Below are 461,373 nucleotides of genomic sequence, written 5' to 3'. Positions count from 1 at the left end.
GCAGGCACACCAGATCGTCACCGATCACGGGGGCGCGGTCGTCAAGTCGCTGGGCGACGCGGTGATGTTCACCGCCCCCACCCCGGCACAGGCCGCCTCGATCGCTCTCGCCCTTCAGGACCTGACCTCCGACGGTGTGCTGCCCACCCTCCGGATCGGCCTGGCCGAGGGGCCGGTGCTGATGCGGATGGGCGACGTCTTCGGGGAACCGGTGAACATCGCGGCACGCTTGGCCAGCAGCGCGCGCGAGGGCACCACCCTGGTCGACCAGAATCTCGCCGACGCCCTGTCCGGTGACGACGAGGTGCGGGTGAAGCACATACCGACCCTCTCGGTGCGCGGCTATCGCCGGTTGAAGGCCTCGGCGCTGAGCCGCGCACCACACCCGGATGCGCCGCCCGAGCCGAAGGTCAGAGAGTCCCGCCGCCGGGCGAAGGACCGGAAGGCGTCGCAGGACGACGACGTCGCCGAGGACTGACTACCGCGCGTTCTGCCATTCGTCGTAGAACGCCGGCATCTGCGAGGCCCGCGCTGTGAAGTCGGCGGCACGCTTCTCCCGGAACGCCTGCACGCCCTCCTTGCCGTCGCCGATGGACGTGTAGAACATCGACAGCGAATCGATCCGGTGGGCGTCCCGCGGATCGTCGATCGCCTGATTCGCGATCAGCATCTGCCGGGCGAGGGCGGTCGCGACGGGCGAACGGCCGACGGTCCACCGGTCGGCCAGCTCGCGGGCTGCGGCCAGCAGATCGTCGGGTGCGTGCACGGACCGGACCAGCCCGCGTTCCTTCGCCTGCGCGGCGTCGAGGATGTCGGCCGAGTAGACGAGGTCCAGTGCGGCCGGCAGCCCGACGATGCGCGGCAGATACCAGGTGGAGCAGGCCTCCGGGGTGATGCCGAGCTTGCCGAAGACGAACCCGATGCGGCCCTTCTCGGACACCAGGCGCGCATCCATCGGCAGCGTCATGGTGGCGCCGATACCGACGGCGGCCCCGTTGATGGCGGCGATCACCGGCTTGCGGCATTCCCCGATCGCGATGCTGACACGGCCGCCCGTGTCGCGGATCCGCGCCAGGCCGGGGTCGTCGAGGTCGGCCATGTCGGCGTAGGTGGGGGTCTTCGTCTCGTCGAGACCGAAGACGTTGCCTTCGCTGGACAGGTCCATGCCGGCGCAGAACGCCTTGCCGGCGCCGGTGACGATGACCGCGCGCACGGCGTCGTCGTCGTTGACGGCCCGGAAGAAGTGCTCCAGTTCGTCCGCCATCTCGACGGTGAACGCGTTGAGCTGGTCGGGGCGATTCAGGGTGAGGGTCAGCACCCCGTCATCGTCGGACGTCAGCAGAGTCGTGTACTCGGTCATGCCGACAGCTTAGGTGGTGATTCGGTGTCACCGGCTGACACCGAATCACTGCCTGACATGTCAGGCGGTGTAGGCGAGCGCGTCGAGCGGGTCGGCGTAGATCGCGTCGAGGGCGACGGCGCCGGCCGCCTTCTGCTGCACGGTGATCGCCGACCGGGCCACGCGGACGTCCCGGTTGTTGATCACCGAGGTCGCGCGCAGCGCCTTGGAGACCACCGGCAGCGCCTCCGGATAGTCGGTGAACGCCTGACCGCCCAGGATCACGTGGTCCGGGTTGAAGATGTCCGAGATCAGCGCGACGGTGCGGCCCAGGACCTCGGCGCGTTCGGCGAGGATGTCGTGCGCGACGGTGTTGCCGGTGCGGGCGGCGTGACGCAACCCTTCCAGGGTGTCGATGTCCAGGCCGGCGGCCGCGGCGGCACGCAGCACACCCGAATCGCCGACGGCATCCTCAAGACGACCGGTCTTGTCCGGATCGAGCAGCGTGGTGGGGCCGGTCGGGAAGTGCCCGATGGTGGGCGGACCGGCGGCCGGGGTGTGCACGGTGCCGTCGACGCTGAACGCGATGCCGGCCATTTCACGGGCGTAGAAGTACAGGAAGTTCTGGCTCGACTCGGCCGGGTTCACCACCAGCTCGGCGGCGGCCATGGCCTCCACGTGCGAGGCCACCGACACCGGCAGTCCGAGGGCCTTGGCGGCGATCGGACCGACCGGCACACCCTTCCAGTCCAGCCGCGGATGGTCGACGACGCCGTCGTCGTAGACGCGGCCGCCGAGCGCGATCCCGCCCCAGAGCAGACGCTTGCCCACCCAGCGGTCGGCGAACCGGCGGGCGCTCTGCGCGACCGCGGTGACGACCTGCTCGGGGGTGGCGGCCTGCGGGGTGGGGATGGCGATCGCGCCGACCACCCGGTGCTGCAGGTCGTGCGTGGTGATCGAGGTGGTGCGGTAGCCGATGTGGATACCCACGGTCAGGAAATCACCGGTGTTGATCTCGAACGGCACGCGCGGGCGGCCGACGGCGCCGGGCGGCGTCAGATCGGCGCGCTCCCGGATCAGGCCGGCCTTCAGCAGGGCGCTGACCTGACGGTTGACGGTCGAGATGGACAGGCCGGTCAGGGCCGCGGCGTCGTCGCGGAACACCGGGCCGGAGACCCGGGCGGTGCGCAGCACCAGGGCGGCGGCCTTGGTGCTCAGCTGCAGCTTGGCCACTTCCGAGTGCGGGGCGGCGGCGCGGGCCGCGGACGGGCGGGTGACGGCCGAACGCTGAGCCGGACGCGGCGCGGAACGATCGGTCAGGGGGCGATCCAGGGTGGAAGTCATGATGTGGTTGTCCTCAGGGCTGGGTGCGCGGCCTGCGGGCCTGCGCGAAGTCTGTCGAAGTGCCCGGTCGGAGCCGGGCGGGCGGGGCTGGGTCAGCGCATTCGACGACAACAGAGGACACGCGCCAGCGGCAGACGGCATCCCAGAGCGGTGGTCACATACGTGACCTCCGGGATGGCATACGGCTGGCGAGTCATGGGCCAAAGCTAGCAACGGGTGCTTCCAGTTGCAAGCACAGTGGGGCGAATCACCGGAAGGTGACGAGTCCGCCGCCCTGTCCGGAGAGATGTCCGTGCTCGTTGAACGAGACCGGAGTGAAGCCCCGGCGTCCGACGATCAGCTTGGTGATCGACGCGTTCACCATCGCGCGGGCCATCTGCGGCCATCGCTCGTCCGGAACGCCCCAGAGCCGGGCCAGAAGCGCGGTGATCGTGCCGGCGGACGATGCGACGAGCACCGTCTGCCCGGACCCGCAGAGGTCGCGGACCCGATCGGCGGCGGCGGTCGTGCGGGCCCGGTAGTCGCGGTAGGTCTCGGCGTCGGGGGCACCGGTGGAGGCGCCCGCGATCCAGCGTGCGAGGGAGGCGTCGAGAAGGTCTTGATAGCCGGCCTTCTCCTCGAGCAGGTCGGGGGTGGGCGCGGCCGGCAGGGAACCGACCGAGTACTCGTCCCACCCGGTGTCGACCGTCGGGGCGGGGGCATCGCCGAGGGTGGCGCGTTGCCGGGACAGGTCGCCGGAGACGGCCGCGGTGAACGCGGGTACCTGTGCGGCCAGCGCCTGCCCGGTGCGCCGCGCCTGCTCGAAACCCAGGTCTGTCAGACCGAGCGCATCGTCGCGGCCGTCGTCGGCCGCGTACGCGTGCGCCGGCGCCTGACCGTGACGGACCAGGTAGAGGACTCCCATGCCGGTCAGGCCCGATGCAGTTGGGGGCCGGGGCGGGTGAGCACCGCCTGCGGCAGCACCGCGTACCGCCCGAGCTGGGTGACGGCGTGCGCCACCGCGGCCACGTCGGCGCCGCTGATCATCTGCTCGGCCGGGATGCCGCCGTCGCCCTTCGTCCATTCGGACATGTCCGTGTCGACGTAGCCGGGGCAGATCGCGGTCGCCGCCACCCCGTTCACCGCCTCTTCGGTGTTGAAGGTCTCGCACAGCGAGATGAGCGCCGCCTTGGTGGCGCCGTACGCGGACAGCTCCGGTTCCGGGTAGACGCCGGTGCTCGACGCGATCGCGATCACCTTCGCCGTGCCGTCGTCGCCGGCGGTGGCACGCAACGTCGGCAGCATCTCCTGCATCAGCTGGAACGGTGCGCGCAGGTTCACCTGGTAGAGCCGGTCGAAGCGGCGCGGCGGGAAGCTTTCCACAGCGCCCTTGTTGCCCATGCCGGCGTTCACGACGAGGGCGTCGCAGCGGCCGTACTCGTCGGCGTGGGCCGCCACCAGCGCGGAGACGGCGGACTCGTCGGTCATGTCGGCGGGAACAGTCAGCACCCGTACCCCGTACGTCTCACGGAGTGACGCGGCGGTGGCGTCGAGGGTCTCCCGGGTGCGGGCGGACAGGGTGAGGTCCCAGCCGTCGGCGGCCAGACACTGCGCGATGGCGGCACCGATGCCTTTGGAGCCGCCGGTGATCAGGGCGGCCCGCCGGCCGTCACGCTCGTTCAGCTCCGCACGCTCCTTGAGTTCCTCACGCTCCTCGAGTTCCTCACGCTCCTTGAGCTTGTCGAAAGGAGTCATCCGTTGATCGCTTTCAGTCCGTCGGCGATGAAGGTCGCCGTGGCTTCCGCGGCACGCTCGGCGCCGTCGGCGCCGGACGATCCGCCTTGCAGGGCGCGGTGTGTGATGCCTTCGGCGATCACCCCCAGCTTCAGGTTGGCCAGCCCCAGATAGAACGGCCAGTCGGACAGGTCGCGGCCGGACACCTCCGCATAGCGCTGTGCCATCGTGTCGGCGTCGGGGTACCGGTCGGAAGTCCAGGCCGCATCGAAGCCGAGCACGCGGGAGAACACCGGCGCGCGGTAGACGCACATCAGGGCGACGTCGGTCAGCGGGTCGCCGAGGGCCGCCATCTCCCAGTCGACGACGGCGGCGACGGTCGCCGGGTCGCCGGGCGCGAGGATCGTGTTGTCGACGCGGTAGTCGCCGTGCACGATCGTGCTGGCCGCCTCGGTGGGCACCCGTTCGGACAGCAGACCGGCGAGCTTCTCCACATCGGGCAGATCGCGGGTCTTCACCAGACCCCACTGCCGGGTCCACAACTTCACCTGGCGGGCGGCGAAGCCTTCCGGCTTGCCGAAATCGTCGAGCCCGACGGCCCGGTAGTCGACGGCGTGCAGGTCGGCGAGGGTGCGCACCAGGGCGTCGAAGTCGGCGGTCACCTGCTCGTCGGTCCAGGCGTCCATGTCGGCGACGGAGCGGACGACGTCACCGTCGACGTATCCGACGACGGTGCACGGGGCGCCAATGACCTCGCCGGTGCGGTCGATGGCGACCGGCGGGGCGACCGGGACGGCGGTGGGCACCAGCGCCGAGGTGACCGCCCATTCGCGGCCCATGTCGTGGGCGGACGGGGTGAGACCGGCCATCGGTGGCCGGCGGACCACCCAGTGGTGCTCGTCGTCGCGCACGTCGAAGGTGAGGTTGGAGCGGCCGCCGCTGATCAGATCGATGACGAGGTCACCGGTGACGGTGACCCCGTTGTCGGTGAGCAGCCTCTCCAGGTCCGCCGCCGCCAGTCCCGGGTGGTCACCGCGGATCTCCGCCGAGGTGTCAGACATTCCGGATGCCCTTCTCGTGCGCCTTGCGGGTGCGGCTGACCGCGCGCTTGGCGATCGCCCACCGGTGCACCTCGGAGGGCCCGTCGTAGATACGGAAGGGGCGCAGTTCGTTGGCGAGGCGGGCGAGCGGCAGATCGTCGGAGACGCCGAGGCCGCCGCACATCTGGATGGATCGGTCGAGGACGCGGGAGAAGGCCTCCGCGCCGAAGGTCTTGGCCATGGACGTCGAGTTGGAAGCGTGCTCGCCTTGATCGAGTTCGTAGCAGGCCCGCGCCAGGAGTGCTTCGGTGGCGGCGAGGTCGATCTCGTTGTCGGCGATCATCTGCTGGATCATGCCGAGGTCGCCGAGCCGGCCGCCGAATCCCTGACGGTCGGTCACGTAGTCCAGAGCGATGTCGTGGGCACGCTGCGCAATGCCCATCCAGCGCATGACGTGTGTCATGCGTGCCGGTCCGAGGCGGACCTGGGCGTACCGGTAGCCCTCGTCGACCTCGCCGAGGACGTCGGCGTCGGGGACGAAGACGTCGGTGAAGGTGACCTCGCAGTGGCCGCCGATCATGCCGCGGTCGCAGGTGTGGACGTAGCGGTCGACGGTGATGCCGGGGGTGTCCCCGGGGGCCAGGAACATGGTGGCGCCACCGCGGTCGCCGGGTTCGCCGCTGGTGCGGGCCATGATGATGAACATCCCCGCACCGTCGGCGCCGGTGATGAAGCGCTTCTTGCCGTTGATCTTCCAGCCGCCCTCGGCCTTCGTCGCCGCGGTCCGCAGGGCGTTGGGGTCGGCGCCGGCACCGGGGGCGGGCTCGGTCATCGCGAAGGCGCTGCGGATGTCGCCGGCGGCCAGCGGAGCGAGGTATTTCGCCTTCTGTTCCGGGTCGGCGATGGCGGCCAGCATGTGCACGTTGCCTTCGTCGGGGGCGCCGAGGTGCAGGGCGAGGGGGCCGAAGGTGGAGCGTCCGGCGGCGGTGAAGATCGGCGAACGGTCGGACATGCCCAGTCCGAGGCCGCCGTACTCCTTGGGGGCGTGCGGGGCGAAGATCCCGGCGGCCTTGGCCTGCTTGTTGAGGTCGAGGCGCAGCGCGTCGCCGCCGGCGGCCTGGGCATCGCCCTGGTGTTCGTTCTCGAGGGGCAGGCACACGTCGTTGACGAAGGTGCGGGTCCGCTCGATCAGATCGAGCACCTCGGGGTCATAGGACAGGTCGACGGCCATGATGGATCTCCTTACCGAACGTTCGCTCGGTTCGGAGGCTATCAGGACGCGGGCGTGTATCCGACCAGATCGCGCGCCAAAGCCAGATTCCGGGTCACCAGCTCGTCGACGTCGTACGGCCCGGCCGGCCGGTACCAGCTGGAGACGCCGACGCACATGGTCGCCAGCGCGCGTGCCGCGTCCTCCGGGTACGCGGTGGTGAACACCCCCGCCGTCACACCGTCCCGCACGGCGTCGTCGATCATCCGCTGCTGCCGGTCCCGATGCCCGATGTAGGTGCGGCGGTAGTCCGGGTCCATGCTGCGGATCTCCGACGAGCCGACGAACGCCTGTTCACGCCGGTTCATGTGGAATCGCAGCAGCGATTCGATGAGGGCGTCGAAACGGTCGACGGGATCGTCGCCGGCCTCGGCCAGGGCGGCTTCGCTGCGGCTGAGGAGGTCGGCCATCGCCATCTCCGAGACACCCTGCAGCAACGACTGCTTGGACGGGTAGTGGTGGTAGAGACCGGGGACCGAGAGACCGGCGCGCGCGGCGATGTCGCGCACCGAGGTGCCGTGGTAGCCCTGCTCGGCGAATGCCTCGAGCGCGGCTGCCAGGGGTGCGGGCAGGTCCTGGTCCTCGTAGTCCCGCCAGCCGGTCATGCGCGTTCCTCGGGCAGGAGCATGCGCACGCACACGCCGATCAGCTGATCCCGGTCGACGTCGAGCAGGCCCTCGTTCCAGGACGCGAGGATCCGGCCGAGGCCGCCCACCTGAAAATGCGCCGCCGCGGTCACCTCGGGTCCGGGCTCGAGGCCCAGCGCCTGTGTCGCCGACTCGGAGGTGAGCCGCACGAACAGCTGCGCAGCGGCGGCCCGCTTGTCGATGATCACCGGGCTGCGCAGCGTGTCGGCGAACATCAGCCGACCTTTGCGGGGATCGGATTCGATCACGTCCACGAGGGCGGTCACCGCGCCGGTCACCTTGTCGAGCGAGTCGTCGCCCGCGGCGAACGCCGTAAGCGCCCGCTCGGCGATCTCGGCGATCACCGCGTCGTAGGTCTCGCCGACCAGTTCGTCGGTGCCGGCGAAGCTCTCGTAGAAGTAGCGCGGGGTCAGTCGGGCGCGCTCGCAGATGCCGCGCACCGTGACCGAGCCGGGCTCGGGACCGGCGAGTTCGTCGAGCGTCGCTTCCATCAGTGCGGTCCGCCGCCGCGCGACGCGAGCGTCGCCGGCTTCTCCCCCATAGGAGCGCAAGGGCTCCGACTGCTGCGATGTCACCCGTTCATCTTGACACCCGTGACAACCGGGAGTTGAATCGAACCCACAAAGTGGTAACGGTTGTTATCAGTTGAATGGAGTAGGCGATGCCCGCCAAGGAACTGTCGACGGCGCAGGCGACGGAGCTCGCGCACCAGGCGGAGAACATGCCGCGGTCGCGTCGCGACGAGCTCGACAACGTCGTCGTCGACAAGCTCGACATGCTCGGTCCCGCACTCCTCGCCGGCCCCGCCAACGTCATCATGCAGCTGGCGTTGCCGGCCGTCGGCTACGGCGTCTACGAGAGCCGCGTCGAGTCGGGCAACCTGTTCAAGCACCCGGTCAAGCGCACCCGCACCACACTCACCTACCTGACCGTCGCCGCCATGGGCTCCCCCGACCTGCGCAAGGCGTACCGCCACGCGGTCAACAAGGCGCACGCCTACGTGCGTTCCGACGAGAACAGTCCGGTGAAGTACAACGCCTTCGACCCGAAGCTGCAACTGTGGGTCGCGGCCTGCCTGTACAAGGGCTGGGAGGACGTGGAGCGACTGTTCGGCGATCCCGCCAACATCACCGAAGAGGCCTACCAGCAGGGCGCCGTCATGGGAACCACCCTGCAGATGCCCCGCGAGTTGTGGCCGGCCACCCGTGCCGACTTCGAGGAGTACTGGCAGACCACCATCGCGGAGCTGCAGATCGACGACGTGATCCGCGACCACCTCCTGGCCATCGCCACCCTCAAGTTCTCGGCACCACCGGTCCGCATCGTCCTCGGCTGGTGGTCGTACATGCTGACCATCGGCTTCCTGGAGGAGGGCTTCCGGGAGAAGATGGGCATCCGTCAGACCCCACTGGAGAAGACGGTGTTCGACGCCCACACCTTCGCCCTGCGCACCGCCCTCAAGGTGATGCCGAAACCACTCCGCGAGTTCCCGTTCAACCTCTTCCTCGCGGATGTGAAATGGCGCGTGAAGACCGGCCGCTCACTGGTCTGACGCCCCCAGAGCCGACCCGCAGCCCGGGTCGGGGTCGTACCGCCGGTCGGGGGCGGTGCGACCCACCTATTTCAGGTCTTTGAGGGCCGAACGGTCCAGATCCTTGACGTCGGTGTGACCGGACAGGCCCAGCGTGAGGTCGAGTTCGGCGACGATGTTCGACACCGCTTCTCGTGCACCCTCGGCGCCGGCGAGAGCCAGGCCGTACATGTGTGGGCGGCCGATGCAGACGGCGTCGGCACCCAGCGCCAGCGCCTTGAAGACGTCCGATCCGCTGTAGAAGCCCGAGTCGGCGAGGATGGTGATCTTGCCGCCGACCGCGTCGACGACGTCCACCAGCGCGTCCGTCGACGAGATGGAACCGTCCACCTGGCGGCCTCCGTGGTTGGACACGATGATCCCGTCGACGCCGGACTTCACCGCCCGCTGTGCGTCGTCGGGGTGCAGGACACCCTTCAAGACGATCGGCAGATCCGTCTTCTTGCGCAGGACGGCGACGTCGTCCCACGACAGCGACGGCCGCGAATAGATGTCCAGGAACGTCTGCACCGCGGCGCGCGGCTGCGGGGAGGTGAGGTTCTTGAACATCTTCCCGGGATAGTTCTTCGCGATGGAGAACAGGGTCTTGATCGCCCCCACCGACACCTCCGGCCTGTCATCGGCACTCTCGGCGCGGACCCGTTCGTCGACGATCTTCGCGAACTCCGTATCGGAGGTGTACTGGTTGATCCCCTCGCCGCGGGCGAACGGCAACGACCCCAGGTTCAGGTCCTGCGGACGCCAGCCCAGCATGGTGGTGTCCAGGGTGAGGGCGAGGGCGGAAGCACCCATCTTCTCGGCGCGCGCGATCAGGCTGTCGACGAGGCGATCGTCGGTGGACCAGTACAGCTGGAACCAGCGCGGCGCGCCGGGCGTGACCGCGTCCATGGCGGCGGCGACGTCCTCCATCGGTGCGCAGCCCTGGTTGGAGAAGATGTACGGCAGGCCGAGCTGCGCGGCGGCCGTGCCGATGTGCACGTCGGCGTCCGGGTAGGCGAGGGCGCCCGCTCCGACCGGCGCGAACAGTACCGGGGCCGGCAGTTCGTCGCCGAACAGTTCGATGCCCAGATTCCGTGTGCTGACGTCGCGCAGGACGCGCGGCACGATCGCCCAGCGGTCCAGGGCGGCGCGGTTGGCCGTCATCGTGCGACCCTCGCCGGCGCCGCCGGCGATGTACGCCCAGCCCCGCTCGGACATCTTCGCCCGGGCGAGAGCCTCGAGATCCGCGAAATCGGTGGGCACCGTGGGAGTGCGGTCGTGGATGCCCGCCGTGTAGATCTCGTTCTGCCGGGCGCGGCCCGCGTTCTCCGGAATTCCCGTCACCGGTCTCGTCACCCGTCCTCACGTTGCAGATAGAAATAGAAGTGCTTGTCGCGGACCAGGGACGTCTTGCCGTTCATGATCCCCATCAGGGTGGCGTCGTCGACCTTTTTGAAGTGGTCGATCACCGGTTGCCCGTCGTACACCATCGAGGCGGTGCTCTCGCCCCGGAACTCGACCGTCCAGAGACTGGCCTCCCCCTTGCCGATCTCGGTGTTCGAGTACAGGTTCCCGTCGGCATCGCGGCACACCATCGGCGCCACGTCGTAGGGGCTCTTGAACCATTTGCCGTGCCAGTTCACCGATGCCAGAAGGCCGTCCATCCGGTGGCCGGAAGGCAGTTCCCCGCCCTTCCAGTCGCCGAGGATCTCGTCCACGCCGACGGTCGGCAGAGCCGCCCAGATCGCGTCCAGGTCGGCGGGATCGCTGACCTCCTGCGAGTCGACACGCGTCCAGAAGTCGGCGATCGCCGCCTCTCGAGTGAGGGTCATCGGCGTTCGGCGTCCTTCTCGTCGACGACGGCCGGCTTGGTAGCACGGCCGAACTCCATGTCCTGCGTGACGTCGTACCGCCGGGCATCGACTGCGTCGAGCACCAGGTTGTGCCGCACCTGCCAGGGCGCCCGGTCACCGGCTTTGGGCAGCCGGTCGCCGGCCCGCTTGACGTAGCCCGAGTCCAGTTCCAGCAGAGCGTGCGTCTGCGGCTCTGTGCCGTGCAGCGTCGGGTACGCCCGCGTGTACCCGTTCTCACGCATGTGGGCGATGAGGTCGGCGACGGCCTGGCTGGTGAGGTCGACGCGGAGTGTCCACGACGCGTTCGTGTAGCCGACCGACCAGGCGAAGTTCGGGACGTCGCCGAGCATGTAGCCGCGGTACGCGTAGGACTGGCCCGGATCCACCTTCGTGCCGTCCACCGACAGGTCGATGCCGCCGAGCGCGACCAGCTCCAGCCCGGTCGCGGTGACGATGATGTCGGCCGGCAGCTCGCGGCCCGATGCGGTCCGGACGCCGGTCTCGGTGAACGTGTCGATGGTGTCGGTGACGATCTCCGCCGATCCGTCGGCGACGGCCTTGTAGAAGTCGCCTTCCGGGATCACGCACAGCCGCTGATCCCATGGCGCGTAGGCCGGCTTGAAGTCCTTGTCGACGGGGTAGCCGTCGGGCAGGTAGTGCTTGGCGATCCGCCGGAACATGCGTCGCGACGTCTTCGGGAAGGTGCGGCAGAACTCGTACATGCCGAACGTGAGCAGCGCGTTGCGGTAGCGCGTGATGTCGTGCGACCACTGACGGGGCAGCACCTTCCGCAGGGTCGACGTCATCGGGTCGGTCCACGGATACGGGAACAGGTAGGTCGGTGACCGTTGCAGCATGGTGACGTGCCCGGCGGTCGGCGCCATCGACGGGATCAGGGTGACGGCGGTGGCGCCGCTGCCGATCACGACGACGTTCTTGCCGCTGTAGTCGAGGTCGGCCGGCCAGAACTGCGGATGCACGACGGTGCCGGTGAACGTCTCCCGCCCCGGGAACTCCGGAGTGTAGCCGGTGTCGTAGCGGTAGTAGCCGGCGCAGACGTACAGGAAGCGGGTCCGGAAGCTGACCGGCTCGCCGTCCACGCGGGCATCGACGGACCACAGGTCGGTGGTGGTGTCGAAGTCCGCCGAGAGCACCTCGGTCTTGAACCTGATGTGCGGTGCGATGCCGAAGTCGCGGGCGGTGTCCTCGAGGTAGGTCCGGATCTCCTCGCCCTGCGCCATCAGCCGGTCACCGGTCCACGGGTTCCACGGGAAACTGAGGGTGAAGATGTCCGAGTCCGAGCGCACGCCCGGGTAGCGGAAGAGGTCCCAGGTGCCGCCGATCCGGTCGCGGTTCTCCAGGATCGTGTAGGTGAGTCCGGGGTTGCGTTCGGTGAGGCGGTACGCCGCATCGATGCCGGACAGTCCGGCTCCGACGATGAGGACGTCCCAGATCTCCTGGTCGGTCCCGTTCTGCGCAGATCGTCCCGGCATCAGCTCGCCGCCTTCTTCTTCGTCGTCTTGGTGCCAGCCGTCTTGGTGCTGGCCGTTTTGGTGCTGGCCGTTTTGGTGCTGGCCGTTTTGGTGCTGGCCGTTTTGGTGTTCGCCGCCTTGGTGCCCGCGCCCGTCGCGGGCTTCTTCTTGCCGGCCGGTGCCGCACGATCGGCGACCGATGCGCGCAGGGCGGCGAGCAGGTCGGCCACCTCGTCGGAGTCCGCGGGGGCGGCCGCCGCGTCGTCGTCGGTGAACGCGTCCCCGCCATCGGCCTTGGCTTCGATCAGCTTGGCCAGCTCGGTCTCGTAGGTGTCCTCGAACTGTTCGGGGTCGAAGTCGGTCGCCATGGTGTCGATGAGCGACGACGCCATGTCGAGTTCCTGAGGCCGGATCGCGACGTCCTCGTCGAGGAATGCGAAGTCGGGCTTGCGGATCTCGTCCGGCCACAGCAACGTCTGCAGGGTCATCACCCCGTCGATGACGCGCAGTGCCGCCATCCGGGTGCGGCTGCGCAGCGTGAACGTCGCGATGGCGAGGCGATCGGTGCTCTCCAGCGCCTGCGCGAGCAACACGTACGCCTTCGGCGACTTGGAGGCCGGCTCCAGGTAGTAGGCCTTGTCGAAGTAGATGGGGTCCACCTGATCGGCGGGCACGAACTCGGTGATCGCGATCTCCGGGCTCTTGTTCACCGGCAGCGACGCGATGTCGTCCTTGGTGAGCACGACGGTGCGCCCGTCGTCGGCTTCGTACGCGTTGGCGATGTTCGCGAAGTCGACCTCGGTGTCGGTGCCCTCCCGCACGCGGCGGTAGCGGATCCGGGTGCCGTCCTTGGCATCGACCTGATGCGATGCCCGGTCGTGGCTCTCGGTCGCCGAGTAGACCTTGACCGGCACATTGACCAGGCCGAAGCTGACGTCACCCTTCCAGATCGAGCGCATGGCGCCATTGTGCCACCGAACGACGGCAATATCGCCGAGAGCGGCGGTCTACCTCCAGACCCAGAAGTCGACCTGCCGCGCGTTCCCGAGGAAGCCGTATCCCAGGTAGACCCCGTTCGGCAGTCGCCGCAGCTCGTCGTGGGCGAAGGGAAGGCCGGACCGGCGGTAGTCGATCCGGATCACCGGACGGTTGTCGACCGTCGAGCGCGCGACGTAGACGTCGGCCGGGACGAGGTCGCCGGCGGCGGTGCGGTTCGTGAGCCAGCCGCGGTGGAAGGTCTTACCGGACCAGATCGCCGCTGCCGCCGACGAGAGGGCGTCGTCGGGTGCACCGACCGGTCGGGTCTGCCCGTTCATGACGCCGAGCGGCATCGTTCCTCGCGCGGCGCCGGCGAAGAGCCGGTCGAACGCGGCCTGGCTGCACGAGTCGCGGAGCGCCCGCGCCGTCGCGACCTTCGACGCCGACGACGGCACCGTGCGCGGGCACGAGGGTGCTGCGCCGGCGGGAGCGGCGAGGGCCGCCGTCGATCCGATGCACACGGCCGCCAGCAGAGCGGACAGGGTCTTCCGGGAAGTGATTGTCATGGCGTCTCCTCGCGACGATCCGACCCGGCTTTCACGGTAGACCCGCCGCGGCGCCGTGGGAACAGGCGACAATGGTGCCATGGCGGGTTCGGAGCTGGAGGTCGACGGCCACCTGATCACGGTGACGAACCTCGACCGCGTCCTGTATCCGGAGACCGGAACCCGCAAGTACGACGTCATCGCGTACTACCTGGCGGTGGCCGACGCGATGCTGCCGCACATGACGCTGCGCCCGGTGACCCGCAAACGGTGGCCGTCCGGGGTGCCGCGGGCGGACGGTGCCGGTGCGGCCGCGCCCTTCTTCGAGAAGAATCTGCCCGTGTCGGCACCGGACTGGATTGCGCGGTTCACCATTGCGCACAGCAACGAGGGCAAGACGTACCCGGTGGCGTGCAGCGCCGCCGATCTGGTGTGGTTCGCCCAGATGGCGGCGCTGGAACTGCATGTGCCGCAGTGGCGTACCGACCTCGTGGAGGAGCAGATTCCACGCACCGACCGCCTGGTCCTGGACCTGGATCCGGGTCCCGGGGTTCCGTTGAGTCAGGTCGCGCAGGTGGCGTCGACGATCCGCGAGGTCCTCGCGGACGCCGGCATGACCGCCTATCCGGTGACCAGTGGCGGCAGCGGTATGCACGTCTACGCCAACCTGCCGTCGGTGGTGCGGACCGACTCGGCGCGCACCCTCGCCAAGGAGATCGCCACCGGTCTGCAGCAGGCCCATCCCGACGACATCACCGCCTCGATGGCGAAGGACGCGCGCGAAGGCCGGGTGTTCATCGACTGGAGCCAGAACAGCGCGGCCAAGACCACTCTGGCCCCCTATTCGATGCGGGGTCGTGAGCGGCCGTGGGCGGCCGCGCCCCGGACGTGGGCCGAGCTCGACGATCCCGGATTGCGCCAGTTGCTGTACTCGGAGGTGATCGAACGGCTCACCGCCGACGGGGATCTGCTCGCCGGACTCGACGGTTCCCCGCCGCCGCCCGCCGCCCCCACCGACCGCGCCGATCCTCCGGCCCGGCCCCCGTCGCACGGAGACCACGGCGTCGTCGACCTCGGCGAGTACCGCAGCCGGCACGCCTCGCCACCGGCCGGCATCACGGCGGACCGGAGCGACTCCGGCGGCATCGTCGTGCCGCTGCGCCCGATGCTGGCCGTCGACGAAGGCATCGCCGGGCTGACCGACGACGACTGGGCGTTCGAAGGCAAATGGGACGGCTACCGGGTGCTCGCCCGCATCCTCGACGGCCGGATCCGTCTGCAGTCCCGGTCCGGCATCGACATGACCGCCGACTTCCCCGAACTGGATGTCTTGACCGACGCCCTCGCCGGGCACGACGTGATCCTGGACGGCGAAGTGGTGGCTCTCGACGACGCCGGCCGCACCGACTTCACGCTGCTGGCGTCACGACGCAAACGGCCCGGCGAGTTCACCCTCAAGCTGCTGCTGTTCGACGTCCTGCATCTGGACGGCCGGGATCTCGAGTCGCTGCCGTGGGAGCAGCGCCGCGCGATGCTCGACGGCCTGGCCCCGCTGCTGGCCGGATCGCCGGCGGAGATCCCGCCGCTCATCGACGGACCGGGCGCCGCGGCCGCCGATCACGCGCGCAGCAACGGCTGGGAAGGGGTGGTGGCCAAGCGCCGGTCGTCGCCGTACCGGCAGGGCCGGCGCAGCGCCGACTGGCGTAAGGCGAAGAACTGGAACGACGTGTCGGTGGTGATCGGCGGTTACCGGTTGGGGCGCGGTGAAAGCAACGCCCGCACGCTGGGGTCGCTGCTGGTCGGACTGCCCGAGGAGACCGGCCTGCGGTACGTCGGCCGGGTCGGCACCGGGTTCACCCAGGCGCAGGCCGCCGACCTGCTGGCCGAGTTGCGGCCGCTGGAGATCAGCATCTGCCCGTTCGTCGACACCCTCGACCGTCCGGTCGCCTCGAGCGCGACCTGGGTGCTGCCGAAGCTGGTCGCCGACGTCCGCTTCATGGACTGGACGTCGACGGGTCATCTGCGTCACCCTTCGTGGCGCGGAGTGCGCCGCGACCTTCTGCCCGGCGATCTGTGAGTCCCGAACGAGCGTTCGGCATCGGCCCCGGCGCTCGGCTAGCCTGGGTGGCATGTCGATCGTCGCGCAGGTCAGTGATCTGCACTTCAACGGCGATCCGGTCCACCGGCGCCGGGCCCGCGCCCTCCTGGACTACCTCCACTCGACGGCCGGCGGCGGATCGGAGATCGACGCCCTGATCGTGTCCGGCGATCTCGCCGACGAGGGCACGCAGGACGAGTACCGCGAAGCCTTCGAGAACATCGTCACCGACATCCCGACACTGGTCCTGCTGGGTAATCACGACGACCGTGCCGCCTTCACCACCGTGCGTGACGGCGAGGCGTCGACCGCACCGGTGAACTCGTCGCTGGTGCGTGACGGACTTCTGGTGCTGGCCCTGGATTCCTCGATCCCCGGCCGCAACGACGGCGCTCTGTCGCCGGAGACGCTCGAGTACGCCCGCGCCGAGATCGCGGCGGCCGGCGACGTCGACGTCCTGGTGTCGTTCCACCACCCGCCGGCGGTGATCGGTCTGCCGATGATGGACGAACGCCGACTCTTCGACACCGCGGGGCTGGAGGCGCTGATCGCCGACCACCCGAACATCGTCGGACTGGCGGTCGGCCACGCCCACACCCCGGCCGCGACGATCTTCGCGGGCCGTCCGCTGGTGATCGCCCCCGGCAGCGCGTCGACGTTGAATCTCCCGCTCGAGGGCGCCGACGTCCTGAACCAGACGCAGGGCCCCGGGCTGGTGTTCCACGTCATCGACGACCACCGCATGACGAGTCACTTCCGCGTCCTCTCCACCTGGTAGACGGCCTCTCGCTCCTTGAGTGCCGCACGCTCGGCGGCGCGCAGTGGGACAGGCGCGCGGTGGGACATGAGCCACACTCCGGTCGCTACTCGCCGGTACTGGCCTACCGTTCCGGCATGGACGTCGAGTTTCCCGATCCGATCCGTTCGGAGCTGATCCGCCGCTGGAACGAGCCCCACCGCCGCCACCACGATCAGCGGCATCTCGATGAGGTCCTCGCCGCCCTCGACCTGCTGCGCGGAGCCGGCCTCGAGTTCGACGTACGGCCGACTGTTCTGGCGGCCTGGTTTCACGACGCGGTCTACAAGCCGTTGAGCCCGGCCAACGAGAAGGCCTCCGCCGACCTCGCGCGCCGCCTGCTGGCCGATGACGACGACCGCGACGAGGTGGCGCGGCTCGTCGAACTCACCGAGACCCACACACCGGCCGCCGACGACGCGAACGGCATCGCTCTGTCGGACGCCGACTTCGCGGTGTTGGGTGCGAGCCCGCAACGCTACGACGAGTACGCGGCGAATGTCCGGCACGAGTACCGGCGCGTGCCCGGTTTCGTGTACCGCCGCAAGCGCCGGGAGTTGCTGTCCGAGTTCCTCACCCGCGACCACATCTATGCGTCCCAGTCCGCCCAGGATCTGTGGGAGTCACCGGCGCGCGCCAACATCTCACGGGAGATCGCGGCCCTATGAGCCCGCCGACGCCGCACGCTCCTTGAGCTTGTGGACGCTCCTTGAGCTTGTCGACGCTCCTTGAGCTTGTCGAAAGGAGAACTCGCTTCGAAGGGCTCAACGAGCGTGGGTAGCTCAAGCGCTGCTCAGCCGAGTTCGAGGAAGTCGCGTAACCAGAGCCGGATCTCCCGGAGTCTCGGTTCGTCGACAGTGCCCGCCCGCCCGACGATCCGATCACGGGATACGGTCCGCACCTGTTCGGTCATCGCCCACGAATCGCGGGGCAGGTCTGCGCCCTCGAGCCGAATGTGGTTCGACCAGCCCCGATCGACTGTCGTCACAGGAACGAGGACGGCGAGCGTGTCGACGATATCCAGGTACTCACGACCGGCGACGACGACGGCAGGTCGTCGTCCGCCTTGTTCACGCCCGGCGACCGGATCGAGGTCGACCCACACGACAGCACCCGGCACGAGCGCGTCAGCGGTCAACGGTCGCCCACTCGTTCAGTTCCTCGTGGTAGCTGGCGAGTTGATCGGCCGGCGTCGCCTTGATCTCAGCCCGGAGAGTCTCGAAACGGGCTGATCGATCGCCCAGCTCGAGGAGGTACTCGATCTGCTCGCCGAGCGTCCGGCCGTCGGCTGAGGCCTGCTTCTTCAAGCGGTCCCGCACCTGATCGCTTACCTTGATCGTGGTGGTCATACTTTCAGTATACCGAGATGGATACCTCCGCATGCCCCTTGAGCTCCGGGACGCTCCTTGAGTCTCGCCGCCCGCTCCTCGAGCTTGTGGACGCTCCTTGAGCTTGTCGAAAGGAGGCTCGCTTCGACAGGTGGTTCCTGAGCTCGTGGCGGAGCCCGCGACGACACGAAGTCGAAGGGCTCAACGAGCGGACGACGTCAGTGCCGCTGGTTGAGGTCACTATTCGACCTGAACTCACGGCACAACGCTTCCTCAGTCCTCGCCGTGCAGGACCTGATGCAGTTCCTGCAGACCCGGGTGTTCGGGATCGGACTCCAGGCCCGCCTGAACCAGATCGTGTGCCTTCTCGACGTCACCGTCGTTCAGCGCGTGGACGGCCTTCAGGTGCAGTGCGGCGCTGCGGATCGGTGTCCATTCGGGATCCTGCGCCCGCGCGATCACACTGTCGAGGAGGGCCTGCGACCGCTGCGGATCGCTCTCCCGCAACACGTCGGCGCGCGCCATATGCAGCTGTGCCCGCTCGACGTCCACCGGATTCTGCTGCGCCACCACGTCGTACAGTTCGTCGGCGCGATCCAGCGCGCGCAGGGCGGCGGGACTGTCGCCCGCGACATGGGAGGTGAGTGCCTGGTTCACGGCGGAACCGGCCGCCAGATACGGATCGCCGGCGTCGGCGAATCCGGCGGACGCCGCCTCCAGGTCGGCCGCGGCCTCGGCCGGCCGCTCGAGCTTCCAGAACTCGAGTCCGCGGGCGTCGTGCAGCTGCGCCACATAGCCCGGGTGCTCCTCGCCGGTGAGCCCGTCGATCAGCTCGCTGAACGCTGCGACCGACTCGTCCGGACGCCCCGCCTCACCCAGAGCCCGCGCCTGCAGAACCAGCGCATCGGTGGCGCCGCCCTGATCCTCCCGGGCGATCATGCGGGTACGGATCGGGCCGACGAGATCCAGGACCTCCTGCGGGTCGTCGCCGCGCATCAGCTTCAGCCGCGCGACATCCAGGTTCATCGCGTCGGACAGGTTCTCCAATCCCTCGACCCGCCACAGCGCGGCCGCCTGTTCGGCATCGTCGAGCGCGTTGTCGACGTCGCCGAGAGCCGCATATATCTGCAGTCGCTGCCCGAGCGTCTCGCCGAGCTGCTCGTGCGCCGCCATGCCGACCGCCTGGTTCAGTTCGGCCAGCGCGGCCCCCGGATCGGTTTCGGCGCGCTGGCTCGACGACATCCGCAGCGCCTGCACGATCTCCGCGCGGGTCGCCATCTCCTGATCCGGGGTGGTCGCACACGCGGTGGACCGCCGGGCCGCGAAGATCGCCTTGTCGATCTCCGGACGCGGGTCCTCCCCTGTCGCGGCGAGGATCTGAGCCCGGAACAACCGCAGCCCGGACTCCATGCCGGCCGCATCGGATTCGTCCGAACCGTGCACCGAACCGTCCGGCTCCGGATAGGACGTCGGACCGTCGGCGTCGAGCGCCGCGAGACCCCGGTCGACGGCCTCACGCGCCTTCTCCACATCCAGGGGTGCCACCGCTGCGGCGAGGTTGCGCTCGTAGCCGGCCCGCGGGATCCGCGGCCACGACTCGTCGGCCGGCCCGTACTCCAGCATGATCGCCGGGTCGGCCTGCTCGAGCTCGACGGTCAGGGCGTCGGCGATCATCTCGGACTGCGCCGCCCAGGCGGGGAACTCGTCCCGGATGTCGTCGGCCAGTGCATGCAGGTCGCGTGCGGCGCCCTCGGGATCGTCGAAGCGCCGGTTCCACGCCACCATCCGGCGGCCGCGCGCCAGCTCGGCGCCGTCCAGCTCGTCGAGATGCTCGGCCAGCAGCTCCGCGCATTCGACGGCGCGCGTGGGCGACACCGTCTGGTACGCCACCGCCCCCGACACGAGTTCCGACGTGGTCCGCTGTTCGATGTCTCCGCTCACCGCCCCAGTATGCCGTTCCCTCCGGCCGCCGGACCGGCGGATGCGAACGGCCCCCGTCTCGCAGGGGGACAGGGGCCGTCGCGCAGCGGTCAGAGCGCGGCGATGATGTCGTCGACGCGGTCCTTCGCGTCGCCGAACAGCATCTGCGTGTTGTCCCGGAAGAACAGCGGATTCTGCACACCGGCGTAACCGGCGGCCATGGACCGCTTGAACACGATGACGTCCTTGGCGTTCCAGACCTCCAGGACCGGCATGCCGGCGATCGGCGAACCGGGATCCTCCGATGCGGCCGGGTTGACGGTGTCGTTCGCGCCGATGACCAGCACGACGTCGGTGTCACCGAAGTCGTCATTGATCTCGTCCATCTCTTCCACGATGTCGTACGGAACCTTCGCCTCGGCGAGGAGCACGTTCATGTGGCCGGGCAGACGGCCGGCGACCGGGTGGATACCGAAACGCACCTGGACACCCTTGTTGCGCAGCTTCTGGGTCAGGTCGGCGACCGGGTACTGCGCCTGAGCGACGGCCATGCCGTAGCCGGGGGTGATGATGACCGACTTGGCGCCCGAGAGCAGGTCGGCGACGGCGTCGGCCTGCGTCTCGCGATGCTCGCCGTAGTCGGTGTCGTCGGAGGCGGGTGCCTCGATACCGAAGCCGCCGGCGATGACGGAGATGAAGGAACGGTTCATCGCCTTGCACATGATGTACGACAGGTAGGCACCCGAGGAGCCGACCAGCGCGCCGGTCACGATGAGCAGATCATTGTTGAGCAGGAAGCCCGAGGCCGCGGCGGCCCAGCCGGAGTACGAGTTCAGCATGGACACGACGACCGGCATGTCGCCGCCGCCGATGGAGGCGACGAGGTGCCAGCCCAGCAGCAACGCCAGGACGGTGATCGCGGCCAGCAGGATCCACGGCTGGACACCCGTGCTGCCATCGGTGGTGACGTACCAGATGGTGAGTGCCGCGAACAGGACGAGCGCACCGATGTTGATGAAGTTCTTGCCCGGCAGCATGAGCGGGGACGACTTCATCTTTCCGGACAGCTTCAGGTTGGCGACGATCGAACCGGTGAAGGTGACCGCGCCGATGAAGATGCCGATGGCGATCTCCGCCTCGTGCACGTTGGTCAGCGTGCGGACGTCACTCGCGGCGACGCCGGCGCTGTGGAATCCGCCGAGGGCGCCGTTCCAGCCGATCAGGACGGCGGCGATGCCGACGAACGAATGCAGCAGCGCGATGAGCTCGGGCATGCCGGTCATTTCGACGATCTTGGCGCGCCAGAAACCGATGGCCGCGCCGACGACGATCGCACCGAACAGCAGGACGACGGGGATCCACTCATCGTCGATGCCCTTCATCCGGTCGAGGGCCAGCGCGATGGTGGCGACCAGGGCGATCGCCATGCCGGCGATGCCGTAGGTGAGGCCGCTCTTGGACGACTCGTGCTTGGACAGCCCGGCCAGCGCCAGGATGAACAGCAGCGCGGCGATGATGTACGCCGCGGTGGTGATCGCGGGAATGATTCCGATGGTCATGATGCGTCAGGCCCCCTTGCTGAACATGGCGAGCATGCGCCGGGTCACGGCGAAACCACCGAAGACGTTGATCGAGGCGACCAGGATCGCGATGGTCGCGAGAATCCTGATCAGCGTGCTGTGCGCGGTGTGCGGGTCGACCGCGACCTGCAGGATCGCTCCGACCACCACGACACCGGAGATGGCGTTGGTGACCGACATGAGCGGCGTGTGCAGGGCGTGCGCGACGTTGCCGATGACGTAGTAGCCGATGACGATCGCGAGCATCAGCACCGTGAAGTGCTGCGGCAGCGGCTGCGGCGACACCGCGACCAGCGCACCGAACAGCAGCGCGCCGAGGAGGGTCAGGGCGACCTTCTTGGCGGCCGACATCGGCGGCTTGGGCTCGGCGACCGGAGCCGGGGCGACGGCCTCGGCCTTCGGTGCGGCGGACACCTGCACCGGCGGCGGCGGCCACATGCCTTCGCCGTTCTTGGTGACGGTGATGCCGCGCTGGACGACGTCGTCCATGTCGAGCGCGATCTCGCCGTTCTTCTCGGGCGTGACCAGCTTCATCAGGTTGACGATGTTGGTGCCGTACAGCTGCGAGGTCTGAGCGGCCAGGCGTCCGGCGAGGTCGGTGTAGCCCAGGATGGTCACACCGTTGTCGGTGACGACCTTCTTGTCCTTCTCGGTGCCCTCGACGTTGCCGCCGTTGGCGGCCGCCATGTCGACGATCACCGAACCGTTCTTCATCTGCGCGACGGTGTCGGCGGTGATGAGCTTCGGGGCGGGACGGCCCGGGATCAGCGCGGTGGTGATGACGATGTCGGCGTTGCGGGCCTCCTCGTCGTACATCGAGGCGGTGGCCGCCTCCTGTTCGGCGGTCATCTCCTTGGCGTAGCCGTCCTCGGACTTCTCGGCCTCGAAGTCGACGTTGACGAACTCGGCGCCCATCGACTCGACCTGTTCGGCCACCTCGGGGCGCACGTCGAAGGCGCGCACGATGGCACCCATCGACGATGCGGCGCCGATCGCGGCCAGGCCGGCCACACCGGCACCGACCACGAAGACGCGGGCGGGCGGGATCTTGCCGGCGGCGGTCACCTGACCGGTGAACATGCGGCCGAACTCGTGTGCCGATTCGACGACGGCGCGGTAGCCGGCGACGTTCGCCTGCGACGACAGCACGTCCATCGACTGGGCGCGCGAGATGCGCGGCACCGCGTCCATGGCGAGGGCGGTGACACCGGCGGCCTGCAGCTTCTCGACGAGCTCCGGGTTCCGGGCCGGAGCCATCATCGAGATGATGGTCGCGCCCTTGTTGAGCTTCTTGATCTCGGCGTCGGTCGGTGCGTTGACCTTGACGACGATGTCGGCGCCCCAGGCGTCCTTCGCGGTGCCGATGCGGGCACCGGCCTCGGTGAACGCGGAGTCGGCCTGCTCGGCGAGCGTGCCGGCGCCCTTCTCGACGACGACCTCGTAGCCGAGCTGCTCCAGTTGGGCGACCGTCTTGGGGGTCGCCGCGACGAGAGTCTCGCCCTTCTTCGATTCCTTGGGAATGCCGATCAGCATGTCGCTCCCACAGTCATAGTGCTGTTCCCTTTGCCGGTTATGCACGACGTCCGGGACGATGCCGGGGGCAACTGCAGGACGACCGGCTGCGCACAGCGCAACCGGTCTCATGCAGCAGCCGGTACGACATCGGACTCGGCGCATCGTGTCGCGGGGGCCGGGAGGCCCGTCCCGCTGACGGAAAACGTGGGTCTGAACATAACACGGTCCGGATTGCCCCCATTCAGTGTGTTACCCACGCCACACTGCGGGTTCGCCCGTCGCCGCGGTCTCGGCCCGGCGCGCCCCGCGTACGATCGCTGTCATGGCCGCCAAACCAGCGCATCTCGTGGAGCTGGGTTCCTTTCTGAAGAAGCGGCGCAGTCTTCTCACCCCGCAGCAGGTGGGTCTTCCGCCGCGGGACACCACTCTCCGCCGTGTGCCGGGCCTCCGGCGCGAGGAGGTGGCCGAGCTGGCCGCGATCAGCCAGGACTACTACACGCGCATCGAGCAGGGCCGCCTCGCGCCCAGCAAGCCGGTCCTGGACTCGCTGATCCGGGTGCTGCAGCTGGATGCCGACGGCACCGAGTACGCCCGCAGCCTGGTGGATCAGGACGACCGTGCACCGGTGCGCAGCACCCCGGCCGGCGAGGTCCGGCCGCAACTGCAGCGACTCGTCGACCAGATGACGGCGACGCCGGCGTTCGTGTTCGGCCGCTTCCTGGACATCCTGGCGTGGAATCCGCTCGTCGCGGCGCTGCTGGTCGACATCGGCACGATCCCGCCGGCCGAACGCAACTACGTCCGTCTGGTCTTTCTCGACCCGCGCATGAGGACCGTCTACAAGGACTGGCGCGAGGTGGCGGTCAATGCCGTCGCCGTGCTGCGCATGGAGGCGGCTCAGCATCCGGCCGATCCCCGCCTGGCGGCACTGGTGGCGGAGCTGTCCGAGGCCGACGACGACTTCCGGCTGCTCTGGGCCCAGCAGGTGGTGAAGCTGGCGCTGCTCGCCGCACGTTCGGCGTCAGCGGCGCAGCGGGCGGAAGGCGCGTAGCCGCAGGCTGTTCGCGACGACGAACACCGACGAGAAGGCCATCGCCGCGCCCGCCAGCATCGGGTTGAGGAGCGCGGCCGCCGCGAGCGGGATGGCCGCCACGTTGTAGGCGAACGCCCAGAACAGGTTCTCCTTGATGGTGGTGAGCGTCTTGCGGGACAGCCTGATCGCATCGGCCACCGACCACAGGTCGCTGTTGACCAGGGTGATGTCGCTGGCCGCGATGGCGACGTCGGTGCCCGCTCCCATCGCCAGCCCCAGGTCGGCGGTGGCCAGTGCGGCGGCATCGTTCACGCCGTCGCCGACCATCGCCACGTTGTGGCCATTGTCCCGCAGCGACTGCACCGCCTGAACCTTCTGCTCGGGGGTCACGTCGGCGATCACCTCGTCGATGCCGACCTGATCGGCGACGTGCCGGGCCGCGCCCGCGTTGTCGCCGGTCAGCAGCACCGGCCGCAGGCCCATCGTCGTGAGTTCGGCGATGGCGGCCGCCGAGGACGGCTTGATCTCGTCGCCCACCACGATCACCCCGGTCACCACGTCGTCGGCGGTGACGACCACCGGCGTCGCTCCCGCGTGCTGCGCGTCGGCGATGACGCCGGCCAGGGTGGCGTCGATGTCGCTCACGTCGCGCGGTCCGCGGACGGCGACGGTCTTTCCGTCGACCTGCGCGGTGACGCCGGCACCGGCGAGGTTGGTGAATCCGGTCGCGGCCGGGACGGTCAGGCCCCGCTGCGCGGCCCGCGCGGCGATGGCGCGCCCGATCGGATGCTCCGAGTTCGCCTCCACGGCCGCAGCCTGCGCGAGCACCGCGTCACCCTCGCCCCCCTCGCTGGTTGAGCCGGACGGAGTCCCCTCGCTGGTTGAGCCTGGCGAAGGAGTCCCCTCGCTGGTCGAGCCGGCCGACGGGCGAGTCCCTTCGCTGGTTGAGCCGGGCGACGAAGGAGCCCGTGTCGAGACCACCACCCTCGCCACCGTCATGACACCGGTGGTGACGGTGCCGGTCTTGTCCAGCGCGATGGTGTCCACCTTGCGCGTGTTCTCCAGCACCTCGGGGCCCTTCAGAAGGATGCCCGAGTTGCGCTCCACGACCGGTCCCGACCATCAACGCGGTCGGGGTGGCGAGGCCCAGAGCGCACGGGCAGGCGATGACGAGCACCGCGACCGCCGCGGTGAACGCCAGCGACGCCCCGCCGCCCACACCCAGCCAGAATCCGAGGACACCGACCGCGATCGCGATGACGATCGGGACGAAGACGCCGGAGATCCGGTCCGCCAGACGCTGAACGTCGGCCTTGCCGGCCTGGGCGTCGGCGACCATCTTGGTGATCTGGGCGAGGGCGGTGTCCGATCCGACGGCGGTCGCCCGCACGATCAGGCGACCGTCCGTGTTGACGGTGCCGCCGATCAGTTCGTCTCCCACCGCGACCTCGACAGGCACCGGTTCGCCGGTGACCAGCGACTGGTCCACCGCGGACGAACCGTCGACCACCACGCCGTCGGTGGCGATCTTCTCGCCGGGCCGCACCAGGAACTGCTCCCCGACCGTCAGGTCCTCGATGGGGATCGAGGTCTCCCGGCCCTCGGCGAGGACGGTCACGTTCTTCGCGCCGATCGTCGCCAGCGCTCGCAGCGCATCGCCGGCCCGCACCTTGGCGCGCTTTTCGAAGTAGCGTCCGGCCAGCAGGAACGTGGTGACGCCGGCGGCACTCTCCAGGTAGATGTGCGAGGCTCCGTCACCGCGCGAGGCGATGAACTCGAAGCCGTGCCGCATGCCGGGCGTTCCCGCGGTGCCCCAGAACAGCGCGTACAGCGACCACCCGAACGCGGCCAGGGTGCCCACCGACACGAGAGTGTCCATGGTGGTGGTGCCGTGCCGGAGCGCGTTCCAGGCCGCCCGGTGGAAGGGCAGCGCACCCCATACGACGACCGGCGCCGCGAGGGTCAGCGAGAACCACTGCCAGTAGGTGAACTGCCAGGCGGGCACCATCGCGACGGCGATCACCGGGACGGTGAGGAGCGCGCACACGATGAGCCGCTGCTTGAGGGAGGCCAGTTCGGTCTCGGCGCGGGTGGGTGCGTCGGCGCCACCGGTCGGTGCGTCCGGGCCTCGGTGGCCGGCATCCGTCGATCCGGCCCCGTCGAAGGACGGGACTTCGGCCGCGTCGTAGCCCGCGGCCCGGACGGCGTCGATCAGCGCCTGGGTGTCGTAGGTGCCGGGCGCTTCGATGTGCGCCTGTTCGGTGGCGAAGTTGACCGTGGCGGTCACGCCGTCGAGTTTGTTGAGTTTGCGCTCGATGCGGTTCGCGCAGGAGGCACAGGTCATGCCGATGAGGTCGAGGTCGACCTCGTGGCCGGGCTCGAGCGGCTCGGGTTCTGTCGACGCCGACGCCGGGGTCGTTGCCGTCATATCGGTTCCGTCCTAGTGGTGCTGCATGGTGGCGTGGCCCTGGTGCGGGGCCGGCGACTCGACGTCCCAGGGGCCGAGTGCGCGCCCGATACCGAAGGCGGCCGCGAAGATCACGGCGAGACCCGCGGCGAACGCGGCCAGCCGGATCGCCGGCCGCTGCAGGGCCGGGGTCGCGGTCTGCGGGGCGGTCATGCGACCGAGTACCCGGCTTCGGCCACGGCCTCGGAGACCTTCGCCGGGTCGAGAACGTCGTCGCTGGTGATGACGACCGCGCCCGAGTCGAGGTCGACGTCGACGTTCGTGACGCCCGGGATCTCGGAGATCTCCTCACGGACCGAGGTCGCGCAGTGGTTGCAGGTCATGCCGGTGACGGTGATGTCGGTGGTGGTGCTCATGGATTGTTCCTTCCGTGGTGCCCGGTCAGCTCTTGACCAGGCGGGTGATGGCCTTCATGGCCTCGTCGATCTTGGCGGCGGCGGCTTCGTCGCTCTCCCGGGCGGCGTTCACCACGCAGTGGTTGAGGTGGTCGTTCAGGAGACCGAGGCCGACCGCTTCGAGAGCCCGGGTCATGGCGGACAGCTGCGTGAGGATGTCGATGCAGTAGGTCTCGTCCTCGACCATGCGCTGCAGGCCGCGGGCCTGGCCTTCGATCAGCTTCAGGCGGCGGACGTACGCGTCTTTGTCGGCGATGTAGCCGTGGCCGGCGTGACCGTCGTGCTGGTGCTCGCTCATCGAGCCCTCCTCTCCGGGTTCCGATCGCCAGTGTCCGCGCACGCGGCCATGGTGTCAACCCCTACCCCCTATAGGTATCAATCCAGGAGGGAACGGCGCTCGGTAGGCGGGGAGCCAGGGCCTCAGTAGGTGGTTGAGGAACGACGCCTCAGTAGGCGGTTGAGGAACCGAGCCTCAGTAGGCAGTTGAGGAACCGAAGCCTCAGTAGGTGGTTGAGGAGCCGAGGAACGAGGCGTCTCGAAACCACCGGACACCCGGACACCCGGAAGACGGTGGCCTCGACGTGTCAGTGCGGGTCGACGCTCTCGGCGAGACGTGCCAGCGCGGTCGCGACGTCGCGGAGAGCACTGCCGACCTCGTGGCGGGCGATCACCGCATCGTCGGGCATCGCGGCCACCACCTGCGCGGCCTTGGCCAGCTGCTGCGAGGCGTGCTCACGCTGCAGTCCCGCGCTCGGCACCACCGACATGGGCACGTCCGGAACGGGGCCCGACCGCACGACCGGTGCCAGGACGGTGCGATTCGTGCCGTCCGGGGTGATCACCTCGAGGAACGAGGCGTGCGAATCGTCGTAGTTGATCTCCACCATCGGACCCGACGGAGTCTCGCGGACGTCGTACATCGGCAGTCCCTCGGTCACCGGCTCGGCGCCGGCCAGGTCGGTGATCGTGAGATCCGGGGCGCGCGGGGGCGTCACCGGAATGACTGGAGTCGGAGAGGGAACGTCGACCGGTGCCGCGGCCACCGGCGGAGTGACCGGGGCCTGCGGCGCGACCGACGGGGGAGCGGCGGGCACGGGCGGGGCGGTGACGAACGGGCGGCTCGGGGGCTGACTCGGAGGCTGAGGTGCCGTCGGATCCGGCGCCGGCGGCATGGGTGCCGGCGTCGCCTGCGGAAACGGCCGGCTGACCGGTGCCTGCGGCGCGGCCGACGAGTAGTGCGGAGCCGGCGTCGGCGGAACCGGACGCGGCGACCCCGAGTGTTGCGGCGCCGAAGGCTGCGCGACCGGCTGCGGTGCCGAGACGGGTGCCTGCACGGGCGGAGTCTGCGGCACTGGGCTCTGTGGCGCTGGAGTCTGCGGCGCCGGGGACTGCTGCGGGGTCTGCGCCTGGAACGGCACGCTCGGTGCCGCATGCGAACCACGCTGAGGCGCGGCCGGCGGGGCCGCATTCGGCCAGCTCTGCGGGGCGGCCGACGGAGGCACCGACGCCGGTGCCGGCTGAGGCGTTCGGGCCGGCGCGACGGGCGCCTGCGGGGCAGCCGCCTGCGGGGCCGGCGTCGGCGGAGTGGGCCAGCTTCCGCTGTCCGGAATCGGCGGGAACGCGTGACCGCTCACGTGACCGGCGAAGAGCCGGCACGGCGAATTGTCGATGGACCGGACCGGGCAGGGATCGAGGTTCTCGCACGCTTCGGCGCTGTTGGCGAAGTCGTCCCACAGCACCCACGCCCGGCGGGCCGACCCGCCCCGGCCGCCGTCGCTGGCGTGCGGACCGGGATGCTCGGCCGGAAGGTCGCAGTTCGCGAGCCAGGTGGACTGACCGGCGCCGAGCGCGCTGCGTTCGGCAGGGCGAAGCCCTATCGATGACCAGCAACGGTCGGCAGCCATACGAGTCCCACCTCTTCCTGTGTGTTGCGAGCAGTCTACGAACATCCGAGCGTCATCCGCTTGCGAGCCCGGGAATTCAGTCTGTCGCAGTCACCACACCGTCGCGCAGAACAAAGGCCTGCGGCACCGATTCCGGGTCGGTCTGCGGGAAGTCGCTGCGATAGTGGCAGCCCCGCGATTCGGTGCGCGCGGTCGCCGCGGCGACCACCGCCCGCGCCGCCAGGGTCAGGGCCGCATCCTCGGCGTCGTGCACGGTGACCAGTTCGCGCGACGGGGCCGCCTCCAGTTCCGCGGTCACCGCGGCCAGACCGGCGGCGTCGCGCTGCAGTGCCACCGAGTCGCTCATCATGTCCTGAAGCCGGCCGCGTTCGAGTGCCGGCAGGCTCGCCGGCGGGGTGGCGGTCACCGTGTCGTCGACGCCCAGATCGCGGCGCTCGAACATCACCGGCACCACGCGGCGGCCCATCACGAGGCCTTCGAGCAGGCTGTTGGACGCCAACCGGTTGGCACCGTGCAGCCCGGTCCGTGCGACCTCTCCGGCGGCCAGCAGGCCCGGCACGGTGGTCCGGCCGTCGTCGTCGGTCACCACGCCGCCGCACAGGTAGTGCGCACCCGGGCACACCGGCAGCCTGTCGGTGAGCTCGACGCCGGACGCCTGCACGCCGGCGGCGACCGTCGGGAACCGGGTGGCGAAGTCCGGGATGGACGACACGTCCAGGTAGACGTACGGGGCGCCGGTGCGCTTCATGGCGGCGGTGACCGCACGGGCCACCACGTCGCGCGGCGCCAGGTCGCCGAGCGGATGCACCGACGCGTCGGTCACCGGCGAGCCGTCGACGGCCACCAGCCGGCCGCCTTCGCCGCGGACCGCTTCGCTGACGAGTGTGCGCCGGCCGCGGGCGCCCTCGACGTACAGCATCGTCGGATGGAACTGGATGAACTCCAGGTCGGCGACCTGCGCTCCCGCGCGCAACGCGAGGGCGACGCCGTCGCCGGTGGCGCCGGACGGGTTGGTCGTGGCGGTGTAGAGGTGGCCCATGCCGCCGGTCGCGAGAAGCACCGACGACGCGCGGATCACGCCGGGACCCTGCGGACCGGTGTAGGCGATGCCGGTGGCGCCGCGGGCGCCGACCAGGATCTCGGTGGCCCAGGCGTCGTCGAGCACCCGTAGTCCCTCGCGGCCGGCCGCCGCACCCAACGCCGCCTGGACGTGCGCACCGGTGGCGTCGCCGCCGGCGTGGATGATGCGGCGCACCGAATGGCCGCCCTCACGGGTCCGCAGATAGCGTCCGTCCGCGCCCCGATCGAATTCGGCACCCCAGCCGACGAGGGTCTGGACGGAGTCCCAGCCGTCGGTCACGATCGCGGTGGTCGGCTCCTCGAGCGTCAGCCCGGCGCCGGCGGCGAGGGTGTCCGAGACGTGCAGGCCGATGCTGTCCTCGGGATTGTCCGGCTCCACCACCGCGATGCCGCCCTGCGCGTAGAACGTCGACGTGGACTGTTCGGTCTCCTGCGGCCGCCAGGCGTGACCCTTGTTGAGGATCACCACGTCCAGTCCCTGCTCGTTCGCGGTCAGGGCAGCCGTCAGCCCGGCCACACCCGCGCCGATCACCACGACGTCCGTTCGGATCTCGTCGACCATCACGCCTCCTTCGAAGACCGGTTATCGACCCTCAGTCGAAAACCCGCGGTTCAGCGTACGCGATACCTCGCCGGTCGCCTAGGGTCCGCCCTCGCCGCAGGTCAGGGGAACTGGGGTCCGGCACATCCGGCCGCTAGACTCGGCGGGATGACTGACAAGCCCGCCACCGACGATGTCCGGGATCAGCTCCCGCCGGTGTCCACGGCCGCCGAGGTCACCCGCTTCGCCGGCACCGCGACGCAGGCGGCCGCCGGCGTCGGCCGGTTCCTGCTGAGTTCGGCCGGCCAGCTGCGCCACGGGCGCCTGCCCGGAAAACGCGACGTCGCCCACCAGATCCGCCTCACCTTCGAGAACCTCGGCCCCACCTACGTCAAGCTCGGCCAGCTGATCGCATCCAGTCCCGGTGTGTTCACCAAGGAACTGTCCGACGAGTTCGAGTCGCTCCTCGACCGGGTGCCGCCCGCCCCCGCCGACGACGTGCACCGCATCCTCGAGTCGGAGTTCGGCAAGCCCGCCTCCGAGGTGTTCGCCACCTTCGACGACGAACCGATCGCGTCCGCGTCCATCGCCCAGGTCCACACCGCGACCCTCAAGTCCGGTGAAGAGGTGGTCGTGAAGGTGCAGCGACCCGGGATCGCCGGCCGGTTGTCTCCGGACGTCGCGATCCTCGAACGGGTCGCCGGCCTCGCCGAGATCTCCGAGTACGGCCGCATGCTCAGCGCCCGTCATGTGGTGGAGGACTTCGCCGACGGCCTCAACGCCGAACTCGACTTCCGCAACGAGGCGAAGACCATGGAGGAGTGGTTCGACTGCCTCCAGCCCGGACCGTTCGGCGACCGGGTACGGGTGCCGAAGGTCTATCACGACCTCACCACCCAGCGCGTCATGACGATGGAGCGGATCTACGCCACCCGCATCGACGACGCCCGCGCCGTCCGCGCCGCCGGTCACGACGGCGAAGCCCTGTGCCGGAACCTGTTGCTGTCGCTGCTCGACTCGGCGTTCCACGGCGGTCTGTTCCACGGCGACCTGCACGCCGGCAACGTCCTGGTCGACGCCGACGGCAAGCTGGTGCTCCTCGACTTCGGCATCGTCGGGCGATTCAACGCCCGCACCCGCCGCATCCTGCGGCAGCTGGTGGTCGACCTGATCGTCAAACAGGACTATGAGGCCGCCGGCCGCGGGATCTTCCTGCTGGGCGCCGTGCACAAGCCGGGCTCGACGGTCAAGGGCGGTGAAGACCTGAAGAAGGCCACCATGCCGTTGTCGACCACCGAGATGGGCGCCATGAGCTACACCGACCTGGGTCGCCAGCTGGCGGCGGTCGCCAAGGCCCACGACGCCCGGCTGCCCCGCGAACTGGTGCTGGTCGGCAAGCAGCTGCTGTACGTCGAGAAGTACATGAAGCTGCTCGCCCCCCGCTGGAAGGCCATCTCGGACCGCGAGATCTACGGCTACATGGCCGGAATCATGAAGGAGGCCGAGCGGGATCGGCGCGCCGACCGGCGCGCGGGCAACGGACCGGCCGCAGGCACCGAATAGTCTGTAGTCGACACACTCTTCACCTCAGGAGCCGATTGATGAGACGTTTCTGGTTGGCGCTGCTCGCCTTCCTCGGCCTCGCCGGCATCACCGCGGCTGTCGCGATCCCCGTCTACCTGGTCCCGAAGCTCGAGGTGGTGCCGCTCGACCTGGACATCACCTCCGACGCGTCCACCGTGCCGGCCGACGGTCAGGACGGCGGCGACCAGTTCCCGGCCGTCATCTTCGACCGCTGCTCCATCTCCAAGCCGAAGGCGGCGACCCTGCAGGCGCATCTCACGCAGCAGCGCCGGTCGGTGATCGTGCAGCCGTCGAACGCCAAGCAGGCGACCCTTCAGTCGGCGCAGATGGTGAAGATCGACAAGGTCCGCGATGCCGACGGCAAGGAGTCCGAGCCGACCCTCGGTTCGGTGGACGACAAGAAGTCCTGTTCGGACGCCATGCTGACGGCGACCATCGACCGGGTGTCGGTGGATCGCAAGACCTCGGTGCCCAACGGGGTGGTCAGCAGTCTGCAGCTGAGCTCGGTCCCGGACGGCGGTGACGTGAAGAGCGCCTCGGTGCCGATCGAGGGCCGCAAGGGCTTCCAGTACAAGTTCGGTTTCAACGTCCAGAAGCGCGAGTACTACTACTACGACCTCAACACCCGGCAGGACACCGTCGCCAAGTTCGTCGACGAGAAGACGATCGACGGCGTGAAGACCTACCACTTCGAGACCGAGGTCCCCGAGACCGACATCTCGGATCTGCCGGATCCGGACGGCAACGCTCCGCTCGGCACCATCCTGAACATGCCGGCCAAGTGGTGGGGCATCAAGGCCAAGGGCGTGAAGCCCACCGACATGCTGGAGATGCACCGGTTCGCGAGCTCGGTGCGCCACGTCTACGTGGAACCGAAGACCGGCACCATCGTGAGCGGCCGCGAGGATCAGCACCAGTTCTTCAAGTCGGTGGACGACACCGCGCCCGCCGCGGTCAAGGACTTCCGGATCGACGCCCTCAAGGGCACGTTCCAGTGGGATGACAAGACGGTCGCCGCCCAGGCGAAACGCGCCAAGCACTACGACACCCTGCTGACCTTGGGCGGGTTGTGGCTGCCGCTGGTTCTGGGTGTGCTCGGTGGTCTGGCCACCCTTCTCGCGGTGATCGGACTGCTGCGGAAGCCGAAGCCCGGTCCGGACGACGAGCCGGCGCCGGACGATCACGACGCCGACAGCGTGCTGGACCACGTCGACGCCGATGCGGCGACGACGGTGGCGGCGGTACCGGACTACCGCAACGATCTGCCCGGAGCGGCGCCGGCGGTCGACGTCTCGGCGGCCGCGCCGACGACGGCGTTCCCGTCGACCGACTATCAGGCACCGCCGGACTATCAGGCCGCCGCGCACGACTATCAGGCGTACGCCCCGGCCGAGGCCCATCCGTCACCGGCCACCGAATACCCGACTCAGGTGCACCCGGTCGCACCGGCGGCCCCGCAGCCGACCGCTCCGGCGCAGCAGATTCCGCCGCAGCAGGTTCCGGTTCCTCCGCCGGTCCCGGACCTGCCCGAGGGGTTCCGTCACTTCGACGAACTGCCCGGTCAGCAGCCGGCCGCCGACGACGACCACCACGGCCGCCACGAGCGCTGAGACGGGTTCAGCCCTGCCGGGCCACCGCGCGACCGGCGGCGCGGCCGGAGAAGATGCAGCCGCCGAGGAACGTGCCCTCCAGGGCGTTGTAGCCGTGGACGCCGCCGCCGCCGAACCCGGCGACCTCGCCCGCCGCGTAGAGACCGTCGAACGCGGTCCCGTCCGGCCGCATCACCTGTGAGTCGAGGTTCGTCTCCACACCGCCGAGCGTCTTGCGGGTCAGGATGTTGAGTCGCACCGCGATCAGCGGGCCGTGGTCGGGGTCGAGCAGCCGGTGCGGTTTGGCCACGCGCGTCACCTTGTCGCCCAGGTACTGGCGGGCATTGGTGATCGCCATCATCTGGGCGTCCTTCGAGTAGCCGTTCTCCACCTGGGTGTCGCGGGCGGAGATGACGCGCTCGAGCTGTTGCAGGTCGATGTGACCGCCGCGGCCGATCTCGTTCATTCCGGCCACCAGGTCGGGCAGGTTGTCACGGACCACGAAGTCGACGCCGTGGTCGGCGAACGCCTTGACCGGCCCCGGCATGCCCCTGGCGAGCCGGCTCTTGGCGGTGGTCGCGACCGACTTCTCGGTGATGTCCGGGTTCTGTTCGGAGCCCGACAGCGCGAATTCCTTCTCGATGATCGACTGCGTGAGCACGAACCAGGAGTAGTCGTAGCCGGTCGCCAGAATCGCCTTCATGGTCGAGTTGGTGTCGAAGCCGGGGAAGTTCGGTGGGTCGAAGCGGTTGCCGTCGGCGTCGAGCCACAGCGACGACGGACCGGGGATGATCCGGATCGCGTGGTTCGGCCAGATGGGGTTCCAGTCGTGGATGCCTTCGGTGTAGTGCCACATCCGGTCCCGGTTGACCAGATTGGCGCCGGCCTTCTCGGCGATGTCGAGCATCCGGCCGTCGACGTAGGCGGGCACACCCGGAATCATGTGTTCGGGTGCCGGGCCGAGGCGCTCGGTGGGCCAGTTCTTGCGGATGAGGTCGTGGTTGTGACCGATACCGCCGGTCGTGACGATCACCGCGCCGGCGCGGACCTCGAAGTCGCCGGTCTCGACGCGGGAAGAAGCCACACCGCGCGCGGTGTCGGAGTCTTCGAGGGTCCTGCCGCGGACGCCGACGGCCTTGCCGTCGGACACGATCAGTTCGTCGACGCGGTGCCGGAACCGGAACTCGACCAGGCCCCGCTGCTCGGCTCTGCGGACCGGTTCGGCGAAGACCCGGACCACCTCGGGGCCGGTGCCCCACGTGATGTGGAAGCGCGGCACCGAGTTGCCGTGGCCATCGGCGAAGCCGCCGCCGCGTTCGGCCCACCCGACCACCGGGGTGAACTTCAGGCCGAGCTTGCGGAGGTAGTCGCGCTTCTGGGTCGCCGCGAAGTCGACGTAGGCGCGCGCCCACTGGCGCGGCCAGAAGTCCTGATCCTCGCGGTCGAAGCCGGCCGACCCGAGCCAGTCCTGCAATGCCAGTTCCGGTGAGTCCTTGATGCCCAGCCGGCGCTGTTCGGGGGAGTCGACCAGAAAGAGGCCGCCGAGCGACCAGAACGCCTGCCCGCCGAGATTCGCCCGGTTCTCCTGGTCGACGACGATGACGCGCTTACCGGCCTGCGTCAGCTCGTAGGTCGCGACCAGGCCCGCCAGCCCGGATCCCACGACGACCGCATCGGCCTCTGTCTTCTCACCCACGGATCGATTTCCTTCCGACCGGCGGCGCCTCTCACGGCGCACCACGCGTCCCCCGACTGTGTCTCATCCCACACCTTAATCGGCAGTGTGGTCCACCCGGGCTTTTGCTCGCTTGTTATCCGTCCGTTATCCTTCTGGGCGGAGTGGTCCCACGGGTCCTTGTACCCTGTGTCGGTGCGCCGGTTCGGCGCTCGAGAGCTTCCGGGGGGAGTTCACCACATAACGACCGTTGGCCTATCGGCCGAGATCGCTAAAGGAAGATTGCATGTTCTCCAGCGCCCGTAAGCGCGTGATGGCCGGCGTCCTCGCCGCCGCCACCCTGGCCGGCACCGCCGCCGCCACCATCGATTCGCCCGCCGAGGCCCGCGGCTGCAACGGCGGCTCCGTCGAGTCGGTTCACTCGAACGCCATGCACCGGAACGTCCCGGTCTGCATCGTTTCCGCCGACCGCAGCGGGGCACCGACCCTGTACATGCTCGACGGCCTGCGCGCCCCGAACAACAGCAGCGGCTGGATCATCAACACCAACATCGCGCAGTGGATGCGCGGTAAGGGCACCAACGTCGCCATCCCGTTCGGCGGCGGCGGCAGCTTCTACACCAACTGGGAGCAGCGCGACCCGAAGCTCGGTCTCAACAAGTGGGAGACCTTCCTGACCCGCGAGCTGCCGGCCTACATGAAGCGCAATCACGGCAGCGACAACCGCCGCAACGCGGTCGCCGGCCTGTCGATGTCGGGCACCTCGGCGCTGAACCTGGCGTCGCGTCACCCGAACTTCTACAAGGCCGTCGCCTCCTACTCGGGCTACCCGACGGTCACCATGCCGGGCTTCGGCCAGGGCATCCAGGCCGCGGTCGCCGACATGGGCGGCAACCCAACCAACATGTGGGGCGTCTGGCCGGCCGGTGAGTGGGCCGCCAACGACCCGTTCCTGACCGCGGGCAACCTCGCCGGCAAGCGCGTCTACCTGTCCTCGGGCAGCGGCATCGGCAGCAAGTACGACGCTTCGCTGCAGCCGCTGAGCCCGAAGTTCAACGCCGTTCACTACGTCCAGATGGTGCCCCTCGAGGTCGCGGCCTCCGGCTCCACCCGGATCTACAGCGCTCGCCTGGCCACCGTTCCGGGCGTCAAGCTGACCACCAACATCACGCCGGACGGCGCGCACTGGTGGGACTACTGGCAGAGCAACTTCAAGGAGTCGTGGTACACCACGTTCCGCCCGGCGTTCTTCGGACGCTGAGCCGAGATCCGAGCCACGAAGGCCGGGTGATCCGTCGAGGATCACCCGGCCTTCGCCGTTCCGCTGTCCGTTTCGCGGATAAGGTGGATGCCGTGAGCACCGGACAGACGATTCTGACGCGCAAGACCCGCTGCGCGATCTTCCTCATCCTCACCATCGAACCCGGCGGCGAGCAGACCGTGCGTGACGCCGTCGCCGGCCTTCCGAGCCTGGTGCGTGCGGTCGGATCCCGCGAACCCGAGGCCGCGCTCACCGCGATCGCCGCTGTCGGTTCCGACGCCTGGGACCGCCTGTTCACCGGTCCGCGTCCGAAGTCGCTGCGCCCGTTCACGCCGCTCGACGGTCCGGTGCACAGCGCCCCGGCGACGCCGGGCGATCTGCTGCTGCACATCAAGGCCGACCAGATGGACCTCTGCTACGAGGTGGGCCGCAAGTTCTCCGACCAGCTCGGCGACGCGGTCGCCAGCCAGGAGGAGGTGCACGGCTTCCGGTACTTCGATCTGCGCGATCTGATCGGCTTCGTCGACGGCACCGAGAACCCGGTCGGCCAGGAGGCCATCGACGCGATCACCGTGGGCGCCGAGGATCCGGCGTTCACCGGCGGCAGCTACGTGGTCACCCAGCGCTACGTCACCGACTTCGGTGCGTGGGAGTCGCTGTCGGTCGAAGATCAGGAGAAGGCGATCGGCCGCACCAAGGCCGACAACATCGAGATGGACGACGAGGTCAAGCCGGCCAACTCGCACATCGCCCTGAACGTCATCGAGGGCCCGGACGGTGAAGAGATCGACATCGTCCGCGACAACATGCCGTACGGCGACGTCGGCGGCGACCGCGGCACCTTCTACATCGCCTACTCGTCCGGTCCCGACGTCAGCGAACAGAATGCTGCGCAACATGTTCCTCGGCGACCCTCCCGGCAACTACGACCGCCTGCTGGATTTCACCACCGCCGTGAGCGGCGCCCAGTTCTTCGCACCGCCTCTGGAGTTCCTCGACGCTATGCCGGAGGCTCCGGCCGGAACCACCTCGGCCGAGGCCCCCGACACCACCTCCGGCACCGACACCCCGCGCCGCGACGGCTCACTGGGTATCGGCAGCCTGCGCTGACATCGACCACCGATAGAAGGAGAAACCCATGAACAATCTTCACCGCGAACTCGCCCCCATCTCCGACGCCGCATGGGCGCAGATCGAGGAGGAGGCCTCCCGCTCCTTCAAGCGCAACAGCGCCGGCCGCCGCCTGGTGGACGTGAAGGGTCCGCTGGGGCTGGACGTCGATTCGGTGACGCTGGGTCATCGCGCGAAGATCGACGCTCCCGGCGACGGCATCGAGGCCTACATCCGGCACACCCAGCCGCTGGTCGAGCTGAAGGTGCCGTTCGCCCTGTCCCGGGAGGCGATCGACAACGTCGATCGCGGCGCCAACGACTCCGACTGGGATCCGGTGGTGCAGGCCGCCGCCGACCTGGCCCGCGCCGAGGACCGGGCGATCTTCGCCGGCTACGAGGCGGCCGGTATCACCGGCATTCTGCGAGGCCGCGGCCGGCGACGCCATCAAGCTGCCGGCCGACGTGACCGACTACCCGGAGGCCCTGTCGGCCGCCATCAACCAGCTGCGTCTGGCCTCGGTCGACGGTCCGTACTCGCTGGCGCTGTCGGCCGACCTGTACGCCGATGTGAACGAGACCGTCAACGACGGCTACCCGGTCCGCCAGCATCTGCAGCGGATCCTCACCGACGGCGAAATCATCTGGGCGCCGGCCATCACCGACGCCGTGCTGTTGAGCACGCGCGGCGGCGATTTCGAATTGACCATCGGTCAGGACGTGTCGATCGGCTACGACTCGCACGACACCGATAACGTGAACCTGTACTTCATCGAGTCGTTCACGTACCTGAACTTCACCGATGAGGCGGCCGTTCCCCTCCGTCAGAAGTAGCGCATGAAACTCCACGACGTGTTCGATTCCGTCGCCGACATCTTCGAGTCGGTCGGCGTGATCGCGATGAGCATCGGATTCATCGTCTCGTTCCTGATGGCCGGCAAGCGGTTCATCGATCACGCCGGCGGCTCGTTCTCCCTGCTGCGGACGTCGTTGGGCGGGTCGATCCTGCTGGGCCTGGAGATCATGGTCGCCGCCGACCTGATCCGGACCATCACGTCGGATCCGTCGCTGGAGAACGTCGCCGTGCTGGGCGTGATCGTCATCCTGCGGACCATCCTGTCGATGTCGATCCAGATCGAGATCGACGGGACGCTGCCGTGGAAACGCGCGCTCACCGAGTCCGGTGGCGAGGTGCTGGCGAAGAACGTGCGCACCGAGCACGCCCGGGTCACCGGCGCGCGTCGCGCGAAGGCGACTCCGCCGGAGATCGTGGAGGACAACGTGAAGGTGGTCGTCGACGATCACGACGCCCACGTCTCCGCATCGGCTGAGCCCGCCGCCGCATCCGCTTCCTCGACGGTTGAGCCGACCGCCGCGTCGGTCTCCACGACGGTTGAGCCGGGTCGTCGACGGAGCGCAGCGACGACGACGCCCCGTGTCGAAACCACGCCCGCCAAGAAGACGACCCGCAAGACCCCCGCCAAGAAGACGGCCACCAAGTCCGCGGCCCGTAAGCGCGCGACGACCAAGCGCGCCACACACACCGATTCCGGCGAACACGGCGATCGCGACGCCTGACTCCGGCGAATCGGAAACCGGCTCGCCCGGTGTCGGAAGGCTGCGTAGGCTGATCGGGTGCTCATCCGCCTGATCCGGACGTATGTCCTCAAATATCGCGTGATGGTGCTCGCGGTGGTGCTGTTGCAGTTCGTGGCCACGGTCGCGTCGCTGTATCTGCCCACCTTGAACGCCGACATCATCGACGACGGTGTGGCCAAGGGCGATTCCGGCTACATTCTCCGGACGGGCGGCTGGATGCTGCTGGTGTCCGCGGCCCAGGTGATCTGTTCGGTGGCCGCGATGTACTTCGGTGCCCGGGCCGCGCTGGGCGCCGGCCGCGACATGCGCCACGACCTTCTGCATCGCGTCGACGACTTCTCGGCCCGCGAGGTGGGCCAGTTCGGTGCGCCCTCGCTGATCACCCGCACCACCAACGACGTCCAGCAGGTGCAGTTGCTGTCGGTGATGAGTATGTCGATCCTGGTGATGGCCCCGATCATGATGATCGGCGGCATCATCATGGGTATCCGGGTGGCCATGCCGATGTCGTGGATCCTGGTGGTCGCGGTTCCGGTGCTGGGCATCGTGATGGGCCTGCTGATCACCCGGATGATCCCCGGTTTCCGGTCCATGCAGACCCGGATCGACGACGTCAACCGGGTGTTGCGCGAACAGATCACCGGTATCCGCGTGGTGCGGGCGTTCGTCCGCGAGCCCTACGAGATCCGCCGGTTCGGTGTCGCCAACGACCGTCTGGCCGAGGCGTCGCTGCGTGTCGGCCGGATCATGGCGTTGATGTTCCCGCTGGTCATGCTGATCACCAACCTGACGATGATCGCGGTGCTGTGGTTCGGCGGCCATCAGATCGCCGACGGGCGCGTCGAGATCGGCGCGCTGACCGCGATGATGAGCTACGTCATGCAGATCATGATGTCGGTGATGATGGCGTCGTTCCTGGCCATGATGGCCCCGCGCGCGGGTGTCTGCGCCGAACGCATCTGCGAGGTCCTCGACACCGAGCCGTCGGTGCATGCGCCCGCCGACCCGAAGCCGATGACCGGTGATCCGGCGGTGGTCGAGTTCGACCACGCCGAGTTCGGTTATCCGGGAGCGGACGAGCCGGTGCTGCGCGACATCACCGTGACCACCGCACCCGGCACGACCACCGCGGTGGTCGGGTCCACGGGCGCGGGCAAGACCACCCTGATCAATCTGGTGCCGCGCCTGCTCGATGTGACCGGCGGTGCGGTCCGGATCGGCGGCGTCGACATCCGCGAGCAGGATCCCGACGCGTTGCGTCAGCACATCGGCCTGGTGCCGCAGAAGGGCTACCTGTTCTCCGGGACGGTGGCCGACAACCTGCGCAACGGCAAGCCGGACGCCACCAAGGACGAGATGTGGGAGGCGCTGCGGATCGCGCAGGCCGAGGACTTCGTGAAGGCCATGCCCGAGCAGCTGGAGACCGAGGTCGCCCAGGGCGGCACCACCGTGTCGGGCGGGCAGCGTCAGCGGCTCGCGATCGCCCGCGCGGTGATCCGCCGCCCGGCGATCTACCTGTTCGATGATTCCTTCTCGGCGCTCGATCTGACCACCGACGCACACTTGCGGGCCGCGCTCGCACCGGTCACCCGGGACGCTGCGGTGATCGTGGTCGCCCAGCGCATCTCGACGATCACCACCGCCGATCAGATCCTGGTGCTCGACAAGGGTCACCCCGTGGGTCTGGGCACACACGACGAGTTGATCGCTTCGTGCCCGACGTACCGGGAGATCGTCGAATCCCAGCTCGCGATCGGACAGGCGTCGTGACCCGCGGCGGGCCTCCGGGGATGGCGCCGAGCATGGAGAAGGCCCGCTCGTTCGGGCCGTCGCTCAAACGGCTCGTGGGCCAGCTGCGGTATTACCGGATCCGGATGATCGTGGTCGTGGTGGCGATGGTCGGTTCGGTGGTGCTGACGTCCATCGCACCGCGCATCCTCGGTCACGCCACCGACCTGCTGTTCAGTGGTGTGATCGGCGGCAAACTGCCGGCCGGGCTCACCAAGGAGCAGGCCGTCGAAGGCATGCGGGCGCACGGTCAGGGCAAGTTCGCGGACATGGTCGCGGCGATGGACGTGACTCCCGGGCAGGGTGTCGATTTCCATGCCGTCGGCAACGTTCTGCTGACCGTGCTGATCCTGTACCTGGGTGCGGCACTGTGCGGCTGGCTGGGCGCCTATCTGCTGAACATCATCGTGGTCGGCACCATCACCCGGCTGCGCGGCGAGGTCGAGGAGAAGGTGCATCGCCTGCCGCTGTCGTACTACGACTCGGCGGCCCGCGGCGATCTGCTGAGCCGTGTCACCAACGATCTCGACAACCTGTCGCAGTCCATGCAGCAGACCATCTCGCAGCTGCTGAACTCGGTGCTGATGGTGATCGCGATCCTCATCATGATGTTCACCATCTCGCCGTTGCTGTCGGGCATCGCCCTGGCGACGGTGCCGTTGGCGATCGTCGCGACCGCGCTGATCGCGTCGAAATCGAAGCCGCAGTTCATCGGCCAGTGGGCGTCCACCGGCAAGGTGAACGCCCAGATCGAGGAGGCGTTCACCGGGCACGAGCTGGTGAAGGCGTTCGGTCGGCGCGGTGAGGTCGAGCGGGTCTTCGACGAGGAGAACCAGAAGCTCTACGAGTCGAGCTGGAGGGCGCAGTTCATCTCCGGCATGATCATGCCCGCGATCATGTTCCTGGGGAACCTGAACTACGTGGCGGTGGCCGTCGTCGGCGGTCTGCGGGTGGCGTCCGGCCAGCTGAGCCTCGGTGAGGTGCAGGCCTTCATCCAGTATTCGCGCCAGTTCACGCAGCCGCTGACCCAGATCGGGTCGATGTTCAACCAGATGCAGAGCGGTGTCGCGTCGGCGGAACGCATCTTCGACGTTCTGGACGAGCCGGAGGAGACCCCCGATCCGGCCGACCCGATCACCCCGGACTCCGATCACGGCCGCATCGTGTTCGACGACGTCGACTTCTCGTACCGTCCGGACAAGCCGCTGATCGAGGATCTGTCGCTGACCGCCGAGCCCGGCCAGATGGTCGCGATCGTCGGCCCGACCGGTGCCGGCAAGACCACCCTGGTCAACCTGATCATGCGGTTCTACGACGTCGACTCCGGCACCATCACCGTCGACGGCGCCGACTCGATGAAGATGACGCGCGCCGATCTCCGCGAACGCACCGGCATGGTGCTGCAGGATTCGTGGCTGTTCGGCGGCACCATCTACGACAACATCGCCTACGGCGATCCGGATGCGTCACGCGAGCAGGTGCTGGAGGCGGCCCGGATCAGCCGGGTGGACGATTTCGTCCGGTCGCTGCCCGACGGCTACGACACGGTGATCGACGACGAGGGCGGCGGTGTGAGCGCCGGCGAACGTCAGCTGATCACGATCGCCCGCGCCTTCCTGGCGCAGCCGACGATCCTGATCCTGGATGAGGCGACGAGTTCGGTGGATACCCGCACCGAGTTGCTGATCGGCCAGGCGATGGCGGCGCTGCGCTCGGATCGCACCAGTTTCGTGATCGCGCACCGCCTGTCGACGATCCGCAACGCGGATCTGATTCTGGTGATGGAGAACGGTCACATCGTGGAGCAGGGCACCCACGATCAGCTGCTGGAGGCGAAGGGCGCGTACTACGAGCTGTACAACTCGCAGTTCGCCGCCGCCATCGAGTGACGCACCCCCGCCCGATGGTTGAGCGGGCCCGGCTGGGCCTCTATAGCCAGACGGTCGCCAGCCAGATGAGCACGATCGATGCGGCCAGCAGGACGTAGTTGAGGCCCAGCTGCTTGTATTCCTTGCGGCTGACGTGCAGGGCGATGGCCCCGACCTGCACGAGCGTCAGTCCGATCGCGGTGGCCAGCGCCAGCCACGGCGCGATGCCGGTCAGCGGCGGCAGGATCAGACCGAAGGCGCCGAGTACCTCGAGCACGCCGAGGGCCCGGGCACAGCCGAATCAGCGTTGCTCGGCGACCAGTCCCGCGTAGACGCCGCCGAGCGCCAGCAGGTCGTCGTGGTCACCGGATTCGACGATCCGGCCGTCGACGAGCACGTTGATGACGTCGGCGTCGCGCACGGTGGACAGCCGGTGGGCGACCGACAGCGTGGTGCGACCGACGGCGGCGCGTTCGAGCGCTTCCTGGACGACCCGCTCGGAGACGGTGTCGAGGGCAGAAGTGGCCTCGTCGAGCAGGAGCACCGGCGGATTCTTCAGCAGGACCCGGGCGATCGCCAGACGCTGCTTCTCGCCGCCCGACAGCCGGTAGCCGCGTTCACCGACGATCGTGTCGTATCCGTTCTCGAAGCCGGCGATGACGTGGTGGATGTTGGCGTCGGTGCATGCCCGCACCAGGTCGTCGTCGGTGGCGTCGGGTTTCGCGTACCGCAGGTTCTCGGCGATGGTGGCGTGGAACAGGTAGGTCTCCTGCGACACGATCCCGACGTGGTCGATGATCGAGGTTCCGACCAGCCGGCGCACGTCCTCACCGGCGAACAGGACCGATCCGCTCGTCGCCTCGTAGAGGCGCGGCGTCAGATACATGATGGTGGTCTTGCCGGCACCGCTCGGTCCGACGAAGGCCACGTGCCGGCCGGGTTCGGCGACGAACGAGACGCCGTCCAGGGTCGGCCGCGAGCCGGGTGCCGCGTCCGGGTACGCGAACACGACGTCGCGGTATTCGATGCGCCCGATCGGTCCCGGGGCCTCCTCGACGGTGATCGCATCGGGGGCGTCCGCGACGGCCGGAACCAGGTCGAGGTATTCGAAGATGCGGGCGAACAGGGCCTGCGAGGTCTGAACGTCGAGGGCCACCCGCATGAGTCCGGTCATCGGCTGCAGGACTCGGGCGAGCACCGTCGTGAAGGCGACGATGGTGCCGGCGGAGATCACCACGTTTCCGTGGCTCATGAACAGCCCGGACACCAGGTAGATGACGACGGGCACGCTCGACATGATGACGCCGACCACAGCCATGAAGCCCGATCCGCTCATCGCCCGGCGCACCTGCAACGCCACCTGCTGATCGTTCTGCTCCCGGTACTTGGCCGAGTCGACGCGCTGCCGGTTGAACGACTTGGACAGCATCACCCCGGACACCGACAGCGACTCCTGGGTGATCGCGGTCAGTTCGCTCAGCGACTCCTGGGTGGCCGCGGCGATCCGGACCCGGCGCTGCCCCACCTTGCGCTGAACGACGACGAGGATCGGCAGCAGCACCAGCGCGATGATCGTCAACCGCCAGTTCAGCACCACCATGGTGACGACGGAGGCGGCGACGGTGACCACGTTGCCGAGGATGCTGGTGACCGTGTTGGTGAGCACGCCGGAGACGCCGCCGACGTCGTTCTGGAGACGGGACTGGATGACACCGGTCTTGGTGCGGGTGAAGAACGCGAGTTCCATGTCCTGCAGGTGCTCGAAGAGCTGCACGCGCAGGTCACCGGTGACCGCGTTGCCGACCGAGGCGGTGGACCACGTCTGCCCGATGTTGAGGGCCGCCGACAGCAGGAACAGCCCGAACATCGCGGCGCACAGGATCACCAGCAACCGGACGTCCACCGACTGGACGTGACCGTCGTGGACGGGGAACAGTGCGTGGTCGAAGATCTTCTGGACCAGCAGCGGCGGGACGACGGCGACCGCCGCACCGGCGATCACCAGGACGGCGGTGAGGGCGAGCTGGCCCTTGTAGGGACGGAACAGGGCGGCGACTCGCCGCCACAGGTGCGGAACGTGCGGGGCGGCGGCGTTCAGTTCCCGCTGCCGCGCCTCGTCGACGCCGCGGAAGGCTCCGCCGCGACCACCGCCGCCTCCGGGCGGCCCCATCATGGTCACGGGGCGTCGCGCAGGTTCCGGGCCGCGGAGGTGGCGAGGTCGTCGGCGATCTCGTTGTAGTGGTCGCCGTTGTGGCCCTTCACCCAGCGCCACTGCACGGTGTGCCGCTTCTCCTCGTCGAGGAGGCGCTGCCACAGATCGTCGTTCTTGACCGGCTTCTTGGCGGCGGTCTTCCATCCGTTGCGCTGCCAGCCGGCGACCCACTTGGTGATCCCGTCCTTGACGTACGACGAATCGGTCCAGATGACGACGTTCGAGGGCCGGGTCAGCAGTGCGAGCGCCTCGATCGCGGCGGTGAGTTCCATCCGGTTGTTGGTGGTCTCGGTCTCGGCGCCGGAGATGCGCTTCTCCTTGCCCCTGTACCGCAAGACCGCACCCCATCCGCCGACGCCCGGATTGCCCAGGCAGGCGCCGTCCGTGGAGATCTCCACCGTCGCATCGGTTCCGGCTGCATCGCTCATGGTGTTCCACGCTACCGGGGCGCCCGTCGGACCGGTGATGACAGACTCGAGGCATGTCGACGACACGGGTACATCTGTTACGGGCGGTCAACGTCGGCGGCGCGACGCTGCCGATGGCGAGGCTGCGGGAGATCGCGGCCGGACTGGGTGCCACCGACGTCAGCACGTACATCGCGTCCGGCAATCTGCTGTGCCGCCCGCCCGCCGACCCCGACGGTTTCGACCGGGCACTCGAGCAGGCCATCGAAACCGAGTTCGGGTTCTTCCGCGAGGTCATCTCCCGGGACCCCGGGGAACTGCAGGCCGCGCTGGACGCCCACCCGTTCGGGACGGGGCCGGATCTCTCCGACGCCCCGTACGGCCACATCTACTTTCTGGCCGGCACACCGGAGCCGGAGCTCGCCGACGCGTTCGTCGCCCGCGACTTCGGGGCGGGGGAACGTCTCGCGGTGATCGGCCGGGACCTGCACATCGACTATCCGGTCGGCCCCGGCAAGTCGAAGCTGACGGCGGCCTCGATCGCCAAGGGACTAGGCGTGCCCGGCACCGGCCGCAATCTGCGGACCGTCGCCAAGCTCATCGCCCTGGCCGGCTGACCTACACCTGGATGGGCGGGAACAGCTGCACCATCGTGTACTGACGGTTGCGGCGGGCGCCCCACGCGCTGACGGCGAGTGCCCCCGCCATGATGCAGGCCAGCACGATGACCGCGTGCCAGAGCCGGCCGTCGATTCCGCCGGCGATCAGTTGCCGCAGCCCCGTGACGGCGTAGCTCATCGGGTCGTACGGGTGCAGCAGCTGCGCGGGTCGCGCGGTGGTCTCCACCGGGTAGACGCCGCCGGAGCACACGATCATCACCATCAGCACCGCCAGTGACGCCACCCGGCCGACGGCGACGCCGAGCAGCACGTTGAGCATCTGGATCAGCGCGAGGAACGCCGCCCCCACCAGCAGCATGAAGCCGAGCATGCCGAGCGGATGGGCGGGGTCGAGCCCGACGAAGAAGTGCGACACCGTGAACATAACGATCACCTGCGCGGCGGCGATCAGACTGGCCGGCCAGTAGGACGCCAGGACGGTGCGCAGTCCGCTGAGACCGCCCACCAACGGTCGCGGCTGGATGGGTTTGAGCAGCATCCAGATGATCATGGTCCCGATGAACAGGGCGAGCGGCAGGAAGAACGGGGCGAAGCCGGTACCGAAGTTCGGTGCCGCATTGTGCTTGAACGTCTTCAGCGCCACCGGCGACGACAGATTGGCCGACGCCTTCTGCCGCTGGTCGGAGCCCCCGAAGTCGGGGATCTGTTTGACGCCGTCGGCCAGGCCGGTGTGCAACTGGCTGGCGCCGTCGTTCAGGCGATGGGCGCCGTCGTCGAGTTCGGGCAGGCCCCCGGCCAGCTGGTCCGCGCCGGCCGCCAGCCGCTGGCTGCCGTCGTTGAGCTGATTGAGACCGTCGGCCAGCTTCGCCGAGCCGTCCTTCAGTTGCTGGGCGCCGTCGCTCAGCTGATCGACTTTTCCGGCCAGCTCACCGGAGTTGACCGCGTCGAGCATCGACCGCAGCGACGAGTCCGGATCGTTCAGCTGCCGGGACAGGGTGCCGGCCTGTTCGCTGTACTTCTCCGCCTGCGCGCGGGTGTCCGGGTCGATGCCGCCACTGGTGAGGAAGGCGAGCACCGGTTTGAGCCCGTTCGCGAGGGCGCGGGCGTTCGGATCACCCGTGGCGCGCAGCGAGGCGATGGTCTGCTCGACGGCTTGCGCGGCCTGCGACTGCTGCACGCCGGCCTGGCCGACCGCGGACAGGAGGGTGGAGAGCTGTCCACTGAGTTGTCCGAGTTGTGCCGCGTCCGCCGACGTGACACCGAGTCCCTGGACCTGGGACAGGAGCGGCTTGAGCGGCCCGGTGGCCTGCGCGATGCCGTCGGCGAGCTGTGCGTTCCCGTCGGCGAGCTGCTGGGCGCCGTCCTTGGCCGTCGCCATGTTGGTGGCGAGCTCGTTCGCGCCGTCGGCGAGTTGCTGGGCGCCGTCGTTGGCGCGGCCGGTACCGGCCATCAGCTGCTCGGTGCCGTCCTGAAGTTGTCCGGCGCCGTCGGCGGCACGTTCGAGCCCGCTTCCGGCGGTCTGCAGGCCGACCAGGATCTGGTCGACGGAGCGCCCGCCGATCTGCTCGTTGAGCGCGCTGGTCACCTGGGTGGCGGCGGTGTTGCCGATGACGCCCGCCAGATAGCTGTTGGCGTCGTTGAAGGCGAACTGGACCTGCGCCTTGTGCGGATCCTTCGTGGTGGCCGATGCGATGGACGACGAGAAGTCCTGCGGGAGGGTGATGGTGAAGTAGTAGCGGCCGTGGGCGAGTCCGTCGGCGGCGTCGGCGGCACTGGTCGGGATCAGGTCGAGCTGGCCGGACTTGACCATGCTGTCGACCACCTGGTCGCCGGCGTTGAGGTCCTGTCCGTTGGCCTGTGCCCCGGTGTCCTGGTTGACCAGGGCGACCGGCAGCTTGTTGACCTCGTTGAACGGATTCCAGTAGACCCACAGGTACATCGCGCCGTACAGCAGCGGCAGCAGGATGATGGTGACGATGGCCAGGCGCGGCATGGCGCCTTTGGAGTAGCGCTTGAGCTCGGTGCCCAGTGACATTCCGGCGAGCATTCACTCACCCCCTCTCGTGTCCGGCACCGCCGTCGTATCAGGCACCGCTGTTCTATCAGGCACCGTGGCGATCTCGACGGCGTCGTCGTCGGCCGGAAGCGCATCGACCGGCAGCAGTTCGACGGGCAGTTCCTCGCGGTAGTCGAGTGCCGGGTCGACCTCGTTGACGGTGCAGGTGATGACGGTCTGCTGTTCGCCCAGGGCGGCCAGCCGCTGGACCAGCAGCCGCTGGTTGACGTCGCTGGTGACCTGATCGATGTTGCCGACCACCAGGAGCGGGGGCCGCTGCGTGTTGGCGAGGGCGACGCGCAGCAGGATGCCGTCGAGCTCGGTCAGGTTCTCCACGTATTCGTGCAGCGGGGGCAGGGGCAGCTCACCGAAGACGGGGCGGCACACGGCCTCGTAGTGCTGCTGGTCGGCCTTGCGGACGAGCCGGTACCAGGGTGCGTCCCAGCGGAGCTTCTCGGTGACGAGGTCGACGACGCGCACCGAGGCGTAGACGCTGTCGAGCGCTTCGATGGCGGCGAGCGCCGACTGCGCGAAGATCCGTTTGATCGAGGTCTCACCGAAGACCGACAGGGTGCCGCCGTGCGGTTTCATGCGGCCGGCGAGGGTCATCTGCAGGGCGGTGCGGCCGGGCCCGGACGGGGCACGCAGGATCGTCAGCCCGCCGGCCGGAACGTCGAGGTCGAGGGGACCGTAGACGCGGCCCCAGGGACCGGTCTGGGTGATGCCGCGCGCCTGCACCGCTGGCTGGGGGTTCTCGGCGCTCATGGACTTCGAGGCTAGTCCGGTGGCGGCCGCGCACAAGCCGTGGAACGGCAGAAAGTGTGGAAACGCACGTGATCAGAATCCGAGCGATTCCGATCACGTGCGTTCTCAGATGAGGGTGCCGCCGTCAGGCCGCATCCGCGTCGTCGGTGCGGCCCGCGCGATAGATGGCGTCGTACTCCTCTTTGCGCGCCCGCTGCTGCGCCTGCTGCCGGTAGGTGTGGGGGTCGTTGCCGAATCCGTGTTTGGCGAGCCGGCGGGCGCGGTTCTGATCCATGTAGGAGACCGAGAAGATCAGCGCCAGCGAGGCGCCGAGCAGCACCATGAGCGCGCGTATCCACCAGGGGCCGGGGAATGCGAAATACAGGATCAGGTAGATCGGGCTGAAGCAGAACTGCATCCGGATCATGTGCCGGATCACCGCGGTGCGGCCCATCAGGTCGTTGGCGACCCAGTCGCGCTTGCTGTCGGGCAGCGTGGCTCCGTACGAGTAGGCGATCCACTGCAGCGGGTTCGGGCGGCTCATGTCAGTCCATCCATTTCAGTCGTGCACTATTCAACAGTGCCCAACATACCACGATTCAATCGTGCGCTACTCAATCGCGGTATAGTGGGTCCATGAGCACTCCCCCCGCCGACCGCGCAGTCCAGATCGACGGCAACCCGCTGCTGCTGGAACGGCAGGTCTGCTTCGCGCTGGCCGTCGCGAACCGGTCGGTGCTCAAAATCTACCGCCGCCTGCTCGACCCGCTCGGTCTGACGCATCCCCAATACCTGGTGATGCTGTCGCTGTGGGAGCACGACAAGCTCTCGGTCAAGGAGCTCGGCGATCTGCTGCAGCTCGACTCGGCGACCCTCTCCCCACTGCTCAAGCGACTCGAGGCCAACGGCCTCATCCAACGCAAGCGGAGAGAGGACGACGAGCGTAGCGTCGACGTCGTCCTGACCGACGCCGGTCGCGACCTGCGCAACCAGGCCGTCGAGATCCCCGGCAAGGTGGTGGGTGCACTCGGTGTGGGGATGGACGACCTGCTGGAGTTGCACTCGGTGCTGACCAAGGTCAACGCCGCGGCACTACGCGCGGACGCCGCCACGGACTGACCGGGACGGCATCGGCCGAAGGAGCCCCATGTCCCGACCCCCGCTGCCCGACGATCCCGACGCGCCCACGGCCCCGCCCGGCGCCGTCGACGCCCGCTTCACCCTCGCCGCCGAACGCACGGTCCTCTCGTGGATCCGCACCTCGATCGGCCTGATCGCCGCGGGCGTGGCGGTGATCCATCTCTTCGAACCGTTCGGGAACACCACGGCACGCATCGTGCTCGGCACGTTCGTGATCGCCGCCGGCGTCTTCGCCGCCGTCTCCGGCGTCCTGCGCTGGCGTGCCGTCGACCGCTCCGACCGCCGCGATCACGATCAGGACCGCCAGTACGTAGACCGGCCACGGGCGTCAGCCGCGCGCCATGTCGACGAACTTCGACAGGTGCAGCTGGTGCGCCACGGTGATGGTCGCCGTCGGGCCGTTACGGTGCTTGCCGACGATGATGTCGGCCTCGCCGGCGCGGGGATCGTCGCGTTCGAAAGCGTCCGGACGGTGCAGCAGGATCACCATGTCCGCGTCCTGCTCCAGCGAACCGGACTCACGCAGATCCGACACCTGCGGCCGCTTGTCGGTGCGCTGCTCGGGACCACGGTTCAGCTGACTGATCGCGACCACCGGGACCTCGAGCTCCTTGGCCAGCAGTTTGAGGGATCGGGAGAACTCCGACACCTCCTGCTGACGGGACTCGACCTTCTTGCCCGACGTCATCAGCTGCATGTAGTCGACGACGACGAGCTTCAGGTCGTGCCGCTGTTTGAGGCGGCGCGCCTTCGCCCGGATCTCCATCATCGTCAGGTTCGGTGAGTCGTCGATGAACAGCGGTGCCTCGCTGATCTCACCCATACGGCGGGCCAGCCGCGCCCAGTCGTCGTCGGACATCTTTCCCGAACGCATGTCGGCGAGCTTGACGCGTGCCTCGGCGGAGAGCAGACGCATGACGATCTCCGTCTTGCTCATCTCCAGCGAGAACATGGCGGACGTCTTGCCGTTGTGGATCGACGCCGACCGCAGAAAGTCCATGGCGAGCGTCGAGTTGTGGGTCGGCACCATCGCCTCGCCGGCGAGGTACAGGTGGTCGGCGTTGTCGACCTGCACGCACCGGACCGGTACGGGCGGCACCGGACGGATCTCCACGATCCGGCGGCCGCGGGCCCGGCCGCGCAGCTCCTTGTGGCGCACCGCCTTCTCGTGAACGGTGAACACGTCGTCGTCGGCGGCCATCTTGATCCAGCCGGTGCGCTGACGCCGGAACGTGTAGCCCAGGCCCGCGATCAGGTCGGTGAGGACCTCCGACATGCGGCGGGTGACCGACGGAATGGTGATCCAGCCGTCGTCCTCCACGCGTGCCCGCGCGTCCAGGACACCGGCGAGCAGCGCCTTGCGCTGGGCGATGGATCCGCGGAGGTACTCGTCGGGGATGAGGCCGGCCAGGTCGGCCATCAGGGTCATCACGTCCACCGGACCCTCGGCGTCGATGCGCAGCCCGATCTCCGGATCGTCGTAGGCCATGCCGGCCAGTGCGGCCACCGTGTACGGGCCGTAGGCGAACTCGCGCTCGGGCAGTTCGATCGGCGCGGTGTTGGCGACCGACGCCCGGCCGACGAACTCGCGGAGCGCACCGGTGGTGATCACCCGCGACTCGTCGTCGATGTCGGCGACCCACTGGTGCTGTTCATCGGCCACCAGCACGGCGCCGTCGTCGAACTCGACCTCGTAGCAGGGACGGTCGGTCATCACCTCGCTGATCGCGACCACGCGGGTCGGGCGACCATCCGCGCCGATGAGCTGATCGCCGACGGCCACCTTGCCCATCCGGGTCCAGCCGTCGGGCGTCGGCAGCGGCGTGTCCAGGGCAAGGGCCTTCCCCACGCCGGGGCGGGCGGCGACGATGATCATCTGGCCCGGGTGCAGGCCGTTGGTGAGGGAGTCGAGGTCGGCGAACCCGGTCGGCACACCCAATGAGATACCGCCGCGCGAGGCGATCGAGTCCAGCTCGTCGAGGGTCGGCTGCATCAGTTCGTCGAGGATCACGTAGTCCTCGGTCTGGCGGCGTTCGGTGACGTCGTAGACCTCGGCCTGCGCCCGGTCCACCACTTCGGCGACGTCCTGGCCGTCGCTGCCCGCGTAGCCGTACTGCACGATGCGCGTGCCCGCCTGCACCAGTCGGCGCAGCACCGCCTTCTCCGCCACGATCTCCGCGTAGAACCCGGCGTTGGCGGCCGTGGGGACGGTGGAGATGAGGGTGTGCAGGTAGGGGGCGCCGCCGGCCTTGCGCAGCTCGCCCTTGCGTTCCAGTTCGGCCGCCACGGTCACCGCGTCGGCGGGTTCACCCTTGCCGTACAGCTCGAGGATGGCGTCGTAGACGGCCTGGTGTGCGGGCTTGTAGAAGTCGTCCGGCTTGATGCGTTCGAGGACGTCGGCGATGGCGTCCTTGGAGAGCAGCATGCCGCCGAGGACGGACTGCTCGGCCGCGATGTCCTGCGGCGGCTGCCGCAGCGACTCCTGCTGTGGCTCCGGCGGCTCCCCCGGCCCCGGATCCGCGTGAGTATCAGGCGGCAGGACGTTGTCCCCGACTGTCAACTGCACACCTCCCCGGGTACTTCGTTTCGCGGCCCCGCTAACCGCGACGTGACGGACGCATGAATCGCGGCCTTCGGTGAGGTTAGGGCCGCCCTACGACACTCGCCAAACGGTTGCTGTGGACGGATCTGGGGACAGCGTGTGGAGAACCCTGCCGCATCGCTGGACAGCCTGTGAACACCGCTGTGGACACTCCGCGAGTTTTGTCCGAACTTTCCGTCATACATGCAGGTCATGCCCCTTTCGGGCAGTCCACAGCAGATGGATTTCCTTGGTCCCGGCGTGTCGCGTTGCGCCACGCCCGACCGGGGTTCGAGCACTACTTGAGAGAGTCGCCGATCCGGTGGATGGACTGTGTTCGCGGCCACATTCGTGGTGAAATGGACGGGTGCGTGCCTTCAGATCATTCAGTGCCCGGGTGGCCGGACTCGCCGTCGCGGCGGCCGCCGCCACCACCGTCGTCGCCGCGGCGCCGGCCGATGCGACGCCTGTCTCGCAGCTGCGTCTCGGCGGATACTCCGCGGTGAACGCCACCGCGTACCGTTCCCTGAGCTACCAGGACAACGGGCGCGTCTACTTCCGTGCCGGGCGCTACCTGTGCCAGATGGGCCCCCAGCCGGGCTCGGTGGCGTGCAAGGGCTACACCCGCACCGCACCGACCGGGTGGCCGGGCGTCCAGGGCGTCGCCATCACCCAGGATCAGCAGGGCCCGTGGTGGGTTCCCAACAATCCGTGGAGCGACTTCAAGATCGGTCCGCGCTCGCACTTCCGCGTGCCGGCGCTCCCGGTCGGGAAGCGGATCTCCGTCTACGGCGCCACCTGCGCCCGTATGAATGCGGGCACGGTCGGCTGCGCCACCACCAACCGGGGCTTCGTGCTGAACCGCGCCGGGCACAAGTTCTACGTGCCCCGCGGCGACAACCGCCACGCCGGCCGGAGCTGACGCGGCCCACCGCACCGACGAGAAACGCCGGCCACCCCGTGAGGGGTGACCGGCGTTCGTCGTCGTGAGTGGATCAGCCGGCGACGACGTCGACGTTGACCTTCGCGTCCACCTTCGGGTGCAGCTTCACGACGACCGGATGGGTACCGGTGGCCTTGATGTGGCCCTTGGGCAGCTCGACGCTGCGCTTCTCGACGACCGGGCCGCCCGCGGCGCGGATGGCGTCGGCGATGTCGGCGGCGGTGACCGAACCGAACAGCTTGCCCGAGTCGTGGGTCTTCACGGTCAGCGAGACCGCGTCGAGGCCCTCGATGGACTGCTTCAGCTCGTTGGCGTGGTCCAGGTCGCGGACGGTGCGCTGCTGCTGGGCGCGGCGGATGCCTTCGACCTGCTTCTCGGCGCCACGGGTGGCGACGATGGCCAGGCCGCGGGGCAGCAGGAAGTTGCGGCCGTAGCCGTCACGCACCTCGACGGTGTCCCCGGCCTCGCCGAGGTTCTCGACTGCAGTGGTCAGGATCAGCTTCATGATGTTGCTTCCCTTCCCGCTCAGCGTCCGGCCGAGGTGAACGGCAGGAGCGCCACCTCACGCGAGTTCTTGACGGCGATCGCGACGTCACGCTGGTGCTGCACGCAGTTACCGGTGACGCGACGCGAACGGATCTTGCCGCGATCGGACAGGAAACGACGCAGCAGCGCGGTGTCCTTGTAGTCGATCTCGGTGTTGTTCTTGTCCTTGCAGAAGGTGCAGGCCTTGGCCTTGGTCACCTTCTCGATGCGGGGCTTGCGCCCCTGCTTCTTTGCCATTTTCTAGCTCCGTTGATGCTGTCGGGCCGGCAGGCCCTGAATATCAGAAGGGGGGTTCGTCGTCCCCGCCACCGAAACCGCCGCCGGCGGCCGGTGCGCTGCCCCACGGGTCTTCGGCGGGTGCCGCCTGCGGTCGGGAACCACCGGCCGGCGCGCCGAAGCCGCCGCCCTGGTTTCCGCCGCCTGCATTGCCTCCACCGAAGCCGCCGCTGCCACCGCGCGGAGTGCGGGTGACCTTGGCGGTCGCGTAGCGCAGCGAGGGACCGATCTCATCCACTTCCAGCTCGACGACGGTGCGACGCTCCCCTTCACGGGTTTCGTACGACCGCTGCTTGAGCTTGCCCTGCACGATCACTCGGGTGCCCTTGGTGAGCGACTCGGTCACGTTCTCGGCCGCGTCCCGCCAAATGCTGCAGCGGAGGAACAGCGCTTCGCCGTCCTTCCACTCGTTCGTCTGACGATCGAAGGTGCGCGGCGTCGAGGCCACCGTGAAGTTGGCGACCGGTGCACCGGATGCGGTGAACCGCAGTTCCGGATCGGCGGTCAGATTGCCTACAACGGTGATGACCGTGTCAGTCATGAGTTTCCCCTGAATCGTGTGTCTGCCTGTGCGAAATCTGATCCCAGCCTAGTGGGCCGGGGTGACAGTTCGCCGAGGTTGAGACGACGCGGATGTGGATGGGTTCGACGATTACTTGCGCAGGACCTTGGTGCGCAGAACCGACTCGTTCAGCTTCAGCTGACGATCGAGCTCGTTGACCGTGTCCGGAGTCGCGTTGAGATCGATGACGGCGTAGATGCCTTCAGCGTTCTTCTCGATCTCGTAGGCGAGACGGCGCTTGCCCCAGATGTCGACATTGTCGACGGAGCCGCCGTCCTTGCGAACGACATTGAGGAAGGTATCCAGGGATGGGGCGACGGTGCGCTCGTCCAGACTGGGATCGAGGATGACCATCATTTCGTAGTGACGCATAAGACCACATCACCTCCTATGGGCTAATCGGCCGCGGACGTTCCGCGGCAGGAGGGTCGCCTGCGTCGGCAACCCGTCCAAGATACATGACGGCCCGGTGACCAGCGAAATCGTCGCCGTCTGCGACGTCCGTTAGAGTTTGGCCCATGTCTGCTGCCGGTACCGTCCCCGTCGCACGCCCCGCCGTGCTCAAGCGCGGGGAGTCCGTCCTCATCCTGGTGACGTCGCTGCTGTTCACCTCGGCGGCCCTGGTGTGGGCCTACCGCGCGAAGGCCGCCTGCGGCGGTGCGCCGTTCCATCCGGACGGCCGCAGCTACCGGTTCCCGGTCGGCGATCCGCACGCGGTGATCCCCTGCTATTCGGACCTCATGTTCCTGTGGGTGGGCCGCGACGTGAACAACCACGTCTTCCCGTACATCCACGGCGGCATCACCGACGGGCATCTGTGGGGCGGCGTGGTCGAGTACCCGGTGCTGTCCGGCCTGTTCATGTGGCTGGGTGCCATCGGCGCGCACACCGATCTCGCCTTCTTCCAGCACTCAGCGCTGCTGCTGGCGCCGTTCGCGCTGGCCATCACGGTGCTGCTGGCCTTCATGGCCCGCTGGTGGGTCATGCTGTGGGCCGCCACCCCGGCGCTGGTGCTGTACGCCTTCCACAACTGGGAGCTTCCCGTCGTGTTCACCTCGGTCGCCGCGATCGCGGTGATGGCATGGGGTGCGAGCGCGAACCCGAGGACCGGAGAACGCCGGTCGTCGCTGCGGACCTCGGCGATCATCGCTTCGGTGCTGCTGGCGGTCGGTTTCTCCCTGAAGATCTATCCGGGCCTGTTCGTGCTGCCGCTGGCCCTCTACGTGCTGACACGCGGCGAGCTGGGCGACACCGTCAAGGTCTCGACCTGGGCCCAGGCGAAGAAGCTGTACGACTGGGCGAGCGCCGGCTGGGTGGTCGCCGCCGCGCTGATCACGACACTGGTGGCCCAGGTGCCGTTCATGGTGCTCGGCTATCAGGGCTGGAAGGCGGCACTGACCTTCCAGGGTCTGCGCAAGGCGGACGTCGACACCAACACCTTCTGGTACTGGGGCGTGCGGTTCCTGCTGGGCCGCAACGAGGAGCTCTACAACACGGTCGTCGGCAAGCTGTCGCCGCTGCTGATCGTGGCCTCGGTGGTGTTCGCGACCTGGCTCGCGTGGCGTGAGTACCGCAAGACCGGCGTCTTCCCGTGGATCGCGAGCAGCTTCACCCTGCTGGCCGGCTTCATGGCCTTCCACAAGGTGCACTCGCCGCAGTACACGCTGTGGCTGCTGCCGTTCTTCGTACTGCTGCGCGTGCCGTGGCAGGCGATCGCCGCCTACCTGGTCACCGACGTCATCCTGGACCTGACGATCTTCCGGCTGTTCGGCCTGATGAACTCGGGCGCCGAGATGAAGTGGTGGGTCATGGGCGGGGTGAACCTGGGCGTCTGGGTGCACTGGCTGCTGCTGCTGTACTTCCTGATCCGCGGTGTGCGGTTCGCGGTGCGTGAGCCGCTCGCCTCCTACCAGGCGACACGGGTCCCGCCGCTCGGTCCGCTGACCCGTCTGGCCGACGCCGACGCCGCGACCGCCGAGTCGTGGCTGGGTGCGCCGACCCTGACGCAGGACGGCGTCACGGTGCGCCCGCTCTCGGTGACCGACGCCGAAGCACTGGCCGCGGTGCCCGGCGACGATCCGGATTTCGCGCCGTGGAGCCCCGGTGTGCCGCGCACCCCCGAGGATGCCGTCCCCTGGATCACCGCGGCGATCCACGATCCGCATCGCATCCCGTTCGCGGTGCTCGATACCGACGGCCGGCTGGTGGGCACCACCAGCTACTACGACGTCGAGCAGCAGTTCAGGAGTCTGGCGATCGGCTTCACGTACTACGCGGCGGACGCCCAGCGCACGTCGGTGAATCCGGCGGCCAAGCTCGCGCTGCTGACGCACGCGTTCGACGACTGCGGGGCGGTCCGCGTCGTGTGGCACACCCACGAGGACAACGCCCGGTCGCGGGCCGCGGTCGAGAAGCTGGGTGCGGGCCTGGACGGTCTGCTGCCCAAGCACCGGCCGTTCGGCGACGGACACCGGACGACGGCGCTGTATTCGATGACCGACGACGACTGGGAGGCGGCGAAGACCGCTCTCAGCCGACGGTCGGCGCCGGCGACGCCGTCAGCGACGAAGAAGGCTGCCCCGAAGAAGAAGTCGGCCCCGACGAAGGCTGCTGCGAAGAAGGCCGCGGGGAAGACGGCGAAGGCGACCCCGTAACGGCCGGTTCGGGGCGGATCAGCAGCGCCCGGACCACCAGCACGCACAGTGCGATGACGGCGACGGCGCGCACCAGCACCGCCAGCTCGAACCACTGTTTGGGGAGCCAGCGCCGGTCGGCGTCGAGGAACAGCGTCATCCGCGGCACCCAGACGAGGGCATCGATCACCATCCACGCCAGCAGGGCGCGCGGATACGGGATGGCGAGGACGGCCAGCGGGACCAGCCACAGCGACGACTGCGGGCTCCACGCCGAACCGACCAGCAGATAGCCGGCGACCAGCAGGAACATCAACTGGGCCGGCGACGGCGTCCGGGCCGCCCGCAGACCGACGTAGACGACGCCGGCGATCACCACGCCGGTCAGGGTCAGGCTCAGCGCGTTCACCAGTGTCGGCGACGGGGTGTGGCCGGCCAGCTCACCGATCACCTGGTACAGGCTGTCGGGCTGCGCACCGCGCTGCCACCACACCCGGAAGTATTCGCCCCATCCACGCGGGTAGGCGATCAGGACCGGCACGTTGACCGCGGCCCACGCCAGCACCGCCGTCACGCAGATCGCCGCGAAGTCGCCGAGCCGTCGCGAACGCACGCAGATCACCAGCAGAGCCGGCAGCAGAAGCAGCGGATACATGCCCGCCGAGGCCGCCAGCCCTACGAAGAGCCCGGTCAGGATCACCCGGTCGCGTGACCAGGCGAGCATGGCGAGCGCCACCAGCATCACCGGGATGATCTCGAACGCGGTGAACGCGTGCAGGATCGCCAGTGGCGAGAGCGCCATCAGCGCGGCCACCCACATCCGGCGGCGGGCGGTCAGCATGGTCGCCCACACCGCGATCAGCCAGAAGAAGGCGAGCAGGATCGCCGAGATGTTGAAGAAGGTCACCGCGTCGAGCTGCTTGGGCAGCGGCGTGTGCGCCACCCGTGCCTGCCAGCCCTGGGTGGCTTTGGCGGCGGCGTACATGAATCCGCCGATCAGCACCGGCTGATCCACGTAGTGGCGGACCTGCCGTCCGTCGGAGTCGGTGACCCAGTAGGTCCGGTACGGCATGGTGCCGTCGCGGAGGTCCTCGACAGACAACCGCTGCGAACTGTAGAAGGCGACGATGTCGGTGTAGCAGAGGCCGTAGAACTGGCGTTGATTGTCCCAGTTCAGGCGTTCGGCGCCGGCCGTGTGGTCGTCGCCCTGCGCGACGGGGGCCTGCTGGATGCAGCCGGCCTTGCCGAACCAGCCGAACGCCAGCGCGATCAGCGCCATCAGGAAGAGCACCCGGAGCGGTGTCCAGGTGCGGTTGCGGCCGATCGCCGCATGCCGGCCCACCGGGCCGCCGATCACCTCACTGGCGACGGCCACCTGCCGGTTGCTGCGGCTCGGCAGCACGCGGCGCCGGTCGATCCGCGCATCGGGCGACAACGGCGCCGGCGAATCGAATTCGCCGGCGCCGTCCGCGTCGGTCCTCGAAGCGAGGTCGGTCACCGCGTGTGGTTACCGCGGCTAGTTGTTTCCGCGGCGACGGGAACGCGTGTTCTCGTTGCCGTTTCCGTTTCCGTTGCCCTGACCGTTGCCCCCGCCGGGAACCTCGATCGTGACACCCGGTGCGAGCGTGACGTTGCCGTCGTCGTCCTCGGTGGGCAGACGCGGGCGCACGTAGTCGTTGCCCGAGTTGTCGGTGTAGTCCGGCTGCGGGGCGTAGGTCACCGGCGGCGGCTCATAGGGCACACCGGCCTGACCGCCGACGGCCTCGGGCTCCGGGAAGTCCTTGATCGGCTCGCCGGCCAGCGCGCCGTCCATGTCGGCCTTCCAGATCTGGGCCGGGATACCCGAGCCGTAGACCAGACCGCCGTAGGCGTTGACCAGCGGCTTGTCGCCCTTGGCGGTACCGACCCAGGTGGCGGTCGACAGCTGCGGGGTGTAGCCGACCATCCACGCGTAACGGTTCTGGCCGGTCTTGGCCAGCTGCGCGGTACCGGTCTTGGCGGCCGACGGACGCGGCCCGTAGGTCGAGTCGTACAGCGAGTTGCCGTTCGAGTACGCGGCGATCGGCTCCATGGCCGCGGTCACGTTCTCGGCGACGGCGGCCTTGATGACGCGCTCACCCGGGTTGGGCTGGCGGTCGAAGAGCACCTCGCCGGTGGAGGTCTCCACCTTCTGCACGAAGTACGGCGACCGGGTCAATGCCGTTGGCGGCGAGCGTGGCGTACGCGGACGCCATGTCCAGCACGGTGGTGTCGTACTGGCCCAGCACGACACCGCCCTCGGTGGTGCCGTCCGGGTTCTGCAGGGTCGGCTTGCCGTCGAGCGTCTTGCTGATGCCCAGCTTGTAGGCGGCGTTCTTCACGTCGTCGGCCTGGTGATCCAGGTCCATCATCAGGCGGTAGTACACCGTGTTCAGCGACATCTTGAGCGCGGTCGCCAGGTTGCAGGTGCCGCACGATTCGCCGTCGGAGTTCTCGACCGTCAGACCTTCCTTGGTCTTGTACGGATCCGACGAATACATCTTCGACAGCGGGATGTCCTGCTCGAGCGCCGCCACCAGGGCGAACACCTTGAACACCGAACCGGTCTGCAGACCGGTCGACGCGTAGTCCCAGCCGGCACCGTCCGCGCCACCGTAGTAGCCGCGGACCGCACCGGTCTCCGGGTCGATGGACACCGAGGCGGTGCGCATGTCGTCGGGCTGGCCGTCGAGGCCGTTCTTGGCGGCGTCCTCCAGCGACTGCTGGGTCTGCTTGTCGATGCCGGTGGTGATCTTCAGACCGTCGGTCTGCACCTGCTGCTCGGTGATGCCCAGCTTGTTCAGCTCGGCGAGCACCTGGTTCTTGATCAGACCCTCCGGGCCCTTCGCCGACTCGTCGACCGGAGCCTTCGGGTCGATGGTCTTCGGGAACTTCTGGGCGTCGCGGTCGTCCTGGCTCAGCTTGCCGATGTCGACCATGCCGTCGAGGACGTAGTTCCAGCGGTTCTTCGCCGCGTCCTCGTCGACGGCCGGGTCGTAGATCGACGGGCCGCGGATGACGGCGGCGAGCAGCGCCGCCTGCGAGGTGTTGAGGTCCTCGATGTTCTTGTTGAAGTAGGCCTTCGACGCGGCGGCCGCACCGTAGGCACCACGACCGAAGTAGATGGTGTTCAGGTAGGCCGACATGATCTGTTCCTTGGACCAGCTCTGCGACATCTTGGTCGACAGGGCCAGCTCCTTGAACTTGCGGTAGTAGCCGGCGAAACCGCTCGCGGCGTCGCCCACCATCGCGTTCTTCACGTACTGCTGGGTGATCGTCGAACCGCCGCCGGCATCCTTGCCGGTCAGTTTGCCGATCGCGGCGCGCGAGAAGCCCTTCGGCGAGAAGCCCGAGTTGGAGTCGAAGTCGCGGTCCTCGGCGGCCTTCACGGCATCCGGCAGTCCGCTCTTGGCGAGCTGGTCGTAGGTCACGTCGGTCCGGTTGCCTTCCGGCGGGACGATCTTGGCGATCTGGTCGCCCTGCTTGTCGACGATCGTCGCGACCTGGTTCTGCTTGATCTCGCCCGGCGCGGGAACGTGGGCGGTCAGGTAGGTGACGAGGAACGCCAGCACACCGAGGATGGCGATGGCCGGAATCGCCGCCGCCCCCCAGGCGAGGATCCGGACCAGCCAGCGCTTCGCGGCGCTGGGACCCGGGCCACCCGGCGCGGGGGCCGGACTCGTTCGATTACTCATCGTTCACTCACTTCTCTGCTGCGCTCGCGCGCACCGACTTCAAAGCTCAAGACACCAGTTTGAGGTACGCGGCCGCTGTCGCCAACTTTCCTGAGAGACTCCCCAGAGACCGGGCGGTCACTTGGCGGCGCGGCGCCTCCCGGTGGAGGCCGGTGCCAGCCCCGCAACGTACGACCTGATCAGGTGGTTCCAGTGGCAGGTGCGGCAGACTTCCACGACGTGGACCGTGAACTCTTCCGCAGTAGCCGCCAGGGTACTGATCTCGGCGGCACTGCGGGCCGATCCGGAGGCGCGGCCCAGACGATCCCCGAACACCCAGGACACCTGGGTGACCTGTTCCTTGCGGCACACCGGGCAGGCGTCACCGGTGGTCACACCGTGGAATTGGGCGGCGCGCAGTAGATAGGGGCCGGCGTCGCAGACCTCGTCCAGGGACGTGCGGCCGGCCTTGACATCGGCCAGCCGTGAGCGCTTGGCGAGCGCATAGTCCACGACGCGTCGGTACACGCCTTCCAGGGTAAACCCTGTCCCGGCGCCGTCCCTCGAGCCGGGCCCGGACGGACCGGGGAATATCCCCCACGTTGCTCCCGTTTATATCGTTGCGATACATTCGTCGGTACATCGGAACGCTGTAACGCCGCAGGAAAGGGGTGACGCATGCTGGAGCTGGCCATTCTCGGTCTCCTGCTGGAATCCCCAATGCACGGCTACGAGCTGCGCAAACGCCTCACCGGCCTGCTGGGAGCGTTCCGGGCCTTCTCGTACGGTTCGCTGTACCCGACGCTGCGCAAGATGCGCGCCGAGGGCCTGATCGTCGAGGACGAGGCGACCGGCCCCACCGGCACCAAGGTCCGTCGCGCCCGCCGCGTCTACCGGCTCACCCCGCAGGGTGAGGCCCGGTTCAGCGAGCTGGTGGCCGACACCGGTCCGCAGAACTACACCGACGACGGCTTCGGCGTGCACCTCGCCTTCTTCAGCCGCACCCCGGCCATGGCGCGCATGCGCATCCTCGAGGGCCGTCGCCGCCAGGTGGAGGAGCGCCGCGAAGGCCTTCGCGAACTGCTGACCCGTACCGGTCTCGGATCGGACCACTACACCCGCCAGATGCACGAACTCAGCTTGGAGAACTCCGAGCGCGAGGTGCAGTGGCTCAACAGGCTGATCGCCGACGAAGCGTCGGGATCGGCACCGGAAGAACTTCCCACCGTCGGCACCGTCGGCAGTGGTGAGCAAGAGAAGAGTTCGGCGGTACGGAAATCCGCCGTTCCGCCGCAACAAGGAGGAGAACCCGACCATGGGTGACAATTCAGTGCGCGTGGCCATCGTCGGCGTGGGTAACTGCGCCGCATCCCTGGTCCAGGGCGTTCAGTACTACAAGGATGCAGACCCGAACTCGACTGTTCCGGGTCTCATGCACGTGACCTTCGGTCCGTACCACGTCAGCGACGTCGAGTTCGTCGCCGCGTTCGACGTCGACGCCAAGAAGGTCGGCTTCGACCTGTCCGAGGCCGTCAGCGCCAGCGAGAACAACACCATCAAGATCTGCGACGTCCCACCGCTGAACGTGACCGTCCAGCGCGGGCACACCCTCGACGGTCTGGGCAAGTACTACCGCGAGACCATCACCGAGGCTCCCGGCGAGGGCGTCGACGTGGTGAAGGCTCTCAAGGATGCGAACGTCGACGTCCTGGTGTCCTACCTGCCGGTGGGCTCCGAGCAGGCCGACAAGTTCTACGCGCAGTGCGCCATCGACGCGGGCGTCGCCTTCGTCAACGCCCTGCCGGTGTTCATCGCCTCCGACCCGGAGTGGGCCGACAAGTTCACCAAGGCCGGCGTGCCGATCGTCGGTGACGACATCAAGAGCCAGGTGGGCGCCACCATCACCCACCGCGTGATGGCGAAGCTGTTCGAGGACCGCGGCGTGGCCCTCGACCGCACCTACCAGCTGAACGTCGGCGGCAACATGGACTTCAAGAACATGCTCGAGCGTGAGCGCCTGGAGTCCAAGAAGGTGTCGAAGACGCAGGCCGTGACCTCGAACCTGAGCGGTTCGCTGGCCAACAAGGTCTACGACAAGAACGTGCACATCGGTCCGTCGGACTACGTCGCCTGGCTCGACGACCGCAAGTGGGCGTACGTCCGCCTCGAGGGTCGCGCCTTCGGTGACGTGCCCCTGAACCTGGAGTACAAGCTCGAGGTCTGGGACTCCCCGAACTCGGCCGGCATCATCATCGACGCCGTCCGCGCGGCGAAGATCGCCAAGGACCGCGGCATCGGCGGACCGGTCATCCCGGCCAGCGCCTACCTGATGAAGTCGCCGCCGGTGCAGATCCAGGACGACCTGGCTCGCCAGCAGCTGGAGGCCTTCATCATCGGTGCGGACGAGCCGGTCGCGGCCAAGTAACTCCCCGCACACGCTCCTCGAGCGAAGAACATGATCGCCGCCACCGTTCGCCGGTGGCGGCGATCATGTCGTTTCGCCTCCTGATTTCGACTCGATCGCCAGAAGTGAGCGTGCGCCGTCGCCGACGCCCGGCACCGAATCCGACATCGCTAGACTTCGGCGGTGCTCTCCTGGTCCGCAGCTCTCGTGGTGGTTCCGCTGCTGGCCGTGCTGGCACCCTTACTGACCCGGTCGGTGACCCGCTGGGTGACCATCCCGGGCGTGGTGTTCGAGGTGCTGCTCGGCATTCTGGTCGGACCCGATCTGCTGAATCTGGTCCGTCCTGGACCGGTGTTGGACAGCCTCTCCCAGGTCGGTGTGGCGGCCCTGTTCTTCGTCGCGGGATCGGAGATCGAAGCGTCTGCTCTGCGTAGCCGCATCGGTCGGCTCGCCTGGGTCGGCTGGGCGATCAGCCTGACCGCCGGCATCGGGATCGGCTGGCTGTTCTCACCCGGCATGGGCGCGGTGATCATCGGCATCGCACTGTCGTCGACCACACTGGGCGCTCTGCTTCCGATCCTGCGGGACAACGGCGAGTCGGGAACCGTGTATGCGCGGGTGGTGAGCGTGGTCGGCACGGTCGGCGAGTTCGGACCGATCGTCGCCATCTCGGTGGTGCTGTCCCAGAACTCTCCGCTCAGCGCGATCCTGCTGCTGGCGGTCTTCATCGCGGTCGCGACACTGGCGATCGTGATCGCGGCGACCATGCACACGAGTGGGCAGTTCGCGATCCGGGTGGCCGTCCTGCTGGTGGCCGCGCTGGTGGCCCTGTCGCTCACCCTGCACGTGGATCTGCTGCTCGGCGCCTTCACGGCCGGTGTGCTGTGGCGACTGCTGCTGAACGGTGCCCCCGACGAGGTCCGCCGGAGCACCGAGAGCAAGATCGACGGTCTGGCGTTCGGGTTGCTGGTGCCGATCTTCTTCATCGCCACCGGCGTCCGGTTCGACGTGCTCGCGCTGTTCCACGCACGTCACCTCTACCTGCTGCTTCCGGCCGTCCTGGTGCTGCTGCTGGTGGTCCGGGGGCTGCCCGCCGCGTTCGCGGTGCCTCGGGGTACGGGTCCGCGCGGCCGTCTGGCCGTCTCGTTCATGGCCGCGACCGGGTTGCCGATCATCATCGTCGCCACCCGCGACGGCGTGGCCGCCGGCCTGATCTCACCGACCACCGAAGCGGTTCTGGTGGGCGGCGGACTGTTGTCTCTGCTGCTGTTCCCGACGCTGGCGAGCGCCATCCGATCCAGTGGTCCCGACGATTTCCCGCCGGCCGATCGGATCTGACGCCGGATCCCCCCACGGCAATTCGGCCTTTCACGGCTGTGTGGACGCCGGGAATGTGGGAAAGTTCTCCTATGACACGTGATGTACCGGGCGAGGACGCCACCCCCGACGCCGCTGCCACCCCTGACACTGCTGTGGCGGCGACGGACGAGAAGCATCATCTCCTCCACCGCCATGCCGACGAGAGTGCTCAGGAGGTCCAGGCGGCCGCCGACGACGCGAAGGACGAGAAGAAGAAAAAGAAGGGTCTGTCTCTCAAGACCAAGCTGATCTTCACCGTCATCGGCATCGGCCTGATCGTGGGCCTCTACTTCTGGTTCCGCCAGATGGCTCCGCGCTGGTGGGGCACCACCGTGTCCGGCTGGGTGCACGACGAGTTCGCGCGCGGCGTCTGGTTCGGTCTGCTGTTCGGCATCTTCGGTGCCGCGCTCGCCCTCATCCTGTTCCTGCTGTCGCTGCACGAGTGGATGAAGCGTCGCCAGTGGCTGTCGGTGCCGCTGGGCATCCTGTCGATCGGCGCGCTGGTGCCGATTCTGCTGACGCTGGCCGTGGTCCGGTGGAACACCTCGGGCGCCGACGCCGCCAAGCAGGACCTGAACCAGTTCGGTCCGGGCTTCCGCGGCGCGATGGTCGTCGGCGTGATCATCGGCATCGTCGTCGGCGTCTTCGTCGACTACCTGCTGCTGCGTCACCACCGCAACAAGACGAATCCGACCGACTGATCTCGAGAACACGAAAGCGGGGCGCACCGAGAGGTGCGCCCCGCTTTCGTCGATCCTCTAGTCGACGCCGGAGTCGATGGCCGCGCGATCGAGCACGATCTCGGCCTCGTTCTCCGGGCCCTCACTGCCGGCGATCGCCTGGGCGCCGCCGGTCGACAGCTTGCCGATCAGGTCGGCGGTCGCGCCGCCCACCAGGCCCAGCTCCGCGTACTGCTCGAGGCGGGCGCGTGAGTCGGCGATGTCCAGGTTGCGCATGGTGAGCTGGCCGATGCGGTCGTTGGGGCCGAACGCCGAGTCGCCGACACGCTCCATCGACAGCTTGTCCGGGTGGTACGACAGCGACGGGCCCCGGGTGTCCAGGAACTGGTAGTCGTCGCCGCGGCGCAGACGCACGGTCACGTCGCCGGTGATGGCCGAGCCGACCCAGCGGACCAGCGACTCGCGCAGCATCAGGGACTGCGAATCCATCCAACGGCCCTCGTACATCAGGCGGCCGAGGCGACGGCCCTCGTTGTGGTAGTTGGCGACCGTGTCCTCGTTGTGGATCGCGTTGACCAGCCGCTCGTAACCGATGTGCAGCAGCGCCATGCCGGGCGCCTCGTAGATGCCGCGCGACTTGGCTTCGATGATGCGGTTCTCGATCTGGTCGGAGACGCCCAGTCCGTGGCGGCCACCGATCTCGTTGGCCTTCATCACCAGGTCCACCGGCGAGGAGAAACGCTCACCGTTGATGGCGACCGGCCGGCCCTGCTCGTAGGAGAGGGTGACCTCTTCGGTGGCGATCTCGACGTCGTCACGCCAGGCGGCGACGCCCATGATCGGGTCGACGATGTCCAGGCCCTGGTTGAGATGCTCGAGGACCTTCGCCTCGTGGGTGGCACCCCAGATGTTGGCGTCGGTCGAGTAGGCCTTCTCCGCGGAGTCCCGGTACGGCAGCTTGCGGGCGGTCAGCCACTCGCTCATCTCGGTGCGGCCGCCCAGCTCGTTGACGAAGTCGGCGTCCAGCCACGGCTTGTAGATGCGCAGCTGCGGGTTGGCCATCAGGCCGTAGCGGTAGAACCGCTCGATGTCGTTGCCCTTGTAGGTGGAGCCGTCGCCCCAGATGTCGACGCCATCCTCCTTCATGGCGCGGACCAGGAGCATGCCGGTCACGACGCGGCCGAGGGGCGTGGTGTTGAAGTAGGTCTTGCCGGCGGTGCGGATGTGGAAGGCACCGCACTGCAGGGCGACCAGGCCCTCTTCGACCAGCGCCTCACGGCAGTCGACGAGGCGGGACAGCTCGGCGCCGTAATCCTTGGCGCGGCCGGGCACCGAATCGATGTCCGGCTCGTCGTACTGACCGAGGTTGGCGGTGTAGGTGCAGGGGATGGCACCCTTCTCGCGCATCCAGGCGACGGCGACGGAGGTGTCGAGGCCGCCGGAGAAGGCGATACCGACACGCTCACCAATGGGCAGCGAGCTCAGGACTTTCGACATGCGACCAGGATAAATGCCGTCCTCGCCGCGCAACGAATCGGCCCGCCGGCGCAGTGACAGGCGTTACGGTGCTGCTATGCCCAGAACCTTCACCTCCATCGATGACGTCCGTGCCGCCGCGGGCGAGGAGATCGGCCCCAGCAGCCCGATCGTCGTCGACCAGCAGCGGATCGACGCGTTCGCCGATGCGACCGGCGACCACCAGTGGATCCACGTGGATCCGGTGCGTGCCCAGGCCGGGCCGTTCGGCACGACCATCGCGCACGGGTATCTGACGCTGAGCCTGCTTCCCCTGTTCGGGGCGGACCTGTTCGCCCTCGAGTTCGGCGGCGCGAAGATCAACTACGGCTCCGACAAGGTCCGCTATCCGTCGCCGGTACCGGTCGACAGTTCGCTGACCGCGACGGCCACATTCACCGGCGTCACCGAGAACCCGGCGGGCGCCGTCCTGGGTCTGCGATACGTGGTGACCGCGGCCGGGGCGGCCAAGCCGGCGTGCGTCGCGGAGACCATCGTTCTGGTCACCTCCTGACGACTCGGACGTTTCCGGCGTCCCGGCCACGGACCGCCTCGGCCTGGCCGGGCGAGCGCATAATGAGCCGGTGACGCAGACGCCGACGACCACGGACCGCCAGGCACCCTGGTCCCTGCCGGTCGACGAGGTCGCCGCGAGTCTGGGTTCGGGGCCCACCGGACTGACGTCGGCCGCAGCCGCGGCCGCATTGCCGGCCACCCGGGCGCGGGCCGCCGCCGGCCGTTCGCGCACCGCGACGTGGCGACTGCTGGCCCGTCAGTTCACCAGCCCGATCATCCTGATCCTGATCGGCGCGACCCTGCTGTCGGGGATCCTCGGCGACTGGCTGGATGCGGCGATCATTCTGACGATCGTGGTGCTGTCCGGGCTCCTGGACTTCTTTCAGGAACGCGGCGCGGCCGTCACGATGGACAGACTGCTCGGCAGTGTGAAGCCCACCGCCACCGTGCTGCGCGACGGTGAACCGGCCGAGGTGCCGTTCGACGAGGTGGTGCCCGGCGACGTGGTGCAGGTGAGCGGCGGCGACATCCTGCCGGCCGATGCGCTGGTGCTGACGGCCGACGACCTCGAACTGGACCAGTCGAGTCTGACCGGCGAGACGTTCCCGGCCGCCAAGGAGCCGGGGGTGCTGCCGGTCGGCACCGCGCTGGGCGACCGGTCCAACACCCTGCTCAACGGCACGCATGTGGCGAGCGGTTCCGGAACGGCGATGGTGGTCGCGACCGGCGTCGACACCGAGTTCGGCAAGGTGCAGGCCTCGCTGCACGCCAAGCCGCGGCCGACCGGGTTCGAGCGGGGCATGACCCGGTTCGGTCTGATGCTGGCCCGTATCATGGTGATCCTGGTGATCGCGATCTTCGTCGCGAATCTGTTGCTGCATCGCCCGTTCATCGACTCCGCACTGTTCTCGCTGTCGCTGGCCGTCGGCCTCACCCCGCAGCTGTTGCCGGCGATCGTCGGCATCAGCCTGTCGGCCGGCGCGAAGGCGATCGCCCGCCACCGGGTGATCGTCAAGCAGCTCAACGCCATCGAGGACTTCGGTGCCATGACGGTGCTGTGCACCGACAAGACCGGCACCATGACGCAGGGCGGCATCCACCTGGACGCCACCCTGGCCCCGGACGGTTCCGCCGACCCGGGACTGCTGCGCATCGCCGGCTGGAACGCCACGCTGCAGCGCGGACTGCGGAATCCGCTCGACGACGCGATCGCCGCAGCGGCGACCGCCGGCGGGGTGGATCTCGGCGCGGCCACCGCCGTCGGCGAGGTCCCGTACGACTTCGTCCGCAAACGCCTGTCGGTGCTCGTCGACGGTCCCGACGGCCGCCTCCTGGTCACCAAGGGCGCGGTCAATCCGGTGCTCGCCGCGTGCACCGCGGTCGCCGGACCCGGCGGCACCCGGCCTCTCGCTGATGCACGCGCCGGCGTCGAGGCCGTCGTGGAGGATCTCGGCGGTCAGGGCATGCGGGTGCTGGCCGTCGCCACCAAACCGATGCCCGGCGCCGCCGACTGCTCGGTGGACGACGAATCCGGTCTGACCCTGGTCGGTCTGCTCGCCTTCGCCGACCCGGTGAAGCCGGACGCCGCGGCGACGGTCGCCGACTTCGCGAAGGCCGGGGTGAGTCTGCGGATGATCACCGGCGACGCGAAACCCGTGGCCACCCACATCGCCGGCGAACTGGGTCTCGATCCGGCCGCCGTCCTGACCGGTCCCGAGATCGACGCGCTGGACGAGGCGGCCCTGGACGACGCGATCGCACGGACCCGCGTGTACTGCGAGACCAGCCCGCACAACAAGGAACAGATCATCAGTGCCCTCACCCGCAGCGGTGTGACGGTCGGTTACATGGGCGACGGCATCAACGACGCCCCGGCCCTGAAGGCCGCCGACGTCGGGATCTCGGTCAAGGGCGCCGCCGATGTGGCCGCCGACGCCGCGTCGTTCGTGATGCTGGAGAACGATCTGCCATCGCTGCTGGAGGCGATGCGTCAGGGGCGTCGCACCTTCGCCAACACGATGAAGTACCTCTACATGACCACCAGCGCCAATTTCGGGAACATGATCTCGATGGCCATCGCGTCGATCGTGCTGCCGTTCCTGCCGCTGCTGGCCTCGCAGATCCTGCTCATCAATCTGCTGACCGACATGCCGGCGACCGCGATCGCCACCGATCAGGTGGACGCCGACCGGCTGGCGAAGCCGCAACGATGGAATCTGCGGGTGCTGGTGCGGTTCATGGTCGTCTTCGGCACCGTCAGCTCCGTGTTCGACATCATCACGTTCATCGTGCTGCGCCGCGGTTTCCACGCCGGCGAGACCGAGTTCCAGACGGCGTGGTTCCTGGCCTCGATCCTCACCGAGATCGCCGTCATCTTCGTGCTCCGCACCAGCAAACCGTTCTGGACGTCACGGCCGTCGACCACGCTCGTCGCCCTGTCGGTGGTGTGCGCGCTGATCGCGATCGCGATGCCGTTCCCCCCGATCGGCGGACTCCTGCATCTGGAACCGCTGCCGGGCCGACTGATCGGCTATCTGCTGGTGATCGTGGTCGGCTACGTGGTCACCACCGAAGTCACCAAGTGGTTCTTCTGGCGCCGCCACCGCCCGCTGCTGCAGGCGCCTCAGATCTTGCCGTCGAGGAACTCCGCGTAGGCCGGCAGATCGAGCTGGCCGTGGCCGGACAGACCGATCACCACCACCTGCTCCTTGTCGCTGTTCGCCACTTCGGCGGCGCACGCGGCGATGGCGTGGGTCGACTCCGGCGCCGGAACGATGCCCTGGGTACGGGCGAACTGCACACCTGCGCTGAACGCGTCGTGCTGGTCGATCGCCACCCCCTGCACCAGCCCCAGCTCCACCGTGTGGCTCAGCGCCGGCGCCATCCCGTGATAGCGCAGGCCGCCGGCATGGATCGGGTCGGGGACGAAGTCCATGCCCAGGGTGTGCATCTTCAACAGGGGCGTCAGCCCGGCCACGTCGCCGTGGTCGTAGCGGTACTCACCCTGCGTGATCGACGGGCAGGCGGCGGGTTCGGCGGCCACGACCCGCGGATCGCTGCGACCGTGCAGCTTCTCGCGCAGGAACGGGAACGAGAGACCGGCCAGGTTCGAGCCGCCGCCGGCACACCCGAACACCACGTCCGCGCCACCCGGCTCCACCGCGTACAGCTGATCGACGGCCTCTTGGCCGATGACGCTCTGGTGCAGCACCACATGGTTGAGCACACTGCCCAGCGCGTACCGGGTGTCGTCGTTCTGGGCCGCCACCTCGACCGCCTCCGACACGGCCATACCGAGGCTGCCGGTCGTGTTCGGGTCCTTGGCGAGCATGGCGCGACCGGACTCGGTGAGGTCCGAGGGACTCGGATGCAGGGTGCCCCCGTAGGTACGGATCAGGTAGCCGCGGTACGGCTTGGAATCGTAGGACGCCCGGACCTGCCACACCTCGATGTCGATCCCGAACTGGGCTCCGGCGAACGCGAGTGCACTACCCCACTGGCCGGCACCGGTCTCGGTGGTCAGCTTCTTCACACCGTCCAGGCTGTTGTAGTAGGCCTGCGCGACCGCCGAGTTGGTCTTGTGGCTGCCGACCGGGCTCACGCCCTCGTACTTCACATAGATGCGCGCCTTGGTGTTCAGCGCCTCCTCGAACCTCCGGGCGCGCAGCAGCGGCGAGGGGCGCCACATCTTGTAGATCTCCCGCACCGGTTCGGGGATCTCGACGTAGACCTGATCGGTCACCTCCTGAGCGATCAGCCCCGACGGGAACAGTGCCGCCAGATCGTCCGGTCCCACCGGTTCCTTGGTGCCGGGATGCAGGTGCGGCGGGATCGGCTCCTCCAGCTCGGCAGCCAGGTTGTACCAGTGCGTCGGCACATCGACGGTGACCAGATCGGGATGGGAGGAGGTGTCGGCGGTGCTCGTCATGAGGGGGACTGTAGTTGGTGGCGGAGCGCTCGGCCGGACTGTTCGTTCAGTCGGTGAAGTCGATCGATGTGGCCGACACCAGATAGCCGGACCCGTGGTCGGTGCGGCACCCGAACCGGCCCGAATCCAGGCCGCAGCGGATCTGACCGTTCTTGGTGGGCAGCGTCACCGCCGTGCGGTCGGGCAGCACCGGATAGGTTTCGCCGGTCGACGGATTGCCGGTCTGCCACAGTCCGTCGGCTTCGCGGTAGCCGGGGTTGCCTTGCAGCAGGCTGTGACACGGTGTGCCGGTGGGCCCGGTCACGAACAGCACCGAGGAGAGCGCCGGATCCGTTCCCGGATAGAAGCCGCAGTCGTGGTCGGCGGCGAACGGCGGCTTCCACTGGCGGCTCAGATAGCAGATGGGGGCCGAGGCGTTGTCGGACCGGCAGAACACGGTACGGTCGGCGGTCACCCAGGTGTAGCCGCCGGTGCTGTTGGCGTACGTCGACGCGTCGGCGCCGGGCAGGTCGTTACCCCAGGACGCCGCAGTGGTGTCGCCGCCGGTGCGGGTCACCACATAGGTCACCGCGATCACCAGTGCTGCGGCCAGCGCGGCGGCCGCCGCGATCAGGATCGCGAGAGTCTTGCTCATGGTGCGCTTCACTCTAGTGCTGTCGGCGGTGTGGGCCAGACTGGATGCCATGACACACGGATGGGTGGCGAACGGCTACGGCGGGCTCGACGACTTCGAGTTCACCGAGCGTGAGACCGGTGCCCCGGAGCCCGGCGAGGTGACGGTGCGGGTGACGGCGGCTGGAGTGAATCCGGCCGATCTCAAACACGTCACTCGCGGCACCGACCCGTTGCCGATCGCGGTCGGCTACGAGATCGCCGGCATCGTCACCGACGTGGGCGAGGGCACCCGATGCGCTTCCGGGCCGGTCGCCGTGGGCGACCGCGTCGCGGCGTTCCGGGTTCACGGCGGGTACGCCGAGGAGCTGACCGTTCCCGCCGCCGACGTGTTCGTGCTGCCGCCGTCGGTCGACGACGCCGCGGCTGCCGGACTGCTGCTCGCCGGCTGCACTGCGGCCGAACTCCTGCACCGGTCGGGCGCCCGCGCCGGCGACACGGTGCTGTTCCACGCGGCGTCCGGCGCGGTGGGGGCGATCTTTCTGCAGCTCGCCGCCCGCGAAGACGTCGCCGTGGTCGGCACCGCCGGACCCGGCCGGCAGGACGCGGTGACCCGCTTCGGGGGGATCGCCGTGCCGTACGGTCCGGGGCTGGCCCAGCGCGTCCGGGCCGCCGCGCCCGCCGACGTCGTCGCCGCCCTGGATGCCGCCGGAACCGGGGAGGCGACCGCCGTGAGCCTGGACCTGGTCGCCGATCGCGACCGGATTCTCACGGTCGCCGCGCCGCAGGACGCGAAGCGGCACGGCTTCGTCGCCGTCTCCGGAGCGCAACCGGCCAGCGCCGCCTACCGCGACTCGGTCCGCGGACCGCTTCTCGACCTGCTCGCCGCCGGTGAACTCGAAGTGCCGCTCGCGCGGTCGTTCCCGCTCGAGCAGGCACAGGACGCGCTGCGTCTGGTGGCCAGCGGCGGCGCGCACGGAAAGGTCGTGCTCCGGCCCTGACGCCGACTCGGTCCGAACGACGACTCAGTCCGGCAGCATCGGCGCATCGTCGCCGTGATGCCGGCCGAGCAGCCGGCCCCGCGTGACCGCGGCCGACCCGAACCGGTTCTTGAGGTCGTCCACCACCGCGTCGAGGCTGGTCCCCTCACGCTCCTCACGCTCGGTGATCCCGTCGGCAGGACTCAGCGGCAGGGCCAGCTGCGCCGCGTCGGGCCGGGACAGGTTGGTCAGCGAGAGCCCGATGAGCGTGCAGTCGCGGTCCCGGATGGTCGGCAGCGCTTCGGCGAACAGGTCGCGGGCCAGTGCCAGGAGAACCGTCGTGGAGTCGGTGGGTTCGGCCAGGGAACGGGACCGGGTGGCCCGCTCGTAGTCACCGAACCGGAGCCGCAGCACGACGGTGCGGCACAGTCGGTCGGCAGCCCGCAGACGCTTGCCGAGCCCGTCCACGATCGCGATGAGAGTGGCCTCGACATCGGCTTCGGCGCGCACCCGCCGGCCGAGGGCCCGTTGGGCGCCGATCGATTTCCGATGCCGGGCGGTGTCGACGCGGCGCGGGTCGCGGGCCATCGACAGCGCATACAGGTGCCGGCCGCTGGAACCGCCGAGGAGAGCGGACAGTCCCGACTCTCCGAGTGCAGCCATGTCGCCGACCGTGTGGACGCCCGCCTCGGCGAGCCGCTGCTCGGTCTTGACGCCCACACCCCAGATCTTGCGGACCGGCAGCGGATGCAGGAACTCGAGTTCGCGTTCGGGCGGAACCTCCAGGAGGCCGTCCGGTTTGCCGGCGCCGCTGGCGACCTTCGCCAGGAACTTGGTGCGGGCCACCCCGACGGTGATGGGCAGCCCGACCTCGGCGCGGATGCGTTCCCGGAGCCGGGCGGCGACCTCGACCGGGGGTCCGCTGATCCGCGTCAGGCCGGCGACGTCGAGGAACGCCTCGTCGACCGAGACGCCCTCCACGATCGGCGTGGTGTCGTAGAAGACGTCGAACACCGCACGGCTCGCGGCGGTGTAGGCGGGGAACCGCGGCGGCACGGTGACGGCCCGCCCGCGACCCAGCACGGTGTCGCAGAGTGCGCGGGCCTCCCGGCCCGGCATCGGGGTGCGGACCCCGCAGGCCTTGGCCTCATAGCTGGCGGCCAGCACCACGCCGCCCCCGACGAGTACCGGGCGGCCACGCAACGCCGGGTCGTCGCGCTGCTCCACCGACGCGTAGAACGAGTCGAGGTCGGCGTGCAGGATCGACGCATCGCTTCGCTGTCTGATCCGCACGCGCGGATCGTCTCACCCGATGCCGACAGCGATGCCGGCGAGCCTTTCGACAGGCTCAAGGAGCGTTGGTGAGGCTCAGGGAGCAGAGGTTCTGCGGGCCTTCAGGACCACGTCGTCGGCGTGCTGGGCTCCCTGGGTACCACCGGCCGGACGGCCACGCGGAACCGTTTCGAGCTTCTCGACGTCCAGCTGGTCGGCGAAGCGTTCGGCCACGTCGGCCGGCTGCAGAAACGCGGACAGATCGAAGCCGTGCGCGATCACGCCCTCCGGGGCGTGCATGACGTCCAGCAGCGTGCCGCCGGGCGCGAGTGCGGCGACCAGTTTCGCGACCACCGCGTCGTCGTCGGCCGCGATCGGGAAGTAGTGCACGGCGATCAGGTCGAACGGGCCGCCGGGCACGTCGTCGACGGTCAGGTCGGCCTGCACCCAGGAGATCGCGTCACGCGCGTCGATGTCCGCGGCGCGCTGCACGGCGACCTCCGAGATGTCCACCGCCACCACCGTCCAGCCCTGGTCGGCCAACCAGCGCGCGTCGGCGCCCTCACCGCTGCCGACGTCCAGGGCGGTGCCCGGGGCCAGATCGGCGGTCTCCCTGATCAGCGCCGGGTTGGCGTCGGACGTCCAGATCCGGTCGGCGCTGCGGTAGCGGTCGTCCCAGTCGCCCGCGGTCCGGGGGTGGTCGTGGCTCATCCCTCGACCGTACAAGCGGACGGGTGCAGACTGAAGACATGGCATTCCCCGTACGCATCGGTGTCCAGCTCCAGCCGCAAGGCGCCCCCGACTATTCGATGATCCGCGACGCCGTGCTGCGCGCCGAGGACCTGGGCGTCGACGTGATCTTCAACTGGGATCACTTCTATCCGCTGTACGGCGACCCGGACGCCGCCCATTTCGAGTGCTGGACGATGCTCGGCGCGTGGGCCGAGCAGACTCAGCGCGTCGAGTTCGGCGCACTGGTCACCTGCAACTCGTACCGCAATCCGGATCTGCTGGCCGACATGGCGCGCACCGTGGACCATCTCAGTGGCGGACGGCTGGTCTTCGGTATCGGCGCCGGCTGGTTCCAGCGCGACTACGACGAGTACGGATACGACTTCGGCACGGTCGGCTCCCGCCTCGACGCCCTCGGTGAGGCACTGCCCCGGATCGAGGCGCGCTGGGCGAAGCTCAATCCGCCGCCGCTGCGCAAGATCCCGGTCCTCATCGGCGGTGGCGGCGAGAAGAAGACTCTGAAGTACGTGGCTCGGCACGGCGACATCTGGCATTCGTTCGCCGACGTCGACACCTACCGGCACAAGGCCGCGGTCCTGGCCGACCACTGCGCGGCGGTGGGTCGCGACCCGTCGGAGATCGAGCACTCGTCCGGGGTGCGCTATCACGGCGACGCGGCGGCCACTCTCGCGACGGCCGAAGCCCTCACCGACGCCGGGGTGTCACTGCTGACCGTCGACACCGGCGGCCCCGACTACGACCTGACCGCGGCGAAACTGCTCGTCGACTGGCGCGACCGCGGCTGACCGGCTTGCTCACTCCTGCAGCGTCCCACACCACGTGGGCGGTTTCGGCGGCTAGATTGATCCCATGACGTCTGCTCGTCGGTCACGCTCCCTGCTGGTGTCCTTGACCCTCCTGTTCGCCCTGGTCTTCGGTGCCGGGCCGGCTTCGGCGAATCCGCCCACCCACATGCCCGATCCGCTCGTCGACTCCGCCGGGGTGCTCACCACCGGGCAGGAAGATGCGATCAACGACCAGATCGATCAACTGGCCAACGATCGGGACCTGAACCTGTGGGTCATCTACGTCCGCAGTTTCGAGGGCAAGTCGCCGAAGGACTGGGGCACGCAGACCCAGTCCCTGACGTCGCTCGGCTACCACGACATCCTGTTGGCGATCGCCACCGACGACAAGCAGTACTACCTCGGCACCGCCGAACCGATCGACAGCGTCTCGCAGAAGGACCTGGACGCGATCGGCGCCGACCGGGTGGAGCCGGCGGTCAAGACCGGCCGCTGGTCGGATGCCGCATTGGGGACCGTCGAGGCTCTGCGCAGCGGCGGCAAGGGCGTCCGGATCGCGCTGATCGTCGCCGGCATCGCGGCGCTGCTCGCGGCCGCGGGTGCCCTCGCCTACTTCCTGCGGCGCCGCTCCGACGACGAGGACGCCGAGTCCGGCGACGGGTCGAACGGTGACGCCCTGACGCTGGGCGAGCTGTCCGAGCAGACCGTCGACACCCTCGATCCGTGGTCGCAGGACGTGCTCACCAACACCGACAACGCGCTGAGCACCAGTTCCGATGAGCTCGCGCTCGCCGAGGACGAGGTGGGCGCCGATGCCGTCATTCCGTTCCGCAGCGCCCTGCAGACCGCCGACGGCGAACTGGCGTCCGCATTCCGGTTGCGGCGCCAGGTGGACACCGATACGTCTCTCGACGATCAGCAGAAGCACGACCTGCTGGTCGAGATCATCACGCTCTGTTCGGATGCCGACGCCGGACTCGATGACCGGTCCGCCGACTTCGACGCTCTCCGCGACCTGTCCGACGACGCGCCGGGCCGCCTCGACCGCCTGGCGGAGCGCTCCGCCCAGGTGGCCGGCCGATTCGATGCGGCGCGGGCCGGTGCCGACGCCGTGTCCGACGGCGAGGAGACCGTCGCCTCGGCGGTGGCCGGCAACGTCGACCTGGCCGATGAGCTGACACAGTTCGCCGACGACGCCATCGAGCAGGGTCGCGACACGCTCGCCGAATCGTCGGACGCGTCGGCGGCCGCCGCGATCCGCTCGGCCGAGGGGGCCCTCGATGCCGCTACCCGCCTGCTGGATGCAATCGATGAGGCCCGCACCGCCGGTGACGGCGGCGAGGTCGACGCCGCCGGCCGTCTGACGCTCGCCGAGAGCTATCTGGAGACCCGGCGCGGTGCGGTCGGAGCGTCGGCCCGCACGCTGTTGTCGGAGGCCGCCCGCCTCCTCGACGCCGGCGAGGACGGCGCCGGTCCGCTCGCCGACGAGGCCCTGGATCAGGCCCGCGCAGACGTGGAGACGTGGCAGGCGAGCGCGCCCGCCGAGGATGCCGCACCCGTGCTGGCCGGAGTCCTGGTGGATGTGATTCTGCGGTCGTCCGGTCCGGGCGATGCCCCGATCGGCGCCGGCGGGTACAGCGCCGGCGGACGCAGCCCGGGGTCGTTCGGCGGTCCGGACACCGCCGGCCGCATCGGTACCGGCGAGCGACGGTGACGGAGTAGACACTCCCCCGACTTTTATTTCGACTACCTAACTATTAGACTCACTACATGTGAGTCCCACCATCGATCCCACCACCGCCACCGCCCTGCGGGCCGCGGTGACCCGGCTCTACCTCAGCCTCCGGCGCAACTCGCCCAGCAGTGAGATGACCGCCGCACACTCGTCGGCCATCGGCACCCTGACCGATCACGGCCCGATGCGCATGGGCGAGTTCGCCGAGCGGGAATCGATCCGGATGCCGTCAGCCACCGCGCTGATCGACAAGCTGGTCCACGAAGGACTGGTCCAGCGCCGCCCCGACCCCACGGACCGCCGCGCGGTCCTCATCGAGCTCACCCCCGACGGCCGACGCACCGTCGACGAGCTCCGGAGCCGCCGCGACGAGGTGCTCACCACCGCATTGGAACGCCTGGAACCGGCCGAGCGCACCACGCTCGAAGCCGCCGTCCCGGCGCTCACCGCACTACTGAAGCAATTGGAGAACCATGACGAGTGACACCGTCGCCGCGCCGCCCGAGGCGCAGCAGGCCGACCACGGCCACAACCTCATCGACGTCTTCCGCGGCCAGCCCCGCGCCGTCTGGGTCACGGCCTTCGCCGCGATCATCGCGTTCATGGGCATCGGCCTGGTCGACCCCATCCTCAACAGCATCGCCGAGGCCCTCAAGGCGCCGCCGGAGAAACTGACCCTGTTGTTCGGCGTCTACCTGGGCGTGCAGGTGCTCGCCATGCTCATCACCGGCGCCTGCGCCTCCAGGTTCGGCCCGAAGCGCACGCTGACCGTCGGCCTGATCCTGATCGTCCTGGGCGCCGGCATCTCGGCGTTCGGCAGCAACATCGACCAGCTGATCGCACTGCGCGTGCTCTGGGGACTCGGCAACGCCCTCTTCATGGCGACCGCTCTCGCCTTCATCGTCGGACAGGCCCGCGGCGGTCAGCAGGGCGCGATCCTGCTCTATGAGGCCGCACTGGGTGTCGGTCTGGCCGTCGGACCGCTGCTGGGCGCGCTGCTCGGCGAATGGACCTGGCGTGCCCCGTTCGGCGGCACCGCCCTGCTCATGCTGATCGGCGCGATCCTGTGTGCGATCGCCCTGCCCGCCGACGGGCCACGCTCGGAACGCGCCGCGGTCGGGATCCTCGACCCGCTGAAGGCGCTCAAGAATCGCACCCTGCTGATCAACTCGCTGGGTTCGGCCTTCTACACGGCCGCCTTCTTCACGGTCATCGCGTGGTCCCCGATCTCCATGGGTCTGCGTCCCATCACCGCCGGCATGATCTTCTTCGGCTGGGGCATCCTGACCGCCGTCTCGGGCGTCTTCCTGGCACCCCGCATCGCTCGCGCAGTCGGTGACCGGCGAGGCGTGCAGGGCGCGATCGTCGTCTACGCCGCGGTCATGGCCGTGGCCGCCATCGGCGTCCTCGAACACCAGGTGTGGCTGATCGGCCTGGCCGTCGCCGTGTCGGGTATCCCGTCGGGTGTGCTGAACACCCTGTTCACCGGTGTCGCCATGTCGGCGACCGGTCCGGAGACCCCGCGCTCGGTGGCCAGTGCCGGCTACAACTTCTTCCGCTGGATGGGTGGCGCGGTGTCGGCGGTCCTCGTCGCCCACCTCGCCACGTGGTTCGGCGGACCGGCCCCCTACTGGTTCGCGGCCGCCTACTGCCTGGTCGCCGTCGTGCTGCTGGTGGTGGCCCGCGACCGTAACCGTCGCAGCGTTCCGGAAGAGGCCGCTCTGGTCGGCGCCGAAGAGTTCTGAACGCACGGTCTCGCAGCTGTCGCGATTCGGCCCTCCACACGGGGTCGGATCGCGACAGTTCCGTCTGCGCCTTCCTCCGGCTGCCGGGTAGCCTCGCACCATGCCCACCGCGCTGATCACCGGAGCGTCCCGGGGTGTCGGAGCCGCCGTCGCCCACGCCCTGGCCCCGACGCACGACCTGCTGCTTCTCGCCCGGCCGTCCGATGCCCTGACCGCGGTGGCCGGGGAACTCGATGCGACCGCCGTGGCCGTCGATCTGACCGACCATGCGACCGTCGCGCAGGCCGTCGGCGCCGTGACCGACCTCGACGTCGTGGTGCACTCGGCGGGCATCGCCTCGAGTCTGCGTCCGGTGGCCGAGACGTCCGCGGCCGAATGGCGCGAGCTCATGGAGATCAACGTGGTGGCGGCGGCCGAACTCACCCGGCTGCTGCTGCCCGCACTGCGCGCGGCCGGCGGGCACGTCGTCTTCCTCAACTCGGGTGCCGGTCAGCGCGTGAATCCGGGGTGGACGCCGTACGCGGCCAGTAAGTTCGCGCTCCGGGCCCTGGCCGACGGACTGCGCGGCGAGGAGCCGTCACTGCGGGTCACCTCGATCTACCCGGGCCGCATCGACACCGACATGCAACGCGAGATCGTCGCCCGCGAAGGCGGCGACTACGACCCCTCGCAGTTCCTCACCGCCGGCACGGTCGCCGCTGCGGTGGCCGCTGCGGTCGCCGCTCCCGCCGACGCGCACCCGACCGACGTCACCCTCCGGCCTCGCGCCCACTGACGTGTACGCCACCGCGCCGGTCCATCTCGGCGACACGTCGTTCCGCCGCAAGGAGATCATCGAGCACTCCCAGGCCATCATGCGAAGCCTGCTCACCTTCGTCGGTGCCGGCGGCGAGTGGGACCGGGACGGTCAGCGGGAGTTCTACGATCTGCTGCGCATGCAGGCACCGGAGGTGTTCCGCGGCGCCGGCGACACCGACTCCGCGGCCCGGGAACGGCGTGCCCGCACCAACACCAATCCGCTCAAGAAGCTCGGCTTCACCGACGCCGAACGCCGCCCCACTCCCCTGGGCCTCGCATTCGCCCGCAGCGACGCCCGGCTGCTCGACGACTTCGACCGCAATTGCCGCCTGAAACCGGAGAACGCCGCGGTGCTGCGCGGCCTCCTCGGCTACGGCGCCGCGACGGACACCGGCGAGGTGTTCTTCCCGGTGCGGCTGCTCATCCGGTTGCTGGTGCGGCTCGGCCCGCTGACGGCCGGCGAGTTCGGGCTCGGCTTCATCATCGGTCCGGAACTGATCGGCGTCGACGAGGAGGCGCTGGCCGCGGAGATCCTCGCCATGCGGCAGGGCGAGCTGGATCTCGAGGAGTACCTGTCGGGCAGCGGCCGCGGCTTCACGCCGGCCGAGCGGGCGTTCATCTCGCACGGCAGCCTGAGCGGTGACGTCTTCCCGAACCGCAAGTCGCCGCAGTCGGTGGCCGGCTACCGGGAGTTCGTGGACGCGCTGACCGCGTTCCGTGCCGGGCCGGCTCCGGCGACCCTGGCGAGGCTGCGGACGGCGATCTCCACCGCCCGCACCAGTATCCGGGACCGCTTCGATCCGGCCGAGTTCCTGCCGGCGCTCCGTTCCCGGACCGCGACACCGGCGCAGGTGTTCGGTGCATGCCGCTATCCCGGTTTCGACGGCGACGACGAGGACTTCCGCCGCGGCCTCGTGCAGACCGCGCAACGCACCCGCACCCGCACGCTGGTCAAGGAGTACCAGGACAACAATCTGCGGATCCTGGCCGCGACCGGTGTCTTCTCGGTGGGCGACGGCGTGGTCCGGATCGGGTCGGCGTACGCACGCGCCTTCTTCGCCACGGTCGCCGACCGGATGCCGTTGACGGCACCCGACGAACCAGGCGCAGCAGCGCGGGCACAGGGTCTGGTCGCCTCGTTCGGCGCGGACGCACTGACCCGGACGAACGAGGCGATCGCCGCCGACCACGGCATCGATCCGTCCGAGGTGCAGGCGTTCGTCGATAGGCAGGAGCTGGCGCGCTTCGATGAGATCGTGTCGGCGGCGTTCGGCCCCGACACGGTGCTCGGGTGGCTGCGTCGTCTGGGCGAGAACCACCAGGACCCGTCGCTCGCCGACGATCTGGAACGCGCCTTCCACGGCAAGGCGTCGGTGCCGTGCATCTACGAGTACCTGGTCGGATTGTCGTTCTACTACGCCTCCGGCCGCGCCTTCGATCCGCGCAGCGCCTTCGGCTTGTCCCTCGACGGCGACTTCCTGCCGATCAGTCACGCCCCCGGCGGTCGCGGCGACATCGAGTTCGTCTTCGACGACCGGCAGGTGCTGATCGAGGTGACGTTGATGGATCCGGGCAATCAGCGGCGCGCCGAACTCGAGCCGGTGTTGCGGCACGCCACGAACCTGGCCTGCGAACACCCCCGACGGCAGACCGTCACGGTGTTCGTCGCCAACGAGGTGGACCCAAACGTCGCCCGGATCTTCGGTTTCGCCCGCGTGATGGCCCTGAGCCCCACGCGCGCGGACGGCCCCGGCGCTTCCGCCACCCCGCTGATCGTGTCGTTGTCGACGCGCGAGTGGACCGGCCTGGCCGACACCGTCGACCTGCACACCTTCTTCGATGAGATCGCCGCCGAAGCCGGCCGCGTGGACGTCGACTACCTGAACTCGGACTGGAACGCCGCGCTCCTGCGCCGCCTGCGGGGCTAGGCGGGGCGCCGTCGCACCGGCACCGAGCCTGCCGTAATCACCGCGATCACGAACCTTTCACCGCCAGTTCGTGATCAGCACCTCGGTGGAGGCTTCGCGGTCCTTCCGGTGGTACGACGAGTTCGCGTAGCTGTGGTCGAGGGTGTGCACCACGAAACCGTGGTCGGTGGCCCAGTCGGTCAGCTGGTCGTGGGCGGCACCCTTGTGGTCGATGACGTTCGACAGCCCGAAGTGCCCGCCGCGCTCGGCGAAAAGCGCCAACTCGTCGAGGAGGTCCGTCTCGTCGTCTGCGGTCCAGGCGTTCTGCTCGTTGTAGGGCGCGGTGCCCAGGATGTACGGCGGATCGCAGTACACCAGGTCGGTGGTCTGCAGCTTCCCGAAGACGTCCCGGAAGTCCAGACTCCACAGCTCCGGCTCCAGCCGGTGCATGCGGTCGACGGTGTCGAACAGGTTCTTGCGGACGCGGCCGTTGAAGTCGCGCTTGCCGACCGGCATGTTGAACTGGCCGCTGCGGTTGTAGCGGATCTGGTTATTGAACCCGAACACGACGAGCGTGAAGAACCAGAAGGGCCGCCGGCGGTCGGCGGAGTCCATGGCGTTGAAATCGTCGCGGAGCCGCAGATACGCCTCCTTGTTGACCTGCCCGAGGCCGTTCGACGAGTTCGCGCCGTACGCCTCGTAACCGTGTTTGGTGCTGTCGGTCAGGCCGTAGTCGGTGATGACCGCCTCGACCCGGGCCACGATCTCCGGGTACGACGAATCCCGGAACATCGTGGACAGCGCCACCACATCGGGCTGCAGGTCGTTGAACACGCACGACGGGTAGCCCGCGTTCATGCCGACCGTCATGCTGCCGCCGAACACGTCCACGAACCGGCGGTGCTGCTCGTCGGGGGCCGGCAGCAGCGGAATGATGCGGTCGACGAGCTTCTTCTTGTTGCCGGTGTAGTTCAGCGGACTGCGTACCGCCGGTGACTGGGCCACCCGGGCCGCCGCCGGAGGCGCGGACACCCCCGCGGTGTCGGCGACGTGGCAGACGAACAGGCGCTCGGTGATCTCGCCGATCCCGGACTTGCCGGTCGTGTACTCGCGGTGCGGAACGTCCACCACGTCGACGCGGCCGCGGCGGGCCAGGATCGAGGTGATGTCGTCGTCGGTGAGGCGGGCCGCCGACCGGGAGTTCCCGCGGTCGCCGGTGTCGTTGTACGACATGATGATCGCCTCCGCATCCAGGGAGTCGATCAGATCGGTGAACGCGGGCACCGCCGCAGTGGTGCAGTAGTCGCTCTTGAGGTGGCGCCGGTCCATCTTCCGCGCCTTGAACTGCACCTGCGGCTTGCTCCAGTCGGCCACGTTGTCGAGCACGTGATAGAGGTCCCCGTATTGACGCGAGTTGTAGGGCGGATCGATGTACACCAGATCCCAGGCACGGGTGCGGACCAGCTCGTTGGCGTCGAGCCGGGTGATCTGGTGCGCGGCGTCGAAGTCTTCGAGCACGGGCAGCCCGAACACGAGGCGCGCGTCGGTGGCGGCGCCTTCGCGGTACGCGTCGTAGTGCCCGACGGTGGCGGCGGCCTTGTCCATGCCGTAGATGAGGCTGGCGATCAGGACGGCCTTCTCGCGGTCGGTGATCTCGCCGGCGCGATGCCAGGCGTCGATCCGTTCCCGGTAGTGCCCGATGAGCCGTGAGTTGGATTCGCTGTAATAGCTGCCGGCGAAGGTCTCGGAGAAGTAGTTCTCCTCGAGCTGGTCGATACGGGCCTCGTTGATCTGGTCGACGAGGCCGGCGACGACGCCGGGTCGCACCTGGCCGTCGCCGAAGAAGGCGCGGTAGATGGTGGTGTTGGACGACAGCAGATCGTTGAATGTGACGGCCATGCCGGCGCGGGCGAGGGACTCCCCCACGACGCCGGTGCCGGCGAACAGATCGGCCGCCGACTCCGGTCGCGACGGCAGCGACTCGATGACCTGGGAGATCACCGGCAGCACGGCGCGCTTGGACCCGAGATAACGTCGGTTCCGGAGCTCAAAAGACTTCACTACCTGCGGCTTTCCGTTTCTGCATCAACTTGTGCGAAACGGTATCACCGCCTGCCGACAAATCGTCGGCGGCTGGCCGGGGCCCACCCCTCGTCCGGGCCCCGGGCCACGACTACTTGAGGTCGGTGCTCGTCTTGCCGAGCACGCGGCGCGCGATGATCAGCTGCTGGATCTGCTGGGTGCCCTCGAAGATGTCCAGGATCTTCGAGTCGCGGGCCCACTTCTCGAGGAGGTCGGTCTCGGCGTAGCCCGACGAACCGCCGACCTCAACGGCCTTGTTGGTCACATCGGTGACGGTGCGCCCGGCCTTGGCCTTCGACATCGACGCCTCGGTCGAGTTCGGTTCGGAGTTGTCGGCCATCCAGGCGGCGCGCAGCGTGTGCAGCCACGACGCCTCCCAGTCCGACTCCAGCCGGATGAACTCGGCGACCGAGGCGTGCTGGGCGGCGGCGGGCTTGTCGTAGTCGACGGGGTGGCCGGCGGCCTCGAGCATCGCGCGCAGCGACTCCAGAGCGGCACGACCCACACCGACGGCCATCGCGGCCACGAACGGACGCGTGTTGTCGAAGGTCTGCATGACGCCGCCGAAGCCCTTCTTGACGTCGATCTCCGGCGAACCGAGAAGGTTCTCGGCCGGAACGCGGACGCCGTCGAAGCGGATCACGGCGGTGTCCGAGGCGCGGATACCGAGCTTCTCCTCGAGTCGCTCGACGGTCACGCCCTTGCTGTCCATCGGGACGACGAAGCTCTTGATGGCGGCACGGCCCTGCGACTTGTCGAGGGTGGCCCACACGACCACGTGATCGGCGCGCGATCCGGCGGTCACGAAGATCTTCTCGCCGTCGATGATGTAGTCGTCGCCGTCGCGCTTGGCGGTGGTGGTGACGGCGGCCGAGTCGGAGCCGAAGCTGGGCTCGGTGATGGCCATGGCGGCCCACACGTCACCGAAGCGCTCGAGCTGTTCGTCGTTGGCGACGGCGGCGATCGCCGCGTTGCCGAGGCCCTGGCCGGGGATCGACAGCATGAGGCCGACGTCGCCCCAGCCGAGCTCGCGGGCGTTGAGGACCGAGCGCATGTTGGCGCCGTTGACGGTCTCGTCGCCGGAGTCCTTCTTGTCACCGGAGGACGACTGCTTGGCCGCCTGCTTGGCGAGGTCGCCCAGCGGGTCGAGCTCGACGGGACGCTCGTGCTCGGCCAGGTCGTACTTGCGGCTGATCGGGCGGAACATGTGCTCGCCGACCGCGTGGGCCTGCTCGATCGTGGAGTTCAGCTTCTCGGGAAGCTCAAGGTTGATCGCCATGAGCGGTTACCTTACTACTCAGTAAGGTTCATGTCGAGGCGGTCGTTCGCGATAGCCTCGAACGCGATGACCACTCCCGTGTATCCCCCCGCACCCGTTTCGCCCCCGCACACCCTGGTCGACGGCGGCCACTACCGGTGCGGCACGTACGACGGCCCGATCCCGGTGATCAACCCGCTGGATGCCGGGCCCGTCGACCGCGCGCCCAAGCTGGCCCGCGCGAACCGGAACCTGCGCCTCAAGGAGTGGGAGGCCTTCCAGCTGGGCGACGACGACTGGTTCGTGCTCGGCGCGGTGTACAACGCCAAGACCGTCGGCCTGCTGCAGGTGCTCGCCGTGCACAAGGAGTCGGCGACCATCACCCGCTGGGAGACCAAGCTGCCGTCGCCGGCACTGCATGTGGCGCGCGGCCTGAACACGTCGTCCTCGCGAGGACGGGTCGGCGACTTCCGCATCGAGATCGGCAATCGGCTCGGCGACGGCGTCGTCGCCATCGACGCCCACCACCCCGGTCACGCCGCCGGCCGACGCCGCACCGAACGTCTGCCATCGATGGATCTGCAGGTCACGGGGTATTGCGGACCCGATGACGCCGCGCACCTGGTGATCGTGCATCCGTTCGGCGAGGACCGGGCGCTGTACTCGCACAAGGTGATGATGCCGGCCGACGGCAGCCTGATCATCGGCGGCGACCGGGTCGGCCTGGGAGACGGCCGCGGCTACCTGATCGTCGACGACCACCACGGCGACTACCCGCGTCCCATGAAGTACGACTGGGTGACCGGCATCCGCCGCACCGCCGACGGTGTCGTCGAAGGCTTCAACCTGACGGACAACCAGGTGCTCGATCCGGCCGAGAACAACGAGAACGCGATCTGGATCGGCAACGCTCTGCACCGTCTGCCGCCGGTCACCGTGCAGCGCCCGCACGGCCCCTGGGGCCCCTGGTACATCCGCGACACGGCCGGCGCCGTCGACGTCACGTTCACGCCGACCGTCAAGTCGACCATGCACGTCGGCCCCCGCAAGACGCTCGCCGAGTACTACGCGCCCTACGGCTGGTACGAGGGCACCATCCACGCCGACGGCGCCTCCCTGACCGTCGACGGCATGTTCGGAGTCGGCGAACAGAAACGCATCACCGTCTGACGATCCCCGCGATCGCGGCGTCGACCGCCTTTTCCGCGTACGGCCACTGCTGTTCGCCGGTCAGCCGACTCAACGGTCCCCGCAAAGCGAGTTCGGCGAAGCCGTGGACCATCGACCAGCACGACCAGGTGGCGCCGTCCCGATCGTCGGGCGCGACCAGCCCGGCGTCGACCATGGCGTCGAGTGCAGTGGACAGCGCACGGTAGGGCGGGATCTGAGCGAGCTCGTCGGGGCCGGGGGAGTGCTCGCCGAAAAAGCAGGTGGTGAACCACCCCGGTTCGGTGAGCGCGAAGGCGATGTAGCCGAGCCCGACCGCGCGGAGTCGTTCGGTAGGCGAGGTCTGCGGGATGTCGGCCATGACATCGGCCATCCGCTGCTGGATGGCGCCGCTCACCGCGTGCAGGAGGGCCGCACGGTCGGGGTAGTGCCGGTAGGTGGCGTTGGCACTGACGCCGACGCGGCGGGCGACGTCACGGACGGTCAGCGCGGCCGGGCCTCCGCTCCGGGTGACGTCCAGACCTGCTTCCACCAGGGCTTTCGCTAGATCACCGTGGTGGTAGGCCATCTCATCCTTGGCGTTCGTCCCGACGTTGTGTACGGTGTGAACATATCAGATGTTCACACCGTGAACTTTCCTCCGAGGAGCCTCATGCCGACCGCATCTCCGGCCACGCCGAACGGTGACACCACCTGCCACATGTCCATATCGTTGGACGGCTACGTCGCCGGTCCTCACCAGAGCCGTGACGCCGGCCTGGGGGTCGGCGGACAGAAGCTGCACACCTGGCATATGGGTGATCCGCGCGCCACGGACGCCGATCGGACGGCCGCCGACTGGTTGATGCGGCCCCGCGGCGCCTACGTGATGGGGCGGAACATGTTCGGGCCGATCCGCGGCGAGTGGAACGAACCGTGGGACGGCTGGTGGGGTGACGAGCCGCCGTACCACGCTCCGGTCTTCGTCCTCACTCACTACGCTCATGACCCGATCGAGCTCCAGGGCGGCACCACATTCCACTTCGTCACCGACGGTTTCGATTCCGCGTATGCGCAGGCTGTGGCGGCGGCGGACGGTAACGGTGTCGATATCGCCGGCGGTGCGTCGACGGTCCGGCAGGCGCTCGCGGCCGGAGTGATCGACGAATTGACCCTCGATGTCGCTCCGGTGCTGCTGGGTGCCGGTGAACGCATCTTCACCGACGACGCCGGCAACCCGGTCGTCGACGACTTCGGGTTCGAGCCGGTAGAAGTGCTGGCGTCACCGTTGTCCACGCACATCCGGTACCGACGAGCGTTGAGTCGATGACCATCCGAATGGACAACGTCGGGATCGTCGTCGACGATCTGACCGCGATGATCGACTTCCTCACCGACCTCGGGTTGCGGCTGGAAGGCCGGTCCGTCGTCGCCGGGGCCTGGGCGGGTCAGGTCACCGGCCTGGGCGATCAGCATGTCGAGATCGCGATGATGCAGACCCCGGACGGCAGCCGAATCGAACTCTCGCGATTCAACCGCCCAGCCGTCATAGAGGACCATCGGGGCGCTCCCGTCAACGCCCTCGGCTATCTGCGAGTGATGTTCGAAGTCGATGACCTCGACGACGTGCTGGACCGGGCGTACCGGCACGGCGCGGTCCTGATCAGCGACGGCGTCGTCGAGTTCGAGAACGTGTACCGGCTCTGCTACCTGCGGGGACCGGAGAACATTCTCTTCGGGCTCGCGCAGAAGCTGCCGGCGAGCGCCAAGCGCCCCGCACCCGAGCCGGCGAAGGCAGACGGAACAGTCAGCGACCTCGTCGACGACCAGCGGGGCTGACTCCTCTGGGACGACTCAGCGGTGTCGGCCACGGCACACGGTGTGTAGATAAATATGTCTACACGCCGTGTAGTGTGGGGATATGAGCGACACCACGACCATTCGGGTCACGCGGACGACTCGAGACACTCTCAACGAGCTGGCTGCGCGCCGAGGCGAGTCGTTGACCGACACGGTCAGTCGTGCCGCGCGTCTCTTAGAGCAAGAGAGCATCGGTCACGATCTCGCATTCCCGCTCCGCGACGAGGAACAGGCGTGGCTGGATGCTGACGCCGGGTGACGTCGTCAGGCTCGACCTCGGCTCCCCCGCGGGATCGGAAGCGGGGCTGGAAAGACCGGCCATCGTCGTCACCGCCGGCCAGATTCTGCGCGGCGGGCCGAACGTCGTCCAGGTCGTGCCGCTGACCCGCACCATCCGCGCGAACGGTGCCGAAGTCGCCGTCGAACCGGATCCGGGCAACGGTCTCACCGCCGTCTCGGCCGCCCAATGTCAGCACATCCGATCAGTCGCGGCCACCCGGGTGGGGGACCGACTGGGCAACGTCGGCCCGGGCGTCCTGCACCAGGTGCGGGCCACCGTCGCCCTGCTGATCGACGCCTGAAACGTCAGCGGTCGAGTGTCACCGAGCGGTTGTAGTCCAGGCCCACGTCCACCCATTCGGCGAGGCCATCGGCGTCGAGGGCTTCCGGCGCGACGCTGATCCAGCCGGGACCCATCACACGACCTCCGCTCATCACCGCCTGAGCGGCGCCGTCCCGCGAGCACAACCGGCCGTGGTCGTCGGCGTTCACCCGAACCAGCAGATCGCCGCCCTTGCCGGCGCTGAACGCGATCTTGTCGTTCACCATGAACGCGCGGCCGCCGAACATCGAGACCTCGCGCACCTCGCCCTGACCGCGCAACAGTTCGCGCAGCCGCTCGGCCAAGGACGACTGGGCTTCCGAAGGCATACCGTCAGGCTAGACCCCCGGAAGAACGGTCAGGGGACGATGTTGACCATCTTGCCGGGCACGTAGATGACCTTGCGGGGTTCGCCGTCCAGGAAGCCCTGCACCTTCTCGTCGGCGAGCGCCGCGGCGACCACGGTCTTCTCGTCGGCGTCGGCCGCCACCTGCAGACGACTGCGAACCTTGCCCTTCACCTGGACCGGGATCTCCACGGTGTCCTCCACCAGCAGATCGGGATCCGTCTCCGGGAACGGGCCGTGTGCCAGCGAACCGTCGTGACCCAGGCGGCTCCACAGTTCCTCCGCCAGATGCGGGGCCAGGGGAGCGAGCATCAGGACCAGCGGCTCCACGACCCCGCGCGGCGCGCCGTCGGGGTACGTCTTGGTGAGGTGGTTGGTCAGCTCGATCAGCTTGGCGCCGGCGGTGTTCATGCGCAGGCCGTCGAAGTCTTCGCGGACACCGGCGATCGTCTTGTGCAGCGCCTTCAGGTCGTCGTCGGACGGCTGGGATCCGGTCACGCGCACCGCACCCGACTCCTCGTCGACCACCAGGCGCCACACGCGCTGCAGGAAGCGTTGCGCACCGACGACGTCCTTGGTCGCCCACGGACGCGACTGGCCCAGCGGACCCATCGCCATCTCGTAGACGCGCAGGGTGTCGGCACCGTAGTCGCGGCAGATGTCGTCCGGAGCGACGGAGTTCTTGAGCGACTTGCCCATCTTCCCGTACTCCTGCGTCACCTCTTCGCCGTCGTAGAAGAACCTGCCGCCCTGCTCGGTGACCTCTTCGGCCGGCACGTAGACGCCCCGGGCGTCGGTGTAGGCGTACGCCTGGATCATGCCCTGGTTGAACAGCTTGCGGTACGGCTCGCTGCTGGTCACATAGCCCAGATCGAACAGCACCTTGTGCCAGAAACGCGAGTACAGCAGGTGCAGGACCGCGTGCTCGACGCCGCCGACGTACAGATCCAGACCACCCGGATCGTCCTTGCCGTGCAGGGCCGGACGCGGACCCATCCAGTAGGCCTCGTTGTCCTTCGCCACGAACTCCGTCTCGTCGGCGGGATCGATGTAGCGCAACTGGTACCACGAGCTGCCGGCCCAGTTCGGCATCACATTGGTGTCGCGGGTGTAGCTCTGAAGACCGTCGCCCAGATCCAGGTCGACGGTCACCCAGTCGGTGGCCTTGGCGAGCGGGGGAGACGGCCGGCTGTCGGCGTCGTCCGGATCGAACGAGACCGGTGCGTAGTCGGCGACCTCCGGCAACTCGATCGGCAGCATCGAATCCGGCAGCGCATGCGGTGCGCCGTCGGCGTCGTAGACGATGGGGAAGGGCTCGCCCCAGTAGCGCTGACGGGCGAACAGCCAGTCACGCAACTTGTACTGCACCGTGCCGGTGCCCGCACCCTGCTCCTCGAGGTGTTCGATCATCGCGGTCTTCGCCTCGTCGACCCGCTTACCGTCCAGGAAACCCGAGTTGACCAGCGGCCCGTCGCCGGTGAACGCCTCCTCTGCGACGCCGTCGTCCGACCCGATGACCTCGATGATCGGCAGGCCGAACGCGGTCGCGAACTCGTAGTCGCGCTCGTCGTGGGCGGGCACCGCCATGATCGCGCCGGTGCCGTAACCGATCAGCACGTAGTCGGCGATGAACACCGGAACCTGGGCCCCGTTCACCGGGTTGGTGGCGTAGGCGCCGGTGAAGACACCGGTCTTCTCCTTGTTCTCCTGACGCTCGATGTCGCTCTTGGCGGCGATCGACGCCCGATACGCCGCCACGGCCTCCTTCGGGGTGGCGGCGCCACCCGTCCAGCGCGGATCGACGTCGTCCGGCCACGCGTCCGCGACGATCTGATCGACGAGGTCGTGCTCGGGTGCCAGCACCATGTACGACGCACCGATCAGAGTGTCCGGGCGGGTCGTGAAGACCTCGATCTCCCCGCTCGCTGATCCTGCCGAAGCATCGGCGGCCAGGCCCGGCACCGGGAACCGCACGTGCGCACCGCGCGAACGGCCGATCCAGTTGCGCTGCATGGTCTTGACCTTCTCCGGCCAGTCCAGCAGGTCCAGATCGTCGTACAGCCGATCCGAGTAGGCGGTGATCCGCATCATCCACTGCCGCAGGTTCTTGCGGAAGACCGGGAAGTTGCCGCGCTCACTCTTGCCGTCGGCCGTCACCTCTTCGTTGGCCAGGACGGTGCCCAGGCCCGGGCACCAGTTGACCAGCGAATCGCTCAGATAGACCAGACGGTACGAGTCCAGGACCTCGCGACGGCCGGCCTCGTCCAGGTCCTTCCAGACCTGACCGCCGGCGGGGGTGCGGTCGCCGGAATCGAACTCGGCGATCAGCTCCTCGATGCGTCGCGCCTTCTGCTGATCGTCGTCGAACCAGGCGTTGTAGATCTGCAGAAAGATCCACTGCGTCCAGCGGTAGAAGTCGACGTCGGTGGTCGCGATGCGGCGACGCTCGTCATGTCCGAGACCGAGCCGGCGGATCTGCTGCAGATATCGCTCGATGTTGGTCTCGGTGGTGGTCCGCGGATGCGTGCCGGTCTGCACGGCGTACTGCTCGGCCGGCAGACCGAACGAGTCGAAGCCCATGGTGTGCAGCACGTTGTGCCCGGTCATCCGCTGGAATCGGGCGTACACGTCGCTGGCGATGAAGCCGAGCGGGTGACCCACGTGGAGGCCGGCACCTGACGGGTACGGGAACATGTCCTGCACGAAGAGCTTGTCGGGGGCGTCGGCGCCCGAACCGGAGAACTCCGAGAAGTCGCCGGCGAGTGCCCCGACCGGGTTGGGGGCGTTGAACGTTCCCTGCTCGGTCCAGTACTGCTGCCAGCGCGCTTCGACCTCACCGGCGGTCTGCGCGGTGTATCGGTAGCCCTGTTCGTTCTCGGCGTTGCTCACCCGACCAGGGTAAATCGTCGCCGATGTCAGGTCGTCGGCACCTCGGTCGTACAGTTGGACTCGTGCACACCGTCTCGCTCGCCGCCGCCGTGATCGCGTTCGCGATCGCCGCGCTGTGGGCTGTCACCGGAGTCGCCGGACTGCTCGGCCGCCTGCCCGGCAACCGCTGGATCGGCGTCCGCACCCCCGAGACCGGCCGCACCCCCGAGACGTGGACGCTCGCCCAGCGCGTCGCCGCCCCCGGCTATCTCGGCGGCGCCGTCGCCGCCTTCCTCGGTGGAGCACTCGCGCTGTCCGGCCGGTGGGGATTCCTGTTCGCGCTCGGCGGGCTGGTCCTCGGCGCCCTCGCGGTCTCGGTGTGCAGCGGGGTGGCGGTTCGCGCCGCCGCGGCGGCCGCCCCCGCCGAGGAATCCGGCTGCACCAGCGGCTGCTGCTCCGGCGACGACGCCGCGACCTCCGACTCCTGCGCCGACGACCCGTCGGCGCGCGTCGACGGTGCGGAATGTGGTGAGTCGAGCTGCGGGTCGTGCGCGCTGAACGGAATGTGCACCCCCGAATCGCAGAGCACCGCCCACTGATCGCGGGGCTCGTCTGATGCTCGGTCGTCTTCTCGCGCGCTCACCGATCGACGGGTTCGTCCTGTCGATTCTGGCCGCCGTCGTCGTGGCCGCACTCTTCCCCGCCGAGGGCGCCTTCGCGTCGTTCCTCGACAAACTGGTGATCGCCGCGATCGCATTGCTGTTCTTTCTGTACGGCACCCGGCTGTCACCGAAAGAGGCACTCGAAGGACTGACGCACTGGCGCCTGCATCTGACGATCCTGGCGTTCACGTTCGTGCTGTTCCCGATCATCGGCGTCCTCCTGGCGCCGGCGCTCAAACCGCTTCTCGGCGACGACCTGTCATCGGGTCTGCTGTATCTGACCCTGGTGCCCTCGACCGTCCAGTCGTCGATCGCCTTCACCTCCATCGCCCGCGGCAACGTGCCCGGCGCCATCGTGAGCGCGTCGGTGTCGAACCTGCTGGGCGTGGTGATCACGCCGCTGCTCGTGGTGTGGCTGATGTCCACCGACTCCGGGGTGCACGTGAACGCCGAGTCGATCACCAAGATCCTGCTGCAGATCCTGCTGCCGTTCGTCGTCGGTCAACTCGTGCGGCCGTGGGTCGGACCGTTCCTGTCCCGGTACGCCGAGCCCACCAAATACGTCGACCGCGGTTCCATCGTGCTGGTCGTCTACGTCGCGTTCAGCGAAGGCGTCCGAGAGGGCCTGTGGTCGCACGTCGACGCCTGGCAGATCATCATCGTCTTGACCGTGGCGATCCTTCTGGTGATCGGCATGCTCGCCCTGACCGGCTGGCTGCCGAAGAAGATGGGATTCGACCGGGCCGACACCATCGCCATCCAGTTCTGCGGCACCAAGAAGTCCCTGGCCACCGGCCTGCCGATGGCGACGGTGCTGTTCGCCGGTCCCGCCGCCGCGGCGATCGTCGTCCCGCTGATGATCTTCCACCAGGTGCAGCTCATCATCTGCTCGTGGCTGGCCGGCCGCTACGCGAAGGACGCCCCGGACCCCGCCTGAGGTCCGGAGTGCAACGCTCCACGGTTCCCTCAATACCCTCCAAAGTTCCGGCTGAAACGTTGGAGTAATCCCCTCCCCGGCCGGGCTGGAAATTGTCGTAGGCCTGCGTAAACTAGAAAGTAGTCGAACACCTGTTCTAGTCAGCGAAAAAGGGGGTGTGGGCATGAGTCGGCGACGCAAGGCCTCGCGTACTCCGAAGCGCTGGCGTGATGCCGACCTGACACCCCTGGGCTTGGGACCGGTACCGGACGGGCTCGCCGATCACGATGCTGATGTGACCGCGATCAATCAGCTCGTGGCGACGTGTGAGGGGGAGTCGTATCTGATGTGGCGACGCCTGAACGCGGTCGCCGACCTCCTCGAACGACGCGCCCCTATCGATCCAGCAACCGCGAAGGACTCAGTCGAGTTCACCCGCTTGTGCGACCCGCGTACGAAACTGGCCACCAGTATCGCCGGCACCCTGGCGATCAGTACCTACCTGGCCGAGAAACTGGTGACCGAAAGCGAAGCACTGCGCCATCGCCTGCCACACACCGGCCTGCTACTGCGGGACGGGGTCTTGAGTCCGCGAGCGTTCTCTGCGGTGGTGTTCGAGACCACCGCCGTCATCGACCCAGCCCTGATGGTGCAGATCGATCACCGGATCGCCGACGAACTCACCGCCTCCGGCATACGCACCGTGACCGCCGTCGCCGACCTCGCCCGCCGGATCGTCGCCGACGTCGACGCCGAAGCAGCCCGCGCCGAACGCGAAGCAGCCAAAAAGAACGCCGGAGTCGTGAGCTATCCGATCCGCGGGGGCATGGCGGTTCTGGAAATCACCGACACCGCAGAACGGATTGCGGTCATGGACGCCGCGATCACCGCCGCAGCTCAAAAGACCGGCGAGACCGACACCCGCAGTAGTGGCCGCCGCCGCGCCAATGCCGCCTACGACCTACTCACCGGAGACGGGAGTGGACCTGGCGCGAAGGTCATCGTCAACGTCATCACCGACAGATCCACTCTCGAAGGCGGCGATAAGCCCGGGCACCTCGACGGCCACGGAACCATCTCCGCCGACCACGTCCGGGACATCGCGTCGACGCCCGGCACCGTCGTGCGGCCCCTGGACTTGACCACGCTGGCTGATCACACTGCGCAAGCGGCGGATCCGTACCGGCCGACTGCACTATTGGACACAGTGGTGCGCGGCTTGTTCGGAACCTGCACCTGGCCGGGTTGTTCACGCCCCGCCAGCCGCTGCCAGCTCGATCACGTCACCGAATACAACCACCAGAACCCCGATGCGGGTGGTGCGACGTGTTGGTGCAACCTCAACCCCAAATGCGTGTTCCACCACCAGATCAAAACCTTCGCCGACGGATTCCTCGACGATCAACTCATCGACGCGAACGGACACATCTGGACCGAAATCACCACCCCAGAAGGATTCACTACCCGGATTCGGGCAGCCAACACCTGGCTGTTGCCTGGTTTGGGGTTGATTCCCTGTAGGCATGGACCACCGGATCTCCTTTCGACAAGCTCAAGGAGCGTGTCAACAGACCCAGCGAACGGGACTGCACCGCACCGCTCCTCGAGCGCACCGCAACGCTCCTTGAGCGTGCGGTGCCCTGAGCATGCGTGGCGGAGCTTGCTCCGACACGCGGTCGAAGGGTCGAAAGGAGCCGAACCCACACGCACCCGCACTCGCACGGAGGCCAAACACGCCTACCGGCTGCAGCTGCGTGCCCAGAACCGGCGAGCTCGCTTCGACAGGCTCACCGAGCGGACTGTCGGGCCGGCGACCGGCACGGCTTTCGCCGACGACGGTCCACCGCCCTTCTGATCGCACAGCGGATTCCGGGGACGGAGTAGAACTGAAGACATGGCGAGACGGGACATCAGCGGACAGGTCGTGGTCGTCACCGGTGCGGCGACCGGGATCGGGAGGGCCATCGCCGGGCGACTGTCCGACGCGGGGGCGATCGTGGCGATCGGCGACCGCGACGCCGACGGGGCCGCCGTCGCCGCCTCCGAACTGCGGCACGGCGCTCGCGGCTACGCACTCGACGTCACCGACGAGAGGTCCTACACCGACTTCATCGCCACCGTCACCGAGCATCTCGGCCCGATCGACGTCCTCGTCAACAACGCCGGCGTCATGTGGGTCGGGCCCTTCGACGCCGAGCCGCCGACCGCGACCGACGCCATGCTGGCCGTCAACGTCGGCGGCGTGATCCGCGGCATCCGGCTGATCGCCCCGGCTATGCGGGAACGCGGCCGCGGGCACATCGTCACCATCGCCTCGGCCGCCTCCAAGCTCGCACCTCCCGGCGAGTCCAGCTACGCCGCCAGCAAGCATGCCGTCCTCGGCTACCTGACCGGTGTCCGCGAAGAACTGCACGGCACCGGTGTCGACGTCTCGGCGATCATGCCGGGCGTCGTGGACACCGCCTTGGCGGCCGGCACCGACACCGGCGCGGCCCGGTTGCTGCGCCCCGACGATGTGGCCGACACCGTGCTGAGAGTGCTCGCCCGGCCTCGCTTCCAGACCACGGTGCCCCGCTATGTCGGCCCGGCCGCCGCGCTCGCCGGTCTCCTGCCTCAGCGGCTGCGCGACGTCGTGCTGCGCCGGATGGTGCCCGATCAGGTGGCGGCCTCCAAGGACGCCGATCGAAGCAGTTACGAGTCCGGTGCGCTCGGGAGCTGACCGTCGGCGGCACGGTCGCGGCGCCGGCCGGTGAGCCAGCGGGCGAGCACCACCAGCACGAATCCGCCGACCAGCACGATCACCAGGACGCCCATGATGGTGGCCCCGGCCCGGGCGCCCAGGAGATGGGACAGCACCAGCACCGTCGTCACCCAGGTGGCACCGCCGAGAAAGGTGAGCAGCGCATAGCGGCGCACCGGAACGGCCGCCATCCCCGACGTGATCGGCACCAGGGTGCGGATGTAGCCGATCCACCGGCCGATCGGCACCGTCAGATAGCTGCGCTCACGGGCCCGCCGCCGCGCACCGTCCCAGTACTCGTCACCGAACTTCCGGCCCGCCCACGAATGCCTGACGCGCGGTCCACTGGTCCGGCCCACCCAGTACCCGGTGAGGTCGCCGAGCAGCGCTGCCACGCAGGCGACGACGATCAGGACGTACAGGTTCGGATGCCCGATGGCGGATGCGACACCGGCGGCGATCAGTGTCGCCTCGCTGGGCAGGACCAGGCCGGCGATCAGGACCGCGGTCTCGGAATAGACCACGCCGAACACCACCAGGTAGACGGCCCACGCCGGGGCGAGGCCGACGACGGAGGTCAGCCATTCGCTGATGGCGTGCATGTCAGTTGGTGATCGGATCGGCCGGATACGTCGCCAGCAGCGGCAACGGCCACGGCTGGCGGCGCAGCACCTCGTGCCAGACGTCGACGTCGGCGGGAGCCAGCAGGTCGGTCGGCAGTCCGGGCGCGACGATCCAGCTGCCGTCGGCGAGTTCCTCGTCGAGCTGTCCGGGTTCCCACCCGGCGTATCCGGCGAAGATCCGCACCCCGGTCAGCACGTCCTCGAGTTCGTCGGGGTCGGCATCGAGGTCGACCATCGCCACCGGGCCGCGGACCCGGTGGAGCTTCGGTTGCGCATCCAGATCGATGCCGGTCTTCGCCACTCCCAAGCAGACGGCCGACTCGGTGGACACGGGTCCGCCGATGAAGACGGCGCGGGGCGAGGCGGCCAGTTCCGACCACTGCGGCAGCACGTTGAACACCGCGGCCTGGCTCATCCGGTTGAGTATCACGCCGAGGGTTCCGGACTCGTCGTGCTCGATGAGATAGATGACGGCGCGCGCGAATTCGGGGCCGGTCAGCGATGTTGAGGCGATCAGCAGCGAACCCGGCCGGACTTCTTCCGGCGACGGCGTGGACTCCTGCGGCACCGCTTCATCATGGCACGCTTCGCACCCCGGCGCGGACGTGCATCCGCCGGTAGTCTCGATCGGTGGAGATCGTCCGTCAGCTCGCCCGCTCGCCGGGTCTCGGCCGCCTGCTGGCCGTGCGTCTGGCGAGCCAGATGAGCGACGGCGCCTTCCAGGCCGCTCTGGCCTACTCGATCCTCTTCAACCCGGACCGGCACACTGCACCGCTGGCCGTGGCCGGCGGCTTCGCCGTCCTGCTGCTGCCGTATTCGGTGATCGGGCCGTTCGCGGGGGCACTCCTCGACCACTGGGACCGGCGACGTGTCCTGATCTGGGCGAACGTCGCCCGCGCCGCAGCGATCCTGCTGGTCGCCCTGGTCATGCGGGGCGGCTTGCCGGAGTGGACCGTGCTGCTCGGGGCGCTGCTCGTCACCGGCTGCAGCCGGTTCGTCGCCTCCGGCCTGTCGGCGGGACTGCCGCATGTGGCGCCACGGTCGCTGCTGGTGGAGGTGAACGCCGTGTTCACCACGCTCGGGGCCGGATTCCTCGCGGTCGGCGCCAGCATCTCGACGGTTCTGCGCCGCCTGTTCGGCGCCGACGACGTCGGGTCGGGCAGCACCCTGCTGGCCGGGGCGGCGCTGGCACTGATCGCTGCGGCCGTGGCCGCCGGTTTCGTGCGCCGCCAACTCGGTCCGGACCGGCCGGATGCGATGGACAGGTCGGCGCTGTACGCGGTCGGCCACGGCATGGGCCACGGCCTGCGCGCCGTCCACGACACTCCGACCGTGGCGGTGGTGCTCACCGGGATCGGCGTGCACCGGTTCGTGTTCGGCATCAACACCCTGATGTTCCTGCTGGTGGTGCGCACCCACGACTTCCGCGGTCTGCTCGGCGACAACGTGCAGGCGCTCGCGGTGATCGGCGCCTGTGTGGCGGGCGGCGCGCTCGTGGCCGCGTTCACCACGCCGGTCGGTGTGCACCGGATCGGACGACGGGGCACGGTCGTGGCGGCACTGGTCCTGGCCGCCGCCGCCGAGGCCGCGTTGATCCACCTGTCCGGTGTCACGATCTGTCTGGCCGCCGTCGCGCTCGGTTTCGCCGGGCAGACGGTGAAGCTGGTCGGCGACGTGGCCATGCAGTCCGACGTCTCCGACACCTACCGCGGTCAGGTGTTCGCGGTGCAGGACGCGCTGTTCAACACCGCGTTCGTGGTGGCGACGGTCGCGGCGGCGCTGCTGATTCCGGCGAACGGGGTGGATCCCGGGCTGGTGGTGTTCGCGGTGCTCGCCTACCTCGCCGGGGCGGCGGTGGTGTGGCGCCGTCATCCCGTCGGCCGACGTCCGTCCGCGGACCTCACCGCGTCCGCGTAGCCGTCCCCGTCGGTGTCCTCGAGGATCCGGTCCGGGCGGCCGTCGCCGTCCTCGTCCAACGGCAGTCGGCCGGTCCGGTGCCCGAGATCGATGGGCCGGTCCCAGACACCCCGGCCGTCGTCGGCGAGAACGGTCTCGGCGCGGCCGTCACCGGTGAGGTCGAGCATCGCCCGGTCGGCGATCCCGTCCCCATCGGTGTCGGCGAGCGCATCGTCGATCCGGCCGTCACCGTCGAAGTCGAGGGCCACCGCGTCGAGCACCCCGTCGCCGTCCAGGTCGAGGTCGGCGACCGATCGCCACACGGCCGGGTCGCCGTCGCCGGTGCCGAAGACGTATTCGATCGCATCCATGCGGTTTGGACGCGGGGGAGCGGTCGCCGGTTCCGCGACACGCGGGACTGTGCGTCAGGCCTCGGCCTGCTTCTGCGCCCACCATGCGGTGAGCGCCGCCTCGGCGTCGTCCCGCGACATCGGGCCCGAGTCGAGGCGCAGCTCCTTGAGGTAACGCCACGCCTCGCCGACCTGCGGGCCCGGCGGCAGGCCGAGCAGCTCCATGATGGCGTTGCCGTCCAGATCCGGACGCACCCGATCGAGGTCTTCGGCCGCCTTCAGTTCGGCGATGCGCCGTTCCAGGTCGTCGTAGGTCTCCTGCAGTTTGCGGGCACGACGCTTGTTCCGAGTGGTGCAGTCGGCGCGCACCAGTTTGTGCAGCCGCTCCAGCAGCGGGCCCGCATCGGTCACGTAGCGCCGCACCGCGGAATCGGTCCAGCGCCCGTCGCCGTACCCGTGGAACCGCAGAATGCAGGAACACGAGCTGCGCGACGTCCTCGACCATGGCCTTCGAATACTTGAGGGCGCGCATCCGCTTGCGGACCATCTTGGCGCCGACCACCTCGTGGTGGTGGAAGCTGACACCGCCGCCCGGCTCGTGCCGACGGGTGGCCGGCTTGCCGATGTCGTGCAGCAGGGCCGCCCACCGCAGCACCACGTCCGGGCCGTCGTCCTCCAGATCGATCGCCTGCTTCAGCACGGTCAGCGAATGGTGATAGACGTCCTTGTGCTGGTGATGCTCGTCGATGGTGAGCTTCATCCCGGGGATCTCCGGCATGATCCGCTCGGCCAGACCGGTCTGCACCATCAGGTCGATCGCCTCGATCGGATGCGCACCGCAGATCAGTTTGTCCAGTTCGGCCTGCACCCGTTCAGCGGTGATCCGCTCGATCTCGGCGTTCATCGCCGTGATGGCGTCGACGACGCGCGGGGCGAGCGTGAAACCGAGCTGCGAGACGAACCGGACGGCGCGCAGCATGCGCAGCGGATCGTCGTGGAACGAGTCCTCCGGCCGGGCCGGGGTGTCGATGACGCGGGCCTGCAGATCGGCCAGGCCGTCGAGCGGATCGCAGAACTCCTGGTGACCGCCCGGTCCGAGACGGACCGCCATCGCGTTCATGCGGAAGTCGCGGCGCACGAGGTCCCCGTCGAGGGTGTCGCCGAAGGTGACCTCCGGGTTGCGGCCGACGCGGTCGTACACGTCCGACCGGAACGTGGTGATCTCGATCAGGTGCCGGCCGTGAGCGGCGCTCACAGTGCCGTATTCGATGCCCGTGTCCCAGACCGTGTCCGCCCAGCCCGTGAGGATCTCGGCGATCGCCTCGGGGCGGGCGTCGGTGGTGAAGTCCAGATCGTTGCCGAGGCGGCCCAGCAGCGCATCGCGGACACTGCCGCCCACCAGGTACAGCTGGTGGCCACCGGCCGCGAAGAGGTCGGCCAGCGGATCGAGGACGTCGGACAGCTCGCGCAGCGCGATCGCCGCGCCGGCCAGAAGCCCCGCCTGGTCGCCGGTGTTCATGACATGTGAGCCTACCGAGCACCGCGAGCTCTCCGGTTCGCGGCCGAGGGCAGGCGAGTCTGAGGGAAACACTCAGTTTCCAACGGATAGAGTCGAGGTGTGTCCGCGGAATCCTCGATGAGTCGTCCGGGCGTCTCCGAAGACGTCCCGGCGGCCGGTGATCCGCAACCGAATCGGAACCGCCGCAACCGTCGTGGCCGTCGTCGTCGAGGACGCCGGGGCAAGGGCGGTCAGACCGACGCCGCGACCGCCGCGACCACGTCCGGCGCCGCCGTCGAACCGGACTCCGGCACCGCTCCGGCCGGCGACGACCCGGGCCCCAAGCCCTCCGATCTGGCCGCCGCGCGCCGGCGCCGCGATGCCGGTGCCGCCGCCCCGCGCGGAAAGAAGCGGAATCCGGGCGCCCAGCGCAAGAACGGCGGGCCCGAGCAGCGGCTCCGCACCGTGCGGGAGACGTCGGCGGGCGGACTGGTGCTGTCGCGGCTCGACGCCCCGTACGACGAGATCGAGGCGGTGCTCATCGGCCGCATCGATCGCCGCGGCCGGATGATGTGGTCGCTGCCGAAGGGCCACATCGAGACCGGCGAGACCGCGGAGACCACCGCGGTCCGCGAGGTGACCGAGGAGACCGGTGTCTCCGGTTCGGTGATCGCGCCGCTCGGCAAGATCGACTATTGGTTCGTCAGCGAGGGCAAGCGCATCCACAAGACGGTGCATCACTTCCTGCTCCGCTACACCGGTGGTGAGCTGTCGGACGCCGACTACGAAGTCAGTGAAGTCGCCTGGGTCCCGTTGCCCGAGCTTCCACGTCGTCTCACGTACTCTGACGAGCGACGGCTCGCCCGGACCGCCGAGGGCGTCATCGAAGAACTCCGCGGGGATCCGGACCGTCTGGCCCGCTCCGAAGCCGAGGCCAACCGCACCGAGCCGAACGACTATGAGAAAGCCGCAGCCGCCCGCAACCAGCGCCGCAAGGACCCGGCACCCCCGGCCAAGCCGCGCCGGCGGCGCCGGCGTCCGCGGCGCCCGAACGGCGCGACCGGCAGCGGTTCGCCGGATGCGGGCGGAGCGGTCGCGGGCGACGGTGACGGCTGACGCGCGGCACCCGCGGCCGATCCTCGTCCTTGTCGGCGTCCTCCTGCTGGTCGCCGGTCTGCTTCCGCTGACCGCGGGAACCGCCCGGGCCGCCGATCCCGGCTACGCGGATCTCACCGTCGACGAGATCACGCCGTCGATGGTCACGTCGGCCGCCGGCACCGTCCACGTGCGCGGCACCGTCACCAACACCTTCGACCGCCCGATCAGCGGGCTACGGGTGCAGTTGCGGCGCGGCGACGCGATCAAGGCGGCCACCGATCTACGGACCTCCCTGATGGCGCCGGTGTCGGCGTTCACGGTCGAATCGCCGGGCACGGCGCTCACCTCATCACTGGCCGCCGGGGGCAGCACCGACTTCGATCTCGAGGTGCCGGTGAACGGCACGGACGGTCTGCGCATCGACGACACCGGCGTCTATCCGCTGATGGTGTCCGCGGTGGGTGATCCGGAGAGCGGGGGACCGGTCCAGGTCGCCGAGTCCCGCACGCTGCTGCCGGTGATGTCGCTGCCCGCCGACCCCGCCCGTGCCGCGTCGTTCAGCGGCGATCCCCGGATCGGGCGCGACGGGGAGTTGGGTCCGGACACGTCCGAACCGGCGATCCTCACCATGCTGTGGCCGCTGGCCGCCTCGCCGCAGCTGGCGCCCGGCGTACTCGGCGGCGGGACCGAACCGTTGCGTCTGATCAGCGACCAGCTGGCCGGCTCCCTCAAGCCGGACGGCCGTCTCGGCGGACAGCTCGAAGCACTCAAGGCCGCCCTGGCCGGCGACGACGCCGAATCGCGGCTGCGCCGCAGTCTCTGCCTGGCGATCGACCCCGACCTGCTCGTCACCGTCGAAGGCATGACGCACGGCTACGTGGTCGCCCAGAACCCCGCCGACCCGCAGTCGCCCACCAGTCCGGGCACCGGGCAGGCCGCGGCCACCGCCTGGCTGACCGGGCTGCGGCAGATCGCGCCGAAGACCTGCGTGGTCGCCCTGCCGTACGCGCAGGCCGGACTGGACTCGCTGCACGTGATCAACGATCCGACCCTCGCGTCGTCGGCGCTGAACGACCCGTCGGACATCGTCGATCAAGTCCTCAACATCCAGTCGGTGCGCGGTTTCACGGTGCCGGCCGTCGGCACCCTCACCGAGCAGGGACGTGACGTGATGGTCGCCGCCGGCTCCACCACCGCGGCGGTCGCAGCGTCGGCCGTCGATCCGGCCGGCCGCACCACCACCGGACGGTACAAGTCCGGATCGGCGTCTCTGCAGACCTACGACATGCCGGTCAGCGCCGCCCTCGGCGCGGTCGGCGGTCGCCCCGTGATCCCCGCGATCGTGCCGTCGTGGCAGCAGCCGCAACTGAACACCGAGTCGGCGGTGAGCCGGCGCCAGTCGGCGGTCGCGGCTCTCGCCTTCCCGGCCCTGACCCCGACGGATCCGTCGGCGCAGGCCCCGGTCACCGGCCGCAGCGCGTTCGTGATGCCGCCGACCTACTGGTCGCCGAGCAAAGACGACGCGGCCGCACTGCTCTCCGCCGCCGGCACGCTCCTGGGCTCCGATGCGGCTGTCGAACTGCCGCTGGCCGACCTGGCCGCACATCTGTCGTCCACCGACACCGACACCCGGCTCGTGACGCCCGGCGACATCGATCCGGTGGTCGCCGAGGGGTTCCCGATCTCCTCGTCCAACGCCGAGACGATGCGGCAGCAGGTGGCGCTGGCCGGTCAGTTGCAGTCGTCGCTGGTGGGCCACAAGGACACGACCATCACCACGCCGCAGACCTACCTGCAGCCGCTGCGGCAGGACCTGTTGCGTGCCGCCGCCACTCCGGCCGAATCGTCCCTCGACGCAGCACGCACCGCGCGCGCCGGCCGGATCGCGTCGGTGTCGTCCACCCTGAGCCGCATGAAGCAGTCGGTGTCGCTGCTCGATCCGGGAGGCCGCTACACGCTGGCCTCCGAGCGCAGCCCACTGCTGCTGATCGTCCGCAACGAACTCGCCCTCCCGATTCGGGTCCAACTGGGCATCGACGCTCCGGAGGCGCTGCACGTCGGCGACGTCGGCACCGTCGAGATCCCGCCGATCGGCACCCGCCAGCTTCAGATTCCGACCCATGCGACGACGTCGGAACGCGCCACCGTGAAGATCGCGCTGAAGACGTCCACCGGCGTCTCCCTGAACGATCCGATCGAATTGTCCGTGTTCTCCAACCGGTACGGCCGGCCGTTGTTCTGGATCACCATCGGCGCGGCGATCGTCTTGGTGCTTCTGACGGCGCGCCGACTCTGGCATCGTTTCCGGGGTGAACCCGACTCCGCGGACGCCGACCGTCCGGAACCGGACGATCGGGAACGTGAGCTCGCGTCGGCCTCGTACCAACAGCGTCTCGAGGTCACTCGAGAGGAACAGGCCGAACCGCGTGACGCCGAGGAAGGGAAGGATGCATGACCTCCGGTCCTGACGATGCGCACGACGGCCGTCACGAGTCGGCGGGCCGCACCCGCGCCCATCCGCAACGGCACGCGCCGGTCGCCGGACGTCACGAGACCGGACCGGCCGCCGCGTCGTCGACCCCCGACATCCTGACCCCGGAGCCGGAGCCACGCCGGCGGCCGCAGAAGATCGCGGCGGCGATCGAGAAGACCGAGGCCGAGCAGACCAGCGACGCCTCGGTGATGAAGACCGGCGGCTCCATCGCCGTGGCCACCCTGATCAGCCGCATCACGGGCTTCATCCGCACCGTGCTGGTGCTGGCGATGCTGGGCCAGGTGGCCTCGGCGTTCCAGGCCGCCTACGTGCTGCCGAACATGATCGCCGAGGTCGTGCTGGGCGCCGTGCTGACCGCGATCGTCATCCCGGTCCTGGTGCGCGCCGAAGCCGAGGATGCGGACGGCGGCCGCGAATTCATCAACCGCATCTTCACCCTCACCCTGACGGTGCTGGGTGCGGCGACACTCATCGCCGTGGTGGCGGCGCCGCTGCTGACCATCCTGAACGTCGGCGCGGACAGCAAGGTCGACCGGTCGCTGACGACGTCACTGGCCTATCTGCTGTTGCCGGGCATCCTGTTCTACGGTCTGTCCGCACTGTTCATGGCGATCCTGAACGTCAAGAACGTGTTCAAACCGGGTGCCTGGGCACCGGTGGTGAACAACATCGTGCAGATCGTGACGCTGGTGGCGTTCGCGGCCATCCCCGGCGACCTCACCGACGGCATCACCGATCCGAAGATCCTGGTGCTGGGCATCGGCACCACGATCGGCGTCATCGTGCAGGCCGTCATGCTGCTGCCGTACCTGAAGAAGGTCGGTGTCCGTCTCAGCATCAAGTGGGGTCTGGATGCTCGGCTCCGCCAGTTCGGCAACATGGCGCTGGCGATCATCACCTACGTGCTGATCCTGCAGGTCGGCCTGATCATCACCTACCGGATCGGCGCGTCGGCCACCGAGGACGGCATCGCCGCCTATGCGACGCACTGGCAGCTGCTGCAGTTGCCGTACGGCGTTCTCGGCGTCACCATCCTGACCGCGATCATGCCGCGGCTGTCGCGCAATGCGGCCGCCGACGACACCCCGGCGGTCATCGACGACATGTCGCTGGCCACCCGCCTCACCATGATCGCCCTGGTGCCGACGGTCGCGTTCATGACCTTCTTCGGCCCGGCGATCGGCCTGGCCATCTTCAACTTCGGCAAGTTCCACGGCCACGAAGCCTCCCAGCTGGGTTCGGTGCTCGCCTGGGGCGCCTTCACCCTGATCCCGTACGCGATGACGCTGGTGCAGTTGCGCGTCTTCTACGCCCGCGAGGACGCGTGGACGCCGACCCTCATGGTCCTGGGCATCACCGTCGTCAAGGTCGCGCTCTCCTATCTGGGCCCGGTGATCTTCGACGATCCCGATCTGGTGGTGCGCTGGCTGGCCGTCGCGAACGGTGCCGGATATCTGGTCGGCGCGATCGTCGGCCACTACCTGCTGGTCAAACGGCTCGGGAACGCGAAGCTCAAGGACGTCACCCGCACGTCGTACCTGACGATCATCGTGTCCGTCGTGGTCGCGGCGGCGGTGTGGGGTGTGGCCCGCCTGACGCATCTCGACCGGATGAGCTCGCACGACAAGATCAGCTCCATCGTCTACCTCGGCATCACCGGCATCGTGGTGCTCGGCGTCATCTACCTGCTGCTGACCGCGCTGCGGCTGCCGGACATGATGACCATCAGCGATTCGGTCCGTCGCCTGCTGGGCCGGTTCATCCCGGCCCTGGCTCCGGCACCGACCGCCGCCGTCACCAGTGCCCCGACGCCGGCCGAGACCACCATGACCATCCGGTTCTCGCCGGTCGGCGACGATATGCCGTTCGCCAGCCAGGTGGAGGTGCACCGCGAGTACGACGCGAACACGTCGTCGTGGAAGGCGGTCACCAGCACCAGTGGCGGTGCGGTGGGCGAGACCATGGTGATTCCGAAGGTCGTCGACGGGGCAGGAGCCGTCCCGGCCGCCGCCGTGTCGGGTCCGCTGCCCCAGACCGTCGAAGCCCGGGCTCCCGAACCCCCGGCTCCCGAGCCCGCTGCCGCCGTGCCGACCGCCGCCGCACCCGCATCGGCGCCCGTCCCGGCACAGCCGGGCGCCCGCGGCCCGCGCCTGATCGCCGGCGCCCTGGTGGGCGGCGGTCGCTACCGTCTCCTCGAACAGCACGGCGGCACCCGCGGACTCCAGTTCTGGCACGCCTCCGACGTGCAGCTGGGCCGTGAGGTCGGACTGACGTTCGTCGATCCCGACCAGCAGGCCCCGGCCTGGCAGCCCGGTGACGCCGCCGACGCGGCGGAGGGCCCCCAGGCCGTCCTGAACCGGACGCGCCGCCTCGGACAGCTCCGGACCCCCGGTGTGGCCCAGGTGCTCGACGTGGTGCGCGGCGCCTCCGGCGGCATCGTGGTCACCGAATGGGTCCGCGGCTCGTCACTGGCCGACGTCGCCAGCACCGATCCGTCGGCCACCGGTGCGGCCCGCGCGGTCCGGGCACTCGCCAACGGCGCCGAGCTCGCCCATCGCGCCGGCGCTGCCCTGTCCATCGATCATCCGGACCGCATCCGGGTGAGTGTCGACGGCGACGCGGTCCTGGCCTTCCCGGCGGTCCTCGACGGTGATGACCGGGCGACGGACGTCCGCGGCCTCGGCGCCGTGCTCTACGCCCTGCTGCTGAACCGGTGGCCGCTCGATGACGCGTCCGGACGCGACCTCGTCACCACGGCGACGGTGTCCGCACCGATCGGCGGCATGGAGCCCGCCGAGCCCGACCCGGCCGACCCGACCCTGCCGATCGCCCCGGCCAAGGCCCGCGCCGGCATCCCGTTCGACGTCTCGACGGTCACCGCCCGCGCCCTGGAAGGCGGCCAGGGCATCCGGACCGCCGGCACGGTCGCCCACATCCTCGATTCGGCGACGGTCGTCGATCTGCCGACCGAGGTGATCCCGCGCGACGCCTCGACACCGGTGAAGCCGCTGTCGGTGGCCCCGATCAGCCGGACCCGGCGGGAACGTCTGCTGGGCGAGGGCGAGTCGGGCAAGCGCAACGGCGCCCTGCTGATCGGCGCCGGCCTGTTCGTCGTCTTCCTGGTGATCGCCCTGGTGCTGTGGCTCACGAACGCCTTCGGTGCGAAGGACCAGAACGATCTGGACGAGTTCCTGCCCTCGACGGCCACCACCGCGCCCGGCTCGTCCACCGCTGCACAGCCGCATCCGGTGGCCCTGAGCTCGGTGACCCTGTACGACCCGAACGGCGATCCGGACACCACCGCCCAGCAGCGGGTCGGCAACATCCTGCGTGGCACACCGCCGCCCTGGAAGACCTCCCAGTACCGCGGCACCGCGAAGTTCGGCAACCTCAAGGACGGCATCGGCCTGATGTTCCGGATCCCGGCCGGCAGCAAGGTCTCGGCGGTCACCATCGCCACCGAGACGCCGGGCCTGCAGGTGGAGATCCGGTCGGCGAATCGCGCGAAGCCGAAGTTCGCGGCGACGTCGATCGTCGGAAACGGAACGCTCTCGAAGCGGACCTCGACGATCACGCTCGCCGGCCCGGCCGACGGCAAGTACGTGCTGGTGTGGATCACGCAGCTCGCCAAGACCGACGAGGGCTACTACCAGGCGGTCATCGACAAGATCTCGATGACCGGCGACTGACGGTCAGGCCGCGAGCTTCTCGCGCTGCTCCTTGAGGGCGGCCGGCTCCCAGCCCGGCGGGCCGAAGATGTAGCCCAGCTTGTCGCGGACGCGGGGAGCGCCGGCGACGTCGTGCGCCAGATTCACGTACTCGTGCGTCTGCAGCTTCCAGATGTTGAAGGTGCCGACCGGCTTGGTGAGCCCGTAGTGCGGGCGGAACAGTTCGGGCTGGAAGCTGCCGAAGAGGCGATCCCAGATGATGAGGGTGCCGCCGTAGTTGCGGTCCAGGTACTCCGGATCGCTGCCGTGATGCACGCGGTGATGCGACGGGGTGTTCATCACGAACTCGATGGGGCGGGGGAGCTTCTCCACCCGCTCGGTGTGGATCCAGAACTGGTAGACGAGATTCAGCGAGTAGCAGGCGAACACGACGGCCGGCGGAAAGCCGAGGGCGGTGAGCGGCGCCCACATGATCATGCTGAGCGAGTTGTTCCACTTCTGGCGCAGGGCGGTGGAGAAGTTGAAGTACTCGCTGGAGTGGTGCGCCTGGTGGGTGGCCCAGACGAGGCGGACGCGGTGCGCGGTGCGGTGCTCCCAGTAGAACAGGAAGTCCAGGGCCACGAAGGCGATGACCCAGGTGTACCAGGCGCCGATCGGCAGCTGCCACGGCGCGACGTAGGTGTACAGCGCGCTGTAGCCGAAGAGGGCGATGAACTTGCCGAACGCCGAGGTGAAGATCGAGACGAAGCCCATCCACAGCGAGGCCTTGGTGTCCTTGCTGTCGTAGGCGCCGCGCTCGTGGCGGCCGTCGTCGGTCTTCTCGTCGTGTTCGAGCTTCGCGGCGGCGAAGTACTCGAGTCCGAGCATGATCACGAAGAAGGGAATCGCGAGCACGGTGGGCTCACGCATCGCGGCGGGGAGGAAGTCGAGCATGTCTCCAGATCCTTCATCAGTTTCTGACACGGTGCCGTGTCAGATAGTAACTGTGTTAGATGGTACCGGGTCCGGTACCCCTTTTCGCAACCCCGATCCGTAGAATCATCCCTCATGACAGAGCGCAAGGAACGCGTATACGGCGGAGTGAGCGCGGAAAAGCGTCGCGAACAGCGGCGTGCCGCCCTCATCGAAGCCGGGCTCCAGCTCTTCGGCACCGAGGGGTATCCCAACGTTCCGGTGAAGAAGATCTGCGACGAAGCGGGCCTCACTCAGCGCTACTTCTACGAGTCCTTCTCCGACCGTGAAGACCTCCTCGCCGCGGTTTACAACGCCAGCGTCGAGGAACTGCGCAACGCCACCCTCACCGGCGCCGCCGGATTCCTGCAGACCGTGCCCGGGGTCGCCGACGGGGGACCCGTCCCGGCCGAGGCCATCCCGGAACTGGCACGCACCACGTTCGGCGCCTTCATCGACAACCTGGCTCAGGATCCGCGGCGCGCCCGTGTCATCCTCATCGAGGTCGTCGGCGTCAGCCCCGCCCTCGAGCAGCTGCGCCTCGGCGCCATTCACGACTGGGCGTCGATGATCCTCGGTTTCACGCCGCGCCGCGAGAATCCGACCCAGAGCGACCGCCTGGCCGCCATCGGTCTGGTCGGCGCCATCACCCAGCTCCTGGTCGACTGGCAGATGGCCGCCACCACCCCGATCAGCGACGCCGCCGGCCCGGACCTGTTCACCCCCGAGGCGATCCACGACGTCATCACGCAGATGATGGTCGGCATCTACAACCAGGTGTTCCGGGCCGACTCCTAGGTCCCGATCCTCTCGCTGATCGCCTCGACGGCGTCGTCGAGCCCTTTGACGACGAACATCCACTGGGAGCCGTCGCCGAGCGTCAAGCACAGCTGCGGGGCCTTGCCGCCGGAGAAGAAGCCGCCGGTGCCGGGCACACCGGCGACCGCCGCGACGAAGGTCAGCGCGACCGAGAACCGGGTGCCGTCCACGCGGGACGCCAGCCCCTTCGGCTCGAACACCACATGGGTGTCGGTGAGCTGCAATTCACCGCGGGCCACGCCGCGTCCGACCGGTCGTGCCGCACTCCAAGACTTCACCCGGTCAGGATAGGTCCGGTCCAGCGGGCCCACATCCCGGCCCGGGGAACACCAGCCCCTACTCTGGTGTTGCACATTGCGATCGCGCGCACGACATCTCGACGGAGGACCGATGACCGACACCGACAACCAGATCCATGACGTGATCATCGTGGGATCCGGTCCGGCCGGCTACACCGCCGCGATCTACGCGGCCCGCGCAGAACTCAAGCCCGTCGTCTTCGAAGGCATCGCCTTCGGCGGCGCGCTGATGACCACCACCGAGGTGGAGAACTTCCCCGGCTTCCGCGAAGGCATCCAGGGCCCGGAACTGATGGACGAGATGCGCGAGCAGGCGCTGCGCTTCGGCGCCGACCTGCGCACCGAGGAGGTGGACGCGATCCGCCTGACCGGCGATGTCAAGGACGTCGAGGTCGCCGGCGACGTGTATCGCGCCAAGACCGTGATCCTCGCGATGGGTGCCGCCGCCCGGTACCTCGACGTTCCCGGTGAGCAGGACTTCCTGGGCCGCGGCGTCTCGGCCTGCGCCACCTGCGACGGCTTCTTCTTCAAAGACCAGGACATCGTCGTGGTCGGCGGCGGCGACTCGGCGATGGAGGAGGCCACCTTCCTCACCAAGTTCGCCCGCAAGGTCACGCTGATCCACCGTCGCGACGAGTTCCGCGCCTCCAAGATCATGCTGGAACGCGCCAAGGAGAACCCGAAGATCGAGTTCCTGACCAATGCGACGGTCGCCGAGGTGAAGGGCGACGGCGGGGTCAACGAGCTGGTCATCGAGGACACCCGGACCGGCGACACCACCACCCTCGCTGCCACCGGCATGTTCGTCGCGATCGGCCACGATCCGCGCAGCGACCTGGTGCGCGGGCAGGTGGACGTCGACGACGACGGGTACGTGAAGGTCGACGGCCGCAGCACCTACACGAACGTTCCGGGCGTCTTCGCCTGCGGTGACCTCGTGGACCACACGTACCGCCAGGCCATCACGGCCGCCGGCAGCGGCTGCAGCGCCGCCATCGACGCCGAGCGCTGGCTGGCCGCCCAGGAGTGACGCCCGGCGTCACCGACACTCTGTTCCGACTAGAAGGAGATCCCTCATGACCGCCCCCATCACCGTCACCACCGACACGTTCCAGGCCGAGGTCCTCGAGTCCGACAAGCCTGTCCTCGTCGACTTCTGGGCCACCTGGTGCGGCCCGTGCCGGATGATCGCGCCGGTGGTCGACGAGATCGCCAAGGACCACGCCGACACCATCACGGTGGCCAAGGTGGACGCCGACGCCAACCAGGCTCTGATGAGCGATCTGCAGATCATGTCGATCCCCACCCTGATCCTGTTCTCCGGCGGCAAGCCCGAGGTCACCATCACCGGCGCCAAGTCGAAGTCGTTCATCCTGCGGCAGCTCGCCCCGTACCTCGGCGACGCCGCCTGACCGTCGACGGTCACCGAAGCGATACTGAGGTTCGCGACACATAGCGCTGTTCATTTGTCGCGGCCGGTCGAAGGCTGAGACAATGGACGACGATTGAGAAGGGAGGCGGTCTCGCCGATGTCGATTCTGCGTGTGGGGGATACAGGTCCCGGCGTCGCCGAGATCCGCGGCATCCTCACCTCGCTCGACCTCCTCGACGACGACCAGCAGCCTTCCGGCCGGCACGCCGTGCGCTCCGACGACGTCTTCGACGCCGACTGCGAGCGCGCCGTCCGCGCTTTCCAGCAGACGCGCGGCCTGACCGCCGACGGCGTCGTCGGCACCGCCACGTACAACGCGCTGCGGGAGGCCTCGTACCGTCTGGGCAGCCGCGTCCTGCTGTTCCGTCTGGCCGGCACCATGACCGGCGACGACGTGGCCACGCTGCAGGCCCGGCTGCAGAACCTCGGCTTCTATCACGGTCTGGTCGACGGCCGTTTCGAAGAGGACACCCATCACGCGGTGTGCCTCTATCAGAGCGAGTACGGGCTCTCCTCGGACGGCATTCTGCGGACCGGAGACCCTGCGGTCGCTGGAGCGGCTCGGTTCGCGTGTCACCGGTGGTTCCCCTCACGCCATCCGCGAGGAAGAGCATGTGCGGCGCAGCGGCCCCCAGCTGTCCGGCAAGAAGATCCTCATCGATCCGGGTAGTGCCGACGGCGGCGAGGACGAGAACGAGCTCCTGTGGGATCTGGCGGCCCGTCTGGAGGGCCGCATGTCGGCCGCCGGCATGACCACGTTCCTCTCGCACGATCGCAGTTCGCGTCCGACCGACCAGGAGCGGGCGAAGGTCGCGAACGTCATCGACGCCGATCTGCTCATCGCCCTCCGCGTGGGCCACTACAAGAACGACCGCGCCAACGGTGTCGCGTCGTTCTTCTTCGGCACCCACCACGGCTCGTACTCGACCATCGGGCGCAACCTGGCCGGCTACATCCAGCGTGAGGTCGCCGCGCGCACTCCGCTGCAGGACTGCCGCACCCACGGCCGCACCTGGAACGTGCTGCGCCTGACGCGTATGCCGGCGGTCGTCATCGAGTCGGGCTACATCACCAACCCGCACGACGCGGCGCTGCTCGCCGATCCCGATTTCCGCGACACACTCGCCGATGCGATCCTCGTCGCCGTGAAACGGCTCTACCTCCAGGGCGAGAACGACCGCCCGACCGGCACCTACACGTTCGCCGACCTGCTGGCGGCCGAGCAGCTCCCGTACTGATCTAGCCGGACGATCCGCGCCGGGCGTGCGCCGGTACCATCGGACGCGAAACTCCTTGCAGTGCAACGGTTTCCGAGATGAGAAGCTTCTCCAGCGCACGCTCGACCTGAGACTTCCAGCCCAGTCCCTGATTCAGATCGAGACGCAGCCGGGGCAGATACTGATCCGGGGCGATCACCTCGAACCCGGCCTCGGCGAGCAGTCCGGTGTCCATGAGGCACTGCCGGCAGACATTGTCGGCGGCGCCGCCACCGAGAAGCAGTGACACCAGATCGCCGGCCAGCCCCGAATCGGTGGCGGTGAGTCCGAAGGCCTCCACGGCACGGGCACCACGGCCGATCACGTCGGCGACGACGGCGTCGAGCAGTGCCGCCCGGTAGTCCTCGAATCCCGGCTCGGTGCCGATGGCGGTCAGCAGGATCGCATCCGGACTGACCGGGGCGGTGGGGAAGCGTTTGGCCCGCGGCACCCGGCCCGGTGGCGCGTAGAAGGCGGTGCCGACGATCCGGCCCGTGGACTCCTCGACGGCGACCTGACAGCACGTGCCCCATTCGAGCATCAGACCGGAGACCCAGGCCTCCTTGTCGAACTCGCTCTCATAGCCACCGGGGGAACCGGTGAGTGCGGCGTCGAGGGTGTCGGTGCCTCCGTCGGGGTCGACTTCCCAGAAGACGCACCGGCGGTTGTGGAGAGGCAGGCGGTCGAAGCCGTCCAACTCGAGCGGCGAGATCGACACGCGCACCGAACCCCTCCTTCCACCTGGCCGTCACCGGCCGAAAATGCCGGTGTCACAGTGACGTTTCGGACCGGTGGCCCCGGTAGGGGGTCTCCGATGTCCGATTTCGCCTATTTTCCGTCGATGATCTCGACGATGCGTTCGAGGTCGTCCACCGACCCGAATTCGATGACGATCTTGCCTTTCTTCTTCGCGAGGCTCACCGTCACCTTGGTGTCGAGTCGATCGGACAGCCGCTCGGCGACGTCCTGCAGTCCCGGCATGACGAGGGGCGGCCGCTTCTTGCCCGGGGTCGCCGGATCCGGCGCACCCTCACGGTTGGCGAGGGTCACCGCCTCCTCGGTCGCTCGGACCGACAGTCCCTCGGCGACGATGCGGGCGGCGAGAGCCTCCTGAGCATCCTGGCCGTTCTCCAGAGCGAGCAGTGCGCGGGCATGGCCGGCGGACAAGACGCCCGCGGCGACGCGGCGCTGAACCGGCACCGGCAGCTTGAGCAGACGGATCATGTTGGTGATCACCGGGCGCGAACGGCCGAGCCGGTTCGCGAGCTCCTCGTGGGTGACGCCGAACTCCTCCAGCAGCTGCTGGTAGGCGGCCGCCTCTTCCAAGGGATTCAGCTGGGCCCGGTGGATGTTCTCCAGCAGCGCGTCGCGCAGCAGATCACCGTCACTGGTCTCACGGACGATCGCGGGGATCGCCTCCAGACCGACGGCCGTGCTCGCGCGCCAGCGGCGCTCGCCCATGATGAGCTGATAGCGGACGCCGCCCGCCTTGGGGGAGGGCAGCTCACGCACGACGATCGGCTGCATGAGGCCGAACTCGCGGATCGAGTGCTCCAGCTCGGCCATCGCCTCTTCGTCGAAGACGGTGCGCGGCTGATCGGGATTGGGCTCGATCTGGGCCGGCGGGATCTCCCGATAGACGGCGCCCACCTCGTCGACGGTGCCGGTGTCGGTGGCGGGTGCACCGCCGATGACGACGTCGGCGGCCGCCGAGCCCATCCGGGTCGTGTTGGCACCGCCCGGCGCGGAGTTCTCGTCGCCCTCCACCGGACCGGTGGGGATGAGGGCCGCCAGACCGCGGCCGAGGCCGCCTCGCTTCTGCTGACTCACTGAACGTCGTCCTTCCGTGCACCCTGCAGCGCGAGCTCACGCGCCGCGTCCAGGTAGCTCATGGATCCCCGCGAACCGGGGTCGTAGTCGATGATGGTCATGCCGAAGCCGGGAGCCTCGGAGACCTTGACGCTGCGGGGGATGATCGTCGACAGCACCTTGTCGCCGAAGTGACCGCGGACCTCGGCGGCCACCTGGTCGGCCAGCTTGGTGCGGGCGTCGTACATCGTCAGCAGGATCGTGGAGACGTGCAGCTGCGGGTTGAGGTGGGCCTGCACCATCTCGATGTTGCGCAGGAGCTGCCCCACGCCCTCCAGGGCGTAGTACTCGCACTGGATCGGAATCAGGACTTCACGCGCCGCGACCATCGCGTTGACGGTCAGCAGGCCCAGCGACGGCGGGCAGTCGATGAGGACGTAGTCGAATCCCATCTCCGCGAGTACGTCGTCGTTGAGTGCGTTCCGGAGACGGCTCTCGCGTGCGACCACCGAGACGAGCTCGATCTCGGCGCCTGCCAGGTCCAGGGTGGACGGCACGCAGAACAGGTTCTCATTGGCCGGCGACCGCTGGATGGCGTCCCGCAGGGGGACCTCGTCGAGCAGCATCTCGTAGACCGAGTTGATCCCGGGGGCACGGTGATCGATCCCCAGTGCCGTACTGGCGTTGCCCTGAGGATCGAGGTCGATGACCAAGACCCGGAGTCCGCGGAGCGCGAGACCGGCGGCGAGGTTGACCGCCGAGGTGGTCTTACCGACGCCGCCCTTCTGATTCGCGACGGTGATGACGCGCGGACGGGGCGGGCGCGGCAGCGTGCCGGCGGCCCCCGGCGTCAAGACCTGACTGGCCCGCTCCGCCGCCGCGGCGATCGGGGTGTCGGCATAGCTCTCGCCGATCGGGGAGGGCGTTTCACGTGAAACGGCTCCGTCATTGCTCTGCACGGCTGTGCTCCTCTTCGGTCGTCTTCACTCATTCTGCGTTGTCGGTACGACGGACACCAATCGCCAGGTGACCGTCGCGGCTACCGCTTCTTCGCGCTCCGCCGGCGCTTACCGTCTGCGGCGACGGCGACCCGATCACCCACCACGGCGATCGAGGGCGGGTCCACGATTCCCTCGCCGATCGTGACCGTCCGCAGACCGGTCAGACCGAGCCGGGCAACCGCCTCCCGGTGCGCCGCGATCTCCTCGGGGGCCGAACTTCCCTTCAGGGCGACGAGGCGGCCGCCGACCCGGATCAGAGGAGCCGACCACTTCGCCAGCCGATCGAGGGGAGCGACGGCCCGTGAGGTGCACACGTCCGCTTCGCCGACCTCGGCTCGGACCGCGGCTTCTTCCGCTCGCCCGCGCACGACGGTCACGTTGTCCAGACCGAGCTCCTCGACGACCTCGTCGAGAAAGACGGTGCGCCGGAGGAGGGGCTCCACGAGGGTCACCGAGACGTCGGGCCGCGCGATGGCGAGCGGGATACCGGGCAGGCCCGCTCCACTGCCGATGTCGACGACGGACTCGTCCTGCTCGATCGCCTCGGACAGGACGCCGCAGTTGAGCAGATGCCTCGTCCACAGTCGTGCCGGCTCACTCGGACCGATCAGCCCGCGCAGCACACCCTCGTCGGCGAGGAGTCGTGCGTACGCCGCGGCCAGCTCGGTCCGGTCACCGAACACGGTGGCCGCACTCTCCGGCTGTGCCTCGCACTCTTGCACTTGCTTGGTCATGAAGGATCCTCCCGGTACACCGTTCCACGAACCCGCGGTGTTTCACGTGGAACGTCTCGAACTACACGCGTGTGATTATCGTCCCCAGAACGAAGAAAGCCCCGGCCGATGGCCGGGGGCTCTCTTCTCTCGTCAGGGTAGGCGAGTCACTCCTTGATGACCACCACACGACGCTTGGGCTCGGCGCCCTCGCTCTCGCTGTAGACACCGTCGACCGCGGCGACCGCGTCGTGCACGATCTTCCGCTCGAACGGGGTCATCGGCTCCAGCTCTTCGCGCTCACCGGTCTCCCGCACGCGCTCGGCCACATCCGTGCCCTGCTGCGCCAGACGGGTGCGACGATCCGCACGCCACCGGGCGACGTCCAGCATCAGCCGGCTGCGGTCGCCGGTCGCCTGCTGCACGGCCAGACGGGTCAACTCCTGGAGAGCGTCGAGCACCTCGCCCTTGCGGCCGACGAGCTGATCCAGGTCGTCGCCGCCGTCGATGCTCACGATCGCCCGGTCGCCGTCGACGTCCAGGTCGATGTCGCCGTCGAAGTCCAGAACGTCGAGCAGCTGCTCGAGGTAATCGCCGGCGATCTCTCCCTCTTCGACGAGACGCTCCTCCTCGGTCAGCTCACGTTCGTCGGTGCCCGCCTCGGGTGCGGCCGTGTCCTCAGCCGTGGTCTCCTCCACCGGAGCCTCTGCTTCGCTAGTCATCTCTACCTCACTCATCTGTCAGAAGTTCTCGTGCACGCCGGGTGGTTACCGGCGGCCCTTCTTGCTCTTGCCGCCCTTGGCGCCGGCCTTCTTCGCCGGCGCCTTCTTGGCCGCGGTCTTCGCCGGAGCGGCGGTGCCGCCCTGGAGGGTCTTGGCGTCGGGAGCATCCGAGGCGGTCGTGCTGAGCCACGGATCGTCACCGGACACGGTCAGGACCGACTCGATCAGCGCACCGGTCGCCTCCTTGTCGGTCGGTGCCGCCAGCCACCGGCTCGCGACGGCTTCGGCCGGAGTACCCGCCAGCAGTGCCAGGCCCTCCTGGCCGTCGGCCGGGGTGCCTCCGCCCTTGCCGCCCGCGAGGCGCTTGAGGCCGGAACCGGCCGGCGCCGCCGCGATCAGCCGGACCTGTGCCAGCTTCTGCTCCACGTCGGCCACATCGATCGAGCCGGCGGGAGCCTCGGCGGCCTCCGAACGGAGATCCTCGTAGATGCTCGCGGCCTGGCGCGCGTAGGTGCGGGCGTCGTCGTACTTGCCCTCACGGAACAGTCCGATCGACGTCAGGCGCGCGAACTCGGCCCGGCGCTCCTTGCCGAGCGAGGGGAGCGGAGAGTCCGGATTGGCATCCGACCACGCCTGCTCGTAGGCGCTCAGCTGTGCGCTGTCGTCGCGCATCACGGTGGTCAGTCGCGTGTTGTGTCCCTCGCCCAGCCAGGACACCAGCTGCGCGCGGCGCAGAGTCAGGAAGTCTTCGAGGGCTCCCAGGTTCGCGTCGTCGGCGCCGGCGTCCTTGCGCGCGGCGTCGACCCACGTGGCTGCGGCCGCGGTCTTCAGATCCTGATCGCTGGAGTTGCGGACCACCTGACCGGCGGCCTGCACCAGGCCGTTGCGGTCGCGGTACTTCCAGTCGGCGTTGCGCTGGCCGTAGCGAACGACCTTCCGGAACTCACCGTCGGCGTCGCTGGTGCGCCCCTCGGCCAGTGCGGTGAAGCCGCGGTTCATGGTCTTGCGCGGATCGAAGTTGCTCGGCAGCGGCTTCTCGCCGGGGCGGGGGGCGGCGGCCTTGCGCTTCTCTTCCTTGATGGCGCGGGCGTGATCCTCTTCCTTCGCGATACGGCCGAACACGATGTGCTGCTGTCCGTAGGTCCACGCGTTGTTCGCCATCCAGTACAGAAGGATCGCGACGGGGAAGATGAAGCCGGACACCAGGATGCCGAGCGGGAACACGTACAGCGCCAGCTTGTTCATGATCCGGGTCTGCGGGTTGTCCGCGGCCTCCGGGCTCTGACGGGCCACCGAGGCGCGAGAGTTCATGTGCGTCGCGAACGACGAGATCAGCATCAACGGCACCGCCACGGCGACGATCTGCCAGCGCGCGAAATCGATGGCGTGACCCGGTTCGACGAACGCCTGGAACTGGTGGACCGGCTCGGTGATGTACGACGAGAGCGGGACACCGAAGAGTCGCGCGTCGAGGAAGTTCTGGACGAGCTCACCGCTGAAGCCGTAGTTGCTGTAGCTCCGGGTCTGCTCGACCGTCAGGTTCAGGCTGGAACTGCCGAAGTGCAGCTTGCTGGTGCTGCCGTCGGGATTGGTGCCCATGCGGTTGAACGACCGCAGCACATGGAACAGGCCGATGAAGACCGGCACCTGCAGCAGCATCGGGAGGCAGCCCAGGAGCGGGTTGAAGCCGTGCTCCTTCTGGAGCTTCTGCATCTCCTCGGTCATCTTCACGCGATCGTTCGCGTACTTCTTACGGATCGCCTGCATCTGCGGATTGATCTCCTGCATCTGCTTCGTCGTGCGGATCTGCTTGACGAACGGCTTGTACAGGATGGCGCGCAGGGTGAAGACCAGGAAGATGACCGACAGCGCCCAGGCGATGCCGTTCCACCCGGCGGTGTTCGGCAGGACTGCGTCGAACAGCCAATGCCAGACCCACATGATCCAGGAGATCGGGTAGTAGATGAAGTTGAGCACGGCTCACTGACCCCTATCTGAAGTCGTCGCGGTTGCGACATCGGTGACGGAAGCATGGTGGTGGCGCGGCGGCACCGGGTCGTATCCCGGCTTGTGCCACGGCCCGCATTTGAGCAGTCGCCAGATCGACAGCGCTCCGCCCACGAAGAACCCGTGGACCTCGAGCGCCTCGACGGCGTACCCGCTGCAGGTCGGTTCGAACCGGCACGTCGGCAGACGCATCGGCGAGACGTACGAGCGGTACAGCTCGATGAGGAAGATGACGGCCCGGCGCGGAAACAGCCGGATCTGGTCGACCATCACGCCCGCTTTCCCCGACCGAAGCCCCGGCGCAGCTGCTCGGCGAGGTCGGCCGACGAACAGCCGGCCGCACTCGGGCGCGCGCGCAGGACCACGTAGCTCTCCGGCGTCGGGAGGGCATCCTTGCTGGCGGCGAAAGCGTGACGAAGCCGTCGAGCGACCCGATGGCGGACGACGGCGTTGCCGACCTTCTTGGAGACGATCAGTCCGAGCCAGGGACCGCCGTGAAGTGAAACGTCCTCACGGATCCCCGTCGAGTCGGGGAAGTCCTGCGGGACGGGCGCGATATGAATCACCACATCATGCGCCGAAACCCGCACACCCTTGTCGAGTGTGCGGGCGAAGTCGGCGCTACGCGAGATCCGCGTCGAGTCGGCAGACACCGAAGGGGCCGGCAGACTTCACGCGTCTCAGGCGCTGAGCTTGGCGCGGCCCTTGGTACGACGACCGGAGATGATGCTGCGACCGGCACGGGTCCGCATGCGCAGACGGAAGCCGTGCTTGCGGGCACGACGACGGTTGTTCGGCTGGAAAGTGCGCTTCCCCTTGGCCATGGGAACTCCTCGGTTCTGTACTGCTGGTGGTCTACGGCCCACGTGCGGTGGCTTCGGTTGCCGGAGTGACCGGGCGAACCAGCCAGCGGACGCGTGTGGGCGACCTGTCGAGGGTACTGGTCCGGGCGTGTCCAAATCAAACTTGCGACTATCCTCGGATATCCTGATCGGCTTTCATCCAGGGCGGTCGGACTGTGGACTACTCCGCGCCTGTACTCCACAAGTGTGGATAACATTGTGGATACTCCGCTCGCCAGGTGCAGGTTTGTCTCTGTTCCGGCGAGCCGACGCTTGTGGACGAGCGCCGGATTCACACCGAATAACCGAAGGGGGAGAGCGTGGCCGACGACACCGAGTCGTTCCGTGATGTCTGGCAACAGGTCGTCAACGAGCTCACCAACGATCTCGACCCCGACTCCCCGCCGCTGACGCCTCCCCAGAAGGCGTGGCTGTCACTGGTCAATCCGTTGACGATCACCGCCGGCTTCGCCTTGCTGACCGTGCCGAACGCATTGGTGCAGGAACAGGTGGAGCGCCGGCTGCGTGAACAGATCAGTTCGTCGTTGTCCCGGCATCTCGGTCAGCCGGTCGAGATCGCCGTGCGCATCGCCGAGGCCCCCGAGTCCGAGACCGTCGAACCGATCGAGTCGCCGGCCGCGACCGAGCCGGTCGTCGATGACGAACCCGCCGACACGTTCGCTCCCCGCCCCGAATCGGATTCGTCCGCACCGCAGACCCGGGACTGGGCCACCTACTTCGATGATCGCGGCACCACCGCACCCACTCCGAGCACCACGACGCTGCATCCGAAGTACACCTTCGACACCTTCGTGATCGGTGCGTCCAATCGTTTCGCACACGCCTCGGCGGTCGCGGTCGCCGAAGCGCCGGCCCGCGCCTACAACCCGCTCTTCATCTGGGGCGAGTCCGGTCTGGGCAAGACGCATCTGCTGCACGCCGCCGGCCATTACGCGCAACGACTGTTCCCGGGGATGCGTGTGAAGTACGTGTCGACCGAAGAGTTCACCAACGACTTCATCAACTCGCTGCGTGATGATCGGCAGATGGCGTTCAAGAAGCGCTACCGCGACGTCGACATGCTGCTGGTCGACGACATCCAGTTCCTGGAAGGCAAGGAAGGTATCCAGGAGGAGTTCTTCCATACCTTCAACGTGCTGCACAACAGCAACAAGCAGATCGTCGTCTCGTCGGATCGTCCGCCGCGCATGCTCGCCACACTCGAGGATCGTCTGCGCACCCGATTCGAATGGGGCCTGATCACCGACGTCCAGCCCCCGGATCTGGAGACGCGCATCGCGATCCTCCGGAAGAAGGCGCAGATGGACGGCCTCGCGGCACCGGATGACGTGCTCGAGCTGATCGCGTCGAAGATCGAACGCAACATCCGCGAGCTCGAGGGAGCGCTCATCCGCGTGACGGCGTTCGCGTCGCTGCAGAACGCCGAACTGGATCTGCCGCTCGCCGAGGTGGTCTTGAAGGCACTGATGCCCGATGCCGGCGCCCCCGACATCAGCGCGGCCAGCATCCTCGCGATCACGGCGGACTACTTCGACATCAGTGTCGAGGATCTGCGCGGTCCGGCGAAGGGGCGCGACATCGTGCGGCCGCGTCAGATCTCCATGTATCTGTGTCGCGAGCTCACCGATCTGTCGCTGCCGCGCATCGGTGAGGCGTTCAATCGCGATCACACCACCGTCATGCATGCCGAGCGGAAGATCCGTAAGGACCTGGGTGAGAAGCCGGACGTCTACGACGACGTCCAGCAGCTGACCGCCCGCATCAAACAGCGCGCCCGCTGACCCGACCCTCGGGTGCTGCTTGAGAGTTGCGCGGGAGCCTCGTCATCGGATTCATGCAGGTGACCCCGCGGCGAAAGCCGTGTGGACAACCTGGTGACAAACCGGGGCCCGGCTGTGGACCGACCGTGTACGGAAAGTGGATGAAATGCTCCGTCCACATCGCCGCTGAACTGTCCACGATGCGCGTCCCCAACGACTCCACACCGCGCCGCGCCGTGTCACCAGCATCGTCGGACGCTGTCCACAGATTCCACAGGACCTATTACTGATAAGAATTTCTCTCTAGGAATCTTCTTTTCAAAACAGGATTGGGGATACACAGCCGGACGGACTCCGTCCGCCCGGCGCTGAGGAGAAGGGCCCCGCATCACCGGACTCACTGCACCCACTCACGTCTCGCGCTCTAGAGTGGGTTCCGGCGATCGTTTCCTCGCCGGGTCAGTCACACCTTCGTGACTGTCGGCTTGTCGAGAAGGGCTTAACCAGCAGATGAAGTTTCGTGTCGTTCGCGACGAGTTCGCTGATGCCGTCGCATGGGTCGCCCGGAGCCTTCCCACTCGACCGCCCGTCCCCGTCCTCGGCTGTGTCGTTCTGACCGCCGGCGATACCGGACTGCAGGTCGCCGGGTTCGACTACGAGGTGTCCGCGACCGAAACCATCTCCGCCGAGGTCGCCGAGCCGGGAACCGTCCTGGTCTCCGGCCGTCTGCTCGCCGACATCACCCGTGCCCTCCCGGCCAAGCCCGTCGACGTGAGCATCGACGGTGCCCGCGTCGCGATCTCGTGCGGCAGCTCCAAGTTCTCCCTGCCGACCATGCCGGTCGAGGACTACCCCGAACTTCCGACCGTTCCGGAGCCGACCGGCACCGTCCCCGGCGATCTGTTCGCCGAGGCCGTATCGCAGGTCGCCGTCGCCGCCGGCCGTGACGACACCCTTCCGATGCTGACCGGCATCCGGGTGGAGATCGAGGGCGACCGTGTCGTTCTGGCCGCCACCGACCGTTTCCGCCTGGCGGTCCGGGAACTGCAGTGGGCTCCGGCCTCCGCGTCGGCGACCGGTGCCGCACTGGTTCCGGCGAAGACTCTGGCCGAGGCGGCTCGTTCCGCCGGCGCCGACCACGCCGGTTCCGTCGAAGTGGCCTTCGGTTCACCCGAAGCCATCGGCGCCGACGGCATCCTGGGCATCACCAGCAACGCGAAGAAGACCACCACGCGACTGCTCGACGCCGAGTTCCCGAAGTTCCGCCAGCTGTTTCCGGCCAGCCACACCTCGGTGGCGTCGATCAACAGTGCTTCGCTGATCGAGGCGATCAAGCGTGTGTCGCTGGTCGCCGAGCGCGGTGCGCAGATCCGGATGGACTTCTCCGGCGACTCAGTGATGCTGACGGCCGGCGGCGACGAAGCCGGCAAGGCCGAAGAGGCGCTCGACGTCCAGTTCTACGGCGAACCGATTCTGATCGCGTTCAACCCCACGTACCTGCTCGACGGGTTGGCCGCCATCGGCGCCGAGACGGTCGAGTTCGGTTTCACCAATCCCGAACCGGACGGTTCCGGTGAACGTCGTGCCGCGATCCGCCCCGCCGTCCTGCGTCCTTCGTCCGGTGCCGATCCCGTCGCCGACGAGACCGGGGCGTTCGTCGCTCCCGACAGCGAGTTCAGTTACCTACTCATGCCGGTCCGCCTGCCGGGCTGACCGTCACTTCACCGATCGAGAGGAATCATCATGCAACTCGGACTCGTTGGTCTGGGCAAGATGGGCTCCAACATGCGCACGCGCATCAAGGCGGCCGGACACGAGGTGGTCGGTTACGACCCGCGTCCGGAAGTCAGCGACGTCAAGGATCTGAAGGAACTGGTCGCCAAGCTCGACGCGCCGCGCGCGGTCTGGCTGATGGTTCCGGCCGGTGAACCCACCGAAGAGAACGTGAAACAACTCGCCGAGCTCCTCGAGCCGGGCGATGTGGTGATCGACGGCGGCAACTCCAAGTACACGGGCGACCAGCCGAACGCGGATCTGCTCGCGAAGAAGAAGGTCGGCTTCATCGACTGCGGTGTGTCCGGCGGTGTCTGGGGTCTGGAGAACGGGTACGGCCTGATGGCCGGCGGTTCGAAGGAGGACGTCGCCAAGGTCATGCCGATCTTCGATGCGTTGCGTCCGGCCGGCCCGCGCGAGAACGGTTTCGTGCACGTCGGCCCGGTCGGTGCCGGTCACTACGCGAAGATGGTCCACAACGGCATCGAGTACGGCCTGATGCACGCGTACGCCGAAGGATACGAGCTGCTCGATGCGGAGCCGCTGATCGAAGACGTCACCGGCACCATGAAGGCGTGGACGCAGGGCACCGTCGTACGGTCGTGGCTGCTCGACCTGCTGGTTCGTGCGCTGGAAGAGGATCCGGGTCTGGCCGAGATCTCCGACTACTGCACCGATTCCGGTGAGGGTCGCTGGACCGTCGAAGAAGCGATCCGCCACGCCGTTCCGCTGAACGTCATCTCCGCCGCGCTCTTCGCCCGTTTCGCCTCCCGTCAGGAGAGCTCGCCGGCACTCAAGGCCGTGTCGGCGCTGCGGAACCAGTTCGGCGGCCACGCCGTGCGTGATCTGTCCGGCAAGGAGGTCGGCGAGACCGCCGATCCCAACGCCGCACCCGGCGCCAAGTAATTCCGGGCGGCGATGTTCGTCCGCGAACTCGCGCTCACGGATTTCCGGTCCTGGCCGCAGGTCGAATTGACCCTGCGGCCGGAGACGACGATCTTCGTCGGGCGCAACGGCTTCGGCAAGACCAATCTGCTCGAGTCCCTCTTCTATCTGGCGACCCTGCGTTCGCATCGGGTGTCCTCGGATGCCCCGCTGGTCCGGTCGGGCGCATCGCAGGCCGTGGTGCGCGCCGCCGTCGAGAACGAGGGCCGCGAACTCGACGTCGAATTGACGATCGCCGCGCAGGGTGCGAACAAGGCGAAGGTCAACACGTCCCCGGTGCGCCGTACTCGCGAGATCCTGGGCATCCTCCGTGCGGTGCTGTTCGCCCCGGAGGATCTGGCACTGGTCCGCGGTGAACCGGGGGAGCGGCGGCGCTTCGCCGACGAGATCGTCGTGCAGCGCCGTCCGATGGCGGCCGCGTCGCGCGCGGACTACGACCGTGTGCTGCGTCAGCGGGCGGCGCTCCTCAAGACCGCGGGTGCCGCGATCCGGCGGTCGTCGGCCGAAGCGGATTCGGTGATGACCACGCTCGACGTGTGGGACGACCAGTTGGCGCAGTTCAGTGCCGAGGTCACCGCCGACCGTTTGGCCATGGTGCGGGAGCTGAATCCTCTTGTTGCACAGGCCTACTCGTCGATCGCCCCGCATTCGCGACCGGCCGAGGTGCTCTACCGGTCCGCGGCGGGACCCGAGGTCGACGAGTCCGACGGCGGTCCGGACTCGGTCGAAGCGATCCGCGAGGTGCTGCAGGCGCGGCTGGCGGAGGTTCGTCAGAAGGAGATCGATCGCGGGGTCTGCCTGGTCGGACCGCACCGTGATGATCTGCTGCTCGGTCTGGGCGATGAGCCGGCGAAGGGGTTCGCGAGTCACGGAGAGTCGTGGTCGCTGGCCCTGGCACTGCGTCTGGCATGTGTGGAACTGTTGCGCGCCGACGGCATCGAGCCGGTGATCATGCTCGACGACGTGTTCGCCGAGCTCGATTCCGCGCGGCGGCAGAAGCTGGCGTCCTTCACCGCCGGCGCCGAACAGCTGCTGGTGACGGCCGCGGTCGGTGAGGACATCCCGGACGAGATCCGCGGCCGCCGCGTCGATGTCGGTACCGGGGAGCAGGATGGTCAGCGATGCTCGGTCGTCCTGGGTGACGCATTGATCGGCGAAGGAGGTGAGTCGTGACCGAACCGGATGCCCACAGCGCCGGATACGAGGTCGCGCGCAAAGCGCTCGAAGAGGCTCGCGCTCAGGCGAAGGCCGCCGGCAAGCCGGTGGGCCGCGGCCGCACGAGTCCGCTCGCCGGACGCTCGCGCACCGATCGATCTCGTCGGCGATGGTCCGGTGCGGGTCCGGACGGCCGTGACCCGCAACCGCTCGGCCGTCTCGCCGGATCGCTCGCGAAGACGCGCGGGTGGACGCCGAAGATCAGCGAGGGAACCGTCTTCGGACTGTGGCCGTCGATCGTCGGCGACGACATCGCCGCGCATGCCGAACCCACGTCGCTCGCCGAGGGCACTCTCCATGTGCGCGCCGAATCGACGGCGTGGGCCACGCAGTTGCGGTACGTCCAGGCGCAGATCCTGGCGAAGATCGCGGCGGCCGTCGGCGACGGTGTGGTGACGTCGCTGCGGATCACCGGGCCGGCCGCGCCGTCGTGGCGGAAGGGTCCGCTGCACGTGAAGGGCCGGGGTCCCCGGGACACCTACGGATAGGAAGCGCCGTTACCGGCTGATCGCGCCGAGACGCGAACGAACCGAGTTCGGCCACAACCGGACCCTAGTTTGCGCCGATTCGGCGATCTATGGCCGAAATAGGGCATGGCGGAACGCGTTTCTATGCGGGTTCCGAGTACACTTGCGGTAACTGTTCTCCAACGCGAAGGAGCTGTCGCGTCCGTGGCCGACACCAGCAATCCCGGTTCCAAGAAGCCCAAGAAGGCGAAGTCCGGCGAATACAACGCCGACTCCATCTCCATTCTCGAAGGTCTCGAAGCGGTTCGCAAGCGACCGGGCATGTACATCGGTTCCACCGGTGAACGCGGTCTGCACCACCTCATCTGGGAGGTCGTGGACAACTCGGTCGATGAGGCGATGGCCGGCCACGCGACCCGCGTCGATGTGACACTCCTGGCCGACGGCGGCATCCAGGTCGTCGACGACGGTCGCGGCATGCCGACCGGTATGCACGCCACCGGCGTCCCCGCAGTCGAGGTCATCATGACCCAGCTGCATGCGGGCGGAAAGTTCGACTCGGACTCCTACGCGGTGTCCGGTGGTCTGCACGGCGTCGGCATCTCCGTGGTCAACGCGCTGTCGACCAAGGTCGAGCTGGAGATCAAGAACGCCGGCCACCTGTGGCAGCAGACCTACAACCGGGCCGAGCCGGAGAAGCTGCTCAAGGTCTCCGAGACCGACGAGACCGGCACCACCGTCCGGTTCTGGGCCGACGGCGACATCTTCGAGACCACCACCTACAACGCGGAGACCATCGCGCGTCGCCTGCAGGAGATGGCGTTCCTCAACAAGGGTCTGACCATCACCCTCACCGACGAACGCATCTCCGATGACGAGGCCCGCGCCGAAGCCGAGATGGACGGCGACGGCGGCGAGCAGGCCGAGAGCATCAAGAGCGACGAGGAGAAGGCCGCGCAGGCCAAGGTCGTCCGCACCCGGACCTACTACTACCCGGACGGCCTGGTCGACTACATCCGTCACCTCAACCGGACCAAGACGCCGATCCACCCGACCGTCATCGGGTTCGGCGCCAAGGGCGAGGGTCACGAGGTGGAGATCGCGATGCAGTGGAACTCGGGCTACTCCGAGTCGGTCCACACCTTCGCGAACACCATCAACACCCACGAGGGCGGCACCCATGAAGAGGGCTTCCGCGCCGCGCTGACCAGCACCGTCAACAAGTACGCGCTGGACAAGAAGCTCATCAAGGAGAAGGACGGCAAGCTCACGGGTGACGACATCCGTGAAGGCCTGGCCGCCGTCATCTCGGTGAAGGTCGCCGACCCGCAGTTCGAGGGCCAGACCAAGACCAAGCTCGGCAACACCGAGATCAAGGGCTTCGTCCAGAAGACCTGCAACGAACATCTCGGCCACTGGTTCGAGGCGAACCCGTCCGAGGCCAAGGTGATCGTGCGCAAGGCCGCCGATTCGGCGCAGGCCCGCATGGCTGCCCGTCGTGCCCGCGAGATGGTGCGGCGCAAGACGGCCACCGACATCGGCGGTCTGCCCGGCAAGCTGGCCGACTGCCGCAGCAACGACCCGTCCAAGTGCGAGGTCTACCTGGTGGAGGGCGACTCGGCCGGCGGCAGCGCCAAGCAGGGTCGCGACAACATGTATCAGGCGATCCTGCCGCTGCGCGGCAAGATCATCAACGTCGAGAAGGCCCGCATCGACCGCGTTCTGAAGAACGCGGAGGTGCAGTCGATCATCACCGCGTTCGGCACCGGCATTCACGACGAGTTCGACATCTCCAAGCTGCGCTATCACAAGATCGTGCTGATGGCCGACGCCGACGTCGACGGTCAGCACATCGCGACGCTGCTGCTCACGCTGCTGTTCCGTTTCATGCGGCCACTCATCGAGCAGGGGCACGTGTTCCTGGCGATGCCGCCCCTCTACAAGCTCAAATGGCAGAAGGGCGCCGAGCCGGAGTTCGCCTACAGCGACCGGGAACGCGATGCGTTGCTCGAGGCCGGCCGCGCGGCAGGCAAGAAGATCAACACCGACGACGGCATCCAGCGCTACAAGGGTCTGGGCGAGATGAACCCGAAGGAGCTGTGGGAGACCACGATGGATCCGGACGTCCGCATCCTCAAGCAGGTCACCCTCGACGACGCGGCCGCGGCCGACGAACTGTTCTCCGTCCTGATGGGCGAGGACGTCGTCGCACGCCGAGGCTTCATCGCCCGCAACGCCAAGGACGTGCGCTTCCTGGACGTCTGATCGCAGACGCCGGAAGACCTGCCGCCCGCTGAGCCCCACATGCTGAAAGAGAATTGATGAGCGACGATACCGACCTGCCCGACAACGACGTGGTGTCCGGCGACGGCCAGGGCCGTGACCGCATCGAACCGGTCGATCTCGGCCAGGAGATGCAGAACAGCTACATCGACTACGCGATGAGCGTGATCGTCGGCCGTGCGCTGCCGGAGGTCCGCGACGGCCTCAAGCCGGTGCACCGCCGTCTGCTGTACGCGTCCTACGACGCCGGCTTCCGCCCCGACCGCAGCTACGTGAAGTCGGCCCGCCCGGTCTCGGAGACCATGGGTAACTTCCACCCGCACGGCGACTCGTCGATCTACGACGCGCTGGTGCGTCTGGCTCAGCCGTGGTCGATGCGGTATCCGCTGATCGACGGTCAGGGCAACTTCGGTTCCCGCGGCAACGACGGTGCCGCCGCCATGCGTTACACCGAGGCCCGGCTCACGCCGCTGGCCATGGAGATGCTGCGCGACATCAACGAGGAGACCGTCGACTTCATCCCCAACTACGACGGCAAGACCGAGGAGCCGACGGTGCTGCCGTCGCGTGTCCCGAATCTGCTGATCAACGGTTCGGGCGGTATCGCGGTCGGCATGGCGACGAACATTCCGCCGCACAATCTCCGCGAGGTCGCCGACGCCGTGTTCTGGGCGCTCGAGCATCCGGAGGCGGGCGACGAGGAGACCCTCGAGGCCTGCATGGCCGCGGTCAAGGGCCCCGACTTCCCGACCGCCGGCCTGATCGTCGGCAGCCAGGGCATCCGTGACGCCTACATGACCGGCCGCGGTTCCATCCGCATGCGCAGCGTCGTCTCCATCGAGGAGAACAAGGGCGCCACCACGCTGGTCGTCACCGAGCTGCCGTACCAGGTGAACCCGGACAACCTGATCGCGTCGATCGCCGAGCAGGTGAACGACGGCCGCCTCAAGGGCATCAGCAAGATCGAGGACCACTCGTCGGATCGTGACGGTCTGCGCATCGTGGTGACGCTGCGTCGTGACGCGGTGGCCAAGGTGGTTCTGAACAACCTGTACAAGCACAGCCAGCTGCAGACGAACTTCGGCGCCAACATGCTGTCGATCGTCGACGGCGTTCCGCGCACCCTGCGTCTGGACCAGATGATCCGTCTGTACGTGGCGCATCAGATCGACGTCATCGTGCGTCGTACCCGGTTCCGTCTGCGCAAGGCCGAGGAGCGCGCCCACATCCTGCGCGGTCTGGTGAAGGCGCTCGACGCCCTCGACGAGGTGATCGCGCTGATCCGCGCGTCGGCGAACACCGACGCGGCACGCAGCGGCCTGATGGATCTGCTCGACATCGACGAGATCCAGGCCGACGCCATCCTGGCGATGCAGCTGCGTCGCCTGTCGGCACTCGAACGCCAGAAGATCGTCGACGAGCTCGACGAGATCGAGCGTGAGATCGCCGGCTACAAGGCGATCCTCGACAGCCCGCAGTTGCAGCGCGAGATCGTCCGCGACGAGCTGAAGGAGGTCGTCGACAAGTACGGCGACGACCGCCGCACCCAGATCATCGCGGCCGAGGGCGACGTCGCCGACGAGGACCTGATCGCTCGCGAGGACGTGGTCGTCACGATCACCGAGACCGGGTACGCCAAGCGCACCAAGACCGACCTGTACCGCAGTCAGAAGCGCGGCGGCAAGGGTGTGCAGGGCGCGGGTCTGAAGCAGGACGACATGGTCGCCCACTTCTTCGTGACCAGCACCCACGACTGGCTGCTGTTCTTCACCACCAAGGGCCGCGTGTACCGCGCGAAGGCGTACGAGCTGCCCGAGGCCAATCGCACCGCGCGCGGCCAGCACGTCGCCAACCTCCTGGCCTTCCAGCCGGAGGAGAAGATCGCGCAGGTCATCCGCATCAGCGGCTACCAGGATGCCCCGTACCTGGTGCTCGCCACCCGCAACGGCCTGGTCAAGAAGTCGGCCCTGGAGGCCTTCGACTCGAACCGCTCCGGCGGTATCGCGGCCATCAATCTGCGCGGCGAGGACGAGCTCGTCGGCGCGCAGCTGTGCGGCCCGGACGACGACCTGCTGCTGGTGTCGAAGAAGGGTCAGTCGATCCGCTTCCACGCTGACGACGAGACGCTGCGCCCGATGGGCCGCCAGACGTCCGGTGTGCAGGGCATGCGCTTCAACACCGACGACGAGCTGCTGTCGCTCAACGTGGTGCAGCCGGACACCTTCCTGCTGGTCGCGACCTCGGGTGGCTACGCCAAGCGCACCGAGATCGAGGAGTACACCGCTCAGGGCCGCGGCGGCAAGGGCGTGCTGACCATCCAGTACGACAAGAAGCGCGGCGAACTCGTCGGCGCGATCATCGTCGACCTGGAGAGCGAGGTGTACGCGATCACGTCGTCGGGCGGCGTCATCCGCACCATGGCCAAGCAGGTCCGCAAGGCCGGCCGTCAGACCAAGGGCGTGCGCCTGATGAATCTGGGCGAGGGCGACAGCCTGCTGGCGATCGCTCGCAACGCGGACGAACCGGACAGCGACGACGTGGCGGAGTCCGGCGACGCTGCGGAATGACCGCAGCGTTGCCGCTGAAACCGTGCCGAAGCGGTTAGGGTTGGGGCAACTGCGAGTGAGGACTGTTCTGTGACGAAAGCCAACGAGCCCGAGGATCCGAAGGCCGACAAGGCTGCGTCGGACCGCGGCAACGTGGTGCCGCCGTGGACGCGCGCCGAGACCTCGGCCTCGACGGGTATGACCGCCGGCGACCTGGCCAAGAAGGCAGCACAGGCGAGCGGTCAGCAGGGCCCGAGTCAGCAGAGTCCGTCGTCGGCTCCCACCAAGGCGAGTCCGGCCGCGAAGGCCGCCCCCGCCAAGGCGGCGCCCGCGAAAGCGGCTCCGGCGAAGACCGGTCCGGCTCCGGCTCCCGCTAAGGCGGCCCCGGCTCCGGTGAAGAACGCCGGCCCGAAGCCGCCGCCTCCTCAGGGTCCGGCTTCGCAGGGCCCGCCGCCGTCGGGCGGCTCGTCGAACGGTCCGATGGTGAAGGTGAATCCGGCGCCGCCGGTGAGGCCTTCGGGTGCGCCGCCGGTGTCGAAGCCGGCTCCGGCGACGGTGAAGGCCGCCGCGGTGACCCCGGACAAGGATGAGCGCCCGAACCTCGACGCCATTCACAAGGCGTCGACCGAGGATGCGGAGCGCGCCGCGGTCAAGCACATTCCGGCGACGCCGATCGGCACCCCGTTGCGCGCGGCTGTTCAGGTGCGCCGTGTGGATCCGTGGTCGGTGTTCAAGATCAGCGGTGTCCTGTCGGTGGCCGGCTTCCTGATCTGGATGATCGCGATCGCCGTTCTGTACGGGATTCTCGGCGGCATGGGTGTCTGGGATCAGATCAACAGTTCGTTCGGCACTCTGGTGAGCGCGGACGGCAGCGGCGGTGACGGTCACCTGATCAGCACCGGTCAGGTGTTCGGTTTCGCCGCTCTGTTCGGCGTGTTCGCGGCGATCGTCGTGACCGCCCTGTCGACCATCCTGGCGTACATCTACAACGTGGCCGCGGACACCGTCGGCGGCGTCGAAGTGACCCTCGCCGATCTCGACTGACTCGTTTTGGTTCAGCGGCACACCGTCGGGTAATCTTCAGTCTCGGTTCACGGGCCTATAGCTCAGGCGGTTAGAGCGCTTCGCTGATAACGAAGAGGTCGGAGGTTCAAGTCCTCCTAGGCCCACCACCCGGACGTTCTGCACGGACTCCGGATCCGGGGCCTTAGCTCAGTTGGTAGAGCGCCGCCTTTGCAAGGCGGATGTCAGGAGTTCGATTCTCCTAGGCTCCACAACTGGCATTTTTGGATTCGCCCCAGCCTTATCGCTTTCGCTTCTTGACGGCGTTCCTCTTGTGAATCAGTAGTGGTACCGGCACTGCTGGATGACGACTTCCCCGCTGTCGGTGACCACGTAGACGAGCCTGTGCTCCTGGTCGATGCGACGTGACCATACCTGACCGGGGAAGTGTTTGAGCCGTTCCGGTTTGCCCTCTCCGGCATACGGGTCCCTCTTGACGGCCTCGATGAGTTTGACGATGCGTTTGACCTTGCGGCGGTCCTGCACCATCCAGTAGGTGAAGTCTTCCCAGCCGTCGTCGGTGAAGGCGACGTTCACAGGTCCAACTCGGACAGATCGTGTTCGTGCGTCTGTCCCGAGCGGGTCTGTTCGAGCGACCTGAGCAGTCGGATCGCGTTGGCGGGAGAGGCCAGTAGGTACTGGGTCTCCATCAGTGAGTCGTAGTCCTCCTTGGACATCATCACTGTCGAGCCGTTCTTGCCCACGATTTCTACCGAGTCGTGATCCTCGCTCAGCTGGGCAACCAGAGTGAACAGGTTCTTCCGTGCGTCGGTGGTGGTGATCGCCTTCATGTTCAGTCCTTTGGTACGTTATTCCGTACCAGTACGGTACCATTATTGAGGTGCAGTAGCGCCTGACCTCGGGGCGATACCCCCACCTTCCAAGAGTCGATTCAGGGCTCGTCCGCTTCTGCGGGCGGGCCCTGAATCGTTGGTGGGGATCTACGCTGAACGGATGAGCGACTGGAAGCCGGAGTCGTATCCGTCGTTGTCCCTATCTGATGTGTGCGGAGCCGGAGCAGCTCATCGCCTTCCTCACCTCGGCGTTCGACGGAACGCTCGAACGCCGCGTCGACCGGCCGGACGGATCGTTGAGGCACGCCGAGGTCCGGATCGACGACGGGATCGTGATGCTCGGCGGAGGCGCCAGCGACTTCGGGACCTCACCGGCCCATCTGCACCTGTACGTGCCGGACGCGAACGTCGCATTCGAGCGCGCGATCGCGGCCGGGGCGAGCGAGGTCCGCCGACCCGAACAGGCCGAAGGCGACAGCGACCTGCGCGGCGGAGTCGAATACCCGCCGGGGATCGTCTGGTGGCTTGCCACGGAGCGACGGGACCGCTGACCGGTCAGCGCAACGAACGCAGGGCCGCGACGGCACGATCACGGTCGGCGAACGGGACCAGCAGATGGTCGTGGTGGTAGCCGGCCAGCACGTTGCAGCTGATGTTCCGTTCGGTCAGGGCGGCGGAGACCGCCGCAGTCAGACCGACCGCCTCGAGCGACGACTCGACGGTCAGCGTCAGCCACGCGAACTCGGGCGAGGTCACCACACCGGCGCGCCGCGCTGCGTCAGCCGTGAGCACCACCGTGAGGCCCTCGTCCTCCCGGACCATCGCCGCCGCATCCGGGAACTGTGTCACCTCGGCGGCGTCGACCGTCGCGAAGACGTACGGGTCCGGCCGGATCGCGACGTCCAGATGCGCGAGGATCTCGTCGAGGTCGGTGAGTCCGCGCGTCAGATCACGAGGAATCGGTCGCTGGGTAGCCACATTCTCGTTGAATTCAGCTGCAGCCGCACGAACCGCCGCAGCAGCCGCCCGACGACGCACCGTCGGACGGGGCCCCGGCGCCGACGAGCTTGTAGCCGGCGCCCTCGACGGCGGCCGCCACTTCGCTGACCGAGACCGGATCGTCGGAGGTGATGATCATGCGGCCGGACTGGGCCTCGGCCTGCACGTCCTGCACCCCGCCGATCGAACCCACTTCTTCCTGCACGGACTTCTCACAGCTCGCGCAGGTCATTCCGTCCACCTGGTATTCGGTGATGGTCATCGTGTTCTCCTCCGCCGGAACCTCACTCGGATGTCACCGGTGACAACCGGCTCCGCCACCACACTATTCCAGCCCCGCACAGAGCCCCCGCCGTGAAACCCACGCCGTGCAGGTTCCCCGTCACCAGGAGGACCAGCCCGGCGAGCAGACCGACGACCCCGAACACGACGGCCGGCCCGCGGCGGGCGAGCACGTACATCGCCAGGCACAGCCCTGCCAGACCGAGGTCCGCCACCGAGTTGCCGGCGAAACCCTGATGCGGGATGAGGGTGTAGGCGACCACCTCGCTGGCCACACCGGAGACCAGATAGACGAACACCGTCGTACGCGCGCCCACGATGGACTCGGCCACGGTTCCCACCACCAGCAGCACCACCACGTTGAAGACGAGGCCGCCCCAGGCGCCGTCCTGCACCACCAACGGGGTGACGATCCGCCACCACTGCCCGTCGACCAGCCTGGACCGATCCCGTCCGAGGGCGTTCAGCACGGCGGGGGAGAGGATCCCGGCGACACTCACCGCGGTGGTCACCGCCGCCAGCGTCAGCGTCGCGACCGGAACGGCGAGACGGCGCCCGTGCCGCTGCAGAAACTGCATGCCGCCGCCGACCGTCGCCGCGACGATCACCCAGATCAGGACCGCCTCCACGTCAGAACCCCACCGATGCGAAAAGCCCCGGCCGCCAGGGCCGGGGCTCTCCGCTGGAGAACATGCGCTCAGTGCACGCGGCGCGCGACGAAGTCCGCAGCGTTCGCGGTCATGCCGTTCGACTGGTACTGACCGTGCACCGTGTTCGGGCGGGTGATGGGACCGCCGTCGCAGATGTTGTCGCCCGGGATGCAGTACTTGCGGGTCTTGGCGCGGTACAGCGCACCGACGCGCGGCGCCGGGACGCGGGCCTCGGCGAACCAGCGGTCGGCGGGAGCACCGAAGGTGATCACACCGGCGACGCGCCTGGCGACCGAGTGCGGCAGCGGCGACGGGACCTCGCGCAGCGCGGCGGCCGCAGCGATCTGATCGCTCACCGCGTAGATCGCGACGACGGCACCCTGCGAGTAGCCGCCCAAGACGATGCGGGTCTTCGGGCACTTCTCGGCGATGTACCGCAGCTGGCCCTGCGCATTGCGCACACCCTTGGCGACGGTCTTGAGGAAGTCGACGCCCTCCTCGAAGTCACCGCTGGCCTCGTAGTTGACCGCAGTGACCTTGACGGTCTTGTTCGGGAACCGGGTGGCCAGGGAGTTGCCGAATGCGCGGCCGGTATCGCCGAGCATGCCGCCGGCCTCCTGGGTGCCGCGGGCGAAGACGAGCTGGACGTCGGCGCAGTCCGGCTTGGCGTCAGCCTTGCCGACTCCACCGATGGCGACGAGGCCGAGCACCATGCTCAGGGTCGCCAGGGCAATCATGAAACGCTTGGTCATGAAGAGCATGGTACGTGAGGTCGCGCGTTCGCGCGATCAGCACAGAGACGAACAATCCGGCGAAAAGTAGGCGTCAGCGACGAATCAGCGGCTGCGCCGGGCGGCGAAGTCGGCGGCCTGCGCCGTCGCCCCGTTCACCGGATAGGTGAGATGCACGGCCTGCGGTGCGCCGACCGGGCTGCCGTCGCACACGTTGTCGCCGGGTGCGCAATAGGACCGGGTCTTGCCGCGGTAGGCCGCGCCGACATGCATGGGCGGTGCGCCGACCTGCCGGATCCAATGCGACGACGCGGGAGCGAACAGCACCACCGCCGACACGTGCCGGGCGACGTCGGCCGGCATCGGCTTGGGGGCCTGGGCGCTGTACTTCATGTACTTCGCGGGGATCGCGATGCTGTCGGCCACCGCATAGGTGGCGACGACGGCGCCCTGCGAATAGCCGCCGACCACGATCCGGGTCTTCGGGCAGCGGGCGGCGATGCCGCGGACCTGCGCCTGGGTGTCCTTGATTCCGCGCACGAGGTTGCGGACGAACGCCGGACGATCGTTGAAGTCGCCGCTGGCCGGATAGTTCACCGCGGAGATCCGCACGTTCTTGCCGGGCAGGCGGCTGCGAAGCTCCTGGCCGAACGCCAGACCGGTGACGCCGACCGGCGGCGCCGTCTCCTGGGTTCCGCGGGCGAAGACGACGGTCACGTTCGCGCAGCCCGCCGCTGCGTCGGCGTGCGGTGCGGCGACGGTCGTGGCCGACAGCGAGCCGACGGCCACGGCGGCCAGAGCGAAAGCGGAACGCAGGCGCATGGCTACAGCAGAATCCAGAGGAACGTGATGAGCGCGAGGACCCAGAACACGATCCAGGCCCAGCCGATGTAGACGGCCCAGCGTGCCAGGAACGCACCCTTGCGGGCGCCGGCGGACGTCTCCTCGACGGCACGGCGGCCGTAGAAGATGCCGAACGGTGCCGGGATCAGCAGGAAGCCGAACGCGGAGAGCCAGAAACCGATGACCGCGTTGCGGCTGTTCTCGACCTCGGCGGTCCGCGGCGAGGCCACCGGGGACGCCTTGGGGCCCGAACGCTGGGTGAGGTTCTTCAGCTTCGACTCGAGCTTGGAGCCTTCGCCCTTCGCCTTCTCCTCGGCCTTCTTCGCCGACGATTCGACGCCCTTGGCGGCGGCACCGACAGCGGCGACCGCACCGGCGGTCTTGGCCGGACCGGCCACCTTCTGGATGGGGCCGGCGGCGGCCTGTCCGCTCACCGACGACGCCGGTGCCGGCGCCTGGATCGGCTTGCCGGTACGACGACCCGGTGCACCGGCAGGCGCTTCCGCCGAATAGGCGAGCGGGCGGCCCTGCTGGGGCTGGCCGACGGCGGGATTCTGCTGCGGCTGGCCCGGAGCGGGCTGACCCTGCGGCGGAAGACCCTGAGGCGGCGGGCCCTGGGGCGCCTGGCCGGGGGCCGGTGCCTGAGCCTGCGGTGCCTGACCCTGCGGTGCCTGACCCTGCGGTGCCGGTGCCTGAGCAGGCTGACCCTGGGGCGCCTGAGTCTGCGGCGGCGCTGCGGGCTGGCCCTGCTGGGCGGCCGGACGCTGCTGCGCCACGGCCGGAGCCACCACCGGGTTCGGCCCGGTCTGCGGCCGCTGCTGGGGTGCAGCCGGCTGCGAACCGGACTGCGGCGCCGCAGTCTGCGCCGAGGAGGCGGCGGCCGGGGCGGGCGGAGAGGTCTGCTGCTGCGGCGGCGGCATCGTCTTGCCGGTCGCCGTCTTGGGAGGCATCGTCTTGCCCGTCGCGGTCTTGGGCGGCATGGTCTTGCCGGTCGCCGTCTTCCGGGCGGTGGTCTTGGCGGCCGTCGACTTCGCCGCGGTCTTCTTTGCCGGCGCCCGCTTGGCGGCGGTCTTCTTCGCGGCGGTCTTGCGCGGCGCGGCCTTCCGGGCCGGCTGCTCGGCCGGCGGCTGCTGCGGAAGAGAACCGGACGGCGTGGACGCCGACTCCTTGCTCGGGGTCGGAGGCAGGATCGTCGTCGACTCGGTCGAACTCGAACCCGAGTCACGGATGATCATCGCCAGGGGGTCGTTCGCCGGAGCCTGGTCGTTGCGCGCAGGAGGCGGACCCGCAGGGGTCTCGCGCGAATCGTCGGTAGCCACGGTCCTAAAGTACCCGGTCGCGAGGGCTAAGGGTCACTGGATGTCGTCGATCCGCGGCACGGTCGGCGAGACAGGCGGAACTTCGTCCTGGAATCGGCGCCATGCGAGGAACACGATGCCGGCCAGTGACGCCGCCACGGCGGCCAGGACGGCGGAACTCTTCTTCGACATGACACCAGCCTGCCAGGACGCCGCCGGAGCGGCCAGCCCGCCGCGCGAGCAGGCGGCGACATGGTTGTATGGATGCCGTGACTGAAGGAAACAAGACCGCGACCCTGCACACCAGCCAGGGCGACATCGTCATCGAACTGTTCGGCAACCAGGCGCCCAAGACCGTCGACAACTTCGTCGGCCTCGCCGAGGGCACCAAGGACTACTCCACCAAGAACGCCAAGGGCACCACCGACGGCCCGTTCTACGACGGCGCCATCTTCCACCGCGTCATCGACGGCTTCATGATTCAGGGCGGCGACCCGACCGGCACCGGTACCGGCGGCCCGGGCTACAAGTTCGAGGACGAGTTCCACCCGGACCTCTCGTTCGATCGCCCGTACCTGCTGGCCATGGCGAACGCCGGCCCCGGCACCAACGGCTCGCAGTTCTTCATCACGGTCGGCCAGACCCCGCACCTGAACCGTCGCCACACCATCTTCGGCGAGGTCAAGGATGCGGATTCGCAGGCGGTCGTCGACAAGATCGCTTCGACCCCGACCGGCCGGATGGACCGTCCCGTCGACGACGTCGTGATCGAGAGCATCGAGATCAGCTGATCGCTTGACCAGTAACGAACCCACGCCGGTCTGCTACCGGCACCCCGACCGCCCCACCGGCCTGTCCTGTACCCGGTGTGGGCGGTCGGCTTGTGGAGAGTGCATCCGTCCGGTCTCGGTCGGCCAGCACTGCGCCGACTGTCTCGCCGCCGACCAGGCCGCCTCCGGACAGACGGTCACTCCCCGCGAGGCGACGAGGACCCCGTACGTCACGTACTCGCTGATCGCGATCAACGTGATCGTCTTCGTCGTCTGCATGATCCAGGCGGGCGGCACCGACCTCAGCGCGTCGACGTGGATGCAGAAGGGCGCCCTGATCACCGGGGACGGCCTGCACCACGAGTACTGGCGGCTGCTGACGTCCGGCTTCCTGCACTGGTCGGTGATGCACGTCGCGATCAACATGATCTCGCTGTTCCTGATCGGCCGCGATCTGGAACGGTTCTTCGGCCCGGCCCGATACCTGGCCGTCTATCTGATCAGTCTGCTCGGCGGCAGCGGCGCGGTGATGCTGCTGACCACCGAGCACAAGGCCACGGCCGGTGCGTCCGGCGCCATCTACGGCCTGATGGGCGCGCTGCTGGTGGTGGTCCTGCTGGCGAAGCAGTCGCCGAACCAGGTGATCGCGGTGATCGTGGTCAACCTGGTGCTGTCGGTGTCGCTGCCGAACATCTCCATCTGGGCCCACGTCGGCGGACTCGTGTTCGGCATGCTGGCGACGCTCGCCATCTACCGGTTGCCCCTGATCCTCGCCCCGGACCGCCGCACCGCTTCCGCGGTGGCAGCGGTGGGCTGGGCCGGGATCGCCGCACTCGCGGTTCTCGCGATCGCTCTCGGCGTGGGTGTCGGCGCGGGCCTGACCGTCTAGTTCGGGCGCGCCGGATAGCCGGCGGCGCGAAGGGTCTCGACCACGTCACCCGGGTCGGCGCCGAGATCCCACCGGGTGAAGACGGTGAGGCGGCCGTCGCGTTCCTCCAGCAGCATCTGCTTGGCGTGGAAGACCAGTCGCCGGGTGTCGAGGGACTCGATCGAGGTGACGTCGCTCGGGGCGAGCACCCGGATGCCTCGGGCACCGCGGACGGTCAGGGTCGGCCCGGTGTCCAGCTGGAGCCGGGGCCGGCGGATCAACGCCAGGATCCCGTAGACGAGCACACCCACCGCCGCGACGGTGAGCAGGAGCATCTCCACCGGATCCTGGTAGGAGGCTGCGGCGGCGACGCCGCAGCAGACGCCGACCGCGGTGAGAGCGATCGCGCCGGGCAGCGGTGTCGCCCACTGGGCGACCTGCGCATCAACAGAGTTATCCACAGGACTTATCCACAGTGGGGATGAATTACACACATGTTATTTCCACAGATGTGGACAGCGGTCAGCGCCAGCCCATCGTCATGAGAAGGCCGATGACGCCCAGGCTGAAACCGATGAGAAGGTTCCACTGACCCAGGGTGTTCATCCAGTGCAGGAACTGGCCGTCCTTACCGAACGCACTGTCGTAGCCCGACGCGGCGAGGTAGTAGACGAGCAGCCAGGCGAGACCGACGAGCATGAATCCGAACATGAAGGTCTTGTAGACCACGCCGGAAGGGCCGGCCGTCACCTTGACCGGCGTGCGGTTCGCGGTGTTGATCGTGTAGTCCGTCTTCTTGCGGACCTTTGACTTCGGCATGTCCTCTACGGTAACCCAGGCGCGCCCGAGGGCGGGAAACCGATAACCTGTCGGGGTGAAGATCCTGGTCATCGACAACTACGACAGCTTCGTCTACAACCTCGTCCAGTACCTCGGACAGCTCGGGGCGCAGGCCGATGTCTGGCGCAACGATGACGAACGGCTCGACGATCTGGAGTCCGTGGTGCAGGCCTACGACGGGATCCTGCTCTCACCCGGACCGGGCACACCGCAGCGCGCCGGAGCGACCATGCCGATCATCCCGGTGGCCGCCGCCGCAGGCACCCCGCTGCTCGGCGTCTGCCTCGGACACCAGGCCATCGGCGCCGCCTACGGTGCCACCGTCGACCGCGCCCCCGAACTGCTGCACGGCAAGACCTCGCTGGTCACGCACAACGACGAGGGAGTCCTCAAGGGCCTCCCGGATCCGTTCGTGGCCACCCGCTACCACTCGCTGACCGTGCTGCCGGAGACCATTCCCGACGAACTGGTCGTCACCGGGCGCACCGAGTCGGGGATCGTCATGGCCATGCGGCACCGCGATCTTCCGATCCACGGTGTGCAGTTCCATCCGGAGAGCGTGCTCACCCAGGGCGGTCACCGGATGCTCGCCAACTGGCTCGCCGTGTGCGGCTACGACGTTCCGGAAGAACGCGTCGCCCAGCTCGAGACCGAGGTCGCCAACGCGCTCGGCGCCTAGGCGGCTACGTCGAGGGTCCGGCGCTCAGGGCACCAGGCTCGACTTGCCGATCACCACCGACACCGGGTCGCTGCGGCGCAGACGGGATCCGGGCGGCGGATCCTGGGAGATGATCTTGCCGTTGTTCGGCGACCCGATCGGCACCCCCTTGGACCCGGCATCGAGCGTCGCATCCCAGCCGGCGGCCTCCAGCGCGCTGCGCGCCTCGTCCATCGTCTTGCCCTTGAGGTCGGGCACCACGAACTGGTTGCCGCGTGAGATGGTCATCTGCACCACGCTGCCCGCCTTGACGGTTACGCCCGCCGACGGCGATGTCGACACGACCTGACCGGCCGGGCGCTCCGAGTCGCCTTGCACGCTGGTCGGCTCCAGACCCATCTGGGCGAGCGTGGTGCGGGCCTGATCCTCGGTCTGACCGGTCAGATCCGGGACGGTCACATCCTGCGGACCGGTGCCGATGAACAGCACCACCGGGGTGTTGATGGCGGTGTCGGTGCCGGTGGTCGGTGTCGTGCGGACCACCTTGTCCTTCAGAGAATCGGGGGACTCGGTGTCTTGCGTCTTGATCTTCGAGTCGTCGAAACCGAGCGTGGCCAGCGCCTGCCGGGCCTGCTTCTCGGTCTTGCCGCGCAGGTCGGGGATCTCCGCCTTCTCCGGACCGGACGACACGTACAGCGTCACCTCGGAGCCGCGGGGCGTCGGGACGTCGTTGCCCGGGGCGGTCCGCGTCGCCAGGCCCTGGTCGACGTCGGCGCTCGGTTCCTCGAGCTCCTTCACCTTGAAACCGGCCTGCTGCAGGTTGTCCTCGGCGGCGTCGGCGGTCAGACCGGTCACCTTCGGCACGCTGATCAGCGGCTGCGAACTGCTCCACGGCGCCCACACGAACAATCCGGCGATCAGGGCGACGATCGCGACGAGCGATCCGACGACCATCCACCGGCGACGGCGGTACGGCGTCGCATCGTCGTCGTCGAAGTCGTAGTCGCCGCTTACCCGGCGTGAGCTGAGTCCGCGCGCCGGCGTCTCGGCCAGGTCGTCCGGACTGCCCAGCAGCAGCGGGGCCGACGGCTTGCCGCCGGCCAGCACCTTGATCAGGTCCGACCGGAATTCGGCGGCCGTCTGGTACCGGTTCTCCGGGTTCTTGCTCATCGCCTTCATGACGACCGAGTCGAGTTCCGGGGTGATCTCCGGGTTGATCTGCGACGGACGCCGCGGATCCTCGTGCACGTGCTGGTGGGCGACGGCGATCGGGGAGTCGCCGGTGAACGGCGGCTCGCCGGTGACCAGCTCGAACAGCACACAACCCATCGAATAGATGTCGCTGCGCGGATCGACCTTGATGCCGCGGGCCTGCTCCGGCGAGAGGTACTGGGCGGTACCCATCACCGCGGACGTCTGCGTCATCGTCGCACCGGTGTCGTCCATGGCACGGGCGATGCCGAAGTCCATCACCTTGACCGCACCGTGGGTGTCGATCATGACGTTGGCCGGCTTCATGTCGCGGTGGACGATGCCGTTCTTGTGCGAGAAGTCCATCGCCGCCGCCACATCGGCCATCCAGGTCATGGCCTGGCGGGGCGCGATGGTGCCGCTGGCGCGCAGCACGTCGCGGAGTGTCTCGCCGTCGACGTACTCCATCACGATGAACGGCAGCGGACCCTCGGTGGTCTCGGCCTCACCGGTGTCGAAGACCTGCACGATGGTCGGATGGTTCAGCTTCGCGGCGTTCTGCGCCTCGCGGCGGAACCGCAGATAGAACGACGGGTCGCGGGCCAGGTCGGGCCGCAGGATCTTGATCGCCACATCGCGGTGCAGCAGGTGATCCCGGGCGAACTGGACCTCGGACATGCCGCCGAAGCCGAGCGTTTCGCCCAGCTCGTAGCGGTCCGAGAGCATCTGCGTCATTGCGGCCATCCGGGGATCGTCGGCAACGGGATGGTCGGGATGACCGGCCCGGGTGCCGTCGGCAGTGTGCGCGTCGGCTCCGGGGTGTCGTCGGTGGTGCGGGTCGGCCGCTCACGCGACGAGGTGGTCTTCTCCGACGTCTCCGAACTGGTCGACGTCGGCTTGGAGCTGCTCGTGGACCGGGTGGTGCTGCGTTCGGGTTCGGTGGTCCGCGTCTCGGTGGAGATCGACGTCGGGGTGTGGGCCGGCTTGCCGCCGGACTGCACCACCCACATGGCGATGAGTGCGATCGCGCCGACCAGCAGCAGCAATGCGATCACCGCGAGCACCTTCTGGCCGGTGGTCCAGCCGGTGTCGGCGACCGGCCGGGCCGTGGTCACCGGACGGGACGGCGGTGCGGACACCGGGCGCGGGGCCGGCGGCGCCACCACCGGGCGCGGCGCCGTGGGGCGCGGGGCGGGCTTGGTGGCCGCCGAGGCACCGCGCGGACGCGGCGGACGATGGCCGGCGCGCACGGCGGCGACGGCCTCGGCGAACTCGCCGCCGGTCGCGTACCGCTGCTTGGGATCCTTCGCCAGGGTGGTGTCGATGAGTTCGCGGACCGGTGCCGGAATCGAATCGGGCAGCGGGGGCGGCGGCTCCTGGATGTGCTTGACCGCGACGGTGATCGCGCCGTCACCGCTGAACGGACGGCGACCGGTCAGCGCCTCGTAGCCGACCACACCCAGCGAGTACACGTCCGACGCCGAGGTGGCGTCGCCGCCCTGCGCCTGCTCCGGCGAGATGTACTGGGCGGTGCCCATCACCATGCCGGTCTGGGTGACCGGGGCGGCGTCGACGGCCTTGGCGATACCGAAGTCGGTGATCTTCACCTGGCCGGTCGGGGTGATCAGGATGTTGCCGGGCTTCACGTCACGGTGCACCAGGCCCTGCGCGTGCGCGGCCTGCAGCGCCCACCCGGTCTGCTCGAGCATGTCCAGGGTGTGCGTCAGCGACAGCGTGCCCATCCGGCTGATCACCGAGTTCAGCGGCTCGCCGTCCACCAGCTCCATCACCAGGTAGGCGAGCGGGTCGCCGCCGTTGCGGTCCGGCGTCTCGCCGTAGTCGAAGACGTTCGCGATGCCGGGGTCGTTGAGGCGAGCGGTGGTCTGCGCCTCGGCGCGGAACCGCTGCAGGAACTCCGGGTCGTTGGAGTATTCGGCCTTGAGCACCTTGACCGCGACACGACGGCCGAGCCGGGTGTCGAGGGCCTCCCACACCTGACCCATGCCGCCGGTGGCGATCAGCCGGACCAGGCGGTACCGGTCGGCGATGATGGTCCCGTTCTGCAGGCTCATCGAGCACCTCCCGCATATGCATTCATGACTGCGCGTCCGATCGGGGCGGCGATCGTGCCGCCGTAGGAATTGGCGCCCATGCCGCCGTTCTCGATCACCACGGCGACGGCGATCCGGGCTCCGGAGCTGGGGCTGAAGGCGATGTACCAGGCGAACGGGATACCGTCGGCCCGCTTGGAATCGGTGGTGCCGGTCTTCGACGCGATGCCCGCCTGGGCCCCCGCCGTCGACTGCTCGGACCGCACCATCATTCCCGCCAGTGTGTCAGCTTCTTCGGCGGTCAGCGGACGGTTCACCGCCGACGGCGCCGTCGTGTACAGCGGCTTGGTGTCCGCGGCGAGGAGCCGGTTCACCAGGTACGGCTTCATCCGGACACCGCCGTTGGCGACGGTGGCCGCGATGACGGCGTTCTGCAGGGCGGTCAGGCGGACGTTGCGCTCACCGATCGCCGACTGCGCCAGCGCGGCGTAGTCGGTGCCGATGTCGCCGACGGTCGATTTGGCGACGTCGAGCGGAATGCCCGGCGGGTCCTCGCCGACGCCGAACTTCTTGGCGGTCGAGGTGAACTGCTCCACCGGATCGCCCGGCAGCTTCTTGGTGACCAGCTCGGCGAACGCGGTGTTGCACGAGTACTGGAAGGCCTGCGCCATCGTCACCGTGCCGTTGACCGCACCCGGGCAGGTCTCGCCGTCGTTGTTCGGCAGGGTGGCGGTCGAGTCGGGCAGCGGGATCCGCGACGCGGCGGTCAGCCGGATGTCCGGCTTGATGCCGGCGTTGAGGGCCGTCGAGCTGGTGACCACCTTGAAGGTGGATCCGGGCGGATACAGCTCGTTGATCGCACGGTTGGTCAGCGGCGACGGACGGCCGGGATCGTTGAGCGCCTTCCACGCCGAGGAGGCGGCGTCGAAGTCCTGGTTCGCGAGCGTGTTCGGGTCGTAGCTCGGCGACGACGCCATCGCGAGGATCTTGCCGGTGCTTGGCTCCAGCGCCACCACCGCGCCGCGGCACGGTCCGGCGCAGTCACCGTTCTTGAGCGCGTGATAGGCGGCCAGCTGCAGGCTCGAGTTCAGCGTGGTCTCGACGTTGCCGCCGCGCGGATCGCGGCCGGCGAACATGTCGGTGAACCGCTGGGTGAACAGCCGGTCGTCGCTGCCGGACAGGAACGGGTTCTCGGACAGTTCCAGGCCGGTGGTGCCGTGGTAGAGCGAGTAGTAGCCGGTGACCGGCGCGAACGCCTCCGACGAGTCGGCCGAATCCTGCACCTGCGGGTACACGCGCTGGTAGCGGTAGGCGCCGCCGGTCGACTCCGAGCGGGCCAGAATGGCGCCGTCGGAGGTGACGATCATGCCGCGTTCACGCGAGTACTCGTCGTAGAGCACTCGCTTGTTGCGCGGGTCGTTGCGCAGCGAGTTGGCTTCGATCACCTGCACGTAGGTGGCGTTGGCGAGCAGCAGCGCGATCATCACGAAGACCGCGATCGCCACCTTCTGGATGGGACGGTTCACTGGCGCGGCACCACCTGGGTCGGCATGCCGCCGACGCCCTCGGGGCGACGCACCGGCTTGGGTGCGTCGGGTTCGCGCGCCGCATTGGAGATGCGGATCAGCAGCGCCAGCAGAATGTAGTTCGCCAGCAGGGACGAGCCGCCGTACGACAGGAACGGTGACGTCAGCCCGGTCAGCGGGATGAGCTTGGAGACGCCGCCGAAGACGACGAACAGCTGGATCGCGATGGTGAAGGCCAGACCGGCCGCCAGCAGCTTGCCGAAGCTGTCACGCACGGTGACGGCGGTGCGCAGTCCGCGGATGATCAGCACCAGGTACAGGACGGTGATCGCGGTGAGGCCGAACAGGCCGAGCTCCTCGCCGAACGAGGTGAGGATGAAGTCGGTGTCGGCGCACGGCACCATGTTGGGCCGGCCCGAACCCAGGCCGGTGCCGAACAGGCCGCCGGTGGCCAGACCGAACAGGCTCTGACCGAGCTGCTGGCTGCCGGTCTCCCAGGCGGCGAACGGGTCGAGCCAGGCCTGCACGCGCTCCTGCAGGTGCGCGGAGGTGAGGTAGGCGAAGACCGCGGCGATCACGAAGCCGATGACGCCCAGCAGCAGCCAGCTGACCCGCTCGGTGGCCACGTACAGCATGGTGAGCGCGGTCGCGAAGATCAGCAGCGACGTGCCCAGGTCGGTTTCGAACACCAGGACGGCGAGCGCGATGGCCCAGGCGGCGATCAACGGGCCCAGGTCGCGCAGGCGCGGCAGATCCATGCCCGCGAAGTGTTTGCCGGCGGTGGTGAACAGGTCGCGGCGCGACACCAGGAACGAGGCGGTGAAGATGATGATCAGGATCTTCGCGAACTCGCCCGGCTGAATGGAGAACAGCGGCGTCTTGATCCAGATCTTGGAGCCGCCCTCGGAGGACAGGCTGGCCGGCAGGACGGCCGGCAGCGCCAGGAAGATCAGACCGCCGATACCCAGCGTGTACGCATACCGCGACAGCGTCTTGTGGTCGCGGATGAAGAACAGGGTGACCGCGAACGCGGCGACGCCCAGACCGGTCCAGATGAGCTGGCGGTCGGCGCTCTGCGGCGTGCACAGTCCGGTGGCGCCGTCGCCGCCGAGGAACAGCCGGTGGATCATCACCAGTCCGAGCCCGTTGAGGGCGGCGACGGCCGGCAGCATCAGGGGATCGGCGTGCGGCGCGAACCGCCGGATCATCAGGTGCGCGGCCAGCATCAGTGCGGCATAGACGGCGACGTACTTGGCGATGCCCCACGTCACGTCTTTGCTCTGCGCCATCTGGACGATGATCAGGGCGCCGGTGACCACCACCAGGGCGGCCACGATCAGCACCGTCTCGGTGGTCCGGCCCGGCGCCTTCGGTGCAGCCTGCGGGGCCTGCTGCGCTGCGGGGGTGACCGTCATCAGTTCCCCCGGCAGGTCCGGGGACCGTCGGGGTCGGCGGTCGGTGTCGGGGCCGGCGTGGAGGGTGCCGGGGTCTGGCCGGGATGCTCCGGTGTGGGGGCGGGCCCGATCGGCGGGGTGCACAGCGGCAGCAGTGCCAGGTCACGGACCCGGTCCTGGACGTCGCGCTGGCTCAGGCCGCGGATGCTGGCCGAGGTGACGGCGCTCTGGCCCACATCGGTCAGATCGGCGACCTTCATCGGCGCGCATGAACGGTCGTCGCCGGTGGGGACGAACAGCACGTCGGGACGTTCGGCGTTGCGGTCGGACAGGCAGACGCGTTCGGCGGGCGCCTCGAACGAGATGAACAGGATCTTGCCGGGGGTGCCCTGGCGGATCACGACGTCGTCGCCGACGGCGGTCACGAAGTACGACTCCATCGCCTTGGCGCGCACCACCAGGAAACCGACCACGGCCAGCGCGATGAGCGCGGCCACACCGATCAGGGTGAGGGGCAGACGCCAGCGGCCGCGCGGGGCCGGTGCCACCGGATCGTCGAGGGTGGGGCGCTGTACCGGGGAGGCCGGCGGGCGCAGTGCGGCGGCGCGACCGGCCGCCGTGCCCGGATCGGGGACGTAGCCGGCGTCGTCGGAGTCGCCGCCGGCGGCACCGCCGACGATGGGCCGCGATTCGCCGAACTCGGTGTCGACGACGTCCGCGACGATCACGGTCACGTTGTCGGGGGCACCGCTGCGCAGCGCGAGTTCGATCAGGCGGTCGGCGCAGTCGGCTTCGTCCTGCACGGTCGACAGGGTTTCGGCGATGGTCTCCTCGGAGACGACGTCGGAGAGCCCGTCGCTGCACAGCAGGTAGCGGTCACCGGCGCGGGCCTCGCGCATCGTCAGCGTCGGCTCCACCTCCTGACCGGTGAGGGCCTTCATGATCAGCGACCGCTGCGGATGGCTGTGGGCCTGTTCGGCGGTGATCCGGCCTTCGTCGACCAGCGACTGCACGAAGGTGTCGTCGCGAGTGATCTGGGCCAGTTCGCCGTCCCGCATCAGATAGCCGCGGGAGTCGCCGACATGGCACAGGCCCATCCGGCTGCCGGCGAACAGCATCGCGGTCAGCGTGGTGCCCATGCCGTCGAGTTCGGGGTTGCGTTCCACCTGGGCGGCGATGGCGGCGTTGCCCTGATGGGTGGCGTCGTCGAGCGCCTTGAGCAGGTCGCCGCCGGGTTCGTCGTCGTCGAGGGTGCGCAGCGACTCGATCACCAGCTGACTGGCGACTTCGCCGGCGGCGTGGCCGCCCATGCCGTCGGCGAGCGCGAGCAGGCGCGCCCCGGCGTACACGGAGTCTTCGTTGTTGGACCGGACCAGGCCGCGGTCGCTACGCGCGATGTAGCGCAGGACGAGCGTCACGAGCGCAACTCGATCACGGTCTTGCCGATGCGGATCGGCGTGTTGAGCGGGGCCCGCACCGCGGTGGTCACCTTGGCGCGGTCCAGATAGGTGCCGTTGGTGGAGCCCAGGTCTTCGACGTACCAGTCGTCACCCCGTTTGGACAGGCGCGCATGGCGTTCGGAGGCGTAGTCGTCGGACAGCACGAGTGTCGAATCGTCGGCGCGGCCGATCAGGACGGGCTGGTCGCCGAGGGAGATCCGGGTGTTGGCGAGGGCGCCCGCGGTCACCACCAGGTGACGGGCGGTGCCGCTCTTGCGGGCCGACCGTTCGCGGCGGTCGCGGAAGCCGATCGGGCGGCGGTTGCCGGCGGCCACGGCCAGGTCGTTGCGCATGGTGCGGATGATCGCGTAGACGAACAGCCACAGCAGAACGAGGAAGCCGAAGCGGACGAGCTGCAAGACGATTCCCTGCATGGGCACCTCACCTCCGTTTCATCTGGCGCGCGGTCGAGTGCATCGAGGTCTCGATACACGGGGGCGGTCGGGGTGTCAGGCCCCGACCGCCATCGTAGAGGTCGTGCGGTTACTGGAAGCGAACCGCGATGTCCGAATGACCCAGACGGATCCGGTCGCCGTCGGCCAGCTCCCAGCTGCTGACGGTGAGGCCGTTGACGGTGGTGCCGTTGGTCGAGTTCAGGTCCTGCAGCATGGCGGTCTGGCCGTCCCAGCGGATCTCGACGTGACGGCGGGAGACGCCGGTGTCGGGGAGCCGGAACTGGGCGTCCTGGCCGCGGCCGATCACGTTCGAGCCCTGGCGCAGCGCGTAGGTGCGGTTGCTGCCGTCCTCGAGCACCAGGGTGATGGTCGACGGCGGGGCGGCCGGCGCACCGCCGGGAGCGGCGCCGTAGTTCGGCTGGCCGTAGCCCTGGTCGTAGCCGGGCTGCTGTGCGTAGCCCTGGTCGTAACCCGGCTGCTGGCCGTAGCCCTGGTCGTAGCCGGGCTGGGCGGGCTGTGCGTAGCCCTGGTCGTAGCCGGGCTGCTGTGCGTAGCCCTGGTCGTAGCCGGGCTGCTGTGCGTAGCCCTGGTCGTAACCCGGCTGCTGGCCGTAGCCCTGGTCGTAGCCGGGCTGGGCGGGCTGTGCGTAACCCTGGTCGTACCCGGGCTGCTGGCCGTAGCCGGGCTGACCCTGCTGGGCGTACTGGTCGTACCCGGGCTGCTGTGCGTAGCCCTGGTCGTAACCCTGCTGGTTGGGGTCGTAGATCGGCTGGCCGTACTGGTCGTAGCCCTGCTGCCCGTAGCCCTGGGGGTACTGGCCGCCCTGGTCGTTGCCGGGGGGATTGGTCATGTCGGTGGCTCCTCGGTTGGGGCTTTCGGTTTGTGGGGCGTTCGCAGGACCCGGACCGGGTGGCCGGGCGTCCACCGGACGCGGCGTTGCGTCCGGATTCACCACGCCGTGAGTCCGGAACTGACCGGTGTGCAGAGACGGTGCCTGGTCGAACTCTACGACGACAGGTCCATAAGTCTGCCATCCATTGTCCCGGATGAAGTCGGACAAGTGGCGGGAAAAGATCTTCCGATTGAGTTCGTACTCGGTACTGACCTGGGTCAGATCGGACGGGCTGAGCTGCACCACATAGCTGTTCGCGACCAGGGTGGCGCCGTCGCCGAGGTCCTCGGCCGACATCTCCGCTTCCCGCTGGAGACCGTTCTCGATCTCCTGGGGGGCCACTTCGCCGCCGAAGACCCGTGCGAAGCCTCCGTCGACGGCGGACTCGAGCTTGCGCTCGATCTTGTCGAGTAGACCCACGGATCCTCCTTTCGGCTCGCTCAGGCGTGTCGGCGTGCGCGCGACGTCGATCGATGTTACCGGCTGCAGGGGGTTTCCCGCCGCCCGCAGACCTCAATGGCACCGTACGTCACTTCTGTCCCAAAGGCGAGACCTCGGACGATGGTTCATCCGTGCAGGCCACAGGGTCGCCGGCGAATCGATTTTTGCTCGGCACGGATGCCCGTGTAATCTCGGTCAAGTCCGCAAAGGACGTCACGGGCGAGTGGCGGAATGGCAGACGCGCTGGCTTCAGGTGCCAGTGTCCTTCGGGACGTGGGGGTTCAAGTCCCCCTTCGCCCACACAGAGCGGTTTACCGCTTTGAGAGACCCCAGTTTGGGGGCTGAGTGTTCAGCCTCTGAACTGGGGTCTTTCAGTATCTAGGTAGGAAGTCGGCGCCTGAGGGGCGCGGGACGTGTAGTTGACTTCTCCCGGATTAGGAAGCGGGAGGCTTCAGCAGCCCGCTTTGTAGCGGTTGTCTCCGGTTACGTCCACACGCGGCCAGAAATCTTTGGACGGATGCGGATCGGTGGCCATACCTTCTGTGATCCTGGCGCTCTGGACGATCGGTGCTGGTGTCCGGCGAGGTATCTAGACTGAGTCGGTTGGGTTCACTTGGAGGGGGGTTCTGTGTCGCGAGACCCGTGGTTGCACACGCACAAGGAGTGGCAGATAACCCTCGATATGGCGCGAGAGCGCGGTTGGACGGCAACCGTCGGTAGCAATCACAGTGTCACGTACGTCGAGTGTCCCGCCAAGAACCCGCAGTGCAGGGTCAAAGCGTTCTCGACCGGTAGGGGGGCCGAGAATGCCGCCCGGAACAGCCGTAACAAGATCCGCAACTGTATCCACGCCGAGACGGGTCTTCTTGAAACCGCCACGCTACGGATGGACTCCGCAGAGACATTTCTTACGGCGACCTCAGCCGAACTGACCTTGCGTTCGGTGGGCCGCCGTGCCGAGGAACTTCTCGAAATGCTCGACCAAGTCGATTCAGCGCTGGATGAGGCGGCTTCTGCGGTTGAGCGATTGGGCGAAGAGTTCACTGAGACCGCAGAGCGGGAGCAGCAGGCACGGGATGCGCGTGATCGCGCGATCGAGGCTGTTGGCGGTGGTACTCCGCAAGAGTGGATCGTGCAGGCGGGGTCCGATCTGCGGCGAGCAGAGCAGGACATTAAGGGCGTTCCGAAGAAACAGCCGAGCAGCGGTGCGGCACGCAAGCGCCTGGATAGCCTGAAGAATCAATGCGCTGAACTGCGCAAACAGATTTCAACGGAGACGTCCAACACAGATCGGTGACGTGCCTGCGCGCCTGGCGATATTATCAGTTGGCACATGCCAACTGGTGGTGGCTATAGTTGCGGCGGAGAGGGGTGAGTTTGGATGAACGTGGAAGTGGGCCTGCGGGTTTCTGGCGTCGACTGGGATGATCCCGAAGTTGAGCAGGTCATGGTGGAGAAGTTCTCCGATACGTACCTGGCCGGTGTTGACCCGGCTGTCCTCAACATCAGCGTGGAGGACTCGGCTGCAGTCGCCGAGACGGTTCAGATCGCGCGGAAACTGCTTTGCGCGCTACCCGGGCTGAAGATCGACGGCGTCGACCGCGATCTCGTGAACGTCTCTGACATCGCTCACCGTGTGGGCATGACCCGCGAGGGCGCGCGAAAGTGGACTCAGTCCGACACGTTTCCGACGGCGTTCTCGTACCTAGGGTCGTCCTCGATGTCGGTATGGACTTGGACTGAAGTTGTTCTTTGGTTGCGCACCGAACGAAGCCTGGAACTCGATGACCAACTGCCGACAATCGAGGTCTTGACTCAGATCGAGAACTGCCTCATGGGCAACCCCGACAACACTTCGGTGCAGTGGAATGCGTTGCCGCCCATGGGCTACTACCAAGCAGTCAAGGCTGTTCGCACGGTGGAGTTTTCGGGCGCTGGCCGTGTCCAGAGGTCCACCTCGTACGCGAGTGGTCTTGTGGACATGGTCAGTTGACACTGAGATCCCGTCAGGAGAGTTCGCTTTGCCGAGTATTGAGATTCTGGAGTCGGAATCGCCAGACGTCTCGTCCGCTGACGTCTCTGCGATCGTCGACGCCACGGCGCCCAGTGGAATCCGTGTAGACCAAGTCAATGCAGGTCCAGTCCGATCGCTGCAAGGCGACGGCCTTGAGATTGACCTCGCGACCGGAGCACCAGCGTTTGCGGTGTTCACCGATGGCACGTTGGCTGTGCGCTTTGAGCACACGCTGCGGATCGCGAATAGACTCGGCGAGGAAGAGGACGGTGAGAAGACTGCTGGGTCTGAACCGACGACGATCACCGTCGTACACGTCTTCGACTTCGAATGCACACGCGACATCCAGGTAACGACGCCTCAGATCACAGCCTGGATTGAGACGAACGTCTACTTCTTGGCCTACCCGTACGTCCGCCAGTTTTTCACGACGATCACCGCCAGCATGGGATTGCCCGCTGTTGTTCTTGGCTACCTAAAGCGCAGTGAACGACCCATGGCCGAAGCCCTCACCGACCAAGACGTCAACAACGACAGCGAGTAGACGCAAGCCTCCGGGGCGTGGGTATGAGCGAGCAAACACACCAGCGATGAGCCCGCCGGGTACATCGAGGGCTTGGAGCAGTCGCCGCCTGAGTTTCAGGACTGACTTCCAGTTCGGAGATGGTGCTGAACCCCGAGTTCCGCGTCTGATTTCCGTCGGGTCGCGACGGGAAACGCACGTGACACCATGGCGACATGTTGCAAGGAGCCAAAGAAGTTATCGCCATCGGTCTCGCCGTCTTAGCGCTCAGTGGGTTTTGCGTGAGCGCACTAATCGTCTTGGTGGTTGGCGTCTATGCGGTGTGCCGCCCGGCCTTTCCTCGCCTCCACCAGGTCGGGTGGAGTGTGGCGGCCGTCGTTCTCAACACGTCCTGCATGTGCTTGGTGCTGCCGGTCGCCGGATCGCTAGCGAGCCCCTGATCGCCGCTCCGTTCCTCTTCCGGCAACTGGTCAGTCCCGAGCGAATGTGAGACTCCGGGGCCAACGGCCTACTGGGTCGACGACGGACTGCGGCGCATTGCCACTAACCGGTCGTTGGCGAGGTGTTCGGTCCGGGCGATCAGTTCGTGCGCGGAGACCCCGAGGGCGGCGCTGATCGCCCAGAGTCGGTCGAGGCTGACACTGTGCGTGCCGTTCTCGATCCGGGCGATCGTCGGGCGGGAGACCTCGGCGAAGTCGGCGAGCACGGTTTGACTGATCCCGGCGTCGGCACGGGCTCGACGCAGAACATCACCGAACGCGAGCCGGTGTGCGCGACGGCGGTCGATTTCTTCCTGCGAGGTGGGGAGTTCAGGAAGCGGCACCCGCCCAAGATCGGCCACCACCCCAGCCCGAATGAATCAAATGTGATACTATTATCTACTCCGGTGGCTTGGGGGAATCGCCCGATTCCACGGTTTCTGCCGGGTGCGATCACATGAGTCTTCAGGGGAGAGTTCGATGACCAATCCACGACCGCCGTTCCAGCAGGCCCCCCGGCCGCCGATTCAACACCCACACCAGCGCCCGCCCTACGGTCAGCAGGCACCCCTGCCGCAGGCACCGTCCCAGCAAGCGCCGTTCCAGCAGGCGCCCCACCCGGCATCGAGTGCGGGAGCGGAGAAGGCCAAGAAGATCACGATCATCGGTTCGATCATCACGCTGCTCGTGTTCATCGTCTTCGCAATCGTGGCGTGCGTGAGCGTCAGTGGATTCCTGACCGCGCTGTTCGTGGGTCTGCCGGTGGTTGTGGTCCTGGGCGCGGGCACCTTCATCCTGCAGAAGGCGGTCCAGAAATGAGCCTGCGTGAGACCCGGCAGATGGTCGGCACGGCCCGACAGATCGGCTTTTCCCGCCGCGAACTGCTGAAACTGGCGGCCGTGGCTGCCGGTGGCGCCGTCGTTGCGGCCTGCGGTGGCAGCAGCAGTGGCGGCCCGATCGACACGTTCGTCGTGGGCACCTGGCAGGTGCGCTATCAACTGCCCCGCACCACCAGTGCTCCGCCGCCGCCCGTCCAGGCCACGCTGACCGTCAACTCTGATGGAACCTTCACCAGCACCGGCGACGGCATCCTGCCCACCCAAGGCACCTGGACAATGGGCAAGGGCTTCATGCAGATCAGCGGCGACGGCAAGAACGCCATGGCCAGCAATCACCGACCAGGCGACCATCCAGTGGCAGTGGACTGACGCAGGCGGCTCGGTTCCGGTCACCTGGGACAGCGGTTCCAAGACCCTCACCTTCATCGGCAACAGTGCCGACGGAATCACCTTCCCCATCCAGGCCACCAAGCAGTAAGGGAAGCCATGAAGCGTCTACTCGTCACCGCCCTCGTCAGCCTGTCCGCTGCCGTCGGCCTCATCTCCACTGCCGCGCCTGCCGAGGCCGCCTACCGGCCCGCGCAGGTCGTGTCCCTGTACGGGGATGTCCTGCACTCAGGCGGCAGTTGCAGTGGTCCGGTCCGGATCGTCACCAAGACCGACCCCCGCAAGCGCGGCTGGGTCGAATCGGACTACATCCCGGGCCGGTTCAACCGCACCTGCTCACTGCGTATCTGGTCGAACTACGGCACCAAACTCCCCGGCACCAACTGGTCCCCGCGAATCAACGTCAGCCGCCGGGGTGGTGCTGTGGTGCGGCAGCGTCAGTTCATCGGCTCCGGTGTGCAGGGAATCCAGTACGGCACCGGCGGCCCACAGGTCGCCGTCGTGCACTACCTGATCATCCCCTGACAGACCCACGAGCCATGATGGCAGCCATGGACAGCAAACCCGGCGGTCAGAATCAGTGGATTCTCACTCCCGAGGAACGCCGGGACTGGCTGAAACGTCGCGCCGACTGGCGTCCGAATCTCCCGGAGGCTGAACGCCTCGAGATCGAGACGAAGTACGACGACGACGCGATCAAACTGGCGATCGCGTCGGGCTTCAACTGAGCCAGGTGGGCGTCGTAGTCAAGGTGATTCGAACAGGACTGGGTTTCGTGACTCCGTCACCTACGCGCGGCCGATACCACGCGCAATGCTCTCTATGGCCGCAACGAGACGCTTCTGTCGTCCCGTATCGCTGTCCGTCGACGGATACGATCCAGTCTGCAGACTGAGCACCTCAGTCGACAGTTCGTACGTGTCAACGTACTTCCGATTTCGATCGTCGATGTAGGTCACGACTACTGCGAAGGAATCGGGGACCGGTTCGTCCTTATCCCTCGCGTCTTGGTAGAGGTTGTCGAGCACCTGACCGGGTGCGAGCGTCGGAATCACGCGCGCGTAGCGGCGCTGAAGACTCCAGGTAGCGAACTGGTCGATGTTGTCATCTAACGAACCAGGCAACAGGGGCAGTGGGGGTTCAAAGGTGACTTTCACCTTCTTGGCGACGCTCTGACCGAGGTTCGCAACATGAAACTCGTAGTTCCTCGTCAGGATGGATGGCTGCAGAGTCGCGACCACGATGGGACGTGTGCGATCTTTGCTGTCCGCGCGTAGCGCGAAAAGTGTCCAGATCGCCACGAGTGCTGCAATCGCCGTAGCGATCGCGCCAACTGCCGTCCAGAAAGTCGAGTCCACTCAGCGAGTATGTCGCACCGAAGTCCATCGCTCGATCAGGCTTGTCCGCTCCGCGCGGCTGAGATCACCCACCACGAAGCGCTACGGATTAGCGTCAATCGCTCTCCCTGCACGGACCACACGGCGTCTACCAGCGCTGACGAGAACTTCTGCCAGTCCCACCCATGGTGCGAGTTGACTAGCCTCAGTGCTATGGCAGAGAACACCGAGGCGGCAACCATCCTTACAGCGTTCCGCGACATCCTAGAGTCCGATCTTCTCGACGCAGACAGCCCGTACAGGGAGCGCTCGGTTGCTCAAGTTGATGCCGCGATCCAGGCGCTTGTCAGATCCGGAGCAGCAGACCCGTCTCAGATTGACGCATACAACTCGGTCAAGGAGTACCGGAGCGATTTCGTACACGCTCTCGTCGGGTCTCAACAAGCGGCGTACCTCCAGAGTGCTGGCCGCATTGAAATCTGAAACTGCTGGTCGTATGAAGTCTGAGGAAGTGCGTTCCTCGGCACGATCGAGCGGCCAAACAAGCCTTGTCGGAAGCGCGTGCTACTCACTAACGCATGCCCCCGACTATGGAGTTACCCCGTCTCGCCGCCTTTCACCGGTCCATGCTCGTGAACCATGTCAAGCGAGCGCACTTTACGGTTCCCAGTAAGGGCCGCACCGTCGGAGTCGACTTCTATGCCGATTCTGCGCCGTTTGAACTCGTGTTTTCATACCAACTGGTGCCGCCCGTACTCATTCCGGTCCTCCCCGGCTACCGCGTACCGATACTGCTAGGCGAGCAGTACGGCCCGATGAGAGACGTCCTCGGGATTACGGCCGGTGGCAGTACGCCGTGGAGGCCGAGCGACTTCTTCACCACACTCAATAGCGCGATTCCGGCCGAGTATGTTCGCCGAACCCATGAGTGCAGGCCGGAGCATGCGGCGCGGTACCCCGGTCCTGAGATCGAAGACGCTGACAAGACGCTCTACTGGTACCACCGTGACTGGGTGCAGGAAGGTGTCGTCGGTGAGCGCCTGAAGTCGCTCCCGACGAGCAAGAACCTAGCGAAGACGCGGCGGCTCTTGGGCGCGGAGATTGCTGACTTCTGCCGACGGCGACACATCAGCATTTGCTGGACGGCAGATAGATCGGACGAGAAGGCACGGCATGTCGATGAGATTGAGAAGGCCGTAGGTTTCCGGGAGTAGATGTTGTGGAGCGCGATGGTCATCGAACTTGAGCGTTAGGCGCGCAGCACCTGATTGTGTGACCGCCGTGCGATTTCGAGCACCTCTTCAGGCTGTGATCCGGGTATACGGATCGCACCCGACCAGGGTTCGTCGTGGGTGTGCAGCCACGCGATTCCCGCCTCCGGAATGAGGAAGGCAACTGCGCGATATGTGGGCCATTGGCCAGGCAGGATGATCCTTTTGTGGCTAGTTGGGTCGCCACCAGGAGGGACAGTGATCCGGAGGGTTCTCCGGTCCGGGAGGAGTGCCGCATTGGTACGCCACGGGCCGACACCGCCTTGGTGTGCCTGAAAGCGGAAAGTGTAAGCGCTATCTCCGGCGACGGCCGCGATGAATCCGCCGACGGAGTCCACGATCCCGAGTGTGATCAAAGATAGAAGCGATCCTACGAAGCGGCGTTCTTCACCGGGCATACCGGTCAAATCCTGTTTGAAGAGGCGATTGAACTCACGAGTAGCGCGAGGGTCGCCGATCATGCCGAGGCCAGTCGTCGTGCGATCGTCAAGGGCGCCGTTCACGATCGTGACGATCACTGGGTCCGGACCGCGCTTGGCAATCAGGACGGACCTTGACGCTTTCCGATAGGCAGTGAATCTGACCATCTCGTTTAGGACGTCGTCAAGAGAGCGATTGCGGAGTTCGTATAGTCGCTGAACGGTTCGCTCAGGATCATCGCCAGCAACACCGGCAACGACGTCGTCACTGAGAATCACGACCTTCTGCAGTGGCTCCGACAGGTCTCTCAAGGTCTTGGTCGTGTCGTCGTAGTACGTCGCCTTCGTGTCGGCGCCGAGGACAACCCGCCCACTTGCTGGATCAACTACACGGGCAGCCACGAACGTCATGTCGGCCAGAATGACTGCCGACAGAAGTCTGGACACGGTGCGACACGCCCGAACTCCACGCGAATATTCGGCCCGGGTTCAGCGGGTGATTGTCGGTTCGACGGACCGTGAAGCCTGGGTGCGGTCAGGCGTATCCAGACCCAGCGGCCTCCTGAATCGGTGGCTCGTGTGTTCGGGCCGTATCGCTGACTGTGACTGGTGAGTGATCTCGCCGAGGAAGACGAGGGCGCGGTGGTACTTCCATCGGGCTATTCCCGTCCCAACGGATACCCGACTTTCGTAGGCCCCGAAACAACTCTTGGCTCGGAAGTGGAGCCCAGAGTTCGTTCGCTGCAGGGTTCATGGGGCAGGGAATCCATACCCAGCGAGCGGAATCGGCGACCAGCACACGCGGAGGGAAATCTGGTCGCTCTTCTGATGACAGTGCGCCGCGCGGAAGAGCCGAAGACGTGGCGGCCGAGAGACGTCAGGCCCGTGACGCCGATGGGCGTTTCGGGGGATCGGGCAGAGGGGCATTTCGCTGTCGGGCTCGAAAATCGGTGCCTGATTTGTGCTGAACTACCCGCGACCCCGACCCCCGTGAGCGGAGGGGCATTCGACGAAAGGCACATCGAAAGACGTAGCGAGCGATCTAGTCCCTGAAACGCCTCAACGGGCCGAGTGGCACCTCGAACCCGTTGTGGAGCGGCTTGAGCAGCCGCGTTCTTGATCTAAGAGCGATCACGAAACCTAGGAGGTTTCTTATGCCCATTTCACCCTGCCCATTTCCTGGTGTCAACTATCGCGATTTCGGTGTGTCGCCGGAGGTGAGCCACTGATGGCGCGCTTCACGAAAAGCCGGGTTGAGCAGGCTTCATCGGTGAGCACCAGTCCGGTGCTGACCGTGGTCGCCGCACCGTCAGGACCGATCAGCCACAGCCCACTTCCTCGACCGGCACCGAACATGGCCGAGCGTTACGACCGGCTGGCCGCTCTCACCATTCGGGTACCTGACGCGGCGGTGGGCAGGCTCGCTATCCGGGATGCCGCGAGGCTGCGCTGCATGCTGCCGGAGTTGGCGCACAAGACCGAGGTCAGCAGGACCCGGGCGGTGGCCCGATTCATCGCTCTGGAAGCGATCACGCACGGCGGCCAGGTCGCACCCAGGGCGGCCTTCAAACGTCAGGCGGTGGACCGCTATATCGGTCAAGTCGGCCTGTCTTCCGAGCGAGGACTGCGCGAGTTGCGGACGGTTCTCTACGAGACCGGGCGACTGCTGCACCCCAGGGAGTACCCGGCCGCGCGGGTTCTTCCGGCCCCGCGTTTCAAGCGTGAACCGGCAGCAACAGCGGAGCAGGTCCGCTACTGGCAGTCGCTGGTCGGTGGTGTGCCAACGGCTCTCGGGCAGCAACTGCAGACCCTCCTCGACCTCTGCCTGGGAGTCGGTGCGCGCCCCTCCGATCTCCGTCACCTGCGTGGGCGAGACATCCAACAGATTCCGGTACGCGGTACCGGTCAGGTCACTGCCGTCACCCTTCCGAATCTGTCCGGCGGCAGCAGGGTCATCCCAGTGTTCGACCCCGCCATCGCCCGTCGACTGAGGCTCCGCGCCGCCTACGTCGGCCCAGAGCACCTGCTGCTGACCGGCGGACTGGTCGGTGAGCGCAACTTGGCCAACAGGACCTCCGAACGGCTCAAGCGGCACGGATACGAGACGGTCTCCTGCTCGGCGCTACGCGGCCGATGGATTCTGACGCTGTCGGACTCCGTTCCGGCAGCACTTCTCATGCAACTTGCTGACCTCGTGGACATCAGAGTCCTGGCCGATCAGCGCGACCGGCTGCGTCGCTACGACCTGGCCGAGGCAGCAGTGCTCACCAGTGAGGTGCGGTACTGATGGCCCCCAAGATTCGCGAGACGTACCTCATCAGTGATGGCCCGTTCGCCGAAGCAGTTGAGGTCATCGACCGATCACAACCACACCTGCTGTTGGCGAAGTGGCGGCGGGACCAACCGGGGTCAGAGACCTTCGGCGGCGGCTACACGATCCGATCGGTGTTGATCCTGATGCTCGCCGACATCATCGCCACCAGTCGCGTGCCAACGATGGCCCACCTGATCCGGTCCTACGGTTCGCTCACGGACCGCCACCTGACTGACCTGGGCCTTCCGCCCGACCTTCCCGCCCGAATCAGCAAGCATCGAGCCCGCGAGTACCACCGCTTCTATGCAGGTCTGACCCGCGTCATCGAGACTCTCGATTCCGGTGCGCGCCTTCCTGCACGCAGGATGACCAATCGCGAGCACGAAGCGGTACTCGCGGACCTCACCTCCGAGGAACAGGCGGCGGCAGCAGCGGCGGCCGAACGATCCCGAATGATCGTGAACGTGATTCTCGCCGGGTCAATCAAGGACCGATGTCCCGACCGACTACGCGGCGATGTCGTCGCCGACGAAACGATCCTCGACCTGGCCAAAGGAGGCGAGATCGGTAGCAAGCCGGATCGCCTTCGCGCCGCCGCCTACTGCGGACGGTTCTATGTGCGCGACAAGCGCAACCAGGTCTCGGCACCAGGGAAGAAGGCGATCAGCAAGGCGGCATTCGGGATCGGTGTCACCGCACTCACGCGGGTCGGCCCGCCGAACGCCCTGCACTCGGTTCCGCCGCTGTTCGTTGGCCTCGACATTCACCCTCCTACCTCCGGGGATGTCGGTGCACTTCGCAACGCCCTGGACCATGCCACCGCGAATGGTCTGCTGCCCGCCCGCACCTCCGACCGCCCCCAGCGACCACTACTGACCGTGGATATGGGCTACTCGGTGAAGTCCGGGTGGCAGCGGCTCCTGCAGGATTACCGTCTGGACGGCGTCGCCCGGTACCCAGCAAGTTGGAAACTGGCATGGACCAGCCAACCCACCACCAAAGGCATACCGGCAGGACCTATCCAAGTCGCCGGAGCCTTCTACTGCCCGGCCGTCAAGAGCCTGATCCGCGAGAATAACCACGTCCCGGTGCTGAGCAAACTCTTGGCCGACGCAGCCTTCAAGACTCACGACGACTACCTGGTTCGGGTCCTGCCCCTGCTGATGGGCCGCAACTCCCGCCTGTATGAAGGCCGGAACCGGGCAGGCCGCCCCAGCCTCAGCGAGCAGACATCGACGGCCTACAAAATCGACCTTGTCTGTCCGGCGGCCCTGGGAAACGTCGCCTGCCCACTCAAACCAGAATCGCTGACGGCCTCACGCCCCGGCGCCCCACTGGTTGAACCGACCTGGAAAGCCAGCGACTACGCCTGCTGTGCCAACAGCAGCGTCACCGTCACACTCACCGACAACCAACTCCGCATGTGGCAAGGCGGGCCAGTCCCCGGCACCTGGAAGCACGCGATCCTCTACGAGGCCATGCGTGCGCTCACCGAGCAACGCTTCAGCCGAGTCAAGAGCACCGATGGTGCAGGCCTGGCTGACCTCAAGTCCGGAGCCCGTCGCGAACCCTTCATCGCCCTCACAATCGCAATGGCATTCGCAGCAGTGAACGTCGAAACACAGCGGCACTTCGATGCCCGGCGCGGCCGACCCAACGATCTGGACGTCAAACTCCGAACCCTCCGCGACGACATCGGCAGAGAACCTGCGCAACCCCCAGCACTGACCTAGCGGCCCTGATCCTGATGGGCGGCCCCGACGGACGGGTCCGCCCATCAGTGCTGCCCACGAGTCGAAGAAACTCTCTGGAAAATCCGAACCCTGAAGGGCAACCGGCGTAAGAGCCGCCCTACACGCGACGGTGGCCCCACGCGCTTCTAGCCAACTTGTGCCTGGGGAGCACCCCGCCATGGCGAACCTGGGCCTGCGGGCAACACCTCAGCACTCGACCCGCAAGGCGCCGAAACTCTCTGGAACTCGCGGATTAACTCTCTGGAACCGGATCGGCAAGAGTGGCGGTGACATCGCAGATTAAACCGCTCACACACACGAAGAGGCCCGGTTGTGATTCACAACCGGGCCTCTTCGTTTCGTCTGATCAACGGTGTCGTTCGCAGTCACCAGATGAGTCAGCTGTCGGGCAGGAAGTAGAGCCGGCCGGTCGGGTTCAGCAGGTCGGAGAGTGACGCCCAGGGCACCGTGATCGGGACGAAGTCGCCCTGCGCGTGGGTCACCGGGACATAGACGTGCAGGCCCTGCGGGAGGGCGACCCAGCGGCTCAGGCTCGACTCGTCGCCGGCCGCGGCGGCCAGCACCCCGGACGGATCACGCTGACGCAGGAGTGCCCGCAAACGTCCCACCGTCGCCGACGGATCGCTGAACAGATCACCGAGAGACAGCCTTTTGCCGCTGCCGGCATCGACCACCGTCGTCGAGACCGACAGGACCGGGTCCTTGCCGTCCTCGGTGGACCGGACGATCAGCGTGCCCGAGAACGTGGAATCCGCGACGTCCACGCGCGACCGTTCGCCGGCGCTCAGCTCCCCGTCCTCCAGGAGCACCTTCCGGGTCGACGCCCCGCTCACCAGAGCGTCGGCGGCATCGGACATCGCTTGGTTGAAGGAGTCGCGGACCGGCTTCTCGCCGTTCCCGATCTGCGGCACCCCGAAGCTCCACGTCGAACCGTTGCCGGCGCCGCCCTGCTCCGGGTCGAGAGCGGTGCTGTAACCCTCGGTCGACGGGGCCGACTCCGCCGACGTCGCGGCGACCGTCGGCGACGACACCGGTGTGGTCGGCTCCCCGGACCCGCCCGAACCGCAGCCGGCCACCAGCAGCACCCCGGAGACGGCCAGGACGAACAGTGGACGCTTCATAACCGAATGGTAGGCCGGGAAAGCCCGCCGGAGACCCGCATCCGCCCGGTGCCCGCAGGTGACTAGGGTCGAGCCATGGCCCATGTCTTCGACGACGCCGTCGCGGTGAAACCCGGCGAGAACGGCGTCTTCCACGCCCACACCCACGACGCCTACAACAACATGGTCGGCCCGTACGGCGGGATCACCGCCGCCACCGTCGTCCACGCACTGCAACAGCATCCGGACGCGCTCGGCGACCCTCTCGCACTCACCCTCAACTACGCCGCACCCGTCGCCAACGGCGCGTGGGATCTGCACACTGAAATCGTCCGCACCAACCGGACCAATCAGCACTGGACGTTCCGCATCGTGCAGAACGACGCGACCGTGTCCACCGGCAGCGCCGTCTTCGGACCGCACCGCGACACGTGGAGCGACACCGAAGCCGTCCGGCCCGAGGCCCCCGCACCGATGGAGGTGGAAGACAAGGACTTCCCCGACTTCATCGCCTGGGACAAGAACTACGAGATGCGGTTCGTCACCGGATGGCTCGACGGCAGCGTCAAGACCGACGACTCCACCTCGACGGTATGGCTCCGTGACCGCCCCGAACGGCCACTCGACTACCCGGCCCTCGCATCCATGGCCGACGCCTTCTTCCCGCGCGCCTTCCTCCGCCACGGCACCTACCTGCCGGCCGGCACCATCAGCCTCACCACCTACTTCCACGCGAGCCCCGACGAGCTCGCCGCCCACGGCACCGGCCACCTGCTGGGCACCGCCCGCGCAGCACGCTTCGCCGGCGGCCACTTCGATCAGGACGCCCAACTGTGGGGCGGCGACGTCCTGCTCGCCACCACGCACCAACTCGTCTACTTCAAGGACCCCACCACCTGAGCCCGCCACCCGGGTCTTTGTGCCCAGAGCACAAAGACCCGGTCGAAGTTCGTTGCGCTAGGCCGTTTCCGGTGACCTGGATCACCCATAGTGTCGGAGGTCACAACCACACGGAAAGGTGACGCGCGTGGACATCGGCACGTACTTCAGCTGGGAGCTCAGCGCTCGGGGCGACGCCCCCTGCGTACGCGACGACGCGATGGAGCTCAGCTACGCGCAGTTCGCCGAACGGGTGGAGGCGGTGGCCGAGCAACTCGCCGGTCTCGGTGTCGGCGCCGGCGACGTGGTCGCCACCTTCCTGCCCAACCGCGCCGAACTCGCGATCACGTTGATGGCGGCGTGGCGGCTCCGCGCGATCGGCACTCCCGTCAACCCGGGCTTCACCGACACCGAAGCCGAATATCAACTCGGCGACTCCGGCGCCGTGGTGGTCGTGGGGGAGCGTCCTTTCGATGAGCTCAAGGAACGGACGTTCGTTCACGTCGATGACCTCGCCACCGCGCCCTCGGCGTCGTGGACGCCCCCGGAGCCGCCGACCGACGCCGACGACGCACTGCTCATCTACACGTCCGGGTCCACCGGCAAGCCGAAGGGCGTCCGCCTCGGCCACGACAACCTCCGCTTCATGGCCAGCAGCGCCGGCGAGTTCTTCTCCCTCACCGAGAACGATCACGCGCTTCTCATCCTCCCGCTGTTCCACGTGAACGCGATCTGCCTCAGCCTGCTGGCACCGATCATCGCCGGCGGGCAGCTGTCCATCACCGGACAGTTCTCGGTTCGCCGATTCTTCGGCGACGTCGCGCGCCTGCAGCCCACCTACTTCTCGGCGGTACCCACCATCTACGCCCTGCTCGTCTCGCAGGGTGACGTCGACAAGGCCGCCCTGTCGCCCCTGCGGTTCGCGATCTGCGGTGCCGCCCCGATCTCCAAGGAACTGCTCGAACGCGTCGAAGGCGAGTTCGGATTCCCGATCGTCGAGGGCTACGGCCTCACCGAAGCGACCTGTGCGTCGGCCTGCAATCCGGTCGACGGCGTCCGCAAGCTCGGCACCGTCGGCCCGGCGCTGCCCGGCCAGACCATCCGCACCGTCGACCCCGAAGGACACGACGTCGGGGTCGGCGAACGCGGCGAAGTCCTGATCGGGGGCCCGACCGTGATGCGCGGCTACCTGAACAAGCCGGACGCCACCGCCAGCACCCTCGTCGGCGGCTGGGTGCACACCGGCGATGTCGGCATCCTCGACGAGGACGGCTACCTGAAGATCGTCGACCGCATCAAGGACATGATCATCCGCGGTGGAGAGAACCTCTACCCCAAGGAGATCGAATCAGCGCTGGCCACCAACCCCGGCGTGCTCGAATGCGCGGTGGTCGGCGCCCCCGATCAGCTCTTCGGCGAAGTGCCCGTCGCCTTCGTCGTCCCCTACCCCGAATCGTCCCTCACTCCCGAGGAACTGAGTGCCTTCGTCGAACCGCTCCTCACCAAGGTCAAGCGGCCCACGGAGATCCACATCGTCGACGCTCTGCCGCGGAACCCCGTCGGCAAGATCGACAAACCAGGCCTGCGACACCGAATGAGCGCCGCCGCCACCTGACCCGCCTCACCGCCTCCCGCTGAAGAACCGAGACGACCTCTCGGCGCGGTGAAGCACGCCCTCGAACCGATCAACGACGACGAACCCCGAAGGAGAAAGACAATGGGATTCAAAGAAGCAGACTTCCCGCCGGTGGATCCGCCGGCCTTCCTCAACGAGCCGCTGCGCGACCGCGTGCGCACCCTCTCCACCCACTGGGCCGAATACGGCTTCGGTACCCCGAAGATGGTGCACGTGATCTATCTGGTGAAGATCGCGGTGCTCTACCTCGTCGCCGGCATCAGCCTCGCGACCCTCACCTCCGGCCTGAACCCGCTGCACATCAGCGACTGGTGGAACGAACCGATCGTCTATCAGAAGCTGATCCTGTGGACGGTGCTGCTCGAAGCGATCGGCATCGCCGGATCGTGGGGCATGCTGGCCGGCAAGTTCAAGCCGCAGACCGGCGGCATCCTGTTCTGGGCACGCCCGGGCACCATCCGCATGGCGCCGTGGCCGGACAAGGTGCCCGGCACCGGTGGTGACTCGCGCACCGTGTTCGACGTCGTGGTGTACCTCGCCTTCCTGGCGAACCTGCTCGTCGGTGTCGCGATGCCCGGACGGCAGTCGGCCTCGTTCACCGAGGCGATGGCCAACACCCCGCTCGACGTCGACGCCTCGCACGGACTGATCAACCCGGTCATCCTGTACCCGTTGCTGGTGCTGTGGATCGTCTTGGGTCTGCGCGACAAGGTCGCCTTCCTGGGATCGCGCGCCGAGCAGTACCTGCCGGCCGTCGTGTTCTTCGCCTTCCTGCCGTTCACCAACATGATCATCGCGGCCAAGCTGCTGATCGTGATCGTGTGGATCGGTGCCGGCGTCTCCAAGATCGGCAAGCATTTCACCAACGTGATCCCGCCGATGATCTCGAACACCCCGTGGCTCACCATCCGGGCCATCAAGCGGATGAACTACCGGAACTTCCCGAACGACCTGCGCCCGTCCAAGCTCGCCTCCTTCCAGGGACACGTGCTGGGCACCCTCGTGGAGATCGTGACCCCGCTGGTCCTGTTGTTCTCCGGATACAAGTGGCTGACCCTGGCCGCCGTCGTCCTGATGGTCTGCTTCCACCTGTTCATCTTCTCCACGTTCCCGCTCGCGGTGCCGCTGGAGTGGAACCTGCTGTTCGCGTTCCTGTCGGTGTTCCTGTTCTGGGGCTACCCGTCCTGGGAGGGCTTCGGCGTCGCCGACTTCAGCCCGACCTGGCTGCTGATCCTGCTCGCCGCCGCACTGCTGGTCATGCCGGTCCTCGGCAACCTGCGACCGGACCTGGTGTCGTTCCTGCCGTCGCTGCGGCAGTACGCCGGCAACTGGGCGTCGGCCATGTGGGCGTTCACCCCGGGCGCCGAGGAGAAGCTCAACAGCGACGCGATCGTGCGTCCGGCGAAGAACAACGTGACCCAGCTCGAGCAGATCGGTTACGAGCCGGAGATCGCCGAGATCACCATGCAGCAGACCATCGGCTGGCGCTCCATGCACAGCCAGGGCCGAGGCCTCTACTCTGTGCTGTACCGGGAGCTCGGTGAGGACGCCATCAGCGACTACACGATCCGCGAGGGCGAGTTCGCCTGCAACTCGATGCTGGGCTTCAACTTCGGTGACGGCCACTTCCACAACTGGCGGCTGATCGAAGCCATCCAGAAGCGGGTCGGCTTCGAACCGGGTGAGTTCACCGTCGTCTGGGTGGAGTCGCAGCCCATCCACAAGAAGACGCAGGAGTACATGGTGATCGACGCGGCCCTGGGCATCATCGAGCGCGGCACCTGGAACGTGGCGGACGCGGTCGAAGAGCAGCCGTGGCTGCCCAACGGACCGATTCCGATCAACGTCACCTGGCGCAGCGATCGGGTGCCGAGCCGGAGCACGGTCACCGGCAAGAAGGCGCCCAAGCGGCAGGAAGTCACGCAGCCGTGACGACGGCAGTGGTGGTCGGCGGTGGGCCCAACGGGCTCGCCGCCGGCCTGCGCCTCGCGAAGCAGGGTGTGGAGGTCACGGTCCTCGAGGCCGGCGACCAGATCGGTGGCGGAGCCCGCTCAGGCGAGCTCGGCACCCCCGGCCTGATCCACGACTTCTGCTCGGCGTTCCACCCGATGGGTGTCAGTTCACCGGTCTGGACCGAGTTCGGACTGGACCGCTACGGCCTGCAGTGGGCGTGGCCGGAGATCGACTGCGTCCACCCGCTCGACAGTGGTTCGGCCGCGGTCCTGCATCAGTCGCTCGACGAGACGGCCGACGGACTCGGTGAGGACGGCACACGGTGGCATTGCACGTTCGATCGTCTCGTCGCCGACTTCGACGACATCGCCCCGGACCTGCTGCGGCCGATCATCAACATCCCGCACCATCCGTTCAAACTGGGCATGTTCGGGCCGAAGGCGCTGTTGCCGGCGACCACACTGGCCAAGTACTTCAAGACGCCGGAAGCGCAGGCGCTGTACGCGGGCGTCGCCGCCCACGCGTTCACCCGGCTGGACCGGCCCATGACCGCCTCCCTCGGACTGATGATCACCGCGAGCGGCCACAAGTTCGGCTGGCCGGTGGCCGTCGGCGGATCCGGTGCCATCACCCGTGCGGCGGCGGCGGCACTCACCGATCTCGGTGGACGGATCGAGACGGGCGTGACCGTCACCGACCGTGCGCAGATCCCCGCCGCCGACCTGGTGCTCCTCGACCTGTCCGCCGCCCAGGTGCATTCGCTGTACGGCGACCTGATGCCGGCACGCATCGCCCGGTCGTATCAGCGGTACCGGGTCGGGTCCGCCGCCTTCAAGGTCGATTTCGCGATCACCGGTGACATCCCGTGGCGCAATCCGGAGGCCACCCGGGCGGGCACCGTCCACCTCGGCGGCGCGCTGCCGGAGATCATCGAGACCGAACGGCAACGTGCCGCCGGTCAGATGGCGGACCGCCCGTTCGTCCTGGTCGGCCAGCAGTATCTCGCCGACCCGAGCCGCAGCAACGGCGACGTCAACCCGATCTGGTCGTACGCGCACGTCCCGGCCGGCTACGACGGCGACGCCACCGAGGCGGTGATCGCGCAGATCGAACGGTTCGCCCCGGGATTCCGGGACACCGTCGTCTCGGTCGAGTCGAAGGGACCGGTCCAGTTGGCGCAGTACAACCCGAACTACGCGGCCGGCGACATCATCGGCGGCGCCAACGACGGGCTGCAGATGCTGTTCCGTCCCCGCATCGGGCTCGACCCGTACGCCACCGGCGTCGACGGCGTCTACATCTGCTCGCAGACGGCTCCCCCCGGCGCCGGCATCCACGGCCTGTGCGGCCACCACGCCGCGATGTCCGCGCTGAAGAAGGCGTGAGGACGTCGGTCAGGGTGCAGGATGCACGCATGAGCCGTCCGGTCGACACCGATCATGATCCCCGCCTCCGCGAGATCGTGGCCGAGGTCGCCGGACGGCTCCGCGCCATCGAAGGACTGATGGTCGACGCCATGACCGAGAAGATGCTGGAGATCGATCAGCTCGACGGCGATCCGGTCCTGGTGGACCTGCTGCACGCGAGCGTCGAAGGCAACATCTCGACGATGATCTACATGCTCGCCAACGACGTTCCCCTCGAGCACACCCAGCCGACGACGGCGGCGGTCGAATACGCGCTGCGGCTGGCCCAGCGTCAGGTGCCGTCGAACTCGCTGATGCGCGCCTATCAGATGGGCGAGCACGAGTTCAATCAGCAATGCCTGGACTTCATCGCCGATCTCGACCTGCCCCGCGACGAGGTGATCGGCGCCTCGAAGCTGATCGGACAGATCGTCTACGACTACATCGACTGGATCTCCCGTTACGTCTTCCGGGCCTACGAGAACGAGGCGCAGCGCTGGATCGGCGCAGAAGGCAACGTGCTGTCGGCGACGGTCAACCAGCTGCTCGACGACGCGGTCCGGCCGGAGGCCTTCGAGAAGGAGACCGGCTACCGGCTCGGCCGCACCCATCTCGCCGCCATCCTGTGGGCGGGGGAGTCGGCGGCCGGCCTGACCGAACTGGATCGGGTGGCCCGGTCGATCGCCGCGGAACTGCGGGCCGAGGCGCCGCCGATCGTCACCGCCGCCGACCGCAACACGGTGTGGCTGTGGATCCCGTTCGGCCGTCACCTTCCGTCGACCGACGCGGAGACGGTCGCCGGACAGGTGACGTTGCCGGCCGGGGCGCGGCTCGCCCTCGGCCTCCCCGGCGGCGGGGTCGGCGGATTCCGGCGCTCACACCAGCAGGCGCGCGCCGCCTACGAGGTGGCGTCCACCGGTGGGCGGACGGCGCCGGGAGTGGTGGGCTTCGGCGACCGCGGCATCGCGGTCGTCTCGGTGATGGCGCGCGATCTGGACTCGACCCGAGAGTGGGTGCGGGAGGTCCTCGGTCCCCTCGCCGCCGACAACGACAACGCCGAGATCCTGCGGGAGACCCTGTCGGTGTACTACTCGTGCGGCGAAAGTCACGTCCGCGCCGCCGAACAGCTGCTGCTGCACCGCAACACGGTCAAGTACCGGATCGGCAAGGCGACCGATCTGCTGCCCGGCCGGCACGACCGGATGGATCTGGCCCTGGCCCTCACCGTGTGCGAGTACCTGGGGTCGGCCGTCCTCGGTGACTGACGGCCGGCTCGAGGTGCTAGCTCACTTGAAGCCGGCGAAGTCGGTCAGTGTCGTCGGGGTGACATCCGACGGGCCCTGCACGTAGCGCTTCATGTACGCCTTCTGCCAGCGGTTGTTCCACTCCGGGATCGGCAGCGGGAACCAGTAGCCCGAGTCGAGCCACATCTGGCCCAGCAGCGGCACGGGCTGGCCGGAAATATCGTGCCAGGTGCCGATCGGGGCGTTGTTGAACGTTCCGTAGTGCGTGCCCTTGCCGCCCCGCTTCCGGCCGTCGACGTAGAACGGCGCGACATCGGTGCCGGCCTCCTTGCCGTCGATGAGGAACTTCACCTGCTTCTTGCCGAGCACCACCGAATAGTCATGCTCACTCTTCAGGTACTTCTCCGGCAGCAGCCGGATCTGCGGAACGATCTCACCGGCCTTCTTCGTCATCAGGAAGAAGCCGCGCGGAAAGTCCATGCCGAGGGCGTTGATGATGGGCTTGCCGAGAGTGCTGACGGCGCCGACCGGCGGGTTGGCGCCGTTGTACATGAACCAGGCGATCTCCAGGCCCAACGGATCGATCGATCGGTTCGAGACGCCCCAGCCGGTGGTGCCTGCCCAGGACGGAATGTCCTTGGTGCCGCCGACCCGCATGGTCATCGTCCAGCCCGGCTTGAAGGTCGGCTTGGACAGCATCTCGGCGTTGTTGTACGGGAAGAGGGCGTTCAGGGTGTCGGGGATGCCGAACGTCACGCCTTGCTTCTTGTCGAACCACAGCCGGCTGTAGCCGACCGAGGTGTTGCACCAGTCCTTCGGCACCTTCGCGAAGTCCTCGTCCATCGTGCGGGCCGGCTTCGGATCGTTGGTGCCGATGTAGCCGGCCATCGCGCGTGGCTGCAGCACCGCACAGTTGGGAACGCCGTCATCGGTTCCGGGAATCTGAATATTCGGGTCGGCGCCCGCAGAACCGACACCCGACCACAGGGTGGCCGCGGCCGCGGTCAGCGATACAGCTGAGGCGAGTTTGCGCATGGTGGACATTTCCCTCCGACTGAAATGAACGATGGTCAAGGTATACGCCCCTGACCCTGAGATTGATACACGAATGGCAAGTTTGTATCAATGCCGGGGGTGTCTCACGCGAGGCGGGTGATCAGCACCTCGACCTCGAGTGTCGAACCGTCGCCGCCGGTGTACACGCCCTTGAGCGGGGGGACGTCGGCGTAGTCGCGTCCGGTGCCGATCTGCACGTAGTGGTCGGTGATCAACTGGTCGTTGGTCGGATCGATGCCCCACCAGCCGCCGGTCCACACCTCGATCCACGCGTGACTCTCACCGTCGAGGGTTTCGCCGACGGCGGGGAACTCGCGCGGGAACAGGTAGCCGGACACGTAGCGGGCCGGAATCCCCAGGCTGCGGATCATCGACAGCGTCACGTGCGCGAAGTCCTGACACACGCCGGACCGTTTGGTCCACGATTCGACCGCGGTCGAATGCACCTCGGTGGTGCCGGGCCGGTAGGTCATCTCCTGCCGGACCCGCGCGATCACCGCCTCCACGGCGGCGGCCGGCCCGAGGCCTTCGGCGGCCTGACGCGCGAGGTCGGCGAGTTCGCCGCCCGGCGTCGTGTACTGGGTGCCCGAGAGCCATTCGTCGTATTCGTCGATCACCGCATCGGTGGCCAGCACGTCCCAGGCGACACTGCGGTCCTCGGCATCGGCGGCCGCATCCTCGGTCTCCACCACCGCCGTGCCGGTCACCTCCAGCCGATCGTGCGGGGTGTGCAGGTCGAAGGCGTTGACGACGGTGCCCCAATAGTCGGTGTACCGGTACTGGCGGGCGGCCGGGGAGGTGTCGACGTGGTCGACGATCACGGTCTGCCGGGCATCGCTGCGCGGCGTCAGGCGGGTCTCGTTGAACGACGACGTCACCGTGGCCGCATAGGCGAAGGACGTGGAGTGCACCACGCGGAGCCGGGCGGTCACCGGAAGACCCCCTCCTCGGGATTGTTGACCAGACCGGTGTCGGTCCACGACAACCACGGTTCGACGTGGAAGTGCTCCTCGGCGATGCATTCGCTGACCGCCCGGCACGACGCCTGCAGCTCCAGCAGCTTGGGCATCAGGTCGTCGATCAGTGCGGCCGGATCGATGAACTCGAGCCCGCTGCGCGCCCGGCCGAGCAGCGTCATCGCCTCGGACTGCGCGCCCACCCGGTCCGGCCGGCGATCCAGCTCGGCCAGATTCACCTCGGCCGTGCGCAGAGCGTTGAAGATCGACCGAGGGAACAGCCGGTCCAGCACCAGGAACTCGATGACGTTCTCGGCGTTGACGGCGCCGCGATAGGCGCGGACATAGGTGTCCTGCGCACCCACCGCGGTCAACACACTCATCCAGGTGGGGGAGTTGTTGCGTTCACCGGACGGCGACAGCAGCATGCGCACCAGCATGTCGACGCGTTCGATGGACCGGCCCAGCAGCAGATAGCTGTAGCCGTCGTCGTGGCTGAGCGTGGCGTCGGCCAGGCCGGCGAACATCGCGGCGCGTTCCTTCACGTAGCTGAGGAAGGCGTGCGGGCCGAGACGCCGGGCACGACGCTCGGCCTCCCCGAGACCCTGATACGTCGCGTTGAGGCATTCCCACATCTCACTGGAGATCACCTCGCGGGCACCGCGCGCGTTCTCGCGGGCCGCGTAGACGATGCCGGCGATCGACGCCGGATCGGTGCGGTCGTAGGCCACCCGGTCGGCGAGCGTCCACACCGACTGCGGGGTGTCGTCGGGGATGAAGCCGAGCACCGACAGTACGTGCCGCACCATCCGGTCGGTGTCACCCGTCGGGTCCTCCAACAGCTGCTGCACCGACACGTCCAGAATGCGGGCCATGTCGTCGGCCCGTTCCACATAACGGCCGATCCAGAAGAGGGAGTCGGCGTTGCGCGCGAGCATCATCGGATCGTCACCTCCTTCTCGTTCCGGCCCTGCTGTTGCTGTTGCTGTTGCCGGTCCACCGAGGCGACGAACGGCGGGGTGCTCGGCGGCGGCACCGCGGCCGGCGGGATGTCCGCGTCGAGCAGCGCCTCCTCGTCGTCCACCTCGGGGATCTCGTGCGAGGTCTTGGTGGCCAGCACCCAGGTGTCTTTGGAGCCGCCGCCCTGGGACGAGTTCACCACCAGCGAGCCCTTCTCCAGGGCGACGCGGGTCAGGCCGCCGGGCAGCACCCACACCGATTCGCCGTCGTTCACCGCGAACGGCCGCAGATCCACGTGACGCGGCTCCAGACCGTTCTCGGTGACCGTCGGATTGGTCGACAGGGCGATCTGCGGCTGGGCGATCCAGCCGCGCGGATTGGCGACGATCTTGGTGCGCAACTCGTCGAGTTCGGCGCGGGTCGCGCTCGGCCCGAACACGATGCCGTAGCCGCCGCTGCCCTCCACCGGTTTGATGACCAGCTCGTCCATCCGGCCGAGCACCTCGGCGCACTCGTCGGGCAGCCAGCAGCGGAAGGTGTCGACGTTCTCGATGAGCGGCTTCTCGTTCAGGTAGTAGCGGATGATGTCCGGCACATACGTGTAGACGAGCTTGTCGTCGGCGACGCCGTTGCCGATGGCGCTGGAGATGACGACGTTGCCGGCGCGGGCCGCGTTCACCAGTCCGGCGACGCCCAGCATCGAGTCCGGCCGGAAGTGCAGCGGATCCAGGAAGGCGTCGTCGATGCGGCGGTAGATGACGTCCACCCGGGTCTCGCCGTCGGTGGTCCGCATGTAGACGATGTTGTCGCGGCAGAACAGGTCGCGCCCCTCCACCAGCTCCACACCCATCTGGCGGGCCAGCAGCGAATGCTCGAAGTAGGCCGAGTTCGCGACACCCGGCGTCAGAACCACCACGGTCGGTTCGGTGACGTTGGTCGGCGCCGACGCCTGCAGCGCCTTCAGCAGGTGGCGCGGATAGTCGCGGACCGCGCGGACCCGGTGGGCGGCGAACAGGTCCGGGAACACGCGCGCCATGGTGCGGCGGTTCTCGATCACATACGACACCCCGGACGGCGACCGCACGTTGTCCTCCAGCACGCGGAGGTCGCCGTCGTCGTCGCGGATCAGGTCGATGCCGGCGACGTGGATCCGCACGCCGTTGGGCGGCCGGATTCCGGCGGCCTGCCGATGGAAGTGCTCGCACGAGTTGATGAGGCGCCGCGGGATCACCCCGTCGCCGAGGATGGCCTGCTCGCCGTAGACGTCGTCGAGGAACATCTCCAGCGCCCGCACACGCTGGGTGATGCCGGCCTCCAGACTCTTCCACTCGGAAGCACTGATCACCCGCGGCACCGGATCGAGCGGGAAAGGCCGCTCCTTGCCCGACAGCGAGAAGGTGATGCCCTGGTCGATGTAGGCGCGCCCGAGGGCGTCGAGGCGGGTCTTCAAGGTTCCGGCGTCGATCGCCGACAGCGCGGAGGCGATCCCGCGATACGGTGGCCGGACCGTTCCGTCGGGACGGAACATCTCGTCCACGGCGGCCTGATCCATCCCGTCCTCGTACTGACGGAAGGCGCTCTCGTTCATACCGTGAATCGTCCCCGGCTTCGGCGACGGCCGCTTACATTCGGGTTTCGGCCACGTTAACGTTCGCCCGGATTCGGCGGATCGCGACCGGGATCGGGAATCTCCCGGGAACAAACCGGGCGGTCGCCACCGTCAGATCCAGGACATCCGAGTCCCCGCTTCGAAGAAGGAAATCCTCATGCGTCACGTCACCAAGGTCCTCGCCGGCGGCATGCTGGCCGGCAGCGCCGTCCTGCTCACCGCCTGCGGCGGCTACACCCACCACGACGACTCGAAGGGCGCGCAGGGCTCGGGTGGTTCGGCCAAGGCCGCCGACCCGGCACTCGTCCAGGATCTGGTGCTGCCGGCCGCAGAGTTCCCGTCCGGCTTCCAGGCCCAGGAGGTCCCGAAGGGCCCGGAGATGCAGCAGATGATGGATCAGACGCTCAGCAGCGTGAAGGACTCGACGATCACGCCGGCGCACTGCAAGCAGGCCTCGGCGATCCCGGACACGGTGAAGCTCGACGACATGGGCATGGCGATGGGCATGAAGGGCACCGACACGGCGGCGGTGGTGGTGATGGCGCAGAAGACCGACCTCGGCACCCAGCGCACCATGCTGGCCGACGGCTGCGACAAGCTCAGCGTCACGATGAACTCGGGTGTCGCCGCCGGGGCATCGGGGACCACCGAACAGCATGAGGTGACGGCGCCGAAGACGGCGGCCGACGACGCCATGGTGATCGAGTCGAAGACCGCGATGTCGTACCAGGGGCAGTCGGTGAACTCGACCGGCCGGGTCGGCATGGCCGAGGTCAACGGATACACCGTGACCGTCCAGTTCACCTCGCAGCAGGGCGACGTCGACGACGCCGCGTTCGACGACGTGTTCACCAAGGCCGTCGACCGCGTCGCTCAGAAGAGCGCCTGACCCCGGACGCGGAGACGACGAAGGCCGCGGAATGATCCGCGGCCTTCGTCGTGTCCGGAGAGCGGTCAGATGACGCCCAGAGCCAGCATGGCGTCGGCGACCTTCACGAAGCCGGCGATGTTGGCGCCGGCGATCAGGTTGCCGGGCTCGTTGTACTCCTCGGCGGTCTGCACGCACTGGTCGTGGACCGAGCTCATGATGTCGCTCAGGCGCTCCTCGGTGTACTCGAAGCTCCACGAGTCGCGCGAGGCGTTCTGCTGCATCTCCAGGGCGCTGGTGGCCACACCGCCGGCATTGGCGGCCTTGCCCGGCGCGAAGCCGACGCCCGCACCCTGCAGCACCTTGATGGCCTCGGGGGTGGTGGGCATGTTGGCGCCCTCGCCGACGATCTGGCAGCCGTTCTTCACCAGGGCCTCGGCGTCGTCCTCGTTCAGTTCGTTCTGCGTCGCGCACGGCAGCGCGATGTCGGCGGGAACGTTCCACAGGCTGCCGTCGGTGCCCAGCTTGGTGCCGTTGCCGCGCAGGTCGACGTACTCGGACAGGCGGGCCCGGCGCACCTCCTTGACCTCCTTGAGGATGTCCAGGTCGATGCCCTTCTCGTCGATCACGTAGCCGGACGAATCCGAGCAGCCGATCACGGTGCCGCCGAGCTGGTGGACCTTTTCGATCGCGTAGGTGGCGACGTTGCCGGAGCCGGAGACGAGGACCTTCTTGCCCTCGAAGCTCTCGCCCTTGGCCTTGAGCATGTTGTCGACGAAGAACACCGCGCCGTAGCCGGTGGCCTCCGGACGCACCTGCGAGCCGCCCCATGCCAGGCCCTTGCCGGTGAGGACGCCCGACTCGTAGCGGTTGGTGATGCGCTTGTACTGGCCGAACAGGTAGCCGATCTCGCGGCCGCCGACACCGATGTCGCCGGCGGGAACGTCCGTGTACTCGCCGATGTGGCGGTACAGCTCGGTCATGAAGGACTGGCAGAACCGCATGATCTCCAGATCCGAGCGGCCCTTGGGGTCGAAGTCCGAACCGCCCTTGCCGCCGCCGATGGGCAGCCCGGTCAGCGAGTTCTTGAAGATCTGCTCGAAGCCGAGGAACTTGACGATCGACAGGTTCACCGACGGGTGGAAGCGCAGACCGCCCTTGTAGGGGCCGAGGGCGGAGTTGAACTCGACGCGGAAACCGCGGTTGATCTGGACCTTGCCGTTGTCGTCGGTCCACGGCACGCGGAAGATGATCTGCCGCTCCGGCTCGCACATGCGAGTCATCACGTCGACGTACTCGGGATGCTTGCGCATCACCGGCGCCAGCGAGTCGAACACCTCCTGCACGGCCTGGTGGAACTCCGGCTCGCCCGGGTTGCGGCGGATGACGACGTCGTAGACGTCCTTGAGGGAATCAGTCACTGCACTGCTCCTGTGCTGCGTCGTTGCAGCGAATCGGGAATCGGCCAACGCCGGAAAAGGTACAAAGGCACCTTATCGGCGTCGTGTCCGATGATCACAATCCGGTTTGGAGGATGTGCCAAGACGAATCCGGCCGGCCTCGCCCGAAGGCGAGGCCGGCCGGAGGAAGCGTGTCGGGTCAGCCGCGGGTCAGGGCCGGCGCCTGCGGCACCAGTTCACCGCCGATGAAGCCCTCCGGGCGTTCGCCGGTGTACTCGCGGCGCCACAGGTGGATGTCGCCGGATGAGCCGACGTGCTCCCAGCCGCGCTGTTCGCGAGCCCGGTAGTAGTCGATCGGTGCGGCGCCGGGGCGACGGTCGAAGGCGTAGCGGATGCGCTGGGGCGCATCGGAATCGAAGTTCAGGCGCAGGGCGTGCAGTCGGTCGAAGCCGGTGAGCAGCTGGCCGTCGGCGGCCTTGGCCTCCAGGTAGTTCTCGAAGCTCTCCTGCGACGGGTGGCGCAGGGGCACCAGGTAAGCGGTCGACATCTCTGACCTCCAGGGTGAGACGAATCGGTTTGTTTCGTCTCCCAGGATCGGCGCGATCTGGAAACGCCGCAAGGCAGATGACACAAAAAGTGTCGGACGTCTCAATTCGTCGGGGGAAAGTCCGGTCGCAGGGTCTGACCGGTCACCCGCTGCACGACGATCGGCTCCTGTGCCTCGGCCGGCGTCAGCAGCCACACCCCGTGCGCCGGCCCGACCCGCAGGTCGATCGCCGTCTTCATCAGGTCCTTTCGGTAGAACCGCACCGCACAACCCGACGGCGTCACGATCTCGTCGGCGAACACGTCCGGCATGGTGCAGGTGACCTCACGACCGTCGTCGGAGTAGGTCAGGGTGCGCACCGCATCGACCGGATCCTCCCAGTCGGTGAACACCGTCGGTGCGGCATCCGCGGCCGGGTCGGGCCCGCACGCCGACACCACGAGCAGCCCGGGCACAGCCAGGGCGACGACGGCCGCCCGCAGGCCGGATCCCCGGGTTCGGGTCATGCGCCGTGCTCCTTCTCCGCTGGGCCGCCGGGCACGCCGGGGCCGGGGGAGGTGCCCCGATCGGGGCACCCTGCAGGCACAATGGAACCAGGCCGAGCGTCGGCCGTCGACACCCGGAGGGACAGACATGGGCGTGAAGAAGCTTCTCAAGCAGCTGCAGCAGGACGTCTCGCGGCTCACCGGTGAGGTGCGCGGTCTGCGCAAGGACACCGCGAAGAACGCGAAGAAGACCAAGGACTCGGTCAAGGCTGAGGTGAAGAAGGAAGCGGCCAAGACCAAGGCCGCCGCGACGTCCGCCAAGGACGAGATCAAGACCGAGGCCAAGAAGGTCAAGGCCGACGTGAAGAAGCCGGCCGCGACGAAGGCCCCCGCGAAGGCGCCGGCCAAGAAGGCCCCGGCGAAGAAGGCTCCGGCGAAGACCGCCGGCGGTGCCGCCGCCAAGTCGGTGGCCGAGCTGCGCGCCGAGGCCAAGGCCAAGGGCATCAAGGGCTACTCGACGATGAAGAAGGCCGAGCTGATCGCCGCACTCGGCTGACCGAGACCTGAGCTGATCGAGACCTGGGCTGACCGAGCCATGACGCAGGGTTCCGGCCGCGAGGCCGCGTGGAGCACGGCGACCGCGCTGGTGCTGATCGTGCGGTTCCTCTCGACCATCACCACCGTGCTGCTCGCCATGATGTGGCTGGTGCACGCGGTGCGCGAGTCGCTGTTCAACGGCTGGCTGTGGTGGACCCTCGGCTCGGCCGCCCTGCTGATCGTGAGCACCTACCTCTACGGCGTGCTGCGCGTGCGTTATCCGCGCCATCACCACGGCCGGCACTGACCGGACCGGGGCGAAGGCCGGAACAGGGAGAAGGCCCCGGAGGCACTGGATGCGATCCAGTCCTCCGGGGCCTTCCCCGTCTGTCGAGTCCGGTCAGAACTGGACGGTGGGAGCCTGCTCCTGACCCGCGGGGGCCTGGTAGAACTCGCGGGCCTTCACTCCGGCCATGGGGGCGAACATCATCCACGGGATGGTCTTCACCAGCTGGTTGAGCCGCGAGACGGCGTCGTTGTAGTACTGGCGGGCGAACGAGATCTTGTTCTCGGTGTCGCTCAGCTCGGTCTGCAGCGCCATGAAGTTGGGGGCGGCCTGCAGCTGCGGGTAGTTCTCGGCGACCGCGAAGAGGCGGCCCAGAGCACCGGTCAGGTTGGCGTCGGCCGCGGCCTTCGCGGGGACGTCGGTGCCCTTGGCGGCGGCCTGCACCTGGCCGCGCGCCTGGGTCACGGCCTCCAGGACGCTGCTCTCGTGCGCGGCGTAGCCCTTCACCGTGTTCACCAGGTTCGGGATCAGATCGGCGCGCCGGGTCAGCTGGACGTCGATCCCGCCCAGCGACTCCTCGCAGGCGATGTCGGCACGACGCAGCTTGTTGAACGCGTAGACGCCGAACAGCACCAGCAGCACGACGATGACGGCGATGACGATCAAAACGATCGCGAGGGTACCCATAGGTTTCTCTTCCAGTAGGAGTCTTGCTGTCGATTATGCGTGAATCGCGGGCGGAGGATCACCAGGAACCGCCGCCTCCACCGCCGCCGCCTCCGCCACCGAAGCCGCCGCCGAAACCGCCACCGCCGAAACCACCGCCACTGCTGGACGACGACGCGGCCTGCTGCGCGCTGTAGGCGGAGATCGACGACGACAGGCTCGACTCGAAGCTGTCGAACCCGGAACCGGAGCCGCCGAAGCCACCGATCATGATCGGCGAGTAGAAGCCGCCGCCGAACCAGGTGGGCTCGGGCGGTTCGTGGCCGGTGGCGTACCGGTACTTGTCGGCCCAGGCGTCGGCGCAGCCGAACGCGATGGCGTACGGGATGTAGTCGGTGAACAGGTCTTTGCGGGCGCTGAAGTCCAGACGTTCCTCATTGGACCGGGTGGACAGCAGGCGTTCGAAGCCGGACGCCTGCGACCACACGTCCCGGCCCAGCTTGGTGCGGCGCGTGCCGACTCCGTCCATCCACAGTCCGGCGCCGCCGATGGCGAATGCGGCGAGCGGCAGCACCCAGATGGTCGCGGGCAGCCAGCGGAAGATCAGCAGCACGATCGATGCGATCACCGCGAAGCTCACCAGCAGGCGGCCCAGGACCTCGGAGCTGCTGATCGTGATGGTGCCCGACGACGACCCCCAGATCTTGACGGCGTCGTCGAGGGAGCTCTGCGTCGATCCGAGCAGGCGGCCGGCGTCGGCGGATCCGTCGGCCTTGAAGACGCTGCCCTGCTGGGTGAGGCCCAGGCCCTGGAGTACGGCCTGGTCGGCCGGATCGAGTTGAGCCAGCATCTCGGGGGTGACGTTGGAGGTGACCGTCCAGTTCTTGCCGTCGCTGCGGTCGAGGGTCACCGCCTTCTCCTCGGCGAGGTGGAAGATCGTCGCGGTGAGCGCCTTCGTCGACATGTGCTCGTTGGCGATGTAGAAGGTCTGCGCCGGTCCCAGCACCTTGTTGGGACGCTGGGGATCGGCGGGCGGGCCGTACTGCACCGGTCGCAGCGGGGGTCCTTCACGGCTGCGCAGATTCCACACCAGACCGATCACGAAGGTCAGCAGTGACGCGACGAGCGCCACGATGAGGCCGGTCAGCGATCGGCCGAGGACCGGGTCGTAGTGGATGGACCACGGAACGGTGTGCCGAGACGGTGCCGGGAACGGGAAGTCGGCGCGTACCGCGACACCGGTGTCGGGGGGCAGGGCGCCGGTCGTCACCACGCGGGTCCGTGCGTCGGGGGCGGTCACCTGGCAGGCGCCGCCACCGGTCACCGAGCAGTTGAACGACGTCGGTTCACTCGGCAGGTGGACGGTGCTCTCGGTCTGCTGCATCGGCAGCTGCCAGCCGTTGGCCACCACCCGCCAGATCAGCATGGATGCGTCAGCACGGCCCCAGCTGTAGGTGCCGTTCTCGTCGGTCGGGGCGTTCGACGGTCCGAGGGTGCCGGGGATCGTGTAGCTCAGCCGGTAGACGTGTTCACCGGGATCGACGAGCCTGTCGGCGTCACCGATGCGGACCACCCGGAATCGTTTGTGGTCCTCCCACGACAGGGCGGTGGGGACGGCGGCGCCGTCCATGGTGACGTGGATGTCCTTCGGTTCGAACCGCACACCCTTGTCGTAGGACGACGCCAGGTCGAAGTAGCGGTACAGGCCGTGCCGGCCGTACGGGAACTGTGCGGTCACCGTCTCGGTGGCGGTCAGGGTGCCGTCCCGGGCGATGGTGACGTCGGCCTTGTAGTCGTTGACGGTGACCGGGTCGGCGACGGTCGGCGTGCTGTCCGAGCCGAACGACAGGAGCGGCAGACACAGTCCGAGGAGTGTCAGGAGCAGCACCGCCACCGACAGGAGAACCCGTTTCATGGAGCCGATCCTACGGTTCTCTTCGGTGCGTCGGGCCGGTGATCGTCCATCACAGGTGGCGGGCGGGGTCCATCCGCCGATGCAGGATGCGAATGATGTCGACGGACTCGCCGGCCTGGACGTAGAAGACGAGGTGGCTGCCTGTCGCGTACTTGCGGTATCCGGCACGCACGTCGTCACTTCGCCGCAATGAAGGCGTCGAAGTCGAACGGCTCGGGTTCACCGCTCTCTTCACCCTGAATCATGGAGCAAACGACAAGGCCGTGCGCCGCCCGAGGGGCGACGCACGGCCTTCGTGTCAGAGGACTCGACTACTTCTTGCCGAGAACGCTGCCGAGGATCGAGCCGAGCGGGTTGCCGCCGCCACCGGCCGATGCGCCCAGGACGCTGCCCAGCACGCCGCCGAGGCCGCCGCCGAGCTTGCTGCCGGCACCGCCGCCGAGCAGGCCGCCGAGAACGGCCTCGAGCGGGTTGCCGCCGCCGGTGGCGCCGCCCTTGCTCTTGGTGATCTGCGACATCACGTAGCTCATGACGATCGGAGCCAGCATCGGGAGGAGCTTCTTGACCAGGCTCGGGTCGGCGCCCGCGGCCTGCTGCGAGACGGCCTGCGCCACCTGATCGGTGCCCTGCGCGCCGCCGAACAGCTTGCCGACGATCTTCTGGCCGTCGGCGGTGTCGATCTTGGCGGGATCCGGGTTGTCGGCCAGATCGTTGTCGTGCTGCTGCAGAGCGGCCTGCACCTTGTCGGCGTTGGCCGGGTCCTGTGCCTGGTGGGCCAGACCGGCGACCATGCTCGGAACGGCTGCCTCGGCCGCTGCCTGCACGGCGCTCGGGTCGGCGCCGACCTGCTTGGCAAGGTCGTCGATCGGCAGCTTGCTGATGAGATCGTTGAGATCAGCCATGGGAAGTACTCACTTTCGTTTCCGCAGCGGTCGCCGCGTCTGTCCCGATTCTGTCACGAGAATCGGGTTGGGGGACAGGGGAATCGGTCTGTTCTTCAGGAGCGAACAGGCCGGCCCGAGCAAGAATAGACCGAATGGTCTATTCTTGACCTTCATGGGGACCAAAGGAGACCAGACTCGAAGCCGCCTGGTTGCGGCAATGCTTGACCTCATTCAGCGCCGCGGATACGCCGGGACGGGCCTCAGCGCGCTGACCGAAGCGGCCGGTGCGCCCAAAGGGTCGTTGTACTTTCACTTCCCCGACGGCAAAGAGGAGGTCGGAAGCGAAGCGGTCGACAGCGCAGCCGCGCTCTTCAGCGCGATGATCTCCGAGATCGGAAGCACCGCAGACGGTCCCGGGGAAGCCATCCGCACCATGGGTGACAGCCTCTGCGCCCTTCTGGAGTCAGGGAGCTTCGAACTCGGTTGTCCGGTCTCCGTCGTCACCTTGGAGATGGGTTCGGACAGTCCTCGGCTCCGTGATCGCTGCAATGCGGCCTACACGGAATGGATCGGGCGGATGACGGACGTCCTTACCGATCACGGTTGCGATCCGCAGACGGCGCAGTCGTTGGCGACGACCGTTGTGAGCACTACCGAAGGGGCGATGATCCTGGCTCGGGCACGGCGAGACGTGGAGCCTCTGCGTACCGCGATCGCTGTCGTCGCCGACCTCGCCGACAGCGGCATCCGATGACACAGCCCAGTGGCCGTCGCGCTCTCGTGTTCGGTGCGTCAGGCATCATCGGTCGCGCCCTTGTTCGTGAACTGATCGCTCGCGATGTCGACGTCGTCGCCGCTGGTCGCAGCGAGGTCTCAGCGCAGGCGTTGCGAGCGTGGCTCACGTCGCACGGAATCGATGACGGTCCGCGAACGGTTCGTGTCGACTTCTCAGATCCGAACCTGATCGCGGAGGGGTCATCGGCCTTCGGCGACGTCACCGAGGTCTACAACTGCGCGGGAGCGTACCGATTCGGAATGTCCGCCGACGAGGCCTACGAAGCGAATGTCGCGACGGTCGAAGCCATCGTCGACTTCGCTGCGCGACTGCCGGCTCTTCGTCGCCTGATCCACGTCGCCGGCTATCGCGTCGCGGCTCACCCGGATGTGCCGGCTCCGTGGACTGACCGGTATCGAGCTCGTACGTATCGAGAGCTCGGTCCCTACGAGGCGTCCAAGGTGGAGTCGGGTGCTCGATTCCGGGCGAGCGCCGAAGAGCGAGGGCTGCCGTGGACGGTCGTGAATCCGGCGAGCGTCATCGGCGACAGTCAGACCGGTGAGACAGACCAGTACCTCGGACTATCTCGCCGCGTTCATGGCGGCGTTAGCCGATGACCCAGCGACGATCGGCGGCTCCTTCTGGGTGCTCGACGACGCCACTCCGGCATTGCCGGACCTTCTCGGCGAAGTGGGAGCGAGGTACGAGGTGGCTGTTCCCCGTGTGCGGGTGCCGGTTTGTCTCGTGAGACATCTACCTTCGGCTCTCTCACACGTCGACCCCGAGACGCTTTCGTTCCTCGCTTCCGACCGGTATCCGACGGCTACGGCCGAGGAGGTCGCATCGCGTGCAGGGCTGACGATGCCGGACCTGGGCGCCGCCCTCGGCCGCTGGGCCGACCACTTGGCGGCGCAGCGCTTCGGCAAAGGTGCCGGTCGGCAGCGGCGCGCGTACGTCGACATCGCCGGAGTTACGACGTTTCATTACGGCGACCAGAGGGCTGCGTCGATCCTCCTCCCCGGACTGCCGCTGAACGCCGACTCTTGGATTCCCGTCGTCGACCGGGTTCCGGGGTTGAGGTCGGTCGATCTGCCGGGACTGGGAGCCAGCCGAGGCGACATCCGCAGGGACCCGGGAGGTTGGCTCGACGCGCTCACGAGCGGCGGAGGGGTCCGGCTCGTAGGGCATTCGATCGGTGCCGAGTACGCGCTTCGGGCCGCCGTCGCACACCCGCAACGAGTGGAAGAGCTCGTCCTCGTCGCGCCGTACTTTCTTCAAGATCCACCCGGCGCGATCGCTCGACACCCGAAGGCTGTCGGAGCATCCCTGCGTCGGATACGGCCGGCGCGGTTGTCGAAGACGCTCACCGGTGAAGGGCACCACGCTGCTTCCGTGGCTTCCGCAGTTGAAGACCTGAGGCGCGGAAGCGTTGCACGGCACACGGCGACACTGTTCGCGCGCGCCGCGACCGCCGAGCATCGGGCACGCGTACGAGAGCTCTTCGCGAAGTGGCAGGGGCCGGTCCACGTGATTGTGGGAAGTGACGATCCACTCAGTGACGCCGGCGCCGAACTCGCCGGCGGATGCGCACATGCGAGGGTCACAGTTATCGACGGTGCCGGGCATCACCCGCACCTGACTCACCCGGAGCAGCTCGCCGATCTCCTCGATACGTCAGCGAACATGCCGGTCGAGGAAGTCTTTGGCCTCCCGGACCGCCGTGCGTGAATCGGGGGTGAAGTAAGGGAACATCTGGAAGACGTGGCCCTGACCGGGCCAGATCTGCAGCGTGGACGTTCCGCCCGCGCTCAGAAGGTTCCGGTGGATGGCGCGGGCGTCGTCGGCCATCACCTCCCGGCCGCCCACCTGAATGAGCGTGTCGGGAAGATCCATGTCCGGGGTGAGGGCGATCTTCATGCGCGGATGGTCCGCGGCCGCGTCGCCCGTGTACATCCGCAGGAACCGTTTGGCGGCGCCGACATCGATGTACGGGTCGCTCACCCCCGATCGTTCGAGGGCGGCGGCCACATCGAACGCCGGGTCGTAGAGCGGCGAGATCAGCAGCATCGCGGTGGGTTGCGGCACTCCGTCACGATGGTTGGCAGCGAGCAGGTCCTGCGCCAGATGTCCGCCCGCCGAGTCGCCCGCCACGATGATCTGATCCGCCGACCAGCCCTGACCGAGCAGCCACCGGTAGCCGCGGACGGTGTCGTCGCCGCCGGCCGGAAAGTGATGGTCGGGACCCAGGCGGTAGTCGAGGCTGAACGCGCCGATCCCGCTGCGGCGGGTCAGTCGCGAGATCAGCCCGCGATGGGTGCGCGGCGAACAGATCACGTAACCGCTGCCGTGCAGGTAGTAGAGGATGCTGCGGCCGCTCGCCGGATCGGGGAGGCGACCGGAGCCGTGCTCGTGGATCCACTCGCCGCGCACCCGGCCGGCGGCCGTGCGCACATCCACCGGCGTGGACCGGACCCCGCGCGGCACCGGACTCACCGCGGCGAGAGACGCGTTGAGGGCGGGGCGGAAGGCGCGGACCCCCGCGCCCCCGATGAACGGAACCCGGCTCGCGGCGGTGATCATCGGCTTCGGGGCGCGCCAGATGACGCGATTGACGGCGCGGGAGACTTCGGCGCGGCGGGTCGAGACCCCGGCCGAGACGCTCGTCGAGTTCAGAGGGCTCACGCTTGAGACGATACGGCCGAAATGATTCATGCGACGGCGGATTCGCAGGTCGGGAAAAGGATTTTGCTCCGGATGCCCGGGCCATGGCAGAATCAGGGCACTGCGTTCGACCCGCGGAACGGCACAGCCCGCCGCCGCCCGAACGCCCCAGCAATGAAGCTGAATCCCCGGCCGGACGCATTCGCGCGACGGACCCCCGGGAACTCTCCAGTACGTATGAGTGCGCAGCGTGGCGTACGGAGTAGGCAGATTCATGGTGCACATGCCGGGGCCCGTCGGGCTCTACGACCCGATCAACGAACACGATGCGTGTGGCGTCGCCTTCGTCGTCGACATGCATGGACGTCGCAGCCGCGACATCGTGGAGAAGGCCATCACCGCACTGGTGAACCTCGAACACCGCGGTGCCGCCGGCGCCGAGCCCAACACCGGTGACGGCGCGGGCATCATGATCCAGGTCCCCGACCGCTTCCTGCGGGAGACCGTCGACTTCACTCTGCCGCCGGAAGGCGAATACGCCACCGGCATCGCGTTCCTCCCGCAGGCCGCCGACGACGTCACCGAGGCCATCGCCGGCGTCGAGAAGATCATCGACGCCCAGGGCCTCAAGCTCCTCGGCTGGCGCGAGGTTCCGGTCGACGACAGCTCGCTGGGCGCCCTCGCCCGCGACGCCATGCCGACCTTCCGTCAGGTGTTCATCGGCGGAGCCAAGGGCATGGAGCTCGAGCGTCAGGCCTACGTGGTGCGCAAGCGCATCCAGTACGAGCTGGGCGAGAAGGGCGCCGGCCAGGACGGCCCGGGCCGCGACACCGTCTACTTCCCGAGCCTGTCCGGCCAGACCTTCGTCTACAAGGGCATGCTGACCACACCGCAGCTGCGCGACTTCTACCTGGACCTGCAGGACGACCGCGTGGAGAGTGCGCTCGGCCTGGTCCACTCGCGCTTCTCCACCAACACCTTCCCGTCGTGGCCGCTGGCGCATCCGTTCCGCCGGGTCGCCCACAACGGCGAGATCAACACCGTCACCGGCAACGAGAACTGGATGCGGGCCCGCGAGGCGCTCATCAAGACCAACGTCTTCGGTGAGGGCGCGACCGAGAAGATCTTCCCGGTCTGCACCCCGGGCGCCTCGGACACCGCGCGATTCGACGAGGTCCTCGAACTGCTGCACCTCGGCGGCCGCAGCCTGCCGCACGCCGTGCTGATGATGGTCCCCGAGGCGTGGGAACGTCACGAGGACATGAAGCCCGCGCACCGGGCTTTCTACGAGTACCACTCGGCGCTCATGGAGGCCTGGGACGGACCGGCGTCGGTCTGCTTCACCGACGGCAAGTACGTCGGCGCCGTCCTGGACCGCAACGGTCTGCGCCCCTCGCGCATTCGGGTCACCAAGGACGGCCTGGTCGTCCTCGGCTCGGAGGTCGGCGTGCTCGACATCGACCCGGCCGACGTCGTCTCCCGTCAGCGTCTGCAGCCGGGCAAGATGTTCCTGGTCGACACCGAACAGGGCCGCATCGTCGACGACCAGGAGGTCAAGGACGCCCTGGCCGCCGAGCACCCGTACCAGGAGTGGCTCGACGAGAACCAGGTGCGCCTGGAGGATCTGCCGGCGCCGCCGCACGTGCACATGAACCACGACCGGATCACCCACCGGCAGCAGCTGTTCGGCTACACCAACGAGGACCTGAACCTCCTCGTGTCGCCGATGGCCGCCACCGGCGCCGAGGCGATCGGCTCGATGGGCACCGACACCCCCGTCGCGGTCCTGTCGGCCCGCCCGCGCATGCTGTTCGACTACTTCCAGCAGCTGTTCGCGCAGGTGACCAACCCGCCGCTCGACGCCATCCGCGAGGAGATCGTCACCAGCCTGTCGACCCGCATCGGCGGTGAACGCGACCTGCTGAACCCGGGCCCGGACTCGGCCAAGCAGATCGTGCTGAGCCAGCCGATCCTCGACAACGACGACCTGGCCCGCCTGGTCGAGATCGACGGCAAGGGCACCGGCTTCCCGTCGGTGAAGATCCACGGCCTGTACCCGGTCGCCGAGGGCGGCGAGGGTCTGCGCAAGGCGCTCGACGACGTCCGCGCCAAGGTGTCGGCCGCCATCGCCGACGGCGCGCGGATCATCGTGCTGTCCGACCGCGAGTCCGACGAGACCATGGCGCCGATCCCGTCGCTGCTGCTCACGTCGGCGGTCCACCACCACCTGGTGCGCGAGCGCACCCGGACCCGCGCCGGCATCGTCGTCGAATCCGGTGACGCCCGCGAGGTCCACCACATGGCGCTCCTCATCGGCTTCGGCGCCGCCGGCGTCAATCCGTACATGGCCTTCGAGACGATCGAGGACATGCTGGACTCGGGTGCCCTCACCGGTGCGACCGGCGATCACGCCGCCGACTTCGCCAAGGCCCGCGCCAACTACATCAAGGCCGCCGGCAAGGGCGTGCTGAAGGTGATGAGCAAGATGGGCATCTCGACGGTGCCCTCGTACAACGGTGCCCAGCTGTTCCAGGCCATCGGCCTGAGCCAGGACCTCGTCGACGAGTTCTTCACCGGTCTGCGCAGCCAGCTCGACGGCATCGGCCTGGACGAGCTGGCCGCCGAGGTCGCCGCGCGTCACGAGCTGGCGTTCACCGAGCGTCCGTCCGAGCGCGCACACCGCGAACTCGAGGTCGGCGGCGAATACCAGTGGCGCCGCGAAGGCGAGTACCACCTGTTCAATCCGGACACGGTGTTCAAGCTGCAGCACTCCACGCGCACCGGCCAGTACAGCGTGTTCAAGGAGTACACGAAGATGGTCGACGACCAGGCTCGTCGACTCGGCACGCTGCGCGGTCTGTTCGACTTCAACTTCGGTGACCGGGACCCCATCCCGATCGACAAGGTGGAGCCGGCCAGCGAGATCGTCAAGCGATTCTCGACCGGCGCGATGAGCTACGGCTCGATCTCGGCCGAGGCGCACGAGACCCTCGCGATCGCGATGAACCGTCTCGGCGGCAAGTCGAACTCGGGGGAGGGCGGCGAGGATCCCCGTCGCTTCAGCCCCGACGAGAACGGCGACTGGCGCCGCAGCGCGATCAAGCAGGTCGCGTCGGGCCGGTTCGGCGTGACCAGCCACTACCTGAGCAACTGCACCGACATCCAGATCAAGATGGCGCAGGGCGCCAAGCCGGGTGAGGGCGGTCAGCTGCCGCCGCACAAGGTGTACCCGTGGGTCGCCGAGGTCCGCGGTTCGACGCCGGGCGTCGGCCTGATCTCGCCGCCGCCGCACCACGACATCTACTCGATCGAGGATCTCGCGCAGCTGATCCACGACCTGAAGAACGCGAACCCGCAGGCGCGGATTCACGTGAAACTGGTCTCCGAGCTCGGTGTCGGTACCGTCGCCGCGGGCGTCTCCAAGGCACACGCGGACGTGGTGCTGATCTCCGGCTTCGACGGCGGCACGGGCGCGAGCCCGCTGACCTCGCTCAAGCACGCCGGCGCCCCGTGGGAGATCGGTGTGGCCGAGACGCAGCAGACCCTGCTGCTCAACGGTCTGCGCGACCGCATCGTCGTGCAGGTCGACGGCCAGCTGAAGACCGGCCGCGACGTGATGATCGCCGCACTGCTGGGCGGCGAGGAGTTCGGCTTCGCCACCGCGCCGCTGGTGGTCTCGGGCTGCGTGATGATGCGCGTCTGCCACCTGGACACCTGCCCGGTGGGCGTCGCGACGCAGAATCCGCTGCTGCGCGAGCGGTTCACCGGCAAGCCGGAGTTCGTCGAGAACTTCATGCTGTACATCGCCGAAGAGGTGCGCGAGCTGCTGGCGCGGCTCGGCTTCCGCACCCTGCAGGAGGCCGTCGGCCACGTCGAGGCCCTCGACACCAGCAAGGCGATCGCCCACTGGAAGGACGCGAAGGCCGGCAAGCTCGACCTGTCGCCGATCCTCGCCGTCCCGGACTCGCCGTTCATGAACCAGGACCTGTACTGCTCCGGCAAGCAGGACCACGGTCTGGACAAGGCCCTGGACAACGAGCTCATCGAGAAGGCGCAGCCGGCCATCGAGTCGGGCACCCGCGTGTTCATCGAGTCGCCGATCACCAACGTCAACCGCACGGTCGGCACCATGCTCGGCCACGAGGTCACCAAGGCGTACGGCGCGGAGGGACTGCCCGACGGCACCATCTCCATCGCCTTCACCGGTTCGGCGGGCAACAGCTTCGGCGCCTTCGTGCCCCGCGGCATCACCATGCGCCTGACCGGCGACGCCAACGACTTCGTCGGCAAGGGCCTGTCCGGCGGCAAGATCGTGGTCAAGCCGTCCAAGAACGCGCCGGAGGACTTCGTCGCCGAAGACAACATCATCGCGGGCAACGTGATCGGTTTCGGCGGCACCGCCGGCAAGATCTTCCTGCGCGGTGTGGCCGGCGAACGCTTCTGCGTCCGCAACTCCGGCGTGCACGCCGTCGTCGAAGGCGTCGGCGACCACGGCTGCGAGTACATGACCGGTGGCCGCGTGATCGTGCTCGGCGAGACCGGACGCAACTTCGCGGCCGGCATGTCGGGCGGCGTCGCCTACGTCTTCGACCGCAACGGGACGTTCGAGAAGAACCTCAACCCCGAGCTCGTCGACCTGGTCGATCTCGACGACGAGGACCTGACGTACCTGCAGGACATGCTGACCGAGCACCGGGACGAGACCCGGTCGCCGATCGCGGCCAAGATCCTTGGAAACTGGGCGGTCGCCCAGACCAAGTTCCGCAAGGTCATGCCGCGCGACTACAAGAGGGTGCTCGACGCCATCGACGTCGCCGAGCGCACCGGACGAGATGTGAACGAAGCGATCATGGAGGCGGCTCGTGGCTGATCCCAGAGGTTTTCTCAAGCACACCGAGCGTGAGACGCCCACCCGGCGTCCCGTCGACCTTCGACTGCTGGACTTCAACGAGGTCTACAACAAGTTCGATCGCGACACGCTCACCACTCAGGCCAGCCGCTGCATGGACTGCGGTGTCCCGTTCTGCCACAACGGCTGCCCGCTCGGGAACCTGATTCCCGAATGGAACGACCTGGTCTACAAGGGCCGCTGGGAAGCCGGCATCGATCGTCTGCACGCCACCAACAACTTCCCGGAGTTCACCGGGCGGCTGTGCCCGGCGCCGTGCGAGGCGTCGTGCGTCCTCGGCATCAACCAGCCGGCCGTGACCATCAAGCAGGTCGAGGTCGAACTGATCGAGAAGGCGTTCGAGGACGACAACGTGTTCCCGGTGCTGCCGTCGGAGAAGACCGGTAAGACCGTGGCCGTCGTCGGCTCCGGCCCGGCCGGTCTGGCCGCCGCGCAGCAGCTGACGCGCGCCGGCCACTCGGTGACCCTGTTCGAGCGCAACGACCGCATCGGCGGCCTGCTGCGGTACGGCATCCCCGAGTTCAAGATGGAGAAGCACATCATCGACCGCCGGCTCGAGCAGATGGAGTCCGAGGGCACCGTCTTCCGCACCGGCGTCAACGTGGGCGTCGACGTCACCGTCGACGACCTGCGCGCGCAGTTCGACGCGGTGGTGCTCGCCAACGGTTCCACCATCGGCCGCGACCTGCCGATCCCGGGCCGCGAGCTGGACGGCATCCATCAGGCGATGGAATACCTGCCGCAGGCCAACCGCACCGCCATCGGCGAGACCGTCCCCGACCAGATCACGGCGAAGGGCAAGAAGGTCGTCATCATCGGCGGCGGCGACACCGGCGCCGACTGCCTGGGTACCGCCCTGCGTCAGGGTGCCGAGAAGGTGTACCAGTTCGAGATCATGCCGCGGCCGCCGGCCGAGCGCGCCGACTCGACGCCGTGGCCGACCTACCCGTTGATGTTCCGTGTCTCCTCGGCTCACGAGGAGGGCGGCGAGCGTGTGTTCAGCGTGAACACCGAGCAGTTCGTCGGCAAGAACGGCGCGGTGTCCGGCCTGAAGGCCCACGAGGTCACGATGGTGAACGGGCGCTTCGAGAAGGTCGACGGCAGCGACTTCGAGCTCGAGTGCGAGCTCGTACTGCTGGCGATGGGCTTCGTCGGCCCCGAGCGCGACGACCTGCTGGACAAGCTGGGCGTCGAATACGACCCGCGCGGCAACATCGCCCGCGACGACTCGTTCGCCGCCGTCGGACTGCCCGGCGTGTTCGTCGCCGGTGACGCCGGCCGTGGACAGTCGCTGATCGTGTGGGCGATCGCCGAGGGCCGCTCCGCGGCCGCGGCGGCCGACGCCTACCTGACCGGTGAGACCGAGCTGCCCGCTCCGATCGTGCCGACCCAGGTGGCTCAGCGGTAGCCGCCGACCCGTCGCACCGACGACCCCGGACGCCCTCCCGGCTCCGGGGTCGTCGTCGTTCCGGGCCGGGACTTTCGGCCCGGAACATCACGTTATGGTCGTCACTTTTCCCGTCCCGGCCGGTTGACCTGCGGTTCCGGTAGTAACGTCTGCCGCGCCGGGTACGACGTATTCGGTGACCGAGATGTTTGATCGATTGCCGCAAGGGGGCGGAGATCCATGACTGCCGGAACCACCGACCGGCTTCGACGACCGGCTGTCGCCGTCGCACGTAACTTCTGGGGACGTCTGCGCGCGCCGCGCTCACTCGCCGAGCAGCGCGAGCGCCTCATCACGCCCGAAGAACTGAACCGGATCAAACCGGCTCACTGAGTCTCAGGCCTTGCCGGTCCGCTCGCGGTGCGCGCACCCGGGCCAGCAGCACGGCCGCCTCATGCCGTCCTCGAGTTCCTCGCACGTCCGGCGGATCCGCCGGGTACGGGTCTTGGCCTGTTTCGCGTCGCCCACCCAGCAGATGAACTCGTTGCGGGCCAGGGGAGTCAGGTCCTCCCACAGCTCCAGCACGCTTCGCCCCACCGAGGGGCTCCCGTCGTCGCCCTGACCGCGTTCGCCGCCGAGGATCGCGGCGCGCAGGTCGTCGGGGAGCGGATGCACCACTCCGCCGGAGACGGGGGTGTCAGGCATCGGGGCTCTGCGCGGCCACGCGGACGCTGACGCCGCCGATCTCGACGACGTCGCCGTCCCGCAATTGCCGGCCGCGCCGGGTCTCGGTTTCACCGTTCACCTCGACCAGGCCGTCGGCGATCACCATCTTGGCGTCGGCGCCGGTGTCGATCAGGCTCGCCAGTTTCAGGAACTGCCCGAGCCGGATGCTGTCGTCGCTGATCGGTACCGCGTCGATGTCGTCCACGCGTCCATTGTCCCCTAACGCCGCAGGCTGCGGGTGAGCCACCCGGACAGCTGCGGTTCGAGTGAGGGAAGGTCCGGTGCGGGCTCGGTGTCGAGACGATCGGAGGCCAGCTGGCGGACCGCGTAGACCGCACCGAGGAAGACCTCCAGGTCCAGATCCGGGTCGAGGGCGGGGTCGTCGGCGGCCATCCGGCGGTGTTCGTCGAGGAGCAGGCGGGCGATCAGCGTGAGTGCGGTCCGGCGCCGCTCCCGGGCGACCGGTCCGGCGGCGTCGAACTCGAGCTGGAAGCACCGGGCCACCACCAGGTCGCGTTGCAGCGCCCCGAGATAGGCGCCGATCACGGCGGGGAGATCGTTGCCGACGTCGGCCAGGTGGGCCGTCATCTCGGTGACGAGCACCTGGATGAATCGCTGGCAGGCGGCGTCCGCGCAGGCGTCGAGGCCGTCGAAGCAGTCGTAGAACGCGGTCCGGGACATGCCGCTGCGCTTCACCACGTCGCCGATGCCGGTGGCGTGGAAGCCGTGCGCGGCGACGAGTTCGGTGTACGCGATCATCAGCCGTTCGCGTTGGATGGTCAGGACCTCGTCCCGGCTCAGACCGTGCGGTCCGCGCGGAAGACGCGGCGGCACGGTGAAGAAGACTCCGTCGGCGACAGGCGCGACGGAGTCGGACGACTTTCCCGATTCCGGCGTGATCGCGAACCCCCTCCAATAAAGTACGGATCCGTACGTTACTCCGGGTGTGGTGCCCGGACCAGGGAAGAGGGTACGCGGTGACGAAGCTGAACAGGTGGATCGCAGGAGCGGCGACAGCCGTGGCGGGCATCCTCGCGATCGGGCTCGCCGCCCCGCTTGGCACCGGCCCGGCGCAGGCCGCCGGCTCGCCGCTGTCCTCCGAGGCGATCTACTCCACCGCTGCCGACCTGGTCGGATTCGCGCCCCGGGCCACCGGGTCGGCGGGCGGAGCCGCCACCGCCGACTACATCCAGAACCGCTTCCGCGGCGTGGGACTCGACCGGGTCTACACCGAACAGTCGACGTCATACGACTGGCACGCCTCGAACGCCGGACTGTCCGTCGCCGGCACCGCCATCGACGCCTTCCCGGTCCAGCACTCGTTCATCCCGGCCGACGCGAAAGCCGGCACCCGGACCACCGGCCCGAACGGCCGGAGCGCCCCCGTGGTCGACATCGGCGCGGGCGGCATCGACGGCAAGAACGTGAAGGGCAAGATCGTCCTCTTCGACCTGGCCTTCTACCTGCCCACCGCCGGGCTGCTCCCGCTCACCGAATACATCAACGACCCCACCGGCGAACTCGTCGACCCGGAGATGATGCTCACCGCCAACCCGTACCTCACGTCGCTCGAGTCGACCATCCGGAACGCCCAGCAGGCCGGGGCCGTCGGCTTCGTCGGCGTACTCCGCGACTACTTCGACTCGAACCGCTACCACAACGAGTACTACCGGAAACTGGCGATGACGATCCCCGGCATGTGGGTCACCAGGAAGGAGGGCGCACGGCTGCGGGCGCTGCTCGCCCGCCACGGCCACCGGGCACGGATCGATCTCACCGTGCAGCGCAGGGCCGTCACCGGACGGACCGTCATCGGCATCCTGAACGGCCGCAGCCGCGACACCCTGATGGTCCAGTCCCACCACGACTCGATCGGCCCCGGCGCCGTCGAGGACGCCACCGGCGCCGCGGAGGTCATGGCGCTCGCCGACCACTACGGGCGGGCCGTCACGGCCGGCCGCGCCCGGCGTCCCGCGAAGACGCTGATGTTCATCACCTTCGACACCCACTTCACCGGCTATCAAGCCCACCAGGCGTTCGTCGACAAATACATCACCCGGAAGGCCACCCCGTACCGGATCGTCGGCAACGCCACCATCGAGCACGTCGGCAAATACGCCCGCAAGACGCGCGCGGGACGGTTGATCACCACCGACGAAGCCGAACCGAAAGGCATCTTCGAGAACGTCAATCCCGCACTGAAGGCGGCGATGGCCCAGTCCCTCTCGCGACGCAACGTGAAAGCCGCCAACCTGCTCAACGCCTCACCGTTCCAGCTGATCGACAGCGGCATCCCGACCGACGCGTCCTTCGTCCTCACCGCCGGGGTGCCGATCGTCAGCTTCATCTGCGGACCGATGTACATGTACGACGACGCCGACACCCTCGACAAGATCGACCGCACTCAGCTGCGACCGGTCGCCCTGTTCTTCCGGGACGTGATCGAACGACTGCAGGCCACCCCGTCGGCCTCGATCGGACTGGTGCCGTGATGCGCGGCTCACGACGGGCCGCCGCCGCACTGCTGTCCCTCGTGGCGGTCGTCGGCCTCGGGCGGGGAGCCGGCGTCGCCGACGCGGCACCGGAGGGCGTCGTGCTCACCCCGATCGACAACCCCCTCGTCGCACTGCCGCCGGCGGCCGGGGCGTCGCTGATCCGCTACCCGTCGACCTCGGTGACCGGCGAGCCGATCACGCTGACCGGATCACTCCTGACGCCCAAGAAGCGTCCGCCGGCCGGCGGCTGGCCGCTCGCCGTGTGGGGACACATGACCACCGGCGGCGCCGACGCCTGCGCGCCGTCGACCGCGGCGGCGGGAAGCTCCGCGCTCACCGACATGACTTCCGGCGACCTCATCGTCTCCGGCCTGCTGAAGCGGGGGTTCGCCGTCGTGCGGCCCGACTACGAAGGCATCGGGAGTCCCGGACCGCACCCCTACCTGATCGGGTCGTCACTCGCCCGATCGATGGTGGACGCGGCGAAGGGCGCCGTCGCCGCCGATCCCCGGATCGGCCGCGACGTGGTGGTCGCCGGACACTCCGAGGGCGCGGTCGCCGCACTGTTCGCCGCCGCCGAGCCGGCGCGGGACTGGGGAGACCTCCGGCTGCGGGCCGCCGCGGCGGTGACGCCGCCGACCCGCATGGGCGACATCGTCGACGGAGTCGCCGAGGTACCGGTCAAGGCCGGTTCCGCCACCGGTGAGCTCGTCGGCCTGGCCGCACTGCTCATCTCCGGCGGCAAGACCGTGGACCGCGCGTTCGCCCGGACCATCGATCACGGCGGTCTCAGCGTCCGTGCACAGCGGCTCATGCCGCAGGTCGAGACCCGGTGCTACCGGGATCTGTCCTCGGAGCGATCCTTCGGTGCGCTGGCGCCGTCGGAACTGCTCGGTCTGCGCGGCACGGCGGCGAAGGCCGGCCTGGCCGCCATCGCCCGCCGCAACGACGTCGCCGGTCTGCAGATGCCGGCCGGACTACCGGTCCGGATGGACGCCGGACTCGTCGACGAGGTCGCGCCCGCACCGTTCGTCTCCGGGCTCGCCGACCTCTACCGCCGGCGCGGAACCGCGGTCACGTTCGCCACCCATCCCGCCGGCCACTCCACGGTGCCCCGCGCCCCTCAGGCCGCCGCCGAGGTCTCCACATGGCTGGCAAGGAAGGTTCACAGCACCGGTTAAGCCGGTGAGACTAGATTTCCCGGGATGAACACTGCGCTCGACCGGGGGACAACGCGCAAGGCGGAAGCACAGGCCCGACGGCAGGCGTCGGCCAACCGCCGCTCACTGGCCGCCGTCCGGCGGATCGCGCGACCCGACGGCGTCGCCGGCCGGGTACCGCGGTGGTCCGGCACGGTGATGAGCATCCTCGCCACCATCACGTTCCTGTCCGCGGTGATCCCGCCGTTCCGGCGACTGATCGCCGAGCCCCGGGCCTTCATCGACCACTGCGTGTTCCCGCTGCCGGGCACCAACCTCGGCTGGGTGGTGGCGCTCGCTCTGCTCGCCGCCTCGCTGACCAAGCGCAAGCGGATCGCCTGGCTCGTCACCGTCGTGCTGCTCGCCTTCATGGCGGCGCGCGACCTCGAAGACCTTCTGCTCCACCGGATGCGGCTGCACGTCCATCCGGCCGAGGCCGGCACCGGACTGGCGATCACGCTCGCCTGCCTGCTGGTCCTGCTGTTCGCGCAGAACCAGTTCACCACCCGCGTCCGCCGCGGAGCGATCTTCGCGGCGGCCGGAGTGCTGGCCGGCGGACTCGCGATCGGCTCGCTCCTCGGCTGGGGAGTGGTGGCCCTCGGACCCGGCACCGTCGATCGCGGCCGCTACCTGGCCTACGCCGTCAACCACGTCGTGTTCGCCTCCGTCGACACCCGCGCCCTGTGGGGCGAGCACGCCGCCCCGGGAGTCGATGCGGTGCTGGGCCTGTTCAGCGCCCTCGCCCTGATCGCGGCCACCGTCGTCCTGTTCCGTTCCCAGCGCCTCGCATCGCTCATCACCCCCGACGACGAACGGCTCATCCGGGCGCTGCTGCGGGCCTACGGCGACGACGACTCGCTCGGCTACTTCGCGACCCGTCGCGACCGGGCCGCGGTCTTCGCCCCCGACGGGCGCGCCGTGATCACCTACCGCGTCGAGATGGGCACCTGCCTGGCCGCCGGCGACCCGGTCGGCGACCCCGAATCGTGGCCCGACGCGATCGCCGAGTTCATCGCCCTCTGCGAGACCTACGGCTGGCATCCGGCGGTGCTCGGTGCCAGCACCCGCGGCGCGCAGGCCTACACCGACGCCGGCATGAGGGCCCTCACCATCGGCGACGAGGCGGTGGTTCATCCCGACGAGTTCACCCTGTCGAGCCCGGAGATGAAGAGCGTCCGGGGCGCCGTGAGCCGACTGCGCAACCAGGGTGTGACCGTCCGCATCCGCCGGATGGCCGAACTGTCCGACGCCGACCTCGCCGGACTCGACCGTCGCGCCAACGAGTGGCGCGACAGCGAGAACGAGCGCGGCTTCGCGATGGCGCTGGGCCGCGCGCCGTCCCGGGAGGACGGCGACAACCTCGTGGTCGAGGCGGTGGACGCCGCCGGCACCGAGATCGGTCTTCTGACCTTCGTTCCGTGGGGGCCGACCGGGGTGTCCCTGGACTTCATGCGGCGCGATCGCAGCGGCCCCAACGGGGTGGTCGAGACGATGGTCAGCACGCTCGCCGAAGAGGCGCCGCGGTTCGGTGTCCGCCGCTTCTCGATGAACTTCGCGACCTTCCGCGGCATCTTCAGCCGGTACGAGGAACTGGGTGCCGGACCGGTCGTCGCGCTCTGTCACCGGGTGCTGACCGCGTCGTCGAAGTATCTGCAGATGGAATCGCTGTACAAGTCGAACGCCAAGTACCAGCCCGAATGGGTGCCGCGGTTCCTGTGCTTCGACGACGCCCGCTCCATCCTGCGGGTCGGCGCCGCCGCGATCATCAGCGAAGGCCTGATCCCGTGGCCGTCGCCGCGGATCCCGCGCACCGCCGCCGAAGGCAGCGAACCGGCGGTGCCCGCCGACCTCGACCTGGCGGCTCTGCTTGCCGAACTCGACCGCACCGCCAGGACCGCCGCGGTCACCGAGCCCCGCCGCAGCGGTCAGACGCGCGTGCGCCTGGACAAGCTGGCCGCCCTCACCGACGGCGGCCTCGACGCCTATCCCACCGCCCAGCCGCCGAGCCACGACGTCGCCGCGGCCCGGGCCGCCGCACCGGGCACCGCGGTCAGCGTCGCCGGACGGATTCTGCGCCTCCGCGACTTCGGCGGCGTCGTGTTCGCCGAACTGCACGACCAGACCGGCGCCGTCCAGGTGCTCGTCGAACCGCACCGCATCGACGGCGCCGACTTCGCCCGCAGCATCGACCTCGGCGACCTGGTCGGCGTCGCCGGAGTGATGGGCGCCAGCCGCACCGGCGAGGTGTCCGTACTGGCGGACTCCTGGCGGCTCAACGGCAAGTGCCTGCACCCGCTGCCCGACAAATGGCGGGGCCTGACCGATCCGGAGCTGGCCGTGCGGCGGCGCTACCTGGAACTGATGGTGGCCCCGGGCAGCCGTGACGTGCTGGTCGCCCGCAGCCGCATCGTCAAGGCGCTCCGCGATCACCTCACCGGTGACGGCTACACCGAGGTGGAGACGCCCATCCTTCAAGCCGTCCACGGCGGCGCCGCGGCGGCACCGTTCCGCACCCACATCAACGCCTATCACCTCGACCTCTCCCTGCGGATCGCGCCGGAGCTGTACCTCAAACGACTGTGTGTCGGCGGGATGGAGAAGGTCTTCGAGATCGGCCGGAACTTCCGCAACGAGGGAGTCGACCACTCCCACAACCCCGAGTTCACCGCCCTCGAGGCCTATGCGGCGCACGGCGACCATCTGACGATGATGGACACCGCCCGCGAACTCATCTGCGCCGCCGCCACCGCCGTCAACTCCGAACCCGTGCTGGTGCGCGACAACGGCGAGGGTGCACCCACCCGCATCGACCTGTCGGGACGCTGGCCGGTGGTGCCGGTCCACGAAGCCGTCTCGGTGGCCGTCGGCCGCACCGTCGGACCCGGCACGCCGGCGGCCGAACTCCGGGACCTGTGCCGCGCCCGCGGCATCGAATACCGCCATGACTGGGATGCCGGGGAACTGGTCCAGGAACTGTACGAGCAGCTCGTCGAGTCGACCACCACCTTCCCCACCTTCTACACGGACTTCCCGTCGTCGACGTCCCCGCTCACCCGGCCCCACGACCACGACTCCCGACTGGCGCAGCGCTGGGATCTGGTCGCGTGGGGCATGGAACTGGGCACCGCTTACGCCGAACTGACCGATCCGCTGGAACAGCGGCGGCGACTCACCGAACAGTCGGTGCGGGCCGCCGGCGGCGATCCGGAGGCGATGGAACTCGACGAGGAGTTCCTGACCGCCCTCGAGTACGCCATGCCGCCCACCGGTGGTCTCGGACTGGGCGTCGACCGCCTCGTCATGCTCCTCACCGGCCGCCCCATCCGCGACGTCCTGTCGTTCCCGTTGGTCAAACCGCGCTGACCGCGGTGACCTGGCTCTCACAGCCGGGTGAGGGGACGCTTAGACTCGAAGCCATGACCGCGCTCGAATTCACTCCCACCGCAGACCTCGTCGACGAGATCGGCGCCGACGTCCGCAGCTGCGACACCCAGTTCACCCAGTACGGCGGCAACCGCGAGTTCGTCGGCACCGTGACCACCGTCCGCTGCTTCCAGGACAACGCCCTACTGAAGTCGATCCTCTCCGAGCCCAACCCGGGCGGCGTCCTGGTGATCGACGGCGACGGTTCCGTCCACACCGCGCTGGTCGGCGACATCATCGCCGAACTCGGCCGCAGCAACGGCTGGGTCGGCATCATCGCCAACGGCGCCATCCGCGACGCCAAGACCATCGGCGGCATGGCGATCGGCGTCAAGGCGCTCGGCACCAACCCGCGCAAGTCCACCAAGACCGGAGCCGGTGAGCGCGACGTGCCCGTCGACCTCGGCGGCGTCACCTTCACCCCGGGCGACACCGTCTACTCCGACGACGACGGCATCGTCCTCGTCGCCGCCTCCTGACCTCTCCTGAACCTCGACGCCGTCGAAAGGAACCCCATGCCGAAGCCCACTCCTGACTATTTCGCGCGGCTGAAGGCGCTCGTCGCCATCGACGACGCCGACAAGCGCAAGACCAAGCCGGTGCTGGAGGCGTTCAGCGGCACGGAGATGGCGACCATCCCGGTCGGCACCGCAGCCGACCTGAATCTGGCCGTCGAACGCGCCCGCACCGCGCAGAAGGAGTGGGCCGCCCGCGGTGCCGCCGCCCGCGCCAAGGTCATCAACCGCTTCTCCGAGCTGGTCTACGCGAACGCATCGGACCTGATGGACATCGCGCAGGCCGAGACCGGCAAGGCGCGCACCTATGCGCAGGAGGAGACCGTCGACGTCGCCCTCACCGCCCGCTACTACGCGATGAACGGCCCCAAGATGCTGGCCGAGCACAAGGTGCAGGGCATGCTGCCCGGCGCCACCGACGTGCGGGTGCGGTACCAGCCGAAGGGTGTCGTCGGCGTCATCAGCCCGTGGAACTACCCGCTGACCCTCGCGGTGTCCGACGCGGTCGCGGCCCTCGTTGCCGGCAACGGTGTCGTCATCAAGCCGGACAGCAACACCCCGTACTGCGCGCTCGCCCTCGCCGAGCTGCTGTACGAGGCGGGTCTGCCCAAGGAGCTGTATGCCGTGGTCCCGGGCCCCGGTTCGGTGGTCGGTCAGGCCATCGCCGAGAGCGTCGACTACCTGATGTTCACCGGCTCGTCGGCCACCGGCGCCACCCTCGCCCAGCAGGCGGGCAAGCGCCTCATCGGCTTCTCGGCCGAACTCGGCGGCAAGAACCCGCTGATCGTCACCGCCGGCGCCGATCTGGACAAGACGATCCCCGGTGTCGCCCGTGCCTGCTTCTCCAACTCGGGGCAGCTGTGCATCTCGATCGAGCGCATCTACGTCGAGCGTTCCATCGCCGACGAGTTCAGCCGCCGCTTCGCCGACCACGTCAAGAACATGACCCTGTCGGCCAGCTACGACCTCGGCCCCGACATGGGTTCGCTGGCGTCGGCGGATCAGATCAAGACGGTCACCGAGCACGTCGACGACGCCGTCGCCAAGGGCGCCACCGTCCTGGCCGGCGGCCGCGCGCGAGCTTACCTCGGACCGTTCTTCTACGAGCCGACAGTCCTGGCCGACGTCACCGATCAGATGACCTGCTGCCGCAACGAGACCTTCGGTCCGGTCGTGTCGGTCTACCCGGTGGATTCGATCGACGAGGCCATCGAGAAGGCCAACGACACCGAGTACGGCCTCAACGCCAGTGTGTGGGCCGACAACAACGCCGAGGCGCAGAAGATCGCCGAGCAGCTGCGGGCCGGCACCGTCAACATCAACGAGGGCTACGCCGCCGCGTGGGGTTCGACCGCCGCGCCGATGGGCGGCATGGGGATCTCGGGCGTCGGCCGGCGCCACGGCGAGGAAGGCATCGTCAAGTACTGCGAGTCGCAGACCATCGCCACGCAGCGCTTCATCGGCATCGATGACATGCCGGTGGTGCCGAAGGATCTGTACCAGAAGCTGATCCCGACGGCGGTCCGCACGCTGAAGTACCTGCCGGGCCGCTAGTCGGCGCCGGGGGGGCGTTGCGCAGAAGTGGCGGCCACAGGCGGTCCGGGGGCAGATAGCCCCCGGGCGGCCGCTCCTCGCCACTGTTTGGCGGCGCCTCGCCAGGTCAGGAGCGCAGGCGGCGCACGATGACGATCAGCAGCGCCAGCACGGCCGCCGCGGCTGCGGCGATCGCGGCCGGCGGCACACCGTCGCCCGGCAGCTGGGTGGGCCGGGCCGGCTGACGGAATCGTTCGGCGTCGGCGCGCGCCACCGCGTCGTCCAGGCGAGGAGTGGGCGAGGCCGGCGCCGCGGACACCGGCGCGGTCTGCGACGTGGTGGTGGTCGCCTTCTTCGCCGCCGTCTTCGTGGCCGGGGCCTTCTTCGCCGCGGTGGTCTTCTTGGCGGCGGTGGTCTTCTTCGCCGCGGTCTTCTTCGCAGGCGCTTTCTTCGCCGCCGTCTTCTTGGCGGCGGTCTTCTTGGCCGGGGTCTTCTTCGGCTCGTTCGGCTCGGTGTCAGCCATGTCGGTCTCCTAGGACGGGTGGACGTTCAGTCGGGCGAGCAGATCGTTGTCGATCGCGGTCAGCTCGTTGTCGATGGCGCGCTGCGCCGCACGACGCTGGGTCGGCGGCATGGTGTCGGCCGCATCGGCTGCGATCACGAGATTGTCCAGGCGGCCGTTCATCGCTTGAACGAAGGCGACGCCTTCGTCGGTGGTCTCCTGGGCGGCGACCCGCTCGGTGGTGGCGCGGGTCTGGTCGATCCGCGCGCGCTGGGCCGCGGTCGGACCGCCGTACTGATTCAGCAGATGAGACGGCACGCCCGCACGGCGGGCCTGCAGCTCGTTGATCTGCTGGCGGGCGGCGATCGAACCGCGGTAGATGACCGGTCCGGCGATCGGGGCCAGCATCTTGGCCACGCTCAGGTAGCGCTTCACCTTGGTGGGATGCAGCAGGCCCTGCTTCTCGGCCGCCTTCGCCTGTGCAGCGAGGTTCTTCGCCTCGGCGGATGCGGCCTTCTGCTGCGCCTTGCTGGTCGTCTTGGCGGTCCGGCGCTGCTCGCGTTCGCTCTTCTTCAGATGCTTGCGCTGCGTCTTGAGCTGCTTGCGGAGGGCGCGATTCTGTTCATCCGCGCCGGCCCGCACCTGAATTCGCGCCTTCTGCTCGGTGGCCTTCTTCTCGGCCTTGGCGGCGGACCTGCGCTGTTTGCGGTCCGCTTTGCGCTCGGCCTTGCGGATCTTCCTCTCGACGCGGCGCTGATGGCGCTTCGCCTCGCGGGACGATGAGCTCGGCATGGATGTCCTTTCACCCTTCCCGGCCTGCTTGACCGTGACTGCTACCAGCATTCCATAAGTGTCAGTAACGTAGGCATGCACAGCCGAGGGAAGTGGTCCGGTCGGCGCGAGATCTCTGCAGGGGAGGGGCCAGGTGGATTCGGCGGTGCTCGGTGCCCGGAACCTCACCGGCTGCGAGCATCGACTGGCCCTGGACTTCGCCGCCGTCGACCGGGGGGCGCCGCTCGTCGAGTCGACGGAGGCGGCCCGCCGGATCGAGGCGGCGCAGGCTCACCGCGAAGCCGTCGTCGCGACCCTCCTCGACCTGCAGGCGGCCCGGCCCGATGCGGTCGCCGTGGTCGACGATCACGCGAACCTCCGGGACCGCGTCGCGGCGACCCTCGCGGCCTGCGCGACGGACGCCGAATGGATTCTGCACGCCGCGTTCCCGCCGGACGAGGAGAAGGGGCGGCGCGGTCACGCCGAGGTTCTGGTCCGGGACGGCGACGGCTACATCCCGATCATCATCGTCAACCACCGGACGACGGTCCCGGTCAAGGGTGAACGCGACCCCGAGGCGCCTCCGCCGGCCTTGCGGACCAGCCCGCTGGGGCAGTGGAGGCCGCAACCGGACGCGACCCGCATCATGCGCGCCAACCGGCGGGACACGCTGCGTCTGGCACAGCTCGCCGCCATGCTCGGCGACCTCGACTATGCGGTGTCCGCCGATCGCCGCGAGTGGGTCGGTGGAGTGATCGGCGTCGACGCCGACTGCATCGCCGTCGTCCCGCTCGGTGAGGTGATGGACGAATACGACGACCTGCTGGCACGGCGCCGGGCCATCGCTCAGGGCCTGGTGCCGACGCGCCCGCGGCGCGTCAACGAATGCCGCAGCTGTGCGTTGTGGCCGCACTGCGAAGCGCAGTTGATCGCCGCCGACGACGTCAGCCTGGTGATCGGCGGCGCCGGCGGTACGGCGTTGCAGGACGCCGGCATCACCACCGTCGCCCAGCTCGCCGCCTATCGCGGCGAGGCGCCCGAGGAGTGGCCCAACAACGTCTCGTTCCGTGACGCGGTCGTCAACGCGAACTGCCGCCGGCTCGGGGTGCCGCTGGTGCGGCGCCTGGACCGGCCGCAGGTGCAGCGCGCCGACGTCGAGGTGGACGTCGACATGGAGAGCTACGGCGAACGCGGCGCCTACATGTGGGGCACCCTCCTGACCGACAACGTGGACCCCGAACCGGTCGTCTACCGCGCCTTCGTCACCTGGGATCCGCTGCCGACTCAGGACGAGGGCCGCTCGTTCGGCGAGTTCTGGACGTGGCTGATGCGGCGTCGCGCGCAGGCGCACGCCCAGGGCAAGACGTTCGCCGCCTACTGCTATTCGCAGCAGGCCGAGAACCGGTGGCTGCGCGGCAGCGCCGACCGGTTCGCCGGACAGCCGGGCGTGCCGAGCCGCGCGGACGTGGATGCGTTCATCGACTCCGACGAGTGGGTGGACATCTACGAGGCCGTGAACGCCAACTTCATCTGCCCCGACGGCAAGGGGCTCAAACGCATCGCGCCGGTCGCCGGCTTCGGCTGGCGCGACGACGAGGCCGGCGGGGAAGCCTCCATGGAGTGGTACGCGCTCGCGGTGGGTCTGGACGACGGTCCGACGGACCTGACCCAGCGGGAGCGGCTGCTTCAGTACAACGAGGACGACGTGCAGGCCACCAAGGTTCTGCGCGAGTGGCTCAGCTCCACCGAGATCCTCGCCCTGCCGACCGCCGACGAGATCCTGCAGGGACAGCGGCACAGCGGTCCGTAAGGGCGCCGGATCCGGCCCGCAGGTGTGGGGCCGCTGTCAGTGGGGGACGGGTGCTGCCGTGGACTCGCGGGCCCGGCGTCGCCACGTCGAGGCGATGATCACCGTGCCGACGATCAGCATGACGGCGACGGCGACGAGCGTCCCGATCAGGACCGGGGTGCCGGCACCCGACAGGCCTTCGCAGAGCAGCCAGACCGCGAACGCGAAGAACAGGGCCGCGGCGACCAGGGAGACGGTGCGTTCCGGCAGATGCCGGCCCACCACGATGCCGACCACGATCGCCAGAGCATCGGCGGCCACCATGCCGATCGTCGACCCGATCCACACGCCCAGCCAGTTGCGGTCGGTGGCCAGCGTGATGGTGGCGAGCATCGTCTTGTCGCCCAGCTCGGCCAGCATGAACGAGCTCATCACGGCCAGGAACACCGAGCCGCCCGTCCGGGCCGCCTTCGCGCTCTCGTCGTCGGACAGTTCGTCACCGCGCAGCGTCCACAGCGCGAACGCCAGCATGGCGAGACCGCCGACGATCGACATCAGATCCGACGGAATCGACAGGCCGAGGAAGTGGCCCAGCAGCACCGAGATGGCGTGTACCGCGGTGGTGGCGGCGGTGATCGCCGCCAGCACCACCCACCAGCGATAGCGCAGCGCATAAGTCATGGCCATGAGCTGCGACTTGTCGCCGAGTTCGGCGACGAAGATGACGCCGAAACTGAGCAGGAGGGCCGCGAACATGCGTCTGAGGTTATGCGTGCCCCGGATGGTCGGCAACAGATCGCGAAGCCGCATCCATGCAGGTAGGAGAGCCGCAACGACGGTTTCGGGCGCCCGCAACACGAACGGACGGGCACCCTGCTGTCGGGAGCTCTCAGACAGCACCAGGCACAATGGCGGGGTGTCTCACGCCCTCGATCCGCGCACACGCCGGGTGACCGGCCCCCTGCGCCCGCTGGAGATCGCCATCGTGGCGATCCTGTCCGGCCTCACCGTGGTGTCGGTGGTGGTCGCCGCGGTGATCCCGATGGCCACCGCCGCCGGCCTGCTTGCGCCGGTGCCGATCGCACTCGTCGCCGCCCGCACCCGGCCGCGCGCCGCCGTCGCCGCGTCGGTCACCGCCAGCGCGGTCACCTTCGCCGTCGCCGGCCTCGGCCCCGCCCTGTCGGTGCTGGCCGCCGCGGTCGTCGGCGGCGCCGTCGGCGAGGTGAAGCGCCGCGGCGGCGGACTCGGCATGCTGACCGCGGTCGCCGTCGTCATCGCCCCGCTGATGGCCGGCATCTCGGTTCTCGTCATGTGGGTGCTGACGCCGCTGCGCCGGCTGTTCCTCCAGATCCTCCAGAACTCGATCGACGGCGTCGCCACGATGGTCGCGCGCCTCGACCAGTCGGTGGCCGACGGACTCAAGTCCTTCGGCAAGAACATGGTCGACAACTGGTGGCTGTGGCTGCTCGTGTCCGGCATCATCGGCACCCTGCTGTCGCTCTACGTCGCCTGGTGGGTCCTGTCGGGTGTGGTGGAGCGTCTCGCCCACATCCGCATGCAGGACACCCTCGACTCCTTCGCCGACCTCACCGTCGACGAAGCGATCGAGCCGCTGCCGCTGCGGATGGCCGGTGTCGGCTACCGCTACCCGGACACCACCGCCGACGTCCTCCACGACATCGACCTGACCCTGATCCCGGGGGAGTTCGTCGCGATCGTCGGCGCCAACGGCTCCGGCAAGTCGACCCTCGCGAAGCTTCTCGCCGGCACGGAGCCGACCATCGGCATCGTCGACCGCCCCGGTGCCCCCGGTCTCGGCCGCAAGGGCGGCACCGCCATGGTCCTCCAGCGTCCCGAAGCGCAGATGCTGGGCTCGCGGGTCGCCGACGACCTCGTGTGGGGCCTGCCGCCCGACCAGGAGGTGGACGTCGACGGCCTTCTCGCCGAGGTCGGCCTCGACGGCCTCGGTGACCGGGAGACCTCCGACCTGTCCGGCGGCCAGCAACAGCGGCTGGCCGTCGCGGCCGCGCTGGCCCGCGATCCCAGACTGCTGATTGCCGACGAGGTCACCTCGATGGTCGACCCGCAAGGCCGCTCCGACCTCATCGAGATCCTCAAGGCCTTGCCGGCCCGCCGCGGCATCGCGGTCGTGCTGATCACCCACCGCGACTCCGAGGCCCGGGCCGCCGACCGCGTCGTCCACCTCGAGGGCGGGCGCATCGTCGAGCACCATCCCGACTGGATGCGACCCGAAGAGCATCTGCCCGAACTCCCGGCCGACCACGTCGGCGGCCAGCCGCTGCTGGTGGTCGACCACGTGTCGCACACCTACCTGGAGGCGTCGCCGTGGGAGGTCGGTGCACTGCACGACGTGAATCTGCGGGTGGATCGCGGTGACGGCGTCCTGATCATCGGCGGCAACGGCTCCGGCAAGACCACCCTCGCCTGGATCATCGCCGGTCTCATCGAGCCGACGGAGGGACGGGTGCTGCTGGGCGGCGAGCCGATGGCGGAGCAGGTCGGCAAGGTGGGTCTCGGCTTTCAGCACGCCCGGCTGCAACTGCAGAAGACCACCGTCAGCGACGAGATCATGGCGGTGGGCGGAGAAAGCGTCGGCACCGCCGAGGTCGCCCGCGTCCTGGACCTGGTGGCCCTGCCGCGCGAGATCGCGGCCCGCCGCGTCGACTCCCTGTCCGGCGGTCAAATGCGCCGTGTGGTGCTGGCGTCCCTGGTCGCGTCGAACCCGGAGGTGCTGGTGCTCGACGAACCCCTCGCCGGCCTCGACCCGGGCGCCCGCGAAGAGGTTCTCGATGTGCTGGCCGGCCTGCGCCGCCAGGGCATCACGATCATCATCATCTCCCACGACCTCGAGGCCCTCGACCGCGTCTGCAACCGCCGCGTCACCCTCACCGACGGAGTGCTGGAGGGGGCGGCATGAGTACACGTGCCCCGCAGCTGCGGCAGATCCCCGGCGACTCGGTGGCCCACCGTCTGTGGGCGGGCACCAAACTGCTGATCGTGCTGGTGCTCGGCATCATGACGTGGGTGCTGCCGTCCTGGCCGTCGCTCATTCTGGTGGCCGTCTACGTGCTGGTGTTCCTGCTGCTGGCGAAGGTTCCGCTCGGCGCCATCCCGCGCCCGCCCTGGTGGTTCTGGCTGCTCATCGGAATCGGCGCGGCCGTGAACGGCTTCTCCGGCGGTGTCGACGGGGTGGTGGTCTTCCTGCGCGCCACCGCCCTGGGCCTGCTGGCGCTGGCGATGTCGATCATCGTCGTGTGGACCACTGCGATGGCCGAGATCGCCCCGGCCCTCGCCCGGCTGATGGCGCCCCTGAAACTGCTGCGGCTGCCGGTCGACGAATGGGCGGTCACCATCGCCCTCTCGCTGCGCGGCCTCCCGATGCTGATGGACGAGATGCGGATGCTGCGCGCCTCGTTCCGGCTGCGTCCCCGCGGTCGCGCCGACTCGGGCCATCCGTCGGCCGAGCCCACCGTCATCGATCTCGTGGTGGCGGCCATGTCGTCGGCCATGCGCCGGGCGGCCGAGATGGGTGAGGCCATCACCGCCCGCGGCGGCACCGGCCGGCTCACCGCCTACCCGTCGCGTCCGGGCCGCGCGGACGCCGTCGCCCTGATCCTGGTGGTCGTCACCTGCGCCGCCGCGATCGTCCTGACCAAGGTTCTCTAGACACGAAAAAGGCGGCCGTCCCCGGGGTGTTCCCACCCTGGCGTCAGGTGATCGAAGGCGGTGCAGGCACGAAAAAGGCGGCCACCCGTCGGATGGCCGCCTTTGACGTCGGTCGATCAGGCCGGGTTGACCAGGCCCTTGCCCTGGGCGACGGCGGTCTCGTAACGACGGCCCGCATCCTCCCAGTTGACGACGTTCCACCAGGCCTTGACGTAGTCCGGCTTCACGTTCTGGTAGTCGAGGTAGAAGGCGTGCTCCCACATGTCCAGCATGACGACCGGGATGAAGGCGGCCGACGTGTTGCCGCTCTGGTCGGTCAGCTGCTGGATGAGCAGACGCTGGCCGATGGTGTCGTAGCCGAGAATGGCCCAGCCGCTGCCCTGCAGGGTGGTGGCGGCCGAGGTGAAGTGCGCCTGGAACTTGTCGAAGCCGCCGAAGTCGTTGCCGATGGCCTCGGCCAGAGCGCCGGTCGGCTCGCCGCCGCCGTTGGGCGACAGGTTCTTCCAGAAGATCGAGTGATTGGTGTGACCACCGAGGTGGAAGGCCAGGTTGGCCGACAGGCCGTACACCTTGCCCTGCAGGTCGCCGGCCTCACGGGCCTCGGCGAGCTTCTCCACAGCGGTGTTGGCGCCGGCGACGTAGGTGGCATGGTGCTTGCTGTGGTGCAGCTCCATGATCTTGCCGGAGATGTGCGGCTCGAGGGCGCCGTAGTCGTAGTCCAGATCGGGCAGGGTGTAGTCGGCCACGATGATCCTTTCGATTGAAGTGCGTTCTTCTACTGAGTCCAGTTTTACACTTCTCCTCCGGCGCGGCTTCCGCAACCGTTCCGCGCAGGCGCGCGCGGGGAGGATCTACAGGAACGCGATGAGCGCGATCGCGATGATGATCGCGACGATGCTGGCGCCGATCGCGGCACAGCGCAGACCGACGTTGTAGACCGGCCAGATCTCGGTGGTGCGGGTCAGCCCCGACGCGTTGGTCGTCGAGCTACGGCTCGCGGTCATGGTTCCCCCTCCGGTACGTGGCGCACCCACCGGGTGGTGCGCGTCACATCTCACTGTGAAACCGACCCTAGTGTGTCGTCCGTCTCATTTTCAAATCCGTGTGCCGGGGGAGACAGCCGGGGGAGTCGTACCCTGAATCCATGAGTCTCTTCGATCGGATGATGGCCGCCGCCGACGTGAAGCGGGTGATGGTCTCACCGGACGAGGCGCTGCCCGGCCGGAGCACGCCGATGCCGATCCCCGAGGAGCACCGCGTCCTGCATCACCCGTTGCGTGGACGGCCGGATCCGGCGGGCGCCTTTCCTCCCGGAGGGATCGGCGACTGGGGTGACGACCTGCGTGCCGTGATCCTCGCCGGCGGCTGCTTCTGGGGCATCGAGGAGATCCTGTGGCAGGTGCCGGGCGTCTACACCACCGCCGCCGGGTATGCAGGCGGCTACACCCCGAACCCCACCTACGAGGAGGTGTGCACGGCGCGCACCGGGCACACCGAATCGTCGCTCGTCGTCTACGACCCGCGCACGCTGACCTTCGACGACCTTCTCGCCGTCTTCTTCACCGCCCACGATCCGACGCAGGAGATGCGCCAGGGCAACGACATCGGCACGCAGTACCGGTCGGCGATCTTCACCTTCGACGACGCCGACAACGACGCGGCCGAGGCGGCGGCGCGACGATTCGCGCCGGTGCTCGCCGAGGCCGGGTACGGACCCGTCACCACCGAGATCTCACTCCTGGCCGACGCCGGCGACGGGAACTTCTACTACGCCGAGCCCTACCACCAGCAGTATCTGGACGCGAACCCCAACGGCTACCGCTGCCATGCGGCGACCGGCCTGAGCTTCCCGAAGGCCTGAGAATGGGCGACGCGCTCACCGTCGAGCAGTGGAACCGCACCCTGCTCGAACGCCAGCATCTGCTCGAGCAGGCGGACGAGGACGCCGTCGAAGTGATCGACCGCTGCGTGGGACTGCAGTCGCAGGATCCGCAGGCGCCCTTCTTCGGTCTGTGGTCGCGGATCGCGGACTTCGACCCGGACGAGCTGGACAGCCTCATCGAGAACCGCGAAGTGGTGCGGATGGCGCTGCAGCGCGGCACCGTCTTCGCGATGGACGGCCTCGATGCCCGCTGGATCCGGCGCACCGTGCAACCGGCGCTCGATGCGGACAGCCGGGCCCACCGCGCCAACCTCGGTGACGTCGCCGTCGACGACGTGGTCGCGGCGGTGCTCGAAGATCCTGCCCGCCGACAGCGGCGACGAACTCGATGAATCCGACGCCGTACCGGGTTCGGCCATCCGTTCCGGGCTCGCCGAACGCTGGCCGGACGTGCCGCCGGAGGCTCTGGCCGCGGTGGCCCGCGCCGCACTGCCGCTGGTCCAGGTTCCTCCGCGCGGTCTGTGGCGCCGCTCGGGCTCGCCGTCGTACCTGCTGCTGGATCAGTGGATCGGTGCCGGGGACGTCGAACTCGACGACGAGGAGGCGCGCAAGGACCTGATCCGCATGTACCTGCGCGGCTTCGGGCCGGCCACGCGGGGCGCGCTCACCACGTGGAGCGGGCTGAGCGGCATGGGTGCGCTCCTGGACCGGATGGAGGCGGACTGGGAACTGACCAAACTGGCGGGCCCGGGGGATCGCGAGCTGTTCGATCTGGAGGGCCTGTCGATCGCCGACGGCGCCGTGGCCGCCCCGGTCCGATTCGTCGCGCCCTACGACAACGTGCTCGTCGCCAACGGCGACCGCGACCGTCTCGCCGACACCGCGCTGTATGCGCGGACGGTCACCGCGAACGGGAGGTCGCCGGGGTTCGTGCTCGTCGGCGGATGGCTGTCGGCGACGTGGCGGCTGGACGACGGCGAGGTGTCGCTGCACGCGCTCCGGGACCTGTCCGAGAGCGAGCGCCACGACGTCGAGGCGGAGGCCTGCCGGCTGCGGGATTTCGTGGCCGGCGCGGACCGCTGAAAAAGTTGCATCCGGAAGCGTTCCCGGCGCAACTCGCAAGCTGAACTTCAGAGTGTCGCTGCGCGTGTTGTCCACACGTTGTCCACAGGCATCGGGTGTCGGGTCGAGGGTGTCCGCTCGGGAACCGAAAGGTAACGAGACGGCCACCGGGACGTCTCCAGGGCCCGAAAATGTGATCTGCGCCGCACAGATCAGGCCCGCGACCTCGGATTAATCCACAAATCCACAGGGTTGTCCACAGGAACTGGGGATGCCTGTGAATCCTGGGGACACACCCCTTCCACCGGGGCTGTGGACAATTCTGAACGAGTCCGGAGTCGTCCTTCGTTCGGGCACGCGGACAGCTGTGTGCTAGTGCTTCCGGCCCGGCCCGCGACGCCCGAACGCCCCCGCCGGGAGAGGGCGAAATATGCGACGATGGAAGACGTGAGCATGGAGATCGAACAGGTCGACGTCGTCGACCTTCCGGACGACTTCACCGGGGTGACCGACCAGACCCTGCTCGACGTCCGCGAGGACTACGAGTGGGAGGAGGCGCATGTCGCCGGCGCGCTCCACATCCCCCTCGACGACGTCCCCTCGCGCATCGACGAGCTCGACCTGAACAACGACCTGCTCGTCATCTGCCGGACCAGCGGCCGCTCGTTCCGGCTGATGCAGTACCTCTCCCTGCGCGGCATCGACGGCGCGGTGGTCTCCGGCGGCATGGTCGCCTGGCAGGCCGCCGGCAAGCCGGTCAGAACGGGACCCGAGTGAACCTCGACGTCTGTCCGCGCTGCCGTATCAAGGCGACGCACACCGGTCAGCGCACGGTCTGCCCACGGTGCGGCGGCCCGCTGACCGTCGTCGACGCCCAGACCCGGCAGCCGGCGCCCACACCCGCCCCCACTCGCGCACCGGCACCGGCACCGGCGCCCGCGCCGCGTCCCGCCGCCTCCCGCTACGTGCGTCCCGATCTGCGCTGGGTGGCACATCGCCCGGCATCGACGTTGCTCCCGCGCACACCCGCGAAGGCCCCGGCTCCGGCGCGGACACCGTCCTACCCGGCGATCCCGGACTGGGGGCTGATCGACCAGGCCGTTCCGCCGGTGGCACCCGCCGACACCCGGGACGCCGCCCTCCAGCTGTGGCTGCGCCGCCTGGGTCCGCTGGTGGTGGCCGCGGCCGTCGCGCACGCCCTGCGGTACCTGCTCCTGGTGGTCAACCGCGGAACCCCCATCCCCGCCTGGCTCGACCTGCTGTCCACGATCGCGGTCCTGGTGCTCGGCACCGTCGTCGCGGCCGTCGCGCTGGTCACCGTCTCCCTGTTCGCGACGTGGATGGTCGCGGTGCGCCGTGACTCGTACGCCCAGGTCGACCGGCTCGACCCGCGGCCCCGGTGGACGGTGGCGGCCCTCGCGGCGGTGCCGTTCGTCAGCGCCGCCGGAGCGCCGTTCCTGCTCGCGGAGGCCGCCCACGCCGTCGGAGGCAACGAGGCCGAGCTCGCACTGCGTCGGATCAAGCGTGTCGGCATCGGCTGGGGACTGCTCAACCTGATCGGCCTGATCGCGGTGATCTACCGGATCGTGGCCTGGTCCGGCGGCTCGATCCAGGTGGGCGCCGACGCCCTCGCCTGGGTCACCGTGTCGTTCGTCGCGTCGGCGGTCTTCGTCTACTGGGTGCGGCCGCTGCTCGCCGGCACGGTCGTCGCCGGTGTCACCGCGCCGGCGCCCCCGGAGCGCCGCCTGGTGGTGACCGCATGACCGCCGGACGATCGGACGTCTCGCGGTCCGGCAAGCCCGCCGTCGTCGCACATCGCGGAGCCTCGGGTGAGAACGCCGAACACACCCTGCTGGCCTACGAGCAGGCCCTCGAGCAGGGCGCCGACGGCCTCGAGTGCGATGTCCGGCTCACCGCCGACGGCGAACTGGTCTGCATCCACGACCGCACCATCGAACGCGTGTCGGACGGTACCGGCGCCGTCAGCGAGATGACCCTCGCCGAGCTGCAGGAGCACGACTTCGGGTCCTGGCACAGCGGCACCCCCGCACAGGTGCTCACCCTTGACCAGCTGATGGAGCTGACCCTCGACTGGCGTCGCCCGATCCGCCTGTTCATCGAGACCAAACATCCGGTCCGCTACGGCGCACAGGTGGAGCAGCGGGTGCTCGAGACCCTGCAGAGATTCCATGTGGCGGCGCCGCCGTCGGCCGACCACAGTCGCGCCGTGGTGATCTCGTTCTCGCCCTCCGGGGTGTGGCGCATCCGCCGGAGCGCACCCATGCTCCCGACCATCCTGCTCGGCGACACCATCCTGGCGATCGGATCCGGTCCGGCCACCGCGGTCGGAGCGACCGGGGTCGGTCCGTCGGTGCGGATCCTGCGCGAGCACCCCGACCTGGTCGACAAGGCCGCGGCCGCCGGCCGGGTCACCTACTGCTGGACCGTCGACAACCGGGAAGACGTGCAGTTGTGTGCCGACCTCGGCGTGCGCTGGATCGCGACGAATCACCCGGGCCGCACCCGGGACTGGCTCGTCACCGTGGATTGACGCCCCGCTCCTCGGGCCGGCCGAAAGGATGACAGAGTAGAGCCATGGCAAAGAGCAAGCGCGGCAGCGGTCCGCGACCGGGCAGCAACCGAGCCGAGCGCGTGGCGGCACGCAAGGAACGACAGGCGGCCACCGTGGCGGCGCCCGCCCGCCCGTTCCAGACCCTGCCGGCCGCCGAGTGCGATCTGGTGGCCCTGCGCGCCTTCGTCGCGTCGGCCTCGGCACAGGTGAGTTTCGCGTCCGGATTCGACGCCCCGAACGAGGCCGACTGGGTGACGATCCTCCCGGGCGCCGTTCCCGGCATCGTGCGCCAGCGACTCGGCGCCATCTGGGGTGAGAAGGGCGGCAACGCCGGCGACGCCGACGGCAAGGTGACCCAGGGGCTCGTCGGTCTGCAGACCGACCCCGAGCCCGCCGACCTGACCGGTTCCCTCGCCGCCGCCCTCACCTGGGCGGCATCGGCCGAACCGGATGCGAAGTTCGAGGCACCGTCGGACGTGACGAAGATCGAGGAGATCGTCGACCCGTCCGCACCGCTCAAGATCATGGTCTACGAGGACTTCGAGTGGTGGTTCGGCGACGATGCCGACAGCATTCCGCCGCAGGCCAAGGCCATGCTCGAACAGGCCAACGCGACGATCATGCCGACGTCGCGGATGAAGCCCAAGAGCTGCACCGGCGCCCCGTGGTGGGTGCATGCCGGCGCCAAGGCCCACCTTCGCTGGGTGCGGCCCGAGGACGAGAACGCACTGATGGACGCGCTCGCCAAGGTGAACGCCGCCGGCAGCCTCACCCTGGGTGAGGGCTCCCGGTTCGCCGGCTCGTTCCGCACGCACGGCCTCCTCGTCCCGGTGTTCGACCTCGACCCGGAGAAGCACTCGCAGGAGTGGCAGGAGGGCCTCGACGCGTTCGACGCCGCCGTCACGCAAGCGCTGGCCGACACCTCGGAGCTGACCGCCGCCGAGCGCAGCGCCCGCAAGGGAATCATCGGCCGCCAGGTGACCCTGCGCGTGTGACCGCCGGGGACGTCGCGATCGCGCGCGCCGTCGGGGAGGCCGCATGCCGCCGGCTCGCCGAGATCGGTGCGCTCCCGGACGTTCCGGTCCGTTCGGGTGACGGGTGGACCGCCGTCCGGAGCGGATGCGACAGCAACGACCTCAACGGTGTTCTCGTCGACCGGGGACGGCTCCCCGATCCCGGGCTGCTCGCCGAACTGGGCGTCTGGTTCGGCGAGGCACCGGCCACCTGCCATCTCGCCGATTCCGATCACCGCTTTCCGGAGGTGGCCCGCACCGGCGGATGGCAGCCCGAGGACTCCGCTTTCGGCGCCGGCCGGACGCTTCCGCTGGATGTGCCGGCAGCGGATGCCGAGATCGACATCCGGCGGGTGTCGTCAGCGCGGGGTCTCGACGATTGGCTGGACGTCGCCGGGGCATGCGGCTGGTTCGACGACGGGGACGAACGCGCCCGCCGCCGGGCCGTCGCGGAGGCGCTGCCGTGGCCGCGGTGGGTCGCCTACCGCGATGACCGCCCCGTCGGCATGACCACCGGGTGGCGGCATCGCGCCCTCGCCGAGATCGTCGACGTCGCGGTCGTGGCGGACGCCCGTCGCCGCGGCATCGGACGCGCCCTCGTCGCGACGGTCGCCGCGTGGGCGAGTGCGAGCGCGCGGACGATCGTCGCCGAACCCAGCCCCGACGGGGCCGCCCTGCTCACCACGCTGGGCTTTCGTACCGTGCCCGAGATCCCGGACAGCGCCGCCTACTGGACGCCGGCGCCGGACGGCCCGTAGAGCGTCAGAGGTTTCCGCCGGCCGCCGCGGGCTCGGACGGATCGGCGGCGCCGCCGCCGGTGTTCAGCTCGCGCTGAACGAAGCTCTCCAGATCGAACAGGTTGCCGTTGGCGCGCTCGGCGATCGTCTGCAGCGTCGTCATGGTGGCGACCTCCTCGACCTGCTCCTTGAGGAACCACTGCATGAACTGCTCGCCCAGGTAATCGCCGGAGTCGCGGGCCGTGCTCGCCAGCTTCACGATCTGATCGGTGACCGCCTTCTCCTGGTCCAGCGCCAGCTCGATCGGCTCCCGGTAGTCGGTGAAATCCGTCTTCGGGGCGGCCACGCCCGGGATCTTCACCTCGATATCGCGGTCCAGGAAGTACTGGACGATCATCATCGCGTGGTTCCGCTCCTCGACCGCCTGCGCATAGAAGTGCTGCGCGATCTGGGGCAGATCGTGGCCGTCGTAGTAGACCGCGACCGCGATGTACTGCTGCGAGGCGGAGAACTCGTTGCTGATCTGGTCGAGCAGAAGTTCCTGGAACTTGGTGAGCGAAGAGGTCATGCGCCCAGGATAGGGGACCTCACCCGTTGCTGAGCAGCTCGTCGGGAGGGGTCTTGCCCTTGCGGAGATAGGCGAAGAACTCGTTCGTGTTGTCGCCGACCGCCAGGGAGTCGCCGTCGTCGGTGTATTCGGCGCCGGCGGTCGGCGTGGTGGTGGTGATGAAGTTGCCGCGCAACCGGAAACCGAGCCAGGCCAGGTTCCACAGGTGGTCGCCCTTCGCGACCGTCACCGACGACGCCACGCCGCTCATGAACGGGAACAGCCGGAACGGGTTGAGGAACACCGCCGGGCTCATGCCGCGCTTCATCAACGCCGAGAAGAACTTGCGCTGATTCACCACGCGCTCGAGGTCGGCGTTGGGGAAGGCGCGGGTACGCACCAGGCCCAGGGCCTGCTTGCCGTTCAGCTTCTGGCAGCCCGCCTTCAGATTCAGGCCGGCCTTCGGGTCGCGGAGCGGCTGGTCGATGCACATCTTGACGCCGCCGACACTGTCCACCACCTTGTCGAAGCCGCCGAAACCGATCTGCGCGTAGTGGTCGATCCGCAGACCCGTCAGGCCTTCGACCGTCTGGACCAGCAGTTGCGGTCCGCCGTCGTTGAAGGCGGCGTTGATCTTGTGGCTGCCCATGCCGGGGATCGGCACGTACAGATCGCGCGGGATGCTGATCAGCATCGGCTTCCCGGTCAGCGGGATGTGGGCCAGCATGATCGTGTCGGTGCGTTCGCCTTCGGCGTCACCGGTGGCCAGCTCGTCCTTCTGTTCCTGGGTGAGCCCCTCCCGCGAGTCGGTGCCGACGATCAGCCAGTTGGCTCCGGGGGTGTCGCTCGGCCGGCCGGAATAGTTCGCGAGGGCGTCCACCCGGTGCAGCTTGGTGTCGTAGTAGAACAGCAGACCGATCGGCAGCAGAAGCATCACCAGGACCAGGATCAGCAGCTTGCGGAGCGGACGCCGCGGCAGCCGGGGGAGCCGGCGGGAGCGACGCGAGCGCTTCACCGGGGCAGCCGCCGGCCGGGACCGGCCCCGCCGCGGACGCCGCTGCGGTGCGAGCGGCTCGGCCGGACGCGGCTGGGAGGGTCGTGGGCGGGCGCCCTGTTCCGGGCGGGGTCGGGGTGCCGGCGGCCGCTGAGACGAGGGCCGCTGGGAGGAAGGCCGCTGAGATGGCGGCTTCTGGGGCGAGGGCGGCGGGGATGACGGCCGTCGAGACGGTGCGGCGGCCGGACGCGGCGGCGCCTGACGGGACCGCCGGATCTCCTCCGGCGGGATCGGCTGGGGTTCCTGACGCGGCGCGTAACCGCCGGGCGCGGCCGGCGGGCGCGGCTGATAGGGAACGCCGCGGGGAATGGGGTCCTGCGACCAGGCGCGGGGCGGTGGCTGCGGCGGATTCGCCGGCGGCACCTGCCGGGTCGCGTCGGCCGGGGGCGGCACCGGGGGTCGGCCTCCGGGCGCCGCGGGACGGCCCGGGTCGGCGGGCGTCCGCCGCTGCGGCGGCTCGGGGGGCTGACGGTTCATCAGCGCAAGATTACCGGCGGCATCCTGAGATTTGCCCGATGAAACCGCGGGCCGAGGATCAGGCGGGCGGCGTGAGGACGTCGAAGCCGGTGAAGCGCGCCAGCTCCTCCGGGATCGTCACCGAACCGTCGGGCTGCTGATGGTTCTCCAGGATCGCGACGATCCAGCGGGTGGTCGCCAGGGTGCCGTTGAGGGTCGCGGCGGTCTGCGGCTTGCCGTTGTCGTCGCGGTAGCGCGTCTGCAGGCGGCGCGCCTGGAACGTGGTGCAGTTCGATGTCGACGTCAGCTCGCGGTAGGTGTTCTGTGTCGGCACCCAGGCTTCGCAGTCGAACTTGCGCGACGCCGAGCTGCCCAGGTCGCCGGCGGCCACGTCGATGACGCGGTACGGCACATCGATCGCCGCCAGCATCGACTTCTCGAAGTCGAGCAGACGCTGATGCTCGGCTTCGGCGTCCTCCGGCTTGCAGTAGACGAAGCCCTCGACCTTGTCGAACTGGTGGACCCGGATGATGCCGCGGGTGTCCTTGCCGTACGAGCCGGCCTCGCTGCGGAAGCAGGTCGACCAGCCGGCGTACCGCTTCGGACCGTCGGACAGATCCAGGATCTCGTCGGAGTGGTAGCCGGCCAGCGGCACCTCCGACGTGCCGACCAGATATTTCTGGTCCTTCTCGTCATCGGCCTTGATCCGGTACACCTCGTCGGCGTGCGCACCGAGGAAACCGGTGCCGTCCATGATCTCCGGATTCACCATCACCGGGGGAATCATCATGGTGAACCCGGCGGCGGTCGCCTTGGCGGCGGCCATGTTCAGCAGACCGAGCTGGAGCATCGCGCCCTGACCGGTCAAGAAGTAGAAGCGTGAGCCGGACACCTTGGCGCCGCGGCCCATATCGATCAGACCGAGCGTCTCGCCCAGTTCCAGGTGATCCTTCGGATCGGTGAGCTCCGGCGGGGTGCCGACGGTCTCGAGCACCACGAAGTCGTCCTCGCCGCCCGGCGGAGTCTGCTCGGCGATGATGTTCGAGATCGACCGGTACGCGCTGTCGAACGCCGCGCCGGCCTCGTTCTGGGCGGCGACGGCCGCCTTCACCTTGTCGGCGAGCTGCTTGGCCTGATCCAGAAGCGCCGTCTTCTCGTCGCCGGACGCCTGGCCGACGCGCTTGCCGAGCGCCTTCTGTTCGGCGCGCAGGGTGTCGGCGTCCGCGATCGATGCGCGACGGGCCGCATCGGCCTCCAGAAGCCGGTCGACCAGCGCCGGATCCTCCCCGCGGGCGCGCTGCGAATCGCGGACGGCGTCGGGATTCTCCCGTAGGAACTTCAGGTCAATCACGACTCACAACCCTACTCGGGTAACAACGCGCGATTCGACCAGGCATGATGGACGGCGATGAGTTCGGACAGTGAAGACATCCTGGAGCCGGCCGACGACGCCGCGCGCACCATCAGCAGGGGGACCCGCATGGTCGCCGTGCTGGTCGCCGTGCTGCTCGGCGGACTGGCCGCCGGCGGCGTCCTCTGGTTCCGCGGCGGCTTCGACGACGCGGACGGGCTGGGCGGTTCGGCGATCGGCGAAGGCAACTACGAGGCCAACGACTTCACCCGGTCGCAACCGGGCGACTGCCTGGAGTGGTCGGCCGACGGCGCCGGGCAGCCGACCAAGGTGCCGTGCACCGAGAAGCACCGGTTCGAGGTGGCCGGCGCGCTGGACACCTCCGACTTCCCGGGCACCGAGTTCGCCAAGAACGCGCAGTGGCCCGGACCCGACCGTTTCGCCGAGATCCGTGACGAGCAGTGCGAGTCGGTCGTCAACCGGTACCTCGGCGGCGGGCTGGACCCGCAGGGCCGGTTCGCGGTCGGCATGATGTTCCCGTCGCAGGCCCAGTGGGAGCGCGGCGCCCGCGTGCTGCGCTGCGGCATCGAGCAGCCGGGCACCAAGGGCGTGCAGGACGAGTTCACCGGCCGCGCCGCCGACACCGACCAGTCGTTCGCGTGGCCGGTCGGCACCTGCATCGGCATCGATCCGCAGACCCGCAAGCCGACCACCGAGCCGGTCAACTGCGCCGAACCGCACGCCTTCCAGACCACCGGCGTGATCGACCTGTCGCAGCGGTTCGGCAATCGGGGCTCCGGCAAGCCGTGGCCGTCGGTGGACGATCAGAACGTCTACCTCAAGACGATCTGCCCCACGCAGACCAACCAGTTCTTCAAGGGCCCGGACAAGTTCAAGAAGACCACCCTCAACGTGCAGTGGTCGGTGATCTCCGAGGTGAGCTGGATGACCGGAAGCCGTCGGGTCGTCTGCTACGTCGCGTTGCCCGACCGCGGTGGTTTCGCCCGTCTGGTCGGCGACGCCCGCCAGCAGCTGCTGATCAACGGCAAGCTGCCGGTGCCGCCCGCCGAGGGCCCCCCGGGGCGCGCTCTGCCGACCCCGGTGCCCGAGCCCGAGGGCTACGTGCCGAACCCGCAGGAAGTGCCGGCGCCGGCCGGCTGACCGCACCGGAATCATCGTGGCCGTCCGCATGTCCGACGAGGACTTCGAGAACCTCGTCGGGGAAGCCCTCGATCTGCTGCCGGAAGAACTGATGGAGGCCATGTCGAACGTGGTCTTTCTGGTGCAGCCGGCCAACCCCGACGACCCGCACATCCTCGGGTTGTACACCGGGGTCGCCCTCACCCAGCGCACCACCGAGTACGCGGGGTTCCTGCCGGACACCATCGAGATCTATCGTGAGCCGATCCTGGCCATGTGCCGGACCGCCGACGAGGTGCGGCACGAGGTCGCGGTGACCGTGCTTCACGAGGTCGGTCATCACTTCGGGATCGACGACGCCTGGCTGCACGCCAACGGGTGGGGCTGACGCGCCCGCCGCCGGTCAGCCCATCGGTTCGTCGTCGACGCCGGGGGTGAAGTCGGTGAGCCGGCCCCACCGGTGCAGGGTCCAGCCGTTGCCGTCGAACTCCAGCTCCACCGAGTCGGTGTTCCGGAGGTGGCTCTTCATCGCGAACTCGGGGTCGACGTTCGCCAGGTGAGCGGCGGCCAGCCGGATCGCCGCCCCGTGCGAGACCACGTACACGTCGCGCTGCTCGTCGCCGGTCAGGTGAGTCAGCGCCAGGTCGTGCAGCACCGGGATGTAGCGGGCCCGGATCATCTCGAGGGATTCGCCGCCCGGTACGCGCGCGTCGAGCTCACCGTGGTGCCAGCGGTGGACGACGTCCCTGAACTGCAGGTGCGCGTCGCGGTCGCTGCGCCCTTCCAGGTCGCCGACCTGGACCTCGTGGATGCCTTCGACCGTCTGCGGATCGGTCTCCCAGACCGACGCGATGAGGCCGGCGGTCTGCTGTGCGCGTCCGGCCACCGAGTTCACCAGCACGGCCGGTCCGGTCAGCGGGTTCTCCAACCCGAAGCGCACACCCTGCCGGGCACCGAAGTCGGTGAGGTTCGCGCCGGGGAGCGCGGTGTCGAGCTGCTGCATGACGTTGGCGGTGGTCTCGCCGTGGCGGACCAGATACAGCCGGGCCACGTCAGTCCCCGTCCTGCCGCAGCAGCTGCAGCCACCGTTCGTCGACCGGCCACGAGCCCAGATAGACGACGCGGTCCACGCTGCCTTCCAGGGCATCCAGCACCTCGCTGACGTGAGGGTCGTCGAGGTGTCCGGCGGCGTCGAGGAAGAAGCGGTACTGGCCCGCGCCGCGGGGGCGGGACTCGATGCGGGTGAGGTCGACGTCGCGGTCGGCGAAGGCGCTCAGGGCGTTGACCAGGCTGCCGGGCACGTTGGCGAGGTCGAGGATCACCGACGTGCGGTCGGTGCCGGTGCGCGGCGTCGGTGCGCCGGCACGGCCGATCAGCAGGAATCGGGTGACGGCTTCGCTGTCGACGACGCCCTCGCACAACGGGGTCAGGTGGTGGAGTCCGGCGGCGATCGGCGTCGTCACGGCGGCATCGGCGTGGCCGTCGGCGACGTCCCGCGCGGCGCCGGCGTTCGACGAAGCGGGCACGAAGCGTGCGTGCGGGAACCGTGCCGCGACGCTGTCACGCACCTGCGCGGAGGCCACCGGGTAGGCCGCGATCGTGTGGACGTCGTCGTCGCGCAGACTCTCGCGGGCCGCGATGGTGAACGCGATGTCGAGGGCGACCTCGGCGTAGGCCTGCAGCGGCTGTTCGGCGTGGTCGGGGGTGAGGGCGTCCATGGTCGCCGGCACGGAGCCCTCCAGGGAGCTCTCGATCGGGACGCAGGCGTAGTCGGCGCGCCCGTCGCGGACGAGAGCGGCGGCGGCGGCGGGGGAGTCGGCGGCGACGGTGGTGACTTCGCCGCCGGTCGGGACGACGCCGCGCTCCAGCAGTCGGTTCAGGGCCATCTCGGTGAAGGTGCCGGCGGGCCCGAAGTATGCGAAGGCGGTCACGTCGATCAGGGTAGTCGGTCCCTGATTGTGCGAGAACGGTTGACGACGCCCCTACCTCGCCGTAACTTAGGTGACCATAACTAAGGCGTACCTAAGTTCGATGGAGAGACCGCGCCGAGGTGACGACCCCGAGGAGGACCCCCGCATGACGGGAATCGACAGCTTCACCGTTCCGGTGCCGTGCGACGCCGAGCGGATCCAGACCGCCTGCCGGCGCGCACACGAAGGAACACTGTCCGTGGACGGCTGCAGCCCGGCCGCGGTCGCGATGGTGCACCTCTTCGAGTCCGAGGCCTTCATGGTCGTCTCCGACGACACCCCGGTCCGCGAGCTCGCCGAGCACACCTTCGAAGGGGTGCCGGCCATGCTGGAGCTGGCGGACTGCGCGCCGATCAGCCTGCGGGAGCGGGTGCGGTCCCTGATCTGGCTGTCCGGCCGCGTGCACTCGGTGCCCGCGCAGCTGGAGCGCGAGCTCGCCATCGAGATCGCCGGCGATCACCCCGACGCCCGGCTCCTGGACGTGGGCCACGGTCACTGCCTGCTGCGCCTGGAACTCGACAACGCGGTGATCGCGACGTCGACCGGCGCCGCCGCAGTCGACGCGGACACGCTCTCGGGTGCCGAACCCGACCCGTTCTGGGAGTACGAGAGCCAGTGGATCTCGCACCTGGAAGCCGACCACCAGGACCTCGTCTACCGGCTCGCCAGCAGCTTCCCCAAGCATCTGCGGCAGGGCCGCGTCCGTCCGCTCGGCCTGGATCGCTTCGGCATCACCTTCCGGGTGGAGACGCCGACCACCGACTCGGACGTGCGGCTGCCGTTCGGCCGGCCGTGCACCCGGGTGTCCGATCTGACGGCAGCACTGCACGAGCTGGTCCAGGGCTCGATGGACACCGCCTCCCATGAGTAACGCGACACTCGACGGCGCCCGGCGGTTCGACGCCCAGAACGCGCTCGGCTACGACGCCCGGATCGTGAACCTGGTGCCCGGCTACGCCGAACTCCACGAGATCAGTGCGGCCGTCCTCGCCGCGCGTCTGCCCGAACGGGCGCGGGTGCTCGTCGTCGGGGCCGGCACCGGAACCGAGACGCTCGCCCTCGCTCAAGCCAACCCCGGATGGGACCTGGTGGGCGTCGATCCGTCGCCGGCCATGCTGGCGGTCGCCCGGCGGCGCGCCCAGGCCGCCGGTCTCACCAATGTGGCCTTCCACGAGGGACGCGCCGCCGATCTGGGGAGCGGTGAGGGCGACTTCGATGCCGCGGTCAGTCTGCTCGTCATGCACTTCGTCGCCGGCGATCCGGCTAAGCGCGCCTTCCTCGGCGACGTCGCGTCCCGCCTGCGGAGCGGTGCGCCCCTGCTCCTGTGCGACCTGATGGCCTGCGACGACGACGATCTGGACGTGATCGCCGAATACGCCGCGGCCCGCGGAGTGGACCCGGACGGGCTGGCGGCCATGCGTCAGCGGCTGTCGGCGGACTTCCATCCGCTCAGCGAGAACGAGCTGGTCCAACTGTCGTCGGCGGCCGGCTTCTCCTCACCGCGTCCCTACTTCCGCGGCGTCGCCTTCGTCGCGAACGAACTGCTCCGCGACTGATCCTGCCCCGCTGGCTACCCTGACTGGGGTGAACGTCACCGAGAGGCTGCGGACGGCGCCGGAGCCGGATGTCGCCGTGGAGACCGATCCGGCCGCCCGGCGCGCGCTGGTGATCGAACTCGTCATCGTCGGCGTCCTCACCTTCGGCTTCTCCGCACTCTCGGCGCTGCTCTCGCTGATCGACGCCCAGTTGTCGGCCGGCGGTATCGGTTCGACGACCGTCGCGATCAACCCGAAGCAGGCCGACGTCGGCTGGATCGATCTGATCCGGCAGCTGATGTCGGCGTCCCGGCTCCTCGCCATCGGTGCACTCGCCGTGTACCTGCTGTGGCGCAGCGGTCTGAAGCTCGGCACGCTCGGTCTGGGCCGGCCGCAGCGTCGTGACGTGCCTCCCGGCCTCGCGCTGGCCGCCCTCATCGGCCTGCCCGGACTCGGCCTGCTCGCCGCCGCCAAGGCGCTCGGCCTCAACGCCGACCTGGTCGCCAGCCAGAACGACGGCCCGTGGTGGCAATACGTCACGCTGGTGCTGATGGCGATCGGGAACGCCGTCGCCGAGGAGATCGTGGTGGTCGCCTACTTCCTGGTCCGGCTCAAGCAGCTGGGAGTCGGCAAGAACTCCTCCCTGGCCGCCTCCGCCGTCCTGCGCGGCGGCTATCACCTCTACCAGGGCTTCGGCGGCGGCCTCGGCAACCTCGTCATGGGAGTGGTGTTCGGGCGGTGGTATCAGGCGACCGGCCGGGTATGGCCGCTGGTGATCGCGCACGCCGTGATCGACGTCGTCGCCTTCCTCGGCTACGCCCTGCTGCACGACCATCTCGGATTCGTGACCGGAAGCTGAAACAGGAGATTTACCGAAACAGCCCGGCAGCGGGACCTGCGCGAACGTACGCTTTCCTCATGGCTACACAACTTTCTCCGGCAGAAGCCGCCATCGCACGCAAGGAACTGGCCGCGCACATCAAGCAGAGCGGCCTCACCATCCCCCAGATCGCCAAGCAGTCCGGCCTCACCGAGGAAGAGACGCAGAACGCGATCAACGTGAAGCAGACGGCGTCCACCGCCGAGCACGTGTGGAAGGTGCACAACACCGTCCACAAGACGCTCAAGGACGCCGGCAAGGTCGCTCAGGTCGCCACCGTGATGACCGAGGCGAACAAGCTGACCCACCTCGGCAAGAAGTAACACCGCACACGACGAACGCCGCGCCGCTCACCTCCCGGTGAGCGGCGCGGCGTCTCTCGTACGGTCAGTTCGCGGCGACGGGCTGACGGGCGGCGGCCGCAGCCAGCTGCGGCACCACCTTGTCCAGCGCGTAGTCCAGCGAGACGGGGGTACCCGCCGACATCGCCTGCACCGACGGGTCGTTGCCGTCGATCTCGACGGCGCGGCCGTCCTTCACCACGTTCAGGGCGTTGATCCGGGCGTCGTTCTGCAGATCGGCGAACGGCAGGCCGATCGTCGAGAACAGGGCCACCTGGGAGTCCAGGTCGCCGACCCGCTCCACCGGAACGCTCGCGAAGAAGCCCGAGCTCTGCAGCTTCTCCACCGGCGGATTCTGGGTGAAGCCCAGTCCGGAGACGATGTCGAAGCGGGCGTCACCGGCCAGGTAGGCGCCGTAGGCCTCACCGAACTTCACGCCGTAGGTGAAGGTCTTGCCGGCGAAGGCCGGATTCTCGCTCTTGAGGCGGTCGCTGGTGGCCTGGGTGGCGTCGATCAGAGACTTGGCCTGGTCGCTCTTGCCGAGTGCGGCGCCGATGACCTCGGTCTGGGTCTTCCAGTTGACCGCGAAGTCACCGCTGCCGTCGGGGGCGGTGACGACCGGCGCGATCTTCGACAGCTGGTCGGTGACGGCCGAGTCGTTCTTGGCGCGGACGTTCAGGATGACGTCCGGCTTCAGCTCCTGGATCTGCTGGTAGTTGAAGGCACCCTGGCTCTGCGCGGAGATCAGGGTCGGGGAGTCGGCACCGAACTTGTCTGCATCCCATTCGCCCACACCCTTGGTGGCGTCGCCGAAGCCCAGCCAGTCGTAGATGGCGGCCGGCTTGACGCCGAACTCGAGGGCGATCGCGCCGTCGGACCAGCCGAGCGCCACCACCTTCGGATTGGCGGGCAGGTCCAGGGCGGACCCCTTCGGGTCGTTGAAGACGCCGGACTTGCTGTTGTCGGACTTCACACACGCGGTGAGCGCCACGATGAGCGCGGCGACCACGGCGAAGACCGCCCCGATGCGTTTGATCGTCATGACCGATTCCTTTCCTTGAGGTTTGCGGTGTCGCCCGGCAGTGCGGACAGGTCGACGGGATCGATGGCGAGCGGCACCACCAGCGGGGTGCCGGTCTCCGGATCGTCGATCACCTGGGAACGCACGCCGAACACCTTCTCCACCAGATCGGCGTCGAGGATGTCCTTCGGTGCGCCGGTCGCGATGATCTCGCCGCTGCGCATGGCGATCAGATGGGTGGCGAACCGGGCCGCCTGGTTGAGGTCGTGCAGAACCGCGACCAGGGTGGTGCCCTCGGCGTTGAGCTGCGAGCACAGGTTGAGCACCTCGAGCTGGTGGGCCAGATCCAGGTAGGTGGTCGGCTCGTCGAGCAGCAGGATGGGCGTCTCCTGGGCGAGCGCCATCGCGATCCAGACGCGTTGGCGCTGACCGCCGGACAAGGCCTCCACGGGGCGCGTCGACAGCTCGGTCAGCCGGGTCACGGCGAGCGCCCGGTCGACGGCCTCCTGGTCGGCGTCGGTCCACTGCTGGAACATCTTCTGGTACGGGAACCGGCCGCGCGAGACCAGATCGATGATCGTGATGCCTTCCGGTGCGATCGACTGCTGCGGCAGCAGACCCACCTCGCGGGCGAACTCCTTGCCGCCGAAGTCCTTGACCGGCCGGCCGTCGAGCTCCACCTGTCCGGCCTGCGGGGTCAGCAGCCGGGAGAGGGCGCGCAGCAGCGTGGACTTGCCGCACGCGTTGGGGCCGACGATCACCGTGAACGAACCGTCCGGGATCGCGACGTCGAGGTCGTCGATGATGGTGCGGTCGCCGTAGCCGACGCGCAGGCCCGTACCGGTGAGACGGGCCGTCGTGGTGGGGGCGGTGGCGGTCACAAGCGTGCCTTTCGTGCCTGGGAGATCAGCAGGAACAGGAGATAGATGCCGCCGAGCGAGTTGGTGACGACACCGACCGGCAGCTGGGTGGTCGGGGCCAGGATGGTCCGGGCGATCGCGTCGCTGGACACCAGCAGGGTGGCGCCGACGGCGGCGGAGGTGACCAGCGGGATGCCGGCGCTCGGCGTCAGTCGCGCCGCCAGCTGCGGGGCTACCAGGGCCACGAAGGCGATCGGGCCGGCGATGGCGGTGGTCGCGGCGGCGAAACCGACGCCCAGGATCAGCAGGAGGATCTCGGTGCTGCCGGTGTTCACGCCCTTGCTCTGCGCCGAGTCCGGGCCGAGCTCGAACATGCGCATGCGGGGCGCGACCGTGATCAGCGCCGGGATGAGGACGGCCAGGACCACGAACACCGGGATGGTGTCGCTCATGGTGAGGTTGCTCAGACTGCCCATGCCCCAGGCTGCGGCCGCGCCGGCGTTCTGGGTGCTGGCCGTGGACACCAGGTAGCCGTTGAACGCGACCAGCATGGCCGAGATGCCGATACCGACGATGATGAATCGGTAGTTGCCGGTGCCGCCGCGCATGCCGAGCCACCACAACGCGAAGCCGGTCAGCAGACAGCCGATGAGCGCGCCGACCGTGGTTCCGGTGGAACCGAGACCGAACACCAGCATGGCGATCAGCGCACCGGTGTAGGCGCCGGTGGTGAAGCCGATGATGTCCGGGCTGCCGAGAGGGTTGCGGGTGACGGTCTGGAAGATCGCGCCGGAGAGGGCCAGCGAGATGCCGCCCAGGACGGCGAGCACCACTGCCGGCAGGGCGTCGGCGACCCGGTCGGCCGGGGTCCCGCTCACCTGGCCGGTCAGCACCTTCAGGGTCTCGACGAAGCCGAGGTTCGCCGAACTGGTGGTGGAGACGCCCAGCGATCTCGACGAAACGGACTTGCGGCCACGCTGAGATGCCATCGGGTGCAAGATGATGGGCATGCCCAAGTTCACGACCGTCGACGAATTCCTCGACGACATCCCGGACCCCGAACACCGCGCGAAACTCGCCGGAATCCTCGACTGGGTCGGCGCCACCTGGCAGCAACTGGAACCGGTGATGAAATGGAACCAGCCGATGTTCCTCGACCACGGCACCTACATCATCGGCTTCTCGGTGTTCGCCAAGAACATCGCCGTCGGACCCGAGACCGCCGTCCTGGACCGGATGCGCGAACGCATCCATGCCGCCGGCTACACCACCACCAAACAGCTCATCCGGATCGGCTGGGATCAGCCGATCGACCACGACCTCCTGGCGAGCATCATCGACCTGCAGATCACCGAGAAGGCCGGGGTCACCACGCTGTGGCGTCCCTGAACTCGGGGCGCCCCTGACCGTCAGCTGCCGGACTTCTCCGCGCTGATCTCGTGGCCCTTCGACGTCAGGCAGCGACCCGACTTCAGGTCCCACTCCCAGCCGTGCAGGTTGCAGGTCAGCTTGTCGCCGTCGATCACACCGAACTTGCCGAGGTCGGCCTTCAGGTGCGGGCAGCGACGCTGAATGGTCCAGCCGTCCAGCTCCACCGTCTGATCGTCGTCGTGGGCTTCGGCGAACCAGCCGTCGGCGTACGCGATGCGCTCGTCGGTCAGACACTTGAAGAACGTGTACAGGTACTCGTTGTAGCCGCCGATACGCCAGGTGGTGAACCGGGTCGACAGGAAGATCGTGTTCACCCAGTCCGGCTCGTTGTCGCGCAGCACCGTACGGACCAGCACCGGATCGATACGGAAGCCGTAGCGGTACTTGCCGTCGCCGTCCTGGCGCATCCGCACCTCCCGCTTCGGGAAGTCGAGCACGAAGGTCTCGTCACCGACCACCAGACCCACCGGGTAACCGATGCCGTCGCAGATCAGATCCGACTGCGCCATGATCGGCTCGAACAGCTCCTTGAGCTGCGGCAGCAGAGGATCGCCCTCGGCCGGCGCCCAGGTGGCCTTGTCCGCGGCGATGATCGGCGCGAACTTCTCCTTCATCCGGTCCAGGTACGGCTTCTTGTTCTCGCCGAACACCTGCTCCGGCGGATACGGATGCTCGATCGACTGCATCTCCGAGCCGGCGAACGTGGCCGACGACCCCGACACCATCATCAGACCGCGATGCTTGACGCCGTCATCGGTGCCGTGCGTCTTCATCTGCTCCAGGAACTCGGCCTGATCCGGGAAGATCGACGCCTGATCGGACTCGGAACCGGTGTTGAAGTCGTTCAACGCGTAGAGGTCGTCGTCCAGGAACATGGGCGGGCCGGCCGACGGAACCACCCAGGTGGCGCCGACCTGCTCGATGTAGCTGCGGCAACGATCCATGCCGCGCTGACGCTTCTGCTTGGCGAAGTTGGCCTTCGACTTCTTCGGGATGTCGTAGACCATCGGGTACCAGATGGCGCCCGAGTACTGCAGCAGATGCACGTCGACGTGACCGAACTCGTCCTTCACGACGTCCAGATCGATCGGCCGGGCGTCGTTCATGTTGAACACGACGGTCTCGCCGTCGTCGACGATCAGGCCGGAGTCGCCGATCGGGCCGTCCGCCGGTGCCCGCAGCGCGATGATCATGACGTCCAGATCGCCCTTCGGCCCCGACACGTGATGCTTCGTCGAATCCTCCGTCTCGACGAACTTGGTGAAGCCGAGGCGCTCGAGGTCGCGCTTGAGATCGGGCACCGGGTAGTCGGGCAGCAGAACCGTGGCGTCCTTGTTGACGTTCTCGATCAGGTTCTTCTCGTCGTAGTGATCCCGATGCAGGTGCGAGACGTACAGGTAGTCGCAGTCGCCCAGCTTCTTCCAGTCCAGCTCGGTGTTGTCCGGGAACGGGATCCACGACGCGAAGTAGGCGGGATTGACCCACGGGTCGCAGAGGATCGATCCGGCGGCGGTCTCGATGTGGAAGCCGGCGTGGCCGATGCTGGTGATCTGCACTGGGCTGATGCCTTTCTTCGCAGGGCTGTGCCCCTTCAGCCTATCGGAGGCCGGTCAGCGCACGAACGGTGAACGCCACCCCGGAGAGTGCAGGCCCACCCACCCGGCGGCCAGCCCCAGCGCACCGGACAGCCACAACGTCAGCAACACGATCGCGACGGTGCCGATCCCCAACGCGGCCTGCGCCAGCCGGTTGCCGTCGATGTAGCGCGCGTAGAAGCGATTCAGCCGGTCCATGATCGCGTGCCGGAGACGCGCCGCCCACTCGAACTCCTGCGACAGGATCAGCAGCCCCAGGAAGACGATCGCCCAGCCGGGGCCCGGGTAGGGGATCGCGATGACGCCGACGACGGTGACCAGGATTCCGGCGGTGATCGTCAGGTATCGCAGCAGCCAGCCGTACCGGTGGTGGTGGCGCACGTGGTGGTAGCGGCGGCCGAGACGTCGGACCGCGTCGCTCAAACGGGACAGCATCGCCGTCGAGGGTACCGATTCGGGCGATTCACGCAGGTTTCAGCGACCGGCGATCAGATCCAGGATCCGCGGATAGTGCGGGTCGTCGGGCTCCAGGAACGACGTGTGGTGCGCACCGTCCAGCAGCACCTGGCGCCCGTCGCCGCCGGCGTCGTTCAGGGCCGACACGTAGTTCTCCGAGCAGTGCGGCAGCACGATCCGGTCGTCCGTGCCGTGCACGGCCAGCACCGGAACCCCGGGCGCGAGGTTCCGGATCGGATCGACCCGCGCGTACCGGTCGGGCACCTGCGCGGGCGTACCGCCCAGCGCCTCGACGATCGCCTCGTCGCCGTCGGCCACCGCCGTCGCCATGTCCAGCGGACCGGCCAGGGAGACCACCCGATCCGGACGGAACGCGGGAGAGCCGCGGGTGCCCGCCCACGTCGCGAGCTGGGCGCCCGACGAATGGCCGGCGACGGTCACTGCGCCGGCCAGCTCCGGATGCTCGGCCAACAGCCGGGGAGTGAAGTCGACGGCCCGCGCGACATCGTCGAACGTCTCCGGCCAGCCGCCGCCGGCCCCGATACGCCGGTACTCGATGTTGTAGACGGCGGTGCCGCGGGCGGCCAGATCCCGGGCCACATGCACCACGGCGCCGGCCGAACCCGGAAGCTTCCACGCGCCGCCGTGGACCAGCACCACCAGCGGCACCGACCCGGGCTCCAGCGGCCCCGGAGGGAGGTAGAGCGCCCCGAAATCCTGCTCCGGATCCGCATCCGGGCCGTCGTCGTACGTCACGACCGTGCGGGTCACCTCGGGATCGGACGTGCTCACGACGTCCATCCTGACAGTTCGCGGTTAAGCTCAGGGCATGGAACCCGTTTACGACACGGTGATCGGCATGGCGCGCACGCTGTGGGCGGCACAGGGCCTCAAGTTCAAGATCTCCGGCGTCGAGAACATGCCGAAGACCGGGCCGGGCGTGGTCGCGATCAACCACACCGGCTACCTCGACTTCACCCTCGCCGGCATCCCGGCCTATCTGCAGGGCAAGCGCAAGGTCCGCTTCATGGCGAAGAAGGAGGTCTTCGACAACAAGGTCGGCGGACCCGTCATGCGCAGCCTGAAACACATCCCGGTGGACCGCACCGACGGCGCCGCCAGCTATCAGCAGGCCGTCGACTACCTGAAGAAGGGCGAACTGGTCGGCGTGTACCCCGAGGCCACCATCAGCCGCAGCTTCGAGATCAAGCAGTTCAAGACCGGCGCGGCGCGGATGGCACTCGACTCCGGAGCGCCCATCCTCCCGACCGTCATCTGGGGAGCCCAGCGCATCTGGACCAAGGGCCATCCGAAAGCCCTCGGCCGGCACAACTTCCCGATCGTCATCGGCGTCGGCGAGCCGATCGCCCCGGACGGCAGCGCCGAAGACATCACCGCCCGGCTGCACGACTCGATGAGCACCAAGCTCCGCGAACTGCAGGACCAGTACGAGCAGATCAACGGCCCGTACCCGGCCGGCGCCTTCTGGGTGCCCGCCCGTCTCGGCGGCGGCGCACCCACCCTGGAGGAGGCGAACGCCCTCGACGCCGCCGACCAGGAGGCCCGGATGGCCAAGCGGCGCGCCCGCGAGGCCGGTGACCCGGGCGACGGCGGGAAGTCCTGACATGGAGCCCGTCTTCCGGACGCTCGAACTGATCGCGAACGGACTGGTCCGCGGCCAGGGCCTGAAGCTGAGGTTCTTCGGTTTGGAGAACATTCCGCGGACCGGCGGCGCGGTGCTGGCGGTCAACCACACGGCCTACACCGACTTCATCCCCGCCGCGCTCGGTCTCCAGAAGGAGGGCCGCCGCGGCCGGTTCATGATCAAGTCCGAAGTGATGGACATCGGGATCATGCGGTTCCTGGTGCACCACTGCAAGGCGGTGCCCGTCGACCGCTCCGCCGGCGCGGACGCCTACCGGGCCGCAGTCGATTCGCTGAGCTCCGGCGAGGTGGTGGTCGTCTACCCGGAGACCACCATCAGCCGCAGTTTCGAGTTGAAGGACTTCAAGAACGGCGCCGTCCGGATGGCCGCCGAGGCCGGAGTGCCGGTGGTGCCCTGCATCGTGTGGGGCGCGCAACGGCAGATGTCGAAGGGCACCCGGCGGCGGATGGGCCGCTCGGGAATCCCGGTCGACGTGATGTACGGCCCGGCCGTTCACTATCCCGCCGACGTCGACGCGGACGCGGCCACCGTCGAACTGCACACCACGATGGACCAGATGCTGCACCGCGTGCAGGACGGCTATCCGGAGGCGCCCCCGGGCGCCGACTGGCTGCCCGCCCGCCTGGGCGGTTCGGCGCCCACCCCGGACGAGGCGCTGGTGATCGAGAACGCGGAGGCCGCCGAGAAGGCGCGCCTGCGGGAGGAACGCCGCGCGGCGGAGGCGAATCAGGACCGCGACCGGTGACCCGGGAGTGGGGTCCGCCGACTCTGATCGCGTCGGACGTCGACGGCACCCTCATCGACGGCGACGACACGATCACGCCGCGCACCCGGACGGCGCTCGAACGGGCTCGCGCCGCCAGCGTGGAGCTGGTTCTGGCGACGGGCCGCCCACCCCGCTGGATCCCGCAGATCTCCGATCAGCTGGCCGAATCGCCGGCGGCCGTCCGGTTCGCGGTCTGCGCGAACGGCGCCCTCGTCTACGACGTGGCCGCCGACGCGATCCTGCACGCCGACGCCCTGCACCCGGAGGCTCTGGCGACGATCGCCGGGGTCGTCACCGAGGTGCTTCCCGGTGCCGGCCTGGCGGCCGAGCGCGCCGGCGCGATCAAGGACACCGATCCCGCCGACGCCGCCACCGCGCCGTTCGTGGCCACCGCCGGATACGAGCACGCCTGGCTCAACCCGGACCATCTCGAAGTGTCCGACGCGCACATCGCCGCCTCGCCCGCGGTCAAGCTGCTCGCCCGCGTACCGGGGATGTCGTCGCACGAGATGGTCGAGCGGCTCGCCCCCCACCTGGACGGTCTGGCCGAGATGACCTTCTCCATCGACACCGGCCTGATCGAGTTCTCACTCCCGCAGGTGAGCAAGGCCTCCGGTCTCGCCTGGCTGGCGGCGAACACCGACGTCGACGCCGCGTCGGTGATCGCGTTCGGCGACATGCCCAACGACATCGAGATGCTGCGCTGGGCCGGGCACGGCGTCGCCATGGGTCACGGCGACCCGGCCGCTCTCGCCGCCGCCGACGAGGTCACCGCGTCGAATCGTGACGACGGGTTGGCGCAGGTCCTCGAACGCTGGTTCTGAGAAAGCCCGGATCTCAGTTCGGGGCGTCGGCCTTCGGGAAGCCGAGGGCCGCGAGTCCGCCCTTGTTCAGGAAGTCGGAGAGGGCGTTGCCGCCGAGCAGGTGGGCGCCGGTCTCCGGGCTCCAGTAGATGAGGCCGTTCTGGAGCACCTGCACCAGACCCTGCACGCCCTTGCCGTCGGTCACCAGCTCCGGCTTGGCGACGGTGCCGGTGGAACCCTGGCTGTTGTCGCTGCGTTCGCGGCTGACGGTGCCGGTCGAGCCGTTGGCGTTGTCGCTGCGTTCGCGGCTGACCGTGCCGGTGGAACCGTTGGAGTTGTCACTGCGCTCCCACGACGTCTGCTTGGCGCCGATGGCTCCGGTGCCCTGCTCGATCAGCTGCTGCAGCTGCGGGGTCAGCTGGTTGAGGAGCCCGGTCAGGTCGCTGATGTTCGACAGATCCGAGATGCCCAGGGTCGACAGGTCGGGCATGCCGTCGCCGCTGAGCAGACTGGTCAGTGGACCCAGATCGAGCAGGTCCCCTCCGCTGCCGGTGCCGAGGCCGTCGCTGGCTCCGACCTGCGGCTTGACGATCTTCGGGGGCGTCTTCTGGCCCTGCACGGCGAACCAGTCCGACTTCAGCTGAAGCGCGACGCGAGTCTGGTCTCCGGTCAGCACCTTGGTGGTGCCGTCCTTGCCGGTCGCCTGCACCTTCAGGGCGCGGCCGTTCTCGGCGCCCAGACCGTTGGCCTCGATCACGTCGAGGCTCTTGAGTCCGTTGACGCCGAAGGCCTTGGCCACCTGGCTGGGGCTGACGGTCGCCGTCCAGTCGTGGGTCGGCGCGATCGCGTCGCCCGCGTCCTCGACCGCCGGGAACAGCCCGCCGGCGGTGTAGCCGCCGGTCGAGGCCGAGAACTCGGTGAGCGCCGGCTTGCCGTTCAGCAGCAGCACCTGGTTGTCGGTCGCGTCGGCGGCCCGGTTGGTGCGGGGATCCTCACCGGAGGCGCCGTGGTACATCTGCGAGTTCTGGGTGTTGTCGATCTTGCGGCCGTTCGCGAGCCCGGCGAGCACGTAGGAGCGTGCCGCGACGGCCTGCGCCTTGAGTGCCTCGAAGCCGCCCGCATCGGCCCATGCCGGCAGCGACTCCTTCGGGATGACGCCGCGCACGTAGTCGTTGACGCTGAGCTTGTTGACGACGCCGCCGTCGCCGAGGCCGATGGAGCCGCGGTACTTGTCGCCGCCGTTGCACATGGACAGCAGTTCGCCGGTGGGACGGCCGGGGCCGGCGGTCACCGGGTCGACGAACGTCACGTTCGGCACCGTCTTGACCTGCTTGCCGCCGCAGCCGGTGGTGATGGACGCGGTGGTGCCGTTCAGGCTCACCGCCTGGCCGGGCGCGACGGTCTCGGTGCCCACCTTGGCGCCGCCGGGAGCGAGGACGCTCACCGACGAGCCGCGCTTCTCGCTGAGCGAGACGGTGACCTCGGGGTTGTCGACCTTCCCCGCGGTGGTGTTGCCGTAGTAGTGCTTGAGGATCCGGTCGGACGACCAGCCCTGCTTGGCGTATCCGTAGGCGCCCCACTGGCCGAGCCCGCGGCCGTGGCCGTGGCCGTGGCCGATGAGGGTGATCGGGGTCTCGGAGGTCAGGGAGATCCCGGCCTTGTCGAGGAGCCCGGTGCCTTCGGCCACCAGTCCGCCTGCGATCAGGGCGGGCGCCAGCCCGAGGGCGGCGAGAGTCGCGGTCCGCTTCTTTGCTCGGCTCGGTCGGGTGTTCGGCACTGGCTTACCTCATTCGCGCGGGACCCCAGCTGCAGTCTGTGGCCCGTGTGATTAATGGGACTTATGTGACTGTAGTGACCACTAGGCGGTCTCTTCAAGCACCGCGGGCCCCCGGCGGGTCGCGCGCGTCGGCGGTGTTGCGGTGGGAAATCCTCAGGGAGGGTCCGATACCCTCAATGGTCGTGACGGATAAGAGTGGTGTGTACGACCTGATCGTGGTCGGGTCGGGTTTCTTCGGCCTGACCGTGGCCGAACGAGCGGCCACCCAGCTCGGCAAGCGGGTGCTCGTCGTCGAGCGTCGTGAGCACATCGGCGGCAACGCCTACTCCGAGCCCGAGCCGGAGACCGGCATCGAGATCCACAAGTACGGCGCCCACCTGTTCCACACCTCCAACGAGCGGGTGTGGGAGTACGTCAACCGGTTCACCGACTTCACCGGCTACCAGCACCGTGTCTTCGGCCTCCACGACGGCCAGGCCTACCCGCTCCCGATGGGACTCGGCCTGGTGTGCCAGTTCTTCGGCAAGTACTACTCGCCGGAGGAAGCGCGGAAGCTGATCGCCGAACAGGCGGGCGAGCTCGACGGCAAGGAAGCCGCCAACTTCGAAGAGAAGGCCATCAGCCTGATCGGCCGTCCCCTCTACGAGGCGTTCATCAAGGACTACACCGCCAAGCAGTGGCAGACCGACCCCAAGAACCTGCCTGCCGGCAACATCACCCGCCTCCCGGTCCGCTACACCTTCGACAACCGCTACTTCAACGACACCTACGAGGGACTGCCCGTCGACGGCTACACCGCGTGGCTGGAGAACATGGCGGCCGACGACAAGATCGAGGTGCGACTGGGCACCGACTGGTTCGACGTGCGCGACGACGTGCGCGCCGCCAGCCCGGACGCGCCGATCGTCTACACCGGACCGGTCGACCGCTACTTCGACTACTCGGCCGGACGCCTCGGATGGCGCACCCTGGACTTCGAGACCGAGGTGCTGCCCACCGGAGACTTCCAGGGCACCCCGGTGATGAACTACAACGACGCGGACGTGCCGTACACCCGGATCCACGAGTTCCGGCACTTCCACCCCGAGCGCGACTCCTACCCGGACGACAAGACCGTCATCATGCGGGAGTTCAGCCGGTTCGCGGACGACGACGACGAGCCCTACTACCCGATCAACACCCCCGAGGACCGGGAACGCCTGGCCGCCTACCGCGACCTGGCCAAGAACGAGACCGCGAACAACAAGGTGCTGTTCGGCGGGCGTCTCGGCACCTACCAGTACCTCGACATGCACATGGCCATCGCCAGCGCGCTGACCATGTTCGACAACACCCTGGCCCCGCACCTGGAGAACGGAACTCCTCTTGACTAGCGGCAAAGATTCGAAGGCCGTGTCCCTGCTGCAGCGGGTGATCTTCCCGCGCCCGGGCGAGCCGATGGACGTGCGTTCCCTCTACCTGGAGGAGGCGCCCCGCAACGAGAAGCGCGCCCACGCGCCGGACCGCACCAGCGTGCGGCTGTCCGGCGAGTCCGAGGTCAGCTTCGCCACCTACTTCAACGCCTTCCCCGCGTCGTACTGGCGCCGGTGGACGATCCTGGAGTCGGTGGTCCTGCGCGTCGAGGTGACCGGCACCGCCCGCGTCGACCTGTACCGCTCGAAGATCGACGGGTCGCGCATCGCGATCGGCGGCGACCTGGTGAAGGTCGACCCGAAGACGAAACGCGGCGTCTTCGAGTACGAGACCGACCTCGGCCCGTTCGAGGACGGCGGCTGGATCTGGTTCGACGTCACCACCGACACCGAGACCGAGATCCATGCGGCCGGCTGGTACGCCTCGGTCCCGGTCGCCGACGGCACCCCGGATCAGCGCGTCACCGTCGGCATCCCGACGTTCAACCGGCCGACCGACGCCGTCAACGCTCTGGCCGCCCTGACCTCGGATCCGATGGTCGACGCGGTGATCGACGCGGTGATCATGCCAGATCAGGGAACCCGCAAGGTGGTCGACGAACCCGGCTACACCGAGGCCGCCGCCGCGCTCGGCGATCGCCTGCACATGTTCGACCAGGGCAATCTGGGCGGATCCGGCGGCTACTCGCGCATCATGCTCGAGGCGCTGCGCCTGACCGACAGCCCGTACGTCCTGTACATGGACGACGACATCATGATCGAGCCGGACTCGATCCTGCGGGCGCTCGCGATGTCCCGTTTCGCCAAGAAGCCGATGCTCGTCGGCGGCCGAGATGCTCAACCTGCAGGACCGCAGCCATCTGCACTGCATGGGCGAGGTGATCGACCGGCACAAGTTCATGTGGACCGCGGCGCCGTTCGTCGAGTACGACCACAACTTCGCGCGGTACCCGCTCAGCGACCGCGAGAACTCCAAGAACCTGCACCGGCGGATCGACGTCGAGGGCAACGGCTGGTGGATGTGCATGATCCCGCGCGTGGCCGCCGAGGAGATCGGTCTCCCGATGCCGCTGTTCATCAAGTGGGACGACTGGGAGTACGCGTTGCGTGCGGCGCGCGCCGGCTATCCGACGGCCACCGTTCCCGGCATCGCGATCTGGCACATGGCCTGGAGCGACAAGGACGACGCCATCGACTGGCAGGCGTACTTCCACCTCCGTAACCGCCTGGTGGTCGCGTCGCTGTACACCGACGGGCCGATCAACGGCATCCTGACGTCGATGGCGAAGGCCACCGCCAAGCACCTGCTGTGCCTGGAGTACTCGACCGTCGCCATCCAGAACGAGGCGATCCGCGACTTCCTGGGCGGGCCGCACCACATCCGCGAGATCCTGCCGACCGCACTCGGCAAGGTCGCCGAGATCCGCAAGGGCTACCCGGACGCCGTCGTACTGCCGTCGTCGACCACGCTGCCGCAGACCACGGGGGAGGCCACCGCGCTCGGCGTCAACGAGCCGAAGAACCCGGTCGCCAAGGTCAAGCGACTGGTCAAGGCGGTCGTGAACAACGCCCGCCCGGCCGATCCCCGCCATTACGAGGTGCCGCAGGCCAACTACCCGCCGATCGAGGCCCGCTGGTACTCGCTGGGTCTGGTCGACGGTGTCACGGTGACCACCGCGGACGGCCGCGGCGTGGTCTACCGCCAGCGAGATCGCGAGAAGATGCTCGCGCTGGGCAGGGAATCAGCCAAGCTTCAGAAGGAACTGCGTGAGCGGTTCGACGAGATGCGCGCCCAGTACCGGGCCGCGCACGACGAACTCGCCAGTAAGGAGAGCTGGACCGGTGTCTTCGGAATCGACTGACCCCGCGACGGGGGAGGCCGCCGCGCTGGTCGCCGTCCAGCGTGCGATCGCCGACAAGCCGGGTGTGCTGGCGGCGGCCCGCGGGCTCTCGCATTTCGGTGAGCATTCGCTCGGCTGGATGGGGCTGGCCGCGGCCGGCGCCGTCCTGGCCGCCCGCTCCGGCGACGCCGACCGCAAACGCAAGTTCATCGAGGCCGGGGTCGGTGCCTTCGGTGCGCACGCCGCGTCGGTCGTCATCAAGCGGATCGTGCGCCGCAAGCGCCCGAACCATCCGGACATCGCCGTCGGCGTCGGCACCCCCAGCAAACTGAGCTTCCCGTCGAGCCATGCCACGTCCACGACGGCCGCCGCGATCCTGCTCGGTCGTGCGGCCGGACTGCCGCCCGCCGTTCTGCCCGCCGCGCTGGTTCCGCCCATGCTGGCGTCCCGGCTGGTGCTGGGCGTCCATTACCCTTCCGATGTGGCCGCGGGCGCACTGATCGGCGCGTTGAGCGCCGGCGCGGTGATCGCCGCGGACAAGATCTACACAGACAAGTTCTCTAAGTAAGGAACGCACCGATGAGCGAGGAGCCGATCGAGGCCGACGTCAAGGGCCCGCCGAAGAATCTGGCCACCGGCCTGATCAAGGCGCTGCGCCCGCGCCAGTGGGTGAAGAACGTCCTCGTCCTGGCGGCCCCGCTGGCGGCCGGTACGCAGGTGCTGACCGACGGCCACAAGATGGCCAACGTCGGTCTGGCCTTCATCGCCTTCTGTCTGGCCGCGTCGTCGATCTACCTGATCAACGACGCCCTCGACGTCGAGGCCGACCGCCAGCACCCCACCAAGCAGTACCGCCCGATCGCGGCGGGCGTGGTGCCGGTCAATCTGGCCTACGTCCTGGCCGTAGTGCTCGGTGCGGGCGCGGTCGGCATCGCCTGGCTGGCGAACTGGCAGACCGCCACCGTCATCGGCGTCTATCTGGCCATTCAGCTGGGCTACTGCTTCGGGCTCAAGCATCAGGCCGTCGTCGACATCTGCATCGTGTCCTCGGGCTTCCTGCTGCGGGCGATCGCCGGCGGTGTGGCCGCCGAGGTCGAGCTGTCCAAATGGTTCCTGCTGGTGATGGCGTTCGGCTCGCTGTTCATGGCGGCCGGCAAGCGCTATGCGGAACTGCAGTACGCGGAGCGCACCGGCGCCAAGATCCGCAAGTCGCTGCAGTACTACACGACCACCTATCTGCGTTTCGTGTGGACGCTCTCGGCCACCGCCGTCGTCATCTGTTACGGCCTGTGGGCGTTCGACGGCGTGCACAGCCAGAACGTCTGGTACGCCCTGTCGATGGTGCCGTTCACCGTCGCGATCCTCCGCTACGCGGTGGACGTCGACGGCGGAGAGGCCGGCGAGCCCGAAGAGATCGCCCTCGGCGACCGCGTGCTGCAGGTCCTGGCCGTCGCCTGGGTCGTCCTGGTGGGTCTCGCCGTCTATGTCTGACCGGTCCGCCCGTCCCGCCGCCTCGCCGAGTCGCGAGCGGCGGCCGCGGCGTGCCCGGAGTGTGCCGGAGACCGAACGTTTCGAAGCTCCCGCGCCGCCGAAGAAGTATCCGACCGCGGCTCTGGTCAGCTGGCTGATCGGCACCGTCGGGGTGACGGTGTTCTTCGCGATCGGTGCCTGGCAGCGCCGCTGGATCGCGGACGACGGTCTGATCGTGCTGCGCACCATCAAGAACCTGTTCGCCGGCAACGGCCCCGTCTTCAACGCCGGCGAGCGCGTGGAGGCCAACACCTCGACGGCCTGGACCTACCTGCTGGCCTTCTGGGGCTGGGTCACCCAGGCTCAGCTCGAGTACGTCGCCCTCTGGGTGGCGCTCGTCCTCTCGGTGGCGGCCATTCCGCTCGCCATGTACGGCACCGCCCGGCTCTACCGGGCCCGCTGGGCGACCGGTCTGACGCTGCTGATCCCGCTCGGCTCGATCGTCTACATCTCGATTCCGCCGGCCCGCGACTTCGCGACGAGCGGCCTGGAGAACGGTCTGGTGATCTTCTGGATCGCCGCCCTGTGGTGTCTGTTCATCGCCTGGGCGCAGCGTGATCCGTCGCGCACGGACGGGCGCGCCAAGGCGCAGCTCCTCTTCCTGGCGTTCGTCGCCGGCCTGGCACCGCTGATCCGCCCGGAGATCACGATTCTCGGCGGCCTGGTGCTGCTGGTGCTGTTCCTCGCCCCGTTCGGGGCTCCGGGGGCACGGACGGGCCGCATCGGGACGGCCTGGCTCATGCGCATCGCGATCGTGGTCGTGGCGGCGGCGCTGCCGGTCGGCTACCAGATCTTCCGGATGGGCTACTACGCGATCCTGGTGCCGAATCCGGCGATCGCCAAGGATGCCAGCGGATCCAAGTGGCACCAGGGCTTCATCTATCTGGGCAACCTGTTCGGGCCCTACACACTGCTTCTGCCGGTGATCCTGGCCGTGCTCGTCGGTCTGATCGTCTGGGCGGGCCGCACCGGTCACGGACGGCATGAGGTGGCCGAGCGCGGCGACATCCTCGAGCGTGCCGGCGCGGTCGCACTGCGGAAGAAGGGCCGGTGGACTGCCTTCTCCGGCGCACTGCAGCGTCCGTCGACGGTGGTGGCGACCATCCTGGCCGCCGGACTGATCCTCGGCCTGTACTGGCTGCGGCAGGGCGGCGACTTCATGCACGGGCGTGTGCTGCTGGCTCCGCTGTTCATCCTGCTGCTGCCGGTGATGGTGGTCCCCGCGACCATCCCGGCCGACGGCCGCAACCGGGTGGGCCGCATCCAGCTGGCCGGCGCCGCGTTCACGATCCTGGCCGCCGCCGGCACCGTGTGGTGGGGGACGGCCATCCACGGCAGGGTGCTGTCGGAGGCCCCGATGGACATCACCCGGGACGGCATCGTCGACGAACGGCGCTTCTACGTGGCCAACATGGCCAACGAGAACCCGATCACGGCGAAGGACTACCTCGAGTACCCGCGCATGCGGGCGATGATGGAGACCATCGACGAGCTCAAGAACACCGGTGGCGTGATGTTCGGATCGTTCGACTACGACAACTGGTACGTGGCGCAGCTCCGAAAGGACGGCTTGCGGCCCGATCAGCAGGGCAAGACGACCGTCTACTTCCTGAACCTGGGCATGACCGGGATGAATGCGCCGCTGAACGTGCGGGTGGTCGATCAGATGGGTCTGGCCTATCCGCTCGCCGCACACACCGAACGTCTGACGGACGGCCGCATCGGGCACGACAAGAATCTGCCGGCCGAGTGGGTGGTGGCCGAGTCCGGTGGTGTCGGGGCCGGCCCGGGCCTGCCCGGCTGGATCGAACCGAAGGAGGTGCGGGACGCCAACGTGGCGCTCACGTGCCCCCAGACGCAGGCGCGTTTCGCGTCGTACGAGGACACGTGGTCGTTCGCGCGGTTCCGGCACAACCTGCGTCAGAGCTACGGGTTCAACGGCTACCGGATCGCCCGGCAGCCCGAGTACGAGATCCTGCGGTGCGGGCTCACCCCGCCGCCCGACCCGAAGGCGCCGCGCTGATGTCGGCGTTCGGTTGGACGGATTGGTCTCGAAAAGGTAACGTCCTTACGCGACCGAGCGATGGTACTTACGGAAACCGATCCCGTCGGAGTGGACGAGAACCGGATTCCGGCGGATTGCCAGGACCGACACTGTGACCTAGGTCACATTTCTGGTCTTGCCGTGTGCCGTCGAATAGGCTTCTCGTCAGTCCGTTACGGATGTGACGTGTGTCGCGCCTAGTGGCGTAAGACACGTACGAGACGCTTACAGGCTGTTTCATATGAGAACAGGCTGTGAACGCCCCAAAGAATGAGGAAGAGAGCAGTAATGCGCGTAGCGAAGAGCATGGGTGGCCGTAAGGCGACCGCAGCCATCGTCGCAGCGGCCGCGACCGTCGGCCTGATCGGCAGCAGCATCGGATCCGGTGACGCGAGCGCCGCCGGCGTCATCGCCAAGGACCGGTACGTCACCTCGTGCGGCATGCCGACCGGCAATGCTCTCGGCAAGGGCAACCCGAAGGGCCGAGTCAAGGTTCAGACCTGGATGCGCCCGGGCAACAAGCGCACCGTCATCCTGCTCGACGGCCTGCGCGCCGAGTACGGCACCAGCGGCTGGTTCCAGCAGACCAACGCCTGGCGTCTGGTCAACCAGGGCGTCAACGTGGTCATGCCCGTCGGCGGTCCCGCCAGCTTCTACACCGACTGGGACGCCCCCTCGAACTTCAACGGTCAGCGCGCTCGCTACCGCTGGGGCTGCGTGATCGACAAGGGCGTCGTCCCGATGCTCCGTCGCGCCGGCTTCGGCTCCAAGAACGGCAAGTACGCGCTCGCGGGTGTCTCGGCCGGCGGTAACGCCGCGCTCACGCACGCCGCGCAGCGTCGCGACCTGTACTACGCCGCCGCGTCGTTCTCGGGTTACAACTACCTGAGCGCTCCGGGCATGCGCACCGCGCTGCGTGTCGCCATGCTGGACGTCGCACCCGGCCCGTGGAACGTCGACGCGATGTGGGGCCCGCCGTGGAGCCCGCGCTGGACTCAGAACGACCCGGCCATGCTGATCAACCGCATGCACGGTCTGAAGGTGTTCGTCGGCTCCGGCAACGGCTTCTTCGGCAAGTACAACTACCCGCAGAACGTCGGCGACGACCTCTTCAAGGGCACCCCGCTGGAGATGCTCGCCTGGACCCAGGCCAAGGCCTTCGAGGTCAGCGCTCAGGTGCAGGGCCTGCCGGTGATGACGTATGACGCCAACGGCACCCACGCGTGGGGCTACTGGCGAGACATGCTCTTCAACGCCAAGCGACGCGGTCTCTTCAACTGATCGACGAAGCGGTGACTGAGAAACATTAGTCACACAATTCACATGCGTCACAGCGTGGCGCACGGACATCGAGACGCTCCACGTGTAAGAACACACGTGGAGCGTCTCGCATCCGCCTGCCCGTACGGGCCCGCGTGACCCTCCGTTCTATCGGTTGGGGAAATCACGTGAAGGAGTACGGACGTGAAGGTGTGGACCAGGACCTCGCAGCGCGGCGCTGCCGCCATGGCGGTGGGCACCACGCTCCTCCTGCCGCTCGCCGCCCCCGCCGTCGCCGATCCGGCACCGGCCCCCGCGGCACCCAAACCGGCCGCCCCCGCGACCCCGAAGCCCGCCGCCCCGGCCAAGCCCGCGGCCCCCGCTCCCGCGGCATCTGCCGCCCCGGTCGCCGGCGTCCACGTGACCAAGACCTTCTGGTACTCGAGCAACCGCGTCGCCCTCTGGGTGCACTCGCCGGCCATGAACACCGACATCCAGGTCCAGCTGCTCCTGGCGCGTGACTGGTTCGCCAGCCCCTCGGCCCGGTTCCCGCAGCTGTACACGCTCGACGGTCTGCGCGCGCAGGACGATCAGAGCGGCTGGATCATCAACACCAAGATCGAAGACTTCTACCGCGACAAGAACGTCAACGTCGTCATGCCCATCGGCGGCGAATCGAGCTTCTACACCGACTGGAAGCAGCCCGACCGCGGCAAGAACTACCAGTGGGAGACGTTCCTCATCAAGGAACTGCCCACCGTTCTGCAGGGCGACTGGCGCTCCACCGACGTGCGCGGCGTCCAGGGCCTGTCCATGGGCGGCTCGGCCGCCATGATGCTGGCGGCCCGCAATCCCGGATTCTTCAAGTTCGCCGCGTCGTACTCGGGCTTCCTCCAGCTCAGCTCCTACGGCATGCCGCAGGCCATCCAGTTCGCGCAGCGCGACGGCGGCGGCTACGACTCGGAGCGGATGTTCGGCCCGCCGAGCGACCCGGCCTGGAAGGAACACGACCCCTACCTGCTGGCCGACAAGCTGCGTGGCACCAGCCTGTACATCTCGTCCGGCAACGGCGTGGTCGGACCGAACGACAAGCCCAGCGACATCCCGCTGCTGGCCACCAACTACTCGGGCGTCGGCCTGGAACTGCTGGCCCGCACCACCAGCCAGCAGTTCGCCACCAAACTCAGCAAGGACGGCATCCCGGCGCAGGTCGTGTACCGCCCCTCCGGCACCCACACGTGGCCGTACTGGGAGTTCGAGATGCAGCAGTCCTGGCCGCAGGCGGCCACCGCGCTCGGCCTCTCCGGCGACCGGGTGGCCTGCAAGACCGGCGACGCCTTCAAGAAGGCACCTCAGGTCAAGGGTCTCGGCGGCTGCCTCACACCGCAGTACCCGGTGCCCGGCGGCTTCGCGCAGGACTTCCGCAACGGCCGGATCTTCACCGGCCCGAAGGGCCCGAAGACGGTGGGCGGCGCGATCGGCGGCGCCTATGTGCCCGCCTTCGCGAGCCTGGGTCTGCCGACCAGCAACGAGCAGACGAGCAAGGACGGCAAGGCCAAGTTCAACACTTTCGAACACGGCAAGATCAGCTGGACGCCGAACGGTGGCGCCCGCGTCGAGCGCTGAAGCCGCCGGGTTCTCTGATAATCGAGTAAGGATCTGCCGTGTTTTCGCAGGTGAAACCCTTCTGGGAGTCCGAATCGAGCCGATCGCGAGGTAGCCTCGAACCCATGACAGGCACGATCACCCGTGGCGCACTCGTGTGCGCCGCCCTCGCCATCTCCGCCGCCGGACTCACCGCGTGCGGTGACTCGTCGACCGCCAGCGCACCGCTGGTGCCCGAGGTGACGACCACGTCGATGCCGAGCCCGGTCTCGGACAAGAGCTCGGTGCCGTCGTCGGCGTCCGCATCGTCGTCGGCCAGCAAGGCGCCCGGCTCCGCGTCGTCGTCGAAGGCCGCCGACAAGCCGGCCGGCAAGCCGTCGTCCGCCGCACCCAAGCCGCCTGCCAACGGCCCCGATGCCCAGGGGCAGCAGGCCGCGAACCTGAATCCCAAGGAGAAGGCGTACCTCGCCGCGCTCAAGCGCGACAAGGTGTCGTTCATGGGCGACGACAACGGGCAGGTCGCTCTCACGTGGGGCAACTACGTCTGCGAAGAGCAGAAGAAGGGCACCGATCCCGCCACCATCAAGGTGTGGGTGACCGCCGCGCTCGGTCCGGGCAACAACAACGAGAACGTCGTCAACGGCAAGACCGACAAACTGATCAACGACGCCAACAAGAACCTCTGCTGAGTCGGTGTCGAGACGTACCCGGAGGCTCGCCCTCGGTGTGATCCTGCTGGCGATCATCGCGATCGTCCTCGTGGTGATCCTGGTGATCTGGCTGCTGCAGCCGGCACCGCCCACCCCGCACGGCCCGCCGCCCTCCTCGACACCCACCAGGCCGACGGCGCAGCCCGCCGACTGCCCGGACGTGCTGGTGCTGTCGGTGCCCGGCACCTGGGAGTCCAGCGCCACCGACGACCCGTACAACCCGCACGCCAACAAGCACGCCCTGCTGCTGCGTGTCACCTCGCACCTGCAGCAGGACTTCCCGTCCTCGCGTGCCCAGGTGCACACGGTGCCGTACAAGGCCCAGTTCCAGAATCCGACGAACCTCAACGACCACGAGGCCACCTACAACGACTCCCGTAAGCAGGGGTACGCCCGCGCCTACGGGAAGCTGCAGAACACCTACAACCACTGCCCGCTCACGCGGTACGTGCTGATGGGCTTCTCGCAGGGTGCGGTGATCGTGGGCGATCTGGCGGCCGGCATCGGCGCCGGCGACGGACCGATCCCCGCGCAGGACCAGGACCTGGTGATCGGTGTCGGCCTGATCGCCGACGGACGCCGCCAGTCCGGGGAACAGCACGACGTCGGCCCCAGCCCCAAGGGCAAGGGTGCGGAAGTGGTGCTGGGCCCCTTCGGCTCGATCGTTCCCGGCATCACCATGACCGGTGCCCGCCCGGGCGGCTTCGGCACCCTCGAGGACCGCGTCTACTCGATCTGCGCCAAGGGCGATCTGATCTGCGATTCACCGCAGTTCACCAACCCGCTCGGCGCCATCGGCGAGTTCGCGAACGCCGCCCAGAACCCCATCCACGCGATGTACGCCACACCCAAGTACTGGGACGACAACGGCGCCACCGCCACCATGTGGATGCTGGGCTGGTCGAAGCAACTGGTGACGAACTCTCCGCACCCCAAGCACCTGTGACGGCGATTCGAGTCTGACCCGGCCGCTGCGTTAACCTTTTCGTGACCTTTCTCCGAGTCGTCGGCCCGGAGCAGCACCGACACGGACAGGAGGACGGGCGTGACCGCCACGGCGACCCACAACGACGCCGGCCTCCGGAAGTTCCGTTTCGGTGCCGCCGGCGAGGGCAACAAGGACGAGGGCGGTGCCCGCAAGTTCGTGCAGCTCGCGCAGACCGCCGAAGAGTACGGCTACGACACCTTCGCCGTCCCCGACCATCTGGGCAATCAGGTCGGCCCGCTCGCCGCGCTCGGCGCCCTCAGTCAGGCCACGAGTTCGATCCGGCTGGCCACCTCCGTCCTGGCCAACGGCTTCCGTCACCCGGCGATCCTGGCCAAGGAGGCCACCACCATCGACGTGCTCTCCAAGGGCCGTCTGGAACTGGGGATCGGCGCCGGCTGGATGAAGGACGAGTTCGACAAGGCCGGCCTCGAGTTCGGCACCCCCGGTGAACGGATCCGCCGGCTCGACGAGATGCTGACCATCCTCGACGGCCTGCTGCGCGGCGAGACCGTCGACTTCGACGGCGAGTTCTACCGGATCCGCGGACTCGAAGGCTCGCCCCGTCCCCGCCAGGGACCGCGCCCGCCGATCGCCGTGGGCGGCGGCGGGCCCCGCATGCTGGCGCTGGCCGCCAAACACGCCGACATCATCTCCGTCGCGACCGGCTCCACGCCCGACGGCAAGCTGCGCCTGTCCGACATGACGATGACCAAGACCCTCGAACGCGTCGACCGCATCCGGCAGGCCGCCGGCGACCGGTTCGACGAGATCGAGCTGAACTGGACGATCGCCACGATCGTCATCACCGACGATCGTGAGGCGACCGCCGAGATGGCGCTCAAAGCCCTCGATTCGGGGTACCCGCCGAACATCGCGAGAGACGTCGACCTCACCGTCGACGACATCCTCTCGTCCCCCTATCTGGCGTTCGGGACCTTCGAAGAGATCGCCGACCAGATCCGTCACGTGCGACGGCAGACGACCATGAGTTACGTGGGCGTCTTCCCGACACAGATGGATGCCTTCGCACCCGTCATCCCGTTGTTACGGGGGGAGTAGAATCAGACGGGTTTTGCGGAAGCTCGCCGCCGGCGCAGTGTCCGCGGCGAGCGACGACAGGGCGAGGTGTCCCGTACAGGGGGCTGGGACACCGGAGCCGACAGGGAATGAGTACAGCCCGCGCCCAGCGCGGCACAGGAGTTTGGAATGCTGAAGACCGAGTTCGATCAGTTCCTCGACGAGAACGGCCAACTGCACTTCACCGAGGACGCGACGCTCGTTGACTACGTCGAACACAACGTCCGCGAGAAGGCCGACACGCTGGCCTACCGGTTCAAGGACTACAGCCGTGAGCGCGACGGCGAGAACATCGATCTGACCTGGGCGCAGTTCGGCAAGCGGCTCCGCGCCGTCGCCGCCCGCCTGCAGCAGGTGACCAAGCCCGGCGACCGGGTCGCCATCCTGGCGCCGCAGTCCCTCGAATACGTGATCGGCTTCTTCGCGTCCATGTACGCGTCGAACATCGCGGTGCCCCTGTTCAGCCCGGACGAGCCCGGCCACACCGATCGCCTGGTGGCCGTCCTCGCCGACTGCGAGCCGACCGCCATCCTGACCTCCACCAAGTCGGCGGAGGCCGTTCGCGACTTCTTCAAGGACCGTCCCGCCAAGGATCGTCCCCGCGTGATCGCCGTCGACGCCGTGCCCGACTCGGTCGGCGACACCTGGGTCGCGCCGGTGGCCGGCAAGGACCACAACCGCGACACCGTCGCCTACCTGCAGTACACCTCCGGCTCCACCCGCGTGCCGGCCGGCGTCGAGATCACCTACGAGGCGGTCGCCGCCAACGTCCTGCAGATCTACGACTGCATCGAGATCGACCGCAACGCGCGCGGCGTCACCTGGCTGCCGATGTTCCACGACATGGGCCTGCTGACGGTGATCCTGCCCGCGCTCGGCGGCTCCTACATCACCATCATGAGCCCGGCCGCCTTCGTGCGCCGCCCGGGTCGCTGGATCAAGGAACTGGCCGCCGAGGACGATCCGGCGCCGACCTTCGCCGCCGCCCCGAACTTCGCCTACGAGCACGCCGCCGCCCGCGGTCTGCCCGCGGCCGGCGAATCGCTGGACCTGTCGAACGTCATCGGCCTGATCAACGGCTCCGAGCCGGTCACGGTCAGCTCGATGCGCAAGTTCAACGAGGCCTTCGAGCCGTACGGTCTGTCGCCGAAGGCCATCAAACCCTGCTACGGCATGGCCGAGGCCACCCTGTTCGTGTCGGCCACCCAGCGTGACAACGCCGCCAAGATCACCTACGTGGATCGCGAGAAGCTGAACGCCGGCGAATTCGTCGAGGTCGCCGAGGACGCGGAGAACGCCGTCACCCAGGTGTCCTGCGGTCAGGTCGCACTCAGCGAGTGGGCCGTGATCGTCGACGCCGATGCCGGCACCGAGCAGCCGGACGGCCGTGTCGGCGAGATCTGGCTGCACGGCCTCAACATCGGCAAGGGCTACTGGAACAAGGACGATGAGACCGAGGCCACGTTCCACAACAAGCTCAAGTCGCGTCAGCCCGACAGCCACGCCGAAGGCGCCCCCGAGGACGGCGACTGGATGGCGACCGGCGACTACGGCGTCTTCCACGACGGCGAGCTGTACATCACCGGCCGCGTCAAGGATCTGGTGATCGTCGACGGCCGCAACCACTACCCGCAGGATCTGGAGGCCAGCGCCCAGGAGTCGAGCACCGCGCTGCGTCCGGGCTACGTCGCCGCCTTCGCGGTGCCGGCCAACCAGCTGCCCGCCGAGGTCTTCGAGAACGGGACGTCCGGTCTGAAGCCGGACCCTCAGGATGCTTCCGAGCAGCTGGTGATCGTCGCCGAGCGCGGCCCGGGCCGCAAGGTCGACCCGAGCGAGATCGCCGACACCGTGCGCGCGGCCGTCGCCGGCCGTCACGGCGTGATGGTGCGCGATCTGCTGCTGGTTCCGGCCGGTTCCATCCCGCGCACGTCGAGCGGCAAGATCGCCCGCCGGGCGACCAAGGCCGCCTACATCGACGGCACCCTGCGCGGCGGCTACCAGCAGACCGCGTTCCCTGACGCCAAGGACTGACCACCGCCGATAAGTAGGCTGAGAGACGATGTCTGACACCGAGAACACCGAGCCCACGACCGACGACCGGAACACCGCCGGCGAAACGGCCGGCGGCATGACCGTCGACGAGCTGCAGGACTGGCTGATCGACTGGGTGGCCACCACCACCGGCCAGCCCGCCGAGCAGATCTCCACCGACCGCCCGCTCGAGGAGTTCGGCCTGTCCTCGCGTGACGCGGTGGCCCTGGGCGCCGACATCGAGGACAAGACCGGCGTCATCCTGTCGGCCACCGTCGTGTTCCAGCATCCGACGATCGCCTCGCTGTCCAAGCGCATCATCGAAGGCGATCCGGACGAGGGCCTGGATGTGGAGGCCGACCGCTTCTGGGAGCGCGAGCGCTCCGCCGCCGACGACATCGCGATCGTCGGTCTGGCGACCCGGTTCCCGAAGGCCGGCGAGACCCCCGAGTCCACCTGGCAGGCGCTCATCGACGGCGTCGACGGCATCACCGATCTGCCCGAGGACCGGTGGACCGAGTTCAAGTCGGATCCGCGGCTGGCCGAGATCATCGCCGAAGCGAACGTGCACGGCGGCTACCTCGACGACGTCAAGGGCTTCGACGCCGACTTCTTCCAGATGAGCCCCCGCGAGGTCGAGATGGTCGACCCGCAGCAGCGCCTGGCCATGGAGCTGACCTGGGAGGCGCTGGAGAACGCGCACATCCCCGCCAGCGACCTGCGCGGCGAGGCGGTCGGCGTCTTCATGGGCACCTCGACCAACGACTACCAGATGCTCGCGACCCTCGGTCTCGGTGAAGGCGCCCAGGAGACGGCGGCCTACGCGCTGACCGGTACCGCGTCGTCGATCGTCGCGAACCGCGTCTCCTACTTCTACGACTTCCGCGGCCCGTCGGTCGCCATCGACACCGCCTGCTCGTCGTCGCTGGTGGCCGTGCATCAGGCGGTGCGCAGCCTGCGCAGCGGTGAGTCGAACGTCGCCGTCGCCGGCGGCGTCAACATGATCGTCACCCCTGCTGTCACCCTCGGCTTCGACTCGATCGGCGCCCAGGCGAAGAACGGCCGGATCAAGGCGTTCTCCTCGGATGCGGACGGCATGATCCGTGCCGAGGGCGGCGGCGTGTTCGTCCTCAAGCGTCTCGCCGACGCCCGCGAGGACGGCGACCAGATCCTGGCCGTGGTCGCGGGCTCGGCCGTCAACTCGGACGGCCGGTCGAACGGCATCTTCGCGCCGAACCCGGAGGCCCAGGTCGACGTCCTGCGCGACGCCTACACCGACGCCGCCATCGATCCGCGCACCGTCGACTACATCGAGGCGCACGGAACCGGCACGGTGCTCGGCGACCCGATCGAGGCCGACGCACTGGGCCGGGTGGTCGGTCGGGGCCGTACACCGGACGCCCCGGCGCTGCTCGGCTCGGCCAAGACCAACTACGGACACATGGAGGCCGCCGCCGGCGCGGGTGCACTCGCCAAGGTGGTCCTGTCGCTGACCAACGACAAGATCCCCGCGTCGCTCAACTACGTCGGCCCCAACCCGTACATCCAGTTCGACGCCACCAACCTGAAGGTCACCACCGAGAACACCGACTGGCCGCGCTACTCCGGTCACGCGATCGCCGGACTGTCCGGTTTCGGTTTCGGCGGCACCAACGCCCACGTCGTGGTGCGCGAGCTGCTGCCGACCGATCTCGCCCCGGTGGCCCCGGTCGACGATGCGGGCGACGCCCTTCGGCCGGCTCAGGAACCGGCCGGTGCCGACAGCCCCGACGAGGACGACGAATACCTCACCGAGGCCGAGCGGTTCCTGCTCGAGTCGCAGAACAAGAACGACGAGCCCGTCGCCGAGCAGACCGAGACCGATCCGGCCGACGGCTTCGCCCCGTGCGCCGTCGACGGCGCCGTCGTGCCGCTGGTGATCTCCGGATTCCTGCCGTCGCGCCGCAAGAAGGCCGCCGCCGATCTCGCCGACTGGCTGGAGACCGACGAGGGCCGCAACACGCCGCTGGTGCAGATCGGCCGGGCCCTGTCCCGCCGCAACCACGGCCGCACCCGCAGCGTCGTGATGGCCCGCACCCACGAGGACGCGATCAAGGGTGTCCGCGCGGTCGCCGAGGGCAAGGTCTCGCCGATCGTCTACACCGCGGACTCCCCGGACGCGTCCTCCGCCGCCTGGCTGCTGAGCGGATTCGGCTCGCAGCATCGCAAGATGGCCAAGCAGCTGTACCTCGAGAATCCGGTGTTCGCGAAGTATGCCGATCGAGTGGACGCTCTCGTTCAGAACGAGCTCGGGTACTCGATCGTCGAGATCTTCCTCGACGATGCGCAGACCTACGCCATCGAGACCGCGCAGGTCGGTATCTACACCATCCAGGTCGCGCTGGCCGACACGATGCGGCACTTCGGTGCCGAACCGGGAGTCCTGGTACCGCACTCGATGGGCGAGGCCTCGGCAGCCCACATCAGCGGCGGTCTGTCCCTCGAAGATGCGACCCGAGTGATCTGTCAGCGTTCGCGTCTGATGGGCGAGGGCGAATCGATGCTGACCGGCGACGCCGTCCGGCTGATGGCGATCGTCGAATACAGTGCTGACGACATCAACGGCGTCCTCGAGCAGTACCCGGATCTGGAGATCTGTGTCTACGCCGCACCCACCCATACCGTGATCGGCGGCCCCGAGGCACAGGTGGATGCGATCGTCGCGCACGCAGAGGCCGAGGGGAAGCTGGGCCGCAAACTGCAGACGAAGGGCGCCAGCCACACGTCGCAGATGGACCCGTTGCTCGGCGAGCTGGCCTACGAGCTCACCGGCATCGTGCCGGAGAGCCCGAAGGTCGGGTTCTACAGTTCGGTGGACCGCGAGGTCTTCTACCGCCCGGGCTGCGAACCTGTGCACACCATCGAGTACTTCACCAAGGGGCTGCGGCACAGCGTCTGGTTCGCCCAGGCCATCGCCAAGTCGCTGGAGAACGGTCACCGGACCTTCGTCGAACTGTCGCCGAACCCGGCCGTCCTGCTCTCTGTGGCGTCGACCGCGTTCGGCGCCGGCATCCAGGACGCCGACTTCATCGAGACCCTCAAGCGCAAGGAGGACGAGAGCTACGGCCTCGTCAACGCGATGATGAAGCTGTGGGTCCACGGGCATCCGCTGGACGTCGGCTCCCTGTTCGGGACCGGCCAGGATCTGCCGTACGCGGACATTCCGCGCACCCGCTTCGACCGGAAGCCGTACTGGCTGGAGGCCTCGGTCAGCAGCTCGAGCGGAGCCACCTCGATCCCGGGTTCGCATGTCGGCCTGCCCGACGGTCGTCACGCCTGGGAGGTGGCCGCGTCCGCGGTCACCGATCCGCGGGAACTGGTGCTGGCCGCGGCGAAGCAGGTCGTCGCCGATCCCGCCGTGGCCGCCGCCGACGCGATCGGGACGTTCCCCGCCGACGGCACCGTGACCACCACCTTCGCCCGGCATCCGGGCGGCGGAACCGTCTCGGTGTACGCCGACGCGGACCACGGCCACGCCCTGGTCTACGAGGCCGCCGTCACCGGCACCGCCCTGGACCGGCCCGCCGGTGCGGTCACCGCCGCCGAGCCGGCGCTGTCCGACGCGGCGGAGGCCGCCAAGTCCTCCGGCTTCGTCGACGAGAAGATGGTCGAAGAGGACGAGATCGTCGAGACCATCGGCGGCAAGTGGACCCCCGACTCGGGTGAGAGCGTCGAGGACCGTCTGGCCACCATCGTCGGTGAGTCGATGGGCTACGACCCCGACGACCTGCCGCGGGAGATCCCGCTCATCGAGCTCGGTCTGGATTCGCTGATGGCGGTCCGCATCAAGAACCGCGTCGAGTACGAGTTCGACATCCCGCAGCTTCAGCTGCAGGCCATGCGTCAGGCGAATCTGGGCGACGTCACCAAGTTCGTCACCTTCGCGGTGGAGAACCGCGACCAGGTGGACCTGCTGGCGAAGGGCGCCGAGGACGGCCAGGAGCTCGACACCGCCGCCCTGAGCGCGCTGATCGATGAGGCCAACGCCAAGAAGGCTGCGCAAGGAGCCCAAGCCGACACGGAGCCCGTTACCCCGGCGGTTGAGCCGGGCGACGCAGGAGCCCGTGTCGAAACCAAACCCGCCAAGAAGGCTCCGGCCAAGAAGGCCGCAGAGAAGAAGGCTCCGGCCAAGAAGGCCACCGCGAAGAAGGCCGCCGCCAAGACCGATCTCACCGATCAGGCTCAGGTCACCGCGGCAGCCGGTGCGGACGTGCCGCCGCGCGATGCGGCCGAGCGTCTGACGTTCGGTGCCTACGCCGTGGTGACCAAGAAGTCGGCCGGTGGCGTGTTCAACAAGCTGCCGGTGCTCGACGAGGAGACCGCGCAGAAACTGGCCGAACGGCTCAACGACCGGACCGGCGGCGACATCGACGTGGAGGACATCCTCGCCTCGGAGACCATCGAGGAGATGAGCGAGTACGTCCGCCAGCACATGGAAGCGGCCGCCGACATGGACGGCTTCGTCCGCTACCTGCGGGTGCCGAGCAAGGACGGCAAGCGTCAGCACGTGTTCGACACGACCGCCGGCGACCCGATTCCGGCCCTGGTGTTCCACCCGGCGGGCGGCAACACGTCGGCGTACGAGGCGCTGATCAAGCGGCTCCCGGAGGACATCCCGGTGATCGGCTTCGACCGCGTCGAAGGCACCATCGAGGAACGTGTCCGCCAGTACCTGCCGAAGCTCAAGGAGATCCAGCCGCACGGCCCGTACGTGCTGATCGGCTGGTCGCTGGGCGGTGCGCTCGCCTACGGCGCCGCGCAGGTGCTCAAGGAGCAGGGCGACGAGATCGCCTTCGTCGGCCTCATCGACGTCGTGCGTCCCAAGGAGGACGTGGTCGAGACGCCGGAGACCAAGCGGGCCCGCCTGGAACGCTGGAAGGACTTCGCGGTCAAGACCTACGACCTCGACCCGGACGTCGAGATCCCGATGGACCGTCTGGTCGAGGCCGACGACGACGAACAGTTCGCGATCATCATGGAGATGATCCAGATGTCGGGCACCAAGATCCCGGGCGGCATCATCGAGCACCAGCGGACGTCGTTCCTCGACAACCGCGCGCTCACGAACATCGATCCGACGCCGTACGACGGCAAGGTGGTCCTGTACCGCGCCGACAAGATGCATGACGGCGCGATCGAGCTGGAGCCGCAGTGGGCCGAGATCGACGAGGACGGCCGGTGGGGCGAGGTCGTCGACGACCTGGAGATCCTGCACATCGGCGGCGATCACCTGGCGATCGTCGATGAGCCGTATGTCGCGAAGGTCGCCGAGGATCTCGGTCGCCGGATCGAACAGCTGAAGGGATAGCCGGTCATGGCGCGTACCACCGCGGAGAAGCTCGACGATCTGCACGCGAAGCTGGAGCTCGCCAAAGAGCCCGGCGGCGAGAAGGCCATCGAGAAGCGCGCGAAGAAGGGCATTCGCTCGCCCCGTGAGCGGCTGGAGATGCTCTTCGATCCGGGAACCTTCGTCGAGGTCGGCGCGCTCGTCCGGGCGCCCGGCGCCGGCGACACCGGCTACGGCGACGGCGTGGTCACCGGTCACGGACTGGTGCACGGCCGTCCGGTCGCCGCGTTCAGCCACGACCAGACCGTCATGGGCGGCAGCGTCGGCGAGATGTTCGGCCGCAAGGTGTCGAACCTGATGGAGTGGGCCGGCAAGCTCGGCTGTCCGATGGTCGGCATCAACGATTCGGCCGGTGCCCGCATCCAGGACGCGGTCACCTCGCTGGCCTGGTACGCCGAGATGGGCCGCCGCAACGACCTGCTGTCCGGTCTCTCACCGCAGGTGTCGATCATCCTCGGCAAATGTGCCGGCGGTGCGGTCTACACCCCCGCGAACACCGACATCCTGGTCGGCGTCGAGGACAAGAGCTACATGTTCGTCACCGGCCCCGACATCCTGAAGGCCGTCAACGGTGAGGACATCTCCGCCGAAGACCTGGGCAGCGCCCACAATCAGGCACGCTGGGGCAACATCCACCACGTCGCACCGGACGAGCAGGCGGCCTTCGACTGGGTGCGCGAATACCTGCAGTACATGCCGTCGAGCTGGTGCGAGAAGCCGCCGGTGATCAATCCGGGCGTCGAACCGGAGACCACCGAGGCCGATCTCGCTCTCAACGAGTTCATGCCGGACAGCGACAACGCCGGCTACGACATGCGTGACCTGATCATGCATCTGTTCGACGACGGCGACTTCCACGAGATCGGCGAACTGTTCGCCCCGAACATCCTGACCGGCTTCACCCGCGTCGACGGTCACAGCGTGGGCGTGGTCGCCAACCAGCCGGCGGTCATGGCGGGCACCATCGACACCGACGCCTCCGAGAAGGCCACCCGCTTCGTGCGGTTGTGCAATGCCTACAACATCCCGCTGATCTTCCTGGTCGACACCCCCGGCATCCTGCCGGGCCTCGTCGAGGAGCAGAAGGGCACCATCCGCCGTTCAGGCAAGTTCCTGTACGCGTACGTGGAGGCCGACGTCCCGAAGATCACCGTCGTCCTGCGCAAGGCGTACGGCGGCGCGTATGCGGTGATGGGCTGCAAGCAGCTGGGTGCGGATCTCAACTTCGCGTGGCCGACCGCCAAGATCGCCGTGATGGGCGCCGAGTCGGCGTCGGTCCTGCTGACCCGTCGTCAGACCGAGGGTCTGTCGGCCCACGACGCCGACAAGGTGCGCCGCGACTTCATCGACTTCTACAACGTGATGATGGCGAATCCGTACCTGGCGGCCGAGAAGGGCTACATCGACGCCGTCATCGAGCCGTCCGAGACGCGCCTGGCCATCCGCAAGGCGCTCGCCCAGCTCCGCGACAAGGAAATGGTGCGCGCACCGCGCAAGCATTACCTGATGCCGATCTAGGCTTCCCGCGCCCAGCCCACGGCGGTGGGCTGGGCGTGTCAGCGGGTCCGGGTCAGTAGCCGGCCGAGCGCATCGGCGCCAGCGACGTCAGACCGTTCACCGTGCGGGTGCCCAGCTCGAGTTCGGCCGGCTTCGCCGACGGCACCAACGGCGTGTACCGCTCCAGCGAGCCCCAGTCGCGGTTCCAGTTGTTCCGCAGATACGACGGCACCAGGGTGCTCGACAGCAGGGCGTCGGTGATGCCCAGCGGGCCGCCGTTCACGCCGTCCTGCCACGTCTGGCTGTTCACGCGGGTCGCCTCGGCGTCCGGGGTGATCCGCCAGTCCGGCAGCTCCAGCACGCCGTTGTGGACGGCCATCGGACGCTGACACGGGAACACCAGGCCGGGCAGCCAGTCGATGAACACCGGGTCGGTCTTGCCGACCACGTCCTCCAGCGTCTTCAGGTGCGGCACGCGCGGCGGGGTGAACGCCACCCACTCCTGGGACGCGGCGGCGTCGTCGACGGCCACCAGACGCACCAGGGAGGCACGGGGCGGGGCCTCGTCGAGCGGGAAGCGCAGCGAACGCCACTCACCCGGTGCCGAGTCCATCGGGTCGATGCCGATCATCGTGCCCACCGGCACGATGGTGTCGCCGTCCCGGCGAGCGAACTCGGCCACCAGCTTGCGACCGTCGGTCACCAGCAGGTTGCGGTCCCGCACCGCGATGGAACCGGCCGCGGCCACCGTCAGCAGCGGCGCATTGGCCGGGGCCTGCCCGGCCTGGAAGCCCAGGTCGTACCAGCCGGTGGTGACCGACGAGTTGCCGGTCACGCCGTAGCTTCCCAGCATCGGGGTGGTGGCCGGGTTCAGGCCGTACGGCAGCCGGACACTGTTGGTGGCGACGGTCGTCGTCTCGCCGTCCTCGTCCGAGGTGTCCTCCTGATCGCCGGTCGGCAGGGAGGTCTGGACGGTGTCCTCATCGGTCTCGTTGCTGGTCTTGCGCTCCACCGGGTCCAGCAGGACGTCCGACGGGACGCCGTCGCGGACGAATCCGTCGTTCTGCTCGGCGATCGCGTCCATCGGTGCCGGGGCGGGTTTACCGTCGACCGCGGCCGGGGACAGCATGGACTTAGCCGGGTCGGTCTCGACCAGGACGTCGTTGGCCAGCGCACACGTGTTGCCGCTGAGGGCGCGCAGGTTCGACTTGGCCCACGACCAGCTGTCCCGCTGCTTGTAGGCGCCGAACACGAACGAGAACAGCATGAACGCGACGACCAGACCCGAGAGGACCGGCAGCGGGGAGAACGTGAAGCGCGCCAGACCGGTCCGGGTGTACCCGGTGGCCGGATCGCCGTCGTTCGAGTCGCCGTCGTTCGAGCCGGTGCGCAGGAAGCACCACAGACCGTAGGCGGCGGTGAGCACCGACGCGGCCAGGGCCACCCAGGCCAGCTGGATGCCGTGGATCGCGATCGGGGCGTCCCACCACGGCACGCCGTAGCTGCCCACGTACCACCACATGTTGGTGCCCGAGGCCGCCGCCGCGAACATCAGCAGCACGAGTGCGGCGAAGAACGCGCGGTTGCTGCGCGAGCGCATCAGGGCCGGCGACATCATCGCGGCGGTCGCCGCCACCACGGCGGCACCGATACCGGCGTAGATGCCGAAGTGGTGCGTCCACTTGGTGGGGGTGAAGGCGATGAAGAACATCGTGCCGAGCATGACCGCGATCAGGCGCCAGATCGGGGCCCGGGCCACACCCGCCGGATGCCGCTTGGACAGCAGCCGGAAGATCGCGACCACCAGACACATCAGCATGATGAGGATGCCGAAGCGGCGCGAGAACGTCCCGTCGCCGGTGTTCATCATCAGGAAGTAGTAGCGCATCGGCTCCTGCCACCACTCCTGGGTGGGGCCGACGGCGCTGGACACCAGGCTGCCTTCGACCAGCGGCCGCAGCGGCTGGTCGTAGAAGATCATGAACAGCACCGAGGTGCCGGCGGCGGCGATCGGGGCCAGCATCGGCAGCAGGCCGTCGCGCGAGCGGCGCGACACGATGCCGCGGACCACCGGTCGCAGGCCGGCCAGCAGCGCCGCCACCGCCATCAGGCCGCCGGGGGCCACCGCGAACGTGAACGCGGCGCAGATGGTCGCCACCGCGTACGGCAGCAGCCTGCGGGTGGCGATGGCGCGCTCGACCGCACACCAGGTGAGCAGGGCGCCGATCGCCTCGACTGGCTCGAAGCGGATGCCGTTGTTGTAGGGCAGCCAGATGGCCAGGAACGCCAGGGCGCCCGACCAGACGGCGGCCTTGCTGTTCTTGACGGCCGGACCCAGGCGGGGGATGACCTCGCGGGACAGCAGCCACCAGCCGAGAAGGCCCAGCAGGAACGCCGGCAGACGCAGCCACGGGGTGGCGGTGCTGACACCGGTCATCGCCGACAGCACCTGGTACGGCCAGCCGAACGGATCCTGCGGGACCCCGAAGTAGCGGAAGTAGTTGTCGGCGTATCCGGCGCCGCCGGTGATGCGGGCGACGGTGATGTTGTAGCCGTCGTCGGAGGTGTTGCCGCCGATCAGCCACCAGGCGGCCAGCACACCGAAGACCACCACGTCCGGGGCGCGGATGGTGAACCAGCCGCGCGGCAGGAACCGCTTGTGCCCGAGTCCGTCCCGGCTGTCCAGGATGGCGAGCGCCACCAGCGACGCCAGCGTCATCAGGATGCCGATCCAGATGGCGGCGCGCTTGAGCGGTGTCGGGGAGTTCACGAATCGCGTGTCGATGTCGGCGTGGAACGTGAGGCCGGCGACCGGGGCGGTGGCGGGCAGATCGGAGAAGACGCCGACGATCTGCGGACGCATGTCGGTGTCGTCGGTCGAGTAGCGGGTGCCGTCGCCGTCCATACCGGCGACGGTCGCCTGCAGTCCGGTCTTGCCGCCGGTCACCGTGATCGCGCAGTCCGGATTCGACTGCGCCGCCTGACGGGGCACGCTCAGCAGCACCACGTTGCGGACTGTGACGGTCAGGTCGGTGGCCGTCGCCTGCACGAACATGCCGCGGGCCGCGGCCTGCTTGCCGTTGACCGGGAGCGTCGACAGCACGTTGCCGCCCGTCGCCGGAAGCGCGTCGGCGGCCGAACACGGCACCGACACGGTCAACGCGGTGGGCACGAACGCCACCATCGGCGCGGTCACGTTCGAGACGGCACCGTTCTGCGGCCAGTCGAGTGCCGCGGAGCGCTGCTGCACCGGCAGCAGCGGCGTCGCGACGGCCAGCAGGGCACCCAGCAGGCCGGCGACGACCGCGATGATCTTGGTGACCCGGTAACCGTCGCGGGTCAGGAAATTACGATCAGTCACTTGTTCTCCAGACGGATCGTGCCGGTGCGCGACCAGCCCCACTCGGTGGCCTCACCGGTCGCGACGCGGGCGGGCCCCGCGTCGGCGGCGATCGGCGTCAGCTTCTCCAGCGAACCCCAGTCCTGATGCCAGTCGTCCCGCAGATAGGTGGGCACGGTGACGGCCTTGGTGCCGGACTCGTAGAACGACAGCAGACCGCCGCTGCTGGACGCCTGCCAGTTCTTGGCCTGGAGGTTCAGCGTCGTGTAGTCGGGCAGGATCCGCCACCGCGGCAGTTCCGCGACCCCGTTGCGGATGCTCATCGGCCGCTGGCAGGGGAAGAACGCGGCGACCGGGAAGTCGATCAGCGTCGGATCGGACGAGCCCACCAGCTCCTGCAGGGTCACCAGCCTGGGGGCGCGCGGCGGCGTGATCGCCAGGAACTGGGCGGCACCGAGGTTGGTGTCGTCGAGCACCAGCCGCATGGCGGTGGCGCCCTGCGGGGCCGCGGACATCGGGAAGCGCAGGTTGCGCCACGGGCCGTTGGCGACCAGCGGGCCCGGGTCGATCGGGGTGACGTCGCCGCCGATCTTCTCGAAGCCGTTCGCGCCCTGACGGCCGAACTGGGCGACGATCTTCTGTCCGATGACCTCGGCGCCCTGTGCGTCGCGGGATTCGACGGCGCCGGCGGTGGAGACCACCAGCAGCGGCGAGGTCGCCCGGTCCGGAAGGCGGTACCAGTCGGTCTGCAGGTGCGCGTTGCCCGGGAAGGCGAAGCTGCCCAGCACCGGGGTGGTGGACGGCTTCAGGCCGTACGGGAGGGCGGCGTGCGAACCGTTCACGGTGACCGGGCCGGTGCCGCCACCGGTACCCGCGCCGGCGATGCCGTCGGTCGAGAAGTTGGTCCACGACTTGGCGCCCACATGCATCTGGCCGGGTCGGGACGTCACCTTCGCGCCGACCAGCGATCCCGGCACGCCGTCCGGGCTGAATCCGACGCCGCCGGTCCCGGCGAGCGCCTCGGACTGCGAGCGGCCGTCGGCGGGGGTCAGCAGGCCGGCGTTCGGGTCGGGCTCGGCGAGCACCTGGTCGGCCAGTAAGCACGACCCGGTCAGCGACTTCGCGTTCAGGGAGGCGGCGCTCGCGGCCGGGGCGCGGCCCACCGCGGCCTTGGTGAAGAAGCCCAGGGTGGCCACGACCATCAGCACCGCGATCACCGCGATCGGGGCGTGCGAGAGGGCACGCCGACGGCGGTCCGCGGTGTCCTCGGCCCCGGCCGCGTGGTGGCTCATGCCCTTGTTCTCGACGTAGTCCAGGCGCAGCGTCTGCCACAGGGCGAGCGCCGCGAACACCATCGCCAGGAACAGCAGCACGCTGGCCACCTGGACTCCGGCCAGCGACGGCGCCCGGTCGAACCAGGGGATGTCGAAGCGGTACAGGTACGGCCAGGCGTTGTAGCCGGCGGTCGCCATGGCGAGGGCGAACAGCAGCGCGGTGACGAACACCGTCAGGTTGCGGGTGGAGCGGGCCGCACTCTGTGCGACGGCGAGCGTCGCCAGGGCGGCCAGGGCGGCACCGAATCCGGCGAAGACACCGAACTGGATGGTCCACTTCTCCGGCTCGGCGAACAGCAGGATCAGGCTGACGCCGAAGGCGCCGACGAGACGCCAGGCAGGGCCCGACGAGACGCCGTCGATCGTGCCGCGGCGCAGCAGCACCGCCGCGGTGACGATGGCTGCCGCGAACATCAGGAACACCGGGATGCGGCGGGCGATGGAACCGTCCGGCACACCGTCGACCAGGAAGTAGTACCGCATGAACTCCTGGTACCAGGGGATGGCCGGACCCACCGAGTAGCGGATCTTGACCGCCTCGGCGACGGTGGCGAGGGTCTGGTCGCGGAACACCAGGACCAGGACCACCAGGCCGGCGGCCACGATGGGCGCCAGCAGCGGCAGCAGACCGTCGTCGCGCCGGCGCTCGCCCAGGATCCGGACCAGCGGGCGGCCGCACACGATCAGGATGGCCACACCGATCACGCCCTGCGGGGCGAGGGTCAGGGTCATGGCGCCGGCCAGTGCGGCGAGGGCGGCCGGCAGCAGCTGCCTGCTGGTGACCGCCTTCTCCGCCGCCCACCAGGTGAGCAGCGAGCCGAGAACGATGATGCCTTCGGTCCGCAGGCCCGAACAGAACGGCATCCAGAACGCCAGGAACACCGCGGCGGCCGCGCCGACCGCCCAGCGGTTGGCGACCAGGGCGTCCCCGAGGCGCGGCAGCACCACGCGGGAGAGCAGGAACCACGACACCAGGCCGGCGATCAGCGACGGCAGATGCAGCCACACCAGCGAGGTGGAGATCGACGACCAGGACGACAGGAAGCTGTAGTACCAGTCGAAGGGGGCCTCGGCGATGCCGTAGTAGCGGTAGTAGTTCGGCAGATAGCCGGCGTCGCGGGCGACCCGGCCCATGTTGAGGATGTAGCCGTCGTCGGGGCCACCGGCGCCCAGGAACAGCCAGACGATCAGGATCGCGGTGACGACCAGATCGGAGACGCGGGGACGGAAGGCGCGCAGGCGGTCGGCGATCCGCAGCTGCGGGGGACCGCGGTAGCCGCGGCACCGGTCCAGGCAGTACAGACCGAACAGGGCGACCACGGTGGCGGCCACCGCAAGGATCATCACCAGGATCTTCAGGAGCGTGGCGCTGGTCTCGTACCGGTTGTCGACGGTGATCGACGCCCGGAGGTCGCCGCCGAACGCCGCCTTCAGCTGATCGGTGGACAACGAGGTGAAGATGCCGTCGATCTGGGGCCGCTTCACCGGATCGAGCACCGTGGCGTCACCGAGACCGACGAAGCGTGCGCCCGGACCGGCCGCCGAAGAGAAGATGTGCAACTCCTGGCACCGTCCGGAGGTGAGGTCGTCGCTGGTGGCGGATGCCGCGACCGAGGTACGGAACGACACGGTCACCCGCCCGTTGCGGGAACTGACGACCAGGGCGTTCGTGGTCTGCTTGGGCGACCCGTTCGGCACCGTCGCCAGGATCACCTGGTCCTTGTCGGCGAGCTCGGCGAGCGGCCGGCACGGCAGGGTGATGTCGAGCTTCTCGGGGGTGCGGGCGATCAGCGGTGCGGTGATCGACGGATCGTCGGCACCCAGCTCCTGGCCCTGCGGCCAGGTGATGGTCGCCGTGGTCTGGTGCACCGGAAGCAGTGGCGTCACGAGGGCCGCGACGATCGCGACGAGGCCGCCGAGCAGTGCCAGCAGGCGGGCGGTGGACGCCGACACCGGTGCCGAGCGGTCAGCCGACTCCGGGCCGTTGTTCAGCTCGGGATCGTCGGTGGCAGTCGTCGGCACAGGCACGATGATTCAGGTTAGTCCAACTTGCTGAGGACGGGCCAAGTGGTCGGCACACCGGTGCCGATCCGTTTCAGTGCCGGATCGGGGCCGGAGACCACAGCCCGCTGCGGGTGACGGTGCCGTGGTCGATGTGCGCCGGGGTCGCCGGGTCGTACGGCGTGTACCGCTCGAGGGCTCCCCAGTCGCGGCCGATGTCGCCCTGCAGGTAGGTCGCGACGGTGTCGGCGCGCTGTGAGACGTCCAGCCAGCCGAGCGGTCCGCCGCCCGGAGCGCTCTGCCAGGTGCTGACTGCGGCGGCCAGATCGGCGCCGGGACGGATCCGCCACTTCGGCGTCTCGGCGACGCCGGCGTGGAAGTCGAACGGCCGCTGGCACGGCACCACGAGACCCGACGTCCAGTCGATGTGGGTCGGATCGGAGTTGCCGACCGTCTCCTCCAGCGTGGTCATGGTCGGCACGCGCGGCGGCGTCACGACGATGAAGTGCTCCTCGGCGAGGTTCTGGTCGTCGGCGACGATCCGCACCGCGGTGGCGTTCGCCGGCAGGGCCGCGGTGTCGATGCGGACGTTGCGCCACGACGGGTTGGGTCCCGGATCGATCATCTGCTCGAAGCCGGCGGGCTTGAGGTCGGCATCCTTCGCGCCGGCCCCGATCGGGCTCTCCGAATACTCCAGACGGAGTTCGGCCGAGGCGAACTTGCCGGCCGCCGAGAAGGTGATCAGCGGCTGGGCGCGCCAGTTCTCCGGCAGCCGGTACCAGGCCGACGTGAGGCCGGCCGGGCTCTGATGGTCGGCCGAATAGCTGCCGAGCACCGGGGTGCGGGCCGGATCCAGGCCGAACGGCAGCTCGGCGTGGCTGCCGTTGACGCCGGCGGTGGCGCTGGTGCCGCCGCTGGTGCCGCCGCTGTTGGCGATCAGCAGATCGGGGTCGGTGAAGGCATCGCCGGCCAGCACGCCGAGCGTGCCGGCGGGGGCGCGCCACGACATGTCGTCGTCGACGCCGTCCGGGGTGAACCCGGTGGTGGGGCCGCGGTCAGAACCCTCCGGCTGCGTCGCCGGCCCGGACAAGGGATCGGCGATCGAACCGTCGACCGGCTTGAGCAGATAGTCGGTGGGGTCACCCTTCTCCACCCACACCTTGTCGGCCATGCTGCACGGCTTGCCGGCGAGGGCCTCGAGGTTGGTGCGCGGCACCGAATACGAGCTGGACTGCGCGATACCCGTGAATGCGGCCGTGCCGAAGATGAAGACGGCCACGATCCAGGCGGCGGTCGCCATCGGGGCGCGGGACAGGCGGGTGCCGATCCCGCGCAGCCGGCTGCCTCGCCGTTCGTCGTGCTCGGGGTCGTCGAGTGCCGGATCGGTGCCGGTGAACGGCTCCCGGAAATGGAACCAGAGGGCCAGCGCCAGCAGGATCAGTGTGAGGGCCAGCAGCACGCTGCCGACCATCAGCGGACCGATCTTCACCTGCTCGTACGCCCACGGCATGCCCCACGCGGAGGCGTAGTAGTAGGAGTTCGGCGCAGCGAACGCGAGAGCCGTGATGAACAGGACCAGGGCGCCGAACAGGGTGCGGTTGCGGCGCGAATGCGTGGCGTCCGCGCTCGCCGCGACGGTGGCGATGGCGGCCAGTCCCGCGGACAGGCCGGCGAACACACCGAAGTGATGCGTCCACTTGGTGGGCGTGAACATGAGGAACAGCAGCGAAGCGCCGGTGATGCCGACGATGCGGGCCGTGGGGCCGAGCGCGGTGCCCGGGATCCGGCCCTTGCGCAGCAGCACCGCGCCGGACACGATCAGCGACAGGAACATGGCCAGCACCGCGAAGCGCCGGGCGATGTCGCCGTCCGCGGAGAACGCGAACAGCGACGAGTACCGATCGATCTCGTTGTACCAGTGCATGGACGGGCCGACGGCCGACTTCATCGCCGAGCTCTGGGTGAACGCGGTCAGTGTCAGCTCGCTGAAGACGACGAACAGCACGAAGGTGCCGGCGGCCAGGATCGGCGCGATCAGCGACAGGTAGGCCAGCCCGATCGAGCGACCGGTCTGGCGGGCCACCTCCTTGGCGCGCTTGATGAGGGCCAGCAGCATGGGCCGGGCACCGGCGACCAGCGCGGCGACCGCGAGCAGGCCCGTCGGACCCGCCGCGATGCTGAACGCACCGAAGACGCAGGCGATGGCCGCGGGCAGCAGACGCCCGGTGGCGATGGCGCGTTCCACCGAACACCACGTGAGGAGGGCGCCGAGCGCGATGATCGGTTCAGGTCGCAGACCGTTGTTGAACGGGATCCAGCACAGCAGGAACACGGCGGCCGCAGTCCAGGCCGGAGCGGTGCCGGACAGGAACTCGGCGGGCCGCGTCAAACGTCCCGACGTGGCGCGGCCCAGGCGTGGCAGCACCTCGTGGCTGACGATCAGCCAGCTCGCGATACCGCAGAACAGGGCGGGCAGACGTATCCACGGACTCGCCACCGAGACGTGGCTCAGCCAGCCGAACACCTGGTAGTACCAGCCGAACGGCGATTCGGGCGCCCCGAACCAGCGGAAGTAGTTGGCGGTGTAGTCGCTGTGCTGCGCCACCCGCGACATGGTCATCAGGTAGCCGTCGTCGGACGTGTTCGGCCCGATGATGTGCCAGACCAGCAGCAGGCCGATCACCGTGTAGTCGCGCGGATTCAGCTTCCACCACTTGGCTGGGAAGATCCGGCGATGGCCGCGGCCGTCGGTGGCGTCGAGCCGGTTCAGCGCGACCAGCGACAGCAGCGTGCACAGGACGCCCACCACGATCGCGATCCACTTGATGACCGTCGGCGACGTCGAGTACCGGGAGTCGATCTCCACATGCGCGTGCAGACCCGGCAGGGCCGACTCCGGTCCGGTCAGCTGGGTGAAGACACCGGTCACCTGCGGACGCTGGTCACCCAGATCCATGTCGGCGTTGTCGAGGGTCGAGCCGGTGAGCTTCTTGCCGTCGTCGCCGGTGAGACCGTCGAACGAGGCGGTCACCTGCTCGGCGTCGGCGCGCACGGTGATGGTCCGGCAGGCCGGCGACGTGACCTCGTCGAGCGGTGCCGAGACGATCGGGATGTTCCGGTTGACGATCTCCACCGAACGCTGCCCCGACACGTCGGGCTGGCGCTGCGACGGATCGGTGGCGGCCGGCCCGGTCACGCGGACGAACAGACCGCGGTCCGGAGCCTTCGGCGCCGACGGCGACGTCGTCGCGAACAGGACGGTGGCACCGGCCGGCAGGTCGGCGGCCGCCGCGCACGGGATCTGGGCGTCGAGCTCGATCGGCGCGTACGAGATCAGCGGCGCGCTCACCGAGCCGACGGTCCCGTTCTGCGGCCAGCTGACGTCGGCCGTGGTCTGCTTCACCGGAAGCAGTGGAACGATCAACGCCAGGAACAGGCCCAACACGCCCGTGACGATGGCGACGACCTGCGCCCCCCGAACCGATTTCAATGGCACAGGGGCAATCGTAGCGGGGCCGGTTCGGCCCCGGGGACCGCTATGCTCAGCAGTTATGGCGAGCGATTCCGAGCACCTGCCCATCCTGCTTCTCAACGGGCCGAACCTGAACATGCTCGGGACCCGTCAGCCGGAGGTGTACGGCTCCGACCGCCTCGATGACATCGTCGATCTCGTCGAACGCACCGCCGCCGATCTCGGCTTCGGGGTGCGTGCCGTGCAGACCAACCACGAGGGCGAACTGATCGAGGCCGTGCACGACAGTGTCGGGAAGATCAGCGGCATCGTCATCAACCCGGCCGCATGGACGCACACCTCGGTGGCGGTCGCCGACGCACTGGTGATCCCGGAGGTGCCGATCATCGAGGTCCACATCAGCAATGTGGCGGCCCGCGAACCCTTCCGTCACCACTCCTACGTGTCGCCGATCGCGGCCGGTGTGATCGCCGGATTCGGCATCAGCGGCTACGAATACGCGGTGCGGCGTCTGGTGACGCTCGTCTCCTGATGCCCTGTTCGGCGTCCATGGCGCGTACGGTGGTCGTATCGGCGCTGCTCATGCAGCAGGCGCCTGCGTCGTAGAAGCGCTCTCCGGCCTTCGAGGCTGTCGATCATTCATACGGCGAACGGATACGCACACCTGCGTGTTCGCCACTCGATCCTCAGCCCGGTCGTACCCCGTGCACCTGCACGTCGCGGCGGTCTGTGGATCCCTGCCGCAAAGGCTGATTCATGACCACCACTTTCGCCGATCTCGGCGTGCCCGCCCCCATCGTCGCCGCGCTCGCCGCCGACGGTAAGGCGGCCCCGTTCCCCATCCAGGAGCGCACCCTTCCCGATTCTCTGGCCAGACGCGACGTCCTGGGCCGGGGCAAGACCGGCTCGGGCAAGACCCTGGCCTTCTCGATCCCGCTGGTGACCCGGCTCGCCGAGCTCGAGGGCTCCACCCGTCCCGGTCTGCCGACCGGACTGGTGCTCGCGCCGACCCGCGAGCTCGCCACCCAGATCGCCAACGTCCTCGAGCCGATGGCCGCCGCCATGGGCCTGACCGTCACCACCGTCTTCGGCGGCGTCAAGCAGGCCGGTCAGGAACGTGCCCTGCGCAAGGGCGTCGACATCGTCGTCGCCTGCCCGGGCCGCCTCGAAGACCTGATGAAGCAGCGCATCGTCTCCCTCGACGACGTCGACATCACCGTGCTCGACGAGGCCGATCACATGGCCGACCTCGGCTTCCTGCCCGGCGTCACCCGCATCCTCAACGCCACCCCCAACGACGGCCAGCGCATGCTGTTCTCCGCCACCCTGGACAACGGCGTCGACAAGCTGGTCAAGCGCTTCCTGGACAAGCCGGTCACCCATTCGCTCGAGGAGGCCACCAGCCCCGTCGAGAAGATGACCCACCACGTCTTCGAGGTCCGGTCCGCCGGTGACAAGAACGATCTCGTGCAGACCCTCGCCTCCGGCCAGGGCCGCCGCATCCTGTTCATGCGCACCAAGCACCAGGCCAAGAAGCTCGCCAAGAAGCTGACCGCCGCCGGTATCCCGGCCGTCGACCTGCACGGCAACCTGTCGCAGAACCAGCGCGACCGGAACCTGGCGTCGTTCGCCGCCGACGACGGCGCGAAGGTCCTGGTCGCCACCGACGTGGCCGCCCGCGGCGTGCACGTCGACGGCGTCGAGCTGGTGGTCCACGTCGATCCGCCGGCCGAGCACAAGGCGTTCCTGCACCGTTCGGGCCGTACCGCGCGTGCCGGCAGCAACGGCGACGTCGTCACCGTGTGCCTGCCCGAGCAGCGCGGTGACCTGCGCAAGATGCTGCAGAAGGCGGCCATCAAGGTCACCCCGCAGCAGGTGACCGCCGTGTCGCCGGCCGTCGACGACCTCGTCGGCGAGCGCGCCCCCTACCGTGAGCCGGCCCCGGCTCCGGCCCCCCAGCAGCAGGGCGGCGGACGCCGTCGCGGCGGCCAGGGGGGTCGTGGCAACGGCGGTGCCCAGGGCGGCCGCGGAGGCAGCGGTCGTGGCCAGGGCGGCCGTGGACAGGCCCGCGGTAACGCCGGTCGTTCCGAGAACGGCGGCGGACAGCGCAGCGCCGGCGGTCAGCGCCGCGGCGGCTCCGGCCGCTCCCGGCGCCCCGCCGGTTCGCCCAGCTGACCTCGCGTCGCTGGTCTCTCACCGACACAGACGAAGCCACGAGGGAAGATTCCCCTCGTGGCTTCGTCTACGGAGATTCGGTACCGCCTCGTCAGTCGTCGGGTAGCGGCACCGCCGGCCACGGGGCGTAGGCCCAGCCGATCAGCTGCCAGTCGCCGAGGTTCGCCGACGGCAGCAGCTGGTTGTCGGTGCCGTCGCCCCAGCCGGGTGCGAATCGCTGGACGCCGCCACTGAGGTAGGTTCCGTCGCCGCGGGAGATGTCGACGTGATAGCCGTCCTCTCCTTCGGAGAAGACGAGCGCCCCCGCCGGCGCCGGCAGACTGCTGTGGCCGAGGCCGCGGCTCGCCAGGTCCTCATAGAAGGCGTAGGCGTGCGGGATCCCGGTACTGGTGGTGCGCCCGTAGGCGGCGTCCACGAAGTCTTCGCAGCCGTAGTCACCGAAACGGTTGCTGTGCAGGAGTGTGGTTCCGCGGGCGATCGCGATCGCGGCGCTGGTCGCATGCTGTGCGGCGGACGCCGGCGTCGCATGTCATGCGACGGGCACCGGGTCGGCGTAGGTGGGTGCGGAGACGATGGCCGTCGTACCGGCGACGGTGGCCAGGGCGGCGGCGGTTCGCGCGAAGCCGTGACGGGTGTTCATGTCGTCGACACTCGCACCCGTACTTGGGGGTCAACCCCCGGTCACCTGCCGGGTTGCTGTCAGTTTCGGAGATTTGTGCGGGCCTGTGCCACCGCATCGGCGATGGGGCCCTCCCAGAGGGGGCCGTGGCCCGGCAGCACGATCGTGGCGCCGGTGGCCGACAGCTTGTCGAGGTTCCGGGCGTTCTCATCGGTGTCGTGCGTGAAGATCGGGCCCAGGCACTGCGGTCCGTGATGGCCGGTGATCATGTGCCCGGTGATCAGTGCGTCGCCGGTGACGACCGCTTCGCCGCCGGCCACCAGGTACGCGGTGTGACCGCGGGTGTGACCGTGCACCGGAATCGCCACCGGTGCGCCCGGAAGGGCGGCCAGTTTCGCCTTCGACGGCAGCGCCTTCGTGTCCGGAATACCGGTGCGGCTCAACGCGCCGAGCGGCACGATCTCGGCCAGCCAGCGCAGCACGCGCGGCTGCCACGCGATCGGTGCGATCGCCGCGGCATCGGCCTGCTCCAGATAGTCGCGGTGTGCGTGCGGCACCTCGTCCTTGCCGGCGTAGACCGGGAAGTCGTGGCCGGCCCGCAGCTTCGCGATACCGCCGAGATGATCGATGTGCGCGTGCGTCAGCAACGCGGCCCGGATCTCCTTCGGTGAACTGCCGACCCGATGCAGCGACTCGATCAGCGCCCCGGACTGGCCGGGATAGCCGCCGTCGATCAGGGTGACGCCGTCCGGGGACTGCAGGATCACCCAGTTGACGGCGCTCGTGTGCACCAGGTGCGTCTTGGTGTCGCCGCCCGACGACAGGGTGTCGATACGCATGTCACCGATTGTGGACGACGAGCACGAACGGGCCGACAGGGGTCACCGTGAACGCCGGATCGGCGAAGACCTTCGGATCGAAGGTCACCGTGTAGCGCTTGATGTTCGGATCGTTCGGGTACACGTCCTGCGCCAGCCGCAGCGTGTAGCCGTCGGCGGCGTAGCGGAAGACGAAGACGTCCGGTTCACGCCACGGGGCATCGGCCATCTCCTTCTTCAACTGCGCCGGATCGGTGGCCTGCGACCACTGGTCGATGGCCTTGGCGCGCGCCTCGAACTGGGCGAGCGGATTGGCGTAATGCGACGTCAGTCCCTGGAAACCCCAGTACGGGTACACCGACAGGAAGCTGTAGTCGGCGGTCAGCACGACGTTGCCGGTGTCCGGACGCTTGGTCTGCTCGGCGATCAGCTTGTGCAGTTGCGGGTAATACGATTCGGCGCCCGGCGGACGATGGTCGGCGCGGACGCCCGCGCCGTCGGTGTCGGTGTAGGCCATGGTGATCTCATCGGACAGCGTGCTGGGCAGCTGCTGCGCGACGGCCAGTGCTGACACCGCGGCCACCACGCCGACGGCCGTGCGGACGTCGCCGAACCGGTCGACGGCCACCTTCGCGAGCTCCACGCAGCCGAACGCTCCGGCCGCCGCCAGCACCCCGGCGGTGACCGGTTCCAGGCGGAACGACAGCAGGGTGCTGCCGATCGCGGTGCGGGCCAGCGAGGCGAGGGTCATGCCGACGATGCCGACGAGGGCGACGGCGAACGCGAAGGCGATGGTGCGCCGGCGCATGCGCACCAGCACCCACACGAGGCCGATCAGGGTCAGCAGGCCGACCAGCGACAAATGCCAGAACGGCATCGGCAGGATCGAACCGTTCTCCGGCAGGTAGTGCTCGGCGGCACCGGCCGTGCTCACCGGGTGACGACGGGTGGCGAGGAGGTAGCGGGTCCAGAACAGGGCGGCGACCGCCAGTGCGACCACCCCCATCACCAGCAGCCGGACCGCGACACCGAGGGCGTCGGCGCGCCGCGACGAACGGAGAACGGCCTCGTCGACCGCCTTGTTGCGATGCGCGGCCCACGCCTGCACCAGGTAGGCGAGCGCGATCAGGACCGCCACCCCGGCGAACAGGGCCGTGTACAGGGTGTAGACGGTCGCCGAGAAGCCGAGGAACAGGCCGGCGGCGATCACCGCGAACCATGACGTGGACGAGAGCGGCGCCGGGCCGTCGGCCAGCCGGCCGCGACCGCGCAACGCGTAGGCCATGACGACGAACATCGGGACGGCGATCAGGATCAGCACCGCCGAATACGGCTCCGGTGCCGCGTACTTCAGGGTGACGGCGGTGACCGCCAGTCCGGCGGTGACACCGCGGATCGGGCCGGTCATCCGGATCCAGAGCGCGGTGCCCAGGGCGGCGGCCGCGGCGATCGAGATGATCGACCACGGCTTGAAGGCCTCCCAGCCGGGCTGCCCGACCAGACTCGCGTACCGCCCACCCAGCCAGAACCAGGTGGCCGGATAGTAGGGCGGCAGACCCTGGTAGGTCATGTCCGCCAGGTGCGGGCTGGAGGTGAGGCGGGTCAGGTATTCGGTGCGGAACTGCTGATCGCCGGACAGGCCGTGGAGATACAGCTTGGTGGCGCCGAGCGGCATCCCGAGCGAGACGGTGACGAGTGCCGACGACGCCAGCGCTCCCAGCCACGACGGTGTCAGCCGCGACGAGGGCCGGTACCGCGCCACGATCACGGCGACCGCCGCGATGATGATCGCGACGGCCTGGCCGAGCGTCGTCAACGACCGGGTGACGTTCGAGGTGTTGTACGCCGGCCACTGCACGGCGTCGATCACACGCAGACCGGCGTATCCGACCACGGTGCCCAGGAGGAGGGCACCGATCAGGTCGACGGCGTCGAAGAGGCGACCGCGCACGGCGTCAGAGGGGGAGCTTGCGGAAGACCGGGCGCGGGACGTGCCGCAGCGCCATCATGATGAACCGGAACGGTCCCGGCACCCAGATGATGTCCTTGCCCTTGTCGACGGCCGCCACCACCTGACGCGCGACATCCTCCTTGTTGACCGTCAGCGGCGCCTCGTCGACGTGCGCCGACAGACGGGTGCGGACCTGGCCCGGACGGACGACCAGCACGTGGATGCCTTCGGGGCGCAGCGCGTCGCCGAGACCGGTGTAGAAGCCGTCGAGGCCGGCCTTGGTGGAGCCGTACACGAAGTTGGAGCGGCGGACGCGCTCACCGGCGACCGAACTCATCGCGATGATCTGGCCGTGGCCCTGCTGACGCATCTTCTCGCCGAGCAGCACACCCACCGAGACGGCGGCCGTGTAGTTGATCTCGGCCTCGAGGACCGCGAGCTTCTGGTCCTGCCAGGCCTGCTCGTCGTCGCCCTGGATGCCGAAGGCCACGATGGCGACGTCGATGTCGCCGTTCGCGAACGCCTGATCGATGACCGCCTGGTGGGTGTCGGTGGCGCGGGCGTCGAAGTCGACCGTCTCGACGCTGGTGGCGCCGGCGTCCTCACACAGTGCGACGGCGTCGGCGGCGTTCGGGTCGCCGGGCACCATCGCCAGCACGACCCGCATCGGGCCGCGCGACAGGAACTCGGTGGTGATGGCCAGCCCGATCTCGGAGCTGCCGCCCAGCACGAGGATGGACTGCGGGACGCCGACGGCGTTGAACATGACGGATCTCTTTCGGTTCGTCGTGGGGGGTGGGTCAGACCAGGCCGAGGCGTCGGCCCATGTCGGACATGAAGACCTGGTCGGGATCGATGCGCCGGCGCACGGCCAGCCACTCGTCGATCCGCGGGTACATGGCGTGGAAGGTCTCGGCGGTGGTGCGCGAATCCTTCGCCGTGTAGAGACGGCCGCCGATCGCGAGGACGCGGCGGTCGAGTTCGGACACGAACTCGTGCAGGCCCTTCTTGATCGGGAAGTCGACGCAGATGTTCCAGCCCGGCATGGGGAAGCTCAGCGGCGCCTTGTTGCCTTCTCCGAACAGCTTGAAGACGTTCAGGAACGAGACGTGCCCGGACGCCTGGATGTCGTAGATGATCGCCTTGAACTCTTCGACGGCCTCCGGCGGAACGATGAACTGGTACTGCAGGAAGCCCTTCGAACCGTAGGCGCGGTTCCAGTTCCCGAACAGATCGAGCGGGTGATAGAACTGCGTCAGGTTCTGGATCTTGCCCGTGTAGTTGCCGCCCATCCGGTAGTACGCCTCACCCACCAGGGAGAAGTCGAACCTGTTGGCCAGTCCGTTCGGGAAGATGTCCGGGAAGTTGACCAGCGTCGGGGCGTCGAACTTCAGGGGATCCTTCGCCAGCTTGGCGGGCAGCTGATCGAGGGTGGCGAGGTTGCCGCGCGAGAAGGTGCCGCGCCCCAGCTTCGGCGGCTTGCTGATGGCGTCGAACCAGCCCGAACTGTAGGTGTAGTTCTCCTCCGAGCCGTCCATGTGCAGCGCGATGGTCTCGTCGAGCGTCTTGGTGACGGTGCCGTCGGCGATGAAGTAGGCGGTCTCGGTGCGCGTCATCTTGATCTTGGCGCGCAGGATGATGCCGGTCAGACCGATACCGCCGACGGTGGCCCAGAAGATGGAGGCGTCCTTGTCGTCCTTGGAACCCTCCGGGGTGAGGGTGAGGATCTTGCCGGACGCGGTCAGCAGCGAGATCTCGGTGACGTGGTTGCCGAAGCTGCCGGAGCTGTGGTGGTTCTTGCCGTGGATGTCGCAGCCGATGGCACCGCCCACGGTCACCTGGCGGGTGCCGGGCAGCACCGGAACCCACAGGCCGTGCGGCAGGGCGACGCGCATCAGGGTGTCGAGGTCGACGCCGGCGTCCACGTCGACGACAGCGGTCGCGTCGTCGATCGAATGGATCCGGTTGAGCTGCGTCATGTCGATGGTGAGGCCACCGGCGTTCTGCGCGTTCTCACCGTAGGAGCGGCCCAGGCCGCGCGCGATCACGCCGCGCTTGAGGTAGTCCGGCTTGTCGGCGGCGTCGTCGGCCACGCGGGCGACCGCCTCGGCGATCACCTCGGGATACGGCGTCGTCAGCACGTGCCCCTCGATGGGCATGGTGCGACCCCAGCCCATGAGCTTGCGGGTCTCGATAGGGAGTACTTCTGAGTTCGTCATCGCCCATAGAGACTACTCGCGTCAACCTGTGGAAAAGCTATTAGTGTTCTCCTCAGGCAGGGGTGTTGGAGGTGAAGGAGGCGCGATGATCGTCGTCGGCTACACCGCGGGCGCCTTCGGCCGTGCCTGCCTGGAGCAGGGCATCGAGCATGCGCGTCTGCGGAACACCGAACTACTGGTGATCAGCGCGGTGTCGGAGGCGCGCGGTCAGCGGATGGTCGACGCCGACGAGATCGCCGCCGTCACCCGCCGGCTGGACGCGTCGGGGGTGAAGTACCGCCTCGATCAGCCGATCGGCGCCACCCCGGCGGAGGAGCTGCTGACCGCGATGGACCGGCCGGACGCGGAACTGCTGATCATCGGCATGCGTCGCCGCAGTCAGGTGGGCAAGCTGCTGCTCGGCAGCACCTCGCAGTTCCTGTTGATCGAGTGCGACAAGCCGGTGCTGGTGGTGAAGCCGGACGAGGCCCGCCATCACCGTCACCCGCCGGGCCCGTCGCCCACCGACCTCGACTCGCCGCCGCGCTCGAGCCTGACCGACTGACTCAGCGCATGATGCGCTTCACGAACGGGGTGGAGTCCTTCATCGAGGCGAGGACGGTGCCCGAGTGGTCCTGCGCCGGATAGACGTGGAATTCGACGGGCTGGCCGGCGGCCAGCATCTGGGCGTACAGCGAGCCGGCGGAGACGGCCGGGACATCGGTGTCGAGCAGGCCCTGACCCATGAAGATCGGGCGGTCGTAGCCGGAGTACGGGGTGGCCATGTAGTCGACGAGAGCCGCCTGCACGCCGGGGATCGACTCGATGGGCCGGCTGAACCAGGCGTTGATGTGCTCGCCGGTGACCGCGGACGACATCTCCGGGTAGCAGAGGGTGCGCGCCATCGCGATGACCTTCTTGCCGCGCGCGGTGAGGATCCGCTCCGGGTGCAGGTCGGCGCGGGCGTCGGTGAAACCGGCCAGAATGTAGGCGGCGTACGCGTTCAGCTGTGCGGGCAGCACGATCGGCGGGAACGACGGTCCTGCCTGCCAGACGAGATGCTCGATGTTCGCGGGGGTGCCGGTGGCGACGACGCCGCGGTAGTCCAGGCCGCTGCCCTTCGACAGGGCGGTGGCGCGGCGCGCGGCGTTCAACGCGGCACCGGCGCCCTGCGACTGTCCGACGATCGCCCACTTGTTCTGCAACGGCAGACCCGATCGCCGGGCGGCGATCACCGAGTCGACGACCGAGCGGGCCTCCACCTGACCGCTCAGATAGCTCATCAGACCGGGGGTGCCGAGCCCGGCGTAGTCGGTGGAGACGACCGCGTAGCCCTGGTCGAGCCAGTGGTCCAGATACTTGACGTCGCGGTCGGATCGGGGCTGCGCGGACGGCGCGCAGTCGTCGCCCAGACCGGTGGTGCCGTGCGCCCACGCGATCATCGGGTAGCCCTTGGCGGGCGCCGCTTTGCGGGGAAGGAAGATCGCGCCGGTGCTGACGGCGCGCTTGCCGTGCACATCCTTGCTGGCGTACAGGATCCGGTAGGCCTGGCCGGCGGCCGGCAGCGACACCGAGCGGTCGAGCGCGGTCTTGGCGATCAGGGTGCCGGGTGCGCCGATCGGTCCGGAGTAGTCGCGGGCGTCCAAACCCGACCAGACCGGGGTGCCGGTCGCCGGGAGCGGTGCTGCGGTGGCCGGTGCGGCCACGGTCAGGGCGAGGGCGCCGGCGGCCGCGAAGGATGCGAGGCGACTCAGGTTCATGGCCGATAGGGTAGGCCGATCCGACTACCCGCGTTGTCAGTCCTGCATGATCCGTTCCAGAAACGGGGTGGAATCGGCCGTCGACGCCAGCACCGTGCCGTTGTGGGCCTTCTCCGGGTACAGGTGGAACTCGACCGGCTGGCCGGCCGCCACCATCTGCACATACAGCGATCCGGCCGAGAACACCGGCACGTCCTTGTCGAGCAGGCCCTGACCGAGGAAGACGGGCCGGTCGTAACCGGAGTACGGGGTGCGCATGTAGTCGACGAGTGCCGCCGAGATCAGCGGATTGGCGCTGAGCGGCCGCAGGAACCAGCCGGACACCCGTTCGCCGCGCAGCACCTCCGACAGCGGATCGAAGCACATCGTCGCCGACAGCGAGATCACTTCGCGGCCGCGGTCGGTCAGGAGGTCGGCGACGTGCAGGTCGGGGCGCGCCTCGGTGAAGCCGGCGACGATGTAGGCGAGGTAGACGGTCAGCGACGGTGAGAGCACCACCGGCGGGAACAGCGGTCCGCTGAGCCGGACCACCTGCTCGATGTTGGCGGGCGCGCCGGTCGCCACGACGCCCCGGTAGTCCAGGCCGCTGCCGGCCGACAGCGCCGTCGCGCGACGGGCCGTGTTCAAGGCGGCCGCCGCACCCTGCGACTGGCCGACCGCTGCCCACTTCGCATCCAGCGGCAGGCCGGTGTGCCGGGCCGCGATCATCGAGTCGACGACGGCCCGGGCGGCGGCCTCCCCGTTCAGGTAGCTCATCAGGCCGGGGGTGCCGAGCCCGACGTAGTCGGTGGCCACCACCGCGTAGCCCTGCCGCAGCCAGTGATCGAGGTAGGCCGCGTCGCGGGGTGTGCGGGGATGCGCCGACGGAGTGGAGTCGTCGCCGAGACCGACGGTGCCGTGCGCCCACGCGATCATCGGGTATCCGTTGCGCGGCGGCGGTCCGGGCGGCAGGAAGATCGCGCCGGTGCTGACGGCGGGGGCGCCGTGGGCGTCGCGGGTGGCGTACAGGATCCGGTGGGCCTCGCCGGCGGCGGACAGGGTCAGCGACTCGTCCAGCGGCACGGCGGCGATGAGCGTGCCCGGCTCACCGATCGGACCGGAGTACCGGCAGGCGTCGAGCCCCGACCAGTGCGGGTTTCCGCCCGGGGTGGGTGTCGACGGGCTGGTGGGAAGGAACGGATAGGCGACGGTGGCCGCGGCGGCGGCGGTCAGGCCGAGTAGGGACGGGGGAACGGACCGGAGGGACGCGAACCTGATCCTCATGGCCTCAGGTTAGGGGCGATCGGCCGAATGCGCCGGGTTAGTCTGGCTGGGTGCCTGACCCAGAGCCGAACGGCGAGTTCCCGATCCCGAAGCACCCGCGTCACGAGGACTTCGCGACCCGTCACGCTCCGATGCCGGTGGAGTTGCCCTTCGATGACGAAGAGGCGTCGACCAGCGTCGACTTCAAGACGCAGATGATCCGGTTCATCGCGACCGGCGCCGGATCGGCGGTCCTCGATCTGGGACTCACCATGTTCCTGCAGGACGTCGTCGGCTGGCCGTTCGCGTGGTCCAAGGCGTTCGGATTCATTCTGGGCACCACCGTCGCCTACCTCATCAACCGGCGCTGGACGTTCCGGGCCGAACCGAGCAAGGCACGCTTCATCGCCGTCGTCCTGCTCTACGGGGTGACGTTCTTCGTGAACGTCGGCCTCTACGCGTGGCTCATGCACGTGGGCATGAACATGCTGCCCGACGACCCGTCCAAGCTCGGGAAACTGGCTTGCACCGTGATCGCGTTCGGCATCGCCCAGGGCGTCGCCACCGTCATCAACTTCGTGGTGCAGCGCGCGGTGATCTTCAAGATCAGGTAGCCGGAGGGTAGGGGCCGAAGTGCTCGGTGCGGCCCAGCCGCCGCAGACGCATCCACTCCCGGAACCCGGCCGGATCGCGCTGCTGCACCAGGAAGTACCAGGCGAAGCGGGCGTACTCCTGGGGGAGAAGTCTCCGCATGCCGGGCTGGCTCATCAGATAGCCGCGATTGCGGTAGGTGAAGAACCGTTTGGCCTCGTTGTCCGGGTACTGGGTGTGCATGCGACCGCCGAGGATCGGGCGGAACTCGTCGCTGCCGTCCGGATGCAGATACGCGGTCGTCAGGCAGGTGCCGAAGGCGACGCCCGAGCGCGCGAGCCGGCGATGCATCTCCACCTCGTCGCCGCGCACAAACAGCCGCAGATCCGGGACACCCACCTTGTCGAGGGTGTCGGCGGAGAACAGGGCGCCGTTCATCAGCGACGCGATGCCGGGCAGCAGATCGTCGGACGTGCTTTCCCCGTCGGCAAACAGTTCACTTCGCTTGCGCCGCCACACGAGTCCGCGACGCAACGGAAACGCCAGCGCGTCGGGGTCGTCGATGTTCACCACCACCGGTGACACCTCGCCCAGCGAATGCCGGGCCGCGCAGTCCAGCAGCGTCGCCAACACGTCCGGGCCTTCGGGACGGCCGTCGTCGTCGGCGCACCACACCCAGTCCGCGCCGAGTGCGAGCGCGTGCAGCATGCCGAGCGCGAATCCGCCGGCGCCGCCGAGGTTGTGCTTCGACGGAAGGTAGGTCGTCGGGATCGGCTGCGAGGTGACCAGCTCGCCGACCTCGGGCTGGGCGGCGTTGTCCACGACGATCAGGTGATCCAGTGGGCGGCTCTGTGAGCTGAGCACGGCCAGCGACTTCTTCGAGCAGGTCGCGGCGCAGATGCGTGACGACCACGCCGACGACCATCGGGTTCGGTGTGCTCACGCGTCGCCGTTCTCTTCCAGGACCTTGCGGACCTGGTCGCCGGCCTCGTCGCCCTGGTAGGCGCGCACCACCTCTTCGATGCCGCCCTGCATGTGCATCTGGCCCTTCTCCATCCAGATGGCGCGGTCGCACAGCTGGGCCAGGAACTCGTTGGAGTGGCTGGCGAACACCAGGATTCCGGAGCGCTTGACGAGGGCCTCGAGCCGGACGCGGGCCTTCTTCATGAACTCGGCGTCGACGGCGCCGATGCCTTCGTCCAGGATCAGGATCTCCGGGTCGATGCTGGTGACCACACCCAGTGCGAGACGCACGCGCATACCGGTCGAGTAGGTGCGCAACGGCATTTCGAGGTAGTCGCCGAGCTCGGAGAACTCGGCGATCTCATCGGTCTTGGCCAGCATCTCCTTGCGGCTCATGCCCAGGAACATGCCGCGGATGAGGATGTTCTCGTAGCCGGAGATCTCCGGGTCCATGCCGACGCCGAGGTCGAAGACCGGGGCGACGCGGCCCTGGATCTTGCAGGCGCCGCGGGTGGGCTCGTAGATGCCGGACAGCACGCGCAGCAGCGTCGACTTGCCGGCGCCGTTGTGGCCGACGAGACCGATCCGATCGCCGTGTTCGAGGTGCAGGTTGATGTCGCGCAGCGCCTCGACGACGACGGTCTTGTTGCCGCCGGGGTTGCCGATCACGCCGCCGGCCGCGCCGACGACGGTCTTCTTGAACGAGCGGGTCTTGGCGTCGAAGATCGGGAAGTCGACACAGGCGTCCCAGGCGTCGACGCGGACATCGGTTTTGGCCATCGGATTCTCTTCCGTCCTAGACCCAGTAGGCCACGCGGGCGCGGTAGTTGCGCATGACGACCAGGGCGGCGGCCCAGCCGATCACGGTGCAGCCGATGACGACCAGCCAGTGGTAGAACTCGACGTGCTGGCCGAGCAGCGGACCGCGCGCGATCTCCAGGTAGTGGAACATCGGATTCAGTTCGACGTATTTGAGCCGTGAGGACGCCTGCGTGTTGCCGGTGGCGCCCAGCGTGTGCGCCGACCAGATGATCGGGGTCATGAAGAACACCAGGCGCACCGCGGTGGTCAGCAGCTGTCCGATGTCGCGGAAGCGGGTCGACAGGATGCCGAACACGAGGGTCACCCAGATGGCGTTGAGGATGTACAGCGCCATCGCCGGGAACACCAGCAGTGCCGTCCAGCCGATGGGTTGCGGGAACACCGCCATCAGGATCGCGTAGATCACCACGTTGTGCGCGAAGATGATCAGGCTCCGCCACACCACCCGGTAGGCGTGGATGCTGATCGGCGCGGGCAGCTGTTTGATCAGGCCTTCGTTGGTGGAGTAGACGACCGAGCCGTCGAGGATCGAGGTCTCGATGAAGCCCCAGAAGATGAAGCCGAGCGTCACGTACGGCAGAAAGACCTTCACGTCCTGGTGGAACAGTTCGCCGTACAGGATGCCCATGGCGACGGCGGTGACGCCGGTGGCGATGGTGATCCACAGCGGACCGAGAACCGAACGCTTGTAGCGCTGCTTGATGTCGGTCCAGCCCAGATGCAGCCAGAGTTCACGTTCCTTGAGACCGTCGACGAGGTCCCGGATGCCGCGTTTGAAGGTGCGCGAATCCGACGTCGCCGGTGGCGGCGGAACCGCCCTCTCGCTCACTTCGACTGACACAGCGTTTGAGGATACAGGCGGCGGCTACAGGTACTGGCCGGTGTTGACCGAGTCCGGGCCGGCGGTGTCGCCCAGGCCGGTCGGGAGAACACCCTGGCGCATCTGTTCGAGCTGGGCGCGGGCCGCCATCTGCTGGGCGAACAGTGCGGTCTGGATGCCGTGGAAGAGGCCTTCGAGCCAGCCGACGAGCTGCGCCTGCGCGATCCGCAGTTCCGCATCGGAGGGCACCGTGTCGTCGGAGAACGGAAGGGCGAGCCGGTTGAGTTCGTCGCGCAGTTCCGGCGCCAGACCGTCGGACAGTTCCTTGATGGAGGTGCGGTGGATTTCGGCGAGCCGCTGACGGCTGGCGTCGTCGAGCGGCGCGCTGCGCACCTCGTCGAGGAGTTGCTTGATCATGGTGCCGATCCGCATCACCTTCGCCGGCTGCTCCACCAGGCCGATCGGCATCGGGGGGATCGACTCGTCACCGAGGTCGGTGCCGGCGGCGTCGGACGGGGCGTCGACGACACCCGGTTCGGCCGGCGTCTGCGGCCCGGTCGCGGGGTTCTCTGGGTGCATGACGTCCATTGTGCCCGGATCAGTGACTATCGTGAATCCATGCCGTTCGACGTCGCCTCCGTGCGGGGGTTGTTCCCCACGCTGGGCGACGGATGGATTCATTTCGACGCGCAGGCCGGTCTGCAGATCCCCGATTCGGTCGCCTCGGCGATGAATGCCGGCGTGCATGCGCTGCCGGTCGACCCGGCCGGGCTGTATCCGCAGGCGGCGGCGGTCGCCGACACGCAACGCAACGCGCGGCGCGCGGTGGCCGATCTTCTGGACGCCGATCCGGCCGGTGTGGTGTTCGGCCCGAACCGCAGTTCCCTGGTGACCGCACTGACCGACGCGCTGCCCGCATCCACCTGGGCGGGTGAGGTGCTGGTGTCGCGGCAGGACGACGAGGACGACATCGTGCCGTGGCTGCGGGCCGCGCGAAGGTTCGGCGGCACGGTCCGCTGGGCGGAGGCCGACGTCGACGGGACGCTGCCGACCCGGCAGTATGCGGAGCTCGTCGGCGTCAAGACGAAGGTGATCGCGGTGACGCTGGCGTCGTCGACCACCGGCGCGGTGACCGATGTGGCTCAGATCGCCAACCATGCGCGCGCCGAGAATGCGCTGCTGGTGGTCGATGCGACGTCGGCCGCCCCGTATGTGCGGGTGTCGATGGCCGAGTTGGGTGCGGACGTGGCGCTGGTGAGTCCGGCGCGCTGGGGTGGTCCGCGGATCGCGGCGATGGCGTTCGCCGACCCGTCCCGGATCGAGTCGTTGAGCCGGGTGTCGATGGATCCGCGGTCGGCGGGTCCGGCGCGGCTGGAGGCCGAAGCGGTGTCCGGACATCTGCTGGCCGGTCTCGTCGCCTCGATCGAGCATCTGGCCGGCCTGGATCAGACGGCCACCGGCAAGCGGCGGCAGCGGCTGGCGTCGTCGATGGACGGCGCATTCGAGTATCTGCAGCGTCTGACCTACTACCTCGTGAACTCGTTGACGCAGCTGGGCCGGGTCCAGGTGATCGGGCCGGAGGCGCACCGGGTGCCGGCGGTCAGCTTCGTCGTCGACGGGGTGCCCGCGGAGAAGGTGGTGCGACGTCTGGCCGACAACGGGATCAGCGCGCTGTGCGATCTGCCGAGCCGGGCGCTGGCGCGGACCGGGGCCTCCGAGGCCGGGGGTGCGGTGACCGTGGGACTCGGTCCGTACGCGCTGCCGTACGAGGTGGATCAGCTGGTCCGGGTGGTCGCCTCGTTCGGTTGAGCCGGCGATAGAATCGCGGAGCGACCATTCCGGCGAATCGAGAGGCGGTGTTCCCCCGCATGGCGAGTCCCCAGCCCGGCGACACCCCGTCGGTGGACTGCTATTGGCATCAGTGGCAGGCGCTGATCCGATCGGGCGAAGTGCTGTGGGCCGCGGTCACCCGCCGTGTCGCGAAGGTCACCGATCTCGCCCCCGCCGAGTGGCGTGTCCTGGACATGATCGGCTGCACCGGCAGCATGCGGATCTCCGACGTCGCCGAGCTCACCCAGATCGGGATGAGCACGGTCTCGCGCCAGGTGAACAAGCTGATCGACCAGGGATATCTGCAGGTCTGCGACGAGCAGCCCGAGGACGGCCGGCAGAAGTGGGTGCGTCTGACCGCGGAGGGTCGTGCCGAGCTGACCCCGATCCAGCAGGCCCGTGACGGTGCGGTCCGCGAACTCATGATGGACCAGATGTCGCCCTCGGAGTGGTCGTCCCTCTGCGCCTCGTTCGAGCGTTTCCGGTTGCGGGCCGAACAGGAACTCGCCGAGGACTGAGGCCTATCGGTGCGCGAACGGCCGATGTGGGCCAGCACCGTGTTGACCACCACCACGACCGCCCAGAGGGTGGCCGGCACGTGACCGAGTACCGCGTAGCCCGTGAGGATGCCGGCGCCGAGGACGACGACCATCGTCACGATCGCCAGGCGGGAACGTAAGAGCAGTGCTCTCTATTTCTGTTCTTCCGGACGGCCGCCGGGTCCGGGCACCTTGGCGAAGACACCCCTCCGGGCGGCCTCCTTGCCCGAACCGGCACACCTGGTCCTTCACGGCGGCGGCCTTGCGGCCCCCGATCCAGAGGCGGCGAGGCGTGTCGTCGCGCTTGCTGATCTGGATGACGGCGCTGCGTCGGCCGATCGATACGTTCTGACCGGTGTAGCTCATCGAGAACGGCTTCAACGGCGTGCCGGCCAGGGAGCGCGCGAGATTGTCGGCGGCGTGCGCACCCTGCGGAAGCGCGGTCCGGCAGCTGAGACGCTGGCGGGGCACCGCTGCCGCATCCCCGGCGCCGAAGATCCGTGGATCGGACACGCTCACCAGAAACCGGTCGACGCACAGGCGGCCGTCGCCGTCCACGGCCAGACCGCTCCGCGCGGCCAGGTCGGACACCGTCGACGCGATACCCCACAGAACGAGGTCGGCGTCGCCCGGACCGTCGTAGTCGCCGTCGACGATCGTCACCCCGAGTCGGGCCAGCTCCGCGTGCACCCGAGCACGGGCGGTCGGGTGCAGCGAGGCGCCGATCGGTCCGGAACTCACGAGAGTGACCTCCAGATCGGGCCGAGTCTCGGCGACCTCCGTCGCCGTCTCGATCCCGGTCAGTCCGCCGCCGACCACCGTCACCCGGGCGCCAGCGGACAGCGCGGCGTACACGAGGTGGTCGAAGCCGAGGGTCGAGCCGTCATCGAGGACCAGCTCGCCGTCGGCGATCCGGTCGACGGTCGCGACCTTCAGGGCGACGCCGTCGGCCAGCATGTCGGTGATGGGAGTGTTCGGGTCGCCGGTACCGGCGATCTGCTGGTGCAGCCGTACCCGCTCGACGAAGTCGGGACGGGCGTTCACCACGGTGATCTCCGAGGACGGAACCTTCCGCCGCAGCCGGTTGGCCGCCATGCATCCGGCGTAGCCGCCGCCCACGATCACGATCTTCGGTGCAGTCATCGTCGACCCCTCTCCATCGAGTGGTCACAGTGTGCGCCCATCGGGCCGTCAGGTCACCGGCCGTGTGGGAAATGTCATGGGCGCTGCGCTAGCCTCGTGATCCAGGGAAGCGTGGCTGAGCGGCCTAAAGCACTCGCCTTGAAAGCGAGCGTGGGTAACACCACCGGGGGTTCAAATCCCTCCGCTTCCGCACAGAACAGGGGCGGTCTCCGGAATCCGGAGACCGCCCCTGATCGGTAGGTTCGTCGGCTACTTCGCCGGTTGCGGCGGCAGCGGGAACTCGGTGGCCGCGACGATCGCCATGCCGACGGCGGCGGCCGTCGGATCGACCACCGGGATGCCGATCGCGGCCTGGAGCAGGTCGCGCGCCGGCGACATGCCGCCCTCGCCGAGCACGATCACGTCGGCACCGTCGGAGATCAGCTCCTTGGCGACCTCGACCATGCGGTCGGCCACCACCTTCGGGTCGAGGGCGACGGTCGGATCCATCGAGTTCGCGGCGTCACCGAGATCGATGTTCATGGCGCGCTCACCGGCGATGCGGTTCATGATGCCCAGCGACTCGTAGTACTTGAGGTGACGCTTCACGGCGGCATCGGAAATGGAGATCACGCCGACCTTGTCGCCGAGCGCCAGTGCCGTGTTCATGCCGGACTGGTTGATGCCGAACACCTTGCGGCCGGTCGCCGCCTTGCGCGCCTCGGCGAGCCCGGGGTCCGCGTAGCAGGCGACGATGAACACGTCGGTGTCCGGCTTGGTGCCGATGTACTTGGTCAACGGTGCGGCGACGCTGTCGATGTTCTCCTGCGTCTCCATCAGCTTGGGGCCGCCGGGCAGGGTGACGACCTCGATCTCCGGGGCGTCGGCGAACATCAGCGGCTTGATGGTGAACTCGATCCGGGCGCGGATCGACTCGTTGTCGTCGGCGTTGATGACGGTGATCTTCTTGCGCTTGGCGCTGCTGGGTGTGGTCATGAATCCACAGTAGAGCCGCCCACCGCCGTCTGCCTGGGGTTTCGGCGACTCCGATCAGTGACGGACGACGGTGTCCCCGGCCGGGAAGTCGGTGGAGAAGTCGGCGTCTCCGAAGAACACCCGGACCACCGGGCGGCCGTCGCCGTCGACGTCGTCGACCACCTGGCTGACGGTGCCGGTCCTGTTCTCGGTGAAGCCGTCGTCGGTGACCGGGTAATCGATGGTGTCACCGGCTTTGACGTCGGTGATCTTGATCGTGTTGCTCATGCGGTCATGCTCGCACAGTCAGGCACGTCTTCGGAGTGATCGGCGGACGACATCGGGTGGAACATTCGGTGCCCTGGGACCTTGTGCTCTATTCAACCCCGTGCCCGGGGTCGACGCTGGGGGCATGAACGCAGCAGCAGTAGTCAGTGGTGGGGCACGCGGGATCGGTGCGGCCATCGTCGAAGCACTCGTCGAAGCGGGGGTGCCCACCGTCATCGCCGACGTCCTCGACGAGGACGGACAGCAGCTGGCCGACCGCCTCGGAGACCTCGCCGCCTACCGGCGCCTCGATGTGACCGATCCGGCCGCCTGGACCGCCGTGCTGAAAGACGCTTCCGACATCTTCGGCGCCGTCGGGTACCTCGTCAACGATGCCGGAATCCTCTCCTACGGTTCCGTCGACACCGTCACGGACGCCGAGTTCCGGAAGGTGATGGACGTGAACCTGTTCGGTACCTGGAACGGCATCAAAGCCGCGACCCCCCACCTGCGCGGTGTGCCCGGCGCAGCCATCGTCAACATCTCCTCGACCGCCGGACTGAACGGCAACGCCGGTCTCTGCGCCTACACCACCAGCAAGTGGGCGGTCCGCGGTCTCACCAAGAGTGCCGCCCTCGACCTCGGGCCCGCCGGAATCCGCGTCAACTCGGTGCACCCGGGCCCCATCCGCACCCCCATGGTCGACGGAATCGACGAATCATTGGCCGCGCACTACCCGATCGCACGGTTCGGGCAACCCGAAGAAGTTGCGGCCACCGTGCGGCACGTCCTTCTCGAAGCCACCTATTCGACCGGCGTCGAGTTCATCGTCGATGGCGGGTCCGTCGTCGGCACCACCGCGGCGATTCCGAAAGACTAGATATCAGGACGGCGTCAGCGTGGAACGGCCGATCGTGAACGGGCCGACGGTCACCGGGCCGTCGTAGCCGCCGGACGAGTTCCGGTTGAGTGTGTAGCGCGTACCGAACGACGTGATGTGGCCGCCGGAGGCGGTGTCGGTGATCGGGTAGTGGTGGGCGCCGAACGGGCCGAACAGGGTGAGGGTTCCGTCGTTCACTCCGACGTCGCTGCGGTACGGCAATCCCAGGAATCCGGCGTTCGAGGTGTAGAAGCCGTCGGCCACTTCCGCCGACGCGGACGGTGCCGCGACGATCACGCCGGCGGCGGCCGCCGCCGCGACGATCGTGCCGGTGGTCAGGGTGCGCTGGAAGGTTCGGTGCATCACCCCTCCTTCGTAGCAAGGCCGCAGCGCCCCGGTGAAGGGGTCTGTGGCCGATCTCTCCTATCGGCTCGGCGTCAGCACGACCTCGCCGATGACGATGCCGGCCAGGTAGACGGGCCCGCGGTAGGAACCGTTCCGCTGCCGGTTGAGGACGTAGCGGCGACCCCAACTGGTGTCGTAGTAGCCGCCGGCCTTGGTCGGCACGATCTTCGACTGCTCGCCGCCGAACGGCCCGAGCTCGAAGTAGACGTCGCCGTGGACCACGGCGTAGCGCGGCGTGGTGTGGTAGCCGCCCAGCACCAGGGACGAGCGGTACGTCCCGCCGGCGACCTTGGCGGACGCCTCCGGTGCGATGGCCGCCGCACCGACCGCGGCGGAGGCGGCGACGACTCCGACGGCGATACCGCGAGTGATGGCTGTCCGCATGGCTGACCTCCTGGTTTCGGCAGACCGATCTTACCGCCGAAACGTGACTGGGGTCACATATCGGACATGATGGGGGTGCGACTTCTGCGTAGTGTCGACACATGATCGACGACGAGTGCATCTCCCTGCCCGTGTTCGCCCGCGAAGGCGAAGCCACCAGCCTGCCCCGGCATCGGCTGGCCGACACCATGCTGTCCCCGGACACCGCCTACCAGCTGGTGCACGACACCGCGATGCTCGACGGGAACGCGCGACTCAACCTCGCCACGTTCGTCACCACCTACATGGACGCCGAGGCGAGGCAGCTGTACTCCGAGACGTTCGACAAGAACATGATCGACAAGGACGAGTACCCGGCCACGGCGGCGATCGAAGAGCGGTGCTGGCGGATTCTCGCCGACCTCTGGCACGTGCCGGACGTCGGCGATGCCGTCGGCACCTCGACCATCGGATCGTCCGAGGCGTGCATGCTCGGCGGGCTCGCACTCAAACGGCGGTGGCAGGAGCGGCGCCGGGCGGCCGGCCGGTCCACCGACGCACCCAACATCGTCATGTCGACGGCCGTGCAGGTCTGCTGGGAGAAGTTCGCCAACTACTTCGAGGTGGAGCCGCGCTGGGTGCCGGTCGACCGGGACCACCTGTGGATGGACGGTCACGACCTGGCGGAGTACGTGGACGAGAACACCATCGGCGTCGTCGCCATCATGGGCCAGACCTTCACCGGCGCCTACGAGCCGGTCGAAGAGATCGCGGCGGCGCTCGACGAGATCGAGAAGAAGACCGGGCTGGACGTGAAGATCCACGTCGACGGCGCGTCGGGCGGATTCGTCGCGCCGTTCTGTCAGCCCGAGCTGGCGTGGGACTTCCGGGTGGCGCGCGTCGCCTCCATCAACACCTCGGGCCACAAGTTCGGGCTGGTGTATCCCGGCGTCGGCTGGGTCGTGTGGCGGGACGCGGCCGCCCTGCCGGACAGCATGGTGTTCCACTGCGCCTACCTCGGCGGCGACATGCCGACCCTCGCACTCAACTTCTCACGGCCCGGAGCCCAGGTGCTGTTGCAGTACTACCAGTTCCTGCGGATGGGCCGGGAGGGCTACACCGAGGTGCAGCAGAACTCGTTGAACGTCGCCCAATACCTGTCGTCGAGCATCGCCGCGATGGGGCCGTTCGAGCTCGTCACCACCGGCGACACCATCCCGGTGTTCGCCTGGCGCCTCAAGGACGGCCACGGCGGGAACTGGACCCTCTACGACCTCGAGGACCGGCTCCGGATGAAGGGCTGGCAGGTGCCCGCCTATCCGATGGCCGACGACCTCTCGGACATGACCCTGCAACGCATCGTGGTCCGCAACGGCACCAGCCACGATCTGGCCGTCCGGCTGGTCGCCGACATCACGCACGAGGTCGACTTCCTGCAAGGCCTGGACGGTCCCATGCCGCACGAGAAGCGGTCGCCGTCGTTCCACCACTGACCGGCGACGGTCAGGTGAGGGCGCCGGCCAGCTCCGGATAGTGCGGGGCGAAGACGCCGAAAGCGGTGGCCCGGCCGAAACCGGGTTCGTCGCTGCGCGCCGCCAGCGAGGCCGCGTCGTAGTGACCGTGATAGCCGGACGGAGTGCCGTCGCGTTCGTTCCGCCGTCGCGCCGTGTGGGCGGCCGGCGACGGTTCGGCCATGCCGGCGGCGATGCGGACCGCGTTGCGTTCGAACAGGGTGTGGCAGGCGCGCAGACCGGACATCATCACCTCGGCGAAGCCGTCGGCGTCACCGATCGGGAACTCTTCGACGTCGATCACCCGTCCGGTGTCGATACCGGCGTCCACCTCGTGCAGTGTCGCTCCGTAGCGGGGTGCCCCGTCCAGGATGGCGTCGATGATCGCCGATTCCGGCAGGCCCCGGTAGGCCGGCAGCGGGCCGTTGTGGATGTTGTAGAAGCGGACCGGGGAGTCCAGCAGCGGCCGCCGCAGGATCCAGCGGTTGTTGATGGACCAGCCGATGCCGTCGGTGCATTCGGCGAGGATCTCATCGGCATCCGCGTTCGGATTCTGCGTCACCATCGCGGGGACGCCGAGCGCTTCGAGCGTCGGCAGCGCGGCACCGTCGGGCACGCACACCAGGTCGACGGTCAGTTCGGAACCGATCGCGCTGCGCAGCGCGCGGATGAGCAGCGCCTCGCTGCCGATGAAGATCATCGGAGTGCTCCCCGCGCTGTCGTGGTCACCGCGTCGCACACCCGGCTCAGGGTGAGATCGGCGGCCAGCCCCTCCAGCTGGGCGACGAAGCGGCTCTCGCCAGCCGCACCGACGATCGACTTGGCGACCCGCGACAGCATCTCCAGCGAATCGAGCGAGTCGCCGCCGAGGGCGAAGAAGTCGGTGTCCGGACCGATCGAGCCCGCCGGCACCTTCAACACGTCGGCCCAGACGGCGCGGACCGCCTCGGCCGTGTCGTTCGGCGCGGGGGCGGCGTCGGCCGGTGCGGCAACGATAGGAGCCTCGTCGTCGACGCCCGGCAGCCGCTGCACGTCCAGCTTCCCGTTGGCCGACAGCGGCACCTCGTCGATCAGATGGATCGTGGTGGGCACCATGTACGACGGCACGCGGGCCGCCAGGTGTGCGCGGACGTCGTCGACCGTCAGTTCGGCGCCCTCGGCCGGTACCAGGTAGCCGACCAGAGCCCGGCCACCGGTCCGCGTGGGACGTCCGGCGACCGCCGCGCGGGCCACGCCGTCGTGCTCCTCGATCACCGTGCGGACCTCGTCGGGCTCCACCCGGTTGCCGCGCACCTTCACCTGCTCGTCGGCGCGGCCGACGAAGACCAGTTCGCCGTCGCGCACCGTGCCCAGGTCGCCGGTCCGGTACACCAGTTCGCCGCCCGGCAGGGTGACGAAGCGTTCCGCGGTCAGGTCCGGCCGGCCGAGATAGCCGAGCGCCACCTGCGGCCCGCCGAAGCACAGCTCGCCGGCCTCGCCCTCGGGTACCGGGCGCTGCCGGTCGTCGAGCACGAACACGGGGGTGTTGGGTGACGGGGCGCCGATCGGGACGCCCGCGGCATCGTCGTGCCCGGCGGGGTCGCGGCCCACCATCGACGAGGTGCACACGATGCTCGCCTCGGTGGGGCCGTAGCTGTTGACGATCCAGGTGTCCGGGCCGAAGAAGTCGCGGACCCGTCGGGCCAGCCCGTACGACAGCCGTTCGCCGCCGAGGATCACGGTGCGCGCCGGAACCGGGTCCAGGTCCAGGCGCAGCGCCGTCTCCATCAGACTCGGCGGGAAGAGGTAGGTGTTGGCGTCGGCCAGCATGCCCTGCAGCATCAGGTGCGAGACGTCGTCGGGGATCAGGACCACGGTGCCGCCGGTCATGAGCGGACTGAAGACCGCGGCATAGGCCATGTCGGCACCGGGGGTGTGGTGGTGCGCGAAGCGGGTCTCGGGTCCGAGGCGGTACCACTCGGTGGCCGCGGCGACGTAGTTCACGACCCCCCGATGCGGCACCGGGACGCCCTTCGGCCGTCCGGTGGATCCCGAGGTGTAGGTGATGAACGCCGCCCGGTCACCCGGCACGGTCCGGGCCGTCGACGCCGGTGTCACGGCGTCCGGCAGGTCGTCGATCGGTACGGACGCCACGGTGGTGCCGGCCGGTGCCGTCACCCCGCGGCCGACGAGCAGCAGCTGCGTGCCCGAATCGTCCAGGATCGCGGTCAGCCGGGCGTCGGGGTGCTTGGGGTCGAGGGGGACGATGGTGGCGCCGAGCCGCAGAATCGCCATCTGCGCGGCCACCGACGCCGGCGTCCGCCGGTCCAGGACGCTGACCGCCGAACCGGCGGTCACCCCCCGATCCGACAATGCCGCCGCCAGTGATTCGACCCAGGCGTCGAGCGCCGAATACGAGTACGACCCCTCCGGTCCGTCCACGGCGACGGCCTCCGGGTGACGTGCCGCCATCGCCGAGAACGCCTCGTCGATCGACTCGAAGTCGGCGGGACGTTCGACGACCGGCAGCGCCGGTACCGGCATCGCGTCGACCGAGCCGGCGGCGGGGGAGCCTTCGGAGAGGGCGGCATCGAGGCGGCCGAGCATCGCGTCGACGCGGGCGGTCACCTGCCGGCCGCCGCGCGAGGACACGACGATCTCGGTGTACTCGCCCGAATCGAACAGGGCGACCGTCAGCGGCACCAGACCGGTGTGCACCGGGAACATCAGCACGCGGCGCGCAGTGAACCCGGGCGCGCTCACCTCCTCCGGATCGATCCGGCCGGCGTGCGAGACGATCGCCGACACCAGGTTGCGGTCGGTTCGCCGACCGACCCGGTCGGCGGTCGTCAGCAGTCCCCGGGTCACCGCCTCCGGGAACCGGGTGAGGCCGCCGTTGTCCATCTCAGCCAGTTCTCGTCCGGCCACCATCTTCGACAGGATCTGCGCCTGCACCCGCCGCCACGGCGTGCCGCCGGTGACGTCGACGAACAGCGGCAGCGACAGGTTCGCGGTGGAACGCAGCTCCGGATCGTGGCGGCGGAGATCGACCGGCACCATGAAGCGGGCGGTGCCGTCGATCTGCTCGGCGAGCCGTGCGCAGACGCGCGCCACCGATGCCTGCGGACGTCCGCGCACGCTGCGGCGGCGCCACACGAACTCCGGACCACCGCCGGTCGGGCCCGTCGCGCCGACCGGACCGCGCCGGGTCGGCAACAGGGTGGTCGCGCGGGCGCCGGTGCCGATCCGGCGCACCAGGTCGGCGTCGGCGTCGGTGTCCGGTGCACCCGCCGGCTCCTCGCCGCGGAGCGCGCGGAAGACGTCCGACACCCACATGGTCAGACCCTTGCCGTCCACCACACCGTGGAACGCGCGGAACAGGATCGTCGACCGCTCGCCGTCATCGGCGACCACCACCTCGACGGTGTGCGCACCCCCGCCGAACGGCGACTCCAGCACCTCGTCGTCGACCAGGGTGTCCGGATCGACACCGCGGCCCAGCAGCCGCACCGGCGGCGCGAAACCGGAGTCGACCCACGAGTCGCCGCTGCGGACCAGCCGGATGCCCGGGCACGCCTCGGCCGCCACCGCCACCGCGTCGCGAAGGGCCTCGACGTCCACCCGGTCGTCGCCGATCACCGCCAACTGCATGGCGAACGGCGGCGCGATCGAGCGTCCCGCCAGATAGAGGTGCTCGGTCGCCGAGATCGGCCGATGGAAGGACTCGGAGGGGTGCGTAGTCATCAGGCGCTCCTGTCAGCAGGGGTTCAGTGGAGACCGCGGGTCAGCTCGGCCAGTCCGCCGGAGGCGTGGACCCATTCGACGAAGCGGCGCATGCCCTCGTCCCGGTCGACGACCGGCCGATAGCCGAGGTCGCGGCGCGCGGCCGTCGTGTCGAACGTCAGCGAACGCGTCATCAACGCGAGCACGTACATCGACAGCGGCGGCGGCACCCGGCCGGCGAGTGCCGGCACCGTCCACACGCGGTCCAGCACCTTCACGATCCGGGCGATCTTCACCGGATCCACCGTCCGCTGGGTGAGGGTGAAGCCGAACAGCTCGGCGACCTCCTCCATGTATCCCCACACGTCGGTCACCTCGTCGTCGGCGACGTAGTAGGCGCGCCCGCCGATCCCCGGTGCCGCGAGCGCCTTCACCGCCGCGTCGACGATGTTGTCGACGTGGCAGAGCGAGGCGACGACCGTCTTGCCGCCCGACAGGTTCGGCAGCTTGCCCTCCTGCGCCCGGCTGAGCAGCCGGACGATGGGTCCGCTGCGATCGCCGGCACCCCAGATGGCGCGCGGGCGCAATGCGCAGGTGACGAAGCCGTCGTCGGAGGCGTCCAGGACGGCGCGTTCGGCGGCGGCCTTCGTCTCCGAGTAGAGGTTCAGATACCGGTTCGGATAGGGCTGGGATTCGTCGACGAAGAACTGGTCGCCGTCGTCGTAGTCCATCAGTGCGCTCGGGCTGGAGACGAACACGAAGCGGGACGCGCCGGCGATACGGGAGGCGGCCAGCAGGACCTCGGTGGCCTGCCGGTTCTCCACATCGAACTGTTCGCGGGTGCCGCGTTCGTCGACGCGGGCGGCACTGTGGATCACCGCGTCGACCCCCTCCACCGCCTCCACCAGGGAGGCCGGATCGGTCAGGTCGCCGAACCGCACGTCCATGCCGGCGGTGTCGCCGATGTCGGACAGATCGCTCGTGGGCCGGGCGAGCACCGACACCTGCAGGCCGTCGTCGAGAAGGCGACGGGCCAGCCGTCCGCCGAGGAAACCGGAAGCGCCGGTGACGAGGACTCTCATGATCGGTTCTCCATCACGGCGGGTTCGGTCTTCCACCAGGTGGCCCCGAAGATCAGGGTCAGCAGGGCGGTCGAGGCGCGGGAGCGTTCCCGGCCGGCCGGGCTCTTCCAGGCGGCCGGGATCTGCGCGGTGTGCAGCACGATGCTGGCGAACGCGTCGGCGGCCACGAGGCGGCGCAGCGCGGGGCTGGTGACCGGACGCCAGGTGTACCAGCGGTAGAACGCCCAGAACAGGAGCGCCCAGCCGGTGACCGGAACGGCGCGCAGAGCGAGCCGGCGGGACGGGGTCATCGGCTTCCTCCGCCCACGAACGCGGCCGATCGCCGGGACAGGTGCTCGCCCGCCCACTCCGACAGCTCCTCGCGCCGGATCTTCGCGTTGTGCCGGATGTCGACCGGGAATCCGGGGTGCACCATGAACTCGGTGATGTCGGCGGTCATCGGATTGGAGCGGGCACGCTGCCGCACCGCGGCGAGCACCTCCCGCTCGTTCGCGCCGGGCTGCAGTTCGAGGCACAGGACCGGGATCTGGGCGCCCGGCTCGCCGACGCCGGCCAGCGCGGTGCGGGCCAGACCGTCCATGCCGGTGAAGATCTGCTCGATCGCGACCGAATGCAGCGTCCCGGTGGGGGTCACCACCCGCTGCGACTTGCGGCCGACGAACCAGAGCCGCCCGTCGTCGTCGATGCGGCCCAGATCGCCGGTGCGATGCCAGGTGCGGTCGCCGTCGGGGATCTTGCCGTCGAGGTTGGCGGCGGCCGGCCAGAAGTAGGCGGTGCTGACCTGAGGTCCGGCGACGACGATCTCGCCGACACCGTCACCCTCGTCGGGCAGCGATTCCCAATCGCGGATCGGACCGTCGACGATCGGGGCGATCCGGACGTCGAGGCCGTCGACCGGGAAGCCGAGGCAGACACCCTCACCGGAGCGGGCGCGCCCGGTGAGACGGGTGAGCAGTTCCCGGGACCCGATCGAGGCCATCGGGATCGCCTCGGTGGCGCCGTACCCGGCGAACACCTCCGCCTTGTCGGGCAGGACGCCACGCAGCCCGGCGACGATCTCGGTGGTGACCGGTGCACCGCCGGAGAACACGCGCCGGACCGACGGCAGCTGCGGGTGGTGGGTGCGGGCGTGATCGACCAGCGGTCCGAGGACGGCCGGCGAGGCGAACAGGGTCGAGACGTCGAACCGGTTGATCGCGTTCACCACGTGCAGCGGATCGGTGGCGCCCACCTTGCTGGGGATCAGCGGCGGCAGCACGATCCGGGTCCCCATCAGCAGGTAGAGGAGTCCGAACATGGGCAGCGTCACCAGCGCGGTCTCGCCGGGCCCGGCCTGGGTCAGCGCACGCGTGGCGGCGAGCATCGCCGCCAGATTGCCTTCGGTCAGCTGGACCGCCTTGGCCGGTCCGGTCGACCCGGTGGTGAAGGCGACCAGCAGCAGCCGGTCCGGGTCGCCGGACGGCGGCTCGGGAACCGGACCGACCGGGCGGCGGCCGGCCTCGTCGAGTGTCCGGCCGCCCCAGAACCAGCGGCGGCCGACGGTCACGGTGGCGCGCACCTCGCGGAACGACCGGCGGAACAGCACCCGCACCGCCTGCGCCTTCGGCACACCGATGAACGCCTCCGCGCGGGCCGCCTCCAGGCAGCGCAGCATCGGGCGCAGGCCCATGCCCGGATCGATGACGACCGGTACGGCGCCGGCCTTGAACAGGCCGAGGAGGATCGCATACAGCTCGGGGCCCGGATCCACGAGAACGATCACCCGGGTTCCGGCGGTGATTCCGTCCGCGGCGAATGAGGCCGCCAGGGCGTCGGACCAGGCGCCGAGTTCGGCGAACGTGACGTCGTCGTAGGTGGGCAGTGCCCCGTCGTCGATCGTCGCGTAGGTCATGGCCGGAGCGGTCGGCTGCCCGACGACGTGCTCGTCGAGACGGTCGAGCCAGTCGGCGACCAGCGGAACGGTGCCGGTCATCGGAGGTTCTCGGGCAGGCGGTACAGCACGGCTCCGGCGCTCGGTCCGCCACCGGCGGCGACGAACAGGATCGCCTTCGCCGAGTCGAGGGCGCCGGCGGTCAGCGCCGTCCGGTAGCCCTGGGCCAGCGCCGCAGTATGCGTGTCGCCGGTCAGTTCGGGGGCGGCCAGCGGCAGACGCAGCCGGGCGGCGAGGTCGGCGGCGAAGCCGGCGGTGGGTCGTGAACTGATCAGCACCACGCCCTCGCGTGCCTCATCGGAGTGCCCGGCGCCGAACGCTTCGTCGAGTGCCCCGACCGCGGTGGACTCGGCCAGATCCAGCAGGACGGTGTCGAAGCCGGCCGTCCGGCGAACCGTCATGAGCTGCCGGCCCTCGGTGCCCATCGAGGTGCCGTCGACGAAGCCTTCCACGAGGGGGTCGCCGGCGCCGAGACGGGTGTGCAGCCGGCCGAAGCCGGCGTCGCCGTCGACCTGCTCGAGCAGCAGGGCGCTGCCGGCGGTGTCGTACGGGAAGTCGTCGTCGGCGTCCGGTCGAGTGGTGGACGGGTGGGTGTCGCCGCCGACCACCAGCACACGACGATGCCGGGTGGTGGCCAGCAGGCTGTCGGCCACCTGGACGGCGTTGAGCATGCCGCAGGCGCCGTTCATGAGGTCGAACGAGAACACCTTCGGGTCGGTGCGCTCGTACTCCAGGCCCAGACCGATGCCCTGCTGGACGAGGGCGCCGATCGCCGGCTCGACCATGTTGGAGTCGCGGTAGACGCCGGTGTTGATGAGCGCACTGACCTCGTGGTCGGGGACGCCCGCGGCGTCGATGGCGGTGCGGCCGGCGCGAGCGAGATGCTCGACGGCTCCGGTGCCGGTGGCGAAGGCGTCCGAGCGGACGCTCACCGGGGTGCTCGGGGTGACGGTGCGGTCGCTGTAGCCGGCCGCGGTGATGATGACGCCCATGTCAGGCCTCCAGGTTCGAGATGCTGGCGGAGAGGTAACCGGTGACGATCCCGGACGCGGCCGGGACCATCAGGACTTTGGCGCCGTGCTTGACGTTGCCGGCGCGCAGATGATCGGCGAGGACCACGAAGTGCGAGGTGCTCGAGGTGTTGCCGTACTTCTCGATCACGTTCAGCGGCTCGGGCATGGGAACGCCGAACTCGCGTTCACCGAGCTGGTTCATGAACGCCACCGCGGACGCACCGAACTGGTGATGGATGATGTAGTCGAATTCCTCGTCGGCGAAGGTCTTGCCCTGCGCGGCGAGGTGATCGGCCTGGCCGTCGGTCCACAGTTTGAAGCGGGCTTCGTTGTGCATGCGCCGGTTGTCCGTGTAGAGCGCGACACCGGCGGTCTGGTCGCTCGGCATGCCGAGGCAGGCGTCCGCGTGCTCGGCGGCGGTGAACAGGTCGACGTAGTGGATGCGGTCGTCTTCGCTCTCCGACCGGTCGAGCACCACGGCGGCTCCGGAGTCGCCCACCGACAGCGAGGCGAACTGGGGGTCGTAGCCGCCGGAGAGCTCGCGGACGGCGGTGTCGGAGATCGGGGTGATCGATTCGCCGCTCACCACGAGCGCGTTGGTGATCGCGCCGGAGCGGATCATGGCGTCCATCAGGTAGGTGCCGGTGAGCATGCCGGCGCAGGCGTTGGAGAGGTCGAAGTGCAGCGCGTTGTCGGCGCCGAGCTCTTTGGCGATCATCGACGCGAACGAGGGCTCGTAGTAGATGTGCTCGCCGTCCTCGCCGAAGCGGGTGATCGAGACGGAGACGACGGCGTCGAGCTGGTCGGCGGAGTACTGCGAGCGGGACAGGCAGTCGCGGGCGGCTTTGAGGGCGAGGGCGTAGGAGTCCTCGTAGTCGTCGGGGTCGGTGGAGCGGACGCGGCGCTCGGCGACACCGGTGATCGCTTCGAAGTCGAAGCTCGGCTCGTGGGCCAAGCTCGAGATGAGCTCCTTCGTCGTGACCGACCGCGTGGGCAGATATGCGCCCAGCGACTCGAAGCGGGAGTGGTACACCGGCATTTCCTTTCGATGATCGAGCACGAAGGGACCGGATTCGGCCCCGAGATTGTGAGAAGTCACAAACTTGAACCTGAAAGGTTCTCCACTTCTACGGTTACGTAACCGTAGGTGCGGGGCCGAGGTTAGACCCTGGAACGCCGTGGTGGGAAGCCGGGGAAAGGTGATCTTCACCTCGTCTGACACCGATTGAGGTGTGGTCCGTAGGGGGCCGCCGCACACTGCCGTCGGCGGCTGGCATCGTTGGTTGGACTGAACTATCCGGGAGCCTCGACCTTTGTGCAGATACACAAAGTGGTGGTGATTCGGTGATCGGAGAATTCGTTCGCTCGACGGCCGCCGGGTGAGGCAGGCTGTCGGTCATGACCACCGTGCGATCGCTCCTGGGGCGCCTGGCGATGCTGTTCGTCGGCCTGACGCTGTACGGCGCGTCGATGGCGATGATTCTGCGCGCCGGACTCGGCAACATCCCGTGGGACGTTCTGCATCAGGGCATCGCCGACCACACCGGGTTGTCGGTGGGCGTGGTGTCGATCATCGTCGGTGCGGTCGTGCTCCTGTTGTGGTTGCCGCTGCGCCAGATGCCGGGCTTCGGGACGGTGGCCAACGTCGTCGTGATCGGGCTGGCGTTCGACGCGGTGGCACCGCACCTGCCCGACCATCCGCGGCTGACGGTCGCGATCCCGATGATGCTCGGCGGCATCGTCGTCAACGCCTTCGCGACCGCGCTCTACATCGGCGCCCGGCTCGGACCCGGCCCCCGCGACGGACTGATGACCGGTCTGGTCGCCCGGACCGGCTGGTCGGTGCGGGTGGTCCGCACCTGCCTGGAGGTGGCCGTCGTCGCGATCGGTTTTCTGCTCGGCGGCACCCTCGGCATCGGCACGGTCCTGTATGCGCTGGGCGTCGGACCGCTGGTGCAGGGGTTCGCCCGTCTCCTGCGGGTCGACCGTGCCGTCGCCGGGCAGGCGGCGGAATCAGTCTGACGCCGTCGCGCGGCTCGGGCGGCCCGGAAGCGTGAAGGCGAGCACGACCGCGAGGCCGGCGAAGCCGATCGACCACCAGAACGCGACGTCGAAGGCGGCTGCGGCACCGGCTCGCCCGTCGGCGGCGCGCGCGACGAGCGCGGTCTGCAGGATGACGGCGAGCAGAGCGGTACCGAACGATCCGCCGAGCTGCTGGGCGGTCCGCGTGATGATGCTCGAGTGCGGGATGTCCGCCGGCTGCAGGCCCTGGTACGACGCGACCATCAGCGGCATGACGATCGCGCCGAGGCCGAAGCCCCGGACCAGGAGTACGGCCATCAGGAACCAGGTGTTGGTTCCGTCGGTGCTGAGGGCGAACGGGATGGTCGCGAGTCCGACGATGCCGAATCCGGCGAGTGCCACCGCCCGGGACCCGATGGTGTCCGACAGCTTTCCGGCCAGTGTGCGGCTGCCGAGAGTGCCGAGGCCCTGTGGGATCAGGAACATGCCGGCACCGAGAGCGCTCATCCCGCGCAGCTGCTGGAGGTAGAGGGGCAACAGCAGCATGATCCCGTAGACCGCGATGCCGGACAGGAACAGCAGGGCGGACGACGAGGCCACCGACCGTTTGCCCAGCAGCCGGATGTCGACGAGCGCGCGGTCGCCGACCCGGAGTGCGTAGACGACGAACGAGGTGAGCAGTGCGGCGCCGGCGAGAATCGGCAGCCAGGCATCGCGGGCCGCCGTGGTGCCCCGCCGAATTCGAGAGACCGATCAGGAGTGCGACGAGTGCGGGCAGCAGGAGCAGGGCGCCGACCACGTCCAGCCGCGGCCGGGTTGGTGCCGGCTCGTCCGTCGGGATCCACCGCAGGGTGAGGATGAGGGAGACGAGGCAGAACGGCACATTGACCCAGAACAGCCACGGCCAGTCGAGCCAGTTGAGGATGGCGCCGCCGACCACCGGTCCCAGGATGGGGCCCAGCATCGCGGGCAGACCGACGGTGGCCGCGAGCCGGCCGAGATTCCGTCCGCCGGCACGCTGCATCAGCAGGGTCTGCATGATCGGCATCATGATGCCGCCGCCGATGCCCTGGATCACGCGGAAGGCGATGAGGCTCGGGGCGTTCCACGCGAGGCTGCACAGGATCGAACCGAGCAGGAACAGCGAGAGGGCGAGGATCCAGGCACGCTTGCCGCCGATCCGCTGCTGCAGCCAGCCGGTGAGGGGAACCGTGGCGGCCAGCGCCAGTACGTAGCCGGTGGTGACCCACTGGATCGTCGACACCGTCGTATGGAGGTCGCCGGCCAGTGAGTGCAGGGCGACGCTCATGATCGTGGTGTCGAAGACGACCGCGAGGATTCCGATGATGAAGACCGAGGCGACCTTCCTGTCTTCCGGAGTGAGGCCGTCGGACGGTGCGGCATCGGTCATGGCGGGTGCTCCTCGATTAGATACACATGTGTACTCATCCTGACGCTAGTCCTGAATGTTAAGATCCACAAGTGGATCTAAAGAAGGTGCCGTCGACTCGGCGCCGCGGCGAGGAACTCGAGCAGGCGCTTCTCGAGGCGGCCTGGGACGAACTCGATGAACGAGGTGTCGCCGCTTTCACGATCGACGCGGTCGCCCGCCGCGCGCACACCAGCCGTCCGGTGATCTACCGCCGATGGTCGACGCGGGAGGAGCTGCTGATCGCGGCCATCAGGTTCCGCATGGACAAGGATCACGTCGCCGTCCCCGACACCGGTTCGTTGCGTGGTGACCTCATCGCGCTGCTCTCCGGATTCCACGCCCAGCGTTCCGCCGTCGTCGCCCTGGTGGCCGCCGAACTCGGGTCGTTCTTCGAGAACGGGATGACGATGGAGACGGTGCGCGAGCAGCTCATCGGGTCGCGTCCCGACTCGTACAGCACCGTGCTGGAGCGGGCCGCCGCGCGCGGCGAGATCGATCTGGGCACGCTTCCCGCGGCGGTGCGGTCCCTGCCGCTGGACCTGTGGCGGCAGCGCACGCTGATGACGCTGGACCCCGATGAGGACTATCTGCGGGCCGTCGTCGACGACGTCTTCCTTCCTCTGGTTGAGCACTATTCGGGTTCGACGTCCTAGAGTCTGTCCATGCTCACCGTGATCCTCGCGTTCGCCATGAACGTGCTCGTGGCCCTCGCGAAGACGGTCGCCGCCGTCCTCACCGGATCGGCGTCGATGATGGCGGAGGCCTCGCATTCGTGGGCCGATGCCGGCAACGAGGTCTTTCTGCTGATCGCCGAGAAGCGCGGCGCGCGGGGACGCGACGACAAACATCCGTTCGGCTACGGCCGGGAAACGTATGTGTGGTCGATGATCGCCGCCTTCGGTCTGTTCACCGTCGGCGCGGTCGTCTCGATCATGCGCGGTATCCATGCGCTCTCGGAGACCGGCGAGGACTCCGACTATCTGATCGGCTACGTCGTTCTGGCGATCTCCGCGCTTCTGGAGGGAACGTCGTTCCTGCAGTCGGTGCGGCAGGCCCGGCAGGCCAGCGCCCGCCTGTCGATGCATCCGCTGCGGTTCGTGAGCCGGACCTCCGACGCCACGTTGCGCGCCGTGTTCGCCGAGGATGCCGCCGCGCTCATCGGTCTGGTCATCGCCGCCGCCGGCATGGCGCTGCACCAGGTGACCGGTGACGCCCGGTGGGATGCGGTCGGCTCGATCCTCGTCGGTGTCCTGCTCGCCGTGGTCGCGGTTCTGCTGATCCGCCGGAACCTCGACTTCTTGGTCGGGCAGGTCCCCATGCCGGAGGTTCGCCGAGAGATCCTCGAACGGATGCTGGCCAACCCCGACATCGACCGCGTCACCTACCTGCATGTCGAGTTCGTGGGTCCCGAGCAGTTCTACATCGTGGCCGCCGTCGACATCGTCGGTGACCTCGCCGAGCACGACCTCGCACCGACCCTCCGCGCCATCGAAGCGCGGATGGAGGAGTCCGACGAGGTCGTCGAGGCCGTGCTCACGCTGTCGACCCCGGCAGAGAAGTCTCTCGACCCGGCCTCGATCGGCCCCGAGCGCACGCTGGACTGAACAGACCGTCGACTGGCAGCGTGGCCTGATCGTCGATCAGAAGCGGTCGATCAGAAGGGCGGTGGACCGTCGTCGGCGAAAGCCGGGATCGTCGCCTGCTCATCGATTCGCTCGTTGAGCTGATTCGTCCGCTCGTTGAGCCTGTCGAAGCGAGCTCGCCGGTTCTGGGCACGCAGCTGCATTCGGTAGGCGTGTTTGGCCTCCGTGCGGGTTCGGGTGCGTTGCGAAAGGAGTCCCGGCGGTCCATGCCTACACGGAATCAGCCCGAGACCGGGCAACAGCCAGGTGTTGGGTGCCCGGGTTCGAGTGGTGAATCCTTCTGGGGTGGTGATTTCGGTCCAGATCTGGCCGTGGGCGTCGATGACCTGATCGTCGAGGAATCCGTCGGCGAAGGTTTTGATCTGGTGGTGGAAGACGCATTTGGGGTTGAGGTTGCACCAACACGTCGCACCACCCGCATCAGGGTTCTGGTGGTTGTATTCGGTGACGTGATCGAGCTGGCACCGTGAGGCGGGGCGTGAACAACCCGGCCAGGTGCAGGTTCCGAACAAGCCACGCACCACCGTGTCCAGCAGGGCGGTCGGCCGGTACGGATCTGCCGCCTGAGCAGTGTGATCAGCGAGCCGCGTCAGGTCGAGGGGCCGCACGACGGTGCCGGGCGTCGACGCGATGTCGCGGACGTGGTCGGCGGAGATGGTTCCGTGCCCGTCGAGGTGCCCGGGCGTATCCCCGCCCTCAAGCGTGGATCCGTCGGTGATGACGTTCACGACAATCCGGGAACCGGGACCAGTGCCGTCCCCGGTCAACAAGTCGAAGGCCGCGTCAGCGCGGCGGCGCCCACTACTGCGGGTGTCAGTCTCCCCGGTCTTCTGAGATGCGGCGGTGATCGCGGCGTCCATGACCGCAACACGTTCTGCGGTATCGGTGATTTCCAGAACCGCCATGCCTCCGCGGATCGGATAACTCACCACCCCAGCCGCCTTCTTGGCTGCTTCCCGTTCGGCGCGGGCTGCTTCGGCGTCGACGGCGGCGACGATCCGGCGGGCGAGGTCGGCCACGGCGGTCACGGTGCGCACACCGGAGGTAGTGAGTTCGTCGGCGATCCGGTGATCGATCTGCACCATCACGGCTGGGTCGATGACCGCGGTGGTTTCGAACACCACCGCGGAGAATGCGCGCGGACTGAGAATCCCGTCCCGCAACAACACCCCGGTGTGTGGGAGGCGATGACGCAGCGCTTCACCTTCGGTCACCAGTTTCTCGGCCAGGTACGTGCTGACCGCCAGGGTGGTGGCGATACTGGCAGCCAGCCTCGTACGCGGGTCACACAAACGGGTGAACTCGACTGAGTCCTCACCGGTTGCTGGATCGACAGGGGCGCGTCGTTCGAGGAGGTCGGCGACCGTGTTCAGGCGTCGCCACATCAGATACGACTCACCCTCACACGTCGCCACGAGCTGATTGATCGCCGCCACCTCAGCATCGTGATCGGACAGCCCGTCCGGTACCGGTCCTAAACCCAGGGGTGTGAGGTCGGCATCACGCCAGCGTTTCGGACTGGACGACTGCTTGCGTCGACTCATGTTCACCCCTCTCGAACTAGAACAGGTGTTCGACTACCTTCTAGTTTACGCAGGCCTACGACAATTTCCAGCCCGGCCGGGGAGGGGATTACTCCAACGTTTCGGCTGGAACTTTGGAGGGTATTGAGGGAACCGGGTCGGCGAGGATCTCGTCGGCCCCGCCTCAAGGACGGTGATGAATCGCTCAGCGACCGAGGTGCAGGAACTCCAGTTGGTCGACGGCGGCGGCCGTGGTGAACACCAGCCGGTAGGCGTCGGCGGAGACGCCGTCGATCGCGAAGATCCGGGTCTGATGGTCCCAACGGAAGTCGGCCGACCGGTCGTCGATCGTCGACCAGGTGCCGTCGGCGCCGCGCGCCTGCAACCGCCAGGAGCGGTGGCCCGGTTCGGCGACCGTCACCGTGTAGTGGTCGACCGCGGTGGGGGTGCCGAAATCCCAGCCGAGTTCGCCGCCCGCCTTCACGACCGCCGGCCGGCTCGACGACGAGTCGTCGAACGCGTGACCCGCGCCGCGCACCCCCAGCGCCTGCTTGCGGGCGCCGTTCGGCGAGGTCAGGTCGACCGGGGGCGCCGGCTTCGCGCCGACCGGCGTGAACGACGGCGGCACCGATCCGGCAGCCCACTCCGACGGCTCCGGACCCAGATCGATGTGGATCACGGCACCCTTCCACAGGCGTTCGCGGTCGACGGTGATCTCGTTCCACGGCTTCCCGTCGATGCTGACCGACTGGATGTACACGTTCTCCGGTGACGCCTTCGGCGCGACCACGTCGATCGTCGCGCCGTTCTCCAGCCTCCAGGTCAGGCGCGGGAACGTCGGCGCGCACAGCACGAACCGCCCACTGCCCACCGACAGCGGATACAGGCCGGACACGGCCAGGAGATACCAGGCGGACATCTCGCCGTTGTCCTCGTCGCCCGGATATCCCTGACCGAGGTCGGCGCCGGCGAACAGCCGGGCGGTCGCCTCCCGGACGATCGCCTGTGTTTTGGCGTGCGCCGTGCTGCCGGGCCGTGACGCGTAGGCGTACATGAACGGGATGTGGTGCGCGGGCTGGTTCGACAGGGCCAGCATGCCCATGCGGGCGTCGCGCGCCTCCGTCATCTCGTGGATCACGTTGGCGTAGCCGCCCTTGAACTCGTAGCGCGCCGTCTCCTGGATGCCCATGAACTCGTCGAGCCGGGCCTCCAGCACGTCGCGGCCGCCGTACAGTTCCGCCAGTCCCTGGCCGTCGTGCGGCACGGTGAACCGGGTTCCGTAGGCGTTGGTCTCGGTGTAGTCGCCGCCCCAGTTCCGGGGATCGAACGCGCCCGGCCGCCACGCCCCGTCCGGCCGGCGCCCGCGGAAGAAGCCGGTCTCGGGATCGAAGACCACCGCGTACCGGGCGGCGCGCGCCGCGAACCAGTCGGCGTTGGCCGCGAACTCGCCCGCCCGCTCGTGCCGGGGCAGGTGCTGAGCCAGGTAACGGGAGAACTCCGCGATGGCGGCGTCGTTGATCGCCGCATCCACCGTCCACGACATCCCCTCCGGGACGGCCGTCGACGCGAAACCGGTGAACAGCGACTGGTCCTGGTCCTTGCGGCCGACCCGCTTGTCGTCGGACGGGGTGGTCGCATTCCGCAGACACGAGTCGTACGCGTCGAGGAGCAGGTGCTCGTCGCCGTCCCACAGGCCGCCGACCGCGGCGTCGGCGAAGACCGCGTCGCTGGACGTGCCGGTCATGATGTCGCACGGACCGGGCGCCGACCATCGGCTCACCCAGCCGCCGTCGCGGTAATGCTCGACGAAGCCTTCGAGCAGCCGGCCGGTCAGTTCCGGTGCGATCAGGGTGCGCAGCGGCCAACTGGCCCGGTAGGAGTCCCAGAACCCGTCGGTGACCGTCAGATTCCCGTCCACCACGCGCCGTCCCGTCTTCTCCGGCGTGTCCGGACCCTCGATCCCCACATCGAAGACCGACGCGAACCGGTCGTCCTCCGAGGCGTGATTCGGGTACAGGTGGACGCGGTGCAGACACGAGTAGAGGGTGGTGAGCTGCTCGGGGGTCGCGCCCTCCACCGTGAGGCGCCCGAGCATGCCGGACCACTGGCCGCGCCCGCGGTCGACGACGTCGGCGAACGCCCCCGACGACGCGAAGTCGCCGGTGCGGTCCTCGGCGAGGTTGCGCCGGGCCTGTTCCAGGCTGATGTGGGAGACGCCCACCGCGACGGTCACCGTCCCGCCGGTGGCCGCCGGGTCGAGCGTGAGCACGCCGACCACGTGTTCGCGGTGATGGCCCGGGTACCGCTGCACAGCGGTCACGGCGCCGTCGACCTCCACGTAGACGTAGGTGCGCGGGATCTTGATGCCGCTGCCCGGGCCGTCGACGTAGCCGGTGGCGACGTACCGTTCACCGGCCGTCGGTTCGGGAAGGTCGAGCCGGCCGTCGTCGTCGATCTGGTCGAAGATCAGCGACCCGGTGGCGCCGGAATAGGTGGCGCGCAGCCAGAGCGAATGGTCGGCGGCCGATAGTTCGGCGTGGATCGGGTCCATGTCGCCGAGCGTCGCCTCGTAGACGTGCGGGCGGTCGATCTCGGTATCGTGGGAGAAGGGGAGCGCCCGGTGCTCGCGGTGCGGATGCGGTGCTGGATCGGGGTGCGGGAACACCTGGAAGACGCCGCGGTCACCCATCCACGGCGACGGGATGTGCGACGTCCCGAACGCCTGCAGATACGGCCGCACACGGGTGCCGTCGACCACCGAACCCTGCTGATACGAGTACGGCCAGCACCGGTTGCCGGCGTCGGTCATCGGCAGCCCGAACACGAAGCCGTGCGGACGCGACACCAGCGGTGCGCAGTTGCCGCGGGAGAACGCCCCCGACGAGAACGTGCCGCGCGTGGTCTTCACGTGATCGATCGGTTCGGCGTCGTCGCTCCGCACATCGGCCGGCACGATCTCGATCCGGTCGACGAAGCCACGGCTGGTGCGCTCGCCACCTGGCGAGGAGTCGATGCGTGGGGGCAGCCAGCCGGTGAGCTCGACCTGCTGAATCGTCTTGCCCTTCACCGCGGCCAACGGCACGGTGCGTGAGGCCCACTGGTCCGGCCACGCCGTCTTCGCCGCGTACTGGGCGGCGGCGTCGAGCGGGATGCCGTACTGGTCGGCGGCGCCGCTCTCGGAGAGCCGGGTGCCGTCGGTGAACAGGACGTCGACGCTGACCGCCGTCGACGCGTACGCATCCCGCACATCCTTCTCGTCGGCGTCGAACACGCCGAACGTCGCGACACGCAGCGCGTCGCCGGCGCCGACGGTGCGGCCTTCGAGTCCGGTGCCGGTGATCGTTGCATGCCAGTGACTGCCGGCCGGCGCGGTCACGGCGTGACCCCACGGATCCACGGACGTCAGACCGACACCGGTCTTGGCGTTCCAGGAATGCTCGGGTCCACCTCCGCGACGGAGGGGTTCGACGGTCAGGTGATGGTGGTCTGCGGGACGTCGTTGAGGCACGGGTCCAGTCTGGCAGCCGGAGCCGCGATCGCGGCTACTTCCGGTCGGCGGCGTCGAGGCCGCCGATGCCGGCGAGGAGCACGGTGAGCGCCTCGCCCAGGTCGACGGTGGCTTCGCCGAGCGCGAGCCGGCGCAGTTCCAGGCCGTCCACGAACGACGTGATCAACGGTGCGTACCGGGCCGGATCAGTCACTCCCATCGTGGTCAGGAGCGATTCTGCGGAATGGTCGTAGGCGCGGTAGCAGCGGTCGGCGGCACCCTTCAAGTCATCGACACGCGCGGCGTGCAGGTAGAGCTCGAACTGCGCGAGATGTTCTGTCGGATCGACCCGGTCCTCGACCTCGACCCGAGTCTCTTCGAGGGTGGTCCTCGGATCGGCGCCGCCGGCGTCGAGTCGCTTCTTCATCGCGGTCAGCCGGGCCACCTCGTCGTCGACGAAGCTGTTCAACGCCTCCGACAGGAGGTTCTCCTGGTCGGGGAAGTGGTAGGTGAGGGTGCCGGGGGAGACCTCGGCGGCCTGGGCCACCGCCCGGTTGCTGACGCCGCCGATCCCGTTGGATCCGATCAGCTTCAGAGTCGCTGCGATGATCTGCTGGCGGGCGTTGTCCTTCATTTCTGCTCCGTTCAGCGGCGCTCGTTCGAACGAACGAGACGCTAACACGATTCGGCGCCGCCGATCCGGGGATCCCGGCAGGTCAGGCGTTGATGGTCGTGGCCCCCGGGATGGCCGGCGTGCCGAACATCGCGCCGAGGCCGATGGTGCCGCGGCCGGTCTTCACCGTCGCCCCGTTCCGGTCCACGGTCAGCGTCCCGGTCGCGCCGGTGGCGAAGTTGACCCACGCCACGCTCATCGGCATCGAGTAGTCGACGCACGCGGACGGGTTCAGGCCGGCGCACATGCGGCCGACGGTGAAATGCACGACGCCCGGCTTCGTCACCGTCGCGTGCACCGTCTCCACGCCGAACGGGAACGGATCGGCCACCCACAGGTAGGTGGAGGTGGCGCTCGCCGAGGGTGCGGCCGCCGCCGGGGCGGCACCCAGGATCGCGGATGCGGCCACCGCACCGCAGAGGGCGACGGCGCCTGCCGCCGCCGCAAGTCGTGGTTCCTCTCGCCGAGAACGGTTCCACCCTCCACAGTGCGCCTGTGATCGCCGGTGGGCAAGAGGCTGCGCCGCTCAGGCGTACCGTCGCTGACATGAAACGGTCACGCAGTCGGGTGGTCGGCGCCCTGCTCGGCGCCGTCGTCGTGGCGGCCTCGGCGGGCTGTGCGGCCACCGACCACGCCGCCGGGACACCGTTTCCGGACGTCGACCACGCCGCCCTCGGCTCGGTGCGCACGCGCATCGTGAACGTCGTGCATCGGGAGTACGACCATCCGCAACCCGGCGAGCACTACGCCGAAGGCGTCACCGAGCCGTGGTGCGCAGACTTCGTCAGCAGCGTCATGCGCGAAGCCGGGGTGCCGTTGACGAACCCGAACTCCGGGTCGTGGCGGATCCCCGGCGTCGCCACCCTCACCGAGTACTACCAGTCGACGGGCCGATTCCACGGCCCCGACTACCGTCCACGCCCCGGCGACGTCGTCCTGTACGCGCCGCCGAACCGGTTCAAACAGCACACCGGCATCGTCGTGGAGGTCGACGGCGATCACGTGACCACCGTCGGCGGCAACGAGCCGCCCACCTCGATCAGCGTCAACTCCTTCGACCGCTCCACCGTGCGCGGCATCGTCGGCTACGGGACGCCGGCCTGACGTGACGATCGCGATCCCCGACGGCCTGCAGGCGCAGCGCCGCCTCGGCCCGGACTGGGCGGACTGGCTCGACCGTCTGCCGCGCCTCGTCGAGACGCTGCTGCGCGAATGGGAGCTGACCGTGACCGGGCCGCCCATGCACGGGTTCGCCTCGATCGTCGTCCCGGTGGTGGTTTCGAACGCGCCGACCACCGCCCTCGCCGACGGCGGCGCTGCGGTTCTGAAGATCGGGTTCGACGGTGCCGACGACACCGCGCAGGAACCCCTGGCCCTGCAGCTGTGGGACGGCGACGGTGCCGTCCGCATGTACCGCGCCGCTCCGGCGCGACGCGCCATGCTGCTCGAACGGCTCGGCTCGGAGAACCTGAACGGCGAAGAGGATGTGCAGGCCTGCGAGATCGTCGCCGGCTTCTATCCACGGCTGCACGTCCCGGCGCCGCCCCGCCTCCGTCGACTCAGTGACGTCCTCACCGGATGGCTCGACGATATGGCCGCCGACGCCGCCGCCATGCCGGTGCCGCGCCGCATGGTCGACCAGGCGCTGAGCCTGGGCCGTGATTTCGCCGCCGACCCGGACTGCGACGGGAAGGTCGTGCACGGCGACCTCCACTACGAGAACGTGCTCTCCGCCGACCGCGCGCCGTGGCTCGTGATCGACCCGCAACCGATGTCCGGCGATCCCCACTACGAGCCGGCGCCCCTGCTGTGGAACCGGTGGGACGAGATGGACGGCTACCTCCGCGAGTCCATCCGGCGCCGCCTGCACACCGTCGTCGACGTCGCGGGCCTCGACGCCGACCGTGCCCGCGACTGGGTGACGGTGCGGATGGTCGTCAACGCCCACTGGTCGGTGGAGGACGCCCGACGCATGCACCGCCCCCTCGACGCGTCCGAACGGGACTGGATCACCCGGTGCGTCAGCATCGTGAAGGCGGTGCAGGACTAGAGCGTCAGGAAAGCGTGAAGTCGGACAGGTCGCCGATGATCTGCTTCGGGAGCGGTGCGGCGAACTCGCCGGAGGCGGTGCCTGTGTGCAGGCCCATCGCCGCCGTCGCCGACAGCATGCCCACCCCGGCGGCCACCCCGTCGACGACCGGCACCCCGAGCTCGGCGGTCAGCGATCGGGCGAGATCGGCCATCCCGGCGCAGCCGAGCACGATCGCGTCGGACCCGTCGGCGGCCAGGGCCGCCCGGCAGGCGTCGGCGAGGATCGTCGCGGTGTCCGGGTTGGTCTCCAGATCGAGCACCGCGATCTCGCACGCGTGGATGCCCAGGCACTGCCGGGAGAAGCCGTAGTGCCCCACCAGATCGCGGGTGCGGCCGATGCTGCGTCCCAGGGTCGTCACCACCGAGAAGCCGCGCCCCAGCGTCGCCGCCAGCGCCATGCCGGCCTCGGCGATCCCCAGCACCGGCGCATCCGCGATCTCACGCGCCGCATCGATGCCCGGGTCGCCGAAGCAGGCGATCAGATATCCGTCGGCGCCGGGATGGTCGGCCACCGCCTCCAGGATCCCGGGCACGGCGAGCGCCTCGTCGTAGTGGCTCTCGATGGATACGGGCCCCGTACGCGGCGTGACCGCGATGATCTCCGCATCCGGCCGCACCACGGTGCGGGCGGAATACTCGATCACCGCGGTCATCGCGGCGGTGGTGTTCCCGTTGATCACCACCAGTGTCATCATGCGGTCGCTGCCACCTTCTCTTCGATCGCCTCGACGATCTCGTCGGCGTGATGGCTGCCATCAGCGGTGTAGTCGCTGTACAGCCTCTCCTTGGGCGTGTACTTCATCCCAAGGTAGTAGAAGACGAAGCCGCACGCCGCGCCGATGAACCAGGTGAAGCTGGCCGCGTAGGCGGTGCCCCAGATGACGACGGCGATCGGCGGGATCGACGCGAGGATCACGGCGGCCACGGCCACCGGATTCCAGCCGTTGCGGTAGGCGTAACGGCCCTCCGGCTTGGTGGTGAACAGGTCGTCGACGACGATCTTCTGCTTGCGCACCAGGTAGAAGTCGGCGATCAGGATGCCGAACAACGGACCGATGACCGCGCCGAGCGTGTCCATCGTGTAGTGGATGGCGGTGGCGTTGTTGAACAGGTTCCACGGGGTGATCAGCACCGAGCCGACCGCGGCGATCATGCCGCCCACGCGCCACGAGATCTTGGTCGGCGCCACGTTCGAGAAGTCGAAGGCGGGCGAGACGAAGTTCGCGACGATGTTGATGCCGATGGTGGCGACCGCGAAGGTCAGCACGCCGAGGACGGCGGCGGTCGTGTTGTCGATCTTGTCGACGATGTGGACCGGGTCGGTGATGATCTTGCCGTCGTCGCCCTTGCCGATCACCGTGGCGCCCGCCGAGACGGTGCACACCACCAGGATCGAGAAGAACAGGAAGTTGACCGGCAGGCCCCAGAAGTTGCCCTTCTTGACCTCTTTGAAGGTCTTGCCGTAGCGCGAGAAGTCACCGAAGTTCAGCATCGGTCCGGAGAAGTACGACACCACGAGCGCGAACGCGGAGATCATCATGGTGATCGACGACCAGCCGCTCAGGGCGGGGCCTTCCGACAGGTCGAAGTGCACGTTGCTCCAGCCGGCCTTCACGATCAGGTACACGGCCAGCGCCACCATCACGACGTAGACGGCCGGGCCGCAGAAGTCGATGAAGCGTCGGATGGTGTCCATGCCGTTCCAGAAGACTGCGGCCTGCAGCACCCACATGATGGCGAAGCCGGCCCAGCCCAGCGGCGAGAGGCCGAGGAACGAATGAGTGCCGGAGTCGCCGTACTCTGCGAGGGACGGCCAGAACTTGATGGCCAGCAGACCGAACGCGGTCGACGCCAGATAGGTCTGGATGCCGTACCAGACCACCGCGATCATGCCGCGGATGATGGCCGGGATGTTGGCGCCCTTCACGCCGAAGCAGATGCGCGTGGTGACCGGGTAGGGGACACCGGCCTGCTGCGACGGCTTCGCGACCAGGTTCGCGAGGAAGTTCACCGCGATGATGCCGAGCACCAGCACGATGAGCACCTGCCAGGCGGCGATGCCGAGAGCGAAGAGGCTGCCGGCGAAGACGTAGCCGCCGACGCTGTGGATGTCGGACATCCAGAACGCGAAGATGTTGTACCAGGTCCACTTCTGTTCTTTGAGCGGCGCGAGGTCTTCGTTGGTCAGCGACGGGTCGTAGTCGGGTTTGATGACGCTCTCACCGGCGGCGTGTTTCGCGCCCTCCGGGATCACGTCTTGGATCTCCGCATGTGTCATGACGGTTCCTCTGGTCCGGGCCGTCACGCAGGGATCGCCGACGGCTGTGGGCCAACGCTAGGAACGCGTCGTTTCTCAGATGTTTCTCAGCAGTGTCGGGCGATGACTCGATCCATCGCACGATGTAACGATCACCGACCGTCAGATCAGGTGCCGGGAGAGGTCCTGATACCCGGCGGTGTCCGGGCGCATGGCGGCGGCGACCAGCTCCCACAGCACCTCGTCGGAGCCGCCGCCGATCCGGCCCAGCTTGATGTCCTTCCACCAGCGGCCGAGCGGGGTCTCGTCGGTGAGGTAGCCGGAACCGCCGAAGATGTGCAGGCATTCGCCGGCCACCTCCTCGGCCAGGCGCACCGCGGTCACCTTGATGGCGGCGGCGGTCCGCAGGTTCATCGGGCCGGCCGCCGCGATGCCGTCGAGCGCGAAGCGCAGCGTGTCGACGCGGGCCTGCAGATCGGCCACCCGCAGCCGCAGCGCCTGATGGTCGAAGAGGCGTTTGCCGAACTGTTCGCGGTCCATCATCCGGGCCAGTGTGATGCCCAAGATGTAGTCGCACGCCGAGGCGACCTGCGCGGCCACCGAGAGACGTTCGTGGGCCAGACCCCAGCTGATCACGGCCAGGCCCGTGGCCGGCCGCGCGATCAGGGCCTCGGCCGGCACCCAGGCGTCCAGCTCGACCGGCGCGGTGTCGAGCGGTCCGGCCGACAGCTTGCGGTACCGGTCGCCGACCACCACGCCGGGTGCATCCATGGGCACCGCGATCACCACGTTGTTGCCTTCGGTGCTGCCGTCCTCCTCGCTGCGGGCGACGGCGATCATGTGGCCGGCGATCGGGGAGAGCGAGCAGAACTTCTTGCGTCCACGCACCCGGTAGCCGTCGGCGCCACCCGAGGACTCCGGGGTGATGACCGTGCCCACGATCTGCAGATCGGAACCGCCGGACTCCTCGGAGGCGCCGATGCACAGCACCTCGTCGCCGTCGATGGCGCGGTCGGCGAGCGCGGTCAGATAGTCGGTCTTCCCGAAGCGGCGCAGGGTCGCGATACCGGAGTCGTGCAGGCTCACACCCACCCCGATCCCGGTCGACGCCGTCCGGCCCAGCCGGTAGCCGAGTTCGAACAGCTTCGCGACGTCCGGCCGGGTGGCGCCGGCCCACTTGGCCCGGAACACTCCGGCGGCGCCGAGCCGGGTCAGCAACGGGCGGGGGAACAGTTCGGTGCGTTCGGCGTCGATCACTATGGCGGCCACCTCGTCGTCGAAGACGTCGTCGAGCAGCGCCCGGTAGTCGTCCAGGCTCAACGGCTGCGTCACGGTCGCGGTCATCGGGCCGCCTCCACGAGATACGGCGCCACACTGCCCAGCTTCTCGCAGGTCTCGGTGAACTCGCGTTCCGGATCGCTCTGGGCGACGACGCCGGCACCGGCGCGCAGCCAGCTGCGGTCACCGTCGCGGTACACCGAGCGCAGCACCAGGGCCGCCTCGAGATCACCGGCCGACGACGCCGTCACCACCGCCCCCGAGTAGACGCCGCGGCGCGACGCCTCGAGGCGGTAGACGGCGTCGACGGCCGGCGCCTTGGGGATGCCCGATGCGGTGACCGACGGGAACAGGACCTCCAGGGCGTCCCACGCCGAGTGCGGCTCGGCAAGCCGGCCGACCACGGTGGATGCGGAATGCTGGACGCTGCCGCGGGGCCGCACCGACATGAACTCGCTGACCGCGGTGGTGCCGGGCACCGCGACGGCGGCCACCTCCGCGCACGAGGTGCGTACAGAGATGGCGTGTTCGACGATCTCCTTCGCGTCGTTCTCCAACTCCTGTTTGAGGGCGGCGTCGGCGTCCGCGGAGATGCCGAACGCGCGTGTGCCGGCCAACGGCTCGGTGGTGATCAGGCCGTCGGCGGCGACCGCGCCGACCAGCTCGGGCGAGAAGCCGGCGGCCTGCAGACCGCCGAGATCGAACAGGAACGACCGCGCCGGGGTGTTGGCCAGCCGGCCGGCCAGATAGGTCGCGGGCACGTCGACGTCGAACGGCACCGCCACCTCGCGGGACATGATGACCTTCTCGTAGCGGCCGCCGCGGATCTCGTCGATCGCGGTCGCGACACGGCCCCGGTAGCCGGTGGGGTCGTCGGTCACCGGCAGTGGGCGGCGGGTCTCGTCGTCGACGCGGATCGGCGACTGTGCGAGGTCGAGCATGCGGTCGCGCAGCTCGTCGTCGACGCCCTCGAAACGGAGGTTGCCGTCGGCGTCGAGGAACACCTCGAACTCGGGCACGAACAGGTGCGCGAGGACCGCGTCGTCGTCGAGGTGGCGATCGGCTCCGAGGAACGGCGCGCAGAAGTCGAAGGCCACCCAGCCGTAGACCCGCCACTCGTCCAGGTCGAGTCCGGCGAGCGCCTCCTCCACAGCCTGCGCCGGCCGGACGCCCCGTCGCCGGAGGTCCCCGGCGGTCAGCACGATCTGGTGCCGGACGCCGCCGGCGAACACCCACGCGTCGGCCCCCTCGTACACGAGGTGGGTGTCGGCGAGTCCGGCGCGCGCCCAGGTGGCGCAGATCTCCGGTTCGCGCACCAGGGTCGTGGTCGCGGTCATGTGATGGTCCTTCCGGTTTCCGGAGTGGTCAGTCGACGGCGACGTCGTCGCCGGGGGCGAAGCTGGTGAACGCGGTCTGCCGCTGCAGCCGGAACTCCTCGCGGCCCAGCACGGTGTTGAGGATCTTGGCGTTGCGGACCGCGCCGATGTCGAGATTCGGCGACGAGACGCCGTAGGCGTGATGTTCGGCGTTCGCGACGAACACGCGGTCGGCGAGCGCACCGTCGGCGGCGACCGAGTGGTTCGCTTCGATCTCCAGCCGTCCCCGCGAGTCGCGTCGCAGCAGCCCGTCGATCGGATCCAGGAAGGTGGGCCGGCGCTCGGTGTACCCGGTCGCGGCGATCACCATGCCGGTGCGGTGCTCCAGCGGTGTACCCGTGTCGGCGTGCCGTCCGCGGACCCGGAGCCCGGTGTCGCCGTCCGGTTCGATGCCCTCGATCTCGACACCGTTGCGGAGCTGCACCGGCGCCGTCTTGCCGAGCAGTTCACGGCGGTACAGCAGGTCGTGGACGCGGGCCAGCGTGTCGGTGGAGATGCCCTTGTGGAACTGCCAGTGGCCGCGCCGGACCTCCTCCCGGGTGTCCTCCGGCAGGGAATGGAAGTACTCCATGTAGGCCGGCGTCGTCATCTCCAGGGAGAGCTTGGTGAAGTCCAGCGGTGCGAACCACGGGGTGCGCGTCCACCACCGCACCGCCGGCCCGCCGTCGAGGTTCGCCTCGAGGAGATCGGCGACGATCTCCGCGCCCGACTGTCCCGAACCGATCACCGTCACCGACTCGGCGGCGTGCGCCTCGTCGCGGTGGAACAGGTAGTCGGCGCTGTGGATCAGGGCGGGCGAGTCGGCGGCCACCGCATCCGGAATGAACGGCTCGGTGCCGATCCCGGCCACCACGTGTGCGGCGTGCACGGTCTCCGGGCCGTCGGCCCCGGTCAGCTCGACCACGAAGTGACCGGCCGCGGAGTCCCAGTGCACCGCGTCGACGGTGGTGCCGAAGCGGAGACCGGACAGTTGATCGATCACCCACAGCAGGTAGGCCTCGTATTCCCGCCGGGTCGGGAAGAAGTCCTCGCGCACCAGGAACGGGTACAGGCGGTCCACGTCGGCCAGGTACGCCAGAAACGACAGCGGATGGGTGGGGTCGACCAGCGACACCAGATCCGACAGGAAACTGACCTGCAGCTTGGCGTCGTCGAACATCAATCCCGGATGCCAGGCGAAGCGGTCACCGGAGTCGACCACCAGCACATCGAGGTCGTCGACGGTGGAGGCGAGGGCGGCCAGGCCGAGGTTGAACGGTCCGCAACCGACGGCGAGGACGTCCACCGGCCGGCGGGCCGGGTCGTGGGGTGTGGGGTCAGTCATGCGTGGCTCCTGCATTGGCGGCGGTGATCGGGTTCAGGCCCTCGGACTCGACTTCGAGCGCGACCCGCAGGACCTCGTCGAACAGCCGGTCCAGGTCGGCGGTGGTGGTCTCCGGGTTGAGGAGGGTCAGCTTCAGGCAGGTGCGGGCGTCCGGTCCGTCGGGGATCCGCACCTGCGTCCTGCCGATCAGCGCGGTGCCCGAGCTGATCAGGCGGCGGCGCACCTCGGCGTTGACGCGGTCGCTGTCCGGGTCGTCGCACAGGTAGCGGAAGACGACGGTGGTGAGCGTGGCCGGCGACACCAGCTGCAGCTCGGGTTCGGCATCGATCCGGCGCTCGGCGGCGCGGGCCAGATCGTGGCAGTCGTCGAGCATGTCGCCCAGGCCGCGGCGGCCGTAGGCGAGCAGCGTGGTGGCGACCTTCAGGACGTCCGGGCGGCGCGTGGTCTGCAGGGTCAGACCCAGCTGCCCACCGAAACCGGCCTCCAGGTCGTCCTCCGGATTCAGGTAGGCGACCGACCGGTCCAGGGATGCGAAGCCGTCGAGGTCGGCCAGCAGCAGCAGGCTGGCGGCCGCCGGCTGCCAGCCCACCTTGTGCAGGTCCAGCGTGATCGAATCGGCCGCGCCGATCCCGTCGAGAAGCCCGGCGAACCGGTCGGAGAAGAGCGCGCCGAAACCGTAGGCGGCGTCGACGTGCAGCCACAGGTCGTGGGCCCGCGCGATCGCGGCGATCACGGGGAGCGGGTCGACGGTGCCGAAGTCGGTGGTGCCGGCGGTCGCGACCACCGCGATCGGGGTCCGTCCGGTCTCGTCGAGCCGGGCGAGGGCGGTCTCCAGGGCGGACGGCAGCATGCGGTGCTGCTCGTCGCAGTCCACGGTCACCACCGCCGACTCGCCGAGACCGAGCGCCGCACAGGCGCGCTGCAGCGAGAAGTGGGCGACCGCGCTGCACAGCACGACCGGATCGCCCAGGGCGCCGACGCCGTCCCGGCGGATGTCCGCGCCACGGGCGGCGCCCGCCTGGTCGCGGGCGATGAGCAGGGCGAGCAGATTCGAATACGACCCGCCCGGGCCGAAGACGCCGCCGGCGGTCGGCGGCAGTCCGGCGAGCCCGGCCAGGGCGTCCACGGCCCACGTCTCGATGGCGAGGGTGGCCGGGCCGGAGTCGTAGGTGTCCAGGGAGGCGTTGGTGGCGCTGGCGAGGGCATCGGCGGCGACCGCGACCGTCAAGGCGGGCGGCTGCAGGTGCGCGGCGCACAGTTCATGGGTGAGGTTCAGGCCGTAGTCGTGCACGATCTGCGCCATGGTGGCGAGCGCCGCGTCGGCACCGATCCCGTCGGCGGGCAGACGGGCGGCACCCAGTTCGCCGCGCACCCGTGCGAGGACCTCGTCGGGGGCGCCCGCCGGCAGCGGCGCGAGCCGGCCGCGGTCGGTGACGGAGGCGGCGGCCTCGATCAGCTGCCGGCCGACGTTCGTCCATCCGGGGCCGGGCGCCGAGAACCGGCTCTCCGGCGAATGCGATTGCTTCACGCGTGTGCCTCATCGTCGTCGGGGTGGGAGCGGGGAATGCCGGCCAGCAGCCGGTGGAGGGGCAGGTCTGCGGAGCCGGGGACGGCCCGGAGTAGGTCGCAGAGGGTGTCGGCGGCGCGTGCGGCGAACGCCGGACCGGGGACCGGCTGCACGTCCACCTCGAGGTGTGCGTCGTCCCGGTCGCCGATCTCGATCGCCAGCGAGAGCGGATAGGGCGCGATGCCGCTGCACACCGAGCGGTAGGCGACCGCGCCGCCGGCGGGAACCGGCACCCCGCGCATTGGGGCGTTGCGTACGGAGGCGAGCACCTCGACCACCGGGAAGCGCCCGCCGGCGGTCCGCAACTCGGTGAGGACGGGACCGAAGTCGACGGCCGAATGCGCGAGCGCCCGGTAGACGGCGGCGCAGCCGGTGCGCAGTGCGTCGCCGACGGTGCAGGCCGGATCGAAGGAGAACCGGATCGGCACGATGTTGCCGCAGTAGCCCACCCGGTCCGGGGTCTGGTCGGCACGACGATTGTCGGCGGGCACCAGCAGCACGTGATCGGCGGCGCCGGTCGCGGCGGTCACGGTCAGCGCGATCAGCACGATCAACGCCGCGTTGCCGGTGCCGCCGGCCTCCGGGGCGACGGCGGTGAACGCGGCGAGGTCGGCGGTATCGAGGGCGCGGCGCAGGTGCGTGCCCGGTGCCTCGTCGAGCGGGGCCAGCCAGCTGTCCTCCGGGGTCGTCGCGGGTCGTTCGCCGGACAGCGGGAACCGCATATCGTCGGCCGCCCAGGTGGCGCGCGCATGATCGACGGCGGCCGCCAACGACCCGGCTGCGGGACCCTCGGCCGCCCCGGCCGCTACGGCACCGGTCCAGCGTCCGGCCAGCACCGAGCCGAGCAGCAGCGGCCACGACGTGTCGTCGACCGCCAGGTGATGGAAGCTCAGCACCGCCGTGTCACCGATCACGCGCGCCCGGATCGGTGCTTCACGGGTCAGATCGAACGGCGTGCGCGCCAGGGCGGCGGCCACCGCGTCCGGGTCGTCGCCGTCGGGACCGGAACCCAGTGACCAGCGCCGTCCGGGTTCGATCCAGCGGCCGGCGACGGTCGTGGGGATCCGGCGCGGCGTGCCCTGCTCGTCGACCGCGATGGTCGACCCGAGCGCCTCGGCGTTCGCTACGACGGCCTCGACACCGGCCACCAGCCGGGAGGCCGGCACGCCGTCGCAGTCCAGCACCAGGGTGATGTTGTGCGACACCGAGCCGGGATCGAGGGCGTGGATCCGCCACATGCGGCGTTCGGCGACACCGAGCCCGTCGTCGGCGGAGGGCGCCGGCGCGGTGGTCGGTGCGCTGCCGGCCTGCCGGGCGAGGCGGCGGCGCAGCAGTTCGCGGCGGGCGTCGAGGGTGTCGGTCATCGGAGTGCTCCGGTCACGGCGCCGGCGCGCAGGGCCGCCCAGTCGCTGACGATCGGCAGCAGATCGCCGGCCGCCCAGAGGCCCAGTTGGTCCTGGAAGTGCGGCGACGACGGATCGCCGTGTGCGCCCATCGGCACGATCCAATGCCCGGCGTCGCGGTCGTCGAGATCCCAGATGTAGCGGGCGGCCGAGCCCACCCGGCACTGGTCGTCGAAGCCGACGGCGGCGGCGTTCGCGAAGACGCATTCGGCGTCGCCGCCGAGTGGTGCTCGCTCGGGACGGACCGCTGCGGACAGGTCGGGATGGACGGGCGAGGCGCCCATCAGGTCGAAACCGTGAATCGGCGCGAACCGGTGCAGGGAACCCCAGGTGGGGACGTCGTCGGGGTCGACGGCTGCGGCGACCGCCTCCAGCGCCGACGCGGTGAGGGCGTCCAGGTCGATCCCCAGGTCGCCGGCGCGGTGCAGGACGGTCGGCAGCGCGGCCGCGATCCGGGGATGGGGCACGAACCACGGGTCGAGGATCGCGGTGAACCCGTGTGGCGCCGCCAGGGGCGCGAACACCGGGTGGGCGGCCAGGGCGGCCACCAGCCGGCTCCGCAGGCTCGCGAACAGGTAGGCGCCGGTGCTGTCGACGGCCATCGCGCCGTCCCATGCGGTGATGCGGTCCCGGAGCTGCCGCGCCTGATCGGACAGTCCGTTCACCCGGGCGACGAGGTCGCAGAGTCCGGCGGCGTCGGCGAGCTGCACGTCGCGGTGGATTGCGGCGCACGCCTGGCCGTCGATCGCCTCGTCGGCCGTCAACAGGGCGTCGATGCGGTCGGCGCGCGCCGGGGCGACGGTCTCGGTGGTCACCGGCTGCAACGGCGGGCAGTCCGCGATGCGCTGATTCGCGATCACCGTGTGGCCGTCGACGGCCGGGTCGAAAGCGGCGTCGGCGACGGAAGCGCCGTGGTTCCCGGTCCACGCGTAGCGGGCATCCCACCCCGGCACCGGAAGCCAGTAGTTCTCCGGTGCGCGCCGCGGCATCGCGCCGGCCACATGGCGGTGCACGCGCCCGGTGCCGTCGGCGATCACGATCCGGTTCACCGGCTCGGACCAGTCCGAGAGTGCCTGCTCGACGTCGGCGATGGAGTGAGCGAAGAGGAGATCGAGGACGGCGTCGAACCCGAAACCCTCGGATTCGGAGAGCAGCGGCGTGCGCAGACTCAGCGCGTACGGCTCGTCCGGTCCGCCCAGGATCACCGGGCCGTTGCCGGTCACCACCACCTCGACCGCCTCGTCGGGCGCACCGGCCACCGCGATCCGTTCGGTCCACGATGCGGCCGGCACCTCCCCGTCCGGGGTGAGTGCCAGGACGGCGCCGTCGGCGCGGGTCAGGCGTTCGCGGTACAGGTCCTGGTAGTCGCCCATCGCGTTGGTGATCGCCCACGCGACCTCGCCGGCGTGCGCGAAGTGCGGGACGCCGGGGACACCGGCGAACGCGAAGCCGACCACGTCGAACTCCGGGCAGGCGAGCTGGCATTGCAGGTAGATGCCGGGCAGCTCCAGGAAGCGGTGCGGATCGCCGGCGATCAGGGCCCCTCCGGTGGCGCTGTGGCCGCCGGCCACCGCCCAGGCATTGCTGCCGGACGGCGCGTCGCCGTGCGCGACGTCGCCGGGAGCGGTGCCGGTGCCGTGGTGGGCGGTACCCAGACCGGGGTCGGCGAGGAGTTCGGCGAGGAACGCATCGTCGGGGAGCGGCGGGACGCCGCCCCGGTTCTCGGGGTCGTCGCCCTCCAGATCGACCAGGGTCAGACCGTCGCGCCCGACGGCGCGCAGCGCGTGCAGACGCCACAGCTTGGTGGTGAACCGCCCGAACAGGATGTGGTGCATCAGGAAGACGGCGATCGGCGTCCACGGCTGCCACGGCGCCGGCCGATGCCGCAGCTCCACCAGCTCCGGCGCGGTCGCCTCGTCCAGGGTGCTGTTCACGCCGGCGGCGTAGGCGTCGAGCAGTCCGCGGGTGCGCGCCGACGACCGCTCGTAGGCCGAGCGGGCCGCCCGGTCCATGCCGGAACGGCGAGCGAAACGGTCCCAGTCGACGGCCGTCGACCCGAACGCTTCGGCGGTGCGGCCCTCGGCCCGCAGACGCAGGAACTCGATCTGCCAGGCCCGGTCGAGCGCACACGCGCGGCCCTGGCCGTAACAGACGCCGGCGGGCGTGCCGGCCCAGATGTGCGGGATGCCGTGGTCGTCGCGGAGGATCTCCACGTTCTCGTCCGTGGGGGTGGTCATGACATCGCCGCCGTCAGGTCGGTGCGGCGCACCCGGTCGTGCACCGCGATCGGATTGGTCAGGGTGTGCCCATCGGCGACCATGTCGGCGTACGGGATCTCGTGGTCGGTCATGCGGCGGCGATTGCCGATCTGCAGCCGGTTCAGGTGGATGGCGCCGAAGGCGGGGGCGAACAGGTTCCACCGCTCGAAACGGCCGGCCAGGTCAGGGTGCGCATCGCGCAGCGCGTTGATGCTCGCCGCGACCTCCCACCAGAAGTCGTCGTCGGCGATCAGGCCGTGACCGTGCAGCAGCGCGGCCAGCGGCCGGAAGAAGTCGTCGAAGACGTCCGACAGGACGCCGAGGTTCCGGGTCTCGTCGGCCTCCACGGTCCGGGCACGGGCGCACTCGTCGGGCAGATCGTCGTCGCCGAGGACGAACACCTCCTCGCCGATGTCCTTGAGGATCGTCCGCTGCGGGATGCCGTCGCGATGGATGAGGATGAGGTTCTCGCCGTGCGGGGAGAACTTGAGCTCGTAGGCGTAGAGCAGGTAGACGATCGGGTGCAGGTACGCGTCCAGGTAGCGGCGCAGCCAGGCGCGGGCGGTCAGCCCGGACCGCTCGATGAGTGCCCCGATGAGGGGCGTCCCGGTGTGATCGACGTGGAGCAGCGCCGCCATCGTCATCAGGTCCTCGCCGTCGCGCAGCCGGGGGATCGGCGACTGCCGCCACAGCGCGGCGAGCAGCTTGCGGTACTCCGAACCGGGTCGCGTGGCGGCCTCGAATGCGGGATTGCGGTAGCCGGCGGCGGCGATCTCGTAGAGCACCTCGAAACCGATCGACCGCAGGTAGGCGTCATCGCCGATCCGGCCGCGCACCCACTCGTTGATCCGCGGGGTGGTGCTCATGTAGTCCGCGGACATGCCGCGGGTGAAGCCCATGTTGGTGATGGACAGCGACACTTTGGTGTAGCAGCGCTCCGGGTCGGTGACGTCGAACAGCGTCCGGATGGACTGCTGCGGACGGTAGGCGTCGTCCGATGTTCCCAGCTCCACAATGCGGCCGTCGGCGAGCTCGGTGGCCAGCAGTCGCGCAGCCCGGTTCCGCCACTGCCAGGGATGGGCGGGCAGGTACCGGTAGTCCGCCGGATCGAGGCCGCGTGAGGCGAGCACATCGGCGAACACGGCGAGACGCGCGGCGCCCAGTTCGGACTCCAGGAGAGCCGGGTAGTCGACGCCGTCCATCGCGGCGAACTCCACGTCGCCGGCCCGGATCGCGAGCCAGACGAGCCGGAACTCCGGCCCGAACTCGGGGGCGTACCGGGGCAGATCGTCGGCGCTGAAACCGACGCGGCCGGCGTTCGCGATGAAGCACGGATGGCCCTCGGTCATCGCCGCCTCCACCCGCTGGAAGTCGGCCACCCGGTCGCCGGTGCCGCCGGCCAGCCGCCGCACGTCGACGCGGCGCTCGGCGGGGCGCTGCGCACCCAGCGTCAGGGTGTTGATCAGCTCCTCCAGATAGCCGGCGAGATCGTCGCCGGACAGCCCGAGGGTCGACGCCAGATCGGTCACCAGACCGACCGGATCGAGCGGCGCACCGGCCCCGTCGATGCTGCGGCGCAGACTCGCCTCGTCGATGCACCACGAGTCGAGGGCCAGGACCTCGGCGTCGAAGAGATAGTCCGTCCGGCCGTCGTCGGAGGTGACGGCGTAGCGCCCGTCGGGCAGCCGCCGCGGGGTGATCACCTGCTCGTGGCAGAGCTCGGCGAGGATCTTGACCGCCAGCCGGGTGCGGTACCCGTCGTCGACGTCGCGCGTCATGCGACCGTCACCCCCGGATCCACCCGGGTGCCGCCGTCGGTGACGCGCAGGAAGTCCTCCCGCGTGCAGTAGCTCAGGCGAGCGGTCTTGGCGCCGACCGGATGATCACCGGCGACCACGAAGCCGACCGCCGCATTCAGTCGATGCACCGCCGTGTTGCGGACATCGGGCTCGACGACCACGCGCTGAGCACCGGCCTCGAAGAAGGCGGTGCGCATGATGAACAGCATCACCTCGGCGGTGAAGCCGCCGATGGGGTCGTCGGTCGGCGCCACCAGCAGATGCATGCCGATGTCGCCGGGCGCCGGAACATAGCCGCTCGCCGGGTCGGCGAGTTCGCCGGCGGCCGGGTCGTACAGCTCGAACAGGAACCGCGGGTCGCCGTCCACCCGGCCCAGCCGCAATCCGTGCGGTGCACCGGTGTCGGCGTCCCGGATCATGCCGGCGACCTCGCCGTCGGTGGCCTCGGTCATCTCCCAGAACGCGGACTTGGGATGGTGCAGCCACGAACGCACCAGGGCGGTGTGGCGCTCGGCGTCCATCGGCTCGGCGGACAGCCGGTCGCGCAGCGGGGTGTTCGCCAGCTCGGCCGCCACCTCGTCGTCGGACATCGACATCACCGCCAGATATTCGTGGGCCGCGGCGCCGGCGGCCGGGCCGCCCGCCTCGCTGATCCGGCCGGCGAGGTCGGCGACCGTGCGCCGGGCGAAGACGTCAGCCACGCTCACGCCGGGAGCGGCGAGCCATTCGCGGGCCTGCGCGATGAAGCGGGTCGCCAGCACCGAGTCCACACCCAGGTCCAGGAAGTCGTCGTCGACACCGATCTCCGTCGCCGGCACCAGCTGACCGAGAAGATCGACGAGGACCTCCTCGATCGGGGTGCGCGGCGCGGTCCCGCCGGCGGCCGGTGCCTCGGCCGACGCGGCCAGTCGCTTCCTGTCGAACTTGCCGTTCGCGGTCAGCGGGAGCCGGTCGAGCACGGTCACCGTGCGCGGGATCATGTGCGGCGGCAGCAGATCGGTCAGCGCGGAGCGCAGCTGCGCGGCGTCGACGTCGCCGGAACGCGTGCCGGCGGCCGGGGCGACCGCGGCCCGCAGGTCACGCCCATCGGACCAGGCGACGGCGGCACCCACCGCCGGCAGGCCCAGCAGGGCGGCCTCCACCTCGCCGAGTTCGATCCGGTAGCCGCGCACCTTCACCATGTGGTCGGCGCGGCCCAGGTAGTCGAGGAACCCTCCCGGCAGGTAGCGCAGCACATCACCGGTCCGGTACCAGCGCACGCCGTCGTGGTCGACGAACCGGTCGGCGGTGCGTCCGGGGTCGCCGCGATACCCGGCGGCGACGCCGGGGCCGCCGATCCAGAGTTCGCCGGGGACGAAGTCGGGCCGGTCGCGGCCGAGGTCGTCCACCACGCGGCAGCGGACACTGGCCAGCGGCGTGCCGTAGGGCACGAACGTCGCGTCCTCCGGCAGATCGTCGGCCGCGCAGTAGGTGGAGTGGATGGCGGTCTCGGTGGTGCCGCCGAGACCGGCGGCCCGACAGTGCGGCGACTGGGCGGCCACCCGGTGCAGCAGCGTGACGTCCACCTTGTCGCCGCCCATGATGATCTCGCGCAACGACGGCGGCAGCGGCGCCAGATCCAGGATCATGCCGAGAATCGACGGAACGCAGTTCAGCACGCTCACCCGATGGTCGGCGAGGAGGCGCACCCAGTCGTCGGTCCTGGTCGCGGCGTCGTCGCCGGGCACCACGACGGCTCCGCCGACGGCGAGCAGAGCGAAGACGTCGAAGACGGAGAGATCGAACTCCAGCGACGACACGAGAAGACTGCGGTCGGCGTCGGTCAGGCGGAGTCGATCGACGAGATCGATCAGGGTGGCGACGGGCGCGCGGTGCGGCAGTTCGACGCCCTTGGGCGCACCCGTGGATCCGGAGGTGAACAGCACGTAGGCGAGGTCGTCACCGGTGACGGCGACCGGTTCGGCGGGGGCGTGGGTGCGGGCGGTGTCCAGGTCGAGAATGGCCGCGGGGGTGCCGGTCCACACGGCGGTCCGGTCGGTGAGAACGGCGGCGGGTGCCGCGACCGACACGATGCGTTCCCGGCGGGCCGGCGGCTGGGCGGGGGAGATCGGGACGTAGGCGGCGCCGGCGCCCAGGACACCGATCGCGGCGGCGATCTGGGCGCCGCTCTTCGGCAGATCGAGGACCACGGTGTCGCCGCGGGTGACGCCGGCCTCGGCGAGCGCACCGGCGATCCGCCGTGCCTCGTCGGCGAGCTCGGCGTGCGTCCACACCCGCTCGTCGGAGATCACCGCGGGCCGGTCGGCGCGCTGCGGTGCGGCGGCCAGGAAGCCGCCGTGGAGGGAACCGTCGAACGGCCCGTCGGCCGGCAGCGGGCGTTCGGCGGCACGTCGCTCGGCCCGGACCCGCTCGTCGACCGGATCGGGGGCCGGCTCGTCCCATCGGCCGTCGATCAACCGGCCGAGTGCGGCCAGGTAGTAGGCGAACATCGCGTCGGCGGCGCCGTCGCGGAGCGCGGAGACCCGGACGTCCCAGTTGAGCAGCAGCCCACCGGCCACCTCGGTCACCTGCGCGTCGAGCAGCACCTGCGGGCCCTGCGAGACGATCCACGACGGGGAGCCGAACTGGTCGTTCACGGCCGGGGAGAACAGCTCGCCCAATCCGAGGGCGCTGGTGAACACGACCGGTGAGACCAGCGGCTCGCCGTGATGCCGGCTCAGTTCGCGCAGCACGTCCAAGCCGCTGAACGTGCCATGCGATGCGGCCTCGTGCAGCTCGGTGCGGATCGCCGCCGCCCGCTGGGCGAGGGTGGCCGGCTCGCTCAGATCGACGCCGATCAGGATCGACGACGTGAAGTCGCCGACCACCTTCTCCAGGTCGGGATGCTCGCCGTCCGGGTCCGCGGAGTGACGGTCGAACATCGGCACCGTGAGCAGGAAGCGCGGTGAGACGGTGTGGGTGCCGATCGCCTCGGCGAAGGCGGCGGCCACCGCGGCGGCGGGCGTGACCCCGTGGTTCCGGGCGTGATCGGACAGCCGGCGCCAGTCGGCGGCATCGATCCGGTGGTGCAGCCGGACGGTGCGGGCGCCGCCGGGTTCACCGCCGTCGACCGTCGGCAGTTCCGGGGGTCCGGGCAGGTCCGCGATCCGGTCCCGCCACCATGCCGCGTCCGCGTCGTTCACCGGCTGGGCGGCGCGCACGGCGCTGAGGTCGCGGTAGGTGCTGTGCAGCGCAGGGAGATCGTCGCAGAGGTACAGGTGGGCCAGATCGTCGACCAGGACCCGGTAGCTCATCGCGTCGGCGGCCAGCATGTCGACGTCGAGGTGGATCCGTGATCCGCCCGACGGCAGCAGGGTCAGCTCGGCGCGGAACGTGCCGCCGTCCTCGACCGGAAGACGACGGTGCGTGCCGTGTTCGCGGCGCCGCTCCAGTTCGGCGGCCGCCTCCTCGGGGGTCGCCGACCGCAGGTCGTGGACCGCGCACGCATCCGGGTGGACGTCGACGATCCGCTGGGTGCCATCGGCGTTCATCCGGGCACGCAGCATCGGGTGCCTCCGCGCCAGCGCGTCGACCGCCTCGGTGAATCGTGGAGCGTCGATCGGGTGGTCGGTGTCGAACTCGACGTACAGGTGCGCGGCGACGCCGCCGAGTGCGTGGCTGCCGGAGCGCCCCACCCAGTAGGCGTGCTGCATGGGCGCCAGCGGGAAGTCGTCGCCGGCCTCGTCGCCCGCGGTGTCACCGGTGGACGGCCGGACGGCGTCGGGTGCGATGGCGGCGTCGCCGAGGAGCGCGGTCCATGCGGCGAGGGTGGGGCGTGCGGTCAGCCGTTTGAAGTCGACGTCGAAACCCCGTTTGCGCCACTGCCCGGCGAGCCGCATGAGGCGCAGCGAATCGAGCCCGTGCATCACCAGGTCGTCGTCGGCGCCCAGAGTCCCGGCCTCGACACCGAGCAGGGCGGCGACCTCGTCGCGCACGTCGAGCTGCGTCGTGACTTCCGGACCTGCTGATGACATCGGTGGGACCTCGCTGGGGTGGGAGTGGACGGATTCAGGAACGGGCCGGCAGGCTCGCGCTGAGCGCGGCCTTGTCGACCTTGCCGATGGCGGTCACCGGGATCGACGGCACGACGTGGAGTTCATCGGGCAGTTTGAAGGCGGCCAGACCGCGATCGGTCAGGAACTCGCGGAGCTCGACGAGCTCGAAGCGTCCGTCCCGGCGGATGCTCGTGCGAGGTGACGACGAGCGCGGAGATCCGTTCGCCGAGCCCCTCGTCGGGGACGCCGATCACGGCCGCCTGGCGCACCGACGGATGTGCGATCAGGTTCTCTTCGACGTCGTCGGCGGCCACGTTCTCGCCGGCGCGCACGATCGTGTCCTTGATGCGTCCGGTCACGGCGAGGTGGCCGGACGGCAGCCGCCGGACCTTGTCGCCGGAGCGGTAGAAGCCGTCCGGCGTGAATGAGGCGGCCGCCCGTTCGTCGCCGCGGTAGTAGCCGCGGATCGTGTACGGGCCGCGCACCAGCAGTTCCCCTTCGGTGCCGTCGGGGACGTCGTCGCCGTGCTCATCGACCACACGCACCTCGTCGAGGTCGCACATCGGGCGGCCCTGCACCCGGTGCACCAGGTCTCGTGGATCGTCGCGGCGCGTGAAGCAGATCAGCCCCTCGGCCATGCCGAACACCTGCTGGGTGACCGGCCCGAGAGCGGCGTCGAGGGCCTCGGCATCGGACTGCGCCAGTTTGGCGCCGCCCACCAGCAGCAGCCGGAGCGACGAGAGATCCGCCGGCTCCCACTCGGTGGCGGCGCACCACACCTGAGCGAGGGCGGGCACGAGCGCGGTCACGGTCACCCCGCGCCGCTCGATCACGTCGAACGCCGCATCCGGACTCGGATCGTCGGTCAGCACCGCGTGGCCGCCGGCCGTCCAGGTGCCCAGGATGCCCGGGCAGCACAACGGGAAGTTGTGGGCGGCGGGGAGCGCGGCGAGGTAGACGCCGTCGGCACCGAGCCCGGCGACCTGTGCCGAGAGCCGGGCATTGAGTTCGTAGTCGTCATGGGTGCGGGCGATGAGCTTCGGCAGACCGGTGGTGCCGCCGGAGATCAGCAGCAGCGCCGGCGTGGCCGGATCGGCGGCGGCGGGCAGGTCCGCCCCGTCCGGGTCGGCGTCCGGCAGGGCAGCGAACGGACCGGGGTCGCCGGCGACGAAGACGTGTCCGACGGACGGGACGCGAGCGGTCAGCTTGGCGGCCAGGTCCCGGTAGTCGTAGCCGCGGGCACCGTCCTCGGTCACGTAGGCGACGGCAGCGGAGCCGGCGGCGAGGTGGGCGATCTCGGAGATGCGGTGTGCCGGCAGGGTCATCACCGGCACCAGGCCGGCACGCAGAAGACCGAGCAGCGTCACCGCGAACTCCACCGAGTTGTGCTGCTGCAGCACCACGCGGGAACCGGGCTCCAGGCCGGCGGCGGCGAAGCCCGACGCCCGGCGATGCAGGGCGTCGGTCAGCTCGGCGTAGGTCAGCGTGCGGTCGCCGTCGCTGACGGCGGGACGGTCCGGGGTGGTGCTCGCGTGATCGGTCACGATCCGCCACAGCGGCCGGCCGGCGAAGACCCCGGCCGCGTCGTAGCGGTGCGCGGCGTCGTCGCGATACGGAACGAAACCGGTGAGCAGATCGCCGGTCACGACGCTGCTCCGGCCACCAGGCCCGCGGCGATGCCGCGGCGGATCTTGCCCGACGGGGTCTTGGGAAGTTCGCCCTTGCCGATCAGGCTGACGGCGGAGACCGGGACGCCGACCGCGTCGAAGACGGCGCGGACGATGTCGTCGTGGATGCGCGCCGCATGCTCGTCGTCGCCGGTGGTCTCGGCGATGACGGCGATGCCTTCCCGGCCGCCGGTCCGCCGGTGCGGCACCGCCGCGACATTGCCGGTGCGGACGCCGTCGACGGTGCCGGCGGCGCGTTCGATGACCGTGGGCGACAGATTGCGTCCGGACACGATGATGACGTCTTTACTGCGGCCGGCCACGACGATCTCACCGTCGGCGGTGAGGTATCCGAGGTCGCCGGTGTCCAGCCAGCCGTCCTCGTCGACCGCGTCGACGAAGCCGCCCGGTGTCAGGTAGCGCGCGGTGACCGAGCCGCCCCGCAGCAGCAGTGCGCCGATCCGATCGGCGGGCAGTGGTCGGCGGTCCCCGTCGAAGACCTTCACCTCGAGGCCGTCGACCGGCCGGCCGAGCCGGACATGGGTGCGGGCCGCGGGGTCGTCGGAGCGGACCACGGTGCTCGCCGACTCGGCGGCGTCCGCCTCGATCCGGTCGAGAGCGAACCGGCGCTGCGGGGAGTCGAAGGACACTGCGAGGGTGGTCTCGGCCATGCCGTAGCTCGGCAGCATCGCCTCCGGACGCAGCCCGAAGCGTGCGCCCTCGTCGAGGAAGAGGTTCATCGAACGCTCGTCGATCGGTTCGGCGCCGTTGATCGCGATCCGCAGGCTCGACAGGTCGAAGGCGCCGTCCGGGGCGCGGCGCAGCCGCTTGGCGAGGACGGCGTAGGCGAAGTCGGGCGCCGCGGTGCAGGTGCCGCCGAAGCGCGTGATCAGTTCGGCCCACGCCTGCGGCTTGCGGAGGAATGCGAGCGGGGTGGTGATGACGGCCTCCACTCCGGCGATCATCGGCATCAGCAGCATGCCCACCATGCCCATGTCGTGATAGAGCGGCAGCCAGCTGACGGCCACGTCGTGTCCGGTCGGGGCGATCGCGGCCTCCATCGCCCGATGGTTCTGTTCGACGTTGCCGAAGGTGATGGCGACGGCCTTGGGGGTGCCGGTGCTGCCGGAAGTGAGTTGCAGGATGGCGAGGTCGTCGGCGTCGACGGGGATCGCGTCGGCGTCGGGATGTCCGGCCAGGGACGGCAGCGGCAGGGCGGGGGCGCCGAGGTCGTGGCCGTCGAGGGCGGCGGTGAACGGCTCGCCCAGCACCACGGCCGTCGCGCCCAGCATGGCGATCACCTCGCGGGTCTCGGTGAGCCAGACCTCCAGATCGGTGCGCGGCGTGGGCTGATGGAGCATCGTGAACGACGCCCCGCGCATCCAGATCGCCTGGACGAGGTCGGCGACGTCGCCCGGGTCGCCGGCCAGGACGGCGACGGCATCGCCGTGGCCGACGCCGGCTGCGGCCAGCCCGGCGGCCGTGCGGCGGGCATCCGTGCGCACCTGATCCCAGTTCCGGTAGCGGAGATCGGCGGGGTCGTCCCCGCTGTGCAGTCCCGTCTCCGTGGGTGCCGGAGCGGTGAGCCACGACTGGACGAGAGTGCGCATCGGGGGATTCCTCCAGGGAGATATCGCGAAACGGCTGACTCGCGGAACAGGCGAGGCTAACCTCATGAAAGTGAGGATAGGTATACCTTGCCTACTCGCCGGCAGTCCACTAGGTTCGCCAGTGACTCTCGCCACGCCCCGCGATCCACGCGAAGTGCGAACGGCGACATTTCACGAGCTCAGGAGGCCAATCGTGTCGGACCATGTCGAGAACGTCCTCAAGGAGATCCTCGTCGGGGACCTCGATCTCTCCCCCGACGACGTGAGTGGTGAATCACGTCTCGTCGAGGACCTCGGACTCGATTCGGTCGGCTTCGCGATCGGCGTCGTCGCCATCGAGGAACGCCTGGGCGTCAAACTCACCGAACGCGAGATGCTCGAGACCTCGACCGTCGACGACCTGGAGACCCTCGTCCGTTCCCGACTGGCACCGGCCGACGCGGGCGTCTAGATGATCGACCTCGGACCGCAGGACCACACGTACCTGCATCTGGAGACCCCGGCCCGGCCCATGCACTGGGCGATGCTGCTGCGACTCGATCCCGCCGCCGGGCCCCTCGACCTCGACGCGGTGCGCCGCCGGGTCGCCGAGCGCGCCCACCGGTACGAGATCTTCCGCACCGGGATCACCGGCGGGCGCTGGCGCCGGCCCCGGGTGCAGACCGTCGACGCGATCGATCCGGACGTGCAGGTCGTCGAGCACACCTACGACGACGACGCCGGCCTCCACACGGCGATCGGCGCCCTGATGGGCGAGCATCTCGAGCGCGGCCGGCCGTTCTGGCAGCTCACCGTCTTCACGCCGCGGCATCCCGGCGATGCGCAGCACCTGTTGCTCCGCGTGCACCACAGCCTGTCAGACGGCATCGCCGGCGCGGCGTTCTCGGCCCTGCTCGCCGACGGTGACGACGCCGAGCTCGCCGAGTTCGACCGATTCGCCACCAGCCCCCGCTTCCACGTGAGCGGCATCGACGCGACCGACCTCGCAACGGCGAAGGCGGCCTTCGGAGCGTCCTGGGAGGAAGGCGCCGCCGGCCGCGACTGGCCGCGGCTCGGCGACGCCGGGCACCGTCAGACCACCTGGCTGAGCGTGCCGACCCGCGACCTGCGGCGGGCCGCGCGCGCCCGGGACGCCTCCGTGCACGAGTACCTGCTCGCGGCGACCGGCGCCGCGCTCAGCGCTGCGCCGCCGACCGGTACGGCGGCGCAGAACCTGCGGGTCACCCTGCCGGTCACGCTCGACAAGGAATTCCGCCACACCGGCAACGCGGTCGCGGTCTCACTGCTGAACCTGGCCGGGAACCGGAGTGCGATCGACGAACAGCTGCCGGCGATCCGGACCCAGCTCGAACGGATCGAGCGGGACCGGCCCGAGCTGTACCTCGCCGCCGCCGACGACGCCCCACGCGCACCCTGGCCGATCTTCCGGGTGCTGTCGAACGCATCGATGCGGAGGATGTCGCCGGACGTCCACATCGGGATCAACCCCGGCTTCACGCGTGTCCGCACCGTCCTCGGTACATCGATCGACGACCTCATCGCACTGTCGCCGCTGGTCGGCTACTCGTTCTCGGTCACCGTCCTGGTCCTGGGCACCCGGACGAGCTTCGGCGTCGTCGTCGACGGTGACCGGCTCGACGGGTACGGCGCACGCTTCGCCGACGCCTTCACCCGACGACTCGCCGACGCCGACGTGTCCACCGAACCGGTCTAGGAAGGAACCCGACATGGGCAAGCTCGCTCCGTCACCGCTCGATCCCCGCGCTCGCGGCGTGGCCGAACGACTGCAGAAGGCCAGTCGCCGGCAGTCCCTGCCCCCGATCCTCCCGATGCTGCGGCACGCGGCACCTGGGATCCGACGATGACCGAGCACGGCAAACAGTGGCTGGCCGACAAGTACGTCGTCCTCGACCCGGAGAAGGCCGCGCTCTGCTACCTGGAGTCGTGATCGGCACCGAACACGAGCCCGGCAAGGTCGCGGCGGCACGGCAGAACCTGGAGGACGCCGGCCTCGGCGACTACGCCGACATCCTCGAGCGCGACCTGCGCGACACCCTCGTCGACATCGACGCGCCGATCGACTTCGTGCTGGTCGACATCTGGATCCCGATGGCGGCACCCGCACTGAAACTCCTGGCCCCGAAGCTGCGGCGCGGTGCGCTGGTGGTATGCGACAACGTGGTCAGCGGGGCATCGCACTACCGCGAGTACACGGACTTCGTCCGCGACCCGAACGGGCCGTTCCAATCGGTGACCGTGCCCGGGCAGGGCGGCCTCGAAGTGTCGATGAAGCGCTGAATCAGAGCAGGCCGGGTCAGACCAGGCTGGGCCACAGCGGGTCGCCGGGACCGATGTCCAGCGTGCACTCGGACGGACGGGGATCCGGCACGTACGACCACGCGAGCACGCCGGCCACCCCGTGGCCGCGCAACTCCTCGATGCGCGCGCGCAGGGCCGACGCCCGTTCGTCGAGGGGACGGCACGACCCGCCCTCGTAGCCGAGCTCGGCGACGAAGAGAGGCTTCCCGAGCTTCGTGGCCTGCTCGATGCGCGCCGGGATCGACTCGGTGTCCGGGACCGGGTCGGTGAGCGTGTAGTCGTGGTACTCCAGCACGTCGATGCCGTCCGAGGCGCCGACCGTGGCGTACTGATCGCCGGCGGTGCCGCACTGACCGCCGCCGGTGAGCCCCGCGAACAGCAGATGCGTGGAGTCGATGGAGCGGATCAGCGCACCGGTCTCATCGAAGAAGGTCCGCAGTACGGCGGTGGCGTCGGCCGGACAGGTGCGGTTGCGGTAGTCCTTGCAGTCGCCGGTGCCGCAGACGCCGGGCTCGGCTTCGCCCATCGCCGTCCAGCCGACCAGCATCGGCTCGTCCTTCCAGCGGTCGACGGCGGTGCGCACCCAATCGGCGTAGGTCCCGTGCACCGACTCCTTCGCGGTCTTCCAGCCGCCGGTGTAGAAGTCGTGGTCCCGGAACTTCTCGCCGTCGCAGGATCCGTCGCCGGCGGCCAGCACCGGCAGCACCAGCTGGTCGTGGCGGGTGGCGGCGGCGAAGACGTCGTCGATGCGGGAGAAGTCGGCCTTGCCGTTGTCCTTGCGCTGGGTGAACGGCGCGAACAGGGAGAACCGGGTGAGGGAGCGCGGCGGCAGGGCGTCGAAGTACTGATCCAGGTCCACTTGAGCGCCGCAGCCCACGTTCAGCGACCAGTCGGTGCCCAGCTGGTAGGCGTTGAAACCGGTCGGCCACCAGGCCTTGCCGTCGAGCTGCAGGCCCTTCGCCGTCGCGGTCACCCGATGGGACGGAAGATCGCCCGGACCCGGGTCGTGCGAGTTGTGCCAGACCACGAAACTGCCTCCGATCAGCAACAGGAGGAGCAGAGCGAGTTCGCTCAGCACCCAGTCGCGTTCCCCGGCTCTCATCGGCGGTGAGATTACCCGCCGCCCGGATCGCCGGGATCCCCGACGACTTCATAGATACGCCAGTCCGGCTGGTCCTGTCCCTGATTGCGCGCTTCCATCCGCAGCACCGCGATGTCGGCGCCCGTCTCGTACAGGGTCGGATAGCGCAGATTCAGTGCATCGGACTTGCCGCGCCCCGTGTCGGGCACCGACAGCATGTACTTGACGCCGAAGTGGACCGGGTCGTTCAGGATCTCCGGAAAGTCCTGATCGGAGGGGATCACGAACTGCTTCGGATGCCGGGACCGCACCACCACGGCGAACCCGTAGACGGTGTCGGTGAGCACCGAGCCGTCCGGCAGGTTCAGCGAATCCAGATAGTCGGCCAGCGAGCGCTCGGTGGAGAAGGTGCGGGCCACCTTCCGTCCGTCCAGATACTCCTTGTCCACCGACCTCGGATCCGGATCGACGACGGTGCGGAGGGCGAACTCCTGCGGTGCGTGTTTGGGCGAACCCATCCCGGCGACGGTGACCGGTACCGCCAGCACCATCGCGACGGCGGCGAGCACCGCCAGGCCGGCGTAGACGAACCGCCGCAGGTCGGCGATCGTCGGCAACGTCGCCTCGCGGCCGAGACGCCGCCACGGCACCAGCCGGGTCGCGGGGACCGCGAGGAGGGCGACGACCGCAGCGAGCGGCACGACCGTCAGATAGAAGCGCAGGAAGCCGAACGTGGACCCGCGCAGATAGGTGAACGTCTGGAAGCCGAGCACCGCCACGCACACCACCAGGACCGCGACCAGCGGGTACAGACGCCGTCGTCGTGCCCGAACCACGAAGACGGCGGCCAGCAGCACCGGCAGGAGCGGCGCCATGATCAGCATCTCGGTGACCGAGAATCCGAGCGCCTGGCCGGTCGTGGTGGAGCCGGTGCCGCCGGACTGCGCGATGATGGCGGCGTTGCCGTATTCGGAGGTGAACTGGGCGAGCAGCTCACCGTTGATGATCCAGCTGGTCAGCGCCCAGGCGACGAACGCGATGCCGGCCGGCGCCAGCACCAGTGCGGCGTCGATCAGGGCACGCTGCCGCTTCTTGTCGGTGCGCTGTGGACGCCGGTAGCTGACGACGGCGACGAAGAACGCGGCCAGACCGGCGGCGGCACCCAGGTCGTAGCGCGTGAGGAAGCCCAGAGCCAGCGCGATGCCGGCCGACACCAGCTCGTGGACGTCGTCGGTGTCCACCCAGCGGATCAGGCAGCGCGCCGCCCACACGATGAAGAAGACCGCCGGCGCCTCGCTCATGCCGTTCGCGCCGTACAGCACGATCATCGGGTTGACGGCGAACGCGCCCACCACGACCAGCGTCAGAGCGGGCGGTACCCCGCGATCGCGGGCGACCCCGGTCAGGACGGCCACCGCGCCCGCCATGAACGCCGACGACATGATCACGCTGGAGAGGGCGTCCGCGGTCAGCGCCGGGAACCACGGCGACAGGGCGATCAGCGGTAACTGCACGACCGCGGTCAGCGGGGTGAAGATGAAGCCGATCGCCGACAGATGCGGATCCCGGCTGTAGAGGACGCTCTGCGCCGCCTGGACACGCGACAGGGCGTCGCCGAAGAAGTACTGCTGGTCGACGGCCAGATAGATGCCGACGGCCAGATAGATCACCCAACAGACGGCGAAGACGGTGAGCGTGAGGCGCCGGGACGGCCGGGCCGGCGCCGGGTGGGCGTCGGGCACGTGGACCGGGGAGGCGACGGTCGCGGTCATGAGGTGCCGTCCTCGTGGCCCGGGTCGGGGTCGCTGTTCTTGTTCGACGAGTCCGCCAGACCGTGCACCGTCTTCTCCCAGTACGACGGGCTGGTGATCAACTGGAACATGCCCTTGATCGCGGCGATCGACATCATCACCCAGTAGGCGGGAACCAGCAGCGACGACCAGAACAGTTCACTGCGGTCGTCTTCGCGGATCGCGATGATGTTCATGTAGATCGCGGCGGTGTTGCCGAACACCAGCGATGCCAGCGCCAGGTAGTAGAACGGCACCGGGAACAGCTTCGCGATCGCCGGCGGTGCGCCGGTGATCCAGGTGATCAGGATCAGCCAGAACAGCATGTTGATGCAGGCGATCGCCGGGGTGCCGGCGAGCAGCAGCGTGAACCGGTACATCTGCACCGGACCGATGGCCTTCCACAACTGCACCGGATGCCGCATGTGGACCAGCCACGTCTGCATGTAGCCCTTGTACCAACGCGACCGCTGGCGCACCCAGTTGATGCCGTCGACGTTCGCCTCCTCCAAGGTCACCGAATCGATGACGGCGGTGCGGTAACCGCGTGCGGCGATCCGGACCCCCAGGTCGGCGTCCTCGGTCACGTTGTGCGGATCCCAGGCGCCGATCTCGTCGAGCAGTGACTTGCGGAAATGGTTGGACGTGCCGCCCAGCGGGATCGGTGAACGGCTCGCCATGATGCCCGGCAGCAGGAAACCGAACCAGATGCCGTAGTCGGCGGTGAACCACTCGGTGAGCGTGTTGTCCTTCGCATTGTGGAAGCTCAGCTTGCCCTGCACGCAGACGACGTCGTCGTCGGCATCGGCGAAGGCGGCCGCCACCCGGCGCAACTGCAGGGGGTCCGGCTCGTCCTCGGCGTCGAAGATGGTGATGATGTCGCCGGTCGCGAAATGCAGGCCGTAATTGCAGGCCTTCGGTTTGGTGCGGGGATCGGCGGGCGGCACCTTCACCACGGTCACCATGCCGTCGTCGTCGAGTCCGCGCGCCGCCTCGATGGTCACGTCGTCGTCGGCCTCCAGGAGCAGCAGCACCTGCACCTTCTCCGGCGGGTACTCCAGCGCCCGCATGTTCGCGATCAGATCGCCGACCACCTCGGGCTCGTTGTAGGCGGGCACCAGCACCGTGTAGTTCGGCAGGTCGTCGTCGGCGATCGCACGGGCCTGCTCGTCAGGGATGTGAATGGCGCCGCCCATCAGGCCGCGCTGGAAGATCAGCAACCGGTCGATCAGCGCGAGCACATAGATCACGGTCATGGTGCAGACCAGGACCGTCGCCGTCGGCATCGGCCAGGCGATCGCACACCCGATCACCACGGCCGCGATCACGCCGGCGGTGATCTTCTGCGAACGGGTGAACGCGACCGACGCCGACGCATCCGGGAAGCGGGTGCGCAGACCGTCGACCGCGTCGACGAGCGCGGCCTGACAGTAGTCGTCGTCGGCCATCAGATCGTCGATGGAACGGGTGCCCTCAGCCATGACCGCCGCCCGTCGACGCGATCTGCGTCTCGATCAGGTCGCCGGCGAGTTCGGTGAGGAGATCCCGGTCCTTGAACCGCGGATTCAGGTCCTCGGTGACCGCGTTGCCGCGCAGCACCAGCGTCAGCATGCCGCTGATCGCATGCCACGTGTCGCGTTTGCGGCGGAACTGCGGGAAGCCGGCGCTCGCCTCGTGGTTGTCGACGGAGAACAATGTGACCTGCTGGGTGCGCGTTCCGTCGTTCCACCGCCACATCATCCGGTTGTAGGTGAGGAGCCGCTTGTCGTCGACGATGGTCTGCAGCACCCCCGACACCCCGTGCGGCAGGGCGACGTCGACCGGCGGCGACAACCGGGTGTCGTCGATCTGATAGGTGAAGGTGGGCAGGTAGACGTCCAGGGTCATCGGCAGCGCGGTGTCGATGACGTCGACGGCCACCCGGCGCGGACGGGCGTGCACATCGAAGCGCGGATCGCCCTGGTTCTGTTCGAGCACCTGACGGTCGCGGGTGGCGTCCCAGCCGTAGACGGTGACCGGGCCGGGCGGCGTGGAGCGGATCTGATGCCAGTCGGCGGGAACGATCAGCGGCGGCGCGGTCCGCAGCCCGGCGATCGTCGGGCCGTCGTCGACGGTCACCTTCGGGACACTGACGAAGTGCAGGATCGCCGCGGCGACCGCGAGCAGGATCATCGCGCGCGGCACCTGCGGTGCGGTGAGCGGCCGCAGCTCGCGGCCCGGGAACATGCGGAGTGTGCGGTGCGGGATCCGCCGCTGGACGTACACGAAGGCGGCGATGATGAACGCGCACCCGACCGACGGCCACCACATGTAGTCGCCGACCCGGCCGTGAGGATCGATGATCGCGATGAACACCAGCAGGACCGACCCGAGGATCGCCGACGCGACGGCGCCCCACAGGGCGGCCCGGCGGCTGTAGCCGACCGCGACGACGGTCGCCGCGACGCACAGAAGCAGCATCACCGCGCCCGCCGCGATCCGGCTGCCGCCCAGAGACAGGACGGCGATGCGGAACGGCAGCGGGAACATCGACAGACTCAGCACCCACACCCAGCGGTATCGCATCGTCGGGCGCAGCCCGAACAGCAGCACGCAGCCGCCGAACACGAACACCACCATCGACAACACGTCGACGTGGGTCACCAGATAGGCGGGCATGTAGCGCCGGTTGAGCAGACCTTCGAGGAGCAACGCCAGCACGAGCACCACGATCCCGACGATGAAATCGGTGTCGCGGTCGTAGATCGGCGGCTCCTGATCGTGCCGGAGCGTGACGCCGAGCGCGGCGATCAGGCAGAGGACCAGTGCCACCGGCAGGTAGACCAGAAGGGTCCGCTCCGACATCTCGAAGGCCACCGCCCGCAGTGTGCCCCAGTAGGCGAACACCGTCAGCGCCACCAGCACCGTCCACCGGAGAGCGATGCGCCACGACGTGTTCGCCACCCGCGGCGGATGCCGGGGAGCCTCGACCTCGTCGTCGATCACGTCCGGATCGGCGGGGCCGAGGTCCTCCCCGGGGGCGCTGACGGTCATCGGGCGGCCGTCAGTTCTGGTCCGCGTCCCCGGTGCCGTCGGCATCGGTGTCCGCGGCCGCCGTGACGGCCGGTGCCGGGCGTCGACGCCGCCAGAGCAGCAGGCCGGCGACGGCGGCGAGCGCGGCGACGACCACGGCCACACCGATGCCGGCCTTCGCGAGCGTGCTCATGCCGGAGGCCGCGGGAGCGGCGGCCGTCGACCGTCCGTAGAACACCGGTGCGTGATCGGCGGCCTGCAGCAGGGCGGTGCCGGACAGCGACGACCACCGGGTCGGGTCGGCGTTCAGCCAGTCCAGGGCGTCGTCGAGCAGATTCGGCGCATCGGTCGACGTGGCGGCCAGCACCGAGCGCTTGCCGTCCCAGTAGGCCTGCAGCGACCCGAACGGCACGTGCGGGATGTTGGTGACGGCCGGCTGACCGTCGAGCCCGGTGACCTCGATGCGGCCGTCGCCGTCACCGCGCACCGGCAGCGTCAGGTTCGGCAGTCCGGTGCCGTCGCCGGAGATCAGGACCTCCGGCTGCGACGCGTTGAGCGCATTCATGTCGACCACGTCGACTCCGAGCGGCACCGCCGACAGCCGCTGCATACCGGTCATGACGGTGACCGCGCGGGTGACGTCGGCGACGTCGCCCTTGGTCCATGCGAGCTGGGTGCGGGGCATCAGTGATTGGGGGACCGATTCGAGGCCGGCCGGGACGGGGGGACTGGCCGGATCCACCTGGATCTGACCGGCCGACGACAGCGACAGGCTCGCGCGGGTCTCATCGCCGCAGCCGCCGCGGGTGTCGCCGCGTTCCACGGTCACCCGGAGCTCGGTGTAGCGGTGCAGGACGTCGTTCGGGACGGTCACCCAGCGGTTGAAGGCGCCCGATGCGTCCGCGGCCCAGGTGTCGATCACCCGGTCGCCGGAGCGCACCACCACCTGGCCGCCGGTGGCGGTGGGCGGCGGCGTGTAGGTGCCCTGGATCTGGACCCGGACGTTCTGGACGGGTCGGCCGAGGCGGGCCTGGTCGATACCGACGGCCAGCGACGGCCAGCCCAGGGCGGTGACGTGCTGGTCGCCGACACCGATGTCGGCGAGGGTCTGCACCTCGCGTGGCAGCTGCGGCGACGGGACGGACGGGCCGGGGAGCGCCGCCGACCCCATCGCCAGCTGGGACAGATCCGAGGTGAGGAACGCGGCCTCCTGGCCGAGATCCTTGCCGCCCACGGTCAGGTACCGGCCGTCGTCGGCGAGGGCGAGGCCGCCCTGCTCGTCTTCGGAGACGACGATCTGCCGGTCCAGCGGATCCGCGGTGGCCGGCGGCCGCATGGCCGAGCGCGGCAGCGACTTGGTCTGCACCCGGATCGGGGCGCCGGTGTAGTGCGCGACGATCGCGGTGGCGAGACCGACGGCGGCGGCGCCTTCGTCCTTGCGGACGTCCTGCGGCACGTAGAGGGTGACGCCGGTGGTGACCGGGGGCAGGAAGTCGGCGACCGTCGTGGGGGTCGCCGGGGTGCCGGAGAACGTGACGCCGGCGTCGGTGATGCGGAACGAGTCGTCCGGCTCCCAGTCGCAGAAGCCGTCGGTGCGCAGGTAGCTGTGCAGCGTGACGCTGGCCGAGCGGGTGGTCTCGTCGACCTTGATGCCGGTGAGCGGCAGGCTGATGGGTGCGTTCGGCGCCGTCGGGACCGCCGTGCGGGACAGGACACGGTCACCCTGGCGGACGTCGATGGTGCCGCCGGTGACGTAGGCCGGGACGGTCACGCGGCCGGTGACGGTGGCCGGCGTGGTGCCATCGGGGACCGCGATGTTGAGCACGAAGTCGTAGCCCTGACCCGGCATCATGATCGTGTTGGACGAACCCAGCAGATCCATGCCGACGCGGAGCGCGCCGTCCTGGGCCGGACTGTCGTCGGGATTCGCCGGATCGGCGGGCTGGGCGCTGGTCGTAGGTTCCGGATCTCCCGGTGCGGCGAGTGCGATGCCGGTTCCGGTGGGCAGGAGCAGCATCAGGGACGTGGCGGCGATCGCCGTCAAACTACGGGACATAGCTTTTAGTACACCTCATATCGGGCTCGACAGGCGCTTTTCCGCACGTGTCTCCCGCGGCCTGATCGGCGGCGGGATGCATCGATTCGTCGTGTTCGAGGCCCTGTCCGTTACGCCTCATTGGTTTCACGTGCAACGAATCGACCTCTGACCTGCTCCGAGGGCTGGTGTGGCGGGAGAGGCGGATGGTTACGCTGAGTCGGTGAACAGCGATCCCGGCACCGAGTTCACGCTGGCCTACGTGCCCGGCGTGATGCCGGCCAAATGGGTACGGATCTGGCACGAACGCCGGCCCGGCATCCCGCTGCGGTTGATCGAGTGCCCGGCCGACGGCGCCGCCGCCCTCGTGACCGCCGGGGACGCGTCCGCGGCCCTGGCCCGGCCGGACGTCGGCGGCGATCCGCATCTGTCGGCGATCCGGCTGTACGAGGAGACCCCGGTGGTCGTGGTCCCGAAAGACCATCTGTTCACCGCGGCCGACGAGGTGACCGTCGCCGACCTCGCCGGCGAACCCGTCCTGCAGCCCCTCGACGACGTCCTGACCTGGCCGGAGTGTCCCGGCGCACCGGTCGAGCATCGTCCGGAGACCACCGCCGATGCCGGCGAACTCGTGGCCGCCGGCATTGGCGTCCTGGTGGTGCCGCAGTCCCTCGCGCGGCTGCACCATCGGCGCGATCTGGTGTACCGCCCGATCATCGACGGCCCGGCGTCCGCCGTCGCACTGCTCTGGCCGGAACCCACCTCGGACCTCGTCGAGGAGTTCATCGGCATCGTCCGCGGCCGCAAGGCGACCTCCTCGCGCGGCGATCAGCCCGCCCCGAAGCGCTCCGCCCGCGAGAAGGCGCTCGCCAAGCAGGCCCGGCGTGCCGCCGCGGGCGGCACGACGCCGAACACCCGCCGGACCAAGGGTCGCGGCGGGCGTCGGGGCTAGCTCACTGGGGCCGAAACGGACCGTCGGGTCACCAGACGAACAGCCACGGATTCGATCGGCACAGCACCTTGGTGCGCTGCGCGGCCGGCTTGCCCGAATCGAGGGCACGCTCGGCGATCGACAGCATCCGCGCCGAGTAGGTGATCGTCAGGTGATCGGAGGTGTCCTGCTCGCAGCCCTGCTGCAGCAGGAGGTTGTTCACGCCCCGCGCATGCAGGTAGGCGGTCTCGTGCGGGGTCACCACCTCGTCGTACTTGGTGGACACCGCGGTGTACTCGATGCCCGGGTAGGTGACCCGGCCCTTGTTGAGTGCCTTGATGGCCGGCGATCCGACCGCCTGGTCCATCGGGCCGGCACCCAGCGTCCACGCGAACATCGGGGTCGCGTCCAGGCCGGCGTCGGCCACGGCGCGATTCATCGAGGCGATGCCGTCGAGGGTGGTGCCGTGATTCGGGGTGCTGATCATGATCAGCCGCTGCACCTTGTTCTTCGACGGATCCTTCAGGTTCGCGCCGCCGAAGTACTTGAGGAACTCGCGCATCACCAGGCCGCCCTGCGAATGCGAGATGACGTCGACCTTCGCCGAACCGGTGGCCTTACGCACCCGGTCGATGTAGCCGGCGATCTGCTTGCCGGATTCCCGGATCGGGGCGACACCCTCGATGGCGGGCAGAACCGTCATCACGCCGCCCTGGTTCAGCACCGTCGCCTTGCCGTAGTCCGGCGTGAACACGCAGTAGCCGGCCTTCTTCAGCGCCGGGGCGAAGTTCGCCCAGCTGTTGTAGGCGTTCTCGTAGGTGCCGTGCACCAGGACGACCGGGTTCTGGCCGGCCTTCGGCTTGCAGTGGAAGTCGTTGGCGCCCTGCGGTGCGATGTTGGCATGCACTGCGAGAAGGCGTAGCCGGACCAGAAGCCCGACGACAGCGGGCCGTGACCGTGCGAGTTCGGTACCGGGGGCAGGGGAGCGGCGTCGGCCGGAGCCGGTGAGGTGGCGCCGACCGCGACCAGTGCGGTCGCGGCGGCGGCGACCGCCGCCGCCCGGCAAGTAATGTTCAATCGCAAAGCAATCTCCGTCTTCGGTCCCCGCCGCGCACGGCGGGGTACTTCAATGACGGATGGTTCACCGCCTTCGGTGGTCCGAGACCGTGGGCGTATCGCCCGGGCTGTTTCGGCAGCTCACGGAGTCGGACATGGCTCACGGTAAGCGGCCGGAGGGAACCGAGTCACTGCGAGAAAGTGAGAAAGGGATGGCCGTCGATTCGTCGATCCTCACGAACGGGTCCGGAGAAGGACGGCCGCTGGCCGCCCGTCTTCTCGAGCGCTGGCCGGACATCGCGGGTGACCTCGTCGCGCGCGGACTCGGCGATGCGGTGCCCTCGGATCTGCCGGAGGACCACTACGACGACAATGTCCTGCCGGCCGTCGTCGTCGCAGGTCAAGCCGTGCTGGCGACGATCGCGGCCGGAAAGGAACCCGGCTACGCGTCGGTCCGCGCCGGAACGACCGTCGCTGACCGCTATCTGGTCGTGTCGGTGCGGCTCGACGACGATTCGCCGGAAGCGTCGTCGGCCTTGATGGGCGGCCGCCGTCAGCGCCTGTTCCGGTCGGCCCTGGAAGAACTCACCTCCGACATCGTTCCGGCGATGTTCGACGGCATCGAAGGCGTCGCCCTACTCGCCGACTCCGGGCAGGTGCAGCTGGCCTCCGATCCGCGCTGGGATGCGCTGGCCACGGACTTGACGGAACGACTCGAAGCGGACGCCTACGTGGCGGTGATGTCCGGGGTGGTTCCGGCCGCGGTTCCCGAATCGGTGGGCATCGCCGGTGAACTCGCCCGCCTCGCGATGGGCCTCAAACGCACGCCGGGCGCCTACCGGATCGACGATCTGCTCCTCGAATACCAGGTGACGCGTCCCAGCCCGGCCCGCGACCGGCTCATCGAACTCGTCGAGCCGCTCTACGACCAGGAGCATCTGCTCGAGGCCGTGATCGCGCACCTGCAGAACGGCGGCAGCCGCAAAGCCGCGGCCGACGGCCTGCACCTGCATCCGAACAGCTACCTGTATCGATTGCGCCGCGTCCACGAACTGACCGGGCTCGACCCGAACAGTCCGCGTGATTCCCGGATGCTGGCGGCCGGACTGTTGCTGGCCGGCCGCTGGGGAAACCCGCTGCCTCAATAGAGATGCCGGCACCCGCCGGACCGGAACGGTCGCGGCGGGCGCCGGAGGTGTGGTGCGGGTCGGCTCAGAAGCTGAACACCCACGGGTTGGCCGAGCACTGGATCTTGACCGGCTTGGCGGTCGGATCGCCCTTGGCCAGCGCCCGCTTGGTGAGCGAGAGCACGCGGTTCGAGTACACCATCGACAGGTGGTCGGAGGTGTCCTGCTCGCAGCCGTTCTGCAGCAGGATGTTCTTCACGCCGCCGCCCTTGATGAAGGCGCTGGTGTACGGGGTGACGATCTCGTCGTACTTGGTCTCGATGGACGTGTACTCGATGCCCGGGTAGGTCATACGGCCGTGGTTGAGGCGCTTGACCTGCGGCGAGCCGACGGACTGATCGATCGGGCCGGCGCCGTACATCCACGCGTACAGCGGCATGAGGTCCAGGCCGATGTCGGCCATGCCGCGACCGATCGCCGCGATACCCAGCAGGGTGGTGCCGTGGTTCGGCGTACCCAGCATGACCAGGCGCTGCACCTTGTTCTTCGACGTGTCACGCAGGTTCGCGCCGCCGTTGTACTTGATGTAGTGACGGGCCACCAGCCCGCCCTGCGAGTGGGCGACGATGTCGACCTTCTTGGCGCCGGTGCGCTTGAGGACGACGTCGATGTAGCGGCGCAGCTGGTCGGACGACTGCTTGATGGTGGCGACACCGTTGATGCCCGGCATCACGGTCATCATGCCGCCCTGATCGAGCAGGTCGGTGCGGCCGTAGTTGGGTGCGAACACGCAGTAGCCGGCCTTCTTGAGAGCCGGGGACATGTACGCCCAGTTGTTGAAGGCGTTCTCCGCGGTGCCGTGCACCAGGACGACCGGATTCTGGCCTTCCTTCGGCTTGCAGTTGAAGTCGTTCGCACCCTGCGGAGCGGCGTTCGGGTACGCCTGGCCGTACAGCCAGCCGCCGATGAAGCCCGACGGGATCGGACCGACGCCCTGCGTGTACTGGATCGGCAGACGTTTGCCGGACACGGTGGTGCGACCGTACTTCGCGAGCACCTCCTGCTCCGACGGAGCGGGCGCGGCGCTGGCGGCCGAGTCCACGACCATGGTGCCGGCCGCGGCGGTCACCGCGACGGCGGCTGTCATGAGCGCAGTGCTCAGCTTGTGTGCGATTCGCAAGGTGGTTCTCCCCCGACTTCTCTGCCCGGTTTGCGTACCGGGCGTAGGTTTGCTGATACTTCGATGGCTGGACCCCCGGGGCCGGATACCACGTTATGCAGGGACAATGCGCATGGTCACTGCACTGAGGAGAGAAGAATTGGCCGAGGATTCGTCGCAGGAGACAAATGCCGACCCGGAATCGTTGGCCGGCCGGCTCCTCGAGTCGTGGCCCGATCTCGCCGGCCGCTTGATGGGCGAAGGACTCGCCAGCGTCGTGCCGATGGGGATGCCCGACGACCACTACGACCAGGATGTGCTCCCGGTGGTCGTGACCGCCGGCTACGCGGTGCTCGGCGCGATCGCCTCCGACGAGGAGCCAGACTACGCGGCCGTCAGTGAGGTGGTCCGCCCCGTGGCCCTTCAGCATGTCGAGGAGCGCCTCCCGCCGAGCCGGCTGGTGACCGGCATCCATCTGTCTGCGCAGGTCCTGCTGGATGCGGCGGCCGAAGAAGCCCGTCCCGACGAAACCGATCAGCTGGTGACGCTGGGCCGGCGGCTGCTGCGTGTGCTGACCGCGATCGACCTGGTGGTGGTCGACACCTACATGGGCATGGAGGACTCCGCGTTCGAGGCCGAGCGGGAGGCCCGTCGCGAACTCTGCGACGCACTGGTCAACGGCCGGCCGGCGGCGGCCCTGGCCGCACGCGCCAACACCTCGGTCAGCGACCGGTACCTGGTCGCGTCGCTGAAACTCGACGTCGATCCGAACGAGGCACCGCCCGGACTGTTGCTGCGCCGCCGTCGCCGGGTGCTGCAGGCCGGGCTCGACGAACTGACCGCCGACATCACGCCGGCCATGTTCAACGGTCATGAAGGCATCGCGCTCATCTCCGAGCCGGCCCTCGAAGCGCAGATCGGCGATCCCCGCTGGGACGTCCTCGCCAAGGAGACCACCGAGAAGCTGGGGGTCGGCGTGTACGTCGCCCTGCTCGACGGGATCGGTCCCGGTGAGATCCCGCGGGCCGCGCAGGAGGCGGCGGAACTCGGCCGGCTGGCGCATCGGCTCAATCGGGGGCCGGGCGTGTACCGCATCGACGATCTGATGCTCGAATACCAGGTCACCCGGCCGTCCCCGGCCCGTGACCGTCTCGCGGAGCTGGTGGAGCCGCTGTTCGATCAGCCGCATCTCCTCGAGGCCCTCTACGCGCATCTGGAACACGGCGGCGATCGCAAGAGTGCGGCGGCCGAACTCCACGTGCATCCGAACAGCTACACCTACCGGTTGCGCCGCATCCACGAGATGACGGGGCTCGATCCGACGCGTCCGCGCGAATCCCGGATGCTGGCGGCCGCACTGCTGGTGGCCGGCCGGTGGGAGAACCTGCCGGGCTGAACCGCAGCCCCTACGCCCTGGGAGCCCTACGCCCTGGGAGAACGTCCTCGGCGGACGGTCGCAGCGCCGGTAGACTCGGCTCATGGCTGACAACGGCACCGGTGGGGTGAGCACCGCGGACCTGCGTGCGTGGGCGCAGCAGTCGCGTCTTCCGGGCGATCCGCCGCCGCTGTCCGACGACGCGGCCCTGCTGATCGCCGGCGGCTACCTGCAGCCGGGACCCCGGTCGATCCTGGTGCGCCGCATGTCCACCGGACTGCCGGTGCCGCGGCTGACGGGGTCGTCGTACACCGACCTGCGGCGCCTGCAGCACGACATCGCGCACGTCGAGAAGCAGCTCGGCTCGGGCGTGCCGAACATGGTCGCCACCGTGCTTCGCACCCGGCTGTCCGGCATGGTCCGCCGCCGTGAGGATGCGCGACGCATCGTCGTCATCGGCAAGGGTGTGTTCGCGAGCAGCACGCGGGCGATCCGGCGGGAACGCCGGGAGAACCTGTACCTGGAGATCGACGAACGCGAGCGCCTGTTCGCCGGGCTGCTCGGTACCCCCGCTGCGAATCTGCCGGCGGGCGGAACCGTCCGCCGCGCCGGCTCGGCGGCCGCCGACCGGGTGGCGAGCCTGGTCGGTCAGTTCGCGGGCCGGAACGCGGCGAGCAACGTCGAGGAGTGGATCAACGAGGCCCTCGGGGCGCCGCTGTCGTCGACGCTGACCACGCGGGGTGGGGCGTCGTTCGCCGACGGCTACGAGACCATCCAGTTCGTCGCCGGACACTTCTACGACCGCATCGTCGGGAATCCGGCGTGGCGGTCCGACTTCTTCGAGGTGCAGCGCACGCAGGTGAACCTGCACGCCGAGCTCGCCGAGATCGCCGCCGACATCGTCGCCCTGCGTTCACTGCGGCTCGAACTGGATCGCGCCCGGGCCAACGGCGGCTTCGATCAGGCCTTCGCCGATCACCTGAACCGGCGTGAGGCCGCCCTCCGTCCGGTGTGGACCGAACTCCTCGATCGGGTGGCGGCGCTCGCCGAGATCGCCCGCACCGTCGAGTCGGCGGCGGTGGAACTGCGGGTGCTCGAGGAATACGACCGCGCCAGCACCCTGGACGCTCGGATCGATCAACTGGTGGCCCGCTCCGGCGATCGGGAGATGTCGGTGGATCAGACTCGCCGTCTGTCCGAGCAGGTGAAGGCCGGCGAGGAACAGTTGCGGATCTACCGGGACGTGCTGCAGGGCGACATCGCCCGCATCACCCCGCCGATGGCGATGCCCGAGCTTCCCGAGCGCTACGAGCCCGACGGGCGCTGACTCCGGGGTGCCCGGCCCCACTGCCGCAGGTATTCGTTCTCCGTGTCGGTCAGGCGGCGCAGCGAATGCGCCTCGATGTCGACGACCGCCATCTGGGTGCTCGCCTTGCAGGCCGGTTTCGAGTCGAGGGGCGCGTCGGCGGCCCGGATCTCGTAGCCGATCGTGAAGTCGACGCTGCGATGCGAGACGATCCACATGGCCACCGACAGCGGACTGTCCTGGTGGCGCAGCTGCGCCTGGTAGCGGATCTCGACGTGCACGATCATGGCGCTCTTGATCAGCGGGGCGTACTCCTCGCCGGCCGACAGCAGCCACTGAATACGGGCCTCTTCCATGAGGGTGACCATCCGCGCATGGTTGACGTGGCCGAACGCATCGGCGTCCGACCAGCGCACCGGCACCTGGGCCACGAAGGCGAAAGAGTTTTGCGCATCCGACATGTCGGCAGTGTATCCGCAGGTCGTGGGCGTTCTGTCGCCGTGTGCTCAGAGGGCTCTCAGGCTGTCTTTACCGAATAGAAATGTCTCACCTGTAACTTCGCACGCATGATCACCCGACCCGTCCGGATCGCCTCGTCCTGCGCACTGGCCGTCACGCTCGCCGTGACGGCGGTCGCTCCGGCGATCGCCGACGCCGCGCCGCACTCCACGGCCGTGGTGAAGAAGGTCAAGCGTGGAGTGAACCGCGTCGACCTCAAGGTGCGCAGCGCCGCGATGAAGGAGACCGTTCCGGTGACCGTCCTGTCGCCGAGCGGAGAGCCCGGCGCCCGCGGCACCCTCTACATGCTCGACGGCGCCGACGCCGGCAAGGACGTCAGCGACTGGATCACCAAGGGCGGCGCGGCCGGCTTCTTCGCCGGACGCGATGTGAACGTGGTGCTTCCGGCGGGCGGTGCCGGCAGTTTCTACACCAACTGGATCCGCAAGGATCCCAAGCTCGGCAAGCCGCAGTGGGAGACCTTCCTGACCGAGGAGCTGCCGCCGATCATCGCCAAGGAGTTCGGCACCAACGGCCGCAGCGCGGTGATGGGCCTGTCGATGGGCGGCCAGTCCGCGTTCACCCTCGCCACCCGCCACCCGGACCTGTACCAGGGTGTCGCCTCGCTGAGCGGCTGCCCGCCGGTGTCCGGCCCGGCCAACGAGGCCTACGTGCGCACCACCGTCGCCAAGTCCGGCGGCGACGCCTCCAACATGTGGGGCAACCCCGGAACCAAGCGCTGGCGCGATCACGATCCGTCACTGCGCCTGGACACCCTCAAGGGCAAGGCCATCTACCTGTCGGCCGGTTCGGGTGCGGTCGGCCCGCAGGACCTGACCGTCAAGCGTGACCCGAAGGACGGTCCGGAGGACGCCCAGATCGCGGCCGGCTCGGCGCTGGAGGCCGGCGCCTACCGCTGCTCGCTGGAGTTCGCCGCCGAGATGAGCACCGCCGGTGTCCGCTACACGCCGGGCTTCCGTCTCATCGGCACCCATTCGTGGACGTACTGGAAGAACGACCTTCCGAACGCCTGGAACGTCCTCGCCCCGGTCCTGTACTGACCGGCCTTCGGGCTTCGACGCTCGCCGAGTTTTTTGCGCTCGTTGAGCTTTCCTACGCTCGGGAGTCTTCCTACGCTCGTTGAGCTTGTCGAAACGAACCCGCGAACGCCAGGAACACGTCGTCCTCGGACGGGTTCGTGACCGTCACACGTACCCCGTCGCCGGCGAACGGGCGCACGATGATGCCCGCCTCGGTCGCCGCCTGGGCGAAGGGCAGGGCGTCGTCGCCGAGTTCCAGCCAGACGAAGTTGGCCTGTGAGTCGGGGACCGTGTAGCCCGCCGCACGCAGGGCCGCCGTCACCCGCACGCGTTCGGCGACCACCGCGTCGGTGCGGGCCAGCAGCTGGTCCTGCGCGTGCAGGGATGCGACGGCCGCCGCCTGCGCCACACTGCTGACCGAGAACGGCACGTGCACTTTGCCGAGCGCAGTGATCACCTGAGGGTCGGCGATCGCGTACCCGACGCGCAGACCGGCCAGACCGTAGGCCTTCGAGAAGGTGCGCAGCACCACCAGGTTCGCGAACTCCTTGCGCAGTTCGATCGCGTCGTAGGCGTGGGCCTCGTCCAGACGCATGTATTCGAAGTACGCCTCATCGAGGGCGACGACGACGTCCGGCGGCACCGACTCCAGGAAGGCGCGCAGGGCGGCGGCCTCCACGACGGTGCCCGTCGGATTGTTCGGATTGCAGACGAAGATCAGTCGCGTCCGGTCGGTGATGGCCGCGGTCATCGCGGGCAGATCGAAGACGGCGTCGCCGGTCAGCGGCACCTGCACGGGCGTCGCGCCGACCACGCGGGTGGCGAGCGGATAGGTCTCGAACGAGCGCCAGCCGAACAGCACCTCGTCGCCGGGCTCGCAGGTGACGGCGATCAGGTTCTGGCACAGGATCACCGACCCGCAGCCGACCTGGACCTCCTCGGGCGTCACGCCCACCGTCTTGGCCAGCTCCTCGGTCAACTCGACCATCCCGTTGTCCGGGTAGCGGTTGACGCCGGCGCCCGCAGCGGTGATGGCGTCGAGCACGGCGGGCAGCGGGGGATCGGTCACCTCGTTGCTGGCGAGCTTGAGTGCACCGGGGAACGTCTTGCCCGGTACGTAGGCCGGCAGGGAGTCCAGATCGGGGCGGATACGCAGGGTCATGCGTCGAATGTAGGCCCTGATCGCCGGCGCCGAGATCGGGCCCGCGGAGATTTGCCTCCCCGTCGCGCGGCTGTGTAATCTTTGTCCTCGGCTAGTCCGCAAGGACGTGCAGCCGGGAGGCGTGCCAGAGCGGCCGAATGGGATTCACTGCTAATGAATTGTCCCTTTAACGAGGGACCGGAGGTTCAAATCCTCTCGCCTCCGCCGACCGGGCCACCGGCCCGGACAACCGAATAGGTTTCGGATCAACGGTTCTGTAGAATCGATCCGGTACGCGCCCGTAGCTCAACGGATAGAGCATCTGACTACGGATCAGAAGGTTTGGGGTTCGAATCCCTACGGGCGCACGCAGAAGAGACCCGCACCGATCGGTGCGGGTCTCTTCGTCTGCACGGCCCGGGAACGGGGATCAGAACGCCGAGATCCCGCTGCCGATGATGCCCCTCCGCGACGGAGGTCTGCTGCACCAGGTCGCCGATGTGTACGCCGGCCGTCATCACCAGCGGGGTCGACTTGCTCGGCAGGAACTGGAGAAGGAACGGCACGATGAACGCCTGAGCGAGCGAGGCTCCCTCGATCTTCGCGACCCAGCCGGGGGTCGTGAAGTCGGCTTCGGACCGCGGCCGGTTCCGCCAGGTGTGCACCGCCAGCCACAGCAGGGCCGCGCCGAGCACGATCTTGATGATCCCGGACACGACATGCGGCCCGCCGTCATCGGTCTTCGGCACCGCCCCGGCGGAGATGAACATGAACACGCCGGTCACGACCATGGTGCCGAGCAGGCACCCGAGGACGAAGAACCCGGCCTTCACCCGCCCGCCCGAGCCGAGCATCAAGAGGATGACGGCGATGATCATCGAGGGACTGATCGCTATCGCTGCAGCGATCGGAAGAAGCGAGCCGAGTGTCTGCCACACGGGGGCACCGTAGCAATGATCCGCGGTCTCGGCCGGGTGAACGGCGGACGTCTATCGTGGCGGCATGCCCACCGTCGTCGCATTTCACGCCCACCCCGATGACGAGGTCATCCTCACCGGCGGCACTCTGGCGCGTCTGGCCCGGGACGGTCACCGGGTGGTGGTCGTGGTCGCCACCGACGGCAAGGTGCACGACGGCGAGTCGGTGGACCGGATCGCGGAGCTGCGGGCCAGCGCCGCCGAACTGGGGGTCGATCGGGTGGTGACCCTCGACTACGCCGACAGCGGCTTCGGCCCCGAGTTCCATCCGGATCCGCCCGGACGAGTCCGGTTCGCCCGCGCCGACGTCGACGAGGCCGCCGGAAAACTGGCCGCGGTGTTGCGCGAGGAGAACGCGGATGTCCTGCTGAGCTACGAGGCCAACGGCGGCTACGGCCACCGCGACCACGTGCAGGTGCACCCGGTCGGCGAGCGCGCCGCCGAACTCGCCGGCACCCCGCGTGTCCTGTACGCGACGATGCCGCGGGAACTGCTGATGAAGGGCCTGCGCGTGACCAGCCTGCTGCACCTGCCGTTCTTCTACGGCCCCGACGTGGTGCCCACCGCCTACAGTCCGCAGACGACCATCACCCATCGGATCGACGTCCGGTCGGTCGGCGAGGCGAAGAAGCGCGCGGCCCTCCGGCATGCGTCGCAGGTTCCCGGGGCGCTGCGCCTCCTGCCGACCCTGCTGTTCAATCTGGTCGTCGGACGCGAATGGTTCGTCGAACGCGGCGTGACACCGACCGGTCGGCCTTCGGCCTGGATCTTCTGACCCGGCAGGTCACCGTCACCCCGACCGCAGGATGAGAACCGCCCCGCCGCCGTATCGTGGGGGCATGACCCGGCCCCCGACTCAGCGATCCGCGCCGCCGTACCGGCAGCCGGTCGCCGCCGGACAGACCTACCCGCCGCTGGGCTTCGACGACGCCGGCAATCCCCGGTACGGCTATCAGCCGAGCGACCCGAAGGCTGCGCTCCCGCAGCCCGAACCCGAACCCGCCCCGCCGCCCCCGGAACCGCCGAAACGGGACCCGGTGCGGCGGACCATGGCCGGTCTCGCCGCCGTCCTGCTGCTCGTCCTGGTGGTCGCCGGCGCCCTGAAGCTGCTCGCGCACGACTCCGACGACGACGTCGCGGTGCGCGGCGAACCACCCACCTCCCAGAACCTCGACGACCCGTACCTGTCGCAGGTGCCCAAACTGACCACCGAACAGCCGTCGACCACCCCGCGTTCACCGCGCACCGGGGTTCCCGCACCCGACGGCACCGGGCCGGACGACGCCCAGGCCGACGGCCAGAAGATCGTCTACACGGTCACCTCCACCGGCCCCGTCGTCATCGGCTACGTCGACGAGAACGGTGTCGACACCGACACGAGCAGCGGCGGCGAATGGACCAAGTCGTTCGTCTCGGCCGGCGGTGCACTGCAGGTGGCGGCGTTCGTGCAACCGGGGGTGGGGGCGTCGTGCAGCATCCAGGTGGGTGGCCGCGTGGTGGTGAAACGCTCCGTGGAAGCCGACCCGTCCGCCGGCGGCCGGCGCTACCTCACGTGTGAAAGCTGACAGGGTTTAACCTGGACCGGTGACCACGGACATCAAGACGATGCTGACCTGGCGCGGCGCGGACGCCGACCGGCTCGAGCAGGTGCGCATCAACATCAGCGGCGCCCGCGTGCGGGCCTACGGGCGCATCATCAGCGCCGCCACCGACGACCACGAGGCCTTCTCGGTGTCGTACGAGCTGGTCACCACCGACGACGGCATCACGCGCCGCCTCTCCACCCGCATGCTGCGGGCCGGCGGCGAGACGCAGCTGGACATCAGCCGCGACATGGACGGCCGCTGGATGGTGCAGACCCCGGACACCGCGGTGCACAGCGACTTCGGCGGCGCCGAGACCATCGACATCGAGCTCTCGCCGTTCCTCAAGACCGTGCCGATCCGCCGGTTCGGTCTGCCCGCCGGCAAGCCGAGCGTCGAGATCCCGGTGGTCCACCTCAGCCTGCCCGGCGGTGAGGTCGGCCAGGTCGACACCACCTACACGTTCGGTGACGGCACCGTCGACATCGTGTCGCCGCTGCGGACCTCGTCGGTCACCGTCGACGCCGACGGACTGGTCCTCGACTACCCGGGTGTCGCGAGCCGCATCTGACGCTGGTCCCAACACTTCACCGGTGAGGTCACGAGGGGAATCTTCCCTCGTGGAGCCGTATGTACAGATGTGAGACCGGTCAGCCGATCCAGACGCGCCCCTGATGCGCCTGCCGCCGGAGTTCGCCCGCCCAGCCGGCGTCGCCGACCACCACTCCCTCGATCGGTTGCGGTGCGGCGTTCGCGATCGCCTCGTACTTCTCCCGGGCCCGATGCCCGTCGCCGACCACCACCTCGACGGAGCCGGTGTCGCGCAGGGCGTCCCGCGCCGCGGTCAGGCGGTCGATGGTCTCGCTCAGCGTGTTCAGCAGTGCCACCGCGTTGCCTTCGAGCATGGCGCGCTGCAGGTCCGGTGCGGTTCCGGCGACCCGGGTGCCGTCCCGGAAGCTGCCCGCCGCGAGACGCAGCGCCAGATCGCTTTCGCCGGCGCCCACCGACGCGGTGACGGCCGCCGTCGAATGCGGATTGTGGGAGATCGCGGCGACGGCCCGATCGTGGGCGTCGTCGGCGGCCGGCACCACGTAGGCGCCTGCCGCGCGGGCGATGCCGGCGACGGTCAGCCAGTCGGCCGGATCGGTGTCGTCGTGGGTGGCCACCATCCACATGGCGCCGTCGAACAGGGCCGGGTCGGTGGCCTCCCAGCCGGAGTGCGCGGTGCCGGCCATCGGATGCCCGCCGACGTACCGGGCGCGCGGATGATGCTGTTCCACGAGCCGGGTCACCGTCTCTTTGACGCTCACCACGTCGGTCACCAGACAGTCGGGCGCATGAGCGGCGATCGCCGGCAGCATGGCGTTCAGTGCCGGGACCGGGGTGGCCAGCACGATGACGGCGTCGTCGGCGGCCGCCCGCTCGAGGGTGGCCTGCAGGTCGGTGCTCGCGTCGTATCCGGCGGCCGTCGCCGCGTCGACGGTGGCGGCCGACCGGTTGTAGCCGTATGCGGGCCGGCCGGCGTCGGCGAGCACGCGCAGCAGCGAACCGCCGATCAGTCCGAGACCGAGGATGCAGACGGGAGCGGGCGGGGTGGAGGACACGTGAATCAGCGTGGCACATCCGGCGCGAACAGACTTGGGGGCGTGCCGAAAAGCGCATAGGCTGGCGGGCATGGTCACCGCAGACGCAGACACCGGCTCAGATGTCGAAGGCTATGCGGTCGCGGTGGTTCGCGAGGACGCCGGCTGGAAGGTCTCCCCGCTCAAGCGGAGCGCTCTCGACAGTCTCGAAGATGCGGAGCTGCAGCTGCGTGAACTGCGTGCCGCCGGTGCCGTCTTCGGACTTCTCGACGTCGACGACGAGTTCTTCATCGTGGTGCGTCCGGCACCGACCGGCGCCCGTGTGCTGCTGTCCGATGCGACGGCGGCCATCGACTACGACGTCGCCGCCGACGTCCTCGACCGGTTGAACGTCGACATCCCCGACCTGGAGCCGGAGGAACTCGACGATGTCGACCCGTGGGAGGAAGGCGATCTCGGTCTGCTCGCCGATCTCGGTCTGCCCGACGCGGTCATGAGCATCATCGTCGGCGACAGCGACCTGTACGCGGACGAACAGCTCGGCATGATCGCGGCCCGGCTGGGTTTCGCGGACGAGCTCGCCGAAGTCCTCGACCGGATCGGTCACTGAGGCCTTCCCGGCATGACCGGCGAACGGCAGGCGCACGACTACATGCGGGTGGCGCTGGACGCCGCCCGGCGGGCGCCCGCCGGTGACGTCCCGATCGGCGCCGCCGTCTTCGGCCCGGACGGTGAGCTGCTGGCCGCTGCCGCCAACCGTCGCGAGGCCGACGGCGACCCCACCGCGCACGCCGAGATCCTCGCCCTGCGTCAAGCCGCGAAACGCCACGGCGACGGCTGGCGGCTGGAGGACTGCACGATCGCGGTGACCGTCGAACCGTGTGCCATGTGTGCCGGCGCGATCGGCTTGGCCCGGGTCGGATCGGTGGTCTTCGGTGCCTGGGAGGAAAAAACCGGGGCGGTGGGATCTCGCTGGGACCTGTTACGCGATCAGCGAAATCTCTTCAAACCGCAGGTCAGGGGCGGTGTTCTGGAAGAGGAATGCGTCACATTGATGACCGAGTTCTTCACTGATCGCCGCGAAACCGGCAACTGACGTTTAGATTGGAGTCCGGCGGCGCACAAGGCGCCACGAACGAAGGGGTACGCAATGAGCGACGCTAGCGACAAGATCAACGACATCCTCGAGTCGGCCAAGAAGCAGGTCTCGGGAATCACCGACAACGAGCACGTCAAGAGCGTCATCGACGGCGCCAAGGGCAAGCTCGACGAGCTCAAGGACAACGAGCACGTGAAGGACGCCCTGGACGGCGCCCACTCGAAGCTCGACGAGCTGAAGTCCAAGATCACCGACAAGAAGTGATCCGGCTCCAGCCGTAGTCTTTCGCGATCCCGTCGACCGTCAGGTCGGCGGGATCGCTGCATCACCTGCCGTGAACAGCGGATTTCATCTCGGTGAGCCGCTCGGGTACAGTTTTTCGCGGTGGCGTGTCCGAGCGGCCGAAGGTGCAGCACTCGAAATGCTGTGTGCGGTAACCCCGCACCGGGGGTTCAAATCCCTCCGCCACCGCCGAAGTCCCCTACCTGTTTACGCAGGTGGGGGACTTTTCTGTGCCGGTCAGTGGTCGGTGGAGAAGGCGGCGCGGCGATCGTGGCGTTCGAGCGCCAGGTCGACCAGGCGGTCGATGAGGGCCGGGTAGGCGAGGCCGGTGGCCTCCCACATCTTCGGGTACATCGACGCCGGCGTGAAGCCGGGGATCGTGTTGACCTCGTTGAGCAGCCAGCCGCGGGCCGGGCCGGACTCCTCGTAGAAGAAGTCGACGCGGGCCAGACCGCTGCAGCGCAGGGCGGTGAAGACGTCGGCGGCGAGTTCCCGCGCCTGCGCGACCGCCTCGTCCGACAGCGGCGCCGGAATCATGAGTTCGGCGGCACCGGTCAGGTACTTGTCCTTGTAGTCGTAGAAGTCGCTGCCCGGTTTGATCTCGCCGGGGAGCGTCGTCTCCGGGTGGGTGTTGCCGAGCACGCCGACCTCGATCTCGCGGCCGGTGACGGCCTCCTCGATCACCACGACGTCGTCGTACTGCAGTGCCGATGCGATCGCCCGCTGCAATGCGTCGGCGTCCGCCGCGCGGGACACACCCACCGACGAGCCCATGTTCGCGGGCTTCACGAACACCGGCAGACCCAGCTCGGCGATCGCCTTCTCGCCGATCTCGGCCGGATCGTCGACGCCGTCACGCATGGTGATCCACGCGCACTGCGGGATACCGGCGCGTGCGGCGACCTCCTTGGCCATCGCCTTGTCCATGCAGACCGATGACGACAGCACACCGCAGCCGACGTACGGCACGCTGAACAGTTCGAGCATGCCTTGCACGGTGCCGTCTTCGCCGTGCGGTCCGTGCAGCAGCGGAAGCACCACGGTCCGGTCCTCGGGGGCGCCGCTGACGGTCGCGACCGGATCGACCACCGGGCCCTCGATGTCCAGGCGGTCCGGAAGCTCGTCGCCCGCATCCAGTGCGCCGGCCGCGAACTCGTTGTGGTGCCAGACGCCGTCCTTACCGATGCCGATCGGCACCAGCGTGTACCGATCCCGGTCGGCGGCCGCCAGCACGTGTGCCGCGGTCACCCGGGAGACGTCGTGTTCGGCGGAAGCGCCGCCGTAGAGGACCACCAGCCGCAGTCGGCCCGGAAGCGAAGTCATGGGTAGCACGATACGTGGCCGCCCACGCGATGCCACGTCGAGTCGCCGCCGGGTACCGTTCTGCACGTGCACCTCTCCGCCAGCCAGATCGCCTCCGCCACCGGCGGCACGCTTCACGGTCCCGACGTCCAGGTCGATTCGGCCGCGATCGACTCCCGTTCGATCCGGCCCGGACAGCTGTTCGTCCCCATCGTCGCCGCCCGCGACGGACACGACTTCATCGCCGCCGCCGTCGCCGCCGGAGCACCCGCCTATCTGACCGATCGCGCGCCCGACCCGGCGATCGACGCCACCGCCGTCCAGGTCGCCGACACGGCGATCGCCCTCGCCGACCTCGGGCGTGAGGCCCGCCGGCACTTCGGCGACCGCGTAGTCGGCGTGACCGGCTCGGTCGGCAAGACCTCCACCAAAGACCTGCTCGCCGGCGTCCTCGAGACCACCTACACGACGGCGGCCAGCGAGAAGTCGTTCAACAACGAGCTGGGCCTGCCGCTGACCATGCTGGGCGCCCCCGACGACACCGAGGCGGTCGTCCTCGAGATGGGTGCCCGCGGCGTCGGCCACATCGCGCTGCTCTGCGACATCGCCTCCCCGACGGTGGGCGTCCTGACCCGCGTCGAAGGCGTGCACCTGGAGATGTTCGGCTCCCTCGAGGACATCGCCCAGGCCAAGGGGGAACTCGTCGAGTCGTTGCCCGCGGACGGTATCGCCGTCCTCAACGCCGACCATCCGGTGGTGGCGGCGATGGCGTCACGCACCCGCGCGAAGGTCATCACCTACGGTGTCGAGCAGCCCGCCGACGTGCGCGCCGAGAACATCGTCCTCGACGACCAGCTGCGCGCCCGCTTCGACCTGATCACCCCGTGGGGAAGCGCGCCGGTCGCACTCGGTGCCCGCGGCGAGCACCAGGTGCCCAACGCCCTGGCCGCCGCCGCGGCCGGCGGCGGACTCGGCGTGCCGGTCGACGCGATCGCGGCCGGCCTCGCCGGCGCCCGGCTGTCAGGGCTGCGGATGGAGATGTCGACCACCGGCGGCGGCGTCACCGTCATCAACGACGCCTACAACGCCAACCCCACCTCGATGGCCGCCGCCCTGCAGTCACTCGCCACCATCGACGCCACGCGCCGGTTCGCGGTGCTCGGCACCATGGCCGAACTCGGCGACGACGGCCCGGCCGCCCACCGCGACATCGCCCGGCAGGCCGCCGATCTCGGGATCGCGGTGATCGCCGTCGACGAACCCGCCTACGGCGACGACGTGACACACGTCGACGACGTCGACGGTGCCGTCGACGCCCTCACCGGGCTGGCCGGCGGCACCCTCGGTGCGGGCGACGCGGTACTGGTCAAGGGCAGCCGTGTGGCCGCCCTCGAACGCGTCGCCGACGCCCTCGACTAGCGCCGGGTCAGCGACCCAGCGAGAAGATCTTGTCGTCCTTGGTGCAGCGCGTCAGCTCGCCCTCCACCTCGGCGGACGGGGCACACAGCCAGCCGGAGACGTCCTTCTCCTGACTGGTGAAGAAGCCGTCCGGCGCCGCCACGTACTCCTTGGCGGCCTCCTTGGCGGCATCGCAGTCGACGTCGCCGGACACCACCCGGATCTGCAGTGCACCGTCCGGGCCGCTGGTGCTGCCGCACGACTTCTCGTCGGCGACCTTCGGATCCTCGGAGACGCTGCCGGTCGCGGACTGGGGCGGAACGGCGATGACCGGAGCGCTGCTGCCGGCCGGGGCGGCGCTCTTGTCGGCGGGGGCTTCCTGCTCGCTGCCGCACGCGGCGGTGGTCAGGCCGAGGAGGGCTGCGAAGGCCGCCGTGGCGGCCAACTTGGTGGTTCGGGTCGAAATCATGGTTTCCACGCTATGGGAGAATCGTCCGGGTGACCACCAGTCAGTTCGTTCGGCGCGCCACCCTCGACGGAACCGCGGGCCGGACCGGCACCATCAGCACCCCGCACGGAGACATCCAGACTCCCGCGTTCATCCCGGTCGGCACCAAAGCCACCGTCAAGACGGTGCTGCCCGAGTCGGTCGCCGCGCTGGGTGCGCAGGCCGTGCTGGCCAACGCCTACCACCTGTATCTGCAGCCCGGACCGGACATCGTCGACCAGGCCGGCGGCCTCGGTGCATTCATGAACTGGCCCGGCCCCACCTACACCGACAGCGGCGGCTTCCAGGTGATGAGTCTGGGCGTCGGCTTCAAGAAGGTCATCGCGATGGAGGCCGACCACCGTCAGGACGACACGGCGATCGCCGAAGGCAAGGAGCGGCTCGCCAACGTCGACGACGACGGCGTCACCTTCAAATCGCACATCGACGGCTCGGCGCACCGGTTCACCCCGGAGGTGTCGATGGGAATCCAGCATCAGCTGGGCGCCGACATCATCTTCGCGTTCGACGAACTGACCACCCTGATGAACACCCGCGGGTATCAGGAGGAGTCCCTCGAACGCACCCGGCAGTGGGCCATCCGCTGCCTGGCCGAACACAACCGGCTGTCCGTCGAACGCTCGCATCGGCCGCAGCAGGCGCTGTGGGGAGTGGTGCAGGGTGCGCAGTACGAGGATCTGCGCCGCAAGGCGACCCGCGACCTCGTCGAGCTGAGCCGGATCGATCGTGAGAACGGCGGCAAGGGTTTCGGCGGCTACGGCATCGGTGGTGCGCTGGAGAAGTCGAACCTGGGCACCATCGTCGGCTGGGTGACCGATGAACTGCCCGACGACGCTCCCCGGCATCTGCTCGGCATCAGCGAGCCCGACGACATCTTCACCGCCATCGAGAACGGCGCCGACACCTTCGACTGCGTCTCACCGACCCGCGTCGCCCGCAACGGCGCCATCTATTCGTTCGACGGCCGGTACAACATCACCAACGCCAAGTACCGCAACGACTTCCGGCCGCTCGACGAAGAGCTGGACAACTACTCCACCCAGTACACGCGCGCCTACCTGCACCACCTGTTCCGCGCCAAGGAGGGGCTCGCGGCGACGCTCGCGACCCTGCATAACCTGTCGTTCACCATCACCCTGGTCGATCGTGCCCGGCGCGCCATCGAAGACGGCGACTACATCGAGTACCGCGACGAATTCCTGGGCCGCTACTACGCGGGCACCGCGAAGAACACACAGTAGGACCCACAGAGTGTGAGTTCGATGTCGTCGGACGACATCGAACTCACGGTCTGTGCGCGTCGCCCGCCGGGGGTGGGGTGAAGATCCACGGCTCGCGGGGGAGGGCGGCCGGATCGAATCGCGGCAGCAGGTCGGCGGCCGTCGTACCGGACATCCGCAACGACTCCGCGATCATGCCGACCACCGCATCCGGGCCGGCGCCCACGCCCTGCAGGTCCTCGAGGGTGACCGCACCGTCACGCTTCGACAGTCGCACGCCGTCGGCGTTCAGCACCATCGGCACGTGCGCATACAGGGGAGGCGTGTATCCGAGCCGGGTCGCCAGATAGGCCTGCCGGGGCGCCGACGACAGCAGATCGTCGCCGCGCACCACCTGATCGATGCCGGCGGCGTGATCGTCCACCACCACCGCCAGGTTGTAGGCGGGTGTGCCGTCGCCGCGAACCAGTACGACGTCGTCGACGTCTCCGGTGTAGTCGCCGTGCAGGACGTCGTGCACGGTGAACTCCGAGGTCTCGGCGCGCAACCGGATCGCCGCGGGCCGCTGCTCCCGGCGCTCCTCACGTTGCCTCGTCGTCAGCTCGCGGCAGGTCCCCGGATAGGCGCCCGGCGGCGCATGCGGTGCGGTCGGCGCCTCCTGGATCTCCCGGCGCGTGCAGAAGCATTCGAAGGTGGCGCCGTCGGCGACCAGGGAGTCGACCACCGTGCGGTAGACGTCGCGGCGGCCGGACTGCACCACCACCGGCTGCTCCCAGTCCAGTCCGATCGCGGCCAGGTCGGCCAGCTGACGCTCCGCCGAACCCGGGCGGGTACGGCCGTCGAGGTCCTCCATCCGGATCAGGAAGTCGCGGCCGGTGGAGCGGGCGAACAGCCAGGCGAGCACGGCGGTGCGCAGGTTGCCGATGTGCAGATCCCCGGACGGGGACGGTGCGAATCGGCCGGCATTCATGCCGTCGAACCTACTGTTGCGCAGTAGCGTTGAGGAATGGACCTGCCCGTGAATCCGCCCGTGGCCCCGATGCTGGCCAAGGCGGTCGCGGCCGTGCCCGATCAGCCGGCGGCAGGGGACGAGTGGTCGTACGAGCCGAAGTGGGACGGCTTTCGTGCGCTGATCTTCCGGGACGGCGACGACGTGGCGATCTCGTCGCGCGGCGGCAAAGACCTGGCCCGGTATTTCCCGGAACTGGTGGCCGCCGCCCGCGCCGACCTGCCGCAGCGGGTGGTGCTCGACGGCGAGGTCGGGGTTCCGCGTCAGGCGCGGCTCGACTGGGACGCGCTCTCGCAGCGCATCCATCCGGCGGCCTCCCGCATCGAGAAGCTGTCGGCGGAGACCCCGGCCGTCTTCATCGGCTTCGACGCGCTCGCGCTCGGTGCCACGGATCTGCGCGACGACCCGTTCGAGCAACGGCGCACCGTGCTGCTGGAGGCGATCGGTGCCGGCACCGACACGCTGCGGGTGAGCAGGGTGACCCGCGACAGCACGCTCGCCCGCGAATGGTTCACCGCGTTCGAGGGCGCCGGACTCGACGGGGTCGTCGCCAAACGGATCGACGGACCGTACCTGCCGGGCAAACGCGAGATGCTCAAGATCAAGCACAAGCGCACCGCCGACTGCGTGGTCCTCGGCTACCGGGTGCACAAGAGCGGTTCGGGGCTCGGTTCCATGCTGCTGGGGCTGTACGGCCACGACGGCCAGATCAGGATGGTCGGCGGGTCGAGCGCGTTCTCCGACGCCACCCGGATCGAACTCCAGGAACGGTTCGAACCGATGCGTCTGGACCCCGACCACACCGCGCCGGGCGAGGTGAACCGCTGGCGTGCCTCAGGATCGGGGGAGTGGATCCCGATCCGGCAGGACCTGGTGGTCGAGGTGGCCTACGACCAGATGGAGAGCGGGCGTTTCCGGCACACCGTCAAGTTCCTGCGCTGGCGCCCGGATCGCGATCCGGCGAGTTGCACCTACGACCAGCTGGAGGTCCCGATGACCTACGACCTCGACGACGTCCTCGAGGAGCGCTGAGGATGCCGAAGCCGCCCCCGGAGATGCTCGACGTCGACGGCGTCGAGGTGAAGCTGTCGAATCCGGACAAGATCTACTTCCCGGAACTCGGGGAGGACGGCGGCCGCAAACGCGACCTGGTCGAGTACTACCGGACCGCCGCGACCGAGGGCGCCCTCATGACCGCCGTCGCCGGCCGGCCCACCTATCTCGAGCGATACCCGGACGGGGTCGACGGCGACCAGATCTATCAGAAGCACCTGACCAGACATCACCCCGACCACGTCGGTTCCACGCGGGTCGTCTTCCCGTCCACGCGCACCGGCGAGGCGTTCTGTCCACGGATCCCGGCCGACGCGGTGTGGGCCGCCAACCTCGGCACCGTCACCTTGCACACCTGGCCGACCGTCGACCCCGACAACGACCACCCCGATCAACTGCGTCTGGACCTCGACCCGTCCGGCAGCGCCGTCTACGCGGATGCGCGGCGGGTGGCGCTCGACGTGCTGCGGCCGCTGCTCGACGAGCTGGGGTTGCCCGGCTATCCGAAGACGTCCGGCAAGCGCGGCATCCACGTCTACGTGCCGATCGAACCGGGCTGGGATTTCATCGCGACCCGTCGCGCGGTGATCGCTCTGGCCCGTGAACTGGAGCGCCGCGATCCGGCGGCCGTCACCTCCTCGTGGTGGAAGGAGGAGCGCGGCGACCGGGTCTTCATCGACTTCAACCAGAACGCCCGCGACCGCAGCATGGCGTCGCCGTATTCGGTGCGGCAGACGCCGCGCGCCCAGGTGTCGACCCCGCTCACGTGGTCTGAACTCGCCGCCGCCGACCCCGCCGACTTCACGATGGCGACGGTGCCCGGCCTTCTCGAAGAGCGCGGCGACCCATGGTCGGACATCGACGCTCACCGGGTCGGGATCGAACCTCTGCTCGAGATGGTTCACCGCGACGACGCCGACGGTCTCGGCGATCTGCCGTACCCGCCGAGCTATCCGAAGATGCCCGGCGAACCGCCGCGGGTGCCACCCAGCAAGAAGGTCGCCGAGCACTGGGACGACGAGGGCAACCGGATCGGCTGACAATGGGGACCGACGACCCTGCCGGTGCCCGAAACGCCTGAGTTAGGCTCGGCTAATGAAGTCCGCGCGTTCGCTGTTCGTCCTGCTGGTCGCCGTGTGCACCGTCGTCGCCGGCGGAGTGCTGCCGGGCGGTCGGGCCGCCGCCGCACCGTCGTGGAAGCCGTCGCTGGCGGTGTACCTGGCCGACGGGGTCACCCCGGCCGGCCAGACGCCGCTGCATCCCGGCGACGTCGTCGTGGTGAAGGGCACCGGCTACGACCCGAACGCCAACACGTCCGGTCTCCCGGTGCCGGTGCCGCCCGGCGTCCCGCACGGCACGTTCATCGCCTTCGGCGGCTTCGCACCCGTCTGGCGACCGTCCCAGAAGGCGCCCGAATCGTCCCGCGCCCTCGATCGCGGCCAGACCCGATGGGCCATCTCGAACAGTGCGCTGAACCGGGTTCCCGACGCCCCGTTCGACATGCGCCGCACCATCCGTCAGCAGGCGGTGCCGCTGCGCGCCGACGGCCGCTTCACCGCGCGGGTCACCCTCACCACCCCGAAGAACGTGCCCGCCCACGCGCGGTGGGGGATCTACACCTACGGCGCGGCCGACGCGGTGAACGCCTCCCAGGAGAAGTACGTTCCGCTGGACTACTCGACCGCGCCCGGCCCCAACACCCCGAAGCCGGCGGTCGAGAACCTCGTCTGGGCCTACTCGCCCAGCTTCGCTCCGACGTTCACCGGAACCACGCAGGGCTCGGTGATCGGCCGCAACGGATCGTCGGTCGCGAAGAACGGCGACCTGTCGTTCGAACTGGTCTCCAACACCGTCAAGGGCGGCAGCGGCGAACTCCGCTACCGCGGCACGATCATCGCGTACACGAAGTTTCATCTCGCCGAGATCGCCCTGGCCGACCCGATCATCCGGGTTCGCGGCGACCACGCCGTGCTGTCGCTGAAGACGTCGAGCACCAACATGAACGGCGACGACGCGCTGCGTCGCATCGACATCGCCGACCTGACCCTCACGCCGCGGATGCGGGCCAGGATCGCGCGCGGCGAGAACGTCACCGGCTGCCCGGCCGTGTTCCGTCCCGGGATCACCCCGGAACTGCTGCAGGCCGTCTCGATCGGCGCCGCATCGCCGGTGAACTTGCGCTTCTAGGGGTTTCTCGCGCGATTCGTCCCCTTTCGGGGCCTTTCCCCAGGCTAAAGTCGCCGGGTGAGCACGAATGATGCGGATCGTCAGACCAAGGTTTGGACGATCAGAGAAGAAGACGACGCCAAGGTGTCGCCCGGAGTCCGGGCCACCGCCGCCTGGGTGTGGCGCCTGCTGGTGATCGGTGTCGGCATCTACGTCGTCGGACGGTTGTTCCGCGAGTTCGAGGACATCTTCGTTCCCGTCGCGCTGGCGTTGCTGTTCACCGCGTTGATGTATCCGGCGGTCGACTGGCTGCACAACCGCGGCGTTCCGCGCGTGCTGGCGGTGGTCGGGCTGGTCCTGGGCGCCGTGGTCGTCGTCGGCCTGGTCGTCTGGTTCGTGATCAACCAGTTCGTGGCCGGTGCCCCCGAGCTCACCAAGGACTTCATCAGCACGGTGCACAGCAGCGTCGACTTCCTGCGCAAGAGTTCCCTGCACGTGGACGAACAGCAGATCCGGCAGGCCGGCGACAAGGCCGTGCAGTGGGCGCGGGAGAACCAGGGCAAGATCGCGCAGAACGGCATCTCCGCCGCCGGCTACGTCGAGAAGCTGCTGGTGGGTGGCGCGCTGACCGCGTTCATGCTGATCTTCTTCCTGCTCGACGGCCGGGACATCTGGAACTTCGTCACCAGGGTGGTGCCGGCGGGCAGCCGCGACCATGTGCGCAGCGCCGGCCGCGCGGGCTTCGTCACCCTCAAGTCGTACGTGCGGGCCACAGTGGCCGTCGCGCTGGTCGACGCCTTGGTGATCGGTGTCGGACTGGTGCTGCTCGGCATTCCGCTGGCGGTGCCGCTGACCGTCCTGATCTTCCTGGGCTCCTTCATTCCGGTGGTCGGTTCGTTCGCATCGGGCACCGTCGCGGTGCTCGTCGCCCTCGCCACCGAAGGTTTCGTGAAGGCGCTGATCGTGCTGGCACTGCTGGTGTTCGTGATGATGCTCGAAGGTCACGTGCTGCAGCCGTTCCTGCTCGGCAAGTCGGTGAAGCTGCATCCGGCCGCGGTGATTCTGGCGATCGCCGCCGGCATCTCGCTGGCGGGCATCGTCGGCGGTCTGCTGTCGATCCCGCTGATGGCGTTCCTGAAGACGGCGTTCGCGTGGCGTCCCGGCGACGACGAGGTGCCGCCGCCCGCCGACCCGGACACCGATCCGGAGCCGGAGGACGCGCCGCCGGAGGCGGCTCCCGCTTGACCGGGTCTCAGCCCGCGAGCTTGAGACCGACCACCCCGCCGACGATCGCCAGGATGCACAGCACCTTGGCGATCGTCGCCGTTTCGTCACCGGTCGCCATCGCGTAGACGACGGTCACCGCGGCGCCGACCCCCACCCACACGGCGTAGGCGGTTCCGGTCGGGATGTCGCGCAGAGCGTAGGCGAGGCCGGCCATGCTGGCGATGATGGCGACACCGAACACGATCGACGGCACCAGCCGCGACAGTCCGTCGGAACGACCCAGCGCCGTCGCCCACACCGCCTCCAGCAGTCCCGACACGATCAGCACGATCCACGACATGGTGGAACCCTCCTCCACCGTCTTGTCGCGCTCCGGGTACGGCGGGCTCGTCCGGGAGACCGTTCAGGATCTCTGATGTGAGGGTACGGGCGGGCCGGGTTTTGGGGGAGTCCGGTGCCAACCGTTACCATCGTCGTGCCTGGAGGATTCGCCTAGTGGCCTATGGCGCTCGCCTGGAACGCGGGTTGGGTTAATAGCCCTCAGGGGTTCGAATCCCCTATCCTCCGCCACGGCTGTGGGCGCCCCCTGAGGAACGATGGGGGTGCCCACAGCCGTATCTGGGGCGCAGCGGATTCGGGAGGAGCGGCAGCGACGGTTCCCCTATCCTCCGCCGGTGAAAGACCTCCGCCCTCGCTCGTGAGGGTGGAGGTCTTTTCGTTCCCCTCGTTCGTGCTGTCGGTTTCGGTTCGTGCTGTCGTTCTAGGTCGACAGGTGGAGCGGAAGACGACGGGGGGACCCGATGTCCGGGGGCATTTTGCGCCGGTCGGGGACTCCATGACTAGACTTGACCCTGGATCCCGCGCGGCGTGCATCCTGTGAACTCCCCCAGGGCCGGAAGGCAGCAAGGGTCAACGGGCTCTCTCGGGTGCGCGGGGTCCTCATACTTTGACACCGCGCAGGGGACCCCACGTTGAACTTTCACTCGATGAGTGCCGAGCAACTTCGTGACACCCAGGCGGATCTGAAGAAGCGCTACGAGGCGCTCCAGGCGGCCGGTCTGAATCTCGATCTCACCCGCGGCAAGCCGGCCCCCGAGCAGCTCGATCTGTCGCTGCCGATGCTGTCGCTGCCGGGCGACGACTACCGCGCCCCGGACGGCACCGACTGCCGCAACTACGGCGGCGTGAAAGGCCTGCGGGACCTGCGCGAGATCTTCGCCGAACTCCTCGCCGTCCCGACGGACAACATCCTCGCCGAAGGCAACGCGAGCCTGCGGATCATGCACGACATCACCGTGTTCTCGATCCTGCACGGCAACGTCGACTCGGCGAAGCCGTGGGGCGCCGAGCCCATCAAGTTCCTGTGCCCGGCACCCGGGTACGACCGTCACTTCGGCATCTCCGAGCGGTACGGCATCGAGATGGTCACCGTCCCGATGAACCCGGACGGGCCGGACGTCGACGTGTGCGCGAAGCTCGTCGCCGAGGATCCGAGCATCAAGGGCATGTGGGTGGTTCCCACCTTCGCCAACCCGACCGGCGCCACCATCACCGAGGACGTCGCACGACGCCTCGTCGCGATGCCTGCTGCCGACGACTTCCGCATCTATTGGGACAACGCCTACGCGGTGCACACCGTCTTCGGCGACACCCCGGACCCGCTGCCGATCCTGGATCTGGCGGCGCAGGCCGGCAACCCGAACCGCGTCTACGTGTTCGCGTCCACCAGCAAGATCACCTTCGCCGGTGCGGGCGTCTCGTTCTTCGCGTCGTCGGACGCCAACCTGGACTGGTACACCTCGAACCTGTCGGTGGCGACCATCGGCCCGGACAAGATCAACCAGCTCCGCCACCTCAAGTTCCTCAAGGACGCCGACGGCGTGCGCACCCTGATGGAGCGCCACCGCGCACTGATCGCCCCCAAGTTCACGGCGGTCCTCGACATCCTCGAGGACCGTCTCTCTGAGGCCAAGATCGCGTCGTGGACGCAACCGGACGGCGGCTACTTCATCAGCCTCGACGTGCTCGACGGCGCCGCCGCGCGCACCGTCGCCCTCGCCAAGGATGCCGGCATCGCGTTGACCGCCGCCGGCGCCACGTTCCCGTACCGGAAGGACCCCGACGACCGGAACATCCGGCTCGCCCCGACCTTCCCGTCGATCGACGAGCTGAAGACCGCCATGGACGGTGTCGCCACCTGTGCGCTGCTCGCCGCGACCGAGGTACTGCTCGACGCCTGAAGGCGTCACGCAACAGGGCTATGAAGCTGGAACGGTCGACGCCGGTCCTGGTGGTGTTCGCGGTCCTCGCCGCTCTCGCGGTGTGGGCGCAGAACACGATCGTGCCGTTCTCCCAACCGTTCTGGGGACTGTTCGACTACCAGTTCGACCTGGACGTCTACCGCTGCGGCGCGCAGACGGTGCTCGACGGCGGCGACCTGTATCGGACCAAGTGTCTCGGCCAGATGGACTTCACCTACGCGCCGATCTCCATCGTCTTCTTCATCCCGTTCGCCCTCCTGCCGACCGGTATCGCGCACGTGCTGTGGACGGTGCTGATCTTCGCGGCGCTGTTCGGGGTGATCCTGCTCGGCTTCAGGAGCCTGGGACACACCATCACCTGGCGGCTGGTGGGAGTCTCGGCGAGCCTGACGATCATCTCGACGCTTCTGGAACCGGTGCGGACCACCATCTGGTTCGGGCAGATCAACGTCTTCCTGATGCTGCTGATCCTGGCGGACCTGTTGCGCGGCGAGAAGTCGTTCCTGCGCGGCGCCGGCACCGGTCTGGCCGCCGGGATCAAACTGACGCCGCTGCTGTTCGCGGTCTATCTCGCGCTCACCCGGCAGTGGCGGGCGGCGATCACCCTGGTGGGCGCGTTCGCCGCGACCATCGCGATCGGTTTCGCGATCATGCCGAGCGCCTCCAAGAACTACTGGACCGAAACGCTCTTCGACTCCAACCGTGTGGCGTCGCCGCAGACCGTCGGCAACCAGTCGATCCGCGGCTTCATCGCCAACATGATGCACACCGACCATCCGAGCACCCTGCTGTGGGTGATCTGCGCGGGACTGGTCGGACTGCTCGGTCTGGCGGCCGCCGTCGCCGCCCACCGTCTGGGCCAGGAACTGCTCGCGCTGTCGCTGATCGGCATGACGTCGTGCGCGGTGTCGCCGGTCGCCTGGGGTCACCACTGGGTGTGGCTGGTGCCGCTGCTGGTGGTGGCGGTGCACCTCCTGTTCGCCCTGCCGTGGCCGCTCGGACGGGACCTGATCGCGGCCGGCACGGTCGCCGGATTCCTCGGCTCTCTGGCCTGGCGCGCCTTCATCGGGCACCCCATCTGGTACGTCAACCAGAGTGTCGGCGACGCCTGGCTGACCGGCATCTTCTTCCACAACGACGGCTGGTACCGCTGGTTCACCCTGCAGGCGTACACCTGGATCCTGGTGATCGTGTCGATCGTCGTGCTGATCGTGTACGCGCGCTCGGACCGCAGATCTGCTCCGGCCGCAGACGCCGTCGGCACCCGCCGGTAGGCTCTGTCCCGTGGCTCTCTATCGCACCTACCGCCCGGCGACCTTCGCCGAAGTCGTCGGCCAGGAGCACGTCACCGAGCCGTTGAGCCGCGCCCTCGATTCGGGGCGCATCAACCACGCCTATCTGTTCTCCGGACCGCGCGGCTGCGGCAAGACGTCGTCGGCCCGCATCCTGGCCCGGTCACTCAACTGCGAACAGGGGCCGACGTCCACGCCGTGCGGTGTCTGCGCGTCGTGCATCGCGCTGGCGCCGGGCGGCCCGGGCAACCTGGACGTGGTGGAACTGGATGCGGCCAGCCACGGCGGTGTCGACGACACCCGGGAACTGCGCGACCGCGCCTTCTACGCACCGGCCGAATCGCGGTACCGGGTGTTCATCATCGATGAGGCGCACATGGTGTCCTCGGCGGGCTTCAACGCGCTGTTGAAGATCGTGGAGGAGCCGCCGGAGCATCTCATCTTCATCTTCGCGACCACCGAACCGGAGAAGGTGTTGACCACCATCCGGTCGCGGACGCACCACTACCCGTTCCGGCTGCTGGCGCCGCCCGTCATGCGATCGCTGTTGGAGAACATCTGCGCCCGTGAAGGTGTGACGGTGGCTCCCGAGGTGTATCCGCTGGTGATCCGCGCCGGCGGCGGCTCGCCCCGCGACTCGCTGTCGATCCTCGATCAGCTGCTCGCCGGCGCCGGCGACGACGGTGTCACCTATGAGCGTGCGCTGTCACTGCTGGGCGTCACCGATGTCGCGTTGATCGATGCCGCGATCGATGCGCTCGCCGCCGGCGACGGCCCGGCGCTGTTCGACGTCGTCGAACGCGTGGTGGATGCCGGTCACGATCCGCGCCGCTTCGCGATGGACCTTCTCGACCGTTTCCGCGATCTGCTGCTGCTGCAGGCCGTCCCGGATGCCGCCGAACGCGGCCTGGTGGAGGCGCCCGAAGATCAGGTGACCCGCATGCGGTCGGTGGTCGAGTACCTCGGCCCCGCCACTCTCACCCGGTATGCGGAGATCGCGCACGGCGCGCTCGGCGAGATGCGCGGCACCACGTCGCCGCGTCTGCTGCTCGAGGTGATGTGCGCCCGTCTGCTGCTGCCGGCCGCCTCCGACGACGAGGCCGCACTGCTGCAGCGCATCGAGACTCTGGAGAACCGTCCGGGTGCCGTCGGCGCCGGTGCCGGTACCCCCGCTGCTCCCGTTGCGGCTGCTCCGGCCGCGCCCGTCGACACCAAGTTCGTACGCCCGTCCCAGCGCGCGACGACGCCGGAACCGGAGCCGGCCGCCTCGGTGGTTGAGCAGGGCGACGCCCTTCGACAGGCTCAGGAACCGGCCCGTGTCGAAGCCCAGCCAGAGCCGGAACCGACTGCGGTTCCCGAGCCTGCGCAGGAATCCGAGCCTGCCGCTGAACCGGTGACGGAGGCCGCCCCGGTGGAGGCCGCGCCCGCGCCCGCTGCGCCGGAGCCAGCGCCGGAGCCCGAGCCGACGGCGCCGCAGCCCGCAGCCGTGGTGGAACCGGAACCGGAGACCGCTCCGCAGCCTGAGCCGGTTCAGGAGCCCGCTCAGGAACAGGCCGCCGGAATGACCGTCGACGAGGTCACCGCGAAACTCGCCGACTTCCGTACCGCCGTGCGCGGCGAACCGACGGGTTCGGGCAAGGTCCTCGAGGCCATGCTGTCGTCGGCGGCCGTGCAGTCGGTCGACGGCACGGTGGTCGTGCTGGCCCATCCGCATCAGGCGCTCGTGGGCCGGCTGACCGATGCGCGCGGCAGCGGCATCCTCAACGCCGCCGCCGCCGAGGTCTTCGGCCCGCAGTGGCAGGTCCGGGTGGTTCCGGGGCAGGCCGGGGCAACGCCGTCGGCGGCGGCGCCGCAGAACGGCCGTCCTGCGCCGAAGCGCCAGACCTTCCAGCGTCCGAGCCGACCCGAGCCGGCCGGCCGTGCACCCGCGGGTCCGGCTGACGACGGACCGCCGCCGCCGGAGGCTCCTCCGGAGCCCGAGGAGCCCTGGCCGGCCGATCCGGACGCCTCCCGGCTCCCTCCGGAACCGGTTCCCGATGAGGAACTCACCGACGCCGAACGCGACGAGATGATCGCCGGCGCCCACGAAGGCGCACCCGATGCGCGGCTCGACCCCGACCAGGTGGCACTCGAACTGCTCAAGAGTGAGCTGGGCGCCCGCCCCGTCGACGACTCCTAGCCGACGGCGACGCTGACGAGGCGTTTGGTGGCACGCGTCTGCGCGACGTACAGGTCTCGCAGACCGGCGTTGCCGGTGGCGGCGATGCCGTCCGGATCGACGATCACCACGGTGTCGAACTCCAGCCCCCGGGCGTCGGGTGCCGCCACGAATTCGGCGCCGGTGAGGAACGGTTCGATGCTTGCGAGCCGGCCGGCGGCGGCGACCACCCCGATCAGTTCGCCCGGATGGGCGCGGGCGGTCTCGTCGAGCACCGACGACACCGCCGCCACCAGATCCTGCTCACCAGCGGTCACCGTGCGCGGCTCGTCGCCGTGCCGGATGGACTGTGCGACCGTCTGATCGGGGGCGATGACGGCCAGCAGCGGCGCGGTGGAGTCGAGGATCTCGGCGGTGGTCCGGTAGTTGACGGTGAGCCGGTGATGCTCGAAACGGTCGCCGACGAACGGGCCCAATGCCGCCGCCCACGACTCGACGGTGGTGGTCGGTCCGGCCTGTGCGAGGTCGCCGACGATCGTCATGGACCGGTTGGGGCAGCGCCGCATCAGCATCCGCCACGCCATCTCCGACAGCTGCTGCGCCTCGTCCACGACGATGTGCCCGTAGGTGATGTCCGGCGGGCCGTCGACCAGGGCCCGCGCCTCATCGAGCAGGGCGAGGTCGGCGACCGTCCAGCCGTCGCCGGCGTCAGGGAGGTCGTCGTGTTCGACGACGAAACGCCGCACCACGTCGTCGGCCCGCAGGGGCGGCCACACCCGGGAGACCGCGCGGTCGACGATCGGATCGTCCAGGAGCTGTTCGCGGACCGCGTCCCAGTCGATGTCGAGACCGTCGGCGTGATCGCCCGGCGAGATACCGGCGATCCGGTCGAAGTCGATGCCGACCTCGTCCTCGAAGGCGGCCTGGTCTGCGGCGGAGCTCTCCTCGAGTTCGGTCACCACGTCGTCCACCACGTATTCGAGGAACAGTTCGCGGGCCCGGTTGTGTCCGACGTCGCCCTGCAGCGCGTGGCGGCGGGCGGCGTCGACGGCCGCCGGGGGCAGGGTGACGGTGTCGTCGACTGTCTCGATCGTCAACGGTCGTCCGTGCGGTCTGCGCCGGTCCACCCAGTCGGCGAGCCCGGCGGCCATGTCGGCGCGGCCCTTGCGGCGGGCGACGTCCTCGGGGTCGTCGACCGTGACATCGATGCCGGTGAGGCTGCCGGCGGTGGCGAGGGCGACGTCGTTCTCGCCGAGGGACGGCAGCACCCCCGAGATGTAGTCGAGGAACCGCTGGTTGGGGCCGTACACGAGCACGCCGCGGTCGGCGATCGCCTCGAACGCGTACAGCACGTAGGCGGCGCGGTGCAGGGCCACGATGGTCTTGCCGGTGCCCGGTCCACCGTCGACGACCATCACCCCGCGATGGGCGGATCGCACGATCTGGTCCTGCTCGGTCTGCAGGGTGGCGGCCGCCTCGTGCATGCGGCCGGTGCGTGCGACGCTGAGCGCGGCGACGAGTGGACCGTCGCCGACGAGGTCGTCGTCGGTGGGTGCGGTGCCGTCCAGGATCTCGTCGGTGACCCCGGTGACGCTGCGCCCGTCGAGCCGCAGGTGCCGGCGGCGTCGTACACCCATCGGGGCGATCGGGGTGGCCGCGTAGAAGGGGCGCGCGGCCTCGGCGCGCCAGTCGATCAGGAGCAGCTCGTCGGCGTCGTCGCGCAGACCAATGCGTCCGATGTGCAGGGCGCCGTCGTCGCCGTCGATGCGGCCGAAGCACAATCCGTTCTCGGCGCCGCGCAGCCGGCGGATCCGGTCGGACAACCGGGACAGTTCGACGCCCTTCGCGTACCGGTCGCCGGTCTCGTCGACGGGTGCGGACTCCACGCGCTCGCGTTCGGCGACCTTGGCTCGCACCTCGTCGTCGAGGCGCCGGTACATCTCGTCGACGGTCTCCTGTTCGAGCCCGATCTGCCGCTCCGCCGAGCCCTGCTGGTCCATGAGTCGTTCACCTCTCGTCGCCGACGACCCGATCGACTATGGACATCCGCGGCCCGGAACGCAACGTTGCATTTCGGGGCGCAATCGTGTCTCTGACGTGTGGTTCACGCCGTGCGGCGACGCGATCGGAGCGGCTGTTCCGCGTAGCCGCCGTCGGCGAGACCGGCCCCGGGTCCGCGACTGATCCGGGTGCGACCGGCGACAGCGATCAGCAGTCCGGCCGGGGTCGCCGGGTTCAGGACGTTCGCGACTGCCCGGAGCCGGTATCGGACCGGCACGGTCACCGCTACGGAGTCCACCAGGGGCGGAGCGGGGTGTTCGGGCTCTTCTCGGCGTCCTGCTTCACGGCGAGCACGTGGTGCAGCTGCACGATGTCGCGTTCGAAACCGATCCGGCAGCCCGCCATGTACAGGCCCCACTGGCGGGCGGTGCCCTCACCGACCTCGGCGACGCACTCGTCCCAGTTCGCCACCAGGTTGGCGTTCCAGTCGCGCAGTGTCATCGCGTAGTGCTCGCGGAAGTTCTCCTCGTGCAGGACTTCGAGACCGCCCAGGTCCTGGATCTTCGACACGATGGTGCCCGATCCGGTGAGTTCGCCGTCCGGAAACACATACCGGTCGATGAACGGGCCGGCCTTGCTGCGCGTGTTGTTGTTCGGGCGCGTGATGCAGTGGTTGAGCAGGTAGCCGCCCACCTTCAGCTTGTCGCGCATGAACCCGAAGTACGACGGATAGTTGTGCACGCCGATGTGCTCGGTGAGGCCGATCGAGCTGACCGCGTCGAAGCCGGACTCGGTCACGTCGCGGTAGTCGCTGTGCCGGACCTCCCCGAACTCGGTCAGCCCCTGGTCGACGATCGCCTGCTGCGCCCACTCGGCCTGCTCCTTGGACAGCGTCACGCCCAGCGCGTGCACCCCCTGGCGGGCGGCGTACCGGACCATGCCGCCCCAGCCGCAGCCGATGTCCAGCAGCCGGTCGCCGGGTTTGAGCGCCAGCTTCTCGAAGATCAGCCGGTACTTGTTCTCCTGCGCGGCCTCCAACGAGGCGTCGCGGTCGGGGTAGACGGCGCAGGTGTAGGTCATCGACGGACCGAGCACCATCTCGTAGAACCGGTTCGAGACGTCGTAGTGGTACTGGATGTCCTCGGCGTCGCGGTGCTTGCTGTGCCGCAGACCCTCGGCGACGCGGCGCCACCGCGGCAATGCTTCCTGCGGCGGGGGAGCGATCGGCTTGAAGTGCTCCAACCCGATCTGCTTGGCGACGCTGGCCATGGTGAGTGGGCTCGGCTTGCTGAACGAGAGGTCGCCGGCCAGCGCCTGCAATGCGCCGTACGGGTCGCCCGGATGTCCGCCGATCAGCTCCAGGTCGCCGGAGATGTACGCGCGCGCCAGACCCAGGTCGCCGGGCGCGGTCACCAGATAGGTGGTGCCGCGCGGCGTCTTCAGATTCAGTCCGTACTCGGCGTCCTTGGGACCCGCGTCGGATCCGTCGTACGCGGTGAAGCGCACGTTCAGGTCCCGGCCGAGCAGGGATTCGAAGATCTGCGCCAGGTTCATGCGCGAATCAGTCATGCGCGTTTGACCGCCTTCTCGTAGAGGGTTGTGAATCGGCCCTGCGGGTCGTACTTCTTCTTCAACGCCCGGTAGGTCTTCGAGCCGTACAGCTCGTCGAACTCCTCCTCCGGGTAGAACGATTCGGAGTACAGCGACTTGTGACCGCCGAGCTCGCTGACCTCGATCTCGATGCGGCGATTGGTGTAGCCGGGTTTTCCGGGGGTCACCGGCACCGCCGACCAGAAGCCGAAGTTCACGTAGGTGTGGCCCTTGAGCAACGGATACAGCGACCACGGCTGCTTCTTACGGCCGCCGGGGGCCGGATCGAGGAGCCGCAGCGGGCACAGCCAGATCGGCTCGATCGGGATCTCGGCCAGGAACCACTCGGCGAAATCGGCGGTCCGCTCCACCGGCACCTCGATGTCCTGCACCACCCGTTCACCCGGCGGCTGGCCTTTCCGAGCGTTGAGACGATCACCGATGTCATAGCGCTGGTCGTAGCCGATCAGCTTCCAGTAGAAACTCGAGCGCAGGTACTTCTTCGGCCAGAACCGGCGGATCTTCGGGTTCTGTGCGCCGAACGCCCGCGAGCACCAGAACCAGTCGGTGTCCCAGCGCCACAGATAGTCGCGGATCGTGAGGCGGTCCCGCTTCGGATGGTCGACGTCGTCGTGCTGGATGGAGCGGTAGTAGATGTCGTTTCCGGTGTAGTCGCTGACCGGGCCGGGCTCGTCGGTCTGGCGGCCCAGCACCAGGTAGCACTCGTCGGCGCTGAAGATCACGCCGTCCAGATAGTCCACCGGCTCGCCCTGATAGACGCGCCGGTCGACGATCCGCACCAGCTCGTCCTGCAGGGCGCGCACATCGGTGAAGCGGACGTGCCGCAGTTCGACGAACGGCTTCACCGCCTCCAGATCGATCTCCAGCCGCACCGAGTAACCGAGCGTCCCGTACGAGTTGGGGAACCCGAAATGCAGGTCCTTGTGCTCGTTGTCGGGGCGGGCCACCACCAGCTCGCCGTCGCCGGTCAGAATCTCCATCTCGCGCACCGACTCATGCGGCAGCCCGCTCCGGAACGACGTGCTCTCGATGCCGAGCCCGGTGACCGCGCCGCCCAGGGTGATGGTCTTGAGCTGAGGCACCACGTACGGGACAAGGCCGTACTGCAAGGTGGCATCCACCAGATCCTCATACGTGCACATGCCCGCGACCTGCGCGGTCCGGGCGCGCGGATCCACGGAGATGACCCTGTTCAGCCCGGACACGTCCAGGCCCGGATTCGGATTCTCGGCGCGTTTGCGGAAGAGATTCGACGTCTTCTTCGCAAGCCGGACACCCGCTCCGGCGGGGATCGCCCGGTAGCTGGCGAGCAGGCGCTCGACTCCCCGGTCGAACTCCGCGCTGCCGTACTCCAAGTGATCAGAAGGCACGTTCCCACCGTAGCGCGGCGCCGGTAGGCTGGTTCGCGCTGCCTGTGAAGAAGGAGTTAACCGTGGCTCAGGTGACCGCAAACTCGTCCATCGACATCGCCGCTCCGGCGGAGACGGTGCTCGCCGCGCTCGGCGACTACCGCGAGGTCCGACCGGCGATCCTGCCGGACAACTACCGCGACTACCGCGTCGAGGAAGGCGGTCAGGGAGCCGGCACCGTCGTGCACTGGATCCTGCAGGCCACCGAGAAGCGCTCGCGCGACGTCCTCGCCGATGTGACCGCCGCCGGCGACAGCATCACCGAGACCGACCGCAACTCGTCGATGGTCACCGTCTACCGGGTGACCGCGTCCGGCACCGGCTCGAAGGTCGACGTCACCACGTCCTGGCAGGGTGCCGGCGGCGTGGGCGGCTTCTTCGAGAAGACCTTCGCCCCCAAGGGCCTCTCCCGCATCCAGGGTGCCCTGCTCGGCAACCTCAAGAACCGCCTCGAGCCCTGAGCCGGCGGGGCCGCCGCCGCGTCAAGCCGTTGCCGGCGCGCGACGGCGTGGATGCGACGCGCGTGGTGCTCGACCCCGCACGGTGGTCGTCGCCGACGACGGTCGGTGAGGCGCTGCTCGCGGCGCCGACCCTGACCGGTGTCACCGACGCCGACCTGGCCGCGCAGTGCGCGGCGGGCGCCGTCGTCGACGAATCCGGACATCCGGTCGACCTCGACGCGCCGGTCGTCCGGCCCCGCTCGGTGTACCTGTACCGGGACCTGCCCGACGAGGTGGAGGTCCCGTTCGATCTGCCGATCCTGTACCGCGACGAGCGGATCGTCGTCGTGGACAAACCGCACTTCCTGGCGACCATGCCGCGCGGCCGGCACGTCACCCAGACGGCGCTGGTGCGGTTGCGGCGTGAACTCGGCGATGACGACGTGGCGCCCGCGCACCGGCTGGACCGCTTGACCGCCGGCGTGCTGCTGTTCACCCGTCGCCGCGCCGATCGTTCCGCCTACCAGCGTCTGTTCGCCGATCGGGAAGTCCGCAAGGAGTACCGGGCAGCGGCTCCGCTCCTTGAGCCTGTCGAAAGGAGCCCCATCCGTATCGAGAACCGCATCGAGAAGACGTCCGGGGATCTGCGGGCGCGGATCGTCGACGGTCCGGTCAACGCGATCAGCGACATCACACTGACCGGGATGCGTGATGACGGCACCGCCGAATACCTGCTGGTTCCGCACACCGGCCGCACTCATCAGCTGCGGTTGCACCTGTCCTCGCTGGGCGCACCGATCGTCGGCGATCCCCTGTATCCGGAGGTCGACGACCACCTGGCTTCGGCGTCGGACCGCGGTGACTATTCGACGCCGCTGCGGCTGGTCGCGTCGGCCCTCGAGTTCACCGACCCGTTCACCGGTGCCCGGCGGAGGTTCGAATCGGACCGGCCCGTCTGACTTCTCTGGCACAGACGGGCCCGATACGTGCCGTTGTCGGGTGTGGCGGGTTACCGGACCCCATACGGCCCAGTAGTGCGGGGAGGGCGGGTAGCTTCGACGCCATGGCGATCGAAGGCTCCTACGAGCGGCACCCCGATCTGGGGTGCGAGGCGCTGGTGTTCATCGATCCCGAGTCGGGTGCGTGCTTCCAGATCCAGCGTGATCTGCCCGGCGGACCCCACGACGACGAGCACTGCGTGACCACCGGCATGAGCGCACCGGTGTACGGGGGAGTGGTGCAGTGGCGCCGTGTCCCGCCGACGGGCTCGGAGGGCGAGCGATTCGAGTTCGCCCTCAACCGGCGGGCGACCGCGCTCTTCGCCGACGACGTGATCTCGTTCGAGGTGGTTCCACGCGACGGCCAGACCGTCGACGAACTCGCCGCGCATGTCGAGCGACTGTTGTCGTGATGCGCCCGTACCCTGGATGTCGTGACTGACGCATTCGATCCCGCCGCGATGTTCGGCGACGGAGACAACCCGATGGCCGGCCTGCTCGCGCAGGCGCAGGAGATGCAGACCAAGCTGGTGGCCGCGCAGCAGGAGATCGCTGCCGCCGAGGTGACCGGCACCGCCGGCAACGGTCTGGTGACCGTGACCGGCAACGGCACCGGTGACGTCACCGCGATCGCCATCAAGCCCGACGTGGTCGACGCCGACGACGTCGAGACCCTGCAGGATCTGATCCTCGGCGCCCTGTCCGATCTGGCCGCCAACCGCGACAAGCTCGCCGAGGAGAAGCTGGGCCCGCTGTCCGGCGGTCTCGGCGGCGGCCTGCCCGGCCTGGGCTGACCGCTCGAACCGAGGCAGAGGCGCGACGCGATGTACGAGGGTCCGATCCAGATCCTGATCGACCAGCTGGCCAAGCAGCCGGGGCTGGGACCCAAGGGTGCCCAGCGCATCGCGTTCTCCCTGCTCGCCGGCGACAACACCGAGATCGACCGGCTGATCGCCGCGCTCGGCGAGGTCCGCGACAACGTCCAATTCTGCGTCGAATGCGGCAACGTGTCGGCCGACCGGCTGTGCCGGATCTGCGCCGACGCCCGTCGTGACCCCACCAAGATCTGTGTGGTCGAGGAACCCAAGGACATCTACGCGATCGAACGGACCAAGGCGTTCGACGGCCGGTACCACGTGCTCGGCGGTGCGCTGGATCCGTTGTCCGGGATCGGCCCCGATCAGCTTCGTATCCGGGAACTGCTGTTGCGGCTGGGCAATCAGCCGGACGGCAAGGACGTCACCGAGGTCATCATCGCCACCGACCCGACCACCGAGGGCGAGGCGACGGCCACCTATCTGCTGCGCATGCTCAAAGACTTCCCGGGGCTGTCGATGACCCGTCTGGCATCCGGTCTGCCGATGGGCAGCGACCTGGAGTTCGCCGACGAGCTGACCTTGGGCCGCGCCTTCTCCGGACGTCGTGCCCTCGCGTGATTCGGCCGAGATCGCAGCGGAGCTGCGGTCGGGGATCGTCGCGATCGACGGTCCGTCCGGTGCCGGTAAGAGTTCTTTCGCCGACGCTCTGACCGCCGATCTGATGGCGTTGGGGCGGCGCTTCGTCTTGATCCGCACCGACGACTACGCCACCTGGGATCGGCCGGCGGCGTGGTGGCCCGAGTTCGAGCGTGACGTCCTCGCGCCGTTCGGCCGCAGCCACGACATCACCTATCGTCCCCGAATCTGGAGCGGTGCCACCGCGGAGCCGGGCCCGCCGACGACGGTGCGCTGGGCGCCCCTGCTGATCGTCGAGGGCGTCACCTCGGCGCGGCGCCGCATGGCGGACCGTCTCGATCGCGCGTTCTGGATCGGCGGCCCGAGCGCGCCGGAGCGGCTGGAACGGTCGGTCGCGCGTGACGGCGAAGACCAGCGCGACCTCCTGGCCGCGTGGCAGCGGTGGGAGGACGGCTGGTTCCCGATCGACGGGACCCGCGACCGGTGCGAGCCGGTGGCGCTGGAGTGACCTGATCCGCGGAGTCCGGAGCCCGGAGTCAGCGGGCGGCGGCCAGACGTTCCTTGCGGAGCTGATCGACCTCGGGCAGGTCCAGGGGAGCGAGCGTGGTGCCCGTCGCCTTCGCCAGCAGGTAGTCGGCCATCTCGGGATTGCGGGCCAGCAGCGGACCGTGCATGTAGGTGCCGATCACGCTGCCCTGCACCACGCCTTCGACCTTGTCGGCGGTACCGTTGCCGACGCCGTGACGGACCTTGCCGAGCGGTGCCGCATCGGCGCCGAGCGTCGTGATGCCGCGATGGTTCTCGAAGCCGGACAACGGTTCGGTCAGACCCTCCAGCAGCGGGTCGGTCACCAGTTCGCCGATCGACCGCGCCGGGCCGGGCGCGGTGGTCAGATCGAACATCCCGATACCGTCGACCTTCTCGCCGGCCGCCGTCTCGTACCAGTGGCCGAGCACCTGGATGGCCGCACAGATCGCTAGCACCGGCCGGCCCTTTCCGGCCGCGCGCTGCATGCCCGGATGCTCGGTGAGATGCCGCGTCGCCAGACGCTGCGCGAAGTCCTCGGCCCCGCCGAGCGTGTAGACGTCCAGTGAATCGGGGACGTCGTCGTCCAGGGTGATCGGGACGATCTCGGCATCCAGGCCGCGCATCCGTGCCCGCTGACGCAGGATCAGCGCATTGCCGCCGTCGCCGTAGGTGCCCATCACGTCGGGCAGGACCAGGCCGATCCGAAGAGTCGATTCAGTCATCGTTGCTCCTTTCGACAGGCTCAAGGAGCGTGGCGGGCGGTTCTTGGCGCGGGGCGGAAGACGGCGTGGCGCCGGCACGTTCCAGGGCGGTGCCGAGGTCGCGGAACGCGGTGTAGTTGGCCAGCACCTCGACCCGGCCGGGCGGGCACTGGGCGATCGCGGTCATCGGGTCGGGCACGGTGGTGTGCTCGGCCCCGGCGTACAGCAGACGCACACCCAGGTCGGCGGCGCGCTCGCCGGAGGCGATCACCTTCATCGTCTCGAACGCCTCGAAACGCACATCCCACAGCCACGACAGGTCCTCGCCGTCGGGGACCTGGCCGTTGACGGCGATCACCAGGCTGTCGGCGTCCTGGTCGATCATCGACAGCGCCTCCTGCCAGCCGGCGGGATTCTTCGCCAGCAGGGTGCGGATGGTGTGTCCGTCGAGCTGGTACGAGCCGTACCGGCCGGCGACCTCCCCGACCGTGCCGACGGCGGCGGTCGCGGCCGCCGGATCGGCGCCCATCGCGACGGCGGCGGCGACCGCATGGGTCGCGTTGCCCCGATTCGCGCGGCCCGGGACCGCCGGATTCAGCGGTGCGGAGAAGCCGTCCGGGCCGTAGATCTTCTCGTCGTCGAACCACCACTGCGGCTGCGGGCGACGGAACTTCGCGTCACCGGTCGAATACCAGTCGTGGTCCTTGCGGATGATCGGTTCACCGGTGCGCGGGCAGCTCACCGAGTCGCCCACCCAGCCGGCACCGGCCGCCACCCACACGACGTTCGGAGCGTCGAACGCCGCCGACGTGACCAGGACGTCATCGCAGTTGGCGACGATCACCGTGTCGGGGTGTCGGGCGATGCCCTCGCGCAGCCGGCGCTCGATGTGGTTGATCTCGCCGACCCGGTCCAGCTGATCGCGCGTCAGATTCAGCAGGACGATCACCTGCGGGTCGGTGGCGTCGGCGACGTTCGGGACGTGCAGCTCGTCCACCTCGAGGGCGGCGATCGGGGCGTCCTGATTCAGGGACAGCGCGGCGATGATGCCGGCGTCCATGTTGGCGCCGTCCTCCTGGGTGCAGACCTCCCCGAGGCCGGACAGTGCAGCCGCCGTCATCCGGGTGGTGGTCGACTTGCCGTTGGTGCCGGTCACCAGAACACTGCGCTTGCCGGCGGCCAGTCGCGACATGATGTTCGGGTCGATCTTCTCGGCGACCAGGCCGCCGATCATCGAGCCCTTGCCGCGGCCGGCGGTCCGCGACGCCCAGCGCGCCGAGGCCGCAGCCGCCAGGGCGGTGCGGGTGCGAAGAGGCAGGGACATGGGTGAAAGTCTCCCACAGCCGACGAACGACGCGGAGCCGGTGCTAGCGTCGGCGACTGTGAGTCGTGCGACGTCCGTGAACCTGCCCCCGCTCGCCAAGCTGCAGAGCCGCGCCTTCCGGGTCGCGGGACGGCTGCCGGCCTCGGTGCTCGGCGCGCTCGGCCGATTCAGTGAGGTCAACGCGGCCGGGGATCGTCTGGCCCCGGAGATGGCCGTGGTCGGGCAGGCCGCCGGCCGGCTCCCATGGCTCTCGATGACGGGCGGCAGCCCGGCCCGCGCGCGCCGGGCCCTCGACGTCAACTCGGCGTCGATGGAACAGGACTTCGGGCCGTTCGCCGTCGAAGAGGATCTCACCTACGACGGTCCGGCCGGACCGCTCGGCGCCACCCGGTACCGCGCGCGGGAAGGACAGCCGACCGGTCTCGTCCTGTTCATCCACGGCGGCGGCTTCGTGGTCGGCAGCCGCGCCAGCCACGATTCGGCGGTCCGCGCCCTGGCGGTCGCCTCCGGCGCCGACATCCTGTCCATCGAGTACCGGATGGCCCCGGAGGATCCGTTCCCGGCCGCCGTCGACGACTGTCTGGCCGCGTGGCGGTTCGCCGTCGCCGCCGCCCCCGAGTGGGGGATCGACCCGAACCGCATCGTCGTCTCCGGCGACTCGGCCGGCGGCAACCTCGCCGCCGTCATCGCACAGCAGACCCGGGGCGAGGCGGTGGTTCCCCGACTGCAGGCGCTGATCTATCCGGTCACCGACATGTCGGGCGCCGAGACCGGTTCGCGCCGCGAATTCGCGTCCGGATATTTCCTGACCAAGAAGGACATGGACTCGTTCAGCGACGACTATCTGCCCGTCGAGTCCACCAGGACCGACGTGCGCGCCTCGCCGCTGCTCGCCGACGATCTGTCGGGACTGCCGCCCGCCTACGTGATCGTCGCCGGTTTCGATCCGCTGCGCGACGAAGGCATCGCCTACGCTGAGAAGCTGCGGGCCGCGGGGGTCCTGGTCACCCTCGAACGCGCCGGATCGATGATCCACGGATTCATCAACATGGGATTGCTGTCGCCGGACGCCCGCGAGTACACCGCGCGCATCGGCGCGGCGATCGCCGACGGCCTGAGCCGCTAGCCTGGTCGGTGTGAACACCCAGCGTCACCGACGTGCCGCGCCCGCACCGGGCACCGGCACCCGGGACCGGAAGAGGATCTTCCTCACGATGGCGGCCGCCTTCGTGGTGGGCGTCCTGATCATCGGCGGCATCTTCCTCGTCCTCGGCGGGGTGGCCGCCAACGCGGCGCTGATCGCCGTGCTGTTCCTGATGCCGGCGGTCACCAACCTCGGCTTCCGGCAAGTGGTGATCTCCGGCCTGTGGGCGGTTCTGGTCGCTCTGACCGGACTGCTGATCGGCGACGACAACGTCCCCCTCCTCTTGGTTGCCGTCGTCATCACCGCGCTCATCCAGGGGTTCTTCGCCACCGAGACCGGAATCTCGGGGGTCAACCGCGGTCCGGCCGCCCTGGTCTCGTTCACCGCCTTCGTGCGGCCCGACGATCTCGGCCATCACCTGGACCTGTGGCGACCGGTCGTCGGCGCCCTGCTCGGCGTCGTCATCAGCCTGACCGTGGCGATCGTCGTGTTCGGCGTGGACCACCGACGTGTCCGCCTCGCCCCCCTCAACGACCGGATCTTCTACGGTCTGGGCCTGGCCGCGGGGTGTCTCATCATCGCCGGAGTGTGGGAGGCGTTCGGCTGGACCAAGCTGGTGCCGCCCCTCGTCGTCTTCTGCGTCATCTACACGTTCGACCCGGACCGGGTCGCCCGCACCGCGCTGAGACGCGCGCTCGGCGCCTTCGCCGGTGTCGGCGCCGCCTGGGTGCTCGCCACCCTGTTCCCGGTACCGGTGCTGATGGTGCTGTTCGTCGTGGTGTTCTTCCTGTCCACGCTGATGATGATGACCGGCCACCAGATCCTCTACGTGACGTTCGTCGTCGGGTATCTCGTGCTGCTGGCGGCGGTGGACGGCGGCGACTACATCGTGGTCGGCCGTATCCAGTTGATCGCCGTTGTGGTGGCGACCGTCGTCGCCCTGACTCTGCACGTGATCGCCGCCGCCGTGCACGACGGCTACTCGCGGTTCATGGCGCGCAAAGAGATCGCGGCCGCCGAGGCCACGGTGCTCAGCGCGGTCGACACCGTCAACGAGTCGGTCGACGAGATCGTCGATCATGCCCGGCTCTTCGGCCGGGACCACCCCGACGGCCCGACCTGACGGAGAAGGCACAGCGGTGAGCTGTGCCTTCTCCGACTGGAATCGAACGATCTACGGCGCGTAGGTGCGTGCGTCCTCGGCGGCCGCCTCGACCACCGGTCCGCCGCTCAACCGGGCGGCACGGTTCACCGCCGACACCACGGCCCGCAGACTCGCGGTCGTGATGGACGAGGCGATGCCCACACCCCACACCGTCTCGCCGTTGACCTGGGCCTCGACGTAGCTGGCGGCGCTGGCGTCGCCGCCGGCCGTCATGGCGTGCTCGCTGTAGTCCAGGATCCGGACGTCGTAGCCGATGGTGCTCAACGCGTCCACGAACGCGGCCAGCGGACCGTTGCCGCTGCCCTGGATCTCCTTCTCCACGCCGTCGACCTTCACCGTGGCGGTGATGTGGTCGTCGCCGCCGTCGACCTCCGAGGCATCCACCTTCTGCTTGACGCGCTCGAGCGGGGTGATCGGCTCCAGGTACTCCTGAGCGAAGACGTCCCACATCTCCTTCGGATTCACCTCGCCGCCCTCGCCGTCGGTGATCTTCTGGATCTCGCGGCTGAACTCCATCTGCAGGCGACGCGGCAGATCCATGCCGTGATCGGCCTTCATGATGTACGCGACGCCGCCCTTACCGGACTGGCTGTTGACGCGGATGACGGCCTCGTAGTTGCGGCCGACGTCCTTCGGGTCGATCGGCAGGTACGGAACCTGCCACAGGATGTCGTCGACGTCCTTGTCCTGGGCGTCGGCGTCGAACTTCATCTGGTCCAGGCCCTTGTTGATGGCGTCCTGGTGGCTGCCGGAGAACGCGGTGTAGACCAGGTCGCCGCCGTAGGGGTGACGCTCGGGGACGTTCAGCTGGTTGCAGTACTCCACGGTGCGACGGATCTCGTCGATGTCGGCGAAGTTGATCTGCGGGTCGACGCCGCGCGAGAACAGGTTCATGCCCAGGGTCACCAGGCACACGTTGCCGGTGCGTTCGCCGTTGCCGAACAGGCAGCCCTCGATGCGGTCGGCGCCGGCCATGTAGCCCAGCTCGGCCGCCGCGACGCCCTCGCCGCGGTCGTTGTGCGGGTGCAGGCTCAGGATGATCGAGTCGCGGCGCGCCAGGTTGCGGCTCATCCACTCGATCGAGTCGGCGTACACGTTCGGCGTGGTCATCTCGACCGTCGCCGGCAGGTTGATGATCAGCGGCTTGTCCGGGGTGGGCGCGATGATCTCGGAGACCGCGTCGCACACCTCCTTCGCATAACTCAGTTCGGTACCGGTGTACGACTCGGGCGAGTACTCGTACCGCCAGTTGGTGTCCGGGTACTTCTTCTCGGTCTCCAGGCACAGCTTCGCGGCGTCGGTCGCGATCGCGGTGATCTTCGGCTTGTCGGCGCGGAACACCACGCGGCGCTGCAGCACCGACGTCGAGTTGTAGAAGTGCACGATCACGTTCGGGGCGCCGTCGCACGCCTCATAGGTGCGTTCGATCAGCTCCGGGCGGCACTGGGTCAGCACCTGGATGGTGACGTCGTCGGGGATGGCGCCGTCGTCGATGATCTCGCGGATGAAGTCGAAGTCGGTCTGCGAGGCGGACGGGAAGCCGACCTCGATCTCCTTGTAGCCCATGCGGACCAGCAGATCGAACATGCGGCGCTTGCGGGCCGGGCTCATCGGATCGATGAGCGCCTGGTTGCCGTCGCGCAGGTCCACGGCGCACCAGCCGGGGGCGCGGTCGATCACGGCGTCCGGCCAGGTGCGGTCGGGCAGATCGATCTTCTCCACCTCATCGGCGAAGCTGCGGTAACGGTGAACGGGCATCGCCGAATTCCGCTGGGTGTTCCATGCGGGCTGGCCTTCGGGGCGAGGGCCGGACGGGGTGACGATCCGGCTGGGGCCGGAGGTGAAGGCGTCTGCTGCCATGACTGGTCGAACTCCTAAGAGAGAAAGAAAGGGGAGTGACCGGCGCGCGAAAAAGGCCCGCGACGGAGGGCCGGTCGAATCAGACCCCGCCGCGGCACCCGAGAAGAAGCGCACGCTGCATGTCTTGAGTGTACGACAGCCTGTCGTGACGCCGCCAGGGACCTGGGACCCTCGTACGCTCGTCGAACTCGTCGAACTCGTCGAAGCGAGTCCGAGTGATGCAGTCAGGCCCCCAGAGGTTCTCCAGGGGCCTGACTTCGTATGCCGGTTTCGCCGGCTGGTGATTCGGAACTCCGCGCGTCGTTGAGCGGTTCTCCGTACGCTCCACCACCCTAACTTAGGTGAGGCTAAGTTGGCTAGTGGTGGTCGGTGGCTCAGGAGCCGTACGACTGTCCCCATCGGCCGCTGTAGGCGATCTCGGTGAGCGGCAGACGCTCGCGCGGCCATGCATCGCGCTCACGCACCTCGGGTGCCAGGGTCGACGGGTCGTCGGCCAGACGACCCACCGCCAGGATCACCAGCGGCCGGTGGCCGTCCGGAATGCCGAACAGCTCGACGGCCTTGTTCTTGCTGAAGCCGGCCATCGGGTGACCGTTGAAGCCGACCTGCTCGGCCTGAATGGTCATCTGCGCGAGCGCCCATCCGACGTCGACCGCGCCGTACTCGTGCTTGTCCTCGTCCTCGGGATCGTCGGACGTGCACACCAGGATCAGAGCGGCCGCGGCCGGCGCCCAGCTCGCATTGCCGCGGTTGAAGGTCTCGGTGATCGCGGTGAACGTGTCGTCGCCGCGGCGGCCCACGATGTAGCGGACCGGTTCCAGGCGGCCCCACGTGGGCGCCCACCGGCCGGCCTCCAGGATCGAGGTCAGGTCGTCGTCGGACACCGTCGCGGTCGCGTCGTAGCCGCGCGCGCTCCAGCGTCCGGCGATGAGCGGGTTCAGCGGGGTGCCGGCCGAGACGGTGCCGGCGGCACCGGACGCCGCGGGACCCTCCGTGGAGTTCTGCATGGTTCCCCAGGGTAACGGGGGTGCGCCCCGGTGGCGCGTCCGGAATCGTGCGTAACGGACTCCCGGGCGATTCCGTGGTCGGGGCGGTGCGCGTGCCAGATAGTCTCCCCGACATGAATCCGATCCTCGGGCACGCCGACGGTGCCGACACGGCATGGCTGCTCGTCGCCTTCGCCCTGGTGCTGCTGATGACGCCGGGCCTGGCTCTCTTCTACGGGGGCATGGTCCGCAGCAAGACCGTCCTGAACATGATGATGATGTGTCTGGCCGCGATTCCCGTGGTCTGGATCATCTGGGTGGTGTTCGGCTACTCGGCGGCGTTCGGGCCGGACAAAGGCGGGCTGATCGGCGATCCGGGTGCCTACCCGGGCCTGCGGCATCTGTTCGGCGGTTTCGGTGATGCCGGTTCGCCCGACGGATCCTCGCCGCTCGTCCAGCACGTGCCGGCGATCCTGTTCGTGGCGTTCCAGGCCGGCTTCGCGATGGTGACCGTCGCGCTGATCGCCGGTGCCGTCGCCGACCGCATGAAGTTCGTCGCCTGGCTGCTGTTCGCCGGCGCCTGGATCACCCTCGTCTACATTCCGGTCGCCCACTGGGTGTTCGCCGCCAAATCGCTGACCGGCGCGTCCAGCGGCGGCTGGATCGTCGATCGACTTCACGCCCTCGACTTCGCCGGCGGCACCGCCGTCGAGGTCAACTCGGGTGCGTCGGCGCTCGTGATGGCACTCATCCTCGGCCGCCGTCTCGGCTGGCCGCGCGATCCGATGCGCCCCCACAACCTGCCGTTCGTCATGCTCGGCGCCGGACTGCTGTGGTTCGGATGGTTCGGGTTCAATGCCGGTTCGGCGCTCGCCGCCAACGAGTCGGCGGCCCTGATCACCGCCAACACCCTCGGCTCGGGGGCGGCCGCGATGGTCGCCTGGCTGCTCGTCGAACAGCTGCGTCACGGCAAGCCCACCTCGTTCGGTGCCGCCTCGGGTGTGGTCGCCGGTCTGGTGGCCATCACCCCGGCGTGCGGCTCGGTCACCCCGCTGGGCGCTCTGGCGGTCGGTGCGGTCGCCGGCGCGGCCAGCTCGTACGCGATCGAACTCAAGTACCGATGGAAGTACGACGACTCGCTCGACGTCGTCGGCGTGCATCTCGTGTCCGGCATCGTCGGCACCCTCATGATCGGTCTGGTGGCGAGCGGCGACACCCCGACGGGAGTGAAGGGTCTGCTCTACGGCGGCGGGCTCGACCAGCTCTGGCGGCAGGCGGTGGCCGTGCTCGCCGTCGGCGTCTATGCGATGGCGGTGACCGCGGTGATCGCTTTCGTCCTGGACAAGACGATCGGTCTGCGGGCCGACCCGCAGCACGAGGCCGACGGACTCGACGACGTCCTGCACGCCGAATCGGCCTACGACTTCCACGTCGACCGGGGCCGCGGTCTGTCCGGTCTCGGAGGCTAGATCGCGTACTGGAAGACGGTGAGCATGTAGCCGCCGAAGACGGCGCTGGCCGCGATCATCGGGACCAGCACGGTGCCGGCGACGATCGGCCGCGCCCGCGACAGGAGTGCGGCCACCGGGATCAGCAGTACGAACGCCGGCAGCAGCAGGCGGGCCCGGCTCATCATCAGGCCCGACGACAGCAGGATCGAAGCGACCACCAGCGCTCCGTACAGCAGCACGGGCCACGGCAGCCGGTCGAACACCGACCACACGAGGAGGCCGACGGTCAGCACCATCACCAGACCGGTGACGACGTCGGCCAGGGTCGTCGGCGCGGTGAAGGCGTCGTGCAGAAAGTTCAGGCTCGCCGCACCGAAGTCGAAGCGGGTGTCCCATCCCGCGGTCTGGATGCGGAACCATCCGGTGAGCGAGCCGGTCTGGACCGCGACGTAGCCGAGGAAGCCGAGATAGCCGAGCGGGGCGAGTACGAATGCCGCCGCGGCGCGCGGTCCGTCCCGGTGGGCGAGCAGTGCCGCCAGCATGACGACCACGATCACTGCGATGCCGGTCGGCCGCACCAGCCCGACGGCCAACGCGCACAGTCCGGCCTCGATCCAGCGGTGCTCGAGCACGAACAGCAGCGCCCACGCCGCGAGCATGCAGAACAGGGCCTCGGTGTAGGCCATGTTCAGCACCACCGCCATCGGTGCGGCGGCGAACAGCATCACCAGGATCAGGCCGGCGTGGACGGGATCGCCGGCCGGCCGGCCGCGGGCCACGCACAGGGCACCGAGCCGCGCGATGCCGACCGCGGCGATCACCCCGAACACGAGGTTCAGCGTCCACGCCGCACCGAAGTACGAGACGCCCGGGATCCGGGCGACCAGGCCGACGACCGCCGGGTAGCCGGGAAAGAAGGCGTAGCCGGTCTCGGCGGTGTGCACGCCGTGCGCGTCGGTCAACGACGACGGCACCCCGCGGTAGCCGTGCTCGGCCAGCGCCAGCATCCACTCGCCGTCCCACTTCGCCAGCACCCCGCGCAGCGTCTCCGATCCGGGTGGGCGGGTCAGCGCGAAGACGGTCAGCACCGCCAGACCCACCCCGCGGACCGCCAGGTAGACCAGGGCGGCGGCCCGCCACGACGGCTTCCGGAACGCCTCCGGCGCGCGGCGCCGGTGGACGGGCCGATTCGACCCGGCGGCCTGCGATCGCGTGCTGGTCACCGGACGATCGTACGGCTGAGCCCGCCCGGTAGAGTGTCAACCGGTCCCAAGACCGGAATCTCGAGTACAGGAAGGCCCTGACGTGGCACTGGTGGTCCAGAAGTACGGTGGCTCGTCCGTGTCGGATGCCGAGCGCATCCGCCGCGTCGCCGAGCGCATCGTCGAGACCAAACGGCAGGGCAACGACGTGGTCGTCGTCGCGTCGGCGATGGGCGACACCACCGACGAGTTGCTGGATCTGGCCGAGCAGGTCAATCCGAATCCGCCGCAGCGCGAGATGGACATGCTCCTCACCTCCGGTGAGCGCATCTCCAACGCGCTGCTGGCGATGGCGATCGAGGGCCTCGGCGAGAGCGCCCAGTCGTTTACCGGATCGCAGGCCGGTGTGATCACCACCTCCAGCCACGGCAAGGCCAAGATCATCGACGTCACCCCGGGCCGCGTCCAGGATGCGTTGAACGACGGCAAGATCGTGCTGGTCGCCGGTTTCCAGGGCGTCGCCCAGGACACCAAGGACGTCACCACGCTCGGTCGTGGCGGCTCGGACACGACGGCCGTCGCCCTGGCGGCGGCGCTGAAGGCCGACGTCTGCGAGATCTACACCGACGTCGACGGCATCTACACCGCCGACCCGCGTATCGTGCCGAACGCCCGACGCCTCGACAACGTCTCCTTCGAGGAGATGCTGGAGATGGCGGCCTGCGGCGCCAAGGTCCTGATGCTCCGGTGCGTGGAATACGCGCGCCGCTACAACGTTCCCGTTCATGTGCGCTCGTCGTACTCGACCAAGCCCGGCACGCTGGTGTCCGGATCGATGGAGGACATCCCCGTGGAAGAAGCGATTCTCACCGGTGTGGCGCACGACCGCTCCGAAGCCCAGGTGACGATCTTCGGCATCGACGACAAGCCGGGCTACGCCGCCAAGGTGTTCCGTGCGATCGCCGACGCCGAGATCAACATCGACATGGTGCTGCAGAACATCTCGACCGAAGACACCGGCAAGACCGACATCACCTTCACCCTCCCGAAGGAGATGGGTCCGATCGCCGTCGAGAAGCTGACCGCCCTCAAGGGCGAGATCGGTTTCTCCGAGATCACCCTCGACGAGAACGTCGGCAAGGTGTCGCTGGTCGGCGCCGGCATGAAGAGCCATCCGGGCGTCACCGCCACCTTCTGTGAGGCGCTGAGCAAGGCGGGCGTCAACATCGAGCTGATCTCCACGTCGGAGATCCGCATCTCGGTGCTGTGCAAGGAAGACCAGCTCGACGACGCGGTCCGTGCCCTGCACGACGCCTTCGAGCTGGGCGGCGACGAGGAAGCCGTCGTCTACGCCGGAACGGGGCGCTGACCGTCATGAAGATCGGAGTGGTGGGAGCCACCGGCCAGGTCGGCGGCGTCATGCGCACCCTGCTCGAGGAGCGGAACTTCCCGGCCGACGAGGTGCGGTTCTTCGCATCGTCGCGGTCGGCGGGTAAGACGCTGCCGTGGAAGGGTGGCGAGGTGGTCGTCGAGGATGCGGCCACCGCCGATCCGTCGGGCCTGGACATCGCGCTGTTCTCGGCCGGCGGCACCATGTCGAAGGAGCAGGCGCCGCGGTTCGCGGCCGCCGGCGTCACCGTCATCGACAACTCGTCGGCCTGGCGCAAGGACGACGACGTTCCGCTGATCGTCGCCGAGGTGAACGGCGACCTGGCGAAGAACCCGCCCAAGGGCATCATCGCCAACCCGAACTGCACCACGATGGCCGCCATGCCGGTCCTCAAGCCGCTGCACGACGCCAAAGGCCTGCGACGCCTGATCGTGTCGAGCTACCAGGCGGTCTCCGGGTCCGGTCTGGCCGGTGTCCGGGAACTCAAGGGCCAGGTGGAGAAGGGCGTCACCGGCGACCTCGGGCAGCTGGTCTACGACGGCAGCGCCGTCGATCTGGGTGCGCCGGACGTCTACGTCAAGCCGATCGCCTTCGACGTCATCCCGCTGGCCGGGTCCATCGTCGACGACGGCTCGGAGGAGACCGACGAGGACCAGAAGCTGCGCAACGAGTCCCGCAAGATCCTGGGCCTGCCCGACCTGCTGGTCAGCGGCACCTGTGTGCGCGTCCCGGTGTTCACCGGTCACTCGCTGTCGATCAACGTCGAGTTCGACGAGGCGATCACCCCCGAGGAGGCGCGGGCGATCCTCGCCGACGCCGCCGGTGTGAAGGTGGTCGACGTGCCGACTCCGCTCGACGCGGCCGGCGGCGACGTCAGCCTGGTGGGCCGCATCCGTCAGGATCCGGGTGCCCCGGAGGGTCGTGGTCTGGCGCTGTTCGTGTCCGGCGACAACCTCCGCAAGGGTGCCGCGCTGAACACCATTCAGATCGCCGAACTGCTCGTCTGACATGGCCGCCCGTCCCGGCGGATGTGCCAGGATCGAAGCATGACGAACCCGGCCCCCGGGAACGATCCGGACGATCCGGACCGTATCCCGACCCAGGCGGAACTCGACGCCGAGGATCTCGCCGAGATCGCGCGGACCTCCAAGGACCGTGAGATCACCGAGCGCTACCCGCAGCGGCCGGTCGATCCCGGCCCGCCGCCGCGCGCCCTGACCCGCGACGCCCTCGGGGCGTGGATCGTCGCCGTGGTGACCGCGGCGATCTGCATCGTGTACTCGTTCGCGACGCTCGGCTCGATCTTCGAGCGCCTCACCGAGCGGCTCGAACCGGACATGGGTGACGTCAAACAGATCAATCCGGGCGCCACCGCGTCGTCGATGGCGCACTTCTGGCCGATCATGCTGCTGACCGGCTGGATCGTGACCCTGGCGCTCAGCTATCCGCTGCTGGTCGGGATCGCCAAACACCACAGCCGGAACCTGCGCAGCATCTACTCGGCGCTGGTCCTGGTGATCATGCTGTTCACCCCGGTGGTCGCCGACCTGCTGTTCAACTACCCGGGTGTGCCGTCGGCCATGCGGATTCTGGCGTGGACGTCGTTCGCGGCGCTGGGCGTCTCCGTGCTGATGGTGTTCCGCAGTTCCGTCGGCGCCTGGCTGCCCCCGTCGATGCGAGTCCAGCCCCTCCGCGTGTTCCGCGGGTAGCGTGGACGGCACCGGCCTCGACCCGGGGCCCGCGACGAGAGAGTGGTGGCAATCGTGACTGTGACGCCCGTGTACAAGGTGTGGTCCGAATCGTCCGGCGGAGGCCGTGACGGCGAAGTGGTGTCCGAATCGGGGCGCATCGACCTGGAACTGCGACCCCCGGTGGAGATGGGCGGCAGCGGCGACGGATCGAACCCGGAGGAACTGTTCTCCGCCGGCTATGCGGCCTGCTACAACGGTGCACTGCACCTGGTCGCCAAGAACGCCGGCGTCGCCCTGCCTGACGACACCCGGGTCCGGGTGACCGTCGGAATCGGCAAGGACGACGCGGACGACGGCTTCGGGCTGACCGTCGCGATCGACGTCGACACCCCCGGCCTGGACCAGGAACAGGCTCAGCAGCTCGCCGACCAGGCCGACGCCTTCTGCCCGTACTCGAAGGCCGTCAAAGGCAACATCGCCAAGACGGTCACCGCCACCGTCTGACGACTTCGCGGGGCTTCCACGATTCCGCCGTGATCGGACGGTAGCGTGATACCCCGTGGACAACTGGGGAATTCTCGCCGGCGGCGGCCTACTGGCCGCCGTCGTCGCTGCGGTCGCCTATGCGACCCTGCGCCAGCGGGAGACCGTCGCCCTGAACCGTGGCACCGAACTCGCCCGGAATCTCCGGGACCTGGCCGGTGACGACCCGGTGCGCCTCGCGGCGGTCGACGAGTACGAGGTCTCGCTGTACGAGCGTCTGTTCTATGCATCGACGGTCGGTCCGCGGCTGCGCAGCGCGGTCTGGGCGCTCCTGGCCGCCGTCCTGGCTGCTGTCCCCGCCCTGCTCCTCGACGGCCGCAGCGGCGCCCTCGCGCTGATCCTGTGGATCGTCGCGCTTCTGCTGCTCATCGGGTTCGCCGTGGCAGCGGCTGTGTATCTGGCACTCGCGGTGGTCGCAGCGGCCACCACTCCGCGGGTGTCCTTCGCCGAGTCGTACGGAACGAGTGACGATGAGCAAGCCTGAACAGCCCGGTACGCCGGACGGTCCGAGCCCGGATCTCGCCGAGGCGATCAGGCGCGCGGCGGCGGCCAAGCCGATCCCCGGACGCAACGTCCCCAAGACCGACGCCACCCCTGCAGCGACTCCCGCCGAGCCGGCCGCTGACGAGCCGACCGCCACGCCGGACGGGTCGGAGACCCGCGCACCGAGCACCGAGGTGCCGGTCACGGTGAAGGCCGACCCCGACGCGGTCACCGTGAAGACGACCCCGGCCGATCCGGCGACGACCAAGCTCGTCGTGCACCAAGCCGCTCCGGTCGAACCGCAGGTCCCGGCGACGGCGAAGATCGCGGCGGCCACGCCCGCACCGGCCGCCCCCACGCCGCCGGCACCCCCCGCTCGACCCACCCCGCCTCCGACGGCCTCCGCCCCCACGCCGCCGTCCGGTGCCGCACCCACCTCTGCGGTCCGCCGGCACGCCCCGTGGCTGGCGCCGGTCGCGATCGCTGTCATCGCGGTGTGCGGGCTCGCCACCGCGGCGGATGCCGCCAGAACCGAGGTCGAGTCCGACCCGGCCACCGGGTTGCCCGCCGGCAGCATGAGCGTCATCTCGGCGCCCGGGGTGCCCGAGGACGTCGCGACCAGCCAGACCCTGCTCAAGAAGTCCGATTCGGCGATCGTCGTGTCCGCCGATGCGGACGCCGACGCGCAGAACGAGGCCGTCGAACTCGCCGACAGCCATCACGTGCCGGTGTTCGCCGTCGACCCGGAGTCCTCCGGTGCGGTGAACACGGAACTCAAGCGCCTGGGCGTCAAGAACGTGGTGAACGTGGGCGGCGAGGTCGCCGGCATCACGGCACCGCAGTCGTCCGATCCGCACAAGCTGGGTGCCGCGGTCGCACCCATCGCCGGAAAGCCGGTGTTCCTGGTCAGCGACAAGAATCCGACAGCGGTCGCGAACGCCCGTGTCGGCGGCGCCGACACCGTCGCCGTCCCGGTGCCCGACCCCCGGGTCAACGGCGAGTCGGTGGCCGCCGTCAAACGCAGCGACAATCCGGCCATCCGCGCCGTCGGCGAGGAGTTCGGCGACGACGACGTCTTCGCCGGCCGCGTCGAGAAGGCCCGCACCGTGACCGAACTGCCCGGCGGCGGACAGATCCTGTTCCCGGGACGCCGCGTGGTCGCCCTGTACGGTTCGCCGGGCGCCGACGCTCTCGGACCACTCGGCCGCCAGAGCCTGCCCGCCACCATCCGGAAGGCGAAGGCGCAGGCCGCGCAGTACAACAAGCTGTCGCCGGTGCCGGTGGTTCCGGGCTTCGAGATCATCGTGACCGTGGCCTCGTCGGAGCCGGGCCCGGACAACAACTACACGAACATGCTCGACGAGAAGACCTTCGAGCCGTGGATCGACGCCGCCGAGAAGGCCGGGATCTACGTGACCATCGACCTGCAGCCCGGCCGCCAGGACTTCCTGAGCCAGGCCAAGGCCTACCAGAAGCTGCTGGAACGCCCGAACGTCGGACTCGCCCTCGACCCGGAGTGGCGTCTGAAGCCCGATCAGGTGCACCTCGAGCAGATCGGCTCGGTGGCCCCGGAAGAGGTCAACGAGGTCGGCGACTGGCTGGCCGGGCTGGTCCGCCGCAACAACCTGCCGCAGAAGGCGTTCCTGTGGCACTACTTCGACGCCGACATGCTCGGTGACCGCACCAAGCTGAAGACCAACCACCCGGAACTGTCGTACGTGATCCACGCCGACGGTCACGGGATTCCCGAGGTGAAGATGGGCACCTGGAACCGGATGGTCGCCGGACTGCCGCCGAACATCTGGATGGGCTGGAAGAACTTCTACAAGGAGGACACCCCGATGTTCTCGCCGCGCAAGACCATGCAGGTCAAGCCCACCCCGTACTTCATCTCCTACCAGTAGCCGCGGGGATCGGCGCCGGGCGGCCCGAGGCCGGTCCGGCCGCCGGGCAGAGCGGCCCTCAGCCGATTTCAGTCCGGCCTCACTGATGTTGTAATCTCGTTGAGGCTCTAACACGGGGTATGGCGCAGCTTGGTAGCGCGCTTCGTTCGGGACGAAGAGGTCGTGGGTTCGAATCCCGCTACCCCGACAGGTGAAGGCGAGGATCTCGCCGAACACCGCAGGAACTGTGTTGAGACAGTAGAAGAGGCCCTGACCGGAAACGGTCAGGGCCTCCTCGTTTCTCCGCCTGGTCCCTCAGCCCTCGGTGGCGATCCGCACACCGAAGCCGATCAGGAAGACTCCCGCTGTCCCGTCGAGCCGGCGGCGGATCCGCGGGGTCCGCATCCAGGCGCCGACGGTGCCGGCCGCCGCCACCAGCACCGCGCAGTAGACGGCGGCCGGCACCCACACGAGCAGGCCGGTCATCACGCCCAATGACGTCAGGACGCCTTCGCGGCGACCGCCGCGGACCAGGCCGCGCAGCACCACCAGAGTGTCGGGGCCGGGCAGGACGACGATGAGGCTCGCGGCGAGCAGGAAGGCGACGAGCGACGCGGTCATCGGGCCAGACTAGCGGCCCCAGCCCGGTCCGTCAGCGGCCCAGGCGCCGGCCGTACCAGCGGCCCAGACCGTAGAAGACCGCCCCCAGTACGCCGACGAAGAATCCGATCGGCCAGCCGGTCGCATAGCCGAGAGCGATCGACGACCACGTCATGGCGAGGGCGAGCACGACCGAGATGATCACGCTGACCCACGGCCGGTCGGTGAGATACCGTGCGGTCGCTCCCGGCGCCACCAGCAGGTTGAAGATCAGCAGTGCCCCCACGATCGGCACCGCGATCGTCGTGACCACACCGATCAGCAGTGCGAACGCGAGATCGAGCCGCACGCCGTGGACCCGCCGAGACTTGGCGAGCTCACTGGAGATCGCGTCGATCAGAATGGGGCGGTACAGGGCGGCCGCGGCGGCCAAGCCGACCACGGCCAGCACCGCCATCGTGATCAGGTCGTCGCGGCTCACGCCCAAGACCTGACCGAACAGCAGCGACGTGAAGTGGCCGGCGTATTCGGTGGACATGCTGGTGAACAGCATTCCCAACGCCAGCAGGATGACGAAGGTGAACGCGGTCGCCACGTCGCGCGACGCGGCGCGGCGCTGCAGCCAAGTGACCAGGCCGGCACCGAACACCGAGAAGATCGCCATGCCGGCCATCGGACTCAAACCGACCAGGGAGGCGCCCGCCGCCCCGGAGAACGCCGAGTTGGGTAGCGAGTGGGCAAGGAACGCCGACCGGCGTGCCACGACCAGAAAACCGACCGCACCACCGACGATCGCGATGATGGTGCCGCCGATCCAGGTGTTGATCATGAACGATTCGAACATCAGACCCCCGCCGATTCGGTCGTCTCTGTCGTCGGCGCGGCCGTGCCGCGCTCCCAACGGGGTTTGACGGTGCCGGCCAGCAGATAGCACACGAAGACCAATGCAACGATGAAGAAGCTGACCGGGGCCCCGCGATGGCCAGGGGTCCACAGGGTGCTGAAATAGGCGATCACCACGCCGCCGATCACCGAGCCGAGGCCGACGGCACAGGCGATCGCGGTAGCGCCGCCGGGGGTGCGTGCGTACCGTAGGCCGGTCGCGGCAGGCCCGATCAGCAAAGCGGTGACCAGCAGTGCCCCCACACTCATCGACGCCATCGCGACCGACATCGCGGTGGCCAGGACGAAGAGGATGTCGATCCGCAGTACCGGGCGGCCATGAGCCTTCGCCAGCTCGCGGCCCAGCGCGGTCTGCAGCAGCGGGCGATAGGTGGCCGCGATGATCAGCAACGTGAGCACCGTCATCGCGATCATGATCGGTATCAGGGTGCGTTGCACGGTGAAGAGGGAACCGAACAGGACGGCCGCCGCAGCACCGCTCGTCGACGGCTTCTGCGTCGCCCAGTACAGGAACAGGGCCGACAGACCCATACCGGCTCCGACCACGATGCCGGTGGAGACGTCCCGGTCCCGAGGGTTGCGCAGACCGAGCGCATTCATCAATGCGGCACCGAGCACCGACATGCCCAGAAAGCCCCACAGGGGAGGAATCCCGGCGACGTAGGCACCGGAGGCGCCCGTCGACGACAGGTCGCCGACGCTGTGCCCGGTGAACGTCTGGCCGCGCAACAGAATGAAGATGCCGACCACGGCGGTCGTCAGGGCCGCCATGCCACCGATGATGACGGCGGTCCACGCGACATTGCTGTGAATCAGCGACGACCACGTCGGATCGGCCGGGCCGTCGGTGATCGGCGCGGCCAGGAGCGGTTCCGTCACGTCGACGCCGCCGGGGTGACGTCGAGTTCGTCGGGGGTCACCACGAACTTGCGTCCGTCGACGTCGACGACCTCGACGGGCCGGCCGTACAGCTTCGTCAGCACATCCGTGCGGACCACCTGGTCGACGGTGCCTTCGGCGACGTTCCCGTTGGCCAGGTACACCACATGATCGAGCACCCCGAGCAGGGAGTTCACTTCGTGAACCGACAGCAGGATGGTGATGTTCTGGGTGTCGGCGAGGGTGCGCAGCAGGCGCGCGATCTCCGCGGTGTTCGCCATGTCGAGGTTCGCGAACGGCTCGTCGAGCAGCAGCAGGCGAGGCCTGCGAGCCAGAGCGTGCCCGATCATCAGCCGCTGCTGCTGACCGCCGGACAGGGTGCCGACGCGTTGATCGGCGTAGCCGTCGGCACCGACCAGTCGCAGCGCGTCCATGGCCTGGGCGCGCTTGTCGGGCCGACGGAGCCCGGTACCGAAGCGGACGCCGTCCAGGCCGAGCGCCGCCACGTCCAGGGCGGTCAACGGCAGGTCGACGTCCAGGTCGATGTGCTGCGGCACGTAGCCGAGCGCATCGTGGCCCGCCTTCGCCGGTCGTCCGTCGATGAGGACGTCGCCGGTGAAGTTCTCGTTGATCCCGAGGATCGCGCGGAACAGGGTGGTCTTACCGGACCCGTTGGGTCCGATCAGGCCGGTGAACATCCCCGCCCCGAGGGTGAACGACACGTCGTCGAGCACCCGTTTGGGGCCGAACGACACTGACAGGTTCGCAACCTCGAGGACGGGGACGCCGGTCATTTGCTGAGCTGCTCCGTGGACGTGCCGTTGGCGGTGGCGTCCGACAGGGCCTTGGTCTCGGCGAGCATCCAGTCCTGGTAGGTGAAGCCTTCCGGCATGGTCTCGTACACGCCGACCACCGGGACGCCGGCGGCCTTGGCCTTCTTCAGCAGATCGGTGGTGCTGTCATCGGTCACCTGCTGGTTGTACAGCAGAACCTTGACCTGCTTGTCTTCGACCAGCTTGTTCTGGAACTCGACGTCGGTGGCCGACGGGTCGGTGTCGTTCATGACCGCGGCTTCCAGGGTCTCCGGGGTGCGGATGTTGGCGCCGGCGGCCTTCAGCAGGTAGTCGGCGACAGGCTCGGTGACGGCGACCGGCGTGTCCGGGTGCTGCTGCTTGAACTGGGCGAGAGCGTCCTTCCACGGCTGGAGGGCGACCTTGAACTTGTCGGCGTTGGCGGTGAACTCGGCCTTGTTCTCCGGCTGGATGTCGCCGAGGATCTTCGCCATCTCATCGGCGACGGCCGGCATGGTCTCCGGGTCGTACCAGAGGTGCGGGTTGGGGGTGTCGTCGGGCAGACCGCGCAGCTTCTGCACGTTGATCACCTGGCGGTCCGACGACGGGTTGGCCTGTTCGATCTTCTCCATGAAGTCGTCGTAGCCGACACCGTTCTGCACCAGCAGCTTGGCCTGGCTGACCTGCTTGGCGACGTCGGTGTTCGCCTCGAACTCGTGCGGGTCGGTGTCGGGGTTGCTCATGATCGAGTGCACGTCCACGTGATCGCCGCCCACCTGGGACAGCACGTCGCCGTACTCGTTCTCGGCGGCGACCGCCACGATCTTGCCGTCGTTCGCGGAGTTCGACGTGTCGCTGGAGCAGGCGGCGGCACCGGCGGTGACGGCGAGTGCGGCCGCGGTGGCCACCAGCGTGCGCGTGAGGTGGCTGGATTGCAGATGAAGTTTCATAGCCGGTCGACTCCTATCGATAATGGCTGTCGTTATCGATAGAGAGGGTACAGGTGGATGGCGCAACGCGCCCGTATACCCCGAGTTCGCCGAGCGTAAGACGGGTCAGGACATCGTGGACTCGAGCTGGGGGAGGGTCTCTCCGACGCTCGAGTCGTCGCCGCCGTTCTTACTGGCCGTGAGGGTCAGCAGCGTCGCCTCCGGGCGGCAGGCGAAGCGCGCGGGCGCATACGGTGACGTGCCCAGACCGGCGCTGACGTGCAGCATCATGGTCGAGCCCCAGTTCGACACACCCTTCACCCGTGAGCGGTCCAGATGGCAGTTCGTGACCAGTGCGCCGTAGCCGGGAAGGCACAGCTGGCCGCCGTGCGTATGCCCGGCCAGCACCAGGTCGTAGCCGTCGGCGGCGAACCGGTCCAGCACGCGCGGCTCCGGTGAATGAGTCAACCCGAGGCGCAGCTGCGCGAGCGGGTTCGGGCGGCCCTCGATGGTCTCGTAACGGTCGCGCCCGATGTGCGGATCGTCGACGCCGGCGGCCGCGATGCGCACACCGGCCACCTCCAGCTCACGAACCTGGTGCGTGGCGTCCAGCCAGCCGCGTTCGGTGAACGCCGCCCGCAGATCCTGCCAGGGCAGCGGCTCGCCGTGCGACCGCTTGTGGTCCTTCTTGAAGTACTTGAACGGATTCTTAGGCTTCGGCCCGAAGTAGTCGTTGGAACCGAACACGAACATGCCGGGCCGGGCCAGCAGACCGTCGAGCGCCTGCACCACCGCCGGCACCGCGGCCGGACTGGCCAGATTGTCCCCGGTATTGATCACCAAGTCGGGTTCCAGCGACGCCAGCTCGCTGATCCAGGCCTGCTTCAGATGCTGATTGGGCATCATGTGGATGTCCGAGATGTGCAGCACCCGCAGCGACGACGACCCCGGCTCCAGAACCGGCAGCGTGGCATGGCGCAGAGTGAAGGCGTTGCGCTCGATCACCGTCGAATAGACCAGGCCGGCGGCCGCGGCGCCCACCGCGCCGGCCGCGACGCGGGCAGGCGTCGACGTCAGCAGATCGGCAGAGGCGCGAGCACGGGGAGCCGGGGCGAAATCCATGCGTTCCAGGATACGCGGGGTCGACGGGACCCTCGAAGAAAGCGGGACCGGGCCTCAGTTGGGGATCTCGATGACCACCGGGCCCACACCGGGCACCGTCACCGTCTTGGTGGTGGTGCCGCCGGTGCTCCCGGCCTTCGCCTTGCCGTTGCTCACGTAGATCGAGATGGTGCTGCCCGGCATGGCGCTGTCCGACGGCGCGGTGAACACCACGGTGCCCTCCGGGCGGCTGCTGTCGACGTCGACCTTCGTCACCTTGAAGCCGGCATCCTTGAGCCGTTCCTCCGCCTGGCTGGACGGCAGACCCTTCACCTCGGGGATCCGGCCGCGGCTACTGCCGCGCACGTACTGCGGATCGACCGCCGGCATGCGGACCGGACCGAACTTCTCGGCGATCGGCAGCATGGCGCGATACCAGGTGCGGGCCGGTTCGAAACCGCCGTAGATGTTGCCGTCGCCGCACTGCCGGACCGGACCGGTGCAGATACCGGCCGGGGTGGAACCGTCGTTGTAGATGTACGACGCGGCCGCCAGCTGATTGGTGAAGCCCAGGAACGCCGCGCTGCGGTGCGCCTCGGTGGTACCCGTCTTGGCGGACACCGGAAGATTCCAGCCGGTCGACGAGGCGGCCGCCGCCGACGTACCGGCACCCTGGTCGTCGTCGCTGAGGGCGTTGGCGAGCGTATTGGCCAGACCGCGTTCGACGACCTGTTCGCAGGCCGGCGGATTGAACGGGACCGCCGACTGGGCGGGCTTGCCGTCCTTGTCCACGATCACGTTGCTGTACTGGTCACGCTTGGTCTGCTGGATCGACACCACCGGTGTCGGCGGGCACCAGACGCCACCCGAACCGAGGGTCGCGGCCACGTTCGACAGTTCGACCGCGTTCACCGGGAACGGCCCCAGAGTGAACGAGCCGAAGTTGCCCTTCTTGATGTAGTCGGCCAGGCTCGCGTCACCCACACCGGACGATCCCGGAGCCGTGTACGACCGCAGACCCAGACGGACGGCCATGTCGACGGCCGGCTTGACCCCGACCTGCTGCAGCATCTGGACGAACGGGGTGTTCGGCGACTGGGCGAGCGCCTGCGTCAACGACAGCGTCTGCGGATAGACGCCGGCGTTCTTGACGCAGTACGAGCCGGCGGGACAGCCGTTCTCCCCGTTGCTGTCACCCATGCCCTTCACCGCGATGTTCGCCGGCACGCTGACGTTGGCGCTGGTGCCGAGGCCGTTCTCCATCGCCGCGGCCACCGTGAAGATCTTGAACACCGAACCGGCGCCGTCGCCGACCAGGGAGAACGGCTGCGGCTGCACCGTCTGCTGGGCGTTGCCGTCCAGGCCGTAGTCACGGCTGGAGACCATCGCGAGCACGTCGTGCGAGTCGGTGCCCGGCCGGACGATGCTCATCACGTTGGCGATGCCGTCGGTCCTCGGATCGGTCTGCGTCTGCGCGGAGCGCAGTGCGTTGGCCTGCACCTCCGGATTCAGCGTGGTCTTGATCGTGTAGCCGCCGCGGACCACCGTCGACCGCGACAGGCCGTTCTCCGCCAGATACTGCAGCACGTAGTCGCAGAAGAAGCCGTTGTTGCCGGCCGAGATGCAGCCCTGCACCGGGGTTTTCGGTTCCGGCAGCACACCGAGCGGCTTCTTCTTCGCGTCCTCCAGTTCCTGCTTGCGCTTCGGGAAGTTGGAGATCATCGTGTCGAGCACGACGTTGCGGCGCGCGAGGGTCGCCTCCGGATCGGTGTACGGGTTCAAGGCGGAACTGGACTGCACCATGCCGGCCAGCATGGCGGCCTGCTCCACCTTCAGATCCTTCGCCGACTCGCCGAAATAGGTCTGGGCGGCCGCCTCGACGCCGTAGGCGTTGTTGCCGAACGGCACCAGGTTCAGATAGCGCGTGACGATCTGCTTCTTCGCGTCCCGCTTGGCGGCGGCCTCATCGAGACCCTTCTCGCGCATCGCCTGCTCGGTGAGCGACTTCTCCAAGGTCAGCGCCATGCGGACCTCGCGGAGCTTACGGGCCGGGGTGGTCTCCACGGCGGCCTCGCGCTCGGCCTCGGTCCGGGCCAGCACCAGGAGCTGATAGTTCTTGATGTACTGCTGATCGAGCGTCGACGCACCCTGCTGCGTCGAACCGGCCGCCTGGTTGGTGAGCGCCGCACGGATGGTGCCGCGCCAGTCGACGCCGTCGTGCTCCAGGAAGCGGCGGTCCTCGATCGAGATGATCGCGCGGATCATGTCCTGCGAGATGTCGTTGTAGCCGACGATCAGACGGTACTGATCGAAGAGCTGGGCGATGGGTGCGCCGTTGCCGTCCAGAACCGTGGTGACCTGCGGGACGGTGCCGTTCAGCAGCTCCGAGGACGTGTTCTCCATAGTGGCCGCAGCGCGGTTCGACAGCATCGCGGCGCCGCTGGCGAACGGAAACATGAGACCGGCGACCAGCACGCCTGCCATCGCGATGGCAAGGGCCAGCCCCGGGAGTCGAGAGGTGTTCCGCACCTGGCCAGGATACGTGTGATTCGTCCGACACCGTGGAGGCGGCGCCCTCGCGGCGCGCTCGATCCACCGTCCCGGGCGCCTGTTCGGCCGCATTTTCCGAATCGTGACTTGCATAACTGCCCGGCGCGCCCATAGATTGATGAAACGTGATCTGACTAACAGTTCGACCGAAGTGTGAGTCGGAACGTGAACGAGATCTTATGCGCTCCTCGGACGGCGGGGAGTGTCGATGGATTTGCGAAAGGCGGACTACCGCAATGACTTTGGCCCCACTGTCCTCTGGAGATCCGGAAGCCCGCCTCGCGTGGGTCGCACAGGCGCGGTGCCGCGGGGGAAACCCGGACGACCTGTTCGTCCGCGGAGCAGCGCAGCGTAAAGCTGCGACGATCTGCCGCCACTGCCCGGTACAGCTCGAGTGCGGAGCGGATGCACTCGACAACCGCGTCGAGTTCGGTGTCTGGGGAGGGATGACCGAACGCCAGCGTCGCGCACTGCTGCGCCAGCACCCCGAGGTGACCTCGTGGGCGGCGTTCTTCGACGCGCAGCGCCGCCGGCAGCGGATGGCCGCGGTGCCGTCGTCCCTCGCGGACGAGCACTGAGCCCCGACGGCGACGCCACGGCGTCGCCCGCCGCACCGGCCTCCATCCGGCTCGCGGTACGCCTCATGTATCTGGGTGCGGTACTGCAGCTGGTGAGCATGGTGGTGTCGATCTACACGCTCGGCCACCTCAAGACCGATCCTGCCCTGCAGGAGCAGTACCGCAAGGGCGCGCACATGAGCGCCGACGAGTTCTCCCGGCAGGTCGACACCATCGTCGGCAACGGCCGCATCCTGGTGTCGGCGCTGAGCGTGGCCGCTGCGGCGCTCTGGCTGGTGATGGCCGTGTACAACGGCCGTGGCCGCCGCTGGGCGCGCACCGCCGCCACCGCCCTGGGCGCGATCGGCGTCATCTTCTCGGCCACCGGCCTATTCGCGTCCGGCGGTACCGCCGGACTGATCTCCGGGGTCGTGTCGATCGTCTTGGCGATCGCCGTGCTGATCCTGCTCTACCGCCCCGACTCCACCCGGTACTACGAGCAGCGGGACGCCGAACTCAACCCAGCTGCGTGATCTGATCGGCGACGGTGCGCAGCGCCGCCGCGTCGGCCACCTCGAACGGCAGTGCCGGAACTCCCACGGTCGGCACGCTCGGATGCGCCGACGAGAAGCTCGAAGAGCGAGATGCGCTTCGCGGTCCGCCGTCTTGGCGCGGTCCACATGCTGGCGCAGCACGCCGAGCGTCAACGGATCGATGGTCTTCTCCGTCGCCGCCTCGACCGCCGGCGTCGACAACGACGTCAGGTTCGGATGGGTGCGGTTCACGATCAGCCCGCACAGCGGCATCGAATCCTGCGCCAGCCGGCTGACGAAGAACGACGCCTCACGCAGCGCGTCGGTCTCCGGTGCCGCCACCACCACGAATCGGGTGCCGGGCCGCTTGAGGAGCTCGTAGGTCCGGGCCGCGCGCTCCTGGAACCCGCCGAACATCGAGTCCAGCGACTGCACGAACGTCGCCACATCCCGCAGAACGTCGCCGCCGATGATGGTCGCGATCCCGCGCATGGCGATGCTCATCGCCCCGGTCACCACCCGGCCGACGCCGCGGCCGCCGCCGATCAGCATCCGCATCAGGCGGCCGGACAGGAACGAACCGAGCCGCTGCGGGGCGTCCAGAAAGTCCAGGGCGTTCCGGGAGGGTGGAGTGTCGACGACGATCAGATCCCACCGGTTCTCCTCCAGCAGGCGGCCCAGCTTCTCCATCGCCATGTACTCCTGCGTGCCGGAGAACGACGACGCCACCGTCTGATAGAAGGAGTTGTTCAGGATCGTCTCGGCGCGGTCCGGCGTCGAATGCTCGATGACCATCTCGTCGAAGGTCCGTCGCATGTCCAGCATCATCGCGTCCAGCGACCCGGAACCCTCGATGGGCACCGGCTGCGGCTCGTTGGTCAGTTCACTCATGCCGAGCGACTGGGCGAGACGTCGCGCCGGATCGATGGTGAGCACCGCGACGGTGCGGCCGTTCTCGGCGGCGCGCAACGCCATCGCCGCAGCCGTGGTGGTCTTGCCCACGCCGCCGGAGCCGCAGCAGATCACCACGTGGGTCTCCGGATCGGCGAGGATCGCGCCCATCGTCAAGTCGGTCATCAGACGCCGGCCTCCTCGAGTGCCCGGGCGAGCGTGAACAGGGCACCCAGGTCGATGGTGTCGTCGACGTCGGGAAGCGCGATCTTGGCGGCGTCGATGTCGTCGAGTTGCGCGGCCGCCACCTGCTGCGCCTGCACGCCGACCGCGTAGTCGACGGTCTCGGTCATCAGACCGTCGAGGTCGTCGCCGGCCGCGTCCAGACCGGCCTCGGCCAGCTCGGCGGCGACCCGCGCCGAGTCGATGTGGCCCTCGGCGACCTCGTCGAGATCGGCGGCCGGCAGATAGTCGGGGCGTTCCCGGTTGACGAAGATCGCACCGATGTTCAGGTCCTTGCCGACCAGCTCGTCGACGGCTTCGGCGGTCTCCTGGATGGGCATGGCCTCCAGGAGCGTGCACAGGTGGATGACGGTCTGGTCCGAATGCAGAAGCTTGACCACGCCTTCGCTCTGATTGCGGATGGGGCCGGTCTTGGCCAGATCGCTCATCGCCGAGGTGACGTCCAGGAAGTTGCCGATCCGGCCGGTGGGCGGGGAGTCGACGACGATGTAGTCGTACAGCTGCCGTCCGGCCTTGTCGGCCGCGATGACGCGTTCCTTGATCTTGCCGGTGATCACCACGTCCCGGAGGCCGGGCGCCACGGTGGTGACGAAGTCGATGGCGCCGACCTTACGGATCGCCTTGGACGCGAAACCGAGGTTGTAGAACATGTCGAGGTATTCCAGGAGCGCGTACTCGATGTCGATGGACAGCGCCCACACCTCGCCGTCGTTGGGGGCGTTCACCACCAACTGGTCGGTCGGCGGCAGCGGAGGCTGATCGAGCAGCCGTGCCAGACCCTGCCGGCCTTCGCACTCCACCAGCAGCACCTTCTTGCCGCCGCTCGCGAGGGCGATCGCCAGGGCTGCGGCCACGGTCGTCTTACCGGTGCCGCCCTTGCCGGACACGAAGTGCAGGCGGGCGCCGCGGGCGATGGCGGGCCACGAATCCGGGCCGGTCGCGGCGGTGGTGTCCCCGGAGGCGGGGCCGGCGTCGTTGGTCACCCGTTCACCATATCGACCACCCTGTTCGGGGTGGTCGTCAACCGATAAGGTTGACCTCATGAGTGATGACACACTGCAGCGGTGGGAGTACGTGACCGTGCCGCTGCTGACGCACGCCACCAAGGAGATTCTGGACACCTGGGGTGCCGACGGGTGGGAACTCGTCAGCGTTCTGCCCGGACCGACCGGTGAGCAGCACGTCGCCTACCTGAAGCGACCGAAGGCGTAGTGATGGCAGGTACCTGGACCGCCCGGCTCGCCGAGCTCGGCATCGCACTGCCCGACGTCGTCGCACCGGTCGGGAGTTACGTCCCGGCCGTGCAGGTCGGCGACTTCGTCTACACCTCCGGTCAGCTGCCGATGGTCGACGGCAGGCTCGAGGTCACCGGCAAGGTGTCCGAGGGCGCCGAAGGCGTGGTGACGCCCGAGCAGGCGAACGCCGCCGCCCGGCAGTGCGCGCTCAACGCGCTGGCCGCCGTGAACTCCCTGGTCGGCATCGACAAGGTGGTGCGCGTGGTGAGGGTCGTGGGCTTCGTCGCCTCGGCGCCCGGATTCACCGCCCAGCCGGGGGTGCTGAACGGTGCCTCCGACGTTCTGGGCGAGATCTTCGGCGACGCCGGTGTCCACGTCCGCTCGGCGGTCGGCGTCATGGAACTGCCTTTGGGAGCTCCCGTCGAGGTGGAACTGGTCGTCCAGGTCGGCTGACATGCCCGCGCATCCCGCCTACGGAGAGGTTCGCCCGGTCACCGGGTTCGCCTCGGTGGTGCTGCGCGACAACCCGGGTGCGATGGAGCTCGACGGCACCAACACCTGGATCCTGCGCGCCCCCGGCAGCGGGACCGCGGTGGTCGTCGATCCGGGGCCGCCCAAGTCGAAGGCGCATGTCGCGACCGTCGTCGAGGCGGCCGGCGACGTGGAACTGACGCTGATCACCCATCGCCATCACGACCACACCGGCGCCATCAAGACCGCCGTCGCACAGACCGGTGCTCCGGTGCGCGCCTACCTCGACAAGTACTGCCGCGGCGCGGAGCCCCTCGCCGACGGCGAGGTGATCGAGGCGGCGGGCCTGACCATCACCGCCTGGCACACGCCCGGCCACACCGGGGATTCGATGAGCTTCCTGGTCGAGCACGACGGTGAGCGCGCGATCCTCACCGGCGACACCATCCTCGGCGCGGGCACCACCGTCCTGGATCCGAAGGACGGCGGCCTCTCCGACTATCTCGCCTCGCTGGACAGGCTGATCGCCGACGCCTCCGACGCCGTCCTGCTGCCCGGTCACGGACCCGATCACCCCGAACTCGGTCCGGTCGCGCAGTTCTACCGGCAGCACCGTGAGGAGCGGCTCGACCAGATCCGCGGGGTGCTCGACGACATGGGCAAGACGGCCGGCCAGGCCAAGCCGATGGCGGTGGTCCGCAAGGCGTACGCCGACGTCGACAAGAAGCTGTGGCCGGCGGCGAGGATGAGCGTCAAGGCCCAGCTGGAGTATCTCCGCGGGCTCTGAATACGACGAAAGCCCGCCGAAGCGGGCCTTTCATCGTCAGTGCGGGGTCAGCGGGCGCGTCGTGCCAGACGCTCGGAGTCCGAGATCAGCACGCTCTTGCCCTCCAGGCGCAGCCAGCCGCGCTGAGCGAAGTCGGCGAGCGCCTTGTTGACGGTCTCGCGGGAGGCGCCGACCAGCTGGGCGATCTCCTCCTGCGTCAGGTCGTGCGTGACGCGCAGCGCGCCGCCCTCCTGGGTGCCGAAGCGCTGCGCTAGCTGCAGAAGCTGCTTGGCGACACGGCCGGGAACGTCGGTGAAGATGAGATCCGCCAGGTTGTTGTTGGTGCGGCGGAGGCGGCGGGCCAGGACGCGGAGCAGCTGCTCGGCGATCTCCGGACGATCCTTGATCCACTTCTTGAGGGCCTCGCGGTCCATCGTGGCGACCTTCACCTCGGTGACGGTGGTCGCCGACGACGTCCGGGGGCCCGGATCGAAGATCGAGAGCTCACCGAACATGTCCGACGGTCCCATGATGGTCAGCAGGTTCTCGCGACCGTCCGGCGAACGGCGGCCGAGCTTCACCTTGCCCGACAGGATGATGTACAGACGGTCGCCGGGCTCGCCCTCGTGGAAGATGACGTGGCCGCGGGGGAACTCCACCTCGGTGAGTTCATCGGCCAGCGCCGCGACGGCAGCAGGCTCGACCCCCTGGAAGATGCCTGCCCGTGCCAGTACCTCGTCCACCTACGGAACCTCTCTCACAGTTCGGCCACATCACGTGACCTTTTTCTCATCAGTGACACACGCTACAGCGGAAAGTGTAGAGCGTGCAGAGGGATCCGACGGGCGGACGCGCCTAGAGAGGCCGATTCAGGATGCCTGGCGGCGGGTGCGCAGCTCGTCGAGCGCGCTCGGAAGGCCGTCCTTGGCGAGATTCTCGACGTCGGTGTCGTCGGCGGTCTCCAGGAACTCCTCGACCTGCGACCGGCCGACCGAGAGGCGATCCAGGCTGTTCTGGACACGCTCCATGGCGAGCGCGAAACCCATCAGCAGAAACGGGAACACGACGACGGCCAGACCTTGCATGCGTCCCATGAAAGCACTCGCACCGGCGGCACCGGAAACCCAGACGGCGGCCGTCATGAAGTTGTGACCTGGCGGTGCCGGGCCCTTCGGGCGGGTCGGCTCCGGTCGGCTGGGTAGCCTGGAACGTTGTGAGCAGTAGGAAGCCGGAGACGCACCTCGCGCTGGTGCGACGCGCGCGCCGCATGAATCGGACGCTGCAGGAGGCCTTCCCGCACGTCTACTGCGAACTCGACTTCAGTGATCCGCTCGAACTGTCGGTGGCCACCATTCTGTCGGCGCAGTGCACGGACGTCCGTGTCAACCAGGTGACGCCCGCCCTGTTCGCCCGCTACCGCAACGCCTGGGACTACGCGTCGGCGGACCGCACCGAACTGGAGGAGCTGATCCGCCCGACCGGCTTCTACCGCAACAAGGCGAACTCGATCATTGGACTCGGTCAGGCGCTGGTGGAGCGCTACGACGGTCAGGTGCCGAACCGGCTCAAGGATCTCGTGACGCTGCCGGGCTTCGGCCGCAAGACCGCGAACGTGGTTCTCGGCAACGCGTTCGGGGTTCCGGGCCTCACCGTCGACACGCACTTCGGCCGCCTCGTCCGCCGGTGGGACTGGACGCAGGAGACCGATCCGGTGAAGGTCGAGCGCGCCGTCGCCGAACTGTTTCCGCGCAAGGAGTGGACGGACCTGTCGCACCGGATCATCTTCCACGGCCGCCGCGTCTGCCAAGCCCGCAAACCGGCGTGCGGTGTGTGCCTGCTGGCCCGCGACTGCCCGTCGTACGGTGAAGGTCCCACCGACAAGGCCGAGGCCGCCGCCCTGGTGAAGGGGCCGGAGACCGACCATCTGCTCGCGCTCGCGGGGGTGGCGTCATGAACAGGATCCGGCAGGTGTGGCGCACGCCCGGCGCCAAAGCGATGGTCGCCTTCCTGGTGGTGATGATCGCGATCATCATCGCGATGTGGCCGCGCGGTACGGGCTCCTCCGACAGCGACGGCTGGAACACCCCGACCGGCGGCACCAGCGGCGAGCAGGTGTCCGCGCAGATGCTCGATCAGGCCCGCACCGACGCCGCGCTCGCCCCCTGCCCGACGTCGACGACGCCGGCCCCGGCCGGTGACGTGCTGGCCGGGGTGACGGGGTCGTGCCTGTCGAACGGGTCGACCGTCGACGTGGGCGCCGCCCTCGCCGGCCGTCCCGCGGTGATCAACCTGTGGGCGGTCTGGTGTCTGCCGTGCCGCCGCGAACTGCCGCATTTCCAGGAGCTGTCCGACCGGGCCGGCGGGGCGTTGAACGTGCTGGCCGTGCATGCCGCCGACGGCGCGAACCGGCCGTACGCGATCCTGCAGTTCCTCAAGGAGGTCGGCGTCCACCTGCCGACCGTCGCCGACGTCGACGGCACCGTCGCGCAGGCGGTGAAGGCGCCCCGCGTCTACCCGTCGACGGTCTTCCTGCGCGCCGACGGCACCGTCGCCGCGGTCTTGCCGCAGGTCTTCGACTCCTACGACGAGCTGGCGGCGGCGGTGACGCACAACCTCGGTGTGACGGTCGGGAGCGGCTCGTGAAGCGGCCCGAGGTACCGATCGGGCCGCTGGTCGGCGAGGACCAGATTCCGCACTGGTTGCGGACGGTCGCCGACGACCCGCTGGCCGTCAACGAGGCGGTTCTCAGCCGGGGCGGGGACCGTGCCCGGTGGGCCGCCGCGTTCCGCGCCCATCGCGCCGCCGCTGTCCTGGTGCTGTTCGGGGGGTCGTTCGATGCCGCCGCCGACCATCCCGGCGGACTCCCCGCCGACGCCGACATCCTGCTCACCGAGCGGGCCGCCACCATGCGCACCCACAGCGGCCAGATCGCGTTCCCCGGCGGCAGCCGTGACCCCGGCGACGACTACCCGGTCGGCACCGCTCTCCGGGAGGCGCGCGAGGAGACCGGACTGCTGCCGGACAGTGTCCGGATCCTGGCGAATCTGCCGACCTTTCCGGTGCCGTCCGGCTTCGAGGTGACCCCGGTGATCGGGCATTGGATGCGACCGGGCGAGGTCGGCGTCGTCGACGAGGCCGAAACGGCGCGGGTGGCCCGGGTGAACGTGCGGGAACTCCTCGCGCCCGAGAACCGTTTCCAGGTGAGCCGCTCGATCATGGGCGCCACCGCCTACAAGGGCCCGGCGTTCCTGTACGACGGCATGCTGGTGTGGGGTTTCACCGGGGGACTGATCGCGGCGATCAGCAAGATCTCCGGGTGGGACCTTCCGTGGAACGAGGACGACGTCCGGCCGCTGGAGGCGATGATCGAACAGACCGGCGGTCGCCAGATCTCCGGATTCGCGAACCCGGCGTATCAGCCGCCCGACGACGAGGAGACGCAGTCGTGACCGGATCGATGTGGGTCGATCTGCTCGTGGTGGTACTGGCCGTGCTCGCCGCGTTCAGCGGCTACCGGCAGGGCGCTGCGGCCTCGGCGATGGCGCTGCTCGGGGTGATCATCGGTGTGGTGGCGGGTGTCCTGGTGGTGCCGCGTGTGGTCGGCGGCATCGACGACCCGAAACTGCGCCTGCTGTGTGCGTTGCTGCTGCTGGTGGCGGTCGTGATCATCGGTGAGGTGTCCGGTGTGGTGATCGGGCGGGCCGCACGCAGCGTCATCCATTCCGTGCGTGCCCGGCGCATCGACAGCGTGATCGGGGCGGTCCTGCAGTGCATCGCCCTGCTGATGGCGGCCTGGCTGATCGCGATCCCGATCCGCAGTTCGTCGGCGGCCGCGCTCGCCTCGGCGGTGGACGGGTCGGCCGTGATCGGCGGTGTCGACAAGGTGGCGCCCAACTGGATGCGGCGCCTGCCCGACGAGTTCACCGGTCTGCTCGACAGTTCCGGTCTCAAAGAGGTGATCGGGCCGTTCGGCACCACCAAGGTCGCCAGTGTCGATCCGCCGGATCAGACGCTCACCGGGTCGGCCGCCGTACAGAAGGTGCGCCCCAGCGTGGTGAAGATCGCCGGTCTGGCGCACCAGTGCAGTCAGGCGCTGGAGGGTTCGGGATTCGTCGTCGGACGTCAGCGCGTGGTCACCAACGCGCATGTCGTCGCCGGCACCGACGAAGTGTCGGTGCACACCGAATCGGGTGCCGATCTGCCGGCCACCGTCGTGCTGTTCGACGAACGCAACGATGTCGCGGTCCTCGACGTTCCGGGCCTGCGGGCCCGGCCGCTGACGTTCGCCTCGGACGCGGCGAAGACCGGTGACGACGCGATCGTGCTCGGCTATCCGGAGGACGGGCCGTTCACGGTCACCCCGGTGCGGGTGCGCAACGCCGTGAATCTGGTGGGACCGGACATCCGGCAGGACCCCAAGGACATCGAGCGCGACGTGTACACGGTGCGCGGTTCCATCCGCTCCGGCAACTCCGGCGGCCCGATGATCACTCCGGACGGTTCGGTGCTGGGCGTCGTGTTCGGTGCCGCCGAGGATCCTGCCGAAGACACCGGTTTCGTGCTCACCGCCGGGCAGGTGGATCAGGATCTGAAGACCGCGGCCGGCCGCTCGGGTGACGACACCGTCGCCACCGGCGCCTGCCTCACGAAGTGAGCAGGGCCAGCAGGGCGTCGTTGACGTCGGCGGGATTCTCTTCGTGGACGAAGTGCCCGGCCTTGCCGATGATCCGGTAGTCGAAGTCCGACGCCCAACGGCCGCTGGCCTGCATCACCGAATCGAGGATGTACTCGTCCTCACGGCCGCGCAGCGCCAGCACCGGGATGTGCAGCCGCTTGTTCATCAACTCCATGAAGCGCCGGCCGTCGCCGCGGAACTGGGAGCGGAACGCCCAGCGCCGGTACTCCAGGCTGCAATGTGCGACGCCCGGGATCTCGATCGCCAGACGGTTCCGGGAGACGGCGTCGGCGAAGTCGTCGGTCTGCTTCCACGGCTCGCCCGCGCGCTCCCGGAAATACTCCTCGATGAACTCGCCGTCGTTGCGGGTCAGACGCTTCTCGCCGATCCGCGGCAACTGGTTGTGCAGGAACGGCCCGAGGAACGCCTCCCGCTCCTGCGGATTGCGCAGCACGCCGCGGCGCAACGACCGCGGATGGGGAGACGCCAGCACGGCGATCTCGGTCACCGACCGCGGATGCAGGGTGGCCGTCGCCCAGCAGACCAGCCCGCCGTCGGCATGACCCACCAGCGAAGCCTGTGAATGCCCGAGCGCCCGGATCAGGGCGTGGGTGTCGCCGGCCAGAGTCCACCCGTCATAGCCGCGGGGCGGCTTGTCCGAGTCGCCGTACCCGCGCAGATCGATGGCGACCGCGCGATAGCCGGCGTCGTTCAGGACGGCCAGCTGATGGCGCCAGGTGTACCAGAACTCACCGAAACCGTGCAGCAGCAGGACCAGCGGCCGATCCGCGACGGTGTGCGGAAGCGGCTCCACCGCATGGAATCGCAGACCGTTGGCGCGGACGTCGAAGTGATGCCACGGACCGTCGAAACGGACCTGAGTGGCATCGGGGGTGCCCGAAAGGGTTGCCATCGGTGCCGGGAGCCAGCGGGCCGGGAAGGCCGGAGCTAGCTCTGCGGATCGCGTGCCGTCGGGATCTGCGGATGGGCGACACCGTGCGACTTGCCGCGACCCGGAATCACCGACGACAACTCGCCGACCGACTCGAGGGTCTTCTCCGGCTTGTGCAGCTTCCGGAACAGCTTGTAGCCGACGAAGGCGCCGATCAGCGCCACCACCAGCAGGATCAGGAAGACGATGCCGAACGCCGCCCACTCGGGCAGCCAGATGGCCAGCAGGAAGCCCAGGAACACGAAGAAGAACAGGCTTGCGTACAGCAGCAGCACGCCGGCCACCGCGATCAGGCCGGTGCCGGTACCCGCCTTCTTCGCCTCGCCGATCAGCTCGGTCTTGGCGAGCTGGATCTCCGAACGCACCAGCGTCGAGGCGCTGGCCGTCGCATCCTTGACCAGCGCGCCGAACGTCGGCTGCCCGTCCTTGCCCAGCCGCGCATCCGACATCGGGATCGCGGGGACGCGGGGGGCGTCGCTCGGCTCCTTGGGCCAGGTGTCCTGATCTCCGCTCACGGGTCTCCCTCTTCGCCTCGGCTACAGGCCTCTAATGGTGCCATGGTCCGGCCTCGCCCAGGAGCGGCGGGCGCGCATCGGCTGCAAATCCTGCTCGCCGGCACGAACCCGATTCGCGGGTCTCAGGCGCGTTTGGCGCGGATCTCCTCGAACACCGACGGATCGACCAGCGTCGACGTGTCGCCCAGTTCGCGACCCTCGGCGACGTCCTTCAACAGGCGGCGCATGATCTTGCCCGACCGCGTCTTCGGCAGCTCCGGCACCACATTGATCTCCCGGGGCTTCGCGATCGGCGAGATGTCGGAGGCCACCTGATCACGTAGTTCGCCGACCAGGGCATCCCCGGTGTTCTCGGCGCCCTCCAGCAGAATGACGAATGCGACGATGCCCTGGCCCGTCGTCTCGTCGGCGGCACCGATCACCGCGGCCTCGGCGACCGACGGGTGCGCGACCAGTGCGGACTCCACCTCGGCGGTCGAGATGCGGTGCCCGGACACGTTCATCACGTCATCGACACGGCCCAGTACCCAGAGTGCGTGATCGTCGTCGTAGCGGGCGCCGTCGCCGGCGAAATACCAGCCCTCCTCGGCGAACCGCGACCAGTAGGTGTCCTTGAACCGCTGGTCGTCGCCCCAGATGCCGCGCAGCATGCCCGGCCACGGACGGTCCAGCACCAGATAGCCCTGTTCGCCGGTGCTCACCGGCTTGCCGTGATCGTCGACGATGTTGGCGCTGATCCCCGGCAGCGGCTTCATGGCCGACCCCGGCTTGCAGGCGGTGACACCGGGCAGCGGACTGATCATGATGCCGCCGGTCTCCGTCTGCCACCAGGTGTCGACGATCGGGCAGCGGCCGCCGCCGATCACATCGTGGTACCAGCGCCACGCCTCAGGATTGATCGGCTCGCCGACACTGCCGAGCAGACGCAAGGACGTGAGGTCGTGAGCGTCCGGAATCTCGCGGCCCCACTTCATGAACGTGCGGATCAGTGTGGGCGCCGTGTAGTAGATCGTCACGCCGTGCTTCTCGATGATGTCGAAGTGACGGTGCTCGTCCGGCGAGTTCGGGGTGCCCTCGTAGATCACCTCGGTGGCGCCGTTGGAGAGCGGCCCGTAGACGATGTAGGAGTGGCCGGTCACCCAGCCGATGTCGGCGGTGCACCAGAAGACGTCACGACCCTCCTTGTGGTCGAAGACGTTGTGGAACGTGTACGACGCGTGGGTCAGATAGCCGCCCGACGTGTGCACGATGCCCTTCGGCTTCCCGGTGGTGCCCGAGGTGTACAGCAGGAAGAGAGGGTGCTCGGCATCGAAGGCCTGCGGCTCGTGGTGCGGCGACGCCTCACCGACCGTGTCCTCCCACCAGACGTCGCGACCGTCCACCCACGGCAGATTCGGGTCGTGATTGGTGCGACGCACCACGATCACCTTCTCCACCGACTTCGCGGCGTCGTCGCCGGAGCCGAGCGCCTCGTCCACCTGGGTCTTGAGGTCGGCCGGCAGACCGCGCCGGAACTGGCCGTCGGTGGTGATGACGGCTTTGGCCTCGGCATCGTCGACGCGGCTGCGGAGCGCGGCCGCCGAGAAGCCTGCGAAGACCACCGAATGGGTCAGGCCCAGTCGAGCGCACGCGAGCATCGCGATGATCGCCTCGGGAACCATCGGCATGTAGATGGCGACGCGATCACCGGCCTGCAGACCGATCGAGTCGAAATAGTTGGCCGCCTTGGACACCTCGTCCTTGAGCTGGCTGTAGGTCAGGTCGCGGGAGTCGCCCGGCTCGCCGACCCAATGGATAGCGACCCGGTCGCCTTTGCCGGCATCGACGTGCCGGTCCACGCAGTTGACGGCCACGTTCAGTCTGCCGCCGACGAACCACTTGGCGAACGGCGCCTCCGACCAGTCCAGGACCTGGTCGAACGGGGTCTCCCAGTCGAGCCGCCGGCCCTGCTGCGCCCAGAACTCGTCCGGGTCCGCCTCGGCGCGGTCGTATATGTCGGCCGTCGCGTTGGCCTGGGCGGCGAACTCGGGCGAAGGGGGATAGACCTGATGTGCGGTCGAAGTCATGACGAAGACCTTCCGGTGGTGCGGACAGTGGCGGCGTCGCGTCGTGCGCGACTCATGACTGTGAGCGTAGTCACGTTCGCGGCGCAGCGTGAGGGGAGATGGGCCTGCCTGCGCGAACCGTGCGACGAGCGGTCGGTCGAACGCGATCGGTGGCACCGGCGACCGGCGTCGCAGCGCCGGAAGGAGGGTTCTCGCTGTGCCCTAGGCTGGAACGGTGAGTCGCGATCCCCTCGAACCCCTGGTCGATCTGCCGGGTGTGCGCGACGCCGCCGAATCGGCGCGCGACGCCCTCGGCGCCGTCCACCGCCATCCGGTGAACCTGCGGGGATGGGACAAGACCTCACGGGAGTCGTCGTGGCGGGGCGGCCGCAGTTCGGCGGCCATGGAAGGCGCCACCACGGAGCTGAACCGCGAACACGACTTCGACGACCCGGTGATGGCCGGTGCGATCCGGGTCGCCCAGGCGCTCGACCCGGATTCGCTCGACAAAGAGGTCGCCGTCTTCCGCCGCGCTCCCGCACAGTCGCTGGCTCACCTGCACACCCTGGCCGCCGCCGACCTCGTCGACGATCCGGAGCGGTTGGGCCGACCGGGCTCCGATCCGCACATCGGGCCGCGACTGGATCTGCTGGTGCAGCTCATCACCACCGAACACCCGAACGTTCCCGCGCCGGTCGTCGCGGCCGTCGTCCACGGCGAACTGCTCGCCCTCCGGCCCTTCGATCAGGGCAACGGGGTGGTGGCGCGCGCCGTCTCGCGTCTCGTCTGCGCGTCGTCGGGCCTGGATCCGCACCTGCTCGGCGTCCCCGAGGTCACCTGGTTGCGTCACCTGGCCGACTACCAGGAGAAGTCGCTGAACTTCGCGACGGGCGACCCCGAAGCGCTCGGCGACTGGATCGTGTTCTGCTGCCGGGCACTCGAAGCCGGTGCGACCGAGGCGGCATCCATCGCCGACGCGGCACGCGCCTGATCGGCGCTACGCGCACCCTGATTCCGGCGGCGCGGCCTCGGGTTGAGGCCGCGTGCCCCGAGTCGGGGTGCGTCGCGTCGAGGGCCGACGTGGCCCGGACAGTATTGCGGGCGACCTCTCGGCCGATCCTCCCGGATCAGCGGAGCTGTCGCCCGCGAGCACGAACGCCGGTTACCAGGCGTGCAAGGTGGGTTGTGGTCTCGCCTCGGCGATTGACCTCGACCCCCGGTCTCCCGGACGGTCGTGATGTCGCAGGCGCACAACACTTCTGCCAATGCGGCGCGCACCGCGTGGGTGCCTGCCGTTCGTGCTGGGCCTCCCGTCCGGGGGTCCGATCCTTCTCTTCCGGGTCGGACTTTGCCTTTCGGGATTCCGTGACTCCGTTTCTACCAGTGACCCACATCACATTCAAGGGTCCCGGCGAGACTGGACCGGATCAAGCTGCGGCGAGGTGCCGGGTGTGCCGGCGGTGGGAGATTCCGAGTGCCACGGCGGTGGCTGCGAGGGCCCCGACGGTGGCGGCTGCGGCCGCGGTCCAGCCGCGGGTGGCCGGGCTCGACCAGTCGACGTAGGGCGCCGGATTGGGGAAGTCCAGGATCTCCCACCCGGCCTGTTCGGCGTGCGCCCGCAGCGTCTTGTCCGGGTTCACCACGGCCGGGTGTCCGGCTGCTTCGAGCATCGGCAGGTCGGTGGCCGAGTCGGAGTAGGCGTAGCACTGCGCGAGGTCGTAGCCGTGCTCGGCGGCCAGCTCGCGCATGGCGTTGGCCTTCTCCTCGCCGTAGCAGTAGAACTCGATCTCGCCGGAGTACTTGCCGTCCACCACCTGCATGACGCTGGCGCGTACGAGGTCCGCGCCGAGCAGCTCGCCGATCGGCTCGACCATGTCGATGCCGGACGCGGAGACCAGCACCACGTCGTGCCCGGCGGCCTTGTGCCGGGCGATGAGCTCGGCGGCCTCGGTGAAGATGACCGGCCGCACCACGGTGTCCAGGGTTTCGGTGACGATGCTGTGCACGGTGGCGGCGTCCCAACCGGTGCACATGTCGGTGACGTGCTTGCGGAGCTTCTCCACCTGGTCGGCGTGCGCGGAGGTGAGCAGGAACTGGAGCTGGGCGATCGCCGAGCGCAGGACGGCGCGTTTGGTGAGCAGTCCGCCGTCGTAGAAATGCCTGGTGAACGCCAAGGTGCTCGACCTCGCGATGACGGTCTTGTCGAGGTCGAAGAAGGCGGCCACTCGGGGGGACGGTGTGGGTGCCACGAGTCGCAGATTACGACTCGCCGGGACGCGCCACGCCGGGAATCGAAAGACTGACACACCATCGTTTTAGTTGGGGTTGCAAGGAACTCGATCGGGGCGTAACTTCGGACACAACCGGCGTAAGCCGGTGCGATTCAGCCCAACCCCCCGGGGCTGAAAAGCCGATGACCCCGGCCTCCTCCCCCCTGGCCGGGGTCATCTCGCATCTGCGGCCCCTATCGGCCGGCGGCGTCGAAGTCCCAGCCGACCAGTGCCGCGTTCACCGCCCCGCCGGTCATCGCCCCGGCGCCGATCGACATCGGCACGTTCGCCGGCGGCAGCACGACGTTGCCGACCGCCCAGATCCGCTCGTGCGAGGTGCGCCCGTCCGGACCGACCGTCAGCACACTGCCGAACGGCGTGTCCGAGCGATCCAGTCCGAGGGAGGCCACCGGGCCGTCGTGCGGAACGGCATCCGGTCCGGTGAAGACGGCGTCGATCGCGTGCTCGGCGCCGTCGGCCGTCCGGACCGCGGTGATCGCGGGCGCGTCGCCGAGGACCGCGGTCACCGGCTCGTCGACGAGCACGACGCCCCGGGACTCGAGTCGCCGCCGCGCCGCCTCCTCCATCGGGCCCAGGCCCGCGGTGAAGACGGTGACCCGATCGCTCCACTGCCGGAGCAGTTCGGCCTGATGCATCGACATCGGCGAGGTGGTGAGCACGCCGATGCGCTGATCACGCACCGCCCATCCGTGGCAGTAGGGGCAGGCGGCGATCGTCGCGGCCCCGGCGCAGGAGCTCGCCCGGCGGGGTGCCCTCGTTGCCGAGGACGCCGTGCATGTGATCGGCGAAGCGGTTGCGCGGGCTGCCGGCATCGAGCACGAGGACCGAGCGGCGTGACCGCCCCAGCATGAGGGCGGCACTCAGGCCGGCGGCGCCGCCGCCGATGATGATCGTGTCCCAGACGGTGTCGGTGATGTCGTTGTCGTTCATGGGTTCCAGTGGACCGGCACAGCGCGGTAGTGGCAACATGATTTGCTGAAACAGCAAGGAGTCGAGGATGGTTCACGAAGACCTCACGCGCGTCGGAGCCCGCCTGCGCGACCTGCGCCGGCAGCGCGGCTGGACCCTCGACGAACTCTCCGGCCGGGCCGGGATGTCCGCCAGCACCCTGTCCCGGCTGGAATCGGGCAAGCGGCACGCCACCCTCGAACTCCTGCTGCCGTTGAGTCGGCAGCTGGGTGTCGGCCTCGACGACCTGGTCCGGCCCGCACCCACCGATCCGCGCGTCCGCCGGCCCCCGGTCCGGCGCGGCGGCCTGCTGATGACGCCGCTGACGCTCGAGGACGCGCCGGTCGCGACCTACCGGATCACGTATCCGCCGGCCGCCGAGCCGCCCGAGCCGCGCACACACGCCGGCTACGAGTGGCTGTACGTCCTCTCCGGGCGCCTCCGGCTGCTGCTCGACGACCAGGATCTGGTGCTCGAACCCGGGGAGGCCGCCGAGTTCGACACCCGTCTCCCGCACGCCATGTGCGCCGCCGGGCCGGGCGAGGCCGCGGTGCTGAGCACCTTCGACCGGGAGGGCATGCGGATCCATACCCGCGAACGGGCTGCGGGTCGTCAACACCGCTGACCGGAGAACTGTTGGCTTTGTGTTCGTAGCGAGCACGCAACCAACAGTCCTGTCCGTCGTCCGGCATCGCTGACCGTCCACAGGTGCGGGCCCGGTTCGGCGCGCTCCTGTGGACGGGTGGTGGCGCGCTACGTCGCCGGCGCCGACGCTGCCTGCATGTCCGATGCTCTTCTCGTCCTGACCGATCCCGTGCTGTACGACGACGTCGCGCGGTGCGGGGCGGCCGCCGGCTACACGATCGTGCGCGGCGACCCCGACCACTGCCGGCGCCGTGGTGGTCGACGGCCCGGCACTCGACCGTCTCGCGCGACGCGGGCCGCCGAACCGTCCCGGGGTGATCATCGTGTCCGGGCGCGACGGCGACCCCGACGTGTGGCGTGCCGGTCTGGTCGTCGGCGCGCAGGGCGGCTATGTGGTGCCCGACGACGAGGACGCGTTCGTCGCCGCCCTGTCGGCGCTGCGCCGTCCGCGACGCAACGCCGCCGGTGTGCTGGCCGTGGTCGGCGGGCACGGCGGCGCGGGTGTCAGCACCCTCGCCGCCTCGCTCGCACTGGCAGGCTCCCGACGTGGTTCCCCGGTGCTGCTGCTGGACGTCGAACCGGCGGGCGCCGGCCTCGATCTGCTGCTCGGCGCCGAGGATGCACCCGGACTGCGGTGGGCCGACATCACCGGACAGACCGGCAGTCTGTCGGGTCCGGCGCTCTCGGCGGCGCTGCCGACGGCCGGTGATCGGCTGCGGGTGCTGACCCGCGCCCGCGACGACGGCGCGCCGCTGGCCCCGGAGACCGTGCTCGCGGTCCTGGACGCGGCCCGGCTCAACGGCGACACCGTGGTCGCCGACGTCGGCCGCGCCGGGGACCCCGCCGCCGGTGGCGTGCTCGACTCGGCGGATCTGATCGCGGTCGTGACCACGGCGACCGTGCCGGGTGTCGCCGCCACCCGCAAGCTCGTCGCGCGTCTCGGACGGCGAGAGGAGGCCGGGATCGTCGTACGCGGCCCGGCGCCCGGCGGTCTGCGGGCGGCCCAGATCGCCACGGCGGTGGGGCTGCCGCTGCTCGCCACCCTGCGCCACGCGCCGGGCCTGCCCGGACAGTGTGAAGACGGCGGACTCCGTGCCCGGCCGCGGTCACCCCAGGCGTCGGCGGCGGGCGTCCTGCTCGACGCTCTCACCGCGCGCGGTGGCCGGCGATGACGTCGTTCGACGACCGGGCCGCCCTGCTGGATCGTGTTCGTGACCGCCTCGCCGCACGGTCGGCCGACCCGGACGCGGAGACCATCGCCGACGCCGTGCGCAGCGAATCCGGGGGCCTGCTCTCGGACACCGACCTCCTCGGGGCCCTCCGGTATCTGCAGACCGAACTGGTCGGCGCAGGACTCCTCGAAGGACTGCTCGCCGAGCCCGGGGTCACCGACATCCTGGTCACCGGCCCCGACCGTGTGTGGGTGGAGCGGGGCGCCGGCCTGGAGCCGGCCGGGATCGCCTTCGAGGACGAGGCCGCCGTCCGCCGGCTGGCCGTCCGGCTCGCGCTCGGTGCCGGCCGCCGGCTCGACGACGCGCAGCCCTGGGTGGACGGCCGTCTCTCGGGGGTGGGTCGCCACGGTTACGCGGTGCGGCTGCACGCGATGATTCCGCCGCTGGCCGCGGACGGCACCTGCATCTCGCTCCGGGTGCTGCGCAGCGCCGACCAGGACTTCGCCGCCCTGATCGGATGCGGCGCCATACCCGCGGACGTCGCCGATTCGGTGGCCCGCGTCGTCGCCGACCGGCAGGCGTTCCTGGTGGTGGGCGGTACCGGAGCCGGCAAGACCACTCTGCTCAACGCGCTCCTCGGCCAGGCCGACCCGGCCGAGCGGATCCTGTGCGTCGAGGACGCGCCCGAACTCGACCCGACCCATCCGCACGTCGTCCGACTGGTGGCACGGGCACCGAACGTCGAGGGGATCGGCGAGGTGTCGGTGCGTTCCCTGGTGCGTCAGGCCCTCCGTATGCGGCCGGACCGAATCGTGATCGGCGAGGTCCGCGGACCCGAGGTGATCGATCTGCTGACCGCATTGAACACCGGGCATGCCGGATGTGCGGGAACCTTGCACGCCAACGCCGTCACCGAGGTGCCCGCGCGGATGGAGGCCCTCGCCGCACTCGGTGGCATGGGGCGAGAGGCCCTGCACAGCCAGTTGGCTGCGGCGCTGCAGACGGTACTGGGCGTCGGCCGTCGCCCCGACGGGAGTCGTGGTCTCGACGAGATCGGGGCGGTCGAGCGCACCGATCGGGGCGAGGTGGTCGTCCGGACCGTCTGGAGCCGGAACCGATGACCGCCGTCGTGCTTCTGCTGGCTGCGCTGGCGGTCGTGGTCTGGCCGACGGACACCGCCGGTGCACGGCTCGACCGGATCACCGGCGCCGTGCGGACGCCCCGGCATGCGCCGGGACTCCTGCTCGCTGTCGCGGCCGTACCGGTGGTCGGGATCCTGGCGGGGAGCGGGGCGATGATCGCCGCGGTCATCGCCGGCGGAGTGATCGGACTGCGTCGTCGTCGACGCTCCGCGGCGACCGCACGCCGACGGCACGACGAGGCGCTGCGGCGGGCGCTGACGGTGATGGCGGCCGAACTCTCCGTCGGGGCACCGATGGTCGGCGCCTGCCGGTCGGCGGCCGCGGAGACGTCGCCGAGTGATCCGGTGGATCGGCGCCTGGCCGCCGAACTCGACCGGATCGCGGCGCGCGTCGAACTCGGCGGCGTCCCGGACGCCGACAGCGACCCACCGGAGGTGGAGCCGCCGAGTGGTGACGCAGGAGTGCGGCGTGTGGCCGAGTCGTGGGCGGTCTCCGCGCGGCACGGCCTGCCGCTCGCCGCGCTGCTCGAGGCGGTGGCTCGCGACCTCTCGCAGCGCCGCGACTTCACCGATCGCACCGAAGCGGGCCTCGCCGGTCCGCGTGCCACAGCCGCGGTCCTCGCCGGACTGCCGTTGATCGCGATCGGCCTCGGCGAGCTGATGGGTGCTCACCCGCTGCGGGTCCTGCTGGGCGGTTCCCTCGGATCGATTCTGCTCGTCGTCGGGGTGGGGCTGGCCGGTGCCGGGGTGCTGTGGGCCGATGCGATCACCGCCCGGGTGCTGCGATGACCGCGGCACTGGTGCTGCTCGCCGCCGCTCTCGTCGTCTGGCCTGCCCCGCACCGGAATCTGTACCGCGTGATCGGCGTGCCGGCCCCGGATCGGTCGCCGCGATGGCTGGGCCGAGCGAAACCGTCCGACGATCCGTTCGCGATCGCCGCCGGCTACGACCTGTTCTCGGTGTGTCTGCGGGCGGGACAGCCGGTGTCGGATGCGGCGGCGGTGACTGCGGCGCACTGCCCGCCGATCCTGGCCGGCCCTCTCGGCCGGGCCGCCGAACTCCTGGCCCTCGGCGCCGACCCGGTCACCGCCTGGACGGTCGACGAGGCCGCCGGCGACTGCTTCGCCGAACTGGCGTCGCTGGCGCGCCGGGCCTCGCGATCGGGATCGTCGTTGGCCGACGGGGTGACGGCTCTCGCCGACACCACGCGCGAGCACGCCCAGGCCGAAGCGCTCGCCCGCGCCGAACGCGCGGGCGTCACCATCAGCGGACCGCTCGGGCTCTGCTTCCTCCCCGCGTTCGTGTGTCTCGGTATCGCGCCGGTCGTCGTCGGACTGGCGTCCGGGATGCTCGGTGGAATCTGATGTCTTACACATTGTGTGACAATGGATTCATGGCTGCGACCATCACCTTCCGTCCCGACGACGACGCGCGCCGTGCGCTCGAGGAACTCACCGCCGACGGCACCCCCGTCTCGGCCGCCGTGCGAAGCGCCCTGATCGAGGCCGCGGCCCGGCATCAGAAGGCCCGGCTGCGCGCCGAAGCGGGGACGCTGGCGGCCGATCCGGATGATCGCGCCGAAGCGGCTCAGGTGCTGCGCGACATGGAGTCGTTGCGTGCGTGGTGACGTCTACCGACTGCGGGCGCCGCGCGGAGTGACCGGTCACGAGCAGCAGGGCAGGCGCTACGCCGTCGTCGTGCAGTCCGACGACTTCGACGCGCTGTCGACCTGGATGGTCGCGCCTACGTCGACGTCCGCGCGGGCGGCGACGTTCCGCCCGGCCGTCGACGTGGCGGGATCCTCGACGCGGGTCCTGGTCGAGCAGACGGCGGCGGTCGACCCGCGGCGGCTCGGCGAGCGGGTCGGGCGTCTGGGCTTCGATGAACTCCGGGCGGTCGACGCCGCTCTGCGGCTCGTACTCGCACTGTGAGTCCATACGGCCTCTTGACCGCTCGGCCGGCGGCGAGCAGGGTGAACCCCATGCGCCGACTCATCGCGTCCGCTCTACTCGTTCCGGTCGCCGTCCTGATCGCCGGATGCGGCAGTGAGCCGAAGCAGGCGCCTGCCACCGTCACCGAATGGGTCACGCCCGGTCAGGCCGCTCCGACCACCACCGTCACCACGGTCACCCAGACTCAGCAGGCGGACTCGTTGCCGTCCGCCTATGTCGGCCAGTGGGTCGGCCACACCCGCAGCATCGACTTGAACGCCGACGGCAGCGGCGAACTGAGTCTGTTCAGCGGGGCGATGAACGGCACCGTCTGGGCGGTCACGTGGACCGGATCCGGGTCGGGGATCGCGGTGACGCTGCAGTCGAAGACCACAGTGTCCGGCGACGGCGCCCCGATGTATTCGGCCGGCCAGACCCTGCCGGGGAGCCTCAGTGCTCAGGGCGGCGGCCAAGTGCTGACCATCGGCACCGTCACCTACTGCGATTCGGCCTCATCGCGAAGCGGGATCTGCGGCGCCTGAATCGTTCCCGCGCGTGTCGCGGGAACCGCACCGTCCCCGGGTGCGTCTAAGGGTCGAAGCGAGTTCGTCGACCGGACGGGCTCACGACTCAGGGGGACATCATGGGGGACACACGTCTGGGGCGCGGCCTCGCCCGGATCAATGCGGAGATCGGGCGGCTGGCCGTCGACGACTCCGGAATGAGTACCGCGGAGTATGCGATCGGCACCATTGCCGCAGCCGCTTTCGGTGCGTTGCTCTACACGGTGGTCACCGGTGACAACGTGCTGAGCGCGCTCACCGGGATCATCTCCAAAGCGCTCGACACCTCTGTGGGCTGAGGGTGTCGTGGTGGCGACGGCTTGCGGCGGACGAGACCGGGATGGTCACGGTCGAAGCCGCGTATGCGCTGGCGGGGATCGCCGCGTTCCTGGTCCTCGGACTCGGCGCGGTCGGCGGGGTCGCGGCACACCTGGGCTGCACCGATGCGGCCCGTGAGACCGCGCGCCTGGCCGCGCTCGGTGATCGGGACGCGATCGCAGCCGGCACCCGGACCGCGCCGTCCGGCGCACACATCTCGGTGCGCACCACCGGCAAGAGAGTGGTCGTGGAGGTCAGTGCGCGGGTTCCGTTGCTGCCGATCGTCACGGTGTCGGCACGAAGTGTGGCCGCCGTCGAACCGTCGACAGCTGACGAAGGATGACGACGGATTCGCGACACTCGCCGCAGCCGGCGTCATCGCGGCGCTGACCGCACTGCTGGTCGGCATGCTCTACCTGGGCGGCGCCGTCCTGGCCCGCCACCGGGCGCAGAGCGCCGCGGATCTCAGCGCTCTCGCCGCTGCCGCGGTCCACGTCCGCGGCGACGCGGAGCCGTGCGCCGCAGCGCGCGACCTGGCCGCCGAGCAGGGGACCTCGGCAGAGGTGACGTCCTGCCGCACCGACGGCCAGGACGTGCTCGTCGAGGTGACCGTGCCCGTCCTGCTCGGTCGTTGGGGACCGGGCCGCGCGATCGGCCGAGCCCGGGCAGGTCCCTGACCGGGCCCCGGTTCGCGGCGGTGTGCCGTGAGTTGAGGTCGAATAGTGACCACAGCCAGCGGCGTATGAGAGATGTGGCTAGAACAAGGTGGCCGGGCGGACCAGATTCGCCAGGTCGATCAACAGGAAGCGGTGAGCGCGGTTGTCGCGGGTGCGGCGAGCCAGCTCACGAAGGGACTGTTCGGTGCCGGCACGCAGGCCCTGCTCGGTGAACGGATAGCCCATGAACGTCTCGGGGGCACTGTCCGGATCGTGCTCCAGCTCCTCCGGATGCGCCTCGATCCAGCCGAGCGTGGTGCCCAGCACGATCAACTTCAACCGGCCCGTGCGCCAGTCGTCATCGGGCAGCTGACCGAGCCGCTCGGCCGCCTCGAACAACTCGTCCCGCGTGATGTCGGTGACCGGGCGGCCCTGCACCAGACACAGGATCGCGCTGGCCTGCGCGGCACCGTAGTGACGGCTGGTGGTCGGCACCTCGTCCAGCGGCTCGATCGCCTCCAGATGCCGGTCGTCGGCGATCAGCATCCGGGCCAGGCCGAACGCCGCCGTCACGATCGCATGATCGGTCAGCCACAGATCGTGATAGTGCTGGCGCGCGATGTCGTACCACTGCTCCACCTCCGCGAACCGCTCGTTCGCGTCGGTGCCGTCGCCCGGGTCGTCGTCCTGCAGCGACAGCCAGTAACCCAGCAGTTCGGCGGTACCGGCGACCGCCAACTTCGGTGCCACCTCGCCGGGCATCGCCTCGAGTACCGAATGGAAGCGCTCATAGGCGTCCTGCGCCTGATGGTCCATCAGCAGCGCCAACCCCTGATACCACTGCACCCGCCACGAATCGCCGTGATGCTCGGTCGCCTCGTCCAGTAGTCGCGACGCCGTCGCCAGATTCCCCAACTCCAGATGTGCGCGGGCCTCCGCCAGATCGATCTCGATCGACGGATGCAGAGGATCGGCGCCCACCGCATCGTCCGGCTCGTCGAGCACACCCGGATAGCCCTCGGTGCGGGCCGCCTTGATGCTGTCGAGCACCTGCCTCGGCGACGACAACGCCGCCGACGACAACAGGCCCGCCGCCGGATCGTCCGGATCGACCAGCGGCACCGGCAAGGCCCGCGCGATCTGCGCCGGATCGGGCTGCGCGGCATCGGCGGCATCGAAGAAGCCGTCCACCGGCGCCAGGATCAGATCCGTTCCGAACGTCGACCGCTGCGGAGTGAACACCTTCGACATCGCCGGCCGCGGCACACCGGTGTGCAGGGCGACCGCCTCACGCAGCACCGCCAGCACCTGCGTGGTCATCTCCTCGGTGGAGACGAACCGCTCATCCGGATCGGCGGCCGTCGCCCGATGCAGCAGGTAGTAGTACGACGGATTCTCGATGAAGACGTCGTTGGTGTCCGGATTCGGCAACCCGTCCAGGTACACGCCCGAACGCATCGGCATGTCCAGCGTCAGTACGGCCAGCGTCCGGCCGATGCTGTAGATGTCGGTCGCCACCTGCGGACCGGTCTCCACGATCTCCGGCGCCTGGAACCCCGGCGTCCCGTACAACTGCCCGGACGCGCCGAACGCCGACACCGCACCCAGATCGATCAGCTTCACCTCATCCGAAGTGATCATGATGTTGTCGGGCTTCACATCGTTGTAGGCCAGCCCGAGCGAATGCAGATGCTCGACGGCCGACAAGACCTCCAGGATGTAGGCCATCGCCTGCTCGATCGGCAGATTGATCTTCTGCCCGGACGCGCCCGTCGTCAGCTGCTTGAGCGTGTGACCGCCGACGTACTCCATCACGATGTAGCCGAGCTGGCGGTCCAGCGCGTCGGTGTACTCGACGAAGTTGTAGATCTTGACGATGCCCGGATCGTTCACCGACGCCAGGAACTGGCGCTCGGCGATCGCCACCGCCCGCGCCTTCGAATCCGATGAATTCAGCAGGCCCTTCAACACCACCGGACGGTCCGACACGTTGTGGTCGACGGCCAGATAGATCCACCCCATGCCGCCGTGCGCGATCGCGCCCGCGATCTCGTACTGGTCGGCGACGATGGTGCCGCGCTTGAGACCCGGAACGAACGAATACCGGGCACCGCACTCCGGGCAGGTGCCCGTCAACGGCCCCTTCCCCGGATTCTTGCTGCGGCCGACCGGCACACCGCAGTTCCAGCAGTTGCGTTTGGCCTCCGGAATCACCGGCTTGTGCAGGATCGCGTCTTCCGGATCGATGTCGTGCACCCGCGGCAGGGTCACCAGCTCGGCGCCCAGCCGGCGGTCGTGGATCACCGACTGCGGGCGTTTCGGCCGGCGCCGCGTGATCTGGTCGTCGAACAGGTCGCGCAGCACCGTGGCCTCGGTACCGGCCTCGGCCACGTCATCGGTGAACAGGTCCCCGGCCGGCGTCGCCTGCGTGCCGGCCTCGTCGTCGAACAGCTCGCCGACCACCACCGCCTGCGTTCCCGGGTCGTCGTCGAACAGCTCGCCCACGACCACCGCCTGCGTGCCCGCTTCCACCTCGCCGTCGGCGGGGGAGTCGGTGGGCGGCGTCGCGTCCACCGCCGTCGCCGGCTTCTTCTTGGGCCGCTTCTTCGCGACCGGTGCGTCGCCGGCGGGTTTCGGGGTCTTCTTCGTCATGCGCGTCAGTCCCGGTAGCTCGTCGGGGGAGGGGAACCGGCCAGATCGGGAAGCCAATGCTGTTGTGACTGCTGCCAGCTGCCGTCGCCGCGCCGCTGCTCGAGCACCGCGTTCACGAACCGCACCATGTCGTCCTGCTGCAACGGGATGCCGACGCCGTAGTACTCGGTTCCGATCGAATCACCGACCATCTGTACCCACGGATCCTGCTCGGCCAGACCGACCAGGATCGGCTCGTCACCGACGATCGCATCCACCTGACCCTGCTGCATCATCACCTGGCAGTCCGCCCAACTGCTGGCGCTCACCGGCCGGGCCGCCGGCACCTCCGTCTGAATGCGGGCCAGCGCCGTCGACCGCTGCGTGGCGCACACGTTCTTGCCCTTCAAATCCGCGACGTCGTTGATCCCCGAGTTGCGGTAGGCGAGGATCCGCTGTCCGGCCGTCAGATACGGCTCGGAGAATTCGACGGCCTTGCGCCGGTCACACGTGATGCTCATCGACTTCACCACGACGTCCACTTCGCCGTTCTGCAACGCCGACAGACGTTCGTCGGTGGTCAGGATCCGGTACTCGATCTTGGGTTCACCGAAGATGGCGTCGGCCAGCCAGGTGGCGATGTCGAGGTCGAAGCCCTCGATGTCGCCGGAGATCGGATCGCGGAAACTGAGCGGATTGCTGCCGATGTCGGTGCCCACCACCAGGCGACCGCGCTGGAAGATCCGTTCCATCGTCGACCCGCTCGGCATCTGCCCGGGCGCAAAGGTGCTCGACGGCCGCAGGCTGGACGTCGCATCGCACGACGACGCCTCCACGCCCTCCGGCGGCTGCGCCCCGAACGACGCACCCGGCGGAGTCGGCAGCACGGCGGTGGTGGTCGGCGGATCGGTCTGGCCGAGAGTGTCGGCGGCGCAGCCGGCCAGCACCGTCCCGGCGGTCACGACCGTCACGAGGACGCCGGCGGCCCGGCGCAGCGGCCGCCTCATCGGTACTCCCTGAGCCGCGGGATCATGCCCGCCAGCACCGCGATCGCGGCCACGAAGCACAACGTGCCGATTCCGGTACCGGTGTAGCCGAGCAGCTGCTGGGCGGTGTTGATGTTCTCCCGGAAGGTGTCGCGGGTGTCGTTGATGGCCCGCAGCAGCGCATCGTTCACCTGCTGGTAGCCGGTGGCGGTGCTGTCACCGCCGCTACCGATCGTCAGATCGCGGGCGCCCTCGAAATCGCCGGACGCCAGCTTGGTGGTGACCGCCTGATGGGCGCGCTCCCAGCCGTCGAGGGAACGGCTCACGTCGTCGAGTGGGTCGCGGATTCCGGGATCGTGCGGATGCTCGTCCAAGAGGGTGCCGGTCATCGAACGGATCTGGTCGACCGACTGCCCGAAGGTGCGGTCGCGCTGGCCGGGATCGCCGCGCCGGATCAGGGTCAGTGTCTCCACCGAACGGGCCTGCTGGGTGAGGATCCGCATGGTCGTCAGCTCGTGCAGGGGTTCGGCGCCGTTGTTCTTCGCCGTGTTGGCGGCGGCCACCGAGGTCAGTCCGGTCACCAGCAGCCACAACATGCCGATGACGAGCGCCGCCGCTGCGGCCACGTAGCCGGAGTTGAAGTGCCGCCGCGTGCGCCGGGCCAGATAGCGGCTGCACAGCAACAGCATCAGGATCGTCATGAACAAGGCCACGTACACACCCCACGGCGGCACTGTGAGCGTGCGCTGCGGTTCGGAGATGGCGGCCGATCGCTGGTCGTACAGGCGCTGAGCCGCCGGCAGCATCGTGTCCTGCATCAGGGACGACGCCTGCACCAGATACGCCGACCCGACCGGATAGCCGAGCCGATTGTTGGTGCGCGCCGTCTCGATGACCCCGGTGTAGGTGGGGATCCGGGTGGACAGGGTCTCCAGGTCGTCGTGCACCGACGGCTGGTCGTCGTGCCGGGCGGTGTCGCGTCCGGCGCCGTCGGCCGAAGCGACCAGTGCGGTACCGGCGCTCGCGATGGCGTCGGCGTAGCGGTCCCGCAACCCGGTCGACTCGCGGCCGCCGGAGATGAACGCCGAGTTCGCGGCCGCATCGGCCACCGACAGGGAACTGTAGAGAACCTCCGCCGACTCGGCCTGTGGCTCGGTGCGGTCGATCAGGCTCTCCAGCGTGGCGCTGCGCGTGTTGAGGGCCGACGCCGAATAGAAGCCGGTCAGCAGGCACGCCAACATCAGCCCGAGCAGGATGACCAGGAGCTTTCCCGGCGAGGTGAGCAGATAGAACCGCATCGTGCTGATCGGTGAACTGACCCGTTCCCGGGTCATCGCGGCGATCTCGCGGCGGTCGGCGATCACCTGCCGCAGACGCGGATTGGACTGGGTGGATTCGGGGAGAACGCTGCGACCGGCATGCGTCAGCGCGGTACGTACCGTCGACGACTGCGGGCTCACGGATCGGCCTCCCTCTCCGCCTTCCAACCCTAGTCGGCAGAACCCGGGATGCGTGTGCACCACCCGGTAGGCTGGGTACGACGATTCGCTGGGAGGTCACGGTGCACGGAGACGGCGACGGCTGGGTCTTCGACCCCGACGGCGCCCGGTACTGGGGACTGCACGGTGCGGCCGGCCTCCTGCTGAGCACCCGTCTCGCCGACGGCGCACACGCCGTCCTCCTTCAGCATCGGGCCGTCTGGTCCCATCAGGGCGGCACCTGGGGCCTGCCCGGCGGCGCCCGCGACTCACACGAGTCGGCGATCGACGCCGCCGTCCGTGAAGCCCACGAGGAGACCGGCATCGAGGCCGACGCGATCTCCGTCGTCGACACCGAAGTGACCCATCAGGCGGTCAGCGGCTGGACCTATACGACGGTCATCGCCCGCGCCGACGGCGAGCTCACGACCACCGCCAACGGCGAGTCCACCGAACTGCGCTGGGTGCGCGAAGACGATGTGGACGGTCTGCCGCTGCATCCCGGGTTCGGCCGGTCGTGGCCGGAACTCCGCAAACGGCTGCGCTGACGCCGGCATACGCTCCTTGAGCTTCCGTACGCTCCTTGCGCTTCGCCGTACGCTCCTTGAGCTTGTCGAAAGGAGGCTCGCTTCGACAGGTGGTTCCTGAGCTCGTGGCGGAGCTTGCGACGACACGAAGTCGAAGGGCTCAACGAGCGTGAGTGACTCAGGGCTCAACGTGCGTGGGGAGCCCGGGGGAGTCAGGCGGCGAGGCGGCCGGTGAGTTCGTTGGCGCCGGCGATCAGGGCCCGGACGGTGGCCTCGGCCCCGGTGCGGGCACGGCCGTACGACCAGCAGCGCCGGCCGTTCCGCTCGCACTGCACGTAGGCGGCGACGTCGGCGCCGTCCGGCTGGTGGTACAGCGAGACGATTTCGACGCCGGCACCCAGGCCGTACAGCATTTCGCTCATCGCGCCGATCGGTCCGGGCGCAGTGGCCTCCAGGTCCAGGGCGCGGCGGTCGACGAGCAGCCGGGCGCGACACAACACGGTGTCGGCGGTGTCGGGTTCCACGTTCAGCCCCTCGAGGGCGATCGCGGTCGACGAACAGGGGGACTTCATGGGCTGGTCCTCACGAATCGAGTGTGAGGAACGGGGGATAACGGTGGGCATCTCGTGGCTTCATTCCGGTCGAAGATCTGGTGACCGACGTGAAGTCGTGAAGAAGGAAGGTACGACGAACCCGCAGCGGGGGGTCGGTCGTGATCAGACCCCGCTGCGGCGGGTTACGAGAAGCTTCCACGTCATGATGGTCAGACTCTACTCTTCGACGCGGCCGCGGCGCCAGCCCCCGAGTTCCGCGGGTGCCTCACCGAAGTGGTCGGGGTCGCCGCTGCCGTACCAGGCGACCAGCACCGCGCCGATCACCGCGCCGACGAAGCCACTGATGGCCAGCCAGCCCAGTCCGGGGTGCGCGTGGTCGCCGAGGAACAGGACACCGATCAGGCTGGGGGCCGCGGTCTCGCCGACCACCAGCACGGCGGTCACCCCGTTGACCGCACCCACCTGCAGGGCGACCGTCTGGATGTAGAAGCCGCTGGCGCCGGCCACCGCGATGGCCCAGGCGGCCGGATCGGTGAGCAGCTTCGCGAGATCGAACGGGTCGACCCCGTCGAGGATGCGGACGGCGATCGCAATGACACCGAACTGCAGTCCGCCGGCGAAGCCGCCGACGATGGGTGCCCAGGTGCCGAACCGGTAGACGCCGACCAAGCCGACCGCGCCGATGATGCCGGCGGCGACCAGCAGTCCCCAGTGGATGGTCGCCGACGCTTCGTCGTCGGCGTGCGGCGCCGACGAGATGCCGAGCATGCACAGCGACAGCACGACCAGCCAGATGGCGACCCAGTCGCGGGTGTGCAGGTTGATGTTGAGGATCAGGGTGCCGACCAGTGCGGTGACCACCAGATTGGCCGACACGATCGACTGCGCCAGGAACAACGGCAGGAAGCGGGCGGCGATCGCGCCGCCGGCGAAGCCGATCAGCACCATCACGGTGCCGAGGATGAAGGCGGGATCGGTGAGGGTGGCGACGGTCGACTGCACCGACGGTGCGCCCGATTCGTCGGACGGCGGCGTCTGGATTCCGGTGTCGCCGTCGGCCTCGACGCGTTCGGCGACCGCGACACGACGCGCTCCGAGTGCGCGCAACACGGTGGACATGCCGTACGCGACGGCAGCCATCATCGCGGCGACGATCCCGAAAGCGAACACGTCAGAACGCTATCAGGGGGCCGGACAGCTCCCCGCTAGCCTGGTCATGTGGTGAACGTCGAACGCAAGCGCATCCTGGTGACCTTCGGCCGGTCGTTCCTGACGCTGAATCTCGCGCGTCTGATGGCCGCGGCCGGGCACACCGTGCAGGTGTGCGACAGCGTGCCGATCGCGATCAGCCGCTATTCGATCGCCGTCTCCGGTTTCCACCGGGTGGCGCCGCCGAAGTATCAGCCGCAGGACTACTGCCGGGATGTGGCCGCCATCGTCGAATCCGAGGCGATCGACATGGTGATCCCGATTCACGAAGAGACCGACATCCTGTCGATGATGGCGGGACTGTTCCCGCCGACGTGCGACCTGTTCCTCTCGCCGTTCGAGCTCGAGGATTCGCTGCACAACAAGCTGAAGTACTCGGACCTGCTGACCAGCCTGGGGGTGCCCACCCTCAAGTACGCGTCGATCAGCTGCCCGGAGGACATCGCGAAGCTTGACTTCGACGGTCCGTTCGCGGTCAAGCAGTCGTATTCGCGCGGGTCCCAGAAGGTGTACAAGGCCTACCCGGGCGACCATCTCAACCAGTTGACCTTCGATCCCAGCAATCCGTGGATCGCACAGGAGTGGCTGGACGGCGACCGGTACTGCACCTATTCGGTGTGCCGGGACGGCGAAGTCTACGCGCACGCCACCTATCCGGTGCAGTACGCGATCGGCGGCTCGTCGTGCCTCACCTTCGAGCAGGTGGAACATCCGGGGATCATCGAGTGGGTCCGGAACGTGATCGGCAAGACCGGATTCACCGGGCACGTCGGCTTCGACTTCATCGAGAACGCCGACCGCGGCCTGTTCACCATCGAATGCAATCCGCGCGCGACCAGCGGAATCATGATGTTCGAACCGTCCGACGGTGTGGCTCGCGCATTTCTGGGCACGAACACCGAACTGATCGAACCGCCGGCCGGGCGCACCCGGATGATCGGTGTCGGGATGGCGCTGTACGGGTGGAAGAAGGATGCGTTGCCCGGTAACACGTTCCGCGGTTTCCTCCGGGAGATGCGGGCTGCCGACGACGTCATCTACGAACGCGACGATCCGAAGCCGGCGCTCATGCTGCCGGCGGCGTACGCGAACATCCTCGCCAACTGCCGCAGGTACCACGTCGGTCTGGCCGAGGGCTTCATGCACGATCATGAATGGGACGGCCATCAGATCTGAGGTCTGACAGAATCGCGAGGGTGATGACCGGACCCGCTCCCTCGCTGCCGGCGCCGATGATCGTCGTCGACCATCTGACCAAGACCTACGGCGGCTTCACGGCGGTCAACGACGTGTCGTTCACGTGCGCGCCGGGACGTGTGGTCGGTTTTCTCGGCCCTAACGGCGCCGGCAAGTCCACCACGCTGCGGGTCCTGACCGGACTGACCCCGGCCACCTCGGGTTCGGCGACGATCGGCGGTCACCTGTACCGCGACATCCCGAACCCCGCGTCGCAGGTGGGTTCGCTGCTGGACGCCTCGGCGTTCCACGACGGCCGCACCGCCCGCGAAACCCTCCGGCTCAGCGCCACCACGATGGGGCTGCCGGCGGCGCGCGTCGACCAGGTGCTGTCCATGGTCGGCCTGACACCTGATGAGGCCAGACGCCGGATCGGCAACTATTCGCTCGGCATGCGGCAGCGCCTGGGCATCGCCAACGCGTTGCTGGGGGATCCGCGCGTACTGATCCTGGACGAGCCGGTCAACGGTCTCGACCCGGCCGGCATCCACTGGATGCGCCAGCTGCTGCGCGGATTCGCGGACGGCGGCGGCACGGTCCTGCTGTCCTCACATCTGCTTCACGAGATCGAGCTGATCGCCGACGACATCGTCGTGATCGGCAACGGCGCGGTGGTGGCGCAGGGGCCCAAGGATTCGCTGATCGGTGAGCCGGGCACGCAGGTGCGCTCGTCCGACGACGCCGCGTTGGCGCAGGCGCTGACCGCGGCCGGTGTCGGCGTGCGGGCGTCGACGGAAGGCGGCCTCTACGTGCAGGCGCCGGCCGACGTGGTGGGGCGGGTGGCACTCGACGCCCGTGTCGCACTGAGTGAACTGCGCACGGCGGGCAGCGGCCGTCTGGAACAGATGTACCTCCAACTCACGGCAGGAGCGCAGCGATGATCGGTGGAGCGCAGCGATGAGTGCGCCGGGAATCGGCCGGGTCGGGATCGATCCGACGCGGGCCGGGGTGTCGTTCGGCCGAACCCTGGCCGTCGAGATCCGCAAACTGTTCGACACCCGGGCCCCGTTGTGGCTGCTCGGTGTGATGCTGCTCGGCTGGGCGGCGGTCTCGTTGGTGATGGTCGCCGGGTCGGCGACGCCGGCGTTCGAGACGCTCGTCGACGTCCTCGCCACCATCTCCCGCGCGTTCGTCGGAATCCTGGCGATCCTGCTGGTGACCGGGGAGTGGGGGCAGCGTGCGGTCGTCACGACGTTCACGCTGGAACCTCGCCGGGAGCGGGTGGTGGCCGCGAAGCTGGTGGCCGTGGTCGCGTTCGCGATGGCCGTGACCGTGGTCGTCGTGGTGCTGGCGGCGCTGCTGACCGCGGTCCGCGGCGGCGACTTCGGCGATACCGGCCGGATCGTGGGGGCGGTGTTCGTCGCCGACGCCTTCGACGTCCTGATGGCCGTCGGTTTCGGTCTGCTGTTCCTCAACACGGCCGGCGCGATCGCCGCCTATTTCGTGCTGCCCGAAACGGTGGTGCCGCTGCTGCTGCTCGCCGGGCAGGGTCATCTCGACGGTCTCGGCGACTGGCTGTATCCGCGGACGGTGCTGTCGCGGCTGGCCGATGTCGGCGGTGCCGGGTCGTGGGCCAAGCTGTTGGTGTGCGCGGTCGTCTGGATCGGTATCCCGATGCTGATCGGGATCTATCGGGTGATGACCCGCGAGGTGAAATAGCTCGGGTCAGGCGGCTTCCAGGATCATCGTGACCGACATGCCGCTGCCGGCGCAGATGGAGATCAGCCCGCGCCCGGAGCCCTTCGCCTGCAGCAGCTTCGCCAGCGTCGCGGTGATGCGGCCGCCGGTGGCGCCGAACGGGTGACCGGTCGCCAGGGAGCCGCCGGTGACGTTGAGCCGGCTGCGGTCGATCTCGCCCATCGGTTCGTCGCGCCCGAGCCGGGTACGGCAGAAGTCGGGGTCGTTCCAGGCGGCGAACGTGGAGAGCACCTGGGAGGCGAACGCCTCGTGGATCTCGTAGAAGTCGAAGTCCTGCAGCGTCAGATCGTTGCGCCGCAGCAGCTCACTGACCGCGTAGACGGGCGCCATCAGCACACCCTGGGTCTTCGGGTCGCCGTCCACGTAGTCGACGGCCCAGCTCTGGGCGTCGACGATCCGGGCGAGCGGTGTCAGGCCGTGATCGGCGGCCCAGTCCGCGGTGCCGAGCAGTACCGAGGACGCTCCGTCGGTGAGGGTGGTCGAATTGGCGGCGGTCATGGTGCCGTCCGGTCCGCCGAAGCAGGGGCGCAGCGTCGACAGCTTCTCCATGGTGAGGCCGCGTCGCAGATTGTCGTCTTCGGTGAGACCGGCGAACGGTGTCACCAGATCGACGAGGAAGCCGTCGTCGTAGGCCTTGGCGAGGTTGGTGTGCGAGGCGAGCGCGATCTCGTCCTGATCGGCCCGGGTGACGCCCCAGGCCTGGCCGGTGACGGCCTGTGCGGCGCCGGGCACCAGATCGGTGCGGCGCTCGGACGGGCTGGGGATGTCGAGATCGAGGGAGAGCGGCAGGCGCGCGGCCTCTTTGAGACGGTCGGCGGTCGATCTCGCCGCGTTGATGCGCACCAGTTGTCCGCGCAGGCGCGGCCCGAAACCGATGGGAGGGTCGGAGGTGGTGTCGGCGCCGCACGCGACCCCGGATTCGATCTGGCCGCAGCTGATCTTGTTGGCGATGTGCACCACCGTCTGGCCGCCGGTGGCGCACTGCTGTTGCAGGTCGACGGTCGGGGTGGTGCGGGCGATGGTGGTGTCGAGCAGGGTTTCGCGCGTCAGGCTGTGGTCGCGGGCCAGTTTCACCACCGCACCTCCGGCCACTTCGCCGAGGTGTTCGCCGGACAGGCCGTAGCGGGCGACGAGGCCGTTCAGGGCGGCGGTGAGCATGCTCTGGTTGGTCTCGTCGAGGTATTTGCCGTTCGAGCGGGCGAACGGGATGCGGTTGCCGCCCAGCACGTAGGCGGGCGTCAGCTGTGCAGACATGCGGAGAAACCTACCATCGGCTGATGGCATGGTCGGGGCCGCTTGTGTACGCGGGTGTCGCTTGTGAGAGGTGCGGGCGAATTCACCGGCGCGTGAACCTCCGGAAACCCGGGGTCAACGGCCTGGTCCGCATCGAGTCACCCGAATCTGACACGGTGCCGTGTGTGAATATCGACAGCCCCTCCGCGATCTCGCGCCGCACGTTCGCCGTCGGCGCCGCGGGGATCGCCGGTGCCGGAGTACTCGGCGCCTCCCTGGCCGCCGCCGGCCGCGCGACGGCCGACGGCACCGCACCCGCCCGCACCGTCTTCGCACACGGCGTCGCCTCCGGCGACCCGCTGCCCGACGCGATCATCCTGTGGACCCGCGTCACCCCGACCGCCGACGCGAAACCCGGCTCCGGACGCGGCCCGGCCGTCACGGTCGACTGGGAGATGTCGCGCAGCGCCGACTTCTCCTCGATCGTCGCCTCCGGAAGCGCCGGCACCGACGCCTCCCGCGACCACACCGTCAAGGTGGACGTCAGCGGTCTGGCCCCGGCCACCCAGTACTGGTACCGGTTCCGCGCGTGCGGTGCGACGTCCCCGGTCGGCCGCACCAAGACCGCCCCGCCGGCAGACACCGACCCGTCCAAGATCCGCTTCGGTGTGGTCAGCTGCTCCAACTGGGAAGCCGGCTACTTCGTTTCCTACCGCAAGCTGGCCGAACGCAAGAACCTCGACGCCGTGGTGCACCTGGGCGACTACATCTACGAGTACGGCGCCGGCGAATACGGCGGCCACGACGGCAGCGTGCGCACCCACGACCCGCGCCACGACATCGTTTCGCTCGCCGACTACCGGATCCGGCACGCCCAGTACAAGACCGACGCCGACCTGCAGGCCGCGCACCGCACCCACCCGTTCATCTGCACCTGGGACGACCACGAGTCCGCCGACAACTCGTGGTCCGGCGGCGCCGAGAACCACGATCCGCGCACGCAGGGGCCGTGGGCGCCGCGCAAGGCGCACGCCGATCAGGCCTACTACGAGTGGATGCCGGTGCGTCCGCAGGTCGACGAGAACGGCCGCCACCTGTACCGCCGATTCCGCTACGGCACCCTGCTCGAGCTCAACATGCTGGACCTGCGCACCTACCGCACCGAGCAGCCCTCGATGACGTCGACCGAGTCGGAGTCGTCGACCGCCACCATCACCGGCGCCCGCCAGATGAACTGGGTCACCAACAGCATCGAGACCTCGACCACCCGCTGGCAGATCATCGGCAACTCGGTGATGATCACCCCGGTCGTCATCCCGCCGCTCGACCCGGCCCGCACCCGGGCGCTCACCGACCTGCTCGGGGTGCCGGCACACGGCGTCCCCTTCAACACCGACTCGTGGGACGGCTACCAGGCCGACCGGCAGAAGCTGCTGACCGCCATCGACAAGAGCGGCAAGAGGAACACGGTCTTCATCACCGGCGACATCCACATGTCGTGGGCGTGCGAAGTGCCGCGCAACGTCGGCACCTATCCGGGTAGCGGCAGTGTCGCCACCGAACTGGTGTGCACCTCCATCACCTCGAACAACCTCGACGACATGGTGCCGGTGCCGGAGAACACTCTCGACGCCCCGGCGTCGGTGGTGATCCCGGCCAGCAATCCGCAGGCCCGATGGGTGGACACCGACCATCACGGCTACTCGGTGCTGACGGTCACGCCGTCGGCCACCCAGATGGACTGGTTCTACGTGGTGAACCGTGCCGATCCGCGGTCGGGCACCTTCTACGGCAAGTCGTGGAAGACGGTGTCCGGCACGGCCCGCCTCACCCCGGTGTCGCGGCCGGCGTCGTGAGCCGGGCGCGCTAGCCGATGACGATCGGCGGCAGTCCCGGAATCGGGTTCGGGATGGTCCGTCGCGGATTCGGGCGGGGGCGCGGCGCCGGCTTCGGCCCGGTGGGCGCTTCGGTCTGCGTCGGTCGGGCGGTGGACTTCGGCGCCGGCGGCACGTAGCGCGACATGCTGGCGCGCGCGGCACTGATGTCCTCGGGGGCCGCGGTCGCGGGCGGACGCTGCTCCTCCTCGTGCGCGTTGGCCGACGTCGACGGGGTAGCGGTCTGGGCGGTCGGCCGCTGATGTTCGTCGCCGCCCTGCACGGCCAGCGCCACGCCGGCACCACCGGCCACCACGAGTCCGAGTGCCGCCACACCGGCCAGGACCCGTCCGCGGCGGGATCGGGAGCCGGACGGGGCCGCGTCGTCGCCGGCTTCGGTGCCCTCGGCGTCGCTCACCTCCCAGGCCAGCGACCCGGTGGAGGCCTCGACCCGATCCAGCAGGGTGTGGGTCGGTTCGTCGTCGCCGGCGAAGGTGACCGGGAACGGGTCGCCCGGCAGCAGCATGGTGTAGCCGCGTTCGGTCATCGACTCCCACAGGCCCGGCCACTGGTCGGCGCCCGGGCTCAGGAGCACGGCCGCGACCGGTTCGCTGCCGGCGAGCTCGACCACCATGCCGTGGACGCGATTGACCTCGGGGACGGTGGCCGCCATGACGGCGTCGAGACTCACCGTCGTCAGACGCAGCTGCTGGGTGCCCATCAACAGGACGCTGTCGCGTTCGATGAGGGACTCGCGGGCCCGGCGGACGATGTCGACCAGTTCGGCGAAGACCGCCGGATCGCTCGCCTCGGGGACGGCGCCGGTGTCACGGAGGTAGGTCGCGGTGCGGACGTCGATCACATACGGGGTGATCCGCGGTTCGGCCGTGGTGGCCTCGACGTTCATCGCCGGGTCGAGACGGGCCGCCCACAGACCCGAGTCGCCGAAGTCGAGGGCGAGGACCGCGCCGGCGGCGTCGGCCGGGACGTCGAAGGCGTCCAGCCATGCGGGATGTCCGGGAACGGTCATGGTCGGCGTCCGATCAGGGATTCTCGAAGTTGAGGTACGCCTTCGACGGCGTCGGGCCCCGCTGGCCCTGATACTTGGAGCCCATGCCCGCCGAGCCGTACGGGTTCTCCGCCGGCGACGACAGCCGGAACAGGCACAGCTGACCGATCTTCATTCCCGGCCACAGCGTGATCGGCAGGTTCGCGACGTTCGACAGTTCCAGCGTGATGTGGCCGGAGAAGCCCGGGTCGATGAACCCGGCGGTCGAATGCGTGAGCAGACCCAGGCGGCCCAGTGACGACTTGCCCTCCAGACGGCCGGCGAGGTCGTCGGGCAGGGTGCACACCTCCAGGGTGGAACCGAGCACGAACTCTCCGGGATGCAGCACGAACGGTTCGCCCTCGGCCGGCTCCACCAGGGTGGTCAGCTCGTCCTGACGCTGCGCCGGATCGATGTGCGTGTACTTCGTGTTGTTGAAGACCCGGAACAGGCCGTCCAGGCGCACGTCGACGCTCGACGGCTGCACGAGCTTCGGGTCGTACGGGTCGAGGCCCAGTCGTCCGCCGTCGATTTCGGCGCGGATGTCGCGATCGGAGAGAAGCACGAGGTCAGTCTAGGCAACTCGGTGCACGGTTCACGACCCGCAGCCCGGCTTCAGCCGTTCCGGGGAGCCGGCGACGCGGCGTCGTGCCACGGGCTGCGCTGGCGCACATCCACGTACAGGTCGCCGAATGCGGACTCGCCGACCCGCCACTTGTCGCCGCGCGCCGACCGGAAGACGTGGTCGCCCTGCTCGGCGACGTCAGGGGTGCGTCCATCGCCCTCGAGGGAGTGAACGTGCTCTCCGGGCACCGCGCGACGGCCCTGTCCGGAGCCGATCCGCCGGTAGGTGTCGGGCTGCCCGTCGACCGGTTCGTAGTGCTGGTGGAAGAACTCGTCGACCACGGTGCGGGTGGTGTCGCCCTCCAGGATCAGCCAGTCGCCCGGCCGGCCGACCTTCTCGTCGCGATGGTCGTCACGCCAGGTGAACGGCTCGGTGAGCTGGGTGGCCGTCACGAGGGTGGGCTGACGCGGATAGTCGTGCCACTGCGGCATCGGCCGGAAACCGAGGACCGCGAGCACCTGGAGTGCCCGCAGGAGACTGCGGGCCGGGTAGGCGAGGTTGTCGGGGTTCTGCGTGTACTCGTCCCAGTCGATGAGGTCGGCGCTGGTCCGCGTCGCGAACTCGCGCTTCTTGCGTTCCACGCCGCTGCCGCCGGCGTCGCCGTGCCGCCAGCCCTCGCGGTAGTGGTAGTCCACCCAGTCCTGGTGCTCGTAGTGGATGACGTCGTCGAAGTCGTCGCCCTCGATGCCGAGCAGCGCCGCCTTGTCCTTGCAGCCCTGAACGGTCTCCGATTCGGCGACTTCGCCGAGATCGGGCACGCCGAGCGGCGGATCCTCGAGCGACGCCCACGTGCAGTCGGCGTACTCCTCGACGGTCCACAGGACGTTGAGGATCTCGCGCCGGTTGGAGCCCTTGTAGAACTCGTCGAGGTCGTCCCAGGCGGCGGCGCTCGGCTTGGCGGGGTCCTGGTCGATGCAGTACAAGCGGTGTTTGAGGATCGCGGCGCGCTCCCACACGTCCTGCGGCACGCCCTTGTCGGCGTCGAGCGCGATCGGGAAGTTGATGAGCTCGCCGACCACCGGGCCGCTGCTGAGCGATCCGACGGTGTCGCCGCCGACGTACAGCGGCAGTCGCGGGAAGCGCGCCGCCAGGCGGGTGCCGTCGGTGAGGCCTTCGGGGGTGTCGCGTTCGAGGATGACGGCCGTCTGGTCCTCGCGGACCGGATCGTCGTGGCGTGGATCGGCTTCCGGGGCGAGCGAGTCGGCCAGCAGGATGCCGTCGAGGCGTTCGATGCCCGCCGAGTCGGGGGACCAGTTGACCACCAGGTCGCTGTCGCCGGCACCGGTGCGTTCCTGCTGCGCCTCGTAGTCGCGTTGCAGTCCGGCGGCGGCCGGGCCGAGGACGGTGACCTCCGGGATGGCGGGCAGGTCGGGGCGCCGCAGACCGTCGGCGCCGCCGCGGTCGGCGACGATCCCGTCGTACACCTGCTCGGTGAGGCGGCGTTCGCGGGCGATCTGCGAGAACTCGAGCAGCAGCGAGTAGGTGAGGGGCGCCGACGCCTCGACGTACACGCGTTTGGGGGTGACCGGTCGGCTCATCAGCTGGTAGGCGAGGCGGGTGGCGGTGGCCTCGTACCGTCCGACGGCTTCGGGGGCCCACCGGCGACGTTTGCCGCTCATCAGCTGGCGGCGCCACGATTCGGCGTGCCAGGGGTCGTCGACGCGCACGGTCAGCGGGACGCGGATGTGTGCCCGTCCGAGACCGCGGCCGCGGTTGCCGACGGCCTCGTCGATCTCGTTGAACCGGGTGAAGTTCGATTGCGGGTCGGCCGACAGCAGGTAGACGCGGCGGGCGCGATGCCACACCCGCAGGCGGGCCAGGTTCGCCGCCTCGTCGAGGTTGAGTTCGATGATGCGGGCCTTGGCCTCCCGGGTGGCGCGGACGCAGTCCCGGTCGGCGTTGGAGGTGATCACCAGCAGCTGTGTGCCGGGGATCTTGCTCTGCGCGATGTCGCGGACCAGGGCCACCACGTCGTCGTCGACCCCGACCACGATGGTGAGCGGGCCGCCGAAGCGCACCGACGCCCGGTCGATCTGCGACCGGAACAGTTTGATGCCGGCGGCGACCGCGGCGAGCAGCAGCACCAGTACGCCGACGATGCGGGCGACGTCGAGGGCGACCGGGTACCGGTCCACGCATCGCGCGCCGATGCCGTCGTCGAGGCCGCCGACGAACAGCAGGAGTGTCTCGTAGACGGCGCGGAGTGCGCCGTTGCCGGCCGGACCGGAATGGCAGCGCAGATACGAGGTGAAGCCGAGGACGGCGGCCCCGACGGTCATCGAGGCGAGGGCCAGGGTGGTCGACGCCGACGGCCACCGCTGGTGCGGGAGCCACCGCAGGAACAGGGTCAGCAGGAACAGTCCGGCGAGGACGAGCGCCGCCCACAGGGTGCCCGGTTCACCGAACCACCTGAGCCAGGACGGCTGGTGGTCGCGCAGATCGGGGTCGAGGGCGAGCAGCGCCAGCCAGAGCGTGGTGACGACGGTGAGGAATCCCGCGACGATCGCGGCCGCCGTGATCGGCTTCTCGTGCCGGTCCAGCCAGATCCGCCATCCGTCCGCGAGTGACCGGGCCCGGGCGAGTGATCGCGGGGCCCAGCGATTCCGCCGATGCCCGGTTCCGCTCGTCATGGTGAGCATTATGCCGGGAGGGTCGTGTTCTCCCGCGCCGTCGCGCCGCAGGTCGTCCGAACAGTCCAACGTCGGGGAGCCCGAATCCGCTGTGCCGTGACTTGGGGCCGTATATGGGCATCAAGTCACGGCACAGAGGGCGGCGATCGCCGACACCGGCTGCGGCGTCTCATGCCGGCGCACCCGTTTGCTAGGCTGTGTTTCGCGAGGTCAACGACCCGCAGCGCCGATGTAGTTTAGTGGTAGAACATCAGCTTCCCAAGCTGAGAGTGCGGGTTCGATTCCCGTCATCGGCTCCACAGAATCCTCCGGTTCAACTGCCGGGTTCAGCCAATCTGGCGCGGGCCGCGGTATGGCGATTCACCGGTGTCGCAGCAAGAATCCGACGGACCATCGTCTCCATGAATCGCGCCGGTTGCAGGCCGGCTGCGACCAGATCCTGACGCACCTTCACAGTCGGCAGGTGGGCGATCTGTGCCTGGAGCGCAGATTCCTCGACGGCACCGATTCCCAACTCGTCGCCATGGGTCGATTCGATCAGGCCGGCATCGACCAGTGGATCCTCGCCATCGCCGGGGTCGTCGTCGCCGTTCTCGACGGCCACGTCGTCGCTGTACTCGAGAACCAGGAGTGCACACGCGTGGTACGCGTCGTCCTCCTGCCCGAGCTTCAGGAGTAGATCGACCAGCCAGTCGGCGATCGGCGCCGCCTCCTCGAAAGCTGTGGACCGCAGCCCATAGAGGAAACCCAAGGCTGCCATGGGGTGCCGGAGGCGCAGGTTTTTGGCGTCGCCGTAGGACTCCTCGACGCGATTCGCCGCATTCTTACCGAAGCTGGAATCCATGCGCTTCGTGCTGATTAGCAGTTCAGGCCCGGTGTCCCAGCTCGACATCGACACGTCGACCTGCTTGAAGTAGTTCTTACCGAGGTAGTTCGCACTCGACGCGGTGACCCCGGCGATCGACGCCTTCCCCTCGATCCGGTCCTGCACCTGAGCTCGGAGTTTCACTGGCAGGCTCTCCACCAAGGCCGATACAGGGCCGGGCAGTACGCGAGGTACCGCAGGCCGTGGCCAGACGGCGTCCGGATCGAAGCCTGCGCGCCGAAGCTCGTAGGACACCCAGACGTCGAGGGCGAGGGCGGGAACGCCGGACTGTGACTTGGCGTGAAGGTGGAGCGGCACTCCGAGGAGTTTCGCGAGAGTTGCGAAGTCCGGCGTATACGTCGGTTCGCCGTCGCCCGAAGCACGCCACGGGTTGCTGTGAACCTGGTCGGGTGCGGCGTCGGAGACGATCTGGTCGAACAGTGCCCAGGCCTGCGCCCGAACGGAAGTATCGGACATCAGGCACTATCCTTGAGATCGAACGTCGGGGTGAGTCCTGCCGCACTGATTCCGTATGCGCGGCACGCAGCGATCGTCGCACCCTCCACGTCGCGGGCGCGGAACGCGTCTCGCAGCGCGGCCTCGACCTCAGGGCAGAAATCGCTCATATTCGGTACCGGTACCCGCTTGAGATACTGAGCCTGGAAACGCAGAGTTCCGCCCCGCATCTTTACGCAGAACGCTTCGATGTAGGCCTGCGCGATCTCGGATAGGAGTAATCCGCCCAGCACCTCGAGGTCCCACTCGTCCGACACGATGTAATAAAGGTTGTGGTGCGGATAGTAGCCACCCGGTTCCAGCACCGGGTTGATGGTGGTTCTCATGTCCTGGAGCAGCAGCTTCGGCCGGTCGACTAAGGTCGGATCGACTCGGTCGATGGTGCGGTACCAGGTATTCGGGTTCTTGCGGGCCACATAGCGGCGTCGGATTGCCGGTCGATTCGAGAGGTAGCGCGACAACGCCGGGTAGTCGTCCAGGGCTACCAGACGCCCATCAGGGCCCCATGGGTTGACGAGGTAGTGACCGCTCCAGCGAAACTTTCCGCTCTGCAGATCACGCACCATGCTCATGGGCAGTAAGCGGTCGGATTCGACGATCGAGCGGTCTGTGACGACGTAGTCCGAGTCGGCACCACTGGCCACCCCGATGGACACCCGAGTTCCCGTCGCCGGATCGGACAGCGGACGGAAGTTCTTTGCCAGAAAGTCGACGAGTCGCAGGCGGGCCGGGTCGCCGGTCGGCCAGTAGTCGCGCCCGTCGAACCACGATTGCAGGCGATGTGCTGAGAAGCCGACCCCTTTAGCACTCGAATAGTCCTGCCGCAGCGACCACGTCACGAGTTCCCTCGCCGACGCTTCCGCGAAATCGGCTCCGGCATCGGCGACCACGACTTTCCCTTGCACGTTGTGGGACAGAACGGTGATGGCTGGATAGGCCGAGACTTCGGTTTCAAAGGCGTCGACGTCGTGCATGGTCCACACGTGCTCGACGGCGAACCCGTCGGTGACGAACTCCCGGAGTGCTTTGCCGTACTGGTTACGCATCCATCGGTCCGCGCAAATGAAGCCGAGTCGCCCGCGGGGTTTCAGCAGGGAGAGGCCGCGTTCGTAGAAACCGACATAGATGTCGGCACGACCCCGCATCGTGGGCCAGCGCTTGCGATAGTCGGCATCCGACTCGGCATCGAGATTCTCGGTTCTGATGTACGGAGGATTGCCGACCACGTAGTCGGCATTCTGCTCTCGAGGGCCGTGCAGGAAGTCCGCCCGGCTTATCCAGGTGTTGGCCAGGTGACTGGCCTCGCTGCAGCCTTCGCGTTCGAGTACTGCAGCCACCTGCGTACGGCAGCCTTCGACGTGCTCGGGTTGGATGTCGAATCCACGGATGGCACCGGCCAGGCGGTGCAACGGAACGCCGTCGCGATGTGCACTTGCGATGAGCCGTTCGACCGCCGGTATCAGAAAGGCGCCGGAGCCGATGGACGGCTCGACCAGACGCTGTTCATACAGGGGTTTGTCGGCGGTGTAGCCGACGAGGTCGAGAATGGCTTCCACAATCCAGCGGCGGGTGAACACTTCCCCGTAGTTGGCGGTGGGCGCCGCGGTCATGGTCACGTCTTGAAACTTACCGCCGCGGTCGGACATCTCGTCGGACCGCAACGCCCCTTCGAACGGAATCGTGAGCTGCACGTAGTCCATGTGCATTTGGACGCACAGTGTGTGGTGTCGGTTCCACCGGCACGCCGTTCATCTGTCGGCGGGTATCGAGGCCCGCATGGCTACGACGTTCAACCGCACGCATCTACATCTGGGTTGCAGGGGTTGATGTTCTTGGCGTTGGCTGGTGGACGAAGGGGGTCTCTTCCCCGAGCCGGTGTCGTTCGGGGTGTTCGCTTGGCCGGTCGCTGCGGGGGCGCGATCCTGTCCACCTCAGGACGATTCGGACGCCTCGTCGGCTGGGACGTCGTCCGCCGCCTCCACGGCCTTCTTCGACGTGAACAGCGCACCGATCCGGTGCCACCACTTCGGCTTCTTCGGCGGGTCCGCATCGGAGTCGTCGTCGTTGTATTCGGCGATCCAGACACCCTTGTTGACCGAGCGGTACAGGTCGATGGTGGTCACGACGATGATCATCACGACCGGGCCGAACACGATGCCGGCGAAACCGAACATCTTCATGCCGGCGAACACCGCCAGCATCATCAGCGCCGGATTCAGATGGGCCTTGGTGGGTACCAGCATCGGGCGCAGGACGTTGTCGACGTTGGTGATCACGATGATGTGCCACAGCGCCACGAACACGCCGCCGACGATGTTGCCGGTCAACGCCATCCCGATCCCCAGCGGAATGGTGACGATGCCACTGCCGAGCGGGATGATCGACAGGGCCGTCAAGAAGATCAGGAACATGAAGAAGCCCTGATGGATGCCGCCCAGCCAGATCGAGATCGCTCCCAGCGTGCCTTGCACGAACGCGATGATGAACTGGCCGCGGACCGTCGCCGTCACCATCGCGCCGATCTTCGACAGATAGATGTCCGACACCTCGGGGCTCAACGGATTCAGATCCTTGAAGATCTGGGCCACCCGCGCGCCGTTGCCGAGCAGGGCGATGAAGACGTACAGGAAGATGATCGCGATGGTCACGCCGTTCGCGATACCGCCGACCGAACCCTTGGCGATCCCGAGCGCGAAGTTGCCGGCACCCACCGCCAGCTTCGACACCTGCTCCTGCACGCTCTCGACGGTCAGATGGGCGTGAACGAACGGGATCTTGTCGAGGAGCCGGTTGGTCGAGTCGAGCACGCGGTAACCGAGCTTGGTGACGTCGGTGTGCCCCAGCCAATGGCTGACGCCGTCGATCATCTCCTTGATCTGGATGCCGGCCATCGTGAGGATTCCGGCGAGCGGAACCACGACGATCGCGATCGCCGAGAGCAGGGTGGCGGTGGACGCCAGCCCCGAGTTCATGTGCTTGCAGAACCGGCGGTACAGCGGCATGAACAGGTAGGCGAGAACCGCGGCCAAACCGATCAGCACCAGATAGCTGCGCAGAAAATAGCCGCAGAACAAGATCGCGATGACCGTCATCACCGCCAGGGCGCGTTTCTCCCTCGCCCCGAACACCGGCAGCGTCGACGTGTTCGCGTCGTCCTGCCCGGGATCGTTCGTCACGCGATCAGCTTAGGCCTCCGCGCGAGGTGAACGGCCGGTGCGGGTGAGCGTTTCTCGCCGGTGCGGCGTAGCTTTCTTCTGGTGATCACGACAGCCCACCGTTCATTGCTCGTTCTCGCGGCGTTGGCCGCGCTGGTGACCGGCCTGCTCGCAGCGCCGGGTGCCGCGCAGGCCGCACCGCTGTTGCCGAGCGCCGACCCGTTCTATCGGGCGCCCGCCGATCTGGCGGCCGCCAAGGCGGGCGACGTGCTGCGGACCCGCACCGTGTCGATCGGCTACCAGGACAACCGGCTGCCGGCCCGTGCAACGCAGGTGCTGTACCGGACCAGTGACCAGTTCGGCGCGCCGGCCGCCACCGTCACCACCATCCTGACGCCGTCGAATCCGGCGCCGGGACGGCCGATGATCTCGTACCACGCCTTCTACGACGCACTCGGATCCCAGTGCGATCCGTCGTACACGCTGCGCGGCGGCCCCGACTCGTCGGTGCCCGACCTGGCGGCGGCGGGCGGCTTCACCGCCGCCGGCTACACGGTGGTGGTCCCCGACTACGAGGGACAGAAGATGCGCTGGACGCTGGGCCGCGAATCCGGGTACGCCGCACTCGACGGCATCCGCGCCGCCCAGCACGCGCTGAAGGCGCCGTCGTCGACCAAGGTCGGCATGTTCGGCTACTCGGGCGGTTCGGTCCCCACCATGTTCGGCGCCGATCTGGCTGCCAAGTACGCACCGGAACTTCACCTGGTGGGTGCAGCGGCCGGCGGCGTGTTCGTCAATCCGGCCACCGACCTGCCGTACGTGAACGGCAGCAAGGAGTGGGCCGGCGTGATCCCGGCACTGATGAGCGTCTACGACAAGGCGTACGGCCTGAACCTGGACGCCTACTACTCGCCGAAGGGCAAGCGGATCATCAAGGAGGTGCAGGGCGGCTGCATCAACTCCTTCGCCTCCGCCTACCCGGGCCTCACCGACCGGCAGATGCTGGCCGGCGGCCGATCGATCCTGGACGTGCCCGGTGCCCGTGAAGCGCTGGCCGACAACGTCGCCGGCACGCAGGGCACCCCGCGGATCCCGATGTTCATCGGGCAGGGCCTGTCCGACGGCAAGGGCGACGGCATCATGAACCACCAGGACGCGGTATCGCTGGCGAGCAGCTACTGCCGCCGTGGTGTGCCGACCCGCATGGACACCTACCGGGGCGTCTCGCACACCGGTGCAGCCGTGCCGTTCGCCGCGGATGCATCGGCGTTCCTGGCCGACCGCTTCGCCGGCCGCGCCCCCGGCGGCTGCTCCATCCGCTGACGCGCGGCCGTCAGCTCGCGGTGACGATGACGGCCAGGCCGTCGTGGTCGCCGGTGAAGTAGCCGTCGCCGTCGCCGGCCGCGTTGTTCAGCGGCGCGGTGCCGGTGCGCTTGAAGATCGTCTTCTTGTCCAGTGCGGTCACCAGCTCGTCGCGGGCCCGGTCGAACGAGCTGTACCTGTGCTGCGGCGGCACGTGCTCGTAGTCGACGTTCTCGCGGCTCAGCGCGCCGATGAACACCCAGCCGGCGTCGGTCTTCGCGGGGCCGAAGAGGCGGCCGTGGTCGTTGTTCTCCATGAACACGTGCGTCGAGTAGGCGTGGTCCTTCGCCTCCGGCAGTTGCCCGTAGACGGTCCCGCCGATCACACCGCCGTACCCCGAGCTGTGTCCGGTCCGGCCCGGGAACCCCGCCTGGTGCATGGCGTCGTCGAGGCGGGCCTGGGCGTCGTCGCCGTCCTTCGCGCCGGTGTCGACGAAGATCACGTTGATCGGCTCGCGGAAGGGCAGGCCGTCGTGCAGGTACCCCAGCCACCGGGCGATCTGCCCGTCCGGGGCGATCATCCACTGCCCGATCGCACCGAGACCGTCGACGTCGGCGGTGGTGAGAGCGTCGGGCGTGGTGTCCTGCGGGGGAGCCTGTGTCATGCCCCCGAGGCTAGCGGGGGCATCCGCTCGCCGCAGGGATGCCGCTCAGACGCGCGTCGAGCCAGTTCATCGCATCCGGGTAGCCGATGACGGCGGCGGACAGGTGCTCGCCGGGAACCTCGTGGTAGCTGGCGTTCGCCCCGAGCCGGCACTGCTGCGCGTACAGGTCGCGGGCACCTTGCGCGGGAATCCAGATCTCCTGGGTGCCGTGATAGATGTACAGCGGCATACCCGCCTTCACATCGTTCATCTGCGTGATCGCGTAGATCTTCTCGGCGGTGGGCGAGCCGAACGGATCCTTGTCCTTCGACAGCAATTGCGCCGGCAGCTGCAACGGTGCTGCGATGCCGTAATCCGAACCGCAGGAGTTCTTGAACGACGACGTCGCCAGCCGTTCACCGAGATGGTTGGTCAGATTCAGCACCTCGGGATGCTCGCGGGCGACGCCGAGGGTCGCGGCCAGCATGACGCCGGTCGCGATGTTCGCGTTCATCGCCGCGGCCAGCATCCGGAAGTCGGCGGGTACGCCGCCGAGGGCGGCGCCCACCATTCGCGGAGCCAGGTCGGGGGCGTAGGTGTCGAGGACCTTCGCGGTGCCGTTGGTGGCGATCGCACCGCCCGAATACCCGGTGACCGCGACCCGGCTCTTCGCGTACTTCGCCGGATCGTATTTCGCGGCCGCGCGGATCGCGTCGAGCACGATGTGACCGGCGAGAGTCGGTTCGGCGTACGCCTCCCGCGGTCCTTCGTGGTCCGGAACGATCACCGCGTAGCCGTGCGAGAGCGCGAGCTGCGTGGTCGGCGGGAACAAGTCGGTCTGATTGGTCTTGTTCGAGTAGCCGTGGGTGAGGGTGTAGCCGGCGGTGCATTCGGTGCCCAGGCCGTTGATGGGGACGTTGTTCACCAGGATCGGGCGGGGTCCGCCGCGGGTCCACGGGGACTTCGGCTCGATGACGGTCGCGGTCCCGAAGATCGGTACGCCCTGGGTGTCGGTGGACCGGAACTTGAGCATGTGGGCGCCGGCGATCGGAACGGTCACCAGGAAGCCGGTGGCGGCGGTGACGTCCCGGGTGGCCAGCACGTCACCGGGTGCCCGCGTCCCGAGGCCGGCGGGCCAGGAGTCGAACATCGGATCGCCGATGGGGTCGGGGAGGACGGCGTTCCGCAGTTCCAGGGTGGCGTGGTCGTAGCCGGGGCCCTGGGCGCGCTGGGGGATGGTCGTCAGGTGGGGGATGGTCGCGGGCGGCACCACGTCGTCGACGCCGTCGATCACCTGGCTGGGCAGCGGCCGCAGGTTCGGTGGCTCCGGTCGGGCGGAGGCGACCGCCGGCGCCAGGCACGCGGCGGCCAGGGCCGCGGCGACGGCGAGCCGGGTGCGCCGGACGGTTGCTCTGCTCATGACCGTTCAGCCTAAGTCACATCAGTCACTTCTGTAACAGTCGGTTCTGAATCGAGACCGTTCGGATCAATAGTTGTACGGGTTCTCCGGCGCCGCCGTCGGATGGGCTTCGGTGACCGTCACCTCGGGCACGAAATGCCGCTCCTGGGTCGCGGTGCCGTCCACGACCACTCCGACGAGCTCCCACCAGCTGTCCGCCGGCGCGGCGGCCATCTGCTGGGCGCCGGGACCGACGACCTCCACGCGGAACGTCCGTGCATCGGCGGCACAGCAGATGATGACGATCTGGCCGAGATAGGTGTGGTTCTCGAAGTGCTGGACGGTGCCCTTCAACGTGATCGGGGTGTCGTGCAGGCCGCCGCCGTCGGACTGGTAGGCCCGCTGCACCACGTCGAACACCGACAGCTTCGGGTTCGGCCCCGGCGGCAGGGGGTCGAGTTTGAGGCTCTGGGTGGCCGATGCGTTGGACTGTCGGTCGGTCGCCGGCTTCAATGCCGGCGGCACCAGGAAGAACACCACGAGGATCGGGACGGCCAGCATCCACAACGACCGCCCGCCGCCGTGATGGTGACCGTCGTCGTCGGCCACGTGCGCGCCGGGACGCATGTCCCGCACGATCGACACCAGCGCCAGCAGGACCAGCACGATCGCCGAGATCAGCAGCCACGGAAACATCACCGGGCGTACGTAGCGTTCGTAGCTGCCGTCGAGCGTCACCTTGCCCACCGTCAGACCGATGCACAGCAGGATCAGGTTCTGCGTCTCCCGGTTCATCAACGCCACCCGAGGATCAGTGCGCCGACGCCGGTCGCGACGACGACGGCGACGACGAACGTGGTGGCCGAGAACCGTGCGGCGAACCGGTGGCCGAACTCGCCGGCCTGCATCGCGATCAGTTTCAGGTCGACCACCGGGCCCACCACCATGAACACGAGCCGGGGGATCAGCGGCAGCGACGCCATGCCGGCCGCGATGAACGCGTCGGCCTCCGAGCAGACCGCCAGGATCACCGCCAGCACCGCCATCAGCGCGATGCCGACGACGATGTTGCCGCCGAGGGAATCGAGGACCTTGCCGGGTACCGCGACGTTGAGGATCGCCACGAACACGCCGCCCATCGACAGGTAGGCCGCCGACTGCAGGAAGTCGTGGCGCATGGAGTCGACGAAGCCGCCCCAGCCGCGCGCCTTGTCGTCGGCGACGTGCCGGCGGATGAGCACCGACGGATCACCGAAGCGCGCCCACAGGCCGCCCATCACCATCGCGGTCAGCAGCGATGCGACGAATCGGGCCGCCACCATCTTCGCCTCGCCCGGGAAGGCGACGGCGGTGGACACCAGCACCACCGGATTGATCGCGGGGGCCGACAGCAGGAACGCCAGTGCGGCCGCCTGCGGGACTCCGCGATCCATCAGGCGCGCCGAGACCGGGACGGAGGCGCATTCGCAGCCCGGGAGCAGGGCTCCGGCCACGCTGCCGACGCCGACGGAGGCCACCGGATTCTTCGGCAGGATCCGTGCGATCATCGCCGGGGTCACCCATGCGTTGATCGCACCGCTCACCACGGTTCCCAGCACGAGGAACGGCACGGCCTGGATGAAGACTCCGGCGAACACGGTCGCCCCGGTCGCGAACGACGCCGCGTTGTTCAGTCGCGTGTTGAACGGGATCGCGATGAGGACGCCGAGGGTCAGGATCAGCAGGAAGATCACCGTCCCGCCGCGCATCAGGGGAGCGCGCGAGCGCGGGGCGGTGGACGTCGACACCCTGTCAAGGTAGGCGACGAACCGGTGCTGATGAAAACGATCGTCGGTCCCGACGGGTCGTCGACCACGGGAAACCGGCCCATATCCGGCAGATCACCCCGGCGTCGGTCGCCGTTCACCTTCATCTGACAACATCCCGTGCATGAATGATGCGGCCGCGCCCCCGCATGCCTCGCAGCAGCATGCCACGACGCCCGAAGCCCACCCGATCGCCCCGAACCGGCGTACCTTCCTGGCCGGCAGCGCCGCCGTCGCCGGGGCCGCCGCGCTGACCGGGGCGGCCGTCGCCGCGGGCGGTGCTGACGCCGCACCCGCGAAGGGTCACTACCCGTTGCCCGTCGGCCGCGACCGGCTCCGGGTGTTCCTCAACGGCGACGCCGGCACCGGCAAGCAGCCGCAGTACGCGGTCACCGCCGCCGCCCGCAAGATCCACGCCCGGGCGCCGTTCGACCTCGCCGTCTCGCTCGGCGACAACATCTACGAGTCCGGCCCCGACGGACCGGACGACGATCAGTTCCGCACCAAGTTCGAGAAGCCCAACGCGGGCCTCGACTTCCCCTGGCTGATGACCCTCGGCAACCACGACAACTCGTCGGTGTTTCCCGGTGACGGCGGCTGGCTGCTCCGCGGCGACGCCGAAGTGGCCTACCACCGTCGCTCGAAGCGCTGGTACATGCCGAAGCGCTACTACTCGGTGTCCACCGGGGTCGCCGACTTCTTCGTCCTCGACCTGAATCCGCTCGCCGCCTACGTGCCGCCGTTCCTGTCGCCGGAGTGGGAGCCGGGCGGGCGCTACATGACGCAGCAGGCCAGGTGGCTCGAGCGTTCCCTCGCCGCGTCGAAGGCCCCGTGGACGTTCGTGTGCACCCACCACCCGTACCTGAACAACGGCCCGCACGGCGCCGCCGGCGACTACGACGGTCTGCCCGCGCCGCTCAACGGCGTCGAGCTCAAGAAGTTCGTCGAGCGGCACGTGGCCGGCAAGGCCAACTTCCTGCTCTCCGGGCACGACCACAGCCAGCAGGTGTTCGATTCGGCCCCGGCGCTGAAGGGCACCCGCCAGATCATCTCGGGCGCGGCCGCCAAGTCGGTGAACGGCGAATCGAAGAAGCGGTTCCGCGCCCGCTACGAGAACTTCGCCGATCGCGGCTTCATGGTCCTGGACATCACCCCGTCACAGGTCGCCCTCGACGTGCACGCGGTCAAGACCGGCAAGCCCGGCTCGGTGGTGGAGTTCAGCAACCTCTACCGCCGCTGATCCGGCGCCTAGTGCTGGACGTCGAGGTCGAGGTTCTTCGGCGTCAGGAAGTAGACGGCGACGGCGGCCAGGCCCAGCAGGATCGCGCCGACGAGCCCGACGGTCTGCAGTGAGTCGGTGAACGACGTCGCGGCGCTCTGCGCCAGAGCAGGGTCGTGGGTCTTCACTGCGATCTCGAGGGCTTCGGCCAACGACTCGTCCGCGCCGGCGGGAGCACCGGCTCCGAGCTTGGAGCTGTAGACGACGGCGGCGACGGTGCCCAGCACGGCGACACCGAAGACGTTGCCGATGTCGTAGGCGGTCTCTTCGATGGCGGCGGCGTTGCCGGCCTTGTCTTGCGGGCTCCCGCTCATGATCATCGCCGAGGCGATGGCGAGGGAACCCGATCCGGCGCCCTGCAACAGCATGGACGTCAGCACCCACCAGTACGACAGCGGCTGGCCGGCGAAGAACAGCAGCAGGAATCCGAGAGCCGGGACCCCCAGGCCGAACGCCATGACGGCGCGGGCGCCGAACCGGTCGACCGCCGGGCGTGCCAGCAGCGAGGTGATGACGGCGCCTCCGGCGAACGGCAGCAGCCGGATGCCGGCCTGCAGCGGGCTGTGGCCCTCGACCAGCTGCAGCCACTGCGCGAGCAGGAACAGTCCGCCGCCCATGGCGACCATCGAGAACAGCGCGGCCAGCACGCCGGCGGTCAGCTGTGGGCGCAGGAACAGGCGGACGTCGAGCAGCGGATCGGGGCGGCGCAGGCACCGGCGGACGAAGACGGTCAGCAGCACGACGGCGGCGGCCAACGCGATCCACGCGGGCATGTCGGCCAGGCCGTCGGCCACGAAGTGCTTGCCGAACTCTTTGATCGACCAGACCAGCGACGCGATGCCGGCGATCGACAGCACGGTGCCGAGCGCATCCCAGCGGCCGTTTTCGGCGACCCGGGATTCGGGCAGGAGGAACCAGGCGGCGGCCAGGGCGATCACCATCGGCGGCACGTTGATCAGGAAGGCGGCATGCCACGAGAAGTGGTCCAGCAGCAGTCCGCCGATGATCGGGCCGAGTGCGGCGCCGACCGCCGATACCGCCGCCCAGGTACTCAGGGCGAGGGTGCGTTCGCGCGGGTCGGAGAAGATGACGCGCAGCATGGACAGGGTGGTCGGCATGATCATGGCGCCGCCGAGGCCCAGCAGGGCGCGCAACGCGATCACCTCGCCGGCCGAATCGGCCCACAGCACCAGCACCGATGCGAGCGCGAACACCGCGAACCCGGTCATCAGCAGCCGGCGACGTCCCCAGCGGTCGGCGAGGCCGCTCATCGAGATGAGCAGGCCGGCCAGCACCAGCGAGTAGGCGTCGACGATCCAGAGTCGCTGAGTGGAGCTGGGGTGGAGGTCGGCGTCGATCTTCGGCAGTGCCACGTTCAGGACCGTCAGGTCCATGACGACGGTCAGCAGCGCGAACGACAGGACGGCCAGGCCGGCCCAGCGCCGCCAGGGGGGAAGTTCGGTCTCGAGGGTGCCGTCGGGATTGATGGCGGGGGTGAAGGTGGTCATCGGTCGTTCGCTTCGGTCGGGCCCAGCAGGGACCGGGCCATGGCGGTCAGGACGTCCAGATCCAGGGGCTTTCCCCACAGGACGGTGTTGAGGATGGCGCCGTCGAGGAACACGGCCATGGAGGTGGCGGTGCGACGGTCGGTGAGGGTGTCGGCGAGGACGTCGACCAGCCCGCTGAACCAGCGGCGGCTCAGTGGTGCCAGGTCGGCGTTCTGGAGGCCGGCGACGTAGAGCGCGGTGTCGGCGCGGACGTGCTCGGTCTCGCCGAGGTAGTCGTGGAACAGCCGGGCGATCGCCTCGGGGGAGCGGTCGCTGTCTTCGATGAGCGCCGCGGTGGCCGCGAGGCTCTCGTCGACGCCGGCGGCGAGGTGTCCGAGGGCGGCGGTTCGCAGATCGTCGAGCGAGGTGAAGTAGTACGTGGTGGATCCGAGCGGGATCTGTGCGCGCTCCGCGACGCGGCGATGCGTCAGTCGTTCGCCGTCCCCGGCGGACAGCAGCGCCGCCGCCGTCTCGACGATGAGCTGCCGCCGATCAATGGAATCCGTCATGTGTACAAACGTACATGTACATATGTACACATCGCAACTGAGCCCTGTGCCGCTGGTTGAAGCCATATATCGACATCAACCAGCGGCACAGGCGTCAGGGCGTACATCGCGGGCACCCGGTGAGGGTTCCTGCCCAGCCGCGAGCCTGCAACACGCGGCCCAGCTTCCGGGCCGTCGCGCAGGGCCGTTCACAGACCTGGCCCCAACCGAGGCGCACGGTATGGCGACCGGAGTCTGCGGCCGCGTCGAGATCCCTCTCCAGGTCACGGTCCCGTGCACGCGCGTCGGCGTGCCAGCGCCATCCGTCGAGCTCGACCACCACCCGGTACTCGTCATAGTCGACGTCGCGGAAACCCGGTCGCCCGGACGCCGTCGGCTCCTGCCTGCATCCACGCGGCAGGCCGTGCGGGCGTTCCACCCCGCGGAGGTATCGCTGCTCCAGTACCGAGCACGTTCCCTGACGAACGTCGGACAGCACACCCACCAGAAAACGGCGGCGGCGCAGGCGCTCCCGGCCTTCGACAGCGCGCAGTAGACGATCCGCGGTGGTCCGCCGCGCGCCGACCGCGTCGGCCAGGACGGCGACGGCCGCCGTGTCCGACGTCGCCTCCGCGGCCAGGTCGACCAGCGCCTCGTCAGTGCGGATTCGGGGAGGCCGCGTCGTCCATAGGGTCCGCTCGTTCAAGTGAGAGACGCGGTGCACGATCACTCCCGGCCGGGTCGCGACCGTGCGCTTCCGATCGATCGCGATATGCACCGGCGACCCCGCGACCGACAGGGCCGACGAGTGGCTCAGCGCGGCCGGAGAGGCATCGAGCACAGCGGCCCAGGCTCGTTGATTCCAGGTCAAGGGTCCTGTGTGTGCGACGTACACGCCTCTGAACACCGGTGCCCATTCGCGCCGATGGAGCTTCCGTCGTATCGCCACCGCGTCCATCCCGCTTGCGAGCGCTTGCCGGCGCGTGATCACTCCGTCCTGGAAGTCGAGGAGGTCGTGCACTCGGGAAGGAACAGAAGCGGTCATCCATCGACACCACCACCCGCCGGTCGCCGTCGGTGGCCCCGGCGTCGGCCCCTGTGGACCGATTCGTGTCTGTGCCGCTACTCGGGACCGCTATTTGACATCAACCAGCGGCAGTGCGTCGACGGTCAGTCGGCGACGGAGTCGTGGCGGCGCTTGCGGGCGACGGCCAGGTAGTCGTCGAGCTGGCGGTTCATCTCGTCGACCAGGATGCGGTTGAACGAGTTGTGCGCGGTCACGCGGCCGGTGGCGCGCAGGCGGCGGATGAACTCGGCCGCCCAGTCCGACTCCTCGTCGCTCTCCGGGATCCAGCCGTCGAAGCGGCCCTCGGTGATCATGCGACGACCACCGGTCACCAGCGTGCGTGCGGCCACCAGCAGTTCGGCGTCCAGCTTCTCCTGCAGATCGATCAGGACCGACGCCGGAACACCGATCTCCATCAGGTCGTAGAGCGCGCCGACGGTCTCGGTGTCCTTGATCAAGTACTCGGCCGGGGGATCGGCGTCGCCCACCGGTTCGACCAGGCCCAGCGTCAGGATCCGCCGGATCACGTCGGGGTCGTCGGTGCCGAGACGGTCGTAGAAGGTCTGCCTCGAGATCGTCTCGGTCGGCGTCTCCTCGAGCGGAGACCGCACCAGCTCCTGGAGTCCCAACACCTCGGCGAGACCGTCACCACGCTCGATGCCGTCGAGGAACTCGCTGATGTGCGCCATCGTGAACCCGCGACCCAGCAGATCGTTGATCACCTTCAGGCGCTCGAAATGCTGATCGTTGTAGATGGCGATCCGGCCGCGCCGCACAGGCTTGGGAATCAGCCCACGGTCCTGATAGCCGCGGACGTTCCGGGTCGTCGTACCGGCAGCGCGTGCGAGGTCGTCGATCCGGTACTCCGTCATACGGCCCATTCTGACAGAGGCCGCCGGACGTTCGGCGCAGGTTTACCCCGGTGAGTCCGATACGCCGGACTCAGGCGTCGACGGCCAGCCCTCCCGAATCGCAGCGCGAGACGCACGGCAGAAAGAAGCCCTCCGCCTGCTCCGGCTCGGTCAGCAGCTGGTCGCGATGATCGATGACGCCGGACGTCGTATGCAGTTTGCAGGTGCCGCAGAAGCCCTGTTTGCACGAGTACGGCACCGTCGGCCGGGCCTCCAGGATCGCGTCGAGCGCGGTCACGTCCGCCGGCACGGTGAGGGTTTCGCCGGTCGAGTTGAGGGTGATCTCGAACTCCTTGCCGTCGATCACCGGAGGCGGCGAGAACCGCTCGAAGTGCAGCTCGATGTCGTCGCGATCGACCAGAATGCGCGCGCAGCCGCTCCAGCATGGGCACCGGTCCGCAACAGTAGATCGACAGGGCGGCGTCGCCGTTCTCGTCGACGTCGTACTCGCCGACCAGTTCCTCCATCGTCGGCAGACCGTGCTCGTCGTCGGTGCGCACCGTCACCTTGTCGCCGTAGCGCGCCAGCTCGTCGATGAACGGGATCGACTCGGCGCTGCGACCCGAATACAGCATCGACCAGTTCAGGCCGTAACGGTCGGCCATCGCCAGCATCGGCAGGATCGGTGTGATGCCGATGCCCGCGGCGATGAACCGCAGCTGTCGTGCCGGGGATCCGTAGCCGGGCAGGGCGAGCGGGAAGGCGTTGCGCGGGCCCTTGATCGGGACCACATCGCTGACCTTCAGAGCGTCGTGCACCTCGATCGAACCGCCGCCGCCGTCCGGGATGCGGCGGACCGCCACCCGATAGCTGCGACGGTCACCCGGATCGCCGCACAGCGAATACGACCGGCATCCGGCCCGACGGCAGGAACAGGTCGAGGTGGGCGCCCGGATGCCATTCGGGAAGGACCGAACGGTCCTGCGCGGCGAACGTCAGCGCGATCACGTTCTGGTCCTGGGCCACCTGCTCGCGGCCGACGATCTCCAGGTTCAGCACATGGGGATCGTCCGGATGCTCGACGATCCGGTCGAAGCGACTCCAGAACGGGAACCAGGTGCTGCGCAGGCCCGAGAGCGAACGCATCAGCGGATCGCGCTTCCACCGGCCGTACAGGTGCGGTGGCTCGGACGTGAGCGTCGTGGTGTGCGGATGCAGGATGTGGTTCATTCCGGCTCCGGATCACGCCGCGCGGCGGGCACCCGGCGACGTCGCCAGGTAGGCCACGGCCTGCGCGGTGTCACCGATGTCGGACGGCTTGAAGCCCGGCTTGAAATAGGTGAACGTCGGCAGGATGACGCTGCGGATGGTCGGCAGTACGCCGGCGTGCGCCCCGCGGAAGTACTGGAACCACTTGCCGGCCAGACCGTAGTGGACGGAGGTGTCCTGCTTCATGATGAAGCGGAAGCCGCGGACCACCAGCAGTGCCAGCACCGGGAAGGCCAACGACATCGCCCGGCCGCGACGCAGGTAGCCGTCCTCGAAGTCGGCGGCCGCGTCGTGGGCCACCGAACGGTGCTCCACCTCTTCGGCGCCGTGCCAGGTGAACAGATCCGCCATGTTGGGGTCGGCGCCGTTCTCCGCCCACCGGCAGTTCAGGACGAAGTCGCCCAGAATCGCGGTGTAGTGCTCGATGGCGGCGATCAGCCAGAGGCGCTCGACCAGGTGCTTCTGGCGTTCCTCGGGGGTGCCGTCCTCCTTCGGGGCCAGCACCTTCCGGAAGATCCACTCCATCTGATCGTGGTACGGCTTGGTGTCGATGCCACGCTTCTCCAGCCACTCTTCGACGGCTTTGTCGTGAGCCTCGGCGTGCATGGCCTCCTGGCCGACGAAGCCGCGCATGTCGGCGGCCAGCTCGTCGTCCTTCACCATCGGCAGCGCCTCGTTGAAGGCCTGCACGAACCAGCGCTCGCCCTCCGGCAGCAGCAGGTTCAGGACGGTCACCATGTTCGACGCGACCGGATGGTCCGGAATCCAGTGCAGGGGCACGTCGGCCAGGTCGAAGGACACGTTGCGAGCGTGCAGCTCGACCTTGCCCGGGTCGGTGTCCGGGGTCGAGTGGACGGGAGTCTTGCTCATGATTCCGGCCGGCCTCCTACTTGGTCAGCTTCTGTCGCGCGGCGATCCGCGAGCCCCACGGGAAGAACCGGTAGGCGCGGTAGCCGAACTTGGCTTCCGGGGTCACTGGCACCACCGCCTTGTTCCGCAGGATCGACGTGACGATGTCCTGGGCCACCCGGTCCGGCGTGAAGTTGCGCTTGGCGTAGAACGAGTCCAGCTTCTTGCGCTGACCCTCTTCGTCGCTCACGCCGGCCAGTTCGGTGCTGGACGTGATGTTGGTGTGCACGATGCCCGGGCAGATGGCGGTGACGCCGATCTTGTGCTCGGCCAGTTCGGCGCGCAGCGACTCGGAGAACATCAGGACGCCGGCCTTGCTCGACGAGTAGAGACCGAGGTCGCGCGACGGGGTGAAGGCCGCCGCCGACGAGACGTTGACGATTTGGCCGCCGACGCCGCGCTCCACCATCTGCTGGCCGAAGACGCGGCTGCCGGTGATGACGCCGCGCAGGTTGATGCCGAACAACCGGTCGATCTGTTCGTCGGAGGCGGCGAGCGCCGAACCGGCGACCGCGATGCCGGCGTTGTTGACGACGATGTCCGGGACGCCGTGCGCGGCGCGGACGTCGGCGGCGAACCGGGTGACCGCCTTGACGTCCGAGACGTCGAGTTCGTAGACGTCCGTCAGTACACCTTTGGCCTTGCATTCGACGGCGGTCTCTTCGGCGGCCGCGCGATTGATGTCGGCGAGGACCACTTCGCAGCCCAGGTCGGCCAGTGCGTAGGCGGTCTCGCGGCCGATGCCCGAGCCGGCGCCGGTGATGACGGCGAGCTTGCCGCCCAGCTTGCCGGGGGCGTCGAGCACGCGGGCGCGGTCGATGGTGTTGGGGGCGCTCGAGGTGCCCTTCTCGATCATCGTGATGAACTCGCGCGCCGACTCGGCCAGGTAGTCGGGGTGCGTGTACGGCAGCCAGTGGCCGGTGCGCGTGTTCTTGCGCCACAGCCGATCGGTGTGGGTGTGGTCGTCGGCGTAGATGGCCGGA

General features: G+C 68.8%; 416 protein-coding genes, 10 tRNA genes, 1 other RNA gene, 16 pseudogenes and 1 riboswitch (2 of these 444 only partly in view). Of the genes and pseudogenes, 215 read left to right on the top strand and 228 right to left on the bottom strand.

Features of this window, described 5'->3' with window-relative positions:
• Positions 1-478 carry the 3' portion of an adenylate/guanylate cyclase domain-containing protein gene (locus tag QM774_RS11965; protein ID WP_414976084.1) on the top strand. 473 nt of this gene lie to the left of the window's left edge, so the window shows 478 of its 951 coding nt (coding positions 474-951); its start codon lies beyond the left edge, outside the window; it ends in the stop codon at positions 476-478.
• On the opposite strand, the gene QM774_RS11960 is transcribed toward QM774_RS11965, so the two are convergent.
• From QM774_RS11960 to QM774_RS11925, 8 genes are all read right to left on the bottom strand, one after another.
• Positions 479-1,360, bottom strand: a complete 882-nt coding sequence (locus tag QM774_RS11960) for a crotonase/enoyl-CoA hydratase family protein (protein WP_414976083.1) — start codon at positions 1,358-1,360, stop codon at positions 479-481.
• A 60-nt stretch (positions 1,361-1,420) separates the two neighbouring features.
• Positions 1,421-2,683, bottom strand: coding sequence for an ROK family protein (locus QM774_RS11955; RefSeq protein WP_414976082.1), 1,263 nt, complete (start codon positions 2,681-2,683; stop codon positions 1,421-1,423).
• Between the two features lie 247 nt (positions 2,684-2,930).
• The gene (locus QM774_RS11950) at positions 2,931-3,587 is read right to left on the bottom strand and encodes a histidine phosphatase family protein (protein WP_414976081.1); all 657 of its coding nucleotides are present in this window, start codon (positions 3,585-3,587) and stop codon (positions 2,931-2,933) included.
• 5 nt (positions 3,588-3,592) lie between these two features.
• Positions 3,593-4,345 (bottom strand): SDR family NAD(P)-dependent oxidoreductase, encoded by a 753-nt coding sequence (locus QM774_RS11945; RefSeq protein WP_414976656.1) that lies wholly within the window; start codon positions 4,343-4,345, stop codon positions 3,593-3,595.
• A gap of 68 nt (positions 4,346-4,413) precedes the next feature.
• A complete protein-coding gene (locus QM774_RS11940; RefSeq protein ID WP_414976080.1) occupies positions 4,414-5,457 on the bottom strand; it encodes a phosphotransferase family protein in 1,044 nt (347 codons plus the stop codon).
• Positions 5,450-6,667, bottom strand: coding sequence for an acyl-CoA dehydrogenase family protein (locus QM774_RS11935; protein ID WP_414976079.1), 1,218 nt, complete (start codon positions 6,665-6,667; stop codon positions 5,450-5,452). The genes QM774_RS11940 and QM774_RS11935 overlap by 8 nt, the downstream gene beginning before the upstream one ends.
• Positions 6,668-6,708: 41 nt before the next feature.
• Positions 6,709-7,311 carry a TetR/AcrR family transcriptional regulator gene (locus QM774_RS11930; protein WP_414976078.1) on the bottom strand — a complete coding sequence of 201 codons (603 nt, stop codon included), beginning with the start codon at positions 7,309-7,311 and terminating at the stop codon, positions 6,709-6,711.
• A complete protein-coding gene (locus QM774_RS11925) occupies positions 7,308-7,928 on the bottom strand; it encodes a TetR/AcrR family transcriptional regulator (protein WP_414976077.1) in 621 nt (206 codons plus the stop codon). Before QM774_RS11925 ends, QM774_RS11930 begins: the two co-directional genes overlap by 4 nt.
• 86 nt (positions 7,929-8,014) lie before the next feature.
• Between QM774_RS11925 and QM774_RS11920 the strand changes: the two genes are divergently transcribed.
• Positions 8,015-8,905, top strand: a complete 891-nt coding sequence (locus tag QM774_RS11920) for an oxygenase MpaB family protein (RefSeq protein ID WP_414976076.1) — start codon at positions 8,015-8,017, stop codon at positions 8,903-8,905.
• A 66-nt stretch (positions 8,906-8,971) separates the two neighbouring features.
• Here the strand turns inward: QM774_RS11920 and QM774_RS11915 are convergent, their stop codons facing one another.
• The 5 genes from QM774_RS11915 to QM774_RS11895 are packed head-to-tail and all read right to left on the bottom strand — an operon-like array spanning position 8,972 to position 13,792.
• Positions 8,972-10,267 (bottom strand): alpha-hydroxy-acid oxidizing protein, encoded by a 1,296-nt coding sequence (locus QM774_RS11915; RefSeq protein WP_414976075.1) that lies wholly within the window; start codon positions 10,265-10,267, stop codon positions 8,972-8,974.
• Between the two features lie 8 nt (positions 10,268-10,275).
• Positions 10,276-10,755, bottom strand: a complete 480-nt coding sequence (locus tag QM774_RS11910; protein ID WP_414976074.1) for a DUF4334 domain-containing protein — start codon at positions 10,753-10,755, stop codon at positions 10,276-10,278.
• Positions 10,752-12,269: a flavin-containing monooxygenase gene (locus QM774_RS11905; RefSeq protein ID WP_414976073.1), complete on the bottom strand. Its 1,518-nt coding sequence runs from the start codon at positions 12,267-12,269 to the stop codon at positions 10,752-10,754. Before QM774_RS11905 ends, QM774_RS11910 begins: the two co-directional genes overlap by 4 nt.
• The gene (locus tag QM774_RS11900) at positions 12,269-13,207 is read right to left on the bottom strand and encodes a Ku protein (protein ID WP_414976072.1); all 939 of its coding nucleotides are present in this window, start codon (positions 13,205-13,207) and stop codon (positions 12,269-12,271) included. The genes QM774_RS11905 and QM774_RS11900 overlap by 1 nt, the downstream gene beginning before the upstream one ends.
• Positions 13,208-13,255: 48 nt before the next feature.
• The gene (locus QM774_RS11895; protein ID WP_414976071.1) at positions 13,256-13,792 is read right to left on the bottom strand and encodes a hypothetical protein; all 537 of its coding nucleotides are present in this window, start codon (positions 13,790-13,792) and stop codon (positions 13,256-13,258) included.
• A 79-nt stretch (positions 13,793-13,871) separates the two neighbouring features.
• On the opposite strand from QM774_RS11895, the gene ligD reads away from it, so the two are divergent.
• From ligD to QM774_RS11880, 3 genes are all read left to right on the top strand, one after another.
• Positions 13,872-15,848, top strand: coding sequence for a non-homologous end-joining DNA ligase (ligD, locus tag QM774_RS11890; RefSeq protein ID WP_414976070.1), 1,977 nt, complete (start codon positions 13,872-13,874; stop codon positions 15,846-15,848).
• 52 nt (positions 15,849-15,900) lie between these two features.
• A complete protein-coding gene (locus QM774_RS11885) occupies positions 15,901-16,647 on the top strand; it encodes a metallophosphoesterase (protein ID WP_414976069.1) in 747 nt (248 codons plus the stop codon).
• Between the two features lie 116 nt (positions 16,648-16,763).
• Complete coding sequence (locus QM774_RS11880; RefSeq protein ID WP_414976068.1) at positions 16,764-17,333, top strand: hypothetical protein; 570 nt, start codon at positions 16,764-16,766, stop codon at positions 17,331-17,333.
• 125 nt (positions 17,334-17,458) lie between these two features.
• Here the strand turns inward: QM774_RS11880 and QM774_RS11875 are convergent, their stop codons facing one another.
• From QM774_RS11875 to QM774_RS11855, 5 genes are all read right to left on the bottom strand, one after another.
• A complete protein-coding gene (locus QM774_RS11875) occupies positions 17,459-17,803 on the bottom strand; it encodes a type II toxin-antitoxin system PemK/MazF family toxin (RefSeq protein WP_414976067.1) in 345 nt (114 codons plus the stop codon).
• Positions 17,793-18,014, bottom strand: a complete 222-nt coding sequence (locus tag QM774_RS11870) for a hypothetical protein (RefSeq protein WP_414976066.1) — start codon at positions 18,012-18,014, stop codon at positions 17,793-17,795. The genes QM774_RS11875 and QM774_RS11870 overlap by 11 nt, the downstream gene beginning before the upstream one ends.
• A gap of 252 nt (positions 18,015-18,266) precedes the next feature.
• Complete coding sequence (locus QM774_RS11865) at positions 18,267-19,934, bottom strand: hypothetical protein (protein ID WP_414976065.1); 1,668 nt, start codon at positions 19,932-19,934, stop codon at positions 18,267-18,269.
• A gap of 89 nt (positions 19,935-20,023) precedes the next feature.
• The gene (pntB, locus tag QM774_RS11860) at positions 20,024-21,472 is read right to left on the bottom strand and encodes a Re/Si-specific NAD(P)(+) transhydrogenase subunit beta (protein ID WP_414976064.1); all 1,449 of its coding nucleotides are present in this window, start codon (positions 21,470-21,472) and stop codon (positions 20,024-20,026) included.
• Between the two features lie 6 nt (positions 21,473-21,478).
• Positions 21,479-23,026 carry a Re/Si-specific NAD(P)(+) transhydrogenase subunit alpha gene (locus QM774_RS11855; protein ID WP_414976063.1) on the bottom strand — a complete coding sequence of 516 codons (1,548 nt, stop codon included), beginning with the start codon at positions 23,024-23,026 and terminating at the stop codon, positions 21,479-21,481.
• 304 nt (positions 23,027-23,330) lie between these two features.
• Between QM774_RS11855 and QM774_RS11850 the strand changes: the two genes are divergently transcribed.
• Positions 23,331-24,059, top strand: coding sequence for a helix-turn-helix domain-containing protein (locus QM774_RS11850; protein ID WP_414976062.1), 729 nt, complete (start codon positions 23,331-23,333; stop codon positions 24,057-24,059).
• Here QM774_RS11850 and QM774_RS11845 read toward each other — a convergent pair.
• From QM774_RS11845 to nadB, 7 genes and pseudogenes are all read right to left on the bottom strand, one after another.
• Positions 24,030-25,040 (bottom strand): HAD-IC family P-type ATPase, encoded by a 1,011-nt coding sequence (locus QM774_RS11845; RefSeq protein WP_414976655.1) that lies wholly within the window; start codon positions 25,038-25,040, stop codon positions 24,030-24,032. The two genes, QM774_RS11850 and QM774_RS11845, sit on opposite strands and share 30 nt — an antisense overlap.
• Positions 25,017-26,385: pseudogene (locus QM774_RS11840) on the bottom strand (heavy metal translocating P-type ATPase); the annotation flags it as partial. The gene QM774_RS11845 and the pseudogene QM774_RS11840, both read right to left, overlap by 24 nt.
• Positions 26,386-26,481: 96 nt before the next feature.
• Positions 26,482-26,661 carry a hypothetical protein gene (locus tag QM774_RS11835; protein ID WP_414976061.1) on the bottom strand — a complete coding sequence of 60 codons (180 nt, stop codon included), beginning with the start codon at positions 26,659-26,661 and terminating at the stop codon, positions 26,482-26,484.
• Positions 26,658-26,864, bottom strand: a complete 207-nt coding sequence (locus tag QM774_RS11830; protein ID WP_414976060.1) for a heavy-metal-associated domain-containing protein — start codon at positions 26,862-26,864, stop codon at positions 26,658-26,660. The genes QM774_RS11835 and QM774_RS11830 overlap by 4 nt, the downstream gene beginning before the upstream one ends.
• Before the next feature lie 25 nt (positions 26,865-26,889).
• The gene (locus QM774_RS11825; RefSeq protein WP_414976059.1) at positions 26,890-27,201 is read right to left on the bottom strand and encodes a metal-sensitive transcriptional regulator; all 312 of its coding nucleotides are present in this window, start codon (positions 27,199-27,201) and stop codon (positions 26,890-26,892) included.
• A 286-nt stretch (positions 27,202-27,487) separates the two neighbouring features.
• A complete protein-coding gene (locus QM774_RS11820) occupies positions 27,488-28,807 on the bottom strand; it encodes a hypothetical protein (RefSeq protein ID WP_414976058.1) in 1,320 nt (439 codons plus the stop codon).
• 76 nt (positions 28,808-28,883) lie between these two features.
• Positions 28,884-30,449 (bottom strand): L-aspartate oxidase, encoded by a 1,566-nt coding sequence (gene nadB / locus QM774_RS11815; RefSeq protein ID WP_414976057.1) that lies wholly within the window; start codon positions 30,447-30,449, stop codon positions 28,884-28,886.
• A gap of 147 nt (positions 30,450-30,596) precedes the next feature.
• Here nadB and QM774_RS11810 point away from each other — a divergent pair, with 147 nt between their 5' ends.
• On the top strand, positions 30,597-31,991 hold the full coding sequence (locus tag QM774_RS11810) for an ABC1 kinase family protein (protein WP_414976056.1): 1,395 nt from the start codon (positions 30,597-30,599) through the stop codon (positions 31,989-31,991).
• A gap of 38 nt (positions 31,992-32,029) precedes the next feature.
• Positions 32,030-33,622: a DUF3068 domain-containing protein gene (locus QM774_RS11805; protein WP_414976055.1), complete on the top strand. Its 1,593-nt coding sequence runs from the start codon at positions 32,030-32,032 to the stop codon at positions 33,620-33,622.
• Between the two features lie 7 nt (positions 33,623-33,629).
• On the opposite strand, the gene QM774_RS11800 is transcribed toward QM774_RS11805, so the two are convergent.
• Complete coding sequence (locus QM774_RS11800) at positions 33,630-35,297, bottom strand: FAD-binding dehydrogenase (RefSeq protein WP_414976054.1); 1,668 nt, start codon at positions 35,295-35,297, stop codon at positions 33,630-33,632.
• Positions 35,298-35,562: 265 nt separating this feature from the next.
• Here QM774_RS11800 and QM774_RS11795 point away from each other — a divergent pair, with 265 nt between their 5' ends.
• The 6 genes and pseudogenes from QM774_RS11795 to QM774_RS11770 all read left to right on the top strand — a co-directional run bounded on the left by QM774_RS11795 (position 35,563) and on the right by QM774_RS11770 (position 42,922).
• A complete protein-coding gene (locus QM774_RS11795) occupies positions 35,563-36,537 on the top strand; it encodes an alpha/beta hydrolase (protein ID WP_414976053.1) in 975 nt (324 codons plus the stop codon).
• A gap of 92 nt (positions 36,538-36,629) precedes the next feature.
• A pseudogene (locus tag QM774_RS11790) lies at positions 36,630-37,647 on the top strand (Dyp-type peroxidase).
• Between the two features lie 28 nt (positions 37,648-37,675).
• A pseudogene (locus QM774_RS11785) lies at positions 37,676-38,480 on the top strand (family 1 encapsulin nanocompartment shell protein).
• Between the two features lie 3 nt (positions 38,481-38,483).
• Entirely contained in the window at positions 38,484-39,224 is a 741-nt protein-coding gene (locus tag QM774_RS11780) for a DUF1622 domain-containing protein (RefSeq protein WP_414976052.1), read from the top strand.
• A gap of 57 nt (positions 39,225-39,281) precedes the next feature.
• Positions 39,282-41,015 (top strand): ABC transporter ATP-binding protein, encoded by a 1,734-nt coding sequence (locus QM774_RS11775; protein ID WP_414976051.1) that lies wholly within the window; start codon positions 39,282-39,284, stop codon positions 41,013-41,015.
• Positions 41,016-41,035: 20 nt separating this feature from the next.
• Positions 41,036-42,922 (top strand): ABC transporter ATP-binding protein, encoded by a 1,887-nt coding sequence (locus tag QM774_RS11770; protein ID WP_414976050.1) that lies wholly within the window; start codon positions 41,036-41,038, stop codon positions 42,920-42,922.
• Between the two features lie 40 nt (positions 42,923-42,962).
• On the opposite strand, the pseudogene QM774_RS11765 reads toward QM774_RS11770, so the two are convergent.
• The 3 genes and pseudogenes from QM774_RS11765 to rnhA all read right to left on the bottom strand — a co-directional run.
• Positions 42,963-43,181: pseudogene (locus QM774_RS11765) on the bottom strand (DoxX family protein); the annotation flags it as partial.
• Between the two features lie 21 nt (positions 43,182-43,202).
• Positions 43,203-45,071: an ABC transporter ATP-binding protein gene (locus QM774_RS11760; protein WP_414976049.1), complete on the bottom strand. Its 1,869-nt coding sequence runs from the start codon at positions 45,069-45,071 to the stop codon at positions 43,203-43,205.
• A 5-nt stretch (positions 45,072-45,076) separates the two neighbouring features.
• Positions 45,077-45,541, bottom strand: a complete 465-nt coding sequence (gene rnhA, locus QM774_RS11755) for a ribonuclease HI (RefSeq protein WP_414976048.1) — start codon at positions 45,539-45,541, stop codon at positions 45,077-45,079.
• Positions 45,542-45,594: 53 nt separating this feature from the next.
• Between rnhA and QM774_RS11750 the strand changes: the two genes are divergently transcribed.
• Positions 45,595-46,137 carry a DUF1697 domain-containing protein gene (locus tag QM774_RS11750; RefSeq protein ID WP_414976047.1) on the top strand — a complete coding sequence of 181 codons (543 nt, stop codon included), beginning with the start codon at positions 45,595-45,597 and terminating at the stop codon, positions 46,135-46,137.
• A 1-nt stretch (position 46,138) separates the two neighbouring features.
• Here QM774_RS11750 and QM774_RS11745 read toward each other — a convergent pair whose 3' ends face one another.
• The 3 genes from QM774_RS11745 to QM774_RS11735 all read right to left on the bottom strand — a co-directional run bounded on the left by QM774_RS11745 (position 46,139) and on the right by QM774_RS11735 (position 49,484).
• The gene (locus tag QM774_RS11745; RefSeq protein ID WP_414976046.1) at positions 46,139-48,187 is read right to left on the bottom strand and encodes a YhgE/Pip family protein; all 2,049 of its coding nucleotides are present in this window, start codon (positions 48,185-48,187) and stop codon (positions 46,139-46,141) included.
• The gene (locus QM774_RS11740; RefSeq protein WP_414976045.1) at positions 48,188-48,961 is read right to left on the bottom strand and encodes a hypothetical protein; all 774 of its coding nucleotides are present in this window, start codon (positions 48,959-48,961) and stop codon (positions 48,188-48,190) included.
• Positions 48,962-49,085: 124 nt separating this feature from the next.
• The gene (locus tag QM774_RS11735; protein WP_414976044.1) at positions 49,086-49,484 is read right to left on the bottom strand and encodes a DUF5313 family protein; all 399 of its coding nucleotides are present in this window, start codon (positions 49,482-49,484) and stop codon (positions 49,086-49,088) included.
• A gap of 92 nt (positions 49,485-49,576) precedes the next feature.
• Here QM774_RS11735 and QM774_RS11730 point away from each other — a divergent pair, with 92 nt between their 5' ends.
• Together QM774_RS11730 and QM774_RS11725 are read left to right on the top strand one after the other, a co-directional pair.
• Positions 49,577-50,059 carry a MarR family winged helix-turn-helix transcriptional regulator gene (locus tag QM774_RS11730; RefSeq protein ID WP_414976043.1) on the top strand — a complete coding sequence of 161 codons (483 nt, stop codon included), beginning with the start codon at positions 49,577-49,579 and terminating at the stop codon, positions 50,057-50,059.
• Positions 50,060-50,087: 28 nt separating this feature from the next.
• Positions 50,088-50,294: pseudogene (locus QM774_RS11725) on the top strand (DUF202 domain-containing protein); the annotation flags it as partial.
• 114 nt (positions 50,295-50,408) lie between these two features.
• Here QM774_RS11725 and dnaB read toward each other — a convergent pair.
• Entirely contained in the window at positions 50,409-52,556 is a 2,148-nt protein-coding gene (gene dnaB / locus QM774_RS11720; RefSeq protein WP_414976654.1) for a replicative DNA helicase, read from the bottom strand.
• A 502-nt stretch (positions 52,557-53,058) separates the two neighbouring features.
• Here dnaB and QM774_RS11715 point away from each other — a divergent pair.
• Positions 53,059-53,583 carry a hypothetical protein gene (locus QM774_RS11715; RefSeq protein WP_414976042.1) on the top strand — a complete coding sequence of 175 codons (525 nt, stop codon included), beginning with the start codon at positions 53,059-53,061 and terminating at the stop codon, positions 53,581-53,583.
• A gap of 73 nt (positions 53,584-53,656) precedes the next feature.
• On the opposite strand, the gene rplI is transcribed toward QM774_RS11715, so the two are convergent.
• The 4 genes from rplI to rpsF all read right to left on the bottom strand — a co-directional run bounded on the left by rplI (position 53,657) and on the right by rpsF (position 55,360).
• Positions 53,657-54,109 carry a 50S ribosomal protein L9 gene (rplI, locus tag QM774_RS11710; RefSeq protein WP_414976041.1) on the bottom strand — a complete coding sequence of 151 codons (453 nt, stop codon included), beginning with the start codon at positions 54,107-54,109 and terminating at the stop codon, positions 53,657-53,659.
• 20 nt (positions 54,110-54,129) lie between these two features.
• Positions 54,130-54,387: a 30S ribosomal protein S18 gene (gene rpsR, locus QM774_RS11705; RefSeq protein WP_414976040.1), complete on the bottom strand. Its 258-nt coding sequence runs from the start codon at positions 54,385-54,387 to the stop codon at positions 54,130-54,132.
• Between the two features lie 43 nt (positions 54,388-54,430).
• Positions 54,431-54,967 carry a single-stranded DNA-binding protein gene (locus tag QM774_RS11700; RefSeq protein WP_414976039.1) on the bottom strand — a complete coding sequence of 179 codons (537 nt, stop codon included), beginning with the start codon at positions 54,965-54,967 and terminating at the stop codon, positions 54,431-54,433.
• A 111-nt stretch (positions 54,968-55,078) separates the two neighbouring features.
• Positions 55,079-55,360, bottom strand: a complete 282-nt coding sequence (rpsF, locus tag QM774_RS11695; RefSeq protein WP_414976038.1) for a 30S ribosomal protein S6 — start codon at positions 55,358-55,360, stop codon at positions 55,079-55,081.
• A 146-nt stretch (positions 55,361-55,506) separates the two neighbouring features.
• Between rpsF and QM774_RS11690 the strand changes: the two are divergent.
• Positions 55,507-57,399, top strand: a pseudogene (locus QM774_RS11690) (GNAT family N-acetyltransferase); the annotation flags it as partial.
• A gap of 118 nt (positions 57,400-57,517) precedes the next feature.
• On the opposite strand, the gene QM774_RS11685 reads toward QM774_RS11690, so the two are convergent.
• The 3 genes and pseudogenes from QM774_RS11685 to QM774_RS11675 all read right to left on the bottom strand — a co-directional run bounded on the left by QM774_RS11685 (position 57,518) and on the right by QM774_RS11675 (position 61,841).
• On the bottom strand, positions 57,518-59,119 hold the full coding sequence (locus QM774_RS11685; RefSeq protein WP_414976037.1) for a glycosyltransferase family 87 protein: 1,602 nt from the start codon (positions 59,117-59,119) through the stop codon (positions 57,518-57,520).
• Positions 59,120-59,137: 18 nt separating this feature from the next.
• A pseudogene (locus QM774_RS11680) lies at positions 59,138-61,334 on the bottom strand (transglycosylase domain-containing protein).
• Positions 61,335-61,451: 117 nt separating this feature from the next.
• Positions 61,452-61,841 (bottom strand): DUF5318 family protein, encoded by a 390-nt coding sequence (locus QM774_RS11675; RefSeq protein ID WP_414976036.1) that lies wholly within the window; start codon positions 61,839-61,841, stop codon positions 61,452-61,454.
• 150 nt (positions 61,842-61,991) lie between these two features.
• On the opposite strand from QM774_RS11675, the gene QM774_RS11670 reads away from it, so the two are divergent.
• The 4 genes from QM774_RS11670 to QM774_RS11655 all read left to right on the top strand — a co-directional run bounded on the left by QM774_RS11670 (position 61,992) and on the right by QM774_RS11655 (position 65,777).
• Positions 61,992-62,636 (top strand): PadR family transcriptional regulator, encoded by a 645-nt coding sequence (locus tag QM774_RS11670; protein WP_414976035.1) that lies wholly within the window; start codon positions 61,992-61,994, stop codon positions 62,634-62,636.
• Positions 62,629-63,738: an inositol-3-phosphate synthase gene (locus tag QM774_RS11665; protein ID WP_414976034.1), complete on the top strand. Its 1,110-nt coding sequence runs from the start codon at positions 62,629-62,631 to the stop codon at positions 63,736-63,738. Before QM774_RS11670 ends, QM774_RS11665 begins: the two co-directional genes overlap by 8 nt.
• 162 nt (positions 63,739-63,900) lie before the next feature.
• Positions 63,901-65,055: a cation:proton antiporter gene (locus tag QM774_RS11660; RefSeq protein ID WP_414976033.1), complete on the top strand. Its 1,155-nt coding sequence runs from the start codon at positions 63,901-63,903 to the stop codon at positions 65,053-65,055.
• Between the two features lie 71 nt (positions 65,056-65,126).
• On the top strand, positions 65,127-65,777 hold the full coding sequence (locus tag QM774_RS11655) for a hypothetical protein (RefSeq protein ID WP_414976032.1): 651 nt from the start codon (positions 65,127-65,129) through the stop codon (positions 65,775-65,777).
• A gap of 57 nt (positions 65,778-65,834) precedes the next feature.
• Here QM774_RS11655 and argG read toward each other — a convergent pair whose 3' ends face one another.
• Positions 65,835-67,253 carry an argininosuccinate synthase gene (gene argG / locus QM774_RS11650; RefSeq protein WP_414976031.1) on the bottom strand — a complete coding sequence of 473 codons (1,419 nt, stop codon included), beginning with the start codon at positions 67,251-67,253 and terminating at the stop codon, positions 65,835-65,837.
• Positions 67,254-67,329: 76 nt separating this feature from the next.
• On the opposite strand from argG, the gene QM774_RS11645 reads away from it, so the two are divergent.
• Positions 67,330-67,785: a MaoC family dehydratase gene (locus QM774_RS11645; protein ID WP_414976030.1), complete on the top strand. Its 456-nt coding sequence runs from the start codon at positions 67,330-67,332 to the stop codon at positions 67,783-67,785.
• Between the two features lie 70 nt (positions 67,786-67,855).
• Positions 67,856-70,441 carry a magnesium-translocating P-type ATPase gene (gene mgtA, locus QM774_RS11640; RefSeq protein WP_414976029.1) on the top strand — a complete coding sequence of 862 codons (2,586 nt, stop codon included), beginning with the start codon at positions 67,856-67,858 and terminating at the stop codon, positions 70,439-70,441.
• Here the strand turns inward: mgtA and QM774_RS11635 are convergent.
• On the bottom strand, positions 70,411-71,715 hold the full coding sequence (locus tag QM774_RS11635; RefSeq protein ID WP_414976028.1) for a TrpB-like pyridoxal phosphate-dependent enzyme: 1,305 nt from the start codon (positions 71,713-71,715) through the stop codon (positions 70,411-70,413). The two genes, mgtA and QM774_RS11635, sit on opposite strands and share 31 nt — an antisense overlap.
• Before the next feature lie 46 nt (positions 71,716-71,761).
• A complete protein-coding gene (locus QM774_RS11630) occupies positions 71,762-72,349 on the bottom strand; it encodes a hypothetical protein (protein ID WP_414976027.1) in 588 nt (195 codons plus the stop codon).
• Between the two features lie 49 nt (positions 72,350-72,398).
• Between QM774_RS11630 and QM774_RS11625 the strand changes: the two genes are divergently transcribed.
• The gene (locus QM774_RS11625) at positions 72,399-73,328 is read left to right on the top strand and encodes a quinone oxidoreductase family protein (protein ID WP_414976026.1); all 930 of its coding nucleotides are present in this window, start codon (positions 72,399-72,401) and stop codon (positions 73,326-73,328) included.
• A gap of 24 nt (positions 73,329-73,352) precedes the next feature.
• Here QM774_RS11625 and dinB read toward each other — a convergent pair whose 3' ends face one another.
• Both dinB and QM774_RS11615 read right to left on the bottom strand, forming a co-directional pair.
• A complete protein-coding gene (dinB, locus tag QM774_RS11620; protein WP_414976025.1) occupies positions 73,353-74,600 on the bottom strand; it encodes a DNA polymerase IV in 1,248 nt (415 codons plus the stop codon).
• Positions 74,601-74,675: 75 nt separating this feature from the next.
• Positions 74,676-75,290, bottom strand: a complete 615-nt coding sequence (locus QM774_RS11615) for a class I SAM-dependent methyltransferase (protein WP_414976024.1) — start codon at positions 75,288-75,290, stop codon at positions 74,676-74,678.
• Positions 75,291-75,388: 98 nt separating this feature from the next.
• On the opposite strand from QM774_RS11615, the gene QM774_RS11610 reads away from it, so the two are divergent.
• From QM774_RS11610 to QM774_RS11585, 6 genes are all read left to right on the top strand, one after another.
• Positions 75,389-76,117 carry an LLM class F420-dependent oxidoreductase gene (locus QM774_RS11610; RefSeq protein WP_414976653.1) on the top strand — a complete coding sequence of 243 codons (729 nt, stop codon included), beginning with the start codon at positions 75,389-75,391 and terminating at the stop codon, positions 76,115-76,117.
• 64 nt (positions 76,118-76,181) lie between these two features.
• Positions 76,182-77,831 (top strand): TPM domain-containing protein, encoded by a 1,650-nt coding sequence (locus tag QM774_RS11605; protein WP_414976023.1) that lies wholly within the window; start codon positions 76,182-76,184, stop codon positions 77,829-77,831.
• 58 nt (positions 77,832-77,889) lie between these two features.
• Complete coding sequence (locus QM774_RS11600) at positions 77,890-78,336, top strand: MarR family winged helix-turn-helix transcriptional regulator (RefSeq protein ID WP_414976022.1); 447 nt, start codon at positions 77,890-77,892, stop codon at positions 78,334-78,336.
• Complete coding sequence (locus QM774_RS11595) at positions 78,326-79,597, top strand: MFS transporter (protein ID WP_414976021.1); 1,272 nt, start codon at positions 78,326-78,328, stop codon at positions 79,595-79,597. The genes QM774_RS11600 and QM774_RS11595 overlap by 11 nt, the downstream gene beginning before the upstream one ends.
• A 100-nt stretch (positions 79,598-79,697) precedes the next feature.
• Positions 79,698-80,372 carry an SDR family oxidoreductase gene (locus QM774_RS11590; protein WP_414976020.1) on the top strand — a complete coding sequence of 225 codons (675 nt, stop codon included), beginning with the start codon at positions 79,698-79,700 and terminating at the stop codon, positions 80,370-80,372.
• Between the two features lies 1 nt (position 80,373).
• Positions 80,374-82,323 carry an AlwI family type II restriction endonuclease gene (locus tag QM774_RS11585; RefSeq protein ID WP_414976019.1) on the top strand — a complete coding sequence of 650 codons (1,950 nt, stop codon included), beginning with the start codon at positions 80,374-80,376 and terminating at the stop codon, positions 82,321-82,323.
• A gap of 57 nt (positions 82,324-82,380) precedes the next feature.
• On the opposite strand, the gene QM774_RS11580 is transcribed toward QM774_RS11585, so the two are convergent.
• Together QM774_RS11580 and QM774_RS11575 are read right to left on the bottom strand one after the other, a co-directional pair.
• Complete coding sequence (locus QM774_RS11580; RefSeq protein ID WP_414976018.1) at positions 82,381-84,363, bottom strand: Dam family site-specific DNA-(adenine-N6)-methyltransferase; 1,983 nt, start codon at positions 84,361-84,363, stop codon at positions 82,381-82,383.
• A 112-nt stretch (positions 84,364-84,475) separates the two neighbouring features.
• Positions 84,476-85,663: an acyl-CoA dehydrogenase family protein gene (locus tag QM774_RS11575; protein WP_414976017.1), complete on the bottom strand. Its 1,188-nt coding sequence runs from the start codon at positions 85,661-85,663 to the stop codon at positions 84,476-84,478.
• A gap of 66 nt (positions 85,664-85,729) precedes the next feature.
• Between QM774_RS11575 and QM774_RS11570 the strand changes: the two genes are divergently transcribed.
• Complete coding sequence (locus tag QM774_RS11570) at positions 85,730-86,812, top strand: DUF2804 family protein (RefSeq protein WP_414976016.1); 1,083 nt, start codon at positions 85,730-85,732, stop codon at positions 86,810-86,812.
• Here the strand turns inward: QM774_RS11570 and QM774_RS11565 are convergent.
• On the bottom strand, positions 86,802-87,377 hold the full coding sequence (locus QM774_RS11565) for a TetR/AcrR family transcriptional regulator (protein WP_414976015.1): 576 nt from the start codon (positions 87,375-87,377) through the stop codon (positions 86,802-86,804). The genes QM774_RS11570 and QM774_RS11565 overlap by 11 nt on opposite strands.
• A gap of 84 nt (positions 87,378-87,461) precedes the next feature.
• On the opposite strand from QM774_RS11565, the gene QM774_RS11560 reads away from it, so the two are divergent.
• The 4 genes from QM774_RS11560 (at position 87,462) to QM774_RS11545 (ending at position 89,229) form a co-directional block, all read left to right on the top strand.
• Complete coding sequence (locus tag QM774_RS11560) at positions 87,462-88,118, top strand: dihydrofolate reductase family protein (RefSeq protein ID WP_414976014.1); 657 nt, start codon at positions 87,462-87,464, stop codon at positions 88,116-88,118.
• Entirely contained in the window at positions 88,115-88,627 is a 513-nt protein-coding gene (locus QM774_RS11555) for a VOC family protein (RefSeq protein WP_414976013.1), read from the top strand. The genes QM774_RS11560 and QM774_RS11555 overlap by 4 nt, the downstream gene beginning before the upstream one ends.
• An 82-nt stretch (positions 88,628-88,709) precedes the next feature.
• Complete coding sequence (locus tag QM774_RS11550) at positions 88,710-88,907, top strand: hypothetical protein (RefSeq protein ID WP_414976012.1); 198 nt, start codon at positions 88,710-88,712, stop codon at positions 88,905-88,907.
• Positions 88,891-89,229, top strand: a complete 339-nt coding sequence (locus tag QM774_RS11545) for a type II toxin-antitoxin system PemK/MazF family toxin (RefSeq protein ID WP_414976011.1) — start codon at positions 88,891-88,893, stop codon at positions 89,227-89,229. The genes QM774_RS11550 and QM774_RS11545 overlap by 17 nt, the downstream gene beginning before the upstream one ends.
• A gap of 4 nt (positions 89,230-89,233) precedes the next feature.
• On the opposite strand, the gene QM774_RS11540 is transcribed toward QM774_RS11545, so the two are convergent.
• Positions 89,234-89,578 carry a TfoX/Sxy family protein gene (locus tag QM774_RS11540; protein ID WP_414976010.1) on the bottom strand — a complete coding sequence of 115 codons (345 nt, stop codon included), beginning with the start codon at positions 89,576-89,578 and terminating at the stop codon, positions 89,234-89,236.
• 29 nt (positions 89,579-89,607) lie between these two features.
• Complete coding sequence (leuS, locus tag QM774_RS11535) at positions 89,608-92,484, bottom strand: leucine--tRNA ligase (RefSeq protein WP_414976009.1); 2,877 nt, start codon at positions 92,482-92,484, stop codon at positions 89,608-89,610.
• Between the two features lie 62 nt (positions 92,485-92,546).
• Between leuS and QM774_RS11530 the strand changes: the two genes are divergently transcribed.
• The 4 genes from QM774_RS11530 to QM774_RS11515 all read left to right on the top strand — a co-directional run bounded on the left by QM774_RS11530 (position 92,547) and on the right by QM774_RS11515 (position 96,760).
• A complete protein-coding gene (locus tag QM774_RS11530) occupies positions 92,547-93,062 on the top strand; it encodes an SdpI family protein (protein ID WP_414976008.1) in 516 nt (171 codons plus the stop codon).
• 16 nt (positions 93,063-93,078) lie between these two features.
• Positions 93,079-94,062, top strand: a complete 984-nt coding sequence (locus QM774_RS11525; RefSeq protein WP_414976007.1) for a bile acid:sodium symporter family protein — start codon at positions 93,079-93,081, stop codon at positions 94,060-94,062.
• Between the two features lie 163 nt (positions 94,063-94,225).
• Entirely contained in the window at positions 94,226-95,896 is a 1,671-nt protein-coding gene (locus QM774_RS11520) for a DUF222 domain-containing protein (RefSeq protein WP_414976006.1), read from the top strand.
• 39 nt (positions 95,897-95,935) lie between these two features.
• Positions 95,936-96,760: an SDR family oxidoreductase gene (locus tag QM774_RS11515; RefSeq protein ID WP_414976005.1), complete on the top strand. Its 825-nt coding sequence runs from the start codon at positions 95,936-95,938 to the stop codon at positions 96,758-96,760.
• Here QM774_RS11515 and QM774_RS11510 read toward each other — a convergent pair.
• Together QM774_RS11510 and QM774_RS11505 are read right to left on the bottom strand one after the other, a co-directional pair.
• Positions 96,733-97,383: a DedA family protein gene (locus tag QM774_RS11510; RefSeq protein ID WP_414976004.1), complete on the bottom strand. Its 651-nt coding sequence runs from the start codon at positions 97,381-97,383 to the stop codon at positions 96,733-96,735. The two genes, QM774_RS11515 and QM774_RS11510, sit on opposite strands and share 28 nt — an antisense overlap.
• Before the next feature lies 1 nt (position 97,384).
• Positions 97,385-97,972, bottom strand: a complete 588-nt coding sequence (locus QM774_RS11505) for a YqgE/AlgH family protein (RefSeq protein ID WP_414976003.1) — start codon at positions 97,970-97,972, stop codon at positions 97,385-97,387.
• 62 nt (positions 97,973-98,034) lie between these two features.
• On the opposite strand from QM774_RS11505, the gene QM774_RS11500 reads away from it, so the two are divergent.
• Positions 98,035-99,321, top strand: a complete 1,287-nt coding sequence (locus tag QM774_RS11500) for an MFS transporter (protein ID WP_414976002.1) — start codon at positions 98,035-98,037, stop codon at positions 99,319-99,321.
• Here the strand turns inward: QM774_RS11500 and QM774_RS11495 are convergent.
• Together QM774_RS11495 and QM774_RS11490 are read right to left on the bottom strand one after the other, a co-directional pair.
• The gene (locus QM774_RS11495) at positions 99,273-99,671 is read right to left on the bottom strand and encodes a hypothetical protein (RefSeq protein WP_414976001.1); all 399 of its coding nucleotides are present in this window, start codon (positions 99,669-99,671) and stop codon (positions 99,273-99,275) included. The genes QM774_RS11500 and QM774_RS11495 overlap by 49 nt on opposite strands.
• A 54-nt stretch (positions 99,672-99,725) precedes the next feature.
• Positions 99,726-101,169: pseudogene (locus QM774_RS11490) on the bottom strand (CCA tRNA nucleotidyltransferase).
• 99 nt (positions 101,170-101,268) lie between these two features.
• Here QM774_RS11490 and QM774_RS11485 point away from each other — a divergent pair.
• Genes QM774_RS11485 through murJ form a run of 3 tightly spaced genes read left to right on the top strand, consistent with a single transcriptional unit; the run spans position 101,269 to position 108,429 of the window.
• On the top strand, positions 101,269-102,264 hold the full coding sequence (locus QM774_RS11485; protein ID WP_414976000.1) for an NUDIX hydrolase: 996 nt from the start codon (positions 101,269-101,271) through the stop codon (positions 102,262-102,264).
• Positions 102,254-104,701, top strand: a complete 2,448-nt coding sequence (locus tag QM774_RS11480; protein ID WP_414975999.1) for a DUF6049 family protein — start codon at positions 102,254-102,256, stop codon at positions 104,699-104,701. Before QM774_RS11485 ends, QM774_RS11480 begins: the two co-directional genes overlap by 11 nt.
• Positions 104,698-108,429, top strand: a complete 3,732-nt coding sequence (gene murJ, locus QM774_RS11475) for a murein biosynthesis integral membrane protein MurJ (protein WP_414975998.1) — start codon at positions 104,698-104,700, stop codon at positions 108,427-108,429. The genes QM774_RS11480 and murJ overlap by 4 nt, the downstream gene beginning before the upstream one ends.
• A 3-nt stretch (positions 108,430-108,432) precedes the next feature.
• Here murJ and QM774_RS11470 read toward each other — a convergent pair whose 3' ends face one another.
• Positions 108,433-109,341, bottom strand: coding sequence for a sterol desaturase family protein (locus QM774_RS11470; RefSeq protein ID WP_414975997.1), 909 nt, complete (start codon positions 109,339-109,341; stop codon positions 108,433-108,435).
• A 114-nt stretch (positions 109,342-109,455) separates the two neighbouring features.
• On the opposite strand from QM774_RS11470, the gene QM774_RS11465 reads away from it, so the two are divergent.
• Entirely contained in the window at positions 109,456-110,157 is a 702-nt protein-coding gene (locus tag QM774_RS11465) for a TetR/AcrR family transcriptional regulator (RefSeq protein WP_414975996.1), read from the top strand.
• Here the strand turns inward: QM774_RS11465 and QM774_RS11460 are convergent.
• Entirely contained in the window at positions 110,154-110,456 is a 303-nt protein-coding gene (locus QM774_RS11460) for a hypothetical protein (protein WP_414975995.1), read from the bottom strand. The genes QM774_RS11465 and QM774_RS11460 overlap by 4 nt on opposite strands.
• Positions 110,457-110,568: 112 nt before the next feature.
• Here QM774_RS11460 and trxB point away from each other — a divergent pair, with 112 nt between their 5' ends.
• From trxB to QM774_RS11445, 3 genes and pseudogenes are all read left to right on the top strand, one after another.
• Positions 110,569-111,507 (top strand): thioredoxin-disulfide reductase, encoded by a 939-nt coding sequence (gene trxB, locus QM774_RS11455; protein ID WP_414975994.1) that lies wholly within the window; start codon positions 110,569-110,571, stop codon positions 111,505-111,507.
• Positions 111,508-111,553: 46 nt separating this feature from the next.
• Complete coding sequence (trxA, locus tag QM774_RS11450) at positions 111,554-111,889, top strand: thioredoxin (protein ID WP_414975993.1); 336 nt, start codon at positions 111,554-111,556, stop codon at positions 111,887-111,889.
• A 117-nt stretch (positions 111,890-112,006) separates the two neighbouring features.
• Positions 112,007-113,147: pseudogene (locus QM774_RS11445) on the top strand (N-acetylmuramoyl-L-alanine amidase).
• A gap of 1 nt (position 113,148) precedes the next feature.
• Here QM774_RS11445 and QM774_RS11440 read toward each other — a convergent pair.
• From QM774_RS11440 to rpmH, 9 genes and pseudogenes are all read right to left on the bottom strand, one after another.
• Positions 113,149-113,889, bottom strand: a complete 741-nt coding sequence (locus tag QM774_RS11440; protein WP_414975992.1) for a hypothetical protein — start codon at positions 113,887-113,889, stop codon at positions 113,149-113,151.
• A 104-nt stretch (positions 113,890-113,993) separates the two neighbouring features.
• A complete protein-coding gene (locus QM774_RS11435; protein ID WP_414975991.1) occupies positions 113,994-114,995 on the bottom strand; it encodes a ParB/RepB/Spo0J family partition protein in 1,002 nt (333 codons plus the stop codon).
• Positions 114,992-115,933: a ParA family protein gene (locus QM774_RS11430; protein WP_414975990.1), complete on the bottom strand. Its 942-nt coding sequence runs from the start codon at positions 115,931-115,933 to the stop codon at positions 114,992-114,994. Before QM774_RS11430 ends, QM774_RS11435 begins: the two co-directional genes overlap by 4 nt.
• An 80-nt stretch (positions 115,934-116,013) precedes the next feature.
• Positions 116,014-116,709, bottom strand: coding sequence for a 16S rRNA (guanine(527)-N(7))-methyltransferase RsmG (gene rsmG / locus QM774_RS11425; RefSeq protein ID WP_414975989.1), 696 nt, complete (start codon positions 116,707-116,709; stop codon positions 116,014-116,016).
• A 146-nt stretch (positions 116,710-116,855) separates the two neighbouring features.
• On the bottom strand, positions 116,856-117,410 hold the full coding sequence (locus QM774_RS11420; protein WP_414975988.1) for a protein jag: 555 nt from the start codon (positions 117,408-117,410) through the stop codon (positions 116,856-116,858).
• Positions 117,411-118,439: 1,029 nt separating this feature from the next.
• A pseudogene (yidC, locus tag QM774_RS11415) lies at positions 118,440-119,387 on the bottom strand (membrane protein insertase YidC); the annotation flags it as partial.
• A 3-nt stretch (positions 119,388-119,390) separates the two neighbouring features.
• Positions 119,391-119,687, bottom strand: coding sequence for a membrane protein insertion efficiency factor YidD (gene yidD / locus QM774_RS11410; RefSeq protein WP_414975987.1), 297 nt, complete (start codon positions 119,685-119,687; stop codon positions 119,391-119,393).
• Positions 119,687-120,070, bottom strand: a complete 384-nt coding sequence (gene rnpA, locus QM774_RS11405) for a ribonuclease P protein component (protein WP_414975986.1) — start codon at positions 120,068-120,070, stop codon at positions 119,687-119,689. Before rnpA ends, yidD begins: the two co-directional genes overlap by 1 nt.
• A 27-nt stretch (positions 120,071-120,097) precedes the next feature.
• Positions 120,098-120,241, bottom strand: a complete 144-nt coding sequence (rpmH, locus tag QM774_RS11400) for a 50S ribosomal protein L34 (RefSeq protein WP_414975985.1) — start codon at positions 120,239-120,241, stop codon at positions 120,098-120,100.
• A 338-nt stretch (positions 120,242-120,579) separates the two neighbouring features.
• Here rpmH and dnaA point away from each other — a divergent pair, with 338 nt between their 5' ends.
• The 10 genes from dnaA (at position 120,580) to QM774_RS11350 (ending at position 132,543) form a co-directional block, all read left to right on the top strand.
• On the top strand, positions 120,580-122,061 hold the full coding sequence (dnaA, locus tag QM774_RS11395; RefSeq protein ID WP_414975984.1) for a chromosomal replication initiator protein DnaA: 1,482 nt from the start codon (positions 120,580-120,582) through the stop codon (positions 122,059-122,061).
• A 489-nt stretch (positions 122,062-122,550) separates the two neighbouring features.
• The gene (gene dnaN / locus QM774_RS11390; RefSeq protein ID WP_414975983.1) at positions 122,551-123,753 is read left to right on the top strand and encodes a DNA polymerase III subunit beta; all 1,203 of its coding nucleotides are present in this window, start codon (positions 122,551-122,553) and stop codon (positions 123,751-123,753) included.
• Between the two features lie 30 nt (positions 123,754-123,783).
• A complete protein-coding gene (gene gnd / locus QM774_RS11385; protein ID WP_414975982.1) occupies positions 123,784-124,719 on the top strand; it encodes a phosphogluconate dehydrogenase (NAD(+)-dependent, decarboxylating) in 936 nt (311 codons plus the stop codon).
• Positions 124,720-124,731: 12 nt separating this feature from the next.
• Positions 124,732-125,931 carry a DNA replication/repair protein RecF gene (gene recF, locus QM774_RS11380; RefSeq protein ID WP_414975981.1) on the top strand — a complete coding sequence of 400 codons (1,200 nt, stop codon included), beginning with the start codon at positions 124,732-124,734 and terminating at the stop codon, positions 125,929-125,931.
• Entirely contained in the window at positions 125,928-126,461 is a 534-nt protein-coding gene (locus tag QM774_RS11375) for a DUF721 family protein (RefSeq protein WP_414975980.1), read from the top strand. Before recF ends, QM774_RS11375 begins: the two co-directional genes overlap by 4 nt.
• A gap of 183 nt (positions 126,462-126,644) precedes the next feature.
• Positions 126,645-128,705: a DNA topoisomerase (ATP-hydrolyzing) subunit B gene (gene gyrB, locus QM774_RS11370; RefSeq protein ID WP_414975979.1), complete on the top strand. Its 2,061-nt coding sequence runs from the start codon at positions 126,645-126,647 to the stop codon at positions 128,703-128,705.
• A gap of 56 nt (positions 128,706-128,761) precedes the next feature.
• Positions 128,762-131,290: a DNA gyrase subunit A gene (gene gyrA, locus QM774_RS11365; RefSeq protein ID WP_414975978.1), complete on the top strand. Its 2,529-nt coding sequence runs from the start codon at positions 128,762-128,764 to the stop codon at positions 131,288-131,290.
• 69 nt (positions 131,291-131,359) lie between these two features.
• On the top strand, positions 131,360-132,313 hold the full coding sequence (locus tag QM774_RS11360; RefSeq protein ID WP_414975977.1) for a DUF3566 domain-containing protein: 954 nt from the start codon (positions 131,360-131,362) through the stop codon (positions 132,311-132,313).
• Positions 132,314-132,364: 51 nt separating this feature from the next.
• Positions 132,365-132,441: transfer RNA gene (locus QM774_RS11355), tRNA-Ile, on the top strand.
• 29 nt (positions 132,442-132,470) lie between these two features.
• Positions 132,471-132,543 (top strand) — tRNA-Ala (locus QM774_RS11350).
• A 67-nt stretch (positions 132,544-132,610) separates the two neighbouring features.
• On the opposite strand, the gene QM774_RS11345 is transcribed toward QM774_RS11350, so the two are convergent.
• A complete protein-coding gene (locus QM774_RS11345; protein ID WP_414975976.1) occupies positions 132,611-132,868 on the bottom strand; it encodes a Txe/YoeB family addiction module toxin in 258 nt (85 codons plus the stop codon).
• Complete coding sequence (locus QM774_RS11340) at positions 132,865-133,122, bottom strand: type II toxin-antitoxin system Phd/YefM family antitoxin (RefSeq protein ID WP_414975975.1); 258 nt, start codon at positions 133,120-133,122, stop codon at positions 132,865-132,867. Before QM774_RS11340 ends, QM774_RS11345 begins: the two co-directional genes overlap by 4 nt.
• A gap of 209 nt (positions 133,123-133,331) precedes the next feature.
• Between QM774_RS11340 and QM774_RS11335 the strand changes: the two genes are divergently transcribed.
• Positions 133,332-133,676, top strand: a complete 345-nt coding sequence (locus QM774_RS11335; protein WP_414975974.1) for a VOC family protein — start codon at positions 133,332-133,334, stop codon at positions 133,674-133,676.
• A 4-nt stretch (positions 133,677-133,680) separates the two neighbouring features.
• Here QM774_RS11335 and QM774_RS11330 read toward each other — a convergent pair whose 3' ends face one another.
• From QM774_RS11330 to QM774_RS11300, 7 genes are all read right to left on the bottom strand, one after another.
• Entirely contained in the window at positions 133,681-134,103 is a 423-nt protein-coding gene (locus tag QM774_RS11330; RefSeq protein WP_414975973.1) for an ACT domain-containing protein, read from the bottom strand.
• Positions 134,104-134,116: 13 nt separating this feature from the next.
• Positions 134,117-134,386 (bottom strand): heavy-metal-associated domain-containing protein, encoded by a 270-nt coding sequence (locus QM774_RS11325; protein WP_414975972.1) that lies wholly within the window; start codon positions 134,384-134,386, stop codon positions 134,117-134,119.
• 22 nt (positions 134,387-134,408) lie between these two features.
• Entirely contained in the window at positions 134,409-135,035 is a 627-nt protein-coding gene (locus QM774_RS11320; protein ID WP_414975971.1) for a rhomboid family intramembrane serine protease, read from the bottom strand.
• A 68-nt stretch (positions 135,036-135,103) separates the two neighbouring features.
• Positions 135,104-135,808 (bottom strand): cutinase family protein, encoded by a 705-nt coding sequence (locus tag QM774_RS11315; RefSeq protein ID WP_414975970.1) that lies wholly within the window; start codon positions 135,806-135,808, stop codon positions 135,104-135,106.
• A gap of 84 nt (positions 135,809-135,892) precedes the next feature.
• Positions 135,893-136,609, bottom strand: a complete 717-nt coding sequence (locus QM774_RS11310) for a cutinase family protein (RefSeq protein WP_414975969.1) — start codon at positions 136,607-136,609, stop codon at positions 135,893-135,895.
• Positions 136,610-136,611: 2 nt separating this feature from the next.
• Entirely contained in the window at positions 136,612-137,949 is a 1,338-nt protein-coding gene (locus QM774_RS11305) for a hypothetical protein (protein ID WP_414975968.1), read from the bottom strand.
• Positions 137,950-137,982: 33 nt separating this feature from the next.
• Entirely contained in the window at positions 137,983-138,120 is a 138-nt protein-coding gene (locus QM774_RS11300) for a hypothetical protein (RefSeq protein WP_414975967.1), read from the bottom strand.
• Positions 138,121-138,188: 68 nt separating this feature from the next.
• Here QM774_RS11300 and QM774_RS11295 point away from each other — a divergent pair, with 68 nt between their 5' ends.
• Positions 138,189-138,719: a peptidylprolyl isomerase gene (locus tag QM774_RS11295; protein ID WP_414975966.1), complete on the top strand. Its 531-nt coding sequence runs from the start codon at positions 138,189-138,191 to the stop codon at positions 138,717-138,719.
• Positions 138,720-138,723: 4 nt separating this feature from the next.
• Positions 138,724-139,587 (top strand): rhomboid family intramembrane serine protease, encoded by an 864-nt coding sequence (locus QM774_RS11290; RefSeq protein WP_414975965.1) that lies wholly within the window; start codon positions 138,724-138,726, stop codon positions 139,585-139,587.
• Here QM774_RS11290 and QM774_RS11285 read toward each other — a convergent pair.
• Entirely contained in the window at positions 139,584-140,027 is a 444-nt protein-coding gene (locus QM774_RS11285; RefSeq protein ID WP_414975964.1) for a PH domain-containing protein, read from the bottom strand. The two genes, QM774_RS11290 and QM774_RS11285, sit on opposite strands and share 4 nt — an antisense overlap.
• Positions 140,028-140,088: 61 nt before the next feature.
• Positions 140,089-140,385, bottom strand: coding sequence for a cell division protein CrgA (gene crgA, locus QM774_RS11280; RefSeq protein WP_414975963.1), 297 nt, complete (start codon positions 140,383-140,385; stop codon positions 140,089-140,091).
• Positions 140,386-140,440: 55 nt separating this feature from the next.
• Here crgA and QM774_RS11275 point away from each other — a divergent pair, with 55 nt between their 5' ends.
• Positions 140,441-141,085: an aminodeoxychorismate/anthranilate synthase component II gene (locus QM774_RS11275; protein ID WP_414975962.1), complete on the top strand. Its 645-nt coding sequence runs from the start codon at positions 140,441-140,443 to the stop codon at positions 141,083-141,085.
• A gap of 24 nt (positions 141,086-141,109) precedes the next feature.
• On the opposite strand, the gene pknB is transcribed toward QM774_RS11275, so the two are convergent.
• The 7 genes from pknB to QM774_RS11240 form a co-directional block, all read right to left on the bottom strand.
• Complete coding sequence (gene pknB / locus QM774_RS11270; RefSeq protein ID WP_414975961.1) at positions 141,110-142,999, bottom strand: Stk1 family PASTA domain-containing Ser/Thr kinase; 1,890 nt, start codon at positions 142,997-142,999, stop codon at positions 141,110-141,112.
• Positions 142,987-144,327: a serine/threonine-protein kinase gene (locus QM774_RS11265; protein ID WP_414975960.1), complete on the bottom strand. Its 1,341-nt coding sequence runs from the start codon at positions 144,325-144,327 to the stop codon at positions 142,987-142,989. Before QM774_RS11265 ends, pknB begins: the two co-directional genes overlap by 13 nt.
• A complete protein-coding gene (locus tag QM774_RS11260; protein WP_414975959.1) occupies positions 144,324-145,832 on the bottom strand; it encodes a peptidoglycan D,D-transpeptidase FtsI family protein in 1,509 nt (502 codons plus the stop codon). Before QM774_RS11260 ends, QM774_RS11265 begins: the two co-directional genes overlap by 4 nt.
• Positions 145,829-147,247, bottom strand: a complete 1,419-nt coding sequence (locus QM774_RS11255; RefSeq protein WP_414975958.1) for an FtsW/RodA/SpoVE family cell cycle protein — start codon at positions 147,245-147,247, stop codon at positions 145,829-145,831. Before QM774_RS11255 ends, QM774_RS11260 begins: the two co-directional genes overlap by 4 nt.
• Positions 147,247-148,644, bottom strand: coding sequence for a PP2C family protein-serine/threonine phosphatase (locus QM774_RS11250; protein ID WP_414975957.1), 1,398 nt, complete (start codon positions 148,642-148,644; stop codon positions 147,247-147,249). Before QM774_RS11250 ends, QM774_RS11255 begins: the two co-directional genes overlap by 1 nt.
• Positions 148,641-149,099, bottom strand: a complete 459-nt coding sequence (locus QM774_RS11245; RefSeq protein WP_414975956.1) for an FHA domain-containing protein — start codon at positions 149,097-149,099, stop codon at positions 148,641-148,643. Before QM774_RS11245 ends, QM774_RS11250 begins: the two co-directional genes overlap by 4 nt.
• A gap of 109 nt (positions 149,100-149,208) precedes the next feature.
• Positions 149,209-150,432, bottom strand: a complete 1,224-nt coding sequence (locus tag QM774_RS11240) for an FhaA domain-containing protein (protein ID WP_414975955.1) — start codon at positions 150,430-150,432, stop codon at positions 149,209-149,211.
• A gap of 238 nt (positions 150,433-150,670) precedes the next feature.
• Here QM774_RS11240 and QM774_RS11235 point away from each other — a divergent pair.
• The 4 genes from QM774_RS11235 (at position 150,671) to QM774_RS11220 (ending at position 153,011) form a co-directional block, all read left to right on the top strand.
• Positions 150,671-150,753: transfer RNA gene (locus QM774_RS11235), tRNA-Leu, on the top strand.
• Positions 150,754-151,099: 346 nt separating this feature from the next.
• Complete coding sequence (locus QM774_RS11230; protein WP_414975954.1) at positions 151,100-151,750, top strand: hypothetical protein; 651 nt, start codon at positions 151,100-151,102, stop codon at positions 151,748-151,750.
• Positions 151,751-151,834: 84 nt separating this feature from the next.
• Positions 151,835-152,446 (top strand): hypothetical protein, encoded by a 612-nt coding sequence (locus QM774_RS11225; RefSeq protein ID WP_414975953.1) that lies wholly within the window; start codon positions 151,835-151,837, stop codon positions 152,444-152,446.
• Positions 152,447-152,474: 28 nt separating this feature from the next.
• Positions 152,475-153,011, top strand: a complete 537-nt coding sequence (locus tag QM774_RS11220) for a hypothetical protein (RefSeq protein WP_414975952.1) — start codon at positions 152,475-152,477, stop codon at positions 153,009-153,011.
• Positions 153,012-153,498: 487 nt separating this feature from the next.
• On the opposite strand, the gene QM774_RS11215 is transcribed toward QM774_RS11220, so the two are convergent.
• Positions 153,499-153,813, bottom strand: a complete 315-nt coding sequence (locus QM774_RS11215) for a helix-turn-helix domain-containing protein (RefSeq protein ID WP_414975951.1) — start codon at positions 153,811-153,813, stop codon at positions 153,499-153,501.
• 136 nt (positions 153,814-153,949) lie between these two features.
• Here QM774_RS11215 and QM774_RS11210 point away from each other — a divergent pair, with 136 nt between their 5' ends.
• The 4 genes from QM774_RS11210 (at position 153,950) to QM774_RS11195 (ending at position 155,423) form a co-directional block, all read left to right on the top strand.
• Entirely contained in the window at positions 153,950-154,288 is a 339-nt protein-coding gene (locus QM774_RS11210) for a hypothetical protein (RefSeq protein ID WP_414975950.1), read from the top strand.
• Positions 154,285-154,677: a hypothetical protein gene (locus QM774_RS11205; protein ID WP_414975949.1), complete on the top strand. Its 393-nt coding sequence runs from the start codon at positions 154,285-154,287 to the stop codon at positions 154,675-154,677. Before QM774_RS11210 ends, QM774_RS11205 begins: the two co-directional genes overlap by 4 nt.
• Before the next feature lie 117 nt (positions 154,678-154,794).
• Positions 154,795-155,220 (top strand): hypothetical protein, encoded by a 426-nt coding sequence (locus QM774_RS11200; RefSeq protein ID WP_414975948.1) that lies wholly within the window; start codon positions 154,795-154,797, stop codon positions 155,218-155,220.
• 26 nt (positions 155,221-155,246) lie between these two features.
• Positions 155,247-155,423, top strand: a complete 177-nt coding sequence (locus QM774_RS11195) for a hypothetical protein (RefSeq protein ID WP_414975947.1) — start codon at positions 155,247-155,249, stop codon at positions 155,421-155,423.
• Positions 155,424-155,483: 60 nt separating this feature from the next.
• On the opposite strand, the gene QM774_RS11190 is transcribed toward QM774_RS11195, so the two are convergent.
• Positions 155,484-156,053, bottom strand: coding sequence for a hypothetical protein (locus QM774_RS11190; protein WP_414975946.1), 570 nt, complete (start codon positions 156,051-156,053; stop codon positions 155,484-155,486).
• Between the two features lie 192 nt (positions 156,054-156,245).
• Between QM774_RS11190 and QM774_RS11185 the strand changes: the two genes are divergently transcribed.
• Together QM774_RS11185 and QM774_RS11180 are read left to right on the top strand one after the other, a co-directional pair.
• A complete protein-coding gene (locus QM774_RS11185; RefSeq protein ID WP_414975945.1) occupies positions 156,246-156,515 on the top strand; it encodes a hypothetical protein in 270 nt (89 codons plus the stop codon).
• Positions 156,516-156,664: 149 nt separating this feature from the next.
• Positions 156,665-157,246 carry a DUF6037 family protein gene (locus tag QM774_RS11180; protein WP_414975944.1) on the top strand — a complete coding sequence of 194 codons (582 nt, stop codon included), beginning with the start codon at positions 156,665-156,667 and terminating at the stop codon, positions 157,244-157,246.
• A gap of 35 nt (positions 157,247-157,281) precedes the next feature.
• Here the strand turns inward: QM774_RS11180 and QM774_RS11175 are convergent, their stop codons facing one another.
• Entirely contained in the window at positions 157,282-158,133 is an 852-nt protein-coding gene (locus QM774_RS11175; protein WP_414975943.1) for a hypothetical protein, read from the bottom strand.
• Positions 158,134-158,950: 817 nt separating this feature from the next.
• On the opposite strand from QM774_RS11175, the gene QM774_RS11170 reads away from it, so the two are divergent.
• Both QM774_RS11170 and QM774_RS11165 read left to right on the top strand, forming a co-directional pair.
• On the top strand, positions 158,951-160,009 hold the full coding sequence (locus QM774_RS11170) for a hypothetical protein (protein ID WP_414975942.1): 1,059 nt from the start codon (positions 158,951-158,953) through the stop codon (positions 160,007-160,009).
• Entirely contained in the window at positions 160,009-161,769 is a 1,761-nt protein-coding gene (locus QM774_RS11165; protein ID WP_414975941.1) for a hypothetical protein, read from the top strand. Before QM774_RS11170 ends, QM774_RS11165 begins: the two co-directional genes overlap by 1 nt.
• 398 nt (positions 161,770-162,167) lie before the next feature.
• Here QM774_RS11165 and QM774_RS11160 read toward each other — a convergent pair whose 3' ends face one another.
• Complete coding sequence (locus QM774_RS11160; protein WP_414975940.1) at positions 162,168-162,911, bottom strand: hypothetical protein; 744 nt, start codon at positions 162,909-162,911, stop codon at positions 162,168-162,170.
• Between the two features lie 75 nt (positions 162,912-162,986).
• Here QM774_RS11160 and QM774_RS11155 point away from each other — a divergent pair, with 75 nt between their 5' ends.
• From QM774_RS11155 to QM774_RS11135, 5 genes are all read left to right on the top strand, one after another.
• Complete coding sequence (locus QM774_RS11155; RefSeq protein ID WP_414975939.1) at positions 162,987-163,790, top strand: acyl-CoA thioesterase; 804 nt, start codon at positions 162,987-162,989, stop codon at positions 163,788-163,790.
• A 127-nt stretch (positions 163,791-163,917) separates the two neighbouring features.
• On the top strand, positions 163,918-165,384 hold the full coding sequence (locus tag QM774_RS11150) for a class I adenylate-forming enzyme family protein (RefSeq protein WP_414975938.1): 1,467 nt from the start codon (positions 163,918-163,920) through the stop codon (positions 165,382-165,384).
• A 102-nt stretch (positions 165,385-165,486) separates the two neighbouring features.
• On the top strand, positions 165,487-167,337 hold the full coding sequence (locus tag QM774_RS11145; protein ID WP_414975937.1) for a DUF3556 domain-containing protein: 1,851 nt from the start codon (positions 165,487-165,489) through the stop codon (positions 167,335-167,337).
• Positions 167,334-168,743 carry a phytoene desaturase family protein gene (locus QM774_RS11140; protein WP_414975936.1) on the top strand — a complete coding sequence of 470 codons (1,410 nt, stop codon included), beginning with the start codon at positions 167,334-167,336 and terminating at the stop codon, positions 168,741-168,743. The genes QM774_RS11145 and QM774_RS11140 overlap by 4 nt, the downstream gene beginning before the upstream one ends.
• A gap of 29 nt (positions 168,744-168,772) precedes the next feature.
• Positions 168,773-170,029, top strand: coding sequence for a PucR family transcriptional regulator (locus tag QM774_RS11135; RefSeq protein ID WP_414975935.1), 1,257 nt, complete (start codon positions 168,773-168,775; stop codon positions 170,027-170,029).
• 21 nt (positions 170,030-170,050) lie between these two features.
• Here QM774_RS11135 and QM774_RS11130 read toward each other — a convergent pair whose 3' ends face one another.
• From QM774_RS11130 to QM774_RS11115, 4 genes are all read right to left on the bottom strand, one after another.
• Positions 170,051-171,043, bottom strand: a complete 993-nt coding sequence (locus QM774_RS11130; RefSeq protein ID WP_414975934.1) for a hypothetical protein — start codon at positions 171,041-171,043, stop codon at positions 170,051-170,053.
• A 104-nt stretch (positions 171,044-171,147) separates the two neighbouring features.
• Entirely contained in the window at positions 171,148-171,996 is an 849-nt protein-coding gene (locus QM774_RS11125) for a transglutaminase family protein (RefSeq protein ID WP_414975933.1), read from the bottom strand.
• Positions 171,993-172,961: an alpha-E domain-containing protein gene (locus QM774_RS11120; protein WP_414975932.1), complete on the bottom strand. Its 969-nt coding sequence runs from the start codon at positions 172,959-172,961 to the stop codon at positions 171,993-171,995. Before QM774_RS11120 ends, QM774_RS11125 begins: the two co-directional genes overlap by 4 nt.
• Positions 172,958-174,568, bottom strand: coding sequence for a circularly permuted type 2 ATP-grasp protein (locus QM774_RS11115; RefSeq protein WP_414975931.1), 1,611 nt, complete (start codon positions 174,566-174,568; stop codon positions 172,958-172,960). Before QM774_RS11115 ends, QM774_RS11120 begins: the two co-directional genes overlap by 4 nt.
• Before the next feature lie 178 nt (positions 174,569-174,746).
• Here QM774_RS11115 and QM774_RS11110 point away from each other — a divergent pair, with 178 nt between their 5' ends.
• Complete coding sequence (locus tag QM774_RS11110) at positions 174,747-175,478, top strand: hypothetical protein (protein ID WP_414975930.1); 732 nt, start codon at positions 174,747-174,749, stop codon at positions 175,476-175,478.
• Between the two features lie 65 nt (positions 175,479-175,543).
• Here QM774_RS11110 and gdhA read toward each other — a convergent pair whose 3' ends face one another.
• The 3 genes from gdhA to QM774_RS11095 form a co-directional block, all read right to left on the bottom strand.
• Entirely contained in the window at positions 175,544-176,878 is a 1,335-nt protein-coding gene (gene gdhA, locus QM774_RS11105) for an NADP-specific glutamate dehydrogenase (RefSeq protein WP_414975929.1), read from the bottom strand.
• Positions 176,879-177,056: 178 nt separating this feature from the next.
• Positions 177,057-177,404, bottom strand: coding sequence for a DUF2812 domain-containing protein (locus QM774_RS11100; protein WP_414975928.1), 348 nt, complete (start codon positions 177,402-177,404; stop codon positions 177,057-177,059).
• A gap of 101 nt (positions 177,405-177,505) precedes the next feature.
• Positions 177,506-177,910, bottom strand: coding sequence for a hypothetical protein (locus QM774_RS11095; protein WP_414975927.1), 405 nt, complete (start codon positions 177,908-177,910; stop codon positions 177,506-177,508).
• A 127-nt stretch (positions 177,911-178,037) separates the two neighbouring features.
• Here QM774_RS11095 and QM774_RS11090 point away from each other — a divergent pair, with 127 nt between their 5' ends.
• Positions 178,038-178,445 (top strand): Rho termination factor N-terminal domain-containing protein, encoded by a 408-nt coding sequence (locus QM774_RS11090; RefSeq protein ID WP_414975926.1) that lies wholly within the window; start codon positions 178,038-178,040, stop codon positions 178,443-178,445.
• Between the two features lie 39 nt (positions 178,446-178,484).
• Positions 178,485-178,733 carry a hypothetical protein gene (locus tag QM774_RS11085; RefSeq protein WP_414975925.1) on the top strand — a complete coding sequence of 83 codons (249 nt, stop codon included), beginning with the start codon at positions 178,485-178,487 and terminating at the stop codon, positions 178,731-178,733.
• Between the two features lie 93 nt (positions 178,734-178,826).
• On the opposite strand, the gene QM774_RS11080 is transcribed toward QM774_RS11085, so the two are convergent.
• The 5 genes from QM774_RS11080 to QM774_RS11060 form a co-directional block, all read right to left on the bottom strand.
• Positions 178,827-179,399: a LemA family protein gene (locus QM774_RS11080; protein WP_414975924.1), complete on the bottom strand. Its 573-nt coding sequence runs from the start codon at positions 179,397-179,399 to the stop codon at positions 178,827-178,829.
• 58 nt (positions 179,400-179,457) lie between these two features.
• The gene (locus QM774_RS11075) at positions 179,458-181,293 is read right to left on the bottom strand and encodes a DUF2207 domain-containing protein (protein WP_414975923.1); all 1,836 of its coding nucleotides are present in this window, start codon (positions 181,291-181,293) and stop codon (positions 179,458-179,460) included.
• Positions 181,294-181,342: 49 nt separating this feature from the next.
• Positions 181,343-181,483, bottom strand: a complete 141-nt coding sequence (locus QM774_RS11070) for a type II toxin-antitoxin system RelE/ParE family toxin (protein ID WP_414975922.1) — start codon at positions 181,481-181,483, stop codon at positions 181,343-181,345.
• The gene (locus QM774_RS11065) at positions 181,470-181,538 is read right to left on the bottom strand and encodes a type II toxin-antitoxin system ParD family antitoxin (RefSeq protein WP_414976652.1); all 69 of its coding nucleotides are present in this window, start codon (positions 181,536-181,538) and stop codon (positions 181,470-181,472) included. The genes QM774_RS11070 and QM774_RS11065 overlap by 14 nt, the downstream gene beginning before the upstream one ends.
• Before the next feature lie 66 nt (positions 181,539-181,604).
• On the bottom strand, positions 181,605-182,195 hold the full coding sequence (locus QM774_RS11060) for a DUF937 domain-containing protein (RefSeq protein ID WP_414975921.1): 591 nt from the start codon (positions 182,193-182,195) through the stop codon (positions 181,605-181,607).
• 154 nt (positions 182,196-182,349) lie between these two features.
• Between QM774_RS11060 and QM774_RS11055 the strand changes: the two genes are divergently transcribed.
• Genes QM774_RS11055 through QM774_RS11045 form a run of 3 tightly spaced genes read left to right on the top strand, consistent with a single transcriptional unit; the run spans position 182,350 to position 184,680 of the window.
• A complete protein-coding gene (locus tag QM774_RS11055; protein ID WP_414976651.1) occupies positions 182,350-182,931 on the top strand; it encodes a TetR/AcrR family transcriptional regulator in 582 nt (193 codons plus the stop codon).
• A complete protein-coding gene (locus tag QM774_RS11050) occupies positions 182,928-183,569 on the top strand; it encodes an NAD-dependent epimerase/dehydratase family protein (RefSeq protein WP_414975920.1) in 642 nt (213 codons plus the stop codon). The genes QM774_RS11055 and QM774_RS11050 overlap by 4 nt, the downstream gene beginning before the upstream one ends.
• Positions 183,511-184,680, top strand: a complete 1,170-nt coding sequence (locus QM774_RS11045) for an alpha/beta fold hydrolase (protein ID WP_414975919.1) — start codon at positions 183,511-183,513, stop codon at positions 184,678-184,680. Before QM774_RS11050 ends, QM774_RS11045 begins: the two co-directional genes overlap by 59 nt.
• On the opposite strand, the gene QM774_RS11040 is transcribed toward QM774_RS11045, so the two are convergent.
• Complete coding sequence (locus QM774_RS11040) at positions 184,627-185,634, bottom strand: alpha/beta hydrolase (RefSeq protein WP_414975918.1); 1,008 nt, start codon at positions 185,632-185,634, stop codon at positions 184,627-184,629. The genes QM774_RS11045 and QM774_RS11040 overlap by 54 nt on opposite strands.
• Before the next feature lie 253 nt (positions 185,635-185,887).
• Here QM774_RS11040 and gltB point away from each other — a divergent pair, with 253 nt between their 5' ends.
• The 3 genes from gltB (at position 185,888) to QM774_RS11025 (ending at position 192,302) form a co-directional block, all read left to right on the top strand.
• Positions 185,888-190,483, top strand: coding sequence for a glutamate synthase large subunit (gene gltB / locus QM774_RS11035; protein WP_414975917.1), 4,596 nt, complete (start codon positions 185,888-185,890; stop codon positions 190,481-190,483).
• The gene (locus QM774_RS11030; RefSeq protein ID WP_414975916.1) at positions 190,476-191,930 is read left to right on the top strand and encodes a glutamate synthase subunit beta; all 1,455 of its coding nucleotides are present in this window, start codon (positions 190,476-190,478) and stop codon (positions 191,928-191,930) included. Before gltB ends, QM774_RS11030 begins: the two co-directional genes overlap by 8 nt.
• 219 nt (positions 191,931-192,149) lie before the next feature.
• Positions 192,150-192,302, top strand: a complete 153-nt coding sequence (locus QM774_RS11025; protein WP_414975915.1) for a hypothetical protein — start codon at positions 192,150-192,152, stop codon at positions 192,300-192,302.
• A gap of 3 nt (positions 192,303-192,305) precedes the next feature.
• Here the strand turns inward: QM774_RS11025 and QM774_RS11020 are convergent, their stop codons facing one another.
• The 3 genes from QM774_RS11020 to QM774_RS11010 are packed head-to-tail and all read right to left on the bottom strand — an operon-like array spanning position 192,306 to position 193,469.
• Complete coding sequence (locus QM774_RS11020; RefSeq protein WP_414975914.1) at positions 192,306-192,614, bottom strand: YdeI/OmpD-associated family protein; 309 nt, start codon at positions 192,612-192,614, stop codon at positions 192,306-192,308.
• Positions 192,607-192,840: an RNA-binding S4 domain-containing protein gene (locus QM774_RS11015; protein WP_414975913.1), complete on the bottom strand. Its 234-nt coding sequence runs from the start codon at positions 192,838-192,840 to the stop codon at positions 192,607-192,609. The genes QM774_RS11020 and QM774_RS11015 overlap by 8 nt, the downstream gene beginning before the upstream one ends.
• Positions 192,841-192,854: 14 nt before the next feature.
• Entirely contained in the window at positions 192,855-193,469 is a 615-nt protein-coding gene (locus QM774_RS11010; RefSeq protein WP_414975912.1) for a TetR/AcrR family transcriptional regulator, read from the bottom strand.
• 143 nt (positions 193,470-193,612) lie between these two features.
• On the opposite strand from QM774_RS11010, the gene QM774_RS11005 reads away from it, so the two are divergent.
• The 5 genes from QM774_RS11005 to QM774_RS10985 are packed head-to-tail and all read left to right on the top strand — an operon-like array spanning position 193,613 to position 201,821.
• A complete protein-coding gene (locus QM774_RS11005; protein ID WP_414975911.1) occupies positions 193,613-195,127 on the top strand; it encodes a M28 family peptidase in 1,515 nt (504 codons plus the stop codon).
• A complete protein-coding gene (locus QM774_RS11000; protein WP_414975910.1) occupies positions 195,127-196,311 on the top strand; it encodes a lipase family protein in 1,185 nt (394 codons plus the stop codon). Before QM774_RS11005 ends, QM774_RS11000 begins: the two co-directional genes overlap by 1 nt.
• A gap of 24 nt (positions 196,312-196,335) precedes the next feature.
• The gene (lysX, locus tag QM774_RS10995; protein WP_414975909.1) at positions 196,336-199,692 is read left to right on the top strand and encodes a bifunctional lysylphosphatidylglycerol synthetase/lysine--tRNA ligase LysX; all 3,357 of its coding nucleotides are present in this window, start codon (positions 196,336-196,338) and stop codon (positions 199,690-199,692) included.
• Positions 199,693-199,745: 53 nt separating this feature from the next.
• Positions 199,746-200,231, top strand: coding sequence for a ribonuclease E activity regulator RraA (rraA, locus tag QM774_RS10990; RefSeq protein WP_414975908.1), 486 nt, complete (start codon positions 199,746-199,748; stop codon positions 200,229-200,231).
• A gap of 36 nt (positions 200,232-200,267) precedes the next feature.
• A complete protein-coding gene (locus tag QM774_RS10985; RefSeq protein WP_414975907.1) occupies positions 200,268-201,821 on the top strand; it encodes a succinic semialdehyde dehydrogenase in 1,554 nt (517 codons plus the stop codon).
• Positions 201,822-201,927: 106 nt separating this feature from the next.
• Here QM774_RS10985 and QM774_RS10980 read toward each other — a convergent pair whose 3' ends face one another.
• The gene (locus QM774_RS10980) at positions 201,928-202,323 is read right to left on the bottom strand and encodes a hypothetical protein (RefSeq protein WP_414975906.1); all 396 of its coding nucleotides are present in this window, start codon (positions 202,321-202,323) and stop codon (positions 201,928-201,930) included.
• Between the two features lie 9 nt (positions 202,324-202,332).
• Complete coding sequence (locus QM774_RS10975) at positions 202,333-203,094, bottom strand: DUF6474 family protein (RefSeq protein ID WP_414975905.1); 762 nt, start codon at positions 203,092-203,094, stop codon at positions 202,333-202,335.
• 133 nt (positions 203,095-203,227) lie between these two features.
• On the opposite strand from QM774_RS10975, the gene QM774_RS10970 reads away from it, so the two are divergent.
• A complete protein-coding gene (locus QM774_RS10970) occupies positions 203,228-204,883 on the top strand; it encodes a TM0106 family RecB-like putative nuclease (protein WP_414975904.1) in 1,656 nt (551 codons plus the stop codon).
• A 36-nt stretch (positions 204,884-204,919) separates the two neighbouring features.
• On the opposite strand, the gene QM774_RS10965 is transcribed toward QM774_RS10970, so the two are convergent.
• Positions 204,920-205,618, bottom strand: coding sequence for a TMEM165/GDT1 family protein (locus tag QM774_RS10965; protein WP_414975903.1), 699 nt, complete (start codon positions 205,616-205,618; stop codon positions 204,920-204,922).
• A gap of 160 nt (positions 205,619-205,778) precedes the next feature.
• Between QM774_RS10965 and QM774_RS10960 the strand changes: the two genes are divergently transcribed.
• Together QM774_RS10960 and QM774_RS10955 are read left to right on the top strand one after the other, a co-directional pair.
• On the top strand, positions 205,779-207,800 hold the full coding sequence (locus tag QM774_RS10960) for an ABC transporter ATP-binding protein (protein WP_414975902.1): 2,022 nt from the start codon (positions 205,779-205,781) through the stop codon (positions 207,798-207,800).
• Complete coding sequence (locus QM774_RS10955; RefSeq protein WP_414975901.1) at positions 207,797-208,549, top strand: energy-coupling factor transporter transmembrane component T family protein; 753 nt, start codon at positions 207,797-207,799, stop codon at positions 208,547-208,549. Before QM774_RS10960 ends, QM774_RS10955 begins: the two co-directional genes overlap by 4 nt.
• A 116-nt stretch (positions 208,550-208,665) precedes the next feature.
• Here QM774_RS10955 and QM774_RS10950 read toward each other — a convergent pair whose 3' ends face one another.
• Entirely contained in the window at positions 208,666-209,295 is a 630-nt protein-coding gene (locus QM774_RS10950) for a superoxide dismutase (RefSeq protein WP_414975900.1), read from the bottom strand.
• 105 nt (positions 209,296-209,400) lie between these two features.
• A complete protein-coding gene (locus QM774_RS10945; RefSeq protein WP_414975899.1) occupies positions 209,401-209,553 on the bottom strand; it encodes a hypothetical protein in 153 nt (50 codons plus the stop codon).
• Positions 209,554-209,693: 140 nt separating this feature from the next.
• On the opposite strand from QM774_RS10945, the gene msrA reads away from it, so the two are divergent.
• From msrA to QM774_RS10905, 8 genes are all read left to right on the top strand, one after another.
• Positions 209,694-210,410: a peptide-methionine (S)-S-oxide reductase MsrA gene (gene msrA / locus QM774_RS10940; RefSeq protein WP_414975898.1), complete on the top strand. Its 717-nt coding sequence runs from the start codon at positions 209,694-209,696 to the stop codon at positions 210,408-210,410.
• A gap of 2 nt (positions 210,411-210,412) precedes the next feature.
• The gene (locus tag QM774_RS10935) at positions 210,413-210,823 is read left to right on the top strand and encodes a DNA glycosylase AlkZ-like family protein (protein WP_414975897.1); all 411 of its coding nucleotides are present in this window, start codon (positions 210,413-210,415) and stop codon (positions 210,821-210,823) included.
• The gene (locus QM774_RS10930; protein ID WP_414975896.1) at positions 210,747-211,514 is read left to right on the top strand and encodes a DNA glycosylase AlkZ-like family protein; all 768 of its coding nucleotides are present in this window, start codon (positions 210,747-210,749) and stop codon (positions 211,512-211,514) included. The genes QM774_RS10935 and QM774_RS10930 overlap by 77 nt, the downstream gene beginning before the upstream one ends.
• 417 nt (positions 211,515-211,931) lie before the next feature.
• The gene (locus QM774_RS10925) at positions 211,932-212,270 is read left to right on the top strand and encodes a rhodanese-like domain-containing protein (RefSeq protein ID WP_414975895.1); all 339 of its coding nucleotides are present in this window, start codon (positions 211,932-211,934) and stop codon (positions 212,268-212,270) included.
• The gene (locus tag QM774_RS10920; RefSeq protein ID WP_414975894.1) at positions 212,267-213,256 is read left to right on the top strand and encodes a DUF4328 domain-containing protein; all 990 of its coding nucleotides are present in this window, start codon (positions 212,267-212,269) and stop codon (positions 213,254-213,256) included. Before QM774_RS10925 ends, QM774_RS10920 begins: the two co-directional genes overlap by 4 nt.
• Positions 213,253-214,044, top strand: coding sequence for a glycerophosphodiester phosphodiesterase (locus QM774_RS10915; RefSeq protein WP_414975893.1), 792 nt, complete (start codon positions 213,253-213,255; stop codon positions 214,042-214,044). Before QM774_RS10920 ends, QM774_RS10915 begins: the two co-directional genes overlap by 4 nt.
• A gap of 44 nt (positions 214,045-214,088) precedes the next feature.
• Positions 214,089-215,060, top strand: a complete 972-nt coding sequence (locus QM774_RS10910) for a DUF5926 family protein (protein ID WP_414975892.1) — start codon at positions 214,089-214,091, stop codon at positions 215,058-215,060.
• A complete protein-coding gene (locus QM774_RS10905; protein ID WP_414975891.1) occupies positions 215,057-215,836 on the top strand; it encodes a GNAT family N-acetyltransferase in 780 nt (259 codons plus the stop codon). The genes QM774_RS10910 and QM774_RS10905 overlap by 4 nt, the downstream gene beginning before the upstream one ends.
• A 4-nt stretch (positions 215,837-215,840) precedes the next feature.
• Here QM774_RS10905 and QM774_RS10900 read toward each other — a convergent pair whose 3' ends face one another.
• From QM774_RS10900 to serS, 3 genes are all read right to left on the bottom strand, one after another.
• Positions 215,841-216,383, bottom strand: coding sequence for a ferritin (locus QM774_RS10900; protein ID WP_414975890.1), 543 nt, complete (start codon positions 216,381-216,383; stop codon positions 215,841-215,843).
• A 19-nt stretch (positions 216,384-216,402) separates the two neighbouring features.
• The gene (locus QM774_RS10895) at positions 216,403-217,377 is read right to left on the bottom strand and encodes an LCP family protein (protein WP_414975889.1); all 975 of its coding nucleotides are present in this window, start codon (positions 217,375-217,377) and stop codon (positions 216,403-216,405) included.
• 574 nt (positions 217,378-217,951) lie between these two features.
• Positions 217,952-219,223, bottom strand: a complete 1,272-nt coding sequence (serS, locus tag QM774_RS10890; protein WP_414975888.1) for a serine--tRNA ligase — start codon at positions 219,221-219,223, stop codon at positions 217,952-217,954.
• A 57-nt stretch (positions 219,224-219,280) separates the two neighbouring features.
• Between serS and QM774_RS10885 the strand changes: the two genes are divergently transcribed.
• Positions 219,281-220,384, top strand: coding sequence for a septum formation family protein (locus QM774_RS10885; protein ID WP_414975887.1), 1,104 nt, complete (start codon positions 219,281-219,283; stop codon positions 220,382-220,384).
• A 16-nt stretch (positions 220,385-220,400) separates the two neighbouring features.
• Positions 220,401-220,751 carry a metallopeptidase family protein gene (locus QM774_RS10880; RefSeq protein ID WP_414975886.1) on the top strand — a complete coding sequence of 117 codons (351 nt, stop codon included), beginning with the start codon at positions 220,401-220,403 and terminating at the stop codon, positions 220,749-220,751.
• Positions 220,752-220,766: 15 nt separating this feature from the next.
• On the opposite strand, the gene QM774_RS10875 is transcribed toward QM774_RS10880, so the two are convergent.
• Together QM774_RS10875 and pheA are read right to left on the bottom strand one after the other, a co-directional pair.
• Positions 220,767-221,414 carry a histidine phosphatase family protein gene (locus QM774_RS10875; RefSeq protein WP_414975885.1) on the bottom strand — a complete coding sequence of 216 codons (648 nt, stop codon included), beginning with the start codon at positions 221,412-221,414 and terminating at the stop codon, positions 220,767-220,769.
• Position 221,415: 1 nt separating this feature from the next.
• Positions 221,416-222,294, bottom strand: coding sequence for a prephenate dehydratase (gene pheA / locus QM774_RS10870; protein WP_414975884.1), 879 nt, complete (start codon positions 222,292-222,294; stop codon positions 221,416-221,418).
• A gap of 145 nt (positions 222,295-222,439) precedes the next feature.
• Here pheA and QM774_RS10865 point away from each other — a divergent pair, with 145 nt between their 5' ends.
• Genes QM774_RS10865 through QM774_RS10850 form a run of 4 tightly spaced genes read left to right on the top strand, consistent with a single transcriptional unit; the run spans position 222,440 to position 225,071 of the window.
• Positions 222,440-223,204, top strand: a complete 765-nt coding sequence (locus tag QM774_RS10865) for a DUF2470 domain-containing protein (protein WP_414975883.1) — start codon at positions 222,440-222,442, stop codon at positions 223,202-223,204.
• On the top strand, positions 223,197-223,889 hold the full coding sequence (locus QM774_RS10860) for a class I SAM-dependent methyltransferase (RefSeq protein ID WP_414975882.1): 693 nt from the start codon (positions 223,197-223,199) through the stop codon (positions 223,887-223,889). Before QM774_RS10865 ends, QM774_RS10860 begins: the two co-directional genes overlap by 8 nt.
• A 28-nt stretch (positions 223,890-223,917) precedes the next feature.
• Positions 223,918-224,727 (top strand): CPBP family intramembrane glutamic endopeptidase, encoded by an 810-nt coding sequence (locus QM774_RS10855; protein WP_414975881.1) that lies wholly within the window; start codon positions 223,918-223,920, stop codon positions 224,725-224,727.
• Positions 224,728-224,786: 59 nt separating this feature from the next.
• The gene (locus QM774_RS10850) at positions 224,787-225,071 is read left to right on the top strand and encodes a DUF2316 family protein (protein WP_414975880.1); all 285 of its coding nucleotides are present in this window, start codon (positions 224,787-224,789) and stop codon (positions 225,069-225,071) included.
• 64 nt (positions 225,072-225,135) lie between these two features.
• Here the strand turns inward: QM774_RS10850 and QM774_RS10845 are convergent, their stop codons facing one another.
• From QM774_RS10845 to QM774_RS10835, 3 genes are read right to left on the bottom strand one after another with little or no spacing between them, the layout of a single operon-like run.
• Positions 225,136-226,131 carry an ABC transporter substrate-binding protein gene (locus QM774_RS10845; RefSeq protein WP_414975879.1) on the bottom strand — a complete coding sequence of 332 codons (996 nt, stop codon included), beginning with the start codon at positions 226,129-226,131 and terminating at the stop codon, positions 225,136-225,138.
• The gene (locus QM774_RS10840) at positions 226,128-226,991 is read right to left on the bottom strand and encodes an ABC transporter ATP-binding protein (RefSeq protein WP_414975878.1); all 864 of its coding nucleotides are present in this window, start codon (positions 226,989-226,991) and stop codon (positions 226,128-226,130) included. Before QM774_RS10840 ends, QM774_RS10845 begins: the two co-directional genes overlap by 4 nt.
• Positions 226,988-227,959 carry a FecCD family ABC transporter permease gene (locus tag QM774_RS10835; protein ID WP_414975877.1) on the bottom strand — a complete coding sequence of 324 codons (972 nt, stop codon included), beginning with the start codon at positions 227,957-227,959 and terminating at the stop codon, positions 226,988-226,990. The genes QM774_RS10840 and QM774_RS10835 overlap by 4 nt, the downstream gene beginning before the upstream one ends.
• Before the next feature lie 19 nt (positions 227,960-227,978).
• On the opposite strand from QM774_RS10835, the gene QM774_RS10830 reads away from it, so the two are divergent.
• Positions 227,979-228,359, top strand: coding sequence for an iron chaperone (locus tag QM774_RS10830; protein WP_414975876.1), 381 nt, complete (start codon positions 227,979-227,981; stop codon positions 228,357-228,359).
• A 20-nt stretch (positions 228,360-228,379) separates the two neighbouring features.
• Here the strand turns inward: QM774_RS10830 and QM774_RS10825 are convergent, their stop codons facing one another.
• The 3 genes from QM774_RS10825 to QM774_RS10815 are packed head-to-tail and all read right to left on the bottom strand — an operon-like array spanning position 228,380 to position 231,244.
• A complete protein-coding gene (locus tag QM774_RS10825; RefSeq protein WP_414975875.1) occupies positions 228,380-229,957 on the bottom strand; it encodes a Rieske 2Fe-2S domain-containing protein in 1,578 nt (525 codons plus the stop codon).
• A gap of 54 nt (positions 229,958-230,011) precedes the next feature.
• A complete protein-coding gene (locus tag QM774_RS10820; protein WP_414975874.1) occupies positions 230,012-230,431 on the bottom strand; it encodes a TIGR02611 family protein in 420 nt (139 codons plus the stop codon).
• A 39-nt stretch (positions 230,432-230,470) separates the two neighbouring features.
• Complete coding sequence (locus QM774_RS10815) at positions 230,471-231,244, bottom strand: alpha/beta hydrolase family protein (protein WP_414975873.1); 774 nt, start codon at positions 231,242-231,244, stop codon at positions 230,471-230,473.
• 37 nt (positions 231,245-231,281) lie between these two features.
• On the opposite strand from QM774_RS10815, the gene QM774_RS10810 reads away from it, so the two are divergent.
• The 3 genes from QM774_RS10810 to QM774_RS10800 are packed head-to-tail and all read left to right on the top strand — an operon-like array spanning position 231,282 to position 233,708.
• Entirely contained in the window at positions 231,282-232,076 is a 795-nt protein-coding gene (locus QM774_RS10810) for a lysophospholipid acyltransferase family protein (RefSeq protein WP_414975872.1), read from the top strand.
• A gap of 1 nt (position 232,077) precedes the next feature.
• The gene (locus QM774_RS10805; RefSeq protein ID WP_414975871.1) at positions 232,078-232,863 is read left to right on the top strand and encodes a lysophospholipid acyltransferase family protein; all 786 of its coding nucleotides are present in this window, start codon (positions 232,078-232,080) and stop codon (positions 232,861-232,863) included.
• On the top strand, positions 232,860-233,708 hold the full coding sequence (locus tag QM774_RS10800) for an HAD family hydrolase (protein WP_414975870.1): 849 nt from the start codon (positions 232,860-232,862) through the stop codon (positions 233,706-233,708). The genes QM774_RS10805 and QM774_RS10800 overlap by 4 nt, the downstream gene beginning before the upstream one ends.
• A gap of 13 nt (positions 233,709-233,721) precedes the next feature.
• Here QM774_RS10800 and QM774_RS10795 read toward each other — a convergent pair whose 3' ends face one another.
• Positions 233,722-235,464, bottom strand: a complete 1,743-nt coding sequence (locus QM774_RS10795; protein ID WP_414975869.1) for a SpoIID/LytB domain-containing protein — start codon at positions 235,462-235,464, stop codon at positions 233,722-233,724.
• A gap of 182 nt (positions 235,465-235,646) precedes the next feature.
• Between QM774_RS10795 and glf the strand changes: the two genes are divergently transcribed.
• From glf to QM774_RS10730, 13 genes and pseudogenes are all read left to right on the top strand, one after another.
• Positions 235,647-236,837 carry a UDP-galactopyranose mutase gene (gene glf, locus QM774_RS10790; protein WP_414975868.1) on the top strand — a complete coding sequence of 397 codons (1,191 nt, stop codon included), beginning with the start codon at positions 235,647-235,649 and terminating at the stop codon, positions 236,835-236,837.
• Positions 236,838-236,901: 64 nt separating this feature from the next.
• Positions 236,902-238,738, top strand: a pseudogene (locus QM774_RS10785) (glycosyltransferase).
• Positions 238,719-239,285, top strand: a complete 567-nt coding sequence (locus tag QM774_RS10780; protein ID WP_414975867.1) for a phosphatase PAP2 family protein — start codon at positions 238,719-238,721, stop codon at positions 239,283-239,285. The pseudogene QM774_RS10785 and the gene QM774_RS10780 overlap by 20 nt, the downstream one beginning before the upstream one ends.
• 11 nt (positions 239,286-239,296) lie before the next feature.
• Entirely contained in the window at positions 239,297-240,208 is a 912-nt protein-coding gene (locus tag QM774_RS10775) for a decaprenyl-phosphate phosphoribosyltransferase (protein WP_414975866.1), read from the top strand.
• Positions 240,209-240,269: 61 nt separating this feature from the next.
• Positions 240,270-242,270, top strand: a complete 2,001-nt coding sequence (gene zomB, locus QM774_RS10770; protein ID WP_414975865.1) for a flagellar motor control protein ZomB — start codon at positions 240,270-240,272, stop codon at positions 242,268-242,270.
• Between the two features lie 309 nt (positions 242,271-242,579).
• Positions 242,580-243,572 (top strand): alpha/beta hydrolase, encoded by a 993-nt coding sequence (locus QM774_RS10765; RefSeq protein ID WP_414975864.1) that lies wholly within the window; start codon positions 242,580-242,582, stop codon positions 243,570-243,572.
• 183 nt (positions 243,573-243,755) lie between these two features.
• Positions 243,756-245,177, top strand: coding sequence for an alpha/beta hydrolase-fold protein (locus QM774_RS10760; protein ID WP_414975863.1), 1,422 nt, complete (start codon positions 243,756-243,758; stop codon positions 245,175-245,177).
• A gap of 104 nt (positions 245,178-245,281) precedes the next feature.
• Complete coding sequence (locus QM774_RS10755) at positions 245,282-245,845, top strand: hypothetical protein (protein WP_414975862.1); 564 nt, start codon at positions 245,282-245,284, stop codon at positions 245,843-245,845.
• A gap of 4 nt (positions 245,846-245,849) precedes the next feature.
• Positions 245,850-246,812 carry a cutinase family protein gene (locus QM774_RS10750; protein WP_414975861.1) on the top strand — a complete coding sequence of 321 codons (963 nt, stop codon included), beginning with the start codon at positions 245,850-245,852 and terminating at the stop codon, positions 246,810-246,812.
• Between the two features lie 99 nt (positions 246,813-246,911).
• Positions 246,912-247,913, top strand: coding sequence for an LLM class F420-dependent oxidoreductase (locus QM774_RS10745; RefSeq protein ID WP_414975860.1), 1,002 nt, complete (start codon positions 246,912-246,914; stop codon positions 247,911-247,913).
• A 147-nt stretch (positions 247,914-248,060) separates the two neighbouring features.
• Positions 248,061-249,962 carry a long-chain-fatty-acid--AMP ligase FadD32 gene (gene fadD32, locus QM774_RS10740; protein WP_414975859.1) on the top strand — a complete coding sequence of 634 codons (1,902 nt, stop codon included), beginning with the start codon at positions 248,061-248,063 and terminating at the stop codon, positions 249,960-249,962.
• Between the two features lie 28 nt (positions 249,963-249,990).
• A complete protein-coding gene (gene pks13, locus QM774_RS10735; RefSeq protein WP_414975858.1) occupies positions 249,991-255,309 on the top strand; it encodes a polyketide synthase Pks13 in 5,319 nt (1,772 codons plus the stop codon).
• A 6-nt stretch (positions 255,310-255,315) separates the two neighbouring features.
• A complete protein-coding gene (locus tag QM774_RS10730) occupies positions 255,316-256,866 on the top strand; it encodes an acyl-CoA carboxylase subunit beta (RefSeq protein ID WP_414975857.1) in 1,551 nt (516 codons plus the stop codon).
• A 52-nt stretch (positions 256,867-256,918) separates the two neighbouring features.
• Here QM774_RS10730 and QM774_RS10725 read toward each other — a convergent pair whose 3' ends face one another.
• The 3 genes from QM774_RS10725 to QM774_RS10715 form a co-directional block, all read right to left on the bottom strand.
• Positions 256,919-260,206: an arabinosyltransferase domain-containing protein gene (locus QM774_RS10725; protein WP_414975856.1), complete on the bottom strand. Its 3,288-nt coding sequence runs from the start codon at positions 260,204-260,206 to the stop codon at positions 256,919-256,921.
• Complete coding sequence (locus QM774_RS10720; protein ID WP_414975855.1) at positions 260,203-263,541, bottom strand: arabinosyltransferase domain-containing protein; 3,339 nt, start codon at positions 263,539-263,541, stop codon at positions 260,203-260,205. The genes QM774_RS10725 and QM774_RS10720 overlap by 4 nt, the downstream gene beginning before the upstream one ends.
• A gap of 73 nt (positions 263,542-263,614) precedes the next feature.
• On the bottom strand, positions 263,615-267,016 hold the full coding sequence (locus QM774_RS10715; RefSeq protein WP_414975854.1) for an arabinosyltransferase domain-containing protein: 3,402 nt from the start codon (positions 267,014-267,016) through the stop codon (positions 263,615-263,617).
• Positions 267,017-267,071: 55 nt separating this feature from the next.
• Between QM774_RS10715 and aroQ the strand changes: the two genes are divergently transcribed.
• On the top strand, positions 267,072-267,524 hold the full coding sequence (aroQ, locus tag QM774_RS10710; RefSeq protein ID WP_414975853.1) for a type II 3-dehydroquinate dehydratase: 453 nt from the start codon (positions 267,072-267,074) through the stop codon (positions 267,522-267,524).
• Between the two features lie 224 nt (positions 267,525-267,748).
• Positions 267,749-269,167: a DEAD/DEAH box helicase gene (locus QM774_RS10705; protein ID WP_414975852.1), complete on the top strand. Its 1,419-nt coding sequence runs from the start codon at positions 267,749-267,751 to the stop codon at positions 269,165-269,167.
• A 91-nt stretch (positions 269,168-269,258) separates the two neighbouring features.
• On the opposite strand, the gene QM774_RS10700 is transcribed toward QM774_RS10705, so the two are convergent.
• From QM774_RS10700 to QM774_RS10680, 5 genes are all read right to left on the bottom strand, one after another.
• Positions 269,259-269,582 carry a hypothetical protein gene (locus QM774_RS10700; RefSeq protein WP_414975851.1) on the bottom strand — a complete coding sequence of 108 codons (324 nt, stop codon included), beginning with the start codon at positions 269,580-269,582 and terminating at the stop codon, positions 269,259-269,261.
• A 284-nt stretch (positions 269,583-269,866) separates the two neighbouring features.
• Positions 269,867-270,625, bottom strand: a complete 759-nt coding sequence (locus QM774_RS10695) for an MBL fold metallo-hydrolase (RefSeq protein WP_414975850.1) — start codon at positions 270,623-270,625, stop codon at positions 269,867-269,869.
• 1 nt (position 270,626) lies between these two features.
• A complete protein-coding gene (locus QM774_RS10690) occupies positions 270,627-272,555 on the bottom strand; it encodes an arabinofuranosyltransferase (protein ID WP_414975849.1) in 1,929 nt (642 codons plus the stop codon).
• A gap of 4 nt (positions 272,556-272,559) precedes the next feature.
• Positions 272,560-273,321, bottom strand: a complete 762-nt coding sequence (locus QM774_RS10685) for a decaprenylphospho-beta-D-erythro-pentofuranosid-2-ulose 2-reductase (protein ID WP_414975848.1) — start codon at positions 273,319-273,321, stop codon at positions 272,560-272,562.
• Positions 273,322-273,355: 34 nt separating this feature from the next.
• Positions 273,356-274,774 carry an FAD-binding protein gene (locus tag QM774_RS10680; RefSeq protein ID WP_414975847.1) on the bottom strand — a complete coding sequence of 473 codons (1,419 nt, stop codon included), beginning with the start codon at positions 274,772-274,774 and terminating at the stop codon, positions 273,356-273,358.
• Positions 274,775-274,859: 85 nt separating this feature from the next.
• Here QM774_RS10680 and QM774_RS10675 point away from each other — a divergent pair, with 85 nt between their 5' ends.
• A complete protein-coding gene (locus QM774_RS10675; protein WP_414975846.1) occupies positions 274,860-275,318 on the top strand; it encodes a universal stress protein in 459 nt (152 codons plus the stop codon).
• Position 275,319: 1 nt separating this feature from the next.
• Here the strand turns inward: QM774_RS10675 and QM774_RS10670 are convergent, their stop codons facing one another.
• Together QM774_RS10670 and QM774_RS10665 are read right to left on the bottom strand one after the other, a co-directional pair.
• Entirely contained in the window at positions 275,320-276,513 is a 1,194-nt protein-coding gene (locus tag QM774_RS10670) for an alpha/beta hydrolase family protein (RefSeq protein WP_414975845.1), read from the bottom strand.
• 36 nt (positions 276,514-276,549) lie between these two features.
• On the bottom strand, positions 276,550-277,776 hold the full coding sequence (locus tag QM774_RS10665; protein ID WP_414975844.1) for a lipase family protein: 1,227 nt from the start codon (positions 277,774-277,776) through the stop codon (positions 276,550-276,552).
• Positions 277,777-277,907: 131 nt separating this feature from the next.
• Here QM774_RS10665 and QM774_RS10660 point away from each other — a divergent pair, with 131 nt between their 5' ends.
• Positions 277,908-278,369: a GtrA family protein gene (locus tag QM774_RS10660; RefSeq protein WP_414976650.1), complete on the top strand. Its 462-nt coding sequence runs from the start codon at positions 277,908-277,910 to the stop codon at positions 278,367-278,369.
• Here QM774_RS10660 and QM774_RS10655 read toward each other — a convergent pair.
• The 4 genes and pseudogenes from QM774_RS10655 to QM774_RS10640 all read right to left on the bottom strand — a co-directional run bounded on the left by QM774_RS10655 (position 278,362) and on the right by QM774_RS10640 (position 281,530).
• A pseudogene (locus QM774_RS10655) lies at positions 278,362-279,271 on the bottom strand (glycosyltransferase). The gene QM774_RS10660 and the pseudogene QM774_RS10655 overlap by 8 nt on opposite strands.
• A 14-nt stretch (positions 279,272-279,285) precedes the next feature.
• The gene (locus tag QM774_RS10650) at positions 279,286-280,089 is read right to left on the bottom strand and encodes an ABC transporter ATP-binding protein (RefSeq protein ID WP_414975843.1); all 804 of its coding nucleotides are present in this window, start codon (positions 280,087-280,089) and stop codon (positions 279,286-279,288) included.
• Positions 280,090-280,105: 16 nt separating this feature from the next.
• Entirely contained in the window at positions 280,106-280,972 is an 867-nt protein-coding gene (locus QM774_RS10645) for an ABC transporter permease (protein WP_414975842.1), read from the bottom strand.
• A 24-nt stretch (positions 280,973-280,996) separates the two neighbouring features.
• On the bottom strand, positions 280,997-281,530 hold the full coding sequence (locus QM774_RS10640; RefSeq protein WP_414975841.1) for a bacterial proteasome activator family protein: 534 nt from the start codon (positions 281,528-281,530) through the stop codon (positions 280,997-280,999).
• Positions 281,531-281,569: 39 nt separating this feature from the next.
• Between QM774_RS10640 and QM774_RS10635 the strand changes: the two genes are divergently transcribed.
• Together QM774_RS10635 and QM774_RS10630 are read left to right on the top strand one after the other, a co-directional pair.
• On the top strand, positions 281,570-282,760 hold the full coding sequence (locus QM774_RS10635; RefSeq protein ID WP_414975840.1) for an aminotransferase class V-fold PLP-dependent enzyme: 1,191 nt from the start codon (positions 281,570-281,572) through the stop codon (positions 282,758-282,760).
• Positions 282,761-282,819: 59 nt separating this feature from the next.
• Entirely contained in the window at positions 282,820-283,299 is a 480-nt protein-coding gene (locus tag QM774_RS10630) for a MarR family winged helix-turn-helix transcriptional regulator (RefSeq protein ID WP_414975839.1), read from the top strand.
• A 3-nt stretch (positions 283,300-283,302) separates the two neighbouring features.
• Here QM774_RS10630 and QM774_RS10625 read toward each other — a convergent pair whose 3' ends face one another.
• Positions 283,303-284,463, bottom strand: a complete 1,161-nt coding sequence (locus tag QM774_RS10625) for an NAD(P)/FAD-dependent oxidoreductase (RefSeq protein ID WP_414975838.1) — start codon at positions 284,461-284,463, stop codon at positions 283,303-283,305.
• A gap of 105 nt (positions 284,464-284,568) precedes the next feature.
• Here QM774_RS10625 and QM774_RS10620 point away from each other — a divergent pair.
• Positions 284,569-284,653: transfer RNA gene (locus QM774_RS10620), tRNA-Ser, on the top strand.
• A gap of 59 nt (positions 284,654-284,712) precedes the next feature.
• On the opposite strand, the gene QM774_RS10615 is transcribed toward QM774_RS10620, so the two are convergent.
• A complete protein-coding gene (locus tag QM774_RS10615; RefSeq protein ID WP_414975837.1) occupies positions 284,713-285,438 on the bottom strand; it encodes an aspartate/glutamate racemase family protein in 726 nt (241 codons plus the stop codon).
• A 54-nt stretch (positions 285,439-285,492) separates the two neighbouring features.
• Positions 285,493-285,705 (bottom strand): hypothetical protein, encoded by a 213-nt coding sequence (locus tag QM774_RS10610; RefSeq protein ID WP_414975836.1) that lies wholly within the window; start codon positions 285,703-285,705, stop codon positions 285,493-285,495.
• 124 nt (positions 285,706-285,829) lie between these two features.
• Between QM774_RS10610 and QM774_RS10605 the strand changes: the two genes are divergently transcribed.
• Positions 285,830-286,564, top strand: a complete 735-nt coding sequence (locus QM774_RS10605; RefSeq protein WP_414975835.1) for an SDR family NAD(P)-dependent oxidoreductase — start codon at positions 285,830-285,832, stop codon at positions 286,562-286,564.
• Positions 286,565-286,567: 3 nt separating this feature from the next.
• Here the strand turns inward: QM774_RS10605 and QM774_RS10600 are convergent, their stop codons facing one another.
• Positions 286,568-286,927: a hypothetical protein gene (locus QM774_RS10600; protein ID WP_414975834.1), complete on the bottom strand. Its 360-nt coding sequence runs from the start codon at positions 286,925-286,927 to the stop codon at positions 286,568-286,570.
• A 60-nt stretch (positions 286,928-286,987) separates the two neighbouring features.
• The gene (locus QM774_RS10595; RefSeq protein ID WP_414975833.1) at positions 286,988-287,353 is read right to left on the bottom strand and encodes a hypothetical protein; all 366 of its coding nucleotides are present in this window, start codon (positions 287,351-287,353) and stop codon (positions 286,988-286,990) included.
• 101 nt (positions 287,354-287,454) lie between these two features.
• Here QM774_RS10595 and QM774_RS10590 point away from each other — a divergent pair, with 101 nt between their 5' ends.
• Positions 287,455-288,825, top strand: coding sequence for a glutamate decarboxylase (locus QM774_RS10590; protein ID WP_414975832.1), 1,371 nt, complete (start codon positions 287,455-287,457; stop codon positions 288,823-288,825).
• A gap of 10 nt (positions 288,826-288,835) precedes the next feature.
• On the opposite strand, the gene QM774_RS10585 is transcribed toward QM774_RS10590, so the two are convergent.
• From QM774_RS10585 to QM774_RS10555, 7 genes are read right to left on the bottom strand one after another with little or no spacing between them, the layout of a single operon-like run.
• On the bottom strand, positions 288,836-289,543 hold the full coding sequence (locus QM774_RS10585) for a formyltransferase family protein (RefSeq protein WP_414975831.1): 708 nt from the start codon (positions 289,541-289,543) through the stop codon (positions 288,836-288,838).
• Entirely contained in the window at positions 289,540-292,566 is a 3,027-nt protein-coding gene (locus QM774_RS10580) for a non-ribosomal peptide synthetase (RefSeq protein ID WP_414975830.1), read from the bottom strand. Before QM774_RS10580 ends, QM774_RS10585 begins: the two co-directional genes overlap by 4 nt.
• A gap of 23 nt (positions 292,567-292,589) precedes the next feature.
• Positions 292,590-293,627: an NAD-dependent epimerase/dehydratase family protein gene (locus tag QM774_RS10575; protein ID WP_414975829.1), complete on the bottom strand. Its 1,038-nt coding sequence runs from the start codon at positions 293,625-293,627 to the stop codon at positions 292,590-292,592.
• Positions 293,624-293,917 (bottom strand): hypothetical protein, encoded by a 294-nt coding sequence (locus tag QM774_RS10570; protein ID WP_414975828.1) that lies wholly within the window; start codon positions 293,915-293,917, stop codon positions 293,624-293,626. Before QM774_RS10570 ends, QM774_RS10575 begins: the two co-directional genes overlap by 4 nt.
• The gene (locus QM774_RS10565) at positions 293,914-295,599 is read right to left on the bottom strand and encodes a fatty acid CoA ligase family protein (protein ID WP_414975827.1); all 1,686 of its coding nucleotides are present in this window, start codon (positions 295,597-295,599) and stop codon (positions 293,914-293,916) included. Before QM774_RS10565 ends, QM774_RS10570 begins: the two co-directional genes overlap by 4 nt.
• A complete protein-coding gene (locus tag QM774_RS10560) occupies positions 295,596-296,549 on the bottom strand; it encodes a hypothetical protein (RefSeq protein ID WP_414975826.1) in 954 nt (317 codons plus the stop codon). The genes QM774_RS10565 and QM774_RS10560 overlap by 4 nt, the downstream gene beginning before the upstream one ends.
• Before the next feature lies 1 nt (position 296,550).
• Entirely contained in the window at positions 296,551-297,603 is a 1,053-nt protein-coding gene (locus QM774_RS10555) for a 3-oxoacyl-ACP synthase III family protein (RefSeq protein WP_414975825.1), read from the bottom strand.
• Between the two features lie 365 nt (positions 297,604-297,968).
• Between QM774_RS10555 and QM774_RS10550 the strand changes: the two genes are divergently transcribed.
• Positions 297,969-298,592: a YczE/YyaS/YitT family protein gene (locus tag QM774_RS10550; RefSeq protein ID WP_414975824.1), complete on the top strand. Its 624-nt coding sequence runs from the start codon at positions 297,969-297,971 to the stop codon at positions 298,590-298,592.
• On the opposite strand, the gene QM774_RS10545 is transcribed toward QM774_RS10550, so the two are convergent.
• Together QM774_RS10545 and QM774_RS10540 are read right to left on the bottom strand one after the other, a co-directional pair.
• Positions 298,584-299,192, bottom strand: coding sequence for an MFS transporter (locus QM774_RS10545; RefSeq protein WP_414975823.1), 609 nt, complete (start codon positions 299,190-299,192; stop codon positions 298,584-298,586). The genes QM774_RS10550 and QM774_RS10545 overlap by 9 nt on opposite strands.
• Positions 299,193-299,454: 262 nt before the next feature.
• Positions 299,455-299,901, bottom strand: a pseudogene (locus tag QM774_RS10540) (MFS transporter); the annotation flags it as partial.
• Between the two features lie 173 nt (positions 299,902-300,074).
• On the opposite strand from QM774_RS10540, the gene QM774_RS10535 reads away from it, so the two are divergent.
• Together QM774_RS10535 and QM774_RS10530 are read left to right on the top strand one after the other, a co-directional pair.
• Positions 300,075-300,677, top strand: a complete 603-nt coding sequence (locus tag QM774_RS10535) for a TetR/AcrR family transcriptional regulator (RefSeq protein WP_414975822.1) — start codon at positions 300,075-300,077, stop codon at positions 300,675-300,677.
• 9 nt (positions 300,678-300,686) lie between these two features.
• The gene (locus tag QM774_RS10530; protein ID WP_414975821.1) at positions 300,687-301,628 is read left to right on the top strand and encodes a cation diffusion facilitator family transporter; all 942 of its coding nucleotides are present in this window, start codon (positions 300,687-300,689) and stop codon (positions 301,626-301,628) included.
• A gap of 50 nt (positions 301,629-301,678) precedes the next feature.
• On the opposite strand, the gene QM774_RS10525 is transcribed toward QM774_RS10530, so the two are convergent.
• From QM774_RS10525 to QM774_RS10510, 4 genes are all read right to left on the bottom strand, one after another.
• Positions 301,679-303,211 (bottom strand): DUF222 domain-containing protein, encoded by a 1,533-nt coding sequence (locus QM774_RS10525; protein ID WP_414975820.1) that lies wholly within the window; start codon positions 303,209-303,211, stop codon positions 301,679-301,681.
• A 184-nt stretch (positions 303,212-303,395) separates the two neighbouring features.
• On the bottom strand, positions 303,396-306,698 hold the full coding sequence (locus QM774_RS10520) for a GH92 family glycosyl hydrolase (RefSeq protein WP_414975819.1): 3,303 nt from the start codon (positions 306,696-306,698) through the stop codon (positions 303,396-303,398).
• Positions 306,699-306,732: 34 nt separating this feature from the next.
• Positions 306,733-307,311: a TetR/AcrR family transcriptional regulator gene (locus QM774_RS10515; RefSeq protein WP_414975818.1), complete on the bottom strand. Its 579-nt coding sequence runs from the start codon at positions 307,309-307,311 to the stop codon at positions 306,733-306,735.
• Positions 307,312-307,393: 82 nt separating this feature from the next.
• A complete protein-coding gene (locus QM774_RS10510) occupies positions 307,394-307,759 on the bottom strand; it encodes a hypothetical protein (protein ID WP_414975817.1) in 366 nt (121 codons plus the stop codon).
• A gap of 137 nt (positions 307,760-307,896) precedes the next feature.
• Here QM774_RS10510 and QM774_RS10505 point away from each other — a divergent pair, with 137 nt between their 5' ends.
• Both QM774_RS10505 and QM774_RS10500 read left to right on the top strand, forming a co-directional pair.
• Positions 307,897-308,454 carry a CHAP domain-containing protein gene (locus QM774_RS10505; protein WP_414975816.1) on the top strand — a complete coding sequence of 186 codons (558 nt, stop codon included), beginning with the start codon at positions 307,897-307,899 and terminating at the stop codon, positions 308,452-308,454.
• 7 nt (positions 308,455-308,461) lie between these two features.
• The gene (locus QM774_RS10500) at positions 308,462-309,400 is read left to right on the top strand and encodes an aminoglycoside phosphotransferase family protein (RefSeq protein ID WP_414976649.1); all 939 of its coding nucleotides are present in this window, start codon (positions 308,462-308,464) and stop codon (positions 309,398-309,400) included.
• 4 nt (positions 309,401-309,404) lie between these two features.
• Here QM774_RS10500 and QM774_RS10495 read toward each other — a convergent pair whose 3' ends face one another.
• From QM774_RS10495 to QM774_RS10440, 12 genes and pseudogenes are all read right to left on the bottom strand, one after another.
• Positions 309,405-310,133, bottom strand: a complete 729-nt coding sequence (locus tag QM774_RS10495) for an aspartate/glutamate racemase family protein (RefSeq protein WP_414976648.1) — start codon at positions 310,131-310,133, stop codon at positions 309,405-309,407.
• Positions 310,133-311,719 (bottom strand): NCS1 family nucleobase:cation symporter-1, encoded by a 1,587-nt coding sequence (locus QM774_RS10490; protein WP_414975815.1) that lies wholly within the window; start codon positions 311,717-311,719, stop codon positions 310,133-310,135. Before QM774_RS10490 ends, QM774_RS10495 begins: the two co-directional genes overlap by 1 nt.
• Before the next feature lie 141 nt (positions 311,720-311,860).
• Positions 311,861-313,042 carry an acyl-CoA dehydrogenase family protein gene (locus tag QM774_RS10485; protein ID WP_414975814.1) on the bottom strand — a complete coding sequence of 394 codons (1,182 nt, stop codon included), beginning with the start codon at positions 313,040-313,042 and terminating at the stop codon, positions 311,861-311,863.
• Positions 313,039-314,313, bottom strand: a complete 1,275-nt coding sequence (locus QM774_RS10480; protein ID WP_414975813.1) for a salicylate synthase — start codon at positions 314,311-314,313, stop codon at positions 313,039-313,041. The genes QM774_RS10485 and QM774_RS10480 overlap by 4 nt, the downstream gene beginning before the upstream one ends.
• Positions 314,314-314,341: 28 nt before the next feature.
• Positions 314,342-315,676 carry a lysine N(6)-hydroxylase/L-ornithine N(5)-oxygenase family protein gene (locus tag QM774_RS10475; protein WP_414975812.1) on the bottom strand — a complete coding sequence of 445 codons (1,335 nt, stop codon included), beginning with the start codon at positions 315,674-315,676 and terminating at the stop codon, positions 314,342-314,344.
• Entirely contained in the window at positions 315,669-317,204 is a 1,536-nt protein-coding gene (locus QM774_RS10470) for a pyridoxal phosphate-dependent decarboxylase family protein (RefSeq protein ID WP_414975811.1), read from the bottom strand. Before QM774_RS10470 ends, QM774_RS10475 begins: the two co-directional genes overlap by 8 nt.
• Positions 317,201-318,607 carry a peptide synthetase gene (locus tag QM774_RS10465; RefSeq protein WP_414975810.1) on the bottom strand — a complete coding sequence of 469 codons (1,407 nt, stop codon included), beginning with the start codon at positions 318,605-318,607 and terminating at the stop codon, positions 317,201-317,203. The genes QM774_RS10470 and QM774_RS10465 overlap by 4 nt, the downstream gene beginning before the upstream one ends.
• Positions 318,604-320,883, bottom strand: coding sequence for a penicillin acylase family protein (locus QM774_RS10460; protein WP_414975809.1), 2,280 nt, complete (start codon positions 320,881-320,883; stop codon positions 318,604-318,606). The genes QM774_RS10465 and QM774_RS10460 overlap by 4 nt, the downstream gene beginning before the upstream one ends.
• The gene (locus QM774_RS10455; protein ID WP_414975808.1) at positions 320,880-322,682 is read right to left on the bottom strand and encodes an IucA/IucC family protein; all 1,803 of its coding nucleotides are present in this window, start codon (positions 322,680-322,682) and stop codon (positions 320,880-320,882) included. The genes QM774_RS10460 and QM774_RS10455 overlap by 4 nt, the downstream gene beginning before the upstream one ends.
• Entirely contained in the window at positions 322,679-326,716 is a 4,038-nt protein-coding gene (locus QM774_RS10450) for an amino acid adenylation domain-containing protein (protein WP_414975807.1), read from the bottom strand. Before QM774_RS10450 ends, QM774_RS10455 begins: the two co-directional genes overlap by 4 nt.
• Before the next feature lie 34 nt (positions 326,717-326,750).
• Positions 326,751-328,383, bottom strand: a pseudogene (locus tag QM774_RS10445) ((2,3-dihydroxybenzoyl)adenylate synthase).
• Positions 328,380-330,014: a long-chain-fatty-acid--CoA ligase gene (locus tag QM774_RS10440; protein ID WP_414975806.1), complete on the bottom strand. Its 1,635-nt coding sequence runs from the start codon at positions 330,012-330,014 to the stop codon at positions 328,380-328,382. The pseudogene QM774_RS10445 and the gene QM774_RS10440 overlap by 4 nt, the downstream one beginning before the upstream one ends.
• Positions 330,015-330,207: 193 nt before the next feature.
• Between QM774_RS10440 and QM774_RS10435 the strand changes: the two genes are divergently transcribed.
• From QM774_RS10435 to QM774_RS10425, 3 genes are all read left to right on the top strand, one after another.
• Positions 330,208-330,465, top strand: a complete 258-nt coding sequence (locus QM774_RS10435) for an acyl carrier protein (RefSeq protein ID WP_414975805.1) — start codon at positions 330,208-330,210, stop codon at positions 330,463-330,465.
• Complete coding sequence (locus tag QM774_RS10430) at positions 330,466-331,728, top strand: wax ester/triacylglycerol synthase domain-containing protein (RefSeq protein ID WP_414975804.1); 1,263 nt, start codon at positions 330,466-330,468, stop codon at positions 331,726-331,728.
• Between the two features lie 230 nt (positions 331,729-331,958).
• Entirely contained in the window at positions 331,959-332,312 is a 354-nt protein-coding gene (locus QM774_RS10425) for an O-methyltransferase (RefSeq protein ID WP_414975803.1), read from the top strand.
• Between the two features lie 16 nt (positions 332,313-332,328).
• Here QM774_RS10425 and QM774_RS10420 read toward each other — a convergent pair whose 3' ends face one another.
• Genes QM774_RS10420 through QM774_RS10400 form a run of 5 tightly spaced genes read right to left on the bottom strand, consistent with a single transcriptional unit; the run spans position 332,329 to position 340,272 of the window.
• The gene (locus QM774_RS10420) at positions 332,329-333,435 is read right to left on the bottom strand and encodes a beta-mannosidase (RefSeq protein ID WP_414975802.1); all 1,107 of its coding nucleotides are present in this window, start codon (positions 333,433-333,435) and stop codon (positions 332,329-332,331) included.
• Positions 333,436-333,446: 11 nt separating this feature from the next.
• Entirely contained in the window at positions 333,447-335,186 is a 1,740-nt protein-coding gene (locus QM774_RS10415) for an ArnT family glycosyltransferase (protein WP_414975801.1), read from the bottom strand.
• Positions 335,183-336,685: a glycosyltransferase gene (locus tag QM774_RS10410; RefSeq protein WP_414975800.1), complete on the bottom strand. Its 1,503-nt coding sequence runs from the start codon at positions 336,683-336,685 to the stop codon at positions 335,183-335,185. Before QM774_RS10410 ends, QM774_RS10415 begins: the two co-directional genes overlap by 4 nt.
• Complete coding sequence (locus QM774_RS10405; protein ID WP_414975799.1) at positions 336,678-338,237, bottom strand: hypothetical protein; 1,560 nt, start codon at positions 338,235-338,237, stop codon at positions 336,678-336,680. The genes QM774_RS10410 and QM774_RS10405 overlap by 8 nt, the downstream gene beginning before the upstream one ends.
• Before the next feature lie 10 nt (positions 338,238-338,247).
• Positions 338,248-340,272 (bottom strand): hypothetical protein, encoded by a 2,025-nt coding sequence (locus QM774_RS10400; protein WP_414975798.1) that lies wholly within the window; start codon positions 340,270-340,272, stop codon positions 338,248-338,250.
• A gap of 253 nt (positions 340,273-340,525) precedes the next feature.
• Between QM774_RS10400 and QM774_RS10395 the strand changes: the two genes are divergently transcribed.
• Positions 340,526-341,203, top strand: coding sequence for a LysR substrate-binding domain-containing protein (locus tag QM774_RS10395; protein ID WP_414976647.1), 678 nt, complete (start codon positions 340,526-340,528; stop codon positions 341,201-341,203).
• Between the two features lie 28 nt (positions 341,204-341,231).
• Here the strand turns inward: QM774_RS10395 and QM774_RS10390 are convergent, their stop codons facing one another.
• Complete coding sequence (locus QM774_RS10390) at positions 341,232-342,089, bottom strand: esterase/lipase family protein (RefSeq protein ID WP_414975797.1); 858 nt, start codon at positions 342,087-342,089, stop codon at positions 341,232-341,234.
• 361 nt (positions 342,090-342,450) lie between these two features.
• Here QM774_RS10390 and QM774_RS10385 point away from each other — a divergent pair, with 361 nt between their 5' ends.
• A complete protein-coding gene (locus QM774_RS10385; RefSeq protein WP_414975796.1) occupies positions 342,451-343,386 on the top strand; it encodes a PucR family transcriptional regulator in 936 nt (311 codons plus the stop codon).
• Positions 343,387-343,450: 64 nt separating this feature from the next.
• Here QM774_RS10385 and QM774_RS10380 read toward each other — a convergent pair whose 3' ends face one another.
• The gene (locus QM774_RS10380; protein ID WP_414975795.1) at positions 343,451-344,512 is read right to left on the bottom strand and encodes an esterase/lipase family protein; all 1,062 of its coding nucleotides are present in this window, start codon (positions 344,510-344,512) and stop codon (positions 343,451-343,453) included.
• Between the two features lie 145 nt (positions 344,513-344,657).
• Here QM774_RS10380 and QM774_RS10375 point away from each other — a divergent pair, with 145 nt between their 5' ends.
• Together QM774_RS10375 and QM774_RS10370 are read left to right on the top strand one after the other, a co-directional pair.
• Positions 344,658-345,920: a PucR family transcriptional regulator gene (locus QM774_RS10375; protein WP_414975794.1), complete on the top strand. Its 1,263-nt coding sequence runs from the start codon at positions 344,658-344,660 to the stop codon at positions 345,918-345,920.
• A gap of 82 nt (positions 345,921-346,002) precedes the next feature.
• A complete protein-coding gene (locus QM774_RS10370; RefSeq protein ID WP_414975793.1) occupies positions 346,003-347,226 on the top strand; it encodes a hypothetical protein in 1,224 nt (407 codons plus the stop codon).
• Here QM774_RS10370 and QM774_RS10365 read toward each other — a convergent pair.
• Positions 347,205-347,666 carry an acyl-CoA thioesterase gene (locus tag QM774_RS10365; RefSeq protein ID WP_414975792.1) on the bottom strand — a complete coding sequence of 154 codons (462 nt, stop codon included), beginning with the start codon at positions 347,664-347,666 and terminating at the stop codon, positions 347,205-347,207. The two genes, QM774_RS10370 and QM774_RS10365, sit on opposite strands and share 22 nt — an antisense overlap.
• Positions 347,667-347,771: 105 nt before the next feature.
• On the opposite strand from QM774_RS10365, the gene QM774_RS10360 reads away from it, so the two are divergent.
• The gene (locus QM774_RS10360; RefSeq protein WP_414975791.1) at positions 347,772-348,764 is read left to right on the top strand and encodes an alpha/beta hydrolase; all 993 of its coding nucleotides are present in this window, start codon (positions 347,772-347,774) and stop codon (positions 348,762-348,764) included.
• Positions 348,765-348,834: 70 nt separating this feature from the next.
• Here QM774_RS10360 and hisC read toward each other — a convergent pair whose 3' ends face one another.
• Positions 348,835-349,905, bottom strand: a complete 1,071-nt coding sequence (hisC, locus tag QM774_RS10355) for a histidinol-phosphate transaminase (RefSeq protein WP_414975790.1) — start codon at positions 349,903-349,905, stop codon at positions 348,835-348,837.
• Between the two features lie 115 nt (positions 349,906-350,020).
• Between hisC and QM774_RS10350 the strand changes: the two genes are divergently transcribed.
• Positions 350,021-350,109: transfer RNA gene (locus QM774_RS10350), tRNA-Ser, on the top strand.
• 70 nt (positions 350,110-350,179) lie between these two features.
• Positions 350,180-350,252: transfer RNA gene (locus QM774_RS10345), tRNA-Arg, on the top strand.
• On the opposite strand, the gene QM774_RS10340 is transcribed toward QM774_RS10345, so the two are convergent.
• Complete coding sequence (locus QM774_RS10340) at positions 350,211-350,762, bottom strand: GAP family protein (protein WP_414976646.1); 552 nt, start codon at positions 350,760-350,762, stop codon at positions 350,211-350,213. The two genes, QM774_RS10345 and QM774_RS10340, sit on opposite strands and share 42 nt — an antisense overlap.
• 124 nt (positions 350,763-350,886) lie before the next feature.
• Here QM774_RS10340 and QM774_RS10335 point away from each other — a divergent pair, with 124 nt between their 5' ends.
• The 3 genes from QM774_RS10335 (at position 350,887) to QM774_RS10325 (ending at position 353,015) form a co-directional block, all read left to right on the top strand.
• Complete coding sequence (locus QM774_RS10335; protein ID WP_414975789.1) at positions 350,887-351,636, top strand: PIG-L deacetylase family protein; 750 nt, start codon at positions 350,887-350,889, stop codon at positions 351,634-351,636.
• 64 nt (positions 351,637-351,700) lie between these two features.
• On the top strand, positions 351,701-352,426 hold the full coding sequence (locus QM774_RS10330; protein ID WP_414975788.1) for a hypothetical protein: 726 nt from the start codon (positions 351,701-351,703) through the stop codon (positions 352,424-352,426).
• A gap of 19 nt (positions 352,427-352,445) precedes the next feature.
• The gene (locus tag QM774_RS10325) at positions 352,446-353,015 is read left to right on the top strand and encodes a putative glycolipid-binding domain-containing protein (RefSeq protein ID WP_414975787.1); all 570 of its coding nucleotides are present in this window, start codon (positions 352,446-352,448) and stop codon (positions 353,013-353,015) included.
• Positions 353,016-353,094: 79 nt separating this feature from the next.
• On the opposite strand, the gene QM774_RS10320 is transcribed toward QM774_RS10325, so the two are convergent.
• Positions 353,095-354,057, bottom strand: coding sequence for a prephenate dehydrogenase (locus tag QM774_RS10320; RefSeq protein WP_414976645.1), 963 nt, complete (start codon positions 354,055-354,057; stop codon positions 353,095-353,097).
• Between the two features lie 61 nt (positions 354,058-354,118).
• Between QM774_RS10320 and QM774_RS10315 the strand changes: the two genes are divergently transcribed.
• From QM774_RS10315 to QM774_RS10300, 4 genes are all read left to right on the top strand, one after another.
• A complete protein-coding gene (locus QM774_RS10315) occupies positions 354,119-354,637 on the top strand; it encodes a tRNA adenosine deaminase-associated protein (protein ID WP_414975786.1) in 519 nt (172 codons plus the stop codon).
• A 12-nt stretch (positions 354,638-354,649) separates the two neighbouring features.
• The gene (locus tag QM774_RS10310) at positions 354,650-355,123 is read left to right on the top strand and encodes a nucleoside deaminase (RefSeq protein WP_414975785.1); all 474 of its coding nucleotides are present in this window, start codon (positions 354,650-354,652) and stop codon (positions 355,121-355,123) included.
• A 54-nt stretch (positions 355,124-355,177) separates the two neighbouring features.
• Entirely contained in the window at positions 355,178-355,390 is a 213-nt protein-coding gene (locus tag QM774_RS10305; RefSeq protein ID WP_414975784.1) for a hypothetical protein, read from the top strand.
• A gap of 119 nt (positions 355,391-355,509) precedes the next feature.
• Positions 355,510-355,597 (top strand) — tRNA-Ser (locus QM774_RS10300).
• Positions 355,598-355,645: 48 nt separating this feature from the next.
• On the opposite strand, the gene QM774_RS10295 is transcribed toward QM774_RS10300, so the two are convergent.
• Positions 355,646-356,731 (bottom strand): D-alanine--D-alanine ligase family protein, encoded by a 1,086-nt coding sequence (locus tag QM774_RS10295; RefSeq protein ID WP_414975783.1) that lies wholly within the window; start codon positions 356,729-356,731, stop codon positions 355,646-355,648.
• 66 nt (positions 356,732-356,797) lie between these two features.
• Between QM774_RS10295 and QM774_RS10290 the strand changes: the two genes are divergently transcribed.
• Complete coding sequence (locus QM774_RS10290; RefSeq protein ID WP_414975782.1) at positions 356,798-358,129, top strand: UDP-N-acetylmuramoyl-tripeptide--D-alanyl-D-alanine ligase; 1,332 nt, start codon at positions 356,798-356,800, stop codon at positions 358,127-358,129.
• Positions 358,130-358,136: 7 nt separating this feature from the next.
• Here QM774_RS10290 and QM774_RS10285 read toward each other — a convergent pair whose 3' ends face one another.
• Positions 358,137-358,577, bottom strand: a complete 441-nt coding sequence (locus QM774_RS10285) for a hypothetical protein (protein ID WP_414975781.1) — start codon at positions 358,575-358,577, stop codon at positions 358,137-358,139.
• A 29-nt stretch (positions 358,578-358,606) separates the two neighbouring features.
• Here QM774_RS10285 and tgt point away from each other — a divergent pair, with 29 nt between their 5' ends.
• Positions 358,607-359,857: a tRNA guanosine(34) transglycosylase Tgt gene (gene tgt / locus QM774_RS10280; protein WP_414975780.1), complete on the top strand. Its 1,251-nt coding sequence runs from the start codon at positions 358,607-358,609 to the stop codon at positions 359,855-359,857.
• A 43-nt stretch (positions 359,858-359,900) separates the two neighbouring features.
• Here the strand turns inward: tgt and gluQRS are convergent, their stop codons facing one another.
• Positions 359,901-360,806 carry a tRNA glutamyl-Q(34) synthetase GluQRS gene (gene gluQRS, locus QM774_RS10275; RefSeq protein WP_414975779.1) on the bottom strand — a complete coding sequence of 302 codons (906 nt, stop codon included), beginning with the start codon at positions 360,804-360,806 and terminating at the stop codon, positions 359,901-359,903.
• 36 nt (positions 360,807-360,842) lie between these two features.
• Here gluQRS and QM774_RS10270 point away from each other — a divergent pair, with 36 nt between their 5' ends.
• The 4 genes from QM774_RS10270 to QM774_RS10255 are packed head-to-tail and all read left to right on the top strand — an operon-like array spanning position 360,843 to position 365,309.
• A complete protein-coding gene (locus QM774_RS10270) occupies positions 360,843-361,877 on the top strand; it encodes an ATP-dependent DNA ligase (protein ID WP_414975778.1) in 1,035 nt (344 codons plus the stop codon).
• Positions 361,878-361,879: 2 nt separating this feature from the next.
• Positions 361,880-362,938, top strand: coding sequence for a DNA polymerase domain-containing protein (locus tag QM774_RS10265; RefSeq protein WP_414975777.1), 1,059 nt, complete (start codon positions 361,880-361,882; stop codon positions 362,936-362,938).
• Positions 362,939-362,993: 55 nt separating this feature from the next.
• On the top strand, positions 362,994-364,085 hold the full coding sequence (locus QM774_RS10260; protein ID WP_414975776.1) for an HtaA domain-containing protein: 1,092 nt from the start codon (positions 362,994-362,996) through the stop codon (positions 364,083-364,085).
• Positions 364,086-364,142: 57 nt separating this feature from the next.
• Complete coding sequence (locus QM774_RS10255; RefSeq protein ID WP_414975775.1) at positions 364,143-365,309, top strand: AI-2E family transporter; 1,167 nt, start codon at positions 364,143-364,145, stop codon at positions 365,307-365,309.
• 7 nt (positions 365,310-365,316) lie between these two features.
• Here QM774_RS10255 and QM774_RS10250 read toward each other — a convergent pair whose 3' ends face one another.
• Positions 365,317-365,631, bottom strand: coding sequence for a DMT family transporter (locus QM774_RS10250; protein WP_414975774.1), 315 nt, complete (start codon positions 365,629-365,631; stop codon positions 365,317-365,319).
• A gap of 11 nt (positions 365,632-365,642) precedes the next feature.
• Positions 365,643-365,707, bottom strand: a riboswitch (guanidine-III (ykkC-III) riboswitch).
• Positions 365,708-365,772: 65 nt separating this feature from the next.
• Between QM774_RS10250 and QM774_RS10245 the strand changes: the two genes are divergently transcribed.
• The 5 genes from QM774_RS10245 (at position 365,773) to QM774_RS10225 (ending at position 371,023) form a co-directional block, all read left to right on the top strand.
• Positions 365,773-365,861, top strand: a tRNA-Ser gene (locus QM774_RS10245).
• Between the two features lie 280 nt (positions 365,862-366,141).
• Positions 366,142-366,236: signal recognition particle sRNA small type (gene ffs, locus QM774_RS10240), an RNA gene on the top strand.
• Between the two features lie 26 nt (positions 366,237-366,262).
• Positions 366,263-367,531, top strand: a complete 1,269-nt coding sequence (locus QM774_RS10235) for an aminotransferase class I/II-fold pyridoxal phosphate-dependent enzyme (protein WP_414975773.1) — start codon at positions 366,263-366,265, stop codon at positions 367,529-367,531.
• A gap of 20 nt (positions 367,532-367,551) precedes the next feature.
• Positions 367,552-368,826 carry a glycosyltransferase 87 family protein gene (locus QM774_RS10230; RefSeq protein WP_414975772.1) on the top strand — a complete coding sequence of 425 codons (1,275 nt, stop codon included), beginning with the start codon at positions 367,552-367,554 and terminating at the stop codon, positions 368,824-368,826.
• Positions 368,827-368,836: 10 nt separating this feature from the next.
• Positions 368,837-371,023 (top strand): DNA polymerase III subunit gamma and tau, encoded by a 2,187-nt coding sequence (locus QM774_RS10225; RefSeq protein ID WP_414975771.1) that lies wholly within the window; start codon positions 368,837-368,839, stop codon positions 371,021-371,023.
• Here QM774_RS10225 and QM774_RS10220 read toward each other — a convergent pair.
• The 4 genes from QM774_RS10220 to QM774_RS10205 all read right to left on the bottom strand — a co-directional run bounded on the left by QM774_RS10220 (position 371,020) and on the right by QM774_RS10205 (position 375,984).
• The gene (locus tag QM774_RS10220; RefSeq protein ID WP_414975770.1) at positions 371,020-373,002 is read right to left on the bottom strand and encodes a HelD family protein; all 1,983 of its coding nucleotides are present in this window, start codon (positions 373,000-373,002) and stop codon (positions 371,020-371,022) included. The genes QM774_RS10225 and QM774_RS10220 overlap by 4 nt on opposite strands.
• 104 nt (positions 373,003-373,106) lie before the next feature.
• Complete coding sequence (locus QM774_RS10215) at positions 373,107-373,286, bottom strand: hypothetical protein (RefSeq protein ID WP_414975769.1); 180 nt, start codon at positions 373,284-373,286, stop codon at positions 373,107-373,109.
• Between the two features lie 2 nt (positions 373,287-373,288).
• Positions 373,289-374,557 carry a class I SAM-dependent methyltransferase gene (locus QM774_RS10210; protein WP_414976644.1) on the bottom strand — a complete coding sequence of 423 codons (1,269 nt, stop codon included), beginning with the start codon at positions 374,555-374,557 and terminating at the stop codon, positions 373,289-373,291.
• Between the two features lie 11 nt (positions 374,558-374,568).
• Positions 374,569-375,984: an FAD-binding oxidoreductase gene (locus QM774_RS10205; RefSeq protein ID WP_414975768.1), complete on the bottom strand. Its 1,416-nt coding sequence runs from the start codon at positions 375,982-375,984 to the stop codon at positions 374,569-374,571.
• 62 nt (positions 375,985-376,046) lie between these two features.
• Between QM774_RS10205 and QM774_RS10200 the strand changes: the two genes are divergently transcribed.
• The 6 genes from QM774_RS10200 to QM774_RS10175 all read left to right on the top strand — a co-directional run bounded on the left by QM774_RS10200 (position 376,047) and on the right by QM774_RS10175 (position 379,423).
• Positions 376,047-376,484, top strand: coding sequence for an SRPBCC family protein (locus tag QM774_RS10200; protein WP_414975767.1), 438 nt, complete (start codon positions 376,047-376,049; stop codon positions 376,482-376,484).
• A 29-nt stretch (positions 376,485-376,513) separates the two neighbouring features.
• Positions 376,514-377,422 (top strand): pseudouridine synthase, encoded by a 909-nt coding sequence (locus QM774_RS10195; protein ID WP_414975766.1) that lies wholly within the window; start codon positions 376,514-376,516, stop codon positions 377,420-377,422.
• 104 nt (positions 377,423-377,526) lie between these two features.
• Positions 377,527-377,874: a hypothetical protein gene (locus tag QM774_RS10190; RefSeq protein WP_414975765.1), complete on the top strand. Its 348-nt coding sequence runs from the start codon at positions 377,527-377,529 to the stop codon at positions 377,872-377,874.
• A 21-nt stretch (positions 377,875-377,895) separates the two neighbouring features.
• Positions 377,896-378,255 carry a YbaB/EbfC family nucleoid-associated protein gene (locus QM774_RS10185; RefSeq protein WP_414975764.1) on the top strand — a complete coding sequence of 120 codons (360 nt, stop codon included), beginning with the start codon at positions 377,896-377,898 and terminating at the stop codon, positions 378,253-378,255.
• Positions 378,256-378,285: 30 nt separating this feature from the next.
• A complete protein-coding gene (gene recR / locus QM774_RS10180; RefSeq protein ID WP_414975763.1) occupies positions 378,286-378,897 on the top strand; it encodes a recombination mediator RecR in 612 nt (203 codons plus the stop codon).
• The gene (locus QM774_RS10175; RefSeq protein WP_414975762.1) at positions 378,884-379,423 is read left to right on the top strand and encodes a uridine kinase family protein; all 540 of its coding nucleotides are present in this window, start codon (positions 378,884-378,886) and stop codon (positions 379,421-379,423) included. Before recR ends, QM774_RS10175 begins: the two co-directional genes overlap by 14 nt.
• A gap of 28 nt (positions 379,424-379,451) precedes the next feature.
• Here QM774_RS10175 and QM774_RS10170 read toward each other — a convergent pair whose 3' ends face one another.
• Positions 379,452-380,165, bottom strand: coding sequence for a type 1 glutamine amidotransferase (locus tag QM774_RS10170; RefSeq protein WP_414975761.1), 714 nt, complete (start codon positions 380,163-380,165; stop codon positions 379,452-379,454).
• Positions 380,158-381,468: a MurT ligase domain-containing protein gene (locus QM774_RS10165; protein WP_414975760.1), complete on the bottom strand. Its 1,311-nt coding sequence runs from the start codon at positions 381,466-381,468 to the stop codon at positions 380,158-380,160. Before QM774_RS10165 ends, QM774_RS10170 begins: the two co-directional genes overlap by 8 nt.
• A 58-nt stretch (positions 381,469-381,526) precedes the next feature.
• Here QM774_RS10165 and QM774_RS10160 point away from each other — a divergent pair, with 58 nt between their 5' ends.
• On the top strand, positions 381,527-382,594 hold the full coding sequence (locus tag QM774_RS10160) for an alpha/beta hydrolase (RefSeq protein ID WP_414975759.1): 1,068 nt from the start codon (positions 381,527-381,529) through the stop codon (positions 382,592-382,594).
• 10 nt (positions 382,595-382,604) lie between these two features.
• Positions 382,605-383,735 (top strand): hypothetical protein, encoded by a 1,131-nt coding sequence (locus QM774_RS10155; protein WP_414975758.1) that lies wholly within the window; start codon positions 382,605-382,607, stop codon positions 383,733-383,735.
• Between the two features lie 51 nt (positions 383,736-383,786).
• Here QM774_RS10155 and leuA read toward each other — a convergent pair whose 3' ends face one another.
• Both leuA and QM774_RS10145 read right to left on the bottom strand, forming a co-directional pair.
• Complete coding sequence (gene leuA / locus QM774_RS10150) at positions 383,787-385,637, bottom strand: 2-isopropylmalate synthase (RefSeq protein WP_414975757.1); 1,851 nt, start codon at positions 385,635-385,637, stop codon at positions 383,787-383,789.
• A 374-nt stretch (positions 385,638-386,011) separates the two neighbouring features.
• Entirely contained in the window at positions 386,012-386,578 is a 567-nt protein-coding gene (locus QM774_RS10145) for a nitroreductase family protein (RefSeq protein ID WP_414976643.1), read from the bottom strand.
• A 179-nt stretch (positions 386,579-386,757) separates the two neighbouring features.
• Here QM774_RS10145 and QM774_RS10140 point away from each other — a divergent pair, with 179 nt between their 5' ends.
• Positions 386,758-388,092: an ammonium transporter gene (locus QM774_RS10140; RefSeq protein ID WP_414975756.1), complete on the top strand. Its 1,335-nt coding sequence runs from the start codon at positions 386,758-386,760 to the stop codon at positions 388,090-388,092.
• On the opposite strand, the gene QM774_RS10135 is transcribed toward QM774_RS10140, so the two are convergent.
• On the bottom strand, positions 388,089-389,297 hold the full coding sequence (locus QM774_RS10135; RefSeq protein ID WP_414975755.1) for a hypothetical protein: 1,209 nt from the start codon (positions 389,295-389,297) through the stop codon (positions 388,089-388,091). The two genes, QM774_RS10140 and QM774_RS10135, sit on opposite strands and share 4 nt — an antisense overlap.
• 82 nt (positions 389,298-389,379) lie before the next feature.
• On the opposite strand from QM774_RS10135, the gene QM774_RS10130 reads away from it, so the two are divergent.
• From QM774_RS10130 to QM774_RS10100, 7 genes are all read left to right on the top strand, one after another.
• Positions 389,380-390,645 (top strand): aspartate kinase, encoded by a 1,266-nt coding sequence (locus tag QM774_RS10130; RefSeq protein WP_414975754.1) that lies wholly within the window; start codon positions 389,380-389,382, stop codon positions 390,643-390,645.
• Positions 390,646-390,650: 5 nt separating this feature from the next.
• Positions 390,651-391,673 (top strand): aspartate-semialdehyde dehydrogenase, encoded by a 1,023-nt coding sequence (locus QM774_RS10125; protein ID WP_414975753.1) that lies wholly within the window; start codon positions 390,651-390,653, stop codon positions 391,671-391,673.
• A gap of 39 nt (positions 391,674-391,712) precedes the next feature.
• Positions 391,713-392,375 carry a hypothetical protein gene (locus tag QM774_RS10120; protein ID WP_414975752.1) on the top strand — a complete coding sequence of 221 codons (663 nt, stop codon included), beginning with the start codon at positions 391,713-391,715 and terminating at the stop codon, positions 392,373-392,375.
• A gap of 54 nt (positions 392,376-392,429) precedes the next feature.
• The gene (locus QM774_RS10115; protein WP_414975751.1) at positions 392,430-392,861 is read left to right on the top strand and encodes an organic hydroperoxide resistance protein; all 432 of its coding nucleotides are present in this window, start codon (positions 392,430-392,432) and stop codon (positions 392,859-392,861) included.
• Between the two features lie 55 nt (positions 392,862-392,916).
• A complete protein-coding gene (locus QM774_RS10110; RefSeq protein ID WP_414975750.1) occupies positions 392,917-393,384 on the top strand; it encodes a hypothetical protein in 468 nt (155 codons plus the stop codon).
• Positions 393,371-395,287 carry a hypothetical protein gene (locus QM774_RS10105; protein WP_414975749.1) on the top strand — a complete coding sequence of 639 codons (1,917 nt, stop codon included), beginning with the start codon at positions 393,371-393,373 and terminating at the stop codon, positions 395,285-395,287. The genes QM774_RS10110 and QM774_RS10105 overlap by 14 nt, the downstream gene beginning before the upstream one ends.
• Positions 395,288-395,400: 113 nt before the next feature.
• Positions 395,401-395,474 (top strand) — tRNA-Pro (locus tag QM774_RS10100).
• 107 nt (positions 395,475-395,581) lie between these two features.
• Here the strand turns inward: QM774_RS10100 and QM774_RS10095 are convergent.
• From QM774_RS10095 to QM774_RS10065, 7 genes are all read right to left on the bottom strand, one after another.
• Positions 395,582-395,887: a hypothetical protein gene (locus tag QM774_RS10095; RefSeq protein WP_414975748.1), complete on the bottom strand. Its 306-nt coding sequence runs from the start codon at positions 395,885-395,887 to the stop codon at positions 395,582-395,584.
• A gap of 31 nt (positions 395,888-395,918) precedes the next feature.
• A complete protein-coding gene (locus QM774_RS10090; RefSeq protein WP_414975747.1) occupies positions 395,919-396,710 on the bottom strand; it encodes a metal ABC transporter permease in 792 nt (263 codons plus the stop codon).
• The gene (locus QM774_RS10085; protein ID WP_414975746.1) at positions 396,710-397,648 is read right to left on the bottom strand and encodes a metal ABC transporter permease; all 939 of its coding nucleotides are present in this window, start codon (positions 397,646-397,648) and stop codon (positions 396,710-396,712) included. The genes QM774_RS10090 and QM774_RS10085 overlap by 1 nt, the downstream gene beginning before the upstream one ends.
• The gene (locus QM774_RS10080; RefSeq protein ID WP_414975745.1) at positions 397,645-398,442 is read right to left on the bottom strand and encodes a metal ABC transporter ATP-binding protein; all 798 of its coding nucleotides are present in this window, start codon (positions 398,440-398,442) and stop codon (positions 397,645-397,647) included. Before QM774_RS10080 ends, QM774_RS10085 begins: the two co-directional genes overlap by 4 nt.
• A complete protein-coding gene (locus QM774_RS10075; protein WP_414975744.1) occupies positions 398,439-399,389 on the bottom strand; it encodes a metal ABC transporter solute-binding protein, Zn/Mn family in 951 nt (316 codons plus the stop codon). Before QM774_RS10075 ends, QM774_RS10080 begins: the two co-directional genes overlap by 4 nt.
• A 105-nt stretch (positions 399,390-399,494) precedes the next feature.
• Complete coding sequence (locus tag QM774_RS10070) at positions 399,495-400,490, bottom strand: metallophosphoesterase (protein WP_414975743.1); 996 nt, start codon at positions 400,488-400,490, stop codon at positions 399,495-399,497.
• 54 nt (positions 400,491-400,544) lie between these two features.
• The gene (locus QM774_RS10065) at positions 400,545-402,998 is read right to left on the bottom strand and encodes a transglycosylase domain-containing protein (protein WP_414975742.1); all 2,454 of its coding nucleotides are present in this window, start codon (positions 402,996-402,998) and stop codon (positions 400,545-400,547) included.
• A 257-nt stretch (positions 402,999-403,255) separates the two neighbouring features.
• On the opposite strand from QM774_RS10065, the gene QM774_RS10060 reads away from it, so the two are divergent.
• Together QM774_RS10060 and QM774_RS10055 are read left to right on the top strand one after the other, a co-directional pair.
• Positions 403,256-403,597 carry a WhiB family transcriptional regulator gene (locus QM774_RS10060; RefSeq protein WP_414975741.1) on the top strand — a complete coding sequence of 114 codons (342 nt, stop codon included), beginning with the start codon at positions 403,256-403,258 and terminating at the stop codon, positions 403,595-403,597.
• Positions 403,519-404,109, top strand: coding sequence for a hypothetical protein (locus QM774_RS10055; RefSeq protein WP_414975740.1), 591 nt, complete (start codon positions 403,519-403,521; stop codon positions 404,107-404,109). The genes QM774_RS10060 and QM774_RS10055 overlap by 79 nt, the downstream gene beginning before the upstream one ends.
• On the opposite strand, the pseudogene QM774_RS10050 reads toward QM774_RS10055, so the two are convergent.
• Positions 404,093-405,186: pseudogene (locus QM774_RS10050) on the bottom strand (ArsA family ATPase). The gene QM774_RS10055 and the pseudogene QM774_RS10050 overlap by 17 nt on opposite strands.
• On the bottom strand, positions 405,186-406,286 hold the full coding sequence (locus tag QM774_RS10045; protein WP_414975739.1) for an ArsA-related P-loop ATPase: 1,101 nt from the start codon (positions 406,284-406,286) through the stop codon (positions 405,186-405,188). Before QM774_RS10045 ends, QM774_RS10050 begins: the two are co-directional and overlap by 1 nt.
• On the opposite strand from QM774_RS10045, the gene QM774_RS10040 reads away from it, so the two are divergent.
• Genes QM774_RS10040 through QM774_RS10030 form a run of 3 tightly spaced genes read left to right on the top strand, consistent with a single transcriptional unit; the run spans position 406,285 to position 407,736 of the window.
• A complete protein-coding gene (locus tag QM774_RS10040) occupies positions 406,285-406,455 on the top strand; it encodes a hypothetical protein (RefSeq protein ID WP_414975738.1) in 171 nt (56 codons plus the stop codon). The genes QM774_RS10045 and QM774_RS10040 overlap by 2 nt on opposite strands.
• A gap of 2 nt (positions 406,456-406,457) precedes the next feature.
• The gene (locus tag QM774_RS10035) at positions 406,458-406,931 is read left to right on the top strand and encodes a RidA family protein (protein ID WP_414975737.1); all 474 of its coding nucleotides are present in this window, start codon (positions 406,458-406,460) and stop codon (positions 406,929-406,931) included.
• 1 nt (position 406,932) lies between these two features.
• Positions 406,933-407,736 carry an MBL fold metallo-hydrolase gene (locus QM774_RS10030; RefSeq protein ID WP_414975736.1) on the top strand — a complete coding sequence of 268 codons (804 nt, stop codon included), beginning with the start codon at positions 406,933-406,935 and terminating at the stop codon, positions 407,734-407,736.
• A gap of 47 nt (positions 407,737-407,783) precedes the next feature.
• Here QM774_RS10030 and QM774_RS10025 read toward each other — a convergent pair whose 3' ends face one another.
• Positions 407,784-408,458: a Crp/Fnr family transcriptional regulator gene (locus tag QM774_RS10025; protein ID WP_414975735.1), complete on the bottom strand. Its 675-nt coding sequence runs from the start codon at positions 408,456-408,458 to the stop codon at positions 407,784-407,786.
• A 126-nt stretch (positions 408,459-408,584) separates the two neighbouring features.
• On the bottom strand, positions 408,585-408,857 hold the full coding sequence (locus QM774_RS10020; protein WP_414975734.1) for a hypothetical protein: 273 nt from the start codon (positions 408,855-408,857) through the stop codon (positions 408,585-408,587).
• A 125-nt stretch (positions 408,858-408,982) separates the two neighbouring features.
• On the opposite strand from QM774_RS10020, the gene nth reads away from it, so the two are divergent.
• Genes nth through QM774_RS10000 form a run of 4 tightly spaced genes read left to right on the top strand, consistent with a single transcriptional unit; the run spans position 408,983 to position 412,369 of the window.
• Entirely contained in the window at positions 408,983-409,669 is a 687-nt protein-coding gene (nth, locus tag QM774_RS10015) for an endonuclease III (RefSeq protein WP_414976642.1), read from the top strand.
• A complete protein-coding gene (locus QM774_RS10010; protein ID WP_414975733.1) occupies positions 409,666-410,358 on the top strand; it encodes a TlpA family protein disulfide reductase in 693 nt (230 codons plus the stop codon). The genes nth and QM774_RS10010 overlap by 4 nt, the downstream gene beginning before the upstream one ends.
• A complete protein-coding gene (locus QM774_RS10005; RefSeq protein ID WP_414975732.1) occupies positions 410,355-411,164 on the top strand; it encodes an NUDIX hydrolase in 810 nt (269 codons plus the stop codon). The genes QM774_RS10010 and QM774_RS10005 overlap by 4 nt, the downstream gene beginning before the upstream one ends.
• On the top strand, positions 411,161-412,369 hold the full coding sequence (locus QM774_RS10000) for a MarP family serine protease (protein ID WP_414975731.1): 1,209 nt from the start codon (positions 411,161-411,163) through the stop codon (positions 412,367-412,369). Before QM774_RS10005 ends, QM774_RS10000 begins: the two co-directional genes overlap by 4 nt.
• Here QM774_RS10000 and QM774_RS09995 read toward each other — a convergent pair.
• The 3 genes from QM774_RS09995 to acs form a co-directional block, all read right to left on the bottom strand.
• Positions 412,359-413,303 (bottom strand): alpha/beta fold hydrolase, encoded by a 945-nt coding sequence (locus tag QM774_RS09995; RefSeq protein ID WP_414975730.1) that lies wholly within the window; start codon positions 413,301-413,303, stop codon positions 412,359-412,361. The two genes, QM774_RS10000 and QM774_RS09995, sit on opposite strands and share 11 nt — an antisense overlap.
• A 35-nt stretch (positions 413,304-413,338) precedes the next feature.
• Positions 413,339-413,857: a phage holin family protein gene (locus QM774_RS09990; protein WP_414975729.1), complete on the bottom strand. Its 519-nt coding sequence runs from the start codon at positions 413,855-413,857 to the stop codon at positions 413,339-413,341.
• 122 nt (positions 413,858-413,979) lie between these two features.
• Positions 413,980-415,923 carry an acetate--CoA ligase gene (acs, locus tag QM774_RS09985; RefSeq protein WP_414975728.1) on the bottom strand — a complete coding sequence of 648 codons (1,944 nt, stop codon included), beginning with the start codon at positions 415,921-415,923 and terminating at the stop codon, positions 413,980-413,982.
• Between the two features lie 214 nt (positions 415,924-416,137).
• Here acs and QM774_RS09980 point away from each other — a divergent pair, with 214 nt between their 5' ends.
• Complete coding sequence (locus QM774_RS09980; protein WP_414975727.1) at positions 416,138-416,893, top strand: oxidoreductase; 756 nt, start codon at positions 416,138-416,140, stop codon at positions 416,891-416,893.
• 436 nt (positions 416,894-417,329) lie between these two features.
• Here the strand turns inward: QM774_RS09980 and QM774_RS09975 are convergent, their stop codons facing one another.
• From QM774_RS09975 to QM774_RS09965, 3 genes are all read right to left on the bottom strand, one after another.
• A complete protein-coding gene (locus tag QM774_RS09975) occupies positions 417,330-418,151 on the bottom strand; it encodes an HAD family hydrolase (protein WP_414975726.1) in 822 nt (273 codons plus the stop codon).
• Between the two features lie 215 nt (positions 418,152-418,366).
• Positions 418,367-418,873, bottom strand: a complete 507-nt coding sequence (locus QM774_RS09970; protein WP_414975725.1) for a hypothetical protein — start codon at positions 418,871-418,873, stop codon at positions 418,367-418,369.
• On the bottom strand, positions 418,866-419,123 hold the full coding sequence (locus tag QM774_RS09965; RefSeq protein WP_414975724.1) for an FAD-dependent oxidoreductase: 258 nt from the start codon (positions 419,121-419,123) through the stop codon (positions 418,866-418,868). Before QM774_RS09965 ends, QM774_RS09970 begins: the two co-directional genes overlap by 8 nt.
• A 67-nt stretch (positions 419,124-419,190) precedes the next feature.
• Between QM774_RS09965 and QM774_RS09960 the strand changes: the two genes are divergently transcribed.
• The 11 genes from QM774_RS09960 to QM774_RS09910 all read left to right on the top strand — a co-directional run bounded on the left by QM774_RS09960 (position 419,191) and on the right by QM774_RS09910 (position 425,588).
• Entirely contained in the window at positions 419,191-419,766 is a 576-nt protein-coding gene (locus QM774_RS09960) for a helix-turn-helix domain-containing protein (protein WP_414975723.1), read from the top strand.
• 271 nt (positions 419,767-420,037) lie between these two features.
• Positions 420,038-420,958: a septum site-determining protein Ssd gene (gene ssd / locus QM774_RS09955; protein ID WP_414975722.1), complete on the top strand. Its 921-nt coding sequence runs from the start codon at positions 420,038-420,040 to the stop codon at positions 420,956-420,958.
• Positions 420,955-422,079, top strand: a complete 1,125-nt coding sequence (locus QM774_RS09950) for a TadA family conjugal transfer-associated ATPase (RefSeq protein ID WP_414975721.1) — start codon at positions 420,955-420,957, stop codon at positions 422,077-422,079. The genes ssd and QM774_RS09950 overlap by 4 nt, the downstream gene beginning before the upstream one ends.
• Positions 422,076-422,888: a type II secretion system F family protein gene (locus QM774_RS09945; protein ID WP_414975720.1), complete on the top strand. Its 813-nt coding sequence runs from the start codon at positions 422,076-422,078 to the stop codon at positions 422,886-422,888. Before QM774_RS09950 ends, QM774_RS09945 begins: the two co-directional genes overlap by 4 nt.
• Positions 422,885-423,463, top strand: a complete 579-nt coding sequence (locus QM774_RS09940) for a type II secretion system F family protein (RefSeq protein ID WP_414975719.1) — start codon at positions 422,885-422,887, stop codon at positions 423,461-423,463. The genes QM774_RS09945 and QM774_RS09940 overlap by 4 nt, the downstream gene beginning before the upstream one ends.
• A gap of 29 nt (positions 423,464-423,492) precedes the next feature.
• Positions 423,493-423,726 (top strand): hypothetical protein, encoded by a 234-nt coding sequence (locus QM774_RS09935; protein ID WP_414975718.1) that lies wholly within the window; start codon positions 423,493-423,495, stop codon positions 423,724-423,726.
• Positions 423,716-424,030, top strand: a complete 315-nt coding sequence (locus QM774_RS09930; RefSeq protein WP_414975717.1) for a type II toxin-antitoxin system PemK/MazF family toxin — start codon at positions 423,716-423,718, stop codon at positions 424,028-424,030. Before QM774_RS09935 ends, QM774_RS09930 begins: the two co-directional genes overlap by 11 nt.
• A 50-nt stretch (positions 424,031-424,080) precedes the next feature.
• Positions 424,081-424,572 carry a hypothetical protein gene (locus tag QM774_RS09925; RefSeq protein WP_414975716.1) on the top strand — a complete coding sequence of 164 codons (492 nt, stop codon included), beginning with the start codon at positions 424,081-424,083 and terminating at the stop codon, positions 424,570-424,572.
• 101 nt (positions 424,573-424,673) lie between these two features.
• A complete protein-coding gene (locus QM774_RS09920) occupies positions 424,674-424,892 on the top strand; it encodes a DUF4244 domain-containing protein (RefSeq protein WP_414975715.1) in 219 nt (72 codons plus the stop codon).
• A 41-nt stretch (positions 424,893-424,933) separates the two neighbouring features.
• A complete protein-coding gene (locus tag QM774_RS09915; protein ID WP_414975714.1) occupies positions 424,934-425,254 on the top strand; it encodes a TadE family type IV pilus minor pilin in 321 nt (106 codons plus the stop codon).
• Positions 425,214-425,588 carry an Rv3654c family TadE-like protein gene (locus tag QM774_RS09910; protein ID WP_414975713.1) on the top strand — a complete coding sequence of 125 codons (375 nt, stop codon included), beginning with the start codon at positions 425,214-425,216 and terminating at the stop codon, positions 425,586-425,588. Before QM774_RS09915 ends, QM774_RS09910 begins: the two co-directional genes overlap by 41 nt.
• Before the next feature lie 78 nt (positions 425,589-425,666).
• On the opposite strand, the gene QM774_RS09905 is transcribed toward QM774_RS09910, so the two are convergent.
• The 3 genes from QM774_RS09905 to QM774_RS09895 are packed head-to-tail and all read right to left on the bottom strand — an operon-like array spanning position 425,667 to position 430,644.
• Complete coding sequence (locus QM774_RS09905) at positions 425,667-428,219, bottom strand: tetratricopeptide repeat protein (RefSeq protein WP_414975712.1); 2,553 nt, start codon at positions 428,217-428,219, stop codon at positions 425,667-425,669.
• A 5-nt stretch (positions 428,220-428,224) separates the two neighbouring features.
• A complete protein-coding gene (locus tag QM774_RS09900; protein ID WP_414975711.1) occupies positions 428,225-429,205 on the bottom strand; it encodes a glutamate ABC transporter substrate-binding protein in 981 nt (326 codons plus the stop codon).
• Entirely contained in the window at positions 429,202-430,644 is a 1,443-nt protein-coding gene (locus QM774_RS09895; RefSeq protein WP_414975710.1) for a hypothetical protein, read from the bottom strand. Before QM774_RS09895 ends, QM774_RS09900 begins: the two co-directional genes overlap by 4 nt.
• A 101-nt stretch (positions 430,645-430,745) precedes the next feature.
• Between QM774_RS09895 and QM774_RS09890 the strand changes: the two genes are divergently transcribed.
• Complete coding sequence (locus QM774_RS09890) at positions 430,746-431,210, top strand: NUDIX hydrolase (protein ID WP_414975709.1); 465 nt, start codon at positions 430,746-430,748, stop codon at positions 431,208-431,210.
• A 191-nt stretch (positions 431,211-431,401) separates the two neighbouring features.
• Here QM774_RS09890 and QM774_RS09885 read toward each other — a convergent pair whose 3' ends face one another.
• A complete protein-coding gene (locus QM774_RS09885) occupies positions 431,402-431,761 on the bottom strand; it encodes a hypothetical protein (protein ID WP_414975708.1) in 360 nt (119 codons plus the stop codon).
• A 198-nt stretch (positions 431,762-431,959) separates the two neighbouring features.
• Positions 431,960-432,886: an EamA/RhaT family transporter gene (locus QM774_RS09880; RefSeq protein ID WP_414976641.1), complete on the bottom strand. Its 927-nt coding sequence runs from the start codon at positions 432,884-432,886 to the stop codon at positions 431,960-431,962.
• A 75-nt stretch (positions 432,887-432,961) separates the two neighbouring features.
• Here QM774_RS09880 and QM774_RS09875 point away from each other — a divergent pair, with 75 nt between their 5' ends.
• Genes QM774_RS09875 through QM774_RS09865 form a run of 3 tightly spaced genes read left to right on the top strand, consistent with a single transcriptional unit; the run spans position 432,962 to position 435,847 of the window.
• The gene (locus tag QM774_RS09875; protein WP_414975707.1) at positions 432,962-434,128 is read left to right on the top strand and encodes an ATP-grasp domain-containing protein; all 1,167 of its coding nucleotides are present in this window, start codon (positions 432,962-432,964) and stop codon (positions 434,126-434,128) included.
• 56 nt (positions 434,129-434,184) lie between these two features.
• Entirely contained in the window at positions 434,185-435,069 is an 885-nt protein-coding gene (locus tag QM774_RS09870) for an ABC transporter ATP-binding protein (protein WP_414976640.1), read from the top strand.
• A 16-nt stretch (positions 435,070-435,085) separates the two neighbouring features.
• Positions 435,086-435,847: an ABC transporter permease gene (locus QM774_RS09865; RefSeq protein WP_414975706.1), complete on the top strand. Its 762-nt coding sequence runs from the start codon at positions 435,086-435,088 to the stop codon at positions 435,845-435,847.
• 6 nt (positions 435,848-435,853) lie between these two features.
• On the opposite strand, the gene QM774_RS09860 is transcribed toward QM774_RS09865, so the two are convergent.
• A complete protein-coding gene (locus QM774_RS09860; protein ID WP_414975705.1) occupies positions 435,854-437,140 on the bottom strand; it encodes an acetyl-CoA C-acetyltransferase in 1,287 nt (428 codons plus the stop codon).
• A 164-nt stretch (positions 437,141-437,304) separates the two neighbouring features.
• Here QM774_RS09860 and QM774_RS09855 point away from each other — a divergent pair, with 164 nt between their 5' ends.
• Complete coding sequence (locus QM774_RS09855) at positions 437,305-438,975, top strand: alkaline phosphatase D family protein (RefSeq protein ID WP_414975704.1); 1,671 nt, start codon at positions 437,305-437,307, stop codon at positions 438,973-438,975.
• Between the two features lie 10 nt (positions 438,976-438,985).
• Here the strand turns inward: QM774_RS09855 and QM774_RS09850 are convergent, their stop codons facing one another.
• From QM774_RS09850 to QM774_RS09840, 3 genes are read right to left on the bottom strand one after another with little or no spacing between them, the layout of a single operon-like run.
• A complete protein-coding gene (locus QM774_RS09850) occupies positions 438,986-440,023 on the bottom strand; it encodes a hypothetical protein (RefSeq protein WP_414975703.1) in 1,038 nt (345 codons plus the stop codon).
• Positions 440,024-440,036: 13 nt separating this feature from the next.
• Positions 440,037-440,606, bottom strand: coding sequence for a dCTP deaminase (gene dcd, locus QM774_RS09845; RefSeq protein ID WP_414975702.1), 570 nt, complete (start codon positions 440,604-440,606; stop codon positions 440,037-440,039).
• Positions 440,607-440,656: 50 nt separating this feature from the next.
• Positions 440,657-443,296, bottom strand: coding sequence for a hypothetical protein (locus QM774_RS09840; RefSeq protein WP_414975701.1), 2,640 nt, complete (start codon positions 443,294-443,296; stop codon positions 440,657-440,659).
• A 225-nt stretch (positions 443,297-443,521) separates the two neighbouring features.
• Between QM774_RS09840 and QM774_RS09835 the strand changes: the two genes are divergently transcribed.
• Positions 443,522-443,595, top strand: a tRNA-Gly gene (locus tag QM774_RS09835).
• Between the two features lie 14 nt (positions 443,596-443,609).
• Here QM774_RS09835 and QM774_RS09830 read toward each other — a convergent pair.
• The 3 genes from QM774_RS09830 to QM774_RS09820 form a co-directional block, all read right to left on the bottom strand.
• Positions 443,610-444,641, bottom strand: a complete 1,032-nt coding sequence (locus tag QM774_RS09830) for a hypothetical protein (protein WP_414976639.1) — start codon at positions 444,639-444,641, stop codon at positions 443,610-443,612.
• On the bottom strand, positions 444,638-446,383 hold the full coding sequence (locus QM774_RS09825) for an Eco57I restriction-modification methylase domain-containing protein (RefSeq protein WP_414975700.1): 1,746 nt from the start codon (positions 446,381-446,383) through the stop codon (positions 444,638-444,640). The genes QM774_RS09830 and QM774_RS09825 overlap by 4 nt, the downstream gene beginning before the upstream one ends.
• Before the next feature lie 225 nt (positions 446,384-446,608).
• Positions 446,609-447,769: an AI-2E family transporter gene (locus tag QM774_RS09820; protein WP_414976638.1), complete on the bottom strand. Its 1,161-nt coding sequence runs from the start codon at positions 447,767-447,769 to the stop codon at positions 446,609-446,611.
• Positions 447,770-447,937: 168 nt separating this feature from the next.
• Here QM774_RS09820 and QM774_RS09815 point away from each other — a divergent pair, with 168 nt between their 5' ends.
• A complete protein-coding gene (locus QM774_RS09815; protein WP_414976637.1) occupies positions 447,938-449,155 on the top strand; it encodes a lipase family protein in 1,218 nt (405 codons plus the stop codon).
• 10 nt (positions 449,156-449,165) lie between these two features.
• Here the strand turns inward: QM774_RS09815 and QM774_RS09810 are convergent, their stop codons facing one another.
• The 4 genes from QM774_RS09810 to QM774_RS09795 all read right to left on the bottom strand — a co-directional run bounded on the left by QM774_RS09810 (position 449,166) and on the right by QM774_RS09795 (position 452,924).
• Positions 449,166-449,798: a hypothetical protein gene (locus tag QM774_RS09810; protein WP_414975699.1), complete on the bottom strand. Its 633-nt coding sequence runs from the start codon at positions 449,796-449,798 to the stop codon at positions 449,166-449,168.
• A gap of 10 nt (positions 449,799-449,808) precedes the next feature.
• Positions 449,809-451,197 carry a lipase family protein gene (locus tag QM774_RS09805; RefSeq protein ID WP_414975698.1) on the bottom strand — a complete coding sequence of 463 codons (1,389 nt, stop codon included), beginning with the start codon at positions 451,195-451,197 and terminating at the stop codon, positions 449,809-449,811.
• Positions 451,198-451,263: 66 nt separating this feature from the next.
• Complete coding sequence (locus QM774_RS09800) at positions 451,264-451,971, bottom strand: TIGR03943 family putative permease subunit (protein WP_414975697.1); 708 nt, start codon at positions 451,969-451,971, stop codon at positions 451,264-451,266.
• On the bottom strand, positions 451,971-452,924 hold the full coding sequence (locus QM774_RS09795) for a permease (RefSeq protein ID WP_414976636.1): 954 nt from the start codon (positions 452,922-452,924) through the stop codon (positions 451,971-451,973). The genes QM774_RS09800 and QM774_RS09795 overlap by 1 nt, the downstream gene beginning before the upstream one ends.
• A gap of 181 nt (positions 452,925-453,105) precedes the next feature.
• On the opposite strand from QM774_RS09795, the gene QM774_RS09790 reads away from it, so the two are divergent.
• The gene (locus tag QM774_RS09790) at positions 453,106-454,221 is read left to right on the top strand and encodes a metallophosphoesterase (RefSeq protein WP_414975696.1); all 1,116 of its coding nucleotides are present in this window, start codon (positions 453,106-453,108) and stop codon (positions 454,219-454,221) included.
• Between the two features lie 8 nt (positions 454,222-454,229).
• Here the strand turns inward: QM774_RS09790 and QM774_RS09785 are convergent, their stop codons facing one another.
• The 7 genes and pseudogenes from QM774_RS09785 to QM774_RS09755 all read right to left on the bottom strand — a co-directional run.
• The gene (locus QM774_RS09785; protein ID WP_414975695.1) at positions 454,230-455,768 is read right to left on the bottom strand and encodes an MFS transporter; all 1,539 of its coding nucleotides are present in this window, start codon (positions 455,766-455,768) and stop codon (positions 454,230-454,232) included.
• Positions 455,765-456,316, bottom strand: a complete 552-nt coding sequence (locus tag QM774_RS09780) for a TetR/AcrR family transcriptional regulator (RefSeq protein ID WP_414975694.1) — start codon at positions 456,314-456,316, stop codon at positions 455,765-455,767. Before QM774_RS09780 ends, QM774_RS09785 begins: the two co-directional genes overlap by 4 nt.
• 94 nt (positions 456,317-456,410) lie before the next feature.
• Complete coding sequence (locus QM774_RS09775; protein ID WP_414975693.1) at positions 456,411-457,340, bottom strand: type IV toxin-antitoxin system AbiEi family antitoxin domain-containing protein; 930 nt, start codon at positions 457,338-457,340, stop codon at positions 456,411-456,413.
• A gap of 125 nt (positions 457,341-457,465) precedes the next feature.
• A complete protein-coding gene (locus tag QM774_RS09770) occupies positions 457,466-458,233 on the bottom strand; it encodes a MerR family transcriptional regulator (RefSeq protein WP_414975692.1) in 768 nt (255 codons plus the stop codon).
• Positions 458,234-458,303: 70 nt separating this feature from the next.
• Positions 458,304-459,442: pseudogene (locus QM774_RS09765) on the bottom strand (PDR/VanB family oxidoreductase).
• A 12-nt stretch (positions 459,443-459,454) separates the two neighbouring features.
• On the bottom strand, positions 459,455-460,351 hold the full coding sequence (locus QM774_RS09760; protein ID WP_414975691.1) for a metal-dependent hydrolase: 897 nt from the start codon (positions 460,349-460,351) through the stop codon (positions 459,455-459,457).
• Positions 460,352-460,367: 16 nt separating this feature from the next.
• Positions 460,368-461,373, bottom strand: the 3' portion of a protein-coding gene (locus tag QM774_RS09755; RefSeq protein WP_414975690.1) for an SDR family oxidoreductase. It continues 773 nt past the right edge of the window; 1,006 of the gene's 1,779 nt are visible here — the last part of the coding sequence; the start codon falls outside the window, past its right edge; the stop codon is at positions 460,368-460,370.

Source organism: Gordonia sp. (in: high G+C Gram-positive bacteria) (genome assembly GCF_047600565.1).
Classification (GTDB): domain Bacteria; phylum Actinomycetota; class Actinomycetes; order Mycobacteriales; family Mycobacteriaceae; genus Gordonia.
This window is presented reverse-complemented; position numbering and strand designations above follow the sequence as displayed.

Coding starts and splice junctions, on each gene's coding strand:
- QM774_RS11575 (WP_414976017.1), bottom strand. CDS start 85,663: ATGGCGATCAACCTTGAGCTTCCCGAGAAGCTGAACTCCACGATCGAG.
- QM774_RS09885 (WP_414975708.1), bottom strand. CDS start 431,761: ATGAAGTCCCCCTGTTCGTCGACCGCGATCGCCCTCGAGGGGCTGAAC.
- QM774_RS10455 (WP_414975808.1), bottom strand. CDS start 322,682: ATGACGCGCGACGTCGACGACGGGTACCGCACCCGGCTGGCGGTCAAG.
- QM774_RS10210 (WP_414976644.1), bottom strand. CDS start 374,557: ATGAACCTGGCGCAGATCTTCGAATCCCTGCTCGGCCGGGACCTGAAC.
- QM774_RS09880 (WP_414976641.1), bottom strand. CDS start 432,886: ATGATGGCTGCCGTCGCGTACGGCATGTCCACCGTGTTGCGCGCACTC.
- msrA (WP_414975898.1), top strand. CDS start 209,694: ATGAGTCTCTTCGATCGGATGATGGCCGCCGCCGACGTGAAGCGGGTG.
- QM774_RS10340 (WP_414976646.1), bottom strand. CDS start 350,762: ATGATCATCGCCGTCATCCTCTTGATGCTCGGCTCGGGCGGGCGGGTG.
- QM774_RS11855 (WP_414976063.1), bottom strand. CDS start 23,026: ATGCTGATCGGCATTCCCAAGGAATCGAAGAAGGGCGAGACTCTCGTC.
- QM774_RS11515 (WP_414976005.1), top strand. CDS start 95,936: ATGGCGAGACGGGACATCAGCGGACAGGTCGTGGTCGTCACCGGTGCG.
- QM774_RS09810 (WP_414975699.1), bottom strand. CDS start 449,798: ATGACACAGGCTCCCCCGCAGGACACCACGCCCGACGCTCTCACCACC.
- QM774_RS11950 (WP_414976081.1), bottom strand. CDS start 3,587: ATGGGAGTCCTCTACCTGGTCCGTCACGGTCAGGCGCCGGCGCACGCG.
- QM774_RS10490 (WP_414975815.1), bottom strand. CDS start 311,719: ATGACACATGCGGAGATCCAAGACGTGATCCCGGAGGGCGCGAAACAC.
- QM774_RS11920 (WP_414976076.1), top strand. CDS start 8,015: ATGCCCGCCAAGGAACTGTCGACGGCGCAGGCGACGGAGCTCGCGCAC.
- QM774_RS09940 (WP_414975719.1), top strand. CDS start 422,885: ATGACCGCGGCACTGGTGCTGCTCGCCGCCGCTCTCGTCGTCTGGCCT.
- QM774_RS11835 (WP_414976061.1), bottom strand. CDS start 26,661: ATGACCGCCCCGCAGACCGCGACCCCGGCCCTGCAGCGGCCGGCGATC.
- murJ (WP_414975998.1), top strand. CDS start 104,698: ATGACCTCCGGTCCTGACGATGCGCACGACGGCCGTCACGAGTCGGCG.
- QM774_RS11520 (WP_414976006.1), top strand. CDS start 94,226: ATGAGTCGGCGACGCAAGGCCTCGCGTACTCCGAAGCGCTGGCGTGAT.
- QM774_RS09825 (WP_414975700.1), bottom strand. CDS start 446,383: ATGCACATGGACTACGTGCAGCTCACGATTCCGTTCGAAGGGGCGTTG.
- QM774_RS11510 (WP_414976004.1), bottom strand. CDS start 97,383: ATGCACGCCATCAGCGAATGGCTGACCTCCGTCGTCGGCCTCGCCCCG.
- QM774_RS11205 (WP_414975949.1), top strand. CDS start 154,285: ATGAGCCTGCGTGAGACCCGGCAGATGGTCGGCACGGCCCGACAGATC.
- QM774_RS11630 (WP_414976027.1), bottom strand. CDS start 72,349: ATGAGCAAGACTCTCGCGATCCTGATCGCGGCGGCCGCCGCGCTGGCC.
- QM774_RS10095 (WP_414975748.1), bottom strand. CDS start 395,887: ATGACCGCGTCGCTCGTCGCCTTCCTGCTCGCCGCGAGCCTCATCGTC.
- QM774_RS10675 (WP_414975846.1), top strand. CDS start 274,860: ATGATCGTCGTCGGCTACACCGCGGGCGCCTTCGGCCGTGCCTGCCTG.
- QM774_RS10810 (WP_414975872.1), top strand. CDS start 231,282: ATGGAACCCGTTTACGACACGGTGATCGGCATGGCGCGCACGCTGTGG.
- QM774_RS11940 (WP_414976080.1), bottom strand. CDS start 5,457: ATGTCTGACACCTCGGCGGAGATCCGCGGTGACCACCCGGGACTGGCG.
- QM774_RS10630 (WP_414975839.1), top strand. CDS start 282,820: ATGGCGAGTCCCCAGCCCGGCGACACCCCGTCGGTGGACTGCTATTGG.
- QM774_RS11885 (WP_414976069.1), top strand. CDS start 15,901: ATGTCGATCGTCGCGCAGGTCAGTGATCTGCACTTCAACGGCGATCCG.
- QM774_RS10910 (WP_414975892.1), top strand. CDS start 214,089: ATGGCAAAGAGCAAGCGCGGCAGCGGTCCGCGACCGGGCAGCAACCGA.
- QM774_RS10625 (WP_414975838.1), bottom strand. CDS start 284,463: ATGACTGCACCGAAGATCGTGATCGTGGGCGGCGGCTACGCCGGATGC.
- QM774_RS10415 (WP_414975801.1), bottom strand. CDS start 335,186: ATGACCGCGACCGTCGCCTCCCCGGTCCACGTGCCCGACGCCCACCCG.
- QM774_RS09925 (WP_414975716.1), top strand. CDS start 424,081: ATGCGCCGACTCATCGCGTCCGCTCTACTCGTTCCGGTCGCCGTCCTG.
- QM774_RS09960 (WP_414975723.1), top strand. CDS start 419,191: ATGGTTCACGAAGACCTCACGCGCGTCGGAGCCCGCCTGCGCGACCTG.
- QM774_RS11730 (WP_414976043.1), top strand. CDS start 49,577: ATGAGCACTCCCCCCGCCGACCGCGCAGTCCAGATCGACGGCAACCCG.
- QM774_RS10045 (WP_414975739.1), bottom strand. CDS start 406,286: ATGAGGTCAACCTTATCGGTTGACGACCACCCCGAACAGGGTGGTCGA.
- nadB (WP_414976057.1), bottom strand. CDS start 30,449: ATGGTCGACGAGATCCGAACGGACGTCGTGGTGATCGGCGCGGGTGTG.
- QM774_RS09865 (WP_414975706.1), top strand. CDS start 435,086: ATGAGTGCGCCGGGAATCGGCCGGGTCGGGATCGATCCGACGCGGGCC.
- QM774_RS10190 (WP_414975765.1), top strand. CDS start 377,527: ATGGCGATCGAAGGCTCCTACGAGCGGCACCCCGATCTGGGGTGCGAG.
- QM774_RS09780 (WP_414975694.1), bottom strand. CDS start 456,316: ATGACGGATTCCATTGATCGGCGGCAGCTCATCGTCGAGACGGCGGCG.
- QM774_RS10955 (WP_414975901.1), top strand. CDS start 207,797: ATGAGTACACGTGCCCCGCAGCTGCGGCAGATCCCCGGCGACTCGGTG.
- QM774_RS11540 (WP_414976010.1), bottom strand. CDS start 89,578: ATGCCTTCGGAAGCCCAGTCGTCCTTGGCCGAGCGGCTGCGCGAACTG.
- pntB (WP_414976064.1), bottom strand. CDS start 21,472: ATGACCATCGGAATCATTCCCGCGATCACCACCGCGGCGTACATCATC.
- QM774_RS10660 (WP_414976650.1), top strand. CDS start 277,908: ATGCCGGTGGAGTTGCCCTTCGATGACGAAGAGGCGTCGACCAGCGTC.
- QM774_RS10405 (WP_414975799.1), bottom strand. CDS start 338,237: ATGACCGTCAGCGCCCCCGGGGAGGACCTCGGCCCCGCCGATCCGGAC.
- QM774_RS10560 (WP_414975826.1), bottom strand. CDS start 296,549: ATGGGCGTCATCATCACCGCGGCCGGCTACAGCGACCGCACCGTCACC.
- QM774_RS10635 (WP_414975840.1), top strand. CDS start 281,570: ATGCCGTTCGACGTCGCCTCCGTGCGGGGGTTGTTCCCCACGCTGGGC.
- QM774_RS10640 (WP_414975841.1), bottom strand. CDS start 281,530: ATGCACCCAGAGAACCCCGCGACCGGGCCGCAGACGCCGGCCGAACCG.
- pks13 (WP_414975858.1), top strand. CDS start 249,991: ATGTCTGACACCGAGAACACCGAGCCCACGACCGACGACCGGAACACC.
- QM774_RS10035 (WP_414975737.1), top strand. CDS start 406,458: ATGGCAGGTACCTGGACCGCCCGGCTCGCCGAGCTCGGCATCGCACTG.
- crgA (WP_414975963.1), bottom strand. CDS start 140,385: ATGCCGAAGTCAAAGGTCCGCAAGAAGACGGACTACACGATCAACACC.
- QM774_RS11645 (WP_414976030.1), top strand. CDS start 67,330: ATGCCCAGAACCTTCACCTCCATCGATGACGTCCGTGCCGCCGCGGGC.
- QM774_RS10830 (WP_414975876.1), top strand. CDS start 227,979: ATGCCCAAGTTCACGACCGTCGACGAATTCCTCGACGACATCCCGGAC.
- QM774_RS11760 (WP_414976049.1), bottom strand. CDS start 45,071: ATGGGGCCGCCCGGAGGCGGCGGTGGTCGCGGCGGAGCCTTCCGCGGC.
- QM774_RS11060 (WP_414975921.1), bottom strand. CDS start 182,195: ATGGCTGATCTCAACGATCTCATCAGCAAGCTGCCGATCGACGACCTT.
- QM774_RS10590 (WP_414975832.1), top strand. CDS start 287,455: ATGATCGACGACGAGTGCATCTCCCTGCCCGTGTTCGCCCGCGAAGGC.
- QM774_RS09870 (WP_414976640.1), top strand. CDS start 434,185: ATGATCGTCGTCGACCATCTGACCAAGACCTACGGCGGCTTCACGGCG.
- QM774_RS11750 (WP_414976047.1), top strand. CDS start 45,595: ATGTCGACGACACGGGTACATCTGTTACGGGCGGTCAACGTCGGCGGC.
- QM774_RS10485 (WP_414975814.1), bottom strand. CDS start 313,042: ATGACCGCGACCGTGACGCAGCCGTTGAGCCTGGACGACTACCGGGCG.
- QM774_RS10610 (WP_414975836.1), bottom strand. CDS start 285,705: ATGAGCAACACGATCAAGATCACCGACGTCAAAGCCGGTGACACCATC.
- QM774_RS09760 (WP_414975691.1), bottom strand. CDS start 460,351: ATGAGCAAGACTCCCGTCCACTCGACCCCGGACACCGACCCGGGCAAG.
- QM774_RS09915 (WP_414975714.1), top strand. CDS start 424,934: ATGGTCACGGTCGAAGCCGCGTATGCGCTGGCGGGGATCGCCGCGTTC.
- QM774_RS11555 (WP_414976013.1), top strand. CDS start 88,115: ATGACCATCCGAATGGACAACGTCGGGATCGTCGTCGACGATCTGACC.
- recF (WP_414975981.1), top strand. CDS start 124,732: ATGTTCGTCCGCGAACTCGCGCTCACGGATTTCCGGTCCTGGCCGCAG.
- rpmH (WP_414975985.1), bottom strand. CDS start 120,241: ATGGCCAAGGGGAAGCGCACTTTCCAGCCGAACAACCGTCGTCGTGCC.
- QM774_RS11265 (WP_414975960.1), bottom strand. CDS start 144,327: ATGAGCCTGCAGAACGGGACCATCATCGCCGACCGGTACCGCCTGGTC.
- QM774_RS10860 (WP_414975882.1), top strand. CDS start 223,197: ATGAGTAACGCGACACTCGACGGCGCCCGGCGGTTCGACGCCCAGAAC.
- QM774_RS11325 (WP_414975972.1), bottom strand. CDS start 134,386: ATGACCATCACCGAATACCAGGTGGACGGAATGACCTGCGCGAGCTGT.
- QM774_RS11255 (WP_414975958.1), bottom strand. CDS start 147,247: ATGACGGTCACCCCCGCAGCGCAGCAGGCCCCGCAGGCTGCACCGAAG.
- QM774_RS10685 (WP_414975848.1), bottom strand. CDS start 273,321: ATGTTCAACGCCGTCGGCGTCCCGCAGTCCATCCTCGTGCTGGGCGGC.
- QM774_RS10430 (WP_414975804.1), top strand. CDS start 330,466: ATGATCGACCTCGGACCGCAGGACCACACGTACCTGCATCTGGAGACC.
- ligD (WP_414976070.1), top strand. CDS start 13,872: ATGGCGGGTTCGGAGCTGGAGGTCGACGGCCACCTGATCACGGTGACG.
- QM774_RS11905 (WP_414976073.1), bottom strand. CDS start 12,269: ATGCCGGGACGATCTGCGCAGAACGGGACCGACCAGGAGATCTGGGAC.
- QM774_RS11780 (WP_414976052.1), top strand. CDS start 38,484: ATGAAACTCCACGACGTGTTCGATTCCGTCGCCGACATCTTCGAGTCG.
- QM774_RS10360 (WP_414975791.1), top strand. CDS start 347,772: ATGATCACCCGACCCGTCCGGATCGCCTCGTCCTGCGCACTGGCCGTC.
- gluQRS (WP_414975779.1), bottom strand. CDS start 360,806: ATGAATGCCGGCCGATTCGCACCGTCCCCGTCCGGGGATCTGCACATC.
- QM774_RS11605 (WP_414976023.1), top strand. CDS start 76,182: ATGACGTCTGCTCGTCGGTCACGCTCCCTGCTGGTGTCCTTGACCCTC.
- QM774_RS10410 (WP_414975800.1), bottom strand. CDS start 336,685: ATGGCTGAGGGCACCCGTTCCATCGACGATCTGATGGCCGACGACGAC.
- QM774_RS10120 (WP_414975752.1), top strand. CDS start 391,713: ATGACGAACCCGGCCCCCGGGAACGATCCGGACGATCCGGACCGTATC.
- QM774_RS11085 (WP_414975925.1), top strand. CDS start 178,485: ATGACGCAGGGTTCCGGCCGCGAGGCCGCGTGGAGCACGGCGACCGCG.
- QM774_RS10330 (WP_414975788.1), top strand. CDS start 351,701: ATGACCCGGCCCCCGACTCAGCGATCCGCGCCGCCGTACCGGCAGCCG.
- QM774_RS11930 (WP_414976078.1), bottom strand. CDS start 7,311: ATGACCGGCTGGCGGGACTACGAGGACCAGGACCTGCCCGCACCCCTG.
- QM774_RS09965 (WP_414975724.1), bottom strand. CDS start 419,123: ATGAACGACAACGACATCACCGACACCGTCTGGGACACGATCATCATC.
- QM774_RS10820 (WP_414975874.1), bottom strand. CDS start 230,431: ATGCTGTCCCGTTTGAGCGACGCGGTCCGACGTCTCGGCCGCCGCTAC.
- QM774_RS10090 (WP_414975747.1), bottom strand. CDS start 396,710: ATGTTCGAATCGTTCATGATCAACACCTGGATCGGCGGCACCATCATC.
- QM774_RS10775 (WP_414975866.1), top strand. CDS start 239,297: ATGAGCGAGGAGCCGATCGAGGCCGACGTCAAGGGCCCGCCGAAGAAT.
- QM774_RS10850 (WP_414975880.1), top strand. CDS start 224,787: ATGGCTACACAACTTTCTCCGGCAGAAGCCGCCATCGCACGCAAGGAA.
- QM774_RS10550 (WP_414975824.1), top strand. CDS start 297,969: ATGACCACCGTGCGATCGCTCCTGGGGCGCCTGGCGATGCTGTTCGTC.
- QM774_RS10985 (WP_414975907.1), top strand. CDS start 200,268: ATGCCGAAGCCCACTCCTGACTATTTCGCGCGGCTGAAGGCGCTCGTC.
- QM774_RS10295 (WP_414975783.1), bottom strand. CDS start 356,731: ATGACTTCGCTTCCGGGCCGACTGCGGCTGGTGGTCCTCTACGGCGGC.
- QM774_RS09860 (WP_414975705.1), bottom strand. CDS start 437,140: ATGTCTGCACAGCTGACGCCCGCCTACGTGCTGGGCGGCAACCGCATC.
- QM774_RS10365 (WP_414975792.1), bottom strand. CDS start 347,666: ATGTCGGATGCGCAAAACTCTTTCGCCTTCGTGGCCCAGGTGCCGGTG.
- QM774_RS11825 (WP_414976059.1), bottom strand. CDS start 27,201: ATGAGCGAGCACCAGCACGACGGTCACGCCGGCCACGGCTACATCGCC.
- QM774_RS11000 (WP_414975910.1), top strand. CDS start 195,127: ATGCGCGGCTCACGACGGGCCGCCGCCGCACTGCTGTCCCTCGTGGCG.
- QM774_RS10475 (WP_414975812.1), bottom strand. CDS start 315,676: ATGACTGACCCCACACCCCACGACCCGGCCCGCCGGCCGGTGGACGTC.
- QM774_RS11145 (WP_414975937.1), top strand. CDS start 165,487: ATGGGATTCAAAGAAGCAGACTTCCCGCCGGTGGATCCGCCGGCCTTC.
- QM774_RS09840 (WP_414975701.1), bottom strand. CDS start 443,296: ATGACGAGCGGAACCGGGCATCGGCGGAATCGCTGGGCCCCGCGATCA.
- QM774_RS10570 (WP_414975828.1), bottom strand. CDS start 293,917: ATGACCCCGTCCCGCCGGCTCGCTCTGCGCGCCGTTCCGGTCACCGGC.
- QM774_RS10375 (WP_414975794.1), top strand. CDS start 344,658: ATGGTCACTGCACTGAGGAGAGAAGAATTGGCCGAGGATTCGTCGCAG.
- QM774_RS11495 (WP_414976001.1), bottom strand. CDS start 99,671: ATGGATGCGATCGAATACGTCTTCGGCACCGGCGACGGCGACCCGGCC.
- QM774_RS10305 (WP_414975784.1), top strand. CDS start 355,178: ATGAGCGACGCTAGCGACAAGATCAACGACATCCTCGAGTCGGCCAAG.
- QM774_RS10730 (WP_414975857.1), top strand. CDS start 255,316: ATGGCGCGTACCACCGCGGAGAAGCTCGACGATCTGCACGCGAAGCTG.
- QM774_RS10080 (WP_414975745.1), bottom strand. CDS start 398,442: ATGACCGGCGTCCCCGTCCTCGAGGTTGCGAACCTGTCAGTGTCGTTC.
- QM774_RS11160 (WP_414975940.1), bottom strand. CDS start 162,911: ATGAAGCGTCCACTGTTCGTCCTGGCCGTCTCCGGGGTGCTGCTGGTG.
- QM774_RS10585 (WP_414975831.1), bottom strand. CDS start 289,543: ATGATCTTCATCGGCAGCGAGGCGCTGCTCATCCGCGCGCTGCGCAGC.
- lysX (WP_414975909.1), top strand. CDS start 196,336: ATGAACACTGCGCTCGACCGGGGGACAACGCGCAAGGCGGAAGCACAG.
- QM774_RS09900 (WP_414975711.1), bottom strand. CDS start 429,205: ATGAGGCGGCCGCTGCGCCGGGCCGCCGGCGTCCTCGTGACGGTCGTG.
- QM774_RS09945 (WP_414975720.1), top strand. CDS start 422,076: ATGACCGCCGTCGTGCTTCTGCTGGCTGCGCTGGCGGTCGTGGTCTGG.
- trxB (WP_414975994.1), top strand. CDS start 110,569: ATGACCGACACCGACAACCAGATCCATGACGTGATCATCGTGGGATCC.
- QM774_RS11195 (WP_414975947.1), top strand. CDS start 155,247: ATGGACAGCAAACCCGGCGGTCAGAATCAGTGGATTCTCACTCCCGAG.
- QM774_RS10220 (WP_414975770.1), bottom strand. CDS start 373,002: ATGGACCAGCAGGGCTCGGCGGAGCGGCAGATCGGGCTCGAACAGGAG.
- rpsR (WP_414976040.1), bottom strand. CDS start 54,387: ATGGCAAAGAAGCAGGGGCGCAAGCCCCGCATCGAGAAGGTGACCAAG.
- QM774_RS11175 (WP_414975943.1), bottom strand. CDS start 158,133: ATGACGTTCGTGGCTGCCCGTGTAGTTGATCCAGCAAGTGGGCGGGTT.
- QM774_RS10125 (WP_414975753.1), top strand. CDS start 390,651: ATGAAGATCGGAGTGGTGGGAGCCACCGGCCAGGTCGGCGGCGTCATG.
- QM774_RS11820 (WP_414976058.1), bottom strand. CDS start 28,807: ATGGCTGCCGACCGTTGCTGGTCATCGATAGGGCTTCGCCCTGCCGAA.
- QM774_RS10600 (WP_414975834.1), bottom strand. CDS start 286,927: ATGCACCGAACCTTCCAGCGCACCCTGACCACCGGCACGATCGTCGCG.
- QM774_RS10105 (WP_414975749.1), top strand. CDS start 393,371: ATGAGCAAGCCTGAACAGCCCGGTACGCCGGACGGTCCGAGCCCGGAT.
- QM774_RS11135 (WP_414975935.1), top strand. CDS start 168,773: ATGAGCCGTCCGGTCGACACCGATCATGATCCCCGCCTCCGCGAGATC.
- QM774_RS11635 (WP_414976028.1), bottom strand. CDS start 71,715: ATGACGAGCACCGCCGACACCTCCTCCCATCCCGATCTGGTCACCGTC.
- QM774_RS11960 (WP_414976083.1), bottom strand. CDS start 1,360: ATGACCGAGTACACGACTCTGCTGACGTCCGACGATGACGGGGTGCTG.
- QM774_RS10310 (WP_414975785.1), top strand. CDS start 354,650: ATGACCGGCGAACGGCAGGCGCACGACTACATGCGGGTGGCGCTGGAC.
- QM774_RS10925 (WP_414975895.1), top strand. CDS start 211,932: ATGGAAGACGTGAGCATGGAGATCGAACAGGTCGACGTCGTCGACCTT.
- QM774_RS11900 (WP_414976072.1), bottom strand. CDS start 13,207: ATGCGCTCGATCTGGAAGGGTGACGTCAGCTTCGGCCTGGTCAATGTG.
- QM774_RS11845 (WP_414976655.1), bottom strand. CDS start 25,040: ATGACGGTGGCGAGGGTGGTGGTCTCGACACGGGCTCCTTCGTCGCCC.
- QM774_RS09820 (WP_414976638.1), bottom strand. CDS start 447,769: ATGACGGTCATCGCGATCTTGTTCTGCGGCTATTTTCTGCGCAGCTAT.
- QM774_RS11570 (WP_414976016.1), top strand. CDS start 85,730: ATGACCACTCCCGTGTATCCCCCCGCACCCGTTTCGCCCCCGCACACC.
- QM774_RS10965 (WP_414975903.1), bottom strand. CDS start 205,618: ATGTTCGCGGCCCTCCTGCTCAGTTTCGGCGTCATCTTCGTCGCCGAA.
- QM774_RS11770 (WP_414976050.1), top strand. CDS start 41,036: ATGGCGCCGAGCATGGAGAAGGCCCGCTCGTTCGGGCCGTCGCTCAAA.
- QM774_RS11615 (WP_414976024.1), bottom strand. CDS start 75,290: ATGAGCCACGACCACCCCCGGACCGCGGGCGACTGGGACGACCGCTAC.
- QM774_RS11655 (WP_414976032.1), top strand. CDS start 65,127: ATGACACGTGATGTACCGGGCGAGGACGCCACCCCCGACGCCGCTGCC.
- gltB (WP_414975917.1), top strand. CDS start 185,888: ATGGTGCACATGCCGGGGCCCGTCGGGCTCTACGACCCGATCAACGAA.
- nth (WP_414976642.1), top strand. CDS start 408,983: ATGAATCGGACGCTGCAGGAGGCCTTCCCGCACGTCTACTGCGAACTC.
- aroQ (WP_414975853.1), top strand. CDS start 267,072: ATGGCGAGCGATTCCGAGCACCTGCCCATCCTGCTTCTCAACGGGCCG.
- trxA (WP_414975993.1), top strand. CDS start 111,554: ATGACCGCCCCCATCACCGTCACCACCGACACGTTCCAGGCCGAGGTC.
- rplI (WP_414976041.1), bottom strand. CDS start 54,109: ATGAAGCTGATCCTGACCACTGCAGTCGAGAACCTCGGCGAGGCCGGG.
- QM774_RS10665 (WP_414975844.1), bottom strand. CDS start 277,776: ATGAGGATCAGGTTCGCGTCCCTCCGGTCCGTTCCCCCGTCCCTACTC.
- QM774_RS11315 (WP_414975970.1), bottom strand. CDS start 135,808: ATGACCAAGCGTTTCATGATTGCCCTGGCGACCCTGAGCATGGTGCTC.
- QM774_RS10020 (WP_414975734.1), bottom strand. CDS start 408,857: ATGACGGCCGCCGTCTGGGTTTCCGGTGCCGCCGGTGCGAGTGCTTTC.
- QM774_RS10010 (WP_414975733.1), top strand. CDS start 409,666: ATGAACAGGATCCGGCAGGTGTGGCGCACGCCCGGCGCCAAAGCGATG.
- QM774_RS10230 (WP_414975772.1), top strand. CDS start 367,552: ATGAAGCTGGAACGGTCGACGCCGGTCCTGGTGGTGTTCGCGGTCCTC.
- QM774_RS10845 (WP_414975879.1), bottom strand. CDS start 226,131: ATGACGATCAAACGCATCGGGGCGGTCTTCGCCGTGGTCGCCGCGCTC.
- QM774_RS10900 (WP_414975890.1), bottom strand. CDS start 216,383: ATGACCTCTTCGCTCACCAAGTTCCAGGAACTTCTGCTCGACCAGATC.
- QM774_RS10935 (WP_414975897.1), top strand. CDS start 210,413: ATGGGCGACGCGCTCACCGTCGAGCAGTGGAACCGCACCCTGCTCGAA.
- QM774_RS10805 (WP_414975871.1), top strand. CDS start 232,078: ATGGAGCCCGTCTTCCGGACGCTCGAACTGATCGCGAACGGACTGGTC.
- hisC (WP_414975790.1), bottom strand. CDS start 349,905: ATGACCCTGCGTATCCGCCCCGATCTGGACTCCCTGCCGGCCTACGTA.
- QM774_RS09800 (WP_414975697.1), bottom strand. CDS start 451,971: ATGAACCGGGAGACGCAGAACCTGATCCTGCTGTGCATCGGTCTGACG.
- QM774_RS09850 (WP_414975703.1), bottom strand. CDS start 440,023: ATGACCGTTCCCGGACATCCCGCATGGCTGGACGCCTTCGACGTCCCG.
- QM774_RS11295 (WP_414975966.1), top strand. CDS start 138,189: ATGGATGCCGTGACTGAAGGAAACAAGACCGCGACCCTGCACACCAGC.
- QM774_RS11850 (WP_414976062.1), top strand. CDS start 23,331: ATGGCCGCCAAACCAGCGCATCTCGTGGAGCTGGGTTCCTTTCTGAAG.
- QM774_RS10040 (WP_414975738.1), top strand. CDS start 406,285: ATGAGTGATGACACACTGCAGCGGTGGGAGTACGTGACCGTGCCGCTG.
- QM774_RS11075 (WP_414975923.1), bottom strand. CDS start 181,293: ATGAAACGGGTTCTCCTGTCGGTGGCGGTGCTGCTCCTGACACTCCTC.
- QM774_RS09775 (WP_414975693.1), bottom strand. CDS start 457,340: ATGACCGCTTCTGTTCCTTCCCGAGTGCACGACCTCCTCGACTTCCAG.
- QM774_RS09920 (WP_414975715.1), top strand. CDS start 424,674: ATGGGGGACACACGTCTGGGGCGCGGCCTCGCCCGGATCAATGCGGAG.
- QM774_RS11050 (WP_414975920.1), top strand. CDS start 182,928: ATGACACAGCCCAGTGGCCGTCGCGCTCTCGTGTTCGGTGCGTCAGGC.
- QM774_RS09805 (WP_414975698.1), bottom strand. CDS start 451,197: ATGAGCAGAGCAACCGTCCGGCGCACCCGGCTCGCCGTCGCCGCGGCC.
- QM774_RS10525 (WP_414975820.1), bottom strand. CDS start 303,211: ATGAGTCGACGCAAGCAGTCGTCCAGTCCGAAACGCTGGCGTGATGCC.
- QM774_RS11340 (WP_414975975.1), bottom strand. CDS start 133,122: ATGAAGGCGATCACCACCACCGACGCACGGAAGAACCTGTTCACTCTG.
- QM774_RS10170 (WP_414975761.1), bottom strand. CDS start 380,165: ATGACTGAATCGACTCTTCGGATCGGCCTGGTCCTGCCCGACGTGATG.
- pknB (WP_414975961.1), bottom strand. CDS start 142,999: ATGGCCGCAATGACGCAGATGCTCTCGGACCGCTACGAGCTGGGCGAA.
- QM774_RS11910 (WP_414976074.1), bottom strand. CDS start 10,755: ATGACCCTCACTCGAGAGGCGGCGATCGCCGACTTCTGGACGCGTGTC.
- gnd (WP_414975982.1), top strand. CDS start 123,784: ATGCAACTCGGACTCGTTGGTCTGGGCAAGATGGGCTCCAACATGCGC.
- QM774_RS10865 (WP_414975883.1), top strand. CDS start 222,440: ATGACGGGAATCGACAGCTTCACCGTTCCGGTGCCGTGCGACGCCGAG.
- QM774_RS11055 (WP_414976651.1), top strand. CDS start 182,350: ATGGGGACCAAAGGAGACCAGACTCGAAGCCGCCTGGTTGCGGCAATG.
- QM774_RS11665 (WP_414976034.1), top strand. CDS start 62,629: ATGGGTGACAATTCAGTGCGCGTGGCCATCGTCGGCGTGGGTAACTGC.
- QM774_RS11700 (WP_414976039.1), bottom strand. CDS start 54,967: ATGACTGACACGGTCATCACCGTTGTAGGCAATCTGACCGCCGATCCG.
- QM774_RS10270 (WP_414975778.1), top strand. CDS start 360,843: ATGGACCTGCCCGTGAATCCGCCCGTGGCCCCGATGCTGGCCAAGGCG.
- QM774_RS10265 (WP_414975777.1), top strand. CDS start 361,880: ATGCCGAAGCCGCCCCCGGAGATGCTCGACGTCGACGGCGTCGAGGTG.
- QM774_RS11155 (WP_414975939.1), top strand. CDS start 162,987: ATGGCCCATGTCTTCGACGACGCCGTCGCGGTGAAACCCGGCGAGAAC.
- QM774_RS09770 (WP_414975692.1), bottom strand. CDS start 458,233: ATGACGGAGTACCGGATCGACGACCTCGCACGCGCTGCCGGTACGACG.
- QM774_RS10250 (WP_414975774.1), bottom strand. CDS start 365,631: ATGTCGTGGATCGTGCTGATCGTGTCGGGACTGCTGGAGGCGGTGTGG.
- QM774_RS10705 (WP_414975852.1), top strand. CDS start 267,749: ATGACCACCACTTTCGCCGATCTCGGCGTGCCCGCCCCCATCGTCGCC.
- QM774_RS10580 (WP_414975830.1), bottom strand. CDS start 292,566: ATGACTACGCACCCCTCCGAGTCCTTCCATCGGCCGATCTCGGCGACC.
- fadD32 (WP_414975859.1), top strand. CDS start 248,061: ATGCTGAAGACCGAGTTCGATCAGTTCCTCGACGAGAACGGCCAACTG.
- QM774_RS10505 (WP_414975816.1), top strand. CDS start 307,897: ATGAAACGGTCACGCAGTCGGGTGGTCGGCGCCCTGCTCGGCGCCGTC.
- QM774_RS11955 (WP_414976082.1), bottom strand. CDS start 2,683: ATGACTTCCACCCTGGATCGCCCCCTGACCGATCGTTCCGCGCCGCGT.
- QM774_RS10480 (WP_414975813.1), bottom strand. CDS start 314,313: ATGACCGCGACCACGACCCTGGTGCGCGAACCGGAGATCTGCGCCACC.
- QM774_RS10400 (WP_414975798.1), bottom strand. CDS start 340,272: ATGTCCCGTAGTTTGACGGCGATCGCCGCCACGTCCCTGATGCTGCTC.
- rnhA (WP_414976048.1), bottom strand. CDS start 45,541: ATGAGCGATGCAGCCGGAACCGATGCGACGGTGGAGATCTCCACGGAC.
- QM774_RS10980 (WP_414975906.1), bottom strand. CDS start 202,323: ATGGCTGACACCGAGCCGAACGAGCCGAAGAAGACCCCGGCCAAGAAG.
- QM774_RS10765 (WP_414975864.1), top strand. CDS start 242,580: ATGCGCGTAGCGAAGAGCATGGGTGGCCGTAAGGCGACCGCAGCCATC.
- QM774_RS11550 (WP_414976012.1), top strand. CDS start 88,710: ATGAGCGACACCACGACCATTCGGGTCACGCGGACGACTCGAGACACT.
- QM774_RS10680 (WP_414975847.1), bottom strand. CDS start 274,774: ATGACGAACTCAGAAGTACTCCCTATCGAGACCCGCAAGCTCATGGGC.
- QM774_RS10885 (WP_414975887.1), top strand. CDS start 219,281: ATGAGTTCGGACAGTGAAGACATCCTGGAGCCGGCCGACGACGCCGCG.
- QM774_RS09790 (WP_414975696.1), top strand. CDS start 453,106: ATGAATGATGCGGCCGCGCCCCCGCATGCCTCGCAGCAGCATGCCACG.
- QM774_RS11565 (WP_414976015.1), bottom strand. CDS start 87,377: ATGGCCTACCACCACGGTGATCTAGCGAAAGCCCTGGTGGAAGCAGGT.
- QM774_RS11525 (WP_414976007.1), top strand. CDS start 93,079: ATGCTCGGTCGTCTTCTCGCGCGCTCACCGATCGACGGGTTCGTCCTG.
- QM774_RS10515 (WP_414975818.1), bottom strand. CDS start 307,311: ATGAAGGACAACGCCCGCCAGCAGATCATCGCAGCGACTCTGAAGCTG.
- QM774_RS10495 (WP_414976648.1), bottom strand. CDS start 310,133: ATGACACTGGTGGTGATCAACGGGAACACCACCGCCGCGATGACCGCG.
- QM774_RS11335 (WP_414975974.1), top strand. CDS start 133,332: ATGTGTGCGGAGCCGGAGCAGCTCATCGCCTTCCTCACCTCGGCGTTC.
- QM774_RS10315 (WP_414975786.1), top strand. CDS start 354,119: ATGGTCACCGCAGACGCAGACACCGGCTCAGATGTCGAAGGCTATGCG.
- QM774_RS10450 (WP_414975807.1), bottom strand. CDS start 326,716: ATGTCATCAGCAGGTCCGGAAGTCACGACGCAGCTCGACGTGCGCGAC.
- rraA (WP_414975908.1), top strand. CDS start 199,746: ATGACCGCGCTCGAATTCACTCCCACCGCAGACCTCGTCGACGAGATC.
- QM774_RS11025 (WP_414975915.1), top strand. CDS start 192,150: ATGACTGCCGGAACCACCGACCGGCTTCGACGACCGGCTGTCGCCGTC.
- QM774_RS11165 (WP_414975941.1), top strand. CDS start 160,009: ATGGCCCCCAAGATTCGCGAGACGTACCTCATCAGTGATGGCCCGTTC.
- QM774_RS11080 (WP_414975924.1), bottom strand. CDS start 179,399: ATGGGTACCCTCGCGATCGTTTTGATCGTCATCGCCGTCATCGTCGTG.
- QM774_RS10165 (WP_414975760.1), bottom strand. CDS start 381,468: ATGTCCCTGCCTCTTCGCACCCGCACCGCCCTGGCGGCTGCGGCCTCG.
- QM774_RS10945 (WP_414975899.1), bottom strand. CDS start 209,553: ATGACCGCGAGCCGTAGCTCGACGACCAACGCGTCGGGGCTGACCCGC.
- QM774_RS11185 (WP_414975945.1), top strand. CDS start 156,246: ATGGCAGAGAACACCGAGGCGGCAACCATCCTTACAGCGTTCCGCGAC.
- QM774_RS11735 (WP_414976044.1), bottom strand. CDS start 49,484: ATGAGCCGCCCGAACCCGCTGCAGTGGATCGCCTACTCGTACGGAGCC.
- QM774_RS11880 (WP_414976068.1), top strand. CDS start 16,764: ATGGACGTCGAGTTTCCCGATCCGATCCGTTCGGAGCTGATCCGCCGC.
- QM774_RS11110 (WP_414975930.1), top strand. CDS start 174,747: ATGCGTCACGTCACCAAGGTCCTCGCCGGCGGCATGCTGGCCGGCAGC.
- QM774_RS10530 (WP_414975821.1), top strand. CDS start 300,687: ATGCTCACCGTGATCCTCGCGTTCGCCATGAACGTGCTCGTGGCCCTC.
- QM774_RS11120 (WP_414975932.1), bottom strand. CDS start 172,961: ATGATGCTCGCGCGCAACGCCGACTCCCTCTTCTGGATCGGCCGTTAT.
- QM774_RS11245 (WP_414975956.1), bottom strand. CDS start 149,099: ATGCAGGGAATCGTCTTGCAGCTCGTCCGCTTCGGCTTCCTCGTTCTG.
- QM774_RS10420 (WP_414975802.1), bottom strand. CDS start 333,435: ATGAGAGCCGGGGAACGCGACTGGGTGCTGAGCGAACTCGCTCTGCTC.
- QM774_RS11895 (WP_414976071.1), bottom strand. CDS start 13,792: ATGACAATCACTTCCCGGAAGACCCTGTCCGCTCTGCTGGCGGCCGTG.
- QM774_RS10260 (WP_414975776.1), top strand. CDS start 362,994: ATGAAGTCCGCGCGTTCGCTGTTCGTCCTGCTGGTCGCCGTGTGCACC.
- QM774_RS11830 (WP_414976060.1), bottom strand. CDS start 26,864: ATGAGCACCACCACCGACATCACCGTCACCGGCATGACCTGCAACCAC.
- QM774_RS09995 (WP_414975730.1), bottom strand. CDS start 413,303: ATGGCAACCCTTTCGGGCACCCCCGATGCCACTCAGGTCCGTTTCGAC.
- QM774_RS10070 (WP_414975743.1), bottom strand. CDS start 400,490: ATGGATTTCGCCCCGGCTCCCCGTGCTCGCGCCTCTGCCGATCTGCTG.
- QM774_RS10395 (WP_414976647.1), top strand. CDS start 340,526: ATGCCGGCCAAATGGGTACGGATCTGGCACGAACGCCGGCCCGGCATC.
- QM774_RS11560 (WP_414976014.1), top strand. CDS start 87,462: ATGCCGACCGCATCTCCGGCCACGCCGAACGGTGACACCACCTGCCAC.
- QM774_RS10285 (WP_414975781.1), bottom strand. CDS start 358,577: ATGATTTCGACCCGAACCACCAAGTTGGCCGCCACGGCGGCCTTCGCA.
- QM774_RS11745 (WP_414976046.1), bottom strand. CDS start 48,187: ATGCTCGCCGGAATGTCACTGGGCACCGAGCTCAAGCGCTACTCCAAA.
- QM774_RS10440 (WP_414975806.1), bottom strand. CDS start 330,014: ATGCGCACTCTCGTCCAGTCGTGGCTCACCGCTCCGGCACCCACGGAG.
- QM774_RS10755 (WP_414975862.1), top strand. CDS start 245,282: ATGACAGGCACGATCACCCGTGGCGCACTCGTGTGCGCCGCCCTCGCC.
- QM774_RS11170 (WP_414975942.1), top strand. CDS start 158,951: ATGGCGCGCTTCACGAAAAGCCGGGTTGAGCAGGCTTCATCGGTGAGC.
- gyrA (WP_414975978.1), top strand. CDS start 128,762: ATGAGCGACGATACCGACCTGCCCGACAACGACGTGGTGTCCGGCGAC.
- QM774_RS10615 (WP_414975837.1), bottom strand. CDS start 285,438: ATGACCACACCCAGCAGCGCCAAGCGCAAGAAGATCACCGTCATCAAC.
- argG (WP_414976031.1), bottom strand. CDS start 67,253: ATGTCGAAAGTCCTGAGCTCGCTGCCCATTGGTGAGCGTGTCGGTATC.
- QM774_RS11805 (WP_414976055.1), top strand. CDS start 32,030: ATGAGACGTTTCTGGTTGGCGCTGCTCGCCTTCCTCGGCCTCGCCGGC.
- QM774_RS11130 (WP_414975934.1), bottom strand. CDS start 171,043: ATGCGCAAACTCGCCTCAGCTGTATCGCTGACCGCGGCCGCGGCCACC.
- QM774_RS11590 (WP_414976020.1), top strand. CDS start 79,698: ATGCCCACCGCGCTGATCACCGGAGCGTCCCGGGGTGTCGGAGCCGCC.
- QM774_RS09935 (WP_414975718.1), top strand. CDS start 423,493: ATGGCTGCGACCATCACCTTCCGTCCCGACGACGACGCGCGCCGTGCG.
- QM774_RS09905 (WP_414975712.1), bottom strand. CDS start 428,219: ATGACGAAGAAGACCCCGAAACCCGCCGGCGACGCACCGGTCGCGAAG.
- QM774_RS10565 (WP_414975827.1), bottom strand. CDS start 295,599: ATGACCGGCACCGTTCCGCTGGTCGCCGACTGGCTCGACCGTCTCGAC.
- QM774_RS11610 (WP_414976653.1), top strand. CDS start 75,389: ATGATCCGCGACGCCGTGCTGCGCGCCGAGGACCTGGGCGTCGACGTG.
- QM774_RS10835 (WP_414975877.1), bottom strand. CDS start 227,959: ATGGCATCTCAGCGTGGCCGCAAGTCCGTTTCGTCGAGATCGCTGGGC.
- QM774_RS09785 (WP_414975695.1), bottom strand. CDS start 455,768: ATGACCACCTTCACCCCCGCCATCAATCCCGACGGCACCCTCGAGACC.
- acs (WP_414975728.1), bottom strand. CDS start 415,923: ATGACTTCGACCGCACATCAGGTCTATCCCCCTTCGCCCGAGTTCGCC.
- QM774_RS10915 (WP_414975893.1), top strand. CDS start 213,253: ATGACCGCCGGACGATCGGACGTCTCGCGGTCCGGCAAGCCCGCCGTC.
- QM774_RS09950 (WP_414975721.1), top strand. CDS start 420,955: ATGACGTCGTTCGACGACCGGGCCGCCCTGCTGGATCGTGTTCGTGAC.
- QM774_RS11200 (WP_414975948.1), top strand. CDS start 154,795: ATGAAGCGTCTACTCGTCACCGCCCTCGTCAGCCTGTCCGCTGCCGTC.
- QM774_RS11810 (WP_414976056.1), top strand. CDS start 30,597: ATGACTGACAAGCCCGCCACCGACGATGTCCGGGATCAGCTCCCGCCG.
- rsmG (WP_414975989.1), bottom strand. CDS start 116,709: ATGACCAAGCAAGTGCAAGAGTGCGAGGCACAGCCGGAGAGTGCGGCC.
- QM774_RS10030 (WP_414975736.1), top strand. CDS start 406,933: ATGCCCGCGCATCCCGCCTACGGAGAGGTTCGCCCGGTCACCGGGTTC.
- QM774_RS10460 (WP_414975809.1), bottom strand. CDS start 320,883: ATGACCACCCCCACGGACGAGAACGTGGAGATCCTCCGCGACGACCAC.
- QM774_RS10060 (WP_414975741.1), top strand. CDS start 403,256: ATGACTTTGGCCCCACTGTCCTCTGGAGATCCGGAAGCCCGCCTCGCG.
- QM774_RS11470 (WP_414975997.1), bottom strand. CDS start 109,341: ATGCTCGACTTCCTCCCCGCCGCGATGCGTGAGCCCACCGTGCTCGCG.
- QM774_RS10370 (WP_414975793.1), top strand. CDS start 346,003: ATGGCTGACAACGGCACCGGTGGGGTGAGCACCGCGGACCTGCGTGCG.
- QM774_RS11210 (WP_414975950.1), top strand. CDS start 153,950: ATGACCAATCCACGACCGCCGTTCCAGCAGGCCCCCCGGCCGCCGATT.
- QM774_RS10605 (WP_414975835.1), top strand. CDS start 285,830: ATGAACGCAGCAGCAGTAGTCAGTGGTGGGGCACGCGGGATCGGTGCG.
- QM774_RS11420 (WP_414975988.1), bottom strand. CDS start 117,410: ATGACTAGCGAAGCAGAGGCTCCGGTGGAGGAGACCACGGCTGAGGAC.
- dnaN (WP_414975983.1), top strand. CDS start 122,551: ATGAAGTTTCGTGTCGTTCGCGACGAGTTCGCTGATGCCGTCGCATGG.
- yidD (WP_414975987.1), bottom strand. CDS start 119,687: ATGGTCGACCAGATCCGGCTGTTTCCGCGCCGGGCCGTCATCTTCCTC.
- QM774_RS10695 (WP_414975850.1), bottom strand. CDS start 270,625: ATGCGTATCGACACCCTGTCGTCGGGCGGCGACACCAAGACGCACCTG.
- QM774_RS10385 (WP_414975796.1), top strand. CDS start 342,451: ATGGCCGTCGATTCGTCGATCCTCACGAACGGGTCCGGAGAAGGACGG.
- QM774_RS11670 (WP_414976035.1), top strand. CDS start 61,992: ATGCTGGAGCTGGCCATTCTCGGTCTCCTGCTGGAATCCCCAATGCAC.
- QM774_RS09795 (WP_414976636.1), bottom strand. CDS start 452,924: ATGCGCGGCGGGACGGTGATCTTCCTGCTGATCCTGACCCTCGGCGTC.
- recR (WP_414975763.1), top strand. CDS start 378,286: ATGTACGAGGGTCCGATCCAGATCCTGATCGACCAGCTGGCCAAGCAG.
- QM774_RS10650 (WP_414975843.1), bottom strand. CDS start 280,089: ATGGCCAAAACCGATGTCCGCGTCGACGCCTGGGACGCCTGTGTCGAC.
- leuA (WP_414975757.1), bottom strand. CDS start 385,637: ATGGCAGCAGACGCCTTCACCTCCGGCCCCAGCCGGATCGTCACCCCG.
- QM774_RS11595 (WP_414976021.1), top strand. CDS start 78,326: ATGACGAGTGACACCGTCGCCGCGCCGCCCGAGGCGCAGCAGGCCGAC.
- QM774_RS11935 (WP_414976079.1), bottom strand. CDS start 6,667: ATGGCCGTCGACCTGTCCTATGACCCCGAGGTGCTCGATCTGATCGAG.
- QM774_RS10670 (WP_414975845.1), bottom strand. CDS start 276,513: ATGAACCTGAGTCGCCTCGCATCCTTCGCGGCCGCCGGCGCCCTCGCC.
- QM774_RS10575 (WP_414975829.1), bottom strand. CDS start 293,627: ATGAGAGTCCTCGTCACCGGCGCTTCCGGTTTCCTCGGCGGACGGCTG.
- QM774_RS11225 (WP_414975953.1), top strand. CDS start 151,835: ATGAACGTGGAAGTGGGCCTGCGGGTTTCTGGCGTCGACTGGGATGAT.
- QM774_RS11020 (WP_414975914.1), bottom strand. CDS start 192,614: ATGCCTGACACCCCCGTCTCCGGCGGAGTGGTGCATCCGCTCCCCGAC.
- QM774_RS11870 (WP_414976066.1), bottom strand. CDS start 18,014: ATGACCACCACGATCAAGGTAAGCGATCAGGTGCGGGACCGCTTGAAG.
- QM774_RS11545 (WP_414976011.1), top strand. CDS start 88,891: ATGCTGACGCCGGGTGACGTCGTCAGGCTCGACCTCGGCTCCCCCGCG.
- QM774_RS10975 (WP_414975905.1), bottom strand. CDS start 203,094: ATGCCGAGCTCATCGTCCCGCGAGGCGAAGCGCCATCAGCGCCGCGTC.
- QM774_RS11625 (WP_414976026.1), top strand. CDS start 72,399: ATGACACACGGATGGGTGGCGAACGGCTACGGCGGGCTCGACGACTTC.
- QM774_RS11300 (WP_414975967.1), bottom strand. CDS start 138,120: ATGTCGAAGAAGAGTTCCGCCGTCCTGGCCGCCGTGGCGGCGTCACTG.
- QM774_RS10380 (WP_414975795.1), bottom strand. CDS start 344,512: ATGACAGCCGCCGTCGCGGTGACCGCCGCGGCCGGCACCATGGTCGTG.
- QM774_RS11740 (WP_414976045.1), bottom strand. CDS start 48,961: ATGAGCGCCGAGAACCCCCAGCCAGCGGTGCAGGCGCGCGGCATCACC.
- QM774_RS11100 (WP_414975928.1), bottom strand. CDS start 177,404: ATGTCGACCGCTTACCTGGTGCCCCTGCGCCACCCGTCGCAGGAGAGC.
- QM774_RS11095 (WP_414975927.1), bottom strand. CDS start 177,910: ATGACCCGAACCCGGGGATCCGGCCTGCGGGCGGCCGTCGTCGCCCTG.
- QM774_RS10595 (WP_414975833.1), bottom strand. CDS start 287,353: ATGCGGACAGCCATCACTCGCGGTATCGCCGTCGGAGTCGTCGCCGCC.
- QM774_RS11090 (WP_414975926.1), top strand. CDS start 178,038: ATGGGCGTGAAGAAGCTTCTCAAGCAGCTGCAGCAGGACGTCTCGCGG.
- QM774_RS10335 (WP_414975789.1), top strand. CDS start 350,887: ATGCCCACCGTCGTCGCATTTCACGCCCACCCCGATGACGAGGTCATC.
- QM774_RS11310 (WP_414975969.1), bottom strand. CDS start 136,609: ATGCGCCTGCGTTCCGCTTTCGCTCTGGCCGCCGTGGCCGTCGGCTCG.
- QM774_RS11465 (WP_414975996.1), top strand. CDS start 109,456: ATGACAGAGCGCAAGGAACGCGTATACGGCGGAGTGAGCGCGGAAAAG.
- QM774_RS10465 (WP_414975810.1), bottom strand. CDS start 318,607: ATGACCGACACCCTCGACGCCCGCCGCGAACTGCTGCGCCGCCGCCTC.
- QM774_RS10140 (WP_414975756.1), top strand. CDS start 386,758: ATGAATCCGATCCTCGGGCACGCCGACGGTGCCGACACGGCATGGCTG.
- QM774_RS10075 (WP_414975744.1), bottom strand. CDS start 399,389: ATGAAACTTCATCTGCAATCCAGCCACCTCACGCGCACGCTGGTGGCC.
- QM774_RS11115 (WP_414975931.1), bottom strand. CDS start 174,568: ATGAACGAGAGCGCCTTCCGTCAGTACGAGGACGGGATGGATCAGGCC.
- QM774_RS11795 (WP_414976053.1), top strand. CDS start 35,563: ATGTTCTCCAGCGCCCGTAAGCGCGTGATGGCCGGCGTCCTCGCCGCC.
- rpsF (WP_414976038.1), bottom strand. CDS start 55,360: ATGCGTCACTACGAAATGATGGTCATCCTCGATCCCAGTCTGGACGAG.